This is a genomic window from Candidatus Arthromitus sp. SFB-rat-Yit (genome assembly GCF_000283555.1).
In the GTDB taxonomy this organism is placed as follows: domain Bacteria; phylum Bacillota; class Clostridia; order Clostridiales; family Clostridiaceae; genus Dwaynesavagella.
The window spans coordinates 1153428-1515556 of record NC_016012.1; the positions used below are offsets into that span (position 1 = coordinate 1153428).

The following is a 362129-nucleotide window of genomic DNA, read 5'->3' on the forward strand; positions in this document are numbered from 1 at the left end:
TCAATTCAGCCAATATAGCTATAATCCGCGTTAATGGCGATGATGCTACATGTAAAAAAATAATAAAACACAAGGACTGTATAAACCTTGTGTCTCTAAATCCAAAATATGACCCTATTTACTATGATAGAAATGACATTGTAAACAAACCTATCCACATATTTACGCAACAAAAAGAAAGCTTTTTGATAAAGCTTTCTTAAAATAATCTTAATAAATATCTAACTCTATGCCAAAATCATCCTCAGTCAATAATTCCTCTTTTTCCAATTAATTCATATAATGCATCATTTCCTTAATAATCTTCCTCTATTAATTATTTCTCTAAAATTGTACTTCTTAAGAATTAATTACATTTGTAAATCTATCTGCCTTATCTTGATCTATATATCCAGCATATAAAATCCCTTGCTCAACATAATCATAATAATATTGAAATTTTGATCTGTAATAACCTCTTGTGTAGTTTGTGTTACATTAGTCATATGCTATAGATTTCACATTAGTAATTTTAAAAAATTATGTATTTAAACCGAAAAAGTGTATGAACCTAAATTCATATACTTTTTTAATATCACTTCCCAATTCATTATTAAATGGATTTTTAAATATGAAATGTTGATTTGGTCAAATATTTATTGTACAATGTAAACTATAGTTGTATATTATTTACATTTCATGTATCTATAATGTACACTACGAGCTAACTTGGGAAGGATTAAGGCTGGGTTCCTATTAGGAGTAGGTTTTATTTAAAACTTAGAATTCCTTTGCCCCTGGGGTTAGCTCATTTTTTTAATATTATCAGGATTTTTTTGTATTAATTCTACAATAAAATTTACACACTTCATTGAATACTTGTAAGATGGAGTATTGTCAATATTATTCACATCACAAAAATCTTTATTTTCCTTAATTTTATACATTTTATCGATTAATCCAAATGTACGGTTATCAATTCTAAACTTGATTTCCAATTTTTCTAATTCATTATTTATTTCCTTAAATAAATTCTTTTTGCTATAAATATATGTACTATTGACACTCTTCATCATTCCGTCTTTGATATGTTTATCAATTATACAATTGCATATATCAATCCCATGAAACTCATGCATTTTTACTGCAAAATTTACTATACAATGCTCTATCTTACTCATCAGACTTGAGTCAATTTTATCATTAACATAATGTACAATTGAGTTTCGGTATCTAATTATTTGCTCCAAATACTTACGTAGCATATCATTTTTATTCGTGAATACTTTTTTCACACATTCATTTAAACTAATAGTCCTGCCCTTATTTTGTTTATCCTTATAAAATATACCTTCAGGCCCATCTCTACTAATTAAATAGCTCTTTAGCATTAATTCCCAAGCATTACATAATAAAATACATACTGCCTCAGTTTTATAAGCAGGTTTACTATAACAATAATACATATAATTAACTATTGTAAAAGCCTCTCTAGACTTTTCGATCAATTTTTCCTTCATATTACACACCTCCTTTATATTTCACCAACAATTATAACAAGTTAATACTCAATAATAAACTAATCTTTACTTTTTTATCTACTTCCTTGTAAAGTTAAATCAAAAAAAGATGTGGAAGATAAAATGTAAAAGCTAATTGACAATCTTTCTGAAACTAGAACTGCTATTGTGAATACTACAGAAGGAAGTAAGGATTTACTAGCTACTTTACTAGATTTAAAGGAAAAAGAAACAGAAAACCAAGTTACTTATTGTCACTTTCAATCGCTACGAAGCCAATATACAGCTGATATAAAAATTATCATTTATTGTAAATGAAGAGGTACATCTAATCTCTGTTGGTAAAAATAAAAAATGTCCTTTTTGTGATGGTAATATGCAACCAGCAGAGAGAAAATCATACATTAAAGCATCAAGAGCTGAACTGAATCGCATAATTACTCAATTGCAGAGCTTATATGAAATTTAAGAAGATGTATTTCACCATTAATCATTAAAATGAGGTTCGTGGAAAAATCGATCATCTTGAAAGACAAAGATCATGGATGGATAAATTAATCGAAACTTAACTTACTCCTCAACCTAATAAACTAAGAATCAACTGCATTGCAAAACGTTTCACAAAAGTGGATTGCTGAATTATAAAAACAAGAAAGTTATGATTTGGATAACCCTAAGTCTAAACCAAAAGAACTCTTCCCTATCGATTTTAATACACGTATAGATGAAATATCATATTCAATTTTGGTTAACTAAAAATACGAGAATTTGAATACGGATCATTTCAACATGGAAACATTTGATTTAAAAATAAATAGCTATGCAAAAGAAGATATTTATGATAATGGTTACTGGGCTTTTATCAATACAGTTATCTGATTAACTTTTAGACAATATTTACATAAAAATGCCCGCATAAGCCAGGAATTTTTGTAGTAGATACACCCTTTACTTGGTATGGATCAAGGTGTTTATGATACTCCTACAAGTATGAGAACACCCTATTCCAGTACTTTATTGACAATCAATCCGAGGGACAAATGATAGTTGTAGAAAACACAAAGGAGCTTCCAGATTTAGATTATGAGGCTAGAGATGCTAAGGTAATAGAATTTACACATGGCAAATATGTAAATAAGTACAAAGAAAGTCGCTATGGTTTTTTACACAATGTATATAGCGATTAGGATAAAATCCAATAAAGCAGATATAAAAATGCTCAGAATTAGATGCAAAAAACTCTAGGAAATGCTAATTAATAAAAATATGAATAAACAAGATTTAAAAATGCCACCGGTATAAATTCTACCTCTATTCTATAGCAAAGCTTGGAAGAGACGAGAATATTACTACGGATATTCTGCTTAAAATATGTGAAGCTCTTAATTATAAACTTCAAAATATAATAGAGACGATAAAAGAATAATATAAGTGTATGGAGGAATTTACAATGATTACTAATATTGAAGAACTATTTCGAATAACTCAAGATAGGCTCGAAGGGCAACACGGAACTATAACAATTAATTTTGCAAATAGAAGCCATGTATATTCAGGAAATGATGTTATAGGTAATTGCCTGCAGGAATGGTTACCTAATTGGTTTGAACATTTAGGTGTTGATATTAAACCAGGTGATAACACTCAGTCATTTCCAGATTTCGTAGCTAACTTTGAAAATGTTAGCTATGATATCGAGGTTAAGGCGTGGAATTATAATAATTCACCAGCTTTTGATATAGCAAACTTCTCAAGTTTTTTAGCTACAACTTACGAAAGCCCAGGTAAATTAGATGCTTCCTATTTCATCTTAGGATATAGACCTATGAATGATGGTTTCTCACAAGGATTTGTCGTTGAAAAAGTATATCTTAAACACATATGGCAAATCACATCTCCTTCAACAAAATATACACTTGATCTGCAAGTAAAACGTAGCCGACCATATACTATACGTCCATTTAACTTCTCATGTAATTAAAGTAGATATTTTGATAACAAAATTTTAGCAATATCAAAAAGTGTTCTTCTTATATCTTGAAAACCTAGCCTTATACCCACTTGCAAAAAGACTTGACAAGTAAAGCCTGCTAATAAGAATTCAAAATTAGGCAAGTTAAATGATTTGACTTTTGTTATATCACATTCAGAGTTCTCACCAAATTTGAATTCATAAGCTTTTACTGCCAAAGCTTTGATATCATTTGAAAAAACTCATTTGCCTTTTATCCCTAATTCCTTAAATAACTGTTCAAATCCTAAATAGCATTATTTTTTCAAGTATTAAAAATCCCGATTTCTAGATGATTAAACTAGCAAGCTATTCAATATTTTAAATAAAATTTACTAGCAATCCTGTCAACTGACCATTATTTTGCCAACCATCTTATCAAATCACTTAATCATCAACTATATTTTCCATTATCTTTTCAAATTCACTATTCTTGGATAACTTCCCTTAAAACCAAAATCCGTGATTATCCTTCCAGCTTAGAACCAAACCTCAAACCACGGAAAACCTTTATTTACTTATCTTATTATACTCTTACTTCTCAACCCTTGACATCAATACTACCGTCTCGACATGATAAGTATTAGGAAACATGTCTACAGCTTGAATATTATTTACTTTATACCCATTATTTAAAAATTCCTTTAGGTCATCACGTAAAGTTTGAGGATTGCATGAAACGTATACTATATTTTCAACATCAAATTTACAAATATTTTTCACACCCTTTGCTCCAATTCCTGCTCTAGGTGGATCAACAACAATAAATGAAATTTTATCTTTTATATCTTTAACAACCTGTGAAACATCTCCACATATAAACTCACAACATAAATTATTTAGTTTTGCATTCTCTTTTGCCATTTTTACAGCATCTTCAACAATTTCTACCCCTATAACCTTATTATTTTTACTCAATACTTGTCCGATAGTACCAACTCCTGAATATAAATCAAGAATTGTTCCATTTGGATTACCTACTCTATTTTTTACCTCATTATATAAAACCTTAACACCTTCTGTGTTTGTTTGAAAAAATGAAAAAGTATTAATTTTAAACTTGAGTTCAAATATTTCTTCATACACAAAATCATTCCCGTATATAATTTCTATTTTGCTTGGATTTACAGCATCACTCAATGAATCAGATACAATATGCACAATACCTCCGATAGATTTTTTAAGATTAAGACTTAATATTCTATCTTTAAATTCCCTAAAATCCATATCATTTTGACTCGATGTAACAATACTTAAAAGTATCTCCTCTTTCCCTTCTCTTAAAACAAGATTTCTTAAATAACCCTTATGAGTTTTAAGCTTATAGGGTTCTGCCCCAATTTCCCTAAAATATTCAACTGTTGATCTCATTATTTTTCTGAAATCTTCACTTATTAATTTACAATTATAAGTTGGAACAACTCCAAATGGATTCCCTTTTTTATGAAGACCAAGCTCAAGTGGACCACCTCTAAACTCATCTCCAAAAGAAAATTCCATTTTATTTCTATACTCAAACTCCTTTGGAGATTTTAATATCCCCAAAAAGCTATCATAATTAATTTCATTTAAAAGATCCCTCAAAGCTTCTTCTTTTAACTTTATTTGATCTTCATATGAAATATTTAAATATGTACATCCTCCGCATTCCCCAAATTTATCACAAGATGGAGATATTTCTATATGGGATTTATTTAAAATCCCAACCCTCTTACAAATTTTTCTTCCACCTTTTGATTTTACAAATCTAACTTTTAATTTTTCATAAGGTATAGCTCCTTTAACAAAATATCTTTCTCCGTCAATCTCACCATAACCTTCTCCTTTGAAATCAAATCCAATTATATCTAATTCAAATATTTCTCCCTTTTTCAATCTCTTACCTCACAAATAAAAAATGATATAGAAAAACTATATCATTTTTTATTATAAATTTACACCATTTAAATAATGCTCGAATAGCTCTTCATTCATCTTTGCATTAAAATTTAAATAAGCATATTTATCGATTATCTTATTTTGGTAGATAAAATTAAGTGCAAGATTCTTAACTTTATCAAACATATCTAAATCCACCTTATACTCATTTAGATTATTCATTGCTCCATAGTTATTTTTATACTTTAAAAACAAATTTAAATCTATATTAATATAAGAATATAGATGCATTATAGAATACCTCTTTCTTATCTCGTTTATAAAAAATTCAATCCCGAGAGCATCTATTGTGTGTCTTGGAATAGAAAACACACTTTCAATTAAATTACCATAAAAATATAAAATACCATATCCAAATTCATCTATAAGTTTAGATACAGAAATACTACATTTCAATACAGTTTCTCGAAATAATAAACTATCCCCAAACTTTTCCCCATTTTCCAAAATTGTTTCCGCATCTCTTAAAATATTGCTAGCGAACTCTTTATGTTCCTTATCTACCCTATCATTTAAAATAATATCTACTAAATTCGCAATTACCGAAAACATATAGTACATTGTATAATCTAGAGAAGAAGCCGTTGCAATCTTTGCATCCAAAACTATCTTATCTATCTTACACATCTGATCTCCAAATATCGTAACTTGAGAAGAATCACTATCTATTAATTTAAAATATCTATGACTTTCACTTCCTCCTCCTGTTGTAGGAATAAAAATACTCTCTTTAAGTCTTCCATATTTTAAAAACATTTTGTTTTCTTCAAGCTTATGTAAACTATCTATATTTCTATTGTTATAAAAAACTGTGATAGCTTTTATAAGATCAGACAAAAAATCCTCACCAATACCAATTAAAGTATCAATTTCATATTTTTCCATAAAATCAACAATGTTAAATATACCTTTTATAGATTGATTTGATTGATCTCCTCCTTTGATTTTAAAATTGTGTATTCTTGCATTAGAAGATTTAAGCTTAATTATTAGATCATTAAGTACAGAATCTTTTTCATCAAAGTCATATGTGATAATCATAACAATTCTATCTGACATATCTATACTCTCTAAAAAATTTTTATAGCTATTAAATATTTCTTGAGATTTCATAGATTTATCCATAATTAAATTCATAAACTCACTCCCATCTTAATTTAATATTCTCAAGTAAAGTAAGTTTTATAATAAAAAATGCTATCTTAAATAATTAAGACAGCATTTTTATATAATATCCAAAATTTCAATTAAATTTTCTATATAGTAATCCGCATTCATCTCGAGTATTTTATCCTTCATGAAACTATATAAAACACCACAAGTTTTACTTCCAGCATCACGCCCACTTATAATATCATAAATTGAATCTCCAACCATAAGTGCCTCTTCAGGGGATACAGATAAACTATTACAAGCACTTAAAACTGGTTCCTTATGAGGTTTATGATTTTTAACATCATCACTTGTAACAATAACATTAAAATAATCCTTAATTTCCAAAAGTTCAAGTGCCCTAAGAGCCGTGCTCTTATTTTTAGAGGTTACAATACCAGCTTTGCATCCTCTTTTATTTAATTCTCCAAGCATCTTTTGTGTATTATCATATATAGAAATTCTTTCATCATGATATTTAAGATTAAATTTTCTATAAACATCCACGGCTTCATCAACATTATCAAAGAATTTACTCATAGTCACAAACAAAGGCTCTCCAAACCATGAAATAATTTCATTTCTATCAGGGTATTCATTTTTTAAAATCTCGAAAGTATGTTCAAATGATTCTATAATTAACTCATTTGTATTAATCAGCGTTCCATCCAGATCAAATAAAACTGCTTTTATCATAAAAATCCCCCTTTTAATTCTAATATAACTAAATTTTAACATTTTATATTTATAAAAACAATAAAAGTTTAATTTTTTTAATACTAAACATCTTTTCTGTGCATAATAACAGAAAAGATTTTTTAATATGATTTTCAGTTTTATCAATATAAGAAAATAAAAAACCAATATAAGGAGGTTATTACTATACAAAAGATATTTTTAAATAGTTTAAAAGGAAAATCCTTAATCAAGAAAATGCTCCTCCAAAATTTTGTAACAATGATAATTATGATTATATGTTCGGTATTCATATTCTTAAAAATCATGATAGGAACATCAGATAAGATATTTATAAATTATTATAAAGATATCCTCCAATCACTCAACTATGATTTGGATATAAATACATATAAAAGATTTATAGAAAATCCTACCAAAGCATCATTAGAATACAACAGTCTCTTTGAATACCTAAATAGTTATTCAACTACATTGGATATAAAAAATATTTATATCTCAACAATAAATGAAGAAACAAACACAGAATTTCTTCTCATTCATGGTTCGGACAAATCCGCATCAATTGGAGATACTATATCATCAAATTTAGGAAATAACGCTTTTAAATTAAAAGAAGTCAAATGTGCAAGAGTTAACAATAATAACCCAAATTATAGTTTTTACTCACCTATATTAAATGATTTTGGTAACCCCATAGGATTGATTGCGTTTAAAATACCAGTATCTACATTAAGTAATCTTAATTCACTTAAATTTATTGATAATATACTTTTAATAATTTTATCTACTATACTTTTCATAATTCTTTACATTTATATATCGACTATAATGCTTTGGAATATATTTAAGCCTATTTACATTATCAAAAATCAAGTTATAAGTTTATCGAATAAAATTCTATCAATAAATAGAAATATTTCATTTCCAACGTATGAATTTAACAAAATACAACAATTACTAACCAAAAGTATTGATATCATCAAAAAATTTATATTAAACCTTATAATTTATCTTGAATATGTAAAATTTTCTATTGCCAAAACAAAGGTAAAATCAATTGAAATTACTCATAAAATAAAATCAACAATTTCAAATATAACAAGTGTTTCTAAATCAACGGAAGATATTAATTCAAAAGTCTATATCTTAAAAAATGATATCAAACATTTTTCTGATAATATTCTTGAAATTAAAGATGAAATTAAGGAAACTCTGAGCTCAAATGTACTAGCAACAAATATGTGCCAAAACAACAACAATCTACTTAATATATTCCTTATGGAAATTTCAACACTCATTAAAAAGTTTAAAGTAGAACAAATTGAATGCAAAAAATTAAAGTTCTTATCAGATAAAATTAACAAAATATTATCTAACATATTAAACATAACTAACGAAACAAAACTACTTTCTTTAAACGCTTCAATCGTTGCAATATCTGCAGGAGAACACGGTAAAAGTTTTGGTGTAATTGCAAAAGAAATTGGAGAATTATCACAAAATATCATAAAATCAACTAGCTATATACAAAAAACATTAATAAAAATCAGTGACACCATAAATGCGTTAAATCAAGAATCAATAGAAATTTTTGAGTCATTCAAAATTCATTCTGAAAATTCAAAAGCATTTATCTCAAATTTATCTGAAATGTATACTTCAATAAAAAACATTACTAACTTCTTAAAAAACATATCATATTCTACAGATAAAATTAGCAACAAAAATAACCTGCTTATAGAAAGTATTACAAGCTTAAGTTCAAACTCATCGTACAATTTAAATTCTGTAAAACAAATAGAAAATTTAATTACAAAGATAAATGACAACACACTGACTTTCAAAAATAGTTTTGATTCTTTAAGTGATAATATAAACCAAATAAAATCTGAACTCAATAAATTCAAATTATAATTTTAAAAATTGGAGTAAAACTCATGAAACAATCAATATTTAAAAGGAATTTTTTATTAAAAGAATCCACTCTAAAGTTTAATTCTATAAAAATTAAAGTCTTAATAATAAATTTGTTATTATTTTTCATATTGTTTTTGTTTTTTCAAAAGTCATCTCTATATGTTATAAAAGCATCATCTCTTAACTCTATTAATACATTTGGAGAAACTCTCTTGAAAAACTTTACATCATCCTTCGATATAAATTCATACATTGAATTCATACAAAACCCTACTACATCGAATTATAATTATAACAAATGTGTGCAATCAATAAAAAATTTCAAAAAATATGTTGGTGCTCTATTTGTTCATATAATAACGATTGATAAATCAGGTAGAGAAGTTATGCTTATTGATTCAAGTGAAGAAGAGCTATATCTTCCTCCCGGATATATCCTTAGAGATAAACCATATGAAATTGTTAGTAAGACTTTTAAACAGGGAAATTTTATAGGCGCTCAATACATAAACAACTCTTGGGGTGAGTATCTCTCATTTTATTATCCATTAAAAAATAGCAATACAGGGAAAGTTATTGGAATTATAGGCATGGACTTGGATCTCAAATATTTTAACGAAATTCAGGAAATAACTAAAAATAAAATTGAATCATTTATAATTAAATTTTCAACTTCATTATACTTATTAGCACTCTTGACTTTAATAGTCTTTATATTTAAGTTTTCTTCTCCTATAAAAAATATTGAGATATTTTTAGATAAAATATCCCAAGGAAATTTATCTGAAAAATTAGAATATTACAATGAAACAAATGAATTTTCATCAATACAAAATATTTTTATATACATGATTGAAAATACTAAAAAGATTTTAAAATCCGTAATATCAACATCAAAAGAAATTCATTCAACTTTCATAGATATAGAATCAAAAAAAACAGACATTGTATCCAAAATTTCAAATATCAACGAATTAACTTCTACAATTTCTAAATCAAATGAAAAAATACTTTTAAATACAAATAATGTTAAAAATGAAATTTTCTCTTTCAATTCTTCAATTAGTAAAATGATAAAGGAAATATTTGATACAAAAGAAATCTCTGAAAATACAAAAAAAATATATAAATGCAATTCTGAAAAAATCGAATCATTCATTTTAGAAATTGAGCCACTTATTGAGAAATTTGAAAACTTTAGAGCAAAAACTATAATATTAAACGAACTCTCAAGCGAAATAAAACAGATATTAAAAGAGATTCATGATATTGCAACACAAACTAAACTCCTCTCATTAAATGCATCAATCGTTGCAGCATCAGCCGGAGAACATGGCGATGGATTCGCTGTTGTATCACAAGAAATAGGTGATTTATCTTATAAAAGTAGCCAATCAGTATCAACAATACAAGACACTTTAGCTACTATAATTAAAATAATATCATTCATGAATACAGATACAATAACAACTTCAGCAATTCTCAAAGAACAGGCTATAAAATCATCAATATTCTCTAAAAATATTTCATCAATAAATAAGTTAATAGAGAAGATGTCATTATCATTTGAAAGTATCTCCGAGAAATCAACTATACTTTCAGATAAAAATGATTTAATGCTATCGTCAATAAAATATATAAATGACAATTCAAAATCTAATAACTTTTTATTAAAATCAATATCTAAATCAACTAAACAACTTTCAGATATATCAGAGTACTTCAAAATAGAATTTAAAAAGATTAATAAATATATAAAAAATATCCGAGATTCATATAAAGTATTTAAAATCAAAAAAGAAGAAGAGTAGTTATTAACAACTACTCTTCTTCTCGACTATGCAAATATAGATAAAAGCACGCCAGCTGCAACAGCTGATCCTATAACTCCAGCAACATTTGGTCCCATTGCATGCATAAGCAGAAAATTTGACGGGTCTTCTTCCACTCCTATTTTATGAACAACCCTAGCAGCCATTGGAACAGCACTAACTCCAGCAGCTCCAATCATAGGATTAACCTTACCTTTTGTAAATACACACATTATTTTCCCAAATATAACTCCAAATGCCGTACCAAATACAAAAGCTATAAGCCCTAAAATTATTATCTTAATCGTACTAAACTGTAAAAAACTTTGGGCTGTTGCAGTAGCTCCAACCGTTATACCAATAAATACCGTAACTACATATAAAAGTGCATTTTTAATGTTCTCAACTAATTGAGGAACAACTCCACTCTCTTTTATCAAATTCCCAAACATCAGCATACCAACTAATGTTATAGAACTAGGTATAATTAATGCTGTCAATGCCGTTACAATAATAGGAAATATTATTTTTTCGGTTTTTGAAACTTCTCTTAATTGAACCATCTTTATCCTACGTTCTTTTTTACTCGTAAGAAGTTTTATTATAGGGGGTTGAATAACAGGTATAAGTGCCATATAAGAGTATGCTGCAATCGCAATTGATCCTAATTGATGCGGTGCAAGTTTACTTGTTAAATATATTGCAGTAGGTCCATCAGCTCCTCCTATAATTCCAATAGATGCTGATTCATTTACACTAAATCCTAAATACATAGCAATTAGAAATGCAACAAAAATTCCTATTTGTGATGCAGCTCCAAGTAAAAAATTCTTCGGACTTGCTATTAATGGAGCAAAGTCAATTGATGCTCCAATAGCCATAAAAATTAGTGGAGGAAATATTCCAAGTTTAACTCCCTGATATAAAATATATAAAAGCCCACCTTCATCCATAAGACCCTCTCCAACAGGAACCGGAAAATTGACTAAAAACATACCAAAAGCAATAGGTAGAAGAAGATATGGCTCATACTTTTTAAATATAGCAAGATACATAAACACCAACGAAATCAATATCATTATCAAATTACTAGGATTCTCTATTAAAAATTTAATTCCCGAAACACTATAAAGATTATATATCATATCTAAAAAATTAATATTCAAACATACATCTCTCCTAACTTATAACTAGCAACACATCTTGATTATTTACATTTTTACCTTCAGATACAAATATATCACTAACTACACCTGAAACTGGAGAAAGTATTTCATTTTCCATTTTCATAGCTTCAAGAATCAATAATACATCTCCCTTTGAAACTCTATTACCTTTAGAAACTTTTATTGATAAAATACTTCCTTGCATAGGTGCTTTCACAATTTCACCATTTCCTTCAATCTTATCACTTTTTATGGCATTTGAAACAATATCATCTCTCCTTGATGTTTCTGTTAAATTTCCTTCCTTATTTTCAACAAGCTCAACCTCTACTTCATAAGCCTTACCATTAACTTTTATTCTATAAACTTTCATGATGCCTCTTTCCCCCCTACAACCTTTTAATGCTCTTAATTCTGACTCTCTTATTATTTTTTTCATCAACTAAATCAATGGATGCAACAAAAGCTGCAATTAACATATTTTCATCATCTATATCTTCAAATCTAATTTTATGGTTATCTTCTATATGTTTTTTTACTTCACGCACATATTTTTCCTTGTCACTGATTTTATTATTACTATACAAAAAAATCTTAACTAAATTTACTCCTAATGAAATAACCATCAAAACAATAAAAACTATTAATATACAAAATATCGAAAGTATTACTGCATCTTTAATACCAATATCCATATAAATCCCTTCCTAATTTTAATTAAACTCTAAATTTATATTAATAACTTGATTATCATTTTGATTATATTTTTTCTCCAAAAATTTTTTTGATATCTGTGGAAATAAAATATAACTTAACACATCTTCATCACTTCTCGTAAAATCTGATGACTCTTCTTTTATCCTCAAAAACTCATCTTGAAGTAAATCCGCAGGTCTACAAGTTATCTCCTCTCCATCCTTTAAAATTTTATCTTTTAAATCTTTACTTATCTCATGTGGGGGACGACCATACAATCCTTTAACATAATCTTTTATTTCTTTTGATATCATCCTATACTGCTCTCCACTTAAAATATTCATAACAGCTTGAGTTCCAACCATTTGGGAAAGTGGAGTAACAAGTGGTGGATATCCTAAATCTTTACGAACTTTAGGTATCTCATCTAAAACTTCTTCGAACTTATCTTCTGACCCTTGTGCTTTCATTTGATTAATCATATTTGAAATCATTCCTCCAGGCAATTGCGTTTCAATTATCTGAGGATTTATAAAATATGACTTAGGAGTTAATACTTCAGATTTTAAATATTTCTCCCTTATAGGCTTAAAATAATCTGCTATTTCTTTTAAAGAATCATACTTAACATCGCATTTATGTTCTGACCCTAAAAACGTTTTAACTATCGACTCTGTAGGCGGCTGACTCGTACCTCCTCCTAAAGTTGATATAGCAGTATCAATTATATCTACACCTGCTTCAATCGCTTTTAAATAAAGCATCTCTCCAACACCACAAGTTGAATGAGTATGTAATTCAACTGGAATAGAAATATTTTCTTTAATATCTCGTATAAGCTCATATCCATTATAAGGTAACAAAATTCCCGACATATCCTTAATACAAATTGAATGTGCCCCCATCTCCTCAACTTGTTTAGATAAATTTATATAGTACTCATGTGTGTGTACAGGGCTTATAGAATAGCTCATAGCTACTTGTAAATGAGCTCCATATTTTATAGTTGCACCAATAGATGTTTTCAAATTTCTCAAATCATTTAACGCATCAAATATCCTAATTATATCTATCCCATTTTCAATGGATTTATATATAAACCTATCTACTACATCATCTGCATAGTGCCTATAACCTAAAATATTTTGACCCCTAAACAGCATTTGAAGTTTTGTATTTTTAACATTTTCTCTTATACGTCTAAGCCTATCCCATGGGTCCTCATTTAAATATCTAATGCAGGAGTCAAACGTAGCCCCACCCCAAACCTCTAGAGCATGATATCCAACATTATCCATTTTATGTAATATAGGCAAAATTTCATCCGTTGTTAACCTAGTTGCTATAAGACTTTGATGTCCATCACGTAAACAAGTTTCAGTAATTTTAAACTTTTTCAATGTTCCTCCAAACTCCTTTTGCTAAATTTTTATAATTTAGAGTTTAAAACAATATCGTATAGTCACATATTATATAGGATTCCCATAATAAAATAAAAAAATAACTAAATTAATTTGTTTACGATTATAACACAAAAAGAGCCTACGTAAAACATCGTTATACGTAGACTCCTTATTATTTTCAACTATTTTGTTTAACATAATCAAATAGGTTTATTGATGCACCAATAATTACAAGTAAACCAGGTATTATTAAAGGAATAAGTGAAAGTATACCACCTAATATCATAATGATACATGATGATATTCTCACTTCTTTCCAACTCATAAACGTTCCAACTATCGATAATATAAAACCAACCAACATAATAATAAAAATTAAAGTTGATATACCCATTGAATAATTATAAAAATTTTCTATCCCTTGTAAAAAATTTATCATTTCAAGTTCAACTAATATTTTTGTGATAAAAGAAGTCATAATATTTTTAGCTAATTTCCCAAATAAAAGTATAAAAAGTCCAGCAAAAAGAAGCATTAATCCTGAAATACTAGATCCAATTAAACCTAAAGTATATGCTAAAATCCCTTTTTTTGCTCCTCTATTAACCCTGTGTTGTTTTTCGTATTCTATAATATCCATATTTCCTCCTTAAAAACATAAAATAATATATATTTTAACATATACATTCTGCTATATAATTTATTGAAAATGATAATAAAATTAAATTTAATTAATAAACTCTTAATCTTGTATTATTTCATTGAGTGTGTGCCAAGCAAGTGTAGCACATTTAACCCTTGCTGGCATATTTTGCATATTTTGAAATACTATGCCATCTCCAAGTTCATTAATTTCATCTTCTGTTACTTCTCTCTTTATCATTCTTATAAATATATCGATAATTCGTTTTGCTTCTTCAACCTTTTTCCCTTTAACCAAATCAATCATTATAGATGTAGATGCCATAGAAATCATACATCCTTCTCCGATAAATGCAATATCATCAATTATGCCATCACAAACCCTCATTGATATTGTTATCTCATCTCCACAACTATGATTTACTCCTCTTTTTTTAAAATCATATGGTTCTACTTCTCTTTTATTTTCTGTATTTTTACCGTAATAAAGAATGGTATCCTTATACAATTCATCAAGATCCATAAAATTCACCTCAAAATTTTAAAATTTTTCTTATTTCTGATACCTTATCAAAAAAATAGTCTATCTCTTCATTTGTATTATAAAAATACAAACTAGCTCTCGTCGTAGAATTTAATCCCATTTTTCTCATGAAAGGTTGTGAACAATGATTACCTGATCTTACTGCTATCCCATATGAATCAAGTATAGTTGATACATCATGTGGATGTACTCCAACTACATTAAATGAAAACACACAAACTCTTTTATCATAATCTTCAGGACCGTAAACCTCTATATCGCTACACTCCTTAGCTTTATCAAGAAAATATTTCTTGAGTGAGTTTTCATATCTAACAATTTCCTCAAATCCCACAGAGTCTATATATTTTATTGCAGCATTAAGCCCCGCAATCGATGAAACGTTTTGAGTTCCACCTTCAAACGCTTCATGAAATTTTTTAAAGGAAACTTCATCCTCAAACACATAATCAATCATATCTCCCCCATATAAAAATGGATTCATATCATCAATTACATCATCTGATGCATACAAAACACCTATACCTTGAGGAGATAAAACTTTATGTCCAGAAAAGACTAAAAAATCTACACCATCATAATCCACATTAAACTTTATATGAGTCATAGATTGAGAAGCATCAATTAAAACTTTAGCTCCAATTTCCTTACTCTTTTTTATTATAGTTTTATAATCATGTACCACTCCAAAAGTATTAGTAACTGGAGTAAAAGATACAATTTTAGGTTTTTCATTAAGCTTTTCAAGAAAATCCTCGAATGTAATCTCCCCAAATTTGTCCACATAAAAATAATTAAGCTTAATTCCCTTATTGTCACAAATAACTTTCCATGGTACTAAATTCGAGTGATGAGAATCTATTCCAATTAAAATCTCATCCCCTTTTTTTAAATTGTTCATAGCATAAGAATATACAACTATATTTAAAGCCTCTGTAGCACTTTTTGTAAAAATTATATTTTTCCTATGTTTTGCCCCTATAAAATCCTTAACTCTATTTCTTGTTTCATCCATTATTGAGGCCGCTCTAACTGCCGCAATATGAGATCCTCTATTTGCATTTCCAAATGAATTTATGTAAATATCCTTCATTGCATCAATAACACAGTTTGGTTTTAAACTCGTAGCTGCATTATCAAAATATATTATTGGGGATCCGTTATCTGATCTACATAATAGAGCCGGAAAATCTTCCCTAATTTTAGAAATATCCAATCTAAATTGCCTCCATTAAAATATCCACAAATTTATCAATCATCTCTTTATTTCGTACGCCCTCTAGCATATTTAAAAATTTACCTTTTAATATCAAGCCCTTAGCCTGTTTTTCTGTAAAACCACGACTGAGTAAATAAAATATTTTATCTTTATTAATTGAATTAGCCGTAAATCCATGACCCCCTTTAACATTTTTCTCATCACATAAAAGTAGTGGGAGTGATTTATTAACTGCATTTTTACTCAATATAATAACTTCCTCACTCTCATTTCCAATCGCATTCAAACATCCCTTTTTAAAATCAATCGCTCCCCTAAATATTTTCTTACTATTATCAAGCAAAATACCCTTACCATTTATTAAAGCATTGCTCTCTTTACCAATCATAGCAGAAGTCAAATTATAATCATACTTGTAATCTTTTGAACAAATATAACAAACATTTGTCTTACTTGAAGACTTATTACCATTTAAATATAATTCACAATTTGTGTATACACTATTTTGGTTCACATTTATCAATAAAAAATCAACATGTGCATTGTCATCTATATCTCCCAAAACATTTATAAAACCCTTAGAAAATGAATTGATAAAAAGTACAAGTTTTACTTTCGAGTTTCTTTTAGCATTTATATAATAAAAATGATTAAATTGATCTCCATTACCACAAATCTCACTATTTATATATAAATCCTTACCTTCACCGCATTCTATATTAAAAGTTACAGTAGATACTCCATCATTTAAACATTCCTTCAGATTTAACTCAGAATTTTCATCATTAACTTTAACATTAATGAATTTTCCTTTGATTAAATCATAAATAACTTCTTTAGCTATCCCACCATTTATCCTAGAACACAAATTTGAGATATTATTTTTAATATTATCGTCAAAATCAATTAACAAACCCGAATTATTTATTACTACATTTGAATTATTAATGCTATTTGATATAAAATTTTCTTCACTAAAATTTCCTTTAAGATAACTATAAGTTCTTACAATTGTTTCATTAACCCTAACTTTTTGACTCATATTTCTATAACCCCTGCATTTCAACATTTATAAGATTATTCATTTCAATCGCATACTCAAGCGGTAATTCTTTAGATATTTCCTCTGCAAAACCCCTGACAATAAGAGCCTTAGCATCTTTTTCACTTAAACCACGAGTTTGAAGATAGAAAATCTTATCATCATTTATATTTCCAATTGTAGCCTCATGACCTACATCAACATTTTCACAATTTATTTCAATATAGGGTATAGTATCTGAGGAAGATTGCTCATCCAACACTAGTGAATCGCAAGTAATATTTGTCTTAGATCCCTCAGCATTTTTCTTAAACGTAACCATTCCTCTATAATTTCCTACACCACCCGATTTTGCAATAGATTTTGAGCATATGTTGGAAGAAGTATTAGGTGCAGCATGGACAACCTTAGCACCTGTATCCAAACATTGACCTTCTGATGCAAAAGAAATTCCTAAAAAATCACAAGTTGCATTTTCTCCTTTAAGTATACTCATAGGATATAGCATAGAAATTTTAGATCCAAACGATCCCGATACCCACTCAATTTTACCATTTTTCTCAACCATCGAACGCTTTGTATTTAAATTAAACATATTTTTAGACCAATTTTCAATCGTTGAATATCTTAACGTTGCATTTTCCTTAACAAACAATTCAACACAACCAGCATGCATATTATAAACATTGTGTTTAGGAGCTGAACATCCTTCTATAAAACTCAAATAAGCTCCTTCATCGACCACAATCAAAGTATGTTCGAATTGACCTGCACCTTTTGCATTAAGTCTAAAATATGATTGAAGTGGAATCTCAACTTTAACACCTTTTGGTATGTAAATAAATGATCCTCCAGACCACACCGCACCGTGAAGTGCCGCAAACTTATGATCGGTTGGAGGAACAAGTGTCATAAAATATTTTTTAACAAGCTCTTCATGCTCTTTTAAGGCAAGCTCCATATGCATATAAATAACTCCCTGAGCTTTCAAATCCTCACGAACATTATGATAAACCACCTCAGAATCATACTGTGCTTCAACACCAGCTAAACACTCCTTCTCAGCATTCAAAATTCCAAGCTTATCAAAAGTATCTTTTATATATTCTGGAGTATCCTTCCAATCATTTGAAAATTTACCGTTAGGCTTAACATATGAAACAATATTTTCTATATCAAGTTCATCAATATTAGGTCCCCAAACAGGCAAAGGCATATTATTATAAATTTCAAGAGATTTGAGCCTAAAATCAGTCATCCATTTAGGTTCATCTTTTTGCTTAGAAATTTCCATTATAATATCCTTCGATAAACCTTTGTTACTTACAAATTCTTCATAATTTTCATGTTTAAAATCATATCTGCTTCTATCAATATCATTTATTCTCATAACGAACTATTTCTCCTCCAATAGAACTGAATAACCATTTTTATTTACTTCATCAAACAATTCTATCCCTCCAGTTTTAACATTTTGACCATCTTTTAATATATGTACATGAGTCACATTAAGCTCACGGATAATCTCTTCTCTATGAGTAATTATAATAACAGCCTTATCTTTAGTTATTAAATTTTTAAGAATATCACACACAGAACGAACAGCATCTATATCAAGTCCAGAGTCTATTTCATCTAATATTATCAACTCAGGATTTAAAAATTTCATTTGAAGTAATTCACTCTTTTTCTTCTCTCCACCAGAAAATCCGGAATTTAAATATCTAAGAATATGAGAGTCTTGCAATCCAACATCCCCAAATTCTTTACTCAAACTCATATTAAACGCAAGATTAGGTTTTTCATTTTTAACCTTACTTTTAAGCTCTCTTAAATAATCTTTATATACAAGACCTTCTATTTCTTCAACTTGTTGAAAACATAAAAATATTCCTTTTCTCGCTCTCTCATCTGGAGTTAAATTATTTATTTTCTCTCCTTTAAAAAATATATCTCCATTTACAACTGTGTATCTAGGATTTCCAAGTATACTCATAGATAAAGATGATTTACCACTTCCATTTGGTCCAAGTATAACATGAACTTCTCCTGAATTAACTGAAAGATTTATATTATTTAAAACATTCTTTTCATTTACATTAACACTAAAATTTTGTATATCTAAAAAATTCATAAAATTAACTCCTCTAAATTTCCAAATTAATCTATACCTTTTTAGTATGAATTACATTTTTTATTCTAACTTATACAAAATATAAATTGCAATATCAATTAGACAAAAATATTTTAAATTATAAATTCACATTATTTTTCGCTTAAAAAAAAATAAAAGATAGCACCATTTAATGCTATCTTAATTATTAACCACTTCAATCAATGGTTTATTTTGAAATCCAAGTTCCTGATCTTTCAAACTCAAATCATTTATTTTAGCTAATTGTACATATGTATTTATATCATTTTCATTTTTAAAAAACATTAACATCGATAAATCATAATGTGTAAATACCATGATATCTAATTTATCAAAATAAAAACTAGTAAAATGAATCTCTCTTGTGCAAAGACTCATAAACATTTTAAAAACACCAAAATCATTAATTTTATAAACATCTTCATCTCTTACATGAGAACGTAAAATATTTATAAGTTTGATTGAATCCTTATAATCTAAATCTCTTAACATATATAAAATCTTCATATTATCTATTTTATCTATATTAAAATTACCAACATACATAGTTCCATGATTCAATTTAAAAATATCCTCAAAAAATCTAAATATTTTATCTTCAAATTTTAAATTATACTCTAATCCATGCTCAACAAAATCCAATTTGCTCTTATTATTATAAACTCTTTCTTCATCATTAATATATAATACTTTTAAAAAGTATTCATTAGTTATATTCTCCATCCCAAAATTCATAGAGTCAACAAACTTCTTTGTTATATCTCTTTCTAATGTATTAAGTATATGTAACATAGTTACCCCCTAAATTCCCAATTTTTTACCATGTTACATTTATTATACATAATTACATTTTATAAATAAAGTTAAACTGAACACAAAAAAAGTATCATTTTTTACAAAATTTACTAAAAGTGTTCTAATAATTTTTTTATAGCATATCCAACTCCATCTTTATCAAAATCAAGAGTTATGAAATCAGCTTTTAATTTCAATTCATCTATCGCATTATTTACAGCAACTTTATACCCACACTCTTTAAACATAGATATATCGTTCCCCCCATCACCTATACACATAATATGTTCTTTATCTATATTTAAATATTTTCTAAGTTCAGCAACTCCTTTTCCTTTCCCTTCACCTTTTTTCAATATTTCAATTGTATTAACCCATGAATACTCTACTTCAAATTCTCCTAATTCTATGATTTTTAATATTAAATCATTAAGCTTATTTTCATCATCACTCGAAACTAAAACCTTACATATCTTATCTCCATTATTTTTAAATAATTCATCCCACTCATCTTCATCTTCAATTACAACCTTCTTCATAGAGTGTTCATTTTTATTCTCCTCATCATGATAATCATCCAAATTATTATTAGAATAAATTGTATCTATTGTAGAATAATGTGTGTTAAAATGTTTTTCTTTTACAAATTTATGTATTTTAACTAAATTATCTACACCAAAAAAACTTGAATATACAATCTTATTATTTTCAATATCATATACATATGTTCCATTGTTTCCTAACGCATATGTAGGTATCCCTAAAACTTTTGAAAAATATAAACAATGTATAAATAATCTACCCGTAACTAAAGCTATCTTTATCCCATTATTGTACGCCTTATTTATATATTCTATATTTACACTAGAAATATTTGAGATATCTTTAAGCGTAGTACCATCCAAATCTAAACAAATTAATTTTATATTTTTCACAATTTACCTCCAAACAATATAAATCAACTACAAACCTATACTTAAACAACCTATATTAATCTCTGTTAATATAAAATCAAGTAAAACTATAAATACAAATATAATCCCCCCTAAATAATAAGCAAAATTAACTAAGTAGACATTTATTATTATAAATATCAAATTTATCAATAATAGCTTCCATAACACCTTTATTTGATTTTTAATATACTCAATTTTATATTTATTAAACCTTATATCAGCTAATCTAAATAATCTAATGTTATACATAAAATATAAAAATGTTAAAACTATTATCATAACTACCATAATTAAATATTTAATTGGACTAAAAAACAAGCCAATTAAAGATAACCCTAAAATTATTAATCCAAAAGACATAAATACAATAAAATTAATAAATAAATATTTTTTATACAATACTGTTTTTTTATCATTTGTATTATTTAATTTTAAACATATATTTTTAAATTTAATTCCCTGGATTAAAAGTTGAAACAAATAAATAAAAAATATTATGTAAAATGTTCTAACAAATGATAAATTATTCAAATAACTTTCAGTGAATCTTATTAATATACTACCAATTATATATGAAATTAAAATAAATATTAATTGATTAATCCTAATTGATTTTATATTGTTGTTGTGATTCATTCTTTGATACTCCTCTATTATTTAAAATCTATTAAAAATTTATATGATTTCAAATAATATTTTTATTCCATATAAAAAAGTACATAGATATACTATGTACTTTTTTATAATCATTCTATTGTTAAAACATTTTGTGATGTATTTTCATTTCCACACAATGTATTTCTATATAATAAATAATATGCAGCTGCACTCCAACTAAAATTCTTTGCATGAAGTGCTTCTCCTGTTAAAGGATTATAATTTTCATTAATAGGATTTGAAGATAAAATACCTTGTGCATTATCAAATAACTTATAAGTTAACTCAATTGCTTCTTTTTTGTACCCATAATTTTCTAATGCTTCAATTCCATATAATGCCTGGTCTAACCATACAGGACCTCTCCAATATACATTTGGATTAAAAAAAGGATTGTCCTTAGATGCTGTTGGAAATGGAACGTTTAAATTAAATTTTTCAGGATCTAATATATTTTGTACGACTTTCTCTGCTTTATCTGAAGGCGCAAGTTTTGCCCATAATGGTATATATCCTTCTGTACCTTTACCTCTATTTACCAATAATTTCTTATTATTGCCTGTTTTATCTATCTGTAAATCGTAATAAAATCCAGTTTCATCATCATACATAAATTTATTTATATAATCAGCTACCTCTTTAGCTTCATTCTTATATTTAACAGCATCTTCATTATTACCTAACAACTCAGCAAAATACTTTAAAAAAGCTTTTTCTGCATACAAATACGCATTTAAATCAACTGACTCTTGATTTATTGAATACCCAACTATATCTCCATTTTTATTTGTGTTTTTAAATACTTGTACTCCAATATCCCCTTCTCCGATACCTTCTTTATCAAATCTTATAGCATTATCCATACCACTTTCCCAAGCTGCAGCCTCAATAATTGCATCATTATTTAAAATTGGTGTATTACTTTCATCTTTTAAAATATTTCCATTACTATCATATTTATAATGCGCTTCATGAACCATAGCTCCATATTCAGCAATACCATTTTTATCTGTATCTCTATTCCTATACCACCACTCATGATAAGCCTTTAATTTAGGATACATTTCCTTTACAAATTCTATATCCTTATCTTCCTTATAAACATTATAAACAGCCCAAGCTGCTAGAGGTGGCTTTGAATTCCTTTTATTAAAAGATTCTTCTTGATAATATATAGCATCCAATATCACTCCCTCATCCTGTGGGCGCTTCTCATCTGTGGATTGAACTTGATAATCAAACATTACTCTTATAGAATCTTTTGCAAGTTCTGTATCAAATCCAGCAACTGCAACCGCATTTTTCCAAGAGTCCCATGCCCATAATCCATTAAACCATCTATATGAAACTGATGGAGTAATTCCAGAATTTTTTAAATCTCCAGCCTCACTCCTCCAATTTGTAGTAAGTGTCATAATAGATTTTATCGCAGCATTTTTATAAGCCTTACTAACACTTCCATCATCTTTTATCGTGTTGTTTATATAACTCTGCCACCTTATAAGATTCTCTGAAAAATATCTTTCAGGATTATTTTGTATACTTGAAATTTTGAATTGCTCACTCTTATACTCGTCATCTGTAAATGTAAAACTTTCAGTTCTGTTTATTGTATAAGAACCACCCTTATCTAAAATAATCTCATCTTTTAAATAAGTTTTATAAGAATTTTTATCTTCAGAAACCTCAGTACTAACATCTTTATCATAATTTACTAAGAACTTATTATATTTTGTATTTTCCGATAATCCCCCATTCTCCCCATCAAAATTTACTCTTAATCCATTTGATAGAGATTCTATGGAAGGGTTAATATTATATACCTTCTTATTGTGTGTAAAAGAATCAAATAATTTCCCTTCCCATGAAACATTAAACTTTACAGGATCATTGCTTAAATTTATAATTTGAGTTTTTACTATAGCAGTTCTATCTGTTCCAAATATCAATTCCATAATTAATTTAAAATCATTTCTAAATTCATAACTTTGAACTAATTTACCTGGATAATATGATAATGTTGGTTTAGCTAAAGATAAATCAACCTCATTTCCATTTTTAACCAGCTTAATTTTAGTAAGTGCCTCAGATAAATTAACCGCTATTGTTTCTGATGTACTCTCAAATAAAATCGTAGGTCCCGCGAATCCTCCCAGATTATTTTTATCATCTAAAGATGGTAAACTATATCCATGCCAAGATCCATTATCCATAAAAGTCGTAAAATCACTTACTTGATAATATCCATATGGTGTATCTGTCAACCTTGCTTGTACATTTAATACGTTTACAAAATCAGAAATTTCATATTTTTTCCCACTTGCATATACAGATGAAGAAAAACAGAGGCTAAAAATCATAAATCCCGATAATAATTTCTTAATAAATTTCCATTTCATTACATTTGCACCTTTCTTAATAAATTCACCTACATAGTTTACACTTATTAGAAAACATTTACAATAACTTGTATATTAGTTTTTAAACAAAAAAAATAAATAGGCTAGAAACCTATTTACTTAATATCAATATTTATAAGGGCAACCATTACTATATATTCTTTGCTATTATTTCCCTTATTTAAAACAGATTTTATTTTTATATTAAATACTTTAAAATTATCATTAATATTTATCTTACTTATAAATTCCTCAACATCCTTTATTATATCTACTTGTTTAGGTAATTTATCGTATACAAGAATTAATTTTTTGTATTTAAATACCGGTAAATTATTAAAAGTAACGGAATCATTGATTTTATCATTTTTATTATTTGTAAATAATGATTCACAATTTTTACTATAAGAATCATTTAAATTTATTTTTAAATAATCTTTCTCCTCTTTAAACATAATCTAGCTCCAATCTCAATCATTCAAAATATTGGTTTAATCTACTTGTATCTAAACTAAATAATATATATTATTTTCGTTATAAAAATATATTTACTTTACTAAATTAATTTATTAAATTATTTTAGTATAATAATTTATAAAAATTCTATTTAACTTTAATAACATCAATGTAAACAAAAATAGTTATTGCAAAATCTACAATAACTATTTAATACATATTCTTTATTAATTTCATACATTTTATCTTTAGTATAATTTATTTCATATAATAACGCACCTTGTAATACTTTAACTGTTATTATTTGCTTAGTAACTTCAATATAATTATTTCCTTAAGTTAGTACTAAAAAATTAGGTATAATATAAATTGTATATAATCAGTTATTTATTATAAATTTTTAAATTAATGCTGTAACTACAATGTGAGTATATAAATTATTCATAAATCTCAATGTATTTCTTACTCTATCTTTTTCATATAAACTATAAACATACGTACTTGAATCATCAAAAGTAAATCTAAGTTTAGATAAATCATAACTCAAAATTTTATTTAAAAGCTCAAGATCCTCTTTTGAGTTAATTTTAATTTTAAATTCATGAACTGAAATTCCTTTTTCATCATATTTACTTTGATCTTTATAGCTAACCTCCAAATCTAAAGATTCATTTCCTAAAACTATGTCCGCCTTAGTTATAAGTTTACCAAGATTTCTTGAAGTAACACTCAATCCTAAAGTTATAAAATCATTATTCTTGTCTCCATCTAATTCTATAAATGGTGAAATATATACAGATTTAGGAGTATCATTTGGTAATTCTACTTGATAATCGAGTGCATGTACAATTCGTTTTATATTTCCACTCGATACACTTTTTATATCTTCATACATCTTATCTTCTGTTTTATTTGCAAATATTGGAAACATGCCTAATATAGTTTCAATATCCCTATTACTATCCTCGCTTTGAGCTAACACAGCTTGTTCAACTTTTGTAAATTCTTCATATAAACCATTTATATACTCTATTTTTTCAGAATCATATTCCTCTCTTAATTCTGCAACACCAAAATTATTTAAATTTTGAAATTCTGGCGTAGTTCCAATTTTATATGAAAATTCACGAAAAGAATTCTCGCCAAACATCATTTTACTTACTTCATGTCTTGCAGAATTTTTATCATTTAATTTTTCATTTTCTTCTTCAATTTTTCCTATCCAATAATTACTCTCCTCATCGCTTGGGGATTTATTAAATAATAATTTATATATCATATCTATAAATTCTTTATCACTAACATCTTTTGATAAAAATTCTTCTCCCGTTACTAAAGAAATCATATAATTATATAATGATTCATTATGATTTCCAAGTAAATAACTCCAATACTCAATACCTGTATCATCTAAATTATTCCTATTTAAAAAAACCTCATAACTCTTTACCACAAAATCATTCACAGAATTATATATTGGTCCAGAATCAACATTAGTTTCAATATTAACATTTACTCCAGTATTATCACTATTTTCAGCATTAACCTTAATTAAACTAAAGCCGAATAATAAACAAATAAGTGAACTAGATAATATTTTACAAAATTTCCTCCTTAGCATAATTCCTCCTTGATTAAAAATGATAATTTGAAAGTTTAAACCCTCTAACTTCATCCAATGAAAACATATACTCTTCTACCTTTGATGGAGAAATTGGAAAAATAAAGCTAATCTTCTTAGATTTATTTTTCTTGTCCATTAATAATGCTTCATAAAATCTATCTTCATCTAAAATACTATTGTCAAATTTTATATCAAATCTTCTTAAAATTTCATATATAAATTTAAAATACGCCTCATCTATTAAATTAAGTTTCAGTGCAAGTAAGCACTCATAATACATTCCTATAATTACAGCTTCACCATGAGTATAAACTGAATAATTAGTAACACTCTCTATCGCATGCCCTATAGTATGTCCATGATTCAAAATTTTCCTAATTGAAGTATCATACTCATCTTGACTTATGATATTAATTTTAAACTCGCAACTTCTTTTTACTATCTCACGTATAATGTTAATATTCCCATTTAATATATCTATAAGATTTTTATCTATATAGTTTAAAAACCCATACTCGCATATTATACCATATTTTAAAACTTCAGCTAATCCAGAAATTATTTCTCTCTTCGGTAATGATGTTAAAAAATTATTATCTATAACAACAAAATGTGGTTGATTAAATGTTCCAATTAAATTCTTACACCCTGAAATATTAACAGCATTTTTACCACCAATCGAACTATCAACTTGAGCAAGAATGGTTGTTGGGATATTTATAAATTGTATACCTCTCATATATATAGATGCAACAAATCCTACTATATCTCCAACAATCCCCCCGCCAATTCCAATTAAAATAGAATCTCTTAAATACCCCTTATCACTAAGCATTTTTACAATTTCTGTTACCATAATTATATTTTTATTCTTTTCAATACAATCAATCAAATAAATATCATGGTCTAAATCAATGATTAATTCCCTCAAATATGTACTATAAAACCTTTCATAAACTATCTTATCTATAATAAAAAAACATCTCTTGCCTCTAATTATATCTTTAAGATTTTTAAAAGAACCTTCTCCTATTAATACTTCACATTTTCTTTGCTTTAGTTCAAGAATGAGTTTTTCCAATTTCTTAATACCTCCTTCAAACTATCTCCAGAGAACTTTCTTAAAAACTCCTGACATATAACAGTCATAGCAACACTCTCAGAAATAATTGATGCTGAAGGCACAACCGTGCAATCACTTCTTTCAATACTTGCACATTCAATCTCTTTTGATGATATATTTACGCTCTTTATAGGTTTATAAAGTGTCGGAATGGGTTTATGGTAACATCTAATCACAATTTCTTCTCCATTACTCATACCCCCTTCAATACCACCTGCTCTATTAGTTTTTCTTCTGTAATTTCCATTTCTATATTCAATTGCATCATGTGAATTTGATCCTTTATCTATAAAAGTTTCTAATCCATCACCAAATTCTATAGCCTTCATGGAGTTAACACTTATAAGTGCAGCTGCCAATAATCCATCTAACTTACGATCATAATGAACATAGCTTCCAATTCCTACAGGTACATTTTTAATCCTGATCTCATAGGATCCTCCTATTGTATCACCTTGAGATTTTATACGATCAATTAAAGATTTTATATCATCGATCCTTTTATTATCTAAAAATCTGAATTCATATTCATCACTTCTCTTAATTTCTTCAAAACAATATGTATTACTATTCCTAATATCTCCTATAGATAAAACATGAGATGCACTGTCTATATTAAAATTTCTCAAAACTTGTATACAAATAGCCCCAATAGCTAATCTAGTTGCAGTTTCTCTTGCACTACTTCTTTCAAGCACATTTCTACAATCATCAAAATCATATTTGATTATTCCACTTAAATCAGCATGACCAGGTCTTGGTTTTAAAACCTTTTTAGATGAAATATCACAGTTCATAGGATCCATATATTTCTCCCAATTTTTATAATCATAATTTTTTATAAAAAATGATATAGGGGATCCTAATGTCTTTGAATTCCTAATTCCAGATATAAATTCAATTTTATCATTCTCAATTTTCATCCTATTTCCACGCCCATAAAAAGACTGTCTTTTTTTTAAAAGATCATTTATTTCATCTACATCTATGTACACATTAGATGGCAAACCCTCTATAACCCCAACAAGACCTTTACCATGTGACTCGCCAGCAGTAAAATATCTCATATAAATAAACACCCTACCTCAAAATATAATTTAAAATTTCATAGAAACTTGGAAAAGATATATCAACGCAAGATTTATTTATAATCTTTATATCTTCACCACTTAAAACCGATAATATCATAAATGCCATAGCTATTCTGTGATCATTATAACTATTAACCTCACACCCTTTTATATTTCCTCCACCAACTATCCTAATTCCATCTTCAAATTCATAAATTTCAATTCCAAGTTTAACAAATCCATCTACTATACTCTTTACTCTATTGCTCTCCTTATATTTAAGTTCTTCTATATTTTTAATTATAGTTTCACCTTTTGCAAATGCAGCAAGCACACAAATAATTGGTATTTCATCAATAAGTGTAGGTATAATATCTCCTTCTATTAAAGTACCAAATAAGGAAGATGTGCCACGCACTTTTATATCGCACACTTCCTCAAAATAATTAAAATGAACATTTATAAATTCAATATCTGCTCCCATACTTCTTAAAACATTAATTATACCTGTTCTTGTTTCATTAATCCCTACATCTTTAATTAGAAGTTCTGATCCATCAATACAAGATGCTAGAACCATAAAAAAACTTGCAGATGATATATCTCCAGGAATTGAAATTTCTCGTGCTTCCATCTCCCCTCTTTGAATTGAAATAACATTTTTATCAATTTGAATATTCCCACCAAAGTAGTTAATCATTCGCTCAGTATGATCTCTTGTCTTTACATTTTCAATAATTTTTGTTATACCATCACAATATAATCCTGCAAATAAAATACATGATTTTACCTGTGCACTATCAATTTCCATATTATAAGAAATTGAATTTAATTTTCTCCCAGAAATATTTAAAGGTGCAAATTTATCTTTTTTAAGAGAATAAATTCCTGCTCCCATAAGAGATAAGGGTTTTATTATTCTATCCATTGGTCTAGCCCTTAAAGATTCATCTCCATCAATGATTGAATCAAAGCTACTTCCACTTAAAATACCGCTCATTATTCTAATTGTTGTCCCAGAATTTTTAGCATCTAACACATCATCATATTTTTTCAAAGAATATAATCCATTCCCAAACACCTTAATTCTAGAATCATCAATTTCAATTTTGACCCCCAAATTTTTAAGACACTCCATCGTTGCTAAGGAATCTTTGCTAAATAAGAATTTATGTATTACACTAACCCCATTTGATATAGACGAAATCATAAGAGCTCTATGAGATATTGATTTATCTCCTGGAATATTTATTACAGATTTTATTTTCTTACTTCTTATATTCACAACTTATCTCCTAAATAAATTTAAAATAAACTCTTCCTTATCTTATGTATTTTCTTATTCATATTATAGAATCGTTTGAATTTTAGTGACTGACACCCATCAGATAATGCATTTTCAGGGTCATTATGAACTTCAACCATAATTCCATCACATCCAGCTGAAACAGATGCCAACGCAAGGGATTCAACCAAATCAAATCTCCCAGATGCATGACTAGGATCAACTATTATAGGAAGATGTGATAATTTCTTAATGACAGGAACAGCTGATATATCTAAAGTATTTCTCGTACTTTTTTCAAAAGTTCTAATTCCTCGCTCACAAAGTATAACGTTCATATTCCCTCCAGATACGATATACTCAGCACTTAATAAAAACTCTTCAATTGTCGCACTAAACCCCCTTTTTAATAAAATAGGTTTATTGCACTTACCAAGCTTCTTCAATAATTCAAAATTCTGCATATTTCGTGCTCCAACCTGAAAAATATCCACATATTCATTAAATACTTCTATATCTTCTGTCGATACAATTTCACTAACAAGCTTCAAGTCCAACTCAAGGGTAATTCTCCTCATAATTTTTAAAGCATCTTTACCAATTCCCTGAAAAAAATAAGGGGAAGTTCGAGGTTTAAATGCACCGCCTCTTACTATCTTGACTCCGAATTCTTTTAAATTTTTTGCTATTTCCATAAAACCATCTTCATTTTCAAAAGAACAAGGTCCACCTATTGTTTCAAAATGTTCTCCACCTATCTTAACATTCCCAATATGTACAATAGTATCCTCTTTCTTAAACTCTCTGCTAACAAATTTATAAGGTTTATTAACTTGAACCATTTCTCTAATTCCATCAATATTTTTCAATATAAATTCCTTATCAATATCTTCTGAAATATATATACCTTTGTAATTTTCCCCAAAATTAAAATGTGAAAAATTTATTTCAGAAATATATATTATTTTGTCTAAAGCATCCTCTATATCTATATCCTTCTCAAAAAATATGATCATATACTTATATTCTCCTATTTAATTTCTTTTCAAAACAATTGCTATAATTTTACTCTCTTGAGATATTTTTTTCAATTTATTTATTTCTTTAAATATTTTTTGTGAATTTATCATCCATGTTTTTTATGTTAAAATATTTTCACGTTAGTTTTAAAAAGGTGGTTACTATGGAAAATATTAAAAATGTTTTTATAAGACATTTCACTCAAATACTTGAAAATAACAAAGACAAAGATGTATTTAGTTTATTTAAATGGAAAAAGGTAAATGTTCTACTTAAAGATTATAAAACTGGAAATACAATTTATGATATGAAAAACTTAGAGTTCCCTGAGCATTTTTCACAGACTGCTTGCGATATAATAGCTACAAAATATTTTAGAAAAAGTGGTGTTCCAAATGATTGTGGAATGGAAAACTCTTTTAAAATGATTGTACATAGACTTGTAAGTTTTTGGATATCATCTCTAAAAGATCTAGGATTAATTAAAAATAAGCAAGAAGAACAAATATTTTATGACGAAACTGCATACGCACTAATCGATCAAAAATTTGCACCAAATTCACCACAGTGGTTCAATACAGGACTTGCATTATCTTATGGTATAAAAGGAGAACCTCAAAACACATATTACTACGATATAAATGAGAAAAAAGTTGTTAAATCAATAGATTCTTACACAAGAACTCAAGCATCCGCATGCTTTATTTTATCAATTGAAGACAAGCTTTTAGGTCCACACTCCATCTCTGAGCATTACGTAACAGAAACTAAATTGTTTAAATTTGGATCAGGAACAGGAACAAATTTCTCAAATATACGAGCAACTGGAGAAAAATTATCTGGTGGAGGATCATCATCAGGTCTTATGAGTTTTTTGAAAGGTCTTGATAAAAATGCAGGTGCAATAAAATCTGGCGGAACAACAAGAAGAGCTGCAAAAATGGTTTGTCTTGATTTAGATCATCCAGAAATCGAAGATTTTATAAATTGGAAATCTATCGAAGAAGATAAAGTGCGTGCGCTTGTAAAAATGGGATATGATGGAGCATTTGAGGGTGATGCCTACAATACAGTATCAGGTCAAAATTCCAACAATTCAGTTAAAATAACAGATGAGTTCATGATGAAGGTTGAAAATTTAAAAAACGACCCCGACTCTAAAATAATACTAAAAGGTAGAATCGATACATCCGTAAATAAAGAAATAAGCACTAAACATCTATGGAATATGTTTAATGAAGCATCGCATAAATGTGCAGACCCTGCTCCTCTTTTTGATGATACGTTCAATGCTTGGCACACTTGCCCCGCCGGAGAAGATGGAGTATATAACGCAAAATATAATAGAATAAACTCTACAAATCCATGTGCTGAATATGCATTTTTAGATGATACATCATGTAATCTTGCTTCAATAAATATTTTAAAATTTTATGATGAAAATAATCAAATGTTTAAAATAGATCAATACTTACATATGATTAGAATCTCTCAACTAATTTTAGAAGCATCAATACATTTTGGACAATTCCCAACAGAAGACATCGCAAGAAAAACTCATATGTTTAGAACAACAGGTCTTGGAATATGCAACATAGCTTCACTGCTTATGATTATGGGTATACCTTATGACTCAGATGAAGCCAGATGTTTTACATCAAGCATAATCGGTATATTAACAGGAGAAAGTTACTTCATATCATCTATTATGTCAAAAGAAATAGGAGTATTTGAGAAATACTCCATAAACAAAAAATACATGTTAAGAGTTATTAGGAATCATGCCCGTGTTGCTGGATATTTAAAAGATGAATTCGAGAATTTAAACTATACTCCAATAAAAATTGACCATGACTTATTAAATAAAATGGGATTAAAATACATATCAACTTGTTTAAAAAATGTTTGGAAATCTGCTTATAATTCAGGTGAAAAATATGGTTATAGAAATGCTCAAGTATCTGTAATTGCTCCAACAGGTACAATTTCATTTGCGATGGACGCTGCATCAACATCAATCGAACCATTTTTCTCCCATATAGTCTATAAAAAACTATCAGGTGGAGGACATTTAACACTTTCAAATCCAATGATTGCATCCGCTCTCAAAAATTTGAAATACTCGGATGATCAAATTAGAGATATACTTGCTTATATTGAAAGAACTGAAACTGTTGAATCTAATGGATTTAAATACGAAAAATTAATTGATGGAAAAATAGAAGGTGCTCCTCATCTAAAAGAAGAACATTTAAAAATATTTGATACTGCTAACACATGTGGAACAGGTATAAGATTCATATCACCAGAAGGACACGTAAAAATGGTTGCAGCAATTACCCCACTTGTTTCTGGATCAATTTCAAAAACTATTAATCTTCCAAATAATTCAACAGTTGAAGACTTTAAGGAAATGACAATGCTTAGTTGGAAACTTGGCGTAAAAGGAATTTCTCTATATCGTGATGGAAGTAAATTCGCCCAGCCACTGAATAAAAATCTAGAAGATATTAATAATGACGAAAATTTAAACAACTTAAATTATAATGAGCTATTAATATTAGCTAAAAATATGAAAGAATCATTAAAGCACAATCCAAAGAGAAATAAGCCAATTGGGATAAGAAGTGGTACAACTCACCCTGCCGAAATTGAGGATATAAAAATATACACAACAGTAAATAGAAATACAAACAATGAAATATGCGAAATCTATATAACAACAGATAGAGAAGGAACTATCATAATGGGATTATTAAATTCATTATCAAAATCCCTTTCTGTAATGCTTCAACATAAAGTTTCTCCTCAAGATATTTCGTCAATGCTTAGAGGTCAAAAATATGAACCACATGGTTTTGTAAAAAAACACCCCTACATAAAACACGCATCCTCAATATCTGATTTAATATCAAAAATAATTGATATTGAATTAAATGATTATAGATTTTGTCAGGTTAAACCATCTGATTATGAAGATAAAGACAATGATTACAATTCTTCAGATTTAAAGCACAAACAAGATTCATCTGACTATGAAAAAATCTACAATAAAATATGTTCTAACTGTTCAAGTGTAAAAATGTTTAAAAACGGAACATGTTATGTATGTGCTGATTGTGGTTCAACGACAGGATGTAGCTAAATAATATTAGTATAATAATTTAATAAATTTATAAATATATTAAACTTAGAACAATATCTAAGGATTTAAATCATGCCAAAATCTTTTCTAAAAGGAACATATTATGTCCCTAAAGACATTAATGAAAACCCTTATTCTATTTTAAAGAATGCAAACAAAAATAATTTGAATTTTATAATAATTGAATACAGTAACAAATACCTGTTCGATGGTTTATCAAATGATAAAATATCTAGACTCAACTACATACAGGATAAAATCGATTCATTTGAAAAAAAATATAGAAACACGGTAGGTATCATTTGTTTTAAATGTCATTCAATTATAGGTCCAATTAGGATTCTATTATCAAAAAGCATTTTTAAGGGAGATATATTTAAACTAAAAAATTTTTATTTATGGTGCTATTTAAATAATCCAACTCTAATACTTTCAAACAATAGTTTTATGCAAATATACAATGAAAACACAAAAAAATATTTCACATTATATAATGATAACTTTTTAAAATCTATAGATAATTATTTGAATTTATTAAATTTAGGTATAAACGTAACTCCTATATATGTAAATAATGGTTTTATATTTATAAGAAATAAATCTAATAATGTATTTGATTTCAGAAATTTAAAACAATATATAAGTTCTCAAATCAAAAACGGAAATTTCTACATTTCAAATTCAGATAAATTATATTTAGATTATACTCTCTCCACCTCAAATCTTAGTGATAAACAATATATTTCTCTAAACATAAAATTAAGTAGTACTAATTTCTCAAATAAAAAATTAGTACTACTTAATAATAAACATGACTTTATAATAGATCAAAATCTATACAGCCTAAAAAATATATCCTATAATGTTGATATAAAAAAAGGTACAAACAAGTTCTTTATACTTAGGATTTTATCCCATAATAACTTATTTGCACTAACTTCTCCAATTTATATTGATATTTAATGGTTAATTTTTATGCTTTATTCTATTAGGTTTTACTTTAGGTTTGTTCTTTACAACCTTAATATTTTTATTTTTAATTTTCTCACGTTTAACATCAACAAAAAGGTCAACAGACCAAAGTATTAAAACCAAATATAACCATTGTATTATATACATAACAAAGGTTGGTACTTTTAAGAAAAGTGAAGCTACACAAATGATAATTCCTAAAATCAAAATTAACCATCTAAATTTATTAGCTCTAATATTTGATAATACAAATATTTTTAATAAATTATATGTAATTAAAGTAATTAAAACAAATAACAAAATACCTAAAAAATTCATTTTATCTCCTCCTAAAATATATTTAATTCACAAAGGAAGTGGTAAAAATTTGAACTCACAAATTTTTAATAATCTAGATAAATTAGATTTGGACATACTTGATATACTCATCAAAGATTGTAAAACTCCATATCTTGAAATAGCTCGAATATGCCACGTAAGTGGAGGAACTATTCATGTTAGAATGAAAAAAATGGAAGATATGGGAATATTGCTCGGATATAATTTATCATTAGACCTAACAAAACTTGGATTTGATATATGTTGCTTCGTTGCTATATATACAGATAGTACTTCATATATTCCAGACGTAATAAACGATCTACAAAACATAAAAGAAATCACAGAACTCCATATAACTACTGGAGATTTCGAAATACTAACAAAAGTAATTTGTAAAAATATTGAGCATTTACAAGACATGCTTATAAATAAAATCAACAAAATTAAAGGAATTAACCGGACAAATACATTCATATCTTTAATTCAAAAAATTAATAGAAATGTAGCTCTAAATTAATATTCCCTAATCTTAATACTATATCATAATTTACATTAAAAATATTTTTAATGTAAATTATTTATAAAACCAAATTAAAGATTAAATCTTTAATTTGGCTTATTTTTTATTAGATCAAATAAATCTAATGCTGCATTTTTAGGTCCTTCTTTCTCCATACCATCTATGGCTAAACAAGTTTTTATTTCCCCAACTGCCACACCAAATTCAAACATCTTTTCAAAATATTTATCAAGCAACACATCTGTTTCATTCTGTTTTTGCATAGGTCCAAACGGATTAGCAAAATAAGAAGATACTAAACCTTTTTCGTGTGTTGTTCCCTTTGCAAATCTGTTACCATCCCTAAATATTTTTATTGCATCCTTTATTTTATCCCTACTGTATAATTTAATAGTGCCATCGTTTGCTCTCTCATAATTATTTGCATATAAAATAAAATCAATTTTATTTCCCATTATAATATCACGATAACTGGATACCGGCATAACAAGCCTTGCATTAGTTTTATCTGGATTCATAAATATACTTCTATCTATCTCCTTAAATGCATATCCCTGATCTAAGTCATCAAGTCTTACAAAAGCCCCTATTTCAGTACCATAACCATAAATTCCATCCTGAGCAATTTTTAAAACCCCCATATCATCAAAGATTACCGTCATATCCGAAATATACTCTTCTCCAAAACTTCTAAAAGCCTCAAGTGACTCTGACTTCCCAGCACCTGAATCTCCAACGATCACAATATTTGATGAAGTTCCATTCTTTAAAGTTATTGAAACCATAGCTCCATGAATTGGTAAATATCCCCTTTTAATCATAACCAAATTATGAAGTGTTAAAGTCATCTTTTTTAAATATCCAAAATAATCTACATCCTTGCTATAAGTAACAAGTCCTACTAATAAATTATTTTCTATATCATCATAGAAAACTGTTTTATACTCATTATTTCTATCACTTAAATCTTCAGCTCCATAAACATACATTATATCAGGATTCCTTCCAACATACTCATCCCTACTTGCCATTTCAAACAAATTAGATAATGCTATGCCATTAGCCATAAAATCTTTATGAAAATAAATAAATGCTAAGAGTTCTCCAACTTTCGCGGGATAACAAAACCAATTCTCATCATCTATTTCACAATTTTTAAGTGGATTTTCAAATACCTCTGTAAAAGATCCACTTCTTGTATTTTTAGTTGGATATGAAATAAATGGAGTCTCTAATGAAATCGTATCTATAAATTTTATATTTTCAACTAATTCATAATTTTTCAATTTCCAACTATACTCGTTCAATACAATTGATGCATTATTGCCAGACTTCAATTGTCTATAAACAAGTGGTACCTTCGCTGTAACAGAATTCTTTATTTTACGGTAAAGTTGCATTATTAAGTTTGTAAATTTTGAATTCGCATCAACAAATCCTAATTTTATAATTCCATCTCCAACGGACATTTGAGTAAGTATTGTATATCTCTCAAGTTTTATCCAATAAGAATAAAAATCTTCTATAAAATTATCAAAACTATATTTATCCTCAAGTATATAATAATACCTAACTTTCATATTGATAACTTCTTCTCTATCAAATATAGTCAAAAGTTCCAATATCTTTATAAGTGACATGATAAATTCATCTAAATCCTCTATTCCTCTTAAAAAATACTTATATACACTATCTCTTCTAGATATTTTCTTATTTAAATAATGCACAAGCACATTTTTAAATCCATTACTCTCAAGCACATCTTCAAAAGTACTACAATATTTTTTAGTAAAATTCATCATAACCTTATCATTGCTTATAGAAAATTCCTTAATCATAATAATTTCCCCCATATAAAATTTATTTTAACTGCTTGTATACCTCATTCATTCTGTCATGAACTATAACATGTAAATTTTTAATTTCTTCAGAACTTAAAGTTTTTAAATCTATAGGGTCTAATATACGAACTTTTATTTTCCCATCTCTAATTTTGTTATTATTATTTTCATAAACATCCCTAGTCCCATATAAAACCATGGGAAGAATTTTAACTCCTGATTTCAAAGCAAGTTTAAAACTACCTTTTTTAAACTCCTCAATTTGTCCTGTATCATTTCTCTTTCCTTCTGGAAAAACACACATACTAATTCCACTTTTTAATTCTTCAATTCCTTTATTCAACTCAATTATAGAAGCTCTAGCATCATTTCTATCAATAAAGATAGATCCTGCAACTCTCATCCATTCACTAAATGCCATAACATTTGATAATTCAATTTTTGAAACAAAGGAAGTAATTTTAGGAAATGCCTTTATTACAGTTGCAATATCTGCTAATCCCAAATGATTTGCAACAATTAAATAAGTTTCATCCAGATCAACTTTTTCTTGTCCAGTAATATCAAAATCTATATTAACACTCTTACAAAATACATCTGCAAATAGATTATAGGATCTTTCAAATAATTTCGTGAACTTTTCTCTATCATTATTTTTTTTAGCTTTTTTAAACGCCTTTAAATTTACACTTATATAAATATAAAATTTCGCAAAATTCATCCAATAACAAAGTGTTTTATACAAGCTTTATCCTCCATATCTTCTGAAAAAAATATCTATTTTTATATTATATTAATTGTATATTAAATTTTACAAGTGATTTTTTATTTTGTTTCTTAATGAATAATTTAGTATAAAATATGAAAAAACTCTTAAAAATATGCTAAATATATGCGAGGTAACATTATGAAAAAAATAAGAAAAATTTTTTTACTTATATTTTTCTTTTTTCTTATTTCATGTTCAAATAAAAATACAAAAGATTTATTTAATATCATATTCTTTGATGTTAATCAAGGAGATTCAAGCTTAATTTCCTATAACAATATATCAATCTTAATTGATACAGGTGAAAAAGAATTTATTGATAATGTTATAAATACTATAAAATCTAGAAACATCAAAACACTCGATTATGTAATACTCACACATGATCATTCAGATCATTCGTCTGGATTCCCCGAGATTTATAAAAATTTCAAAGTAAACAATGTCATTTTACCCGGTATTTTTAAAAATGATACTTTCAATGAAGTTAAATCCTTAATAAAGAATTCAAAAACTAAACTACTCTATATAGATAAACCTTCAATATTAAATTTAAAAAATGATTTTAAACTCAAATTCCTGTGTGATTTTTCTAATCCTGTTGAGGAATTTAACGATTCATCTCTTGTATTTCAGGCTTCAGTTAAAGATTTTGATGTTTTATATACAGGTGATATTGAAGAGGATAAACAAATCGAACTTTTAGATATGAATATAAAAAGTGAAATATTAAAGGTGCCTCATCATGGTGCTTATAACAATGATAAAAACAATGTCAAAAAATTTATTGAAAAAGTCAATCCATATATATCTGTCATTAGTGTTGGAAATAATTCATATGGACATCCTAACAAAAACACTTTAAATATTTTAAACGATGTAAATTCAAAAATATTAAGGACAGATCAACTCGGAAATATTATTATAAGCTGTGATATGAAAAATAATACACTAACTATAAACTCAATTATTTAGTATTTAATGATTTATTTTTTTTGTGTATAATTTCTATATAAAATTTTATGGAGGTAATGCTATATGGTGGTAAGAACACGTTTTGCTCCAAGTCCAACTGGATACATGCACATTGGAAATCTCAGGACTGCTTTATATACATATTTAATTGCTAAAAAAGAGAACGGTAAATTTATTTTAAGGATTGAAGATACAGATACAGAAAGATTTGTTGAAGGTGCAGTAGAAATAATTTTTAACGTTTTAAAAGACACCCATCTTAATTATGACGAAGGTCCTAATGTACCTGGTAATTATGGTCCTTACATACAAAGTGAACGCAAACATATATACGAAGAATATGCTGAAAAATTAGTTAAAAATGGTCATGCTTATTACTGTTTTTGTACAAACGAAAGGTTATCAAAATTGAGGGAAGAATCTAATAAGAAAAATGAAGTATTTAAATATGATAAACATTGTCTTAATTTAACTCCTGAAGAAATCAAAGAAAATTTAGCCAAAAATATACCTTATGTAATAAGACAAAATAACCCAATCGAAGGTACTACTAAATTCAATGATATTTTATACGGTGAAATAAGTGTTCCAAACTATGAACTTGAAGATATGATACTTCTTAAAACTGATAAAATGCCAACATATAATTTTGCAAATGTAATTGACGATCACTTAATGAAAATTACACATATAGTTAGAGGTAAAGAGTATCTTTCATCTGCTCCTAAATACCAAAGACTTTATGAAGCTTTTTCTTGGGAAGTTCCAACTTACATACATTGCCCTCATATTATGAAAAATGAAACAGAAAAGCTCTCAAAAAGAAATGGAGATGCTTCATATAATGATCTAATAGATAAGGGATATTTGAGCGAAGCAATAATAAATTATATAGCTCTACTTGGTTGGAGTCCTGAAAATAATGAAGAGTTTTTCACTCTAGATGAACTTATAAAAAATTTCAATTATAAAAACATTTCAAAATCTTCATCGATATTTGATATTAAAAAACTTACTTGGATGAATTCTGAGTACATCAAAAAAATGGATAAAGACAAATTTTACAATATCTCAAATAAGTACTTGGGAAATCTTCCTTCACAAATAGATAAAAAACTATTATGTGAAATGATACAAAATAGGATAGAAATATTATCACAAATTCCTGAAATAATAGACTTTTTAATAAATCTCCCTAATTATGATTTAAGTATATTTGAACATAAAAAAATGAAAACTACAATCGAATCATCTAAAGAAATTTTAATAGATGTACTTCCTATTTTTCAAAATACAAATGATTACTCAATAGAGAATTTAAATTCACTTATAAATAAATATATAAAAGATAATTCATATAAAAATGGATTTGTGTTATGGCCAATAAGATGTGCCTTATCTGGTAAAAATTCAAGTCCTGGTGGTGCAGTTGAACTTGCACATTTACTTAAAAAGAAAGAAACATTAATCAGATTAGAAACTGCAATAAATAAATTATGTTAAAAATTAATAGGACTTACAAATCATCTTGTAAGTCCTCTTTTAGATTTAAAATATATTTTTCAATATTTCTCCACCTAATATATATATAAAATAAATTAACTACATCATCTAAATTATAATTCAATATCTTCTTAACCTTATCTTCAGGTATTCTATTTATATAATCGTGATCTTTAACAATTTTTGCAAACGTTTTAGCAATAGTAACTCCGCTCATAAGCTCATTTTTCCTATCAATTCCCGCTATCTTTTCCAAATTTTTAAGACCTATATTATCTTTGTTCTTAGAAATTTTAGAAAATTCTTTCTGAAGATCAATCTCTTCAAAATAATTTTTTATATAAAAGTCTACATTATATTGATTGAACAAATAATTTATAACGGTAAAATCATTATTCCCTGAAAACGTTACAATATATTTCTTATTAAGCTCCGAATACATCTTTTTAAAATAATCTTTAGCTAGCAAAAGCAAAGTATGTATTTCATATTTGTTTTCTATCATGTACTGAGTAACCTTCAATTTATTTAAATTATCATCATAATAGCAACATCCAAAAACTCCTATACAAATAGGTTTCTTATATACATAGTGTTCTAAGTCAAAATAAATAGCATGTTTGTAAACTTCAACATCCACACTTCCATTCAAAACACTACCTACATCAAATTCCTCAACATTGCAATACTGCTCCAATATTCTCATAAAAATTACCGCTCATTTCTCTTCACAGATTACCTTTACTATTATAAAATTAAGATAATAATAAAACAATATAAATTTAAAAATATTTAATTTGTATTATATTTACATTTTAAAAATATACTTGTATATTATAAAACTTTTTTATTTTATTTATACGAGGTGTTTGTTGTATGAAAAATTTTAATAAAATATCAATTAATGAATCATATAAAGTTGAAGATATAATATGTACAACATCCATAAAAAAACGTCTTAATTCACTTGGTATATTAAAAAACTCTTCAATATCTATATATAAAAAAATCCCCTTAGGTGGACCTATAATAATTAATGTTAATGGATGCAATATAGCACTTGAAAAAAAAATATTCGATACTCTAATACTTAATAAAGCTACAGGGGAATAACATTATGAGATACGCTCTAATTGGAAATCCAAACGTTGGTAAGACTACTATATTTAATATACTAACAGGATCAAACCAAAAGGTTGGTAACTATCCAGGTGTTACAGTACAAAAAAAGGTTGGTAAAATAACTAATAACATAGAATTAATAGATCTTCCTGGTATTTATTCCTTGGATTCCATTTCTATCGAAGAAAGAATATCACTTGAATATCTCCAAAATAAAAATCCAGATTTAATTATAAATGTTCTCGATTCATCAAATCTTTATAGAAATTTATTCTTAACGCTTCAATTGATAAATTTTAATATACCTATGGTGTTAGTACTTAACATGATAGATGTAGCTGAAAAAAATAATATAAAAATACATACAAATAAACTATCTACATACTTAAACTGCAAGGTATTTACTGTTAATGGAAATAAGAAAAATACCATATCATCTATTGAAAATTTCATTAAAAACTATGAACCAATAGATATTCAAAAAAGCAAAGTTGATAAATCTAAATCATCTAATGAAATTTATGAAGAGATAAATTCAATTTTAAAATTATGTGTAAAAACCAGTAAATCTAAAAATAAAAACAAATCCAAATATGTAGATAACATTGTTTTAAATAAATACTTATCATTTCCAATACTAATAATAATCTTCTATTTAATATTTAAAATAACCTTCTCTTGGGTTGGAGGACCCATGTCCGATATATTGTCTAATTTAATATCAAATAAATTTGTACCAATAATCGAAAACCTATTATCGCATTCATCACCTATAATTAAATCATTTATACTAGATGGCATTATAAATGCAGTTTCTACTATTATTTCATTCTTACCACTGATATTATCTATGTTTATATGTTTAACATTTTTAGATAATTGTGGATACATAGCTAGATCTTCCGTTTTACTAAATAGGTTTATGAATATGTTCGGACTATCCGGAAAGGCATTTTTCCCTTTGCTTATGAGTTTTGGATGTACCGTTCCTGCTATAATGGCAACACGTACATTCGAAAATGACAATGATAGAAAAATATCTATATTCTTATTGCCACTTATGAGTTGTAGTGCGAGATTACCCGTTTTCTTACTATTCACAAACATATTTTTTAAAAATCATAAAGAAATCGTACTATTATTTCTATATGCATTAAGCATAATTCTCGCTGTAATTATCGGAATTATAATGAACAAATTTTCCAAAACAGATAATTTAGAAAAATCTTTCATCTTAGAGCTACCAGACTACAAACTTCCTTCGTTATCATATATTTTAAAAGAATCCTTAAACAAAATATCCTCGTTTTTCAAAAAAATAGGCACACTTATATTATCAATCTCAATAGTAATTTGGTTTTTATCTAATTTTAATATATACGGATTTTGCTCTATTGAAGATAGCTTTTTATACTCTATAGGTTCATATATTTCAAAAATATTTGTTCCATTGGGATTTGGTTTTTGGCAAGCAGGCGTGTCTTTAATAGCTGGACTTATGGCAAAAGAATTTATAATAAGTTCTATGGGAGTTACATTTGGAGCAAATTTAACTCAAATAATTCCAACATTTTTCACTTCACATTCATCAATATCTTTTTTGGTTTTTGTATTGTTATATACACCTTGTATATCTGTATTGTCTACAGTTAAACATGAATATGGAATTAAATTTACACTTATATTAACGGTATATCAATTATTATTAGCATATTCCGTATCTTTTTTAGTGTTTAATATTACAAATTTATTATGGTGATATAATGGAAATTTTAATTATACTGATTATTGTTTTTGTAAGCTTTTTACACATCTTAAAAATAATTTTTAAAAAAGATAACTCTTGCAAAAATTGTAATAAATCATGTAAAAAAAATGATATAATAACAAAAATTAAAAAAAATGGATAAATTTTATAAACAATTTCTATTTAATTTTATATATCTTAAAATATTGTAAAATCTATATTGTTATTTTTTAATATCAAATTATTCCACAATGTCCACATATTTATTCACAATTTTTATTAATATTTTGTTATAATTTATCAATTCAGAATATTTTTATATGTGTTTTAAATAAAAATAGCTAAGTTATTCACAATGTGTTGTTAACTATGTGTATAACTTAGCATAATTTTTGTTAATATATGTTGATACTTTAAAAATATCTCCTCCATACTATTTAAAATAAACTTCAACATAATACTCACTATTTCTTTTTATATCTTTTATAAGATTCCCAACTATTTTCTCTTTATTTACATAAATTTCTAAATATTTCACATTTTTCCGTTTAAAAATTATATTAAATTTTGAATCTCTATATTTTTTTACTATAGAAAATTCATTCCACTCTTTAAAAGGTTTTGGATCTATCAAAAGCCCATAAATAGTTCCCCTAACTCCTATCACAAAATTTGTTATAATCCTATGAAACCAAACAGAAGAACCCGTATTAAAACTCCAATTTCCTCTTCCAAAATCAAAAGAATAATCTCCCTCAACACTAGATGGCATAACATATGGTTCTATTTGATATAAATCAATTTTATCACTCTTCCTTATTGGATTTATTTTATCTATTATCTCTTTTGCAATATCAATGCGATTAATTAAAATAAACGAAAGTATTCCCCACATACATGCATGATAATATATAGATCCATTTTCTCTTATACCTTCTGCATATCTTGTGATATATCCTATATCTTTGTTTGAAATTTTATATGGAGGATTTAAAATTTTTAATCCAAACTCTGTATTTAATAATTCATATACTTTATCCATTATATTTTTGCTTCTTTCAAAATCGCATACTCCACTTATAACTCCAAAAACTTGAGGAAGTAAAAATATACGTTTATCCTCATCACAGCATCCTATTTTTATTCCATTGGATATTCCTCTTAAATACCATTTCTTATGAAATCCAAATTTATTTATCGAATTTTTTAAAAACTCAATATAATATGTAATTTTATTTATAAAAAATAAATCATTCATAATTTCACATATCGGTTTTATTTCTTTCAAAATTAAATAAAGAAACTCACTTACAAATATACTATCTCCATTAAAATTACTTAAAGCATCATTCCAATCATGTTTTAAAATTAGAGAAAGACCCCTTTCACTTAAATTTTTTAAAGAATAATCTATGCTCCTCTTTAAGTGATCATATAAACTATCCTTTATAAAACTATCTAAATAACTAAGATTTTCATTTAAAATACCAAAATCTTGAGTTTCATTTATATATACTATCGTTGCATATACAAGCCATAAATGATCATCACTAGAATTAGTATCTATACAATATTCAGATTCATCCAAAAAATAATGAACAACTCTACCATCTATAAATTCCATATTCCCATGCATTAAAATTTGTTTTCTCATCAATTCACTTTTAGAATTTAAAAATATCATAGAATCTTGAAGATGATCTCTAAATCCAACCCCTTTGTTTATTTGATAATAAGATGCTTTCCCCAAAAACCTACACGAAATAGTTTGATATTTGCACCATATATTAACCATAAAATCTATACTTTTATCGGGAGTTAATATAATTTCTTCATCTATAAACCCCCTCATATAATTTTTAAACTTTTGAAACTCAGAAATTATATCATTAAGTGATTTATATTTAATAAGAACACTTTTAATTTCATCTTCTGATTCGCATATTCCCATATAAATAGATGTCTCTTTTTTATCATACGGATTCAAATTTAAATGCGTTTGAATACAAGATACTATATGTAAATTTTTACCGCTCTTATTGGATAAATATTTTTCTCTAAGAGATTTAGGATTTTTTATAGAATTATACATTCCTATAAAACTCTCTTTACACGTGTCATAAGAAACTATCTTATCCAAAGATGTCATAAAGAATTTATATCTATATTCCCTATTATTGTAATTTCCATCTTTATCCATTACTCCCCAAAATGTTTTATTACAAATAATAGAATTTAATTTTGAATCAAACCTACTTTTTATAAATAATTTATCAAACTCCCTATTTTCTTCAGGAAAATTTGATAAATACGGCTCTACGTAACTAAAAATACTAAGTCTTCTATGAATCCCCGATAAATTTTCGAGCTTAAATAAATAAAACTCAACTCTATCATCTTTTGATAAAAAAACTTTAAGAGTTGACTTAATCCCATTATAAGTATGAGTAAAAATAGCATACCCAATACCATATATAACTTTATAATCATCCCCACACAAATCAAAAGGCTTATATGTAAATCCCCAAACATCCATTGTATCTTCATCTCTTATATAAAAGTACTTTCCAAAATCATCAAGTATAGAATCTTGAACAAATCTTGTAATTCTATTTTCAATAGAATTTTTCCCCCAAGAATATCCCCCACCTGTTTGCGTTACCAAAATTGAGTATTTACCATTGCTTATTATATTGCTCCATGGTTTTGGAGTTCTTGGATTTGTTATTATATACTCATATCCATCATTTGAAAAATATCCATATTTACAGGAGAACATACAAAAATACACTCCACTCTAAAATCATTTTAATCTATTATTACTATAACTTAATAATTATATTCTAATATTTAAAATAAAAAAAGTAGGACAATATCCTACTTAACTATATAAAATCAATCCCGATACAACACTATTTTTATCCATATTTAACTTTATATTCTTAGAGAGTTTAAAATCTTTCGCATCATATATTTCTAAATACTTATCAGATAATATAAAAATTTTATCATCTAATATATCAAATACCTTTATATTATAATCAAATTCTATTTTGTAACTCTTTAATGATTTCCTATCAATTTTTATCACACTATCTTTATTTAAATCTTTGTTATCCCCTCTAACTGTAACATAAATACTATCTTCGTATAATAATATCTTATCTAAATTATTTCTAATAGTATTTATATAATCAAAACTTTTAGTGTATATATCGTAAATCCCGACTTTACCAGAATCAATCTTTGAATTAACATCATAATTTGTGAAATATATTTTCCCTTCATAATAAAACATATCATTTTGATATAATCCAAATTTTGATAGATTAAATCTACTTATATTCTCCAAGCTATCCTTATTTAACACATTTAAGTAAGAATTTCCATTATTATTTCTACTAAAAATATATACATTTTCATCGTCAACATGTATTTTCCCAACCACATGATCGTCTATACTAACTGTCTTAACTATCTTTAGTGACTCTTTATTGCAAATGCTTAGTTTATTTAAAGAATGCGTTATGTAAATCTTATCATTATACATAAAAATCTTATAAATATCTTCAATATCTAAATCAATTTTTGTATATCCATTATTGTATTTATCAATTTGTATTAAGTAACTATCACCTTTTGTTGAAACTATATCATTTGATTTAGCATAAAAATATGAATCATCAGACGGTACAAAATTTCCAAGATAACTTATTCCTTCAAGTGAAAATTTTATCCTACTGCCTTCATGACCTTCACTATCATATTGATTTATAAAAGATTCCTTCCTATCTTTATTAAAATTTACAATCCCAATATAATATCCGTGATTCAAATTACTTGCATACTCTACACTACATGATACAAAAAACATAAATATCATGGAAATAATAAATATAGATTTGATAACATATCGCATTTTTACCTCCTAATTCTTCATGATAGAGTACCTCTGTGTTGGTAAAATAATATTTTCTGATAATAACCTGTCCATTATTAATTTCCTTAGTTCATTTTCTATATTCCAATGACTTAAAGGCTTTGCATATCCAACTACCCTATATGTTATAGCTACCTGATCTGTTGAAATAATACCATAAATATAAGGTTTTACCGTTATATCATCGTGTGAATAATTATTCAAAACGTAATTTATATTTTCGCTTACAGCTTTTGACTTTTGAGATAATCCAACTTGTATATCTATTAAAATTCTTGAATCTTTTCTTGAGTGATTCGTAATCTGATTTATTGATCCATTCGGTATTATGTGATAATCACCATTAAAATCTCTAAGCTTAGTTACTCGTACTTGTATACTATCTACTATTCCCTTAAACTCATTTGATCCTTTATTTATAGTAATATAATCACCAAAAGTAAACTGATTTTCAAAAGTTATAAACACCCCATTAAACAAATCTTTCAAAATATTTTGAGATGCAAATCCAAGTGCAACCCCAATAATACTTGTTAAAGTTACACCAACAGCTCCTACAAAATTTTGAATCAAAATTAAAACTAAAATAGTTATAAAAGAATATTTAACTATGCTAAGAACAAGTGTTTGAATCGTATGCAAACGTCCTTTATCAATTCTACTATTAAATATTTTTTTATTAAGTACACTTTTAAGCACTTTGCACACAATTTTATAAATAATATAAATCACTATAAAACCAAATATTGAATCTAAAATTTTTATCCCAAGTTTTAAGGAAGAATCAACTATACTTTTAATAAAGTCTTCAAATACATTCATTGAGTAATCCCTTCTGTTTCATAAATAGTTTTCATTATTTAAATAAAATTGGGGAAATTTAAAAAAGAAATGCTTCACAAACTAATAGTAAATAATCCGGAATGAATATAAAAAATAAATATGAAGTTACGAATAATAAAGTAATATAAAATTTTTGATAATAATTTCATTTAAAGGATTTAAATAACATTCTTTTGATTATAACACAATTAAAAATGTAAATCTACATAAAACTTTTTATTATTGTATTGAGTTTATATTTGATACGTTGTATTATTGTTAACATACTATTAATAATAAGTTTACTTTTTACATAGTTTACTTATTTTTTATAATTTCGGAGGAACTTATAATGAATAAATTAAAGACAATATCTTCTATATCTTTAGGTGTTGCTGTATTGTCACTTTCATTGCCAAACAGCTTTGAGACCTCAGCACTTTCAAACAGTTTATATACATTGACAGAAGAAGATTACGAAATATACTATCTAAACAATACTCTTACTTTAGCTTTTGATAATGCTACTATTCATAACAATGTAACCGATATAGAACTTAAAGATAAAAATGGTAGATACTTGAGCTTTGATAAAAATTCAGAAGACTTTACACTAGAACTTAATAATGGTTTAAATAACGGAATTTATTACTTAGTATTTTCACTCAAAACATCTAATTCTCAAATAAAAGAATTAATTTCACCTATATATATAAATTTTTCACAAACATCAAGCAAAAATTTATCTGTCACTTCATTAAATCCTATAGTAAGTATCACAAATATTAATGGAGTTAATAAATTAAATGCTAGATTTACAGTTCTTAATACACAAGAAAAAATTCATGATGCTAGAATCTTAGACTCCAATTTATCCGAAATTGGTTATTTAGAAAACGCATCTAATCCAAGAAACTATGTATTTAATTTGGGATCAAATACTCCTAAAGTAGATGAAATCTATTATATAGAATATACTTTGGAAGATTTAAACAATGAAATATATACGGTTAAAGTTCCATTTACACATTCATCGAACTCAGTGCAACTTAATCAAACAAACACAAACGCATTCACTTATACTTCATATGAAAATTCAAATAAAACAATAGATCTTACACTGGATTTCAAAGGTATTGATAATAAAAATGTTACTTTAACTCAAGTTAATAATTATGGAGTTGTAATTCTTCCTTCTTATGATAATAACGGACGTATAGTTTTAAAAAATATAGAAAAAGGTACAATGATACAAGCAAATATTAAAAATCTAGATGGAAAATATACAGATTTAATCTTTAAAGTTCCAGATAAAACACAAACAACTGAATCAGTTATACCTTTTTTAAGATTTGTAAACGCACCATCATTAATACTGAAAAGAGGAACTAAAATTTCTCTTCCTCTTATAAAAGATGACTTAATAAGTGCTGGACTTACAACTCCAAATACTTATTTGAAATTTGTTACTATAGATAATTTTGGAACAGAAACTGATTTAACAGATGAAGTTCGGGTTTCTACATCAATGGATAAAATAGACGTTCCAGTAAATACAAACATAGAAACATTATCTCAAGGTTCTCAGGTATATGTTAAGGTTTATAATCCTACAAAATCTTATTTATTCCCATTTAGTACTTCAAATACAGTTGAAACTACAAAATCATCAGCTTTCGATGTTATAAAAAGTAGTACAAACCTTGATTCTGTTTCATTAACATTTAGACCGAACAGTAACATCTTAGGAAATAATGAAACTTTCTCTAATAACGATATTCTTATTTTAAATGACTCAATTCAAGCAACACTTTCTCCAGACAAGAAAACTTTCTCTATTAATACAAAAGTAAACAATCTTATAAATGGTGTTAACACTTATACATTTATCAGAAACTCTTCAAGTGGTAACGCAAAATATGTAACTGGTGAATTTTTAGCACTCTTCAACTCATCATCAAATGATATATCTCCAGCAATAACAGACTTTAATATTAAAACAAATAATAGCTCTAGTCTTATATTTAATTTAACTTTAAATCAGGATTTAGTTAACTCAGGTATTACTAAAAATTCAATCAAAATTTATGATGAGTTCGGAACTAGTATAAATATGAAAACAAACTTAAAGCAAAATGGAACTAAAAAATATTATGAGTTAATAATCGATCCTCCAAGTCAGCTCGTACCAAATAGATATTATACAATTGAATTTTCAAATGGATTAAATTCATTTGAATCAAACTTTATATACAATAACAATACAACTTATAATCCAAGAATAGATTTATCATTCAACAGTGCATCATCATTTACCCTTAAAAATTTAAATAGCATACCTGGATACTCAAATTATGAATTTAATATAAGAATTACAGATTACTATAACAAAAATAATGTTTTCTATGAAAACTTCACACAAAGTTATTATGGAGAAAAATTAAACCAAAATTCTATTACTAGAAATTTAAATAATGGAAAATCCTTTTATAATGGTGATAGATACTTATTAGAAATTTCAAATATCACAACTGGTGATACCTATAAAACTGATTTTACTTTTAGAGATAGTGATATAATAAACAGCGGTACAAATTCATCTCAAATAAATATTTCTTCAAGCTCTATTATAAATACAGACGATAAGATTTCATTCTCATACTTAATTCCAAATAATAAATCAATAGCAACTGTAATTACAAATACTCATGGAATAACAGGAGATTACTCAAATAACAGAATAACTTTAGATGGAATAATTCCAAATAAAATTTACACAAACTTAAGGGTAACTGTTAACTTTAAAGATGGAACTAACCAAAGTATAATTTTAAGCGAATTTAAAACTAATAAATCGTCAGATGAACTTAAAAATTATATATCAAAAGTTTATACAACTGCTTTAACTCCTATAAATGAAACAAATAAATACAGAATCAGATATGCAGATGAAGAAGGTTTCAAATATTGGTACGATATGCTATATAACAAAAAAATGTCTGGACCAGAATTTATTTATAGAGTACTAGATAGTGCTGAATTTAATAAAATCCATACCTCACCTCAAAATAAAATAAGAGCACTTTATCCCATAGTTACAAATAGAGAAGGGGATAATAATGGAATAACTTATTGGATTAATGAACTAAACCAATATTCCTCATCTTTAAACAGCGAAAAACTTATATTAGAGATTATATTAACTAGAATGCTAAATGAAGATGAGCCAAAAAGATTATTTCAAAGTTTAGGAATAAGATTAAGCTAAATCACTCACCCTACAATTAGATTGTGGGGTGATTTTTATATTAAAATTATTAATTTATTTATTTATCACATTTAGCAATTGCCTGATTCCTCTTAAACATGCTCTTCCTATAAATACACACAATAACTTATCAAACTTAGACTCTTTTTACCTATCAAACATTTGTATATATGGAAATAATTCAATTTTTTTTGATATCCCAAAAAATCTTAAATTTTCATATTTAAATGTAATCTCATTCTCTTCTCCTTCAGGAAAACAACTAATATATACAATTCCTCAATTAATAAACATAACTTCATCTCCCGTTTATGTGATGCTAAAAAAACCTCTAACTGAAACAGGAATCTATAAAATAACATTCTCAGGAAAAGACGAAATAACAAATAATCAAATTGAATTAATGGGAAGCTTCACATTTAGATAAAAAATAAAGAATGCATATTACTATGCATTCTTTTTTACATTTCATCAACAGTTTCAATACCTATTAAATATAAAGCATTTTTAATTACAATCGTTGTTGCATAAACCAAAATAAGCCTTGCAATTTTTAAATCCTTATCCTCAAGGTTCAAAATATGATTGGAATTATAAAATTTATTAAATGCTTTTGATATATCAATTACATATCTCGTTATAATCGATGACTCTAAATAAGATATAGCCAATTTAATATTATTATTAAAATCACTAAGAACCTTAATTAAATTACTTTCATTTTCATGTGTAAGAAGGCCTAAATATTTTTCAAAATCTATATCCAAAATATTAATTCCACTCTTTTTTAAAATGGACTTCCCTCTCGCAAAAGTATATTGAACATAAGGACCAGTTTCTCCCTCAAAAGATAAAACATCATCAAAATCAAATATGATATCTCTCTCTCTATTCATTTTTAAATATGTAAATACTATGGCTCCAATACCAACTTTCTTTGAAACCTCATCTTTATTTAAAAGATTAGGATTCTTCTCATCAATTACACTTCTTATCTTATCTACAGACATATTTAGAAGATCCTCAAGAAGAATAACTTCTCCTTTTCTTGTTGAAAGTTTTTTATCCTTAAACTTCACAAGACCAAATCCAACATGAACACAATCCTTTGCCCACTCATATCCCATAAGCTCAATAGTTTTAAACACTTGCTTAAAATGAAGTGCCTGAGGAGTCCCTGCTACATATATATTCTTATAAAAATCATACGTTTTCTTCCTATATAATAAAGATGCTAAATCTCTCGTTGCATAAATTGTTGCACCATCTGCTTTTTTAATAATGCATGGAGGCATATTATACTCATCGAGTCTAACAACCTTAGCTCCAAGCGAATCACTCAAAAGACTTTTCTCCTCAAGCTCGCAAACTACCTCATCCGTCTTATCAGAAAAAAATGCCTCTCCATCATAAGAATCAAACTTAACCCCTAAAGTTTTATACAATTTTTCAAACTCTAAAAGGCTAAGATCCCTAAACTTTTTCCAAAGTTCTCTACACTCTTTATCCCCATCTTCAAGCATTTTAAAATACTTTCTTCCTTCATCTTCAATCGATGGATCATTTTCCGCCTCATTATGGAATTTTACATATATTCTAAATAGTTCATTTATGGGACTCTTTTCAAGTTCATCAAGGTTAACCCATCTTTTATATGCATAAATAAGCTTACCAAATTGAGTTCCCCAATCCCCTAAATAATTAATTCCAACAACATTATACCCTTGAAATTTATGTAATCTATATAAAGAATTTCCTACAACAGTTGTAAATAAATGCCCTATATGAAATGGTTTTGCAATATTTGGTGAAGAATAATCAATAACTATAGTCTTGCCTTCACCATAGTTTGATCTTCCATAATCATCTTTTAATTTTAATATAGTATTTAAAACACTTTTTGAAAAAATAGACTTATCTATGAAAAAATTTAAATATGCTCCAATAGTTTCAACTTTTTCAATACTCTCATGAGATATTTTTAATTTTAAATCCTCGGCAATAATTTGGGGAGATTTTTTAAGTTCCTTTGCAAGTTTAAAACACGGAAATGCAAAATCACCCATATTTTTATCAGGAGGTATCTCTATAAAATTATAAACATTTATCCCAATTATCTCTTCTATTAAATCACTTATAATTCTTTTATAATCCACACTATTTTCCCCTTCCTTTATATTTTGAAACAAGATGCATTATCTTCATTCCCTTATTTATAAATTTTTCCTCATACTCCGTCATAATATTTTTTATATTCTCACTATGTAAATCAAAAGTTTTATATATAATCTCAAAATCATTCTCTTCTAGATATTCTATTGAAGCTAAAAAAAACTCCTCATGATCAGTTTTAAGTATTATCTTAGAATCATCTTTCATTATTTTAATATACTTTTGTAAAAATCTAGGATAAGTTAACCTTCTTTTATTGTGTCTAGCCTTTGGCCATGGTGTTGAAAAATTTAAATATATATCCAAAACTTCATTTTCTTCAAACACTTCATCTATGTAATTAATATCAAACGATAAAATTCTTACGTTGTTTAAATTTAATTCCTCACATTTACGTTTGACATAAACTAAAACCTCATCCTTCAAATCCACAGCAACAAAATTTTTATCCATATTCTCTTTTGCAATATTTTCTATAAATTTTCCTTTACCGCATCCAAGCTCTAAACAAATATCATTTTTATTTCCAAACAACTCATGAAATCTTCCTTTAAATTCTCTCGGATTTTTTATAAACAAATTACTCTCCAAAAGTTCTGGACGTGCCCAAGCTTTCCTTCTCAATCTCATCTTATCTACCTCAAATAAAGAAATACTCTTAACAATTAATTATTTTATCATATAAAATATAAAATTTGACATTATTTGAAATATTTTTTATAATTAATCATCTAATTTTAGCGTATTGGGGAGTTTCATATGAGCTTAAACAATATATTTAACGCAGATATTTATGAATTTGAAACAATTTCATCAACTAACGACTTCGCAAAGCAATTATGTACGAATAGCCCAAAGAATGGAACAATTATCATCTCAAACGAGCAGACAAAAGGAAAAGGTCGTTTAGGAAATACATGGTCTTCAAAAAAAGATAAAGGTTTATATTTCTCCATAATTTTTAAATGCATCAATATAAAGTCAAATTATGAAACTCTAACCCTTATGATATCCCTTGCAATTTCTGATCTCCTCAAAACCTACTCATTAAATCCTAAAATTAAATGGCCAAATGATATATTGATAGATGATAAAAAAGTATGTGGCATACTCTGTGAGCTTAAACAAAATTCGCATGAAAACTTTATCATATGTGGTATAGGCATAAATCTATATCATGATATATCAGACTTTGATGAAAGTATAATAAATAAAGCAACAAGCATTATTTTAAATACAAACATAAAAATAATAAAATATGAGTTTATAAACAATTTAATTTCTCATCTTCACACCTACTACAATAATTTTATAAACTTATCTTTTAAACCATTTTTAGATAAATATATAAGTCTGTCATCTATTTTAAATAAAGAGGTTTGTTTAAAAATAAATGGAATTGACGTGTCTGGAATTGTCGATGGATTTGATGAATTTGGTCATTTATTATTAAAAAGGGAAAATAAAATAATTAAAGTATCATCCGGAGAAGTAACCCTTAAAAATACATATAAAAAATAAAGGAGCAATTATTGCTCCTTTTTAATTTCTTTCTCTTTACACTTTCCTCTATATTTAAATTCACTATCTAAAATATTTTTAATTTCCTCTTTAGATTTAGCAGAATTTATTTTTTCCTTTGTTCCCTTAATTTTAGAAATTTTCTCCTCTAATCTCTTAACCTTATCATTATCATTTTCACTTTTATATTTTTCAATCTCTTTCTCAATAAATGAAATCTTACTATCTAAATGAGCTAAAACATTCTTCTTAGCCTCATCAAAACTACCATCCTCTAAAAGTTTAATCATAGATTCTTTATGTTTATTGATCATCTTCTTACCATTTAAACACTGCGGACACTCTCTAGATATTTTTTTATCCATCCCCATTCCTGTAACTGATTGACCTTGAATCACTCCTGCTATAAAAACTAAAACACATCCTAAAATCAAAATAAAATTTTTAATTTTGTTTTTCATGTTAACTCTCCTTATCATTTTTATTTATTTAAAATTTAAATAACTTCTTTATGCCTAACCTGCATAGCATCTCTTAAATCATCTTTTGTCTTTGCAGAATTTATATTGCTTAAAATTTTATTCAATCTCTTAATTTCACTCTCATACAATCTAATCTTATCTTCATTATTCTCTTTTTTAAAATCTTCAAGTTTTGTAACTGTAATCTCCATCATGTTATCTATGTACCCAAGTATGGATCCCCTGATCTCATCAATTGGTGTATTATCCCAATAATCATTTGGATCAACTTCACTAACCCCAAGAGAAGCCATTGAATCTTGAGTATTAATACTAACTGCCTCATCTTGTTTATTTGAATATCCAATACAAAACGCTGAACAAACCAAAACTCCAATAATTGAAAACATAAACATCTTGTTCATAAAATCCCTCCTAAGATTTAATAAATTACACCTTCTGCATAATTTCTCTCTTCACCATCTTTAATAATCAATATTTGGTCATTAACTCCATTTTCAAGTCTAAAGCTCGGTCTATACGAAGCTTCCTCAGGATCTTTTGAAAATACTAAAAGCACATTATTTTTATCGCTGTTATTCCCAAAAATCTGTTTATACAAACCTTCAAGCTCTTCTTCAAATATCCTATCTAAATTTTCAACAACAACTGTACAATGACGAACATTTTCTCCATTCTTCTTATATTCAATAGATTCAAACACATTGTAGAATAACTCATTACTTTCATTATCAATTTCATGTTTCAAAATTCTAAGGGTATCTTCTCTTAAACTATCTCTAAGCTCGAGTTCTACAAAATTCCTATATTCTTTTTTCAAATCAACTCGAATAGATGGTTCAAACTTATCATAAAACTCTGAATATAATTCATTCTCAACCTCTACCTTTATCGCACTTTTCATACTATTAAAAACTTTCTGACGCTCCTTATCTATATTGTTTATAATACCAATTATCGCAATACCAACAGATATAAACAAAATAACTAGAACCTTTAACCACTCTTTTTGAAAAATATTTGTCTTGCTTCTCAAAAATTTACTATCATTAGAAACAACATTTCCATTCTCTTGCTTATACAACTTTATCTCTCCTCCAAACAATACAAATAAAATATCACTTAAGATTTAATCCATTTTCTCTCAAGCCTAATCTCTTTTATCAAATCCTTTTTAAGACTTTCCCTAACATCATCTAAAAGCTCAACTCTAAGTTCTTTAAGTACTTCAGACTTTAACGAATCTTTAAGTTTTGCTTTAACTTTCGTTTCAACTCCGTTTAAAATCTCTTCTTTAACATCCCTCTTATAATTTGTTACCATATATCTCGAAGACTCTGCCTTCACAAAATTAATTATTGGTATTTGAATAATAGTCGATAAAAATAAAACAACAATCGGAATAAGTGCATATTTAAATTTTATAAACTTCATTAAAATCTTCTCCCTCGTTTAATCGTTAGATCTATTTTGGTATAATTGGATAATTTTAATACATTTGTAAAATTTAAAGTTTTTTGGTTTTTTTTAACGAGATAAAAAAAATATGAAGAATAACTTAACAATTATCTTCATATTTGAAAATCTTCTATTTAGTTGTATACAATAAAATATCACTGAACATTGAATCACTCACATTCTTGATTACTTTCTCGTAGTTATCAAACTGAAGTGATAAATCTATTTTCCCATTTGGGTGATCATACCTATCTATATTTTTTATCTCCGTTAAATGAATTATTTCTTTTGAATATCCATTATCGGGCGTAAATACTATTGAATTTCTTGTAACTTCAAAATTTCCCAAAATATCAACACCATCTAAATTGTATTTACCATAATATGTATTTTTTATATTAGCTAAATCCTCATCCTTAAATTCCTTTGCTTCAATATATGTACTATTTTCTCCTCTGCTTTCCATGTTTTCTCTCTTATCATAGGAATTCCTAGAAGTATTTCCCGTATCTCTGTTATAATTTTCAAAAGTTTTTTTATCACTTACACTGCTTAAAGCACTCTCAAACTTATCAACATTCGCACTTTTTGTACAACTAACCATTATGATTAATATCAAAACCATACAAAATATAATAATAGGTCTTGTTATATTAAAAGAATTTCTACCATTGTTCATTTTTAAAATTCTCCTTTCTTATAATAATAATTTTTGTTATAATTAGCTTATTTCAATTTAGTTATACTTAAGATTATGTATTATATTTCCAGATTTATCGATATTTTATACTAAATATTTTAAAATTAATAATTTTGGAGGATCTTTACCTGAGATGAATTTAAATATAATAACTGTTCCTACATTTTATGGATGTGATAAAAAAGGAGTTGAACTAGGCCCTAAAACTCTAATTGTAAATAATCTTATATCTACTATTGAGAATTGTGGACACAAAATAAATGAAATAATTGATATACCAATAAAAATAGATGATAAAGATAAATTTAACACTAATAAACAAATCAAATATTTTGATAAAGTAATACCTATGGTTAAGAATATCTCAAAAATAATTGAAGAAAGCCATAAAAACAATGTATTCCCATTGGTTATAGGTGGAGATCATTCTATATCTATCGGATCTCTTGCTGGTTTTTCTAAAAGTTTTAACGATACTGGAATAATTTGGGTGGATGCTCATGGAGATTTAAATATTCCAAGCTCATCTCCATCGTGTAATGCTCACGGAATGCCTCTTGCTTGCTCTCTTGGATATGGACATAAGGAATTTATATCAATATTTGAAAAAACTATTGATCCAAAAAATGTATTTTTATTTGGAATACGCTCACTTGATAATTGGGAAAAAGAATTTATAATCAAAAATGAAATGCACGTTTACGATGGAAATTCATTCGATAATATCCCTCAAAATACAATGATCGAAACCCTAAATAAATACATAATAAAAAATAATATTAAAAACTTCCATTTATCATTTGATATAGATGTATTTGATCCTTTTATTGCACCTGGAACTGGTACTCCTGTAAAAAAAGGATTATCTATGGAGAACGTTAAAAATCTTATGGATAAATTATTATCTTCTTTAAACATAGTTTCAATGGATTTTGTTGAATTTAATCCTCTTCTTGATAAAAACAATAAAACATTGAATGCTTGTCTTGAAATTCTTGACTTTACATTTAGGAGGATAAACAAATAATGAGATTATTATTTTTAGATACTGAAACTACGGATAAATCTCCGGGTCAAATATGCCAATTAACATATATAATATATGATACAGATTTACCTAAGGAAAATAGAGTTCAAGCAAAAAATTTCTTCTTTTCTGTAGACTTTGTCACAGATACTGCCTATAATGTCCATGGATTTAATATTGATATACTAAAAAAATTAAGTGGAAATTTGAAATTTAAAGACCTCTACAAATTATTCAAAAAAGATTTATTAGAGAATGATTTCATAATCGGTCACAATGTAAATTTTGATATTTCTTTTTTAAAAAGAGAGTTCGATAGAATCGACATTGAATTTAAACCTAAAAATTTGTTTTGCTCTATGAACTATTTTAAAAATATACTCAAACTTAAAAACTCAATTGGAACAATTAAATCACCAAAATTATCTGAGCTTTTAGATCATCTTAAAATCACTGAAGATAATATCTTAAGCTCCACAACCAAATTATTTAATAGTGATGAAACTCATTTCCATGACGCACGGTTTGATACAACAGCACTCTATCTTGCAATTATAAAATCCATTAAGCTTAATTTAATAAGTAATGGATTTTTTTCAAGTCAAATATAAAATTTACTAGGGGTGTTTTTTATGATTAATGCAAAAAATTATATAAAAGATGTTTACCAAAAGGTTATATCTAAAAATCCCTCAGAACTCGAATTTCATCAAGCAGTACACGAAATTCTATTTTCGCTTGAACCTTTATTGGAAAAATATCCAAAATATATAGATCAAAATATATTAGAAAGAATTGTTGAACCAGATAGATTTATTCAATTTAGAGTAGCATGGGTTGACGATAATGGAAAAACTCAAATTAATAGAGGATTTAGAGTTCAATTTAATAATGCAATAGGACCATATAAAGGAGGTCTTCGTTTTCACCCAACAGTTTGCCCTTCTATAATTAAATTTTTAGGTTTTGAGCAAATATTTAAAAATTCACTAACATCCCTTCCTATGGGTGGTGGAAAAGGAGGTTCTGACTTCAATCCAAAAGGAAAATCGGATAATGAAATAATGCGATTTTGTCAGGCATTTATGAGTGAACTTTATAAGTACATCGGCGAAAATATAGATGTTCCTGCTGGAGATATCGGAGTTTCCTCAAAAGAAATCGGATATATGTTTGGAGAATACAAGAAACTTAAAAATGATTTTACTGGAGTTCTAACTGGAAAAGGAATTAATTTTGGAGGAAGTCTTGCTCGCACTGAAGCTACCGGATATGGTTTATGCTACTTTGGAGAAGAAATGCTAAATACATTCTCTAAATCTTTTAAAAACTCTAAAGTTTCTATCTCAGGATCTGGTAATGTTGCAATTTACGCAGCTCAAAAATCTTATGAACTTGGTGCAACTGTGGTATCTATGAGCGACTCCTCTGGATACATTTATAATGAAAATGGAATCGATATATCTATTATAAAGGAAATCAAAGAAGTTAATCATGAAAGAATAAGTAAATATTTAAACTTTGATAAAAGCACAAAATTTGTTCCGAATTTTAAAGAAATTTGGAATGAAAAATGCGATATTGCACTCCCATGTGCAACACAAAATGAAATAGATGAAGAATCCGCAAAAATATTAGTTAAAAATGGATGTTTCTGTGTTTGTGAAGGATCCAATATGTCATCAACTCCCGAAGCTATAAAATTATTTTTAGATAACAACATTTTATTTGGACCTTCAAAGGCTGCAAATGCTGGTGGAGTTGCAGTTTCTGGTCTTGAAATGTCACAAAACTCTCTTAGATATTCATGGCCTTTTAAGGAAGTTGATGACAAACTTAAAAATATAATGAAAAATATATTTACGATTTGTTACGATACGTGTAATGAATTCTCTCTTGGAAATAATTTTCTTGCAGGTGCAAATATTTCTGGATTTAAAAAAGTTGGAGATGCAATGATATCTCAAGGTGTATATTAAAAATTAAACGGTATGAAAATCTCATACCGTTTTTTTTATACAAAATTATTTTACTAACTTCTGTAGGTTTTCAAGAATCTTTGCTGCATTATCAGCTATAATATATCCTTTTATATTACCCTCAGTAAACTTTTTAACTCCTTTAACAAGTTCATACTGATCAGGTAAATATTTACTCCATGTCACTTCTAAATCTTCTAATCTTTTTGTAATTCCCTTATCAATTGCATCTGATTGTTCTTTACTTGAAAATTTAAATATTGCTATCTCTGTCGCTTGAACATTCATCATACTCATAGAAAATGTAGCTTCATCATAGTTAGAAGAAGTTATAGAAGTTAAACTTTCTATTTCACTTGAAGAAATTTGATTCAATTTTGGAAGTTCAACTCCATTTGTTATTTTATCATAAACCTCTTTAGTTGAAATAGTAACATTTTTGTTTTTTGCTCCACCACAAGAAACCATAATACCAACCAATAAAAAACACACAAAAACAAATGAAAACCTTTTTATATTATTAAACAAAATAAACCACCTCTTTAATTTATTAATCTTATTTTGCATCACATAATTTTTTTTTATACAAAAAAGTACCACACAAATGCAGTACTTTAATCTCCAAATCCGATCCCCATACTCCTAGATATCTTTACTAACTCATGATCAGGATTAACAAATTTCTCATTTCCAATAACATCTTCAAGCTTTATATATGAAATTTCATCACCATTTAAGCAAACCATATTTCCAAACTTTCCTTCATAAATAAGTCTAGCTGCTGCTGCTCCATACCTAGTTGACAAAACTCTATCATATGTTGAAGTGTTTCCTCCTCTTTGGATATGGCCAAGTATTGTTGATCTAACTTCTTGGTCAGATATTTTCTTCTCTAAGTCACTTGCGAGCTTGTTTGCTATTCCTCCAAATCTTATAGGATCTGGTGAATCTTCAACAACTTTTGCAATAACAGTTTCTCCCGAAATAGACTTAGCACCTTCAGACACAACTATTAAAGTATATTTATACCCCTTAGCCTTTCTCTCATTTATCTTTTCTATAATTTTATCCAAACTATAGGGTATCTCAGGTATTAAAATTATATGAGCATCACCGGCAATACCAGAATGAAGTGCAATCCATCCCGCATTCCTTCCCATAACTTCTGCTATCAAAATTCTATGATGAGATTCAGCTGTTGTATGAAGTCTATCTAAACAATCAGTAACTATTCCTATTGCTGTATTAAAACCAAAAGTAAAATCCGTAGACCCTAAATCATTATCAATAGTCTTAGGAACCCCCACAACATTAACACCCTTTCGTGCGAAATCTCTTGCTGATGTTAAAGTTCCATCTCCACCAACTATAACTAAGGCATCTACATTTTCCTTTTTTATATTTTCGATGGCAACGTCCGAAACATCTTTTTTAACCTTTTGTCCATCTTCTTCTACTACATAATCAAAAAGATTATCTTTATTGGAACTCCAAAGTATAGTTCCACCTTTATGTAAGATATTATCAACTGCACTAATATCAAGGTTCATATAATCATTATTGTACAAACCTCTATATCCAAACCTATACCCTATAACTTCATATCCATATTCTAATATAGCTGTTTTTGTTACTGCTCTTATAACTGCATTAAGACCTGGACAGTCTCCTCCACCTGTAAGTATCGCAATTTTCTTTATTTGATTCATAGTAATCCTCCCAATATCTGAGTACACTGAGATTAATTGTAACATAAAACATAAAATGTGTAAATATGTTAACCCCTTATACTTTAATAATATTAAGATTAACAAGTACAATAAGAAGTATTGCTATTACTATCCTATAATACGCAAAATATTTCATAGGATATTTTCTCAAAAATTTCATAAAAATATCAACAACTAAAAGTGCAACCAAAAATGCAACTAAAAATCCAACTATAAGTGCAATTCCATGAGAAAATGTAAAATTTGAATAATCCGTACCTAAAAGTTCATATGCTGATGCCCCAATCATAGTCGGTATTGCTAAAAAAAATGAAAATTCTGCTGCAAGCTTTGTTGAACATCCAAATATCCAAGCTCCAGATATAGTAGATGATGATCTACTCATTCCAGGACACAAAGATAAAACCTGAAAGCATCCAATTCCAAGTGCTTGTTTGAAATTTATGTTTTTTATATCACACGTTTGCTTGTCTACATTTTTAGTTGAGAAATACTTTTCAACAACTAAAAGTATAATTCCTCCAATAATGAGTCCAAGTGAAACACTAAATGTATTGAATAATTTAGCTTTAATTATATCATCTACTAAGACTCCAATAATTGCAGATGGTAAAAATGCTATAATTATATAAAACCACATCTTAAATCCATATTCTTTTAAGTGTATAATCGAATCTATAATTTTTTTTCTATACAAAACCATAATAGCAATGATTGCTCCTAATTGTATAACAATCTCATACATATGTGCAAAATTAACACCACTAGTTTCGACAAAGTTTATTATATCTCCTACAATTATCATGTGACCAGTCGATGATACAGGCAAAAACTCAGTTATACCTTCAACAATTGCAATTATAACTGATTTTAATAATAACAAAACCTCCAAAATATTGTATCCCCCTTTTAAAATTAAGTTAAATATCATTACCTATATTAACATTTTATATTTTTAAATACAAAAAAACTTTAGGAAAATAATTCCTAAAGTTTTTAATATTTTTAGTACAAATAATCTAAAGTAGGTATTTCTTCGCTTAAAATTTCTCCAGTTGTACTATCATAAATAGCTTTGAGCTTAAAATAATTCTCACGTATTATAAACGCCTCATACTCACTGTAAGAATTATCTAATCCCTCATAAGCTGCTTCAATATTTGAAAATGCTCTCTGTATATTTTTCTCTATATTTGTATAATAAGCTCCTGCATTATTTAAATTTAAAATATCTTCTGGATTAAGCTCATAAGCTCTTCTTATACTATCTATACCAGGACCTTCTTCTCCCATATTCAAAAGAAGCAATCCATATGTTCTAACATAAATAGAATCCTCTTTTAGAGCTATCGCTTCCATTAATTTTTGTTTAGCCTCTTCATACTTTTTCAAATCTATATAAATTTTGGCTGCTTGATATCTAAGCCCAGACTCATATATAGAAATTTTATTTGAAAATTTAAGTATTTTAAGTGCACTTTCTATATCATTAAACTCATTTGTATATTTAAGTACAAAAATTTTATCAATATAAGTATTTAATATATCTAGTGATTTCATTTTACAATAAAAGTAATTCATATTTACAATTTTTTTCTGTCCAATAAGTACATTAAGTAATACCTTATAACTTAAAGCAAAATCACCATTTAATTTAATGCTCTGAGTTATTTCATTTAAAGATTCATTATAGTTCTCAAGCTCTAAGTTATGCTTTGCCAAAATATAATGAACATAAAAATTCTTATCTTTTATACTCCTTAATTCATTTAAAATGACGTTGGCTTCATCTAATCTATTTGCGTTTGTAAGTATCTCGAGTCTTATCCCATTTGATAGCATATTTGTATTATATTTTTTCGAAAACTCATAAACATCTTCAAGATTTAATTGAGTCCTATACACATCTTCTATATGTATAATAGCACGAATAAATCGTATCTCTGGAGTTTCTCCAAAAGATTCTATAAAATAATTCACAGCATTATTTGCATTATTTATATCATAATACTTGATCATATCTACAATAGATAAAACATTTATATTTTCAGGATCAATTTCAAATATCTTAACTAAAGCATTTAAAGTATTATCAAATCTATTAAATATAACACTTAGCTTACCATAACTAATCACATCATCTATATCTAAGACATTTGATAAATCTATCCCATTATAAATATATAGAGCATTCTCTGTATTACCTGTTAAAAGATTATATACTATCTCCTTTTCTTTAAACCTTACCTCATGTCCTAAATTCTGGGCATTTTTATCTAAAATTTCTCTTGCTTCTTCTAGGTTTTCATATAAAAATAAACTATCTAAGAACTTGTACACATTTTTTTTATACTCATCTTGATTTCTTGCAATAACACTTTGAGATAACTTATTTTTTATTAAGGAAAGCTCTTCTTTTACCTGTGAAACATTATTGATAGAAGCAAGCATCGTTACAAGTTCTAAATGACTTTCCATAGAAATTGATGAATCATTTCTATATGCACTTATAAGTTTTTGAAAATCTCCACGTATTATATAATCCAAAGAATTATTTATTATCTCTTCCTCTTCTTTCTTACCCTCTATCTTATTTACCAAAAGTTCTATATTATTGTCAATAATACTATACGTTCCTGTAACGCTATAACTCACTACTAAAAACACTATACAACATGAAACAACAACCATGCGTTTAAAAAATTTATTTGATGGAAGTACTTTATAATTTTTGCGTATATCCTTCTCTCTCAAATAATTAATTATCTCATAAGGTGACATGCCCGTGAAGTCTACTTTCTTCTTTTTTCTCTTAACTATCTTATCTAAGCGTTCAAAGTAAACTTCCCTACCTTTCAAATTTTTCTTCATAATTTAAAAAACCTCATTCAACTACATTTTTATTACTTAGTTTGATAATACTAAATAAAAACTAATTACAAGGGGACTTAAAATGAAATTTTTAATAAAATCATTACTTATCATCACGTTTTTAACAGGATTTTATCTTTGTACATACGAAAATATTTTTTCCGAGTCCATACATCTTTTAACATTTTATTCTCAAAACTTTAAAGATTATATAAGTAACATTCTACTACAAAATAAAAATATTAACAACACACTAGAGGAAACAAATACAAAATCACTATTAAACGAATACTTCATAACAATCTTTAATGAATGTCATATGAATGATAATTTTAAAGAAAACATCAATTCTTCAAACTTTAAAATTTTAAACCTAAATAATGAAAAGGTTTCAAATATAGACAATATTTCAAATTTTTCTGGAAAAAACTTTTGCGTTTTAAATTCCCCTGAGGATTATGAAAATATTGAAAATTTTAAGATAAACAATCAAACTTATAAGCTATTTAATTACGATAATTATTCAATTTCCTATATTAATCCAAAACTTTTAACAAATAAAGACTTATTAGATCTCTACAAATATTTAAGCGTATTTGAAAAAAATTTTTATACATCTGTTATCTTCTTAAATAAAAATGATGCAAAAGAAAAACTCATCTCTCAAATATTAAATAAATATAGAATAATTATAACTCTTGGAGATGAATTTGTAGTTAAAGATTTTAAAAACTTTCCATTAATAACGCTCGGCAAATTAAACGATGTAAATCTCTTATATCAGATAAACCTCTTTATTTCGGATTATGCTATTAAAAAAATAAAAATAAAATTATTTCCAACAAACGAGCACGGAATAACTCTTTCCCATGAAAAAATACAAGAAGTTTTAAATAATTTAATAGAAAATTCTGAATTAAAATTCCATATGAGCGAAAATGGTGACTATATTTATAGTGAATATGATATACTTAAGAAATAATTAATAAAAATTTTAGAGGTTAGAGTAAAATGAAAAAAATACTATCAATTATAATAACAAAAATAGCTATTATAATTTTAAAATTAATGAAAAAAGGAAGCTCATTCCCCGGCAAAATCGCTCTAAAAATTTGTCCAGATATATTAAAACACGTATCTAAAAATGTAGATACAATTTTAATCACAGGAACAAATGGAAAAACAACAACAACTGCTCTAACAAATCACATATTTAACAATGCATTTATTAATTGTTTTTCAAATTCTACAGGGGCAAATATGTTACCTGGAATAGTCTCAACTTACATAAAAAACTATAGTTTATTTAATAAAAAAATTTCCAAGACAGCCTTAATAGAAGTAGACGAAGCAAGTTTAAAACACATATGCAAATTCATAGAACCAAAAATAATTGCTGTTACAAATATTTTTCGGGATCAACTAGATCGTTATGGTGAAGTATATACAACTCTAAACCATATAAAAGAAGGAATAAAGTTATGCAATAACTCAAAACTCATATTAAATGGAGATGAACCTCTTTTATGTTCTCTTAAAAAAGTATATAACAGCAAATATTATTTTGGATTTGATAATTATAAAGACACTTCACATGACAAAAATTTAAACGTGGAGGCTATCAACTGTAAGTTTTGCGGATCACCATATGAATATAAATTTGTAACTTATAATCATTTAGGAGATTTTAAATGTAGTAAATGTGATTTTAAAAGAGAGCAACTTGATTTTTCTATTGCAGATGTTTTAGAAAGCAATATAAATGAAAGCATTATAAAAATCAAGAATAATATACTCACAATAAACCAAGGAGGAATTTACAATATATATAACACTCTTTGTGCGTATGCAATAAGTTCTGTTTGTAGCATACCTGATTATATTATTGTCGATTCCATAAAGACATTCTCAAATGTATTCGGTCGTCAAGAAACTTTCAAGATTAAAAATAAAAACATAACTATGTTTCTTGTAAAAAATCCTGCAGGATTCAACGAAACATTAAACACTATAAATTTAGATAAACAAAATGAATTATCCCTTGGATTTTTGTTAAATGATAACTTCGCAGATGGTCAAGATATATCTTGGATATATGATGTAGACATCGAGATGATAAACGATTTTAAATTAAAAGATGTGTTTACAGGTGGAATTCGAACGCATGACATGGCACTTAGGCTAAAACTTGGAGAAGTTCAAAACATAAATGTATTTGAAAAGTATGAAGAAATTTTGGAAAACTTAGAAAGCAAAGAAAACGAAACCATTTATATTCTTTGTAGTTATACTTGTATGCTTGAGTTTAGAAGATTTTTGTATGGAAAAAAGTACATAAATTCAATTTGGTAAATTAGGAGAGTTTTAATATGGAAATAACAATACATCATTTCTACCCCAATTTATTAAATACATATGGTGATATTGGAAATATCTTAGCCTTAAAGAAAAGATGTAAAGATAGAAATATAGATGTTAATATAAATAACATCAAAATAGGAGATGATATTTCTTTAAATATCGGAGATATAGTATTTATTGGTGGTGGACAAGATTTTGAACAATCTCTCGTTGTAGATGATTTATTATCGAAAAAGGAAATATTGAAAAATTTTATAGAAGATAATGGATGCGTGCTTGCTATATGCGGTGGGTATCAACTTCTTGGAAAGAGTTATACAACTCAAAATGGAGATATCATAGAAGGACTTGATATATTAAATATTTACACAGTTGCCTCTGAAGTTCGCAAAACAGGTAATATCATAATAAAAAACGAGGAAACTGGGGAAACTTATGTAGGATTTGAGAATCATTCAGGAAACACATATATAAATGATCACACCCCACTTGGAAAATGCTTAATTGGTTTTGGAAACAATGGAGAAGATTCCTATGAAGGAGTTACATATAAAAATACAATATGTACATATATGCACGGTCCACTTCTTCCAAAAAATAGAGAACTAACAGATAGATTAATATCAAATTGTTTAAAATTAAAATATGAAGATTTCATAGAACTAGATGACATTGACTCTACATATGAAGATAATTGCAAAAATTCTTTATTAAATAGATTTGACATAAAATAATTTAAACTTAAAAATTTTAATATATTTGGAGTAATTTTCATGAGAAGACTTAAGAGGAAATTTTTTATATTTATATTTACTATTTTTACAACAATTTTATATACAACAAATATTTCTCTAGCTACAACGCCCTATACTTACAAAATAACGCTCGAAGAAGATATACAGTTTGTACACGAAACAATAATAGACTACGATGGTAATGGAAACAATCAAGAAATAAATTACATCGAATTTGACTTAAACAACAAAAACATTTCATTATCACTTATTAAAGCAAATAACTTAACGGCATCAAAGGAAACTTTATTAAACCAATTAAATGCTTCTGAAAGTATAACAGGTAAAAACATAATAGGAGGGATCAACGGAGATTTTTTTCAAATTTCAAATGGTCAACCACTTTTTACAACAATATCAAATGGTGAAATATTCTCTATAACAGGCGATCCTTCTGATTATTTAAAAAGACCTGTATTTTATATAGACAAATCTGGTAACTACGATTTTGATTATTTATATATAAATGGAACGCTTAAATTTCCAAAAAGTTCGTTTAAAAATTTAACTATAGACTCTATAAACAGGCTTGATTCATACAAACATACGAACATATCAAATTACAAAATTAATGAAGAGTCAACATACTACCCACATGAAGGCATACCTTCTAGATATATGTTAATAGAGCTTTTTAACAGTGATGGAAGTATCATTGCTGGAACAACAATATATGGAAAAGTAATTGATGTGGGGGAAATGAATGAACCTAAAGAAATTAGAAAGAATGAAATTTTAATTACTTCCTATGGGGATGATAATTATTATGATATAAATTACACATTTTTAAATGAAATTGTTTCCTTAAATTTTGATATTTACTCTACTAATCAAGGTAAATTTAAAAATGATATTGTAAGTGCCTTCACGGGACACGAATATTTAATATTATCCGGAGAAGAAATGAACATTAATTATTATAAAACCCTAGGTGATACGGCTTTTATTTCAGGGCGTCACGCAAGGACAGCTTTAGGCATAACAGATGATAATAAACTAATATTATTTACAGTTGACAAATCAAATAATAGTGCAGGCATGACACTTTCTGAGCTAGCAAGATATTTAAAATATCTTCACGTAACTTCTGCGATAAACTTAGATGGTGGAGGATCAACCTCAATAGTACTTGAAAATAATACATATGATTTAAACTTAATGAACGATCAAACAAAATATCAAAGAGAAATAACAGATGGAATTGGAATAATAATAAATAAGGCGTAGATTTAATATCTACGCCTTTTATTATTTTCGGTAAATCACATGTGTTAGATAAACTTTTTCAAAATTCTACCATTCAAAATTTATTTTTTGAGCTAAATTTTTAAGTTCAGTTTCATTAACCATTCTATCAGCTATAGCTTGAAGAGTTGCAGTAGCTGATCCATAAACTGCTAATAATTTTTTATATTCTTCAACCCAGAATGCTTTTCCTTGAGTATCAGAATCTCTATTAACTATAGCATTATATAATGCTTCTACTTTAGTTTCAGCAGTTGTATATATTTTCTCAAATTCTCTCTCATTTATCATATTCAACAAGAATGCTCTTAGAGAAACTCTCTTATTGCTTAAGTTGTCTAAATGGAACATATATCCATTTTCATCAGCTGGCCTATTAAATACTACATTATAAACGTTAGCTAAATAGCTTTGTCCTTCATTTGTAGCGTTAATTTTTACATTTTTAAGGAATAAAGTTCTAGTTCTGTTATTTCTATCATTGTAATTAATACTTATCTCAACGTAATCTTTTCCTGGAACTAGTCCATCAACAACTACTCTTCCATTCTCAAATCTAACTTTAACATTTGAGTATTGGTCATTAGTTTCAGTTACAGTTTTACCATCTTTATCTTTATATTTAAATCCAGCAATTGAAGGATTTGAATTGCTTTCGTGATGGTAAGTTCCTGAAGGTAGAGTCACACTTATTGAATTTGAACCTGTAGTTGAGTTAGTTCCTGTTACATTTACTGTAGTAGAAGAAGTTGATGAAGAACTACCTGAAGAACCGCCAGATATTGTTCCACTATTTGATGAAGTTGGCTTAGTTGTAACTGTTAAAACATTAGATTCAATCGTATCATTATTTAGTGGATCATTTGTTTCATTATAAGTATAAACTGCTACAAATTCATACTTTGTATTAGCCTTTAATCCAGAAACAACCTTAGTTATTACACCATCTTTTATATCTTGTGGAATAGCTAAATCAAGTTCTTTATATGGATTATTAGTTCCAGCTTCCCTATAACTAATATAAGCTGCTTTTACACCAGTTGTAGCATTTCCAAAGAAATCAGCATCAATTTCTAAAGTAACTGAAGATGATGTTGTACCATATTCATCAATGTATATTGTTATAGGCTGATTGCTTACAATTACTCCAGCACTATAAGTTCCTTGATATTTTCCTGTACCCACAACATTATTAATTGCATGACTTCCCTCTTTAAATTGATCAAAAGTAACTCTATCACTAGTAATAGTATCTACAGTAACTTTACCACCAGTAGGCACAGTAGTTCCAAAACTTGCATCAACTTTAAACTGATCAGTTATATTTTCCATTCCTTGGTTTGTAGCCTTAACACTTGTTAAATTAACTGATTCAACAGCTCCGCCAGTCAAATCTACTTCTCCTGTCGCAGTTTTATCTCCTATTTTAAGAGTCCAATCAGCATCATTATTATTTGGAACTTGTCCATTAAACTGAACATCGAACACTAAATCTTTACCATTACTCTTTGTACTATTAACTGTAGCCTTACCACCATCAACTGTTAACAATGCTTTAGTATAATCTGCTGAACCAACAAATTTAGTCAACAACTCAGTACCACCAGGTATTGTAATTTGTCCTTCAGAAGAACTAGTCTTAACAAAGCTAGCTTGTACAGCAGCACCATCAATCTTATCAGTTGAAATTATTAATGATGTTTTAACAGTACTTGCTAATCCTGGAGTAAACTCTGATTTTACCTGAGTTGCACCAGCGTCTAATGATTGATTTCCACTTTCAACTTTTGCTTTATCATCAGTATCATTATACTCAAATATAACTGGTATAGCTTGATATCCATGTTTAAAACTATCTACATTTAATTTAACTTGAGCATTTACATCTATCCCAATAAAGTCCGTTTTTCCATTTTGGATATCTACATAAGCATAAGTAGTAGTACCACCACCTGGAACACTAGTTGTTGCTGCAACTGTTACCCCACTAAATGCATCAAAATATACTGCACTACCATGTCCATCTATATTAAACGAATGTTTACCTATCAACGCAGTAGCACTCGTAGTAGCATTACCCCCTGCTTGAGGAGCTACAAATCCATAACTTGCCTCAGGTGTAGGAACAAAATTATCTTCAAGAGCTGTAGCATCATTAGCCAGTTTTGCAGATTCTACAGTAACTGTAACCTCTTTACCTGTTGTAGGATCTATCTTTAATTTTGCTCCCCCAACTTTAGCTGTGTTACCTGTAGTTTCTTCCATAACTGTTTGTACATACGTCAACAATGGAGCACTTCCAAGTTGTATTCCATAACTAGACTTATCTTTTTCATGAGTTGGAAGCGTTGGTGCAGTGGCTTCACCAAAATCAGTTTTTATAGTATCTGCTAAAGTTCCCATATTAGTTGAATCATTAGTAGCAGTAACTCCTTTAATTGAAGAATTTTGATCTTCAAATAAAATAATATCTGAAGTTAAAGTATACTGACCGTTTCCATAAGTAACATCTACTTTTATTGTATCATTTAAATCCAAGTTTCCGTTTTTACCTAACTTTAATAAGCTTACTGTATAATTTCCAGTAGTAGTATCTTTAGTAAGATCAAATCCTTTTGTCGCATCTGTTCCTATATAAGCAGTAACTTTCTCTGGATTAAAAGTAGTAATATCTTTTGAGCCATTATTAAATTTAAGATTCTTCACTACAAGCTGTCCTGTAGTTATATCAGTATCAAAACTTATAGTATCGCTTGGTTTCTTAACTAAACTTAAAGTATACTTTTCTGTACTATTATCTTTATAAGTTACAGTAACATCTCCAGTATAAATTCCTGGGTCAGTCATTCCACTTACAGTTAATTTTTTTGTAGTACTATCCCAAGCTCCAGTAGCACCATTTCCGTTAGTCTCGATATTTACTCTTTCATCAAAAATTTTATGAGCAAATGTACCAGCGTCAATCTTATTTACATTATTAAAATCTAAATTCTTAAACGTAACTTCTGCGTTACCATTTGTAGTAACCTCAACAGATGTTTCTAAGTATTTTATTTGCAAAGCATCTAACTTAGCTGCTAAATCTGCACTCAATCTTGAATCTTGAGCGTGTGCTATTACTGCTTGTCTACCTACTGTTCCAACAGTAACCATTAAAGAATTTATTCCAAGTGCTGCTGCTAAAGCAAGCGCTACTCTTTTTTTATTCATATTATTTTTTTGCCTCCATTTTTTATTTGAAATCAATATTTTCTTATTCTTATGTAAATATTAACTATGCAAGTTGTTCCATAGAAGTTCCAAATCCTTTTTACAAATCATCTTCATACTTCCAAATCCCCAACTAAAAGTTATATTTTATCATCTATCTACTCATTTGTTAGACTCTGTTTTATCAAAATAATTATAAAAACCTATTTTTTCGCTTGATTATCAATTTTAATAGTTTAACATTGTTTATTGCTTGTCCATTTACTAAACCTAGCAATGATACACTACCATGTCGAAATTCATTAAAATATCTTGAAAACAAAACTAAATAACTAAAATTTCCTATTATTAAAATAATATTTTTTTCGGTTTTATGTCAAACTTTCCAGTAAAAAGATAAAACTTCTCCTCAAAAATTTTATCTGCATTGTTATACAATATAAACTTAGAGAATTCTTTCTACATGTTCCCTCCAATTAACTCAAACATAAAGAATTGCATTAATTTTTATAAAATAATAACAATTACATTACAATATTACTACATTTTTTATACTAAAGTCAACCTATTTTATAATTATTTTCCTAAAATATATACTTGTTTCCCTATATTTTATAGTAAAATATTTCATATTTCATAAACTATAATTGCTCATAATACCCGAAACCTTAAGTTAATTTAACTAAAATTTTATTTATAAAATCTAAAAATGTTATACCATACTAATTTTAAATAAAACAAATAGTCATTTGAAAATTTCAAATGACTATACAAACAAAAACAAATTATAAAGATGTCTATACCCAAAATCCATAAGCTTACTTTCTATTATTTTAATAAAACCAATCCCACTAAATATTGCAGTTCTACTACTCTCATATTTGAATACATCCTCACCCATAAAACAATTAAAACCATACTCATCTATAAATCTACATTTAACATCTGGATAATATCTCTGCATTATATCATTAATAATCATTATAATATCTTTTTCATACACAATAACTATGTTCTCAAAATTTCTTAAAACATTATCAAACAAATAAATCAACTTAAGCTCAAAATTTCTATACATCATTTCTAATTTATTCTCAGGATTAAGCGATGTATTTGTTTTATGAACTCTATAATTATAAACCACATCAGGTAAATTTCCTATCTTAAACCCTGCATTATGAAATTCAAGATAAATAAGCTTATCCTCAATAATCGAAAACTCCTTCTTAAATGGCATAAGTTTTATAAATAAATCACGTCTACCGAATAACCCTCCCCCGTTTATACAAGACCCAGAATATATCCTTAAAAATTGAATATCTTCATTTAGAATTTCATAATTAAGAGTTTCCATCATTTTCATATAAAGCTTGCTACCATTACCAAAACTCTTTAAATAACATCCTATAAGATCATAATTACCCTCTTTTAAATACTTAAGTTGCTTCTCATACCTATAAATCTCATTAATATCATCTCCATCACACCTTGCAATATATTTTCCACGAGAAAGCAAAACTCCAACCTTCATAGCCTCACATATTCCACCATTTCTTTTTGTTATAACCCTAATTCTTTCATCCTTTTTTTCATACTCTCTTAAAATATTGTAACTCCTATCTGTAGAACCATCATCAACCAAAATTATATCTAAATTAGTATGAGTTTGATTAACAATACTATCAAGTGTATCCCTTAAATAAATTTCATTATTATATACTGGTACAATAACACTTATTAAATCCTCCATAGCACAATGTCCCCTTTTACATAAATTAAAAAATAGCTAGAATTTTTTAAAAAAATCCTAGCTAAATCTATATAAAATCGAATTCAAATTTGATATTAATAATTTACGTAAACCATATAAATTCATTTAATTATAATTCGTGATATATCACAAGTCCTAATAAATTAAACTATAAGCTGTTAAACTCATCAATATATTTTTCAAGTGCATCTTTATCTTCCCTTTTAAGTGCATACTCACATAAAATCATTAATGTATTCTTACCTATAAAACTATATAAATCTTTATTTAAATTAAAATAATTTTTATATTTGTTACTTATATTAAGTGCATATTTTTCTATAACTTCATCCAATTCTTTATTCTTAATTTTAGAATCAAGTATATAATACTCCCAAATTGGATTATCATCAAGTATACTTAATCTATCTAATATAAATCCATCAATCTCATTACATTCAATTAATTTTAAATAATCTCTTATCTTTATAATATTTATCTTAGTATTTACAAAATTCTTATATTCATAATTACTTACTCTATCTTCTAATACGACCTCTTTATTAACTAAATCATTAATAACAAAATTTATATTACATGGCACTATCTCTTTTAATATGAAATATAGTTCATTTAATTCTGAATAATCTTCTAAAAAAAATTCATCAGCATTTAATCTTATAGCTATTTTATTAGAACAATCATAATTATGCTTAATTGGATATGAGTTAGAACAAATTTTATATAAATTTTTATCCAAAACCTCATCTTTTAAATTAATCTCTATTCCATAATTTCTATAATATAAAAGATTCTCTACAAAATAATCAAAATCCTCATATATGTTATAGTATTCAATCAATTCCTCATAATCATCGCCAAAAAAATAATCTTTCAAACCATCTGATACTGAATCTATAAGCTTTAACACCTTAATCCTTTTTTGTACTTTTAAAATTAAATTACTATTTATCCTCTCTTTCCCTAAAAGTTCATCCATTATATAATAGAAAAAATTAATATTCCCTATTAAAAATTTAGAGTAGGCATGTATAAAATCTCCCAATTTATTCTCCTTAAAAATTAATTCTCCTTATATTAATAGGTATTAACCAATTAAAATATACCCATAATAAAAGGCATGTACCTATGGCACACACCTTTATTAATTACTCTACTCTTAATCCAAGACTATATAAGAAGTTTCTAGTTTCTGACTCACCAAGCATTCTTTCAGATATAGCCTGCATAGCCGCAGTTCTATCTCCAACTTGTGCAATTGTTTCTTCTAAAGTCTTAACCCACCAAGCAAGTCCTTCAGAATCTGATGTTCTTCCTGTAACAGATCTATACATACGCTCTACGTACTTAGTATTATCTAAGTTTTTCTCTTTATATTCTTGTTCGTTAACTATATTAGACGTGAAATAATTAACTGAAAACTCTTGTGAAGAAAGTTTTGATGTCCAATATGCCATTCCATCTGGATCACCATCTCTTAAGAAGAATATATTATAGAAACCTTCAATCCACTCTTTTGCATTTGTAATTTTCTTAGTTGTAAATGGCTCTATATCCATAGCTAACTCTTGTCCATCTTTAAGCACAACTACTAATTCAAGTCCTTCAGTTAAATTGTTTGGAATTATTCCATATAACTTAACTAAATTCTCTTTAGTATCATAGAATGAACTTGCAATTGAATCTCCAACAATTGAAACATCTTTTATAATTCCATTTGGATCATTAAATAATATTTCAAATTCCGCTTTAGTTGGAGTAACATTCTTAAGTTCAAATGATTTTAATAAATCTCCTTCTTCTCCAGCTGAAGTACCATTTCCAAGTGTTCTTATCGTCATAGGATTTACAGAAATAACATCATAATTTGTAAACCTTCTGTTTATATCACCATCTCCAGAGTTAAACGTAACAATTAATTCCGTAAACTTATAATCTGTTCCAGACTTTAACCCTGTTATCAATAAATCTTTATACTCAGAGGCATTTTTTTGAGGATCCTTTAAAGTATTATCAAGTTTAGCATAAGACTGCATAGATCCAATTTTAGTATCCTCTTTTAAAATCTTACCATCATAAAGATTTCCTTCCGAATCCTTTACTTGTATTCTCTTTATTGTATCCTCAGGATCATATAAAGCATCATAAAGTACTACTCCATCCTCCAAAGGTCTAACGTTAGCATGATTATATCCTTGTGCTTTATCTTCTTCTGAAAATGGACCAATATAACGGATTATATTATCATCAGTTGATACAATCTCACCTTTATCATCTACATCAACATTAACAAAATAAGAAACTGTAGGTTTAATTGCTAAAGGATCTAATGGATTTGTATTATCAATATTTATATTCTCTGTTAATAGAGGATCTAAATAAGGAATTATTCCTTTTTTACCTTCTATAGCAGTTTGAGTTGATGTTTTTTGAACTACACTCTTGTCCACAAGTGTTGGAAAAATCAAAGAACCACCAAAAGATATATTAGTTATCTCAGATCCTGTTGGTAATCCATAAATCTTAAAATAAATATTCCCTTCTTTGTCTACAATTTTAGGAGCATTATAAACATTTGTATACTGATTTATCTTACCTGTTGTGGTATCCATAACTAAATCCTCAATTGATATCTTTTTAGTTTCAGTTTTAGCACCACTTGTATATGTCACATTAAGTGTAAAATCTTTATTCACCAAATTGCCTGACTCATCTTTCATACCAAGTGAATTTTGTATAATTGTCGCAAGAGTTTCTTGTTGAACTAATTCAATCTGAGAACCCTTTCCACTTGATAAAATATTTAAATTCTTAGTATATTCATTAACAGCTGCATCTATATTAGACTTCAAAGCAGCTTCAACATTACCCGAAAACTTAACCTTGATATAAGCATATCCACCTGTTGATTTATCCCTTAAGTACGATTTTTGATAACCTTGCATATCTTCTCTTGCTACAACTGAAGTATTTCGAATTACCCCACCTTCAACTCCAGTTATTGTTAAAAACTGCTCTTCTGCATTTACTGACGAAGAAGATTTAACAAAATCTTCCGTTCCTTTTAATGGTAAAACTTCGTTCTCATCATACTTACCATTACCATTAAAATCAACTGCACCTGGATTCGTTCCAGCTGGCAACTCCATGTTTGAAAGGTTAATCGTAAATTGGCTATCCCCTTCAACATATCTACTTTGCTGTGCTGGTACAGCCCAAGCAAATTTCGAACCGATATGAGTCATCACACCTGAAGCAACAGATAAAGATAAAAATATCCCGATTAATTTCTTCATAAATTTTTTACTAAACATTTCTTCCTCCTTGAAAGAATTAAATTTTTAAGATTAATCTTTCAAACCGATAAATTTATAAATCTAAATTCATGTTATGTTCACATAATCGGAATATTTTTATTTTTATTTACTATGTATAGTTATTTTTATTTAATTTTTTATGTTCAGTTATTCGAAATCAATTTCATATACTCTTTACTCGATTCCATATTTAAAAACTTATCCAAAAGTTCAATTTTACTCTCATCAACAGTCTCCTTATTAGAAAATTTTTCATTAAACTCTTCCAAAGTGATTATTGACACTCTTCCATTTATTATTTTTTTATTAGCTAAAAAATAAATACTATCAACTATCTCTTTATTAGTTGTATTTATTAAATCAAATTCATCACTCAAAATAATTTCACTCAATATACTCTTTATATCAACTACATTATTTAAAACATTATATAAATTTTGAGAATACTCTTTTTCAGTTGGATATCTCTTTAAAACTTGAGAATAAATTTTAACAAAATAATTTTCAAGTTCTGAACCATAGTCCATTAAAAGTTTTGAAATTATAAACTTTATTTTATTTTGATCCTTATCGTAAGAAACTATTTCCACATTCAAATACTGCTTTCCTGGAATCAAATTGCCAATTATTAATTTGTTGTTATTCTTATCATAATTTACACTTAAACCCGAAACTTTATTTCCATTAAAATCAGCTGTAATTGTAAATTTTGAATTTGGATCTATGTTAATATTTTCCGGAATATCAACCGAACTAGTTACTCCCTTTGTTGTGTAACCATTAAGTGCAAAAACATTTTCAAAATTTTGATATAACTCATCTTCTATATTAATCATTAAAATATCACTCATATAAATTTTATCTCCTTTTTTAAGTGACATCTTCAAATACAAATTTACATTCTTATCCAAGAAATCCAGATTTTTGTATAAATCCTTATCAAAATTTTCATCAATTTTAATATTAAATCTCTCTATGTAACTATCTTCTGTATTAATATCTTTAGTATGAATGGAAAAAATATAATCTTTTAAATTTTTAGAATTAATTTCATTCAAATTATACATAATGTAATTAATTAAATCATTTTTAGTTAGTTTATTAGTATTGATAGGTGATAAAAATAGCTTATCATCTTTTATACCAATAAATTCTTTACCCAAAATTTTTGTATCTACAGTTTTTAATATGAAATCTAAATTTATAGTTACAAGAAGTATACAAATAAAAACAACTATACCAATAAAATTACGTAATTTATAATTCAATTACTTACACCTCCTACATATTTTTAAAAAACAAAGGTATAGTTTTTCACACAAAAAACTTATATTTTAATTTTCTATATATTTATCCTTAAGTACCAAATCCACCCAGTTCAAATTACTCAAATACCAATTTATAGTATTTCTAATTCCTACTTCAAAATCAGTTATACACTTAAATCCAAGCTCATTATATATTTTACTACTATCAACTGAATATTTTAAATCATGCCCTAATCTATCATCTACATAAGTTATAAGAGAATAATCTTTATTTAACAATCTAAGTATTTTCTTTATCAAACTCAAATTATCAATTTCATATCCAGAGGATATATTATATATTTCTCCTTTTTTGCCTTCTTTTATAATCTTATCAATAGCCATAGAATGATCATGAACATACACCCAATCACGTATATTTTTCCCATCGCCATATACAGGTATCTTATTACCCTTGAGTGCATTTACAATAACAACAGGTATTAACTTTTCTGGAAATTGATATGATCCATAATTATTTGTACATCTAGATATTGTTACATTAAGTTTAAACATCTTAAAATAACTCATAACTAACATATCCGCTGATGCCTTTGAAACTGAATAAGGTGAAGATGGTCTTAATATATCTCCTTCTTCAAAACTTTTATCATCCTCTAATTTCAAATCACCATATACTTCATCAGTTGAAATTTGATGATATCTATTAACACCATACTTCAAACACATATCCATCAAATTCTTAGTTCCTATAATGTTAGTTTCTAAAAATACTTGTCCATTATATATTGATTTATCTACATGAGATTCTGCAGCAAAATTTACTACAATATCGAAATCTTCATTTTGAAAAACTTTATCCAAAAAATTATTATCTAAAATATTCCCTCTATAAAATTTAAAATTTATATTTTGTCTAACAAGCTCTAAGTTTTCAAGATTCCCCGCATATGTCAATGCATCTATACAAGTAACATATATATCCCTATATTTGTTAATCATATAGTGAATAAAATTGCTTCCTATAAACCCTGCTCCACCTACTACACAAATTTTCATAAACCCCTCCTACTTAAAAATTAGATATAAAAATTTATCTAATCTCTATAACGTTATAAGTCTACTATAATTTTTACTTTTCTTCTACTTTAATAAAAATAATTTCCTTGAATTAATTTTAAATACTAATATAATAATTCTTAATAATCTTCATAAAAATAATACTTGTCTATTTACAATATTATATTAAAAATATTTAACTGTGAAGATTATTTAGTTTTATATAAAGGTGAATTTAAAAATGGATAAAAAAATATATATCGAAAATATTCAAGCATCCATAAAAAAAATTGCTTGCGATTTAGTAATAAAAAATATAACAATTGTAGATGTATTTCAAAATTCTTCGTTCGTATCAGATGTTGCTATTCATAATGGTTATATAGTTGGTCTTGGGGATTACTCTGGAAAAAACGAAATAGATGGAAGCAAAAAATATATTTGCCCTGGTCTAATAGATGCTCATGCCCATATAGAATCATCTCTTTTAACTCCAAAAGAATACTACAAAACTGCTCTCATACATGGAATAACTTCTGTAATTATAGATCCTCATGAAATTGCAAATGTTCTCGGACGCGATGGGATTAATTTAATGATGGATCTTTCACGCGATATACCATTTGACTTTTACTTTATGCTACCTTCATGTGTACCTGCAACAGAATTTGAAAACTCTGGTGCAGTGTTAAATAGTTCTGATCTTTATCCATTTTATAAAAATGATAAGGTTCTTGGATTAGCCGAAGTTATGGATCTAAAAGCTGTCCTTGAATGCGATAAAAACATGATAGATAAAATTTATGATGCTTATATAAATGATAAAGTCATAGATGGTCATTGTGCTGGATTCTCAATTGATCATATAAATGCATATACAACTGCTTATATAAAAACAGATCACGAATGTCATACCCATAAAGAATTAATTGAGAGAATTCGTCGTGGAATGTATGTTCATATAAGAGAAAGAACTGTAGCTAAAAATTTAAAAGAACTTATACAAGGAGTATCAATACACAATAGTAGAAAATTATGTTTATGTACAGATGATAAACACATAGATGATTTTGTGAAAGATGGATCCATAGATAATTCAATAAAAATGTGTATTAAAAGCGGACTAAGCCCAGAAACTTCGATTCAAATGGCTACTATAAATACAGCTGAATGCTATAAATTAAACAAAAAAGGTGCTATTGCACCTGGTTATATTGCAGACTTTTTAATACTCGATTCATTACACGATTTTAAAATTTCATCAGTATACAAAAATGGAAATTTAGTTGTTGAAAATAACAAGCTAGTAAACAAAGACATATCCAACATAAAAATATCTTTAAAAACTCAAATAAATATACCAAACCTCACAGAGGATCATTTTAAGATATCCATCAAAAACAAATCACTTTTAAATGTTATAGAAATAATACCTAATAATTTAAATACTAATCATCTTAAACTAAATATATCTTCCCTCAATTTAAATCACAGTGAATATTTTAATGCCTGCACTAAAAATGATTTATTAAAAATTGGTGTTATAGAAAGACATAATAACACTGGAAACATTGGACTTGGAATTGTAAAAGGGCTTATGTTAAAATCTGGAGCAATAGCTACAACAATTGCTCATGATTCTCATAACTTAATTGTTTGTGGTACAAACGATAAAGATATGATACTTGCATGTAATCACATAAAAAAAATTGCTGGTGGAATTGTAATTATAGATAAAGGAGAGGTTCTCTATTCCCTAAGCTTAGAAATCGGAGGACTTATAACAAATAGAAAGACTCAAGATGTTATAAAAGACTTAGAAATTTTACACAGCAAAATTAACATACTCTCACCAAATTTGACCTTCAATCCATTTTTAACATTATCCTTCTTATCTCTTCCAGTAATACCTGATATAAAAATTACTGACAAAGGTCTATTTGACACTATTAATTTTAAATTTATAAACGTATGTGAATAAAATACATTGATTTATAATCGCAATTAAGTATATAATATCTTTCAAGAAAACTAGTCCTTTAATTTTAGTCCAGAGAGACTAACAAGGCCTTATACGAATGTGTTTTTACATAATTAAAAATAATTCATTTTATAACGGCCTTTTGGCCGTTATTTTTTATGCTAGTTTGATAAAAATTTAATACGATTGGAGATGGCTAAATGGATAAAAATAAAATTTCAGATATGGATTATTCTTTATCTTCCGTAGATTCTAAAGACAGAAAAGGGTTCTTTTCAATATTTGTTATAATGCTAGGATTCACATTTTTCTCTGCAAGTATGCTAACAGGTGCAACCATTGGAGTTTCTCTAAATTTAAATGACTTCCTAAAATCTATATTAATTGGAAACTTAATTCTCTCTATATACACAGGACTATTATCATACATAGGATCTGATACTGGATTATCGCTACACCTATTAACTAAATATTCATTTGGATTAAAGGGATCTTATCTCCCATCATTCATTACAAGCATAACTCAAATAGGATGGTTTGGTGTAGGTATTTCAATGTTTGCAATACCCATATCAAATAGATTCAATATAAACCTTTATGTTCTTGTTCTAATAACAGGAATCTTAATGACTAGTACCGCTTACTTTGGAATGAAATCACTTACTATATTAAGTGCAATAGCTGTACCTGCTATTGCAATACTCGGTGGTCTATCACTACTTATAGCAATTCAATCAATTGGTGGATTCGGCGAACTATATAGTATAACTCCAACAAATCCGATGAATTTAATAACTGCAATAACTTTATGTATTGGATCTTTTATAAGTGGAGGTACTGTTACTCCAGACTTTACTAGATTTTCAAAAACAAAGAAAATCGCGGTATCAACAACAGTAATAGCTTTCTTTATTGGTAACTCCTTAATGTTCTTATTTGGTGCAGTTGGTGCAATGGTTACCGGAAATTCTGATATAGCTGATGTAATGTTCTCTCAAGGCCTTATTATACCAGCTATAATTGTACTTGGACTTAATATATGGACAACAAATGATAATGCGATATATACAGCAGGTCTTGGACTCTCTAATATAACAAAAGTTAAAAAAAACAAATTAGTATTGATAAGTGGTTTAATTGGAACTCTCGGCTCTATATGGATTAATAATAATTTTACATCTTTCCTAACTTTATTAAATTCAATGCTACCTCCAATCGGAGGTGTTGTCATCGCAGATTACTTTTTCATAAAGAAACTCAAATACGATAAAATAGAAATTGCAAAATTCAAAGAGGTTAATCCAATAGCTATAATATCATTTATTATTGGATTTTTAGTTGCAAATTTTATATCATTTGGTATACCTGCCATAAATGCTATTATTTCAACAATAATTATTTATATTATTGGAATGAAAATTTTTAAAAATAAGGATGTGTAATATTGTTAATTAAAAATTTGAAACTCAAAGGAAAAAAAGGAATTTATGATATAAGAATTAAGGATGGTATATTCCATGAAATCTCAAATAATTTAATTCCCCTTAAAAATGAAGATGTAATAGAAGGAAACTTCAATTTAGCACACCCCCCTTTCATAGAACCACATATCCATTTAGATACTGTACTTACAGCTGGTGAACCTAAATGGAATAAAAGCGGCACACTCTTTGAAGGAATACAAGTATGGAATGAGAGGAAAAATTTCTTAACACATGACGATATTAAAAGTCGTGCAAAGAAAGCTATTAAATGGCAAATAGCAAATGGTATACAATTTGTTAGAACTCATGTTGATACTACAGATAAGAATTTAACTGCAATCAAAGCAATGATTGAACTAAGAGAAGAACTTAAAGACTCTATAGAAATACAAATTGTCGCATTCCCTCAAGAAGGAATTCTATCCTACCCTAATGGAATTGAATTATTAGAGGAGTCTATAAAACTTGGTGCTGATGTTTTAGGTGGAATTCCACATTTTGAATTTACTCGAGAATACGGAGTTCAATCTATAGATTTAATTTTTTCATTAGCTGAAAAATATAACAAACCTATAGATGTACATTGTGATGAAATCGATGATGAGCAATCAAGATTTTTGGAAGTTCTAGCAACTCGTGCATATGAAACTGGATTAAAAAATAAAGTTACTGCAAGTCACACAACTGCAATGGGTTCATATAATGATGCCTACACATATAAATTATTTAGAATTCTCAAGATGAGTGAAATCAATTTTATATGTAATCCTCTTGTAAATATACATCTTCAAGGTAGATTCGATAGTTATCCAAAGAGAAGAGGAGTTACTCGAGTAAAGGAATTGAATGAATCTTCGATAAATGTTTGCTTTGGTCACGATGATATTTTCGATCCATGGTATCCCCTTGGATGTGGAAATATGCTAGACGTTCTCCACATGGGATTGCACATTTGCCAAATGATGGGGTATGATGATATAAACGATTCACTTAAATTCATATCATATAACAGTTCTAAAACTCTAAACATACAAGATAATTACGGAATAGAAGAAGGAAAACCCGGAAATTTAATAATACTTAATGGTACTAATGACTACGACATCATTCAAAGGAAAAGCTCAATAATATACTCAATACGAAATGGAAAAATAATTTCAAATACCACTCCTTCAAAAACATTTATTAATATAGATAATAAATCAGAAGAAATAAACTTTAAAAAATAAGAGATGCAAATACATGCATCTCTTTTATTTTTGTCTGCATATTAAAAACTCTAAGCTCATTCTCAATCTAATTGTAAACATTATCCTTTAATGATATAATCTTATATCATTGGAAATAAATATAATAATAACTTTTTATAATAAAAATTTGATTTGAAAGGTGGTTAACTATGGTAATCATAGATTCTATAATAAATAGCATCGATATAGATTATTTCAAGTTCAATTTAAATTTTCATAAATATGTACTTCAAAAACTAAAGACGGATAATTTCACAATTGATGAAGACTTTGAAAGTAAGTTAAATAAACGCATAAAAGTTTTAAGCACGATAAATGGTACATGCCCTAATATTTTAAAATTTTTCATAAATGATGATTATATACAATATAAAGATGACCTAACTAATGAAAACCTAGTAGAATTAATAAATATTTTTTCTGATGATACACCAATAAAATTAAGTGCAAATCTAATTGTATTTAACGAAGAGCGTTGTATTGAAAGATCATTAAATGCTATTTCCACTTTCGCCGATGAAATATTAGTTTTAGATACAGGATCAACAGATAATACAGTAAAAATAATCAAAGAAAAATTTCCAAATGTTAAGCTATATAAAGATAAATGGAGAAAAGATTTTGCATACTCAAGAAACTTATTAATAGATAGATCCAATAATGATTGGATATTATCTATAGATGCAGATGAAACCCCAACAGATGAATTTTATCTCATAAAAGATGTTATTTCATTATTTAATAATTTCAACTCAAACGAAAAACATCCATTGGTATTTTCTCCAACAATAGATTCACTGGGTCAAAAAATAAATACTACAAAAAGAATTTTCAATAAAAAACATGAGATGAAATTCGATGGCAAAATTCATGAAGAAATCGTATCTAAAAATGAATCAGAAATCAATTACATTATGCTTAATTTAACACTTCTTCATGATGGATATCATCCTGAAGTATTTAAAAGCAAAAATAAAGCTGAGAGAAATACTGAGATACTTGAAAAAATGATAAAACTTGAACCTAATAAAATTAGATGGTACTACTTCCTTGGACGTGAAAAAAATATATTAGGTCATGATATAGATGAATGTATAAAAATATTGAAATCAGGATTAAAATTAAAACATACTCAAAATTCCATTGAAAACTTTTATTATAATATTCTAACACTCTTAGCTAAAATAGCTGTATCACATAAAAAATATGATTTATTAAAAGAAGTCATAGATCTTATGGAATACGAAATACCAAACTCACTGGATAGCTTTTATTTTCAACTCATACTTGAAAATGATTCTGTAATGAGTGATAAATTTGATCAAATAAACTCAATGGTTAAATCAATAGGAGATATAACAAATAAGGTTAACACAATAGATGGAACTTATTCTCATGTTCTTCACACTCTCGGGATTATATATCTTAGTTTCAGAGATTATACAAGAGCATTTTATTATTTTAATCAAATAACATCCCCCAAAAATATAGAAGCAATTAAATATATTTTAATTCCTCTAAGAAGTCAAATAGATGATTTCTTAAAAAATAAATAAAGTGAAGTTCAAATGAACTTCACTTTTTATATATTATTCAAATTTAATTCCTAATGTAGTTGCCATCGCTCTTACTTCATCAGTATCTAACATTCTTGATACAACAGCAGCTCTAGCTTGACTTTGAGGTTCTCCAGCTTGTATAGCTTTTTCGATTTCAGATGTCCAGAAAGTAACCCCTTCAGTTTCTCCAGCTCTATCTACTATAGCATACATAGCTTCAACAAAGTTAGTATTGCTTAAGTTTTTCTCCAATAATTCAGGTGTAAACGAAAGTTGTCCTAAGAATCCTTTTAAAGTTTCTTCTTTAGCAGCCAATTTAGTAGTCCAGTATACTAGACCATCTCTATCTGGCTCTCTTGTAAAGAATGCTCTATAAACTCTTGAAACATATCCAGCTACGCCTGTTTCACTTTGTGATTGAATAGTTGTTTTAAACGATGGTACAGTTAAAGTTGTACTCTTATCTCCATATCTTAATATCAATCTAAGATCTGTATAATCTGTATTAGAATTAAGATCTGTTAACTCAATTACATTACTAGTAACATTATAAGTTGCTTTAACTCCATTAGATCCAGTTCCCGTAACTTCAACAGATATCATTTCTTTATCAGTATTTTTAATCGTTGCGTTAACCGTTGCTGAGTTTGTAGTAACACCAGTTACATTAACACCTGCAGTTGAAACTTCAACTTTTGTAGTTCCAGCTCTTCCAGTTGCATATCTAGTTATGGCTTGTTGAGTTTTTGTACCATTAGATGGTATTGATCCTAATGCACCAGCTTTATCAGTTCTTATAGATGATACTCTATTTCCATCCTCTGAAGTTGAAAACTCAAATTTAAAATCTGTAGATCTTCCAGCTTCAATTCCTGTTATAGTTATTTCAATCATTTCAGAAGCTGACTCAACCGTACTCTCACTTCCTGTTATATGAGTATTCTCTAACAATGGATAGTCAATATCATAATCCCCAGATATACTGTTATTACCGTCTACATCCAATCCTTTAACAACTCTATAAGTTGTCTCAAAACTAACTCTTGAAGGATCTATTCTACTATAACTTCCATTATTATTTACATATACATCAACGCCACTTATGATATGGTCAGCATCTTTAATTCTTCCATAGAATCTTACTCCACCTGGAATTTGCTCATACTTAAGTTGTGAATCTATCCATAACTCAGATTTATAATCTTTATTTGTTTTTGCAAATATATTATTTTTTGCGTTATCAATATTTGTAGTTGAGTATGGGAATAACGAATCTCCACTTACAGAGTTATTTCTTCCTAAAGATATTGGATTTCCATATCTTTCTCTTCCATTTTCATTATAAACAGTTTCAATTGATAAAAAGTCATAACTTCTATCTCTATCTAAATTAGTGATCTCTACTGCAAACCAGTTAGATGTAGATTTCTTGCCATCTTCAGATTTAACATTTTTAATAGTATAAGTCTCTCCAGCTCTTAATCCTCTAACTTCAAGTCTTTGTAAATTACTAATATCGTCAACTTTAACTAAATAAGTTAATGTATCTAAACCAACATTAGCTTGGTATAATAAATCTCCTTTTACTAACTTGTCAAATCCAAATACTTGTGAAGTTTGATAATTTGACGTAGATATTGATAAATATTTATCACCTGTAACATAATTAGTAGCTTTCCTATCATCAAACCTTATTCTTTGACTTCTCTGATCACCATTTATTGTATAATAAACATCAATATACTCAAAATCATAAGTAGTATTTGCATTTAATCCACCTATTTTAAGATCTCTATACCTTGTACCATGGTTAACTGTATCACCATTAGAAAGCTTACCAGTTTCAAAATCTCCAATTTGGGCTTCGTAGCTATCTCCACGTCTATCAACTACAGTAGCACCTGTTATAGTTTTATTTGTATCTTTAAAAAGATCTATTAAAGTTATTGTAGACCCTGTAGACTTAACAAATACATGTTCTCCACTATCAATTACATTATTTCTTCCATTTGATAACTCTTGATATTGGCTTTGATTACCAACCATCGCATATAAAGAATCAGTTAATATCCAAGTAGAAGTAGGAACTGTAGATATACCTGCGTTATATGATATGCTATTTTGAACTGAATAGTTTGTAGCATCAACTTGTCCACTACTATAATTTGTAGCTACTGTCAATTTATCTCTAGAATCTAATTCAATATTAGTTATTTTTATATCTGTTGGAAGTCCTCTTAGTGTAACATAAATTAAACCATTCTCATCAACTAAAGATCTCAAATCATTAGAATTTGAAATTCTTCCTGAATCTGTTTCAGGACAATCTAAGCTAAGCTCATTAAATCTTACAGTTGTTGTTCTAGTTCTACCATCACTCAATTCATAAGTGATTAAAAATCTTACATCCTGATTGCTATTATTAACAACATCAAAAGCAGTTAACAATTCACTAGCTAATCTTTCTTGATTTTGTGTATTAATTGCAACACCATTATTATGTCTATTTGCATTAACAGTATTTACGTTATTTCTATGCTCAGATACTGCATCATCAACGTATCTTCTAAACGTTCTTTCTAATTCTCCTGATAATCTTATACCTATTCTTGCAACTCCACCCTCATTTGCATCAGCTTTATAAGTTTTATTCGTACCGCTAACAGTTGTATCAGAAGTTAAAACCTCAGTTAAAATCTTTTCGATTGAGAAAACACTTTCTTCTGTCTTCTTAGCATTACTAGCTAATGTAACCTGAGTTGTACTTGTAAAACTATCCACATAACCTTTACTATTTAAAGTCCAACTATTCTCATATCTTCCATCATTAATTTCTGCTGCATTAACTTTTATATTATTAACAGGTAAAACTGATAAAGTCATAGCTAACATCGCAATACCTGCAATCAATTTTCTTAATTTTAAAGATTTCATACTTATCCTCCTAATTTTCAAAACAAAGTTAAAAATTAATTTCCATTATTTCAGTGAAACTTGTATTGTGACCCTTCCTTTGTTAAATAATAACATTTGTAATCTTTTTTTAACATATTTGTATTACTTCATTTACCTAATATTTTTTGCTTTATTTTGTTATTTTCTCCTATTTTCTCTCTTTTTCTTAATTTTTTGTATTTTATACATAAAATAGAGTTTAAAATTGTTTTAAAAAACAATGAAGAGCATCTAAAATAAGATGCTCTAATAAATTATCAAACTAAGGCATTACAAAAATATTTTAAAAATCAATCATCAATCGTCAAAGTTATAAATTAAATAAAATCATACTATAACATCACTAAATCTGCCAGAATATAGGAATAAATATATAGATAACCATACATTAAAAATGTTTATAATCAATAAATAACTATAAATAAAAGTACATATTTATTATACATAATGTATACAAAATATTCAATAATATAAATAGTTATTATTTTTAAAAAAATAGATTGATTTATTTTTTCGTTTATTATATTTATTATAATTTATAATTATTCAATATACCAATCACAAATCGGAGGATTAGTCAATGAAAAATAAATTAAAATTACTTCATTTTATTATAGTTTATCCATCTATTTGGCTTATCTACTATGTATTTGAACTAATATCAAAAAATATTTCAGATACATATAGCATGGTAATGAACTTATTACCAGCATTATTATTATTAATTATTTCATACTTATTTTATAAATACTGTGAAAAATCTATAATTCTTAAAGATGCTCACTTAACCATAATAATATTAATATTATTTGCAATTGACCAATTATCTAAAATAACTGTTTCTACGATATTTAGTAAAAATAATATATATTCTTTTAATATAATTCCAAATTATTTATCTATTACTCCAGATTTAAATGATAAAGGCTCATTTATAGCATCTAGATTCAATATAAACGCTCCTTTTGTGATTTTTATCACTTTGAATTTTTTAATTCTATTATTTATATTTTTTACATACAGATATATTTTCTATAAAAACCAAATAAATTCCATAAATCAATTAACTTTTATATTTTTATTTTCAGGTGGTTTATGCTCTCTTATAGACAAATTATTCTGGGGTGGAAGTTTAGATTTCTTGCACATACATAACTTATTTATTGCTGATATTAAGGATATTTTTATAACACTTGGTTTATGTAATTTCATTATATATAACATAAATTCAGATTATCAAATTAAAATAAAAGATTTAATGAAATTTATAATAAAATTTTTAAAATTTAAAGGAGGTAAACATGAGTCCTAATTTTTTAATAGAATTATGTTTAATTTTATTACTTACAAAAGTTTTAGGATCCATAACAAACAAACTAAGACTTACAAATGTCGTTGGTGCTTTAATAGCCGGAGTAATATTAGGTCCATCAGTATTAAAAATAGTTTCATACGATACATTTTGGGAATATGCAGCAAATATAGGTGTAATACTCTTAATGTTTAACGCAGGACTCGAAACAGATATAGATCATCTAAAAAAGGTAGGAATGTCATCTTTTTTAATAGCTCTACTAGGAGTTATCATTCCTTTAATTGTAGGATTTTCAATTGGATATTTCATAATGAACTTACCTTATTTAGATAGTTTGTTCTTAGGAATTATATTTACTCCAACATCTGTTTCTATAACATCTCAAACACTTAAAGACCTTAAAGTATTTTCTTCAAAATCTGGTTCTGCAATTATGGGATCTGCAATTATAGATGATATTTTAGGGGTGTTTATTTTAACACTTTTTGGAGGGTCTCTTGGACAAGAAGTTAAAATACAATCAGTTGTAATAGGATTGCTATTATTCTTCGTATTTGTATTCTTATTAATTAAATTCTTGCCTCCATTCTTAAATAATTTAAGTATAAATAAGGAACATAAACACAGAATGCCATTATATGCCCTTATATTATGTTTTGCTATATCATTTATTAGCGAAGAATTCTTCCATGTTACTTCTATAATAGGAGCATATTTAACTGGTATTGTATTCTCTAAATATGTTTTCCAACATACAGTTTACAAACAACTTAATTATTTAAGTTACTTTATATTCTCTCCTATATTCTTTGCAAGTATAGGAATGCAAACCAAATTATCATCCTTCAATAAAACTGTAATAATATTTACTTTAATTCTATTCATAGGTGCTGCATTAAGTAAATTCGTTGCATGTTTTATTACATCAAAAGTATTAGGATACAACTTCAAAGACTCCTCACGTATAGGAGCTGGAATGATCTCAAGAGGGGAAGTTGCATTAATAATTATAAATATTGGTATAACTAATCAAATACTTAGTGAAAATCTAGTTTCACCTCTTATAATAGTTGTAATTTTAACTACAATTATTACTCCAATACTTTTATCTAGGCTTTACGCAAATATGAACAAAGAAGTTTTAATAAATTAAAAAGGGATTAACTTAAATAAGTTAATCCCTTTTAAACATTTATAATATAAGCATTTCCCTTAAGATAATCAATCTCCCTTTTAGTTGATGTAAATAAAATAACTTGTCTATCTTTTGAATACTTTTCAAGTATCATAAGAGCCTTCTTCATCCTATTAGAATCATATGTTAAAAATAAATCATCTAAAATAAGTGGAATTTCTCCTTTATATTCATAAATAAAATCAGCAATAGTAATCCTCAAAGCAAAATATATAAGATCCCACATTCCACCACTTAAAAATTCAATTCCAAGTTTCTCCCTAAGCAAAATCGAACTATTATCCCTATCATATTTATAAATTTTTTTACTTGTACTTATAGAATCTTTTGTTAAATACTTAATTAAATATTCTACTCTATTGGATATTTCTGATGATAATGTATCTATAAACTCATAATAAATATCAGTAATCCTATTTCTGTACGTATCTATATTAGCTATTTTATTTTCTAAATAAAGAATTGTATTCCTAAGATTCAGTATCTCATCATTTATACTACTTACCCTATTTTTATTTGATTCAGCACTCTTTAAACTATCCTCTAAATATTTTATATCATCATCTATTTCTTTGAGTTCAATTTTTAAAATATTATACTCCTTCTCAACATCTTCTTTATCCTTAAAAACTTCCACATTTGAGTATTGTTCAAATAAAGATAATTCATTTATTAAATCACTTTTCTCTCTACCATTTAGCATCTTTAAAAGTTCATTACTTTTACTCTCTAAATCTTTCTCGATATTAGATTTATAATTCAACTTAAATTTCATATTGTCAATAAAATTTTCTATATCCCTAATATAAATATCATCAAACCCAAAATTGGCTAGTATTTCTAAAATCTCATCTTCCTTCTTCTTAAAATCTTTAATTACAGATGTATAAGATAAATCTCCACTTTTAAATCTATAACTTAAAGAATCCAATTCATTTTCTATATTCTTTATATTTTTAATATCAGTTCTAAGTTTATAGTAAGAATATGGATACAATTCCTTCTCTAATTTAGATATTTGATCTTTAAGTTCATAAAATTTCCCAGCTTTTCTATGTAAATCCTTATCCCCTATTTCCTTATAATCCTTAAACATCATATAAACATATGACAATCCGATTAATCCAAAAGCAATAAGAGAAATTAAAATTACACTACTAATATTAATTTTGAATAAAGGGGCTAAAATAGTTATTAAAATTGATACTATTATTATGGATATATATATCTTTAAGTCATTATCCTTCTGCTTATTTTTTTTCACCCTTGAAATTATCTTATATTGTTTGAGCAAATACGAAAGCCTACCATTCCCCTTTATATTATCTATTTCCTTATTTATCATCTCAATTTTTTTGACTCTCTCTGAGTAAAAAAGAAAATTAGATTTAATATCTGAATACCTATCAAGTTGTTTATTTAAATACTCAAATCTTTTTATAGCATTGGATTCTTCATCAACATCTATTTTATTTACATTTAAAATCTCTTTTTTACCCTCCCTATAATTAGAGAATTTAGTTATGATATCCTCCATAATAGAATTATCTATAATTTTTTCATTCATCTTCGGTATGCTATCATTTACATTTTTAATATCTTGCTTAATTTTATTAATTTCATTTTCAACATTTAAAATATCATTTACATTTTTTTTGATATCAAGATATTTAAAGTATTTACGTTCATCCCCAATTAATGAATATTTAGTTAACAATACTTCCTTTCTCTTTTTTAAACCATCCAATTTAGAATAATCTATATTATTAAGATTAACTATCTCAACTGCCCTATGTAACTTTTCATTTAAATCTGAATACTTTTCATATAATTCACCCAAATTTTCAGATATTTTTATATCTTTTATAATGCACTTTGCCTTATTTATTAACTCAATTGATCTATCAAAAGAAAATCTATTATCAAAATTTTCCTTAATTTTAGCCACATCAGCCATCAGCTTAAAATTTTTATCTTTAGTCCCAAATTCATCTATATTTTTCAAAAACATAGTTCTATTGAAAGCCTCAAATCCTATGTCCAAAAATGTCTTTCCAGGTTGATCCAAATCAACATTAAATATTTTTTCCCCATCAATCATTCTTTTAACAATACTAGTATCATTTGATTTTGAAATCCCAAATGTTCTCTCTATACAATATTCAATATTATTTATCTCAACAATCAGTTCCCCTTTTGTCTTATCTATAAAAAACGGAGAATATTTACGTCTAAATACACTTTTAAATGCTTTTCTTTCATCATCCATTCCATATAAAAAACAAACTATAAAATTCTGGATAATAAACTTAATTTGATCACTTTCACAATAAACAATATTAATACCATTTTCGAAATTTATACTCTTTTTATTTATTAATCCAAAATTATTTATATTAATTTTCTTAATTTTCATAGAATTACACGTCCTTAGTAAAAGCTAGTCTTGTATATTAAGATTTACTACTAAAAATTCCAAAATTTGTTACATCATTAATATATTATATTCATTAATTTCAATATTGCAATATTAATAAAAAATGGCTGCTGTTTAATAAAACAGCAGCATAAACTAAAATATTCTTTTAACTCTTTTTTTTCCTCGTATTCTCTTAATAATTATCATTATAAGAATTATAATAACAAGTATTAATAATATTGACAACGTATAAATTAAAATATTTGATAAAATAATAGGTTTCATATCCACACTTAAATTATAAGATGATTTACTATCTGAAACCAAAACTTCAAAAGTTCCAATTGGCTTATTAAAATCAGTAAAAATATTAATATTATCTTTTAAATAGATATTTGTGGATAAATTCTGTTTGTTATAATCATTATCATACATATAAACATTATCATTTAAAATCAATGGAACTTGAGCTACTTTCTTAGGTCCAAAAAAACCAAAAAGCTTATACTCTAATGGAAAACTTTCAGAAACAACACTACCTTTTTCATATAATAATGCTTTTTCTTGCTTCTCTGCAATTTGCTTCAAATTCTCCATATCATTAAATACATATGAATCCTCAGAATCGTATATAGATTTTAAAACAGTAATTATATACGATTTCCCATCTTTTTCAAAAGCTCCTACAAGATTTCTTCCCGATCTAGATGTATAACCTGTCTTACCACCAATCATACCATCTGTTCCCAATAATTTATTAGAATTTTTATAAACTATAATAGATCCATTAGGTAAAGATACACTTGTTTCTTTAATTGAAATAGTTTCACGTATCCAATCATATTTAAGTGCTGCTTCTAAAAGAAGTGCTAAATCATATGCAGTTGAATAATGATCATCATCATGAAGACCAATAGCATTTTTAAAATATGTATTTTTAAGTCCTAGTTCCCTTAATTTATCATTCATTATCTCTTCAAAAGATTTTCCTAATTCATCGGATAAATTATCTGCAACAACCTGTGCCATATCATTTGCAGAAAATATAAGTATAGATTTCATAACGAAATCTGCACTTAATTCCTGTCCAACATCAAACGAAGAATAATTTAAATTAACAGAATATTCTGGCATTTCCTTAGCCCTAGAAGTAAAGATCAAAGTATCTTTTTTAGTTTTATGCTCAGCCAATAAAATAGCAGTAATTAATTTTGAAATACTTGCTGGATACATTTTTGCATCTGCATTTTTTGATAAAATAACTTCATTAGTATCTCCGTCTATAACCACATAAGATTCTCCGTAAATTTTATAATTATTTATTTCCTCAGCTGAAACACTAGTAAAAATAACACTTAAAGAAAAAATAATACTAATCAACAATTTAAACATACTAATCCCCCTAAAATATTACAAATAGAAATTACTTACCTTACTCCTTTATTTATAACAGATTTTTTAATAAAATAATCAAAATCTTTCTCACTTATATTATCTAATGTCATAAATTTATATCCAAGTTGTTTTGCATATAATATTATTCTCTCCAATGAGTCAATAGTGTTTGTATTACCATATCCATCATGTAAAAGAACTATAGCTTTTGACTTGTTATTAAGTTGACTAATAGTAGAATTATATATAGTATCTGAACTTTTAGGAATCCTCTCAGCATCTAAACCATATACATTCCACTCAACAAAATAATATTTATTATCCAAAAATCTATCCTTAATTTCATTTAAAACATCTTCTCTTAATAGTTCGTTATTAACACCCCCCGGAAATCTAATAAAATTAACAGGCTCTTTTAGAATAACATCTTTTATTTTAACTATACAACTATTTAAATCAATAAAATAATCATCTGCTGTATTATAAATTTTCATATAATTATGACAATTAGTATGCGGTAGAATACACATACCATCTCTCTCTAACCTTCTTACAATATCTTTATGAACTTCCACTTGATTCCCAATTACAAAAAAAGACGCTTTAACATTATTTTTATTTAATATATCCAAAATTTTATTTGTATTTGGACTTGGTCCATCATCAAAGGTCAAATAAATAACTTTATCATCTATGATTTTTAAATATTTGCCTTCATCAATACACTTAACATTAACCATATTTGTATTAAATAATAAGCAAACACCAAAACATAACATAATAATTTTTTTATACATATAAATAATCTCCATTCTTTGGTAATTATAGTTAACTTACCCAATATTTAAATAAATTATATAAAAAATAAAAAGAACACTTGAAATTCAAGTGTTCTAAATAATTAATTCAAATTTATCAACATAAATATTAACTCTCTGTCAATATTTACAATTTTATTAATATAAAAATTTAATTTATTTCCCCTTATGTTATATTCCTTTATAATATCTTCGGTTACATTATCTATAATTTCTCTTAAATTACTAATAGATATATCTAATTCCTTCTTAAATATTATTTTATCAAGTAGAGAAATAAACTTATTTTTATCTGACAATCCACATAAATTTAAATCAATAAAACCAGCTATAGATTTAAATTTATTCATAATATCAAATGAAATATTTAAAGCAAATGATCTATAATAAATATTACAACTGTCATTTTTAAAATCATATTTAAAATCCGTATTTTTACAAATATCACTAATTATATATCTATCATCCATTTTTTTAAACTTGTCTAAATTAACAATATCTTTAAATAAAGACTCATTATTAGATAGTTTTTTATCATGATTTTGCTCTGACCTCACCTCAAATCCCCTCCTAAGTAAACAACTGTAAGCACCTCTTTATTTTCAAAATAAATTATATTATCACCATAATGATTTATTACATATAATTTATTATGGTTTTTTAAACAAAATTTAAACATCATTTAATAAATAATTATTATTATAAAAGCTTGTATATTTTCCCTAATTATAAGAAATAATTAAAGTATGCTTATGTTAGGAGTTTGAATTAAATGAAAAATTGTTATTGTTGTGGTAAAGAAGAATCAAATATTATTAAGTTAACTTATGCAAATTTTATTTTGTGCAATTGGTGTGCAGAAACCTACTATACTTCATTAAAAATTTTAAATAATTACATATAAAAAAGAGAGGCGTTATTTTCACCTCTCTTTTTTGTATGGCAGGGGCAGCAGGAATCGAACCCGCAACCAACGGTTTTGGAGACCGCTACTCTACCAATTGAGCTATACCCCTAAATTACTTTGATATTGTACTATAAATTTTATATAAAATCAACAATAAAATAAATTTACATTGTTACTAAAAATTATTAAAATTATTCTATATAAAATAATTGGAGTTATTTATGAAAGATATTTTAAAAATAAATAATATAAATGAAACAATTAATATAGGAAAATTAATTGGAAAAAATCTAAATAAAAGCATAACAATCGCACTAGACGGTGATATAGGGTGCGGTAAGACTCAACTAACAAAAGGTATTGCACTAGGACTCAATATTAAAGACAATATAACTAGTCCAACATTTAATTTAATAAATGAATATTATGATGGAACTCTCCCACTATATCATTTTGATGTTTATAGATTAAACTCAATAGATGAATTATTTCTAATTGGATTTGATGATTATATTAAATCAGATGGAGTCAGAATTATAGAATGGGCATCAAATGTGAAGGAAGCACTTCCATTAGATACAAATTTTATCAATATATTTAAACTTCCTTCAAATAATAATGAACGCATAATTGAATTCAACTTTAATAATGAATATGAGGATATTTTAACTAAAATTTTAAACGATTTTAAAAAGGAGATTTAACAATATGATACTTCTAACTCTTGATACAAACTCTGATATATTAAGTTGTTGCGTCACAAATAACAAAAAACTCTTATCAGAGATAAATATATATAATTTAAAAAGTCATTCTATAAACTCTATAGGTATTATAGATTCTGTTTTAAAGAATTCAAACTTAACAATAAATGATATCGACGGATTCATATTATCTAAAGGTCCCGGAAGCTTTACAGGACTTAGAATAGCCTTCTCCATAATAAAATCATTTTCATTTGCCTTAAAAAAACCAATGATATCTTTATCTTCTCTAGACTCTTTGTGTTTTAGGGAAAATTTTAATGGAATTGTATGCAGCATAATAAACGCGTTAAGAGATGAAGTGTACATAAATTCGTTCACATGTAGAAATGAAATAATTCAAAATGATTTTGAAGGGGAAATTGTACATATAAACAATATCAAAAAATATTTGAAATCAAAGTACAATAATTTACAAAATATACTCTTTACAGGTGATGGAACTTTAAAATTTGAATCTCACTTAAAAATAATATTTCCAAATTCATATATAAACCAAAAACCTATCTCTTCATATGATTACGCACTTTTAGGATTCGAAAAATTTAAACTTAATTTGTTTGATGATTCGTTTCTTTGTTCCCCATCATATATAAGAGTTTCTCAAGCCCAAGAAATGCTTCTTACCAAAAACAAATCAAAAAATGATTGATTTTAAGAAGATTCATGTAAAGAAATCAAACTCTTCACACATAAATTCTATTTACCTAATAAGTAAATCAAATATAAAAAATTCTTGGAGCATAGAATCGTTTAATGATGACTTTAACAATATTTTTTCAGAATACTTCTCATTAATGTATGAAAATAAAATAATTGGTTTTATAAGTATATGGGTAATAATAGATGAAGTTACCATAACTAATATATCAATACATAATGAATATAAAGGTATTGGATTGTCAAACTATTTAATGGATTATTTAATAAATAATTATGATAACTATACTATACTTCTTGAAGTGCGTGAATCTAATAAAATAGCAATAAATCTATATAAAAAATTCAAATTTAAAGAAATTGGTAGACGTAACAATTATTACAAATTTCCTTCAGAAGATGCCATAATAATGAAAAAATTCTAGGATAAATTCCTAGAATTTATTTTTTAAACCTATCAATAATAGCAACAGTTGGGAAAAAAATTATCATAGATTTTATTACATTATAAGGAACAATATATATAATCAAGAATTTTAATAATGTATTTGCCTCTCCAATAAAGGAACTTAACTCAACGCCTAATAATTTTACATAAACAGGTAATATTACCGTAGCATTTAATATAACCCCTGATAAAGTAAGACCAATCATTCCAGATAATAAACTAAAAATATATCTATTCTTACCATTAAATTTTTTGTAAAAATATGCCCCTGGAACTATAAAACAAAATCCCATTAAAAAATTTGCAAGCTCGCCTATACCGAAAGTAAAACTCCCCATAGTAAAACACACCAATAAATTTTTTAATGCTAAAGATATAACCCCTAAAATAGGAGAAAATATTATAGTTATGAAAAATATCGGTATATCTGATAAATCAAATGTTAAAAAATTAGGTAAAAAAGGTACGCTTAACCTAAAATACATAAGAACAACAGATAATGCTACCAAAATACATATTTTGATTTTATTATTAAATTCAATTTTTCTCACTCATTATCACCACCTATAAAAATTGCTAAATTTTCATAGTCAAAGAAATTCTATTCCTCTCTTTATCTATATCAAGTACCTTAACATTTACAATTTCACCTAATTTTACCACATCCAATGGATGTTTTACAAATTTATTAGATAGCTGAGATTTATGAACTAGTCCATCTTGATGAACTCCAATATCTACAAAGGCTCCAAAATCAGAAATATTTCTAATTGTGCCAACAAGTATCATTCCCTCTTTTAAATCATCTATACTTAAAACTCCTTTTTTAAATATAGGTTCTGGTAAATCTTCCCTCGGATCTCTCGCAGGTTTTTTGAGTTCTTTTATAATATCCCTAAGTGTAATCTCTCCAATTCCTAAAATTTCAGATATCTCAAAAATATTTTGATTTTTAAACTTATCATCTAAATCATGTATCTTTCCTCTATATTTTAAATCTTCTATATCTAAATTAAACATACTCAAAAGTTTCTTTGTAGCATCATAGCTTTCAGGGTGAACCGACGTATTATCAAGTCCATTTTCTCCATCACTTATCCTTAAAAATCCAACGCACTGTTCATAAGCCTTATTTCCTAAACGCTTTACCTTCAAAAGATCTGATCTTTTTTTAAATTTACCATTTTCTTCTCTATATTTTACAATATTCTCTGCAATAGAAGCATTTATTCCAGATATATACGATAATATAGATGGCGTAGCCATATTTAAATCCACTCCAACTGAATTTACACAATCCTCTATAACAGTTTTAAGAGAATCTTCTAATTTCTTACCATTTATATCATGTTGGTACTGTCCAACACCTATTGATTTAGGGTCTATTTTAACAAGTTCAACTAAAGGATCCTGCAATCTCCTTCCTATAGAAATTGCGCCCCTTATAGTAACATCTAAATTAGGATACTCTTTACTTGCAAGTTCAGATGCTGAATAAACAGACGCTCCTGCTTCAGATACTATAACATATGATAAATCCACATTTTTCTCTACTTTAACCTCATCTATAATCTCACCTACAATTTCTTCAGTTTCACGACTTGCTGTTCCATTTCCCAATGAAATCAAAGTAACATTATATTTATAAATTAAATCTATCAAAATTTTCTTACTTTCATCAACTTTTTTAACAGGTTCGTTTGGATATATCGTAGTCGAATCCATATACTTTCCCGTATCACTTAATATACAAACTTTACAACCAGTACGGAATCCTGGATCAATAGCCATAACAACCTTACCTTTTATCGGTGGTTGCATAAGTAATGCCTTTAAATTTTCTTTAAATATAATAATTGCTCCGTCTTCTGCAACTAAGCTTAAATCCTTTCTAATTTCTCTAATAATCGAAGGTAATATAAGCCTTTTTAGGGAGTCATTTATAGATTCTAATATTAATTCATTATTTTTCTTATTATTAACCCCAATTTTAGAAAATATCATATCTATTATTTCATTTTCCCCAAATGATATCTTTACTTTTAAGATTCCTTCTTTTTCCCCTCTATTTATAGCAAGTACCCTATAGGAGGGTATAATTTTCACCTTTTCTCTATAATCATAATAATCTTCATATTGTGTTCTCTTATCACTTTCTCCACAAGTTTCAATAATACCATTTTCAAATACATAGTTACGTATAAATTTTCTAAAATTTGCATCATCTGAAATTATCTCAGATATTATATCCTTCGCTCCATCCAATGCATCTTGTCCACTTTTAATTCCAAATTCTTCGTTTATAAATTTTTCACTCTCCTCTAAAATATCACCACTAAAATCTTTATTTAAGATAATTTCTGCTAAAGGTTTTAATCCCTTTTCCTCAGCAATAATTGCACGCGTTCTTTTCTTTGGTTTAAACGGTCTATATATATCCTCTATCTCCACTAATGTATTTGAGCTTAAAATGCTATTTCTAATTTCATCTGTTAATTTTCCTTGTTCATCAATTAAACGTATAATATTTTCTTTCTTTTCCTCGAGATTTCTCAAATAATTAAGCCTAACCTCAAATTTTCTTAATACAACATCATCAAGAGAACCTGTAGCTTCCTTCCTATATCTACTTATAAATGGAACCGTATTACCTTCATCTAATAAATTAATTACATTATCAACATATTTTTTATCAATCAAAAATTCACTAGATAAAACTTTAGAAATATCCATATTAATTCCTCCTGTTGTAACAAATTCACTTTTTAATTTTAATAAACTCCTCTTATATAATTTTTTATAAACATATCAATATCCCCATTAAGCACCTTATTTATATCCGATGTTTCAATATTCATCCTATGATCCTTAACAAGTGTATACGGATGCATAACATAAGATCTTATTTGACTTCCAAACCCAATTTCTTTTAAATCCCCAGATAAATCATCAAGCTTCTCTTTATGACTTCTATCCTTAAGTTCAATCAGTTTAGATATCATAATTTTCATCGCAGTTTCCTTATTTGATAATTGACTCCTCTCATTTTGACATTGAACAACTATACCTGTTTTTAAATGAGTTATTCTAACTGCAGATTCTGTTTTATTAACATGTTGTCCACCAGCCCCACTAGCTCTATATGTATCAATTTTAAGTTCACTCTCATTTATCTTAATTTCTTCTAAATTCTGTATCTCAGGTAAAATTTCAACAGAAGCAAACGATGTCTGTCTTTTCCCATTAGCATTAAAAGGAGAAATTCTAACAAGTCTGTGTATACCTTTCTCCCCTTTTAAATATCCATAGGCATATTCACCTTCAATTTTTATCGTAGCACTCTTTATACCAGCTTCATCGCCTATACTATAATCAATAACACTTAACGCAAATTTGTTTTCCTCTCCCCATCTCATATACATACGAAATAACATATCGCTCCAATCCTGAGCATCAACACCACCAGCACCAGCATGAATAGTTAAAAAAACATTATTCTTATCATATTCACCATTTAAAAGAGTTTTAATATTAAGAGTATCTATAACATTTTTAAATTTATAAAAATCATCCTTAAACATCTGTATATACTCTTCATCACTCTCATCCTTTATAATTTCTAATGACTCCACTAAATACTCATAATCTTTATATAATTTATCTACTTCATCTATTTTATCTTTTAAACTCTTAGCAAGCTTAACTATTTTAGTACTGTTTTCAATATCATCCCAAAATTTACTATCCTCCATCATAATCGAATACTCTTCAAATTTCTTATTTAGCCTATCTAAGTCAAAGAAACCCCCTTATAAGATCAAAATTCTCTTTTATCTCTTTAAGTCTATCTTTAAAATATTGATAATCAAACATAATCTTCTCCTTTGTATATAAAAAGCTGCTAAAAAGCAGCTAAAATAAAATTTAAAGATTTTTCCCGCAACAAGATTTATATTTCTTTCCACTTCCACAAGTACAAATATCATTTCTTCCAACCCTAGAATTTTTCCTAACAGGCTTTGATTTGACATCAGAAGAAATTTCATTCGTACCTGTTTCCATTGCGACTCTTTCTCTCTTAGGAGTTTTATCCTCTCTAACATGCATCAAGTACTTAATAGTATCTAATTTTATATTCATTATCATTTCCTCAAACATAGCACTACCTTCATACTGATATGCTTGAATCGGATCTTGTTGTTTATACGCTCTAAGACCTATACCCTGTTTTAAATGATCCATATTATTTATATGATCCATCCACTTAAGGTCAACAACTCTAAGTAATATTACTCTTTCAACTTCACGTAGCTGTTTTTCCCCAAACTCTTCCTCTTTTTTTGCATATATCTTCTTAGCTATAGATATATACTTATCCGTTATTTCTTTTATATTTAAATCTTCAAGCATTTCACGTTTAATCAATCCAACAGGAACATACAACATTTCCATATACTCTATAAGTTTATTTAAATCACTATCCTCTGAATCAGATCCAACTAAATGTAAATTAACTTCATACGAAACTACATCTTCAATCATAGAAATTATCTGTTCTTTTAAGTTCTCACCTTCAAGTACTCTAGAACGCTGAGAATATATTATCTCCCTTTGCTTATTTATAACATCATCATATCCTATTAGAGATTTTCTAACATCAAAGTTATTACCTTCAACATTTTTTTGAGCATTTTCAATAGCTTTAGATACAAATTTACTCTCAATTGCATCATCATCTGAAAGACCAAGTCTATCTACAACAACTTTCAATCTATCAGATCCAAATATTCTCATTAAATCATCATCTAAACTTATATAAAATCTAGAACTACCTGGATCTCCTTGCCTACCTGCTCTTCCCTTCATCTGACCATCAACACGACGAGACTCAGCTCTTTCAGTTCCAATGATTTTAAGACCTCCAGCCTCTGGAACACCTTTTCCAAGCTTTATATCAGTACCTCTTCCCGCCATATTTGTCGCAACCGTTATCATTCCCGCCTGACCAGCTTGAGCTACAATTTCTGCCTCTTTTTCATGTGACTTTGCTGTTAAAAGCTGATGCTTCATTCCTCTTCTTCTTAATTCATCTGACATATTTTCAGCTTTAGAAATACTAGGCGTAACAACTAAAACAGGTTGACCTTTTAAATTACTTTCCTCAATGTCTTTTATTATAGCCTTTATTTTACCACTTTCAGTTTTAAATACTTTATCTGAATAATCAACCCTCTTAATCGGTTTATTCGTTGGAACAACTACAATATCTAAGCTATATATTTCTCTAAATTCATTTTCCTCAGTTGCTGCAGTACCTGTCATACCACTTAATTTTTTATACATTCTAAATAAATTCTGATAAGAAATAGTTGCAAGTGTTTTTGATTCTTTCTCAACTTTTACACCCTCTTTAGCCTCTATAGCCTGATGTAATCCATCTCCATATCTCCTTCCTTCCATTACCCTACCAGTATTATCATCAATTATTTCAACTTTTCCGTTTACAACAATATAATCTTTATCCCTCTTCATAGCATAATTAGCTCTCAAAGATTGTGAAACATGATGTTGTATACTCATATTTTGTGGGTCTGCGTAATTATCAACCTTAAAAAAAGTTTCAGCCTTCTTAACACCATCTTCAGTTAAAATTACAGAATTTGTTTTCTCATCTTTCTTATAATCATCTTCGTTAAGAGTTTTTGAAAAATAATCAGCTATTCTATAAAAATCCGTAGACTTATCTGCAGCACCAGATATTATTAAAGGAGTTCTAGCATCATCTATAAGAACGGAATCTATCTCGTCTATAATTACAAAATTTAACCCCCTCTGAACTCTTTCCTCCTTAAATATAACCATATTATCTCTTAAATAATCAAATCCAAATTCATTATTCGTTCCATATGTAATATCACACGCATAAGCTTCCTTTCTTTGTTGAGATGTAATCCCATGAACTATCGGTGCGACACTAACACCTAAAAAATCATATATAGGTTTATTTATTTCACAGTCCCTTTGTGCTAAATAATCATTAACAGTTATTATATGAACCCCATCTCCTGATATAGAGTTCAGATATGCAGGTGGTGCTGAAACCAAAGTCTTACCTTCCCCAGTTTTCATTTCTGCAATTCTTCCTTGGTGTAATATAATTCCACCAATCAACTGAACATCATAATGCCTTTTACCTAAAACTCTTCTTGAAACTTCTCTTATTACCGCAAAAGCCTCTGGTAACATTTTATCAAGAGATTCACCTTTTTTATATCTCTTCTTAAATTCATCAGTCTTACCCTTTAACTCATCATCTGATAAATTTTGTACCGTTGCCTCTAAAGAATTAATTTTTTTTATTATCTTATTTATTTGTTTTAACTCTTTATCGCTATATGTTCCAAATATTTTTGTTAATAATCCCATTAATTTTCATCCTCACACTATACTAACACTTATAATTATATTATCTTAATTTTATATTAAAATTAAACATATAATTTATTTTTTATTCTATATACACTTAATAAATAGGTTAAGGTGTTCAAATGAACACCTTAACCTATATTAATATTCTGCTTCTATAAGTCCATAATTACCAGACCTTCTTCTATATAACACATTAACATCATTTGTCTCTGCGTTTATAAAAACATAAAAATCATGTCCAATAAGTTCCATTTGAAGTATAGCTTCATCTCTATACATAGGTTTAATTGGAAATTTCTTAACCTTTACAATAACATCATCTTCTAAATCATCATTTTCTATATTGTCAAATAATATATCTAAACTTCTTGCATCCTTATTACTATATTTTTTAACAAGCTTAGTCTTTTGTCTACGAATTTGCTTATATAATTTATCTACAACTAAATCTATAGCAACATACAAATCACTATTTCTTTCCTGAGCTCTTAAATATGTACCATTAAATAAAATACCAACTTCTATTACTTGATCATTCTTCTCAACACTCAAAGTAACTTGAGCTTCTAATTCTCTTGAAAAATAGTTATCTAATTTAGATAACTTTTTATTTATAATGTCTTCTAATGCATGAGTAATCTCTATATTCTTACCATGAGTAACAATTTTCATTAACCTCAAGCCCCTTATTAATTAAACTAAAGCTAGTTGACCTGGTCTTTTACCCCACACTCGCCTGCTGGAGATTTCGCTAATAAAAATTAATTCCTCACTACTAACCCTCTCATACCTAAATGGCAGGTCTTACTTCTAAGCCGCACCATGATAATTAAAAATCTATTTTTAATTTACGTGGATCGTTTCGCCTGCGACTGGCATCGATTTTCAACCACAAACCTAGCTTCAATACTATTTTAAATTAAAGTTTTCGCAATTGTCAATACACTTAAATCCGTTTCAAATACACTTTTTTTAATAATTCTACAAACCTCATTTAAAGTATTGTAAGTTGTTGCTACATCATCTATAATCAGAACTTTTTTACCATTAAATTTGTTTAAATCTACACCCTTATTTATAAAAAACTTATCTTTTATATTAACAGATCTTCCATATATATCCAATTTCTTTTGATCACACTTTTTACCATTGCAATATAAAAGCTTTACATAAGGAATATTCAAACTTTCACTAAGTTTTTTAACTAAATAATAACTTTGATCAAACCCCTCTTTTTTAATCTTATTTTTATCCCTAGGAACATACGTTAAATAATCTATCTTGATATCTAACTTTTTAATATAAAAATTTAAAATACTACTTAAATACTCACCAGATCTAAAATCTTTATATATTTTAAAATTATATATTATATTTTTTATAGTCCCGAAATAATAACACGCATTATATGCCTTAAAATCTTTAAATTCAAATTTATTTAAATCTTCATTAAATTTAATATCCCGCATACATTCATGACAAATAAAATTATCACCTATCTTTTCATAACAACTAACACATAAATTTAAGCTAGGATAAATTAAATCTAATATTTTTTCACTCCACTTTCCCAAAGCTTTTTGTTATAACTCCTTGAAATTACTTTTGCCATAATTATTTCTATATTTTCATAATTAGATACAAAAATTATCTCATTTTTACAATCTGTTAAAAATTTACACATACCGCATATGCTAAGCAAGCTTTTATAATTAAACTTATTACTTGATGCAAAAAACACAAGTATATTAAAATTATTATACATAGGATTATCAATTATAAAATTATATAACTTGGGCAATTGATCACTTGTTGTCAAATATACATAATGTTCATCTCTTACATAATTTGCAAAATCATTAAAAGAATTAAATTCAGTATACATGTATATCTTTTTAAGCTTAGGAAAAAGCAAACTATACTTCCTCATATACTTACTCACATTAATACAGGATTCACCATCTTTAGCAATAAGTATAACTCTTGTTTTATTTAACATAAACCATTTTAAAAATTCAAATACAACATGAGGCATATCTTCATTTAAATTTATTTTAGTTTGTATACTGCGTGGCTCCTTAAATAAATTCAAGTCCTCATTCATTTCATACAATACTTTATCCTTAACAATTTTTTTCATACTTATTATAATCTTTTTACCTACATCTGCATTATCAACATAATCTTTTATAGAATAATCATCAAAAGAAGATATTCCAGTCACATCATCTATAATCAATAAATCAAATTTATTAGCCTTATCTATATTTGATAATACTCCTGAAAAACTTATAGAATTTATATCAACTTTTTTATTCAATAAAAATTTCTTCACACATTCCTCATTATGAGTTATATAAAGTATTTTTTTCTTGATGGTTAAAAGATTATTTATTAATAAAATTATACTTGATAAATCATAAAATGGATGGGATACCAAATTTAATATTCCCTCCCCAGGTGTAGAAAACCATTTAGTTAAACTATAAAAATTGTAGTTTATATTATTTTTCTTAATATACGTTAAAATTTTAAACTCACCACCGATTTTTATCTATTAAATTAATCACTTCATTAAATAAGTATTTTAAGGATGAAGATCTGTTAATTTTCGAAGTATTTTTTATCATATATGTTAAATAATTTATATCCCCAACTAAAACAACATACTTTTTAGCTCTAGTAACTGCTGTATATAATATATTCCTATTCATCAGCATACTCGAAAATTTAAATATAGGCAATATTATGATTGGAAATTCACTTCCTTGACTTTTATGTACGGTAATTGCATAGGCATGTTCAATTTCACCTAATAAATTTTTTGTATATTTAAACACCTTATTATCATCATATATAACACTCAATTCTTTTTCATTAACATTTATAATATACCCAATATCTCCATTAAACACTCCTGTTACTTGCTCTTCATCATACAAATTATATCCTCTAAGTTCATAATTATTTTTAATCTGCATAACCTTATCCCCAACTCTGTAAAATTTACCACCATAAATTAGTTCATCCTTATTATTATATTTAGGATTTATATTTTCTTGAATTATAGTATTTAAATTTTTAACTCCTAAAACTCCTCCCCTTATTGGAGATAAAATCTGTATATCCTTTAATTTATCAATTTTATATTGAAAAAATTTAGGTATCCTAAAGGATACTAAATCTATTAATTTTTTACATATACTATCTTCATTATTATCATTTATAATATAAAAATCACTCTCTTTTTGGTTTAATATGAGTTCCTCTCCACTGTTGATCTTATGGGCATTTAAGACTATAAAGCTATTTTCTTTTTGCCTATATATTTTATTTAAATATGAAACTGGGAATATACCGCTATTTATTATATCTCTTAAAAAATTTCCAGGTCCAATTGATGGAAGCTGATCAACATCCCCAACTATTACTATTTTTGTTCCTATTTTTAATGCTTCAAATAATTTACTTGCAATTAAAACATCAATCATAGATGCTTCATCTATTATTATAGCATCACAATTTATTTTATTATTTTCATTCTTACCTACATATTCAAAATCTTCATTATCACTGTTTGAAATTTCAAGCACTCTATGTATAGTTTTAGCCTCAAATCCCGTAGTTTCCATCATTCTTTTTGCAGCTCTCCCAGTTGGAGCAACCATTATTGGATTAAATTTATGATTAACAAGTGTATTTAAAATGAATTTTATTATAGTTGTTTTTCCTGTTCCAGGACCACCCGTTATTATATGTACACTATTTTTTATACCTCCGACTAATGCATCAACCTGATCCTTTGAAAATTCAAAATTATTTTTCTTCTGAAATTCAGAAATTTCTTTATAAATATCAATATTAAACCTATCTTTATATCCTATATACAACCTAACTAAATTTGAACATATTTCATATTCTGCCATATATATATTTGTAAGAAAAACACATTTTAAATTTTCATTATCATAGTTAAATTCTTTCTCTACAACAACACCGCTTGATAAAATATCATTATAAACCTCTATTATCTTCTCCTCATTAATACATAAAAGTTCCTTACTTCTTTCAATCATATCACTATATAATATGAACGTATTTCCAGACTTTAAATTATCTTTGAGAACATAAAATATACCACTCTTAATTCTGTTTAAATTATCATCTGATATATTTAATTTCTTCCCTATTAAATCTACTTTTTTAAAACCAAAACCATTTATCTTTCCTATAAGCGTATATGGATCTTCTCGAATAATATTTAAAGATTCATAACCAAATAAACTATAAATTTTATTTGCGTTACTTAAAGAAAACCCGATATCCATAATCTCTAAAATAATTTTCCTATCATCTCTATCCTTGTTTAAAGCACTCTTTATCTCTAAAAATTTCTTATCCCCAATTCCATCAACTTCTTTTAATCTTTCAGTGTAATTATTTATTATATCTAAGGTTTGATCACCAAATTTTTCAACTATTTTTTTAGCCGTTTTACGACCTATACCAACAAACAAAGAAGATGATAAATAACCCTCTATATCATTTCTACTATTTAAAATCTTCTTCTCAAGAGAAAAAATTTTAAATCTCTCGCCATATTTATTATTAATTTCAAAATTTCCAATAATCTCTATATAATCATTTCGATCTATATCGCTATCATTATACACACATACAATTTCTTTACCATCATCATCTACAAGCCTAAATATAGAAAACTTAATAGAAGTATAAATAATATTTTTAATGGTACCTATTAACTTTTTCATTCATCCCCTCATAAATAAACCTAAAAAATATAATCTATTATATCATAAATAGATTAATCATTTAATTTGACACATATGCTCTAATGAAATTAAAATATATAAAAAGGAGTTGAGATAATTGTTAATAAAAAACGTTAAATTAATATTCACTGATTCAATCGTTCCTGGAAGTGTAGTCATACAAAATGGTAAAATATATAAAATATTTTTAAATCATAACCCAAGATATGAAGGGGAAATTTTAGATGGAGAAGGATTATACCTATCTCCAGGATTTATAGACATTCATATTCATGGTGCAAGTAACTACGATACAATGGATGCTTCTTACGAAGGAATTTTAGAAATATCAAGCACATTATTAAAGCACGGTGTAACATCTTTTCTTCCAACTACTATGACATGCTCAAAAGAAGATATAAGAAATGCTCTATCAAACATATCTCAAATAATTAAAGATAATTCTTCACCCAATAACATACTAGGTGTGCATTTAGAAGGACCATTTATTAACAAAAATAAGATAGGTGCTCAAAATCCAGAATTCATATTAGAACCATCTATAAATAACTTCAAAGAAATAGTTGGAGATTTTGAAGAAATTATAAAAATAGTAACATTAGCACCTGAAGTTACGGGTTCACTAGATTTAATTAAATATTTAAATGATAAAAAAATAGTTGCCTCAGTTGGACATACTAATGCAACATATGAAGAAACTTTATCTAGTATTAAAAATGGTATATCTCACGCAACTCATCTATTTAATGCAATGACCCAATTTACACATAGAGATCCTGGAGCTGTGGGGGCAATTTTAAATTCAAACATTACAGCTGAATGTATTTTAGATGGAATCCATCTTCATTATGCTTCATTAGAAATGGCTCTAAAAATCAAATCAAGCAATAAAATAATATTAATATCAGATTCTATGAGAGCATGCTGCATGAAAGATGGAAACTACACATTAGGTGGACAAAATGTTATTGTCAAAAATTCAAGTGCACGCCTTGAAAATGGCAATCTTGCTGGATCAGTGCTAACACTTGACAAAGCCATATATAACGTTAAAAATAATTTAAATATTCCTCTTAATGATATAATAAAACTTGTTACCATAAACCCATCAAAAATATGTAAAACTCATTTAAGAAAAGGTCTTATAAAAGAAGGATACGATGCCGATTTAGTATTATTTGATGAAGATATAAATATAAAATATGTATTTGTTAATGGAAATAAAAAAGAAGGTATTATCTAAATACTAATACCTTCTTTTTGTAATATATCTTTTATCTCTTTAACCTTACTTAATTCTTCCCAAGGAACATTCAAATCATTTCTTCCAAAATGTCCATAAGCAGCAACCTGTCTATATATTGGTTTTCTCAAACCAAGAACTTTTATTAACCCTCCTGGGCTCAAATCAAAAACCTTATCTATAATATAATATATAATACTCTTATCTATTTTTTCACTTCCAAATGTTTCAATAAATGTAGATACAGGACTAGCCACACCTATTGCATATGCTAGTTGAATCTCAACCTTATCACACACTCCTGATGCCACAAGGTTCTTAGCAACCCATCTTGCACCATATGCAGCAGTTCTATCAACTTTTGTTGGATCTTTTCCAGAAAAAGCACCTCCACCATGCCTAGAAAAACCACCATATGTATCGACAATTATTTTCCTTCCAGTAAGACCACTATCTCCATGAGGTCCTCCTATAACAAAACGTCCAGTTGGATTTATTAAATATTTAGTATTTTTATCTAATAATTCATTTGGAATAATATACTCTATAACATTTTTTATCAAATCCTGTTTTATCTTATCTTGAGATACATCTTCACTATGCTGAGTTGATATCAATACAGTATCTACTCTAGACGGCTTATCCCCATCATACTCAACCGTAACTTGAGTTTTTCCATCAGGTCTTAAATAATCTAAAACATTCTTTTTTCTAACTTCCGATAATCTCTTTGCCAATTTATGTGCTAACACTATTGGAAGTGGCATAAATTCTTCTGTTTCATTACATGCATATCCAAACATTATGCCCTGATCTCCCGCACCTATAAATTTATTTTCATCAAGTACATCGTTTTTCTTTTCAAATGATTCATCAACACCAATCGCTATGTCTGATGATTGTCCATGTATAAAATTAGCTATCGCACAAGTATCAGAATCAAATCCATACTCTGCTTTATTGTATCCAATATCATTTATTATTTTTCTAACTATCTCTTGGATATCTATATAACAATTAGTTGTAATTTCCCCCATAACATTTACAATTCCAGTTGTAACAGCAGTTTCACATGCTACCCTAGCCAAAGGATCCTTAGCTAATATAGAGTCCAATATTCCATCTGAAATTTGATCACACATCTTGTCTGGATGACCTTCTGTAACAGATTCTGAAGTAAATAATTTTTTCATATACTTACCATCCTAAACTATAAAATTTATACAAAAAATAAAAATAATCCCTCTTTCATAAAGAAGGACTATTTTATGGAGCTGGCAATAGGACTTGAACCCACAACCTGCTGATTACAAGTCAGCTGCTCTACCAATTGAGCTATGCCAGCAAAAATGGTGGGCACAACAGGGATTGAACCTGTGACCTCCTGCTTGTAAGGCAGATGCTCTCCCAGCTGAGCTATGCGCCCCTAATGGTGGAGGAAGCTGGATTCGAACCAGCGAAGTCGAAAGACAACAGATTTACAGTCTGCCCCCTTTGGCCACTCGGGAATTCCTCCGTGTTACTGGAGCTGGCAATAGGACTTGAACCCACAACCTGCTGATTACAAGTCAGCTGCTCTACCAATTGAGCTATGCCAGCAACATCCATCAACAACATCATTATATTACATATAAGTTTATTTTGCAATAATAATCTTATATATTTTAAGGTTATTATTTTGTTTTTTTAAAATGTTTTATTATATTTTCTTTAATTTACTTTAAATTTCTACTAATTATTAATTTTCTCCGCTACTATATTTCATTTTAGTAGCATTTCCTCCACGTATATGTCTTTCAGCCTTATTTAAATCTAATATATACTTAGCTTCTTTAGCTATTAAAGGATTAATCTTAGGTAATCGTTCAGTCATATCTTTATGTATAGTACTTTTGCTAACTCCAAAGGCCCTAGCTGTCTTTCTTATAGTAGATTTAGAATCTATTATATATTTCGCAACACCTAAAACCCTTTCTTCTATATAATCTTTCATGCCATATCTTCCTTATTTGTAGTTATACAGTCAAAACGACTGAATAACTACTTAAAATTTATATAATCCGCTGGATTTACTTCCTCATTGTTTAAATACATCACAAAATTTAAGTGTGATCCATAATCTTCGTTTGAATAATTCCCCGATGAATTACCAACTGTTGCTATAACTTCACCTTTTCTAACATTTTGCCCATTAACAACCTTAATCCCCTCATCTAAATTTGTATACACACTTTTAAATCCATTATCATGTTTAATTACTATATACTGTCCTCTTTCAGTTAAATCATTATCTATTTTTTCAACAACACCATCTAATACAGACATAACAGATGCACCCTTATCAGTCTTTAAATCCACACCATCCCTAGTTCTCCATGTGTTTAAAGTTTTTGAATACACTGTATCTATTGAATATTCTCTTATAAGTGTCCCTTCAACAGGTAAAGAAAATGTTATTGTAGTTGCCGAAACTTGAGTATTATTTTCATTTAAATTAACATCCGCAACATCTTTATTAACCAAATCTTTTTTGTCCTCATTTGAAGTTTTCGTAATATCGCTCTTTGATGATTTATCTAAACTATTGCTTTTATCAGAAACATAATTCTTATCTTCAACATTTTTTACTTCTTGATTATTTGAATCATTTTGGATATCTTTATTTTTAACATTAGTATCGCCTGGTATATTATTAACTTGAAGTGCATTATCCATATTGCTATCATTAACATTTAATTCTTCATTAAATTTACTATTATCTGCTATCTGATTTTTATTACCTTCTGTATATTTAGTTTCAAATGATGAATTACTAAAATAAATTACTAATCCTAAAGCTATTGCTATACCAATAAAAACAAATAAATTAATCTTTTCCTTCTTGCCAAATATTTTTGTCCTTTTTAAATTATTCATTTTTAACACCTCCATTCTAATTGTGTCCACTTTTGGTAAAAAAATACATTTTAAAAATATTTTCCAATAAAAAAAGACTTCATCAAAATGAAGCCTTTTTAATTTCAATATCACTATAATAATGTTTCAATATTTCATCATACTTATATCCAAGTTCAGCCATTTTACCCGCTCCCCACTGAGATAAACCAACACCATGTCCATAACCTCTAACATTCATAAATATTTTATCACCATTCTTTTTCATCTCTATATTACTTGAATTCAATTCAAATAAATACCTGAAATCCAATCCTCTTATAATCTCATTACCAAGTTTTATTCTATATATCGATCCAGATTCTGTATATTCCAAAATTTCAACATCATCATATTTTTTAACATTTGCATTAGAATACTCATTATTTATTCTATTTACAAACTCTTCTTCACTAAACACATACTCCTTAGTAACATTTGGTGCATCTTGATCAAACAAACTATCAACAGATTTTAAATATGGTTCATCAAACGAAAACACTTCAGATGAATTTTCAGTTTGCCCACTCGAAATCGCGAAATATAAAGCGTTTTTAGCTATTTCACCATCATAATACAAAACTTCTCCACTTGTTTCATCTATAGCATCTCTTATTTTTTTAATATACTCATCCTTCTTACTACCAAATTTTTGATCGTACATACTTTCGTCTATGTAAGCCTGAGAATGAATTGTATCACAAACATGAGCAATATCATGTATTTTATTTCCACTAATCAATTTACTTATTACATATGTCCTAGATGCAACAGCTTGGGCTTTCAATGCTTCTATATCAAACTTTGCAGGCATTTCAGCAGATAAAACACCCTCTAAATATTTTTCCAATTCTATTTCTTCTACGCTATCTGTCGCATGTCTATACAATGTTATAATAATATCTTTATCTTCACTATTATAGTGAATTTGATTATTACTAATTCCAATCACTGCTAAAGGTAATAAAAAAAATATACTCGTAAAAATAATTAACAATAATAAAAATTTCCTTAAAATATATCTAATCAAAATACTTTACCTCTGTTAATCTTAATATATAATATTTTATTTTCCGTTAAGTTATATATTCTTACAAAATAAAAAAACACCCAAATAATGGATGTTTATTTTTATTTTATATTCTCTCTATATCTGCATTTAATTTCCTAAGTTTGCACTCTATTGAAGAATATCCTCTATCAATATGATATATATCTGTAATCTCACTCTCACCTTCACAAGATAATGCTGAAAGTATAAGAGCCGCACCTGCCCTTAAATCTGTAGCCTTTACAGTTGATGGCGTAAGTTTACTCACTCCCTCTATTATAGCAACTCGATCATGTATGGAAATATTCGCTCCCATTCTACACATCTCCATAACATGCATAAATCTATTTTCAAAAATAGTTTCAATAATAGTACTAGCCCCATTTGTTATAGATAACAATGCCATTAATTGAGGCTGCATATCAGTTGGAAATCCAGGATGTGGTAAAGTTTTTACATTAATAGGCTTTAAATCACTATCTCCATTTACAAAAATTTCATTTCCATTAACATCCATATCTAACCCCATTTCATAAAATTTTGATAAAATAGGGTTCAAATATTCTTCATTTATTCCTTTTATACTAAATTTACTTTTAGTAATAGCTGCAAGCACTATATAAGTTCCAGCTTCTATCCTATCATAAATAGGAATATGGCTAACTCCCCTTAACTTTTTTACACCATTTATGACTATTTTAGATGTACCTGCACCTTGTATATCTCCACCCATACCGTTTATAAATACTGCTAAATCTACTATTTCAGGTTCTTTTGCTGCATTCTCTATTATAGTTTTCCCCTCTGCTAATGTAGCAGCCATAATTAAATTTTCAGTAGCTCCAACAGATGGAAAATCCAAATATATATTAGAACCAACCAATCTTTTAGCTATGATCTCAACACAACCATTTACAATTGAAATATCTGCTCCCAAAGCCGCCAATCCTTTTAAATGTAAATCTATAGGTCTAAGTCCTATATTACATCCTCCTGGCATATATATACATGCTTTGCCAAATCTAGATACTAAAGGTCCAAGTACCAAAAATGAAGCTCTCATCTTTCTTATTAAATTCTCAGACAAATCAAGCGGAAGCATATCCTTACTATTTATTCTAAAAATTCTATTTCCCACATCTATGCTAACATTAACTTTTAAACTTTTCAGTACATCACATATGACAAAAACATCATCAAGCATAGGTACATTCTCAATTATACATTCATCATCACATAATATTGTAGCTGCTATTATAGGTAACACGGAATTTTTAGCCGAACTGATCTCAATCTCACCGTTAAGAGTCCTTCCACCCCTAATCCTAAATCTTTGCATGTTAGCCGCTCCTCCAAATATTATTTATCTTAAATTAAACTACATTATATTATACGGTACCAATATACAAAGTTAATTATAATTTCTAATTATTACCTAAATAGTTTTTTTCTAATATATTAATTATTTTCTTTGATGTGTTTCCATCTCCATAAACATTGCTTGCCCCTTTATTCCCAACTCCATTTTCTATTAATTCTTTCGCACACCTATATATCCTATCTTCATTCGTTCCAACTAATTCTATCATTCCTTCTTCTATCATTTCCTCTCTCTCTGTTTCATTTCTTAAAACCAAAACTTTCTTTCCTAAATAGGGAGCTTCTTCCTGTATACCTCCTGAATCAGTCATAACAAAAAAGCATCTCGATAATAAATTATGAGAATCATATATATCTATTGGATCTAACATATAAACATTTGATATCCCATTTAAAATAGACTTTACCGTATCTCTAACTATAGGATTTAAATGCGTTAAGAATATAAATTTTATATTTTTATATTCATTTGATATTTTCTTTATAACATTGCAAATATTTGTTATAGGCTTACCCCAGCTCTCTCTCCTATGTGCCGTAACAACAATTACTTTATGAGAAAAATCAATTTTTTTTAATACATCATTATTAAAACTATAATCATCACTTATTGTGTAATTCATAGTATCTATAACCGTATTACCCACAACATATATATTTTCCTCATTTATTCCTTCTTTTAACAAATTATTTTTGGAAAGACTTGTAGGTGCAAAATGATACTTTGCTAATACTCCAGTCAATTTCCTATTTGCCTCTTCTGGAAATGGAAAATATAAATCATTACTTCTTAATCCCGCCTCAACATGACCTATATCAATTTTTTGATAAAAAGCACTTAAACTAGAACAAAAAGTTGTGGTTGTATCGCCATGTACAAGCACAACTTTAGGTTTTTCTTCCAAATATATTTTTTCAAGATTTGTCATCATAGATGTTGTTAGAGTAGTTAATGTTTGCTTTTCCTTCATAAGATTCAAATCATATTTTGGTACTATATCAAACTTACTTAAAACATTGTCTAACATCTCTCTATGTTGAGCAGTCACACACACTATACTCTCAAAATTCTTATTTTTATCTAGTTCCTTTATAAGAGGAACCATTTTAATCGCTTCTGGCCTTGTTCCAAAAACACTGATAACTTTTATACCCATAATATCCCTTTCAAAATATAAATTAATCATTTGTCTTTTTTAAGCTGAAAAATATCAAGCTTAACCACTAAATAAATAATATAAACTAGGCTTATAAATAACAAAAGCAAGAAATTCCTTCTATTTGAAACAACCATTAAAATAGCTATCAAGCTAAATATAATTTCAATAAAATACATAATAATAACTGCCTTCGGATGAGAATTACCTAATTTTATAAGCTTGTGATGTACATGTCCTTTATCAGCCTCCATTATAGGTAATTTTTTTAATTTACGTCGTATTATTGAAGTTAGAGTATCAAATAATGGAACTCCGCAAATAATTATTGGAATCAAAATTATAAATTCTCCATTTATAGTGTTATTTCCATCTATTAAAATAACAGATAAAATAAATCCAATAAATTGAGCTCCAGAATCACCTATAAATATCTTAGCCTTGTAAAAATTATATGGAAGTATGCCAATTAGAGTACCACATAAAACAGAAGATATTATCGCACTAGATAAATTACCTGATATCACACTTATTATAAATATAGTAACAAATACTATAAGTGAAATACCAGCTGCCAAACCATCTAATCCATCTATTAAATTAAATGCATTAGTGAGTACTATTACCCATACAAACATTAATGGTATCCCTAAAAAATCAAGTGCATATGTATTTCCACCAGGTATAAATGTTATATCCTTTATATAAATATCATTGAATATCAAAATACTAATAGCAATAATCTGAATAATCAATTTTTCTCTTGGCTTAATAGGATATATATCATCAATTATACCTCCAATTAGAATAATAGTTGAGCTAACTATTATTCTAAAATGATTATTATCAATAAATGAATTTTGTAAAGTCAATGTTATAAGAAATGATATATATATAATTATTCCTCCCAAAAAAGGCATTGGCGTGCCATGTACCTTTCTTGTTTCTTTCGGAATATCTAAAAACTCAAATTTAAAGGAAATATTCATAAACAACGGCGTCAAAAACAATGATATCATCATACTAAAAATAAATAATGTTATATATCTCATAAAATCATCCTAAATATATCATTTTAAATATGTACTTATAATTTCCAATAAATTCAAAAATTATTCTAATATGGATCATGATTATGTTTAGTGCGTTCCAAATATCCTGTCACCAGCATCTCCAAGCCCTGGAACTATATATCCCTTTTCATTCAATCTTTCATCAATAGCTGCAGTGTATATATTTACATCATTAAATTTAGAAGTTATTTTACTAAGCCCTTCAGGAGATGAAATTAAAGATAAAACAGTTATATCTTTAACTCCTTTCCCTTTCAAAATATTTATAGAATCAATTATAGATCCTCCAGTTGCAATCATAGGATCTAACAACATAACTTTTGTATTTTCAATTCCAGTTGGTAATTTTGAAAAATATTCTACGATCTCAAGTGTGCTTTCATCTCTGTAAAGTCCTATATGTCCAATCCTTGCATTGGGTACAACTTCCAAAATCCCATTAAGCATTCCAAGTCCTGCTCTTAAAATAACCACAAATGTTATCTTTTCTTCATCTATATACTTACCTCTCATAGATGTTATTGGTGTTTCAATATTTTTTTCCAAAACTTCAATATCCTTAAGAGCTTCATACCCTAAGAATATTCCAATTTCATTACACAGTCTTCTAAAATCACTCGTAGATGTTTCTTTATTCCTCAATTGTGTTAACTTATGTTGTATCATCGGATGGTTAATTTCAAAAATATTTTTCATTTCTTCCTCCAAATTCATTTAACTTATCTAATACTTTATTTAATAAATAATCAAGCTTGAATAATGTCCTTTTATATATTTCCAAATCTCCCATATAAGGATCGGATATATCACAGCTTTCATTTATAAATTCCTCAATCGTAAACAATTTATTGTTTTCTATACTAAAATTGCTTTGTATAAATTCTTTGTGATTTTTAGTAACTGATAAAATAATATCACAATTTTCTATAATTTTACTATCCAACAATTTACTTTTCCTTTTAGAATCAAATTTTTTATTATAAAATTCCTCTAAAACCTTATTTGCATTATGTGAAATATTCGTAGAATTATCTGCCATAATACCTGCAGATTCAACGCAAAATATTTTTAAAGCATTTTCCCCAAATCTATCTCTAATTTTTTCCTTAAGGATAATTTCAGCCATAATACTCCTACAAGTATTTCCTGTGCAAACAAATAATATATTCATAAAATACCTTCCTTATAAAGTAATTAAATTATGTGCTGCAGCCTTAAGAAGCCTATTCATAATAGCATTGGAAAAATCATCACACAAACACTCACTAACTATAAAATCACATCCTAAATCATCAAACTTTCTTATACTTTCAAATAAATTCCTACTCAATTCTAAATAATTATCCCTACTCCCAATAACTATAATCTTAATTTCATTTTTAAGTGTTTTACTAAAATCATAATAAAATTTATAATTTTCTCTTAAACATAATACACCTATATTTTTATAAAAACATTGCTTATCTTTTATATACAAAGCTATATTTTTAAAATCTGATTTTAAAATAATCATATCCCCTTTAGGTGCATAATGTTTATATTTAAGTCCTGGAGATATCGGTTTATCTTTAACAAATTTATCATTAATTCTTCCATATAATTTCGCATTGGGTATAACACTTTTTATATCATTGATCGTAATATGTCCTGGTCTTAATATCACACCTTCATCGTTGACCATACTAATAACTGTAGATTCAAGTCCTATATAGCTTTGACTACCATCTATAATAAAATTAACCTTACCATTCAAATCATCAAAACATCTTTTTGCACTAGTAGCACTTGGTCTTCCTGAAATATTTGCAGATGGTGCTGCAATCGGAAATCCACTTTCTTTAATCAAGTCAAGTGCAATTTGATGATTCGGCATTCTAAGTGCAACTGTTTCAAGACCTGCCGTAGTTTCATAAGGTATAATTTCCATTTTCTCTAAAATTATAGTAAGTGGTCCCGGCCAAAACTTTTCTATAAGCTTATACGTACCTTCCCCTATATTTTTTGCATATTTTGAAATTTCTTTATCCGCTATATGTACAATTAGAGGATTATCTTTCTCTCTACATTTAATATCAAATATTTTTAATACAGCATTCTTATCAATAGCATTTGCTCCAATTCCATATACAGTTTCTGTCGGAAATACGACAATTTCACCATATTTTAGAGCTTCTATACAAGAGTTATATCCATTCTTATCATTATAAAAATCTATAATATTAGTTTCCATACAAACACCTATATAAATATATAAATTTATCGCCATAAGATAAAATCTTATGGCGATAAATCCAAATACTATATACCTTCTCCCATTTGCTTCATTTTTTCCGATTGATCCTGTGTTATGAGTCCTTCAATTATTTCATCAATATATCCATCCATAAAACTATCTAACTTATAAATTGTTAACCCTATTCTATGATCAGTGACTCTACCTTGAGGATAATTATATGTCCTTATCCTTTCACTACGGTCTCCAGATCCAACCTGACTTTTTCTATCTTCAGCAATAAGCTTTAATCTTTCTTGCTCTGCAATTTCAAACAATCTAGCTCTTAAAAGTTTCATTGCCTTTTCTTTATTTTTAAGTTGAGATTTTTCATCTTGACACGATATAACTATACCACTTGGAATATGTGTAATTCTTACAGCTGAATCTGTAGTATTTACAGATTGACCACCATTACCAGAAGATCTAAATACATCTATCCTTAAATCATTTTGATTTATATCAACATCAACATCATCAACCTCAGGCAAAACCGCAACAGTTGCAGCTGACGTATGTATTCTCCCAGACGCTTCAGTATCAGGTACTCTTTGAACCCTATGTACTCCGCTCTCATACTTAAGTTTACTATAAGCTCCATTACCTTTTATCATAAATACCACTTCTTTAAATCCACCTATATCAGTATCATTTACACTTATCATTTCAATTTTCCATCGTTTATTTTCCACGTATTTAGAATACATTCTAAATAAATTTGAGGCAAATAAAGCAGCTTCATCTCCTCCAGTACCTGCTCTTATCTCAACAAATACATTTTTCCCATCATTTGGATCTTTAGGAAGAAGTAAGATTTTTAACTCATTTTCAATATTTATCTTGATATTTTGCAATACTTTCAGTTCTTCTTGTGCGAGTTCTCGAAATTCTTTATCTTCCTCATCTAATAAACTTTTATTATACTCTATATCTTCTAAAACTTTTTTATATTCTCTATACTTTAACGTAATAACTTCAAGCTCTGAATGATCTCTACAAAGTTTCTGCCATTCCTTTTGATTAGACATAACCTCAGGATCACTTATTTTAATACACAACTCTTCATACTTTTGTTCTAAAAAATCTAACCTTTGAAGCATTATAACTTTCAACTCCATGATTTTTATTTCATATAGTTAATTATTATAAGTTTTATTAATTCAAATTTCAACAATAAATCATATTACATTCCTACACAATTTTAGATTTATAGTACCCAACTATAACTCTATCATGTTCACTAATATCTTTATAGATATCTATATTTACAAAATTATTACTAGTCATTATATACATAATATCAAAAGCTTTATTATAAGGTATCTCAAATGCAATAAATCCATTTTCAACTAAAACTTCCTTAGCTTGTTCACAAATCTTTCTATAATAAGAAAGACCATCATCTCCTCCATCTAAAGCTTCATGAGGCTCATAATCTCTAACATCTTTCATTAAAGTATTTATATCTTTGCTTTTTATATATGGTGGGTTTGAAACTATACCATCAAGCTCAAGCCCATTTTTTATAAAAAATTCTAATAAATCACTCTTAACAACATAACTTCTATCTTTCAAATCGTGCATATATATATTTTCCTCAGTAACTTTTATAGGAATCTCGTAATTATCTATATATGTACAATTTACATTCTCATTATTTTTCTGTATAGATATACCCACAGCGCCACTTCCCGAACACAGATCGCATATACTTAAAGAATTTTTACTATTGTTTAAAATCTCTAAAACCTTATCAACAAGTATTTCAGTATCAGCCCTAGGAATTAAAACTCCCTCTTTAACTATAAAATCTATACCATAAAACTCTTTCTTTCCTATCATATAAGCAATTGGTTTTCCGTTTTTTCTTTGATTGATCAAATCCAAATACCTATTTTCATCCTCCTTCGAAACTTCAACCTCGCTTGTAAATACTTGTGTTGGTATAATACGTAAACAATACTCAATTATTAAACGAGCATCTAATGAATAAGACTCTATATTTGCATCTCTAAGTATGGATCTACCTATCAAAAACAACTCTTTTATAGTATTTTTAACTTTTATACCCTCTGATGTTTTAAGTGCAATAATAGAAATTTCTATTTCATCATCCTTAGGTTCCTTAGTTGTAAATTTTTGAATAAGCTTTGAAATACTAAAAAGTAGGGATGAAAATACACTATCGCTTCTTTCCATGTAATCTAATATTTCATAAGATATCCCAATTACAAGTGGAAAAATTATGAGCTCTATAAACAAATTAATTCCAAAACTATATCTTGGTATAATCAAAAATAATATTAAATAGCAAATCAATATGTAAATTATAAAATTACTTCCACATCTTTTATGAAATCTTGATGACTTCTTTACATTTTCTATACTAAGTTCACTCTTACTTTCATAACAGTTAATAACTTTATGTTCGGCACCATGATACCTCAAAACCTTAGATAATTCTTCATTTGATGATATGCTCATAATATATGCAAATACCAAAAGCAATCTAATTAAAAATTTAACTCCAGATATTAATTGAATATTTTTAAAAGATGGAATTATAAATACAATTAATTCAGGTAAAACAAAAAAAACAAATATCAAAAATATAATGCTAAATAAGAGGGTTAAAACTTTGTTTTTACTTATAAATTTTATAAACCCCCTTGATTCATCATCTTTTTCACATGAAGTCAGTAACTTTAAATTCCATACACTATCTCTTATAATGTTTATAAAATTAATAATACCCCTGACAAGAAATACTTTTTCAATACCTGACGGCTCTACAATATATTTTTCTCTAGTTTCAACATCTATCCTTCCACTCGATTTTCTTCGAACAATTGCACTACATTTTTTACCAGTCATAATTATTCCATCTATGAGTGCTTGTCCTCCTAATCTTTTCACCTATTACACCCCAACTTTCAATAAATAATTAATATTTATACATCACAAATTTCTCTTTTCTTAATAAAACACTTACCACAAAGCGGCTCATAACTCACATTTTCTTCCCCATCTATAACACACTGTTCACCAGAAAAAACAAACTTACCATTAATCTTCCTTCCATTTGTTATAGCTTTTTTGCCACATTCACATATTGTTTTAAGTTCTTCTATAGAATGAGCTATAAGCAATAACCTCTCGCTTCCTTCAAATCCATTCATCAAAAAATCTGTTCTAAGACCATAACAAATAACTGGTATATCCCAAATATTACTTATATAAAATAATTCATCAATCTGAAATTTTTTCAAAAACTGAACTTCATCAATAATAATACAGTGAACACTCTTTCTAAATGGTTCTAATAAAACTTTTAAACTATCTGTATTTGAAACTAAAAAATCAACTTTTCTATCTATCCCAAGACGAGATACAACCCTATCATAACCTTTTGTATCAATACTTGGTTTTAATAATAAAACCTTCATTCCCTTTTCTTCATAATTATGTGCAACTTGAAGCATAGCTGTAGTTTTACCTGAATTCATCGCACCATATCTAAAATATAATTTCGCCATAATTACCTTATCCCCTCCTATAATCTTAATTATACGAACAATTTAAAATATTTAAAGAGCATTTTTTTGTAAAATATTAAAAAATATTATGAGCATATGTAAAATTAATTTTGCTTTTATTGACTAAATCAAATTATATATGATAGAATATATCTAGGTATATAATGTAACGAAAGAGGTATATGTAATGAAACAAGATATTCACCCAAATTACAATAGTAATGCTGTTGTTAAATGTGCTTGTGGTAATACATTTACAACAGGATCTGTAAAAAATGAGTTGAAAGTTGAAATATGTTCTAATTGTCATCCTTTCTTCACTGGAAAAAATAAAATTGTTGACATCGGTGGAAGAGTTGAGAAATTTAGAAAGAAATTCAATATCAAATCTGAAGATAATTAAAAAATTGAATGACCCTTCTTAAATAAAATTAAGAAAGGTCATTTTTATTTATTATCATCCTTATCAATTATAGATTTATAATACTCAATAAATTCTTTATTATTTTTAGTATTTTGAAATACCTTTATAAGACTTTCCATTATATTTTCAGAATTACCTTCTTTGTGCATTATCCTTCTTAAATAAAAGGATACCTCTTTTTCATCATTCGTAAACAACAAGTCCTCTTTCCGAGTTCCCGACTTATATATATCAATACTTGGAAATAATCTTCTCTCTTGTAATTTTCTATCTAAATGAACTTCCATATTTCCAGTTCCTTTAAATTCTTCAAATATCATATCATCCATTCTTGATCCCGTATCAACAAGAGCTGTTGCAAGTATCGTAAGACTTCCACCTTGTTCAAAATTTCTTGCAGCTCCAAAAAACTTTTTAGGTATTCTCAATGATCCTGGGTCAAGTCCACCAGATAAAGTCCTACCTGTAGGTACAATTGTCAAATTGCAAGCTCTTGCAAGTCTAGTCAAACTATCCATTAAAATAAATACGTCCTTCCCATGCTCAACCATACGCTTAGCTCTTTCAAGTACCATTGTAGCAACTTTAACATGCTGACTTGGTTCCTCATCAAAGGTAGAATAAATAACTTCTCCTCCTCCAATTGTCCTTTGCATATCAGTAACTTCCTCAGGTCTTTCATCTATAAGTAAAATTATTAATTTTATATCCTTATTATTTTTTAAAATATTTTGAGCTATCTTCTTTAATATACTTGTTTTACCTGCCTTAGGAGGTGCAACTATCATTCCTCGTTGCCCTTTACCTATAGGACATATTATATCCATTAATCTGGTTGATAAATCACTTTTCTCTCCACTCTCAAGCTTTAATCTTTCATTTGGATAAATAGGTGTAAGTTCCTCAAAATTTTTCCTATTTAAAGCTTCATCTGGTAAAAAACCGTTAATCCTCTCAACATATAAAAGAGCCCTATACTTCTCTCCATCCTTAGGTTCTCTAACTTTTCCTATTATATGATCCCCTGTTTTTAAATTAAATCTTCTTATTTGAGAAGGAGAAACATAAACATCCTCTGTGCTAGTTAAATAATTCTTTCCTCTTAAAAATCCAAAACTATTATTGTCATTTATTTCTAAAACACCATTGGCATTTTCAGAATTCAATATCATATCTTGAAACTTATCCGACTTATCCCGTACATTTTCATCAGAAACAATTGAATTTTGTTCACTTACTTTATTCATTTTTAATTTTATTTTTTCAACTAAAATAACACCATCTTTTTCAACTATGGTTGGGGATAACTCAGAAATTTTATGAATAAGTTCATTTTTTTTTAATTTAGAATAATTTTTAATATCAAGAGTCTTGGCAGATTTCCTAAGCTCCGATAAAGACATTTCTTCTAATTTTACAATATTCATATATTAAAATATTTTACAATAACAAATTTATTGTAAAATCCTCCTCTCAATTTAAAAAGTATGTCTTTTAAAAAAACAAGGTCATTTCATTAAGAAAATATTACAAAGCAAGGCTTTTATAAAATATAATATAAATTATACAATTGCCTTAGCTTTGTCAATAAATTTATTTCAAATCCCTATATTCTTTACTATGTTTTACAAAATCTACAAATAACGGGTGTGGTTTATTAGGTTTTGATTTTAATTCAGGATGAAATTGAACCGCAACAAACCAAGGATGATCCTTAAGTTCAACAATCTCTACCAAATTATTTTCATCATTTATTCCAGATAATACAATTCCATTATTTAAAAATAATTCTCTATACTTATTATTAAATTCATATCTATGCCTATGTCTTTCATGTATTTTTTCACAATCATACGCTCTATACGCCTTAGAATCCTTGAGTAATGTACATTCATATGATCCAAGCCTCATAGTACCACCAAGATTTTTAATATTAATTTGGTCAACCATTATATCTATAACTTTATGTTTTGAATTGTTATCAAACTCGGATGATGTCGCATCCTTAAATCCTAAAACATTCCTCGCAAACTCTATAACAGCACATTGCATACCTAAACATATCCCTAAAAATGGTATATTATTTTCTCTTGCATATTTTATCGCAAAAATTTTGCCTTCGATACCCCTATCCCCAAATCCACCTGGAATAAGTATCCCACTAACACCTTTTAAAAAATCAGAAATATTTTTTTCATTAATAAACGATGCATTGATCCATCTTATTTTTATATTAACTTTATTAAAATATCCCCCATGATTTAAAGATTCAACTATAGATATGTAAGCATCATGAAGTTCTACGTATTTTCCAACAATAGCAATTTCAATTTCATCTCTAATAGATTTTATGTTATCAACAATTCCAATCCATTCATCATTATCTATATTTTTTGCATCAATATTTAAAGATTTACAAACTTTTTCATCAAATCCTTCTTTATGTAAAAATAAAGGAACTTCATACAAATTACTAGCATCTAAATTTTGAATAACATTATCTTCAGATACGTTACAAAACAAACCAATCTTCCTCTTAAGATCAATCGATAATTCCTTCTCCGTCCTGCAAACTATAATATCTGGTTGAATACCTATACTTCTTAATTCTTTTACTGAGTGCTGAGTTGGCTTAGTTTTAAGTTCTCCTGCTTTTCCTAAAAATGGTACAAGCGTCACATGTACATAACAAACATTTTCAAATCCTATATCATATTTAATTTGCCTAATACTCTCAAGAAAAGGAAGAGATTCTATATCCCCAACAGTTCCCCCAATTTCTATAATAACAACATCATATTTATTTTCTTTAGATACAGAATAAATAAAATCTTTTATTTTATCCGTTATATGAGGAATTACTTGCACCGTTCCTCCTAAATAATCTCCTCGTCTTTCTTTTGATATAACTTCCCAATAAATTTTACCAGTAGTTATATTGTTATATTTTGTAAGACTTTCATCAATAAATCTTTCATAATGTCCTAAGTCCAAATCAGTTTCAGCACCATCATCAGTTACAAAAACTTCCCCGTGTTGATATGGACTCATAGTACCTGGATCTATATTTAAATATGGATCGAGTTTTTGAATAGATACCTTAAGACCTCTATTTTTTAAAAGTCTTCCAAGAGATGCTGCTGTTATACCTTTACCTAAAGACGATACAACTCCTCCAGTTACAAACACAAATTTACAACTCATAATTTCCTCCTAAAAACTACATTTAAATAAAATAATTTGTAACATGCATATAAATGTTTTATTTTAATTAAAATAACAACACTACAAAAATAAAATAATCCTATAATAATCCTAGTTTTATATTTTAATTAATTATATTGAAACTTAAATAAAATATCTATATAATTAAGCATAAAAAAAGTATTTTTTTATGTAATATCAAATAAACGGTGCTTATAAATTCTATTTTTTCGAAGGATATTGATAAAATGAATATTTTAATTCTTACATCAAATACAGGAGGTGGCCACCTGAAGGCTACTGAAGCAATTTATGAACACATCAAACACAAAAACTTAGACTACAATATAAAAATAATAAACACACTAAATAATATTAATCCATCATTCAATAAGTTAATAACTTCATTTTATACTGAGTGTGTAAAAAAATGTCCAGATTTATTTGGTAAAATATATTACTATAGTGAAGAAAATCACGTTTCTATAAATATTTTCAATCTAATTTTAAAAAATTTAGCAAAAAAACTACTACCAATCATATTAGATTTCAAAGCTGATATAATAATTTCAACTCACCCATTCTCAACACAAATGGTATCATATCTAAAAAAACTTAAAAATATACCTAAGGTCAAATTAATTAATTTATTAACTGACTATGCTCCTCATAAATTTTGGATATATGATAATGTAGATGCTTATATAACAGCAAGTGAACAAATGGTTGACGATATGATACAAAGGGGGGTAAATAAAGATATAATTTATCCAATTGGAATACCAGTTAGCGTTGATTTTTTAAAACCCTATGATAAAAAAGAAGTTTTAAACAGTATAGGTTTTGATGAAGATCGTTTCACTATATTGATTATGTCAGGTAGTATGGGAGTTGAATATGTAATTAAAATATTTAATCTTCTAATAACCATAAATAGAAAACTTCAAATAATTATCGTAACTGGATCTAATGAATATTTGTATAAAAAATTTAATACGATTATTTCAAATTATTCAGGAAATTTTATAGAGTTTCTTTTACTTGGTTTCACAAAAGAAGTTAGTAAATATATGAGTGTTTCTGATGTTATAATAACAAAACCTGGTGGACTCACACTTACAGAAGCTATTTTTTCAGAACTTCCAATAGTGTTTTTTGATGCTATACCTGGACAAGAGGAAAAGAATGCTGATTTTATTATCAAAAATAATATAGGTATGAGAATAACAAAACGTCAAGAAAGTATTGATAAATTTGTTGAATTAATAGATAATCCTAAGATTCTGGATTTATTTAAAAATAATATCGAAAAAATTAAAAAAATAAATTTTATAGAAAACTTAGTAGATATTATAAATAATCTGGGGTAATATTTTAAGCTATACTTACTAAAATAGGCATAGCTTAAAATATTTTTTTGAAAAATTTTCGTACAACATCAAATATTTTAAAACATACCTTAACTTCACTCTTATGTGTTATTATAGATTTATCATTTGAATTAAAAACTTCAAAATCCTTTTTATTATTTCTAATTATAGATGGAATGGAATCTATATTTTTATCATCACTTTGTATAAATCCTATACTTGAAAATAATAAGCTCCAAAAATTTCTACCAAATGCCTGTCCTATGTTTAATATAAAATAATCATACTCCCCTTCAGGAATCACATATGTACCATATATTCTCTCTTTAAAATATTTTCTCCCAATATCTATAGTAACATCACTTAAAACTCCATAATCATCAAGGATATCCAAGGCAATTTCTCTTATTTTATTTGAATTATCCAATAAATAATTAATGTTATCTATTTTATTTGATTTTAAATTCCCATCCTTTTCAAGATAAGACATAACTCTATCTTTAACATTATTTTTAACATATTGATCAAAATCCGAATCGCTATTTGCTATAAAATGAAATCTTATAACACTTTCACTCAATTTCTCATAATCAAGTTTTATATTTTCTTTTGTATTTCCATACACCTTGTCCACATTTAAAAAACTAAAACTCATAACAAATACTATAAAAAACAAAAATTTGATAAATTTCATAATTACACCTCAGGATAATTATTAACACTTATCAAATCTTTTAATCACTAAAATGATATATTTTCAGTATTTGTTACATTATTTATTATATTTAAATTTATAATAACTTCCTCTACCCAATTAGCATTTTTACTAATATCATTCATCCAAATTTTTGGAGTAAATTTATAAATATAGTTTTCTAAATTCAATATATCTACACCATTTTTATAAAACTTATTTAATAAACTCATACACTCCAACTTAATATTACTTTTTAAATCATCATTTAAATTTGAAATAAATTCATCTGATAATGAATGCTTAACATTTAAACAATTTTTTATAGTTATATTAAAATTCAATTCTAAATCCATATTTTTATAGTTTATAATCTTCATTCTCCTTTTTACATTCTTCGATTCATAATCTATGTACTTATCTCCAAATAAAATACTCGATACAATTTTATCGTTTTCCCCTCTTAACATGTTAATTATTCTACTATTTTTTAAATCAAGTTCATCTATATAATTTTCATCATCTAAAACATAACTTCCATTTATACTCATAACACTTTTATCATCGTTTAATTTTAAAACAGGTATCAAAACATTTTTATTTTGAGAAAAATAATCGAGTATATTGCTTAATGTGGTAGATTTAATACCATTTTTTTTGCTATTATACTCAATTAATTGACTAATAAATACTTGAGGATCTTCACCTGATTCCAATTTAAAATTTATAAAATCTTTTGAATCTCCATCCCCCACACACACATAAATTCTCCTACTAATTTGTGGATTATGGGATAAATAATCCAATACTTCATGAAATAATTTTCTATCTTTAACCAATTTAGAAGATATAATAACCATCTTAACATGATCAAAATCAATACTTTTTTTAGTTTTACTTACAATATCATATATAGCATCATAAAATGTTTTACCAAATCCAGAAATACTCCCACCTTCTTTTATCTTTGAGGATTCAGGAGAAAACTCCGATATGTCAGGATAAGATAAATACAAAGAATAATTCCCATCATCATTTATATCAATACCTATACTTGATACAAAAAGTCTTGTATCAATACTCTGAGAATATGTACACGATTTCATAATAATACACATTAAACTACATATAAATAAACACAATATTTTTTTCATTTTATACCATCTCCTTTTAACTTACTCCTCCTTATATAAGTTGCTATAAAAAGAATTATAGGTACAAAAAATACTAATATAAGAGATATCCCAAAACCCACTCCATTTATTATAAAATCAATATCCCCAACTCCTTTTGGAATTAGAGTTAATATATATATGACAGGTATAAACATCGTTGATGATATTTTATGTTTGAGTAGCCCTAAGGATTTACTATTTACATAACTAGCATAGAAATATAAGTTTATAAAATTAACTATAAAAAATACAATAGCTATGGTTATAACAATACCTTCAACTCTCTCAATAAATCCTCCGGGTACATCCACCGTAGTAAAAGCCATTATTATAGGCCAATTTGATTTTATAGTCTGATTTATATTAAGTATTCCAACACACACAAAGAATATCAATGATAGAAACAAAAATGATAAAATCGTTGATTTATAACTAACATTCACTCCTCTATTTTTCTCAGGCCTGTGCTTAGGTAACATATAATAAAGCATACTAGTTCCAATAAAATAACTACTAAAAGTTAAAAATCCCTTGAAATATGTATATCCACTCTCTATTTTCATAGGAAGCATATTATCCAAATTTATATTTTTATAAACTATAGTAAATATCACAAAACAACATATTAATAGAAAAACAAACATTATTTCATTAATACCAGTTAAAACTTTATCCCCAAATCTAACCACATAATAACAAATTATAAGCGTTGCTCCTAACATATACTCACTACTTATTTCTGGAAATATATATACTTTTATAGAATCAATAAAGATTCTAAGCTGAATTGATATCAAAAATATAATCCCTATACTAATTAAAAATAACATAACCCTTCCTATTAACTTTCCAAATAAGTTTTCCACAATAATATTCAGTTCATTATTATTATTTATCTTAACCGTATTATAAATCATATAAATAACACCTAAATAAATAATCCCATATATAATAGTTGGAAAAAATGCATTATTACCTAAAACCCTACCTATGCTCTTTGTATATGTAAAAACTCCAAATCCAACCAAACTTAGAAAAAGTGTTGAAAAAACCCCAAAACTACGTATAACATTGCGGTCTAAATTATTTTTCATAACATAACTCCTTTATCCCTGTCTCTTTTTATCTTGGGTATTCATATACTTAGGCCTATCCTTAAACAAATAAAGAGGATATTTTACAAATATATCTTTAAAATCTCTTTTCCTCATATTAACAATAGGGGATAAATAAGGAATACCAAAGCTTTCTATTCTCAATAAATATGTAAGGAAAATGAATGTTCCTAAAATTATTCCATAAAATCCCAAAATACCCGATATTACTATATACATTATTCTAAATAATCTAACAGATAACATAACCTCATAATTCGGTGACATAAATCCGCTTATTATAGTTAATGCAACAACAACTATCATGACAGGACTAACAAGTCCCGCACTCACTGCCGCCTGACCTATCACGATTCCCCCAACAATACCAATAGTTGATCCTATAGCTTTTGGTAATCTAACAATTGCTTCAAGTAAAAACGCCAAAAATACCTCCATTATAACCGCTTCAAAAATTGGAGGAAATGCAATACCTTGACGAGAACTTGCTATAGAATATGCGAGTTTTGCAGGAATAATAGATGTGTGAAAGCTAGTCACTGAAATATACAATGATGGAAGCACTAAAGATATAATAAGAGCGAAAAATCTTATAACTCTTGAAAAAGTACTATAAATCCATCTAAGATTATAGTCATCTGGAGTTTGAAACAAATTAGAAAAAGTTGATGGTGTTACGAGAACAAAAGGAGAATTATCAACTATAATACAAACCTTACCTTCATAAATAGCTGATGATACAACCTCTGGTCTTTCTGTTGCTTGCACCTGTGGAAATATAGACCACTTATCTTCTTCAATTAATTGCTCAATATATCCGCTATCTAATATTGCATCTATATTTATATCTTCTAATTTCTTTTTAACTCTCCTTAAAATATCTTCATTTACAATATCATCCATATAAACGATAGCTATATCAGTTTTAGATCTGACCCCTATCTTAGTTGTTTCTATTTTAAGTCTTGTATCTCTAATCCTTCTTCTTATAAGAGATGTATTCATTCTCGCGTTTTCTGTAAAACCATCCCTAGATCCGCGTATAACAGATTCACCAGATGGTTCACCAACTCCACGACTTGGAGAGGTTCTTGTTGCAATGATATAACATTCGCATTTTCCATCTATAAAAAGTAATGTTTCACCACATAACAAATCAATAATCGAATCTTTTAGATTAATAGATTTTTTAATATCAGAAACAGTTAATAGGTCAAATAATTGTTTTTCGTTAAGATCAACCAATTTGTTATTATCTAAAAGCGTTTCCATAACAAAATTATTTATTAAGTTTTTATCTGATATCCCATCTATAAATACAAGTAAACACTTCTTATTCGATATTCTAAATTCTCTAAACACAATATCTGAATTATCTTTAAGCAATGTTTTCAAATAACTATTTATTTCGTTTACACTAAATGGAATTACTTCTTTAATTTTTTCTTCCATATATACCTCCCTATTTAAAAATATTAATCATAAAAATGCATAAGCTTCCAAAAGAATAAACCCAAATCAAAATTTTACATATAAATCTATCATTTTTTCTTTCCCGTGAATCTCTTAATTCAACAAAAAATAATATTCCAATAACAATTACCATTAACCAATAAAAATTTTTATTAAGATCATTAATTAAAGTCATCATATTAATTCCTTCCAAACTAATTAATAATTTTATTATTTACTATATTTTTGTAATTATGCACAAAAATAAGGTATGTAAATTAAACATCTACATACCTCTCTAATCATCAATGGTTTTTGTTAAAAAAACTTGATCAAATTCTTTTTTAAATACATCATAAGAAGATTGAGCTAAATATAAGTTATCAAAAATTCCATAAACAGCCGATCCACTTCCAGTCATAGATGCATTTATAGCACCACTATTTATTAATTTACACTTCAATTTTCGTATAACATCCATATTTTTCACATACGAATACTCTAATACATTTGAAATATTAGAACAAACATCATAAAACTTATTATTATTAAAATAATCAATAATAATATTTTTATCTATATTATATTTTATATTATATAAATCAAAGTTATCGTAAACATCTTTAGTAGAAAACCCGAAATTAGGTTTTATAATCAAAATTATTTTATCTTTAAAAGAATTTAATTTTATTATCTTCTCCCCTATACCTTCACATAAAACACTTCCTCCCAAAATACAATAAGGAAAATCAGCACCCAACACAATACTTTCCCTACATAAAGTATCTACAGGAATATTTAGATCATATATAAAATTCAGGGCCTTTATTATCTCAGCTCCATTACTTGTCCCTCCTCCAAGCCCTGCACAAATAGGTATATTTTTATGTATTTTAATATGTACTTTCCCATTCAATCTATATTTTCCCATAAACCATATACAAGCTTTATAACATAAATTCCTATGATCTATAGGTATTTGAGGATTATCACACTCAATTTCTATAGATACCCCCTGAAATTCTTTATCAACTTTTAAATATATATCATCAAATAAATCAATCCTCTGAATTAACGTTTCAATATTATGGTATTCATCCTCTCTTTTACCTAAAATATTTAGGAAAATATTAATTTTGCCATAGCTCCTTAGTTTCATATAACTCTCCTATTTATTATATAACTTATTAAATTATATAAAAAAGAATATTTAAAATCAAAAAATAAATCAGGGATACATTTAATTCCCTGATTGTTTTCAAGCTAACCCCTCTTTAGGAGTTATATTTTGTTTATCCAAAATCACTTTATATAATTTATCATAATCTTCATAAAACGCTACTATTAAATCACCTTGCTTAGCATTATCAATAGCTTCACTTAAAGCCTTCCCCTCATCAAGAATTATTTTAAAATTTTTATTATCCCCAAAACCTTGACTAATGATATTTGCAACTTCACTTTCCTGTCTTCCACGTTTGTTACTATCTTCTTTTATATAAGAAAATTCCAAATGCTTAGAACAAAGTTTTCCAATTTCAAATCCAACGCTATCATTTCTATCCCCAGGTATCCCTATAACACCCGTAACTTTAGTATATCCCATATTTTTTATACTATTAAAAATAGCATTAAACCCTTGAATATTGTGAGCATAGTCTAAAATAACCTTTACTCCCTTAATATCAAATTGATTAAATCTACCCTTATTGTGCTTATCATCACATTGAAAACTCTTAAGACCTTTAGATATTATACAATAATCTATCTCAAGCCCGACTAGAGAGGCAGTTGCCGTAAGAACATTTTCTATATTATGTGTAAGTGCACCATTAAAGGTAATTGGTATATCCTTTAAATCCGCAATGTGAAATATACGTCTATTCATCTCGACATAAATAGAATCATTCGATATGTATACTCCATAATTTCCTTTATCTAAATTTTCCCTTAAAAATTCATTATCCTTATCTTTTGAAAATACTATTAAATTACCCTTTGCTCTAGATGATATTTTCCTACACATTTCGTCATCAGCATTTATTATAGAATATCCATCAGGTTTAACAGCTTCTATAACTAAAGATTTTACATGTGCTAGTTCTTCTAAGGTATTAACACCATCTATACCCAAATGATCTTCACTTATATTTGTAATTACTCCAACATCCGCTAGGTCATAAGCCAAACCATTTCTTATAATTCCCCCACGAGCAGTTTCTAATACTGCAACATCAACATCTTTATTTAATAATATACTTCTTGCACTAAAAAAACCAGTCATATCTCCTTTAGCTATACACTGATCATTCAAAAAAACTCCACTAGTTGTAGTCATACCAACAGTGTATCCAAGACCCCTTAATGTATGGGACACAATTCTAGTTGTAGTTGTCTTACCATTAGTACCAGTTATTGCGATAACTGGTATACTTTTAGGAGAATTTTTAAATAATGAAGAAACAATAACATTTGCTACATCCCTAGGTGTACCTTCACTTGGGTAATGATGCATCCTAATTCCCGGAGCAGCATTCACCTCAACTATAACTCCATTATCATATAAAGGTTTTGAAACATCCATGCAACAAAGATCTATACCACAAATATTAAGCCCTATTGCCTTAGCTGCTCTTATACAAATATCAATATTCTCTTTACAAATTTTATCTGTATAGTCTTCAGATGTTCCGCCCGTAGACAAATTTGAATTCTCTCTTAATACCAATTCCTTACCATCTTCTAAAATACTATCTAATTTATATCCACTCTTAGATATACAAAAAATCAACTCGTTGTCTATCTTAATTTTTGTAAGAGGTTTCTCATGCCCATCCCCCCTATTTACATCAGAATTTAAAACTTCTATTAAATCTTTAATAGTTGAAACCCCATCTCCTGTAACCATAGGTGGTTTCCTTTTAGATACTGCAATTACTTCACCATCTACAACACAAACTCTATAGTCATATCCTTCAATATATTGTTCTATCATAATATCTTTATACTTTGATTTAATTTCATTATAGGCTTCTATAAGCTGTTTCTCATTCTTAATATTTAAATATACCCCTTTACCTTGATACCCAAATCTAGGCTTAAGTACAACTGGATATCCTATGGCCTCAGCTTCTATTAATAGCTCTAATTGACTGCTTATTTTATCTCCTTTTGCTACAGGTAAAAACTGCATATCTAAGAGCCTTTTAGTTAACACCTTATCACTTGCAATATCCACACTAATAGAACTCGTATTTGAATCTATTGTTGCTTGGATCATTTTACTATATCTTCCATATCCAAGTTGAAACATCGAATCATCATCAAATCTTATAACAGGTATACCTTGCTTTTTTGCAGCTTCACAAAGTGATAAAGCACTCGGTCCTAAATTCTCATACTCCAATATATTTTTTATATCACGAACTCTCGAGTCTAAATCTATATATTTCTTCGATATCAAAGAATTTATCAAATCTATAGCAAGTCTAACTATAGCCAATGCTGTTTTTTTGTAAATATACTCAAAAACAACATAATAAAAATCTCCTTTAATTTCCCTAGCCTTACCATAGGCTATTTCCAATCCAACTCTACTATGTAACGCAATAATAGTGTGCTCACATACGTGAGCCAAATAAGTTCCTTCTCTTAATCTTTTTACAAACCCATGGTCCTCATCTATTCCACATCTATGTTCCCAAATCTCTGGCAATAGCTCTATCAATTTATCATTAAATCCATCTATATCTTTACTAGGTGTTTCACAATATCCTTGTAAATCTACATCCATTCTGACCACTTTTCTATGAGAGTAAATATTTTTCCCCTCATAAACTCTGTAATTTAAAATTTTCATTATTTTACTCTTTCCTCCTCAAGTGGTTGCTTTTTATTTAAATCAAAGCAATTTCCACTTTTTAAAACATGCATTTTAACATTGAATAAACTCAAAGGAACTTCGTTTTCTTGCTCTAACAAACTACTATAAGTTAAATATCTTCCATCTATTATATAAACTGCTCCAGAACCTATAACACTAAAATACCCTTCTTTCTTATTTACTACTATTGCTGTATCTTCATCTATACCAATACCCAGAACACTCGGATTCTCCGCAATAGCTCCTAATAATCTTCCTATTCTCCCTCTTTGGGCAAAATGTTGATCTATCATAACTCCTTGCATAAAACCAAATCCTGGGCATTTAGATAAATTATTCTTCCTTGGTGATTCTTCGTCAGGTCCTCTAACAATCATAGTTTCACTCATAACTGATGCTCCTGCAGAAGTACCAGCAAATATGCCTCCATTATCATGAAATCTCCTCATCTCTTCATATAAAGGAGTACCCCCTACTAAACTAGTTATTTTAAGCTGATTACCGCCTGTAAAAAATATCAATGAGGATTTCTTTACCATATCTAACAAATCCTGATCATCGCATTGATCTCTAGAGGAAACATCTAAAATTTCAATATTTTTAACTCCAAGCTCATGGAATAAATTTTTGTAATCATATCCAATTTCTTTCCCTAAATCAGAAGCTAATGTAGAAACTATCATAGTATCTCTTTCTTTATCAATCATATTTGAAACTCTTCTTAATATTTCTCTGCTCCCACTCTTATCTTCTGCTCCACCAATAATTATAAGTTCACCCTTAATACCATAACTCATTAACTTCTCACCTCATGTACTTTAATATTTTTAACCACTATAAAAAATAATATTCATAATTTTCTAATAATCCTTATATACCATTTCTAAAAAAGCTATGTTTATTGTGTACACTTTTTAAATAAAAATTCATATCAAAAAAAGAGTGTAGCATTCGCTACACTCTTACTTAAAATACAGCTTTAGATGGAAGCAACAATTTACATCCAACTATTTCATCTTCCTGATCTAAATTATTAATCCTACATATATCTTCTATTGAAACACAATATTTCTTAGCTATACTCCACAATGTATCATCTTCTCCTGTAATATATATTATAACACTACATTCTTTAAGAGGAGTTTCTTCTTGAGTTTTATACATATCAACTAATATATCCCTTTTAATTTCAGAATTAATGTAAACCCTTATATTTATAACCGCCTTTATTCCTATAGTCTTAGCCTCAATAAAAGCTTCAATATTTTCCAAGTTCTCATTAATCACTGCATCCATATCTATTTTAATATTTTCATCATCAAAATTAGTAGTAAATGGAATAGCTTGTACCACATTTAAAAATTGTCCTTCGCTATTTTTATATATAACCTCAGTATTTATAACACCTTCTATTACAAGTTTACCTTCCAAAACTTTCTTATTAAGTATATTGCACACACCAGTAGTATAAATTATAGAAACTGGAACATCTTCTACATTTATATTATCTTTAATTATCGTATCTATATTACCATGTGATTCTACATTATTAATTTTATAATTATTTTTAACTAAATTTACTGAATAATTTTTACTATAAGCATCATCTATTATAGAAAGTATATTCTTACTTAAAACTTTAAGATTACATCTTATATTAATGTAACTATTTATAATCCTACTTTCTCCTGACTCATCCTCATCTATCATATACTCAAATCCAATCACATCCCAATTATATACTGGAATCATGCTTGAATCTATACCATCTACATCACAATCTTTAGTTAAATATATATCTTGCTCTAAATAATTTAAATTATCAGAATTAACTTCTTTATATAATACTTTGACTTTACAATAAGCATTATATGTTATTTTATTATCTAAAAGTTTGCATTCTGTTTTGTATATATACGAATCACATATTAATATCTTTCCAATATCCCCCTTATCTAAAGGAACATTTATAGATGTTTCATTAATTAGTTCCTCTGTAAATGTACCTTTTAGTTCACATACTTCTAATTCTTTCATCAAAAACTGTATATCATCTTGATCTTCAATATCACTTACAATATCTACATCTAATATTTCATTCGAATTTGAACTAAATTTCAAATTAGCTTCTATGCTAATTTTTCTTTCATTTAATAATAAGAATTTTTTATCTGAAACATTTACTTTAATATTATACAAATTTTCTTTTCTCATACCAACACTTTCAATATACAAATTAAACTTATCAGAATAAGAAACATTATATGTATTATTTTTTTCATCATCTACTGCAACATAAACAATACTATATACTAATTCTCCCTCTACAAATATTTTATCTAAAAATGCTTCAGTATTGGTAATTCTAGGTTTTACTTCTATTAATAATATTTTATCTACATCTGGATGAGTATCTGGAATTAAATATTCACCTTTAACTACAAAATCATTGTGCCCTTCTATATTTTTACATTCATAACTAATTTTTTGTTTTATCAAATTTATCTCTTCCACTTTCTTACCTCCACGATTTAATTAATATATAATTATTAATGTAAAAATAAAAATATTACCTTTTAACATAAAAAAATTTAGGTTTATCCTCAAAGATAAACCTAAACTTAAAAATATCCTATATCATAACCTACATATCCTAATAAGTATTAACTAGCATAAACTATCTGAACAGTATTAGTCAATACATCAGAATAACTATATGTTACTATTCGTTGGGTGTCATTCTTTAATCTTATCAAAAAGATACTATGATATGTTTTTTCTATAGTACCTTCATTTATAAAGACTTTTCTTCTTCCTCCGCTAGCTCTTAATGTTACTTTATGACCAACGTGATCTTCTATGTCCTTTTTTATGGATGCTAGTGTCTTAAATCCATCCAAATTTAACACCCTCTTTCTAACTACAATTATAACATAAATGCATACTGTTGTCAAAATTTACCATTTAAATAGTATGCAAAATATTATATTAACCTATTTAACACAAAAAAGATCTAGGAAATCCTTCTCTATACTTACCTCTTGTTTGTATCCCACCAATGCCATTAAATCCAGTTATAGTTTCACTAACAATATCACTTATTTTAATTGTTTTATCAATGGACGTATTAAAAATCTTAGAACACACAAAAACTGGATCTAAACAATGCACTAAAATTCTTCCAGGAGATGTTGCAAAATTAGCTCCAACAGAAATTAAAGCCTCATAACAACTCTGACAAGCACCTGCAAATATAACTAAATCATCCAAATTCTTTTCATACGCCCTTAGTTTCGAAACACTTTCTACAAAATATTTAGAATTCTTATAGCAATTTAAATCCATATAATCCACTATATTTTTACTCATACTATCATGACCTGTTAAAACCACAATATCCGGCTTGTAAAATTTAACTAGATCTAATATTACATCTGGTTGTTTACTTTCTTCAATGCATTCACCACAAGCATTAACAAAAACACTTTTATAAACTTCCATACATTTATTTAAATATTCATGATCCCCATCTACATGTAAAACCTTACCACTTTTACCAAATGTTAGACCTTTTTTTTTATTTATTTTAAGACTTCTATTCTCAATATTCTTAGTGCTATTACGATAATTTCTACACTTAAATCTGTAATCTAAATCTTTGCTCTTACTAATGGCTTGTTTAAGCTTTTCCTTCACTAATTGAGATAAATTATCTTCATATTTATTATCTACAATTTCTAAATCTTCTTCAAAAGCATCGGCTATGATCCTTATACTTTTCCCCTTTAATACAAAAACAATTTCCCCATTAATATCTTTAATATCAACTATCTTAAACTCTATATCTTTACTGTAAGATTTTCTAACTACTATATCCCCTATTTCCATAAAATCTTCCATATCAATAAATATTTACTTTAAATTATGTAGTAAATATTTATTTTGTTACAATTATATAGTATTTCTTCCACCCAAAATATTAAATCCTGAGTCTACATGTATTATTTCACCAGTTATACCTCTTGATAAATCACTTATTAAAAATAATGCAGTATCTCCTACTTCAGATGGATCAGTCAAACGTCTAAGAGGAGATTGTTTCTCTATCTCATCTAATATTAAATTAAAATCAGAAACTCCCTTAGCTGATAGTGTTTTTATTGGACCTGCAGAAATAGCATTAATCCTTATATTTTTACGACCTAAATCATTAGCCAAATATTTAACACTCATATCAAGAGATGCCTTAGCTACACCCATAACATTATAATTTGGAACAACTTTTTCACTTCCATAATATGTAAGAGTAACGATACTTCCACCTTCGGTCATATATTGCTCAGCTTCTTTTATAACACCTGTAAGAGAATATGCACTTACATTTTGAGCTATCAAAAATCCTTCTCTAGTAGTATTTAAATATTCCCCTTTTAACTCATCTTTATTTGCAAATGCTATAGAATGAACTATGCCATGTATTACACCAACCTTTTCTGATATAGTCTTAAAACAATTGCGTATACTTTCATCACTTGTTACATCACACTCAACTATCAAACTATTTTCAGAAAGTGAATTAGATAATTTATCTATATTATTTCTAAATTTTTCATTAACATATGTAAAAATTACATTAGCATTAGCATTATTAAGAGATTTAGCTATATGCCAAGCTATGCTAAAATTGTTTGCAACTCCCATAACAACTATATTTTTATTATTCAAATTTATATCCATAACAATCCTCCTCAAAACTAATGTTAATAAACCCCTATTCTACTTACTAAAATAGTACAATTAATTATAATTAAAAGTCAACAAAAAAATTAAAACGTGTAATATTATACACGTTTTAATCTAATTTTATTAAAAATTCTTTTTCGAAATTATATATGAAATTCATATAATTTTCTCTCTCATTTATTAATTTATCTAGTTGAGTTAAAAATACATTTTGTCTAATAAGCAAATCATTATAAAAATATCTGTTACACACTCTCCAAAACCTCTGAGGAAATAACAAAAAACCATATATCAAAAATATATCTTCATATCTAAGTTTTAAACTACTATTATAATGCTCAATTATACTTTTACAGATATTTATATCCCAATCATTTTTTTTAAGTACTTTCACTATATAATTTGCTACATCATAACTCCTCACTTCCCTTTTACAGTAATCAAAATCTAAAATATTTATATTATCTTGATTATCTATGATTATATTATGATACGTGTAATCATGATGACAAAAACTCTTCTCATCTTCAATTTCCCTACAAATATCATAATATTTAGATTTCTCAAAGATATTATATGCCTTCTTAGCCATTTCCTTATAAAATTCATAGTTTTTAATGTAAATCATATCTACATCATTTTTAATACCCTTCTTTCTAACTATATCCCTCATCTTATCAAATGATCTTATTCTCTTGTTCATAATACTTGGCCATCTATCCAAATCACTTTTAAGTTTTGAGTGCTCTGGTGGATCATATCCTTTAGATGCTATATGAAGATTTGCAAGAACTTTTGCAGATTTACTTACATCATCAATATTTAAAAAATCACATTCTCGACCATCTATCCAATTTGACAATGTATATATATCCTCATTTACTATAGCATATGGATTTCCTTCTATATTTAAACAAAATCTATCTATATTTTTAAATCCATTATTTATCAAATGCTCCTTTGCTCCATATATGAAAAGCAATTTTTGTATTCCATATGATACTTTTTTTAGGCACATTTCTCCTTTATTTGTGTTTAAAAAATAAATTCCCCTATTAGGCTTTATTCTCTCTATTTTTAAATCAAATTGCCTTTCTATTTCAAATTCTCTCATCATAATTCTCTCTTCACCTCCTTTATATCATTATGACTAAGCACTAATAATTATTATTTTGATTAACAATTTAAATTAAATTTAATATTATGAAACTATAATTTTTAAAGTAAAGGTATTTATATGAAAATATCAATAGATGGACGGTCTGCAATATTTTATAATAACAATGGCATAGGTAATTACTCATCAGAAATAATAAATACTATGCTCAAAATAAATAAAGGAGATTATATAAAAGTTTTTTCATCAAATACTGATTTCAATAAATTTTCATCTTTTTGGGAATTCTCAAATTTTCCTATAAAATTAGATAATAAATATAATGTCTTTTTCAATCCTCATAATGGAGTAGGTCTTCCAAATAGGAATTTTGAAAAAATAGTAACCACATTGCACGATATCATACCTTCAAAACTACCAAATACAGTAAGTGAATCCTACTTAAAAGTATATAATGAAAATATATACAAAATCCTCGAAAAAAGTCATTATATAATCACCGTATCAAATTTCTCAAAATCAGATATTATTAAAACATTCAATGTAAATGAAAATAAAATATTTGTAACCTACCTATCACCATCTAAAATTTATCGCCCTCTAAATCCTAAACTCTCACTATATTTTTTAAATAAAGCTTACAATATAAATTATAATTACATTTTATATGTAGGCGGTTTCAGTCCAAGAAAAAATATAATAAGACTCATTGATGCATTTTCAAAAGTATATAGCACAAACAAAAAAATTAAACTTATCATAATCGGACAAAAAGGTAAATCATATGATGATTATTTAAAACGCTGCATTAAATTAAATATATTAAACAACGTGATTTTTACTAACTTTATCAAAACACCCTATCTTCCACTTTTCTATAACTGTGCATCATGTTTTATTTATCCATCATTATATGAAGGATTTGGTCTTCCTCCACTCGAATCTATGGCTTGCGGAACTCCAACTATAGCATCAAACTCAACCTCAATACCCGAAGTTTTAAAAAATGCTCCATTGTATATAAATCCTTATGATGTCGATGATATATCTGAAAAAATAAATTTAGTATTAAATGATACTAAACTTAAAAAATCTTTAATAGAAAATGGTTTAAAGCATGTCAAAAATTTTTCGTGGGAAAAAACTTCTCTCAAAACCTTAAATATACTTCACAAAACAAAAGAGTGCTAATTTAAATTAGCACTCTTTTCTATATAAATAAATTTAAATCAATAAACTAAACACTTTCTATATATTTTTCAGCCATGATCGATGCAACTGCACCATCAGATGATGCCGTAACAATTTGTCTTAAAGGTTTTTGTCTTAAATCTCCCGCAACAAACACTCCAGGTACGTTTGTTTTTGTATCTTCCCCTGCTTTAACATACCCTGATTCATCTAAATCAATCTTATCTTTTATAATATCATTTATAGGATCTAATCCAACAAACACAAAACACCCATCTACATTTAATTCACTTTGTTCGTTTGTAATTTTGTTTCTTATAATCAATTTCTCTAAAACACCATTTCCTTGAGCCTCTTCAACAACACTATTTACTATAAATTCGATTTTCTCATGCTCCTTCGCTTTATCAAGTAGAGATTTAGCCGCTCTAAACTCATCCCTTCTGTGAATAATCTTTATTGATTTAGCAAACCTTGTAAGAAATAAAGCTTCAGTTATCGCAGAATCTCCCCCTCCTATAACAGCTATATCCATGCCTTCAAAAAATGCTCCATCACAAGTAGCACAATAAGATACTCCCATACTCCTAAATTTATTTTCATTTTTAAATCCAGCAAGTCTTGGTTTCGCTCCCATAGCTAATATAATAGCTTTAGCTTTAAACTCATTTTCATAAGTTTTAACAACTTTTACTTCAGAATTTAATATCAAATCTTGAACACTCTCTTGTTTTATTTCAACTCCAAAATTTATAGCTTGTTGTTTCATATTATCAGATAAATCTGGTCCTGTTATTTTAAATACACCTGGATAATTCTCAACCTCATGCGTTGTAGAAGCCTGACCTCCAAAAGACTCTTTTTCAATCAAAAGTGTCTTTAATTTTGCTCTACCAGCATAAATAGCCGCAGATAACCCTGCAGGTCCAGCCCCAACAATTATAACATCATACTTCATAAATAATCACCCCTATACACATTTTACAAAAACGCCTATACTTTTACCTCCACTATAGGCACCAACCACACATCCTATATCTATAATATAATATTTGTATTTCTTATTATCAAGATAATTTTTAAAAAGTTCTACCAATTCATTACAATTAGAGTTCATTATATAAATTTTACTATTTTCGTCTAAATTTCCATTCTCTAAAAATTTAATTAAATACTCTAATATCTTCTTCTTCCTTATTATACCTCCTAATAAAACAATTTTCCCATCTATAATTCCAATAACAGGTTTCATACAAATGATCTTAGAAATTTTACCTATCATTTTATTAACTCTTCCTGACATAAGTAAATTACTTATATCCCTAACTATAGCAATGCTATTTATTTTAGGTATTGTACATTCAATATTTTTACAAATTTCTTCAAACTCATATCCATCTTTAACCATTTCAGCTGCCTCAGTAACAATCATCCCAAGTCCACCGCTTAAATTCAAACTATCATAAATAGCTATATCTTGAGTTTCGAGTATATCTTTTGCAATAAGTGCTGATTGACATGTAAAACTTGATTTACTTGATATGTGTATAGATATAATTTTATATCCCTTTGTTAAATACTTCTCATATACCTCTTTAAACACATCTGGATTAGGCTGAGATGTAGTGGGAAAATCTTCACATTCTAAAATTATCTTATTTAATTCTTCAAAAGTTATATCAACACCATCTACATAAGATTTAGAATCTATATTAACATTTAAAGGAATAACCTCAATATCTAATTTTTCTATAGTATCCTTAGACAAATCACATGTACTATCTGTAATAATTTTTATTTTATCCAAAATATCCTCCTCTTACTTCATACCAGGAAATCCAACCTGCCTTAAGGCTTCGTATAATACTATGTTGGCTGTATTTGCTACATTTAAAGATCTAGTTGTGGTATTTATCATCGGAATCCTTATCTTATTTTCATCTTTTATTATATCCATTATTTCCGTGGGTAATCCTCTTGATTCCTTACCAAACAAAAAACAATCCTCTCTCTTAAATGATACATCCGTGTAAAGTTTTCTTCCCTTAGTTGTGCATATGTAAATATTATGTTCCTTATATTTTTTATAAAAATCATAAAAGTTTTCATACAAATATAAATCCACATCTACCCAATAATCGAGACCAGCCCTTCTAACACTCTTATCGTCTAACGAAAAATTAAATGGTTTTATTAAATGTAATTTTGAATTTGTAAGAACGCACGTTCTTCCTATATTCCCAGTATTTAAAGGTTTTTCAGGCTCAAATAATACTATATTAAAATTCATTCTATATCTCCTCCAAACAAATAATAAAGGATTATATATAAAAATATAATCCTCTTTTAAAATTGATATTTAACCTATTTAGTTCCAACTCTTATAATCTTATCTTGTGGAGCATAATAATCGTTCCAAACATATTTCTTTTCTACAGTTTTCCCAGTACTTTTTTCCTTTGAAACAAGATACACTTTAACTTTGCTTCCATTAACACCATTTTTTTGTACAACCTGAGTTCCTTTAGCCAAAGTATTATCATTAACATATTTAGTTGAATAAGCAATCGTTTCCTGATTTTCAGCAACTGTTGAATAGGTTTTATCTACCGCAGTTACATCCCCATATATAGATATAGTAAGATTTCTTCCTTCTGTTGATACATCAATTAAAATTGGGAAATCATATGTATTTTTAAACACATAATCAAGACTACCCCAAGCAACAGCAGCATCAAAACCAAGAGGCATATAAGATGTCGGAAGAGAATGATTTCTTCTTTGAGTTGGTAGTATACCAGCCCTAACAACAGCTTGATGAAGAGTACTAGAGGTTTGACAAATACCTCCACCTAAACCTGATTCATAAACATTTCCAACTATTATAGCTGCATCTTTAAATCCTCTTTCTCTAGTTCTTTGTCCAACTGTACTATTAAAACTAAAACTTTCACCTGGTAGAAGTATAGTTCCATTTATAAAATTTGCAGAAAGTTCAACATTTGTAGCTCTCTCATTAGATGAGCTTTTATATGAAGTAGAATAAGATGAGATTTTTCCATTTATCTTACCAAGAACATCTGACGTATATTTAGGATCTACATTTTTTGTATTTAATTTTACACCATTTCGGAATGCCGAAGATGGATCCACATCCTTTATCATTCTTATAAGTACTTCTTTGTCAATTTCAATACCGTCATAACTTTCCTGAATAATTATAGGTTGTCCATCTACTATATATACCTCTGAATTAATAGGATTAACATTAAACTTACTTGATAATTTATCATATAAACTATCGATTTGATCATCAGAAATATCAAATATTTCGCTTAACTTAATATCTATAGTCTTATGTGGATTTAATATATGATTTACTTTTTTAGTATAAGTTAACCCCTCTGAGAAACTAAACGCTTCCTCTATAGCTTTATCATAATCATAAGTTATACCTAATTCATTACCTTGTATGCTTGTACTTTCATCATTTAATTTAAATTCAACACTACCATTAGTCACGCTACCAGAAAATTTTTCTATTAAAAATTCCTTTAAAGCTGATCTACTTAACCCGCTTACATCTACATTATTTATTGTTACTCCTTCATAAACTTTTCCTTCCCAGTCATTTACAATACTTGAAATCTTATAATTTATAAAACTAATAGGAAGAGCAATACTTAAAATAATGAAAATATTAAATATAACCGATAATATACTTTTTTCTAATCGTAAATTTTTATATGTTCTTAGTATTCTATACATCCTTATACTCCTAGATTTTAAATTAATTTACAAATATGTTAGAATCATACCACAAATTAAATTATAATACTATAAAAAAAATACAAACCATAAAATGATTTGTATTAAATATATCTTATATTAATTAATTGAACTTTCTATTATATTGTCTACTAATGATTTAAAATCTAATCCTGCAAGTCTACCCATTTTGGGAAATAGACTTCCTTCTGTCATACCTGGTAAAGTATTTATCTCAAGAAAATATGGAATCCCATCTTTTAAAATAAAATCTATTCTCGAATAAATCCTGCAATTTAAAACATCATAACATTTTTTTGAAATTTCTTTAATCATTCTATCTAAATCTTCCGAAAGCTCTATAGGTTCTTCAATACTTGTATTATCATATTTAGATATATAGTTAAAAAACTCATGATTTTGAGGAATTATTTTAAATATCGGAAGTGCTTCACCATTTAATATCCCACAAGTTATTTCTTGTCCTTCTATGAATTCTTCAATCAATAATTTATCATCATAGCCAAATGACTCTTTCACATTTTTTAATAATTCATCCATAGTTTCACATTTAACGATACCAACGCTAGATCCTCCAAAATTCGGCTTCACAATAATTGGAAAAGTTAAATCTATATTACATAAATCATACTTCTTATCTACAATAATTCCCCTTGGCATTTGTACAGCATAATCACTTAAAACTTTCTTAACTAAATATTTATTCATACATAATGAACTTGTTGAAAAATCAGATCCATTATATTTAATGCCCATAGAATCTAAAATACTTTGAACTTGTCCATCTTCACCAAATTTCCCATGAAGTGCAATAAATACAAAATCTAATCCCTTACATTTGAATATATCCTCTTTTTTATTTAAAAATATTTCCACAACATTATATTTCTCTTCATCAAGTATATTAATTATTTGTTTCCCTGTATTTATAGAAACTTCTCGTTCAGATGATATACCACCATATAAAACACCTAATTTCATTTTTCTACTCATACATGCTCTCCTTAATTATTTTGTTTGTAATACTTACAATATTCTTTTATTTTACATTCTCCACAATTAGGTTTTCTTGATGTACAGCACCTCCTACCATGAAAAATAATTGTATGGTGACAAATTGTCCATAAACTCTCATCAATATTTTTCATAAGTTCTAACTCTGTTTGCTCCGGTGTTTTTGAATTAGCTATACCTATCCTATTAGACACTCTAAACACATGTACATCTACAGCAAAAGCCTGAACCCCAAAACAGTTAGATATAACAACATTTGCCGTTTTACGACCTACACCAGGTAAAGTTATTAATTCATCCCTAGTTTTTGGAACCTCGCCATTAAACTCTTCTTTTAAAATCTTACATAAATTTATGATATTTTTACTCTTCGTTCTATATAACCCAATACATTTTATCTTATCTTTAAGCTTTTCCTCATCTAAGTTCAAAAAATCTTCTAGCTTAGGATATTCTGAAAATAAACTATTTGTAACCTCATTTACTTTTTTATCTGTAGTTTGAGCAGATAAAACTGTAGCTATAAGTAATTGAAATGGACTTTCATATTCAAGTTCACACTTAGCATCAGGGTAACTTTCAATCAATTTATCCACTATAATCTTAAACTTCTTCCTCATATACCCCTCTATACTCTCTGGGAAGCATGCTTGATATCTTACTCATTAATGTATTTATAAACCTTTCTTCAAACTCTTCCTTAGTTTCAGTTTTAATCTTTTCCGGTATATTTATCTTATCCCCAATGCTAACATATACATCTGCATTATTAAAAGTTTCATTATTCATATTACCCTCCTTATCTATTGGCATAAATTTCTCACTTCCATAAATGGCAATAGGGACAATTGGAACTTTACATAGTTTTGCTATTAAATAAATACCTTTTTTCGCTTTTATCATTTTCCCATTACGACTTCGTGTACCTTCTGGGAAAATCAAAATATTATTTCCATTTCTAACATGTTTTACCAAATTAGAAATTGCACTCTTATCAGGAGAAGAAGGAGTTATTTGTATATTTTTTACTATTTTACATCCTAAATTTGTCATCGGGTCTTGTGTTAATTTAACTCCCATTATAAAAGTTACATCTTGATTTTTTAATACCTTATTCAATATAAGCCCATCTGCATTACTCAAATGATTACAAATAAAAATAACAGGTGCCTTTATTACTCTAAGTTTCTCTTCTCCTATAATTCTTAATCTTGCATACTTATTTATGTACCTATCTATACCAAAATTTATTATTTTATTCATAATACTCTCAGGTATTATTTTTTCTAAAAACAATATTATATTTACCAAAATTTTCATAAGAGATATTTTTTTCATTATCTATTCCTCAAAATTATTATATAAAAATAAGTTTTTATAATTATTTAACTCCTCATTATTCTCAAGAGATAAACTGTGCAAAAACTCTTTGTTATTCATATTTCTAATCAAAGAATTCCTTTTTAAAATTTTTTTCCCTCTCCAAGAACATGCGAGTTTCTTAAAATTATTCTTAAAAAAACTATTATCCATATTTACAATATCTTCATCACTTATATTCTCAATGAATTTTAAGGTATCAAATTCATCTATAAAAGAATACTTTATATTTTTATTTTTAATGCATTCATCTTGACATATATCACACCCAAAAATCATGTTATTTAATTTATTCATCTCATACATGCTCAATTTCTTCTGCTGTGTTAAATTGGACACACATAATCTAAAATTCTTGTCAAATAATATTTTATTTGGACACTTATATAAACATTTTTTGCATATGCCACATTCTCTAAATAATGATATGTCATCAAACTTTTTTTTATAATATTCATAAGAATTTTTAACACTTAATTTAGCGTTTGTTATGATTTCTCCTAAAAAAACATACGATCCATATTCACTTGTATAAATCAAACTATTTCTACCAATATGTCCAATGCCGCACAAATAAGCTATATATCTTTCTGGCAAATTATTAGTATCACAAAATAATTTAAATTCATATCCGCTCATTTCTATAAAATAAGCTATTTTTTCTAAATATGATAAAACCACTTTATGATAATCCTCTCCCTGCGTGTACTTAGAAAATTTTTGGTTATAAGTACTATATTCTCTATAATAAGGTATAGCAATAGAAATTATTGTTTCCCCATTTTCTAAATATAAAAAAGGATTTATTCTACTATCTATATCTCTATTTTCAAATTCTGTTAAATCTCCATTTTCACTCTTGAATTTTAAATAATCATATAATTCTATAAATTTTCTACACTCAGTAAAACCATACAAAATACCTAAAAAATTCATATAATCTACGAGTGTTTCCCTAAGCTTATTATCCATTTTATTATAATTAATCTAAATCCTCAAAAATTCCTTTGTTAATATATCGTGTATAAATAATGACCCCATTAATTTACCACATCTATGTATAACCGGAATAGTAATTAAATTATATTTTAGAAAAACTCCTATTACTGATTCTAAATCATCATCATCATATACAGATATAAATTCTTTATCCATTATTTCAAACACATTAATGTTTCTATCTAAAAATATTAAGGATCTAAAATCAACTACTCCTTTTAAAATATTATTTTCATCGAGTATATAAATATTATATAAATACTGCTCTCTAACATTAGTGCTTTTTACAATATCAATTATTTCACCAAGTTTTAAATTTATATTAAAACTTATAAACTCAGTATTCATTATACTTCCAACCTTATTTTCATCATAAGACATTATATTTTTTATATCATCAATATCACTTTTTTCCAAATTTATAAGTATTCTTTCCTTTAATGACTCATCAACCTTCTCTAAAATATCGACAAGCTCGTAATTTGGAATATAATTAAGTATACTTATTACCTTAGAGTCGCTCAAATTTTTTATTATGTCAATTCTCATATCCAAATCTTCCATCTCTTCTAATATTTCACTTGCTAAATTATCATTAAAGCTTTCAAATAATTTTTTTCTATTATTATCATCTAAATCCTCTAGAATTTCAACAATATCAGCAGGATGCATTTTACATAATTTAGACTGAGGTACAGATATAAGTAATCCATTTTCAATAAACTGAATCGACTCCATATCCTCCCATTTTATGACCGTATCCTCAAGATTTTTAAACATTTTATTTATAAATTTTTTAATAAATTTAGGAACATATTTTATATTGTATTTCCTCAGAAATGTTGTAACCCCACTCTCAATAGCAACAACTCTAAGTTCATTTCCTATACTAGCCATATGAACATCTATTATTTTAACAACCTTTTTCCCATTTATATCTATAATTTGTTTGTTCAATATTTCTTTAGAAAGCCTATATTTATAACTCTTAGGTATTATATTAAACACTCCAGATACTTTAATTATGATACTTCTCCTATATTTATAAAATTTTATCTGTCTAAACTCGTAGTAAAAATCCTCTCCATCCCTTAAAACTTTATATCCAATAGATATAGGATATCCTCTCTCAGTTGAAATATAAATATCCTTTAGTTTCCCTAAAGTATCTCCAAATTCATCATAAATTTTCTTATTCAAAATATTCCTAAAATAAACTAAATTAAGTTTCTCCAATAAAATCACTCCATATAAATCGTTTTTATTTTAAATCAATAATACTTGAATTACCTTTAGGGGAATATATACTCAAAAATTTATGTTTAAAATCAGTATCTAAATTAAGCAACAACTCCTGTTCAATTTCAAGTTTTATAAAGTCCCAATTTATAATCTCACATAAAACATCACACTTCATTTTTACATATCTCAAATAACATTGTTGAACTTTACAAATGGACTCAAGTAACACATCTATTATACATCCTAATTCCTCAACTTGTTTTATAGCTCTTCTCTTCTTCCTCTTAGATATTAAAACATTTAGGTTGATGTCATTCAAAGTTGATACTAAATTTCTATAATTTATAACATAAACATCAAGCATTTTTAACAAATTTGCTAAATCATTATGATAAATATCTATAGCACTTTTATAAGACATAAGCTCAAATAATCCTTTAATACTGTTGAATCTAAAGTATTATATTAATCCTAACATGTAAATGTGATATAAAACTCTATAGTAATATAACTCAATTAAATAAAATTATATATGTATTTACTCATATATTTACATAATAATTTTATTTAAGATAATACTAATCTAAATAACAATTAAACATATGGAGGATAAATTTAAAAATGCTTATAGTATTATCAAGAACTATAATACTTTTCATAGTAATGTTCTTTACAATGAAAATGATGGGAAAAAGATATATAGCTCAACTAGAACCTTATGAATTTGTAGTTTCAATAATGATTGCGGAACTTGCGACCCTTCCACTTGAAGATATATCAATTCCCCTTTTATATGGAATTATTTGTATTTTAACAATATTATTTATCGAATTTATATTGTCTCAAATTCAACTTAAAAGTATAAAACTCAGAAAATTATTCGGAGGTAAATCTATAATCTTGGTTAAAGATGGTAAATTTATCAAAGAAAATTTAAGAAAAGAAAAATTAACAATAAATGATGTGTTAGAAGATCTGAGATCTAGCGGAAACTATGATTTATCAAAAATAGGTTTTGCCATGCTAGAGCGTAGTGGGAAAATTACGATAATACCTAAAAATAACGAAAATGAAAAAATATATCTTCCAACTTCTATAATAATAGATGGAGAAATCGTAAAAGATGGACTTAAATACATAAATAGAAACAATGATTGGCTTATGAAACAACTTAAAAATAATAAAATAAAATCTATTAAAGATGTACTATACGCATATACGGACTCAAACGGTACATTCAAATATCAATTAGAAACAAAATAATGATTTAAAAAGGAAATAATAATTATGAAACTTAATCTAAAAAATATAGCTGTATATGGATCTTACGCTTTAGTTATACTCATTATAATATCTTCATTCATATATCTTAAACAATCGACATCTCAAATAAATAAAAAACTTGATAACATAAAAACATGCATAGAAAATGATGACTGGGAATCCTCATTAGAATTATTTAATGAATTTGAACTCACACACAAAAAAAATTTGGAGTGCTTCTCATTATTTACAAATAAAAATAATTTACATGAAGCCTTATTATCAATTAAAAATATTTATATAAATATTTTGTTGAGAGATAAATATATATGTATATCAAATATCGAAACTCTTAAATTCCACATAGAACATATCCTAGATTCCCAAACTCCAAAAATTAAAAATATATTATAAAAATATTAATATTTTTAAATAATATTATTTAATTTTGCCATAATATTGTTATCATAATATTTTACCTAGTAATAAAGTTTTGATTTTTTATATTTTGATATTATAATAAAAAAGTGAATAATTTAATATATAAAGTTATAGTAATTTTTATTAGGGAGTGATTATATGCCATTAGTTACAACTAAGGAAATGTTTAAAAAAGCCTATGAAGGTGGTTATGCAATAGGTGCTTTCAACATAAACAATCTTGAATCTATACAAGGTATCGTTGAAGCATGTAAAAATAAAAATTCAGCTGTTATACTGCAATGTTCTACTGGAGCAATAAAATACGCTGGTATAGACTACCTTATATCACTTGTTAAAACAGCTGCAGAGGAAAGTGGTTTGGATATTGCACTTCATTTAGATCATGGTCCTGATTTTGAGACTTGTAAAAAATGTATAGATGCAGGATTTACTTCAGTTATGATAGATGGTTCTCATCATAGTTTCGAAGAAAATGTAAAACTTACTAAAGAAGTAGTTGAATATGCACACTCTAAAGGTGTATGTGTAGAAGCTGAACTTGGAGTTCTTGCTGGAGTTGAAGACGATGTAGTTGCAGATTCTCATATATACACAAATCCAGATGAAGCTGTAGAATTTGTTAAGCAAACAAACTGTGATTCGCTTGCCATAGCTATAGGTACATCTCATGGAGCATTTAAATTTCCTAAAGATTTCAAACCATCTCTTAAATTTGAAATTCTCGAAGAAATACAAAATAAATTACCTGGTTTCCCTATAGTATTACATGGTGCATCTGCTGTTGATCCAGATAGCGTGCAAACTTGTAATAAATATGGTGGTAAAATAAAAGATGCTGTAGGTATACCTGTGGATATGCTTAGACGTGCATCATCAATGGCTGTTTGTAAAATAAATATGGATACTGATTTAAGACTTGCTATGACAGCAAATATAAGAAAAGTATTTGCGGATAATCCTTCTGAATTTGACCCTAGAAAATATTTAGGCGCCGCAAAAGATGGAGTTAAGAAAGTAGTTCTATCTAAAATCGAAAATGTACTTGGATGTGAAAACTCGAGTTCAAAATAGTTTTAATAAAGAGGCGTAGAATAATATATTCTACGCCTCTTTATTAAAACTTTTTATCATTCTAACTAAAGGAATATATGCCATTAATATAGATGTCAATAATACCTCAACTCCAATACTTGAAAAATTATAACCTAAAGAATATATCCAAATATTTCTCCCTTCTGGAGCAAATTCACTAAAAAATAAAACACCTGATAAAACATTAAACATAACACATAAAATACCACTAAATAAACATCCTAAAAATATTCTAATCTTATTTTTCCTTCCAAAAATATTTGAAAATCCCAAACACATATTCGATAATAAATAATCCAAAATAAATTGAAGTGGATTAACCATAACTACCCCATCAAGTGTTTTTAAAACCCCAAGTAAAAGTCCAGATGTAAGTCCAGCACCTCTACCATGTACAAATGTAATTATCATAACAGGAAGCATTGAAAAAAATGTAATAGATCCACCCTGAGGCATTCTTATAAATTTAAACAAATTAAGTATATATCCAATAGCAGAGAAAATTCCTATAACAATAATTAATCTTGTATCAAATTTAATCCTTTTTAATTCAAATAAATAAATACCTAAAAATACAATTGTCAAAATTAAAATCAAAAAATACATTTAAAGCTCCTCCTTCTCATAACAAAAATGGCTATGCTCAAAAACCAAGCATAGCCATTTAAATACATAATATTTAATTTAAAGCTTTCCTACGCTGGCATTATCCAGTTCAGGTTTAAGGGTTGACGATACAAAATATAATCATCTCTCAGCTTTAAGCACCCCTAGCAAATATTTAATTTTGATTAACATTATATTTAAAATCAAATCCATTGTCAATTATATCTGTATTTTTGATAATTCCTGATAAGCCTCAACCATTTTATTTCTAATTTCAATCGCTGTCTGAAGTGTAAGTCTAGCCTCTTGCATAGCTATCATAACATTATGAACTTCATTTTCATCACCCTTTATAAAAGATACAATACTGTTATCAGCTCTCTTTTGATAATTATCCAAACTATTTATAGAGTTATTTAACATTTCTGAAAATACGTTTTGCTTATTATTACCTACATTTAAAACTTCTTTATTAAAATTATTAAATACATTAATAGCACTTATCATACATATCCCTCCATTATCTCGTATCTTCCATCATCCAAGATTTTATAATCTCAACTACTTGACTCGGTTTAGTTATCGCATAATTTTTAATAGCATCCTCAAGCATTTTATTTTCCGGATTTGTATCTTCTATTCCATTTTTCTTAATATTTTCATCAACACTTTGTTGTATCATATCTTTAGCTTCTGAAATAGACTGTGGCAAATTATCATTTTTAGATAAAGATGATAACTCTTTATTTTTCTTAAACATCCTTACTAAAAACAATATAACTATTAATACCACAACTGAAACTATTATAGGAATAATACCTCTTCTCTTTGCTTGAACAGCTTCTTGTTTAAGACCATTAAATTCCATTCCAACTACAGATATCGAATCTCCTCTTTCAGCATTGAAACCAATAACTCCATTAATTAAACTCTCTATATTTTCTCTCATTTCCTGAGTTATATTTCCATCATATACAAAAGATGCTGTAATCCTTTTTATTTCTCCTGGAGCATATATAATAGTAGATTCTTGTTTAGATAATTCATAATTTGTTGTACTTTCTTCCCTACTTGATTTATCGGAAGAATTACCTTCTTGAACATTTGACATATTATTATCGATAGGACCTCCCCCACCATTTAAAGAAGTACCATTCTCTTCTTTTATAAGATGCTCACTTACAGGTACCTTATTATCATCTACAATTATTTCAGTTTTCTTTTTTGAATCAAAATCTAATTCTGCATTAACACGAACTCTAACTTTATCATATCCAAGCACTGGCTCAATTATAGATAAGATCCTACTCTCAAGTTCATGCTCAAATTTCCTCTCTAAATTCATTTGATTATCTAAACTACCCGCAAAATTAAAATCATCGCTTCCATCATATATTCCAAGAGATAATAAATTCATTCGAGAATCTACTACTTCAACATTTTCGAAAGACAAATTATTCCAAGCTGCAGATACCAAATGAATTATAGATTTAACTTGATCTCTTGAAAGAGATTCTAAAGGATTTAATTTTAAATAAACAGATGCCTTAGCTGGATCTTTATCAGTCATAAATACACTCGTCCTAGATGGTGAAATATGAACTCTAGCATCTTTTACTTGAGAAAAACTCCTTATAGTTCTCTCAAGCTCACCTTGTACAATCCTCTGTTTTTGTATCAAAAATTCTTCATCTGTATATCCAAATCCACTACTTTTATCTAAAAGTTCAAATCCTTTACTTCCTCCTTTTAACTCCGGAGAAAAAGTGAGTCTAAGTTCATCTACTTTATTTCTTAAAACATAAATAGACTTACCTCTTATCTTAACCTCTAATCCCATATCTACTAATTGTTCATGTATATACTTGCTATCAGAAGGATCCAAATCAGAATACAAAAGTCCATACTTAGTAACATTAGAGTACACTAAGAAAAAAGAAAGGAACAAAACTAAAATTATAAATGCACTAATAATTATCTTCTTCGTTCTCGGAGAAAACTTTTGTATAAAATTTTTAACTTTTTCAAGTATTTCTTTTAATTTTCCCATAGCATACTCCTTTCTCTCTTATTATTACCAAACAATTTTAAAATAACCCCTTAATTATCTTAAAAATAAAGGATAATATTATATAAATATAAAAGTGCTGTAAATTTTACAGCACTTTAAAAATAATATTCAAAAATACATTTACTAAAAAACATACTCCAAACGCTATACATGTTGGAATTAAGAAAGCTAAAAATGTCCACTTATTACTTTTAGTTTCCTTTTTTATAGTCCATAAAGCAGTAGAACAAGGAAAATGTAAAAGAGAAAATAACATCATATTTATTGCTGTTATTATAGTCCATCCATTATCTCTTAAAACCATAGAAAGAGAATTTGATGTTTCAAAGTCTATCAAAGCCCCAGTAGATAAATAATTCATAAGTAGTATTGGCATAACAATTTCATTTGCAGGTATCCCTAAGAAAAATGCAGATAATATAGCTCCATCAAGCCCTATTAACTTTCCTAATGGATTCAAAAAATTTATTATATGATTTATTATACTTATATCATTTATAAAAACATTCGCAAGTATCCATATTATAATCCCAAAAGGTGCTGCAATCATTATAGCTCTACCTAACACAAAAACAGTTCTATCAATTAATGATGTATATAATATTGTTCTTATTTTTGGTTTTCTATACGGCGGAAGTTCTAATGTAAATGATGATGTTTCCCCTTTTAATAACGTTTTAGAAAGAATATAGGATACCAAAAAAGTAACACTAATTCCTATAAGAATAATAATAGTTACAATTAATGCAGTAATTATAGAATTAAAAAATATATTACCCGTATATGAAAAAAATATTGTAGACAACACTATCATCGTAGGAAACCTTCCGTTACATGGCACAAAATTATTTGTAATTATAGCTATTAATCTCTCTCTCTTAGACTCTATTATTCTAGTTCCAATTATGCCTGCACAATTACACCCAAATCCCATACACATGGTTAAACATTGTTTCCCATGACACCCTGATTTTTTAAACAAATAATCCATGTTAAATGCAACTCTCGGTAAATATCCTAAATCTTCTAAAAAAGTAAACATAGGAAAGAAAATTGCCATAGGAGGAAGCATAACAGATATAACCCACCCAGTTACCCTGAAAAGACCATAAACAACCATGTCATGTATCCATGTTGAAACTCCTAAATTTATAATAAATGTAGATAATTTACTTTCTAAAAAATTAAACATATTAGACAATAAAGAAGAAGGAATATTTGATAAACTAATTGTTATAAAGAGTACTAATCCTAAAAGAAGAAGCATTATAGGTATGCCATATTTCTTTGAAGTAACTATATCATCAATTTTTCTATCCCGTACATGCTTATCTCTAGATTCTTTTACACACTTTTCACTTACATCTTTACACGTTTTATATACCCTCTCAATCATCTTTTCTCTATTTTCTTCTAATTTAAATGTATCAAAACTATTCTTGAAATTTTTTATATATGAAGTTTCATTTTCACTCAAATATTTATACATAAAATCAAAAAAGCTGGAATCGCTATCTATAAGTCTTAAAGCAATCCATCTTCTATTTATAAAATCTATAGAGTTGTCCATATTTTTTAAAACTTCATGAACCATATTTTCAATTTCATCATCATATTTTATATTTGAAACTTTAAATGTATATTTTCCAGATATTACCTCATCTATTTTATCTCTCAGTTTATCAAGTCCTATATTTTCTTTTGTGGATGTTACTACAATTGGAACTCCAAGTATTTTTTCCATTTTATATAAGTCTACATGTATATTCTTCTTCTTCGCTTCATCACAAAGATTTAAACATATAATTATCCTATTATTAATTTCAAGCATTTGAAAAAATATATTTAAATTTCTCTCAAGAGAAGTCATATCACAAACTAAAACTAAAACATCATATTTCCCAAAACATATAAATTCACGAGCAACTTCTTCCTCTTGAGAATATGAAAGTATCGAATATATGCCTGGAAGATCTATAATCCCATACTCATTTCCATTATGATTATATTCTCCATATGCGTTTACAACAGTTTTTCCAGACCAATTTCCCGTATGTTGATGCATACCTGTTAAAGAGTTAAATATACTACTTTTACCTGTATTAGGATTTCCAACTAGACATACAATCTTTTTTAATTTATCCTCTGCATTGAAAATATCTTTCATAAATTCTCTTTTCGAAGATATATTAGTAAGTCCCATAAACCCCCCTAAACTTTTATTCCATAAATAAATTTCGATTCCTCAGATCTAAGAGCAATCATTATACCTCTAACACCAAATAATATAAGTTCTTTTTTAAATCCAAACCTTATTACCTCTATTACAGTTCCTTTTGTAAAACCCATAGAAAGTATTCTCTCTTTTTGATATTTTAAAAGATCAATGTGTTTTATTTCTATGAGATCTCCTACATTAAATTCACAAATACTCTTCATATATTAGTGCTCCTCATAAATTAAATTTTAACTATAGCTAATCTTTCTAAAATTATATGTGTTTTTTAAAAAAATAGTTCTAACTACATATAAATATGCACCATGATATTTCTAGACAATATTTAAAAATTTATCGTTAAAAATCATTATAATTCTTAGTCAAATATTAAAATTTAACTATTTTTTTCGATAATTAATGTGTGTATTTAAATTTTGAAATTAAAAATCTTATATGTTTTTGGAGGTAGCTATGAAAAAAAATTTAAGATTATTATGCAAAATAATAATGACATCTTTTATATGCAATTTTGCAATTAGTAATGCAAACATAAATATTGCAAAAGCTACTCGAACATCTAGGCCAGTTGTTATAAATAATTCATCACAGGAAACAACAGACAATACAAATGAAACAAATAATAATAATTCATCCTCAAATAGTAATTCATCTTCAAATTCTACTTCATCGGATTCAAACTCATCTTCAAATACTAATTCTTCATCTACCAATAGCTCAAACGAAAGTTCTGATTCTTCAGATGGCTATACTATAATAGAACTTCTAAATTCTAATAAAAATCTAACTATAGATGATATAGAAAAGCTTGCTTTATCAGCATCACATTCATTAGATTTTATAGACGAGTTTAACCAAACATTTCCAGAGTTTAATCCACTCAGGCAAATTACTCCAATAGATAATAACTTAAATAACTATTTGGATGTAAATAACAAAGAAATTTCAACAATAAAAGTAACAAATACATCTCCTATTCCAATTTCTATTTATTCAGATCAAAATAACTGCAATATGCTATTAGGTGAAATTTCAACATTGCTTGGAGATTTAAAAAATGACATAGAAGAAGAACTCCCTTCAACTATTTTCTCATTAATGCCAACTATGTCAGTATTCAATGATACATTTAAAATTTTATGTGAAGAATACTCAAACGTCTTACAAAGTGACTATAAAAATCATATAACTTTAAACATTCTTCTTGAAAATTTAGAAACAAAGTTATCTTCACTTCTTAAATCTATTCAAGAATTTCAAATTCAACTTCCAGATTTAATATCCACTCTAAATAAGATTGCTGAAGATATAGAAAATAGCAAAAACAATAACACAAACACAGATGAAGAAATTCCATCAGAAAATACAAACGAAGAAACTGATAACACAAACTCTGAAACTAATACGGATGAAACTACTAAACCGGATGGAGAAATAATTCAAGATAGTAATCAATCATCAAACTCAAGTGATAAGAACGTATCAAACAATAACACAAACTCAAATAATAATAATACTAATACTAATACAGGCTCAGGAAATTCATCAGAAGATGTAACTGATAATACAAATGCACAAGAGATGGTATACTTAGGTGAATATGGTCAACAACTTATTTATGACGAAGAAAGTAATAAATACTATGAGATCAATCCTGAAAATCCTGAATCAGAAGAGTTTATAGAATATACTGGAGAAGTTACAGAAATGACACTTGAAGATTATTTAAGCACTGAAATGTATTTTGATAATGAAGGTAATGAATTATTTTATGATGAAGAAACAGATGAATTCTTAATATATGATGAAGAAACAGATGAATTTTTCATATACGAAGGAGAAGTAACAACTATGACTCTTGGAGATTATCTAGATCTTCTAGAAAATCAAGAATAGATTGAACTTTTTGTTCAATCTATTTTCTTTATAATAAAATTAAAAGGTAGAGCAAAATTGCTCTACCTTTTAATTATCCATCTCTAAATTATTCATATCTTCTATAAGACTTAGCCCCGCACCATAATATTCATCACTTATATCTCCATTTTCATGCATAGCATCTAATACATCTTCTGTAATAGCACCACTTCTTATACCAAAATCAAGAAGTATTAAATCATCAGCACTTAAATATCCTTCAGTAACTAAATAATGTTTTTCTGCATCCTCTGTTGACATAAGCATATCATCGCTAACACCTACAACAACTTCTTCTTTGGTATTTGTTCCTGACTTAACTATTATTTCTTCATATAAAATATCATCATCTTCGTCTTTTTCATTTATTTCAAGCCTTATAACATTTGACGTATCCTCAGAACCTAAATTTATAACTTGAGATTTTGAAGTATTCTTATTCAATACCTTAGTATTTTGATTATTTTTATTAGTCGATACATTTACCACAACTGATTCTTCTTTATTTTGTGTTTGTGTTTCCTCTTGTTTTGATTCCTCTACAACAGTATTTATTTCTTCCTTAACATTAGTATTTTCATCTACAACAGTATTTATTTCTTCCTTAACATTAGTATTTTCATCTACAACATCATTAACTATTTCATTTACAAGCTCATTATCTACTATATCTACTGTATCTTCAATTTCATCATATAATGATTCATCTAAATCTTCGCTTTCAGTTACTATATTTTCAATTTGTGTATCATCTTCTTCTGCAGCTCCAAATCCTCCAACATGTATTCCTTTAGGTGGAGAACTAGGCTTGTGTAAATTCCCTTTAGATCTCATAGATTGGGCAGACTGAGCTTCTTGAAGAGAAGTATTATCAGCAATAGATATATTTATTACTTTAGATTCGTCTTCTTCTTCTTGAGCTGACAACCTCACATTGTGTTCAGAAGATGTCTCAAGTAATTGTCTCATTCTTTCTTCTTCTGCTCGTCTTTTTTCCTCTTCTGCTTGTCTCCTTGCCTCTTCCTCTGCTTGTTTTCTCGCATTTCTTTGAGCCACAGTATCTGCAACACCTTGCCCAATACCAGCTACAGTACCTACAACCGTAGAAATAACACCAAATAATACTCCTATTAAGGCCTCAGACTCTTTTGGTTTTTGGTTACCTATAGCAGCTGCACTAGTTATACTAGCAACAGTTGCAAGTAGCGCAGCTTTCTTTAAAATTCCTTTTCTCTTACTTTGTTCATTATTCTTATTTACATTAGTAGTTCCCATTTTTTCATCCTCCTTGAATATACAAATCCTTAAATATTAAATTTTACCACTTGAATTAAATGTATCTAACAACTGATTTATAACTTCTATTTGTTCACTTGTAAATGTTCCATCTTGTCCCATCTTTTCAACCATAGATTTATTAATTTTTGAAGATAAAATCAAGTTAACTACAGCATCATATTCTCTTGCAGTAAATATTCCATCTGCAACACTTTTATGAGTTTCTGCTTTCTCTTTCGCTCTATTATATTCTTCTTTACTATATGCCTTATATCCATAGTTTTCACTCTGTGATATTACACTCTTACCACCAAACTTAGTATCGGTATACATACCACCATATCCACTAGCTGTAGCAACTCCAACTACCTGAGCTATACTTCCTGATGGCACAAAGTTACCATCTTTATCAAAGTATCCTGATCCATCTTCTAAAACTAAATTACCATCTTTATCTATACTACCTACGCCATTAATATCAATAGATCCATCTGGTTTAATAGCTCCACTTCCATCTGGCAAATGCAGAACACCATTTTGGTCAGTCCAGCTTCCATCTGGGTGAATAACTATTCCTGTGAAAACGTTCAATTTACTTCCATCTGGGAGTATTATAACTCCATTTTCTGGATCATATTTACCACCTAGCTGAGCTGCTAATTTTTCATATTCCTGAGTTTGCTGCTTTTTCGCAAGCTCCTCTTGTGCCTTTATTGCATCTTGTTGAAGTTTAACCTGCATTTCCATTGATTGTTGTCCTTGAATTATACCTGCTATAGATGTACCTAGAAACGCAACTGTACTTAAAAGACCAACCGCTGTCATAACTTTATTAAACCTACCTCCGCTTGAACCACTTTGTTGAATATTGCCTGTATTACCAATTCTATTTGTATTTACAGATTCATTGCCTTGAGTTTTTAAGGAAGATGATTTAACTCCAGAAGTACTAGGTTTAACACTTCCATTTTGTGATCCTGATGTAGTACTTCCCTGTCCTTTATTTCCAGTCGTTGTACCATTTGATGGTTTACCACCTGAATTTGTTTGAGTTATAACAGGTTGTTTTTGGGAAGAACCACTTGATCCACTTTGATTTGTGCTTAGACTAGGTTTATTTTGTGAAGTTCCTGTGTTTGGCTTTAATTGAGATGATCCAGATCCAGCACTTCCTCCTGTTAATGGCTTATTTGATCCACTAGCTGTACTGTTTTCAAATTTACTAGTCAAATTAGATGTATTCCCTGGCTTCACTGGAACATCTGGTTTATTTTGTGAGCTTCCAGTTGTATTACTACTATTTGGCTTTAATTGAGATGATCCACTACTTGCCCCAGCTGATGGCTTATTTACTGCACCAGTTCCATTATTTTCAAATTTACTAGTTAAATTCGCAGTATTCCCTGGTTTTACAGGAGCATCTACCTTATTTTGTGAATTTCCTCCAGTTGATGGTTTGTTTACTGAACCAGTTCCACCATTTTCATACTTGTTAACCAAATTAGATGTATTCCCTGATGGTATACCTGTGCCATTTGTACCTGAAGTACTTGTATTCGGCTTACTTGGTGCTGTTACAGTATTTCCTGCATTTGGCTTACTTGGTGCTGTTACACTGCTTCCTGTATTTGGCTTAGTTGGTGCTGTTATACTGCTTCCTGCATTTGGTTTAGTTGGAGCTTTTATACCTCCTCCACTAGATGTTCCAGATGTTAATCCTTCAAATTTATTGATCAAACCACCTGTATTTCCTGGTTTTATACCTGTACCAGTTGTACTTGAAGTTCCTGAAGTTGGTTTATTTGTTGAAGTTGTACCTCCTGGCTTAACTGTAGAACTTATACCTGTACCTCCAGGCTTAACTGAACTTACACCTGTACTCGGCTTATATGAAGTATTCCCTAAACTTGTTGTTGGTTTAAATATACTTGTCCCTCCATTTACAGGGCGTTTAAATCCATTACTACCTGTAAACGTATTAACTTTAACTGGATTAAACTTAACCGGAGCTTTCATCATAGCAGATGCCTTTTTTACAGTTCCTATATGCTGAGCTGCTATTCCCGTAACACCAACTAACGCTGTAGCCATAGCTACTCTATTTAAAAATTTCTTTCTTGATAAATCAGAATCATTATTATTCCGTTTATTATCATTTGAATTCATAATCCCTCTAACCCTCCTTGGACCTATAAAATAAGTATTATCTTATTTTGTTAAAAACTTCCATTAGTTTGAAAATACTGAAGCAGTTCAAGTGCAGCATTTGACTGCTCTAAACTTAAAAGATCATTTTCATACATGTACTCAATCATGAAGAAATTCATCCTACCACCTTCTATATTTTCCTTAATAGATTGAAGTTCTCTATGTGTAAAAATTCCCTCTTGAATAAATTTTTCGAACATGTCCTTATTTTTAAGAACCCTCGCTTCAGATATTCCTGTTTCAAATTTTGTTATATCATTATTATCGTAATCTACATCTTCATAATACATAGAGTAAGTACTTCTTCTTGTATTATCTTCATTTTTCTCTATTACAACTGCATCCTCAAACCTTTCATCAACAAACTCATCTTCTTTAGAATCCCCTCCTCCATCTTCAGAAGGAGTAAAGTTTCCGTCCTTATCATAAACTCCTGAACCATCTGATGGATAAAAGTTTCCGTCCTTATCATAATGTCCAGAACCATCTGATAAGAAATAATTCCCATCTTTATCTATATATCCAGTACCATCTGAGTAATGGAAATTCATATCTTTATCATAATATCCAGAACCATCTGCTAAATGGAAATTCCCATCTTTATCTATATATCCAGATCCATCCTTAAGCTGATAATTTCCATCCTCATCATAGTATCCATCTGAATCTGATTCATCAACTTCCCCAGATTCTACCTCTGATGCACTCTCCATTGCCATCTGAGCTTTCAGCATCTCTCTCTCATGCTCCATTTGCTTCTCTTGCATTTTCATCTGAGCTTCTATCGATTCATTCTGAAGTTTTTCTTGAAGTTTCATTTGCTCTGCTGCCTGCACAGAACCCATTATACTAGATACTGCAAATCCGGCACTCATAAGGTTACCAGCAACACTCGAACCAATTTGAATTTTATCTGCAAGACTTGGCTTATTAGTTTGATCTAACTGAGGCTTATTTGCAGAACCTCCTGCATTATTATTATTGTTATTATTTGCGTTAGCATTATTATTAGATGCGCTTCCAGAGCTTGGCTTATTACTATTTGCATTAGCATTACTATTAGATGTGTTTCCAGAGCTTGGCTTATTACTATTTGCATTAGCATTACTATTAGATGTGCTTCCAGAGCTTGGCTTATTATTATTTGCGTTAGCATTACTATTAGATGTGCTTCCAGAGCTTGGCTTATTATTTGAATTGTTAGTGGATGTAGAATTATTATTTGGTTTATTAGTACCTGAACTATTAGTAGAAGTATTTGGTTTACTAGGAGCTGCGCTATCTCCTTTACTACTTCCAAATCCTCCATCTACACTTGAAGATTGGTTTGAATTAGATGATGTGTTCCCTGGTTTCTTTGTTGTATTCGAGTTACTGTTACTAGGTTTATTAACAGTATTTCCACTAGGCTTATTATTTCCTGTACTAGTTGTTACAGGAGGTTTTTTACCAACTATGGTGTTACTTGAACTAGATGATGACGAACCTGAACTACCTGTTATTACATTACCAGAACTAGGCTTGTTTGACGTACTTCCTGATGAAGATGATGTCCCTCCTGGCTTACTTGAACTAGTTGATCCTCCCAAAGGTTTTTTATTTGTTGAAGATGATGATGTTCCTCCTGGCTTATTTGAAGTACTTGCTCCTCCCACTGGCTTATTGCTTGTAGTACCACTCGGCTTGCTTGAACTACTGCTACTTGAACTACTACTTGATCCAGATGGTTTAGGTTTAAGTGTAGAAGTAGTTGGTTTTTTGATAGGTGGCTTTTTAAATGAAGGAAGTTTAAACTTTAATGCTTGAGCCTCTTTAGGGGGAAGTTCCGAAACTCCAATACTAGTAATTGTTGCAAGAGTTGTTGCGATTCCAAATGACTTAATAAGTTTCTTTCTAAAGCTTTTATCATTTTTAATTTTATCTGTATCCCTACTCACCAATTTCTCCCTCCTTGAAAATTAATGATGATAAAAAATAAATTAATCAAATCTTTCTCTAACTACTTTTATTATCGTAATACAAAAAATTTTTTAAACAAAAAAAATGAAAACTTTAATCAAAAAGTTTTCATTTAATTCTCTTTATTAGGTTTTAATAAAATTATCCTAAGAATCACATAAAATACAATTAACGCAACTAAAAGTATTGATAGATTCTTTATTAACATATCATTTTTACTACTATCCTCTTCCTCATAATTCCCAATTGAAGAAGAATAATCGAATATAAATTTTTTAGATTTTATCTCAAAATTGCTATTTTTAATGTCATCTCTCACCAAGTTATAATTGTCAGTAAATTCTTTCCTATACGTGTATGTCACAATTTCATCATTTACAAAAACAAATTCACCATTAACATTATCCTTAAAATTAAACTCAAATTCATCTATATTTTTCAGAAAATCAATTCCATTAGGAGAAATAACTTTAACAGTATAATTACCCTCATCTAAATTTTTAAATTCAGTAACTAAAGTTTCATTTAAAGTAATCTCTTTTATCTTTTTATTACCTTTATAAAGAACGTACTTTACTTGAGATATCTTATCTAAATTCTCCTCTGATAACTGAGTTATTATCTTTATACTTCTATTTTCTCTAACCAAATAATTAAATAATACTTCTACGCAACTGGATAAATTCTTCGTAACAGTATCAACAAAATTTCCCATCACATAGTTATAATTATCATCACTACTTCCTTCTATTATTCCAATACCCTCTCCAGTAGGATCATCTGGTAAACCATAATTTTTATCTACACTTTCAAAAGAAGTAGCTTCAATTTTCCCAAATGGAACATTACTATATTTAAATGGAACATGATCTCCTATATCTGCACAAACCCCTTCTGGAATACTTTGTTCCAAATTTTCTTCAGTAGTCAGAATTTTAATTTTCAACTCTTTAGATAATGATAATAATTCATCTCTAACAAATCCCTTATTTCCACTATTACCATAAACGTATAAATTTTTTCCGCTACCAAGAGACGTTAAATTCAAAAAATACATTATCTTATCAAGTTCATCTTGAGATCTAGTTGATACATAATGTGTTGATCCTATTTCTCCATTTTTTCCACTACCAAATAATACAAATTTTAAAGTAAATGGAAAACTCATATCCTTAACCCTATCTGCAACCTCAAGTAAAACAGAAACACCTGTAGCTCCTTCAAATCCTGTTGATCCATCAACATTTTCTGAATCATAAGAAGCTCCAATTATAACTTCTAAATCGCTCGCTCCTTTTTTAGTTGCAATAATATTGTGAGATAAATAATATCCAGGAGTAAAATTCAAAACCGTGTCTTCAGGAAAAGAAATCTCTTCAAATGAAGTATCATAACCAAAATCTCTAAGTAATCTTCCTAAATAATCCGCTGTATAAACCTCACCTTCACTAAAAGAAACTCTAGGTATTCTAGATATCTGTTCTAAATAATCAAGTGCATACTTCCCAAACTCCTCAGCTTGTACACTCGGTTTAAAACAACATACAAACAAAACAATAAAAACAAATATCTTATATATCCTCTTCAACTACTTTCACCCTCTCCAACACTAAAACTTGATTTCCAAACATATAATCTATTAATTATTTTAAAACTTTTCGTTAAATATTATACCCTATATTTAAATTTTTCGTAAATATATTAAAAAATAAAAAGACGATTAAATAATTAATCGTCTTAATTTCTATACATTTTAGATATTCTTCTCTAAAATATCTAAAAGTTCAGAAAATCTACTCACTACATTTTCCATAGGTGTTTTAGTTGTCATATCTACTCCAGCAGATTTTAATATCTCTATTGGATAATTACATCCACCCATCTTTAAAAAATTATTAATATAATTCTCAACTGCACTCTTCCCATTCTTTATTATATCTTGAGAAAACGCAAAGCTAGCTGCATAACCAGTTGCATATTGATAAACATAGAAACAAGAATAAAAATGTGGTATTCTACTCCATTCATAAATTATATAATCGTCTAATACTAAACTATCTCCATAATACTTCTTATTCAAATCTCTCCATATTTCACAAAAATCATCACTAGTTAATGATCCACCTTTTTCAACTTCTCCATGTACAATAAGTTCAAATTCTGCAAATAACATTTGTCTAAATACAGTAGTTCTAATATTTTCAACCTCTTTATTTATAAAATATAAATACTCCTCCCCAGTTGAATTATCTTGCATATATTTATTTAACAAATGCTCATTACAAGTCGATGCAATCTCTGCCAAAAATATTGGATAGTTATAATTGAAAAACGTTTGATTTTTTCTCGAATAATAAGAATGAATTGAATGTCCCATTTCATGAACTAAGGTAGATAAATCATTAAATGAATTTGAATAATTCAAAAGTATATAAGGATCAGTATCATAACTTCCTGATGAATATGCTCCACTTCTCTTACCTTTGTTTGTATAAACATCTATCCATCTATTTTCTATTGCTTCATTAAATATTTCTAAATACTCTGTACCAAGAGGCTCGAGTGCCTTTAAAGATATATCAAGAGCTTTTTCATATGAAATATCCTTAACCGAATTTTTAACTAATGGTACGTATAAATCATAACTCTTAAGCTCATCGACCCCAAGCATACTCTTTTTCAAATCTATATATCTGTGTATTTTATTAAAATTTTTATGCATAACATCAATCGCATTTAAATAAACAGATTTATCTACATTGTTTCCAAACAAATTACCTTCAAGAGCCGAGTCAAATTTCTTTACTTTGGAGTACAAAACATCATTTGTAATTGATGTAGATAGACACGTAGCTAATGTATTTCTATAATCCCTATATGTAGAAAATAATTTTTCGTACGCATCCTTCCTAACTTTCCTATCGTATGATGTTAAAAACACACCATAGTTTCCCTCATTTAATTGAACTTCTTTCCCACTCTCATTTGTTATAAATGGAAATTTTAAATCTACATTTTTAAATGTTGATACTATATTATCCGGAGCATCAATTGATGATCCAAACATGCTCAATACTTTTTCTGCTTCTTCAGACAAAATATGTTTCTTACCTCTTATTAAATTTTGTATCCTAAATCTAATGTCCCTAAGCTCCTCATCTTCTACAAGAGATTTTAAAAATTCATCACTTTTAGAAATAAGCTCTGTATCTATAAAACTACTCATAGATGAAAATTCATAATAAAACTGTTCAACTCTTGTGTATATACCTTGATATAAAGTCACAGATCCATCTTGATCTTTTTTCATATGAGCATAATTCATTAGTTTCATTATTGTTCTTAATATTATCTCAAAATCGTTAAATAAGTTTAATACTTCTTGTTTCGTATTAAGCTTACCTTCATAGCTCCCAATTTTTTTTGAAGATTCCTTAATATTCTTAAATTCCTCCTCAAATTCCTGTGTGTTTTTATATATCTTCTCTAAATTCCACGTATATTTTTCTTCTATACTCTCTCTATTTTCAAAATACTTTACATCCATTTAATCATCTCCTAATTGTAAATTTGATAAAAATGTTAAAACATCATTAAAAGCATCATATTTAATATCTTCAACAAATATCTCATGCCTAGCACCATCATAAATTATATGCTCAACATAAATTCCTTGATCTGTGAGCGTCTTACTCAATTTATTAGATCCTTTATTAAATGAACAAACAGGATCCAAACTTCCAGTTAATAATAAAATATTTAACTTTTTAGGTATATTTTTTAAAGATTTAAAACTTAAAGTACTTTTAATTCCACTAAATAAATCATGGTAAAATTTCAAAGTATAGTTCTTTATCCTTAAACTATCTTTATTGTAGTTAGAAATAACCTCTTTATTTGATGTTGTAAATGCAAAATCATCAATTTCTTTATCTTTTTCTTTAAAGGTTCTATTTAATGTATTATAAAAAGTATTAATAACAAATTTGTTTGGTTTACTTGCATCTATAAATCCACACATAAATTTAGATATTAAATAACTTCCATATACATTCAACTTACTTCCAATACCAATTCCTGATATCACAAGTCCATCGATAGATTCTCCATAAACCTCAGCATACTTAAGCGATAAATACGCTCCCATACTATGTCCTATTAAAAACACTTTTTTGTTTATAAATTTTTCCTTAATAAATAAATTGATTCGCTTTAAGTCTTTAACCATTACAACAAAGCTATTTTCATCAGAATTTGAAACAAAATATTCTTTACCTTCATTGTACTTACCATGCCCTCTATGATCATGTATCACAACAACATAAGAATTATCAACTAAAAATTTTATAATTTCCTTATAAGATCCGCTATGTTCTCCTTTTCCGTGAGAAATTTGTACAATTCCCCTAGTTAAAGCTGTGCATTCTCCATAAATATAAACGTCTAAATAAAAATCATCAAAACACCTAACTTTTACAGTTTCCTTTTTTATAATAGATCACTCCTAACAAACTAAATCTTTATACTTATAGTACTTATTTTTAAGTATTTCTATAGACTTTCTAAAAAAATCCTCCTCGCTTATATCAATATTAAATATTTTTCCTAATTCCTCTAAATTATTCTTTCCAGACTTACTAAGCAATTTTTCATACTTTTCATGAAAAGTTTCCTTATTATTTAAATAACAATCATAAATACCGATTGAAAAAAGTAATCCAAAAGCATATGGATAATTATAAAAATTATACTTAAAATCATAATAATGAGATTTATAAATCCACGCTTCTTTAAAATACTCATCATTCATAGAATCACCATAAGCTTCTTTTTGAGCATTTAACATAATCTGATTTAAATTATCTGGAGTTAAAAACTCATTTTCACATCTTTGAAATACTTCCTTCTCAAATAAAAATCTACTATATATATCAACAATTACTTGAGTTGCACTATTTAACTCATACTCTAAAATAATGATTTTCTCTTCTTCATCTACAAAATTAAACGCTTTATCACAAATTAAAGTTTCAAAAAAAATAGAAGCAGTTTCTGCAATTGTCATAGGATAATTCGTATTTAATATTCTCTCATTTTTAATCAACTCTCCATGATAAGCATGACCAAGTTCATGTGCAAGTGTAAATATAGAGTCATATGAATTATTGAAATTCATTAAAATCCTGCTTTCTTTTATTGGAATTATGTTATAACAAAATGCTCCTCCAACTTTCCCCTCATATATATTAGAATCTATCCAATTATTATCAAAAGCATTCTTTACAAAATCCCCAACCTTAGTTGAAAAATCATAAAAATTTCCAATCAAAAAATCTTTTGCATATAAAAAATCTACCTTATTTTTAGATTCGCGTGTTTGAGCAAACAAATCACTATAATAAATCTTATTTTGTTTATCTCCCATAATCTTTCCCTTAAGTTTCAAAAATTCTCTAAATAAAGGTAAACTTTCTTTCATAACGCTCATTAAAGATTCAAAAGTTTTTTCAGAAATTCTGTTATCTTTTAGAGTTTTACTTAATGGAGAGTCATATTTCCTTTTTTTGTTATCATAAATAACACTCTTTTTAATGTTATTTAGTGCAAAAGAGATTGGATCTTCCATATACTTGTACAATTTTTTCTCCGCTTCTAACGCTTTGAATCTCAAATCCCTATTTGAACTTTCAAGCATACTTCTACATTCTGTAAGTGGAATCTCTTTAACCCCATTACCAATATCCAACTCAACTTTATACTTTGATATCAAAGTATCTTGAAGTGCAGAGTAAGACATTGCTCCATAATTTAAAAGAGATGCCATACTCTCCTCAACTTCATCTGATAATAAATGCTTTGAATTATAAATAAGTTCTTCTATTAAAAACGAGTATTCATTCAAAATATAACTTTTATGTAATATAGATAAAATATCTTCACAACTTGATACTATTTTGATTATTATCAGTTCTATTGACACAACTTCAACATAAATATCTTTCAATATGCAATCATTGTCCATAGCATCTTTATCATTAGAATCACAAGCCATATTCAAAAATATAAAGGATGATAATCTCATAAATAGCGAATAAATATTCTCGTATTCTAGAAATACATTCTCTAAAATTTTTAAAATTTCATCCTCTTTTGTATATTTAAGCGTAATACCTTTAAATCTATTAAAACTTTTAATACTATCTTTAAGTAATAACAAATCACTCTTAAATTTTTCCGAAGAAAAACCTTCATATATGTTATCTAAATTCCACTTCATAAAATTTTCTCCTACTTTTCATTATAATTAATTACATACTTAATAATCATATTAATACTCCCATCACCATTTTTATTTACCTCAAATCTATTTATATCATAAAAAGAATCCTTATTAATATAAAGATCTATATCTCTATCTATCTTCAATCGTATTCTATCATATTTTTTCGATACATAATCTTTATCAATTTGAACTTCACCATATATTCCATTATCCTCTGTAAAACTAACAAAATTTTCAATATTATCCTTATCATTATCAAAAATCTCTCTAGCCAAAGAATTTATATTTAAATTATCTTCATTTAATATTTTCTCTCTAATTAATTCTCTTATTTCAAACGCCTTATTTGCATCATCTTTTATATTTTTACGCGTCCACTTCTCTGCAACAGAAATTAACTCTTTAGTCTTTGAGAGAGTTGAATGCATTTTCTCACAATTTAAAAATTTCTCCTCAAAATACGTTTGGCTTTTTGTGTTTACAAACTTCTTATCTAAAAACAATAAATTAAAATCCCCTTCATAATTTTTCAAAAATATACACGCCCTATTTACTCTTTGAGATGTGCTTGGAAGAGTAATATATTGAGGGACTATGTCTATCTTCATTTTATCATTATTATAATCAATCTTGTGTATATAATTTTTAACATAATCAAATTTTATCATACACAAAGCATCACCAAACTCAGTTCTAAGTTTTAAAAATAAAAGGTCGCAAGAAACCTCTTCATCCTCTTTTATTAAAATATCAAAAAATATTTTTGAAATATTCCCTGATACTTCAATAAGGCTCATATCCCCTTTTAAGAACTTATAAACGTTTTGTATAAATTCAGGTTCTTTATAAAATTTACCTAAATTAAGTTCATCATCTTTCAAAATCTTTTCTACATGTTTAGTTAAAAATAATTTTATCTCTTCATTTGATAAATTTAAATAATCTTCATTTAAAATAGGATAATCACAATTCATATCAAGAACATGTATTATACCTTCTTCTATATTAAATTCTTTAATTTTCAAATTCTTATCCTCCAAGATTAAAACGCTAAATCAATTTCAAATCATTTTATAACAAAACTTTTTCAAATTAAAGAACGCCTAAAAAATAATACAAAAAACAAAAAAAGAGCCGATAAACATACGACTCATTTAAATTTTTGTTGATTCTCTTTTTAATACATCGCACTTTATTTGCATTTTACTTATGTTATTCCCATTTATTATATTTTTAAGTGAAAAATAAGCCTTAACCCCAAGCTCAAACTTATCATAATTAACGGTCGATAACGACGGATTCAAATAATTAAAGATAAAATTATTATCAAATCCTATTATAGAAATATCTTCAGGCACTCTATAACCTTTATTAATTAAAATATTCAAAATTCTATATGCTGTAAAGTCATTATCCGCACATATTGCATTAGTATGAACACTATCAACAAATTTTAATATTTGTAAATCAAAATCTTCACTAGAAACATTTAAAACATTATCGGGATTATAATTTATTCCAAAAGATGTTAAAGCTGCTATATAACCTACAAGTTTATCTTGATAAACGTAATCATTTCCCTTAATGCTAACAAAACTAATTTTTTCATGTCCCATATCAACAAAACATTTAACAACTTTACTCATAGCATCTATCATATCAATACCAACATATCCTATGTTTTGTTTATCAATATTTACATAACTATTTACTATGACGATTGGATAGGATAATTTAAGTATGGATCTTCTCATGGAGTCAGAAATATTATTTAATAATAAAAGTGCACCCGATAAATTATTAGATCTTATTATAGAATCTATACATATCTTTTTAACTTCACTTTTCAAATATATTATCGATGTACTGTTACCATCTTTAATACATTCACTATTAAATCCCTGTATTATATCGTAATTTAAAATCTTTTTATATTCATCACAATTTTGATCAACGATAATACCCAATTTTAAATTAAGTTTATTGGAAATATTTTTCTTTATATATCCAAGCTCATTTGCAACTTCGATAACCTTTTCTCTAGTTTTTTGACTTATATCCGTCCCACCATTTAAGGCTTTAGAAACAGAACTTATAGATATTCCCAAACTATCCGATATATCCTTAATCGTTACCATATTCTCACTCCTTAAAATAAATTTTCAACATATCTTAAAGATTTTTTCGTAAACCATCCTAAATTCTTTATAAATTTTACAAAAAATAACTGATTTCTATTAACGAACTTATTCAATATTGACAACATAAAAAATTTTTTTATATACTTAGCTTAATTTAAAAGTTAACTACGTTATAGAAAATTTTAATTTAAAGGATGATATAAAATGAATACAGGCTACTCCGTCAAAATAGATAAGGATTCCCAAAAATTTTGGGAGGATCAAGAAATTTCTAAATTCGATTTGAACAATGAAAAAGAAAAGCTATATGTTCTTGAAATGTTTTCATACCCATCAGGAAGTAATCTACACGCTGGACATTGGTTTAATTTTGGACTTGTAGACTCATACGCACGATATAAAAAAATGAGTGGATTTAATGTATTTCAACCAATGGGATTCGATGCTTTTGGACTTCCTGCAGAAAACTATGCAATAAAAACAGGAATACACCCTAAAGATTCCACAATGAAAAACATCGATACTATGAGATTACAGCTCAAAAAAATGGGAGCTTTATTTAATTTTGAAAATGAAGTAGTTACATGTACACCTGATTACTACAAATGGACTCAATGGATATTTTTGAAATTATATGAAAACAATTTAGCTTATAGAGAAAACGCTCCTGTTAATTTCTGCCCTTCTTGCAATACGGTTCTTGCAAATGAACAGGTTATAGATAATTGTTGCGAGCGATGCTCAACTGAAATTGAAAAGAAAAACTTAACTCAATGGTTCTTTAAAATAACAAATTATGCTGATGAACTAGTTAATAAATTGGATTCATTAGACTGGCCTGATAAAACAAAATCTATGCAAAAAAATTGGATTGGAAGATCGTTTGGAACTATAGTTAATTTCTCTATCGATAATTCTAACAAAAATTTTAATGTATTCACAACGAGAGTAGATACTCTCATGGGTGTTTCTTACGTTGTTCTAGCTCCTGAACATAATCTAGTTTTGGAAATAACTACAAAAGACAATCTTAATAAAGTTAAAAATTACATAGAAGAATCATCTAAACAATCAGAAATAGATAGATTATCTTCATCCAGAGAAAAGACAGGAGTTTTCACTGGATCTTATGCGATTCATCCGATAACAAATAAAAAAATCCCTATTTGGATTTCAAATTACGTTATATCAACTTATGGAACTGGAGCTGTAATGGCAGTTCCTGCACATGATGAAAGAGATTTTGAATTTGCAACCAAATTTAATCTTCCTATAAATAAAGTTATAACAAATAACAAGGAAGATGAGCTTCCTATGACGAAAAAAGGTGTATTAATAAATTCTCTTCAATTCAATTCATTGTCATCAGATGAAGCTAAAGATAAAATCACTAAATATTTAGAAAGTATAGGAAAAGGAAGTTTTAAAACTACATTTAGACTTCGTGATTGGCTAATATCTAGACAGAGATATTGGGGAGCTCCTATACCTATAGTACACTGTGATGACTGCGGAATTGTACCAGTTCCATACACATCACTTCCTGTAGAACTTCCTTACAATATTAAATTTAATGCAAATGGTAAATCTCCACTTGAAGAGTGTTCTGAATTCAAGGAAACAACTTGTCCAAAATGCAATAAAAAAGCTAAGAGAGAAACAGACACACTAGATACATTTGTATGTTCATCATGGTATTATTTAAGATACGTAGATCCTAAAAATAATGATGCCCCATTTGATAGTAATAAAGTAAACAAAATGCTTCCTGTCGATAAATATGTCGGTGGACCTGAACACGCTTGCATGCATCTTTTATACGCAAGATTTATAACAAAAGCTCTACGTGATATGGGATATTTAAATTTTGATGAACCTTTCACATCTCTAACTCATCAAGGGTTAATACTTGGACCTGATGGATTTAAAATGAGTAAATCTAGGGGAAATACAATTTCTCCAGATAAATACATAGAAGAATATGGATCAGATGTATTTAGAGTGTATTTAATGTTTGCATTTACATACACAGAAGGAGGAGCTTGGAGTGACGACGGTATAAAATCTATTTGTAAATTTATAAATCGAAGTGAGAGGCTCATAAATAAATCATTAGATATATTAAGAAATAAAAATTTCATTTTTGATTATGATAAAGAGGCTCATGAAGAACTCCTATTTGCTCTAAATACTTCAATTAAAATGATAACATCCGATATAGAACAACTTCAATTCAATACTTGTATTGCTCATTTTATGAAGTTAACAAACCAATTTTCAAAATATTTAAACACAAACAAGATAACTTACGATGTTTTAAAAGATTTATTATTAAATTATTTAAAAATATTTGCACCATTTGCTCCTCATTTCTCTGAATATTATTTTGGAATAGTTAAAGAATTAGATAATGAAGCTAAAACTTCTGTTTTCCTTGAAGAATATCCTAAAGCAGATGAAAAGTATTTAACTCGAGATCAAGTAGAAATTGCTATTCAAATTAATGGAAAAATTAAAACAAAAATATATGTGGATACAAACTCTAGTGAGGAAGAAATCAAAAATATTTCTTTATCAAACAACGATATAATAAATAACATAACTGGAAAAACTATAGTTAAAGTTATCGTTATTCAAAATAGACTTGTAAATATCGTTGTAAAATGATAAAAAATATTATAAAATTTTTATGTATAAGATACCAAGGAGGTAAAATATGAATTTTGTAACTATAAGTAATGAAACTTTAACTGAGTTTAAAAAATTACTTTCAGACAATGATATAAATTCAAAAATTATAAGAATAAATCTAGCAGGTATGGGATGTGGAGGTCCAACATTCAATATCGTTATAGATGAACAAAAAGAAAGTGATATATCCTGTACAATTGATGATATAACATTTATTGTATCTGATGATCTACATGAAAAATTTGGAGATTTTATAATAGAAGGAACTGCTGAAAATAATAAAGGATTAATTTTAAGACCTGTTAATAAACCTAGCGGTGGAGGGTGTGGAAGCTGCGGAGGCGGATGCTAAAATAAATAATAAAAAATGCTTAGATTTATAAATATTAATCTAAGCATTTTTATATATAACCCTATTTCCTTACTTATATTCAAAATTCTAATCCCATTATATATCTTGTAAAATAAATAAAAATAATATAAAATATACAGATAGACTAATTTTTTAAATATTCATAAAATTTTTCTACGAAAGTAGGCATTTAATGAAAAAGATCGATATAGGAAAAATAACTGAGTTTTCCAATTTTAATAATGGAAATGACGGTATTACTCTTTATAAAAAAAATAAATTGAATATGCAATATTACGAATTTACTAAAGATGGTGTACATGTTGGTTTTGATGTCCCATCTATGCGAAACATAACATATACAACCAGAATATATATAGTCAATAATACTGTACTAAATGAATTTTATTGTTCCTGTACATATAGAAATACAAAAAATGATGTTTGTAAACACATTGTAGCTAGTTATATATTTTTCCTAAATGAATTAAAGGATAATATTAAACCTACTTTGATATATGATTTTTCACAATTAGATAAACTAACTACTTTAAATGAAAAAGATATCTTAAATAATGCAGATACAGATTACTTTAAAGTAGATTATTTTTTATATCTAAATGATATAGATAATATTTTACTTGAAATTAAGCTTATATCAAATAAAACATATTCTATATCGAATATATCCGAATTTTTAAATTCTATATTATCATCATCACCATACCCAATAAACAAAAATACATCACTAAACATATCAATTAATAGTTTCAATGAAAAAGATAGAGCTTTTCTATCTAAATTATTAACTATATACTCTCTTATAAAAATTAATGCTATAATTGTGGACAATATATTTTTCAATCAATATATAAAATTAAACTATTATTTATTTGAAAATTTAGTTGATTCTTTGGATGAAAATAATTTACATATAAAATTTAAACATACATTATTCGACTGTTGCAAGATAATCAAAGATGATTTAGATATATCTCCCATTATTTCAACAGATAATAATAACAATATCACGTTATCTTTAAAAACATTAAATATTATTGAATTATTTAGTGGAAAACATTATTTCTATCATGATGGATCAATATTTAACACTTCTTCATCGTTTATAAAAACCTATAATTGCATAAAGAAGTTAGTGCTTGATAACAACACATCTTATTTTACAATAAATGATGACAATAAAAATGTTTTCCTTAATCAAATCATACCTAAGCTATCTTTAAATTTTAATTTAAAAATTTCCGAAAGTTTAAGCAACATAATAAGTATTGAAGAATGTAAATGTAAATTCTACATAGATAAAGTTTCAAACGATATAGTCATAATAAAAGTTGTGTTTAGATATGGAAATTTAGATATAAATCCACTAGATATAAATTCTTTAAATATATCTATCTTAAGAGATTATGGTGTTGAAAATAAAGTATTAACTTCACTAAACAAATTAACTGAATACAAAAACTCAATTTATTACGTAATAAAATCTCCCGATAAAATAATTGATTTTAAAGAAAATGGAATCTCAATACTTAAAAATTTAGGGGAAGTTTATTACACGAAAAAATTCAAACAATACAAACTAATTCATTCATCTTCTTATAAAACTTCATTTAGTATAGGATTAAATAATTTATTAAATATATCATTTTCATTTGATGGAATAACAAATGAAGAATTATATTCAGCTATTAAAAACATAAGAAAAGGTTCGAAATATCTTAAACTAAAAGATAAAGGTATTTTAAATTTGGATAATGATTATTTAAAAGAAATAAATTCAATTCTTAAAGATTTGAATATCGATGAGAAGGAACTCAAAAATGATTCACTTAATATTGATAAATATTATGCATTCTATATAAACGATGCATATTCTAATAATTTTAAATCAATAGGTGAATTGAATAAAAGTGAAAATTTTTTAAAAATAACAGACGATCTTTCTAACATTTCTAACATTGATTTATCTCCCCCAAAAAATTTAAACGCTTCTCTTAGAAATTATCAGTTAGAAGGATTTAAATGGATAAAGACATTAAAAGAATATAATTTATCAGGAATTTTAGCAGATGAAATGGGACTTGGTAAAACTCTTCAAACTATCGCATTTCTTCAAAAAGAATATGAAAATAATTCACTTGGTAATGCAATAATAATTTGTCCAAAATCACTTATATATAACTGGTTTGATGAAATCAAAAAATTTGCACCAGAACTTAAAGTTCTTATATTTAATGGAAATAAAAATATTCGATCAAAGCTTTTAGATGAGTTTCAAAATTACGATATAATATTAACTTCTTACGGTATAATTCAAAAAGATATAGATGTACTAAAATTAAAGAATTTTAACATTTGCATAATTGATGAAGCCCAAAATATAAAGAATAAATCCTCTAAAAATACAATTTCTTTAAAAGAACTTAATGTAAATTATAAATTTGCATTAACAGGTACTCCTATAGAAAATTCAATTGAAGAATTGTGGTCAATATTTAACTTTTTGATGCCTGGATATTTATATTCTTATTCAAAATTTAGATCAATCTATGGAGATCAAGAAAACTATAGTTCATCTAATTTAAACAAAAAAATATCCCCTTTCATATTAAGAAGACTTAAAAAGAATGTATTAACTGAACTCCCTCCTAAGATTGAAACTAAAATAATGATTGATTTAAATAATGAGCAGAAAAAATTATATTACTCATATATAAACAAATTCAAAGAAGAATTTGGATTTGAGAATGAGAATTTAAATGATAAGAATATCAAATTTAAAATGCTAAGTGCATTAACTCGTTTAAGGCAAATTTGTTGTGATCCTAAAGTAATATTTGAGGATTACTCTCATGGAAGCTCTAAAATAGACACATTAATGGACATAATAGACGAATATATCAAAAACAATAAAAAAATTATAATATTTTCAAATTTTACAACTGTACTTAAAATTATTAGAGATAAATTTATCAAAAATAATATAAAGTATACGTACTTGGATGGAAGTGTTCCATCTAAAGATAGAATTGATATTGTAAATGATTTTAATCAAAATGATTATAATATATTTCTAATTTCCCTTAAAGCTGGAGGATTCGGTTTAAATATAACATCTGCTGAAATTGTAATTCATTTCGATCCTTGGTGGAATAATGCTGTTGAAGATCAAGCTACAGATAGAGCTCATAGAATTGGTCAAAAGAACACAATTCATGTTATAAAATTAATAACTAAGGGAACTATTGAAGAGAAAATATTTGAAATACAGGAGAGGAAAAATATACTTATCAACTCTATAATAAAAGACAGTGAACTTGAATACAGTTCAATCTCCAAAATGTCAGTTGAAGATCTTAAAAATTTATTTACGATCGATACATTATAAAAACCTGTAGCAAAAATTAATGCTACAGGTTTTTATTTTAATATACCCTATTTTTCTTTGAAAATTTGGTAAGAGTCAATAATAATCCAGATATTAAAAATATGTTTAATGAAAGTTTACTAAAAAATAATACAAATAAAGATATAGCAATAATCACACTAAATTTCATCAGGCTATGTAAAATTCGGTTCATTTATATTCACCTCATGAAACTAGTCTAAACATTAATGATATTATTAAACCTTGTAAATATTGTGAATATATCCTATTTCTTAAATAAATCCAATTTTTTTCTTAACCTTCCTAAGCATTCTATAAGATGCTTCTATCGCCTTCTCTGCACCATCTTTATATATTTTCTCTAAATAATCTTTATTATCCATAAGCTCTTTAACTCTCTTTTGTATCGTAGAAAGTTCATCTATCAGTAAATTTGAAACTTCATTTTTCAAATCTCCATAACCTTTATTTTTAAATCGAGCTACAATATCATAAGTATCCTCTCCTGTTATAGATGAGAATATATTAATTAAATTTTTAATTCCTAATTGATCATCACTATAATTAATGCTCCCTATAGAATCTGTAACACTCCTACTTATTTTTTTCCTTATAATATTTTCATCATCAAGGATTTTTATGTATGAATTTTCATTTTCATCGGACTTAGACATCTTCTTATCAGGAGATTGGAGGTTCATTATTCTAGATGATGTTGAACTTATATAGGGATCCGGTATTTTAAACGTATCTGAATAAATATTGTTGAATCTTTCTGCAAGATCACGAGCTAACTCTAAATGCTGTTTTTGATCTGATCCAACAGGAACAAGATCTGTATTATAAAGGAGTATATCCGCTGCCATTAAAATTGGATATGTAAATAATCCAACAGATATAGATTCACCAGATTTTAATGACTTTTCTTTATACTGAGTCATCCTAGATGTCTCTCCCATATATGTAAAACAATTTAATATCCAAGAAAGTTCAGAATGAAATGGGACATGAGATTGAATAAACAACGTGTTTTTATTTGGATCTATTCCCGATGCAATATAAATTGCTAATGTTTCTAATATCTTTTCCCTAAGTCTTTTGGGTTCTTGTCTTACTGTTATAGCATGTAAATCCACAATACAAAAAAAACAATTATACTCAGATTGTAATTTTATCCAATTTTTTATCGCACCAAAATAATTACCAATAGTTAAATCTCCTGATGGTTGTATACCACTAAATATATTTTTCATACTATCATTCAATTTAATTCCCTCCCTAAATTAAAAAGAGACCTTATTAAAATAAGATCTCTTCTTAAAACTATCTTCTTACTTCTCTTCTCTGATTCTTTCTTGCACGTCTGCAATCTGGACATCTTACTGGATCATTTTCAAATCCTTTTTCTTTAAAAAAGTCTTGCTCTCCTACTGTAAACACAAACTCTTTTCCACAATCTTTACAAGTAATATTTTTATCACTCACGATAAACACTCCTCACGTTCACAGGAATTATTTGAATGGGACCCTTATCCTCTCATATCAAGAATCTATGAACGAAAGAATGTGTGCCTTAAACCAAATCTATTCCTTTTATTTATTACATCTGTAATTATATACTTAATTTATAAACAATTCAATATAAAAATTTATTATTTTTTTATATAAATATAATCATATATTTTATATTTTAAAATTAATTTCTACATATTTTTTATTAATTAATAAACACTATATACTTAGTTTATAATAAATATGAAACTTTTATATAAAGAAGGTGTTTAAAATGACATCAACAAAAGAAAAAGACAACAATACATCAGGTATAGATCTTAATATCTATGAAAAACTTATAAAAGAAGAATCTGATAGATTAAAACAACAAAATGATTCTCTTCAATATAAGCTTTCAATAACGAGTAATCTACTTGATATAAGTAAATATCTCAATACTCGTATTGCAAGCGATAATATTTTCAATGTAATAAATGATGTTGCAATAGCTATATTCGGTGTTAAGTATTCAACAATTATAGTTAAAGAATCTGAAAATACCTATTTAAATATTTCAAATGTAAATAGTAAAAACTATAAAAATTTTAACTTTATGCATAAATTTTTCGGAGAAGAAACATTTCTAATTTCATGTAAACAAGAATTAAATATAGACTCAATAAAAGAACCTGATTCAAAATCATTACTTGGTTATCCAATATTTTGCAAAAAAGAATTTGTTGGATATATGATTCTTGAACATCCATATGAGAATTTTTTTGATACTCATAAAGTTCATTTTTTAGGATCTCTTGCAGATCTCTTAGCAATGACATATGAAAACTATATGTTATATAAACAATTGGACGAAAAATCTAAAAATGATCCTATACTAAACATTTTAACAAGAGCAGAATTTTTAGATAGAATAAATAAAATCATACTTAAAAAACCTCAAAAAGATTTTGCGTTAATTATGATAGATGTAGATAATTTCAAACATATAAATGACTCTCATGGACATATATTTGGAGATTCTGCTTTAATACAAACAACAAATGTTATAAAAGAACTTTTAGATGAAAATGACATATTTGCAAGATATGGAGGGGATGAGTTTATACTATACACTAATTCCTTTGACTCAACAAAAGAACTCATAACAAAAATTGAGAAACTAAGAATGAGTATTGAGAAAAATACCATTGAACTCAATGGATCTAAATCAAGCATTACTATGAGTTTTGGAATATCTATATATCCATACGATGGTAAAACACTCGATTCTTTATTAAATTTTGCAGATAACATGCTATATATGGCCAAAGAAAATGGAAAAAATAAAGTAGAAATAAATTTATAATTTATTGATGGGCTTATGTGTTGCATGTATAATATAACTTGCATAGATTTTTAGGGAGTGATTAATTTGAACTTATTTGCAATATCGGATTTACATTTATCATTTAATTCTGAAAAACCAATGGATATTTTCGGAAAAAAGTGGATTAATCACTTTAATACAATTATGGAAAATTGGTTAAAATTAATTTCTGATAATGATGTAGTTTTAATTTGCGGAGATACTTCATGGGCAATGAATATGAAAGAAGTGATTTCAGATCTTAATTGGATAGATAATCTTCCTGGTAAAAAAATTATCATAAGAGGTAACCACGATTTTTGGTGGTCTAGTATAAGTAAATTGAACTCTATTTATGAAAATATAAAATTTATTCAAAATAACTATATTCCATTTAAAAATTACGCAATCTGTGGAAGTCGAGGTTTTAATATAGATATCCTAGACTCTCAAGATAAAGAAAGTCATTTAAAAATATTAGAGAGGGAAAAAATAAGAATGAACCTCTCCTTGAGTTCTGCTAAAAAAGATGGATATGAGAAAATAATTTATATGAGTCATTATCCTCCATTTTCAATAAACAACAGTTCTCTAAATAAAAATATTTTTATGGATGTTTTAAATGAGTATGATGTTGAAATAGTTGTATATGGACATATCCACAGCAATTTTGAAAAATTTTATGATAGAGAAATAAATTATACAAAATACTACTTAACATCTTGTGATTATTTAAATTTTATTCCCCTAAGAATCTTATAAAATTATTTATTTTCTAGCTAATAGGTGATATATTATGGCTATAAAACAATGGAGAACCTTTCTTATGCCATACCAACAAGCTGTTGAGGAACTAAAAATTAAATTTAAAAGTATTCGTAGAGAATTCAAATTTAAAAATGAATATTCCCCTATTGAGTTTGTTACAGGTAGAGTTAAAGAAGTGGCTAGTATACTTGAAAAAGTTAAGAAATTTAATATTTCTATGGATAGAATAGAATTTGAACTCGAAGATATTGCTGGAATTCGTATAATGTGCCAATTTGTAGACGATATAATGAAAGTAGTAAACATAATAAGAAAACGTAAAGATTTAACTATTTTATATGAAAAAGACTACATAACAAATGTAAAAGAAAGTGGATATAGAAGTTACCATATTATAATCAAATATCCTGTTAATTTATCCATAGGATGCAAAGAAATTATATCAGAAATACAAATTAGAACTCTTGGAATGAACTTTTGGGCAACAGCAGAGCATTCACTAAATTATAAATATAAGCAACACATACCTGGTAATTTAAAGACTAAACTTAAACAAGCTGCAGATACAGTGTATAAACTAGACGAATTAATGACACAAATAAAAGATGAAATAAGGGATGCTCAAAGATTGTTTGATGTTAAATCACACATAGTTTCAAATATAACTGATGCTTTAACTAGTTTAATATCCTTAGGCGGAATAAAAGAGTTTACAAATTATCAAATACAACTTACAACACTTATAGAAATTGGAGATATAAATCAATTAAACTCTCTACTACTTAAAATACAGAGAGATATTGATAAATATAAAAAATTTTAAAGACTCCTAAAAACTATTTAGGAGTCTTAATTTATAATAACGAGGTTTAATAATGAGTGATTTTATAGATGAAATTAAGAAGAGAAGAACATTTGGTATAATATCCCACCCAGATGCTGGTAAAACTACACTTACAGAAAAATTATTATTATACGGTGGAGCAATACGACTTGCTGGATCTGTTAAGGCTCGTAAATCTTCAAAACATGCGGCATCTGATTGGATGGATATAGAAAAACAAAGAGGAATATCTGTTACAAGTTCAGTTCTTCAATTCAATTACGATGGATTTTGTATAAATATATTAGATACTCCAGGGCACGAAGATTTCTCGGAAGATACATATAGAACACTCGTTGCATGCGACTCTGCTGTAATGGTAATAGATGGCTCAAAAGGAATTGAGCTTCAAACTAAAAAATTATTCCACGTATGCTCTATTTTAAACATACCTATTTTTACATTTATAAATAAAGTCGACCGTGAAATTAAAGATCCATTTGATTTAATGGAAGAAATTGAAAAAGAATTAGGGATAAAATGTTATCCTATGAACTGGCCCATCGGGTGCGGTGATAATTTCAAGGGAATATATGAAAGAAATGAAGAAAAAATATATATCTTCTCAAATAAAAATCATGGACAAGATATTATAGATTCCTATGAAGGCAAATATACAGACGAAGTATTTAAAGATATTTTAGGTGATCATCTACACAAAACTTTAATCGAAGATATAGATTTATTAAATATACTAGATACTCAATTTGATCATAATAAAGTATTAGATGGTAAACTTACTCCTGTATTTTTTGGATCTGCTATAACAAATTTTGGAGTTGAAATATTTTTAAAAAACTTTCTCAAATATTCTTCAATGCCACTTAAACGTGAATCTACAATTGGGGATATCTCTCCTACTGAAGACTATTTCTCAGCATTTATATTTAAAATACAGGCAAATATGAATCCAAAACACAGAGATAGAATAGCATTTATGCGAATATGCTCAGGAAAATTTGAAAAAGGAATGGAAGTATCACATATACAAAACAATAACAAAATTAAACTTGCTCAACCCCAACAATTCTTTGCTCAAGAAAAAGAATTCATAGATGAAGCATACGCAGGAGATATAATAGGTGTATTTGATCCAGGTATATTTTCAATCGGTGATACTCTAACAACATCAAAAACTCCATTTAAATTTAATGGTATGCCTGCCTTCTCACCAGAATTATTTGCAACTGTTAAACCTGTAAACTCAATGAAGAGAAAACAATTTTTAAAAGGTATTACTCAAATTTCACAAGAGGGAGCTATACAAGTATTTAAAGAATTTAACTTTGGTATGGAAGAAGTTATAATTGGAGTTATTGGAAATTTGCAGTTTGAAGTTCTTGAATATAGATTGAAACATGAATATAATACAGACATTAAAATAAATAAAATTCCATACTCCTTCATACGATGGATTGAAAAATTAGATATTCCAATTGATGATTTAAATCTAACTAGCGACACAAAAAAGGCGATAGATTTAAAAGGTAGAAACATATTAATATTTCAAAATAATTGGGGAATACAATGGGCTCTTGATAAGAATCCATCAATTGTTTTATCTGATATAGGAAAATTTCAAGATTAATATATTAATATTTTCTTAATAACTTGTTAATACTAACCTTATTAAATTTTAAGAGGAGTTGTTTTTTATGGATAAAAAATACGGTCCTAAAATACGTATATCTGATAAAACAGACAAAGCAATTAAAAATTATAATAAGGTTAATCACACTAACATTCCTAATCCTAAAACAGATCCAATAGTTGTTAATAATATAGCTTCAATGGAATTTGATTACACCGAAGAAGAATAAATGTGCTTTTCATATAAAGCACATTTTTATTTTTTTATATTAAAAATTTTTTAAATAATAATCTATCCTATCACTCTAAAAATACACAAAACATACATTATATACAAAATAAAATATATTTTAAAAGGAGAATATAATTAATGAACTTATTAATTATTGGTGGAGATGAAAGATCCATTGCATTGAAGGATATCCTAAAAAAAAATAATTTTAATGTTCATTCATCATTTCTAAATGAAAATGAAAAAGATGTTGAAAATTTAAATGATTTCGATATAATTATCCTCCCAATACCATTTGAACGTGAATCAAAATTAAATGCCCCATTTTATGATAAAGAAATTAAATCTTCATATACACTAGAGAAATTAAAACATTTTAAAGGAACAATAATTGGAGGATTTAACAAAAAAAACGAAGAATTCTTCGTAAATGAAAATTTAAATTTTAAAAACATATTAGAAGATGAAAATTTCACATTAATTAACGCTATAATAACAGCTGAAGGATCAATAGAAAAATTAATACACGAGAGTTATAAGAGCTTATTTGAATCAAATGTATGCATATTAGGATATGGTCGCATAGGAAAAGCTCTATCTAGAAGAATGTATTCTTTATGCAACAAATTAACAGTATACAATAATCCATCTATTAATTTAACCTACACAAAAATAGACAATATAAATTCTCATGAACTTAAATATTTTAAAGATCACGCCCCACAATATAACATAATAATAAATACCATACCTCATTTAATTATAAACAAAGAAATTTTAGATATCATAAATAAAGATACACTAATATTAGACCTTTCGTCTAACCCTGGAGGTGTTGATTTTTCATACGCTCAAAAACTTGAAATAAAAGTTATACATTACCTAGGTGTACCAGCTAAAGTTTCAAAATACAGTTCCGCAAATGCAATTTTCAGCTTTCTTTTAAAAACTTTAAAATAAGTTGAATAATTTAATTGCTTTCTTCTAAGACTAAATAGGAAGGAAGTGATTATAAATGGATCCTAGAGATCTTTGGGATGTAGAAGATATGTTTGATTTAGTTGAAAATAACCACAATAAATTTGAAAATAATATAGAATATAGTGAGTTTGAAAATAATAAAGAAAATGATTTTTACGATTTCTCAGATGATGATTTACCATATTAAAAAGGCTAGTATAAAACTAGCCTTTTTAATTTATCAAATTTAATATGTAGAAATTTTTCTTACCTCTCTTCAAAATAACTTTTCCATCTTTAAAATGTTTTTTCTCTAATAATAAATTTGGATCAGTTATTTTCTCATCATATATAGAAACCCCACCTTGAGATATAAGTCTTCTTCCTTCAGATTTTGATGGCAATATTTTAAGACCAACTAAAATATCCAAAAACAAATCTCCATTTTCCTGAATTTTAACATCATAATTTGGAGCACCTTCTAAATTTCCATTTCCTGAAAATAAAGCTTTTGATGCCTCTTTACACTTAATTGCCTCTTCTTCACCATGTATTATTTTAGTAACCTCAAATGCCAATACTTCCTTAGCCTTATTTATCTCAGCGTCCTCAACTTTACACAAATCTTCTATCTCATCTAATGGCAAAAATGTCAACATTTTTAATGTCTTTTCCACATCATCATCTCCAATATTTCTCCAATATTGATAGAAATCATACACAGATGTTTTTTCCTTATCAAGCCATATAGCCCCATTTTCAGTTTTACCCATTTTCTTACCATTACTTGTAAGAAGCAAATTACACGTTAAAGCATATACCTGTACTCCTCTAGTTTTCTTGATTAAATCCATACCAGCTATCATATTTGACCACTGGTCATCCCCACCAAGTTGCATTATGCAATTATATTCTTGATTTAAATATAGAAAATCATATGCCTGCATAATCATATAATTAAACTCTATAAAGCTTAATCCTTTCTCAAGCCTTTGCTTAAAACATTCAGCTCTAAGCATATTATTTACAGAGAACTTAGTTCCAATTTCCCTAAGGAAATTAATATAATTAAGCTTTAAAATCCAATCAGCATTATTAAGCATAATAGCATTATCATTCGAAAAATCTACAAACTTCTTCATTTGATCTTTTATTTTACTTAAGTTATCATTTATAGTTTCATTAGATAACATTTTTCTCATATCCGTTTTACCTGTAGGATCTCCAACCACAACAGTCCCACCACCTACAAGTACGATAGGTTTATGACCATGCTTCTGCATATGGGACATAAACATAAGTGTTACAAAATGACCTACAGTTAAACTATCCGCTGTCGGATCATATCCTATATAAAAAATTATTTTTTCATTATTTATAAGATTTCTTATCTCCTCTAAGTGCGTAGCCTGCTTAATAAAACCTCGCTTCTCTAATTCATTAAATAGATTCATATTAACTTCCTCTTACTTCCAAAGTATTATATTGATTATATCATAGTTTATATAAATAAAAAAGACTTTTACACATCTATAAATATAAATGTACAAAAGTCTTTATAAAATATGTTATATTGTTAAATCTATTGTTTTCATATTTTTAATTATTATAAAATCATCTTCATAATTTTCTCCATCTATTTTCAAACATTTGTTATGACCTTTTTTCACAATAATTTCAAAATTTTCATTAAATAAATTACATTCTACCCTATAATCATCCCAAGAAGAAGGAATATGAGGTTTTATATAAAATCCATTCTCCCTTAAATTTATACCCAAGATATCTTCAATAACTACTCTATAAAATATCGAAGAAATATAGTTAAAATCCTCATTAATTACCTTAAATAAATTATTACCCCTAAATAATAATTTATATGGAATAAAATATGGTTCAGATTTATATGAATTCACATCATTTCTACTTATTGTTCTTAATATAGGATTTAAAAAACTCATATACTTATACGCCCTATCATTCAAGTTAAGCTTAAATAATTCTCTTATAAATAACAATAATGTTTTATTATTTTGAATGCTATCGAACTCTCTTACAATATTTGTTGTTTTATCAAAATACTCTCTTATAAATCCTAACTCATCATTAACTAAATATTTTTCAATTGAACCTATTACCTTATTAACAGTTTCATGAACAATTCCTAAAGACAATACCTGAGGCAACAAATGTATATCATTACATATTTTTTTATTTTCATTAACATTTAATTTGTTTATATAAAACTCTCCATTAAAACATTTGTTGCTAAGGAATTCTAATAAATCTTCTTTGCTTCTAATAATTACACTCTTAACATTTTCATCATGCATACACATAGCAACATCAAAAAAAGCATCTAACGTTTTATAAAGCATAAATAATACACTAGTTTCAGTAATATCTTTTCCTATTAAAGTCCTAAATTCAGTATACCTATTTATAACTTTCAAACATTTATCATATATGGTTGAAGATTTAATTTCTAAATTTTTATTTTCAATACTATTTACAAATTTTATATCCATCTTCAATAATTCAATATCTCTAGTTACTTTTATGTAATCACTAACTAAATAAACCAAACTTAATAAATCATATGGATTTGAATTTATTTCATACTCTTTACTTAAATAACTCCATTTATCCCTAAATCTACCATCTTCATACATATTTGAAAAAACCTTAATTATATTCTTTTTACTTTTTTGGGGATCTAAATAATTATAAATTAAACATTTTTCCATCAAATCAACACATGAATTTAATTCCCCTTTATTTGAACTATTTAATAAAAACTTTTCATTATCATTTTGATGTAGAACCCATCCATTAATAAGAATATCTATAAATGCATCTTGAGTATTAATTTTAAATATTTTACATTGATTTTTAAATAATTTTTCATTTTCATCATTCATATCATCAAATAAAGTAGGATTTTTTATAAACTCATTAATCTCATAATTTATATTTTCAATATTATCATCATAACCTAAAATTGCATATACATTTTTTTCCTCATTAGCTTTTAGTTTTAAATCTCCTGAAATACATAAACATGACTCTAAAAATATTCCCGATAAATTACTCAGTTTATCTTTATACATTCCCACAGGATTAAAGTATCCTTTATTAATACCTAAAAACTCTCTTTTACTTCCAGTAAAAGATACATTATCACAACCAAATAATTTTAAATAACTCTTTATATTACTAAAATATCTAGATAAACTATTCTGACCATAAATATACTTCAAATCAAAATCTATATATGTATATAGATTTTTAGAATAATCATTATTAGAAGATAATAACAATGGTGCAAAATAACACACACTTAACGACTTATCACGTGAAGATAAATTTTTAAAATTAATTCGTATTATCTTATACTTCTTATTATCAGGTATAAAATACTTAACTTCTGTTTGTAAATCATTATATTTATTTCGTATTTTTGTATAATTGAACGAATTATAAATTATATAATCTTCACCATTACTAATAGGATTTAATGTTGGAGACCATACTACATTACCATCTTTTATGTAAATACACTCACCTTTATAATTATAATTATCCTTACCTAATTCCTCTGTAATTAAAAATTCCTTACACTCAAAAGCCCAAGTATTAACAAATCCTTTAGATGATATAATGGTAAAAATATGCTTATTACTTAAAATATTCCTATAATAATTTGGAGTTATATTTGTATCATTTAATTTAAGTATATATTCGAAATTATTTAAATCAAATCCTCCATATGAATTATAGAATTTAAGATCATTCTTAGCTATATCATACTTTATAATATTATCATAATTAGTAATCTCATCTGATATTTCAAATAAATACTTATTATACGGTATTGGTATATAACTATATGATGCGTCACTTCGATCATTATCTATTTCAATTAATCTATTGCTCTTATCTTCTTTTAAATTTTCTCGAAAATCTTTAATCTTAAATCCTATCTGATCATATACACTATCTCCACCGGGAACTATATGTAAATTAGAAATACTCTTTACGATATCACATGCATTTTTGTATAAACTCGATAAAATGATATATATGCCATTATCTACATTCATTTTATTTTTTAAATCATATCTCAATATAATCTTATCTATTTCATTGTCTATATTTTTATCATAGCTTATATAACTATTTAAAATTATCAAATTAACATCTAACCTATTTATTGAAAAATATGAAAAAGCTTTAATTAAAATTTCTAAATTATTTAAATCCTTGAATGAATTAATCTCTATAGATAAAATCGGTATATTAGGATTTACATTATGCGAAATTAAATCATTAATATTAAATCGATTATTAATAATTCTATCATCATTATTAACTCCATATATCATAGATGATGTCATATAATTAAATAAAGATAACTCTATTAATGTTATATTCAAATTAGATATCATCGATTTTAAATTATATCCATTACTCTTTAATAATCCATTTATAATACCCATGTTCTTATATTTCTCAATAGTATTATATAACTCTTCCTTACTCTCATTAATCGAATTTAAAAAATATACACTCAAATGATCATATGGCTCCAATTCTATTTTAGCTCTTAGGCTCATAATAGAATCACTACCATTTGAAATATAGTTCCCATAAGATGACCCTACATTCATAGAAATGGGATATTGAATTGTTCCATTTCTACCTATAAAACTTTCTTTTCTACCTTCAAACTCTATTCTATCTAAAATATCGCCACCCGCATATATACTATGACCCATAAATAAATTGCCTTTTTCATTACCACATATACATATATTTTTATTATTAATATAATCTATACTAGAGTTTATAATATCGCTTTCAAAATAACTGGTTATTTCTATATTTTTTCTCTGAGATGTTAAATTTTTTAATATTATTTTTCTTACTTCTATATTTTCATCCTTAGATACACTAATTTCGCTCGTAACATTTATTGATTTATTCTTACATGTGAATTTAATTTTATTAAAATCAAATTCACATATATAATCTAAATTATCATTTTTACAAGGTAAATATGTATTGCTAAACAACTCATTATTATCTAAATCTTTTATATAAATACTTCCCCATGAATTCTCATTAGTAAAGTCTTTACTTAACTTTGAAATATATTTATCTTTATACTTTAAATAACCTCCACCACTGCTACTCATGCATATAGAATAATCTCTATTTGAATAAATTTGCATATCATATAAGTTATTCTTTCTATATTTAACTACTCTTGGAATAAAATCATTTTCCAATGAATCTATACTATTTATAAAATTAAATTCTTCTTTATATTTTTTAACACATATATTTAAACTACTCTCAGTTAACAATTCTTCTACACTCTTAACATCCATAATCTCTTCAAATCTATCTTGAAATACATCATTTATTAAAATATTTGAGAGTGCCATTAAACTCATTCCTTGATGATGTGCCATATAATTTTTTACAATAGCATATCTATCACCATTTTTCATTCTCGATTTAGTGAAATCTATAGCTTCATAGAATCCATATCTACCAAGTGCTCCTAATTTACACAAATAATTTAAATTTTTACTCGATCCTATATAATCAACCATTAGACTCATTATACTCGAATATGGGCTAACAACTAAATTATCAAAATCTTTTTTAATCGATAAATCTGGAACACCAAATGCTCTATATTGATAATTCAATTCACTATCTAATTCATAAAAACATGACTCTGATATACCAAAAGGTATTTTATTTAAATTAGCATATTTAATCTGGGATAACACACATCCTCTATATGTATCAAAAAACATTGTTCCAGGATATTGCTTCATATATAGCATTGGCATTAAATATTCAAACATAGTCCCAGTCCAAGATAATAAGGTCTTAATTCCATTTTGTTCAATTCCATTCCTACCTAATTTAAACCAATGCTCAATTGGAAGATCCCCTTTAGCAATTCCTAAAAAACTTGCAATTCTAACTTCTGATGCCAATAAATCATAACAATTTTCATCTAACTTATCATTCTCACAATCATATCCTATAGATAATAAATTCTTACCTTCCTTATATAAAAATTTAAAATCCATTAAATTAATTTTATCAGACAATCTGTGTATCAGAGAATATACATTATCTATCAATTTCCTTATATTATATAATATACCTGAAATCTTTATATCTACTAATTCATTTCTAACAGAAGAATTATTATAATTTGTCTTATATTCTAGAATCCTTTTTTCCAATTCATTTAAATTAACATCTATAAATAATTGACCAAATTTATTTGCCTTAAAATTATCTATTTCATTGATATTACAAGTCAGTCCAAGAATTTCATTTAAGAAACTATTTGAGGTTTCATTTATTTTTATATGCCAATATACATCTTCACCACTTTGACTCAAATTAGTTATATTTTTATTTGATTCATTCAATATACCTTTCAAAAATTCAATATAACTAATATAATCTGTACACATAAATCCATATGATATAATCTCTTTATATAAATGATCTTTACTTGAACTACTTGATAAATAGGCAAGTTCTTCAAAAGTTTTTATTAAATCACTATGTATAATAGGTTTATTCATCATATCCTGAAGTGATTGCCTAGCTAAATAATAACTCGCAAGCAAATTACCACTATCAACTGTTGAAATATATCTATTGCAAATTGATGTGTTATTTTCTATATCATACCAATTATATAAATGACCTCTATGAGTTGGTAGCATATCTATCGAATCCAAAATATGTTTTAATTTTTCTACCATGTCAATGAATGTTATAAATCCAAAGTCCCTCCCTGATATAAAAGAAGTTAAACTCATACCTATATTAGTTGGAGATGTTTTTTTAGCTATACCAATAAAAGGATCTTCTTGATAATTGTCACAAACTAAATAATTTGTGCTATCATTAACAAAATCTTCAAAGTAAGCAAATATACTCCTTGATAATGATCTTAAAAATATATTTTGTTTAGAATCTACACGTGCCCTTACTACTCTATATTTTTGAGATAATCCATACGCTATAAATGGTGATAAAATAAACATAACCGATAATAAAATCATCTCATGTAATTTATAATAAATACTTAATGTCAAAAATAAACCCCCAAATATTAATCCTGGGAACATAGATATTAAATAATTTATCAATAAATTACTAGACTCTTTTTCAACTTCACTAAATGTTTTCCATTCTAATAAATTCTTCTTCGTAAACACAAGTCTTACAAAAACTCTAACTATAGCATCAAAAGTTATATATGCATGATACGGTATAAATGAAAACATTACAAAACTCTGTATCAATCTATCCTTTAATTCATTAATACTAAATATCAATCTATCTTTAGATACTTTATTTAAATTAATAGATGATATATTTAAAATAAATGGAAATATAATACCCAAAGCTAACACTCCGTAATATATATCCCTATATCTGACTCCTATAAATAACAATCCAATAATAAGAATTAAATAGCTTATAGGTAGTAAACTTCTTCTTAAATTATCTAATATTTTATATTTAGAAATAAAATTAATACCGCGCCCATTTATCAAATAAGGTATTAATTGTAAATCTCCCCGATTCCATCTATGTAATCTCATGAAATTTGATAATATATTTGATGGAAAACATTCTTGAAATTCAATGTCAGAGCTAAAAGAAACTCTTGAAAAACACCCTTCTATTAAATCATGACTTAATATTCTATCTTCTGGTATAACATCCCACATTATTTTATCAAATACATCTATATCTATAATTCCCTTACCAATAAATATACTCTCGGAAAAAATATCATGATATATATTAGAAATTGTTAAATTATATGACGGCGTTTCTGTATTGCCACAAAATAGCTTTGAGTAAATAGTATTTAAAGAACTTTTAAATGATATCGATACCTTAGGTTGAATTATTCCATATCCTCGTACAACTTTATTTTTATTATTTATATTTTTAACAACAGCTTTATTTAAAACATGATCTATTGCTCCAATTAATTTAAAAGCTGAATCCCTAATAATTTTAGTATCAGAATCAATTGAAATTATGTACCTTATATTCTTTAATTCTTCATAATCTAAAATATTAATTTTATAATTACTTTCCTTACCTTTAAGAAACTTTATAAATTCCATAATTTTGCCACGCTTACGTTCCCATCCCATATAAACCTTACTACTTTTATTGTAAACCTTATCCCTTATAAAAACATAAAACTTTTTAGTATTAAATTTATATTTATTATTTAAATCCTCAACTAACTTATTAACATGCTCTAAAAGTATGCTATCTTCAGATTTATCATATGAAATTGTATCAGTATAATCTAATAACAATGCAAAATATAAGTTATCATTTCTGTTACATATATACGCTAATTCTAAATTCTTTACAAGAGATTCTACCTCTTGTTGACTAATTAATAAGGATGGAATAACAATCATCGTTTTCGAACTATCAGGTATTTCTTTAGAGTAATCCATCTTAGGTACAAATTTTCTATCTGTTTTTTCTAAAAATATATAATTTATAAAATTTATCCATATATCACTTATTATCAATAAAACAAAAAAACTAAATGTAATCAATAAATATTTATTTTCAAATACATAATTCAAGCTATACAATATAAATGCTTCACTAAATATTATTAAAGATATAATACATAAAAAATAATTTATTTTAGTGCTTATATGTTTCCTTTTAATATTTTTAAATCTATATACCCCTTCATCAATTAAATAATATCCAATATGTCTTGAATAACCCGTATTTCCATTTAAACTTAGCTTTACAATATTTACCGCTTCTTCATATTCATTTAATTTATTTATTTTACAAATCCTATTTAGAGTACTTCTATAATGATTTCTACTCTCGTAATCCATATTAGGATATACTCCTGATGGATCTTTCATAAATTCGTTATGTACAGAACTAACATTCTCTAAATGAAATTTCCAATTAAAATTAAACAAATTTTTCAATGATTGTATGTACATGCTTATTTTAATTCTAATTTCTTTTAAATTATCTGAATTTTTTTCCACAAATTTATCATAAGTCAATTTTTCGTTATTCAATAAGTCACTCAAAAATTTATTTATTATATTGTTATCAATTCTATTTTCTTCAACAAGTTTTATAAAATAATCTACTGTATATAAGGAAACTTTATTTTTCAATAAATATGATAATTTATTTGATATCAAATTATATTTTTCATTTTTTATATATTTAATTATATTGTTAAATAATTTATATCCTTTATAACAGTCCTCTTCAATCTTTCTTATCTCATCTACCAAACCATATATTCTCTCTAGAAATACATAATTTAAAAAAAATGATACGCTATTCAATTCTTCTAAATCTAATCTACATTTACTCTCATACAAATTTAATTCTGAAAAAAATTTATCTTCTTCTATAATATTTTTTAAATTATTACAAAAATTATCACAAAATAAATATATCCTAGGAACATATGAATTATTTGATTTAATGCAATTAAATTTAATTTTTTTGAAGTACCCACTCTCTAATAAGTTAATACTCCAATTATTTATATATAAAAAATTATCCGTTAACCACATAGAAGCTTCACTTATATTACATCCTAAAGATTTTACAAAATCAATATATTTTACATTATTTAAAAATATCTTATTTTTCGTCTTGAACTCACTTAGTAAATTAACTTTTTTCTTATAAATACTCTCATATAAAATGTCTTTATTCGATAACAAATCATTTACCATAGTATATCTCCTTTTCTAGTTAAAGAGTATTAATTACATTGCAATTTCTTGAAATATATTCTATTATTACCAATTTTTTATTATATATTCACTTTTTAACATTAATATATGAATTAACTATTGATGTTTTTTTGATATTAATGATATAATATACTTGTTATTTAAATAACAATTTAGGTTATTTAAATAACAAGTATAATTTTTTTTTATTAAGAACAGTAATATAATTAAGTAATTATCGCTATTAATTTAGTGCTACTACGTATTACTTAATTAATTAAATTGGAGGTTATTAATATACATGAAATCAAAAAATCAAATACTAGAGAAAGAAATTTCAAATATAAATTCAGTTATTAACTCCCTACTAGATAATGCTAAAAAAGCTGAAAAGAAACTTTTAGAATTAAATCAAGAACAAATAGATAAAATTGTATCTTCTATGTGCATCGCTGGTGCAAGTAAAAATATAGAATTATCAAAATTAGCTGTTGAAGAAACTAAACGTGGAGTTTTTGAAGATAAAGTTATTAAAAACCTTTTTGCTACTGAATATATACATCATGATATTAAACATATTAAAACTGTTGGTATTATAAATGATGATCCTAACAAAGACTATTTTAATGTTGCTGAACCTGTTGGTGTTATTGCTGGAGTTACTCCTGTCACAAACCCAACATCTACTGCTATGTTTAAAGCTATAATATCAATTAAAACAAGAAATCCAATAGTGTTTGCATTCCATCCATCTGCACAAAAATGTAGCTCTGAGGCTGCCAAAATAGTTTATGATGCAGCTGTATCCGCTGGAGCTCCAGAACACTGTATTCAGTGGATAGAGGAACCATCTATTGAAGCTACTAACTTACTTATGAATCACCCTGAAATATCTCTTATTTTAGCAACGGGTGGATCTGGAATGGTTAAATCTGCATATAGCTGTGGAAAACCCGCTTTAGGGGTTGGACCTGGAAACGTTCCTGCTTACCTTGAAAAAAGCTGTAACCTTCAAAGAGCTGTATCAGATATAATAATATCTAAAACTTTTGATAATGGTATGATTTGTGCATCTGAACAAGCTGCTATAGTAGATGAGGAAATTTCAAAAGAATTTGAAAAATTGATGAAAAATTTAAATTGCCATATATGCTCTCCAGATGAAACCAAAAAAGTTGAAAAATATGCATTTCCTGAAGAAAAGAATTCTTGTGTATTAAATGCTGATATAGTTGGAAAGCCTGCTACCCAAATAGCTAAAGAAGCAGGGTTTGAGGTTCCTGAAAAAACAAAAATATTAATTACAAAAATAGAATCTATAGGAGCTAATTCACCTCTATCACGTGAAAAATTAAGTCCTATACTTTCATACATTATTGTTAAAAACTCTGATGAAGGAATAGAAAAAGCTGCTCAAATGGTAGAATTTGGAGGTCTTGGACACTCTGCAGCTGTTCATTCATCAAGTGAAGATGTTATCAGAAAATTCTCAGAAAAAGTTAAAGCTGGAAGAATAGTTGTAAATGCACCATCAACTCAAGGAGCTATAGGTGATTTATATAATTCAAATAGAGCATCTTTAACACTTGGATGTGGTTCTTACGGCAAAAACTCAATAATTTCTAACGTTACCTGTGAGAATTTAATCAATTTAAAGAGAGTCGCAAGGAGAAAAAATAATATGCAATGGTTTAAGGTACCTAAGAAAATATTCTTCGAATGGGGTTCTACTTCGTATTTAGAAAAAATGCCTGATATATCTAAAGTAATGATAATCACTGACCCTGGAATGGTTAATCTTGGATATACAAACATAGTTTTAAATCATTTGAATAACAGAATAAATAAAATAAGCGTTGAAATTTTCTCTGACGTTGAACCGGATCCATCTGTTGAAACTGTATTTAATGGTGTTAAAGCTATGAACAGATTTAAACCTGATTGTATAATTGCTTTGGGTGGAGGATCTGCAATAGATGCTGCTAAATCCATGTGGTTATTCTATGAACATCCAGAAATAGACTTCAATGATATAAAATTAAAATTTGTTGATATCAGAAAGAGAATTTACAAGTTCCCTAAACTTGGTACTAAATGTCAATTAGTAGCAATACCTACAACATCTGGAACAGGATCAGAAGTTACATCATTCTCAGTAATTAGTGATAAAGTTAAAAATATTAAATATCCTCTAGCTGATTATGAATTAACTCCTAATATAGCTATAATAGATCCTCAATTTGTTATGAGCTTACCAAAAGCTGTAACAGCAGATACTGGACTTGATGTTTTAACTCACGCAATTGAAGCATACGTTTCAATACTTGCATCAGATTATACAGATGCATTAGCTCTTAAATCTATACATTTAGTATTTGAATACTTACCAAGAGCATTCAAAAATGGAAATAATGATAAAGTTGCTCGTGAAAAAATGCACAATGCATCTTCTATGGCTGGAATGGCATTTACAAATGCATTTTTAGGAATAAATCATTCACTTGCTCACAAATTAGGAGGGGAGTTCCATATACCTCATGGTCGTGCAAACGCAATACTTTTACCTTATGTAATTAAATTTAACTCTGAAACACCAACAAAACTCCCATCATTCCCTAAATATGAAAAGTTTATTGCAGATAAGAAATATGCAGAAATTGCAAGATCTTTAGGACTTAAAGCTTCTACTACAGAAGAAGGTGTTAATAGCTTAATTGAAGCTATCAAAAAATTGATGAATGAACTTGAAATGCCAACAAGAATTTCCGAATGCAATATTGATAAAGATGAATATATGAGTAAAATAGAATTACTTGCTCTTAAAGCATTTGATGATCAATGTACTGGAGCAAATCCAAGATACCCCCTTGTTGAAGAACTACACGAAATATACAAAAGCATATACTAAAAATAAGAAAAGAGTACAGACTACTGCACTCTTTTTTTATATCCATTTATAATATAAAACTCCCTCCTATTACTCTCTCCTAAAACCTTAACCCATTTACTTTCAAAAGGAATTTCATCTTTTAACACCAAATTAATATCATGTATTTCTATATTATATTTAGAATATAGCATTTTAAAATCATCAAAATAACTCTCATTTAAATCTGGCAAATTTCTCTTCTCTATCTCCATTTTCTCAAATTTATCATTATATGAAAAACATATTTTCATTTTTCCACTATCTACAAGCAACTTAGATATGTTGTATATAATACCTAGCTCTTCTTTAAATATACCTTCAAGCAAACTACCCCACGGTAAATTTATGTAAACTTCTGAAAACATATTATATAATAAATTATCTATATTTTGAGCATTCATAATTATATAAACCAAATTCTCTAACTTATTTTTATATTGTTTAATCGCATACTTCTTCATAGAATCTCCACAAGAATCTAATCCTACATAAAATTTATTTTTATTCTCTAAAGCACTGAAATATACAAATGCTCCTTGTCCTGTTCCCAAATCAATTACCAAATCATCATATGATTTTATTTTATTTAAAAATTCCTCTCTACTTAACTCAATTTCCTTGCTACTCCTAAGTATCTTCATACCCCACCTCAATAAATAATAAGGATAATTTAATTCATATTAAATTATCCTTACATTAAAAATTATTTTAAAAATATAAATGCTTCTGGTCCTAAAGGTAATTTTAAGAACATCCACAATATCAATAATACTATCCAAGATATTAAAAAAGCTATTGAATATGGTAACATTAATGATATCAGTGTACCTATTCCACTCTTCTTATCGTATTTTTTTATAAGCATTGCAATTATTGGAAAATACGGAAGCAAAGGAGTTATTATATTAGTAGTAGAATCTCCTATCCTATATGCTATCTGAGTAAATTCCGGGCTATAACCAAGCCTCATAAATAATGGAACAAATACAGGAGCTAATATCGCCCACTTAGCAGATGCACTTCCTACAAATAGATTTATAAAACCAGTTATGAGTATAAATCCTATTATAAGAGGTATTCCTACAAACCCTATATCTTCTAAAAACTTAGCTCCATCTACTGCAATTATTGTTGCAATTTTACTTCTCTCAAATAAATTTATAAATTGTGCCGCAAAAAATGATAACACAAGATATGATCCCATAGATGACATAGATTTTGACATAGAATTAATAATATCACTATCTTTCTTAATCTTACCTGATCCAATTCCAAAAAACACACCAGGAATCAAAAATAAAAACGCAAGTATAACAACAATACCATTAATAAATGGTGATTTATTAATTATTGATCCTGTTTCTGGATTTCTGAGCATTCCACCTGGTAAAAGACCTATACCTATTATAATTAAAAGTATCAATAAAGATATTCCAGCATATATAAGACCTTTTTTCTCACTTTTTGTAAACTTAAAGGAATCTTCATTTTGAACTTCAACTTGCTCAACAAAATTATCAGGATTATTACTTTTTTCAAGTCTTGGAATTATTATATATTCAGTTATAAGTGTTCCAATTATAGTTATTAAAAATGTAGAAACTACCATAAAATAATAGTTACTAGTTGGATTTACAACATATGATGGATCTATTATATTAGCCGCAGACTGACTAAGTCCACTTAACAATGGATCAACAGTTCCTATAAGAAGGTTTGCTGAAAATCCTCCAGAAACACCCGCAAAAGCTGCTGCAATACCAGCTATAGGATTTCTACCAAAGCTCTTAAATATTATAGCACCCAGTGGTACTAAAACGACATAACCCGCATCAGAAGCTATATTAGATAAAACTCCTAAAAACACAACAACAATTGTTACTAATCTACTTGGAGTACTTAAAATAAGTTTCTTTATTAATGCATCTATTAAACCAGTTCCTTCTGCCACACCTACTCCAAGCATAGAGACTAACACAACACCCAGTGGTGCAAAGCTTGTAAAATTAGTAACCATACTTGTTAAAAAATTAGCCATAGCTTCCTTGGTAAATAAATTTGTAACTTGAACTTTAACTACCTCAGAAACTCCATCTTTTAATGTTTCGTATTCAGATACAATATTCATATTGCTTAAAATATAAGAAGCAATAACAGTTATTATACTTAATAAAACAAACAATGTTACTGGATCTGGTAATTTATTACCTACAACCTCAATAAAATTAAGACTTTTATTAAGTATCCCAACTTTCTTATTATCTCCTGAATACTTTTCTCTTCTACTTCTTTTTTGAGCCAAATTCTTTATCTTCCTTTCTTTTATAAATATTTTAAATTATAATAATAATATCTAGATATTTTTTAGTATTTGAACAATTATTATACAATATTTTTATAAATATAACAATGAAAAAAACATTTTTTTGTTAAATTAATTAATTTAAAGGAGGTTATTAAATTTGAATATTAAATTATGTGTATTCGATTTGGATGGTACACTTTTAAACTCTAATAAAGAAATTACAATCGAAACAATACAAGCTATAAATAAACTAAAAAATAAAAATATACAATATACAATAGCAACTGGAAGAATGGATACTCTTGCTAGAAAATATCAAAAACAAATAAACTCTAATTTACCTATAATATCATGTAATGGGTCCCTAATACGCGACCTATCTGGTAATACACTTTATAAAAAGTATTTAAATTTTGATACCGTCAAGACCTTAGTGGAATTCTATAACTTAAATAATCTGGACTTTATGTTATACACTGAAAATACTATATTAAGTACCCCTAATAATCCAAGATTGATATTATTAGAAAATTTGAATTCATCATCACAGCCTGAGGATAGATTTGATATCGAAATATTAAATAGAGATATAGAATACTACTCTAATCTAATATTCTTAAAATCCCTAGCTTACATAGAAAATAGAGAAAAACTATTAGATATAGAATATATAATGAGAAAAGAATTTAAAGATCTATCTATTGTATCATCTGATAAAACTTTGCTTGATATAATGCCTTCTGGTGTAAATAAAGGCACTGGACTTCAAAATCTATGTAAGATATTAAATATTAATAGAGATGAAATTGTTGTATTTGGTGATAATTTTAACGATTTAGAAATGATTAATTTCTCAAAAACTTCTGTTGTACCTTCAAATGGTGAAGAATCTATAAAAAATATAGCAACATTTGTGACAAAAAGTAATGATGATAATGGTATTGCTTTTGCAATAAATGAATTTATACTAAAAAATGTGTAGCCTTTACATGCTACACATTTTTTATTTTAGAATTTATTGCACTTTTAATATCTTCCCCAATATTTTTAATTACATTTATATCTTCACCTTCAACCATAACTCTAATTAAATTTTCAGTTCCAGATTCTCTAACCAAAATCCTACCATTACTCGAAAGTTCATTTTCATACTTATTTATCAACTCAACAATTTCTTTATTTTCCTTATATATTTTTTTATTAATCTCATCAACTTCTATATTAATTAATACTTGGGGAAATTCATTTATAACTGAACACAATTCTTTTAAACTTTTCCCTTTTTCTTTAACTATTTTACTTACTATTAATGATGTTAAAATCCCATCACCTGTTTTATTATCCAAAAGTATTATATGACCAGATTGTTCTCCACCAATTACATAATTATTTTCGTTCATATTTTGAAAAACATATTTATCTCCAACACAAACTGTAGATATAGATATATCAAATTTTTCCAAGGATTTATAAAGTCCAATATTACTCATAACTGTTACAACTACTGAATTTTTATTTAAAATTCCATTTTCTTTAAAATAAATAGCAATTAATCCCATTATAAAATCACCATTTATTATGTTACCCTCATGATCAACAGCTAAACATCTATCCGCATCACCATCATATGCAAATCCTAAATCACACTTATTTTTAACAACAAATTCACATATCTCATCCATGTAAGTAGATCCACATTTATTATTAATATTAATTCCATTAGGGGAATCATTTATAATTAATACTTCTGCTTCCGTTCCTTCAAATACCTTTCTTGCAATAGAATAAGCAGAACCATTAGCACAATCTAACGCAATTTTCAGTCCCCTTAAATTTTCTCCCCCTAAATTACTTTTTAAAAATGCGATATACTCATCGACTATATCAGGAGAAAATTCAATTTTACCAATATCTTTTGTGTTACCTATATTATCTCCATTTAATAAATTAAAATACAACTTTTCAATTTGATCCTCTAAACCGTCACTGAGTTTTACTCCATCACTATCAAAAAACTTTATCCCATTATATTCGTATGGATTATGAGATGCTGAAACCATAACACCTCCAAGCAATCCAAACTTTTGAATCAAATAACCTATAGCTGGAGTAGGAACATTCGATACCCTTATAACATCTATTCCAGTAGACGAAATACCTGCACATATACTATGCTCAATCATAGAGCTTGATATTCTTGTATCAATACCCACAATCATTTTTCTTTTATTTACACTATTTTTACATAATATCTTAGCTCCGCACCTACCGATATTATAAGCAAGTTCTCCAGTCAATTTAATATTTGCAATTCCCCTAATACCATCTGTACCAAATAACTTCCCCATAATTAAACTCCTTTATTTATATAAAATCATATCCAACCTTAAATGCTGTTTTATTATCTTCAATACTAAACCTAGTATCTGTGTATTTACCAAAAACATAAAATATAGAATCTATAGATATTTTATTAATAACTTTAATTAAAGATCCAAGTATAACAATATTCCCTAGAACCTTTTCTGATATACTTTTTGCAATACTCTGAACTGGTATATCTAGGTAATTGATATTTTCTCTCTTATTATAGGATTTAACTATATCTGAATTGATGAGCATAAATCCACTATCCAAAACCTTACTTTCATATTTATTAAATGATGGATAATTCATAGCAATCATATATTCAGGCCTAAGTACAATTGGCGACAAAATTTTTTTATCACTCATTACAACCGAACAGCTTGCTGTCCCCCCTCTCATTTCAGGACCATAAGATGGAAGCCAAGTAACATTTAATCCACTTTCAAGTGCAGCATAAGAAAGTATCCTCGATATAAACAATATACCTTGTCCTCCAAAACCGGAAAATAAAATTTCTAAATTCATATTATCAACTCTATTCCTTAAATTTTTTAAGTTTAAACTCTTCACTCATATTTTCTTCAACCCATTTTAACGAATCTACTGCATTTTTTCCCCAGTTAGTTGGGCATGTTGACAATATCTCTATCAAACAAAAACCCTCACCATTTTTAACATACTCAAAAGCCTTTTTTATAGATTTTTTAGTATTCATAACCCCTTTCAAATTATGAGTTGAAACTCTCTCTAAATACCTAACACCTTCTATAGTTTCAAGTAATTCACAAATTTTAATAGGGGCACCATAACTATCTTTATTTTTACCTTTTGGACTAGTTTCTGTAACCTGACCATTTAAAGTTGTAGGAGCCATTTGTCCACCTGTCATTCCATAAGTTCCGTTATTTATAAATATAACAACTATATTTTCCCCTCTTAAAGCCGCATGTATAATTTCAGAAGTTCCTATAGCAGCTAAATCTCCATCTCCTTGATATGTAAATACAACTCTATCTTTTAAAAGTCTTGATACTGAAGTTGCAACTGATGGTGCTCGTCCATGTGCAGCACTAATAAAATCACAATCTATGTATTCATATATAAAAACCGAACATCCTACAGACGCAATCCCTATTGATATATCTAATATATCAAGTTCAACCAACACTTCTGCAATAATATTATTTATTATACCATGAGTACAACCTGGACAATAATGACTTTTAACATCTACAATTCCCTTGGAAGGTTCAAACTTTATACTCATTAACTTCTCCTTTAATAATATCTTTCACATATTTAATTACACTCTCATAATCTATTATATCTCCCGAAACCTCAGCATAAGAATAAACTTTATTACTCCCATTAGAAGATAATATTACATCTTCAACCATTTGTCCAAAATTCATCTCAATACATAAAAATCCATATTTAGTATTTTCAGACATATCTCTTATAGCCTCATGAGGAAACGGCCACAAAGTTATGGGTCTTATTATACCAACTTCTATATTTTCCTTTTTCAATTCCTCAGCGGCTTTTTCACATGTTCTTGAGATCATACCAAAACATACCATAATAATATCAACTTTTTTATCTAAATTAATTTTTTCGTACTTAACCTCATTTTCCCTTATCTTTAAATATTTATTATTAAGGTCACTCATATGGTTCCTTAAATCATTATTATCTAAATTTAATGATTTAATTATATTTCTATTCCTTCTATGTAATTTACCATTTGAACTCCATGGTTTTGAATTTATAATATCAGTTAATGTATAAACCTCACCATCATATTCATCTTCTATTTCTAATGATTCCATAACTTGTCCAAGAGTTCCATCTAAAAATATGATTACTGGATTTCTATACTTATCAGCTAAATAAAAAGATTCCATTGTTAAATTATATATTTCTTGAACACTATTTGGAGCTAAAACAATAGCCCTGCCACCACCATGACCCAATCCTTTTGTCATAAAGAAATAATCCTGCTGAGATGGTTGTATCCCACCTAAGCCTGGACCAACACGACATACATTAACTATTACACAAGGAAGTTCAGATCCAATTATATATGATATACCTTCTGCCTTTAAACTCATTCCAGGGCTAGCTGTTGAAGTCATTACTCTAAATCCAGCAGCTGCCGCTCCATATACCATATTAATTGCTGAAACTTCACTTTCAGCCTGAATAATTAATCTATTATATTCAGGCATTTTTTTTGATAAATACGCAACTAATTCTGTTTGCGGAGTTATAGGATATCCAAAAAAAGCATTACATCCTGCTCTAATTGTTGCCTCTCCTAAAGCTTCACATCCCTTACACAAAATTCTCAATATCTTTACACCCCATCATTAATTATAGTTATTACCGAATCTGGACACATTCTAAAACAAAATCCACATCCTATACATTTTTTTTGATTGTCTGCTGTTATATTTGCAAAATTATATCCTATTATATTCGTATTATCTGACATACTTATTATACCTTTAGGACACGACGTTTCGCATAATTTACAACCTTTACATCTATCTTCTCTAAACAATACTTTATAAATAAATATCACCTCTTTTTTAAATATCTTAATTTTGTTGCTCTATTTTACTGACCTTAACTTTTATAATAACAGAATTTTTATTTTCTACAGTTTCTATACCATTTGCTATCTTAATCGGAACCTCTATTATAGAATTTTCAGTTATTTTTGATAAATTAACACTTTCAGATGAAATTTTATATATATTTGTTATAACATCTTCCGTTCCTATTATTTTAAGTACTCTTGGTATAACCTCAACACTCTCTAATTTTAATCCTTCAGGTAAATTATCTACAAATGGAACTTCAATTTCTACGTCCTTTAAAGCTTTAACCATAATATACATATCTACAACTTCCGTGGATAAATCCAAAAACTGATTTATTTCTTTTCCATCTTTATCTAAAAATTTAATTTTTAAGCTCTGATATGTATCTTTTTTTAAATCATTAAAACTAGCACTAACAATTGCTCTATTTACTTCATTTACATATTTAGCTGCTCCCGATACTGTAACATATTCTGGATTTATCACAGGTTCAAAAGAATAAAATCCATCTACATTAACATTATTAATTATCTTATCTATAGGAACCTTCTTTTCAATGAATTCATCTATCTGAATTTTAATATCTAAATCATTTGGTCTAGTTATAGATATGTTTGGAGGAATACTTCTTATATATCCCCTAACTACATTTTCACCTTTTTGAAGATCATACACACTCAAATCTAAAAAAATTTCAAAATTATCAGGTTTTAAATTATAAATATCATTTGCCTTACCTTCTACATTCAAATTAACTGTAAATTTTTGATTTGGTAAAACAATTATTCCATTTTTTTTAATACTTAAACTATTTATAACATTAACCGGTATATTATAAACTCTTGTAGTTAATACGGGATTTAAAGAAATAACTACATATACCCAGCTTACAAACGCAATTACAAAACAGGATATCTTTACAATTATCCCTTGTGTTTGCTTTTTATTTTTCCCCTTATCCAACCTTTTACCCTACCTTTAAATGATAATGTTTTTAAATTATTATATTCAAACATCCTATTTAACAAAGAATTCAGCCTCTCAAAATCATAATTCCTAGTCATTTTACCATTCACAAATAAAGATATAATTCCAGTTTCCTCCGATACCACAATAATAATAGCATCACTTACTTCAGATATACCAAAAGCAGCTCTATGACGAGTACCTAAACTTTTATCTATATTTTGATAGCTTAATGGAAGAAAACATCCAGCTGCTTCAATTAAACCATCTTTTATAACTATTGCCCCATCATGAAGTGGGCTATTAGGAAAAAATATTGTTTCTATTAACTCAGATGCTACTTTTGAATTAATAGTTGTACCACTCTCTATAACATCTCCGAGTTTTGTATTTCTCTCAATCACAATTAGTGCACCTACATTCTTATTAGACATATTAGCACAAGCTTTACATATCTCAACTATAAAATCGTTTTTTACATAATTATACCCTTTAATATATTTGTTCTTATCTGAAAATGCACTTCTACCTAAATGTTCCAAAGCCTTCCTAATTTCAGGCTGAAATAATATAACAATAGTCAAAACTCCTATTGTTAAAGTATTTTTGAATATCGAGTATACCATTTTTAATTTTAAAAGATAACTAACAGGTATAAAAAATAAAATAAATATAATACCTTTTAATAACTGCTCAGCTCTTGTTTCTTTTATTAACATATACACTTTATATAAAACATATGCAATTATCGATATATCTATTAAATCAAAAATATTTATATTCTTTATAGTATTAAAAACTATATTTAAAAAACCCAATTATTTACCTCTTTTTTCTTTTTTAAGAATTTATCAACTAAATAAATAATATAATAAACTAACTAATTTTAAAAGGGGAGAAAATTTTGTATACAAAAAAAAATTTATTTAGATTTATATCTATCTTATTATTTCTAATATTCTTTAGTATATGTTGCTTTATAACATATTTAATTATTAAAAAAGAACATAGTCATAAATATAAGTTAGATTCTTATATTTCATCTTTAAACAATACCTATAAACTTTTGGATAATAATTTAGATTCAGAAAAAAATATAACTAAATCTCTTGAAAATATAAATACATTACAAATATCAAAAAGAAATTTAAATACCTCTCTAAAATTAAATGAAATGGAGATGTTTAACAGTTTACTTCACTCATCTGAATTATATATAAAACAATTACAAAATCTCAAAAATAATAAGAACAATGTAAATGAAAATATAACATCTTTAAAAAATTATTTTGATGGTATTTTAATAAGTTTAAAATCCCTACCTGCTAATTCAAATTTATTAAAAGAAACAATCGAAACAATAACAAATATACAAAATACATATGAAAATAGCTTTTATACAGAAAAAATAAATTCGATATCAAATCTAAACTTAAATAATTTTATAAATAAACTTAATTCTATAATGTATGATTTTCTCCCACTCATAGAAAATATAGAAGAAAAATTAATTGAAGCTAGAGAAAATAAATACGATTATCAATTAATTATAAACAACCTTGAAAAAAACTTAGCTATAAGTGAAAATCTTAAACTTTCTTTGTCAAAACTACCTATACCTCAAGATGGATTAAATTTATATCATCAAATGGAAGAAATTTTAGAAATATATAATGAATACAATATAAAACTAAAATACTGTATCAAGAACGAAAATTTATTGCAAAAAGAAAAATTAGATAAAGATACTCTAAATAAAATATATCAGCAAACAGATTCCATATATTCAAAACTTTTAAACCAATACAACACTTTAAAACATAAAATTGACTCTAAATTAAATATCCCAACTTATATATATAACTAAACTAATAATTTTCAAACTTTTTGTACAAAATAAAAACGATTTACTATACCTTTAAATTTTTCGGAGGTATTTATGAATAATTTAAAATTTATAAGTTTAACTTTAGGAATAGCAACTACTATACTTCCCTTCATAAACGCACAGGCATTACCTATGTATGAGGATGATGGAAAACGAGTAGTTACTCCTTTAAATATATTTAATATGGAAAATAAAAACTTAAAGCGAAATCAAAAAGAAGAAATGAGCGAAATTTTAGTAAAATTATATAATAATTATAATACACTTTTAAAAAGAGGTTTGGAAATAAATGATGTAAAAAATTCAGATCTTTATATTAATATAACTAACCAAAAAATTAATTTAAAAGAACTACTTAACAATATCATAAGTTATCCTTACACCATTGTTAATTCAGAAATAGAGAAAAATTTTCTTGAATCTAAATTTTCATTTTGCTACTTAACTAAAGAATATATAAAAGATGAAAACCTAACTCGTATATTTAATGCTACAGATATAACTGATATAAAGCAAGATTTAAATAATGTATTAAATAGCATAACATTATCTATTGATATAATTAAAACATTTAGAGGGGAATATAATAATACTTACCTAAATGATATAACCATGTATTTAAATTCATTAATAAATAATAACATATATAATATAGATTCATTTAATGAACATAAAGATACTATACAAAATTTAATAAATGAAGTATCCTCATCTATAAACGATATCTTAATAGAATATATATAAAAATTAAAAGAGATGCACTTTAGCATCTCTTTTAATTTTTATCTATTTTTATTTACAAAATCACTTAGATCTTTCTTCTGCATAGCTCCAATAAATCTATCGCATACTTCCCCATCTTTAAATAAAATAACAGTTGGTATACTCATAACTTTATATGTTCTAGCACTAGTACTCTCATCAACATTCACTTTAACGCATTTTACATCGCTGACTTCTTTAGAAAACTCTTCAAATATAGGTGCAAAGTTTTTACATGGTCCACACCAATCTGCATAAAAATCTACTAAGACAATTCCTTTGTATTCTAAAACTTCTGTATTAAAATTTGTATCATTAACTTGAATCATATTTTTACTCCTTAATAAAAGTTTGCTTAGCTAATATTTTACCATTCTCCATCATCTTTTTCCCATTCGAAAAAATATATCTCAAATCGTAATCCTTATTATCTAAAAGTAGAAAATCTGCATCATTATATCTCTTTATTTCACCTTTGTGATGTATACCTAAAATATTAGCTACATTTTTAGTTACAATAGATATTATATCACTTTTAGGTAAAAAATTGTTAATTAATAATTCTTTAATTTCTACGTATAATGATTTTGGATTTCCTATACCAATACCTATAAAATTCCCCATTTCATCAATAATAGGGAGACTCCCCTGTGCGTCTGAAGAACATGTAATGTGAGATACTGGTACACCACTTGATATAATATGTGGTAATATATTACTTACTCTAAGTTCCTCTTCGTCTTTTAAACCTTTTACATAGCTACTAGTTAAATCAAAATATCCACCTTTTATTCCATATTCAATCGCACTGTTTAAAAGTTTTTTATTTCTATTAACATGCGTTGGCATAACTTGATCTAAAGATATATCTTTATCTATACATAGATCAAATAAATATTTTAAACCCTCCTCAGAATCTCCTATGTGTATATGAACAATCCCTTTCTTACCAGACAATAATCCCCCAACTTTCGCATCATGAACAATCTTAATAAATTCCTCAAAACTCGGTTTAGAAGATCTATAATCTGATAAAGCAATCTCACCAACTCCAATTACTTTAGGAATTATCATTAGATCACTTTTTATACTGTTTGTTATGGTCTTAACTGGTATTTCATAAGATCCTGTATAAATGTATGAACTTATCCCTTCTTCTTCAAGTCCATATGCCTTAGCAATTAAATTATTCATATTCCTACAAATACTATCTGTTCCCAAACATCCAACAACTGTGGTAATACCTGCAGATATTAAATCTATAAAGTCAATCTCAGGAGTTCTAGTTTTAAAACCAGCTTCTCCTCCTCCACCTGATATATGAACATGTGAATCTATAAATCCTGGAATCATGATCATTCCACTACCATCAATTATTTCATATTCAGTAAAACAATTAACATATTCAAACTTATCGTATATACCTTCTATTTTATTAAATAAAATAACAACATCTTTTTTCCCAATATAATCTGGAGAATATAATTCTACATTTTTTACTATTGTTACAATCGTAATCTCCCCCCACCGAAAACTAAATATTATTTTTTATTTAATATATCTAATATCTGCTTTTTAGCTGACAAAATAGATATTGCAGACATAGAAAATTCATCTAATCCATATTCCAATAACTTTGGAATAGCCTCTTCATCTCCAGCCATCTCTCCACACATTCCTACCCATTTACCTTCAGCATGTGCTCCGTCTATAGTCATCTTTATAAGAGATAATACTGATGGATTCATTGGATTGTACAAATATGATACTTTTTCATTCATCCTATCACACGCAAGTGTATATTGTATTAAATCATTTGTCCCAATAGAAAAAAAGTCAACTTCCTTCGCAAATTCCCTAGCAGAAACTGCTGTAGAAGGTATTTCAACCATGATTCCAACCTCAATTGAATCACTAACATCATATTTCTCATCAATAAGCTCACATTTACATTCCTCTAAGATTTTCTTACACTGTCTAAACTCTTCAATACATGAAATCATAGGAAACATAATCTTAAGATTACCATAAATAGATGCTCTCAAAAGTGCTCTTAACTGTATTTTAAATATATCAACCCTATCTAAGCAAAGTCTTACCGCTCTATATCCTAGAAATGGGTTCATCTCTTCTCCAACATTTAAGTATTCAAGCTTCTTATCTCCTCCTATATCAAGTGTTCTTATAACAACTGGTTTATCTCCCATTTTTTCAAGAACTGCTTTATAGGAATTAAATTGCTCTTCCTCAGTTGGCATAGAACTTCTATGCATATACAAAAACTCAGTTCTAAATAATCCTACACCATCAGCTCCATTTTCAATTACTTGCTCTACATCCTCAACAGATCCAATATTTCCACATATTTCAATATGTCTTTTGTTAGAATCATATATTTTAACATCTTTTAATTCTTTTAATTTCTCTTTCTCTTCTTCATAAAGTTTTATCTTAGATTTAAATTCATCAATTTCAATATCGCTCGGGTTTAAAATTACATTACCATTAACTCCATCAACTAAAAGCACATCTCCATCTTTAACAGTTTCAGTTATATCCACCATTCCAACAATTGCAGGTATTTCCATACTTCGTGCCATTATAACAGAATGTGAAGTTCTTCCTCCAATATTAGTTAAAAAGGCACACACTTTTGATTTATCTAATTGAGCAGTATCAGATGGTGTTAAATCATTAGCAACAACTATAGTATTGGGTTCACTAATATTTACATCATTATTAATCCCTAATAAATTTCTAATTATCCTATCTCCAACATCTTTAATATCTGCCGCACGCTCTCTCATATATTCATCATCAATACTTAACATTATAGATACCAGTTCGTTTCTAACTTCATCTATAGCATAATCTGAATTTACAGAATTACTTCTTATAATTTCCTTTGCTTTATCTATAAATTCTGGATCATCAAGTATCATTTGATGGCTTTCGAATACTAAAGATTCTTCCTTACCTACTTCAATTTCAGTTATTTTTCTTAGATTTTCCAATTGATCTCTAGTTTTATTTAAAGAATCATTTAATTTTTTTATTTCACTTTCTACATCACTAATTTTTAATTTATTAATTTTTATTTCTATATCTTTTTTTATAAATGCTTTCCCTATAGCATACCCCTTAGAAGCAGCAATTCCCTTCATCATAATAAAGCATTCCTCCCATAAAATACATAAAAAAATAAATTATAATAAAATTTTATGATTATAATTTATCTCTACATTTATAATAAATATACTAAAGTAATAAATATACATATAACTCTTTTTACACTAATAAGTGTAAAACTTTTCTTAAATATATTCAAGCATATTTATTATAAATATTAAACTCTATATTATTGAAAAAAAGTATTTCCTAATCTCTGAATATTTGCTACTTAAAAATTTTACTATTTTATCTCTACTATGTTTTTTATTTATATCACAATTAATATATTCTTCATTATGACATATAGGACAAACCCTATAATCTGAATTTGCCTCACTTCTTTTAATAAATCTATTTTCAACTTTATCGTATACCATAAAAACTCCAAGCATACCTAATTCATCTTCGTCTTCAAGTACAGACATATCATGTTTTAAGCTAAATGAATCTTTATTTATGACAACAAATGTTATAGGACCATCATCATCACTCATAATCATTTTAAAAGTCATATCATTACCATAAAGTGATTCAAGTTTATCAATAATTAAATTTAATATTGAAAGAGATATCTCTGCTTTTTTAATTTCTTTATAATAAATGGGTCTTATTATTAAAATGTTACCTTCAGACTTTGCAAGTAAATTATCAATAAATACGCTAGATTGTATTTTGCCTTTAAAATTGAATATCAATATTTATTACCTCCCATTAAAATAATCATCAATAGCTCTTCCTAAAGAATTACAAAATTCATATTGATATGATTCATCTTTTAATTTATGTTCTTCTTCATCATTTGAAATAAATCCACATTCAACTATGACTGATGCTTCTTCATATCCATCTCTTAAAATCACATAATCATTTTTAACTCCCTTTGGTTTTCTATTATATTTTTGATTTAAAACCTGTTCAAATTGTTTATGCATATTCTCAGCTAATTTTTTACTTTTCTCACTATAAAATGGATACCATACTTGTGAACCTTTAACTGAATTATCTGGAAACTTATTCATGTGAATACTTACGAATACATCACAGGAAACTTCCCTCTTCATACTACATCTTTTATTTAAATCATCTCTCTTTTGTTGCTTAATACTTCCCCCATTTGATAAAGAAATATCCGATTCTCTAGTCATAAAAACTTTATATCCCTTATTTTCTAATACTTCTCTTAATTTCATAGAAATTTCCAGATTTAAATTTTTCTCCAAAATATTATTTTTTGAAACAGCCCCGCCATCTATTCCCCCATGTCCTGGATCTATTAATATAATCTTATTTATATTAGATATATGTGCATTTGCATTAATACAAAAACATAAAAACATAAAAATGCAAATAAAAAAAATTTTACATAAATTATATATTTTCATTTTATAAAACTCCCTTATATAATCTAATCTTAATTTTTATAATTAACATTTTTAATTATTTTTATGTAAAATAAAATAAAGTCCAAACAAAATTTGTTTGGACTTTATTTTATTAAAACTTATATTATCTCTTAGAAAATTGAGGAGCTCTCCTAGCTTTCTTCAATCCATATTTCTTTCTTTCTTTCATCCTTGAATCTCTTGTTAAAAATCCTTCTTTTTTAAGGATTGGTCTTAAATTCTCATCAACTTTAAGCAGAGCTCTTGATATTCCATGTCTTATAGCTCCTGCCTGACCTGTAAGACCTCCACCATGAACATTTACCTTAACATCATAACTTGACAAAGTATTTGTCAAAACAAGTGGTTGATTAACTATATATTTTAAGGTATCTAACCCAAAATAATCATCCATATTTCTCTTATTTATTACAACATTGCCATTTCCAGGAATTAAAAATACCCTAGCAACAGATTTCTTTCTTCTTCCTGTTCCCATATATTGAATTTTACTCATACACTAATCCTCCTCTCAAATTAATACTTTAATTCTAATTTTATCGGATTTTGAGCTTGATGATTATGATCATTGCCTCTGTATATTTTAAGTTTCTTAATTTGACGTCTTGCAAGAGGACCACTTGGCAACATCCTTCTTACAGCTTCATAAAATAAAAACTCAGGTTTCTTATCTAAAAGCTTACTATACACAATTTCCTTACGTCCACCTGGATAACCTGTATGATAACTATAAGTTTTTTGAGTTGATTTTTTACCAGTTAAAACAATTTTATCTGCATTTAATACTATTACAAAATCTCCTAGATCCATATTAGGTGTAAATTCTGGTTTATGTTTTCCTCTTAATATAGAAGCTATTTGACTTGCTGCTCTTCCTAAAACCATTCCTTCTACATCAACCACATACCATCGTCTCTGAATATCATTCTCTTTTGGTAAATACGACTTCATAATATCCTCCTATAAAAAGTAATACTTTATTTATAAAAAATCCGGGGCAGTGGATTTATTTTTCTAATAAATACATAACATTATCATTATAATAAAATTTACTTAGTATGTCAATTATCATATATCATAAAAAACTTTTTTCAGACATAATCCCTTCGCTTCACTAATAAAACCCGCATTTTTTCTATTTTTAGATCCTATTATATGTTCAATATCATAAGGTTTAATTTTACCCTGACCTACCATTATCAAAGTACCCACCATTATCCTAACCATATTATATAAAAAACCATTTCCTAAAACCCTATAAGTTATAATATTATTATTTTTATAAATATTACTTTTAAAAATTATTCTAGTTGTATTTTCTCTTGGAGAATTACTGCTCATAAACGCTCTAAAATCATGTTCTCCTTCAAAATACTTACATGACTCATTCATAGAATTAAAATCTAATTCATATCTAAAATGCATATAAGTTTGATATTTAAATGGACTCATAATATCTCCATTAAATATTTTATATTCATATTCTTTTTTCAAAGCGCCATATCTTGCGTGAAAATTTTCATTTACATAAAATACATCTATAACTCTTATATCATAAGGAAGATAAGTATTTAATGCATTTTTCATATTCAAACAGCTTACATTAAAATCATCTAAATGAAAATTTAAATAAAATTCCTCAGCGTGAACACCTGCATCAGTTCTACTACATCCTATAGTTCTTATTTTTATATTAAACACTTTCAAAAAAATATCTTCTATCGTTCCCTGTATACTTATCTTTTCTTTCTGCCTTTGAAACCCATAATAATTGGTTCCCAAGTAACATATTTTAAAACAAATATTCACCTTTATATCACCTATAAAAAATAAATAAAAATAACAAACAATACAAATAAAATTGAACTTATATAATCTTTAATATTTAATTTTAAAATTTTAAATTTAAACCTATTCTCACTTCCGTTATAACACCTAGACTCCATAGCAATAGCAAGCTCATCGGCCCTTCTAAATGAATTTATAAACAATGGTATTAAAATAGGAACTATATTTTTAACCCTTTTTATAATACTTCCATGCTCAAAATCAACTCCCCTTGATTTTTGAGCTTTAATAATCTTATCTGTTTCATTTAAAAGTATTGGTATAAACCTTAAAGAAATACCCATCATTAAAGAGATTTCACTAATTGGAATATTAAATTTACGTAAAGGATACATCATAGATTCAAACCCATCGGTTAATTCAACTGGTGATGTTGTTAATATTAAAATAGTAGATCCTAATATCAAAAATATTACTCTAAGACTTATAAGTATCGAAGTTATTATCGCATTATCATATATAGTTAAAAATCCCAATTTAAAAATTAAATTTCCATCTTTAATAAAAAATATATTAAAAAATGCAGTGAATATTATAAATAAACTCACTGTCTTTATAGAATTCAAAACATAATAAAATTTAATCTTTGCACACAATGTAATCAAAAATATCATAACTAAATAAAATATATACTTAAATATATTATCAACTAGAAAAATACCAATAATATACACAATATTTAATATTATCTTAATTCTTGGATCTAACTTATGTATAAATGAATCAATTTTTAAATATTGACCAAGTGTAATACTTCCAATCATTACTTACTCCTTTTAGATAAATAATTACAAATTAAATTTTCCATATTATTTATATCCCTTGGACACTCTCCAATATCAAATCCATTTTCTTTAAGTTTTAAAAACAATCTTATCAAATATGGCTTATCAATATTATACTTATTACATAAATCTAAATTAGTAAAAATATCATATGGATCACCAAATTCTACTATCCTTCCTTTATCTAATATCATAACCTTATTAGAGATGCTAAAAACTAAATCCATAATATGTGTAACCATTATAATTGTCTTATTAAACTGTTTATTTAAATTTTTAATAATCAACTCAAACTCTTCACAACTCTTAGGATCAAGACCAACAGTAGGTTCATCTAATATTATATAACTTGGATTCAATACAAGTATAGATGCAAGCGATACCTTTCTTTTTTCCCCACCACTTATATCAAATGGATTTTTATCTCTATACTTATCAAAATCAAGAAATACCATATCCATAGCCTTTCTTACCTTGCTTTCAATTAATTCTTCATCTTCCCCTCTAATCTTAAGTGAAAAAGCAATATCCTTATATATTGTATCTTCAAAAAATTGATATTCTGGATATTGAAAAGCAAATCCAAATTTCCTTCTTATATCAGTTTTATTTACTTTATTTTTATTTACATTTACCGAGTCTATTATTATATCTCCTTCAAATCCATTAAGTAATAAATTCATAAGCTGAATTAATGTAGACTTTCCACTCCCAGTATGTCCAATAATAGAAATAAAATCTCCAGTATTAATTTTAAAATTAATATTATGTAGTACTTTCTTCTCAAAAGGGGTTTTCTTAAAATATGTGTAACCTACCTCTTTAAATTCAATTGACATAATAAATTTACAAGCTCCTCTAACTCAAATATATATTTATTATTATGAAAACCATATTTTATTAAAGCATTTGAAATTCTACATGAATATGTAGTTATAAGCTTATTTTTATATAAGAACTCTTCATCAAATAAAATATCTCTCGGCACTCCATCATACTCAATAACTCCATCCGTCAAAATTATACTCCTATCACATATCAAACATTCATCAATAAAATGCGTTATTAATATAACTGTTATACCATGGTTCTTATTTAAATCTATTAATATATTTAATATTTCTTGTTTGCCTAATGGATCTAACATAGATGTAGATTCATCGAAAATAATATAATCTGGTTTCATAGCTAAAATACCTGCAATAGATACTCTCTGTTTTTGACCACCAGATAACATATTTGTATTGTGATATCTATACCCAAACATATTTACTTTTTTTAAAGCATTGTTAACCCTATTTTCTATCTCATCTCTATCTTTTAATATATTTTCAAGTCCAAATACCACATCATCCATAACTATAGTTGAAACAATCTGATTATCTGGATTTTGAAAAACTATACACACCTTCTTTCTAATATCTAAAATATTTTCTTTATTTTTAACGCTAAGTGAATCAACGTATATTTCTCCATACTTCAATTCATAAATTCCATTAATTAATTTGGATAATGTAGATTTACCTGATCCATTTCCCCCTATAATACATATAAATTCACCTTTATTTATATTAATACTTATATCTTTCAATATAAAATCACTTAAATCATTATATTTAAATGAAACATTTTTAATGTTTATACAATTATTCATAAAAGTACCTTCCAAATTAATATATAAATTATACCAAAATTACTATAAAAAAAGAGAAATTAAGATATCACATTCCTAATTCCTCAATAAAAGATATTATACAAGTTCTAAGATAGCCATTTCTGATCCATCACCTTTTCTTGCTCCAAGTTTTACTACTCTAGTGTATCCACCATTTCTCTCTTGATACTTAGGTGCAACTTCTGAGAACAAAACACTAACCACTTCTTTTTCTTTAACTATAGAAAGAATTTGTCTTCTTGCGTGTAAATCCCCTTTTTTAGCAAGAGTTATCATCTTTTCAGCTAAACTCTGAGTTTCCTTAGCTCTACCAAGTGTAGTAGTTATCTTACCATGCTTCAAAAAGCTAGTAACTAAATTTTTAATCATAGCAATTCTTTGATTTGTTGGTCTGCCTAGTTTTCTTTGCCAAGCCATTTTAACACCTCCTATTATTCATCACTTTGTCTTAAACTTAATCCTAAATCCTTAAGCTTCTTCTCAACTTCTTCTAGGGATTTCTTTCCTAAATTTCTAACCTTCATCATATCTTCTAAAGACTTTTGCGCAAGTTCTTGTACTGTATTTATACCCGCTCTCTTTAAACAATTATAACTTCTAACAGAGAAATCTAATTCTTCAATAGTCATCTCAAGCACTTTTTCTTTTTTATCTTCTTCTTTCTGTACCATTACGACAACTTCATTTGCCTCTTTAGTCAAACCTAAAAATAATTTAAAATGTTCAATTAATATTTTAGCAGAATAACTTATTGCCTCATCTACTTTTATAGAACCATTAGTCCATACTTCTATAGTTAATTTATCATAATCCGTCACTTGACCTACACGAGTATTTTCAACAGTGAAATTAACTCTCTTTACTGGAGTGTAAATAGAATCAATAGGTATATATCCATCATTACCATCTACTTTATTTTTATTTTGTGGTACATAACCTCTTCCTCTATTAACAGTTATCTCCATATTTAAATGTCCATCATCTTCAAGTGTTGCTATATGTAAATCTTTATTTATAATTTCAATTCCTTCTTCTTCAATTATATCTGCTGCAGTAACTTCCTTACTTCCTTTAATATCTAAACGTAGTACTTTACTTCCTTCTTCTTCCATCCTTAAAGCCAATTGCTTAATATTTAAAATAATTTCTGTTACATCTTCTTTAATACCTTTAATCGTAGAAAATTCATGTAATACTTCATTAATTTTTATAGAAGTAGTTGCCACACCTGGCAAAGATGATAGTAAGATTCTTCTCAAAGAATTTCCAAGAGTCGTTCCATAACCTCTTTCTAGAGGATCAATAACATATTTACCATATGTTCCTTGTTCATTAGATTCTATACATTCAATTTTAGGTGTTTCAATATCAAACATATATAATAAACCCCTCCCTTAATATATATTTTTAAGGGCATCTGATTCAAAAATTATTTGCTATAAAACTCTACTATTAAAGTTTCATTAAACGGTACATTTAAATCATCCTTAGATGGTAATGATACAATTTTACCCTTATATTTATCATCTTCTATACTAATCCATTGTGGAATCATTTTTCTATTCTCAACTAATACTTTAAACTTCTCACTTGATTTGCTTTTATCTACTAACTCAATAATATCATCTATTTTAACAACATATGATGGTATATTAACCTTTTTCCCATTTACTAAAAAATGACCATGAGATACTAATTGACGTGCTTCTTTCCTTGAATTAGAAAATCCCAATTTATATACCACGTTATCCAATCTCATTTCAAGTAAGGTAATTAAATTTTCACCAGTAATGCCTACTTTTCTATCTGCTCTATTATATATAATTCTAAATTGTTTTTCTAATAAACCATATATTTTTTTAGCCTTCTGTTTTTCTCTTAATTGAAGTGCAAAGTTAGATAATTTTTTTCTATTCTTACCATGCTGTCCTGGTGCTCCAGCACCTTGTCTTTTGACAACAGAACACTTAGAAGAATAACATCTATCTCCCTTTAAAAATAATTTCATACCTTCTCTTCTACACAACTTACATTGTGGACCATTGTATTTAGCCATTTCACACCTCCAAATTACACCCTTCTTCTCTTTGGTGGTCTACACCCATTATGAGGAATAGGTGTCACATCTTTTATTAAAGTTATTTCTAATCCAGCAGCTTGTAAGGATCTTATAGCTGCCTCTCTTCCTGATCCAGGCCCTTTAACATATACTTCTACACTTTTAAGACCATGCTCCATAGCAACTGAAGCTGCAGTTTCAGCTGCCATTTGTGCGGCATAAGGGGTACTTTTTCTAGATCCTTTAAATCCTAATGCACCGGCACTTGACCAAGATAAAGTATTACCATTAACATCAGTCAAAGTAACAATTGAATTATTAAAAGTTGATTTTATATGTGCAGATCCTCTATCTACATTTTTTCTATCTTTCTTGCGCTTATTAATCTTTTTAGATTTTTGTATCGCCATTTAAACTACTTACCTCCCTACTTCTTTTTATTTGCTATAGTTTTTCGTGGACCCTTAACCGTCCTTGCATTAGTTTTAGTTCTTTGACCTCTTAAAGGCAACCTTTTTCTATGTCTAATTCCCCTATAACATCCTATTTCTATTAATCTTTTTATATTTAAAACAACGTCTCTCCTTAAATCTCCCTCTACTCTAAGATTTTTATTAATAAAATCTCTTATTAGATTGATTTGTTCCTCAGTTAAATCTTTAACTCTTATATCAGGATTTATATTTGTTTCTTTTAAAATCCTCTTAGATGTAGATAATCCTATACCATAAATATACGTCAAACTTACTTCTACTCTCTTATCCTTAGGTATATCTATTCCAGAAATTCTAGCCATTAAATATTCACCTCCATTTTATCCTTGTTTTTGTTTATGTTTTGGTGTTTCACAAATAATCATAACTCGACCTTTTCTCTTTATAACTCTACATTTTTCACATATAGGTTTTACAGATGCTCTTATTTTCATAATTATCCTCCTACAATTTCACTTAGCTCTCCAAGTTATCCTACCACGGGTTAAGTCGTAAGGCGACATTTCTATTTTAACTTTATCCCCAGGAATTATCCTTATAAAATTCATTCTTAATTTACCTGAAATATGTGCAAGAATTACATGCCCACTTTCAAGCTCAACTTGAAATGTTGCATTTGGTAACGATTCTTTGACAATTCCTTGCATTTCTATAATATCATCTTTAGCCATTTACTTTAACCCTCCCTAAACAATATTTCATAATTTGCTTATAATGTTATAATTTCTGGATCGGAATCGGTTATAATAACAGTATTTTCGTAATGAGCAGATAAACTATTATCCATTGTCACAACCGTCCAGTTATCATCAAGTATTCTAACATGTTCCTTTCCTAAATTAACCATAGGCTCAATCGCGATAGCCATACCTTTTTTAATATAAAATCCCGTTCCTTTTCTACCAAAATTAGGAATTTCAGGTGCTTCATGTAGATCCTTGCCAATACCATGACCAGTAAAATCTCTAACTATAGAATACCCATTGTTTTCAACATATTCTTGAATGGAAAAGGATATATCACCAATCAAATATCCCTCTTTCGCATATTTAAGAGATTGAAAAAAACTATCACGTGTAACTTCTATAAGTTTCTTAGCACTTTTTGACACATTACCTACAGCAAAGGTTCTAGCTGCATCAGCGTGAAATCCATAAATGTTAGCCCCACAATCTACACTAACTATATCGCCATCTTCAATAATTAGATCAGAAGGAATACCATGTATAACCTGATTATTTACAGATATACATAATGTTGATGGAAACCCATAATATCCTTTAAATGATGGTTTGGCATTAGACTTTACTATATAATCTTCTGCTTTACTATCCAAATAATTGGTTGTTACACCTTCTTTTATAAGTGATTCTACAAGTTTTAATGTATCACTAACTATTTTACCCGCCTTTTTCATTAGAGAAATTTCTTCATCATTTTTAATATAAATCATAATATTCTCCTATTACCCGTTTTACCTGACCAAAAATTTCATCAATTCCATACGAAGCATCTATTTTATATAAAACATCTAACTTTCTAAAATATTCTACCAATTTAAATGTCATCTTATAATATATTTCAAGTCTTTCTTTGAATATGTTAATCTTATCATCCGATCTTACTCTTAATTGCCCTTTACAAATATCACATTTTCCATAAATCTTAGGTAAATCATTTTGTAAATTATAAATTCTCCCACAATTTATACAAGTTAATCTATTAGAAATTCTATTTAATATATATTCATTACTAGTACTTAAATAAATCACTAAATATTTATCATCTTTACTCAGAATATTATTAATGTAAAATTCTGCTTGAAACAGTGTTCTTGGGTAGCCATCCAATAAATATGGTTGATTTAAAACTTTTTCACATTTTAAATTATTAACTATATTGTTAACTAACTCATCCGATACAAATTTACCACTATCTATACGAGAATTTAAGATTTCTTTCCCAATTCTATTTTTATATAAAGCATATTTTCTAAGTATATCTCCTGTTGAAATATGTTTAAGTTTATATTCCTTACAAATCAAATTTGCTTGCGTACCTTTACCAACACCTGGTGGCCCAATTAATAATATTTTCATATTACATCACCTAATCTATTTTAAAAAGCCTTGATAATGTCTTAAAATAAGTTGAGATTCAATTTGTCTCATTGTGTCAACAGAAGTACTTATCAAAATTAATAACATCGTACCTCCAAATTGAAGACCTTTAAACGGTGTAAACAAATCCATAAATATTGGAAATAAAGCTAATATAGCACCAAATATACCTCCAAGAATAGAAATTTTATCCAATACATTCTCTATATATTTAGCTGTAGGCTCCCCTGGTCTTATTCCTGGAATAAATCCAGAAGATTTATTCATATTCTCCGCCATTTCATCTGGTTTATATGTAACTTGAGTATAAAACCAAGTAAAAAATACTATTAATAAAGCAAACACTATAGTATACAGAAGAGAATTAATTCTAAATGGGCTATAAGTTCCATTAACTAAAACTTTATTTATCCACGAATCTGCAGAAAAAAATGTTCCAATAGTTGCTGGAAATTGCAATACAGATGTAGCAAAAATAATAGCTATTACCGCAGATCCAGTTATGCTAAATGGTATATGAGCTTTGTTATTTTTATTACTCCCTGCTAATTGTTTTCCTGCATACTGTACAGTTATTCTTCTCTCTGCTAATGTCATATATATAGTCCAAATTAATAATCCAATTGCAACTAATACAAATATTACAGTTTCTATGAAACCAACCTCTCCTGACTTATTCAATGCTCCAATTTGTATAAACATAGTTGGAAATCTGGAAACTATATTAACAAATATAAATAAAGAAACACCATTACCTATACCATGTAAACTAACTTGATCTCCTATCCACACTAAAAACACAGATGCGGCAACTAATGTAAATACTACAAATATCATAGAAAACATAGAATTATTAGTAATTGCACCAGCATTTAATATAAGAAAATATGATCCATATGCTTGAACAAAAGATAACACTATAGATAAATATCTAGTTATATTTTGAAGTTTTTTCCTTCCTTCTTCTCCCTCTTTTGATAATTGCTCAAATTTAGGAATAGACATAGATAATAATTGAACTATTATTGATGAATTTATATACGGAACTACTCCTAATGCAAATATACTAAATCTCTCTAATGCTCCTCCAGATATTAAATCATAAAATCCAAATAATCCAGTTGAAGTTAGCTGTTTCAAACTTTCAGTGTTAACACCTGGTACAGGTATAAAATTCCCTAATCTAAATACTATAACAATAAATAGAGTAAAAAATATTCTTTTCCTAAGATCCTTAACTTTAAAAGCGTTACCTAAAATTTTAAACATTTAACTTAAATCACCTCTGCTTTTCCACCAGCAGCCTCAATTTTTTCAATAGCTGATTGTGAAAATTTAGAAACCCTAACTGTCAAACTCCTCTCCAAATTTCCGTTAGCTAATATTTTAACCCCATCTTTTATTTTATTTATTATTCCCATATCCAATAAGACCTTTTCAGTAACTTCTGAACCATTTTCAAACATATTCAACCTATCTAAATTTAAAATAGCATATTCCTTTTTAAACACATTATTAAATCCTCTTTTAGGGACTCTTCTATATAAAGGCATTTGACCACCTTCAAAACCTAATCTTACTCCTCCGCCACTTCTAGATTTTTGCCCTTTTTCGCCTTTTCCTGAATTTCTACCTAATCCTGATCCGGTACCTCTACCTAATCTTTTACAACTTTTCTTGCTGCCAGGAGCTGGTTTTAATTCATGCAATTTCATTAATAAACCCTCCTTTAAACTTCTTTTACATCCAATAAAAACTTAACCTTATTTATCATACCAAGTATTTGAGAATTTTTATTGTGCTCTACTCGGTCACCAATTTTTTTTAACCCTAAAGCATAAACTGTGTCTTTTTGTTTTTTATTTCTACCTATTATGCTTCGAGTCAAACAAACACTTATTTTTTCCATCTAAATATCCTACCTAACCTATTATTTCTATAATTTTTTTATCTCTAAGTGTTGCAATCTCTCCTAATGTTCTTAAAGATAATAGAGCATTAAATGTAGCATTAACTACATTTTTAGGATTGTTAGATCCTAATGATTTGGCTGTAATATTTTTTACCCCTACTAGCTCCAAGACACTTCTAACTGGACCACCCGCTATAATTCCTGTACCTTTTCTTGCAGGCATTATTAAAACTTTGGATTTCCCAAAAATACCAACAGTTTCATGAGGTATAGTATCCTTAACTACTGGTACATAAATCATATTTTTCTTGGCATCTTCTATTCCTTTTCTTATAGCATCAGGAACTTCTGCAGATTTACCTGTTCCAATACCTATATATCCTTTTCCATCTCCTACAACTACCAGAGCACTAAATCTAAAATTTCTACCACCTTTAACAACCTTAGTAACTCTATTTATAAAAATTACTTTTTCTTTTAATTCTGAGCCATTATTCTTAATTTTCATTATTAATACTAACCTCCTTCATTAAAATTGTAATCCTGCCTCTCTTGCTCCATCAGCTAACTCAGAAATTCTCCCATGATATAAATAACCATTCCTATCAAAAACAACATTAGTTATAGACTTATCTAAGGCTTTTTTAGCTATATTTCTACCAACAATCCTTGCTGCTTCCTTATTGCTGCCAACTCCATTAAAATCTTTATCTAGTGTAGATGCCGAAACTATTGTATTCCCATTAATATCGTCAATTAATTGTGCATATATATTTTTCGAACTTCTAAAAACACATAATCTTGGAAGGCTAGGTGTTCCAGATAATTTCTTTCTTATCTTAATGTGTCTCCTTTTCCTTTTAACATTTTTATTATATTTATCCATTTACATATCTCCTTTCTTCAATATTCATTCCTATTTCTTACCTGTTTTTCCTTCTTTTCTCCTTATCACTTCATCAGAATACTTGATTCCTTTTCCTTTATAAGGCTCAGGTTTTCTCCATTGTCTTATTTTGGCTGCTGTTTCCCCCACTAATTGCTTATCGATACCTGAAACAATTATTTGTGTTTGATTTGGAACTTCAAAAGCAATTCCCTCTACACTATTTATTTCTACAGGATGAGAATATCCTAAGTTTAATATAATATTTTTACCTTTAAGTTGTGCCCTATATCCAACTCCATTAAGTTCTAAAATTTTACTATATCCTTCGGATACACCTTTAACCATATTAAAGATTAAAGCTCTAGTTAAACCATGTAATTGTTTTTGTTTCTTTGTCTCATTTTTTCTTTCTACAAATATCTGATTTTCTTCTTGTTTTATAATTATATCACTAGACATTTGTTTTTCTAATTTACCTTTTTTACCCTGTATTATTACAAAATTCTTTGAATCTATATTAATCGAAGTCCCCTCAGGTAAAGTTATAGGTAATCTACCTACTCTAGACATTTGCACACCTCCTATTATAATCTTACCAAATATAGCAAATAACTTCTCCACCTAGTCCTTGTTTTCTAGCTTCACGATCAACCATCATACCCTTAGAAGTTGAAATTATAGCAACACCTAATCCACTTAATACTCTTGGTATATTGTCTTTTTTACAATAAACCCTCAATCCAGGTTTAGAAATCTTTTTTAAACCTACTATTACTTTTTCTTTATTTCTACCATATTTTAGTGAAATTTTACACATCGGAACTATACCATCATTATAATCTTCATATGATTTAATATATCCTTCATTCAATAAAATCTTTAATATTTCTTTCTTAATTTTAGACATTGGAACTTCTAAAGTTTCATGTCTTGCCATATTAGCATTCCTTATTCTAGTCAATAAATCTGCAATTGGATCTGTCATTACCATTTACATCTATACCTCCCTTCTAATATTACCAGCTTGATTTAGTGCATCCAGGAATTTGTCCTTTATAAGCCAATTCTCTAAAACAAATTCTACAAATCCCAAATTTTCTTAATACTGCATGTGGTCTTCCACACAAATTACATCTAGTATAAACTCTCGCTTTATATTTAGATGGTCTTTTCCATTTTTCAATAATAGCTTTACGTGCCACAATCTTACCTCCTTATAAATCAACTCATAAATGGCATTCCCAAATATCTTAACAGTTCTCTAGCTTCTTCATCAGTTTTCGCTGTTGTAACAAATACTACTTCAAGTCCTCTAATCTTATCTATTTTATCATACTCAATTTCTGGGAATATCAAATGTTCTTTTAACCCTAAAGTGTAATTTCCTCTACCATCAAAACTCTTTTCAGATATACCTCTGAAATCTCTAACCCTTGGTAAAGCTACGTTAAATAATTTATCTATAAAATCATACATTCTATTTCTTCTTAAAGTAACCTTGCATCCAATAGGCATATTCTCTCTAAGTTTAAAGTTTGATATGGATTTCTTAGCTTTACATATAACTGGTTTTTGTCCAGAAATCAATCTCATATCATTAACAACTGCTTCTAATATTTTTGAGTTATCTTTAGCTTCCCCAACCCCAATATTAAGAACAACTTTTTCTATTTTAGGAACCTGCATTAAATTAGTATATTTAAATCGTTCTATTAGTTTTTTAGTAACTTCATTAATATATTTTTCTTTAAGCCTTGACAAAATCACAAACCCCCCTCTAATCACATTGTTCGTTCACAATGCCTGCAAATTCTTACTTTTGTACCATCATCTGCAAATTTATATTTTATTCTTGTAGATTTTTTACAGCTAGTGCAATATAACATAACTTTAGATGCATTTATAGGAGCTTCAACTCTTATTATTCCCCCCTGCATATTTTGTTTATTAGGTTTTACATGCTTAGTTACTATATTTATTCCACCTACAATAACCGTGTTCTTATCAGGATTTACTTTAAGAACCTCACCTATCTTGTCTTTATCTTTTCCTGAAACAATATAAACTGTATCATTTTTTCTAACATGCATTTTATCACCTCTAATTCTATAAAACTTCAGGAGCTAACGAAAGTATTTTCATACAATCTTTATCTCTTAATTCCCTAGCAACAGGTCCAAAAATTCTAGTTCCTCTTGGTTGACCATCATCTTTCAAAATCACAACAGCATTATCATCAAATCTAACATAAGAACCATCTGAGCGCAAAACCCCTTTAACAGTTCTAACTATTATAGCCTTAACAACATCACCTTTTTTTACAACACCGCCTGGTGATGCATTTTTTACGCTCGCTACGATAACATCTCCTATATTGCCGCTTTTTCTACGTGATCCACCTAAAACCCTTATGCACATTACTTCTTTAGCTCCTGTATTATCAGCAACTTTTAACCTACTTAATTCTTGTATCATTTCCTAATCCTCTCCCTTAATTATTTAGCTCTTTCCAATATTTCTACTAACCTCCATCTCTTATCTTTTGATAAGGGTCTTGTTTCCATAATTAATACCTTGTCATTAATTTTTGCTTCATTATTTTCATCATGTGCCTTAAATTTATTAGTAATTTTAAGAACTTTACCATATAATGGATGTTTCTTTTTGCCTTCTACCGCAACAACTATGGTTTTCTGCATCTTATCAGATACAACTACACCTACTTTAACCTTTCTTGAATTTCTTTCCACTTACTTACCCTCCTTTACAAAATTATTTTAATTTCATTATCTCATGCTCTTTTATAGCTGTTTTAATTTGAGCAATTGATTTTTTAACCTCTCTAATTCTCATAGGGTTAGCTAATTGGCCAACAGCTAATTGAAAACGCAAATTAAAAAGTTCTGATTTAAATTCAATTAACTTAGCATTCATTTCACTAATATCTAATAATCTCAATTCTTTAAGTTCACTTATCTTCATTTTCCCTATTCACCACCAACTCTTTCAAAATCTTTCCTAGTTAAAAACTTAGTTTTTACAGGCAACTTATGTGATGCTAATCTCATAGCTTCTTTTGCTAACTCTTCTGAAACACCTGATAATTCAAACAAAATTCTTCCTGGTTTAACAACAGCAACAAAATATTCTGGCGCACCTTTACCAGATCCCATACGAACCTCAGCTGGTTTTTTAGTAACTGATTTATGTGGAAATATCTTTATATGTAATTTCCCACCTCTTTTTATATATCTGTTTATTGCAACCCTTGCAGACTCAATTTGATTAGCAGTTATCCAAGAAGTACTTGTAGCAACTAAAGCATAATCTCCATAAACTATCATAGTTCCTGCTTTTGATACGCCTCTCATTCTACCCTTTTGTACTCTACGGTATTTAACTCTTTTAGGCATTAACATATGCAACTTTCCTCCTTTCTATTTTTTTTGATCGTTATTCAAAGTTTTTTTAGTTAGAATTTCCCCTTTATATATCCAAACCTTAACACCAAGTTTACCGTAAGTAGTATTTGCCTCAGCAAATCCATAATCTATATCGGCTCTTAAAGTTTGTAAAGGTATTGTTCCTTCATGATAATGCTCAGTTCTAGCAATATCAGCTCCACCTAATCTTCCAGAAACAGCTGTTTTTATTCCTAAAACTTTCATTTTCATAGTTCTCTGCATCGCTTGTTTCATAGCTCTCCTAAATGATACCCTTCTCTCTAATTGTAAAGCTATATTCTCAGCAACTAACTGTGCATCTGTATCATATGTTTTAACTTCAACTATATTTATTATAATAGAATTATTGCTCATATTTATTTTTTGAATTTCTGCCTTAACAATCTCAATTCCAGTTCCACCTTTCCCTATAATAACTCCAGGTTTCGCTGTATATATATTTATTTTTATTTTTTTTACACTTCTCTCAACTTCTATCCTAGATATCCCAGCAGAATAATATTTCTTCTTAATTACTTTTCTTATTTGAAAATCTTCAAATAAGAATTTAGAAAAATCTTTTTTATCCGCATACCATTTGGAAGACCAATCTTTAATTACTCCCACTCTTAAACCATGCGGATTAACCTTTTGACCCATTCTACTATTTACCTCCTTTTTTATTTTTTATCCAACTATTATAGTAATATGACTAGTTCTTTTATTAATTCTAAAAGCTCTACCTTGAGCCCTTGGTTGAAACCTTTTTAATATAGGGGCATTAGTAGCATAAGCACTTTTAACAATTAATGAATTTTGATCCATGCCATTATTATTTTCTGCATTTGAAACCGCTGACTTTAAAACCTTTTCTACAATAGACGATGCCCTTCTATTTGTACATGACAATATCGAAAGTGCTTCTTTAATAGATTTTCCTCTTATTAACTTCAGTACAACATTTACTTTCATAGGAGACATTCTTACATATTTAGCTATAGCCTTCGCAACCATAACAACAACTCCTTTCTATTATTATCTAATTCTTGATGTTTTCTGGTCAACATGCCCTTTATAAGTTCTCGTCAATGCGAATTCACCTAATTTATGTCCAACCATATCCTCAGTAACATAAACTGGTACATGTTTTCTTCCATCATGAACAGCAATTGTATGGCCTATCATTTCTGGAAATATCGTAGAACTTCTAGACCATGTCTTTATTACTTTTTTTTCACTGTTTTTATTCATAATAATAATTCTATCTAAAAGAACTTTCTGAACAAAAGGACCCTTTTTAGCAGATCTTCCCAATATTTAAACCTCCTATCATATCACTTATTTTCTTTTTCTTACTATTAAGCTATCAGAATATTTCTTATTTTTTCTAGTTTTATATCCAAGCGTAGGCATTCCCCAAGGTGATACAGGCGATGGTCTTCCAATAGGACTTCTTCCCTCTCCTCCCCCATGTGGATGGTCGCAAGGATTCATAACAGATCCTCTAACTGTAGGTCTTATACCTTTGTGTCTATTTCTTCCTGCCTTACCAATGCTTATTATTGAATGAGATTCATTAGACAAAATACCTATAGTAGCTCTACATTCTATTCTTACATATCTCATCTCACCACTTGGCAATCTAAGTGTTGCATAATTCCCTTCTTTTGCCATTAATTGAGCAGATAATCCTGCTGATCTAACTATCTGACCGCCTTTCCCTTTTTTAAGCTCAATATTATGAATCATTGTACCAACTGGTATACTGCTTAATGGTAAACAATTCCCTGGTTTAATATCTGCATCTAACCCAGAAAATACTCTGTCTCCAACCTTTAATCCATTTGGAGTTAATATATATCTTTTTTCACCATCTAAATAAGTTATTAAAGATATAAATGTTGACCTATTTGGATCATATTCAATAGTTTTAACTACTCCAGCTATATTGTCTTTATTTCTTTTAAAGTCAATCATTCTGTACTTTCTTTTGTTTCCACCACCTTTATGTCTAACTGTTATCTTACCTTGAGCATTTCTTCCACCACTTTTTTTCAATCCATAAACTAATGATTTTTCTGGTTTACTAGTAGTTATTTCTTCGTAAGAATTTATAGTCATATTTCTACGAGAAGCTGTTGTTGGATTTAACTTCTTTACTCCCAAAATTCATACCTCCTTATAACAAATTACTCCATAGAATTCATTGAATTAAAAAACTCTATTCCAGCGCTATCTGATGTAAGCTGAACTATAGCTTTTTTAAAATCAGATCTCTTACCTAAATTAAATCTTACTCTCTTCTTTTTTCCACAATAATTCATTGTAAAAACTCTACTTACTTTAACACCAAATACATTTTCTACTGCATTCCTTATTTGTATCTTATTAGCCTTTTTATGTACCACAAATGTATACTTTCCTTCAGACATAATAGACATACTTTTTTCTGTTATCACAGGTCTTATAATTATATCATAATCTGTTAATTTCAATTCGAATACACCTCCTCAAGTTTTTTAAGTGCTCCTTGAGTTATAACAAGCTTATCATACTTTAACAAATCATAAACATTTATATTATTTACAGGAAGTACTTTTACGCTTTGTAAATTAGTGCCCGATCTATAAACATTTTTATCAGAAGTTTCAGTAACCAATAACATATTACTGTCTATCTTTAAATTATTCATGATCTTAACCATTTCTTTAGTCTTAGGAAAATCAAATGATATTTCATTTAGAACTAATAAATTTTTTTCTTTAAGCTTACTAGTTAATACAGAAGTAATAGCTGCTCTCCTTAAAGTTTTTGAAATACTCATTCTATAATCCCTTGGTTTAGGTGCAAAAACAACACCACCATGAATCCATTGAGGTGCTCTTATAGATCCCTGTCTAGCTCTACCTGTACCTTTTTGTCTCCAAGGCTTTTTACCCCCACCAGAAACCTCAGATCTTGTTTTTGCCGAATGAGTTCCTTGCCTTTTATTTGCCAACTGAGCAACAACAACTTGATGTACAGCATATTTTTTTATTTCCACATCAAACACTTCTTTTAGAAGTTCTAATTCTCCAACTTTTTCTCCACAAATATTATATACCTCTACTTTAGACATCTAATCTCCTCCTTTCATAAAATAAACTATGCTTTTATACAATCCCTGATTTGCACAATTGATCTATTAGGTCCAGGTATACAACCTTTAATTAATATAATATTTTTTTCCTTAATCACTTGTGCAATTTCAAGATTTTGGATTGTACATTTTTTACCACCCATTCTACCTGGCATCTTCTTATTTTTAAATGTTCTTGAAGGATCAGATGACGCACCCATAGAACCCACCGATCTATGAAACTTAGAACCATGTGACATTGGTCCTCTATGTCCATTCCACCTCTTTATAGTACCTTGAAAACCTTTTCCTTTAGATTTTCCTATAACATCAACTTTTTCTCCAACTGAAAACAAGTCAACACTGAGTTCATTTCCAATTTCATAAGAAGAACAATCCTCTAATCTAAGTTCTTTTAAATATCTTTTTATTTCAATTCCTGCTTTTTTAAAGTGTCCTTTTATAGGATTATTAACAAGTTTATCTCTTGTAGTTCCATATCCAACCTGTATGGCATCATATCCCTCTTTTTCTTTTGTCTTAATCTGAACCACAATATTAGGCTCAACCAAAACAACAGTAACCGGAATCATATTACCATCTTCTATAAAAATTTGCGTCATTCCAATTTTTTGTCCAAAAATCGCCTTTTTCATATAAATATTCCTCCTTTATGAGCGGATTAAAAAATTAATCAATCATAAAAAAATCAATTATTATAACTTTAATTCTAAATCAACACCCGTCGGTACGTCTAATCTCATCAAAATATCAATAGTTTTAGGTGTAAGATCAACTATATCAAGTAATCTTTTATGTGTTCTTATTTCAAACTGTTCCCTTGAGTCTTTATACTTATGTGGAGATCTCAATATAGTAACCTTTTCTATTTTTGTTGGTAATGGTATTGGTCCACATACCTTAGCTCCAGTACTATTTGCTACCTCAATTATTTTAAGAACAGTATTGTCAAGCATAACATGATCAAATGCTTTTAATTTTATTCTAATTTTCTGTTTTAAACTCATTTTTTCCCTCCTTTTATTTCCTTTTATATACATTTTAAAAATAATACTATGTGATTATATTCCTGCAATTGTCTACATAATATATGTATAACTACTTAATTATACTATAAATAATATAACAACTCAATAGTTTATTTATTTAAGCAAAAGTACATAGGGACTAATTAAATATCAGTCCCTACACACAAAACTATTTATTTATTTTAGAAACAACTCCAGATCCTACCGTTCTTCCACCTTCTCTTATAGCAAATCTTAATCCTTCATCCATTGCTATAGGAGTTATTAACTCAACTTCCATATCTATGTGGTCACCTGGCATTACCATCTCTTTTCCTTCTGGTAATTTTATATTCCCTGTAACATCTGTTGTTCTAAAATAAAATTGAGGTCTATATCCATCAAAGAAAGGCTTATGTCTCCCACCTTCTTCTTTCTTAAGAACATACACCTGCCCTATGAAATTAGTATGTGGGTTCACTGTTCCAGGTTTCGCTAATACCTGACCTCTTTCTATATCAGATCTCTGAATACCCCTTAATAAGGCTCCTATATTATCTCCTGCCTGTGCTTCATCTAATAATTTCCTAAACATTTCTATACCAGTAATTACTGTCTTGCTCTTCTCTTCTTTTAATCCAATTATTTCTACCTCTTCTTGTACTTTTAATATTCCTGTTTCTACTCTTCCTGTTGCTACTGTTCCTCTTCCTGTTATAGTAAATACATCCTCAACTGGCATCAAAAACGGCTTATCTGTAGCTCTCTCAGGTGTAGGAATATAACTGTCCACCGCATCCATTAATTCCATTATACAAGCCGTAGCTTCAGAGTCAGTAGGATTCTCCAAAGCTCTCAACGCTGATCCCTTTATAATCGGTGTGTCATCTCCTGGGAATTTATACTCGTTTAATAAATCTCTTACTTCCATCTCTACTAATTCTAATAACTCTTCGTCATCAACCATGTCTGCTTTATTCAAAAATACAACTATATAATCAACTCCTACCCTAGAAGCTAATAATATGTGCTCTCTAGTTTGTGGCATAGGTCCATCAGCTGCAGATACAACCAATATAGCTCCATCCATTTGCGCTGCTCCTGTTATCATGTTCTTAACGTAATCAGCGTGTCCAGGACAGTCAACATGCGCATAATGTCTTCCATCTGTTTCATACTCAACGTGTGCTGTATTTATTGTTATTCCTCTCTCTTTTTCTTCAGGCGCTTTATCTATTTCATCATATTTAAACGCTTCTGCATACCCTTTATTTGCTAAAACTGTTGTAATAGCTGCTGTCAATGTAGTCTTCCCATGGTCAACATGTCCTATAGTACCTATATTAACATGTGGTTTATTCCTCTCAAATTTAGCTTTTGACATATCTATCAAATACCTCCTATTTATTCTTAATTATTTGTTCTTGAATATTTTTAGGAACCTCATCATAATGATCAAACTCCATACTGTAAGTACCTCTTCCTTGGGTTCTAGATCTTAAAACTGTAGCATATCCAAACATCTCAGACATAGGAACTTGAGCTTTTATTATTTGTGCTCCAAATCTTGCTTCCATTCCCTCTATTCTTCCTCTACGTGAATTTAAATCACCCATAACATCTCCCATATACTCTTCAGGTACGGTTACTTCTACTTTCACTATAGGTTCTAACAATACAGGATCTGCTTTAGCCATACCATTTTTAAATGCCATAGAACCAGCAAATTCAAATGCCATTTCAGAGGAATCAACATCATGATATGATCCATCATGTAATTTAACCTTAAAATTAATTGTTGGATATCCTCCTATAACTCCATTAAGTGCTGCATTTCTAATACCATTATCAACAGCTGGTATATATTCTTTTGGTATAACTCCACCAACTATCGCATTTTCAAACTCATAATCACCTATACATGGTATAAGATCTATAACGCAATGTCCGTATTGACCTCTACCTCCTGACTGCCTTATATACTTTCCTTCACATGTAACTTGTTTTCTTATTGTTTCTTTATAAGCAACCTGAGGTTTACCTACATTGCACTCAACCTTAAACTCTCTTTGTAATCTATCTACAATAATTTCAAGATGTAATTCGCCCATTCCAGATATTATAGTTTGATTTGTTTCCTGATCAGTATATGTTTTAAATGTAGGATCTTCTTCTGCTAATTTAGCCAAAGATAACCCCATTTTTTCCTGACTAGCCTTAGTCTTAGGTTCTATAGCTACAGATATAACTGGTTCTGGAAATTCCATATTCTCAAGTATAATTTTGTTTGCATCATCACATAAAGTATCTCCAGTTGTCGTATCTTTTAATCCAACAATAGCTCCTAAATCTCCAGCTCTTAATTCATCTACTTCTTGCCTGTTATTAGCATGCATCTTTAGAAGCCTTCCAATTCTTTCTTTTTTCCCTTTTGTAGAATTATAAACGTAAGATCCACTTTTTAACACACCAGAATAAACCCTAGTATATGCAAGTCTTCCAATAAACGGATCAGTTTGTATTTTAAAAGCCAATGCTGACATAGGTGCATCATCACTTGCTTCTCTTGAATCCTCATTTCCTTCTAAATCAACACCTTTTACAGCATCAATATCAAGTGGTGACGGTAAATATTCAACAGCGGCATCTATCATTTCTTGAACACCTTTATTTTTATAAGAAGATCCACATATAACAGGTATCACTTGTATAGAAATAACAGCTCTTCTAAGGGCAGCTTTTAATTCATCAGAACTTATTTCTTCACCATCTAAGAACTTCATCATAAGTTCTTCATCTGTTTCAGCTATAGCTTCAATCATAAGTTCCCTATATTTATTAGCATCATCTTTATAATCTTCTGGTATATTTTCTCTTGAAATCTCAGTCCCCAAATCATTTTTATAAATTATTGCTACATTTTCAATTAAATCAATCATTCCCTTAAACTCTGATTCACTACCTATAGGTATTTGTACAGGAACTGCGTTAGCTCTTAATCTATTTTTTATTGAATCTACACAATTATAAAAATTGGCACCTGTAGCATCCATTTTATTAACATAAACTATTCTAGGCACTCTATATTTATCTGCTTGCCTCCAAACAGTTTCAGTTTGGGGTTCAACACCACTTTTAGCATCAAGAACAGTTACGGCTCCATCTAAAACTCTCAACGATCTCTCTACCTCAACTGTAAAGTCAACGTGTCCAGGAGTATCTATTATGTTAATTACATAATCTTTCCATTGACAAGTTGTAGCCGCTGAAGTTATCGTTATACCTCTTTCTTGTTCTTGAACCATCCAGTCCATTGTAGCCTGACCTTCATGCACTTCACCTATTTTATGTGTTTTACCTGTATAAAATAAAATTCTCTCTGTTGTAGTAGTTTTACCAGCATCTATATGAGCCATAATTCCTATATTTCTAAATTTTTCTAAAACAAATTCTCTAGCCATAATCCGCCTCCTTCAATATGCGTTTTATATATTATCAAAAAGTATAGATAGTAACAAAACTGTTTTGATCATTACAACCAAAACAGCAAATAACAAACACTTTAATACCTATAATGTGCAAACGCTTTATTAGCCTCAGCCATTTTATGAGTATCTTCTCTCTTCTTAACAGCTGAACCAGTATTATTAGAAGCATCTATCAATTCATTAGCTAATCTTTCTCTCATATATTTTTCATTTCTTTTTCTAGAAGCAATTAATAACCATCTTATTCCTAAAGTTTGCTTTCTTTCTGGTCTTACTTCTACAGGTACCTGATATGTAGCTCCACCAATTCTTCGTGATTTAATTTCTAAAATAGGCATTATATTATTCATAGCAGATTCAAAAACTTCTAAAGCATCTTTAGATGTTTTTTCTTCTACTATTTTAAATGCATCATAACATATCTTTTGAGCAATACCTTTTTTACCATCCTTCATTATATTATTTATAAGTTTTGTGACAACCAAGTTATTATACATTGGATCAGGTAAAATTACCCTTTTAGATATATGTCCTTTTCTTGGCATCTTACTTCCCTCCTTAAAAACACTAATTTTAATTCATCGGTACTCGACTAAATTGCCGTAAAGCCAAATTATATACATGATTATTTAGCAGCCTTTTTTGCCTTCTTAGTTCCATATTTCGATCTTGCTTGCATTTTATCTTGAACTCCTGAAGAATCAAGAGCACCTCTTATTATATGATATCTAACACCTGGTAGGTCTTTTACCCTTCCACCTCTTATTAATACAACACTGTGTTCTTGTAAATTATGTCCTTCTCCAGGTATGTACGCAGTAACCTCATAACCATTACTCAACCTAACCCTAGCAACTTTTCTTAAAGCTGAATTAGGTTTTTTAGGAGTCATAGTTTTAACTAATGTACAAACTCCTCTAACCTGCGGGCATCCTTTCATCGCTGGAGCTGTTGATTTATAGGCTACTTTCTTTCTACCATTTCTAATCAACTGATTAATAGTTGGCAATATTATCACCCCTTTTTATTATTAACTAAACTTGAACAAAATAAATAAAACCTTTTACCAAATGAATTAATTGTATAACCTAGATATTTTAACACCTAAGATATATTAAGTCAATATATTAGAAAATATCAAGTCATATCATATTCGATATTTTCCTCATCTCCATAATTTACTTTCATAGATCTATAATGATTCATACCCGTACCTGCTGGTATTAACTTTCCTATTATTACATTTTCTTTCAGACCTACTAAAGGATCTATTTTGCCTTTTATTGCTGCGTCAGTTAATACTTTTGTAGTTTCTTGAAATGATGCTGCTGACAAGAAAGACTCAGTAGATAGAGAAGCTTTTGTTATTCCCAATAAAACTCTCTCACATTCTGCTTCATTAAGCCCTTCTTTTTTAACTCTCATATTTTCATCATTAAAATATGATATGTCTACAATAGAATTTGGGAGTATATCTGTATCTCCAGCTTCTATAACTCTAACTTTTCTAGTCATCTGCTTTATTATTACTTCAAGATGTTTGTCATTTATATCAACACCTTGTAATCTATAAACCTTTTGTACCTCAGATAATAAATACTCTCTAACAGCATCTATACCCTTTATTCTTAGTATATCCTGAGGATTTATAGATCCCTCAGTAATTATAGAACCCGCTTCTATACTCATACCATTGTCAACCTTTACTCTGGATCCAAAGGGTATATCATATTCTATAACCTCACCATCATTTGATATAATTTTAACAACTCTCTTCTTCTTAGTATTTTCAAATTCTACAATACCCGATATCTCTGAAACTATTGCAAGTCCTTTAGGCTTCCTAGCCTCAAACAATTCTTCAACTCTTGGTAACCCCTGTGTTATATCAGCACCAACAACTCCACCCGTATGAAAAGTTCTCATTGTGAGCTGTGTTCCAGGTTCTCCAATAGATTGTGCGGCGATTATACCAACTGATTCTCCTATATTAATTTCTCTAGCTGTAGCCATATTCATGCCATAACATTTAGCACAAACACCAATTCTAGAATCACAAGTGAATACACTTCTTATTTTAACTCTCAATATCTTTTCAGTTTCATCTCTATTATCATCTTCATTAATATCAGATATAATTTTAGCTATATCATTTGTTATGTATTGATCCCTTTTTATTAATATATTATTAGTTTTAGGGTCAAGTATATCTTCAGCTACATATCTCCCTATAAGCCTTTCGCTTAAACTCTCAACAACGGAATTATCATCCTTAATTTCGCTCACATAAATACCATCTAAAGTTCCACAATCTTCACTTCTTATTATAACATCTTGACTAACATCAACTAGACGTCTTGTTAAATATCCAGAGTCAGCTGTTTTTAAGGCTGTATCTGCATTTCCCTTCCTAGCTCCATGTGTTGACGTAAAATATTCTAATACATCGAGCCCCTCTCTAAAAGAAGCCTTTATTGGAAGCTCTATTATCTTACCTGATGGATTGCTCATAAGTCCTCTCATACCAGCAAGTTGTTTTATTTGACTTTTAGAACCTCTAGCCCCAGAATCAGCCATCATAGATATAGGATTAAATTTATCCATACTATTCATAAGAACATCTGCTATTTTATCAGTTGTGCTATTCCAAATTTCTATAACTGAATTATATCTTTCATCCTCTGTCATAAGTCCACGTCTAAATTTCTTACTTACTATATCAACTTTTTCTTCTGATTCTTTAATTATACTTTCCTTTTCCTTTGGAACTATCATATCAGATGCAGCAACCGTTATTGCCCCTATAGTTGAATAATGATATCCCTTTGTTTTAATTTGATCAAGCATAGATGCTGTTTCAGATGGTCCATATTTTAAATAACATCTATCAACTATCTCTGTTAGTTTACTTTTATTAACAAGAAAGTCTATCTCAAATTTAAACAAATTCTCTTCTTTATCTCTATCAACAAATCCAAGATCCTGAGGTATTGATTCATTAAATATGATTTTGCCAACAGTTGTTTCTATTAGCTTAGTCTTTGTTTCTCCATCTATATTTTTTTTAACTTTAAGCTTTATCTTTTCATGTATATTTAAATATCCTAATTCAAAAGCCATTATAGCCTCCTCCGAATTAGAATAAGATTTTATATTTTCTTGATCAAATTTCGGATTATCCATTGTCAAATAATACGATCCTAAAATCATATCTTGAGATGGAACACACACTGGTTTACCATCAGAAGGCTTTAATATATTAACAGCAGCTAACATTAAAAACCTAGCCTCTGCTTGTGCTTCCATGGATAATGGAACGTGCACAGCCATTTGATCTCCGTCAAAATCAGCATTATAAGCTGTGCAAACAAGCGGATGCAATTTTATAGCTCTTCCTTCAACTAAAACTGGTTGAAAAGCTTGAATTCCTAATCTATGTAATGTTGGAGCCCTATTTAATAAAACTGGATGATCTGTTATAACTTCCTCTAAAATATCCCAAACTTGATTCATATTTTTTTCAACCATTCTTTTTGCTGCTTTAATATTATGAGCGATTCCTGAATCTACTAATTTTTTCATTACAAATGGTTTGAAAAGTTCTAATGCCATTTCCTTAGGTAATCCACATTGATAAAGTTTTAATTCTGGTCCAACAACTATTACAGATCTTCCAGAATAGTCAACGCGTTTACCTAAAAGATTTTGTCTAAATCTACCTTGCTTCCCTTTAAGCATATCTGATAAAGATTTGAGCGGTCTATTACCTGGTCCAGTTACAGGTCTACCCCTTCTACCATTATCTATTAGAGCATCAACAGATTCTTGAAGCATCCTTTTTTCATTTCTGACTATTATATCAGGTGCTTTTAAATCCAACAATTTTTTTAATCTATTATTTCTATTTATAACCCTTCTATATAAATCATTTAAATCAGATGTAGCAAATCTTCCTCCATCTAACATGACCATCGGTCTAAGTTCAGGTGGTATAACTGGTATAACGTCTATTATCATCCATTCTGGTCTATTATTAGATTTTCTAAAAGACTCAACAACTTCAAGTCTTCTAATTATTCTTGCCCTTTTTTGTCCAGTACTATTTTTCAACTCTTCTTTAAGTTTAGTTGATAAACTATCTAAATCCAAATCCATAAGAAGCTGTTTTATAGCCTCAGCCCCCATACCAACTTCAAATGAACCTTCTCCAAATTTTTCACTATACTCTCTAAAATCTTTTTCTGATAATATTTGTCCTTTTTGCAATACACTTACTTCCTTCGGATCCAATATAACGTATGAAGCAAAATAAAGTATTTTTTCCAAAACTCTCGCTTGCATTTCAAGCAATAATGCCATCTTTGAAGGAGTACCTTTAAAATACCATATATGAGATACAGATGTTGCTAATTCAATATGCCCCATTCTTTCACGTCTAACTTTTGACTTAGTAACCTCAACACCACATCTATCACAAACAATACCTTTATATCTAACTCTTTTATACTTTCCGCAATGACACTCCCAGTCTTTTGTAGGTCCAAATATTCTTTCACAAAAAAGACCATCTCTTTCTGGTTTTAAAGTTCTATAATTTATGGTCTCAGGCTTCTTCACCTCTCCCCTAGACCATTCTCTAATTTGTTCAGGAGATGCTAAACCTATTCTTATGGCATCAAAATTATTTAATTCAACCACCAATAAATACACTCCTTATCTTAATAATCATCATCAGAAATAAATTCCTCAGCATTCATAATGTCTTCTGTTAACAATACATCATCAAGTTCATCTTCATCATCTTCTTCCTGATAATCAGAAATTTCTGATTCAGGCAATTCTCTAGTTTCCTCATATTTTATAGAATCTTCAAAAGATACATCTATATCGCTCATTTCATCTTCTAAAGTTTCTTTAATCTCTATCTCTTCATAATTTTCATTTAAAACTTTTATATTTAAACATAATGCCTGTAATTCTTTTATTAAAACTTTAAATGACTCCGGAACTCCAGGCTCAGGTATATTTTCACCTTTCACAATTGCTTCATACGTCTTAACTCTACCAACAATATCATCAGATTTTACGGTCAATATTTCTTGCAACATATGAGCTGCTCCATAAGCTTCTAATGCCCAAACTTCCATTTCTCCAAATCTTTGTCCTCCAAATTGTGCTTTACCTCCAAGAGGTTGTTGAGTTACTAAAGAATACGGTCCTGTTGATCTTGCATGTATCTTATCATCAACCAAATGGGCAAGTTTTAATATATACATATATCCCACTGTAACTCTATTATCAAACGCTTCACCAGTTCTTCCATCATATAGCGTTAATTTGCCATCTTTATTAAACCCGGCATCTTCTAAACATTGTTCAATTTCTTCCTTTGTAGCCCCATTAAATACAGGTGTCGCAACATGCCATCCCTGAGCACTAGCAGCAAGACCCAAATGAACCTCCAAAACCTGACCTATATTCATACGACTAGGAACTCCAAGAGGATTCAAACAAATTTGAAGAGGTGTCCCATCAGGTAAAAACGGCATATCTTCTTCAGGTAAAACTCTAGAAATAACCCCTTTATTTCCATGACGACCAGCCATTTTATCTCCAACTGATATTTTTCTTTTTTGCGCTATATAACATCTAACTAACTGATTAACCCCAGGAGATAATTCATCGCCGTTTTCACGGGTAAATATTTTAACATCAACTATTATTCCTTGCTCACCATGTGGAACTTTTAAAGAAGTATCTCTAACTTCTCTTGCCTTTTCACCAAAAATAGCTCTTAAAAGTCTTTCTTCAGCAGTAAGCTCAGTTTCACCCTTGGGTGTAACTTTACCTACAAGTATATCTCCCGTTCTAACTTCAGATCCTATTTTTATTATACCGTTTGAATCTAAATCTTTTATAGCATCCTCACCAACATTAGGTATATCTCGAGTTATTTCCTCTGGTCCTAATTTTGTATCACGAGAATCACATTCATATTCTTCTATATGTATAGATGTAAACACATCATCTCTAACAAGTTGTTCAGATATAAGCATTGCATCTTCATAATTATATCCTTCCCAAGTTATAAAACCTATTTTTATATTTTTACCTAAAGCAATTTCTCCAAAATCAGTAGATGGTCCATCCGCTAAAACACACCCAGCCTCTACAAAATCACCTTTACTCACAATAGGTTTTTGATTAATACATGTGCCTTGATTGGATCTCTTAAATTTTAAAAGTTTGTATATATCTACTCCACTATCGAATTCCCTCTTTACTTTTATCTCTTGAGAACTTACATAACTAACTGTTCCTGAATTCTTAGCTTTAACTAAAACACCTGAATCTATAGCAGCCTTATATTCTATACCAGTTCCAACTATTGGTGCACTCGCCTTAAGTAATGGTACGGCTTGACGTTGCATGTTGGATCCCATAAGTGCTCTAGTAGCATCATCATTTTCTAAAAATGGAATCATAGAAGTAGCAACAGATACAATTTGCCTAGGAGATATATCTAAATAATCTACCTTATCTGACGATACTAATAACATACCTTCTTTACTTCTAACAACAATTCTGGAATTTATAAATTCTCCATCATCAGAAATAAGTTCATTAGATTGAGCTATTAAATATTGATCTTCTTCATCAGCTGTCATATATATAATCTCGTTTGTAACTTTACCAGTTTCTTTATTAACTTTTCTATACGGCGTCTCTATAAATCCATAATTATTAACTTTAGCATAAGTTGCAAGAGAATTTATAAGTCCTATATTAGGTCCTTCAGGAGTTTCTATGGGACACATCCTTCCATAATGCGAATTGTGAACATCCCTAACTTCAAATCCAGCCCTATCTCTAGATAACCCACCAGGTCCTAAAGCAGACAATCTTCTCTTATTAGTAAGCTCTGATAATGGATTTGTTTGATCCATAAATTGAGAAAGTTGTGAACTTCCAAAAAATTCTTTAACAGCAGCTGCAACAGGTCTAATATTAATAAGATTTTGAGGTGTTATCATTTCAGGTTCAATAGACATCATTCTTTCTTTTATATTTCTTTCCATTCTAACCAAACCAACCCTAAATTGGTTTTGTAAAAGCTCACCTACAGATCTTAATCTTCTATTCCCTAAATGATCTATATCATCTTCATATCCAACACCGCTAGTAAGTCCAAGTATATAACTTATGGTTGAAAAAATATCATCTATCGTTATATACTTAGGTATTAGATCATGTATATTCCTAATTAATTCTTTTTTAATTTCATCGGTTGATGAACAATTATCTAAAATAGACTTAAGAACAGGATAATAAACATAATCAGCAATACCAATCTCATTCGAATCAAAATCTATAAACTCATTTATGTTAACCCAATTATTCCCAACAACCTTAACATTTTTATTATCTATCAATAAATCCACGGAGTTTATACCAGAATCTTGAATCTTGTAACTAATTTCTCTAGTTATTTTCTCACCTTTTTCAATTAATATTTCTCCAGTTATAGGATCTAAAATATCATTAAAAGAGATATGATTAACAATTCTATTGCTTAGAGATAACTTTTTATTAAACTTATATCTACCAACTTTTGATAAATCATATTTTTTAGGATCAAAAAAGTATTGATCTATCAAATTTTTTGCACTCTCAGCTGTAGCTGGTTCCGAAGGTTTTAACTTATCATATATTTTTATAAGAGCCTGTTCTTGATTCTCTGAATCATCTTTATTTAATGTATTTTGTAAACGCTCATCATTCCCAAAATAAGCTATAATTTCCTCAGATGATGAAATCCCTAAAGCCTTTATAAACCATGTTATGTACAACTTTTTTTGCTTATCGATTCTAACATATAATACTTCGTTAGAGTCTGTTTCATATTCAATCCAAGCTCCTCGATTAGGTATAACGCTAGATGAAAATAATTTTTTGCCGTTTTTATCGACTTCATAATTATAATAAACCCCAGGAGATCTAACTAATTGACTTACTATTACACGTTCAGCACCATTTATAATAAATGTTCCCTGAGGTGTCATTCTAGGTAAATCTCCCATAAATACCTCTTGCTCTTTAAGTTCTCCGGTATCTAAATTTTGCAATCTAACCTTAACTTTTAATGGAGCAGCATATATAGCATCTCTTTCCTTACATTCTTCCATATTGTATTTAGTAGCAGAAACATCTAACCTAAAATCAATAAATTCCAACACATGTTTACCATTAAAACTTTTTATAGGATTTATATCTCTAAATACTTCTAACAATCCTTCTTTTAAAAACCAATCATAAGAATTTAACTGCACTTCTATAAGATTCGGCATATCAATTATATCCTTAACTTTACCGAAACTCATTCTTGTTCTTTTACCTACCTTAAGAGGATATATCATGAATTTCACTCCTTATTTTCAAGTAAAACCACGTAAATTTATTTTAAATTACAAACACTCACACTTAACAAATTTCTATAAATAAGTTATAGAAAAATAATAAAATATCCTTTTAAATATTCTTACTAATTTTAAATATAAATTTACACATAAAATAATAATACATATAAAATTAGACATTTATATACATTCTAAGATAGTACCACATATATTTAACTTAGTCAACTAAACAAAATAATAACATATTAAAGATAAGGGAAGGCATTTAAATGCCTTCCCTTATCTTTAATATGTTATTATTTTAATTCAATTGTAGCTCCAACCTCTTCTAGTTGAGCTTTAATTTTTTCAGCTTCATCCTTAGAAACAGCTTCTTTTAATGTTTTTGGTGCTCCATCAACTATTTCCTTTGCTTCTTTAAGACCAAGCCCACATACTTCTTTTACAACTTTTACAACTTTTAATTTTTCTGATCCTGCATTAGTTAATATTACATCAAATTCAGTTTTTTCTTCGGCAGAAGTTCCCGCAACAGCTCCTACTACTACAGGTGCAGACGCACTAACTCCAAATTCTTCCTCACACATCTTAACCAAATCATTTAATTCTAATACAGTCATGTTTTTAATCGCTTCAATTATCTGTTCTTTATTCATAAATATTATTCCTCCTAAAATAAATTAATTTTCACTTTCTTTTTTATCTTTTATTGCACTAATTAAATATGCAAAATCTGCAATTGGAGATTTTATGCTACTAAGTAATTTTGATATAAGCACTTCTTTAGTTGGTATATTAGCAAGTTTTTGAAGTTTATCTTTATCATAATACTCTCCTTCAATTATACCTGCTTTCAAATGAAAACTATTCAACCTTTCAGAAAATTCATTTAAGATTTTAGCTGGTGATACTATATCTTTATAACTAAAAGCTATAGATGTAGCTCCTTCCAAGTGCTCTATTAAAAAATCATATCCTAATTCTTTAGCTACAATCTTAATTAATCTATTTTTATAAACCTTATACTCAAGACCTAAATCTCTCATTCTTTTTCTCAATTCAGTATCTTGTTCTACATTTATTCCTTGGTAATTTGATAAAATTATAGCAGTCGCATCTTGAAATTTTTCTTTTATTTCAGTTACTTTTTTAACCTTATTTAACATGTTCTTTGTCAAATTAATCGCACCCCCCTATATAAAAATAAAGCTCCTCTGAATCATTTAAGAGAAACCTTTTTAATTAAATTTATATCATATTATAATTAAATAAGAAATTCTCCTAAATAGGCGTACAAAGTATTATCTAATTTAAAATTAGACCTATTATCTATGGATTAAATTATTTTTGAAATATTTATCTTTACTGCAGGACTCATAGTACTGCAAACTGAAACACTTTTTATGTACTGACCTTTCGATGAAGCAGGTTTAGATTTTATTATAGCTGACATTATAGTATTAAAATTTTCTAATAATGATTCAATAGAAAATGTTTTTTTGCCAATTCCAACATGAATTATAGCAGTCTTATCTATTCTATACTCAACTTTACCAGATTTTATTTCTGAAACAGTTTTGCTTATATCAAGGGTAACTGTTCCTGATTTAGGGTTAGGCATCAAACCTTTTGGTCCTAACAATTTTCCAATTCTTCCAACAACACCCATCATATCTGGAGTAGCAACTATTATATCAAAGTCAAACCAATTCTCATTTTGTATTTTATTTATTAATTCTTGATCTCCAACATAATCAGCTCCAGAATCAATAGCTTCTTTAGCTTTATCACCTTTAGCAAATACCAATATTTTCACATTCTTCCCTGTTCCATTTGGTAATAATACAGTCCCTCTAACCTGTTGATCTGCATGCCTTGGATCAACACCCAACTTTACATGCAACTCTATAGTCTCATCAAATTTAGCCTTAGCTACCTTAGATATAATTTCAAAAGCTTCTCTAGGGTTATAAAAATTATTTTTATCAATTAGCTTCATGCTTTCTAAATAATTCTTACTCATTCAAATTCACCTCCCAATAACTATTTATTTTCTATTTCTATGCCCATACTCCTAGCAGTTCCACATATCATATTCATAGCAGAATCAATATCCGCAGCATTCAAATCATTAAATTTCAACTCAGCAATTTCTTTAACTTTATCCATTCCAATTTTACCAACTTTAACTTTATTAGACTCCGAAGACCCTTTTTCAATACCAACAGCCTTCATAAGTAATACGGCAGCTGGTGGAGTTTTCATTATAAAGCTAAATGATTTATCTTGATACACAGAAATAACTACCGGTATTATTAAACCAGCTTTATCTGCAGTCTTAGCATTAAACTCTTTACAGAATGCCATTATATTAACACCATGTTGACCTAGTGCAGGACCAACTGGTGGTGCTGGGGTTGCTTTACCTGCAGGTAATTGTAACTTTATCATACCCACTATTTTTTTAGCCATGATTTATACCTCCTACAATTTTTATTTTATGATTTATCCAATTTACAAAAATCTATTTCTATAATATTACTACCTATAACATCTATACTGGCTTTTATTTTTTTTTCATTATAATTTACTTCTCTTATTATAACACTCTGACCTTTCAAAATTCCAGACTTTATCTTAACACTATTTCCTACTTTGTATAAACTATATCGATTTCCATCAGTATATGATTCTATAAATCTTACTTCTTCTTGATCTAACGGAACAGCTTCTTTCCCCGTAGGTCCAACAAATCCTGTGACTCCCCTTATATTACGCACCCTATACCACATTTCATCACTCATAGTCATTTTTACAAAAACATATCCTGGATAAACCTTTTTAGAAATCTTTTTAATTTTTCCGGAATTATTCTCTATAGTTTCATGTATTGGTACAACTATTTCTAGTATATACTCATGCAAACTATTGCTCTCAATTAACTTTTCCAAACTATTTTTAACTTTATTCTCATATCCTGAATAAGTATGTAAAACGTACCAATTATATGACATATCACCCATAGATAATCTCCCTAAAATTTATTATCTAAATAACAAATTAAAAACTTGCTTTAATATCCAATCAAAAAAACCTATATAAATTATATATAAAAAAACAAATATCAAAACAATTCCGCTAGTACTTTTAAATTCTTCAGATTTAGGCCAAGTAATATTTTTAAATTCCTTAAAAACTCCGTAGAACAAATTTTCTTTTTTATCACTTTTGTTTTTTACATTACCCAACTAAAGCTCTCCTCAAATACTATTTTGTTTCCTTGTGTGATACATGTTCTTTGCAAAATTTACAATACTTTTTCAATTCTACTCTATCAGGATTATTTTTTTTGTTTTTAACTGTAGTATAATTCCGTTGCCTACATGTAACACAAGCCAATGTTATATTAATCCTCATTAAATACGCACCCCCAAACTTTAACTATACCTTAAAATATCATATAAAAATTTATTTGTCAATAAGATCGTAAGCATCCTAATACACTCACGATCTACACACAAAACTATTTATTTATTTTAGAAACAACTCCAGATCCTACCGTTCTTCCACCTTCTCTTATAGCAAATCTTAATCCTTCATCCATTGCTATAGGAGTTATTAACTCAACTTCCATATCTATGTGGTCACCTGGCATTACCATCTCTTTTCCTTCTGGTAATTTTATATTCCCTGTAACATCTGTTGTTCTAAAATAAAATTGAGGTCTATATCCATCAAAGAAAGGCTTATGTCTCCCACCTTCTTCTTTCTTAAGAACATACACCTGCCCTATGAAATTAGTATGTGGGTTCACTGTTCCAGGTTTCGCTAATACCTGACCTCTTTCTATATCAGATCTCTGAATACCCCTTAATAAGGCTCCTATATTATCTCCTGCCTGTGCTTCATCTAATAATTTCCTAAACATTTCTATACCAGTAATTACTGTCTTGCTCTTCTCTTCTTTTAATCCAATTATTTCTACCTCTTCTTGTACTTTTAATATTCCTGTTTCTACTCTTCCTGTTGCTACTGTTCCTCTTCCTGTTATAGTAAATACATCCTCAACTGGCATCAAAAACGGCTTATCTGTAGCTCTCTCAGGTGTAGGAATATAACTGTCCACCGCATCCATTAATTCCATTATACAAGCCGTAGCTTCAGAGTCAGTAGGATTCTCCAAAGCTCTCAACGCTGATCCCTTTATAATCGGTGTGTCATCTCCTGGGAATTTATACTCGTTTAATAAATCTCTTACTTCCATCTCTACTAATTCTAATAACTCTTCGTCATCAACCATGTCTGCTTTATTCAAAAATACAACTATATAATCAACTCCTACCCTAGAAGCTAATAATATGTGCTCTCTAGTTTGTGGCATAGGTCCATCAGCTGCAGATACAACCAATATAGCTCCATCCATTTGCGCTGCTCCTGTTATCATGTTCTTAACGTAATCAGCGTGTCCAGGACAGTCAACATGCGCATAATGTCTTCCATCTGTTTCATACTCAACGTGTGCTGTATTTATTGTTATTCCTCTCTCTTTTTCTTCAGGCGCTTTATCTATTTCATCATATTTAAACGCTTCTGCATACCCTTTATTTGCTAAAACTGTTGTAATAGCTGCTGTCAATGTAGTCTTCCCATGGTCAACATGTCCTATAGTACCTATATTAACATGTGGTTTATTCCTCTCAAATTTAGCTTTTGACATATCTATCAAATACCTCCTATTATAAATTGCACGAATATTACTATGACTTGAGTAGATTTTAATCTATTTGAAAATAAGTGTCAACATAATTAATAATCAATACTAGATATATTCCTTATTTAATCTTTCTTAAAACATTTCAATAATTTTCTTTTTATTCTTTGTATAGCATTATCTATAGATTTAGGTTGTCGATCTAACAAATATGCTATTTGTTGGTAACTTCTACCTATAATGTAATAATGTAATACTATCTTTTCATATCTAGATAAGTTTCTTAAAACATGCCTTTCTATCTCATTTATTTGCTCTTTATCAACAAATAAATCTTCAGGATCAGATATTCTTAATGATTCTGTAATATCTAATAGTGTTTTATCTGATTCATCATCATAAATGGGTTTATTTAAGGATATATATGTATTTAACGGTATATGTTTTTGTCTTGTAGCAGTTTTTATAGCTGTGATAATCTGCCTTGTTATACATAATTCGGCAAAACATTTAAAACTAGATAACTTATTACTATTATAATCTCTAATAGCTTTATATAATCCGATTAATCCCTCTTGATATATATCCTCCTTATCTGCTCCTATAAGGAAGTAAGATTTTGATTTTAACTGTATAAACTTTTTATATTTATTAATAAGTATTTCTATTGACTTACTATCGCCTTGTTTAGCTTTACTTAAAATAAACTCCTCTTCTATATCATAATTAGTATTCAAATCATCTATATCAAACGAGCTATTAATCATTTATTCACTCCTTAAATTACTTAATTCTTCTTATATTTTCTAATTTCTGAACAATATCATCACTTAAATTATCAACAAATAAAAATCCAGAATTTTTATAATTGTTTTCATTTATTTCTTTATTTATTTTTTTATTAACTCTGTGCACATCATCATAAAACTCTAAACTGGACATTCTATAAGCACCTCTTTGAAAGATAATCTGTTGTTCCATAAAATCAGAAGTAACCACTATAATCTCAACTTTTTTGGCAGTATTATGAACTATTTTTTCTATATATGTATCTGCAAATTCATCTTTATTAGTATATATTACACTTAAATTATCAGATATTTCTAATTTCCTTTCACCTGTAGAATTGGAATTATATGCATCAAATATCAAAAATATCTTATATCCATTAAATACTGCATAATTCTCGATCACGTTTATAAGCTTATCTCTTATTATATCAAAATCTAAATCTTTAATATTTTTGAAATTAGGCCATGAATTTATTACATTATATGCATCAACAAAAATAATTTTCACTATATCAATACCTACTTTGAATATTTTTAATCTCATACATTATAATACCTGCTGCTACAGAAACATTAAAAGAATCAATTTTACCATACATAGGAATTTTAACCTTAACATCACAAAATGTTAGAAGCTCTTTATCCACACCCGTTTCCTCATTACCTATAATTAAAACTATCGGATATTTGTAATTTATATCACTTAAATTTATTTTAGTATTTAAGCTTGTTGCAATAATTTTAAATCCTATATCCTTAAATTTTAATATGACATTTGGGATATTATTTGCTCTACATATATTCAGGTGCGCTACTGCTCCCATAGATGTTTTCCATACAGTATTATTTACATCACAACTTCTTTTTTGTGGTATAATTATATTTTTTATTCCCATAATTTCTGCAGTTCTTAATATAGATCCTAAATTTCTAGGATCCTGTATACTATCCAAAATTAATACAATTTCATCACTTTCATTATCTACATTATTTATAATTTCATTTATTTTAAAATATTTGTATTCCGGTATTCTAACTGCAATCCCTTGATGCACCCCATAATTGCATAGTATATTCATATCATTACTATATATGCTTTTTATATTTATACATTTTTTCTTAGCATATTCTAAAATTTTTAAAACTTTATCCTGTTTTATATTCTTACTTATGTATATTTCTGATATTTCAAGATCACTATTTATAACTTCTTGCACTACTTTTCTTCCATAAATAATGTTTTTTCTCCCCAAAATAAATCTACTCCTTAAATTAGTTTAAATATCTCATCAAATATAAAGTCCAATCTTTTAAAATCCCCAACCATATATAAATATCCTACAATACTTTCTAGGCCAGTAGCCGTTTTATAATTCCCAACACTGCAATTCTTAGGAATAGTTCTGACTTTACTATTCCTACCTCTTTTAAAATAATAGTTCTCCTCTTCTCCAAATAAATACTTTATTTTATAATATATATCATTTTGAAATTTAGCATTCACATACTTTATAACTTCTAAGTGTAATTTATTCGAATCTATATAACCAAACTTTCTTAACATATAATTTCTAAAATACATCTCATAAACACAATCGCCAATGTATGCTATACTTAATATATTAAAACTTTTAATCCTTTTTTTATCATATGTATACAAATTAAACATACTCCAACTCATAGTTTCACCATGTAAAGATAAACATAACTTATACTAATACTATATATATTAAATTATTATTTATATCCTTAATTCTAGTTCCATCATTTATATCTTCTAATATGTAACCTCTTTTCACTAATTCGTCTCTTATTATATCCGCCTGATCAAATTGTTTTTTTTGTTTAAATTGCATTCTTTTTTTTACCATCTCTTTTACATCATTTTCTATTTCTTTAAATTCTTCAATTTCTTTATAAGTCAATCCAAAAATATCAAAAAAACTATCAAAAATTTTTATACTTTCGCTTAATTCCAAACTATTAAAATTTGTTATATATTTATTAACATACTTAACAAATTCAAAAATAACCGATATTGCATCCGCAGTATTAAAATCATCATTCATTTTATCTATAAATGTACTATGATATTTTCTAATATCATCTAAACATTCATTCTTATTTACATTATCACATTCTTTAAAATTTATAAGATTAAAATATACTTTTTTTATTCTAGATAATGATTTATTAGCAGATTCCATGTATTCTTCATCAAATGAGATATTATTCCTATAATGAACTGATAATAAAAAAAATCTTATAACATCACCTGTATATCTATTTAAAATTTCTCTTATAGTAAAAAAATTTTCTAATGATTTAGACATTTTTTCATTACCTACATTCAGAAAAGAACAATGCATCCAATAATTAGCCAATTTTTTATTTTCCAACACCTCAATTTGGGCTATTTCATTTTCATGATGCGGAAATACTAAATCTATGCCACCACCGTGTATATCTATGGTATCACCATCAAAATATTTATATATCATAGAACAACATTCTGTATGCCATCCAGGTCTACCTATACCCCAAGGAGAATCATACCCTGGTTCATTTTCCTTATTTTTCTTCCATAATATAAAATCTAATGCATCCTTCTTATTTTTATTTATTTTTATTCTGGATCCAGATTTTAATGTATTTATATCTTGTCCAAATAATTTCCCATAACTTCCAAATTCTCTAACAGAAAAATAAACATCTCCATCTATTTCATAAGCAAATCCACTATACATCAATTTTGATATTAAGTTAATCATATCCTCTATACAATCAGTAGCTCTAGGATTTTGAGTAGCTCTCTTTATATTTAATCTATCAGAATCAACATAATATTCTTCTATGTATTTATTAGATATCTCACATATAGTTCTATTCTCTTTAATAGATTTATTTATTATCTTATCATCTATATCAGTAAAATTCTGAATATAATTTACTGAATATCCATTGTATTCAAGATATCGTCTAACGCAATCAAAAAATATAAATGTTCTGGCGTTACCTAAATGAAATAAATCATACACGGTTGGACCGCAAACATACATGTTTACAATTTCCTTATTAATTGGTTTAAATTCTTCCTTAATTCTAGTCAGCGTATTAAATATTTTCATTTTAAATTCTCCTAAACTAAAATAATCTTTGAATTGATTCTCCAATATAAATATCTTCTTTATTAGTGATTTTAATATTAAGTCTGTTTCCTAAATAAAAATATGTCTTTTCTCCAATTAAATCTAACGCGCTACTTTCATCAGTTACATTAATTCCATGTTTATTTATATAATTATAAGCACAAATCAATTTGCTTTTTTTAAAGCATTGGGGAGTTTGAATTATTAATAACTTTTCTCTTTTTAAGGTTTTAATTTCACTATCATTGTTAAATTTTATCGTATCATTTGGAGTTACATAACAAGATGAGGCACCATATTCATTGGCATACTTAACAGCATTACTTATACATTCATCACTTAAAAAAGGTCTAGCAGCATCATGTATTAATACATACTCACCATGAACTATATTTAATGCATTATAAACAGAATCTTGCCTATTTTCTCCTCCAATAACTATTTTTATTTTATCAATACCAGAAAACCACTTATTAAGTATATTTTTTTTACAATATTCTATATAAATATCTTCTAAAACTAAATATATATTATCTATATACTTATTATTTAAGATTTTATTTAAAGAATAATATAATACAGGTTTATTATTAATTTCCATAAACTGTTTATTTATTTCAGAATTCATACGTCTCGATCTTCCAGCCGCTAAAAGTATACAATCTGAGTTTTTATACATTTAACTAATCTCCAAAAGTTAATATTTAAATTTATTATAATCATTTTTCCATAAATTAGCAATTTTTTTATATAATAATTAAAGATATAGTTAAAATAACTATATCCTTAAGGCTTCTTAAAATAAAAAATTTCATTGTCTTTTAACACAGCTTCCACATTATCTCCAGATTTAATGTTTCCTAATAATATTTGGTCAGACAAAGTATCCTCAATATATTTAGTTATAGACCTTCTTAATGGCCTAGCCCCATATTTTTCACTCAAACTATTATCAAGTATATAATTCTTTACATCTTCACTAAAATTAATTGATATATCTTGACTTGACACTCTAATATTAAAATCAAGTAGCATCTTATCTAATATTTTTGTGAGACTTTTTTTATCCAGCGGTTTAAATACTATCACATCATCTAATCTATTTAAAAACTCAGGTCTAAAATTTTTCTTAAGCTCACTCAAAACATTATTTTTCATTTTAGTATAAATTTCTTCTTCATTATTCTTGTGATTTATAAAACCTAATGATGAATTTTTATTAATTATATCTGCTCCTATGTTTGACGTTAATATTATTATTGTATTTTTAAAACTAACTCTCTTCCCATTTGAATCTGTTAAATGTCCATCTTCTAAAATTTGTAGCATTATATTAAATATATCCGGATGAGCCTTCTCTATTTCATCAAATAATATAATAGAATATGGTGATCTCCTGACTTTCTCTGTCAATTGTCCCCCCTCTTGGAATCCAATATACCCTGGTGGTGATCCAATAATCTTTGATACCGTATGTTTTTCCATAAATTCAGACATATCAAATCTTATTATATTCTCTTCACTTCCAAAAACAATATCTGATAGAGCCTTACACAATTCAGTTTTACCAACTCCAGTAGGCCCTAAAAATATAAATGAACCAATAGGTCTTTTAGGATCCTTAATTCCAACACGTCCACGTTTAACAGCCTTAGCAACAGATGTTACAGCCTCATTTTGATCTATTACTCTATTTTTTAACATTTCCTCTAATTTTAATAATTTTTCCGATTCTGTTTGTGTTAATTTTTCAACTGGTATCTTAGTCCAGCTTGCTACAACAGACGCTAACTCCTGCTCAGTAAGTATAAATTCCTTGTCATATTTTTCAACTTTCCACTTCTCTTTTGAATTTTCCAATCTTTCTTTAAGTTTCTGTTCTTTATCCCTAAGCGAAGCTGCCTTCTCAAAATCTTCTAAAGTTATCGCTTCTTGCTTTTCCTTACCAACTTTTGCTATTTCCTCTTCTATTTCTTTAACTTCAATAGGTACTGTTAAATTTCTAACCCTTATTTTTGCAGCAGCCTCATCAATTAAATCTATAGCTTTATCTGGTAAATATCTATCTGGGATAAATCTAACAGATAGACTAACCGCAAACCTTATAGCTTCATCAGTAATTTTTACTTTATGATGAGTTTCATATTTATCTCTTATACCCATTAATATATCTATCGTTTCATCCTCATTAGGTTCTCCAACAAATATGGGTTGAAATCTTCGTTCTAAAGCCGTATCTTTTTCTATATATTTTCTATATTCATCAATAGTTGTGGCTCCTATACACTGTATTTCTCCTCTAGCTAAGGCTGGTTTTAATATATTAGATGCATCTATAGCTCCCTCGGCTCCACCAGCACCAATTATTGTATGTATCTCATCTATAAACAAAATTATATTTTTGGATTTTTTTATCTCTTCCATTATTTTCTTTAATCTTTCCTCAAATTCTCCTCTGTATTTTGTTCCAGCAATCAAAGAAGATAAATCTAAGGTCACAACACGTTTATTTTTCAATATCTCCGGTATATTACCTTCTGTTATTTTTTGTGCTAACCCCTCGATAATAGCTGTTTTACCAACTCCCGGATCACCTATTAAACATGGATTATTTTTTATTCTTCTACACAATATTTCAAGAACTCTTTGTGTTTCTATATCTCTTCCTATAACAGGATCTAATTTCCCTTCATTAGCCAATTTTGTAAGATCTCTGCCATGCTGATCCAATACAGGTGTCGGTAAATTTTTAAGTTGTTGTTCTTTTTCGTGTGGATTTTGTATATCAATTGTAACATTAAGGGCATTTATAGTTTGGTTCCATATTTTTACTATGGACACACCTTTTTTATCTAGTATCTTATAAGCAACTCCGTCAGTTTCATTTATAATAGATAGTAGTATATGTTCAGGAGATACATGATTATGCCCTAATTTCTTAGCCTCATCTATACTGCTCTCTATAACCTTTTTAGTCCTAGGTGTTAATGGTATCTCACTATTTTTTATTTCTATCTCTCCTGGAGATAAAATAGTTCTAATTTCCTTAAATATATCATCATAATATACATCAAAAGAATTTAAAATTTTCTGTGCAGGTCCATCCTCTCTTAGTAAACCAAGTAATATATGTTCTGTTCCTATAAATCCATGACCCAACTTTAGTGCATCATCACCCGAATAGCTTATAACCTTTCTAGCCCTTTCAGTTAATTTTTCAAACATCAGATTACCACCTTTTTTAATTTTTATCTATTATCTTTATATTTTTAATAGAATTTCTCAAGAATTTAGCTCTCTCAATATCCCTTTCTTTAGAATTCATCTTATTACTTATATTTAATTGTAAAGATGCTGGTTGACATCCTATAAGTATCCCATTCATACAAATATCAGTTTCTAATATACCTTCCTCAATACCAAGCCTTATATATGACAAATATTCTAAAGCTTCCTTAGATGTTATAGAATAACAATTACCCAATATACCAACACTTCTAAATATTTTGTCTTTTATCTCAATTCCAAAATCATCAAATAATGACTTTCTTACATTACGCTCCTTATCTATTAACTCATTAACTATAGCATGCAAATTGTTTAATATATCTTTTTCGCTTACACCTAATGTTATTTGATTCGATATCTGAAATATATTGCCATCTATCTTACTCCCTTCTCCATAAAGTCCTCTTATAGTCATACCAATTTGAGTTAAAGCTTTATATACTTTTGATATTTGATCAGTCATAGAAAGTGCAGGTAAATGCATCATAACTGAAGTTCTCATACCAGTACCTAAATTAGTCGGACACGTGGTTAAATATCCTATTTTTTCATCGAAAGCATAATCTAATTTTCTCTCTATAAAATCATCTAATTCCATCGCTTCATCAAATGCCTCTTTAAGATTATATCCAGAATTAAAAAACTGCATCCTTAAATGATCTTCCTCATTAACCATTATACTAATAGTTTGATCTTCATTTATAAAACATGCACTTTTAGTAGAAAATTTAATTAAATCATTACTTATTAAATGTTTTTCAAGTAATACGTTATTAGCTATTTTACCTTGATCATTTAATTTTATTTTCTTAAATTTATATCTATATCCAGTTAGTCCATTTTCAATCTTATCTATTACATCAATAGCACTGTTATCATCTAGTTTATGTGGAAAATTTACACCTTTTAAATTCCTAGCTAATCTTACCCTGCTACTTAGGATAAAATTATTAGAATTATTTGAAGACAAGTTAATCCAATTAGATAACATCTTACTTATCCTCCTTAGTTTTATTTTCTAATTTTTTTATAGCATCTCTCAATTCTGCAGCCTTTTCATACTCCTCTGATAAAATAGCTTTTTGTAATTTATCTTTTAAAATAATCAATTCTCTTTTAATAATCACATCATAACCACATCTAGACGGCACCTTACCAATATGCTCCGAACTATTTTGTACTCTTTTTATAAAAATAGTTAATATTTTTATAAACTGATTATAACATTCGTCACACCCTAATAAACCGCTGTTTTTAAATTCAGCATAAGTTGTACCGCACTTAATGCATTTCGAATCATTTATTTTTATTACTGATGATTGCTGATTGTTATTAAAATATTCTATCAGCCCCCCCAAAATATTTAAAGAAAATGCATCTTCTGCATTTACCATATAATTTAAATTAAATTCCCCAAGCTCTTTTGCACATTTTTCACATATATTAAGCTCTTTTTTTATACCATCAAAAACTTTAATTATGTGAACATTTGCTTTATATTTATTACACCTTTCACATTTTTCCAAAATATCACCTCTAAAACATACTCTTAACTTTATTTTTATATTATCAATATATAGTTTATTTAATCACATTTTAACATATTTACCAATTTTAAAAAAATAACAGAGGGTAATTTCCTCTGTTATTTTTATTATTCTTGACTTATAGCACTAACAGGACATATTCCTGCACATGTTCCGCAATCTATGCATTCTTCTGGATTTATCTTATATCTCCCATCATCTTTTTGAGATATGCACATAACAGGACAATCCGCCGCACAGGCTCCACATCCTATGCATTCATCACTAATATTAAAAGCCATAAAAAATACCTCCAAAAATTACACATACATATATAATATGAATTTTATTTATGCATGTAATTATAATACTACATTTTAATTACTAATAAAATATTTTTTAATCAATTTTAACCTTTTTACAAAATATCATTTATAAAATAAGTTGCAGTATTATTGTCAAATTCATTATTTTTAGAAATATATGCTGTTATATCATTTATCTCTATATCTCTTATAACTTCTTCATATTGATTAAGCATAATTCTAACTTTAACTCTTTCTTTCAATATACTTAATCCAATTACTTCAGCCCTACCAAATTTGGTATCGACTATATATCCAATCCTAGGCATTTTATTTTTTATATAATCATATGTATCCTGCTCATATTTCAAACAACACATAAGTCTACCACACATTCCAGATATCTTACTTGGATTCAACGATAAATCTTGTTCTTTTGCCATTTTTATAGAAACAGATGTAAAATCACCAAGAAAAGTCGAACAACATAAAGTTCTCCCACAAGTTCCTATCCCACCAACACTCTTTGCTTCATCTCTCACTCCAATTTGTCTTAACTCTATTCTAACTTTAAAAATTGAAGCAAGATTTTTAACTAAATTTCTAAAATCAACTCTTCCATCGGCAATAAAATAAAAAATTATCTTATTATTATCAAATGTATATTCAACTTCAACCAAATTCATTTTTAAGTCTAGTTCTCTTATTTTTTTGTTAGCTATATCAAAAGCTTCTTTCCCCTTTTTTTTATTTTCGTGATAAATCTTTTTATCTTCTTCCGTAGCAATCCTTATACATTTTTTTAAAGGATTACTTAAAGTGTTATCATCAACATCTTTCATTCCTATAACACATTTTCCATATTCAATACCTCTTGATGTTTCTACAATAATATAGTCTCCAACATTTACCTCAAATTCTTCACAAGAAAAATAATATATTTTTCCTACCTTCTTAAATCTTGCACCTATTACACATCTCATATGTTTCCTCCAATTCCAAATATAAAGACTCTAAAACTTAATTCAAAATTAATATTTAATTTAACTCTATTTTTAAATTTTCCCAAATCATAAACAGCCTCTTCTATATTGAAATTTTTCAAAAATCTATCAAGTTCTACTATATATGGTAAAAACTTAATATTGGATATCATGTCACCATTTTTTGTCTTAATATATATATATATATCCCTAATAAACATGTATATCATATCTATTATTATATCTAATTTATCCTTATATGTAGCTAAATTAATTATATTTTCATTAAAATCGCTGAATTTACATATTTTAAAATTAATTAATGCATTTATTATAAGTTCATATATTTTTTCAGAATCTTTATTGTTATATATTCTACTGATATTATGATAATCGTACTTTAAAATAGAATTGAAGTTTACAACTACACACCTAGAAATTATTGTATTTAAAATTTTTTTCATATCAGTAATCATTAATACTATAAATATATTTTTATTATGATCTTCCAGTGTTTTCAAAATAGCATTCTGTGATTCTATAGTCATCTTATCAGAATTGCTTATTAATACTACTTTATTTTCACAATAAATAGGTTTCTTCATTATCTCAGATTTAATTAATCTAACATCATTTATAGTAATCGATTTATTATAATTCTTAAAAAATACTACACTATCACCTATGACATTTGTTCTACTTCCAACAATTTTATATGCAAATTCTAAAGAAATTTTGTCTATAAACTCTAAATTATCGCACAAAAAAATGTAAGATTGTGATAAGCTTAAATTCTTAAAGATCTTGTCTAATATTTCCATAATAACATTTAATCCTTACGCTTAATCTTATCTAAAATTCTATTGTATATACTTTCATTTATATCTAATATTGAAAATAAGTTTTCACCATCATCACACTTTATATTTATAAAATTGTACCTATCCCGCAAATGTTTAGCAGTTTCATAACACTTAATCATAAAATCATAATCTTTTTCATAAATATCTTTATTGCATCTTTTCTTTATTATATCCAAATTTATATCTATAGATAAATCCATAAAAAACGTCATGTCTTCTTTAGGTAATCCACATATACCATATTCAAAATCCAATACCCATTCAAAAAATTTGTTCCTATCTTCCACATCACTTATAAAACTTCCCTGATATATTAAATTTGAATATATATATCTATCGCATACTATAATATAACCCTGCCTTATGTATCTAATCATTTCATTCTTATATACCCCAAATCTATCCAAACCAAAAAATGTAGAAATTAAATAAGGATTTAAATCGCTACCAAAATTACCATTTAAATATTCTTTAACGAATATCGAATATTTATTGCTATAATTTGGAAATCCTATCCTTACAGTTTTTATTCCTATATCATTCAATCTCTTCTCTATTAACTTTGTTTGGGTTTCCTTGCCACTACCATCAAGTCCTTCAAATACTATTATCATTTATTTAATTATTCTCCTCTAATACTTTTAAATATTTCCTATTAAATACACCATTCACTCTATAGTTTAATTTTAAATACTCAAAAATAATTTCTACATGTTTTTCTTGTATGTATTCTCCTCTTACAACTATAGGAGTTCCAGGAGGATACAGAAATATGTCATTAAATATAATTCTATTAACACATTTTTTAATCTCTAAAAATTCATATGGTTTATATAATACTTCGTAAGGCTCAAATGCTTTTGTATTATCTAAATCATAAATTTTAGGAAATATTTCAAATATTTTATTTATATATTTAATCTCTTTAAAATTCCTAATGTTTAAATATAATTTTTGGAAATCATTTTGAGGGTTACAATAACTTGGAATTAATACAATACCATTAAAATAAGTCATCTCACATACGATTTTATTTCTTAATAAATGATTATATAAATCCATGGCATGTACATTACCATACCTAAACATTAAACATAATCTTGAATTATCATAACAAAAATTATTATTACTTTTAGTCTTTATCCAATCATTATCTACTCCTATTATATCAGAGTCAATTATAAGTTTCCTAAAATCATTGCATTCATCAATGTAATTCTGTGATACATCCTTATACTTTACACAATCATATAAACCTTTTTCTAAAGACATTAATATAATATAAGATGGGCTAGTAGTCATAAATATAGAAAAATATTCATCTACTTTTCCTACCATACTTGATTTATTTACGTGTAAATATGCTCCTTGAGTAAGTGACGCAAGTGTTTTATGTGCGCTCATAACACTTATATCACAAAATTTATTTACACAACTAATACTTTTATTAAATGCTTTTATATGTGCTCCATGTGCTCCATCAATCAAAAATAAAATATTTTTACTTCTTAAATAAGAGTAAATCTTTTTTTGATCTATATATATACCATAATAATTTGGATTAGTTAGAATAACACCTTTTATTTCTTTATTATTTTCAACAATTTTAAGTATATCATTAAAAATTATATCTTTACTATTATAATCTATAAATGAAAATTTATCAGGTAACAATAAATCCACATTATATTTGTCCCTGTCTATATACAAAACTTTAAGCTTTCTTAGAACAATGGCATTTATAATACTCTTATGACAACCCCTCTCAACCAAAACTGTATCTCCTTCATTAAAGCAACTAAAAAACATAATATGTATTCCACTTGTTGATCCATTAACCAAATAATAAGACTTCGTACTTTCATAAAATTCACTTAATTTATTTAATGAATCCTTTATACATTCGTAAGGATCATGTATATTATCAAGTCCATCAATCTCTGTTAAATCATATCTAAATAAATTCTCTATGTTAGAATAACCTTTCCCCTGCTTATGACCGGGCGTAGTAAAAAATGAATAATCATCCATCAAATACTTCTCTATAGATTTAATTATTTCTCCCACACAATTCTCCTATTTTAAAAATTATTGTTATTTGGTATACTTCTTTATATCTTAAATTTTTTATTCTAGGGGATTTTAAATGATTTGTATATATAAAACTTCAAATAATATTCTTGAAAGAATTGATAACATTGAATCTGGATGCTGGATTAATATAGTTCAACCTTCTGAACAAGAATTGCTATTTTTATCAAAAAAAACAGATATATCTCTTGATCTCTTAAATGCTGCCCTCGATGAAGAAGAAACTTCAAGGATAGATGTTGAAGGATCAAATATTTTAATAATAGTAGATGTACCATTTACTAGCATAGAAGAAAACTCTCTAACTTATGGAACATATCCTCTAGGTATAATCTCAAATGATAACTACATAGTAACTATATCTATTAAAAAAAATAAGGTTATATCCGATTTCATAGATGGTAAAATTAAAACATTTTACACAAATAAGAGATCTAGATTCACGCTCCAAATATTAAACAAAATAACAACTTATTTCTTACTTTACCTAAGACAAATAGATAAAAAAAGTCAATTCATTCACAACAGAATACACAAATCAATGAAAAACAAAGAACTCATACAATTGTTATCACTCGAAAAATCTCTTGTGTATTTTTCAACATCTCTAAAATCTAATGAAATGACCTTAGAAAAACTACTTAAATATGATTTTATACAAAAATACGAAGAGGATAAACATCTTCTAGAAGATGTTATTATCGATAATAAACAAGCCATAGAAATGGCTCATATATATGCAAGCGTTTTATCAAGTCTTTTAGAATTCTTCGCTGCACTTATATCTAACAACTTGAACATGGTTATGAAGTTTCTTGCATCTATGACCATAGTTATCTCAGTTCCGTCCATAATCTTTACCATGTGGGGTTCAAATGTTCATCTCCCTTTTTCAGATAATCCATTTGGTTTTTTAATACTCTTAATTATAGCAACAGTATTATCATCAATAATTGCTATAATTCTTTATAAAAAAGGTATGTTTTAATATTTAATTAAATATATCTATTAATAAATTTCAGTTTTTAAATTGGAGGTCATAATGGCTATCGCCTGCAAAAAGTTAATATTTGGAGATAAAATATCTATTATATCTCCTTCCTCTCCATCTTCAAAGGAAACTATCGAAAACGCTCTTAATTCACTTAAATCCCTAAATTTCTGTTATAAAACATATAATCACTTGTACGATGATACCGGATATCTAGCAGGATTAGATATCCACAGAGCTGAAGACTTCAATAATGCTCTAAAAGATAAAGAAAGTAAAGCAATAATGTGCTTAAGAGGTGGTTATGGCTCACTTCGTATTATGGATATTATTAAATGGTCCTTATTTAAAAAAAATCCTAAAATTTTCATGGGGTTTAGTGATATTACACCAATTCTAAACTATATCTTTAAGAAATTTAATATAATTACATTTCATTCACCTATGTTAACATCAGATTTAACAAACGAGTACTCCCGTGATAGTTTAATAAACTCTATTTCAATCCCGAGAAGTAACTATTTTATAAAAAACCCAGAAAATATTCCTCTTAAATCATTTTCATCTCTTAAGAACATAACAGTTGGAAATATAGTTGGAGGCAACCTATCTCTTATATGTTCTACAATATCAACTAAATATGAAATACCATTTAAAAATAATATATTATTTTTAGAAGAAGTGAATGAATCCCCTTATAAAGTAGATAGAATGCTACACCATCTTTATTTAACTGGAAAGATTCAAAAATGTTCTGGAATAATACTAGGTCAATTTACTGAGTGTAAAGATGATAACAATGTAAATATTGAAGAGGTTTTACTTGATAAACTACGTTTATTTAACAAACCTTGTATATATAATCTATGTGCAGGACACGGATCACCAAGATTAACAATACCAATAGGAGCACGTGCGAGAATTAACACTAATAATTCAACTATCGAAATACTACAAAGCATCGTAGTATAAAGCGTGTCAAAATTAAAGTAGATATTAAAAATATCTACTTTTTTATATACCCATTTAAATAATTTTGTAATATAATATCGTTATCTCTTGCATTATTTTGTCGGAGGATATATGAGACAGGATTTTAAAAACTTCAAAACTAACATTAAAAATAAACATGTTGCAATCGTTGGATTAGGTATAAGCAATATTCCATTAATAAATTTCTTATCTAAATTAGGTTGCAAAATCACTCTATTTGATAGAAAAGAAATTGAAAATTTTTCAAATTCTGAGATAAAATCATTCAATAAATTGAACATTAAATTTGTATTTGGAAAAAACTATCTAAATTACATTAATAATTTTGATTATATATTTAAAACACCTTCTATAAGATCCGATATTTTAGAATTTGAAAATGCTAGAAAAAATGGTTCTATAATAACTTCTGAAATAGAAGAACTTCTTAGGTATTGTCCATCAAAAATATATGGAATAACGGGAAGTGATGGGAAAACCACAACTACTAGTATTTTATATAATTTACTAAAAAATTCAGGACACAAAACATGGATTGGTGGAAATATAGGATTCCCTTTATTTAGCAAGATTGAAGAAATGCATGAAGAGGATAAAGTTGTATTAGAGTTATCTAGTTTCCAATTAATGAACGTAACTCTCTCTCCTGATGTATCTATAATAACAAATATATCACCGAATCATTTGGATTATCATAAAGATATGGATGAATACATCAATTGTAAAAAGAACATATTTAAATTCCAAAATGATAATAGTATTACAATATTAAATAGAGATTGTTCTATTACCAATTCATTTGAAAAAGAATTAAATGGAAGATGTAGAAAATTCTCTCTTGATCATACTTGCGATGAAGATGTTATAAAAAACGGTGCCTATTTGAAAAATGATGAACTATATGTATTAAACCAAAGAATATTTCATAAAGATGATCTCAAAATTAAAGGTGTTCACAATATGCTCAACTTTGCTGCTGCAATACTCGCAACAATACCAGATACATCTTACTCAACTATTAAAAATATTGCAAAAGAGTTCAGTGGTGTAAAACATAGAAATGAATTTGTAGATACAATAAATAACATACATTTTTATAATGACTCAATAGCATCAACTCCTACAAGGACTCTTGCGACTTTATCCTGCTTCGATAAAAAAATTATATTGATTGCAGGTGGATACGATAAAAATATTTCATATGCACCATTGTTAAATGCTCATGATAAAATCAAAAAACTATATTTAATAGGAGCTACTAAACAAAAAATACACGATATCTTTAGAAAATACTCTTCTGATATAGAAATATTGACTTTTGACAATTTTAATAAACTTGTGATTCATGCATACAAAAATGCTGAGGAAAATGATATTATACTTTTATCACCAGCTTCAGCAAGTTTTGATATGTTCAAAAATTTTGAGGATCGTGGGGATAAATTTAAAAAAATTATTCAAACAATAAAAGCTAGTAAATAAAAATTTACTAGCTTTTAACTTTTTCATCAAAATTCAAATTTAGAACTGAAATACTCATCTAGATACTCTATACTAATCCTAGTTTGCTCCATACTATCCCTATCTCTAATAGTTACACTATTATCTTCCAATGAATCAAAGTCAATAGTCACACAATAAGGAGTTCCTATTTCATCCTGTCTTCTATATCTTTTACCTATAGCTCCAGATTCATCATATTCACAATTGTATTTTTTACTTAATTTATCATAAACACCCATAGCCTTATCAGACAATTTTTTAGATAATGGAAACACCCCGATTTTTATAGGCGCTACTGCTGGGTGAAGCCTTAATACAATTCGAGTATCACACTCTTTTATTTCTTCCTCATCATATGCATTGCATAATACACTTAAAAGTAATCTATCAACACCAAGAGATGGCTCTATACAATAAGGAATATATTTTTCATTCAATTCTTGATCAAAATACACAAGTTCTTCAGATGAATGATTCATATGAGCTTTTAAATCATAGTCAGTTCTATCAGCAATTCCCCAAAGTTCACCAAATCCAAAAGGAAACTTAAACTCAATATCACTAGTTGCATTTGAATAGAATGATAATTCCTCTTTAGAATGATCTCTAATTCTTAAATTCTCCTCTTTTATACCAAGGTCCATCAAAAATTTTAAAGAATATTCTTTCCAATACTCAAACCATTTCAAATCTTCCCCAGGCTTGCAGAAAAACTCTAATTCCATTTGCTCAAACTCTCTAGTCCTAAATATAAAGTTACCAGGAGTTATTTCATTTCTAAAACTTTTACCAATTTGAGCTATACCAAATGGAAGTTTTTTTCTTGAACTTCTAAGAACATTTTTAAAATTAACAAATATACCTTGAGCTGTTTCAGGTCTTAAATAAATCTCGGATTTACTATCCTCAGTAACACCTTGAAACGTTTTAAACATAAGATTAAAACTTCTTATATCTGTATAGTTTTTCTCACCACACTTAGGACAAACTATATTTTCATCATCTATAATTCTCTTAAGCTCTTCCCTAGAATATCCATCAAGCCCAAGAATTTCACGTCCACTCTCTATAAAATGATCCTCTATTAATTTATCTGCTCTAAACCTACTTTTACATTCCTTACAATCCATTAAAGGATCTGAGAATCCTCCAATATGACCAGATGCTACCCAAACTTCTCTATTCATTAAGATAGCAGAATCGAGCCCAACATTATATGAACTTTCATATACAAATCTTTTCCACCAAGCCTTCTTCAAATTATTTTTAATCTCAACTCCAAGAGGACCATAATCCCAAGAATTTGCAAGTCCTCCATATATCTCAGAACCCTGAAATATAAATCCTCTATTTTTACATAATGATAGAATTTTTTCCATTGAAACGTCCATATCTTCCTCCAATAATAAGCATATTTTTTTATTATAACAAAAATATATAAATTAAAAAATATAAATCAAAAAATATACCCAAAAATCATAATCTATAATTCTATCTGTTTATCCTTTCTTACAGCTAAATCATATAAATTATCTTTAAACATTTCATGTATAGTTGTTCTTATAGCTCTAGCTCCAAGAGGATGATTCAAACACCTCTTTACAATATCTTCAACTATTTTCCTTTTTATCTTTATGGATTTGCCCATTAAACTAAAATAATTCACAACTTCCCGTTCAAGTTCTTTTTCTGTTATAGTTGTTAAATTTTCTTTAGTTAGTGCATTTAAACACACGATTAATGGAAATCTTCCTATAAATTCACTAAGTATTCCATAATTAATAACATCTTCAAGTTTAACATGACGCCTTAAATCATCATTTTGTGAATCATAATTATAATTAACATTTTCCTTAAAACCAAATATTTTCTTAAAACTTCTCTCTCTCACATATCTCTCAATACCTGTAAATGCTCCTCCACCTATAAAAAGAATATTTTTTGTATCTACCTCTATTGTTTCATTATCATCCGTTTGTACCCGAACTATAGTACCCTCGAGCATCTTTAAAAGGTTTTGCTGAACTCCTTCCCCAGACACATCTCTCGCTTCCCCATTTTGAGAGCTTTTCGATATTTTATCTATCTCATCTATAAATACAATTCCATATTCTGCACGTTTAACATCACCATTAGCCTCTTTAAGTAAACTTTTTATAATATCGTATACATTTAATCCCACATATCCAACTTGAGTATAAGCTGTAATATCAACTTCAACAAATGGAAGCTTAACTATTTCAGATAAACTTTTAATAAGGAGAGTCTTACCACTACCACTCGGACCTATAAGCATGATATTTCCCTTATTTAAATTTATTATATTTGAATTTTTGATTCTAAGTATGTGCCTATATATTTCAAAAGACAATACCTTCTTTGCATAATCCTGTCCTATGACTTTTTTATCAAGCTCTCTTTTTATTTCATTTGGGTATATTATATCTACTTGCACCTCTGATAACTCACTAAAAAATAATAACTCACAATCTCTGCAAAGAACCAAATCACTATTATTAGAATCATTTCTCACAACATATGTTTCAGTTTCTTTAAGACAACACATGCATTTTTTCATAACCATATACCCCATAAAATTAAATCTCTTAAAAATTAATATTTATTATGCTCAATTAAACATATTTTAAACAAATTAAATGGTTGTTAAAAAACTTTTACAATACCTTTTCAAAAAGCTATTATTATATTGAGGATGTGATTTTTATGAATAAAATATGTGTTATTGGAAGTTTAAACATGGACCTAGTTTTGAAAATTAACGATATACCAAAGGTTGGAGAAACTATACTATCCAAATCATATGAAAAAATAGCTGGTGGTAAGGGAGCAAATCAGGCTATTGCTGCTAAAAGATGCGGCGCTGATGTATCCATGATAGCTAAAATAGGAAAAGATGAAAATGGTAAGATACTAAGAGAAAAGCTTAAAGAAGAAAACATAGATGTAACTTGTATTTTTAAAGATGACCAAGATCCAACTGGACTTGCTTTAATCATGGTAAATAAAAATGGAAATAATTCAATAGTAGTTGTTCCTGGTTCAAATATGAACATTACTGATAAAGAGATTGATAACTCAATTTCAAAAATTATAAACTCAGATATACTAATAGCACAATTTGAAACAAATGAAAATATGACTTTAAAATCATTTCAAAAAGCTAAGGAGTTTAATAAAACAACTATATTAAACCCAGCACCAGCAAAAAAAATAGATGAAAAACTTTTAAAGTTAACAGATATCATAATACCAAACGAAACAGAAGCTGAAATTTTAACAGGAATTAAAATAAATTCTATTGATGATGCAAAGAAAGCAGGAGAATTTTTCTTAAATAAAGGTGTTAAATTTTCAGTAATTACCCTTGGGGAAAAGGGAGCTCTAATTGTAGGAAGAAATTTCCATGAACTAGTACATGCGTTTAAAGTAAATGCAGTAGATACAACCGCAGCTGGTGATAGTTTTATAGGCGCTTTATCCTCAAAATTAAATTTTAAAAATCTAAATCGAGAAACATTAAAAGATGCTGTAAGTTTTGGGAATAAAGTATCTTCTATAACTGTTCAAAGAAAAGGTGCTCAACCATCCATACCTTATCTTGAAGAAATAAAAAAGATTTATAAGGAGAATTGATTTATGAAAAAAACATGCTTGTTAAATAGTAAAATAAGTTCAGTAATTTCAAAAATGGGGCATACAGACATGATTGCTATAGGTGATTGTGGATTACCTATTCCAAAAGAAAGTAAAAGAATAGATTTAGCGTTAACTAAAGGTATTCCAAGTTTTCTAGATACATTAAAAGTTACTCTTACAGAATTAAAAGTAGAAGAAATTATAATAGCTAAAGAAACAAAAGATGTAAGCCCTTATATATTCAGCGAAATTGAAAATTTAGTTGGAGATGTCAAAATAACATTTGTATCTCATGAAAATTTTAAAATGAATTTGAAAGAATGCAAAGCCATAATAAGGACAGGAGAACAAACACCATATGCAAATATAATTTTAAAATCAGGAGTTGTATTTTAATTAAAAAATAAGGAAGGTTTTGATATGAATACAAGAACCCCAATGCTAAAAATGGAAGGTGTTTCTAAAATATTTCCTCAAGTAAAGGCACTAGACAACATAAACATAACCGCCTATAAAGGAGAAGTAACCGCCCTAATGGGAGAAAATGGTGCTGGAAAGTCAACATTAATGAAAATATTAAGTGGAGTATATCAAAAAGATGAAGGGAAAATTTTTATCGAAGGTGAAGAAGTTCAAATAAAAAATATAAAGTCTGCTGAAGAACATGGTGTAACAATAATACATCAAGAAATGAGTCTTATTAATAATTTAACCATAGCTGAAAACATTTTCCTTGGTAATGAAAAATTCAATAAATACTCAAGAAATATAAATAAAAAACTACTTAAAGAAAGAAGCACGCTATTCCTAAATCAAATAGGATGTAATTTACATCCAGATAGATTAATAAGCAGTATAACTGTTGGAGAAAAACAAATGGTTGAAATTTCAAAAGCTTTAACTAAAAACGCAAGAATTATAATAATGGATGAACCAACAACTGCTTTAACAAAAGTCGAAACTGAAAATCTATTTAAGGTTATAGAAAATTTAAAAAAGAAAGGCATAGCAATCATTTATATATCGCACAGGATGGAAGAAATATTTTCAATATGTGATAGAGTTGAGGTTTTAAGAGATGGAAAATATGTTGGAAATGCCATGATAAAAGATATTGACAACAATAAATTAATTTCAATGATGGTTGGGAGAACAATCGAAGATCAATTTCCATACAGAGAAACAAAAAAAGGAAATGTATTACTTGAGGTTTCAAACTTAACCTCAAAATCTGGAGTTAACAATGTATCTTTTAATGTTAAAGAAGGAGAAATAGTTGGTATTGCTGGGCTTATGGGGGCTGGAAGAACTGAGCTTGCAAAAACTATATTTGGGTATTACAAAAAAGAAAATGGAACTATTAAGTTAAAAAACAAAGAAATAAATATCAAAAATATTCAACAAGCCATTAATAATGGTATCTGCTATTTATCAGAAGATAGAAAGAAAGAAGGATGTGTACTTGGATTATCTGTCGGAGATAACATGATACTATCAAATTTATCTAAGTACGAAAATACCCTTAAAATTATAAACAAGACAAGAGCAAAAAAAGATATCGACTTCTATATAAAGAAACTCAATATTAAAACCCCAAATAAAGATCAATTAATCAAAAATTTAAGTGGGGGTAATCAACAAAAAGTAATACTCGCTAAATGGCTTCTTCTATCGCCAGATATTCTTATAATAGATGAACCAACAAGAGGAATAGACGTAGGAGCTAAGAGAGAAATATACGAATTATTAAATGAGCTTAAAGAATCCGGTAAAGCTATAATAATGATTTCTTCAGACTTACCTGAAGTCTTAGGTATAAGTGATAGAATTCTAGTAATGAGTGAAGGTAAAATTACGGGTGAATTAAGTCGTAAAGAAGCAACTCAAGAAAAAATTATGAAATTATCAGTTGGCATTAATTAATATTTGGAGGAATTAAAAATGAACAATAATTTTAAAGAAATGCTAGATAAATATAAGTCTCTTATAGGCTTAATTATTTTATGCATTGTAATAACTATAGTATCACCCGCATTCATGACCTTATCTAACATAACAAATATTTTTACTCAGGTTTCAACAAATGCAATAATTGCAATCGGTATGACATTTGTTATTTTAACTGGAGGCATAGACTTATCTGTTGGATCAACCGTTGCAATAAGCGGTGCTTTAGCAGCATCTATACTAAAATCAACAAATAATATTCCCTTAGCAATTTTAGTTGCATCTATAACAGGTATAATAATCGGATTAATTAATGGTGTGTTAATATCAAAAGGTAAATTACAAGCATTTATCGTAACACTTGCAACCATGACAATATTTAGAGGAGCAACTCTAGTATTTACAAACGGTACTCCAATATCAAAATTGTCAGAGGCTTTCGTAAAAATTGGTAATGGAAAAATAGGGATAATTCCTATTCCCCTAATTATCACCATAGTAGTTTTTATCATATCAGTATATCTCCTAACTCAAACAAGATTTGGAAGATATTTATATGCTCTAGGTGGAAATGAAGATTCAGCAAAACTTTCAGGAATAAACACAAATAGAATTAAAACTCTTGTTTATGTTATATCTGGTTTCGCTTCATCAATCGCAGGAATTATAATTACTAGTAGAATAGGTTCTGCTTCCCCAAATGCTGGGACAAGTTTTGAGCTAGATGCAATAGCTGCTGTTGTTATTGGTGGTACATCATTATCTGGTGGAGAAGGAAAAATCACCGGTACTATCATAGGTGCTCTTATCATTGGAGTATTAAACAACGGATTAAACCTAATGAACGTATCTCCATTCTACCAATCAATCGTAAAAGGTTTGGTTATTTTAATAGCTGTATTATTAGACAAAAAAAGTAGAAAGAAAGCATGATTTCAAAGTAAGGAGGAGATAATATGAGATCTTTTAAAAAAATATTATCTTTAAGTTTAATAGCTTTTTTAATGATTGGAATTTTTGTGAGTTGCTCAAGAAAAACAGATGTCAGGAAAATAGGATTAGTATTATCAACATTAAACAATCCTTTCTTTGTAAGCATGAAAGATGGAGCTGAGAAGAAAGCAAACGAACTTGGATATAAATTAATCGTTCTAGATTCTCAAAACGATCCAGTAAAAGAGAGGTCAAATATTGAAGATTTAATTCAACTAAATGTTGAAGCCTTATTAATAAACCCAACTGATAGTGATGCAGTTATTAAAGCTATCGAAGTTGCAAATCAAAGTAACATTCCAGTAATAACCTTAGATAGGCAATCAAATGGCGGTAAAATAACAACACACATAGCTTCCGATAACATTAAAGGTGGGGCAATGGCTGGAGAATTTGTTCTAGAAAAATTTGGTAACCAAAATATAAATATAGTAGAAATTCAAGGTATTCCGGGAGCATCAGCGACGAGAGATAGAGGTAATGGTTTTCATAGTGTATTAGATGATAAATCAAATGTAAAATTTATATCAAGTCAAGCAGCAGATTTCGATAGACAAAAAGGGCTTTCTGTTATGGAAAATATAATACAAGGCAACAAAGATATTCAAGTTGTATTTGCTCATAATGATGAAATGGCACTTGGTGCTGCAAAAGCAATAAGAGCAAATAATATAGATGCTGTTGTTATAGGTTTTGATGGAGGAGATGATGCTCTAGAAGCTATTGAAAGTAATGAAATGCAAGCAACAGTTGCACAACAGCCAAATTTAATAGGAGAACTTGGAATACAAATCGCAGATAAAATATACAACAAAGAAAGCGTTGATAAAGAAATTGCTGCAGATCTAAAAATAGTAACCAAATAAACAGAAGGATAGTATGAAATATACTATCCTTTTTAGTTTTATAACTTATGAAATACTTTTAAAAGTAAGTAGCTTGTCCCTATAGTATTCGTATTGTTTTTGTCTTGCGGAAATTTCTGCAGGGAGTCCCTCAGTTAAATCGTTACAAAGCTTATCAAATCTATCAAGGATTGAAACTATTCTTTGTTGTTCTTTGAGTGGTGGGATTGGGATTTTTGTTTTTAATATGTTATCATTGTAAAGTCTTGCAATTGTTCCACCTGTTGATATTTTCCAAGGTTTTTTTTGATAATAATGCCATAAATACTTATTAATAACTTTTGAATTATCATGCTCAAGCCAAACAATATTTGAATCTTGAAAATACGATGGTTTACCATCAAACTCAACACTTTTACCTATAGTACCTGAACAAGAAATTAAAATATCTCCTTTCTTAGGATATGGGAAAATTGATATATATTTTTCAAATAAATCTTTTGAAATATATGCATCTGCTTGTTTTCCAAAAGTACCTATTTTATAAAATGGTACATCTCCAATAGTACTTGTTTGTTCTTTTAAAATACGTTTACACATTTTTACTTTCCCAATTTCTCCAAGCTCTCTCCACTCAACTCCATCACCAAACGTAAGCAACTTATCTCTATAATACTCATACTGTTTTCTTCTTGCTGTAAGCTCAGTCTTAAGATTTTCTATAAGTTCTGTAGTAATATTTGTAAACGAATCTAAAATATGTACAATCTCTTTTTGCACTTCTAGGGGTGGAATTGGGATCAAATAATTCTCAAATCTTTTTTTGTCAAGCGATGGAACAGCACCACTCCCATTAGCAAAGTCCATTAAAGAAATACCACTTAGAAAATAAAATAGAAATGAAGAATTAATTTTTTTTGCTATAATTCCCATAATATTATTATCATAACAAGATTCTTTTGATAGTATCCTTTTCTTATTTGTAACCATCGTTGCACCAACTTTTGGAAATATGATTGTTCCTTTAGGTGCTGGCTTGCATTTTAATTTATTTGCGGTTTCTCTACTAACATAATTATTCGCTGTCTCCATATACATAAGTGAATTATTCATATCTGCTACTTTATAAAATGGATAATATCCATTTAAATTTCCTTGTTCGATTGATGGAAATAACCATCCGGCTCTGAATTCAACAACCTCACCGATTTTTTTAAATTCAACCCCATCAGGACAAAATTCTTTTATCAATTTATCAAGTTTACTCAATCTCATATCCTCCATTTTCCTCATTTCCCCTTCAAACGTAATTAATCCACTATAAAAATTATAACTTTTCAATTTTACATAACAAAAACCCCTAAAAAGTCATTTACTTTCTAGGAGCTATAATTTATTATTTCAAAGGTTTCATTGTAGGGAATAATATTACATCTCTTATCGAATAAGAATTAGTCAAGAACATTACAATTCTATCAATTCCAATTCCAAGCCCTCCAGTTGGCGGCATACCATATTCAAGAGAATACATAAAATCCTCATCTATAGAATAAGCTTCGTCATCTCCAAGTTCACGATCAAGCTCTTGCTTTGAAAATCTCTCTCTTTGAACTATAGGATCATTAAGCTCTGAATATGCATTACATATTTCACGACCATATATAAATCCTTCAAATCTCTCTGTAAAATTCTCATCTCCCCTTTTCTTCTTTGTAAGTGGAGATATCTCAACAGGATAATCAATAATAAAAGTAGGTTGTATTAAATTATCCTCAACATATTTCTCAAACATAGCATTCAAAACTTCACCTTTTGAACAATCCTTAAGATTCTTTTTAAATTCAAGATTATGCTCTTTTGCAATATTATAAGAATCTTCAAGCGTCAATGTATTAAAATCAACACCAGAGTATTCATAAACGGCATCAAGCATACTAATCCTTCTCCATGGGGGAGTAAAATCAATCTCTGTTCCTTGGTAATTAATTTTCATACTTCCACAAACTTTTAAACATACGCTAGATATTAAATCCTCTGTAAGTTTCATCATATCGTTATAATCCGAATACGCTTCATAAAGCTCAATCATAGTAAATTCTGGATTATGCTTTATATCAATTCCTTCATTTCTGAAGTTCTTTCCCATTTCATAAACTTTATCAAATCCTGAAACTATAAGCCTCTTTAAATAAAGTTCCGTTGCAATCCTCAAATACATATCCATATTTAAAGTATTGTGATGAGTTAAAAATGGACGTGCTGCAGCACCACCTGCAATCAATGAAAGTATAGGAGTTTCAGCTTCCAAATATCCTCTATTATCTAAAAATGAACGTATCTCAGATATTATTTTGCTTCTTTTTAGAAAAACATCTTTAACATCTTTATTCATTATTATATCTATTTCTCTATGTCTATATCTTAAATCTGGATCCGTTATACCATGAAACTTCTCTGGAAGAACTCTCAACGATTTTGATATTAAATTAATCTTTGAAACCCTTACAGTAATTTCTCCAACTTTAGTTTTAAATACTTCACCTTCAACCCATATAATATCACCTATATCATATGAAAAAACATTATCTAATACTTCTTTCCCTAATATATCAATCTTTACAAAAATTTGAATCTGTCCTAAAGTATCCTGTATAGTTATAAATCCTGCTTTTCCTTGTCCTCTTTTAGTCATAATTCTCCCAGCAAGTTTTACAACTCTACCCTCATAATCTGAATAATTATCAATTATGCTCTTAGAATAATCTGTAACATCTACCTTATAAACGTTAAATGGATCCATTCCTCTTTCTTGAAGATCACTAAGTTTATTGCGACGTATAAGCTCTTGTTCATTAAATTCCATTTCAACACTCCCCTTAAATTTTCTACTTCCTCTGTATTTTAATAATTTTATATTTGCAATTTCCACCTGGAGTATTAACTATAAATTCCTCATCTACTTTTCTCCCTATAATCTCTGATCCAACAGGAGATTCATTTGATATCTTATTTTCAAAAGTATTAGTTTCAGCCGATCCAACTATTGTATATGTAACTTCTTCTTCAAATTCAAAATCGTATAATGTGACTACAGATCCAATGGATACAACATCCGTTGAAATTTCACTTTCGTCTATAAGCTCAATATTTTTAAGTTTATTTTCTATTTCAGCAATTCTTCCCTCAACAAAAGCCTGTTCATTTTTCGCCTCGTCATACTCAGAATTCTCACTTAAATCTCCATATCCCCTAGCAACCTTAATCTTTTCTGTAACTTCTTTTCTTTTAATAGTTTTCAAATACTCAAGTTCTTCCTCTAATTTACGCAAACCATCATTAGTAATTAAATATTTCTTATCACTCATAAATTCCATCTTCTCCTTTAATAAAAAATTACTAATAAAAAAACTATTTGATAATTATAAATAATACTAGTTTTCCTGTCAATGTAATCAAGCTATATTCTTATACTCTTCTAGTAAATTTAATATTTTATCTGGATCAGTCATTTTAAATACTTCACTTTTGAGTTCAGTTGATCCATAAAGCCCTTTAACATACCATCCTATTTGTTTACGCATCTCAAATACAGCAACTCTTTCCTCCTCATACTTTAAAGCCTTATTATAGTGTTCAATTAAATTCCCAACAATAAATTCATGCGTTCTAACTTTTGGAATATACTCTATGCCTTTAATTTTTGAATTTAAATAATCATTTAAATCCTCAAATATCCAAGGCCTTCCATGAGCTCCACGAGCAACAGCTGCAAATTTACATCCCGTATGCTCTAAAATTTTAAATCCGTCATCATAATTAAATATATCTCCATTTGCAATGATAGGAGTTTCAACAAGCTTATTTGCTTTTTTTATAATTTCCCAATCTGCATTTCCCTTATACATTTGCTTTGCATATCTACCATGTATAGTTATAAAATCAATCTCATTACGCTCAAGTACCTTTATAACATCATAACAATTTATTTTATTTTCATAGTACCCAATCCTTATTTTAACTGATAAAGGTTTCTTTATTACACTTCTTAATTTATAAGTTATCTCATCAACTTTTTTAAGATCAAGTGTTAGTGCAGATCCATCTCCATTTTTAATTATTTTTGATGCTGGACATCCCATATTAACATCTAATATTTCCACATAATCAAGATTTGATATAATTTCCCCTGCATGAACTAAATGCTCAGGATTGCTCCCAAATATTTGAACTCCAACTTTCTCTTCCAAATCACCTTTTTCAAATATTTTTTCAGTTTTATCACTTTTATAATAAAGTGCTGTCGAGCTAACCATCTCTGTGAAATTTATACCATCATGATATTTAGCACACATCTCACGAAAAGCAATATTATTCACACCTGCCATAGGTGATAAAATAAATCTACTCTTAAACTTATCATATAACATAATTTTATTTTCTCCTCACAAACAAAAGAGTCTTAGATAAAATCTAAGACTCACTTTTAAGAATTTTTAAATAATTCTTCAAACTCCTCACCATCAAGTTTCTCTTTCTCTATTAGAGCCTTGGCAACAGCATGAAGTTTTGATATGTTCTCTGATAAAAGCGTTTGAGTTTTATTATACGCTTTATCTACTATTTTCTTGATTTCTTTATCAATTTTAGATCCTAATTCTTCTGAGAAATTCCTACTCTTTGTAAAATCTCTTCCCAAGAAAACTTCATTATCTCCCCCAAAAGAAATAGTTCCAATTTCTTCACTCATACCATATTCCATAACCATTTTTCTTGCAATGTTACTAACTCTATCAATATCATTTTTAGCTCCTGTGCTTATATCACCTAAAACGAGTTTCTCAGCAACACGACCACCTAAAAGAGATACCATATCCTTTTCAAGATCAGACTTAGAAATATAATCTTTATCTTCATCAGGTAAATGCATAGTGTATCCACCTGCCATACCTCTTGGTATAATACTTATTTCATGAACTCTATCATATTTATCCAAAAGTCTAGACACTACCGCGTGACCAGCCTCATGATAAGCTGTAAGCTTATTAGTTTTCTCTGTTCTAATTTTACTCTTCTTCTCAGGTCCTGCTAACACTCTAGTTATAGCTTCTTCCATTTCATCCATTGTTATAAATTTCTTACTGCGTCTTACTGCTAATAAAGATGCTTCATTGGTTAAATTTTCAAGATCAGCCCCAGTAAATCCAGGAGTTCTTTTTGCAAGAACATCAAGTTTTATCTCATCTGATAGAGGCTTATTCTTAACGTGTATCTTAAGTATTTCTTCCCTACCTTTAACATCTGGTGCTCCAACTATTATTTGTCTATCAAATCTTCCTGGTCTTAATAATGCAGGATCCAATATATCAGGTCTATTTGTTGCTGCAATTATTATTATTCCCTCGTTTACCCCAAAACCATCCATCTCTACAAGTAACTGGTTAAGTGTTTGCTCTCTTTCATCATGTCCTCCACCAAGTCCAGCTCCCCTATGTCTACCTACAGCATCAATTTCATCTATAAATATAATACATGGTGAATTCTTTTTAGCCTCGTTAAATAAATCTCTAACCCTTGATGCACCTACACCAACAAACATCTCGACAAAATCTGAACCGGATATACTAAAAAACGGAACCCCTGCTTCCCCTGCAACGGCTTTTGCAAGGAGAGTTTTACCAGTTCCAGGTGGTCCGAATAATAACACTCCTTTAGGAATCCTCGCTCCCATTTCAATATATTTTCTAGGTTCTCTTAAGAAATCTACAATCTCCTCAAGTTCCTCTTTTTCTTCCTTAGCACCAGCAACTTCCTTAAAAGTTATCTTCTTAGTATCTTGAGTAGCCATTTTCGCTCTACTCTTACCAAAATTCATAACTCCTCGTCCGCTTCCTCCACCTTGAGATTGTTGCATAAATAAAAACCATAATCCAAGTGACATTATAATAATTATCAAGGATGGAACAAATTGAAGCCAAGCAAAAACATTGCTTTGTTCTTCATATTGCTCAACTACATCCCCATTTTTAGGATATTTATTGAACAATATATTTAACCTATTTTGAGGTACAACAGTAACAAATTGCTCTCTGTTTTTAAGGCTACCCTCTATAGCCAAACTTCCTTCTCTTATTTTTATACTTTGAACTTCATCATTTATCCAGTACTGTTCAAATTTACTATATGGTATAGTTTTATCTGTCCTTGTAGATTCAAAATAAAAAAGTCCAACTATAAAAACCATAACAACTATTACAATCCAAGTTGTTATATTCGAAAAGCTTTTCTTCATTATTTTAACCCCCCTCCCTTTAGCAAATAAATACTATAAAATTTTATCACACCAATTTTTATTAAACAAGTAACATATTTTATTATTTATAAACTTATTTTATTTTAAACTATATCTAAAATCTTTAAGAATTTTAATATACAATATTACCTATTTTGAACCTATTTATACACACTCTCATCTAATACACCTATATATGGTAAATTTCTATATTTTTCGGCGTAATCAAGTCCATACCCAACTACAAATTCATTTCCAACTTTAAAACCTTTATATTTAGGTTCTATTTCTACTTTTCTTCCACTTGGCTTATCAAGAAGTGTCATTATCTCAACACTTCTAGCCCCCTTACTTCTTATGTAATTACAAATGTAATTTAAAGTTACTCCAGTATCTATTATATCTTCAATAATCAATATATCCTTACCTTCTACACACATATCCAAATCTTTCATTATTCTAACCTGTCCAGAACTTACGATAGAATTTCCATAAGAAGATACACCCATAAAATCAATTTCAATATATATATCTACATTCTTCATTAAATCAGCCATAAACATCAAAGATCCCTTTAATATACATACAAGAAGTAAATTTTTATTTTTATAATCTTTGTTTATTTCTTCCCCTAATTCCTTAACCTTGTTTTCAATTTCTTCTTTGCTTATCAGTACATTTTTAATATCATTATTTATCATAAATACCCTCCGCTACAAAATCTAATTTTATTTTTAATAATTTTTTAGTACATGAGTTAACCTTATAATCATTACTGTTTCTAATCCCAACTATCCAAATAATTTTATCATCAAAACATATTAAAGGTATACTACTTCTATTAGAAACTTTTTCATTTATAAAAAAATCCTTAAGTTTTTTATGTTTTTCCATACCAAATGGTTTAAATAAATCACCATTTCTCCTGTTTCTAATTGATATAGCTTCTCTTAAACTCTCCATAGAAAAATACTTTTCATATTTAAGTGTTAAATCTAAAAGATGAGTTTGATTTTCTACTACTTCAAAACTAATTTTCATGTTCTTCCCTAAAAAATTAATGGATCTTCCAATAAAATCTATTTCTCCAGATTTAAGTTTCAATATATCTTCATTATTTATCAATTCAAAAGATACGGATTCCTCTTCTAAAATACTTTGATCTTTTCTTAAAAATTTTATAAAGTCATGATAATTTACAGCAAATAAATCTTTCTTAATTTGTATACTCTTATATGTATTTTTACTTAACAGCTCTTCTATGTACTTTATATGTTTAAAACTTATATTTTTAATATCTCCGCAAAACATAAAAATACACTTTCTAATAATCCTATATAATATAGATTTATGAAGTGTAAATATGTATTTATCTATGGTCATATAATTTGGGTTAATACTTACATACTTATTTATAAAATCCATTACAATATTTAAAAAATAATCATTATCATAGCTAGATATTTCTTTTAAATTTAAAATGTTTTTAGATATATCTTTTGAAAAACTCTCATTTATTTTAGGTATAAGAGAAATCCTAATTTTATTTCTCAAATAATCCTCGGATAAATTGCTCTTATCTATTACGAATTTTATATCATTATCATTTAAATATTTTTCTATATCTTCTATTCTTCTTAAGCATAATATTGGTCTTATATAAAAATCTTCTCGCTTTACTTTTATTCCCTCTATTCCATCTATTCCTGTACCATTAAAAATCCTCATAATAATAGTTTCAACATCATCATCTGCATGATGTGCTAAAGCACACTTTGTTATAATATTTTTATTTTTTAAATCATTAAATATATTATATCTAACTTCTCTTCCTCCCATCTCCACAGATACCTTGTATTTTTTAATATAATCTAAAACATCTACTCTAAATGATTTGAATTCAATATTGTTTCTCCTGCAAAAATCAAAGGAAAACTTTTCATCTAAATACGAATCATTCCCTCTTAACATATGATTTACATGAATCCCTAAAACCTTAAATCCTAAAGACAAAGACAATTTATTTAAAACATATGTCATAAAAATCGAATCAGCTCCACCTGATAAAGCGCATCCTACAATTTCTCCATTAGATATCAAATTATTTGATATAATAAATTCTTTAACTTTTCTTAAAACACTATCCATAAAGATTCTCCAAACACATAATTTATTTAATTATAAGAATTTTACCAAAAAAAATCAAAAGCTCTTTTTAAAATCAAAAGAGCTTTTTGAACAAATTTAATTTTTATATACCTTAGAAACTATAATACTAACATCATCTTGAAAAAATCCTGAATTTAATATTTTAAATTCTCTAATTATCTCTTCACAAAGTTTATCTGGAGAAAATATTTCACATCTCTTAAGAAAATTATACAACCACGCTTTATTTGATAAATCCTTAAAATGAATAAGTCCATCTGTTAAATGAACTAAAATATCCCCACACTTAAGATCAAATTCAGAATTTAATATTCTTATATCATCATCTAAAGAATTATCATTTAAATCCCGTTCATTTCCAAGTACAAATACATCATTACCCCTCTTTATATATGTAATAATAGATGAAAATTTCAAATAATTCATTTTACCTGTATATAAATCAATTCTCGCAAAGTCTATCGTAGATATTGCCTCATCTCTGAAAAATTTAAGAGAAATTATCGATATTATCTCCTTAATACAAGAAGATAAAGACAAACTTGTTCTAACAAATTTATATATTAAATCAACCGTAAATTTACTTTTGTTATAAGCCTCAATTCCAGATCCTATACCATCACTTAATATAATTAAATAATCATCATTAACACTTTTTGTAAATATATAACTATCTCCATTTTTATCTTTCTTAGATAATTGAATACAATGAGAAACAACATTATAATAATACTTTTCAACATACGTAACAATTATTTCATTATTAGAATTTATATAATTAGATGATTCATCTTGATTAATCATTTCTCTATCTAACGAAATATTTATAATATCTAATAAATCATTTTTATACTCAATAAATATATCATAAGGAAGAATTAGCTTAACTTTTAATTTTTCATTCTCTTCATAGCAAATAAGATCAAAATATTTTATATTAAACTTATTAAACTTACTTATAAGATTTTTTTCATGGTTAACTTTTATCACAATATCTTTTTTAACTTCTTTAATGCTTTGATTAATTATATTGTGAAGATTCTTAAGTTCATAAGACATCATATCTTGAGCTTCATAAATTCTTTTCTCATAAACTTCTTGTATATTATAAAAGTTCGAAATCTTATATAGCTCATTTTTAATACTATCTTTCCTTATACATATCCTCTCTATATATTCTGTCAAACTTTTATCACCTTGTATAAAGCTATTAAGACTTGAAAGCATCTCTGATCTAACTTTATTAAAATTAGTTTTCCAACAAGTATTGACGTTTCTACATTCTCCACAAACACTTTCTGCAAGAATTTCGATATATATTTTTTTATCTAAAATTTTATATTTAAAATTAACATTAGATACTATCATATCTGATAATTCTTTAATTACATCATTAAACTCATTTATTTTTTGTATCCTCATATCAAGAGTATTAAACAATCTCTTATTTGTATAAAACTCCTTCTTATATTCTTCATTAAAATGCATAGTTAATTTCATCAAATACTTCTTAGGAATAAAACTAAATATTAAAGAAGATATAACTATTTCAATTAAAAATAAATTGCTTTGAATATCTAGAGAAGATATATTAGATAGTTTTAATATAAGTATGCATACTATAGAAATCAAAGATAAAGTAAATCTTGACGATAAAAACAAAAATGAAGATATCGTTGCAATTATACTATATATAGCTATGTACTCTGTAAAATTTCCATAAATAAGCCCAATTATACTTCCAGAAAATACAGCACATATTACCCCAACTGACATTCCATTTATATATGACATCAAAAACACAAATGTTGCAAGTAATATGTTAGATAAATCAAGATTTAAAATTTTAAATCCATTAATACCACAAATAATTAAACATGTAGATATAACCAAACACATTATATCTTCTCTTTTTAATATGTAATTAGTATTGAAAGAATTTAAGCTTTTGATAAAGATATCAAAAACATAGTAAAGTACATAAATAATTACACCCTCTACAAGAACATAAAACATAGATGGGTATAGGGAAAATTCAACATAAAAATATTTATATACAAAACTTACAATACCAATTGAAATCAATATAAACACTCTATATTTCTTTTTAACATTCAAAAATATTGATAAAAATATCAAAATTAAATTTATTATTACATATAGATCAAAAGAATCAAGAGTTGATTTTATACTCAAATACCCAAGTATACTAAATACTCCGACAATCACAGTTAATATTTTATTGTTTCTACTCATGATATAATAAGTAAAAGCTATACCAATAGGAGCTATATAAAATAGTATATTTGTACGACTTAACAATAGTGCAATCAAACCATACACCAAAAATTTCTTTATATCTAATAAGTCACTTACCTTTTGATAATAATTTTCTCCAGCACTCTCTAATAATTTCTCATTATAAATCATCACTTCACCTTTAAAACTAATTCCAATTTTTGTAAATAATTATATCATTTATTCTTAAAAAAACATATTAATTTAATGTTAAGTAATTTTACAAAAAATAAAAAAGAGCAACTATACAGTTGCTCTAAAATTTTCAATATTGGTAGCGGAAATAGGACTTGAACCTACGACACACCGGGTATGAACCGATTGCTCTAGCCAGCTGAGCTATTCCGCCAAAATGGTTGCGGGAACAGGACTCGAACCTGTGACCTTCGGGTTATGAGCCCGACGAGCTACCAACTGCTCCATCCCGCAATATATGGTGCTGAAGACCGGACTCGAACCGGTACGGTATTTTAGTACCGCAGGATTTTAAGTCCTGTGCGTCTGCCAGTTTCGCCACTTCAGCCTATTAATTAATTTATTATTAACTACTCTATAAGTATATATTATTTTAAATTATATGTCAATACTTTTTAATATATTTTTTATCCAAAATTTCTCTTATTATATCCTCTTTGCTTAGAATCTTGATTCCTTTTAAAATCTTGCATTCTTTCTTCGCTATCTTTTAAATATTTAGATAAAATATCTTCAAAATTTGATGCACTACTCTTTTGATTAGAATTAACAGATCTTTCATTATTTTTCCTATGATTATTGTTACTTATATTTTGAATATTATCTTCAGCTTGTTTTAAAGATAAACTAATTTTACCAGAATTATCTATTGATAAAACCTTTACTTTAACATCTACTTTATCTTTTAAATATTCCTTTATATCTTTTATATATTTATTCGAAACCTCTGATATATGTACAAGCCCTATTTCTCCATTTATATCTACAAAAGCACCGAAGTTAGTTATGTTGACAACCTTTCCCTCGTATATGTTTCCTATGACTAAAGCCATATTAATTTTATTCCTCCTTAAAATACTTTAATATTCTACTTAACTATATTAATTATAGATTTTTCTCCATCAAATACATAACCCAGTCTATCTCTAACTAAAACCTCTAAGTATTCTTTAGTATTTGACAAATTTAATTCATCTTTTAATAATTGAATTTCCCGAGTTATATCCTCTAATTTATCTTGATATTTAATAAATTCAACTTCAACGTTATATCGATCAAAATCATTTTTAAATAGAGTGATTAAACTATAAATTAATATGACCAAAATCACAATATTCCTGATAAAAAAAATACGTTTCCTTTGTTTAACCAAAATAACCTCTTTGTAAATTAAATTTTCAATACATAAATATTTTAATACAATTTAGTTTTTTTTCAATATATTCTAATAATTTTTTTTATTTATAATTCTTAAAATAATATATATTAAATTTTTAAATACGTAGGCTATCATATCTAAAATAAAAAATACTAACTTACTAATTACATTATATATAAATATAGATATACATTTTATATAAAATATACTTCCTAAAAATATATAAAAATAAGTATAAAATGATAGTATAGCATACTGAGTATTCAACAAGAACGTAAATATAAGCAATCCCATAAATACCCAATATAATAAATCTAATATAATTTTAAAAATTTTATATTCTATGTTTTTAAATAAAATTCTATATACATCAAATCCAATTCCAAACATTATACCCGATATAAAACTATAAAATAAAATTGATATTTGCCTGTCCAATCCTATCATTTATTTTTACCTAATAGTTTTTTTACTAAGCTAAATTTACTCTTCTCACTTTTAACTTTCTTATCATCTAAATACCTACACTCGTTAATATTACCTGTTATGCTGATCTCTCCATTTTTTAAATCTAATTTACTAATTTTAAGATTATTTCCTATAATTTCTAATTTCTTTAAAACCGTATTTAAAGTCACTTTTTCATCATCAAAAGATAAAACTTCAAACACACCACTTATACTTATATTTCTTCTATTCTCAAGTAATATATTGCTCTTTTTTGTTAATTCTGTAGAATTATCTTTTTTATGTTCCATACTTACCTCCAACTAATATTCCTCATTAAATTAATATGAATATTAATTATCAAGTATTACATTAATAAGTTATATAATTCTATACATTTTTTCAGCCTCATCTTTTCTCACATGTTCTTTTATTTCTAAAATTTCCAACTTAAAATTCTTATTACCAAAAATAATCTCTAAAATATCTCCAACATTAACTTTAGATGAAGGTTTCGATAATTTACCATTTATAAAAACCTTATCTGAATCACATGCATCTTTCGCAACTGTTCTCCTCTTTATTATTCTTGTAACTTTTAAAAATTTATCTAACCTCATATTATACTCCTCCTATAAATAAAGATCCGAGAAAAACTCGGATCTTTATTTGTTAACTCTATCTTTAAATTCTTTGCCTGCTTTAAATACCGGAACCTTAGCTGCAGGAATCTTTATTGGTTCATTATTCTGAGGATTTCTGCCTTCTCTTTCAGCTCTCTCCCTAATTTCGAAAGTTCCAAAGCCTACTAATTGAACTTTATCTGCATTTTCTAACGCTTCAAAAACACTCTTTATAAATGCATTTAGAGCAGCTTCAGCATCTTTTTTACTAAGTTCACTCTTTTGTGCTATACTAGCAACTAATTCAGCTTTATTCAATCCTATATCCTCCTTAGATTTAAGTTATTAATCGATTATAGTATTATAACCGATTTAAACTACTATGTAATACTAAATTTATTTTTCTGTGTTAATGTTATCATAACTAAAAATATTATTCAACAATATTATTTTACCATTTCAAAGCTATAAAAAACCTACTTAATAGATGTAAATATAGTATTTAACTCCTTCATTTTAAACAAAAAAAGACTTAAGATATATACAACAAATCCAATCACAGAACATATCAAAATACTAAATAGCGTATTACCAAACATATCATAAAAATAATTAAACAATAATAATGCAATTACTATCATTAAAAGAGAAGAAAGTAGCGGTGTTATTATTATGTCCAAAATATTCAAATTTATATTTAATTTTTTCTTAATTACGCTAAAATTCAAATAACTCGTTAAAATATATGAAAATAACGTAGCTAAAACTGCTCCATATATGTTGAATTCAGAATTTCCAGTTAAAACTAAAGTCACTATAATTTTGATAACACATCCTATAAAAAGATTAATAACTGGTCTTATATAATTACTTGTACTTTGAAGTATAGATATAGACACCTGAGAAAAAATTATAAAAGGTATTCCAACTGATGCATATCTAAGTATATTATATCCATCTGTGTTATTTGGAAATATTACATTCATTATAGGGGCTGATAAAAAATACATTGATATAAAACAAGGAAAAGCTATATAACTTGATAATTTAAAACACATAACAACCTTATCCTTAAATTCATCCATCTTATTTAAAACAAAAATCCTGGATAATGTTGGTATCATAGATGTTCCTAAAGCAACCGCAAGTGCAAGAGGAACATTTATAAGAACAGAAACTTTACCTGTTAATTGTCCATATAATATAGTCGCCTCTTTATTAGTATATCCAGCATTTAACAGCATTTGAGGTACTAAAATCGAATCTATTAAAACCATTATTGTAGACACTGTAGCTCCAAGAGATAATGGTATTGCCATCTTTAATATTTTACCAACATATTTCTTACCACTTATCTTTTTTCTGTTTATACCTTTAAAATACTTTCCACTAAATTTTAAATATGTAATAAGAACAAATATCGTCGCAACAAATCCCCCTATAACAGCACCAAAAGATGCTCCTCCAGCTGCATAATGAATCCCTTTATCTAAAAGAAAATATGCAAAAGTTACTCCAACTAAAACCCTTATAACCTGTTCAATTATTTGAGAAATTCCAGTAGGAACCATATTTTCCATTCCTTGAAAAACTCCACGAAAAACCCCTAAAAGACAAACACTAATAGGTGCTATAGATATTCCAATAAAGCAAAGATAAACTTTACTATCCCATTTAAGTAAATTTATTATATAATCTGAAAACAATAATAATATAACACTTGTACCAAATCCTAAAAATATCATAATACTAAAAGATGCCTTTATTATACTTACTATAGACTCCTTATCTCCATATGCGGATCTTTCAGATACAAACTTTGAAACTGCAATAGGCATACCTGATACAATACCAATAAAAAACATATATAAAGGATAGGTCATTTGATAATAACCAATTCCTTCATCACCTATAAGCATAACAAGAGGCCATCTGAAAAATATACCTAAAAATTTCGCAATTATGCTGCTTATACTAAGTATAAGTGCTCCTTTTACTATCTTATTTTTCATAAATCCCCCAATCACTAAACAATTATATACTCAATTATTATTTAATAATATATAAAATATTACTAAACAAAAAAAATAAAAAAGCTATGAAATCATAGCTTCTCAATATGTAATATTTACTCCATTTGTTTCCCTAAAAATGATGCAGCTGTTTCAGCAAGTTTTTGTTCAACTATCCCAAGCTTATCTTCACCCTCTTTTGATAATATTATTACAGATCCTATAGTATCACCCTCCGCAATAATTGGTGATATTATTTGAGAAGAATATTTATTCTCTAAATTTTCATCACCACATAATGGCAAAAATTCTTCTGGGTTTGTTATGCATAACGTTTTTCTATTTTCTAAAACCTTCTCAAGCTCTGGGCTTATCTTCTTATCTAAATATTCCTTTTTGGATATTCCACAAACTGAAATAAACGCATCTTTATCAGATATTAATACTATATTCCCTATAGCTTGTTGAAGTGATTCTGCATACTCTTTAGAAAAATCACTCAATTCCTCTATTGGAGAATATTTCTTAAGTATAACTCCACCATCTCTATCTGTAAATATCTCAAGTGGGTCTCCTTCTCTTATTCTCAATGTTTTTCTTATTTCTTTAGGTATTACAACTCTACCCAAATCATCTATTCTTCTAACAATTCCTGTTGCTTTCATTAATTCTTTTCCTCCTCAATTCAAACATAACTTACTTGACATACTTATTATTTATCATTTTTGTTATTTTATACATAACATAGAAAAAAAGAGTAGTAATACTACTCTTTTTTGCCGGTTATATTCTCTCTATATATCTTCACATCATATTTTTCCTTAACTTTCGTAAATAAAGAATCTATTGTTTCATTTATTTTATCACTCTTTAACATATCTTCTATATTTTTAGAAACTCTATCTAAATCTTGAGTCCACTCCTCAGAATTAACATTCTCAACCTTTATAATATGATATCCAAATTGAGTCTTAACAGGTCCTCTGATTTCCCCTTCTTTCATATTCTTTACTTCATCCATAAAGTCTTTTACAAGTTGGGAATTATCGAACTCCTGATATCCTAAATATCCATCAACACTAGCACTTCCATCTTGACTATAAGTTTTTGCAAGCTTACCAAAATCTTCTCCATCATCTATCTTTGATAATACGGTATTAGCCGTATCCTCATCTGCTACAAATATATGATAAACATCAGCTCCTGCTCCCTTTACGAATTTACTCTTATTATCATCATAATACTTCTTTATTTCACTTGAAGATATTTTCAAATTATTAGTTTCTCTATTTACAAGTTCTTCTATTATAAGAGATATTTTGAGCTTACTTTTATAATCCTGTTCATCTTTAAATCTACTATTTATTATCGCTGTTTCAAACGCCTCATCACTTCCAAAAACGCTTCTCATATTTTCAAATTCTTCATCTACTTTTTCCTGTATACTACCATCATTAACAAGCGACTCATCCTCTGCATATTTAACTAATGCTTTTTGTTCTACATACTGTTCAATCAAATCTAAATATACATTTTTAAAATCTTCAGATTCCTTATAATTATCTCCATACTGAGATATAAATCCATTTTTAAGACCACTATAATATTCATCCACTTCCGTTTTAGTAATATCTTCTTTTTTGATTCTCGCAACAATATTTTGATCTTTTGGAGTGCCTCCACCACATGAAAATAAAAAACACATTGTTAATATTGGAGCTAAAACTAATGATGTAATCTTTCTAAATTTCATATTATAATTCCTCCTAAGATTATAGAAGCATTAAGATTTTATCTTAAGTTTCTTATCTTTAAATAAGTTCTCAGAAAACTCAGTTACAGCTTGATTTTTCTTTTCATATAATAATGTATTTTCTATTTCAGATTTTACAGATTCAAAATCAGTATATTGATCTTCACTTTTAATATCTGTAACTTTTATTATATGATATCCAAACTGAGTTTTAACGGGATCTGATATTTCCCCATCTTTCAAATTCTTTGCACCTGCTAAAAAATCGGCATCATAGTTTTTATTATCATACTCAACAAACCCTAAGCTTCCACCTGTTTGGCTAGTTGAATCCTTATTTAATTCCTTTGCTATATCCTCATATTTTTCACCATTATTAAGTCTTTCTTTAACTTTCAATGCCTCTTCTTCCGTATCAACTAAAATATGATACATGTTACCACCAGCACGTGTTATGTATTTAGTATCCTTGTTATCCTCATAATATTTTTTAACTTCATCTTCATTAACAGTAACATCTTTTATAACATCATCAACTAATGAATTTATCTTTATTATATCCCTTTGTTTATTTTTATAATCTTCCTCGTCTACATAAAAAGCTTGCTTTAAAGCTGTGTTAAATTGTTCTAAGTTTATTTTATGTCCATGTCCATCATCCACACCATTTTCTTCATCTATAAATAAAGTTTTAACTGAATGTACGGAATCTTCTATTTTGTTATTTATATCCTCTTCGGACATAAGCCCCCTTCTATCAAATTCCTCTATTAAAATAGAATTTTGGGCATAATTTTCAGTAAAAGCTACTAGTTGATCTTTCAAATATCCAGCATCATTTTTATAATTTTCTCCGTATTTTTCAACTAAAGCATCATGAAATCCCTTAAAATAATCTTCAACCTCCCCTCTAGTTATTTTTCTTCCCTCATAAGTTGCTAAAACTTCTTTCCTTATAGCTTCCTGTGTTTTTTCTACAGTACTACACGAAGACACAGAAAAAAGAATTAAGAATGATATGCAAACCTTATTTAATATTCTGTTAAATTTCATTTTAAAATATCCTCCAAATTATTAAGCTTTATTATTTTTTAACATCTTTTATTAATTTTTCTAACAATTTTATAAATTCATTAATTATAACACTCTTATCATTACAATTAATTTTATAATAAAAACAAGGATTATCTCCTAAATTAAAAATAACCTCATCTTGATAATTATTATATATAAGATTAAAATGATAATCAGTTAAGAACTTTTTATCAGCATACTCAAACAAAACTTTATCGCCTATTTCTTTTATTTGAGAAAAACCTAATTTCTTTCCTAAAGCCCTTATGTACGATATCTTTATTAAATTATCAATTTCAATAGGTATTGTAGAAAATCTATCCATAAGTTCTTCCCTTATATATGAAATATCTTTTTCATCTTCAATACACGATATTTTCTTATAAATTTCAAGTTTTTGCATTTCATCTTCTATGTAGTTATCTTTTATATACACATCTATCTTTATATCAACAACTGTATTTATTTCTTCATGTTTTACTTCTCCTTGAATCATCTTTATAGCATCTTCAAGCATCTTACAATAAAGATCATAACCAACAACACTCATCTGACCATGTTGAGATTCTCCAATCAAATTACCAGATCCTCTAATTTCCAAATCTTTCATAGCTACTTTAAATCCAGATCCAAGTTCTGTAAAATCCTTAAGTGTCTTTAATCTTTTTTCAGCAACTTCACTCAAGACCCTATCTTTTTTATAAGTTAAATAAGCATATGCAACTTTATTACTTCTACCAACTCTACCTCTTAACTGATATAACTGAGATAATCCAAATTTATCCGCATTATATATAATTATAGTGTTAGCATTTTTTATATCAATCCCTGTTTCAATTATAGTTGTACAAACAAGAAAATCTATCTCTTTATCTAAAAATTTTATTATAATATCCTCAATTTCTCTTTCTCCCATTTGCCCATGTATAACAGAAAACCTGCATTCAGGTATTAAATTTTGAAGATAAATATTCATCTTATCTATATTCTCAACACTATTATACAAGAAAAATCCTTGTCCACCTCTTGAAATTTCCTTCATAATAGCTCCCCTTATCAATTGATCACTATATTCTACAACAAAAGTTTGAACTGGATATCTATCCTCAGGCGGTGTGTCTATTACACTAATATCACGAACTCCAACCATAGACATATGGAGTGTTCTAGGTATTGGAGTCGCACTCAAACTAAGAACATCAATATTCTCTTTCATCTCTTTTATCTTTTCTTTATGTTTAACTCCAAATCTTTGTTCCTCATCTATTATCAAAAGTCCTAAATGCTTAAATTGAACATCCTTAGATAAAAGTCTATGAGTTCCTATAATTATATCAACCTCTCCAAGCTTTAATCTAGATAAGGTTTCCTTCTGTTGTTTACCCGTTCTAAATCTACTTAATACATCAACATTAAATGGAAATCCCTCAAACCTCTTTTTTATATTATTATAATGCTGTTCTACAAGAATAGTTGTTGGTACTAAAAATGCAACCTGCCTCTTATCAACCACAGCCTTAAACATTGCCCTAAGTGCAACCTCAGTTTTTCCATATCCAACATCTCCGCACAAAAGCCTATCCATAGGTTTATCCGATTCCATATCTTTTTTAATATCTTCTATGGCTAATAATTGATCCGGAGTTTCTTCATATGGAAATTCTTGTTCAAATTGAAATTGCCATGTACTATCTTTTGAATACGCATATCCTTTTAAAATATTTCTCTTCGCATATAACTTAACTAAATTATCTGCAATTTCATCAATAGATCTTCTAGTTTTTGTCTTTACCTTAACCCACTCGTTGCCACCTAATTTATTTAATTTTGGGCTTTTACCTTCAATTCCTATGTACTTTTGAACCAAATCAAGTTGTTCTATAGGAACATATAATTTATCTTTCTTTTCATACTCTATATCTAAATAATCTCTCTCAATTCCCTGAACATCTATTTTTTTAATACCTTTATATACTCCGATACCATGGTTCACATGAACTATATAATCTCCTGGCTTAAGGTCATAAAAACTTCGTATTTTAGTTACTCCTTTTTTTTGATGAAGAAAAACTCTTTTTATGTTTATTATGTTTCTCATATCCAAAAATTTCTTGATCAGATAAAACATATAAATTGAAATCTGAAAAGTCATATCCTTCATTTAAATAACCACCAGATATAAACACCTTTCCATTGCAAATATTATCTAATTCATTGCATAATGTAGATTCAATTTCATATTCAAGTAAGATTTCTTTTAATTTTTTACATCTAGATTCAGATGAAGATAGTATTATTACACAATAATCTTCACTAAGCTTGTTTTTTATTTCATTTAATATGACATTTATCCTACCATCCATCTTTACAATGTTCCTAGTTCTAAATTCAATAATATTATTTTTATTGTAATAATTAAATAAATTAAAAGATAGATTATTTATCTTTTCAAGTTTTAATATTAAATCTTCTTTATTTATAAGAAGATTAATTTGGTTCGGAAGAACCTCCCCTCTTAAAAGAAGCATATCAAAATTACTAATAAATCTTTCATATGAACTATCTAAACTTTCCATACATTTTTTATACTCATCTACAAGTACAATAGAGTCATTCATAAATTCAAAAAATTCACAAAGATATTTATGTAAATAAGGTACTATAATGTTATATTCATCATAAAAATTTCCTTCTTTAAGTTTATCTAATATGAAATTAAACTTAGAACCTAACTTTTCATCAACTTCTAAATCCTTTATACATGATATATGTTCTTTAAAATCCATCTCAAGATTTTCATAAAGTTTATATTTCTCTTCATCATTTAAAATAAATTCTTTACATTGTATAATATTAATATTTTGAACAGATTCAATGCTCATTTGAGTCGTTACATTAAAACTTTTTATATTCTCTATCATATCACCAAAAAATTCAATCCTATAAGCACAAGAATAATTTATTGGAAAAACATCTATTATTCCACCCCTAACAGCATATTGCCCCTTTTGCTCAACTTTTGACACTCTATCATATCCAAGGGAAAATATATCATTTATAAATTTTTCAAATTCATATTCCATATTTTTAAATATATAAACATCTAATTTAGTTATCCTATCAGTATTTCCCATATACAAGGAAACTAAACTCTCTATTGAAGTACATATTATTTTACTTTTATTTGAACATATTTCTCTCATCGCTATAATTCTATCAAACTTTAAATCACTCGAAAACGCCTCTACATTGTAAAAAACATTCTCTCTCTCCTGAAAATATACACAATCATTAGTATATACTTTTATATTATCATGCATATCTTTAGCTTCATAATTACTTGGTGATATTACAAAAATTTTCTTATCTATTTTTTTAAATATACCATATATTACACTAGCCTTAGTAGATCTAACGAGTCCACATACATCAATTTTTCTATTATTTTCTATTGAAAATAATATATTTTTGAATTTATCAGAATTAAAAATTCTATTATTAATCCCATCTAATTTCATAAAACACCGCCCATTACTTAATTGAACAAATTCATAGAATTAACTATTTCTCCATTTATAATCATCCTAACGCAAGTAGATATATCTTTATATTTATCATTTAAAATACACATCTCATCATATGTAAATTTAGATAACACATAGTCAGATAAATCAATATTTTTATTTTCTCCAATTCCTATCTTTATCCTCTTAAATTTATCTGTATTTATCTTATTAATTATATCTCTTATACCATTATGGCCGCCATGCGACCCTCTTTGCCTAACTCTAATCTTTGATATATCCAAATATATATCATCATATATAACAAGCAAATCCTCAACGTTTATTTTAAAATAATTCATGATTTCAAGTACAGCAGTTCCACTTAAATTCATAAAAGTTTTAGGTTTCATGCACATGATCTTTTTACCTAACACAACACCCATACCATAGTACGATGTATTATTTTCTTTATTTAACTCAATATTAAATTCATTACAAATTTTATCAAGCATCATAAATCCAACATTATGACGAGTATTATCATACTTGATACCAATATTCCCAAGTCCAACAATTAAAAACATTTAATAAAACTCCTCTAAATATCAAAATAAGGATGCAACTAATAAAATGGCTTAAGTTGCACCCTCTATAATATCTTGAATAATTTCTATAACATTCCCTGATGAAATATAGGTTGATTCATAATCAGATAATTTAAATTTTTCATTTAATAAGCAGCTACTTATACCAATTATTTCTCCATTTGTATTGCATATAGGTCCACCTGTATTCAAATAATTAATATGAAAATTACTTTTTATAAACTTAACCTCTTTATCCGAATTATCTTTATATAAATTTATCCCACTAACAATTCCAGGATAAATAGAATACGAATTAACTTTTCCTAAGGAATTACCTATAGAAATAACATTTAAACCGTATGATACTTCCGATAAATCCTCCTTAATATTTCCCTTAATATAATCATTACCATTTATTTTTAATAAACATATGTCATACTCCGCATTATAACCAACAACCTTTGCTTCTTTTATAAGTCCAAGAGCTGTCGGAAATTTAACATATATTTTATAAGCATCCTTAATAGCACTAAAGTTTGTTAATATGTACCCATCTTCAGAATATATAACTCCCGTTAAATTATTCTGAACTAAATCTTTATCATTCTTCACATAAGCACTTACGCTAACTATAGATTTGTTGACCTTATTTATAACGCTTACTATATTGTAATTATACTCACTCATAGAGTAATTGTATCGTAGATCTTCATGCACCTTTGATAAAAGTGTATTATATATAAAAATACTTCCTGTAATTAAAATAAAAAAGGAAATTATTGCATTTATTAAAATAACAATCAACATCCTATTAATATTCAGCATTCTTTTTTGCTTAAATATTATGTGCACCTTATCTTTACATAAATTTTCTCTATTAAACACAACAAACCCTACCTAAAATAAAAATTTAGAAAATTTAATAACATTAATTCGATAAATTCGATAACTGAAGTGTAAAAATAAAACTAACTCCTTGCTCCTTAACCCTATTTTCAACCCATATATCTTCTCTAAACTGAGATATTATATTTCTTACTATAGATAATCCAAGTCCACTACTTCCTCTTACAGTTCTAGACTTATCATTTTTATAAAATCTTATCCAAATATTATTAAATTCATCTTCACTCAAAAGCTTAGCTGTATTAAAAATATTAACCATAGCCTTATTATTCTTTATTTTTGTAGAAATATTTATTCGTTTTTTATGATCACAATATTTAATGGCATTAGCAATTAAATTATTCAAAACCTGAACAAGTCTGTCTTCATCAGCAACAACATTTATAGAACTTTGCTCAAAAAATACCTCCATGATTATATCATTTTGTTCTATTTCTTGCTCAAAATTCTTAACCGTATACTTTATAAGAGAATTTAACTCTATTATTCTAGGTCTTAATGTAAATTTACCAGACTCTATAGCATTTAAATCTAATAAATCATTTACAAGTCTAGATAATCTTTTAACTTCATCATATACAATAGTTAATTTTTCAATATGATTTTCAGGAGATATTATACCATCTAAAATACCACTTAAAAATCCTATAATAGTTGTAAGAGGGGTTCTTAATTCATGAGATACATTAGACAAAAATTCTCTTCTATTTGAATCAATCTTATCTAACGATTCCGCCATATAATTAAAGGAATTTGATAGTTCCCCAATTTCATCATTAGAATTTATAGATACTCGCTTGCACAGATCTCCTGACGCAAATCTTTTAGCTGTATTATTTATAATTTCTATAGGTTTAACCAATATTTTTCTCGATAATAAATAATAAATAATGCCAATAATACTTATTAAAAAAACATACAGAACAATCATAGTGATCTTTATATCATGCAACTTAGAAGATATATATCCATCGTCCAACATCAAAGTAATAGAACCTTTGTAAATATTTGAATTATACAAAGGTTTAATAAATTTATAAACTTTTTTTTGAATATCCTGGTCATATGCATTCGTCTTAGTTACCACATCTTTTTCATCGATATTTATTTGTTTACCAAGTAAATTTTTATGAGCCGAATTAGAAACTAAATAAACATATCCTATAGTATCTGATATAATCAAATCAACCCCTGAATATTTATTAAGTTTTTCAACATAATCCCACAAATATTTACTATTTTCAGCGGTTGAATTATTTATATACTCAAAAGCTAAATCGGATATTATATTTGACTGAACCTCTAGATTATCCATAGCCGAATTAATTAAAGATGATTTATAAAACGAATAAACCAAAAATGAAAATAACATAAAAACAATAGTTGTAACTGACAAAAAATAAAATAATATTTTATTAATAATACTATGTTTTGACATTATTTCACCTCAAATTTATATCCTACACCCCAAACTGTTTCTATTTGCCAATTCATTCCACCATTCAACTTTTCTCTAAGCCTTTTTATATGTACATCAACTGTCCTAGAATCCCCTGGATAATCATATCCCCAAACCTCACAAAGTAAATTTTCTCTAGTGAAAACCTTATTTCTGTTTGAAGCCAAATAATGTAATAATTCAAATTCCTTAGGTGGCATTTTTATATCATTACCCTTAAAAATAACTGTATACGAATTTATATCTATAATCAAATCTGTAAATAAAAGACTCTCTCTTATATAATTATCTGTATTAAATCTTCGCATCACAGCCTTTATTCTAGCTAACAACTCTTTTGGTTCAAATGGTTTAACCATATAATCATCCGCTCCAAGTTCTAGAGCTAAACATTTATCAAATAACTCACCTTTAGCTGTAAGCATTATTATAGGAACACTCGAATCTCTTCTAATCCATTTTAAAACCTCGGTGCCATCTAAAATAGGCATCATAATATCAAGTATTACTAAATTAGGTTTATAATCTGGAAAAATTTCTTGGACTTCTCTACCATCACTGCAAGACCTTATATCATAACCAGAGTTACCTAAATACATTTTTAAAACTTCTAATATGTTAACATCATCATCTACTATTAGAACCTTAACTGCATTTCCGTCCATCTTAACACTCCCTTATTTTGTGAACATTTTTATTGTAATATATTATAAATTTTATTATTTAAAACTCTTCTAACCGTAAACATATTTAAATTTGGTTAAATTCTATACTCTAAAAATAAAAATGCAACTAATCCTTCCTATAGTTTCCCATTTTTTTAAAAAAATATACTAATGAGTTAAAATTTACCAAACAAAGGACTTAAACTTCTACAATCATGTATTCTTCTTATAGCTTCTGCAAATATTGGAGCAACTGATAACATTTTAAATTTAACATTTTGTTCACACAAAGAAGATTGTGAAATAGTATTTAAAAACACTAGTTCTTTTATATCTGAATTATTTATCCTCTCTATCGCATCACCTGAAAACACCCCATGCGTACAACATGCATAAACTTCTTTTGTTCCAAGTTCCATTAACTTATTTGCTGCGTTAACAATAGTTCCAGCCGTATCTATCATATCATCAACTAATATAGCTATCTTATTTTTAACTTCTCCAATTACAGTTAAAACTTCCGAAATATTTTGAGCAGGTCTTCTTTTATCTATAATAGCCATCGGTATATCTCCACTTAACTTTTCAGCAAATCCACGAGCCCTCTTAACACTACCAACATCCGGAGAAACTATAACTAATTCTCCACCAAATTCTTTTTTATCATAGTACTTCGTAAGTACTGGTAATCCTAATAAATGATCAACCGGTATATTGAAATATCCCTGTATTTGAGGTGCATGTAAATCCATCGTAAGAACTCTATGTGCCCCAGCTACAGTTATAATATCTGCTACCAATTTAGCTGTTATTGGGTCTCTCGATTTAGCTTTTCTATCTTGACGAGCATACCCATAATAAGGTATAACTGCCGTAATCCTTCCTGCAGATGCTCTCTTTAACGCATCTATTATTATTAAAAGTTCCATTAAACTGTCATTTACCGTCATATCTTCTGTTGCACAAACAGATTGAACAACAAACACATCTTCTCCTCTAATTGTCTCGCTTATATCTACATTAATTTCTCCATCACTAAAATTTATAACTTTAGATTTTACAAGAGATGTATTTAAACACGTTGCTATATTTTTTGATAATTCATGATTCGAATTTCCCGCAATTATTTTTATGTTATTTATCTGCTCTATCATTTAAAAGTTTCCTCCAATTACTTTAATTTATTCGTTACCCAATTATCCTTATTAATCTGTTTACACCTACCAATAGCTAAACTATTTGATTTAACTTTCTCAGTAACAGTAGTTCCAGCAGCTACGTAAGAATTTTTTTCAATAACTACAGGTGCAATCAAATTTGAATTACAACCAATAAAACAATCATCACCTATAATAGTTTTATTTTTATCCTTACCATTATAATTTACAGTTATAGTAGAGCATCCTAAATTACATCTTTCTCCAACTTCAGAATCTCCAACATATGATAAATGTGAAATCTTTGTACTGTTTCCAATTACAGAATTTTTAATTTCTACAAAATCTCCAACTCTAACTTTATTACCTATAAAAGACCCAGGTCTAATATAAGCAAAAGGTCCTATATTAGTATTATTTCCTATCTTGGAATCTAAAATTATAGAGGCATCTATTACACAATTTTCACCAATATAACTATTGAATATTTTTGTATTTGGATATATTTCACTACCTTCTTTTATCAAAGTCTTTCCAGTAAGATACACATTTGGATGTATAATTACATCGCCCTCTATTTTAACATCAATATCTATGTAAGTAGAATTACTATCTATAATTGTAACTCCTTCTTCCATATGTTTATCATTTATCTGTAATCTTAAAATATTATTGGCAATTGAGAGTTGTTTTCTTGTATCAACACCCACAAGCTCATTTTCATCTATGCTAATACTTCCTACTTTTTTACCTTCATTGCTTAATATTTCAATTATATCGGTTAAATAAAACTCCCTTTGATTATTATCTTTATTAATTTTTCGTATACCACTTTTTAAGTCATCTATTTTAAAACAATATATGCTTGAATTAACTTCATTTATCATAAGTTCTAATTCTGAACAATCCCTAGCTTCTTTAATGCATTTAATCTTATTTCCTTTTCTAATTATTCTTCCATATCTTAACGGATTACTTACTTTAGATGTAATAATTGTAGATGAATTACCTTCGCTTACATGCTTTTCTATAAGTTTTTTGATGTTTTCTTCTTTTATAAGTGGCATATCGCAGGCAATAACTAAAATATTACCTAATTTGTTTCCCCAAAATTCTTCAGCACACAATACAGCATCAGCAGTCCCTATTTGATTTTCTTGCATAGAATAAGATACATTTTTATTGGTTATGGAATTGATTAAACTCTCCCTATATTCCCCAACAACTACGTTAATATCTTCTATTCCACACAACTCTAATTTACCTATTATTATGTTTATCATCTCTTTACCGCAAATTTTATGAGTACCTTTATGACGCCTAGACTTCATTCTGCTTCCTTTACCTGCCGCAAGAATTATAGCACAAATATTCATAATAAACACCTCAAAGTTAATACTATTTCTATTATAAATTAACATTGTTAATATTTGCAATAATATAAAAAAAGATAGTTAAATTTAACTATCTTTCTTAAAATTCTGCATTCTGGGGTGTTCTTGGAAATGGTATAACATCTCTTATATTGCTCATTCCAGTTAAATACATAATAAGCCTCTCAAGTCCAAGACCAAATCCAGAATGCACAGTTTCTCCATATTTCCTTAAATCCATATACCACCAATAATCTTCTTCATTAAGATTAAATTCCTGTATCCTATTTTTTAAAATATCATATCTTTCTTCTCTTTGACTACCTCCAATTATTTCACCAATTCCAGGTACTAAACAATCAAAAGAAGCTACAGTTTTATCATCATCATTTAATCTCATATAAAAAGCCTTTATATTTTTAGGGTAATTATATAGGAATATAGGTTTGTTGAAGTGCTCTTCTGTCAAATATCTCTCATGTTCTGATTGAAGATCAATTCCCCATTCAACTTTATATTCAAATTTCTTACCGCTTTTCAATAATATATCTATTGCATCATTATAAGTAACTCTATTAAATTCAGAATCAATAAGAGCAGTTAACTTACTTATCAATCCCCTCTCTACAAACTTATCTAAAAACTCAATTTCATCTTTACATTTTTCAAGAACATATTTAATTGTATATTTCAACATATTTTCAGCTAAATCCATAGCTTCAAACATATTAACAAATGCAGCTTCAGGTTCAATCATCCAAAACTCTGCAGCATGTCTTGATGTATTTGAGTTCTCAGCTCTAAAAGTTGGCCCAAAAGTATATACTTTACCTAAAGCAAGAGCCATAATCTCTCCCTCTAACTGTCCACTAACTGTTAGATTAGACATTTTTCCAAAAAAATCTTTAGAATACTCTACATCTCCAACTTCATTTTTAGGTATATTTTTAAAATCAAGCGTTGTTACTTTAAACATTTCTCCAGCACCTTCACAATCACTTGCTGTTATAATTGGAGAATTTATATATTCATATCCATTTTCTCTAAAAAATGAATGTATTGCATAAGATGCAACACTCCTTATTCTAAATACAGATAAAAATGTATACGTCCTCGGTCTTAAATGTCCTATACTTCTTAAATATTCAAAACTATGCCTTTTTTTCTGAAGAGGATAATCTTGATTTGAATTTCCTTCTAAAAATACATATGTAGCTTTTATTTCAAAAGGTTGTTTGTTTTCTGGTGTTAATATAACTACCCCTTCAATTTTAAGAGTTGATGAAATTATATACGAGCATATTTTTTCATAATTTTCCAAATTATTTTCTACGACAATCTGCACATTCTTAAAAGAACTCCCATCATTCAATTCCAAAAAACCAATATTATTATTACTTCTTATACTTCTAAGCCATCCATAAATTGTAACATTTTTACCATTATATTTCTCATAATTTTTATATAATTCACTTACATTAATTTTCAAATTTAATCCTCTCCTTTTAACTTCTAGGCATATATTTCATATGAATTTATAAGTATTTCTGGAAAATTCATCATCTTCATATCTTTATTAATCTTAGAAAAAAAATGTTCACACTTCAAAATATTATAATTGTAAAAATTATTCGAAACTTCCAAAACCCCACAAGAAACTCCACCTATACTGGGTACTGGTTTTCCACAACTTCCAGGCATTATAATACATTTCTCTTTACTAAGTTTAATATTATCCGGTATATGTTCATACCCACAAACCAAAATATCTTCTTGAATATCTTGGTTATTTATATAAGGATTTTTATGTACAAATTTTATATTTAACTCTCCAAAATTCATGCTTAATTCTAAAGGAAGGTTTGATAAATAGTATAAATTATTTTTTGTTAGTTCAGTTCTAGTAAAATCCACAGAAAAATTATTTATAGTATTTTCATTTATATGTGAAAAATCATTGTTAATAACAGCTGAGTCGTAGATACCTTTAATAGGTACTATATGCTTTCTTCTAATAAAATTTACTACCTCATTAGGGTGAGGTCCATATCCAACAATATCTCCCAAACACAAAATAATTTCCACGCATTCCTTTTCTAATAAATTGTAAATTTCCATTAAAGAATACAAATTTGAATGAATATTACTAATAATGCCTATTTTCAATAAATTCACAACCCCTTAAATCAAAATAAAGAGGTTAAAAAACCTCCTAAAATCTACACATTCACAAATTTATCACTTAATTCACAAATATTCCCCGCACCAACTACTAAAAATATATCTCCTCTTTCTCCCTTACATTTCATATAATCAACTGCATCATCGAAACTTTTAGCATAATGGCACTTCTGTCCAGTAGAAATTATTTTATCTTTTAAATCCTTAAATGTAATGTTCCATATATTTTTCTCTCTTGCTGCATATATATCAAACAATATTACTTCTTCCACCCCATCAAAACTTTTCGAGAATTCATCGAGTAAAGTTAAAGTTCTACTATAGGTGTGAGGCTGAAAAAAACAATATATCTTACCATTAGTTAATGATTTAGTCATATCTATAAGTGCCTTTATCTCAGTTGGGTGGTGTGCATAATCTTCAATAATTTTTATTCCATCTCTTTCGCCCTTCATCTCAAATCTCCTCTTAGGAAGAGAAAAATCTAAAAGAGCTTTTTTCACATTAATCAAATCAAAGTCTAATATTAGTGAAAATGTAATGGCAGAAAGCGCATTAAGAAGGTTATGATTTCCTATAACATTTATCCTAAAGCCATCATAAATTTTCTCTTTATATAAGACATCAAAACATATACTATCTCTAGTTTTTGATATATTAATCGCATTTACATCTCCACACCCTATACCATAGGATACTTTTTTACACTTTGCTTCATCTAATATATCTCCTATCAATTTATCAGAAGCGCAATATATAAGCCATCCATCATAAGGAATATTCTTCGCATATTCACAAAAAGCATCTTTTATATCATCTAAATCCTCATAACAATCTAAATGATCCTTATCTATATTAAGTATAACACCTATATCTGTTGAAAAATTTAAAAATGATTTCTTATATTCACAAGCTTCCATAAGTAAATAATCGCTTTTACCAATCTTAAAATTTCCACCTATTAAATCTAATTCTCCACCTATTAATATAGTAGGATCCAAATTATTGTACATCATAACATAACTAAATATAGATGTAGTTGTTGTTTTACCATGAGTTCCGGATATAGTTATGCATTTATTATATTTCTTTGTTAATTCCCCTAAAAATTCCGATCTATTAATTACAGGTATTTTTCTTTTAATCGCTTCTTTAATTTCATTATTTTCATAACCAACAGCCGCAGTATGAACAACAATACCTATGTTGTTATCAATATTTTTAGAATTATGTTCTATTTTTATCTTACATCCCTTGTTTTCCAGATTAATTATTAATGGATTTTTGCAAATATCACTTCCTGAAACTTTAAATCCTCTATCTAATAAAATTGATGCTATTCCACTCATACTAACTCCACCAATTCCAATCAAATGTATATATTGGTTATTTTTAATGATTCTATCTAAAAACATATCTCGCAAAAACACCCCTTAATTATATAGAACTTTTTATAATTATATACATTTTTTACTAAAAAAAATACATATTTATTAAATAATGATATATTTTTTAAAAATATATTGTTATATCAATATATTTTTTATTTTTTTACATAAACTAATTGCATAAATCGAAAAACTTTTTAGAGGTGAATTGAATGCAAGTTACAGATGTTAAAATCAGAAAAATCACTAATGAAGGGAAAATGAAAGCTATAGTTTCAATAACTTTAGATAATGAATTTGTTGTTCATGATATAAAAGTTATTGAAGGAGAAAACGGTTTATTTATAGCTATGCCTAGTAGAAAAACTCCTAGCGGAGAATTTAAAGATATAGCTCATCCTATCTCAACAGATGTAAGACAAAAATTTCAAACTGAGATATTAAAAAATTACAATATTGCACTAAGTGAACAATCTCAAATATAGTTTGGTGTAAATTAGATTAATTTTAAACTATTCAAATAATAAATTATAAAAAGACCACACATTTATGTGTGGTCTTTTTACATGTTTTATAATTTTAAGCATTTTCGTTATTTTTACAAAAATTATATAACAACTCAACAATTGCTCCTGTTGCACCTTTTTTAGGTAATATTTTTGTAGAAAAATCATTCCACGCAACATAAGCTATATCTATATGTGCCCATGGTTTATTTAATACAAATTCTCCAACAAATAATCCAGCTGTTATAGTTCCCCCATATCTTCCACCAATATTTTTATAATCAGCAACATCTGACTTAAGCAGTGATAAATATTCTTTATCTGCAGGTAATCTCCATATGCTATCTACAGTGTTTTTACTTGCATTATTTAATTCATCAAATATATTCTCATCGTTATCTATAACAGCTGCGTATTTAGTTCCAAGTGCTATTCCGCATGCTCCTGTTAATGTTGCAATATCTATTATTAAATCAGAATTTAAATTTTTAGCTGCATAATAAACTCCATCCGCAAGAGCTAATCTTCCTTCTGCATCTGTAGATATAACCTCAATAGTTTTCCCTGAAAGCGACCCTATTACATCCCCTGGTTTAAATCCATTTCCATTTATCATATTTTCACATGTAGGTATTACACCAAAAATATTTACTCTCAAATTTTGTTTTGCTACTAAAGTCATTAAAGATAAAACGCTTGCTGCACCTGCCATATCACATTTCATAGTTACCATTCCGTCAGAACTTTTTATAGAATATCCACCAGAATCATATGTCAAGCCTTTACCAACAAATGATATAACCTTGTCCTTTTCATTTCCTCCAAAGTATTTCATAACAATAAATCTTGGTTTATTAACAGATGCCTTACCAACCTCATACAATGCTTTTAAACTATTTTGTTTTATCCAATTTTCATCATATACATCGATATCTATATTTAAATCTTTAACTTGTTCAATACACCTATTTCCAAATTCTTCTGGTGTTAAAAAATTCGATGGCTCATTTACTAAATCTCTGGTTAAATTTATCGCATCCTTTATATTTAATAATTCATCTAAATCTTCATTTTTATTTGCATAAATGTAGATATTAAATTTTGAATTCTCTGATTTTTTTGTTATATATTTATCAAATTTATAACAACATGCATTACAAGCTAAAATAATAGCCTTTAGCATATTCCTATCGTCAAAATTAGTACATTCAATAGGATAAAATAAAACATCCCCTACTAAGTTTGTTTTCATTTCTTCAAAAACCGAAACTACTGATTTATAAAAATATTCATATGTTAATTCACTTTTTTTACCTAATCCCATAAATACAATCTGAAAAATTTCATCTGCATCGTTCTTATTGAATAAGTAGTGAGTTCCTTTTTTACCTTCAAACAATTTTTGTTTTTTTAATTTATTTAATACATCCCCATATTTAAATATTTCACAATCTTCAAAACAAGGTATAATTTCTACCTGATATTTTTTATCCAACTTACTAATTAGTTTAAATTCCATTTAAAAATCTCCTTAAAAAATAAGATGCATATTTAGTAGTTTCCTAACCAAAATAACACAAGGTGATTATAATGGTTAACAAAAAAAATACATTAATATACTCTATAATTTTATTATTTTTTATACATATTATTATTAATTGTATTTACTTTCTTTACAACAATAAAAATAATTTAAGTTATAACATACCTAGTTTTGATGAAAAACAATTTAAAATAAACAATAAAACAATAACTTATTATGAAAAAAATATAAAAAATCATTCTGATAATAATATTTCAAAAAATATTGTATTAATTCATGGAGCATTCGAATCATCTCTAAATTCATACAATTTAATTTCCGAACCACTAAGCACACTAATAAGTAAGCCATATAATTTTAATATATTTCTTATTGATTTGCCTGGTCATGGTAAATCTTTTAAAGCAAATAACTTTGATTATTCCTTCAGAAATATTTCTTCATACATCAACTCTTTAATGGAAAATTTAAATATAACAGACGCACTTTTAATATGTAACAATTTTTCATCAAGCATAGGGTTAAATATGATTTCTTTAAATGATAAAATTTTTTCAGAAATTCTCCTTATAGACCCTGTATTTGATTATAATTCCATGTGGGAAAATTTTAAATTATTTTCCAAAAATAAATTATCCTTATTACCCTCATTTATTATATTGAATTTAAATAACTCATCTTTAAATTTAAATAAATATATTACATCATACTTCAATAATAAGAATTCTTCAAATAAATACGCTTCAAAGATGATAAAAGATAGCACTCCGATTTCAACTTTAGATATTAAATCAAACATACCTATATTCGCTCTAATTAATAACAAAAAATATTTTAATTCGAGTTATATTAAAAATCTATCAAATAGATTTTCATCCATCCTATTTTCTCCATATAAATACTCAATAGAAGATATAATAAATAGTAGGTTTAAAAATTAAACCTACTATTTTACTTAACCTTAAATTTTTTATAATCGTATTCCATTATAACATATCTTTTTGAATTTTTATAATCATATATATATTTATTAAATCCCGTTTCCCCATCATAAGGTAATCCGGATGTATCATTATCAAAATCATCCTCTATCCCATAAACAAGATTAGAAACATTCTTCCCATCACAATTAATTCCTATGATAAAATATCCCCGATCTTTAAAATATGGATACATAAAAAGCATTGGATAATATGTTATTGCATATTTTGTATTATCTATTTTTCTCATGTTTTGCATTTGTGAAAAATCATTTATAAAAACTTTAAAAAATCTATAATTTTCCTGATTTAAATAATTCATTTCCTCATATTCGCTTAATATATTGAGAAAAAACTTATAATTGTAATCATACTCAATATCTCGATTTTGAAAAGAATTTGGAATTAAACTCCTTAACATCTTTTCTATTTTCCCATTATCTTTTAACATAAACTTTCTTAATGAATCTATATGATACTTTGCATCACTTAAATTGTTTTCAATTTCATCTTTACATTTCTTTATCTCATCTTCATATTCATGATAAATATTCTTATTTTTAAAATCTTTACTAATATCAAATGAATGTAGGTTTTTATATCTATCCATTATAATCTTTCCTCTATCAATCTCATTCCTTTCAAAATTGTTATCATCACAAACATGTAAACACTCGTCAATTTTATTATCTTCTTCAATAATTTCATTTTCACAATTTTTATCATCTTCACATACAATTTCATTATATTTTTTATCTATTTTTTTATTCGATACATCATTTTTAACTTCAAATGTAAAATTTTCTTTCCTGAAAATCTTATTTTTAATTAATCTAAATTGATTAATTTTCCAATTAAAAACTTTCTTCTTACCTAAAAATCCACTTAAAGGATATTTAACCTCCCCTTTTATATCTTTAAAACAAACAGTACTTCCATGTAAACTTTCAAGTAATGTTTCATCAAATTCATACGATACATCAATTTTACCATTCTCATCTGGTTTAACATCTGCAATAGATATTATATCTACTTTAGATTCATTTTTAATTATCAAACTTAAGCTATAAGTATTTTCATTATTTAAATTTTGTATATAATAAAATATCTTAAGTTTAGATTCTTTGTACTCTATTTTTGTATAACCTGAGGGTTTATTATTTTTGAATGAATATCCCTTATCGTCTTCCTGAAGTATTATAAATTTTTTATTATCATAAACACTCATCTAATTCTCCAATAAATAATTGTTTTAATATTATGTTATGCACAATTATATTAAAATTTACTAAATAAAAATGGAGTAAATTATATTTAATTTACTCCATTTAAGATTTTAAATATTTTTATAAATTCATTTAATGTTAAATTTTCTGCCCTTTTATTAAAATCGATTCCTATATCATCAGATATCTTTGATAATAATGCTTTATCCTTACCAAAATTAGCTAGTACATTATAAAATGTTTTTCTTCTCATTGCAAAGCATCTTTTAACAAATTTCAAAAAATATTCTTCCATTTCTTTAGTCTTAAGTTTTCTTTTAGGTTGTATTTCAAATTTAATAAATATAGAATCAACCTTAGGTTTGGGTGTGAAATTATTAGATGAAATATATCGAACCACATGGGGTGATGAAAAATAATTTGCAAAAACAGTTAAAGATCCATATTCCTTCGTGGAAACATCTGCTAAAATACGATCTCCTACTTCTTTTTGCATCATAACACCAATAAAATCAATATTGAGATCACTTTTAAATAACTTTTCTAATATAGGAGTCGTTATGTAATATGGTATATTAGCTATAACTTTAAAATTACTATTTAATTTTTCAAAATTTTTCAAATCAATTTTCATAAAATCATAATGTATAAGTTCAAAATTATCATATTTGTCGAATCTTTCATTTAAAATAGGTATAAGTCTATTGTCTATTTCGACTGATATAACTTTCTTTGCTCTTAAAATTAGTTTCTCTGTTAAAGCACCAAATCCAGGTCCAATTTCAATAATAACATCATCTTGTGTAATACATAGTTCATCTAATATTTCATTAAGTAAATTATCATTGTTAAAAAAATTCTGTCCTAATGATCCCTTAAATAGAAACCCATACTCCCTCTGTAATTCTCTAATATTTGTCATTTATTATCTCCTCTAACTTTTCTAATGAAGATCTAAACATTTCCCTAGATATGTTAAAACTATTTAACCTAGATAAAAATTTTTTTCCATTAGATATTCCAATTCCTAAAATATCTCCCAAAATCTCTCTACGTTTCAATGAATTTTTATTCCCTACAAGTTTGTTATCAAATAAATCCTTTTCTGTGAACTCATTTCTCTTATAGTTTAACTCACATTTTGCATTTTCTAAAGCTGAAATTATATCTTCAGGCTTAGCATTTTCAACTCCTATATCACCATTTTTAGTACTTTTATCTCTTGCTATATAAGCATGTTTAACACCCTTTATATTATCTGCAATTTTCTTTCTTATCCTATCACCTGCAGAATCTGAGTCCATAAGAAGTATAACTCCACATCTTTCTTGTGCGTTTTTAATCAAATTCATAGTTTTTTTGGATATACCAAATCCAGATACATATATAACTTCAGCATCAACTCCACGCTTAACTGCAATTTCATCACATATACCTTCAACTACTATAACTTCCTTAATTTTAATCATTAAATATCCTCCCCTATAATAAAAAATGCTACAATACTTAAAATAAATATTATAGCAAATTTTAAAACTATTCTAATATATATATTCTTATTCCTTTTTTTCTTCCCCAATTATACGCAGCTTCTCTACTCGGCATAAAAACATCTATTATATCTCCCTTTATAGCTCCTCCAGTATCGTGAGCTATGGCAAAACCATACCCCTCAACATATACTTTTGTATTAAGAGGTATAACTTTTGGATCAACCGCAATAGTACTCCATCCAGCAGGATTATAAACCGTTGGATTTCCTGTAGCTGTTATGTGATTGCCATTAGATCCACTATTATAAAAAGCGGTGGACTCTACTAATTTAGAATACTTTATTAAATATTCTTCACCTAAAAACAGTATTTTTTCTCCATTTAAATGTAAATTAGAAGAGTTTTGTTCTATATATTTAACACTTCTACTCTTCGTTCCTTTTTCAATTACTTTATCAATGGATTGATCTTCTATACCATCATAAATAATATTACTACTAACTTCAATATTGTTTTCATAACGTTTTTCAGTTTTAATAAGTCTTATTCCATTCTTACCTTCTTGGATTAAGTTTTCTTCATCTATATATAAATCATCATTATATATAGTCTTAACTTCAAAAGGAATTTCTATTCTATCTTCATTGATTTTTATATCAACATATTTAATAAAAATCTCTTCATCTGGAATAATGTAACTATACAAAGATGGCTCAACTATATCATTATCATCTATCTTTATTTCTCTCTCTTTCAATAGATCTTCTATAGTTTTGGATGTTGTCATAATTTCATATGGGTCATTATTCCCTAAATATAAAACAACCGGGAATGGATTATTTAAAACACCCTCATCTTCATATTCTGTATTAAAAACTCTTGATGGTTCTAATGCCTCCGCCCTATTTTGTAAGACTGTACTATTTTCTGTTAACATATCTCCAACTTCATTTTCTGCTTTATATGTTGAAATCTCAATTCCATCGACAACAAGTATAACCGGCTTGTTCATATAAATAACTAAATAAAATAATATAACAAAAATTAACAAGCTAGCTAAAGAAAACAGCACAGTCTTTATCGACCTTGATTTTACCATAATTCCCCCCTAATAAAACCTTAATATACATTATAAACTTAAAAATTTTGATGCATTTTTATATAACGTATCCCCAATTTTATAGAAGTCTTCATTTTTTACTTCAGCTATTTTTTTTATAACATAATTTATATTTATTGATTCATTCCTTTTTCCTCTAAATGGTACAGGCGAAAGGTAAGGACAATCTGTCTCTGTTAAAAGATATTCAATTGGAATTTCTTTTATTACTTGTACTATCTTAACAGCATTTTTAAATGTTGAAATACCTGATATACCTAAATAAAACCCAAGTTTAATCCATTTTTTTGCAGTTTCTAAACTTCCAGAAAAACAATGAATAACACCTCTTATTGGCATAAATTCCTTAATTATATTAAATGTATCTTCATGAGCATCTCTACAATGAATTACAACCGGCTTATCTAGTTGCTTAGCAATACTTAACTGATTTTTAAATATATCCTTTTGTATTTCCTTATCATCATCATAATAATAATCCAATCCTATTTCACCTACTGCTAAAACTTTATGATGTTTATGAAATTTATACAAATCATCCTCATAATTTATTTTATAATAATATTTAGAATAACTTGGATGTATTCCACAAGCCCCATATACGAAATCATATTTATCAATGATTTCAATCGTTTTTTTGCAAGAATCAATATCTACAGCACAATTTAATATTTTTTCCACACCACTATCAAATTGTTTTTTAATAACTTCATCCCTATCTTTAGAAAAACTTTCATCATAATAATGAGAATGAGTTTCAAAAATTTTCAAAGACATTTTATTGCTCCTTTCATTCTATACATGATACAGTCATTACTTTTTGGTGTCAACTTGACAAAATTTGGATTTTATGATTGTTTTTATAATTATCCTAAGCCCCAAAATTTTTATGATAATTATAAAAACAATATTGACATAAATAAAATAATAGTATATACTCTAGAAGGTAGTTAGTTGGCCCGTTGGTCAAGCGGTTAAGACACCACCCTTTCACGGTGGTAACACGGGTTCGATTCCCGTACGGGTCACCATTGTTAAAATATTTATCTGGGCGCATAGCTCAGCTGGGAGAGCATCTGCCTTACAAGCAGGAGGTCACAGGTTCGATCCCTGTTGTGCCCACCATTTTTGGCTCAGTAGCTCAGTTGGTTAGAGTGCCGGCCTGTCACGCCGGAGGTCGAGGGTTCGAGCCCCTTCTGAGTCGCCATTTTATGGCCCGTTGGTCAAGCGGTTAAGACACCACCCTTTCACGGTGGTAACACGGGTTCGATTCCCGTACGGGTCACCATAAACGTAAAAAAGAAGAAGGTAAAATTACCTTCTTCTTTTTTATTATTATAATCTACTATTTTAATAAATTTCTACACTTTTCAATTATCGTTTTACTTGTCATACAATATTTATCTAATAAAAAATTAACCGATCCTACTTCCCCAAAATGATCATTTACCCCAACACTATTTATCAAAGCTGGAGAATATCTACATGAAATCTCACAAATAGCACTATAAAGTCCACCTATAATATTATGATTTTCAACCGTAACAGCTTTTTTAGTTTTAAGTAATGAGTTCTTAATTGTGTCAATATCAATTGGCTTTATAACAGGTACTGATATAAGTTCTACACTTACACCCTCTTTTTCTAAAATCTCACTAGCTTTAATACACTCATTTACCATAATCCCAGTAGTAAATATTGTAATATCTTTTCCACTTTTTAAAATATCAGCTTTATTTATGTCAAATTTATAATTATCATCATATATTTTAGGAATTTGTTTTCTAGCTATTCTTATATATATAACTCCTTTTTTATTTACAGTATTTAATAATACTTCTCTTAATTGAATCTCATCAACAACATCTATTATAGTTATGCCCGGTATGCTTCTTAAAACCCCTATATCTTCAAAGCTCATATGAGTTCCACCATTTAATTCTGCGCAAACACCCGAATCTGTTGATATAATTTTTACATTTTGCTTTGCATAACACATAGAAATAGCTATTTGATCACATATTCTTCTTGATGCAAATGGAGTAAATGTACATATATATGGATTCATACCATAAGCACTCATACCCGCTGCCATACCAGCCATATTAGCTTCACTTATACCAACATCAAAAGCTCTATCTTTATAAATTTCTCTAAGTTTCATAGTCCCATTAGCTTCAGCTAAATCTGCATCCATAAATACGACATTACTATTCTCACTCATAATTTCATTCATTGTATTAAATAATACCTGTCTCATTTCCATAATTAAAAGCCTCCTTTATGATAATTCTTTAATTGATTTTTCAAATTCATCTTCACTTAATCCCATACTATGATTTTTATATCCAACATTTTCAACTACAGAAACACCTTTACCTTTTATAGTATTAAGTACTATAGCTACAGGATTATCTTGCTTTTTACCTTCACAAATAGCATTGTGAATTTCTTCAAAATTATGTCCATCAACACTTTTAGTATAAAACCCAAATGACTCCCACTTTTTGTGCATATCACCCATATCTAGAATATCAACTAAATTACCATCTAATTGCATTTTATTATAATCGATAAATACTATAAGATTATTCAACTTAAACGCAGATGCAGCAATAGCAGCTTCCCAAACTTGACCTTCGTTACACTCTCCATCACCAACTATAGTGTATATATAACAATCATCCTTCTTAATTTTAGCTGATTTAGCCATTCCAACAGCACAACTTATCCCTTGCCCTAAAGATCCAGTAGTCATATCAATTCCATTTGTTTTATTCATATCGCAATGACTTGGAAGAGATGTATTTTCCTTGTTAAGAGTCATCAAATCTTTCTTATCTATATACCCTTTATCTGCAAGTACTGCATATAAAGCAGGTCCCGCATGCCCTTTAGATAAAACAAGCCTATCTCTATTTTCCATTTTAGGGTTATTTACATCTATTTTCATTTCAAAATTATATAAAAGCACCAATGTATCTACTATAGATAAACTTCCTCCATAGTGTCCTTTCCCTAAATTATGAATCTCTTCTAACAACATCTTTCTTATTTCTTTAGATTTATTCTGCAATTTTTCCAAATCGTTACAATTCATTTTAAATTACCTCCTATTTTGAAGTTCACATTCTTAAAATATGGGTTTTACAAAACCATTATATTTTACATTTATAAATTTAAAATTTTCATAGCTATTTAAATAATTAGCAATTTCTTTAAGTTTTACTGATGTAATCATATCTTCTCTAGTTACAAAAATGTTAAATTTTAAATCATTATCAAATGATTTCTCATAAAATATACCAACCTCCTTAGGGTTTATATTATTTCCCATAGCAACATTTGTGTTTAAAACAATCAAGTCTGATTCATTAAAATAATATGGAACATCATTAATATCAACTTGATTTATTATTAAATTTTTAGGATTATTTATAATAGTATACGATCCATCTAATTCTTCTGCTAGTGTAACAAACCCTGCATCTTCTAAAAGTTTTAAAGATCTATTTCTATTTATAAAATCACTTGGTATGTATACAATATCTTCATTTTCAACCTTATCAAGGGTTCTATATTTACTACTATAAATAATTAAAGGTTCAACATGTACAGGAGTAATTTCTACAAGCTTAATTTCACTAGTTAAATTAAACCTATTTAAATATTCCCTTGTTTGAAAAAAATTAGCATCTAAATTTCCATCAACTAAATCTTTATTCAATTTATCTTGATCAACATAAGTTATTATATCGAAGTCTTCTTTAAATACATTTTTTATATTTTGTAAAATTTCCCCATAAGGTACACTTGTAACTCCTATTCTTATTTTTTTATCATTATCATCATTCAATACTAAATTAGATGAACATGAAGTAAAAATATAAATGAAAATAGACATCAAAAATACGCCTAAAAATTTATTCATAAAGTCCTCCTAATTAATGCATACACTATAAAATTTAAACACGTGATAAACCAAAATTAAATTTTAGTAAATTATATTTATTTGCTATAAATCTACAATTATCTATCATATTAAATATATTTTCTATAAAAATATCATCTGTTGCAGAAAAAATATTATTTTGTAAAAATTCATTATCTACTGTACCTAGTAAATCATTTAATAAATTAACTATATATTTTCTACTTAAATTACCAGAAGATAAATTTTTATTTATATTATCAACAAGAGATTTTATTCTAAATTTAACATTCATATATCCATCACGAATTTCTTTTATAGAATACTTACTTAGTATGTTAGTTTCCATATATTTGATATTTTCTTTAATAAACATATTTTCTAAATTATCTAAATCATTAAATATTTTTTCAACATCCTGTATGTACATATTTTTTAAGTTTCTTATATCTGATTTAAAGAAACTTAAAATTCCTAAAAATAAAATAATTACAATTAAAATCAAAAAATATTTATTAACTTTTATATTCATGATCCCCCCTAAATAAACATATATCCCTCCAAAAATTATACCATTTGTATTTAAAATAATAAATCAAAATATATAAATATTATTTATATAAATAAAAAATAACTATTGATTAAAATCAATAGTTATTTAGTAAATTTAATACTTAATTGGAGATATTTTATCGATAGGACAATATGGAATAAATTCTGTTAATTCTCTACTTGATTGCCTAAGCTCAGCCATTTCTGTAACTGCAACATAAATATTAGAAATAGCATACCAAGTATCGTACTCAACTATACCTGATATATTAACATTAAATATTTCTTGAAATTTTCTAACAGCATCTCTAGTAACATTACCATATATACCATCTTCATAAACTTTAGGTATTGCTGGATAATTTCTCGAAATTACATTTAAATATTTTTGTATATTTTTAACATCAGAACCTTGACTACCAACTCTTAAAGGGTATCCAGGATAAGATATTGGTATACCTTTAACTTCTTTCGCTGTTACCAAATCCAAATTTGTACCATAAAAATTCGTTAATATTTCATAAGGTGTATATCCCTGATCTGCTAAATATTTACTCCCCCACTGTGTCATCCATCCAGGACATTTTACTTTACTTCCATCACAATACTGTGACAACAAAGGCTGTTTAGATCCTGGTCTTCTCATATACGTCGTAAAAATTTCATCAACAATATTTGATATATTCTTAAATATATTTCTTCCATAATTAAATGCATGATCATACGCTGTAGAATTTGTTATAGTAAAATCCTTACCTTTACCTCTATACCATTCTGTATATACCCTATTTAGAGTAAATGATATTATCGCATATATATTAGCTCTTATAGCATTCGATGGCCATGTTGAATATATTTCACAAGATGCTACATTTTTTATATATTCAGAATATCTTACTGTATAATCAGTACCTATAGAGTTCGGTGATCCTGTATGAACCGTAATAAATTCTGGAACTACAACTTCTGATAATACAACCTGACCTGTCGATTGAGAAATGTCCTTCTCTTCTGGTTCTGGTATTTTAGGTGGATAATTACCATAAAGTGTATTTGATTCTATGTTAATTTCTTCAACTTGTCTATAAATTGATTTATTCCTATTAATCGCACTTAAATTAACAGGCTGAATTGCTTCCTCATCTCCAAATAATTGACACCCCTTTATAAATGTTTCATTAAATCCATCTCTGGAAACAACTATATCACATAACCCATATGGTCTTTCAGTTTCATACTCATTTAAAGATAATTCTATGGGCGGTGTGACTATCCCATCTAAAATAGCTATACCCGAATCATTTGTTTTTAAATAAACAACTTCTTTAACCATATTATCTTTATCATATAAAGTAATACTAACATTCGCATTATCTACTGGTTCAGGATTATTATTCATATAAGTTTGAATTTTTAAAGATCCTGTAGACATAAAAACTCCTAAAAAAGTATTCATACTTAAAACTATTCTTAAAAATTAATAAAGTTTACTTGTTTTTCCTAAAATAATCTCTTTCTTGTTTAAATTCATCAAATAAATATGATATTTGCATATTTATTGATGTTTGTGTTGTTGTCGCAAATACTATATTTTTACTTAATTTTTTTTTGAGAATTTTCAAATATATATCTATTTCTTTAGATACAATATTTTGAAATATAATCACTTTATCAAACCTATTATATTCCCCATCTATATTAAATTTTTCGTTTTCTATTACTTCTCCTAATGTTTTATCGAAATCATTATCATCAAACGTTATATATTTTATATTACTACTAATAAATTTTAATATATTTTTCATTTTTAATATTTCATCTTCTAAAAATCCGTATAATATAAATTTTTTCACACTATATCAACTCCCTTAATATTTTATAACAATATGAAACTTTACCATTATCTAAAGAATTATATATATGAATTTTACTATTTGAATTACCTAACTCATTAGCTAAATTATTTTCTAAAAGTCTACGTTTGAGTTCCATAGCTGTTCCAAGTGATCCATCAAATATAGGAACATCTTTACCAAAAATATTTTTAATTATATTTTTTACAAAATAATAATGCGTACAACCTAACACAATACAACTAACATTTCCTATATATCTATATAATTCTGTATATAAATAATCAAAAATAACTTGTTCACTTTCATTCTGTTCAATCATATAAGCTAATCGATTAAGTGCAAAACATTCTATTTTATAATGATTATATCGATTAACTAAACATTTAAGCTTATCCCCATTCACCGTAAATGGTGTAGCTAATAATAATATGTATCTATTTCTATTATTTAGATTAACAAACTCTACTGCTGGTTTTATTGCAGGCTCTACTCCTATTATTGGTACTTTAGGCTCATACCTTTCTCTTAAAACTTTTATTGCCGCACTACTTGCAGTATTGCAAGCAACAACAATGGCCTTACAGTTATTTTCAAAAATCAAAAAATTGCATATCTTAATAGATAAATTAATTATTTCAGTTTGAGATTTACTCCCATAAGGAGAATTTTTAGAATCCCCAAAATAAATAAATGTTTCATTTTCTAAAAGTTTCATTGTTTTTATTAATACAGAAATACCTCCAATTCCAGAATCAAAAAAACCAATACTTCCACTCCTAAAATCCATAAATAAAACCCTTTCGAATTTGACAATAAGTAGGATTAATTATATCATAAAATTCAAAATATCATCAAAAATAAAAGGAGGAAATCAAATAATTTATTTGATTTTGAGTATTTATGTTTGAAAACTTAATTTATTTAATTAAAAAAGAGGATATATCCAAAAACTATATTATAAACTTACTAGCGGCTCACCCTGAAATTAAATTTATATCACTTATGGGTATAGATTTAAATGCTAATGATACAGATGAAAAAATACCTACAGAGATTTTTATAAACGATATTGATTTATTCTTTAACGGATGTGCTGTTCAAACAGATGGATCTTCAGTCGTACTAACTGGAATAGCAACATTAAATGATGCAAAAGTTGATATAGTCATAGACAAGAACTCTAATTGGTTTGTTGATTATAATTTTAGTAATATAGATAAATCAACAAATAAACCTATAGGTACACTTAGAATACCTAGTTTTTTAACACATAATAAAAAATATGTAGATTCTAGATCCATTTTAAAAAGATCAATAAACTTTCTAAAATCTACTCTTATGAACTTATTCAAAAAAAATCCTAGATGCCTCGAATCGATTAATTTTGATGATATAGATGATATAATAATAAATACTGCGACTGAACTTGAATTTTGGGTTAAAACTCCTGAAGAATATGTGAATATAGAAGATCTAACAACTTCTCAAAGCTTACATGAACAATATTGGAACATGACAAAAGGTATAGTTAGAACAGCTTTAGAAGACTCACTAATAATGATGAAAAATTACGATTTACATCCAGAAATGGGGCACAAAGAAGTTGGTGGGATTAAATCGAAAATAGACTCAAATGGAAATTATCATATTTTAGAACAATTGGAAATTGACTGGAAATATTCAACTGCAATGCAAACATGTGACAATCTATTAATCGTAAAAAGCATAATAAAAGAAACTTTTAAACAACATAAATTAGATGTTACATTTTCAGCAAAACCTATAGATAAAGTGGCTGGGAATGGGGCTCATTTGCATTTTAGCATTTTTCTAAAACTTAAAAATGGCAAATTATTAAATTTATTTTCGTACGGTAATAATGAATTTATGAATCCTATAGGATATGGTGCAATTATGGGAATCTTAAAAAACTACGATATAATAAATCCATTTGTATCAAATACAATTGATTCATTAAAACGTCTTAAACCTGGGTTTGAAGCCCCTGTATGCACAGTAGCATCACTTGGTATTTCAAAAAACATACCATCTAGAAATCGTTCTATTCTAATAGCCCTCATACGTGATACTGAAAATAGTAAATCAACTAGATTTGAATTAAGATCACCAAATCCCAAAACAAATATGTATTTAACTATTTCAGCAATAAATATGTGCGTAGTAGATGGAATTAAGTATTCTATAGATAAAAACGAAAAATTTCTGTTAAGAGAATTATCAAAAAATTCTACAGAATATTATGGATATTTAAATAAATCTAAAATTTATAGAAGTGAAGAAAATATATTCGAAAAATACTCAGAGAAAGATAGAGATCATATTTTTGGTAAAACACCTAAAACTGTTTATGAAAATTTATTGAATTTTGAAAATAATAACTGTGATATTTTAACACAAAACTCCGTATTTACTCCAGATATAATAAATAGTTTTAGAACATCTTCATTAGATCAATATTTAATGGAAATAGAACATAGAATATTACCAAAATATAAAAAAGAATTAAGCGATTTAATTAAAAACATTAATATAAATTCTAAATTAATGTTCCTTAATTGCTTACTATTAAACGAATTGTATTTTAATTTATTTACAGATAGTTTTAATCACTTAAGTTTAGTTTCTAAACTCAAATATCACATTAAAAATAGAGAATATGAATCAATATCAAATACCCATATAAAAATTGAAAATATGATAAATAATTTCATGTATATATATGATCTATGCTAGGTATCTAACAAACTGTTAGATACCCTTTTTCTTTATGTATTTATACTTAATTATATAATAAATAAACACTACTCCTAGTAACCCAAACAATGGATATATAATAGAAATTAGTTTAGTAAAACCAATTATGGATATAGGTATTGAAATAACTAAAATCAATAAAATACTTTTAAATAATGAAATTTTATACTTATTTGAAATGCTTTTTGCAAGAGAGTAAAGACTAGATGTTTCTGTTGAAAGCATTTCCACCCATATCAAAACAAGTATAATTAGTTGAAATACTTTTCCAAATATTCTAGATATATACAAGAGAGGTATATCATACTTAGCTATGTATGGCATATTTGATAAAATCAAATAATTTATAATCATACTTATTAATATCAAAAGTAAAGATCCTATAAATATACCTTTTTTAAAATTACTTCTCTTATGTTGAGTTGCGAGACTAGATAAAATACCCGTTGCACTTAAAATATTAAATCCACCATACAAAATACAAGATAAAATTATATTATTATGTAATCTTATTCCATTATCTTTAAAAGTAAGTAATGATAATGTTTCTATATCTATTGGTTTCAAAAATAATTCAAACATTATGAATATTATAAATATTAAACAAATCATTATTGGTACACTTAATGAATTAATTAGAACAAGTCCCTTCATGCTAAATTTTAAAATTATAACCGAAACTACTATCATTAATATTATCCCCAAAATATTCGGTATTGAAAAAAACTGATTTATTATAGAACCACTTGCCGCAAATATAATCGAGGAGGAAAACAAATAATATAAACCTACAAAACTATTTAAAATTTTAGCTGGAATTTTGGGGCATATTTCATTTATTAAAAGATCATAAGAAGATAAATTTTTTTTATTACATATATCGCATACCATATTTCCAATAAATACATACATAAAAAAGCATATTATAAGTCCAAAAAAACTACTTAACCCATATACAGAAAAAAACTGATATATTTCCTTTCCTGATGCAAGTCCAGCCCCTACAATTGTACCAATAAAGATACATGATACTTTAAATACGCTCATTAAATTATTCACATTTAACAAAATTAATTACCTACCTTTTATAATATATTTAATTTTTATTTTTATATATGTTAAAATATGAATCTATTATTTTTAGGAGGTACTTAAAATTATGATTTTAGATGATAAACCTTATTTTTCTTTAAACTCATTTCTTAGAAATAAATTCAAAGAAAAAATAATAAAAATAACATTAGATGGCGGTTTTACATGTCCAAATCGAGATGGGAAAATAGCTTTTGGTGGATGTACATTTTGTAGCTCTATGGGATCTGGAGAATTTGCAGGAAATAGATTAAAATCAGTAACAGAACAATTTACCCAACAAAAAGAAATGATGAAAAAAAAATGGAGTTCAAATAAATACATAGCATATTTTCAAGCATATACAAACACATATGCTCCTTTAGATTATTTAAAAAAAATATATGATGAGGCACTAATTCAAGAAGGAGTTGTTGGTTTATCAATAGGAACTCGTCCTGATTGTTTATCTCAAGATATTTTAGATTTGCTCTCTTACTATAATGAAAAAACATTTTTAATGATTGAACTTGGACTCCAGACTTCAAAAGATTCAACTGCTACTTTAATAAATCGTGGACACGATACTAATTGTTTTAAAGATGCAGTTATAGAATTAAGAAAGAGAAATATAAACGTGGTTGCACATGTTATATTTGGATTGCCTTATGAATCCTATGATGATATGATGAACACCGTAAAATTTATAAATAGCTTAGATATACAAGGTGTTAAGTATCATCTACTTTATATAATTAAAAACACTAAACTTGCACAAGAATATATGAAAAATCCATCCATATACACACTAACAATGGATAGTTATATAAAAATAATAGGAGATGCTATATCACTTACAAATCCAAATATAGTAATACATAGAATAACTGGGGATGCAAAGAGAGAGGATATAATAGAACCTAAATGGAGCATAAAAAAATGGGAATTATTAAACTCAATACATCATTATTTAAAGGAAAATAATATATATCAAGGTAAGTATTTTAATGCTTAGTTAATGTTGATTTTAAACATCTTATTGTGTATACTTTTTGTGTGAAAATAAAATATTTTTTAAGGAGGACTCATCTTGAAAAACTCTTCTATCTCTATTAGAAATATAGTAGCAATAGGTATTGGTTCTGCTGTTTTTTTGGTTTTAGGACGTTTTGCATCTATCCCTTCTGGAATTCCAAATACAAATTTCGAATTATCTTATGCATTCCTAGCTTTAATCTCAATGATTTATGGACCGTTGTCTGGTTTTTTAATTGGATTTATAGGACATACATTAAAAGATATGTTATTTTATGGTTCACCTTGGTTTAGTTGGATTTTAGCATCTGCAAGCATAGGTCTCATAATTGGTTTATCTTCTAGATTTGTTAAATTAAAAGATTTTAATAAATCTTCAATAATAAAGTTTAATATTGCACAAATTATATCAAATCTTATTGCCTGGCTTGTAATTGCACCTGTTTTAGATATATTTATATATTCAGAACCTACAAATAAAGTATTTATACAAGGAGCAATAGCATCACTTTTAAATATAATAACTGTAGGTATAGTTGGAACAGGCTTATTATCACTCTATGCTAAATCTATTGTTAAAAAAGGTAGCCTATCTAAAGAATCTTAAAACAAAATTTCCAAATTTGAGGTAAATACTTTAATGAAAGAAAAATTAATCGAGTTTATAGACTTTAGTTTTAAATACAATTCTCAACAATCTTCAACACTTAAAAATATAAATCTTACTATTTATAAAAATGAAAAAATATTAGTATTAGGTGAATCTGGATGTGGTAAAAGTACACTATTTAACTCTATAAATGGTCTTGTTCCGTTTTTTTATCAGGGAGAAATTTCTGGTAATTTGGAAATTAAAAATAAAAATACCAAAAATATGTCTATTTTTGAAATTTCAAAAAGCGTAGCTACAATACTTCAGGATACTGATAATCAATTTATAGCATTAACATCTGCAGAAGATATAGCTTTTAAGTTAGAAAACTTGTGTGTTAATCAAAAAGTTATGCACGAAAAAGTTAATAAAATATCTTCTCTCATTGGTGTAAATGATTTTTTAAATTCAAATCCTCATAATCTATCTGGTGGACAAAAACAGAGGGTAACTCTAGGTGGAGTACTTGTAGATGATAGTGAAATATTAATTTTTGATGAGCCTCTAGCAAATTTAGATCCAAAAACATCTGAAGAAACTATAAATTTAATTAATAAAATAACAGAGAAAACTCCTAAGACTGTAATAATAATAGAACATAGACTTGAAGAGGTATTGAAACTTAATTTTGATAGAGTATTGTTAATGCATAATGGTTGCATAGTTTTTGATGGTGAAATGAATAAATTACTATGCTCTTCATTATTAAAAAAATATGGAATACGAGAGCCTTTATATTTAACAGCTCTAAAATATGCTGGATGTAATGTAGAAAAATATCCAAATGTTTTTGATATAAAAAATTTAGATATCTCACCATTTAAACATAATATTGAAACTTTTTACAATGATTTAAAATACTTCAATCCCCATAATATTATTGATTCATCCTCTCCATTATTAAGATGTGAGAATATAAATTTTAGTTATAATAATAAAAAAAATGTGTTAAATAACGTATCATTTGACGTTTATAAAAATGAATTATTATGTATCGTTGGTAAAAATGGTGCTGGAAAATCTACAATTTCAAAAATTATATGCGGTTTTTTAAAACCATCTTCTGGTAAAATATTATTTAATAATAAAGATATAACAAATTCTACAATTTTTGAGCGCTCATCTTTAATTGGATATGTAATGCAAAATCCAAATCAAATGATAAGTCATAATTTATTATTTGATGAAGTAGCATTTACTCTTAAAAATATGAAATTGAATAAAAATGAGATAGAAACTAAAGTATATAATATATTGAAAATATGTGGTTTGTATGAATTTAGGAATTGGCCTATCTCTGCACTTAGTTTTGGTCAAAAAAGACGTGTAACAATAGCATCTATTTTAGTTAGTAATCCTAAAATACTTATTTTAGATGAACCAACAGCTGGGCAAGATTTTAATCATTATAATAAAGTAATGGAATTTATAAAGAGTTTGAAAAATCATGGTATAACTTCAATTATGATAACTCATGATATGAATTTGCTTATGGAATACGCAGATAGGTGCATTGTTATATCGGATGGTAAAAAAATAGGTGATGATATTCCTTCTAAAATTTTATCAAATGATGACATAATTAAAAACGCAAACTTAAAGAAAACCTCATTACATAGTATTTCTGAAAAATTATCCTTAAATAATACTGAGATATTTATAAACAAATTTATAACTTATGATAGGAGCACAAGAGATAAAAATGAAACTTGTTCTTGAATATATAGATAAGAATTCATTTATTCATAACTTAACAGGCGCAACTAAATTAATATGTTTTATACTTTGGTGTACTATAACAATAATAACATACGATACAAGATTACTAATTTCCTTACTAATCTTAAGTTTATTTTTATTTAAAATATCGAAGATAAAATTTAAAGATATTTCTTTGATAATAATATTTATACTAATATTTCTCTTATTAAATAATATACTCATATACATCTTTGGTCCTAATACAGGGTCAGAAATATATGGAACTAAAACTATTTTATTAAATTTTAATAACTCATATTCAGTTACTGCTGAGCAGATTTTTTATCAATTTAATATTACGCTAAAATATTTTAGTGTAATACCTATTTCTTTATTATTTATATTAACAACAAACCCGAGCGAATTTGCTGCATCATTAAATAAAATAGGTATAAATTATAAAATTTCATATTCTATATCATTAGCTCTCAGGTATATACCAGATATAATAGAGGATTATAAAAATGTGTCTTTATCTAAACAAGCTCGTGGAATTGATATGTCTAAAAACGAAAAACTAATTGTTAGAATGAAAAATATGTTCCTTATAATTATACCTATAATATTTTCAAGCCTTAATCGTATAGATAAGATTTCATGCGCAATGGAACTTAGAGGATTTGGATATAACAAAAAACGTACATGGTACAATCAGAAAAAATTCAAAAAAAATGATATACTCTCAATATTATTTTTTATAATTTTAAATTTAATATCAATATATTTATTCCATACAAATAATGGTCGATTTTTTAATCCATTTAAATAGAAGGGGGAAGATGTTATCATCTTCCCCCTTCTATTTATTAGCTGCCTCTATAAGTTCAATAATTTTACTTCTGCATCTAGCACCTTTACATCCGCCTCCAGTTGCACCTGTCATTTCCTTTATCTTATCGATAGTATTAGCACCATCTTTTATACACTCATTAATAGTAAATTTATCAATTCCTTTACACAAACATATCTTTGTCATTTTATCTTTTATGATATTATCTTTATCCATTGATTTACCACCTCTCAAATATTATACACTTTATTAAGTATACATTTCAATGTATAATATACTATATAGTATTTAGTATTTTTCATTCTAGCTTAATAATTATGATTAACAATTTAAATAATAATGAAAAATATAATAATAAACTTATAGTTCAATATGTTATAACTTGTCTATTATTTTTTATTCTAATTGAAATAATCCATAGACAAGATTTTAATGCTATATATATGTTTTTAAAATCAAACACTATATATACAAATTTATATTTAATACTATTTTTTATATTTTCAAGTTTATATACGTTTGTATTTAAAAAACCCCTTATATTTTGTGCAATGCACTATAGTTTATGGTGTTTTATAGCATTCATAAGTAATATAAATATTTATTTTAAAGGTACCCCTCTAATTTTTGAAGATTTATTCCTAGTAAATGAAGCTACTGATATTATTTTAAAATATTTAAATTTTAAACTTATAACTAATATATTAATCTTAATTATTTTATTATCTATTATATTTATAATTTTAATAAAACTATCTAAAAATATTAAATTTAAATTATTTAATTTTAAACATTCATATTTAAATTTCATACTATATCCATTTTTTATATGGTTTTATCTATTCTCTATGGATAAACTTTATAATTATGGTAAATCTATTACATATGCCTTAAGTGATTTTAATTTATCGGATACATATTTAAAAAATGGATTTCTACACTCATTTTATAATTCAACTAACTTGTTTTTTTTAAATAATACAAATTTTAATTATGATATAGATAAAGTCCTCAAACTTAAAAATATATTAAATAACCATTATTATAATTCTAAGGATCCAAATCTTAATATAATTGTAATTCAATTAGAATCATTATTTGACCCACTTAAGTTAAAAAATACAAAATTCTCTAGTGATCCACTTAAAAATTTGAGGAATTTATCAAAAACAAATGAGAGTGGAGAAATAATAGTTCCAGTTTTAGGTGGTGGAACAATACAAACAGAATTTGAAATACTTACAGGCATTAACATGAAAAATCTTTATACCAAAATGCCCTACTTAAATATACTAAATAAAAATCAAGTGGAAAGTATTCCTTATATATTAAAAAATTCTGGATATGCAACAACAGCCTTACACAATTATTTTTCAACATTTTACAATCGTACTAAAGCTTATGAAAATCTCGGATTTGATACATTTATACCTATTGAATCTATTTCGTCAAGAGAAACTAGCAAAAATTTTTGGTATAAAGATAATCTTTTAATAAATGAAATTATAACTAAAATTAAAAATACTCCTGAGAAAGATTTTATATTTGGTGTAGCTGTAGAATCCCATGGCCCATATAATACGCCAATAGATGGAGATATTGTAGTAAAAAATGATTTACTTAATGAACAGGAATTACTAGAACTCCAAAATTATGCAAATATTATTAAACATGTAGATGATTTTATTCTTAATTTAGTAAATGAACTCAATAATATAGATGAAGAATACGTTCTGATATTTTATAGCGATCATCTACCTTCTCTTGGAGAAAATCATAGTACATTATCTTTATTAGATAGTGTAGATTTATTTAAAACTCCTTATTTAATAATTGAATCAAATAATAATAATTCGATATCTATTGAGAATGAAGAAATTCATTCTTATGAATTTCTTCATGAAATTTTTTCAGATTTAAATATAAATTCTACTATATATCATAAATTAAGGACAATTTTAAAACAAGATCAGAATTATGATGATTACGAAAAGCAGTTAATATTGGATATAAAAAAACAAAACATATATGAAGATAATAAATTTCCTTACGAAAAATCCACTATAAAAATAGGTAATAAACCTCAAATTATAGAAAATGTTAATATATCTGAGAATGAAATTTTAATAATTGGAAGTGGTTTTACTGAAAATTCAAAGATTCTAGTCAATGGTATAAAAATTGATACCCAATATATATCTCCTAATTGTCTAAAATCTGTAAATTACACTACCAATAATGATGATATATTTTTAGTTGTATTATTTTCAAATAAAAATTCTCCTTTAGATATCAGTAATAAATTTATATTTTAAAAATAAATGAAAGGATAAATAAAATAATGAAAAATACCTACTATATAACAACACCTATATATTATGCCTCAGGAAATTTACATATTGGACATACATATACGACAATAATGAGTGATTCAATAGCTAGATTCAAAAGACTTCAGGGATATAATGTAAAATTTTTAACAGGAACTGACGAACATGGACTAAAAATACAACAAAATGCTGAAAAAGCTTCAAAAAATCCTAAAGAATATGTTAATGAAATAGTTGAAAAAATTAAGTTTCTTTGGGAATTGTTTAATATAGATTATGACATATTTATAAGAACAACTGATGACTATCATATAGAAACTGTTCAAAATATATTTGAAAATTTATACAAGAATGGAGATATCTACAAAGGTACATATAAAGGACATTATTGTATACCTTGTGAATCATTTTTAACAGAAACTCAGTTAATTGATAATAAATGTCCAGACTGTAAACGTGATGTAATTATACAAAAAGAGGATGCTTATTTTTTCAAAATCAGTAAATATGCTGATAAATTATTAAAACACATAGAAGAAAATCCATTATTTATTCAACCAGAATCACGAAAGAATGAAATGATAAATAACTTTATAAAACCTGGACTTCAAGATTTATGTGTTTCTAGAACTAGTTTGAAATGGGGAATACCTGTAAAATTTGACAGCGATCACGTTGTTTATGTGTGGATAGATGCTCTATCAAATTACATATCTGCCTTAGGTTATAGAAATAATAGGGAAAATCTTATGGATTCTTTTTGGCCTGCTGATCTTCATGTTGTTGGAAAAGAGATAGTTAGATTTCATGTAATTTATTGGCCCATTATGTTATTTGCGCTTAATCTTCCTCTTCCAAAACAGGTATTTGGTCATGGATGGCTTCTTATAAATGGAAATAAAATGTCTAAATCTCAAGGTAGTGTAATTGATCCTATTATTTTATCAAAACATTTTTCAATTGATTCTATAAGATATTTCCTTTTACGTGAGGTTAATTTTGGAAATGACGGTGTATTTAATAATGAATTGTTTATGATGAAAGTGAATAGTGACTTGTCTAATTTATTAGGTAATCTTATATCAAGAACCATATCTATGGTAATAAAATATTTTAACGGCGTTATTCCTAATCAAACTGAAATATTGAATGATGATATGGAACTTATAAATTCAGTTAAAAATTTAAAGGATAAAGTTACTTCATACATGGATCAATTAAAAATATCAAATGCATTATCTGAAATATTTAATTGTATAAGCCTATCAAATAAATATATAGATGAAACTAAACCATGGATTCTTGGCGGAGATAAAAATTCTATAGATAGACTTAAAACTGTTTTATACAATTTATGTGAATCTATACGTGTGTTTTCAATTCTTCTATCTCCATTTATGCCAAATACATCAAAAGAAATAAAATGTAAACTAAATTATGAAATCGACTCCTTCGATTCAATTTCAGAATTTAATGGAACAAAAGCTGGAACTATAGTTCAAAAAGGAGAAAATTTATTCCCAAGAATAAATATTGAAGAAAAATTAAAAGAACTTTTAAACAAATACATTTAAAGGCAAATAGAATTCTATTTGCCTTTAAATGTATTTGTTTGGATAATACTATACAATTATATATATATTTTACATTACTTAATTAAGAATTTTAAAACAAATTTTAAACAATACTATATGTGTTAATAATATATATATCCTATATTTTTAATATTTTAATAAATGCCTTTAAAGCCTTGAAATATATACTTATTAAAACTAAAATATTCTTATTATAATTTATAATGTAAATTATTTATTTTACGGAGGTATTTAAATGAAAGTTATACTCACTAATGACATTAAAAATGTAGGAAAAAAAAATGATTTAATTGAAGTATCGGATGGATATGCAAGAAATTTCTTATTTCCTAAAAAATTAGCCATAGAAGCTAATGATGCAAATTTAAATACATTAAATTACAACAAGGAAATAGAACGTCAAGAACGCATCAAAAAAATTGAAGAATTTCAAGAAATAGCAAATAAATTAAGAGGAAAAGAAATTATAATTACTACAAAGCTTGGTACTAACGGAAAACTATTTGGATCAATAACATCTAAAGATATTTGTAATAAAATAAATTCACAATTCAAATTAAATATAGACAAAAAGAAAATATCATTTGAACAAATTAAATCTTTAGGAAATTATCCAATCTCAATAAAATTATGCCCAGAGGTTTCAGTTAATATGGTACTAAAAGTTACTAGCGACTAATTTTAAAACTTGATTTATATTTTATTAAGTACTAAGGGGGAGAGAATTTGAATTCTGATGTTACAATCGATGAAATTGAGAAATTAATTGAAGAAAGTAATAACATTGAGTTTAGAGTCAATGTTTTATATGAAATGCTTGAAAAATTATTTGACAAAAATATTATAAATGATAGAATTTCTAAATTTAAATTACCAAAATATATTTCAAGTAAAAATGTTAATGAAAAACTCTATAGTATAAATGTAATTGCTAGCAATGGAAAATCATTAGTTGAGGTTCCTTCTGATAACGATTTAGAAAAAATTTATTTAATTACTAAAAATATAATAGTTGAAGAAATTAGCCGTAGATATATTCAAAGTAAAATTGAAAATGAAGTTGAAAATATATTAAATGAAAAACAAGATAAATATATTGATGAAATCAAACTACAAATTATCAAAAAAAATAAAGGTCCTGAAAATACTAAAACACTCAAAAAGTATGCTCAGCTTGAAATGTTAAACAAAAAACAATTAAATAAAAATATACAGCATCTTTTAAGACCTAAATCTTTTTGTGAAATACTTGGGCAAAATCGTCCAATTAAATCATTAATTTCCAAACTTGTTTCTGAATATCCTCAACATATTTTAATTTATGGCCCACCTGGAGTTGGCAAAACTTCTGCAGCTAGACTTGCATTAGAAGAAGCTAAAAAATTTGATTTTACACCATTTAATGAAAAATCAAAATTCATAGAGGTAAATGGAACAACATTAAGATGGGATCCAAGAGAAGTTACAAATCCTCTGCTCGGTTCTGTTCATGATCCAATTTATCAAGGAAGTAAAAAAGATTTAGCTGAAATAGGAATACCTGAACCAAAACCAGGACTTGTTACAGAGGCACATGGTGGAATTTTATTTATAGATGAAATTGGTGAACTTGATTTAATATTGCAAAACAAATTATTAAAGGTTCTTGAAGATAAAAAAGTAGAATTTTCATCAGCATATTATGATCCAGATGATGAAAACATACCTAAGTATATAAAATTTTTATTTGATAATGGCGCTCCTGCAGATTTCATATTAATAGGTGCTACTACCCGTGAACCTCACGAAATAAATCCTGCTCTTAGATCTAGATGTACAGAAATATTTTTTGAACCTCTCACATCAAATGATATAGATAAAATTGTAATAAATTCTGCTGAAAAATTAAATATAAAATTAGAGGATGGTGTTCCATCATTAATAAGTGAACATTGTATAGAGGGGAGAAAAGCAACTGGAATAGTAAGTGATGCTTATAGTTATACACTATATAAGGAAAATAAAAATTCAGATATTATAATAACAAAAGATATAGTAAAAGAGGTTTTATCATTATCCCGTATTACTCCATTTATAAATAAAGATGAAATAAAAAATCCACAAATTGGTTTAATAAAAGGACTTGGAGTTAATGGATTTTTAGGTTCAATTTTAAATTTTGAATGTGAAACATTCAAGGCTAAAAAATCTTCAAAAGGTAAATTTAGGTTTAATGAAACTGCAGGATCTATGGCAAAGGATTCAGTGTTTAATGCATCAACCGTTATACGAAAACTTACTGGAATTGATTTAAGTGACTATGATATACATTTGAATGCTATAGGTGGTGGAAAAATTGATGGTCCATCTGCAGGATCTGCAATAACTATATGTATATTAAGCTCTATTTTAAACAAACCGATAATTCAAGATGTAGCTATAACAGGCGAAATCTCAATAAAAGGATCTATTAAAAAAGTCGGAGGCATATTTGAAAAAATTTATGCTGCTAGACGAAATGGTTTGAATCATGTAATAATACCAAAAGAAAATAAAAATGATGTTCCTAAAGATATCGATGATATTAACATTATCTATGTAAATAATATAAATGATGTTATAAAATTTATATTTAAAGATACTTCATTAATTAATAGTATTTAAGGTTTAAAAATTTGGAGGAGTACTTACCCAGATGACACATGCCTCAACATGTTTAGATGTATTTTCTATATAGTGATCTGTTTCTGGTGAAAAATAAAAGGACTCTCCTTTTTTTACCCTTATCTTCCTACTTCCTAAATTTAAATAAATACTCCCTGAAATAACATATCCAAATTCTTCACCTTCATGTGGATTTTCTTTAAATGTTTTTCCCCCACCTTGTAAATATACCATAATAGGCTCCATTCTGTTTTTCTGTGAATTAGGTACAATCCAGTATATATCATGTTTCAATTCATTATTATTAGTTACAAAAAAATCATTCTTACTAAAACAAATCTTCTCATTATATTCTTCACTAAAAAATTCCTTTAAATTTGTTCCTAAGCATTCCAAAATATCCACAAGAGTAGCTATTGAAGGAGATGTCAAATCTCTCTCTAATTGAGATATAAATCCTTTAGACAATTCACTTCTATCTGCTAATTCCTCTTGAGTAAGACCATTTTTAATTCTTAAAAATTTTATTTTTTTCCCGATCTTCATTACAAACTCCATATAAAAATTAATAAATATTAAACTTAAAGTTTAAAATAGTAAACTAATTATAATTTAACATTATTTTATTTGTCAATTATACTAATTACCTTCTATAATATAATAATAAAATATTTTATGTAAGGAACTAATTTTATGGATAATAAAATTTCACCGAATAATATAGAATCAGAACAAACCATATTAGGTGCTATGATAATATATAAAAATACTATTCATGAAATAATAGATACTATAAATGTGGATGATTTCTATAAAGATGCACACAAAAATATCTTCAAAACTATAAAAAATATGTTTTTAAAAGATATACAAGTAGATTTAATTTCTCTTATAGAATATTTAAAAAAAGATTCTCTCTTAGAAGAATCTGGAGGATCTTTATACATAACCGATATATCAAATTCAATAGCAACAATTGCTAATTTGCAAACACATATTAAAATAGTTAAAGATAATTCTATTTTAAGGAAACTTATTAAAATATCTAATGAAACACTTGATCGTATATATAAAAAAGATGATCCTAACTTATTAATTGAAAATATACAGAGAAGTGTATTTGATTTATCAATATCTGAAACTAAATCTGATATTGAACCCCTAAATAATATACTAGATAGAACAATTAAACATATTGAAAACCTATATATTAATAATCTATCCTTTGTTGGATTATCTTCTGGATTTTACGATTTAGATTTAAAACTATCTGGATTACAAAAATCTCAAATGATATTAATAGCTGCAAGACCATCTATGGGAAAAACTACTTTTGCATTAAATATTGCTGAAAATGTAGCAATTAAAGAAAACAAAACTGTACTAATATTTTCTCTTGAAATGAGTAAAGAACAACTAACTAATAAATTAATATCATCAATAACAAAAATTAATATACAAAAACTTCAAACTGGAAATTTAGATGACTCTGATTTAGATCAATTAGTAAAAGGTACCGAAATTATATCTAGAGCCAAAATATATATAGACGATACTCCTAACATATCAATTACAGAAATGAGATCTAAATGCCGAAAATTAAAATTCTCAACAAATATAGATTTAATAATCATAGATTATCTACAACTTATGAGTGGAAATTCAAGAAATGAAAGTAGACAACAAGAAGTTTCAGAAATTTCTCGTTTCATAAAAGCTTTGTCCAAAGAAATTAATTGTCCTATAATCGCATTATCTCAATTATCACGTGCTCCAGAACAAAGATCAGATCATAGACCAATGTTATCTGATTTGCGTGAATCAGGATCTATAGAACAAGATTCTGATATAGTAATGCTTCTATATAGGGATGAGTACTATAATAAGGACACAGAATATAAAAATATTGCTGAATGTATAATTGCAAAACATAGAAATGGAGAAGTTGGAACTATAAAACTCGCCTGGATAGGTCAATATTCAAAATTCGAGAATCTAGATAATAACCATTAAAGGAGTATTCAAAATTGAATACTCCTTTAATAATCTTAAATTCATATATTTAATCATTTATGATATGGCTCATTATTAATTATTTTATATGCTCTATATATCTGCTCCAATAAAATCAAAACTAGTAAATCTTTACTCAAATTAAAACATACAAAACAGATATTATGATATAATTTATTAAATTTAACAAAAAAAATATTAATGTTTTTTACTCTATTTATAGATTTATATTTTATAATATCACTAAATTCAATAGAATTCATATATTCGCCATCTACTGTTGTTACATTAATATTATAATCATCACGACCAATCAATTTATTATCCAAAGAATAATAAACATTAATCTTAACAAACTTAGTAATCCTTTTATAATAGTCCATTATAGCTTGAATTAAATTTGAATTCTTTAAGTCTCTCTTGTCTAAAAATAAATTTATCTTCACTTTAAAAACATCTTTTCTACAAACTGTAATGCAATCAACTTAAATATCTGATGTGGATATGTAAAATCACTTAATTTAATAACATAATTACATTTATTCCTTACTTCATCACATACTCCTTCACTTCCACCAATTATAAAATAAACATGCTTGTTAATATTTTTAATCTTATTAATTTCATTCAAATTCTTTGTACCATTTAAATCAAATAATACATACAAGCTATTTTTATTCTTATTTATCATATTTAATATACTATTACTTTCTAATCTTTTATTACTCTCCTTTATATTTATAAAATTGATCTTACCCTTGTAATTATTCTCAATTTTCTTGAAATAATCTTTTAGTATACCTACAGAAATTAAACTTACTTCCCGCAACATTTCTTATACTTCTTACCACTACCACATGTACATAATTCATTCCTTCCAATTTTTACACTATTTACTACAACCTTAGATGATCTCCATTTGGATGTTATTTCTCTAATCTTTTCTTCAGTTAAAATCTCACTCCACTCATTTAAATTAAATAAATAATCTGCCTTAGCATCTAACATATTAAAATACAACTCTTCTACATTAATATCAAAATCTATTTTATCTTCTAATGTAATATTTTCTATATCTATATTTGTATTTAAACTCTCACTTATACCATCAACAAATCCTACTATAAATTCCTCACTTATATCGTATTTTTTAGATAATTCACTAATACTAGATGTAAATTTAAAATTCTTATTACCAAGTATATCCTTATAAATTTTTAATTCAACATTCTTATACTCATTCCAAAATACTGCTTCCCCTTTTGTCTTAACAAATTCCGTAACCATATTAGTCCATTTATTATATAAATTCATAAAAACACCTCTTTAAAATATAATTAATCTATTACCATATATTTTGCATACTTATTGCAATAATTACAATAGTTATTATCCTTATTAAATTCAATATTTGGAATCAATCCATATTTATTAATAAAATCATCAATAACATAATCTATATGTTCTTCACATGAACAAAACATATTATTTATCATTTCATTTAAAACCTCATATAATTACTAGGTAAACTTCTATGTGCAACTGTTAACTTTAAATCTTTTCCAATTTTCATTCCATGATTTATAAGGATTCTTTCTGAAGTTTTATAGGCTAATTCTGGAAAATTACTTGTAATACTTAAATGACCTAAAATAATTCTTTTATAAGATATCCTTACAAGCTTAACTATTGTTAAAGCACATTCCTCATTTGATAAATGCCCATTATTACTAAGTATTCTTTCTTTTAAAAAATGTGGGTAATTACTTAATCTGAGCATTTCCTCATTATAATTACTCTCAAGTAATACAACATCTGAATCCCTTATATTATTAAAAATATCATTTGAAATATGTCCAATATCAGTAACTACACTCAGCTTCTTTTTTTTATATAAAACACTATATCCAATTGGATCTACCGCATCATGTGGTAATTTAAAAGCTTTAATATCTAAATCTCCAATCGAAAATTCCATTTTATCTATTATGTTTACATTATTAACACCTTTTAACTTATCTTGAATGCTCCTAAATGTTCGTTCATTTAAATATATCGGAATATCTAATCCTTTACATATTACGCTAGCTCCCTTGTAATGATCTATGTGTTCATGAGTTATTAGTACACCACTTATCATATTTGGAGTTATATTTATTGAATTGATGGCATTTATTAATGTTTTTTTAGATACTCCTACATCTATTAAAATATTTGTTCTATCACTACCAACTAAAAAACAATTACCAGAACTACCACTACTTATAGAACAAAATTTCATTTTCCCCCCAAATAAACTATATTATATTCTTAAACTCTTTTATATCATCTTTATATTCTCTATATATATTAGCACCTAATTTTCTAAATTTTTCCTCTATATTGGGATACCCTCTATCTATATGCTTTATTGAAGTTATCTCTGTGGTCCCTTTAGCAACTAATCCTGCTATAATCATAGCAGCACCGGCTCTTAAATCTGTAGCTTTAAGTTTACATCCTGTAAGCTTATCTACTCCGTTTATAATAGCAGCTCTTCCTTCAATCTTAACATTTACTCCCATTTTTTTTAGTTCATCAAAATACTTAAATCTATTTTCAAATATACTTTCACTTATAATACTTGTTCCTTCAGAAATACTCATAAGAACACCTATTATTTGCTGTACATCAGTGGGAAATCCTGGATACGGTGCAGTTTTAATATTTACACCTTTTAAACGTTCCGTACTTTTTACTAAAATACTATCATCATATTCAAAAATAGTTACACCCATTTCTATTAGTTTTGCTGTTATAGACTCTAAATGCTTTGGTATTACATTTTTAATTAATACCTCTCCCGTACAAGCTGCCGTTGCCATCATATATGTAGATGCTTCTATTTGATCTGGTATTATCGAGTAATTACACCCTAAAAGTCTTTTGACTCCAGTTATTTTTATAATATCTGTTCCTGCACCTTTTATATTAGCACCCATCAAATTAAGAAAATTTGCTACGTCTACAACATGTGGTTCCTTTGCAACATTTTCAAGCACAGTAACTCCATCAGCAAAGCATGCCGCTAACATTACATTTATAGTTGCCCCCACACTTACTACATCAAAAAATATATTGTTGCCAACTAATTTATCCGTTTCAGCAATTACTGAACCATGTTCAATTCTAATATTAACACCAAGTTTTTCCAAACCTTTTATATGCTGATCTATAGGTCGATCACCTATACTACATCCTCCTGGAAGATCCACAATTGTCTTTTTAAATCTTGCTAACAATGCTCCTATCAAATAATAAGAAGCTCTCATATTATGTACATCATCACTATCAGCTCGATAATTTTTCAAATTTGAATTATCTATTATTAAGGTATTATTTACCTTTCTTACACTAGATCCTAATGTTTTTAAAATTCTCACTAGTTTATTAACATCCTCTATATCGGGTATATTATCTATTATACATATACCCTCACTGCACATAACTGTAGCTGGTATAACAGCAACAGCTGCATTTTTCGCACCACTAATTTCTATACTTCCATAAAGTGGATTAGATCCATTTATTATAATCTTTTCCATCCATTCTCCCTACTTTAAATTGAGTTTAAATATAATAAAAATATCTAATTAACAATCCTTATTAAACTTTTTTAAAGTCGCTCTTAAATATTCTAACTTTTATCGGTGTTTTTTGTCAATATTCTTAACAATAAACATAGTATTTTCTAAATTTTAGTTAATATTATTCCTTAATTTAAATAATTTTATTCACGCCTAACATTCAAAAAATAAAAAGCACTCTATATACCTTAAAATAATTTTGGTATATGAGTGCTTTGCAATTATTTCATAGACTGAAAACTTGCACAATCTGTTGACTCTACATTTTTTGCTATAGCTTCATGTTTAGTTATCTTTATTTGCTCTAAAGTGCAATACTGATTTTTATCATTAAATTTGCATTCTACTACGTTACATAATATATTATTATTTTTCAACATCTTTACCTCTACCTTTAAACAAAATCACTATTTTATTATTAATTTCTTATTATTTTTTTATTCTATATTGTGTTATAATCCTATTATTACATTTAGAGGGGGATTTTAGGTTAATATACCTGCTATTAATTATGAAATACATTATTAAATGTGGTTTTACAGATAATTCTATAAAGGATTTAAAATATTTCAAAAATCAATTTCATCAAAAGTATAATTGTGTGAAAAATAAAAATTCATTATATACACCCTTACTTAGTTTTAATTGTAATGATTGTATTAAATTTGATCCTCAATTAATAAAAAAAATTCAAAACTTACAAACTTTTAGAATTAATATATCTAATATCAAATTACAAAATAAAGTAGTTTATCTGTTAATAGAACCTCTGGGTTTTATATCATCAATACAACGATTATTCGAAGAATACTTTTTAATAAATAGTATCAAATATAATAAAATAAATAAATGGGATCATTTATACATAAAATATATAAATATTGATAAACTTAATGTAAATATAGCTGATTTATTTTTTCCGCCATATATAAAAGTATCATCAATAAATATATTTAAATATAACAACAAAAAATCAACTCTACTAGACTCTATAAGTTTAAAAAATATATAAAAGAATCACCTTAATTAATTAATATAATAAACTAAAAATTATATAATTAATTTTAAGGTGATTCTTTCATGATTAATAATATTAAAAAAAGGCTTCATCCAAATCTTCTATACGCATTTAACCTAAATAAACTTACTTCATATAGAATAATATTAGAATTGAAACATAACTCATCATCTCTAATAAAAAAAATTCAAAATAATCAAGGATGTATTTTTACACATCATATACCAGACCTAAATTTAGTGTGTTGTACAGTACCACATAAATTCTTATATACCCTTGTAAACTCTCCTCAAGTTAAATATATTTCATTTGATTCTGAAGTTTTTTTATGTGGAAATAAACTATTTCCAGAAACTGAAAAATCAAGTTATAAAACATCAGCAAACAATAATACATTAACTGGTAAAAATATAACTATAGCCATGATAGATTCAGGAATTTATCCATTAGACACTTTTACAAAATCTAAAAATAGAATACTGTTCTTCAAAGATATTGTAAATGACTTCTCGTATCCTTATGATGATAACGGTCACGGCACAGCTATGTGTAATATAATAGGTGGAAACTTCACGTATAAAAACAAAATACTTAAAAATTCTTCAGAGTGCAATTTTTGTATGATAAAAGCTTTTGATAAATACAATAAGTCCTATTGCTCATTAATTTTTAAGGCTATTGATTTAATACTTGAAATTTCCTCAAAATACAATATTCAAATATTGTATCTTCCATTTGAGCTTTATGAATTTAATAATTTTTTATTAAATATATTTCAAGCCTTGATAAACAAAATATCTAAATCCAATATTATTGTATTACTTCCTATAGGAAATAACTCAACCAATTATTCTTCATTAAAAGGATTATCTTTACTTAATAATTGTATTGTTGTTGGGGGTAATAATTTTAAAGACTCATCAAAAGGTATTTATATAAATACTTTCATAAAACCTAATGTGATATCAATTTACGAAAATATAAAAGTACAAAATATAGATGTTAAATACATCCCTGAAAAAAACAATCAGTATATATATCCAACTAAACTTAAAAATTCATCGATAGAATACTTTGGAAGTTCCTGTTCTTGTGCTTATGTATCTTCTTTAATAGCATTACTTAAGCAAAAAAACATATCGATAAATACAATAGACATCATTTCTTTATTTAAAATAAGCTGTAATAAAATAAATAATTTAGATAATTCAGTACAGGGACTAGGTATAATCGATATAACCAAATTATTAGAATGATTTCACATCTCTATTGGTTAATATGCTACATAATTAAGAGGATTATCTGCTTTACCATTTACCCTAACTTCAAAATGTAAGTGTGGACCTGTGCTTCTTCCGGTATTACCTATTTCACCTATCAATTGACCTTTTTTCACGTATTCACCTTCTTTTATAAACATAACATCGCAGTGTCCATATAATGTTTCAATTCCCTTACCATGATTCAATTTAATATAATTTCCATATACATTATTGTATGATACTAAATTTGCAAAACCAGATTCTGCTGCAAATATAGGATCCCCTATATTCCCCGCAATATCAATTCCATGATGTTTTTCTCCACCCCATCTTAGTCCAAAAGGAGAAGTTATAATATTACCTTTTGAAGGATTATTTAAATAAAATAATTCATTCCCTTGAACATCATTTAAAGAAGGTTTCAAGATTTTAGTAGATACTTTTCTCATCCCTATGTACTTATTATTATTATAAGTGATTTCTTTTACAACTTCACGATCAAATCCATTTTCATACATTTTTTCTTCGTCATTATGCTGATCACAAATTTTTACTATCTGAACTTTATTATTTTTAGTGTTTTCCAAAAAAGTTTTACTAGCTACTATTTCGACGGTAGCTAAAATATTATTTTCCTGATTATTACTCAATATAAACTCATACAATTGATCTTCACTCATAATATCCTTAATATTTAAAACAACCTCCTTAAAATCAATTTTTTCTTTAATCTTAATCCAATTAATGGGAATATCTTTCAAATTATTCTTATTTATGTAGTAATTAAACAATTTCTTTTTCACATTATCAAATACATCTTTATTTTCAATATTAGCGATTATTTTATCCCCAACTAATAAATTATACCCTTTTACATAAACTCCTAAAGCTTCATCTAAAATTTTACTAATTTCTTCAGGAGATAAAAAATCTCCTTTCTTAGCTAATCTTACTTTAAAACCTAAAGAATCTGTTTTTACAATTTTATCTAATTCTATATTATTATTGTGTAATTTTTCTTTATAATATTCAGTAAATATTTTTTTATCTTTAGTTAATCCAATCTTATTCCCATTAATTAAAATTACATATCCTAAAGTTTTACCATATACCAAAAAAAATATTGATATTGCAAGAATAATGTTAATACTCAAAATTATGAACCCAACATTTATTTTGCATTTAAAATTTTGCATAAATTTCATGTCATCCCCTATATCTCTTTTTGAGTATTATTTATACATTTATTATAAAATATTCCTTTTTTTATTCTTACATCATAAAAAAAATGTTATAATTTAGTTCAAAATTTATTTTAGAAAGGCAAAATCAAATGAGTTTATATAAATTAAATTCTCCTTTTATAAACTATACTTTAATTGATAATAATTTTATTGATAATTTCCTACCAAACACACGTGGAGAATATGTAAAAATCTATATACTTATTCTTAAGTATGCATCTTCTGGAGAAATGGGTTTTGACACCTCTTTTATTGCTAAAACACTTAATTTATTGGAATCAGATGTTAAAAACGCTCTCAATTATTGGGATAATTTGGGATTAATAAAAATATCAACTATAGACAATAAGGTTTCTAATATAGAGTTTACTCAATTTTCAGATTTAAATAATTACCCGTCATCATTGAATTTAATAAATCAGATAACTGACAATAACCTTATAGATTTTTTTAAAGAAATTGAATCAACTATAGGAAGGCCATTATCACAAAAAGAAATGGAAACATATATAAACTGGACTAAAAATTACAACTTTTCATATGAGTTAATTTTATATTTAATAAGTTATTGCGTAAATAAAAACAAAAAGGACTTTAGGTACATTGAAAAAGTTGCAATCACATGGTCTGATTTAAATATTAACACTCTCGAGCAAGCTATGATATACACAGAAAAAAGAGAAAAACAATTTTATAACATAAAAAAAATATTAACTTACATGGGATTGCCTGATACGGAAGTTAGTAAATCACATGAGGAATTATTTAACAAATGGCTTATAACCTATAATATGCCTTTAGAGCTAATCTATAAAGCGTGTGATATATGTTGTTCGAAATTATCTAAAAATGACCTCAATTATATTGATGGAATACTAAATAATTTCAAAAATTCAAATGTGTTTTCTATTGAAGATTTTAATAAGTATGAATCAAATAAAAATTTAATATCTAAAACTTCTTCAAATAAATCTATCAATAAAAATTCATTTTCAAATTTCCCGCAAAGAAGTTATGATTATGATAAACTTGAAAAAATATTAACACAAAATACATATGAGGAAAATAATACAGATGATTAAAGGATATGGTGAAAAATTAGATAAGTTATATCAAGAGATAAGATATAACAACTCAAAAAAGCAAAATATCAGATTAAAAAATATATGTACTACTAATCCAGAAATTTTAACCCTAAAAAATAATATAAAAATTTTATCATTTCAGTTAATGAAATCACCTAATTCAAATAACTCCAATCAATTGAAATTAAAAATAAATGAAATTAGATCAAAAATTAAAAATATACTAAATGATTTAAATTTACCTGAAAATTACTTGGATACTATATATACATGCTCTTTATGTAATGATACAGGGTATATACTTACACAAAAATGTTCTTGTTTAATTTCAAATTTAACTAAACTATATTTAAAAGAATCAGAATTAAAGTTATCTATAATTAACAATAATTTTGAAAATTTCAATTTCTCTTTTTATTCTGATGATATCATTAAAAATAGCACAATATCGCCAAGCACAAATATCAAAAACATATATGCTAATATTTTAACCTATATAAAAACATTTAAAACAAACAAATTAAACTTATTATTTAACGGTGAATGTGGTAGCGGTAAAACATTTATGACTCACTGTATAGCTAAAGATTTATTGGATAGTGGTTATTCAGTTTTATATAAAACTTCAGAAGATTTATTTACAGAATTATTTAATTATTCTAACAATAAAATCGTTAATAGATTTAATGAAAGTATTAATGATTCGTTTTTAATACAATGTGATCTCCTTATAATTGATGACCTTGGTACAGAAAATCAAAACAAATTATATCCCTCAATCTTTTTTAACTTTATTAACAAAAAATTGTTTTTAAATAAAAAAATGATTATTTCTACAAATTTTACTCTAAGAGACTTACAACAAACATACTCTGATAGAATATTTTCCCGTATTATAGGAAATTTCAAAGTTTATAATTTCTTTGTGCACGAAGATATAAGAATTCAACAAAAACAGATTAAGAGGTAGGGGTAAAACCCTACCTCTTAATCTGTTGTAAAAGGAAGTAGAACTATATTTCTAGCAAGTTTTATAGCTCTTGTAACTTCTCTTTGATGTTTAGCACAAGCACCTGATATTCTTCTTGGTAAAATCTTACCTCTTTCTGTAATAAATTTCCTTAATTTATTAACATCTTTATAATCTATAAAATTAGACTTTTCAACACAAAAAGAGCATACTTTTTTTCTGGTTTTTCTCAGTCTAAAACCATTCTTTTTAACTTCTTGCTGTTTATTGTTCACGTTAGATGTTGAGTTGTTATTATTCACTATCTCACCTCCAATTTTTAAAACGGTACATCCTCATCAATCAATGTCATTTCATCACTCATAGGAATATCTCCATAATCAATAGAATTTCCAAAATCACTGTTGTTTTGCGTATTACTATTAGAAGATTTATTCCCCCAATCTATAAATGAAACTTCATCTGCTACAACTTCTGTTATATACCTTTTATTATTATCTTTATCGGCATATGTTCTAGTCTGAATCCTTCCAGAAACAGCAAATTTACATCCCTTATTTATGTAATTAGCAGTAGCTTCTGCTTGCTTCCCCCAAATTACAACTTGTATAAAATCTGTTGTTTTGGGTTGTTCTTTTGAGGTTACTTTTCTATCAATAGCTAAAGTAACCGTTGATACTGCCGTACCATTAGGTGTAAACCTTAACTCTGGGTCTTTAGTCAACCTTCCTATCAATATTACTTTATTCATGAATAACCTCTATCTTCTGTTGACTATTATATGTCTTATAATATCATCCATTATTTTTAAGTTTCTATCTAATTCTTTTGGTAATTCTTCATTGCTTACAAAGTTTATTAAAACAAAATATCCTTCATTCTTCCTGTTTATTTCATAAGCTAACCTTTTCTTTCCCCAATGATCAATATTTTCTATATTCCCATTGTAGCTCTCTATAATATGAGTAACCTTATCTATAACGCTAGCTATTCTCTCCTCAGTACTATCTGCATTAAGTATAAAAACAGTTTCATATTTCTTCATATTCTCACCTCCCTCCGGACTTAAGGCTACATAATTTTATGTAGCAGGGAAACATAGATATTATATCATTTTAAAAGTTTATAATCAAACTATTTATAATTTCTTTTTGTTTATATTGTCATATATATATTTAATTAATATATTTTTTTCTTCAAGAATTTTAATTGAATTTTCAAAATCCTTTCTGTATATACCAATTCCAATACCGCAACTATTAGTTATATGTGTAGGTACAGGAACTATATTTAATTTTATTGACATTTGAGTTAAAATCTCTTCACATTTTAAAGCTCTATGTGTATTAGAAAAAATTAATATGTATTCCATTTTTTTATTAACTCCTTTAACTTACTATATTATTTTTGTTATATTATAATTGGGTGATAATTTATGAATTTGTATTTCGATAATTCTTCAACAAGTTTTCCGAAACCAAAAATTGTAATTGATTCTATAAATAATTTTACTTCAAATATTGGAGCTAGTCCAAATAGGGGGTGTTATGACTCATCAATAAAATCTAGTAAAATTCTTTTTGAATGCCGAGAGTTATTATGTGATTTTCTGCATTACACCTCTCCTGAGAATATAGTTTTTTCGTATAATGCAACTTATGCATTTAATATATTGCTTCAAAGTATTATGAACTCAAAATTTTTTTATGATAAGCCACATTTTTTAGTTTCAAATTTGGATCATAATTCTACATTAAGACCATTAATTAATTTAAAAAATAAAAAAATAATAGATTTGGATTTTATAAATTGTACTAAAAATAATTTTATAGATTTTGATGATCTATGCTCTAAAATAAAACCTGAAACGAAATTTGTAATAATATCCCACATGTCTAACGTTTTAGGTAATATCCAGGATTTAAACAGACTATCTAATATTTGTAAAAATTATAAAATTTTTTTAATTTTAGATGTAGCTCAAAGCATAGGTCTTTTAGATATAAATTTAAGTAAAATTTATTTTTCTGCTTTGATTTTTACAGGCCACAAAAACTTATTTTCAACTTCTGGTATAGGAGGTTTTGTTATATCTGATGAGCTTTTAAATTTATGTGACAATTATTTTCTGGGTGGTACCGGAAGTTTATCTTCATCATTATTATCAAATTCAGATATGCCTGATTATTTTGAAGTCGGTACTCATAATATGATTGGAGTATGTTCTTTAATGAGCGGTATTAAGTTTATAATAAATTATGGTTTAGATTTTATATATTCCAAAAAAAAGGATGTTCTTAAAAGTATATATGATAAAATATGTAATATCGATGATATAATTGTTCTTAATGACGTTTTTTTAGATAATCAAAATTCTAATATATGTATTAATTTTAAGAATTTATCTCCAGATATAGCATCGCACATGTTAAATAAACACTATGGTATTTGTGTTAGGTCTGGATTGCATTGCTCTCCTTACACACATAAGATTATTGGTACGTATCCATCCGGTTGCATTCGTATAAGTCCATCGATCTTCAATAGTGTTGTTGATATAAATTATTTAATTTCATCTCTGAATAAAATTTGCAATGTTTCACGTGGAACATAGAAGGTGGTATTATGAAAAAAATATGTGTATTTAATCAAAAAGGTGGTGTTGGTAAGACAACTACAAACATAAATTTAGCTAGTTATCTTGCTTTGGAGGGTTTTAAAATTTTGGTTGTTGATATGGATCCCCAAGGTAATGCTTCTAGTGGTTTAGGTATAGATAAGAATAATCTCAACTCTTCTATATATGACTTATTTGTTTCTGATAAAGATCTAAATTCATTGATAATTGAGAGCGATATAATTAAAAATTTATACATTGTTCCTTCGAGTATAAATCTTGCTGCTGCAGAGGTTGAACTTGCTAATATGAAGAATAGAGAGTTTTTGCTTAAAGATTCATTTTCTAAACTAAATGGTTTTTTTGATTTTGTTTTTATTGATTGCCCTCCTTCTTTAGGTTTTTTAAGTTTAAATTCTCTTGTTGCTAGTGATAGTCTTATAATTCCTATACAGTGTGAATTCTATGCTTTAGAGGGGTTAAGTCAATTGATAAATACTATAAGTCTTGTTAATCAATCTCTTAATAAAAAATTATACATAGAAGGTGTAATTTTAAATATGTTTGATTCACGTGCAAATCTTAGTAATGAGGTTGTTTCTGAGGTTAATAATTTTTTTGAGGATAAAGTGTACTCTACTATAATACCTAGAAATATTAAGCTTGCTGAGTCTCCTAGTTACGGTCTTCCGATTATGTTATATGATGAAAAATGTAAAGGGGCTATTTCTTATAAAAATTTAGCTAAAGAATTTATTTGCAGACAAAGGAGGAGTGGTTTATGAAAAAAAATGTTCTTGGTAAGGGTTTAAATTCTCTGATACCAAATTATGATAATAGTAATATTAATTATATTTTTATAGATATTGATTTAATCTGTGCAAATATTAATCAACCTCGTAAACATTTTAATGATTCTACTTTAAATGAGTTGAGCGAATCTATTAAAATACACGGCATAATTCAACCATTAATCGTTAGCGAATTTGATAATAAATATTTAATAATCGCTGGCGAACGCAGGTACAGAGCTGCTAAAATGATAAATCTCAAAAAACTTCCTTGTATAATTGTTGAAAAATCAACTAGCGAAATACTTGAGTTATCTTTAATTGAAAACATACAAAGAGATGATTTGAATCCAATAGAAGAAGCTAGGGCATTTAAGAATCTTATAGATAACTTTAATATTACTCAAGAACGTTTATCTGATAGATTATCAATATCAAGAACTGCTATTACAAATAAGTTGCGATTATTAAATTTATCTTCTATTGTTCAAGATTACATATTAAATTATGATATAACAGAAGGACATGGTAAGGTTTTAGCTGGTATAAAAGATGAGTATCTTCAATTAGAAATATCTAATAAAATAATAGATGAGGATTTAAGTGTAAGGGAGACTGAAAGAATAATTCAATCTTTATTTTCAAAGAGTAAAGATAAAAACAAAGATAAGGTTTGTTCTAAAAATGATATCTATATAAATAATTTAAAATTAAATTTAGAAAACTATTTTGGGACAAAGGTATCAATAAATACAAAAAAAAATAAAGGTAATATTCAAATAGAATATTACTCAACAGAAGATTTGAATAGAATATTAGATTTAATATACTCTAAAGATATGTGATTTATATCAAAATACTCTTTTATGTTTTCATTTTCATCTAAAAAGATATTTAACAACAACGTTAAGTATCTTTTTATTTTTTTGTCATTATTTTCTTTGACGCTCTGATTTAATTGTCTTATATATTTAGTTTTATTTCTGAATAACTTACTATTTTTAAAATTATTTGTATATTCTTTATACTTATCATATTGATTATTTTTTTTGATTTGCTTTATTATTTTCTCCTTTTCATCTAAAATTTCTATCCATTTTTTATTTAATTCTGTATCATATTTTTCACTTAACCTTAAAAATTTCTTCTCTTGATTTAATAATTTTGTTACGCTATATGTATTAACATTGTATATTATCGTAATTATTATTAAATTTATAAAAAATATTTTAATGTATTTTGTCAATTTTATCATCTCCTTAATTAATATTTTATCTAATATAATTTTAATTATTCTATTATTTTAAATCATATTTCTTAATATTTAACATAACCTTATTGGTGTAGTAATATTTGGAGATACTCTTATGAAAATAAATGAAAATTTAGTTAAGTATAATTTTTCTTCAAGACAAGGAACTAAAATAGAATATATTGTTATACATGATACAGGAAATACTTCTAAAGGTGCTGATGCAAATGCTCATTTTTCATTTTTTAATTCTGGAGATAAGCAATCATCTGCTCATTACTTCGTGGATGATACTCAAATATTAAGAATTATTAAAGATTCAGATAAATCATGGCATTGTGGAGATGGGAAAGGTAAGTATGGTATAACAAACGAAAATAGTATTGGAATTGAAATGTGTATCAATGTTGATGGTGATTTTAGTATAACATTAGATAAAACAATTGAACTAACAGCCTATCTTATGGATAAATATGATATACCCCTAAAAAATGTCGTAAGACACTATGACGCAAGTAGAAAAATTTGTCCAAATATAATGAGTAAAAATAACTGGGTTTTATGGTATGAATTTAAGTCAGATCTAAATAGTTGCTATAATAATTTGATTTCTGATTATAATACAATAATTATCTCAGATAATATAAATAATTTTATCGATAATGTTTATATAGTGTTTTTATATAGGCACCCTGATAGTGAAGGTAAAAAGTTTTGGTATAATAAAATAAAATCTAAAAAATCAACAGTAGAAGATTTTGTTAATTCTTTAATGAGTAGTCAAGAATTTTCAGAGATTAAATCTATCTATATATAAAAATTATAGTGAAGGCTCTATGAGCCTTCACTATAAACTTTTTTTGTCTACTATTCTATATTCTCTTGGATAAAAATCAGGTGTTTTAAATAATTTATTTATTACTATTAAATTACTATTAAATTCTGGTATATTTATTATTTTTTCACTATTCCCACCTAATATTTTAATAGCTTTTGTTGCTTCTTCTAATTCTTCCTTTGCTTTTAATCCTTTTAGAGCTATATATTTACCATTTATTTTTACTAATGGAAATGATAATTCTAATAATTTATTTAATCTTGCCATTGCTCTTGATAAAACATAATCATATTTCTCTCTAAAATCTTTATCTCGTGATAAATCTTCAACTCTACTATCTATTGCTTTTATATTTTTTAAATCTAATACTCTTATTATTTTATATAAAAAAATCACTTTTTTTGTGGTTGACTCTATCAAATCTACACTAAGGTCATCTCTTATTATTTTTATAGGTATTCCTGGAAATCCTGCACCACTTCCAACATCACATAATTTAGTATTATGCTTAATTTTGTAATTCAATATTAATATAGAATCCAAAAAATGTCTTGATATAATCTTATCTCTATCATTTATGGCTGTTAAATTAAATTTTTTGTTGTATTCTATTAAAGTTTCCATATATATATTAAATTTTTCATACATTTCAACTGTAAAATCAATTTTTAATTTCTCACAAAATTTTTTCATAGTATCAAAATATTCCATTTCATCTCCTCCTCATAAGCTCAATATATAATATTAAAACTGATATATCTGCAGGAGATACTCCGGATATCCTCATTGCTTGACCTATACTAATTGGTTTTATTGCCTTTAATTTTTGAATTGCTTCTCGTCTTAATCCTTTAATATCTGTATAATTCAAATCCGATGGAATTAATTTATTTTCCATTTTTTTAAAATTCTTAACTTCATCCTCTTGTTTTTTTATATATCCATCATATTTTATCATTATATTAATTTGTTCAATTACATCCTTATCTATTTTAGGTCTATTTTTATCCAGCTTATATAACATATCATAATCTAGTTCAGTTCTTTTAATTAATTCGTATAAAGTTGTCGGTTTTCTCAGTGATTTTGAGTTCATTGATTCTAATATTTCATTGATTTCCGTGGAGTTATTTATTCGTAAATTTTTTATTCTGTTTAATTCCTCGTTTAAACTTTTTAATTTATGATTAAATATAGAATATCTTTCTTCGTCTACTAATCCAATTTCATAACCTTTATGTGTTAACCTTGCATCAGCGTTATCTTGTCTTAATAAAAGCCTATATTCAGCCCTAGATGTCATCATTCTATAAGGTTCATTTGTTCCTTTATTTATAAGATCATCAATTAAAACCCCAATATATCCATCACTTCTATCTAATATAAATTGTGATTTATTTTTAATATATAATGCGGCATTAATACCAGCTATTATACCTTGTGCTGCTGCTTCCTCATATCCAGATGTACCATTAATTTGACCTGCTGAAAATAATCCTCTAATACTTTTAAGTTCAAGTGTGTGTTTAAATTCTTGAGTATCTAAAACATCATATTCTATAGCATATCCCGTTCTCATTATCTCGATATTCTCGCATCCTTTTATAGTTCTTATCATTTTAATTTGTATATTTTCTGGTAATGATGAAGACATTCCTTGAAGATACATTTCATTTGTATTTAATCCCTCTGGTTCTATAAAAATTTGATGCCTATTTTTATCCCCAAATCTCATTATCTTATCTTCAATAGAGGGGCAATATCTTGGACCAATACCTGTTATTGTTCCATTATAAATAGGGGATTTATCTATATTATTTTTTATTATTTTATGTGTTTCATCATTAGTGTAAGTTAAATAACAATCCACTTGTTTTACATTTATGTACTTGTTTAAAAATGAAAATGGTATTATATTCTTATCACCTGATTGAATTTCAACTTTTGAAAAATCAATACTTTTTTTGTTAACCCTAGCTGGTGTCCCTGTTTTAAATCTTCTAATTTTCATTCCTAAATCAATTAATTTATTTGTTAAAAGTTTTGAATTTGATAAACCATTAGGTCCCGAGTCAAATATATTATCCCCAATTATAACTTTTGAATTTAAATATACTCCTGTGCAAATTACTATAGATTTACATTTAAAATAGGAATCTGTTGTGAGTATAACTCCTTTTATTTCATTTTTTTCTATATGTATATCTTTAACTTCTCCTTGAATTATAGATAGATTTTCCTGATTTTCTAATACGTTTTTCATATGCTTTTGATATTTTAACTTATCTACTTGAAATCTTAAAGAATGAACTGCAGGTCCCTTTGACATATTAAGCATTCTTGCTTGAATTACACATTTATCTGCAGTTAATCCCATTTGTCCACCTAATGCATCTATTTCCTTTACCAAATGTCCTTTTGCAGTTCCACCTATACTAGGATTACATGGCATAAAACCAATTGAATCTAAATTTAATGTTATTAATAAAGTTTTAATACCAATTCTTGAAGAAGCAAGGGCTGCTTCAATTCCTGCGTGTCCACCACCTATAACTATTACAGAAAATTCTCCTCTTAAACAACTCATAAATTACCTACTTTCCAATACAAAATTTTGAAAATATATTATCTATAATTGATTCTGTTACATCCTCACCTGTTATACTCATTATAAAACTTAAGGCTTTTCTGATATCAATAGATATAATATCAAGTGGAATAGAATCATTTAATAAATTCAGTGAATTATGTAAAAGCATTCTTGTATTAGCTAGAGCTTCCACATGACGTAAATTGGTTAATATTATTGAATCTTCCATAGAATCTAAGTCATTTAATATAAATTTATCTTTAATAGATTTTTCTAAATCTTCAAACCCAATATTCTCTTTAACTGATAGAGTAATTACATTATCTCGTGATAATATATTAAATTTTTTACAAACATCTTCTGCATTAAATAAATTATCAATTTCACATTTGTTTATTATAACAATAAATTTTTTATCTTTTATAAGTTCATATATTTTAAAATCCTCATCACTAAGTTCTGTTGTTCCATCTAATAAAAATAATATAAGTGTACTCTCTTCTATCTTTTCTTTAGTCATATTAATTCCTATAGACTCTACTATATCATTGCTTTTTCTAATTCCTGCTGTGTCAAATAAATTTAATACAATTCCTCTAAAATTAACAACTTCTTCTATTATATCTCTAGTAGTTCCAGGTATATCTGTAACAATTGCTCTATCAAATTTACAAAAATAATTTAAAAGTGATGATTTTCCAACATTTGGTTTGCCAACAATACAAGTTGAAATACCATCTTTAATTAATATTCCTTGATCTTTATATTTTAAAATATCATCTAAAATATTTATAACCTCTTCTAAATCTTTTTTTATATCCTGAGAGTGAACTTCCTCAACCTCATTCTCAAAATCAATAATAACTTCTATTTTTGAAATTATATTTAAAATATGCTCTTTTACTATAAGCAATTTATTATACAATTTACCCATTTTTTGATTAATAGCACATTTAAGTTCCATATCTGATCTAGAGTTAATTAAATCTATTATTGATTCTGCCTTTGTCAAATCTATTTTCCCATTAATAAATGCTCTTTTTGTAAATTCTCCAACGTCAGAAACTCTAGCTCCAAGACTAACAACTAAATCAAATATTTTTGTTGTTATAAGTTTTCCACCATGACAATTAATTTCTATAACATCTTCTCCTGTAAAACTTTTTGGAGCCTTCATAAAACTTACTAACACTTCATCATAAATTTCTCCATCATACTTTATAAATCCATATTTAATTCCATTTGGAGTCAAATCGTCTTTGCTATGGAAAATTTTTTTTGCTATTTCAAGACTTTTATCTCCAGAAATCCTTATTATGTTTACAGCACTTTTAGAAAGTGCTGTTGATAAACCAACAATTGTACTCATATTTAACCTCCAATAAAAAAAGAGTTGTCCTATAAACAACCCCTACAACTAATTTTTTGATAATTCCGTATCATTTTTAAATACATTATTTATTATCATACTTATTATAATTGAAACTATATTAGAAAAGACATAATATATTCCTACTGCCGAAGAAACAGATATTGTAAATACTCCAAGCATAACTGATAATACAATGTTCATAACTCTACTTTGTTGAGCTTGAGCTTTATTATCTTCCGATGAAGATGCAGGTATACTTAATTTACCTTGTAAAAAACCAGTTACAACTGCCAATATCGGCAATATAAAATACGGATCTTTTGCTGCTAAATTAGGTATCCATAAAAATGAAATCGTATTTTCCTGTAAACCTGGTAATCTTAAAAATAATTGAAAAAATAATAAAAGTATCGGTAACTGTATGAATGTAGGTAAACATCCAGATAATGGATTTATTTGATAATCCTTATATAGTTGCAATATTTGTTGTTGTTGTTTTTGTGGATCTGACTTATATTTAGCTTGTATCTTTTGAAGCTCTGGCTGTATTTTTTGTAAAATTTTTGTTGTTTTTATTTGCTTTATATGTAAAGGTAAGGTAATTATCTTAATAATTAATATAGCTAATATAATTGTCAATCCATATGATAAATTAACATTTGGAATAATACTAAAAACTATATTATGTAATCCTTCAAATCCCTTAATTAACAAATTAATTATACTATCAAACAACTATTAATCCCCCTTAAAACTATTACTAATACAATTTTAATATAAAAAATATAAAAAGTACATTTTTATTTTAATGGATCATATCCCCCTTTAGATAATGGATTACATTTACAAATTCTTATAATCACTAAAAAAGTAGCCTTAATAGTATTATACTTTTTATAGGCTAAGATAGCATAGTTTGAGCATGTTGGATAAAACTTACATCTAGGAATTGTATTTGATGATATATATTTTTGATAAATTTTTATTATTTTTACACTAATCTTTTCACGTTTCATAATAACATTAAGCTCTTGTTAAACAATTTATTAATACTTTTTTCTACTTCTGAATAATTCTTATCTTTAGCTGCAACTCTTACAATAAATACAATATCATATCCAGTTTTAAGTTTATATAAATTTAATCTATATATTTCATAAACATATCTTCTTATCTTATTTCTAAGAACACTTTTTCCTACTTTTTTACTTATACTTATACCCAACCTATTAATTTCTAAATTTTTCTTATTTTTGTATATATATAATATAAATAATTTACTAGAATATGATTTTCCTCTATTATATACAATTCTAAAATCAAAATTTTTCTTTATCTTATAAACCTTCATAATCTAAATACAATCCCCTCTAAAATATTAAAGAGGCACTTTTATATTTTAAAAATGTGCCTCTTTAATATTTTATTAATCCTACTAATAAGTTAATCTTTTTCTACCCTTTAATCTTCTTCTTTTTATAATAGCTCTTCCAGAAGCATTTTTCATTCTTTTTCTAAAACCATGCTCCTTTTTACGCTGTCTCTTTTTTGGTTGATACGTCATAAACATGTAACCACCCCATTTTAATTAAATTTCTAAATTTTATTTTAGTAGATTATATATCTAATTTTAAATTATGTCAATTATTATTTTTTCCTAATATAAATAAATATTAATTGAATGATTAGATGTTATTATGTTATTATTATTCTTATTGTTGATAACTTGTTTTGTTTTCAACATTTTTATTAACATATCAATTCTATGTTAATATTTATGTTTATTATTTGAAATTATTTGATTTTTACTGCTTTGTATTAATATGTTTGTTTGTGTATAAATTAATTTATATTGCATTTTTAAAATTTTTAACATTTTTTATTTTTTATTTATATTCCATATACATTATTGTTTATTTATTGTTGTTTATTTGTTAATTTCTAGATATTATTTTAAAGTTTTTTATTTATTGGAGGTAGTAAGT

General features: G+C 27.2%; 344 protein-coding genes, 12 tRNA genes, 3 pseudogenes and 1 riboswitch (1 of these 360 only partly in view). Of the genes and pseudogenes, 86 read left to right on the forward strand and 273 right to left on the reverse strand.

Annotated features, from left to right (window positions below; genetic code table 11):
* Positions 1 to 203 carry the 3' portion of a LexA family protein gene (locus RATSFB_RS07270; RefSeq protein WP_242821393.1) on the forward strand. Its footprint begins 25 nt before the window's first position, so 203 of the gene's 228 nt are visible here — the last part of the coding sequence; its start codon lies beyond the left edge, outside the window; the stop codon is at positions 201 to 203.
* 579 nt (positions 204 to 782) lie between these two features.
* On the opposite strand, the gene RATSFB_RS05405 is transcribed toward RATSFB_RS07270, so the two are convergent.
* A complete protein-coding gene (locus tag RATSFB_RS05405) occupies positions 783 to 1499 on the reverse strand; it encodes a DUF3644 domain-containing protein (protein ID WP_014095031.1) in 717 nt (238 codons plus the stop codon).
* Positions 1500 to 2539: 1040 nt separating this feature from the next.
* Between RATSFB_RS05405 and RATSFB_RS07365 the strand changes: the two genes are divergently transcribed.
* From RATSFB_RS07365 to RATSFB_RS05410, 3 genes are all read left to right on the forward strand, one after another.
* Positions 2540 to 2686 carry a hypothetical protein gene (locus tag RATSFB_RS07365; RefSeq protein ID WP_158309321.1) on the forward strand — a complete coding sequence of 49 codons (147 nt, stop codon included), beginning with the start codon at positions 2540 to 2542 and terminating at the stop codon, positions 2684 to 2686.
* A 173-nt stretch (positions 2687 to 2859) separates the two neighbouring features.
* Positions 2860 to 2925 (forward strand): hypothetical protein, encoded by a 66-nt coding sequence (locus RATSFB_RS07580; RefSeq protein ID WP_371136984.1) that lies wholly within the window; start codon positions 2860 to 2862, stop codon positions 2923 to 2925.
* Positions 2926 to 2949: 24 nt separating this feature from the next.
* Positions 2950 to 3480 (forward strand): NgoBV family restriction endonuclease, encoded by a 531-nt coding sequence (locus tag RATSFB_RS05410; RefSeq protein ID WP_014095032.1) that lies wholly within the window; start codon positions 2950 to 2952, stop codon positions 3478 to 3480.
* On the opposite strand, the pseudogene RATSFB_RS07585 reads toward RATSFB_RS05410, so the two are convergent.
* From RATSFB_RS07585 to ppaX, 4 genes and pseudogenes are all read right to left on the reverse strand, one after another.
* Positions 3477 to 3701, reverse strand: a pseudogene (locus tag RATSFB_RS07585) (DNA cytosine methyltransferase); the annotation flags it as partial. The gene RATSFB_RS05410 and the pseudogene RATSFB_RS07585 overlap by 4 nt on opposite strands.
* Positions 3702 to 4044: 343 nt before the next feature.
* Positions 4045 to 5385, reverse strand: coding sequence for a 23S rRNA (uracil(1939)-C(5))-methyltransferase RlmD (rlmD, locus tag RATSFB_RS05420; RefSeq protein ID WP_014095033.1), 1341 nt, complete (start codon positions 5383 to 5385; stop codon positions 4045 to 4047).
* Positions 5386 to 5436: 51 nt separating this feature from the next.
* Positions 5437 to 6585 carry an iron-containing alcohol dehydrogenase gene (locus tag RATSFB_RS05425; protein WP_014095034.1) on the reverse strand — a complete coding sequence of 383 codons (1149 nt, stop codon included), beginning with the start codon at positions 6583 to 6585 and terminating at the stop codon, positions 5437 to 5439.
* Between the two features lie 87 nt (positions 6586 to 6672).
* Positions 6673 to 7296 (reverse strand): pyrophosphatase PpaX, encoded by a 624-nt coding sequence (gene ppaX, locus RATSFB_RS05430; RefSeq protein WP_014095035.1) that lies wholly within the window; start codon positions 7294 to 7296, stop codon positions 6673 to 6675.
* Between the two features lie 261 nt (positions 7297 to 7557).
* Between ppaX and RATSFB_RS05435 the strand changes: the two genes are divergently transcribed.
* Positions 7558 to 9213, forward strand: a complete 1656-nt coding sequence (locus RATSFB_RS05435) for a methyl-accepting chemotaxis protein (protein WP_014095036.1) — start codon at positions 7558 to 7560, stop codon at positions 9211 to 9213.
* Between the two features lie 305 nt (positions 9214 to 9518).
* Positions 9519 to 11027, forward strand: coding sequence for a methyl-accepting chemotaxis protein (locus tag RATSFB_RS05440; protein ID WP_242821394.1), 1509 nt, complete (start codon positions 9519 to 9521; stop codon positions 11025 to 11027).
* 26 nt (positions 11028 to 11053) lie between these two features.
* Here RATSFB_RS05440 and RATSFB_RS05445 read toward each other — a convergent pair whose 3' ends face one another.
* The 20 genes from RATSFB_RS05445 to aroF all read right to left on the reverse strand — a co-directional run bounded on the left by RATSFB_RS05445 (position 11054) and on the right by aroF (position 31275).
* On the reverse strand, positions 11054 to 12193 hold the full coding sequence (locus RATSFB_RS05445; RefSeq protein ID WP_014095038.1) for a sodium ion-translocating decarboxylase subunit beta: 1140 nt from the start codon (positions 12191 to 12193) through the stop codon (positions 11054 to 11056).
* 13 nt (positions 12194 to 12206) lie between these two features.
* A complete protein-coding gene (locus tag RATSFB_RS05450; protein ID WP_014095039.1) occupies positions 12207 to 12566 on the reverse strand; it encodes a biotin/lipoyl-containing protein in 360 nt (119 codons plus the stop codon).
* A gap of 16 nt (positions 12567 to 12582) precedes the next feature.
* Entirely contained in the window at positions 12583 to 12888 is a 306-nt protein-coding gene (locus RATSFB_RS05455) for an OadG family protein (protein ID WP_014095040.1), read from the reverse strand.
* Positions 12889 to 12906: 18 nt separating this feature from the next.
* Positions 12907 to 14289, reverse strand: a complete 1383-nt coding sequence (locus RATSFB_RS05460) for an oxaloacetate decarboxylase subunit alpha (RefSeq protein ID WP_014095041.1) — start codon at positions 14287 to 14289, stop codon at positions 12907 to 12909.
* A 181-nt stretch (positions 14290 to 14470) separates the two neighbouring features.
* Entirely contained in the window at positions 14471 to 14932 is a 462-nt protein-coding gene (locus RATSFB_RS05465; RefSeq protein WP_014095042.1) for a hypothetical protein, read from the reverse strand.
* Positions 14933 to 15034: 102 nt separating this feature from the next.
* Entirely contained in the window at positions 15035 to 15457 is a 423-nt protein-coding gene (gene sufU / locus RATSFB_RS05470) for a Fe-S cluster assembly sulfur transfer protein SufU (RefSeq protein ID WP_014095043.1), read from the reverse strand.
* A 10-nt stretch (positions 15458 to 15467) separates the two neighbouring features.
* Positions 15468 to 16694 carry an aminotransferase class V-fold PLP-dependent enzyme gene (locus tag RATSFB_RS05475; RefSeq protein WP_014095044.1) on the reverse strand — a complete coding sequence of 409 codons (1227 nt, stop codon included), beginning with the start codon at positions 16692 to 16694 and terminating at the stop codon, positions 15468 to 15470.
* 1 nt (position 16695) lies between these two features.
* A complete protein-coding gene (locus RATSFB_RS05480; RefSeq protein WP_014095045.1) occupies positions 16696 to 17739 on the reverse strand; it encodes a SufB/SufD family protein in 1044 nt (347 codons plus the stop codon).
* A gap of 4 nt (positions 17740 to 17743) precedes the next feature.
* On the reverse strand, positions 17744 to 19129 hold the full coding sequence (gene sufB, locus RATSFB_RS05485) for a Fe-S cluster assembly protein SufB (protein ID WP_014095046.1): 1386 nt from the start codon (positions 19127 to 19129) through the stop codon (positions 17744 to 17746).
* A 6-nt stretch (positions 19130 to 19135) separates the two neighbouring features.
* Positions 19136 to 19873, reverse strand: a complete 738-nt coding sequence (gene sufC, locus RATSFB_RS05490) for a Fe-S cluster assembly ATPase SufC (protein WP_014095047.1) — start codon at positions 19871 to 19873, stop codon at positions 19136 to 19138.
* Between the two features lie 180 nt (positions 19874 to 20053).
* Complete coding sequence (locus RATSFB_RS05495; protein WP_014095048.1) at positions 20054 to 20686, reverse strand: hypothetical protein; 633 nt, start codon at positions 20684 to 20686, stop codon at positions 20054 to 20056.
* Positions 20687 to 20799: 113 nt separating this feature from the next.
* Positions 20800 to 21624, reverse strand: a complete 825-nt coding sequence (locus tag RATSFB_RS05500) for a Cof-type HAD-IIB family hydrolase (protein ID WP_014095049.1) — start codon at positions 21622 to 21624, stop codon at positions 20800 to 20802.
* 27 nt (positions 21625 to 21651) lie between these two features.
* A complete protein-coding gene (locus tag RATSFB_RS05505) occupies positions 21652 to 22281 on the reverse strand; it encodes a hypothetical protein (protein ID WP_014095050.1) in 630 nt (209 codons plus the stop codon).
* Between the two features lie 110 nt (positions 22282 to 22391).
* Positions 22392 to 24701 (reverse strand): MGH1-like glycoside hydrolase domain-containing protein, encoded by a 2310-nt coding sequence (locus tag RATSFB_RS05510; protein WP_014095051.1) that lies wholly within the window; start codon positions 24699 to 24701, stop codon positions 22392 to 22394.
* A gap of 116 nt (positions 24702 to 24817) precedes the next feature.
* Positions 24818 to 25156 (reverse strand): hypothetical protein, encoded by a 339-nt coding sequence (locus RATSFB_RS05515; protein ID WP_014095052.1) that lies wholly within the window; start codon positions 25154 to 25156, stop codon positions 24818 to 24820.
* A gap of 401 nt (positions 25157 to 25557) precedes the next feature.
* Positions 25558 to 26778 carry a DUF4214 domain-containing protein gene (locus RATSFB_RS05520; RefSeq protein WP_014095053.1) on the reverse strand — a complete coding sequence of 407 codons (1221 nt, stop codon included), beginning with the start codon at positions 26776 to 26778 and terminating at the stop codon, positions 25558 to 25560.
* A 13-nt stretch (positions 26779 to 26791) separates the two neighbouring features.
* Positions 26792 to 27862, reverse strand: a complete 1071-nt coding sequence (gene aroB, locus RATSFB_RS05525) for a 3-dehydroquinate synthase (protein WP_014095054.1) — start codon at positions 27860 to 27862, stop codon at positions 26792 to 26794.
* Positions 27838 to 28971 carry a chorismate synthase gene (gene aroC / locus RATSFB_RS05530; RefSeq protein ID WP_014095055.1) on the reverse strand — a complete coding sequence of 378 codons (1134 nt, stop codon included), beginning with the start codon at positions 28969 to 28971 and terminating at the stop codon, positions 27838 to 27840. The genes aroB and aroC overlap by 25 nt, the downstream gene beginning before the upstream one ends.
* Before the next feature lie 13 nt (positions 28972 to 28984).
* Entirely contained in the window at positions 28985 to 30259 is a 1275-nt protein-coding gene (gene aroA, locus RATSFB_RS05535) for a 3-phosphoshikimate 1-carboxyvinyltransferase (RefSeq protein ID WP_014095056.1), read from the reverse strand.
* A 20-nt stretch (positions 30260 to 30279) separates the two neighbouring features.
* Positions 30280 to 31275, reverse strand: coding sequence for a 3-deoxy-7-phosphoheptulonate synthase (aroF, locus tag RATSFB_RS05540; protein WP_014095057.1), 996 nt, complete (start codon positions 31273 to 31275; stop codon positions 30280 to 30282).
* A 167-nt stretch (positions 31276 to 31442) separates the two neighbouring features.
* On the opposite strand from aroF, the gene RATSFB_RS05545 reads away from it, so the two are divergent.
* Together RATSFB_RS05545 and RATSFB_RS05550 are read left to right on the forward strand one after the other, a co-directional pair.
* On the forward strand, positions 31443 to 34424 hold the full coding sequence (locus RATSFB_RS05545; protein WP_014095058.1) for a vitamin B12-dependent ribonucleotide reductase: 2982 nt from the start codon (positions 31443 to 31445) through the stop codon (positions 34422 to 34424).
* A gap of 72 nt (positions 34425 to 34496) precedes the next feature.
* Complete coding sequence (locus RATSFB_RS05550; protein WP_014095059.1) at positions 34497 to 35387, forward strand: hypothetical protein; 891 nt, start codon at positions 34497 to 34499, stop codon at positions 35385 to 35387.
* 3 nt (positions 35388 to 35390) lie between these two features.
* On the opposite strand, the gene RATSFB_RS05555 is transcribed toward RATSFB_RS05550, so the two are convergent.
* Entirely contained in the window at positions 35391 to 35714 is a 324-nt protein-coding gene (locus tag RATSFB_RS05555) for a hypothetical protein (protein WP_014095060.1), read from the reverse strand.
* A gap of 49 nt (positions 35715 to 35763) precedes the next feature.
* Between RATSFB_RS05555 and RATSFB_RS05560 the strand changes: the two genes are divergently transcribed.
* Complete coding sequence (locus RATSFB_RS05560) at positions 35764 to 36234, forward strand: Lrp/AsnC ligand binding domain-containing protein (RefSeq protein ID WP_044035581.1); 471 nt, start codon at positions 35764 to 35766, stop codon at positions 36232 to 36234.
* An 89-nt stretch (positions 36235 to 36323) separates the two neighbouring features.
* Here RATSFB_RS05560 and RATSFB_RS05565 read toward each other — a convergent pair whose 3' ends face one another.
* Positions 36324 to 38075 (reverse strand): hypothetical protein, encoded by a 1752-nt coding sequence (locus RATSFB_RS05565; RefSeq protein WP_014095062.1) that lies wholly within the window; start codon positions 38073 to 38075, stop codon positions 36324 to 36326.
* Between the two features lie 22 nt (positions 38076 to 38097).
* Entirely contained in the window at positions 38098 to 38823 is a 726-nt protein-coding gene (locus RATSFB_RS05570) for a lysophospholipid acyltransferase family protein (protein WP_044035582.1), read from the reverse strand.
* A gap of 162 nt (positions 38824 to 38985) precedes the next feature.
* Here RATSFB_RS05570 and RATSFB_RS05575 point away from each other — a divergent pair, with 162 nt between their 5' ends.
* Together RATSFB_RS05575 and gltX are read left to right on the forward strand one after the other, a co-directional pair.
* Positions 38986 to 39822 carry a ComEC/Rec2 family competence protein gene (locus RATSFB_RS05575; RefSeq protein WP_014095064.1) on the forward strand — a complete coding sequence of 279 codons (837 nt, stop codon included), beginning with the start codon at positions 38986 to 38988 and terminating at the stop codon, positions 39820 to 39822.
* Between the two features lie 63 nt (positions 39823 to 39885).
* Positions 39886 to 41325, forward strand: coding sequence for a glutamate--tRNA ligase (gene gltX, locus RATSFB_RS05580; RefSeq protein WP_014095065.1), 1440 nt, complete (start codon positions 39886 to 39888; stop codon positions 41323 to 41325).
* 13 nt (positions 41326 to 41338) lie between these two features.
* Here the strand turns inward: gltX and RATSFB_RS05585 are convergent, their stop codons facing one another.
* Positions 41339 to 42031 (reverse strand): ribonuclease H-like domain-containing protein, encoded by a 693-nt coding sequence (locus RATSFB_RS05585; protein WP_014095066.1) that lies wholly within the window; start codon positions 42029 to 42031, stop codon positions 41339 to 41341.
* 170 nt (positions 42032 to 42201) lie between these two features.
* Here RATSFB_RS05585 and RATSFB_RS05590 point away from each other — a divergent pair, with 170 nt between their 5' ends.
* Complete coding sequence (locus tag RATSFB_RS05590; RefSeq protein WP_014095067.1) at positions 42202 to 42438, forward strand: FeoA family protein; 237 nt, start codon at positions 42202 to 42204, stop codon at positions 42436 to 42438.
* Between the two features lie 4 nt (positions 42439 to 42442).
* Positions 42443 to 44206 carry a ferrous iron transporter B gene (feoB, locus tag RATSFB_RS05595; protein ID WP_014095068.1) on the forward strand — a complete coding sequence of 588 codons (1764 nt, stop codon included), beginning with the start codon at positions 42443 to 42445 and terminating at the stop codon, positions 44204 to 44206.
* Positions 44207 to 44627: 421 nt separating this feature from the next.
* Here feoB (RATSFB_RS05595) and RATSFB_RS05600 read toward each other — a convergent pair whose 3' ends face one another.
* From RATSFB_RS05600 to RATSFB_RS05610, 3 genes are all read right to left on the reverse strand, one after another.
* A complete protein-coding gene (locus RATSFB_RS05600) occupies positions 44628 to 46973 on the reverse strand; it encodes a GH36-type glycosyl hydrolase domain-containing protein (RefSeq protein WP_014095069.1) in 2346 nt (781 codons plus the stop codon).
* 102 nt (positions 46974 to 47075) lie between these two features.
* Positions 47076 to 48113, reverse strand: a complete 1038-nt coding sequence (locus RATSFB_RS05605) for a hypothetical protein (protein WP_014095070.1) — start codon at positions 48111 to 48113, stop codon at positions 47076 to 47078.
* A gap of 9 nt (positions 48114 to 48122) precedes the next feature.
* Positions 48123 to 48956, reverse strand: a complete 834-nt coding sequence (locus RATSFB_RS05610; protein ID WP_014095071.1) for a mechanosensitive ion channel family protein — start codon at positions 48954 to 48956, stop codon at positions 48123 to 48125.
* 352 nt (positions 48957 to 49308) lie between these two features.
* On the opposite strand from RATSFB_RS05610, the gene RATSFB_RS05615 reads away from it, so the two are divergent.
* Positions 49309 to 52224, forward strand: coding sequence for a hypothetical protein (locus tag RATSFB_RS05615; protein WP_014095072.1), 2916 nt, complete (start codon positions 49309 to 49311; stop codon positions 52222 to 52224).
* 461 nt (positions 52225 to 52685) lie between these two features.
* Here the strand turns inward: RATSFB_RS05615 and argS are convergent, their stop codons facing one another.
* Both argS and trmB read right to left on the reverse strand, forming a co-directional pair.
* The gene (argS, locus tag RATSFB_RS05620) at positions 52686 to 54380 is read right to left on the reverse strand and encodes an arginine--tRNA ligase (protein WP_014095074.1); all 1695 of its coding nucleotides are present in this window, start codon (positions 54378 to 54380) and stop codon (positions 52686 to 52688) included.
* A 1-nt stretch (position 54381) separates the two neighbouring features.
* Positions 54382 to 55026, reverse strand: coding sequence for a tRNA (guanosine(46)-N7)-methyltransferase TrmB (gene trmB / locus RATSFB_RS05625; RefSeq protein ID WP_014095075.1), 645 nt, complete (start codon positions 55024 to 55026; stop codon positions 54382 to 54384).
* Positions 55027 to 55155: 129 nt separating this feature from the next.
* Between trmB and RATSFB_RS05630 the strand changes: the two genes are divergently transcribed.
* Entirely contained in the window at positions 55156 to 55917 is a 762-nt protein-coding gene (locus tag RATSFB_RS05630) for a biotin--[acetyl-CoA-carboxylase] ligase (protein WP_014095076.1), read from the forward strand.
* Between the two features lie 8 nt (positions 55918 to 55925).
* Here RATSFB_RS05630 and RATSFB_RS05635 read toward each other — a convergent pair whose 3' ends face one another.
* From RATSFB_RS05635 to RATSFB_RS05655, 5 genes are all read right to left on the reverse strand, one after another.
* Positions 55926 to 56378 carry a hypothetical protein gene (locus RATSFB_RS05635; RefSeq protein WP_014095077.1) on the reverse strand — a complete coding sequence of 151 codons (453 nt, stop codon included), beginning with the start codon at positions 56376 to 56378 and terminating at the stop codon, positions 55926 to 55928.
* 35 nt (positions 56379 to 56413) lie between these two features.
* The gene (locus RATSFB_RS05640; RefSeq protein WP_014095078.1) at positions 56414 to 56803 is read right to left on the reverse strand and encodes a hypothetical protein; all 390 of its coding nucleotides are present in this window, start codon (positions 56801 to 56803) and stop codon (positions 56414 to 56416) included.
* A gap of 17 nt (positions 56804 to 56820) precedes the next feature.
* Positions 56821 to 57483, reverse strand: coding sequence for a hypothetical protein (locus tag RATSFB_RS05645; RefSeq protein WP_014095079.1), 663 nt, complete (start codon positions 57481 to 57483; stop codon positions 56821 to 56823).
* Positions 57484 to 57521: 38 nt separating this feature from the next.
* Complete coding sequence (locus tag RATSFB_RS05650) at positions 57522 to 57833, reverse strand: hypothetical protein (protein ID WP_014095080.1); 312 nt, start codon at positions 57831 to 57833, stop codon at positions 57522 to 57524.
* A gap of 154 nt (positions 57834 to 57987) precedes the next feature.
* Positions 57988 to 58536 carry a hypothetical protein gene (locus RATSFB_RS05655; protein ID WP_014095081.1) on the reverse strand — a complete coding sequence of 183 codons (549 nt, stop codon included), beginning with the start codon at positions 58534 to 58536 and terminating at the stop codon, positions 57988 to 57990.
* Positions 58537 to 58690: 154 nt separating this feature from the next.
* On the opposite strand from RATSFB_RS05655, the gene rocF reads away from it, so the two are divergent.
* From rocF to gdhA, 3 genes are read left to right on the forward strand one after another with little or no spacing between them, the layout of a single operon-like run.
* Complete coding sequence (rocF, locus tag RATSFB_RS05660) at positions 58691 to 59584, forward strand: arginase (RefSeq protein WP_014095082.1); 894 nt, start codon at positions 58691 to 58693, stop codon at positions 59582 to 59584.
* Complete coding sequence (locus RATSFB_RS05665) at positions 59584 to 60195, forward strand: 3'-5' exonuclease (protein ID WP_014095083.1); 612 nt, start codon at positions 59584 to 59586, stop codon at positions 60193 to 60195. Before rocF ends, RATSFB_RS05665 begins: the two co-directional genes overlap by 1 nt.
* A 21-nt stretch (positions 60196 to 60216) precedes the next feature.
* Positions 60217 to 61563, forward strand: a complete 1347-nt coding sequence (gene gdhA, locus RATSFB_RS05670; protein WP_014095084.1) for an NADP-specific glutamate dehydrogenase — start codon at positions 60217 to 60219, stop codon at positions 61561 to 61563.
* Between the two features lie 45 nt (positions 61564 to 61608).
* Here the strand turns inward: gdhA and RATSFB_RS05675 are convergent, their stop codons facing one another.
* From RATSFB_RS05675 to RATSFB_RS05690, 4 genes are all read right to left on the reverse strand, one after another.
* Complete coding sequence (locus RATSFB_RS05675; protein ID WP_044035583.1) at positions 61609 to 62091, reverse strand: DUF4358 domain-containing protein; 483 nt, start codon at positions 62089 to 62091, stop codon at positions 61609 to 61611.
* A gap of 86 nt (positions 62092 to 62177) precedes the next feature.
* Positions 62178 to 63272, reverse strand: coding sequence for a 6-phosphofructokinase (locus tag RATSFB_RS05680; RefSeq protein WP_014095086.1), 1095 nt, complete (start codon positions 63270 to 63272; stop codon positions 62178 to 62180).
* Between the two features lie 76 nt (positions 63273 to 63348).
* On the reverse strand, positions 63349 to 64185 hold the full coding sequence (locus RATSFB_RS05685; protein ID WP_044035584.1) for an undecaprenyl-diphosphate phosphatase: 837 nt from the start codon (positions 64183 to 64185) through the stop codon (positions 63349 to 63351).
* A 113-nt stretch (positions 64186 to 64298) separates the two neighbouring features.
* Positions 64299 to 66164 (reverse strand): tetratricopeptide repeat protein, encoded by a 1866-nt coding sequence (locus RATSFB_RS05690; protein WP_044035585.1) that lies wholly within the window; start codon positions 66162 to 66164, stop codon positions 64299 to 64301.
* Between the two features lie 82 nt (positions 66165 to 66246).
* Here RATSFB_RS05690 and RATSFB_RS05695 point away from each other — a divergent pair, with 82 nt between their 5' ends.
* The 4 genes from RATSFB_RS05695 to RATSFB_RS05710 are packed head-to-tail and all read left to right on the forward strand — an operon-like array spanning position 66247 to position 70546.
* The gene (locus RATSFB_RS05695) at positions 66247 to 67146 is read left to right on the forward strand and encodes a hypothetical protein (RefSeq protein ID WP_014095089.1); all 900 of its coding nucleotides are present in this window, start codon (positions 66247 to 66249) and stop codon (positions 67144 to 67146) included.
* 29 nt (positions 67147 to 67175) lie between these two features.
* Positions 67176 to 68516 carry a DUF1727 domain-containing protein gene (locus RATSFB_RS05700; RefSeq protein ID WP_014095090.1) on the forward strand — a complete coding sequence of 447 codons (1341 nt, stop codon included), beginning with the start codon at positions 67176 to 67178 and terminating at the stop codon, positions 68514 to 68516.
* A 17-nt stretch (positions 68517 to 68533) separates the two neighbouring features.
* Positions 68534 to 69259: a type 1 glutamine amidotransferase gene (locus RATSFB_RS05705; protein WP_014095091.1), complete on the forward strand. Its 726-nt coding sequence runs from the start codon at positions 68534 to 68536 to the stop codon at positions 69257 to 69259.
* 39 nt (positions 69260 to 69298) lie between these two features.
* Positions 69299 to 70546, forward strand: coding sequence for a phosphodiester glycosidase family protein (locus RATSFB_RS05710; RefSeq protein ID WP_014095092.1), 1248 nt, complete (start codon positions 69299 to 69301; stop codon positions 70544 to 70546).
* Positions 70547 to 70612: 66 nt separating this feature from the next.
* Here the strand turns inward: RATSFB_RS05710 and RATSFB_RS05715 are convergent, their stop codons facing one another.
* From RATSFB_RS05715 to rfbB, 6 genes are all read right to left on the reverse strand, one after another.
* Positions 70613 to 73774, reverse strand: coding sequence for a DUF4214 domain-containing protein (locus RATSFB_RS05715; protein WP_014095093.1), 3162 nt, complete (start codon positions 73772 to 73774; stop codon positions 70613 to 70615).
* A 766-nt stretch (positions 73775 to 74540) separates the two neighbouring features.
* Positions 74541 to 75524, reverse strand: a complete 984-nt coding sequence (locus RATSFB_RS05720; protein ID WP_014095094.1) for a glycosyltransferase family 2 protein — start codon at positions 75522 to 75524, stop codon at positions 74541 to 74543.
* Positions 75525 to 75693: 169 nt separating this feature from the next.
* On the reverse strand, positions 75694 to 76590 hold the full coding sequence (locus RATSFB_RS05725; RefSeq protein ID WP_014095095.1) for a hypothetical protein: 897 nt from the start codon (positions 76588 to 76590) through the stop codon (positions 75694 to 75696).
* Between the two features lie 103 nt (positions 76591 to 76693).
* On the reverse strand, positions 76694 to 78859 hold the full coding sequence (locus RATSFB_RS05730; protein ID WP_014095096.1) for a DUF4214 domain-containing protein: 2166 nt from the start codon (positions 78857 to 78859) through the stop codon (positions 76694 to 76696).
* A gap of 146 nt (positions 78860 to 79005) precedes the next feature.
* Entirely contained in the window at positions 79006 to 80130 is a 1125-nt protein-coding gene (locus RATSFB_RS05735) for a hypothetical protein (RefSeq protein ID WP_014095097.1), read from the reverse strand.
* Positions 80131 to 80196: 66 nt separating this feature from the next.
* Entirely contained in the window at positions 80197 to 81189 is a 993-nt protein-coding gene (gene rfbB, locus RATSFB_RS05740) for a dTDP-glucose 4,6-dehydratase (protein ID WP_014095098.1), read from the reverse strand.
* A gap of 241 nt (positions 81190 to 81430) precedes the next feature.
* Here rfbB and ade point away from each other — a divergent pair, with 241 nt between their 5' ends.
* The 4 genes from ade (at position 81431) to RATSFB_RS05760 (ending at position 87460) form a co-directional block, all read left to right on the forward strand.
* The gene (ade, locus tag RATSFB_RS05745; protein WP_014095099.1) at positions 81431 to 83170 is read left to right on the forward strand and encodes an adenine deaminase; all 1740 of its coding nucleotides are present in this window, start codon (positions 81431 to 81433) and stop codon (positions 83168 to 83170) included.
* Between the two features lie 200 nt (positions 83171 to 83370).
* Complete coding sequence (codB, locus tag RATSFB_RS05750; RefSeq protein ID WP_014095100.1) at positions 83371 to 84612, forward strand: cytosine permease; 1242 nt, start codon at positions 83371 to 83373, stop codon at positions 84610 to 84612.
* Between the two features lie 2 nt (positions 84613 to 84614).
* Positions 84615 to 85883: a cytosine deaminase gene (codA, locus tag RATSFB_RS05755; RefSeq protein WP_014095101.1), complete on the forward strand. Its 1269-nt coding sequence runs from the start codon at positions 84615 to 84617 to the stop codon at positions 85881 to 85883.
* 170 nt (positions 85884 to 86053) lie between these two features.
* Entirely contained in the window at positions 86054 to 87460 is a 1407-nt protein-coding gene (locus RATSFB_RS05760) for a glycosyltransferase (RefSeq protein ID WP_014095102.1), read from the forward strand.
* Between the two features lie 33 nt (positions 87461 to 87493).
* On the opposite strand, the gene RATSFB_RS05765 is transcribed toward RATSFB_RS05760, so the two are convergent.
* Complete coding sequence (locus RATSFB_RS05765) at positions 87494 to 90397, reverse strand: DUF4214 domain-containing protein (protein WP_014095103.1); 2904 nt, start codon at positions 90395 to 90397, stop codon at positions 87494 to 87496.
* Between the two features lie 601 nt (positions 90398 to 90998).
* Here RATSFB_RS05765 and RATSFB_RS05770 point away from each other — a divergent pair.
* Complete coding sequence (locus RATSFB_RS05770; RefSeq protein ID WP_014095104.1) at positions 90999 to 91730, forward strand: signal peptidase II; 732 nt, start codon at positions 90999 to 91001, stop codon at positions 91728 to 91730.
* Positions 91720 to 92886 (forward strand): cation:proton antiporter, encoded by a 1167-nt coding sequence (locus RATSFB_RS05775; RefSeq protein WP_014095105.1) that lies wholly within the window; start codon positions 91720 to 91722, stop codon positions 92884 to 92886. Before RATSFB_RS05770 ends, RATSFB_RS05775 begins: the two co-directional genes overlap by 11 nt.
* 31 nt (positions 92887 to 92917) lie before the next feature.
* On the opposite strand, the gene RATSFB_RS05780 is transcribed toward RATSFB_RS05775, so the two are convergent.
* The 4 genes from RATSFB_RS05780 to RATSFB_RS05795 all read right to left on the reverse strand — a co-directional run bounded on the left by RATSFB_RS05780 (position 92918) and on the right by RATSFB_RS05795 (position 98117).
* On the reverse strand, positions 92918 to 95344 hold the full coding sequence (locus RATSFB_RS05780) for an ATP-binding protein (protein ID WP_014095106.1): 2427 nt from the start codon (positions 95342 to 95344) through the stop codon (positions 92918 to 92920).
* 156 nt (positions 95345 to 95500) lie between these two features.
* Entirely contained in the window at positions 95501 to 96739 is a 1239-nt protein-coding gene (locus RATSFB_RS05785; protein WP_014095107.1) for a D-alanyl-D-alanine carboxypeptidase family protein, read from the reverse strand.
* A 35-nt stretch (positions 96740 to 96774) separates the two neighbouring features.
* On the reverse strand, positions 96775 to 97539 hold the full coding sequence (locus RATSFB_RS05790) for a polysaccharide deacetylase family protein (RefSeq protein WP_014095108.1): 765 nt from the start codon (positions 97537 to 97539) through the stop codon (positions 96775 to 96777).
* Between the two features lie 104 nt (positions 97540 to 97643).
* Positions 97644 to 98117 carry a hypothetical protein gene (locus RATSFB_RS05795; protein WP_014095109.1) on the reverse strand — a complete coding sequence of 158 codons (474 nt, stop codon included), beginning with the start codon at positions 98115 to 98117 and terminating at the stop codon, positions 97644 to 97646.
* Positions 98118 to 98332: 215 nt separating this feature from the next.
* On the opposite strand from RATSFB_RS05795, the gene RATSFB_RS07530 reads away from it, so the two are divergent.
* Positions 98333 to 98464 (forward strand): hypothetical protein, encoded by a 132-nt coding sequence (locus tag RATSFB_RS07530; RefSeq protein ID WP_256359016.1) that lies wholly within the window; start codon positions 98333 to 98335, stop codon positions 98462 to 98464.
* A 36-nt stretch (positions 98465 to 98500) separates the two neighbouring features.
* On the opposite strand, the gene RATSFB_RS05800 is transcribed toward RATSFB_RS07530, so the two are convergent.
* Positions 98501 to 98576: transfer RNA gene (locus RATSFB_RS05800), tRNA-Trp, on the reverse strand.
* Between the two features lie 112 nt (positions 98577 to 98688).
* Between RATSFB_RS05800 and tsaE the strand changes: the two genes are divergently transcribed.
* Genes tsaE through rimI form a run of 3 tightly spaced genes read left to right on the forward strand, consistent with a single transcriptional unit; the run spans position 98689 to position 100316 of the window.
* Positions 98689 to 99171 (forward strand): tRNA (adenosine(37)-N6)-threonylcarbamoyltransferase complex ATPase subunit type 1 TsaE, encoded by a 483-nt coding sequence (tsaE, locus tag RATSFB_RS05805; RefSeq protein WP_014095110.1) that lies wholly within the window; start codon positions 98689 to 98691, stop codon positions 99169 to 99171.
* A gap of 4 nt (positions 99172 to 99175) precedes the next feature.
* Positions 99176 to 99883 (forward strand): tRNA (adenosine(37)-N6)-threonylcarbamoyltransferase complex dimerization subunit type 1 TsaB, encoded by a 708-nt coding sequence (gene tsaB / locus RATSFB_RS05810; protein ID WP_014095111.1) that lies wholly within the window; start codon positions 99176 to 99178, stop codon positions 99881 to 99883.
* On the forward strand, positions 99876 to 100316 hold the full coding sequence (gene rimI, locus RATSFB_RS05815; protein WP_014095112.1) for a ribosomal protein S18-alanine N-acetyltransferase: 441 nt from the start codon (positions 99876 to 99878) through the stop codon (positions 100314 to 100316). Before tsaB ends, rimI begins: the two co-directional genes overlap by 8 nt.
* Before the next feature lie 16 nt (positions 100317 to 100332).
* Here the strand turns inward: rimI and RATSFB_RS05820 are convergent, their stop codons facing one another.
* The 8 genes from RATSFB_RS05820 to recD2 form a co-directional block, all read right to left on the reverse strand.
* Positions 100333 to 100890 (reverse strand): ECF transporter S component, encoded by a 558-nt coding sequence (locus RATSFB_RS05820; protein WP_014095113.1) that lies wholly within the window; start codon positions 100888 to 100890, stop codon positions 100333 to 100335.
* Positions 100891 to 100915: 25 nt separating this feature from the next.
* Positions 100916 to 103072, reverse strand: coding sequence for a Tex family protein (locus RATSFB_RS05825; protein WP_014095114.1), 2157 nt, complete (start codon positions 103070 to 103072; stop codon positions 100916 to 100918).
* Between the two features lie 38 nt (positions 103073 to 103110).
* Positions 103111 to 104212, reverse strand: a protein-coding gene (gene prfB / locus RATSFB_RS05830) for a peptide chain release factor 2 (RefSeq protein ID WP_242821395.1) whose coding sequence is annotated in 2 segments (ribosomal slippage) — positions 103111 to 104148 and positions 104150 to 104212 — 1101 coding nt in all. Because the reading frame shifts where the segments join, the coding sequence is not laid out codon by codon here.
* A 51-nt stretch (positions 104213 to 104263) separates the two neighbouring features.
* Complete coding sequence (gene secA, locus RATSFB_RS05835; RefSeq protein ID WP_014095116.1) at positions 104264 to 106765, reverse strand: preprotein translocase subunit SecA; 2502 nt, start codon at positions 106763 to 106765, stop codon at positions 104264 to 104266.
* A 141-nt stretch (positions 106766 to 106906) separates the two neighbouring features.
* Positions 106907 to 107440 (reverse strand): ribosome hibernation-promoting factor, HPF/YfiA family, encoded by a 534-nt coding sequence (gene hpf, locus RATSFB_RS05840; protein WP_014095117.1) that lies wholly within the window; start codon positions 107438 to 107440, stop codon positions 106907 to 106909.
* A gap of 242 nt (positions 107441 to 107682) precedes the next feature.
* Positions 107683 to 108342: a ComF family protein gene (locus tag RATSFB_RS05845; protein WP_014095118.1), complete on the reverse strand. Its 660-nt coding sequence runs from the start codon at positions 108340 to 108342 to the stop codon at positions 107683 to 107685.
* Positions 108315 to 109103, reverse strand: coding sequence for a hypothetical protein (locus RATSFB_RS05850; protein ID WP_014095119.1), 789 nt, complete (start codon positions 109101 to 109103; stop codon positions 108315 to 108317). The genes RATSFB_RS05845 and RATSFB_RS05850 overlap by 28 nt, the downstream gene beginning before the upstream one ends.
* Before the next feature lie 202 nt (positions 109104 to 109305).
* Positions 109306 to 111540 carry an SF1B family DNA helicase RecD2 gene (gene recD2 / locus RATSFB_RS05855; protein ID WP_014095120.1) on the reverse strand — a complete coding sequence of 745 codons (2235 nt, stop codon included), beginning with the start codon at positions 111538 to 111540 and terminating at the stop codon, positions 109306 to 109308.
* A 118-nt stretch (positions 111541 to 111658) separates the two neighbouring features.
* Between recD2 and nagA the strand changes: the two genes are divergently transcribed.
* Positions 111659 to 112804 carry an N-acetylglucosamine-6-phosphate deacetylase gene (gene nagA / locus RATSFB_RS05860; protein ID WP_014095121.1) on the forward strand — a complete coding sequence of 382 codons (1146 nt, stop codon included), beginning with the start codon at positions 111659 to 111661 and terminating at the stop codon, positions 112802 to 112804.
* Here the strand turns inward: nagA and metK are convergent.
* The 17 genes from metK to RATSFB_RS05945 form a co-directional block, all read right to left on the reverse strand.
* Complete coding sequence (metK, locus tag RATSFB_RS05865) at positions 112801 to 113997, reverse strand: methionine adenosyltransferase (protein WP_014095122.1); 1197 nt, start codon at positions 113995 to 113997, stop codon at positions 112801 to 112803. The genes nagA and metK overlap by 4 nt on opposite strands.
* A gap of 76 nt (positions 113998 to 114073) precedes the next feature.
* Positions 114074 to 114149, reverse strand: a tRNA-Thr gene (locus RATSFB_RS05870).
* A gap of 5 nt (positions 114150 to 114154) precedes the next feature.
* A tRNA-Val gene (locus RATSFB_RS05875) sits at positions 114155 to 114230 on the reverse strand.
* A 4-nt stretch (positions 114231 to 114234) separates the two neighbouring features.
* Positions 114235 to 114320: transfer RNA gene (locus RATSFB_RS05880), tRNA-Tyr, on the reverse strand.
* A 7-nt stretch (positions 114321 to 114327) separates the two neighbouring features.
* A tRNA-Thr gene (locus RATSFB_RS05885) sits at positions 114328 to 114403 on the reverse strand.
* Positions 114404 to 114542: 139 nt separating this feature from the next.
* Positions 114543 to 114797: a sporulation transcriptional regulator SpoIIID gene (gene spoIIID, locus RATSFB_RS05890; protein ID WP_014095123.1), complete on the reverse strand. Its 255-nt coding sequence runs from the start codon at positions 114795 to 114797 to the stop codon at positions 114543 to 114545.
* A gap of 47 nt (positions 114798 to 114844) precedes the next feature.
* Positions 114845 to 115720, reverse strand: coding sequence for a M23 family metallopeptidase (locus RATSFB_RS05895; protein ID WP_014095124.1), 876 nt, complete (start codon positions 115718 to 115720; stop codon positions 114845 to 114847).
* 82 nt (positions 115721 to 115802) lie between these two features.
* Positions 115803 to 116768, reverse strand: coding sequence for a stage II sporulation protein D (gene spoIID / locus RATSFB_RS05900; protein WP_044035587.1), 966 nt, complete (start codon positions 116766 to 116768; stop codon positions 115803 to 115805).
* Positions 116769 to 116874: 106 nt separating this feature from the next.
* The gene (gene murA, locus RATSFB_RS05905; protein ID WP_014095126.1) at positions 116875 to 118128 is read right to left on the reverse strand and encodes a UDP-N-acetylglucosamine 1-carboxyvinyltransferase; all 1254 of its coding nucleotides are present in this window, start codon (positions 118126 to 118128) and stop codon (positions 116875 to 116877) included.
* An 85-nt stretch (positions 118129 to 118213) separates the two neighbouring features.
* Positions 118214 to 119326, reverse strand: coding sequence for a non-hydrolyzing UDP-N-acetylglucosamine 2-epimerase (gene wecB, locus RATSFB_RS05910; protein WP_044035671.1), 1113 nt, complete (start codon positions 119324 to 119326; stop codon positions 118214 to 118216).
* A gap of 26 nt (positions 119327 to 119352) precedes the next feature.
* Positions 119353 to 120348, reverse strand: coding sequence for a glycosyltransferase family 4 protein (locus RATSFB_RS05915; protein WP_242821396.1), 996 nt, complete (start codon positions 120346 to 120348; stop codon positions 119353 to 119355).
* A gap of 117 nt (positions 120349 to 120465) precedes the next feature.
* Positions 120466 to 121095, reverse strand: a complete 630-nt coding sequence (gene upp, locus RATSFB_RS05920) for a uracil phosphoribosyltransferase (RefSeq protein WP_014095129.1) — start codon at positions 121093 to 121095, stop codon at positions 120466 to 120468.
* Positions 121079 to 121570 carry a protein phosphatase gene (locus RATSFB_RS05925; RefSeq protein WP_014095130.1) on the reverse strand — a complete coding sequence of 164 codons (492 nt, stop codon included), beginning with the start codon at positions 121568 to 121570 and terminating at the stop codon, positions 121079 to 121081. The genes upp and RATSFB_RS05925 overlap by 17 nt, the downstream gene beginning before the upstream one ends.
* Before the next feature lie 12 nt (positions 121571 to 121582).
* Positions 121583 to 122665 (reverse strand): L-threonylcarbamoyladenylate synthase, encoded by a 1083-nt coding sequence (locus tag RATSFB_RS05930; protein WP_050982245.1) that lies wholly within the window; start codon positions 122663 to 122665, stop codon positions 121583 to 121585.
* Positions 122666 to 122697: 32 nt separating this feature from the next.
* Complete coding sequence (gene prfA, locus RATSFB_RS05935) at positions 122698 to 123774, reverse strand: peptide chain release factor 1 (protein ID WP_173362865.1); 1077 nt, start codon at positions 123772 to 123774, stop codon at positions 122698 to 122700.
* Between the two features lie 88 nt (positions 123775 to 123862).
* The gene (gene prmC / locus RATSFB_RS05940) at positions 123863 to 125587 is read right to left on the reverse strand and encodes a peptide chain release factor N(5)-glutamine methyltransferase (protein WP_014095133.1); all 1725 of its coding nucleotides are present in this window, start codon (positions 125585 to 125587) and stop codon (positions 123863 to 123865) included.
* Between the two features lie 35 nt (positions 125588 to 125622).
* Positions 125623 to 126207, reverse strand: a complete 585-nt coding sequence (locus RATSFB_RS05945) for a thymidine kinase (RefSeq protein ID WP_014095134.1) — start codon at positions 126205 to 126207, stop codon at positions 125623 to 125625.
* A gap of 187 nt (positions 126208 to 126394) precedes the next feature.
* Between RATSFB_RS05945 and rpmE the strand changes: the two genes are divergently transcribed.
* Entirely contained in the window at positions 126395 to 126610 is a 216-nt protein-coding gene (rpmE, locus tag RATSFB_RS05950) for a 50S ribosomal protein L31 (protein ID WP_014095135.1), read from the forward strand.
* 44 nt (positions 126611 to 126654) lie between these two features.
* On the opposite strand, the gene rho is transcribed toward rpmE, so the two are convergent.
* Together rho and RATSFB_RS05960 are read right to left on the reverse strand one after the other, a co-directional pair.
* The gene (gene rho / locus RATSFB_RS05955; RefSeq protein WP_014095136.1) at positions 126655 to 128058 is read right to left on the reverse strand and encodes a transcription termination factor Rho; all 1404 of its coding nucleotides are present in this window, start codon (positions 128056 to 128058) and stop codon (positions 126655 to 126657) included.
* Between the two features lie 166 nt (positions 128059 to 128224).
* The gene (locus tag RATSFB_RS05960; RefSeq protein WP_014095137.1) at positions 128225 to 129835 is read right to left on the reverse strand and encodes a CTP synthase; all 1611 of its coding nucleotides are present in this window, start codon (positions 129833 to 129835) and stop codon (positions 128225 to 128227) included.
* Positions 129836 to 130083: 248 nt separating this feature from the next.
* On the opposite strand from RATSFB_RS05960, the gene RATSFB_RS05965 reads away from it, so the two are divergent.
* The gene (locus tag RATSFB_RS05965) at positions 130084 to 131205 is read left to right on the forward strand and encodes an MGDG synthase family glycosyltransferase (RefSeq protein ID WP_014095138.1); all 1122 of its coding nucleotides are present in this window, start codon (positions 130084 to 130086) and stop codon (positions 131203 to 131205) included.
* A 34-nt stretch (positions 131206 to 131239) separates the two neighbouring features.
* Here the strand turns inward: RATSFB_RS05965 and RATSFB_RS05970 are convergent, their stop codons facing one another.
* The 13 genes from RATSFB_RS05970 to RATSFB_RS06030 form a co-directional block, all read right to left on the reverse strand.
* On the reverse strand, positions 131240 to 131899 hold the full coding sequence (locus RATSFB_RS05970; RefSeq protein ID WP_014095139.1) for a stage II sporulation protein R: 660 nt from the start codon (positions 131897 to 131899) through the stop codon (positions 131240 to 131242).
* Between the two features lie 47 nt (positions 131900 to 131946).
* Complete coding sequence (locus RATSFB_RS05975) at positions 131947 to 133053, reverse strand: Ger(x)C family spore germination protein (RefSeq protein ID WP_014095140.1); 1107 nt, start codon at positions 133051 to 133053, stop codon at positions 131947 to 131949.
* Complete coding sequence (locus RATSFB_RS05980) at positions 133050 to 134168, reverse strand: GerAB/ArcD/ProY family transporter (protein WP_014095141.1); 1119 nt, start codon at positions 134166 to 134168, stop codon at positions 133050 to 133052. Before RATSFB_RS05980 ends, RATSFB_RS05975 begins: the two co-directional genes overlap by 4 nt.
* Before the next feature lie 12 nt (positions 134169 to 134180).
* Positions 134181 to 135641: a spore germination protein gene (locus RATSFB_RS05985; protein ID WP_014095142.1), complete on the reverse strand. Its 1461-nt coding sequence runs from the start codon at positions 135639 to 135641 to the stop codon at positions 134181 to 134183.
* A gap of 10 nt (positions 135642 to 135651) precedes the next feature.
* Positions 135652 to 135840: a hypothetical protein gene (locus RATSFB_RS05990; protein ID WP_044035588.1), complete on the reverse strand. Its 189-nt coding sequence runs from the start codon at positions 135838 to 135840 to the stop codon at positions 135652 to 135654.
* Positions 135841 to 135939: 99 nt separating this feature from the next.
* On the reverse strand, positions 135940 to 136800 hold the full coding sequence (ispE, locus tag RATSFB_RS05995) for a 4-(cytidine 5'-diphospho)-2-C-methyl-D-erythritol kinase (protein ID WP_014095143.1): 861 nt from the start codon (positions 136798 to 136800) through the stop codon (positions 135940 to 135942).
* A gap of 99 nt (positions 136801 to 136899) precedes the next feature.
* Positions 136900 to 139500 (reverse strand): cyanophycin synthetase, encoded by a 2601-nt coding sequence (cphA, locus tag RATSFB_RS06000; protein ID WP_014095144.1) that lies wholly within the window; start codon positions 139498 to 139500, stop codon positions 136900 to 136902.
* The gene (locus tag RATSFB_RS06005; RefSeq protein ID WP_014095145.1) at positions 139500 to 140321 is read right to left on the reverse strand and encodes a cyanophycinase; all 822 of its coding nucleotides are present in this window, start codon (positions 140319 to 140321) and stop codon (positions 139500 to 139502) included. Before RATSFB_RS06005 ends, cphA begins: the two co-directional genes overlap by 1 nt.
* 169 nt (positions 140322 to 140490) lie before the next feature.
* Positions 140491 to 142038, reverse strand: coding sequence for a DUF3794 and LysM peptidoglycan-binding domain-containing protein (locus RATSFB_RS06010; RefSeq protein WP_014095146.1), 1548 nt, complete (start codon positions 142036 to 142038; stop codon positions 140491 to 140493).
* Between the two features lie 149 nt (positions 142039 to 142187).
* Positions 142188 to 142424, reverse strand: coding sequence for a Veg family protein (locus tag RATSFB_RS06015; protein ID WP_044035589.1), 237 nt, complete (start codon positions 142422 to 142424; stop codon positions 142188 to 142190).
* 97 nt (positions 142425 to 142521) lie between these two features.
* Positions 142522 to 143412: a sporulation peptidase YabG gene (yabG, locus tag RATSFB_RS06020; protein WP_014095148.1), complete on the reverse strand. Its 891-nt coding sequence runs from the start codon at positions 143410 to 143412 to the stop codon at positions 142522 to 142524.
* 63 nt (positions 143413 to 143475) lie between these two features.
* Positions 143476 to 144261 carry an enoyl-ACP reductase FabI gene (fabI, locus tag RATSFB_RS06025; RefSeq protein WP_014095149.1) on the reverse strand — a complete coding sequence of 262 codons (786 nt, stop codon included), beginning with the start codon at positions 144259 to 144261 and terminating at the stop codon, positions 143476 to 143478.
* A 115-nt stretch (positions 144262 to 144376) separates the two neighbouring features.
* The gene (locus tag RATSFB_RS06030; protein ID WP_014095150.1) at positions 144377 to 145384 is read right to left on the reverse strand and encodes a CotS family spore coat protein; all 1008 of its coding nucleotides are present in this window, start codon (positions 145382 to 145384) and stop codon (positions 144377 to 144379) included.
* A 120-nt stretch (positions 145385 to 145504) separates the two neighbouring features.
* Between RATSFB_RS06030 and RATSFB_RS06035 the strand changes: the two genes are divergently transcribed.
* Positions 145505 to 146575 (forward strand): glycosyltransferase family 4 protein, encoded by a 1071-nt coding sequence (locus tag RATSFB_RS06035; RefSeq protein ID WP_014095151.1) that lies wholly within the window; start codon positions 145505 to 145507, stop codon positions 146573 to 146575.
* 46 nt (positions 146576 to 146621) lie between these two features.
* Here the strand turns inward: RATSFB_RS06035 and trxB are convergent, their stop codons facing one another.
* The 10 genes from trxB to RATSFB_RS06085 all read right to left on the reverse strand — a co-directional run bounded on the left by trxB (position 146622) and on the right by RATSFB_RS06085 (position 155420).
* Positions 146622 to 147533 carry a thioredoxin-disulfide reductase gene (gene trxB / locus RATSFB_RS06040; protein WP_014095152.1) on the reverse strand — a complete coding sequence of 304 codons (912 nt, stop codon included), beginning with the start codon at positions 147531 to 147533 and terminating at the stop codon, positions 146622 to 146624.
* Positions 147534 to 147545: 12 nt separating this feature from the next.
* Positions 147546 to 148382 carry a DegV family protein gene (locus RATSFB_RS06045; RefSeq protein WP_014095153.1) on the reverse strand — a complete coding sequence of 279 codons (837 nt, stop codon included), beginning with the start codon at positions 148380 to 148382 and terminating at the stop codon, positions 147546 to 147548.
* 12 nt (positions 148383 to 148394) lie between these two features.
* The gene (locus RATSFB_RS06050; RefSeq protein ID WP_014095154.1) at positions 148395 to 148865 is read right to left on the reverse strand and encodes a tRNA (cytidine(34)-2'-O)-methyltransferase; all 471 of its coding nucleotides are present in this window, start codon (positions 148863 to 148865) and stop codon (positions 148395 to 148397) included.
* Between the two features lie 74 nt (positions 148866 to 148939).
* Complete coding sequence (locus tag RATSFB_RS06055) at positions 148940 to 150343, reverse strand: VanW family protein (RefSeq protein ID WP_014095155.1); 1404 nt, start codon at positions 150341 to 150343, stop codon at positions 148940 to 148942.
* 120 nt (positions 150344 to 150463) lie between these two features.
* On the reverse strand, positions 150464 to 151357 hold the full coding sequence (locus tag RATSFB_RS06060; RefSeq protein WP_014095156.1) for a D-alanine--D-alanine ligase: 894 nt from the start codon (positions 151355 to 151357) through the stop codon (positions 150464 to 150466).
* Between the two features lie 11 nt (positions 151358 to 151368).
* On the reverse strand, positions 151369 to 151998 hold the full coding sequence (nth, locus tag RATSFB_RS06065) for an endonuclease III (RefSeq protein WP_014095157.1): 630 nt from the start codon (positions 151996 to 151998) through the stop codon (positions 151369 to 151371).
* On the reverse strand, positions 151982 to 152716 hold the full coding sequence (locus RATSFB_RS06070; RefSeq protein WP_014095158.1) for a lysophospholipid acyltransferase family protein: 735 nt from the start codon (positions 152714 to 152716) through the stop codon (positions 151982 to 151984). The genes nth and RATSFB_RS06070 overlap by 17 nt, the downstream gene beginning before the upstream one ends.
* A gap of 3 nt (positions 152717 to 152719) precedes the next feature.
* On the reverse strand, positions 152720 to 153730 hold the full coding sequence (locus RATSFB_RS06075) for an epoxyqueuosine reductase (protein WP_014095159.1): 1011 nt from the start codon (positions 153728 to 153730) through the stop codon (positions 152720 to 152722).
* Between the two features lie 15 nt (positions 153731 to 153745).
* On the reverse strand, positions 153746 to 155002 hold the full coding sequence (locus RATSFB_RS06080) for a magnesium transporter MgtE N-terminal domain-containing protein (protein ID WP_014095160.1): 1257 nt from the start codon (positions 155000 to 155002) through the stop codon (positions 153746 to 153748).
* Positions 155003 to 155018: 16 nt separating this feature from the next.
* Positions 155019 to 155420 (reverse strand): hypothetical protein, encoded by a 402-nt coding sequence (locus RATSFB_RS06085; protein ID WP_014095161.1) that lies wholly within the window; start codon positions 155418 to 155420, stop codon positions 155019 to 155021.
* Between the two features lie 200 nt (positions 155421 to 155620).
* Here RATSFB_RS06085 and RATSFB_RS06090 point away from each other — a divergent pair, with 200 nt between their 5' ends.
* The 3 genes from RATSFB_RS06090 (at position 155621) to fba (ending at position 157777) form a co-directional block, all read left to right on the forward strand.
* Positions 155621 to 156262, forward strand: a complete 642-nt coding sequence (locus RATSFB_RS06090; protein WP_044035590.1) for a DUF421 domain-containing protein — start codon at positions 155621 to 155623, stop codon at positions 156260 to 156262.
* Positions 156263 to 156286: 24 nt separating this feature from the next.
* Entirely contained in the window at positions 156287 to 156676 is a 390-nt protein-coding gene (locus RATSFB_RS06095) for a DUF4363 family protein (protein ID WP_014095163.1), read from the forward strand.
* 165 nt (positions 156677 to 156841) lie between these two features.
* A complete protein-coding gene (gene fba, locus RATSFB_RS06100) occupies positions 156842 to 157777 on the forward strand; it encodes a class II fructose-1,6-bisphosphate aldolase (protein WP_014095164.1) in 936 nt (311 codons plus the stop codon).
* A gap of 30 nt (positions 157778 to 157807) precedes the next feature.
* Here fba and thiT read toward each other — a convergent pair whose 3' ends face one another.
* The 5 genes from thiT to RATSFB_RS06125 form a co-directional block, all read right to left on the reverse strand.
* Positions 157808 to 158404: an energy-coupled thiamine transporter ThiT gene (gene thiT, locus RATSFB_RS06105; RefSeq protein ID WP_014095165.1), complete on the reverse strand. Its 597-nt coding sequence runs from the start codon at positions 158402 to 158404 to the stop codon at positions 157808 to 157810.
* 69 nt (positions 158405 to 158473) lie between these two features.
* Positions 158474 to 158580: riboswitch (TPP riboswitch) on the reverse strand.
* A 43-nt stretch (positions 158581 to 158623) separates the two neighbouring features.
* Complete coding sequence (fliE, locus tag RATSFB_RS06110; RefSeq protein WP_014095166.1) at positions 158624 to 158911, reverse strand: flagellar hook-basal body complex protein FliE; 288 nt, start codon at positions 158909 to 158911, stop codon at positions 158624 to 158626.
* Between the two features lie 13 nt (positions 158912 to 158924).
* Positions 158925 to 160454, reverse strand: coding sequence for a flagellar basal-body MS-ring/collar protein FliF (gene fliF / locus RATSFB_RS06115; RefSeq protein WP_014095167.1), 1530 nt, complete (start codon positions 160452 to 160454; stop codon positions 158925 to 158927).
* 106 nt (positions 160455 to 160560) lie between these two features.
* Positions 160561 to 162678, reverse strand: a complete 2118-nt coding sequence (feoB, locus tag RATSFB_RS06120) for a ferrous iron transport protein B (protein ID WP_014095168.1) — start codon at positions 162676 to 162678, stop codon at positions 160561 to 160563.
* A gap of 8 nt (positions 162679 to 162686) precedes the next feature.
* Positions 162687 to 162914, reverse strand: a complete 228-nt coding sequence (locus RATSFB_RS06125) for a FeoA family protein (protein WP_014095169.1) — start codon at positions 162912 to 162914, stop codon at positions 162687 to 162689.
* A 250-nt stretch (positions 162915 to 163164) separates the two neighbouring features.
* Here RATSFB_RS06125 and RATSFB_RS06130 point away from each other — a divergent pair, with 250 nt between their 5' ends.
* Positions 163165 to 164607 carry a hypothetical protein gene (locus RATSFB_RS06130; RefSeq protein ID WP_014095170.1) on the forward strand — a complete coding sequence of 481 codons (1443 nt, stop codon included), beginning with the start codon at positions 163165 to 163167 and terminating at the stop codon, positions 164605 to 164607.
* 69 nt (positions 164608 to 164676) lie between these two features.
* Here the strand turns inward: RATSFB_RS06130 and RATSFB_RS06135 are convergent, their stop codons facing one another.
* From RATSFB_RS06135 to RATSFB_RS06175, 9 genes are all read right to left on the reverse strand, one after another.
* Positions 164677 to 165903, reverse strand: coding sequence for a hypothetical protein (locus RATSFB_RS06135; RefSeq protein ID WP_014095171.1), 1227 nt, complete (start codon positions 165901 to 165903; stop codon positions 164677 to 164679).
* Between the two features lie 36 nt (positions 165904 to 165939).
* Positions 165940 to 168072, reverse strand: a complete 2133-nt coding sequence (locus tag RATSFB_RS06140) for a hypothetical protein (RefSeq protein WP_014095172.1) — start codon at positions 168070 to 168072, stop codon at positions 165940 to 165942.
* A gap of 50 nt (positions 168073 to 168122) precedes the next feature.
* Positions 168123 to 170051 (reverse strand): hypothetical protein, encoded by a 1929-nt coding sequence (locus RATSFB_RS06145; protein ID WP_014095173.1) that lies wholly within the window; start codon positions 170049 to 170051, stop codon positions 168123 to 168125.
* Positions 170052 to 170185: 134 nt separating this feature from the next.
* Positions 170186 to 171661, reverse strand: a complete 1476-nt coding sequence (locus RATSFB_RS06150) for a M28 family peptidase (protein WP_014095174.1) — start codon at positions 171659 to 171661, stop codon at positions 170186 to 170188.
* A gap of 165 nt (positions 171662 to 171826) precedes the next feature.
* Positions 171827 to 173620 carry an oligoendopeptidase F gene (gene pepF / locus RATSFB_RS06155; RefSeq protein ID WP_014095175.1) on the reverse strand — a complete coding sequence of 598 codons (1794 nt, stop codon included), beginning with the start codon at positions 173618 to 173620 and terminating at the stop codon, positions 171827 to 171829.
* On the reverse strand, positions 173621 to 174568 hold the full coding sequence (locus RATSFB_RS06160; RefSeq protein ID WP_371136985.1) for an alpha/beta fold hydrolase: 948 nt from the start codon (positions 174566 to 174568) through the stop codon (positions 173621 to 173623). It lies immediately after the preceding gene.
* A gap of 9 nt (positions 174569 to 174577) precedes the next feature.
* Positions 174578 to 176350 carry a M3 family oligoendopeptidase gene (locus RATSFB_RS06165; RefSeq protein ID WP_014095177.1) on the reverse strand — a complete coding sequence of 591 codons (1773 nt, stop codon included), beginning with the start codon at positions 176348 to 176350 and terminating at the stop codon, positions 174578 to 174580.
* An 11-nt stretch (positions 176351 to 176361) separates the two neighbouring features.
* The gene (locus RATSFB_RS06170; RefSeq protein ID WP_044035592.1) at positions 176362 to 177381 is read right to left on the reverse strand and encodes a nucleoid-associated protein; all 1020 of its coding nucleotides are present in this window, start codon (positions 177379 to 177381) and stop codon (positions 176362 to 176364) included.
* Between the two features lie 129 nt (positions 177382 to 177510).
* The gene (locus RATSFB_RS06175; RefSeq protein ID WP_014095179.1) at positions 177511 to 178494 is read right to left on the reverse strand and encodes a LacI family DNA-binding transcriptional regulator; all 984 of its coding nucleotides are present in this window, start codon (positions 178492 to 178494) and stop codon (positions 177511 to 177513) included.
* Positions 178495 to 178701: 207 nt separating this feature from the next.
* Here RATSFB_RS06175 and leuS point away from each other — a divergent pair, with 207 nt between their 5' ends.
* The 3 genes from leuS to RATSFB_RS06190 all read left to right on the forward strand — a co-directional run bounded on the left by leuS (position 178702) and on the right by RATSFB_RS06190 (position 184949).
* Positions 178702 to 181164 (forward strand): leucine--tRNA ligase, encoded by a 2463-nt coding sequence (gene leuS / locus RATSFB_RS06180; RefSeq protein ID WP_014095180.1) that lies wholly within the window; start codon positions 178702 to 178704, stop codon positions 181162 to 181164.
* A 49-nt stretch (positions 181165 to 181213) separates the two neighbouring features.
* A complete protein-coding gene (locus RATSFB_RS06185; RefSeq protein ID WP_014095181.1) occupies positions 181214 to 181540 on the forward strand; it encodes a HesB-like protein in 327 nt (108 codons plus the stop codon).
* A gap of 193 nt (positions 181541 to 181733) precedes the next feature.
* Positions 181734 to 184949, forward strand: a complete 3216-nt coding sequence (locus tag RATSFB_RS06190) for a DEAD/DEAH box helicase (protein ID WP_014095182.1) — start codon at positions 181734 to 181736, stop codon at positions 184947 to 184949.
* A 272-nt stretch (positions 184950 to 185221) separates the two neighbouring features.
* Here the strand turns inward: RATSFB_RS06190 and trpS are convergent, their stop codons facing one another.
* Together trpS and RATSFB_RS06200 are read right to left on the reverse strand one after the other, a co-directional pair.
* Positions 185222 to 186202, reverse strand: coding sequence for a tryptophan--tRNA ligase (gene trpS, locus RATSFB_RS06195; protein ID WP_371136986.1), 981 nt, complete (start codon positions 186200 to 186202; stop codon positions 185222 to 185224).
* Between the two features lie 70 nt (positions 186203 to 186272).
* Positions 186273 to 186434: a zinc-ribbon domain-containing protein gene (locus tag RATSFB_RS06200; RefSeq protein WP_005805255.1), complete on the reverse strand. Its 162-nt coding sequence runs from the start codon at positions 186432 to 186434 to the stop codon at positions 186273 to 186275.
* A gap of 301 nt (positions 186435 to 186735) precedes the next feature.
* Here RATSFB_RS06200 and RATSFB_RS06205 point away from each other — a divergent pair, with 301 nt between their 5' ends.
* The 7 genes from RATSFB_RS06205 to RATSFB_RS07410 all read left to right on the forward strand — a co-directional run bounded on the left by RATSFB_RS06205 (position 186736) and on the right by RATSFB_RS07410 (position 192447).
* Complete coding sequence (locus tag RATSFB_RS06205) at positions 186736 to 187806, forward strand: sensor domain-containing diguanylate cyclase (protein ID WP_014095184.1); 1071 nt, start codon at positions 186736 to 186738, stop codon at positions 187804 to 187806.
* A gap of 66 nt (positions 187807 to 187872) precedes the next feature.
* Complete coding sequence (locus RATSFB_RS06210) at positions 187873 to 188568, forward strand: metallophosphoesterase (RefSeq protein WP_044035594.1); 696 nt, start codon at positions 187873 to 187875, stop codon at positions 188566 to 188568.
* Between the two features lie 34 nt (positions 188569 to 188602).
* The gene (locus RATSFB_RS06215) at positions 188603 to 189397 is read left to right on the forward strand and encodes a GTP pyrophosphokinase (protein WP_014095186.1); all 795 of its coding nucleotides are present in this window, start codon (positions 188603 to 188605) and stop codon (positions 189395 to 189397) included.
* A gap of 52 nt (positions 189398 to 189449) precedes the next feature.
* The gene (locus tag RATSFB_RS06220) at positions 189450 to 191045 is read left to right on the forward strand and encodes a peptide chain release factor 3 (protein ID WP_014095187.1); all 1596 of its coding nucleotides are present in this window, start codon (positions 189450 to 189452) and stop codon (positions 191043 to 191045) included.
* 67 nt (positions 191046 to 191112) lie between these two features.
* Entirely contained in the window at positions 191113 to 191277 is a 165-nt protein-coding gene (locus RATSFB_RS07405; protein WP_014095188.1) for a hypothetical protein, read from the forward strand.
* Between the two features lie 140 nt (positions 191278 to 191417).
* Positions 191418 to 192239 carry a dipicolinate synthase subunit DpsA gene (locus RATSFB_RS06225; RefSeq protein ID WP_014095189.1) on the forward strand — a complete coding sequence of 274 codons (822 nt, stop codon included), beginning with the start codon at positions 191418 to 191420 and terminating at the stop codon, positions 192237 to 192239.
* 55 nt (positions 192240 to 192294) lie between these two features.
* Positions 192295 to 192447: a hypothetical protein gene (locus RATSFB_RS07410; protein WP_173362859.1), complete on the forward strand. Its 153-nt coding sequence runs from the start codon at positions 192295 to 192297 to the stop codon at positions 192445 to 192447.
* 25 nt (positions 192448 to 192472) lie between these two features.
* Here the strand turns inward: RATSFB_RS07410 and tyrS are convergent, their stop codons facing one another.
* Together tyrS and RATSFB_RS06235 are read right to left on the reverse strand one after the other, a co-directional pair.
* Complete coding sequence (tyrS, locus tag RATSFB_RS06230) at positions 192473 to 193693, reverse strand: tyrosine--tRNA ligase (RefSeq protein ID WP_014095190.1); 1221 nt, start codon at positions 193691 to 193693, stop codon at positions 192473 to 192475.
* Between the two features lie 114 nt (positions 193694 to 193807).
* Positions 193808 to 202057 carry a glucoamylase family protein gene (locus RATSFB_RS06235; RefSeq protein WP_014095191.1) on the reverse strand — a complete coding sequence of 2750 codons (8250 nt, stop codon included), beginning with the start codon at positions 202055 to 202057 and terminating at the stop codon, positions 193808 to 193810.
* A gap of 301 nt (positions 202058 to 202358) precedes the next feature.
* On the opposite strand from RATSFB_RS06235, the gene adhE reads away from it, so the two are divergent.
* On the forward strand, positions 202359 to 204965 hold the full coding sequence (gene adhE / locus RATSFB_RS06240) for a bifunctional acetaldehyde-CoA/alcohol dehydrogenase (protein WP_014095192.1): 2607 nt from the start codon (positions 202359 to 202361) through the stop codon (positions 204963 to 204965).
* A 20-nt stretch (positions 204966 to 204985) separates the two neighbouring features.
* Here the strand turns inward: adhE and RATSFB_RS06245 are convergent, their stop codons facing one another.
* The gene (locus RATSFB_RS06245; RefSeq protein ID WP_014095193.1) at positions 204986 to 205627 is read right to left on the reverse strand and encodes a 16S rRNA (adenine(1408)-N(1))-methyltransferase NpmA; all 642 of its coding nucleotides are present in this window, start codon (positions 205625 to 205627) and stop codon (positions 204986 to 204988) included.
* A 62-nt stretch (positions 205628 to 205689) separates the two neighbouring features.
* Positions 205690 to 207288 (reverse strand): AbgT family transporter, encoded by a 1599-nt coding sequence (locus RATSFB_RS06250; protein WP_014095194.1) that lies wholly within the window; start codon positions 207286 to 207288, stop codon positions 205690 to 205692.
* Between the two features lie 160 nt (positions 207289 to 207448).
* On the opposite strand from RATSFB_RS06250, the gene RATSFB_RS06255 reads away from it, so the two are divergent.
* A complete protein-coding gene (locus RATSFB_RS06255; protein WP_014095195.1) occupies positions 207449 to 208273 on the forward strand; it encodes a Cof-type HAD-IIB family hydrolase in 825 nt (274 codons plus the stop codon).
* 10 nt (positions 208274 to 208283) lie between these two features.
* Here RATSFB_RS06255 and glmM read toward each other — a convergent pair whose 3' ends face one another.
* From glmM to cdaA, 7 genes are read right to left on the reverse strand one after another with little or no spacing between them, the layout of a single operon-like run.
* Positions 208284 to 209639, reverse strand: coding sequence for a phosphoglucosamine mutase (gene glmM / locus RATSFB_RS06260; protein ID WP_014095196.1), 1356 nt, complete (start codon positions 209637 to 209639; stop codon positions 208284 to 208286).
* A 16-nt stretch (positions 209640 to 209655) separates the two neighbouring features.
* Positions 209656 to 210228: a 2-oxoacid:acceptor oxidoreductase family protein gene (locus RATSFB_RS06265; protein WP_242821398.1), complete on the reverse strand. Its 573-nt coding sequence runs from the start codon at positions 210226 to 210228 to the stop codon at positions 209656 to 209658.
* Positions 210194 to 210925, reverse strand: a complete 732-nt coding sequence (locus tag RATSFB_RS06270) for a thiamine pyrophosphate-dependent enzyme (protein WP_014095198.1) — start codon at positions 210923 to 210925, stop codon at positions 210194 to 210196. Before RATSFB_RS06270 ends, RATSFB_RS06265 begins: the two co-directional genes overlap by 35 nt.
* Positions 210909 to 212009 carry a 3-methyl-2-oxobutanoate dehydrogenase subunit VorB gene (gene vorB / locus RATSFB_RS06275; protein ID WP_014095199.1) on the reverse strand — a complete coding sequence of 367 codons (1101 nt, stop codon included), beginning with the start codon at positions 212007 to 212009 and terminating at the stop codon, positions 210909 to 210911. The genes RATSFB_RS06270 and vorB overlap by 17 nt, the downstream gene beginning before the upstream one ends.
* Positions 212010 to 212014: 5 nt before the next feature.
* Positions 212015 to 212221 carry a 4Fe-4S binding protein gene (locus tag RATSFB_RS06280; RefSeq protein WP_371136976.1) on the reverse strand — a complete coding sequence of 69 codons (207 nt, stop codon included), beginning with the start codon at positions 212219 to 212221 and terminating at the stop codon, positions 212015 to 212017.
* Between the two features lie 37 nt (positions 212222 to 212258).
* A complete protein-coding gene (locus RATSFB_RS06285) occupies positions 212259 to 213227 on the reverse strand; it encodes a CdaR family protein (protein ID WP_014095201.1) in 969 nt (322 codons plus the stop codon).
* Positions 213188 to 214048, reverse strand: a complete 861-nt coding sequence (gene cdaA, locus RATSFB_RS06290) for a diadenylate cyclase CdaA (protein ID WP_014095202.1) — start codon at positions 214046 to 214048, stop codon at positions 213188 to 213190. The genes RATSFB_RS06285 and cdaA overlap by 40 nt, the downstream gene beginning before the upstream one ends.
* A gap of 86 nt (positions 214049 to 214134) precedes the next feature.
* Between cdaA and RATSFB_RS06295 the strand changes: the two genes are divergently transcribed.
* Positions 214135 to 215097: a hypothetical protein gene (locus RATSFB_RS06295; protein ID WP_044035595.1), complete on the forward strand. Its 963-nt coding sequence runs from the start codon at positions 214135 to 214137 to the stop codon at positions 215095 to 215097.
* 72 nt (positions 215098 to 215169) lie between these two features.
* Positions 215170 to 215862, forward strand: a complete 693-nt coding sequence (locus RATSFB_RS06300) for a hypothetical protein (RefSeq protein WP_014095204.1) — start codon at positions 215170 to 215172, stop codon at positions 215860 to 215862.
* A gap of 38 nt (positions 215863 to 215900) precedes the next feature.
* On the opposite strand, the gene trxA is transcribed toward RATSFB_RS06300, so the two are convergent.
* From trxA to RATSFB_RS06650, 70 genes are all read right to left on the reverse strand, one after another.
* Complete coding sequence (gene trxA, locus RATSFB_RS06305) at positions 215901 to 216209, reverse strand: thioredoxin (protein WP_014095205.1); 309 nt, start codon at positions 216207 to 216209, stop codon at positions 215901 to 215903.
* A gap of 4 nt (positions 216210 to 216213) precedes the next feature.
* The gene (gene iadA / locus RATSFB_RS06310; protein WP_044035596.1) at positions 216214 to 217392 is read right to left on the reverse strand and encodes a beta-aspartyl-peptidase; all 1179 of its coding nucleotides are present in this window, start codon (positions 217390 to 217392) and stop codon (positions 216214 to 216216) included.
* A 29-nt stretch (positions 217393 to 217421) separates the two neighbouring features.
* Positions 217422 to 219047: a phosphoenolpyruvate--protein phosphotransferase gene (ptsP, locus tag RATSFB_RS06315; RefSeq protein ID WP_014095207.1), complete on the reverse strand. Its 1626-nt coding sequence runs from the start codon at positions 219045 to 219047 to the stop codon at positions 217422 to 217424.
* Between the two features lie 186 nt (positions 219048 to 219233).
* Positions 219234 to 219746 (reverse strand): citrate lyase holo-[acyl-carrier protein] synthase, encoded by a 513-nt coding sequence (locus tag RATSFB_RS06320; protein WP_014095208.1) that lies wholly within the window; start codon positions 219744 to 219746, stop codon positions 219234 to 219236.
* A 6-nt stretch (positions 219747 to 219752) separates the two neighbouring features.
* Positions 219753 to 220433: an N-acetylmuramoyl-L-alanine amidase gene (locus tag RATSFB_RS06325; protein ID WP_014095209.1), complete on the reverse strand. Its 681-nt coding sequence runs from the start codon at positions 220431 to 220433 to the stop codon at positions 219753 to 219755.
* A 124-nt stretch (positions 220434 to 220557) separates the two neighbouring features.
* The gene (gene rpsI / locus RATSFB_RS06330) at positions 220558 to 220950 is read right to left on the reverse strand and encodes a 30S ribosomal protein S9 (protein WP_014095210.1); all 393 of its coding nucleotides are present in this window, start codon (positions 220948 to 220950) and stop codon (positions 220558 to 220560) included.
* A gap of 20 nt (positions 220951 to 220970) precedes the next feature.
* Positions 220971 to 221405, reverse strand: coding sequence for a 50S ribosomal protein L13 (gene rplM / locus RATSFB_RS06335; protein WP_014095211.1), 435 nt, complete (start codon positions 221403 to 221405; stop codon positions 220971 to 220973).
* 117 nt (positions 221406 to 221522) lie between these two features.
* Entirely contained in the window at positions 221523 to 222263 is a 741-nt protein-coding gene (gene truA / locus RATSFB_RS06340) for a tRNA pseudouridine(38-40) synthase TruA (protein ID WP_014095212.1), read from the reverse strand.
* An 11-nt stretch (positions 222264 to 222274) separates the two neighbouring features.
* Positions 222275 to 223066, reverse strand: a complete 792-nt coding sequence (locus RATSFB_RS06345; RefSeq protein WP_014095213.1) for an energy-coupling factor transporter transmembrane component T family protein — start codon at positions 223064 to 223066, stop codon at positions 222275 to 222277.
* Positions 223066 to 223926, reverse strand: coding sequence for an ATP-binding cassette domain-containing protein (locus RATSFB_RS06350; protein WP_014095214.1), 861 nt, complete (start codon positions 223924 to 223926; stop codon positions 223066 to 223068). The genes RATSFB_RS06345 and RATSFB_RS06350 overlap by 1 nt, the downstream gene beginning before the upstream one ends.
* Positions 223902 to 224741 (reverse strand): energy-coupling factor transporter ATPase, encoded by an 840-nt coding sequence (locus tag RATSFB_RS06355; RefSeq protein WP_014095215.1) that lies wholly within the window; start codon positions 224739 to 224741, stop codon positions 223902 to 223904. Before RATSFB_RS06355 ends, RATSFB_RS06350 begins: the two co-directional genes overlap by 25 nt.
* 96 nt (positions 224742 to 224837) lie before the next feature.
* Complete coding sequence (gene rplQ / locus RATSFB_RS06360; RefSeq protein WP_014095216.1) at positions 224838 to 225179, reverse strand: 50S ribosomal protein L17; 342 nt, start codon at positions 225177 to 225179, stop codon at positions 224838 to 224840.
* A gap of 14 nt (positions 225180 to 225193) precedes the next feature.
* The gene (locus tag RATSFB_RS06365; protein WP_014095217.1) at positions 225194 to 226138 is read right to left on the reverse strand and encodes a DNA-directed RNA polymerase subunit alpha; all 945 of its coding nucleotides are present in this window, start codon (positions 226136 to 226138) and stop codon (positions 225194 to 225196) included.
* Positions 226139 to 226191: 53 nt separating this feature from the next.
* On the reverse strand, positions 226192 to 226818 hold the full coding sequence (gene rpsD, locus RATSFB_RS06370) for a 30S ribosomal protein S4 (RefSeq protein WP_014095218.1): 627 nt from the start codon (positions 226816 to 226818) through the stop codon (positions 226192 to 226194).
* Between the two features lie 14 nt (positions 226819 to 226832).
* Positions 226833 to 227231 carry a 30S ribosomal protein S11 gene (gene rpsK, locus RATSFB_RS06375; RefSeq protein WP_014095219.1) on the reverse strand — a complete coding sequence of 133 codons (399 nt, stop codon included), beginning with the start codon at positions 227229 to 227231 and terminating at the stop codon, positions 226833 to 226835.
* A gap of 17 nt (positions 227232 to 227248) precedes the next feature.
* Positions 227249 to 227617, reverse strand: coding sequence for a 30S ribosomal protein S13 (gene rpsM, locus RATSFB_RS06380; RefSeq protein WP_014095220.1), 369 nt, complete (start codon positions 227615 to 227617; stop codon positions 227249 to 227251).
* An 18-nt stretch (positions 227618 to 227635) separates the two neighbouring features.
* Positions 227636 to 227749, reverse strand: a complete 114-nt coding sequence (rpmJ, locus tag RATSFB_RS06385; protein ID WP_014095221.1) for a 50S ribosomal protein L36 — start codon at positions 227747 to 227749, stop codon at positions 227636 to 227638.
* Between the two features lie 18 nt (positions 227750 to 227767).
* Positions 227768 to 227986, reverse strand: coding sequence for a translation initiation factor IF-1 (gene infA, locus RATSFB_RS06390; RefSeq protein WP_014095222.1), 219 nt, complete (start codon positions 227984 to 227986; stop codon positions 227768 to 227770).
* Positions 227987 to 228024: 38 nt separating this feature from the next.
* A complete protein-coding gene (gene map, locus RATSFB_RS06395) occupies positions 228025 to 228768 on the reverse strand; it encodes a type I methionyl aminopeptidase (protein WP_014095223.1) in 744 nt (247 codons plus the stop codon).
* Positions 228755 to 229414, reverse strand: coding sequence for an adenylate kinase family protein (locus RATSFB_RS06400; RefSeq protein ID WP_014095224.1), 660 nt, complete (start codon positions 229412 to 229414; stop codon positions 228755 to 228757). Before RATSFB_RS06400 ends, map begins: the two co-directional genes overlap by 14 nt.
* Before the next feature lie 15 nt (positions 229415 to 229429).
* Entirely contained in the window at positions 229430 to 230704 is a 1275-nt protein-coding gene (secY, locus tag RATSFB_RS06405) for a preprotein translocase subunit SecY (RefSeq protein ID WP_014095225.1), read from the reverse strand.
* Positions 230705 to 230709: 5 nt separating this feature from the next.
* On the reverse strand, positions 230710 to 231150 hold the full coding sequence (gene rplO, locus RATSFB_RS06410) for a 50S ribosomal protein L15 (RefSeq protein ID WP_014095226.1): 441 nt from the start codon (positions 231148 to 231150) through the stop codon (positions 230710 to 230712).
* Between the two features lie 14 nt (positions 231151 to 231164).
* Entirely contained in the window at positions 231165 to 231344 is a 180-nt protein-coding gene (rpmD, locus tag RATSFB_RS06415) for a 50S ribosomal protein L30 (RefSeq protein ID WP_014095227.1), read from the reverse strand.
* Positions 231345 to 231357: 13 nt separating this feature from the next.
* Positions 231358 to 231855 carry a 30S ribosomal protein S5 gene (gene rpsE, locus RATSFB_RS06420; protein WP_014095228.1) on the reverse strand — a complete coding sequence of 166 codons (498 nt, stop codon included), beginning with the start codon at positions 231853 to 231855 and terminating at the stop codon, positions 231358 to 231360.
* Between the two features lie 21 nt (positions 231856 to 231876).
* The gene (gene rplR, locus RATSFB_RS06425) at positions 231877 to 232233 is read right to left on the reverse strand and encodes a 50S ribosomal protein L18 (RefSeq protein WP_014095229.1); all 357 of its coding nucleotides are present in this window, start codon (positions 232231 to 232233) and stop codon (positions 231877 to 231879) included.
* A 30-nt stretch (positions 232234 to 232263) separates the two neighbouring features.
* Positions 232264 to 232806, reverse strand: coding sequence for a 50S ribosomal protein L6 (gene rplF / locus RATSFB_RS06430; protein ID WP_014095230.1), 543 nt, complete (start codon positions 232804 to 232806; stop codon positions 232264 to 232266).
* 22 nt (positions 232807 to 232828) lie between these two features.
* Positions 232829 to 233227: a 30S ribosomal protein S8 gene (gene rpsH / locus RATSFB_RS06435; protein WP_014095231.1), complete on the reverse strand. Its 399-nt coding sequence runs from the start codon at positions 233225 to 233227 to the stop codon at positions 232829 to 232831.
* Positions 233228 to 233252: 25 nt separating this feature from the next.
* Complete coding sequence (locus RATSFB_RS06440) at positions 233253 to 233438, reverse strand: type Z 30S ribosomal protein S14 (protein ID WP_014095232.1); 186 nt, start codon at positions 233436 to 233438, stop codon at positions 233253 to 233255.
* 19 nt (positions 233439 to 233457) lie between these two features.
* Positions 233458 to 234000: a 50S ribosomal protein L5 gene (rplE, locus tag RATSFB_RS06445; RefSeq protein ID WP_044035673.1), complete on the reverse strand. Its 543-nt coding sequence runs from the start codon at positions 233998 to 234000 to the stop codon at positions 233458 to 233460.
* Positions 234001 to 234017: 17 nt separating this feature from the next.
* A complete protein-coding gene (gene rplX, locus RATSFB_RS06450; RefSeq protein WP_014095234.1) occupies positions 234018 to 234326 on the reverse strand; it encodes a 50S ribosomal protein L24 in 309 nt (102 codons plus the stop codon).
* 16 nt (positions 234327 to 234342) lie between these two features.
* Positions 234343 to 234711, reverse strand: a complete 369-nt coding sequence (gene rplN / locus RATSFB_RS06455) for a 50S ribosomal protein L14 (RefSeq protein ID WP_014095235.1) — start codon at positions 234709 to 234711, stop codon at positions 234343 to 234345.
* Positions 234712 to 234731: 20 nt separating this feature from the next.
* Complete coding sequence (gene rpsQ / locus RATSFB_RS06460) at positions 234732 to 234986, reverse strand: 30S ribosomal protein S17 (protein WP_014095236.1); 255 nt, start codon at positions 234984 to 234986, stop codon at positions 234732 to 234734.
* 22 nt (positions 234987 to 235008) lie between these two features.
* On the reverse strand, positions 235009 to 235218 hold the full coding sequence (gene rpmC / locus RATSFB_RS06465) for a 50S ribosomal protein L29 (protein WP_014095237.1): 210 nt from the start codon (positions 235216 to 235218) through the stop codon (positions 235009 to 235011).
* 5 nt (positions 235219 to 235223) lie between these two features.
* Positions 235224 to 235655 carry a 50S ribosomal protein L16 gene (gene rplP / locus RATSFB_RS06470; RefSeq protein ID WP_014095238.1) on the reverse strand — a complete coding sequence of 144 codons (432 nt, stop codon included), beginning with the start codon at positions 235653 to 235655 and terminating at the stop codon, positions 235224 to 235226.
* An 18-nt stretch (positions 235656 to 235673) separates the two neighbouring features.
* Positions 235674 to 236339 carry a 30S ribosomal protein S3 gene (gene rpsC / locus RATSFB_RS06475; protein WP_014095239.1) on the reverse strand — a complete coding sequence of 222 codons (666 nt, stop codon included), beginning with the start codon at positions 236337 to 236339 and terminating at the stop codon, positions 235674 to 235676.
* 27 nt (positions 236340 to 236366) lie between these two features.
* Positions 236367 to 236693: a 50S ribosomal protein L22 gene (gene rplV / locus RATSFB_RS06480; RefSeq protein ID WP_014095240.1), complete on the reverse strand. Its 327-nt coding sequence runs from the start codon at positions 236691 to 236693 to the stop codon at positions 236367 to 236369.
* 21 nt (positions 236694 to 236714) lie between these two features.
* Complete coding sequence (gene rpsS / locus RATSFB_RS06485; RefSeq protein WP_014095241.1) at positions 236715 to 236993, reverse strand: 30S ribosomal protein S19; 279 nt, start codon at positions 236991 to 236993, stop codon at positions 236715 to 236717.
* 24 nt (positions 236994 to 237017) lie between these two features.
* The gene (gene rplB, locus RATSFB_RS06490) at positions 237018 to 237845 is read right to left on the reverse strand and encodes a 50S ribosomal protein L2 (RefSeq protein ID WP_014095242.1); all 828 of its coding nucleotides are present in this window, start codon (positions 237843 to 237845) and stop codon (positions 237018 to 237020) included.
* Between the two features lie 23 nt (positions 237846 to 237868).
* A complete protein-coding gene (gene rplW / locus RATSFB_RS06495) occupies positions 237869 to 238174 on the reverse strand; it encodes a 50S ribosomal protein L23 (RefSeq protein WP_014095243.1) in 306 nt (101 codons plus the stop codon).
* Complete coding sequence (gene rplD / locus RATSFB_RS06500; RefSeq protein WP_014095244.1) at positions 238171 to 238797, reverse strand: 50S ribosomal protein L4; 627 nt, start codon at positions 238795 to 238797, stop codon at positions 238171 to 238173. The genes rplW and rplD overlap by 4 nt, the downstream gene beginning before the upstream one ends.
* Positions 238798 to 238823: 26 nt before the next feature.
* A complete protein-coding gene (gene rplC / locus RATSFB_RS06505) occupies positions 238824 to 239453 on the reverse strand; it encodes a 50S ribosomal protein L3 (protein ID WP_014095245.1) in 630 nt (209 codons plus the stop codon).
* Positions 239454 to 239513: 60 nt separating this feature from the next.
* Positions 239514 to 239825, reverse strand: a complete 312-nt coding sequence (rpsJ, locus tag RATSFB_RS06510) for a 30S ribosomal protein S10 (protein WP_014095246.1) — start codon at positions 239823 to 239825, stop codon at positions 239514 to 239516.
* Positions 239826 to 240015: 190 nt separating this feature from the next.
* A complete protein-coding gene (gene tuf / locus RATSFB_RS06515; RefSeq protein WP_014095247.1) occupies positions 240016 to 241209 on the reverse strand; it encodes an elongation factor Tu in 1194 nt (397 codons plus the stop codon).
* 16 nt (positions 241210 to 241225) lie between these two features.
* On the reverse strand, positions 241226 to 243286 hold the full coding sequence (gene fusA, locus RATSFB_RS06520; protein WP_014095248.1) for an elongation factor G: 2061 nt from the start codon (positions 243284 to 243286) through the stop codon (positions 241226 to 241228).
* 101 nt (positions 243287 to 243387) lie between these two features.
* A complete protein-coding gene (rpsG, locus tag RATSFB_RS06525; protein ID WP_014095249.1) occupies positions 243388 to 243858 on the reverse strand; it encodes a 30S ribosomal protein S7 in 471 nt (156 codons plus the stop codon).
* Positions 243859 to 243938: 80 nt separating this feature from the next.
* Complete coding sequence (rpsL, locus tag RATSFB_RS06530; RefSeq protein ID WP_044035597.1) at positions 243939 to 244322, reverse strand: 30S ribosomal protein S12; 384 nt, start codon at positions 244320 to 244322, stop codon at positions 243939 to 243941.
* Positions 244323 to 244450: 128 nt separating this feature from the next.
* Positions 244451 to 248011 (reverse strand): DNA-directed RNA polymerase subunit beta', encoded by a 3561-nt coding sequence (gene rpoC / locus RATSFB_RS06535; protein ID WP_014095251.1) that lies wholly within the window; start codon positions 248009 to 248011, stop codon positions 244451 to 244453.
* Positions 248012 to 248031: 20 nt separating this feature from the next.
* A complete protein-coding gene (rpoB, locus tag RATSFB_RS06540) occupies positions 248032 to 251730 on the reverse strand; it encodes a DNA-directed RNA polymerase subunit beta (protein ID WP_014095252.1) in 3699 nt (1232 codons plus the stop codon).
* A gap of 296 nt (positions 251731 to 252026) precedes the next feature.
* The gene (gene rplL, locus RATSFB_RS06545; protein ID WP_014095253.1) at positions 252027 to 252386 is read right to left on the reverse strand and encodes a 50S ribosomal protein L7/L12; all 360 of its coding nucleotides are present in this window, start codon (positions 252384 to 252386) and stop codon (positions 252027 to 252029) included.
* Between the two features lie 24 nt (positions 252387 to 252410).
* Positions 252411 to 252908, reverse strand: coding sequence for a 50S ribosomal protein L10 (gene rplJ / locus RATSFB_RS06550; RefSeq protein ID WP_044035598.1), 498 nt, complete (start codon positions 252906 to 252908; stop codon positions 252411 to 252413).
* A 158-nt stretch (positions 252909 to 253066) separates the two neighbouring features.
* A complete protein-coding gene (gene rplA / locus RATSFB_RS06555) occupies positions 253067 to 253753 on the reverse strand; it encodes a 50S ribosomal protein L1 (RefSeq protein WP_014095255.1) in 687 nt (228 codons plus the stop codon).
* 20 nt (positions 253754 to 253773) lie between these two features.
* On the reverse strand, positions 253774 to 254202 hold the full coding sequence (gene rplK / locus RATSFB_RS06560) for a 50S ribosomal protein L11 (RefSeq protein WP_014095256.1): 429 nt from the start codon (positions 254200 to 254202) through the stop codon (positions 253774 to 253776).
* 26 nt (positions 254203 to 254228) lie between these two features.
* The gene (gene nusG / locus RATSFB_RS06565) at positions 254229 to 254753 is read right to left on the reverse strand and encodes a transcription termination/antitermination protein NusG (protein ID WP_014095257.1); all 525 of its coding nucleotides are present in this window, start codon (positions 254751 to 254753) and stop codon (positions 254229 to 254231) included.
* A 21-nt stretch (positions 254754 to 254774) separates the two neighbouring features.
* Positions 254775 to 254978: a preprotein translocase subunit SecE gene (secE, locus tag RATSFB_RS06570; protein ID WP_014095258.1), complete on the reverse strand. Its 204-nt coding sequence runs from the start codon at positions 254976 to 254978 to the stop codon at positions 254775 to 254777.
* Between the two features lie 19 nt (positions 254979 to 254997).
* Positions 254998 to 255147 carry a 50S ribosomal protein L33 gene (gene rpmG / locus RATSFB_RS06575; protein WP_044035599.1) on the reverse strand — a complete coding sequence of 50 codons (150 nt, stop codon included), beginning with the start codon at positions 255145 to 255147 and terminating at the stop codon, positions 254998 to 255000.
* A 106-nt stretch (positions 255148 to 255253) separates the two neighbouring features.
* Complete coding sequence (gene tuf / locus RATSFB_RS06580; protein ID WP_014095247.1) at positions 255254 to 256447, reverse strand: elongation factor Tu; 1194 nt, start codon at positions 256445 to 256447, stop codon at positions 255254 to 255256.
* A 119-nt stretch (positions 256448 to 256566) separates the two neighbouring features.
* On the reverse strand, positions 256567 to 257208 hold the full coding sequence (gene sigH / locus RATSFB_RS06585; RefSeq protein ID WP_014095259.1) for an RNA polymerase sporulation sigma factor SigH: 642 nt from the start codon (positions 257206 to 257208) through the stop codon (positions 256567 to 256569).
* A 16-nt stretch (positions 257209 to 257224) separates the two neighbouring features.
* Positions 257225 to 257776, reverse strand: a complete 552-nt coding sequence (locus RATSFB_RS06590; protein ID WP_014095260.1) for an NYN domain-containing protein — start codon at positions 257774 to 257776, stop codon at positions 257225 to 257227.
* A complete protein-coding gene (gene rlmB / locus RATSFB_RS06595; protein ID WP_014095261.1) occupies positions 257745 to 258485 on the reverse strand; it encodes a 23S rRNA (guanosine(2251)-2'-O)-methyltransferase RlmB in 741 nt (246 codons plus the stop codon). The genes RATSFB_RS06590 and rlmB overlap by 32 nt, the downstream gene beginning before the upstream one ends.
* A 14-nt stretch (positions 258486 to 258499) precedes the next feature.
* Entirely contained in the window at positions 258500 to 258901 is a 402-nt protein-coding gene (locus RATSFB_RS06600) for a Mini-ribonuclease 3 (protein WP_014095262.1), read from the reverse strand.
* Between the two features lie 40 nt (positions 258902 to 258941).
* The gene (cysS, locus tag RATSFB_RS06605) at positions 258942 to 260360 is read right to left on the reverse strand and encodes a cysteine--tRNA ligase (protein ID WP_014095263.1); all 1419 of its coding nucleotides are present in this window, start codon (positions 260358 to 260360) and stop codon (positions 258942 to 258944) included.
* A gap of 16 nt (positions 260361 to 260376) precedes the next feature.
* Positions 260377 to 261060, reverse strand: a complete 684-nt coding sequence (ispD, locus tag RATSFB_RS06610) for a 2-C-methyl-D-erythritol 4-phosphate cytidylyltransferase (protein WP_014095264.1) — start codon at positions 261058 to 261060, stop codon at positions 260377 to 260379.
* Between the two features lie 107 nt (positions 261061 to 261167).
* Positions 261168 to 263606 (reverse strand): ATP-dependent Clp protease ATP-binding subunit, encoded by a 2439-nt coding sequence (locus RATSFB_RS06615; protein ID WP_014095265.1) that lies wholly within the window; start codon positions 263604 to 263606, stop codon positions 261168 to 261170.
* A gap of 16 nt (positions 263607 to 263622) precedes the next feature.
* Positions 263623 to 264660, reverse strand: coding sequence for a protein arginine kinase (locus RATSFB_RS06620; RefSeq protein WP_014095266.1), 1038 nt, complete (start codon positions 264658 to 264660; stop codon positions 263623 to 263625).
* Between the two features lies 1 nt (position 264661).
* Positions 264662 to 265195, reverse strand: coding sequence for a UvrB/UvrC motif-containing protein (locus tag RATSFB_RS06625; protein WP_014095267.1), 534 nt, complete (start codon positions 265193 to 265195; stop codon positions 264662 to 264664).
* Positions 265196 to 265323: 128 nt separating this feature from the next.
* Complete coding sequence (locus RATSFB_RS06630; protein ID WP_014095268.1) at positions 265324 to 265497, reverse strand: 4Fe-4S binding protein; 174 nt, start codon at positions 265495 to 265497, stop codon at positions 265324 to 265326.
* Positions 265498 to 265613: 116 nt separating this feature from the next.
* On the reverse strand, positions 265614 to 266483 hold the full coding sequence (locus RATSFB_RS06635; protein WP_014095269.1) for a PSP1 domain-containing protein: 870 nt from the start codon (positions 266481 to 266483) through the stop codon (positions 265614 to 265616).
* Complete coding sequence (locus RATSFB_RS06640; RefSeq protein ID WP_014095270.1) at positions 266480 to 267304, reverse strand: DNA polymerase III subunit delta'; 825 nt, start codon at positions 267302 to 267304, stop codon at positions 266480 to 266482. The genes RATSFB_RS06635 and RATSFB_RS06640 overlap by 4 nt, the downstream gene beginning before the upstream one ends.
* An 8-nt stretch (positions 267305 to 267312) precedes the next feature.
* Entirely contained in the window at positions 267313 to 267960 is a 648-nt protein-coding gene (locus tag RATSFB_RS06645; RefSeq protein WP_014095271.1) for a dTMP kinase, read from the reverse strand.
* A 4-nt stretch (positions 267961 to 267964) separates the two neighbouring features.
* Positions 267965 to 269413, reverse strand: a complete 1449-nt coding sequence (locus RATSFB_RS06650; protein WP_014095272.1) for an aminotransferase class I/II-fold pyridoxal phosphate-dependent enzyme — start codon at positions 269411 to 269413, stop codon at positions 267965 to 267967.
* 79 nt (positions 269414 to 269492) lie between these two features.
* On the opposite strand from RATSFB_RS06650, the gene RATSFB_RS06655 reads away from it, so the two are divergent.
* From RATSFB_RS06655 to murD, 3 genes are all read left to right on the forward strand, one after another.
* Positions 269493 to 270425 (forward strand): magnesium transporter CorA family protein, encoded by a 933-nt coding sequence (locus RATSFB_RS06655; RefSeq protein ID WP_014095273.1) that lies wholly within the window; start codon positions 269493 to 269495, stop codon positions 270423 to 270425.
* A 54-nt stretch (positions 270426 to 270479) separates the two neighbouring features.
* Positions 270480 to 271400 carry a S66 peptidase family protein gene (locus RATSFB_RS06660; RefSeq protein ID WP_014095274.1) on the forward strand — a complete coding sequence of 307 codons (921 nt, stop codon included), beginning with the start codon at positions 270480 to 270482 and terminating at the stop codon, positions 271398 to 271400.
* Between the two features lie 111 nt (positions 271401 to 271511).
* Complete coding sequence (murD, locus tag RATSFB_RS06665; protein WP_014095275.1) at positions 271512 to 272903, forward strand: UDP-N-acetylmuramoyl-L-alanine--D-glutamate ligase; 1392 nt, start codon at positions 271512 to 271514, stop codon at positions 272901 to 272903.
* Positions 272904 to 272929: 26 nt separating this feature from the next.
* Here the strand turns inward: murD and RATSFB_RS06670 are convergent, their stop codons facing one another.
* Both RATSFB_RS06670 and RATSFB_RS06675 read right to left on the reverse strand, forming a co-directional pair.
* On the reverse strand, positions 272930 to 274315 hold the full coding sequence (locus tag RATSFB_RS06670) for a glycine--tRNA ligase (protein ID WP_014095276.1): 1386 nt from the start codon (positions 274313 to 274315) through the stop codon (positions 272930 to 272932).
* A 92-nt stretch (positions 274316 to 274407) separates the two neighbouring features.
* On the reverse strand, positions 274408 to 275517 hold the full coding sequence (locus RATSFB_RS06675) for an AAA family ATPase (protein ID WP_014095277.1): 1110 nt from the start codon (positions 275515 to 275517) through the stop codon (positions 274408 to 274410).
* Between the two features lie 131 nt (positions 275518 to 275648).
* Between RATSFB_RS06675 and rbsK the strand changes: the two genes are divergently transcribed.
* From rbsK to rbsB, 5 genes are read left to right on the forward strand one after another with little or no spacing between them, the layout of a single operon-like run.
* Entirely contained in the window at positions 275649 to 276578 is a 930-nt protein-coding gene (rbsK, locus tag RATSFB_RS06680; RefSeq protein WP_014095278.1) for a ribokinase, read from the forward strand.
* 3 nt (positions 276579 to 276581) lie between these two features.
* A complete protein-coding gene (gene rbsD, locus RATSFB_RS06685) occupies positions 276582 to 276977 on the forward strand; it encodes a D-ribose pyranase (RefSeq protein ID WP_014095279.1) in 396 nt (131 codons plus the stop codon).
* Positions 276978 to 277001: 24 nt separating this feature from the next.
* Positions 277002 to 278504 (forward strand): sugar ABC transporter ATP-binding protein, encoded by a 1503-nt coding sequence (locus tag RATSFB_RS06690; protein ID WP_014095280.1) that lies wholly within the window; start codon positions 277002 to 277004, stop codon positions 278502 to 278504.
* Positions 278505 to 278522: 18 nt separating this feature from the next.
* On the forward strand, positions 278523 to 279461 hold the full coding sequence (locus RATSFB_RS06695) for an ABC transporter permease (RefSeq protein WP_014095281.1): 939 nt from the start codon (positions 278523 to 278525) through the stop codon (positions 279459 to 279461).
* A gap of 23 nt (positions 279462 to 279484) precedes the next feature.
* Positions 279485 to 280387, forward strand: a complete 903-nt coding sequence (gene rbsB, locus RATSFB_RS06700; protein ID WP_014095282.1) for a ribose ABC transporter substrate-binding protein RbsB — start codon at positions 279485 to 279487, stop codon at positions 280385 to 280387.
* 45 nt (positions 280388 to 280432) lie between these two features.
* On the opposite strand, the gene RATSFB_RS06705 is transcribed toward rbsB, so the two are convergent.
* The 32 genes and pseudogenes from RATSFB_RS06705 to murC form a co-directional block, all read right to left on the reverse strand.
* Complete coding sequence (locus tag RATSFB_RS06705) at positions 280433 to 281635, reverse strand: restriction endonuclease subunit S (protein WP_197535120.1); 1203 nt, start codon at positions 281633 to 281635, stop codon at positions 280433 to 280435.
* Between the two features lie 127 nt (positions 281636 to 281762).
* The gene (gene lysS, locus RATSFB_RS06710; protein ID WP_044035677.1) at positions 281763 to 283229 is read right to left on the reverse strand and encodes a lysine--tRNA ligase; all 1467 of its coding nucleotides are present in this window, start codon (positions 283227 to 283229) and stop codon (positions 281763 to 281765) included.
* Between the two features lie 22 nt (positions 283230 to 283251).
* On the reverse strand, positions 283252 to 283731 hold the full coding sequence (gene greA, locus RATSFB_RS06715; RefSeq protein ID WP_014095285.1) for a transcription elongation factor GreA: 480 nt from the start codon (positions 283729 to 283731) through the stop codon (positions 283252 to 283254).
* Between the two features lie 87 nt (positions 283732 to 283818).
* Positions 283819 to 284793: a tRNA dihydrouridine synthase gene (locus RATSFB_RS06720; protein ID WP_014095286.1), complete on the reverse strand. Its 975-nt coding sequence runs from the start codon at positions 284791 to 284793 to the stop codon at positions 283819 to 283821.
* 56 nt (positions 284794 to 284849) lie between these two features.
* Positions 284850 to 286655 carry an ATP-dependent zinc metalloprotease FtsH gene (ftsH, locus tag RATSFB_RS06725; RefSeq protein ID WP_014095287.1) on the reverse strand — a complete coding sequence of 602 codons (1806 nt, stop codon included), beginning with the start codon at positions 286653 to 286655 and terminating at the stop codon, positions 284850 to 284852.
* A gap of 161 nt (positions 286656 to 286816) precedes the next feature.
* On the reverse strand, positions 286817 to 287356 hold the full coding sequence (gene hpt / locus RATSFB_RS06730) for a hypoxanthine phosphoribosyltransferase (RefSeq protein WP_014095288.1): 540 nt from the start codon (positions 287354 to 287356) through the stop codon (positions 286817 to 286819).
* Complete coding sequence (gene tilS, locus RATSFB_RS06735) at positions 287346 to 288803, reverse strand: tRNA lysidine(34) synthetase TilS (protein ID WP_014095289.1); 1458 nt, start codon at positions 288801 to 288803, stop codon at positions 287346 to 287348. Before tilS ends, hpt begins: the two co-directional genes overlap by 11 nt.
* A 96-nt stretch (positions 288804 to 288899) precedes the next feature.
* Complete coding sequence (locus RATSFB_RS06740; RefSeq protein WP_014095290.1) at positions 288900 to 291254, reverse strand: SpoIIE family protein phosphatase; 2355 nt, start codon at positions 291252 to 291254, stop codon at positions 288900 to 288902.
* Positions 291255 to 291394: 140 nt separating this feature from the next.
* A tRNA-Met gene (locus RATSFB_RS06745) sits at positions 291395 to 291471 on the reverse strand.
* Between the two features lie 4 nt (positions 291472 to 291475).
* A tRNA-Met gene (locus tag RATSFB_RS06750) sits at positions 291476 to 291551 on the reverse strand.
* Positions 291552 to 291556: 5 nt separating this feature from the next.
* Positions 291557 to 291645: transfer RNA gene (locus tag RATSFB_RS06755), tRNA-Leu, on the reverse strand.
* Positions 291646 to 291724: 79 nt separating this feature from the next.
* On the reverse strand, positions 291725 to 292150 hold the full coding sequence (locus tag RATSFB_RS06760) for a S1 RNA-binding domain-containing protein (RefSeq protein ID WP_014095291.1): 426 nt from the start codon (positions 292148 to 292150) through the stop codon (positions 291725 to 291727).
* Positions 292151 to 292185: 35 nt separating this feature from the next.
* Entirely contained in the window at positions 292186 to 292470 is a 285-nt protein-coding gene (locus RATSFB_RS06765; protein ID WP_014095292.1) for an FtsB family cell division protein, read from the reverse strand.
* A 72-nt stretch (positions 292471 to 292542) separates the two neighbouring features.
* The gene (gene yabQ / locus RATSFB_RS06770) at positions 292543 to 292923 is read right to left on the reverse strand and encodes a spore cortex biosynthesis protein YabQ (RefSeq protein ID WP_014095293.1); all 381 of its coding nucleotides are present in this window, start codon (positions 292921 to 292923) and stop codon (positions 292543 to 292545) included.
* Entirely contained in the window at positions 292920 to 293234 is a 315-nt protein-coding gene (gene yabP / locus RATSFB_RS06775) for a sporulation protein YabP (protein WP_014095294.1), read from the reverse strand. The genes yabQ and yabP overlap by 4 nt, the downstream gene beginning before the upstream one ends.
* Before the next feature lie 69 nt (positions 293235 to 293303).
* Entirely contained in the window at positions 293304 to 293543 is a 240-nt protein-coding gene (locus tag RATSFB_RS06780) for an RNA-binding S4 domain-containing protein (RefSeq protein WP_014095295.1), read from the reverse strand.
* Between the two features lie 45 nt (positions 293544 to 293588).
* A complete protein-coding gene (locus tag RATSFB_RS06785; RefSeq protein ID WP_005805082.1) occupies positions 293589 to 293864 on the reverse strand; it encodes an HU family DNA-binding protein in 276 nt (91 codons plus the stop codon).
* Positions 293865 to 294022: 158 nt separating this feature from the next.
* Complete coding sequence (locus RATSFB_RS06790; RefSeq protein ID WP_014095296.1) at positions 294023 to 295558, reverse strand: putative polysaccharide biosynthesis protein; 1536 nt, start codon at positions 295556 to 295558, stop codon at positions 294023 to 294025.
* Between the two features lie 116 nt (positions 295559 to 295674).
* Positions 295675 to 296223 carry a stage V sporulation protein T gene (spoVT, locus tag RATSFB_RS06795; protein WP_014095297.1) on the reverse strand — a complete coding sequence of 183 codons (549 nt, stop codon included), beginning with the start codon at positions 296221 to 296223 and terminating at the stop codon, positions 295675 to 295677.
* A 101-nt stretch (positions 296224 to 296324) separates the two neighbouring features.
* Positions 296325 to 297311: a peptidyl-prolyl cis-trans isomerase gene (locus tag RATSFB_RS06800; RefSeq protein WP_014095298.1), complete on the reverse strand. Its 987-nt coding sequence runs from the start codon at positions 297309 to 297311 to the stop codon at positions 296325 to 296327.
* Between the two features lie 30 nt (positions 297312 to 297341).
* Positions 297342 to 298364, reverse strand: coding sequence for a peptidyl-prolyl cis-trans isomerase (locus RATSFB_RS06805; RefSeq protein WP_014095299.1), 1023 nt, complete (start codon positions 298362 to 298364; stop codon positions 297342 to 297344).
* A 31-nt stretch (positions 298365 to 298395) separates the two neighbouring features.
* Positions 298396 to 300538 (reverse strand): annotated as a pseudogene (gene mfd / locus RATSFB_RS07595) (transcription-repair coupling factor); the annotation flags it as partial.
* 738 nt (positions 300539 to 301276) lie between these two features.
* A pseudogene (locus tag RATSFB_RS07600) lies at positions 301277 to 301903 on the reverse strand (transcription-repair coupling factor); the annotation flags it as partial.
* A 17-nt stretch (positions 301904 to 301920) separates the two neighbouring features.
* Complete coding sequence (pth, locus tag RATSFB_RS06815) at positions 301921 to 302475, reverse strand: aminoacyl-tRNA hydrolase (protein WP_014095300.1); 555 nt, start codon at positions 302473 to 302475, stop codon at positions 301921 to 301923.
* A 51-nt stretch (positions 302476 to 302526) separates the two neighbouring features.
* Positions 302527 to 303363 (reverse strand): S1C family serine protease, encoded by an 837-nt coding sequence (locus RATSFB_RS06820; protein ID WP_044035602.1) that lies wholly within the window; start codon positions 303361 to 303363, stop codon positions 302527 to 302529.
* Between the two features lie 43 nt (positions 303364 to 303406).
* Complete coding sequence (locus RATSFB_RS06825) at positions 303407 to 304822, reverse strand: sensor histidine kinase (RefSeq protein ID WP_014095302.1); 1416 nt, start codon at positions 304820 to 304822, stop codon at positions 303407 to 303409.
* Complete coding sequence (locus tag RATSFB_RS06830) at positions 304822 to 305508, reverse strand: response regulator transcription factor (protein ID WP_014095303.1); 687 nt, start codon at positions 305506 to 305508, stop codon at positions 304822 to 304824. The genes RATSFB_RS06825 and RATSFB_RS06830 overlap by 1 nt, the downstream gene beginning before the upstream one ends.
* Positions 305509 to 305684: 176 nt before the next feature.
* On the reverse strand, positions 305685 to 306662 hold the full coding sequence (locus tag RATSFB_RS06835) for a ribose-phosphate pyrophosphokinase (RefSeq protein ID WP_014095304.1): 978 nt from the start codon (positions 306660 to 306662) through the stop codon (positions 305685 to 305687).
* A 17-nt stretch (positions 306663 to 306679) separates the two neighbouring features.
* Positions 306680 to 308041: a bifunctional UDP-N-acetylglucosamine diphosphorylase/glucosamine-1-phosphate N-acetyltransferase GlmU gene (gene glmU, locus RATSFB_RS06840; RefSeq protein ID WP_014095305.1), complete on the reverse strand. Its 1362-nt coding sequence runs from the start codon at positions 308039 to 308041 to the stop codon at positions 306680 to 306682.
* Between the two features lie 97 nt (positions 308042 to 308138).
* Complete coding sequence (gene asnS / locus RATSFB_RS06845; RefSeq protein ID WP_014095306.1) at positions 308139 to 309527, reverse strand: asparagine--tRNA ligase; 1389 nt, start codon at positions 309525 to 309527, stop codon at positions 308139 to 308141.
* Between the two features lie 23 nt (positions 309528 to 309550).
* The gene (locus RATSFB_RS06850) at positions 309551 to 310213 is read right to left on the reverse strand and encodes a metallophosphoesterase family protein (protein ID WP_242821400.1); all 663 of its coding nucleotides are present in this window, start codon (positions 310211 to 310213) and stop codon (positions 309551 to 309553) included.
* 44 nt (positions 310214 to 310257) lie between these two features.
* A complete protein-coding gene (gene murC / locus RATSFB_RS06855; RefSeq protein ID WP_044035603.1) occupies positions 310258 to 311634 on the reverse strand; it encodes a UDP-N-acetylmuramate--L-alanine ligase in 1377 nt (458 codons plus the stop codon).
* A gap of 185 nt (positions 311635 to 311819) precedes the next feature.
* Here murC and spoVG point away from each other — a divergent pair, with 185 nt between their 5' ends.
* Positions 311820 to 312092: a septation regulator SpoVG gene (gene spoVG, locus RATSFB_RS06860; protein WP_014095309.1), complete on the forward strand. Its 273-nt coding sequence runs from the start codon at positions 311820 to 311822 to the stop codon at positions 312090 to 312092.
* Positions 312093 to 312186: 94 nt separating this feature from the next.
* Here the strand turns inward: spoVG and RATSFB_RS06865 are convergent, their stop codons facing one another.
* Positions 312187 to 313632 carry a leucyl aminopeptidase gene (locus tag RATSFB_RS06865; RefSeq protein ID WP_014095310.1) on the reverse strand — a complete coding sequence of 482 codons (1446 nt, stop codon included), beginning with the start codon at positions 313630 to 313632 and terminating at the stop codon, positions 312187 to 312189.
* Between the two features lie 71 nt (positions 313633 to 313703).
* Between RATSFB_RS06865 and RATSFB_RS06870 the strand changes: the two genes are divergently transcribed.
* Positions 313704 to 314597 (forward strand): alpha/beta fold hydrolase, encoded by an 894-nt coding sequence (locus tag RATSFB_RS06870; RefSeq protein WP_014095311.1) that lies wholly within the window; start codon positions 313704 to 313706, stop codon positions 314595 to 314597.
* A 10-nt stretch (positions 314598 to 314607) separates the two neighbouring features.
* Here RATSFB_RS06870 and RATSFB_RS06875 read toward each other — a convergent pair whose 3' ends face one another.
* The 5 genes from RATSFB_RS06875 to RATSFB_RS06895 all read right to left on the reverse strand — a co-directional run bounded on the left by RATSFB_RS06875 (position 314608) and on the right by RATSFB_RS06895 (position 319252).
* Positions 314608 to 315864: a hypothetical protein gene (locus RATSFB_RS06875; RefSeq protein ID WP_014095312.1), complete on the reverse strand. Its 1257-nt coding sequence runs from the start codon at positions 315862 to 315864 to the stop codon at positions 314608 to 314610.
* 86 nt (positions 315865 to 315950) lie between these two features.
* On the reverse strand, positions 315951 to 316784 hold the full coding sequence (gene rsmA / locus RATSFB_RS06880) for a 16S rRNA (adenine(1518)-N(6)/adenine(1519)-N(6))-dimethyltransferase RsmA (protein WP_014095313.1): 834 nt from the start codon (positions 316782 to 316784) through the stop codon (positions 315951 to 315953).
* Entirely contained in the window at positions 316771 to 317331 is a 561-nt protein-coding gene (gene rnmV, locus RATSFB_RS06885; protein ID WP_014095314.1) for a ribonuclease M5, read from the reverse strand. The genes rsmA and rnmV overlap by 14 nt, the downstream gene beginning before the upstream one ends.
* A 67-nt stretch (positions 317332 to 317398) precedes the next feature.
* A complete protein-coding gene (locus RATSFB_RS06890; RefSeq protein WP_044035604.1) occupies positions 317399 to 318454 on the reverse strand; it encodes a G5 and 3D domain-containing protein in 1056 nt (351 codons plus the stop codon).
* Positions 318455 to 318484: 30 nt separating this feature from the next.
* A complete protein-coding gene (locus tag RATSFB_RS06895) occupies positions 318485 to 319252 on the reverse strand; it encodes a TatD family hydrolase (RefSeq protein ID WP_014095316.1) in 768 nt (255 codons plus the stop codon).
* A 179-nt stretch (positions 319253 to 319431) separates the two neighbouring features.
* Here RATSFB_RS06895 and RATSFB_RS06900 point away from each other — a divergent pair.
* The 4 genes from RATSFB_RS06900 to RATSFB_RS06915 all read left to right on the forward strand — a co-directional run bounded on the left by RATSFB_RS06900 (position 319432) and on the right by RATSFB_RS06915 (position 319763).
* Positions 319432 to 319506, forward strand: a tRNA-Glu gene (locus RATSFB_RS06900).
* An 18-nt stretch (positions 319507 to 319524) separates the two neighbouring features.
* Positions 319525 to 319600 (forward strand) — tRNA-Val (locus tag RATSFB_RS06905).
* Positions 319601 to 319605: 5 nt separating this feature from the next.
* A tRNA-Asp gene (locus RATSFB_RS06910) sits at positions 319606 to 319682 on the forward strand.
* 6 nt (positions 319683 to 319688) lie between these two features.
* A tRNA-Glu gene (locus tag RATSFB_RS06915) sits at positions 319689 to 319763 on the forward strand.
* Between the two features lie 57 nt (positions 319764 to 319820).
* Here RATSFB_RS06915 and RATSFB_RS06920 read toward each other — a convergent pair.
* The 7 genes from RATSFB_RS06920 to murI all read right to left on the reverse strand — a co-directional run bounded on the left by RATSFB_RS06920 (position 319821) and on the right by murI (position 325601).
* Positions 319821 to 320741 (reverse strand): transketolase family protein, encoded by a 921-nt coding sequence (locus RATSFB_RS06920; protein WP_014095317.1) that lies wholly within the window; start codon positions 320739 to 320741, stop codon positions 319821 to 319823.
* Between the two features lie 15 nt (positions 320742 to 320756).
* Entirely contained in the window at positions 320757 to 321575 is an 819-nt protein-coding gene (locus tag RATSFB_RS06925) for a transketolase (protein ID WP_014095318.1), read from the reverse strand.
* 33 nt (positions 321576 to 321608) lie between these two features.
* The gene (locus RATSFB_RS06930; protein ID WP_014095319.1) at positions 321609 to 322406 is read right to left on the reverse strand and encodes a MetQ/NlpA family ABC transporter substrate-binding protein; all 798 of its coding nucleotides are present in this window, start codon (positions 322404 to 322406) and stop codon (positions 321609 to 321611) included.
* Positions 322407 to 322440: 34 nt separating this feature from the next.
* Positions 322441 to 322938 (reverse strand): hypothetical protein, encoded by a 498-nt coding sequence (locus RATSFB_RS06935; RefSeq protein ID WP_014095320.1) that lies wholly within the window; start codon positions 322936 to 322938, stop codon positions 322441 to 322443.
* Positions 322939 to 323073: 135 nt separating this feature from the next.
* Positions 323074 to 324390, reverse strand: coding sequence for a peptidoglycan-binding protein (locus RATSFB_RS06940; RefSeq protein ID WP_014095321.1), 1317 nt, complete (start codon positions 324388 to 324390; stop codon positions 323074 to 323076).
* A gap of 55 nt (positions 324391 to 324445) precedes the next feature.
* Complete coding sequence (locus tag RATSFB_RS06945) at positions 324446 to 324811, reverse strand: DUF3783 domain-containing protein (protein ID WP_014095322.1); 366 nt, start codon at positions 324809 to 324811, stop codon at positions 324446 to 324448.
* Position 324812: 1 nt separating this feature from the next.
* Positions 324813 to 325601, reverse strand: a complete 789-nt coding sequence (murI, locus tag RATSFB_RS06950) for a glutamate racemase (protein ID WP_014095323.1) — start codon at positions 325599 to 325601, stop codon at positions 324813 to 324815.
* 113 nt (positions 325602 to 325714) lie between these two features.
* Here murI and RATSFB_RS06955 point away from each other — a divergent pair, with 113 nt between their 5' ends.
* Positions 325715 to 327568: a glutamine synthetase gene (locus tag RATSFB_RS06955; RefSeq protein ID WP_014095324.1), complete on the forward strand. Its 1854-nt coding sequence runs from the start codon at positions 325715 to 325717 to the stop codon at positions 327566 to 327568.
* A gap of 15 nt (positions 327569 to 327583) precedes the next feature.
* Here the strand turns inward: RATSFB_RS06955 and RATSFB_RS06960 are convergent, their stop codons facing one another.
* The gene (locus tag RATSFB_RS06960) at positions 327584 to 328648 is read right to left on the reverse strand and encodes a YkvI family membrane protein (protein WP_242821401.1); all 1065 of its coding nucleotides are present in this window, start codon (positions 328646 to 328648) and stop codon (positions 327584 to 327586) included.
* Positions 328649 to 328748: 100 nt separating this feature from the next.
* On the opposite strand from RATSFB_RS06960, the gene RATSFB_RS06965 reads away from it, so the two are divergent.
* The 4 genes from RATSFB_RS06965 to RATSFB_RS06980 all read left to right on the forward strand — a co-directional run bounded on the left by RATSFB_RS06965 (position 328749) and on the right by RATSFB_RS06980 (position 332877).
* A complete protein-coding gene (locus RATSFB_RS06965) occupies positions 328749 to 329675 on the forward strand; it encodes a TIGR01212 family radical SAM protein (protein WP_014095326.1) in 927 nt (308 codons plus the stop codon).
* Between the two features lie 75 nt (positions 329676 to 329750).
* On the forward strand, positions 329751 to 330302 hold the full coding sequence (locus RATSFB_RS06970) for an ECF-type riboflavin transporter substrate-binding protein (protein ID WP_014095327.1): 552 nt from the start codon (positions 329751 to 329753) through the stop codon (positions 330300 to 330302).
* Positions 330303 to 330335: 33 nt separating this feature from the next.
* Positions 330336 to 332066, forward strand: a complete 1731-nt coding sequence (locus RATSFB_RS06975) for an ABC transporter ATP-binding protein (protein WP_014095328.1) — start codon at positions 330336 to 330338, stop codon at positions 332064 to 332066.
* Positions 332050 to 332877, forward strand: a complete 828-nt coding sequence (locus tag RATSFB_RS06980) for an energy-coupling factor transporter transmembrane component T family protein (RefSeq protein WP_014095329.1) — start codon at positions 332050 to 332052, stop codon at positions 332875 to 332877. Before RATSFB_RS06975 ends, RATSFB_RS06980 begins: the two co-directional genes overlap by 17 nt.
* Positions 332878 to 332907: 30 nt before the next feature.
* On the opposite strand, the gene RATSFB_RS06985 is transcribed toward RATSFB_RS06980, so the two are convergent.
* Positions 332908 to 333114: a (2Fe-2S)-binding protein gene (locus RATSFB_RS06985; protein WP_014095330.1), complete on the reverse strand. Its 207-nt coding sequence runs from the start codon at positions 333112 to 333114 to the stop codon at positions 332908 to 332910.
* Positions 333115 to 333499: 385 nt separating this feature from the next.
* Positions 333500 to 333709 (reverse strand): hypothetical protein, encoded by a 210-nt coding sequence (locus tag RATSFB_RS07515; protein ID WP_242821402.1) that lies wholly within the window; start codon positions 333707 to 333709, stop codon positions 333500 to 333502.
* 37 nt (positions 333710 to 333746) lie between these two features.
* Here RATSFB_RS07515 and RATSFB_RS06990 point away from each other — a divergent pair, with 37 nt between their 5' ends.
* The 4 genes from RATSFB_RS06990 to lonC all read left to right on the forward strand — a co-directional run bounded on the left by RATSFB_RS06990 (position 333747) and on the right by lonC (position 339466).
* Positions 333747 to 335213, forward strand: a complete 1467-nt coding sequence (locus RATSFB_RS06990) for an LTA synthase family protein (RefSeq protein WP_014095331.1) — start codon at positions 333747 to 333749, stop codon at positions 335211 to 335213.
* Positions 335214 to 335239: 26 nt separating this feature from the next.
* Positions 335240 to 336802 (forward strand): methionine--tRNA ligase, encoded by a 1563-nt coding sequence (metG, locus tag RATSFB_RS06995; protein WP_014095332.1) that lies wholly within the window; start codon positions 335240 to 335242, stop codon positions 336800 to 336802.
* A gap of 256 nt (positions 336803 to 337058) precedes the next feature.
* Complete coding sequence (rplI, locus tag RATSFB_RS07000) at positions 337059 to 337502, forward strand: 50S ribosomal protein L9 (protein WP_014095333.1); 444 nt, start codon at positions 337059 to 337061, stop codon at positions 337500 to 337502.
* A gap of 47 nt (positions 337503 to 337549) precedes the next feature.
* Entirely contained in the window at positions 337550 to 339466 is a 1917-nt protein-coding gene (lonC, locus tag RATSFB_RS07005) for a Lon family ATP-dependent protease (protein ID WP_014095334.1), read from the forward strand.
* 3 nt (positions 339467 to 339469) lie between these two features.
* On the opposite strand, the gene RATSFB_RS07010 is transcribed toward lonC, so the two are convergent.
* Complete coding sequence (locus RATSFB_RS07010) at positions 339470 to 340012, reverse strand: helix-turn-helix domain-containing protein (RefSeq protein WP_014095335.1); 543 nt, start codon at positions 340010 to 340012, stop codon at positions 339470 to 339472.
* Between the two features lie 147 nt (positions 340013 to 340159).
* Between RATSFB_RS07010 and dnaB the strand changes: the two genes are divergently transcribed.
* Positions 340160 to 341479, forward strand: a complete 1320-nt coding sequence (gene dnaB / locus RATSFB_RS07015; protein WP_014095336.1) for a replicative DNA helicase — start codon at positions 340160 to 340162, stop codon at positions 341477 to 341479.
* A 53-nt stretch (positions 341480 to 341532) separates the two neighbouring features.
* Here dnaB and RATSFB_RS07020 read toward each other — a convergent pair whose 3' ends face one another.
* The 7 genes from RATSFB_RS07020 to RATSFB_RS07285 form a co-directional block, all read right to left on the reverse strand.
* The gene (locus tag RATSFB_RS07020) at positions 341533 to 341925 is read right to left on the reverse strand and encodes a 23S rRNA (pseudouridine(1915)-N(3))-methyltransferase RlmH (RefSeq protein ID WP_014095337.1); all 393 of its coding nucleotides are present in this window, start codon (positions 341923 to 341925) and stop codon (positions 341533 to 341535) included.
* Entirely contained in the window at positions 341922 to 342311 is a 390-nt protein-coding gene (locus tag RATSFB_RS07025) for a 23S rRNA (pseudouridine(1915)-N(3))-methyltransferase RlmH (protein WP_014095338.1), read from the reverse strand. The genes RATSFB_RS07020 and RATSFB_RS07025 overlap by 4 nt, the downstream gene beginning before the upstream one ends.
* Positions 342296 to 342793 (reverse strand): SEC-C metal-binding domain-containing protein, encoded by a 498-nt coding sequence (locus tag RATSFB_RS07030; protein WP_014095339.1) that lies wholly within the window; start codon positions 342791 to 342793, stop codon positions 342296 to 342298. Before RATSFB_RS07030 ends, RATSFB_RS07025 begins: the two co-directional genes overlap by 16 nt.
* 23 nt (positions 342794 to 342816) lie before the next feature.
* Positions 342817 to 342975 carry a CxxH/CxxC protein gene (locus RATSFB_RS07205; protein WP_070097097.1) on the reverse strand — a complete coding sequence of 53 codons (159 nt, stop codon included), beginning with the start codon at positions 342973 to 342975 and terminating at the stop codon, positions 342817 to 342819.
* Between the two features lie 5 nt (positions 342976 to 342980).
* On the reverse strand, positions 342981 to 343760 hold the full coding sequence (locus RATSFB_RS07035) for an MBL fold metallo-hydrolase (protein ID WP_014095340.1): 780 nt from the start codon (positions 343758 to 343760) through the stop codon (positions 342981 to 342983).
* A gap of 16 nt (positions 343761 to 343776) precedes the next feature.
* Positions 343777 to 345063, reverse strand: a complete 1287-nt coding sequence (locus RATSFB_RS07040; protein WP_014095341.1) for a UDP-N-acetylglucosamine 1-carboxyvinyltransferase — start codon at positions 345061 to 345063, stop codon at positions 343777 to 343779.
* A 263-nt stretch (positions 345064 to 345326) separates the two neighbouring features.
* Positions 345327 to 345485: a DUF1540 domain-containing protein gene (locus tag RATSFB_RS07285; RefSeq protein WP_014095342.1), complete on the reverse strand. Its 159-nt coding sequence runs from the start codon at positions 345483 to 345485 to the stop codon at positions 345327 to 345329.
* Positions 345486 to 345616: 131 nt separating this feature from the next.
* Here RATSFB_RS07285 and RATSFB_RS07045 point away from each other — a divergent pair, with 131 nt between their 5' ends.
* Both RATSFB_RS07045 and RATSFB_RS07050 read left to right on the forward strand, forming a co-directional pair.
* Positions 345617 to 346117, forward strand: a complete 501-nt coding sequence (locus RATSFB_RS07045; protein WP_014095343.1) for a hypothetical protein — start codon at positions 345617 to 345619, stop codon at positions 346115 to 346117.
* Between the two features lie 68 nt (positions 346118 to 346185).
* Entirely contained in the window at positions 346186 to 347379 is a 1194-nt protein-coding gene (locus RATSFB_RS07050; RefSeq protein ID WP_014095344.1) for a S8 family serine peptidase, read from the forward strand.
* Positions 347380 to 347396: 17 nt separating this feature from the next.
* On the opposite strand, the gene RATSFB_RS07055 is transcribed toward RATSFB_RS07050, so the two are convergent.
* On the reverse strand, positions 347397 to 348581 hold the full coding sequence (locus tag RATSFB_RS07055) for a M23 family metallopeptidase (protein WP_044035679.1): 1185 nt from the start codon (positions 348579 to 348581) through the stop codon (positions 347397 to 347399).
* A 137-nt stretch (positions 348582 to 348718) separates the two neighbouring features.
* On the opposite strand from RATSFB_RS07055, the gene RATSFB_RS07060 reads away from it, so the two are divergent.
* Both RATSFB_RS07060 and RATSFB_RS07065 read left to right on the forward strand, forming a co-directional pair.
* On the forward strand, positions 348719 to 349711 hold the full coding sequence (locus RATSFB_RS07060) for a DnaD domain protein (RefSeq protein WP_014095346.1): 993 nt from the start codon (positions 348719 to 348721) through the stop codon (positions 349709 to 349711).
* Complete coding sequence (locus RATSFB_RS07065) at positions 349704 to 350684, forward strand: ATP-binding protein (RefSeq protein ID WP_014095347.1); 981 nt, start codon at positions 349704 to 349706, stop codon at positions 350682 to 350684. Before RATSFB_RS07060 ends, RATSFB_RS07065 begins: the two co-directional genes overlap by 8 nt.
* A 17-nt stretch (positions 350685 to 350701) precedes the next feature.
* On the opposite strand, the gene rpsR is transcribed toward RATSFB_RS07065, so the two are convergent.
* From rpsR to RATSFB_RS07085, 4 genes are all read right to left on the reverse strand, one after another.
* Entirely contained in the window at positions 350702 to 350959 is a 258-nt protein-coding gene (gene rpsR, locus RATSFB_RS07070; RefSeq protein ID WP_044035680.1) for a 30S ribosomal protein S18, read from the reverse strand.
* 44 nt (positions 350960 to 351003) lie between these two features.
* Positions 351004 to 351435 (reverse strand): single-stranded DNA-binding protein, encoded by a 432-nt coding sequence (locus tag RATSFB_RS07075; RefSeq protein ID WP_014095349.1) that lies wholly within the window; start codon positions 351433 to 351435, stop codon positions 351004 to 351006.
* 9 nt (positions 351436 to 351444) lie between these two features.
* Entirely contained in the window at positions 351445 to 351729 is a 285-nt protein-coding gene (gene rpsF, locus RATSFB_RS07080; protein WP_014095350.1) for a 30S ribosomal protein S6, read from the reverse strand.
* Between the two features lie 93 nt (positions 351730 to 351822).
* Positions 351823 to 352056: a DUF3343 domain-containing protein gene (locus RATSFB_RS07085; RefSeq protein WP_014095351.1), complete on the reverse strand. Its 234-nt coding sequence runs from the start codon at positions 352054 to 352056 to the stop codon at positions 351823 to 351825.
* Between the two features lie 63 nt (positions 352057 to 352119).
* On the opposite strand from RATSFB_RS07085, the gene RATSFB_RS07090 reads away from it, so the two are divergent.
* From RATSFB_RS07090 to RATSFB_RS07100, 3 genes are read left to right on the forward strand one after another with little or no spacing between them, the layout of a single operon-like run.
* The gene (locus RATSFB_RS07090; RefSeq protein ID WP_014095352.1) at positions 352120 to 353298 is read left to right on the forward strand and encodes an aminotransferase class V-fold PLP-dependent enzyme; all 1179 of its coding nucleotides are present in this window, start codon (positions 352120 to 352122) and stop codon (positions 353296 to 353298) included.
* 11 nt (positions 353299 to 353309) lie between these two features.
* Positions 353310 to 354086: a ParA family protein gene (locus RATSFB_RS07095; RefSeq protein ID WP_014095353.1), complete on the forward strand. Its 777-nt coding sequence runs from the start codon at positions 353310 to 353312 to the stop codon at positions 354084 to 354086.
* A complete protein-coding gene (locus tag RATSFB_RS07100; protein WP_014095354.1) occupies positions 354083 to 354937 on the forward strand; it encodes a ParB/RepB/Spo0J family partition protein in 855 nt (284 codons plus the stop codon). The genes RATSFB_RS07095 and RATSFB_RS07100 overlap by 4 nt, the downstream gene beginning before the upstream one ends.
* Here the strand turns inward: RATSFB_RS07100 and RATSFB_RS07105 are convergent.
* Positions 354880 to 355347, reverse strand: coding sequence for a hypothetical protein (locus tag RATSFB_RS07105; RefSeq protein WP_014095355.1), 468 nt, complete (start codon positions 355345 to 355347; stop codon positions 354880 to 354882). The two genes, RATSFB_RS07100 and RATSFB_RS07105, sit on opposite strands and share 58 nt — an antisense overlap.
* Before the next feature lie 112 nt (positions 355348 to 355459).
* Here RATSFB_RS07105 and RATSFB_RS07110 point away from each other — a divergent pair, with 112 nt between their 5' ends.
* Positions 355460 to 356161 carry an N-acetylmuramoyl-L-alanine amidase gene (locus tag RATSFB_RS07110; RefSeq protein ID WP_014095356.1) on the forward strand — a complete coding sequence of 234 codons (702 nt, stop codon included), beginning with the start codon at positions 355460 to 355462 and terminating at the stop codon, positions 356159 to 356161.
* A gap of 30 nt (positions 356162 to 356191) precedes the next feature.
* On the opposite strand, the gene rsmG is transcribed toward RATSFB_RS07110, so the two are convergent.
* From rsmG to rpmH, 7 genes are all read right to left on the reverse strand, one after another.
* Positions 356192 to 356893 (reverse strand): 16S rRNA (guanine(527)-N(7))-methyltransferase RsmG, encoded by a 702-nt coding sequence (gene rsmG / locus RATSFB_RS07115; protein WP_014095357.1) that lies wholly within the window; start codon positions 356891 to 356893, stop codon positions 356192 to 356194.
* A 1-nt stretch (position 356894) separates the two neighbouring features.
* The gene (mnmG, locus tag RATSFB_RS07120) at positions 356895 to 358769 is read right to left on the reverse strand and encodes a tRNA uridine-5-carboxymethylaminomethyl(34) synthesis enzyme MnmG (RefSeq protein WP_014095358.1); all 1875 of its coding nucleotides are present in this window, start codon (positions 358767 to 358769) and stop codon (positions 356895 to 356897) included.
* Between the two features lie 7 nt (positions 358770 to 358776).
* Positions 358777 to 360141, reverse strand: coding sequence for a tRNA uridine-5-carboxymethylaminomethyl(34) synthesis GTPase MnmE (gene mnmE / locus RATSFB_RS07125; RefSeq protein ID WP_014095359.1), 1365 nt, complete (start codon positions 360139 to 360141; stop codon positions 358777 to 358779).
* 48 nt (positions 360142 to 360189) lie between these two features.
* Positions 360190 to 360879 (reverse strand): membrane protein insertase YidC, encoded by a 690-nt coding sequence (gene yidC / locus RATSFB_RS07130; RefSeq protein ID WP_014095360.1) that lies wholly within the window; start codon positions 360877 to 360879, stop codon positions 360190 to 360192.
* A gap of 65 nt (positions 360880 to 360944) precedes the next feature.
* Entirely contained in the window at positions 360945 to 361160 is a 216-nt protein-coding gene (gene yidD / locus RATSFB_RS07135) for a membrane protein insertion efficiency factor YidD (protein WP_014095361.1), read from the reverse strand.
* A complete protein-coding gene (gene rnpA / locus RATSFB_RS07140; RefSeq protein WP_014095362.1) occupies positions 361157 to 361495 on the reverse strand; it encodes a ribonuclease P protein component in 339 nt (112 codons plus the stop codon). The genes yidD and rnpA overlap by 4 nt, the downstream gene beginning before the upstream one ends.
* An 84-nt stretch (positions 361496 to 361579) precedes the next feature.
* Positions 361580 to 361714: a 50S ribosomal protein L34 gene (gene rpmH / locus RATSFB_RS07145; protein WP_014095363.1), complete on the reverse strand. Its 135-nt coding sequence runs from the start codon at positions 361712 to 361714 to the stop codon at positions 361580 to 361582.
* Between the last annotated feature and the right edge of the window lie 415 nt (positions 361715 to 362129).

Bases quoted from the DNA above. Each gene is read 5' to 3' on its own strand.
- RATSFB_RS06975 (WP_014095328.1), top strand. From the start codon at position 330,336: ATGAAAGAAAAATTAATCGAGTTTATAGACTTTAGTTTTAAATACAAT.
- RATSFB_RS05650 (WP_014095080.1), bottom strand. From the start codon at position 57,833: ATGAAGTTTATAAAATTTAAATATGCACTTATTCCGATTGTTGTTTTA.
- yabP (WP_014095294.1), bottom strand. From the start codon at position 293,234: ATGGAACATAAAAAAGATAATTCTACAGAATTAACAAAAAAGAGCAAT.
- RATSFB_RS07065 (WP_014095347.1), top strand. From the start codon at position 349,704: ATGATTAAAGGATATGGTGAAAAATTAGATAAGTTATATCAAGAGATA.
- RATSFB_RS05970 (WP_014095139.1), bottom strand. From the start codon at position 131,899: ATGAAATTTATCAAATTTTTGTTTTTTATAGTATTTGTTATGAGTTTT.
- cysS (WP_014095263.1), bottom strand. From the start codon at position 260,360: ATGAAAATATTTAATACGCTGACTAGAATTAAGGAAGAATTTAAACCA.
- RATSFB_RS05450 (WP_014095039.1), bottom strand. From the start codon at position 12,566: ATGAAAGTTTATAGAATAAAAGTTAATGGTAAGGCTTATGAAGTAGAG.
- RATSFB_RS06875 (WP_014095312.1), bottom strand. From the start codon at position 315,864: ATGAGTGTTTATGATAATAAAAAATTTATAATACTTCAGGAAGACGAT.
- fabI (WP_014095149.1), bottom strand. From the start codon at position 144,261: ATGGATATAAATTTGAATAATAAAAATATAGTTGTTATGGGAGTTGCA.
- RATSFB_RS06270 (WP_014095198.1), bottom strand. From the start codon at position 210,925: ATGAGTATAAAGTTTGAACCTTCCAAGGGAATTGTAGATGTTAAAAGT.
- RATSFB_RS06620 (WP_014095266.1), bottom strand. From the start codon at position 264,660: ATGTTATCTAATTGGATTAACTTGTCTTCAAATAATTCTAATAATTTT.
- wecB (WP_044035671.1), bottom strand. From the start codon at position 119,326: ATGGGTATAAAAGTTATCAGTGTTTTTGGAACAAGGCCAGAAGCGATT.
- RATSFB_RS06215 (WP_014095186.1), top strand. From the start codon at position 188,603: ATGGCTATAAAACAATGGAGAACCTTTCTTATGCCATACCAACAAGCT.
- RATSFB_RS07075 (WP_014095349.1), bottom strand. From the start codon at position 351,435: ATGAATAAAGTAATATTGATAGGAAGGTTGACTAAAGACCCAGAGTTA.
- RATSFB_RS07085 (WP_014095351.1), bottom strand. From the start codon at position 352,056: ATGGAATACATATTAATTTTTTCTAATACACATAGAGCTTTAAAATGT.
- RATSFB_RS06890 (WP_044035604.1), bottom strand. From the start codon at position 318,454: ATGGTAAAATCAAGGTCGATAAAGACTGTGCTGTTTTCTTTAGCTAGC.
- RATSFB_RS05605 (WP_014095070.1), bottom strand. From the start codon at position 48,113: ATGCGATATGTTATCAAATCTATATTTATTATTTCCATGATATTTATG.
- RATSFB_RS06225 (WP_014095189.1), top strand. From the start codon at position 191,418: ATGAACTTATTAATTATTGGTGGAGATGAAAGATCCATTGCATTGAAG.
- RATSFB_RS05495 (WP_014095048.1), bottom strand. From the start codon at position 20,686: ATGTTACATATACTTAATACATTAGAAAGAGATATAACAAAGAAGTTT.
- RATSFB_RS05710 (WP_014095092.1), top strand. From the start codon at position 69,299: ATGAGAAGACTTAAGAGGAAATTTTTTATATTTATATTTACTATTTTT.
- rpsJ (WP_014095246.1), bottom strand. From the start codon at position 239,825: ATGAGTTTAAAACAGAAAATTAGAATAAAATTAAAAGCATTTGATCAT.
- RATSFB_RS07060 (WP_014095346.1), top strand. From the start codon at position 348,719: ATGAGTTTATATAAATTAAATTCTCCTTTTATAAACTATACTTTAATT.
- tsaE (WP_014095110.1), top strand. From the start codon at position 98,689: ATGAAAGATATTTTAAAAATAAATAATATAAATGAAACAATTAATATA.
- RATSFB_RS06640 (WP_014095270.1), bottom strand. From the start codon at position 267,304: ATGGAAATATTAGACAAGATCTTTAAGAATTTAAGCTTATCACAATCT.
- RATSFB_RS06920 (WP_014095317.1), bottom strand. From the start codon at position 320,741: ATGGAAATGAGACAGGTATTATTTAATACAATGAATGAAATTATGAGT.
- rpmG (WP_044035599.1), bottom strand. From the start codon at position 255,147: ATGAGGATTAATATAACATTGGCTTGTGTTACATGTAGGCAACGGAAT.
- spoVG (WP_014095309.1), top strand. From the start codon at position 311,820: ATGCAAGTTACAGATGTTAAAATCAGAAAAATCACTAATGAAGGGAAA.
- rplL (WP_014095253.1), bottom strand. From the start codon at position 252,386: ATGAATAAAGAACAGATAATTGAAGCGATTAAAAACATGACTGTATTA.
- adhE (WP_014095192.1), top strand. From the start codon at position 202,359: ATGAAATCAAAAAATCAAATACTAGAGAAAGAAATTTCAAATATAAAT.
- RATSFB_RS05775 (WP_014095105.1), top strand. From the start codon at position 91,720: ATGAGTCCTAATTTTTTAATAGAATTATGTTTAATTTTATTACTTACA.
- RATSFB_RS05965 (WP_014095138.1), top strand. From the start codon at position 130,084: ATGAATATTTTAATTCTTACATCAAATACAGGAGGTGGCCACCTGAAG.
- RATSFB_RS06635 (WP_014095269.1), bottom strand. From the start codon at position 266,483: ATGAGATGTGTAATAGGTGCAAGATTTAAGAAGGTAGGAAAAATATAT.
- rpsI (WP_014095210.1), bottom strand. From the start codon at position 220,950: ATGAGTAAAATTCAATATATGGGAACAGGAAGAAGAAAGAAATCTGTT.
- RATSFB_RS07050 (WP_014095344.1), top strand. From the start codon at position 346,186: ATGATTAATAATATTAAAAAAAGGCTTCATCCAAATCTTCTATACGCA.
- rpsG (WP_014095249.1), bottom strand. From the start codon at position 243,858: ATGCCAAGAAAAGGACATATATCTAAAAGGGTAATTTTACCTGATCCA.
- fusA (WP_014095248.1), bottom strand. From the start codon at position 243,286: ATGGCTAGAGAATTTGTTTTAGAAAAATTTAGAAATATAGGAATTATG.
- RATSFB_RS06350 (WP_014095214.1), bottom strand. From the start codon at position 223,926: ATGTCAATTGAATTTAAAGAGGTAGGTTACACATATTTTAAGAAAACC.
- sufC (WP_014095047.1), bottom strand. From the start codon at position 19,873: ATGAATTTTTTAGATATACAAAATTTTAGTGTTAATGTAAATGAAAAG.
- RATSFB_RS06780 (WP_014095295.1), bottom strand. From the start codon at position 293,543: ATGAGGTTAGATAAATTTTTAAAAGTTACAAGAATAATAAAGAGGAGA.
- rpsH (WP_014095231.1), bottom strand. From the start codon at position 233,227: ATGGTAATGACAGATCCAATTGCAGATTTATTGACTAGAATAAGGAAT.
- rpmC (WP_014095237.1), bottom strand. From the start codon at position 235,218: ATGAAGATAAGTGAACTTAAAGAATTGAGATTATTAGATATTAGTGAA.
- RATSFB_RS06090 (WP_044035590.1), top strand. From the start codon at position 155,621: ATGCTTATAGTATTATCAAGAACTATAATACTTTTCATAGTAATGTTC.
- RATSFB_RS06760 (WP_014095291.1), bottom strand. From the start codon at position 292,150: ATGGCTTTAGTCATAGGAAACATATACGAGGGAAAGGTTGTCAACATA.
- fliE (WP_014095166.1), bottom strand. From the start codon at position 158,911: ATGATAAGTGCTATTAATGTATTTAATAATTTTAATAAAGAAGTTTTA.
- RATSFB_RS06895 (WP_014095316.1), bottom strand. From the start codon at position 319,252: ATGTCTTTGAAAATTTTTGAAACTCATTCTCATTATTATGATGAAAGT.
- RATSFB_RS05780 (WP_014095106.1), bottom strand. From the start codon at position 95,344: ATGAAAATTAAGAAAATTAATATAAATAATTTTGGATTAATAAATAAA.
- RATSFB_RS06790 (WP_014095296.1), bottom strand. From the start codon at position 295,558: ATGAAAAATAAGATAGTAAAAGGAGCACTTATACTTAGTATAAGCAGC.
- RATSFB_RS07030 (WP_014095339.1), bottom strand. From the start codon at position 342,793: ATGAATTTATATAATAAATGGACTAATATGGTTACGGAATTTGTTAAG.
- RATSFB_RS06825 (WP_014095302.1), bottom strand. From the start codon at position 304,822: ATGTCAAAACATAGTATTATTAATAAAATATTATTTTATTTTTTGTCA.
- RATSFB_RS07515 (WP_242821402.1), bottom strand. From the start codon at position 333,709: ATGAAATTTAAATATGAATGTTTAAAATTAAATAATTTAAATTTAATA.
- RATSFB_RS05980 (WP_014095141.1), bottom strand. From the start codon at position 134,168: ATGAAAAATAATTTAGACCGCAATGTTATACGTAGTTTTGGGGTTTTT.
- murI (WP_014095323.1), bottom strand. From the start codon at position 325,601: ATGGATTTTAGGAGTGGAAGTATTGGTTTTTTTGATTCTGGAATTGGA.
- RATSFB_RS05585 (WP_014095066.1), bottom strand. From the start codon at position 42,031: ATGAGAATATTGGAGCAGTATTGCAATGTTGAGGAATTTGATGTAGGT.
- RATSFB_RS05790 (WP_014095108.1), bottom strand. From the start codon at position 97,539: ATGTATAAAAAAATTATTATGTTATGTTTTGGTGTTTGCTTATTATTT.
- RATSFB_RS06095 (WP_014095163.1), top strand. From the start codon at position 156,287: ATGAAACTTAATCTAAAAAATATAGCTGTATATGGATCTTACGCTTTA.
- RATSFB_RS05635 (WP_014095077.1), bottom strand. From the start codon at position 56,378: ATGAAAAACAAAATTAAAAATTTTATTTTGATTTTAGGATGTGTTTTA.
- RATSFB_RS05705 (WP_014095091.1), top strand. From the start codon at position 68,534: ATGGAAATAACAATACATCATTTCTACCCCAATTTATTAAATACATAT.
- RATSFB_RS07405 (WP_014095188.1), top strand. From the start codon at position 191,113: ATGGATAAAAAATACGGTCCTAAAATACGTATATCTGATAAAACAGAC.
- gltX (WP_014095065.1), top strand. From the start codon at position 39,886: ATGGTGGTAAGAACACGTTTTGCTCCAAGTCCAACTGGATACATGCAC.
- RATSFB_RS06630 (WP_014095268.1), bottom strand. From the start codon at position 265,497: ATGGCTTTTAATATTAGTGATGAATGCATAGGATGTGGAGCCTGTGCG.
- rpsD (WP_014095218.1), bottom strand. From the start codon at position 226,818: ATGGCTAAATACAATGGTCCACAATGTAAGTTGTGTAGAAGAGAAGGT.
- RATSFB_RS06940 (WP_014095321.1), bottom strand. From the start codon at position 324,390: ATGTCTACAGGATCTTTAAAAATTCAAACTTATATGAATAATAATCCT.
- RATSFB_RS05665 (WP_014095083.1), top strand. From the start codon at position 59,584: ATGAGATTATTATTTTTAGATACTGAAACTACGGATAAATCTCCGGGT.
- RATSFB_RS06300 (WP_014095204.1), top strand. From the start codon at position 215,170: ATGAATAATTTAAAATTTATAAGTTTAACTTTAGGAATAGCAACTACT.
- nusG (WP_014095257.1), bottom strand. From the start codon at position 254,753: ATGGGTGATATGTCATATAATTGGTACGTTTTACATACTTATTCAGGA.
- RATSFB_RS06190 (WP_014095182.1), top strand. From the start codon at position 181,734: ATGAAAAAGATCGATATAGGAAAAATAACTGAGTTTTCCAATTTTAAT.
- RATSFB_RS05975 (WP_014095140.1), bottom strand. From the start codon at position 133,053: ATGAAAAAAATATTGTGTTTATTTATATGTAGTTTAATGTGTATTATT.
- RATSFB_RS06050 (WP_014095154.1), bottom strand. From the start codon at position 148,865: ATGAATTTTAATATAGTATTATTTGAGCCTGAAAAACCTTTAAATACT.
- hpf (WP_014095117.1), bottom strand. From the start codon at position 107,440: ATGAAAATTGTTACTCATGGTAAGAATATAGAGATTACTCATGCATTA.
- RATSFB_RS05455 (WP_014095040.1), bottom strand. From the start codon at position 12,888: ATGGATATTGGTATTAAAGATGCAGTAATACTTTCGATATTTTGTATA.
- murA (WP_014095126.1), bottom strand. From the start codon at position 118,128: ATGCAAAGATTTAGGATTAGGGGTGGAAGGACTCTTAACGGTGAGATT.
- RATSFB_RS07365 (WP_158309321.1), top strand. From the start codon at position 2,540: ATGATAGTTGTAGAAAACACAAAGGAGCTTCCAGATTTAGATTATGAG.
- RATSFB_RS06030 (WP_014095150.1), bottom strand. From the start codon at position 145,384: ATGATGAGAGAATTTGAAATAGAAAGGCAATTTGATTTAAAAATAGAG.
- RATSFB_RS05990 (WP_044035588.1), bottom strand. From the start codon at position 135,840: ATGATGACTTTAATTAATGATCTTAATAAAAATTTTTATTGGTTAATG.
- trxA (WP_014095205.1), bottom strand. From the start codon at position 216,209: ATGATTCAAGTTAATGATACAAATTTTAATACAGAAGTTTTAGAATAC.
- gdhA (WP_014095084.1), top strand. From the start codon at position 60,217: ATGATTAATGCAAAAAATTATATAAAAGATGTTTACCAAAAGGTTATA.
- tsaB (WP_014095111.1), top strand. From the start codon at position 99,176: ATGATACTTCTAACTCTTGATACAAACTCTGATATATTAAGTTGTTGC.
- RATSFB_RS06695 (WP_014095281.1), top strand. From the start codon at position 278,523: ATGAACAATAATTTTAAAGAAATGCTAGATAAATATAAGTCTCTTATA.
- RATSFB_RS06185 (WP_014095181.1), top strand. From the start codon at position 181,214: ATGAATTTTGTAACTATAAGTAATGAAACTTTAACTGAGTTTAAAAAA.
- rplQ (WP_014095216.1), bottom strand. From the start codon at position 225,179: ATGGCTTGGCAAAGAAAACTAGGCAGACCAACAAATCAAAGAATTGCT.
- secY (WP_014095225.1), bottom strand. From the start codon at position 230,704: ATGTTTAAAATTTTAGGTAACGCTTTTAAAGTTAAGGATCTTAGGAAA.
- RATSFB_RS06645 (WP_014095271.1), bottom strand. From the start codon at position 267,960: ATGATAATAGTATTTGAAGGACTTGATGGTAGTGGCAAGGAAACCCAA.
- lysS (WP_044035677.1), bottom strand. From the start codon at position 283,229: ATGGAATTTAATGAACAAGAGCTTATACGTCGCAATAAACTTAGTGAT.
- RATSFB_RS05615 (WP_014095072.1), top strand. From the start codon at position 49,309: ATGAATAAATTAAAGACAATATCTTCTATATCTTTAGGTGTTGCTGTA.
- feoB (WP_014095068.1), top strand. From the start codon at position 42,443: ATGAGATACGCTCTAATTGGAAATCCAAACGTTGGTAAGACTACTATA.
- yabG (WP_014095148.1), bottom strand. From the start codon at position 143,412: ATGGAAATAGGGGATATAGTAGTTAGAAAATCTTACAGTAAAGATATA.
- rpmH (WP_014095363.1), bottom strand. From the start codon at position 361,714: ATGTTTATGACGTATCAACCAAAAAAGAGACAGCGTAAAAAGGAGCAT.
- rocF (WP_014095082.1), top strand. From the start codon at position 58,691: ATGAATTTAAATATAATAACTGTTCCTACATTTTATGGATGTGATAAA.
- rpsC (WP_014095239.1), bottom strand. From the start codon at position 236,339: ATGGGTCAAAAGGTTAATCCGCATGGTTTAAGAGTGGGAGTAATTAAA.
- RATSFB_RS06235 (WP_014095191.1), bottom strand. From the start codon at position 202,057: ATGGTAAATGATTTGTTATCGAATAAAGACATTTTATATGAGAGTATT.
- RATSFB_RS05465 (WP_014095042.1), bottom strand. From the start codon at position 14,932: ATGGATATTATAGAATACGAAAAACAACACAGGGTTAATAGAGGAGCA.
- RATSFB_RS06965 (WP_014095326.1), top strand. From the start codon at position 328,749: ATGATTTTAGATGATAAACCTTATTTTTCTTTAAACTCATTTCTTAGA.
- rpsE (WP_014095228.1), bottom strand. From the start codon at position 231,855: ATGAAAATTAAGAATAATGGCTCAGAATTAAAAGAAAAAGTAATTTTT.
- RATSFB_RS06175 (WP_014095179.1), bottom strand. From the start codon at position 178,494: ATGGTAACGATTAAGGATATATCGGATAGTTTGGGAATATCTATAAGT.
- ftsH (WP_014095287.1), bottom strand. From the start codon at position 286,655: ATGAAGAAAAGCTTTTCGAATATAACAACTTGGATTGTAATAGTTGTT.
- fliF (WP_014095167.1), bottom strand. From the start codon at position 160,454: ATGGGAAAATTAAAAGAAATACTTGAAAAAGTTAAAAATTTTATACAA.
- RATSFB_RS07045 (WP_014095343.1), top strand. From the start codon at position 345,617: ATGAAATACATTATTAAATGTGGTTTTACAGATAATTCTATAAAGGAT.
- RATSFB_RS05480 (WP_014095045.1), bottom strand. From the start codon at position 17,739: ATGAGTCAAAAAGTTAGGGTTAATGAAACAATTGTAAGAACTTATAGT.
- RATSFB_RS05985 (WP_014095142.1), bottom strand. From the start codon at position 135,641: ATGGAAGAAAAAATTAAAGAAGTAATTCCATTTAGTGTAAACGAAATA.
- RATSFB_RS06325 (WP_014095209.1), bottom strand. From the start codon at position 220,433: ATGAAAATATATAATTTATGTAAAATTTTTTTTATTTGCATTTTTATG.
- ptsP (WP_014095207.1), bottom strand. From the start codon at position 219,047: ATGATGAAGGGAATTGCTGCTTCTAAGGGGTATGCTATAGGGAAAGCA.
- aroC (WP_014095055.1), bottom strand. From the start codon at position 28,971: ATGAGATATTTTACTGCTGGCGAGTCACATGGTAAAGGTCTTGTTGGG.
- RATSFB_RS07100 (WP_014095354.1), top strand. From the start codon at position 354,083: ATGAAAAAAAATGTTCTTGGTAAGGGTTTAAATTCTCTGATACCAAAT.
- sigH (WP_014095259.1), bottom strand. From the start codon at position 257,208: ATGATTAATAGCTCGTTTGATATAGATGATTTGAATACTAATTATGAT.
- greA (WP_014095285.1), bottom strand. From the start codon at position 283,731: ATGAGTGATAAGAAATATTTAATTACTAATGATGGTTTGCGTAAATTA.
- fba (WP_014095164.1), top strand. From the start codon at position 156,842: ATGCCATTAGTTACAACTAAGGAAATGTTTAAAAAAGCCTATGAAGGT.
- RATSFB_RS06805 (WP_014095299.1), bottom strand. From the start codon at position 298,364: ATGAAATTTAACAGAATATTAAATAAGGTTTGCATATCATTCTTAATT.
- spoIIID (WP_014095123.1), bottom strand. From the start codon at position 114,797: ATGAAAGATTATATAGAAGAAAGGGTTTTAGGTGTTGCGAAATATATA.
- RATSFB_RS06070 (WP_014095158.1), bottom strand. From the start codon at position 152,716: ATGAAAAAAATATCTCTTATGAAAATTTTGGTAAATATAATATTGTTT.
- RATSFB_RS05695 (WP_014095089.1), top strand. From the start codon at position 66,247: ATGAAATTTTTAATAAAATCATTACTTATCATCACGTTTTTAACAGGA.
- RATSFB_RS06005 (WP_014095145.1), bottom strand. From the start codon at position 140,321: ATGAGTTATGGTATTAAGGGTGAACTTATAATTATTGGTGGAGCAGAA.
- RATSFB_RS05425 (WP_014095034.1), bottom strand. From the start codon at position 6,585: ATGAATTTAATTATGGATAAATCTATGAAATCTCAAGAAATATTTAAT.
- RATSFB_RS07040 (WP_014095341.1), bottom strand. From the start codon at position 345,063: ATGGAAAAGATTATAATAAATGGATCTAATCCACTTTATGGAAGTATA.
- RATSFB_RS05930 (WP_050982245.1), bottom strand. From the start codon at position 122,665: ATGGCGATAAATTTATATATTTATATAGGTGTTTGTATGGAAACTAAT.
- RATSFB_RS07035 (WP_014095340.1), bottom strand. From the start codon at position 343,760: ATGAAATTTTGTTCTATAAGTAGTGGTAGTTCTGGTAATTGTTTTTTA.
- RATSFB_RS05915 (WP_242821396.1), bottom strand. From the start codon at position 120,348: ATGATGATATCATTGTTTTTGACGCCGTTGTTTATGAATATTTCCTTT.
- RATSFB_RS06060 (WP_014095156.1), bottom strand. From the start codon at position 151,357: ATGAGTAGAAAAATGAAATTAGGTGTTTTATATGGTGGTATATCATCT.
- RATSFB_RS05630 (WP_014095076.1), top strand. From the start codon at position 55,156: ATGAGCTTAAACAATATATTTAACGCAGATATTTATGAATTTGAAACA.
- RATSFB_RS06985 (WP_014095330.1), bottom strand. From the start codon at position 333,114: ATGGATAAAGATAATATCATAAAAGATAAAATGACAAAGATATGTTTG.
- trxB (WP_014095152.1), bottom strand. From the start codon at position 147,533: ATGAAGTATGATGTTATAATTGTTGGGGCTGGACCTGCAGGGTTATCT.
- RATSFB_RS05785 (WP_014095107.1), bottom strand. From the start codon at position 96,739: ATGTTTAAATTGTTGATTAGTATTATTTTTTCTTTAAGTGTTATTTTT.
- RATSFB_RS05925 (WP_014095130.1), bottom strand. From the start codon at position 121,570: ATGAATATATTATTTGTTTGCACAGGAAATACTTGTAGGAGTATTATG.
- rnpA (WP_014095362.1), bottom strand. From the start codon at position 361,495: ATGAAGGTTTATAAGATAAAGAAAAATTTTGATTTTAGAATTGTATAT.
- RATSFB_RS05700 (WP_014095090.1), top strand. From the start codon at position 67,176: ATGAAAAAAATACTATCAATTATAATAACAAAAATAGCTATTATAATT.
- rplM (WP_014095211.1), bottom strand. From the start codon at position 221,405: ATGAAGTCGTATTTACCAAAAGAGAATGATATTCAGAGACGATGGTAT.
- rplD (WP_014095244.1), bottom strand. From the start codon at position 238,797: ATGTCTAAAGTAGAGGTATATAATATTTGTGGAGAAAAAGTTGGAGAA.
- RATSFB_RS05515 (WP_014095052.1), bottom strand. From the start codon at position 25,156: ATGTTTAAAGAGGAGAAAGATTATTTAAAAATAAATTTAAATGATTCT.
- RATSFB_RS06615 (WP_014095265.1), bottom strand. From the start codon at position 263,606: ATGTTTGAAAAATTAACTGAAAGGGCTAGAAAGGTTATAAGCTATTCG.
- RATSFB_RS06925 (WP_014095318.1), bottom strand. From the start codon at position 321,575: ATGAATTGTAACGATTTGGAAAAATTGCAGAATAAATCTAAAGAAATA.
- RATSFB_RS06125 (WP_014095169.1), bottom strand. From the start codon at position 162,914: ATGAAGAGTATTTGTGAATTTAATGTAGGAGATCTCATAGAAATAAAA.
- tyrS (WP_014095190.1), bottom strand. From the start codon at position 193,693: ATGAATCTATTTAATGAATTAGAGAAGCGAGGTTTTATTAAGCAGGCT.
- rfbB (WP_014095098.1), bottom strand. From the start codon at position 81,189: ATGAAAATTTGTGTAGTAGGTGGAGCAGGGTTTATAGGAAGCAATTTT.
- RATSFB_RS05680 (WP_014095086.1), bottom strand. From the start codon at position 63,272: ATGAATCAAATAAAGAAAATTGCGATACTTACAGGTGGAGGAGACTGT.
- spoVT (WP_014095297.1), bottom strand. From the start codon at position 296,223: ATGAAAGCAACAGGAATTGTTAGAAGAATAGATGATTTGGGTAGAGTT.
- RATSFB_RS07530 (WP_256359016.1), top strand. From the start codon at position 98,333: ATGAAAAATTGTTATTGTTGTGGTAAAGAAGAATCAAATATTATTAAG.
- RATSFB_RS06055 (WP_014095155.1), bottom strand. From the start codon at position 150,343: ATGTATAGAATACTAAGAACATATAAAAATTTACGATTAGAAAAAAGT.
- RATSFB_RS05770 (WP_014095104.1), top strand. From the start codon at position 90,999: ATGAAAAATAAATTAAAATTACTTCATTTTATTATAGTTTATCCATCT.
- RATSFB_RS05590 (WP_014095067.1), top strand. From the start codon at position 42,202: ATGAAAAATTTTAATAAAATATCAATTAATGAATCATATAAAGTTGAA.
- glmU (WP_014095305.1), bottom strand. From the start codon at position 308,041: ATGAATATTTGTGCTATAATTCTTGCGGCAGGTAAAGGAAGCAGAATG.
- rpsF (WP_014095350.1), bottom strand. From the start codon at position 351,729: ATGAAGAAATATGAAACTGTTTTTATACTTAATGCAGATAGTACTGAG.
- codB (WP_014095100.1), top strand. From the start codon at position 83,371: ATGGATAAAAATAAAATTTCAGATATGGATTATTCTTTATCTTCCGTA.
- tuf (WP_014095247.1), bottom strand. From the start codon at position 256,447: ATGTCAAAAGCTAAATTTGAGAGGAATAAACCACATGTTAATATAGGT.
- RATSFB_RS05550 (WP_014095059.1), top strand. From the start codon at position 34,497: ATGCCAAAATCTTTTCTAAAAGGAACATATTATGTCCCTAAAGACATT.
- RATSFB_RS07110 (WP_014095356.1), top strand. From the start codon at position 355,460: ATGAAAATAAATGAAAATTTAGTTAAGTATAATTTTTCTTCAAGACAA.
- ppaX (WP_014095035.1), bottom strand. From the start codon at position 7,296: ATGATAAAAGCAGTTTTATTTGATCTGGATGGAACGCTGATTAATACA.
- RATSFB_RS05715 (WP_014095093.1), bottom strand. From the start codon at position 73,774: ATGAATAAAAAAAGAGTAGCGCTTGCTTTAGCAGCAGCACTTGGAATA.
- RATSFB_RS05565 (WP_014095062.1), bottom strand. From the start codon at position 38,075: ATGATTAAGGAATTTTCTATAAGCAATGATAAGGTTATGATGAATTTT.
- RATSFB_RS05640 (WP_014095078.1), bottom strand. From the start codon at position 56,803: ATGAACAAGATGTTTATGTTTTCAATTATTGGAGTTTTGGTTTGTTCA.
- metG (WP_014095332.1), top strand. From the start codon at position 335,240: ATGAAAAATACCTACTATATAACAACACCTATATATTATGCCTCAGGA.
- RATSFB_RS07410 (WP_173362859.1), top strand. From the start codon at position 192,295: ATGGATCCTAGAGATCTTTGGGATGTAGAAGATATGTTTGATTTAGTT.
- RATSFB_RS05545 (WP_014095058.1), top strand. From the start codon at position 31,443: ATGGAAAATATTAAAAATGTTTTTATAAGACATTTCACTCAAATACTT.
- rsmA (WP_014095313.1), bottom strand. From the start codon at position 316,784: ATGACAAATATTAGAGAATTACAGAGGGAGTATGGGTTTCTATTTAAG.
- RATSFB_RS05730 (WP_014095096.1), bottom strand. From the start codon at position 78,859: ATGTTTAGTAAAAAATTTATGAAGAAATTAATCGGGATATTTTTATCT.
- rplC (WP_014095245.1), bottom strand. From the start codon at position 239,453: ATGAAAAAGGCGATTTTTGGACAAAAAATTGGAATGACGCAAATTTTT.
- glmM (WP_014095196.1), bottom strand. From the start codon at position 209,639: ATGGGGAAGTTATTTGGTACAGATGGTATTAGGGGAATTGCAAATATT.
- ispD (WP_014095264.1), bottom strand. From the start codon at position 261,060: ATGTATAAAAACTCAGATTGTATACTTTTAGCGGCTGGAAGATCGAGA.
- RATSFB_RS05720 (WP_014095094.1), bottom strand. From the start codon at position 75,524: ATGGAGGATTTAATAAGTGTTATTGTACCAGTATATAATAATGAAATT.
- thiT (WP_014095165.1), bottom strand. From the start codon at position 158,404: ATGTATTTTTTGATTTTAATTTTGACAATTGTATTTTTAGGTATTTAT.
- RATSFB_RS05610 (WP_014095071.1), bottom strand. From the start codon at position 48,956: ATGAATGTATTTGAAGACTTTATTAAAAGTATAGTTGATTCTTCCTTA.
- murD (WP_014095275.1), top strand. From the start codon at position 271,512: ATGAGACAGGATTTTAAAAACTTCAAAACTAACATTAAAAATAAACAT.
- rplR (WP_014095229.1), bottom strand. From the start codon at position 232,233: ATGGATAAATATAATAAAAATGTTAAAAGGAAAAGGAGACACATTAAG.
- ispE (WP_014095143.1), bottom strand. From the start codon at position 136,800: ATGAAACTAAGGAGCTATGGCAAAATTAATATTTTCCTAAATATTTTA.
- RATSFB_RS06245 (WP_014095193.1), bottom strand. From the start codon at position 205,627: ATGAAGATACTTAGGAGTAGCAAGGAAATTGAGTTAAGTAGAGAGGAA.
- yidD (WP_014095361.1), bottom strand. From the start codon at position 361,160: ATGAAACGTGAAAAGATTAGTGTAAAAATAATAAAAATTTATCAAAAA.
- yabQ (WP_014095293.1), bottom strand. From the start codon at position 292,923: ATGATAGGATTGGACAGGCAAATATCAATTTTATTTTATAGTTTTATA.
- RATSFB_RS05410 (WP_014095032.1), top strand. From the start codon at position 2,950: ATGATTACTAATATTGAAGAACTATTTCGAATAACTCAAGATAGGCTC.
- cphA (WP_014095144.1), bottom strand. From the start codon at position 139,500: ATGAAAATTTTAAATTACAGAGTTTATGAGGGGAAAAATATTTACTCT.
- RATSFB_RS06205 (WP_014095184.1), top strand. From the start codon at position 186,736: ATGACATCAACAAAAGAAAAAGACAACAATACATCAGGTATAGATCTT.
- RATSFB_RS07095 (WP_014095353.1), top strand. From the start codon at position 353,310: ATGAAAAAAATATGTGTATTTAATCAAAAAGGTGGTGTTGGTAAGACA.
- RATSFB_RS06355 (WP_014095215.1), bottom strand. From the start codon at position 224,741: ATGAATAATTGTATAAACATTAAAAATGTTTCATTTAAATATAATGAT.
- feoB (WP_014095168.1), bottom strand. From the start codon at position 162,678: ATGGGACTTACTAATATATCTTCGAAAAGAGAATTTATGAAAGATATT.
- rsmG (WP_014095357.1), bottom strand. From the start codon at position 356,893: ATGGAATATTTTGATACTATGAAAAAATTTTGTGAGAAATTAAAAATT.
- RATSFB_RS06075 (WP_014095159.1), bottom strand. From the start codon at position 153,730: ATGGATAATAAGCTTAGGGAAACACTCGTAGATTATATGAATTTTTTA.
- RATSFB_RS06035 (WP_014095151.1), top strand. From the start codon at position 145,505: ATGAAAATATCAATAGATGGACGGTCTGCAATATTTTATAATAACAAT.
- RATSFB_RS05435 (WP_014095036.1), top strand. From the start codon at position 7,558: ATGATAATTATGATTATATGTTCGGTATTCATATTCTTAAAAATCATG.
- hpt (WP_014095288.1), bottom strand. From the start codon at position 287,356: ATGATAAATAATGATATTAAAAATGTACTGATAAGCAAAGAAGAAATT.
- RATSFB_RS06220 (WP_014095187.1), top strand. From the start codon at position 189,450: ATGAGTGATTTTATAGATGAAATTAAGAAGAGAAGAACATTTGGTATA.
- rplK (WP_014095256.1), bottom strand. From the start codon at position 254,202: ATGGCTAAAAAAATAGTGGGTATGATAAAGTTACAATTACCTGCAGGT.
- rbsD (WP_014095279.1), top strand. From the start codon at position 276,582: ATGAAAAAAACATGCTTGTTAAATAGTAAAATAAGTTCAGTAATTTCA.
- metK (WP_014095122.1), bottom strand. From the start codon at position 113,997: ATGAAAAAATTATTTACTTCAGAATCTGTTACAGAAGGTCATCCAGAC.
- RATSFB_RS05765 (WP_014095103.1), bottom strand. From the start codon at position 90,397: ATGAAATCTTTAAAATTAAGAAAATTGATTGCAGGTATTGCGATGTTA.
- RATSFB_RS06675 (WP_014095277.1), bottom strand. From the start codon at position 275,517: ATGGGGTATATGGTTATGAAAAAATGCATGTGTTGTCTTAAAGAAACT.
- rplI (WP_014095333.1), top strand. From the start codon at position 337,059: ATGAAAGTTATACTCACTAATGACATTAAAAATGTAGGAAAAAAAAAT.
- trpS (WP_371136986.1), bottom strand. From the start codon at position 186,202: ATGAAAAATATATTTAGTGGTATACAACCATCAGGAGATTTAACTATT.
- RATSFB_RS05575 (WP_014095064.1), top strand. From the start codon at position 38,986: ATGAAAAAAATAAGAAAAATTTTTTTACTTATATTTTTCTTTTTTCTT.
- leuS (WP_014095180.1), top strand. From the start codon at position 178,702: ATGAATACAGGCTACTCCGTCAAAATAGATAAGGATTCCCAAAAATTT.
- mnmG (WP_014095358.1), bottom strand. From the start codon at position 358,769: ATGAGTTGTTTAAGAGGAGAATTTTCTGTAATAGTTATAGGTGGTGGA.
- RATSFB_RS05825 (WP_014095114.1), bottom strand. From the start codon at position 103,072: ATGGATATTTCTAAAGTTTTATCTAGTGAATTTTTGATTGATAAAAAA.
- trmB (WP_014095075.1), bottom strand. From the start codon at position 55,026: ATGAGATTGAGAAGGAAAGCTTGGGCACGTCCAGAACTTTTGGAGAGT.
- RATSFB_RS06830 (WP_014095303.1), bottom strand. From the start codon at position 305,508: ATGGACGGAAATGCAGTTAAGGTTCTAATAGTAGATGATGATGTTAAC.
- RATSFB_RS05690 (WP_044035585.1), bottom strand. From the start codon at position 66,164: ATGAAGAAAAATTTGAAAGGTAGGGAAGTTTACTTTGAACGCTTAGAT.
- tuf (WP_014095247.1), bottom strand. From the start codon at position 241,209: ATGTCAAAAGCTAAATTTGAGAGGAATAAACCACATGTTAATATAGGT.
- RATSFB_RS07025 (WP_014095338.1), bottom strand. From the start codon at position 342,311: ATGTTGCGGGAAGTAAGTTTAATTTCTGTAGGTATACTAAAAGATTAT.
- RATSFB_RS05895 (WP_014095124.1), bottom strand. From the start codon at position 115,720: ATGAATAATTTAAAAAGGACAAAAATATTTGGCAAGAAGGAAAAGATT.
- aroF (WP_014095057.1), bottom strand. From the start codon at position 31,275: ATGATCATATTTTTTGAGAAGGATATAGATATAGAGGATGCTTTAGAC.
- RATSFB_RS07205 (WP_070097097.1), bottom strand. From the start codon at position 342,975: ATGATAAATAATATGTTTTGTTCATGTGAAGAACATATAGATTATGTT.
- RATSFB_RS05600 (WP_014095069.1), bottom strand. From the start codon at position 46,973: ATGTTCTCCTGTAAATATGGATATTTTTCAAATGATGGATATGAGTAT.
- tilS (WP_014095289.1), bottom strand. From the start codon at position 288,803: ATGGATAGTGTTTTAAGAAAAGTTAAAGAATTTATTATATCAAATAAT.
- RATSFB_RS06655 (WP_014095273.1), top strand. From the start codon at position 269,493: ATGATTTGTATATATAAAACTTCAAATAATATTCTTGAAAGAATTGAT.
- RATSFB_RS05520 (WP_014095053.1), bottom strand. From the start codon at position 26,778: ATGCTAAGGAGGAAATTTTGTAAAATATTATCTAGTTCACTTATTTGT.
- RATSFB_RS06085 (WP_014095161.1), bottom strand. From the start codon at position 155,420: ATGTCTTATAAAAGTGCTATAGATATTTATCATAATGATTTAGCAAAT.
- rplP (WP_014095238.1), bottom strand. From the start codon at position 235,655: ATGTTAATGCCTAAAAGAGTTAAATACCGTAGAGTACAAAAGGGTAGA.
- RATSFB_RS06365 (WP_014095217.1), bottom strand. From the start codon at position 226,138: ATGTTTGATATTGAAACACCTAAAATTGAATGTATAGAATCTAATGAA.
- RATSFB_RS07090 (WP_014095352.1), top strand. From the start codon at position 352,120: ATGAATTTGTATTTCGATAATTCTTCAACAAGTTTTCCGAAACCAAAA.
- rplN (WP_014095235.1), bottom strand. From the start codon at position 234,711: ATGATACAAGAATTAAGTAGGTTAAAAGTTGCTGATAATACAGGAGCT.
- pth (WP_014095300.1), bottom strand. From the start codon at position 302,475: ATGTTTTTAATTGTTGGACTTGGGAATATTGGTATCAAGTATGATAAT.
- pepF (WP_014095175.1), bottom strand. From the start codon at position 173,620: ATGGATGTAAAGTATTTTGAAAATAGAGAGAGTATAGAAGAAAAATAT.
- rimI (WP_014095112.1), top strand. From the start codon at position 99,876: ATGATTGATTTTAAGAAGATTCATGTAAAGAAATCAAACTCTTCACAC.
- RATSFB_RS05655 (WP_014095081.1), bottom strand. From the start codon at position 58,536: ATGAACAATGGTAGAAATTCTTTTAATATAACAAGACCTATTATTATA.
- RATSFB_RS06870 (WP_014095311.1), top strand. From the start codon at position 313,704: ATGGTTAACAAAAAAAATACATTAATATACTCTATAATTTTATTATTT.
- RATSFB_RS07285 (WP_014095342.1), bottom strand. From the start codon at position 345,485: ATGTTGAAAAATAATAATATATTATGTAACGTAGTAGAATGCAAATTT.
- RATSFB_RS07105 (WP_014095355.1), bottom strand. From the start codon at position 355,347: ATGATAAAATTGACAAAATACATTAAAATATTTTTTATAAATTTAATA.
- mnmE (WP_014095359.1), bottom strand. From the start codon at position 360,141: ATGAGTACAATTGTTGGTTTATCAACAGCACTTTCTAAAAGTGCTGTA.
- dnaB (WP_014095336.1), top strand. From the start codon at position 340,160: ATGGATAATAAAATTTCACCGAATAATATAGAATCAGAACAAACCATA.
- RATSFB_RS06990 (WP_014095331.1), top strand. From the start codon at position 333,747: ATGGATAAACTTTATAATTATGGTAAATCTATTACATATGCCTTAAGT.
- RATSFB_RS06590 (WP_014095260.1), bottom strand. From the start codon at position 257,776: ATGAGATTAAAAATATTCAAAGTAGGTATTGATATAGTGAAAATTATT.
- RATSFB_RS06690 (WP_014095280.1), top strand. From the start codon at position 277,002: ATGAATACAAGAACCCCAATGCTAAAAATGGAAGGTGTTTCTAAAATA.
- recD2 (WP_014095120.1), bottom strand. From the start codon at position 111,540: ATGAAAAAGTTAATAGGTACCATTAAAAATATTATTTATACTTCTATT.
- RATSFB_RS05555 (WP_014095060.1), bottom strand. From the start codon at position 35,714: ATGAATTTTTTAGGTATTTTGTTATTTGTTTTAATTACTTTAATTACA.
- secA (WP_014095116.1), bottom strand. From the start codon at position 106,765: ATGGGATTATTAACAAAAATATTTGGAACATATAGCGATAAAGAGTTA.
- rpmD (WP_014095227.1), bottom strand. From the start codon at position 231,344: ATGGAAAAAATAAGTGTTTGTTTGACTCGAAGCATAATAGGTAGAAAT.
- rho (WP_014095136.1), bottom strand. From the start codon at position 128,058: ATGAATATTGTAAAATTAGAAGAAATGTCTTTATCGGAGCTTAGGAAA.
- RATSFB_RS06140 (WP_014095172.1), bottom strand. From the start codon at position 168,072: ATGAATTCAAATGATAATAAACGGAATAATAATGATTCTGATTTATCA.
- RATSFB_RS05510 (WP_014095051.1), bottom strand. From the start codon at position 24,701: ATGAAATGGAAATTTATTAAGAAATTATTATCGGGATTTATGATTTTT.
- RATSFB_RS06935 (WP_014095320.1), bottom strand. From the start codon at position 322,938: ATGAATATAAAAGTTAATAAATATTTTTTGATTTTAATTGTAATTATT.
- RATSFB_RS05760 (WP_014095102.1), top strand. From the start codon at position 86,054: ATGGTAATCATAGATTCTATAATAAATAGCATCGATATAGATTATTTC.
- RATSFB_RS05405 (WP_014095031.1), bottom strand. From the start codon at position 1,499: ATGAAGGAAAAATTGATCGAAAAGTCTAGAGAGGCTTTTACAATAGTT.
- upp (WP_014095129.1), bottom strand. From the start codon at position 121,095: ATGAAAAATATTTTTGAAATTAACCATCCGATGATACAACATAAGTTA.
- rpsM (WP_014095220.1), bottom strand. From the start codon at position 227,617: ATGGCTAGAATTTCTGGAATAGATATACCTAAGGATAAGAGAGTAGAA.
- RATSFB_RS05960 (WP_014095137.1), bottom strand. From the start codon at position 129,835: ATGAGTTGTAAATTTGTGTTTGTAACTGGAGGAGTTGTATCGTCTTTA.
- rplO (WP_014095226.1), bottom strand. From the start codon at position 231,150: ATGAAATTGCATGAATTAAAACCAGCTCCTGGCAGCAAGAAAAGTTGT.
- RATSFB_RS06865 (WP_014095310.1), bottom strand. From the start codon at position 313,632: ATGGAATTTAAACTAATTAGTAAGTTGGATAAAAAATATCAGGTAGAA.
- RATSFB_RS07010 (WP_014095335.1), bottom strand. From the start codon at position 340,012: ATGAAGATCGGGAAAAAAATAAAATTTTTAAGAATTAAAAATGGTCTT.
- RATSFB_RS05505 (WP_014095050.1), bottom strand. From the start codon at position 22,281: ATGAATCACAACAACAATATAAAATCAATTAGGATTAATCAATTAATA.
- RATSFB_RS06930 (WP_014095319.1), bottom strand. From the start codon at position 322,406: ATGAATAAATTTTTAGGCGTATTTTTGATGTCTATTTTCATTTATATT.
- rbsK (WP_014095278.1), top strand. From the start codon at position 275,649: ATGAATAAAATATGTGTTATTGGAAGTTTAAACATGGACCTAGTTTTG.
- RATSFB_RS06800 (WP_014095298.1), bottom strand. From the start codon at position 297,311: ATGAAATTTAGAAAGATTACATCATTAGTTTTAGCTCCAATATTAACA.
- sufU (WP_014095043.1), bottom strand. From the start codon at position 15,457: ATGGATCTTGATGAATTGTATAAGGATACCATTCTTTATTACGGTAAA.
- rpmJ (WP_014095221.1), bottom strand. From the start codon at position 227,749: ATGAAAATAAGAGCATCTGTAAAACCTATATGTGAAAAATGTAGAGTT.
- RATSFB_RS06130 (WP_014095170.1), top strand. From the start codon at position 163,165: ATGAAAAAAAATTTAAGATTATTATGCAAAATAATAATGACATCTTTT.
- RATSFB_RS06980 (WP_014095329.1), top strand. From the start codon at position 332,050: ATGAAACTTGTTCTTGAATATATAGATAAGAATTCATTTATTCATAAC.
- infA (WP_014095222.1), bottom strand. From the start codon at position 227,986: ATGGCTAAAGATGATATTATAGAAATGCAAGGAATTGTCAAAGAATCG.
- rpsK (WP_014095219.1), bottom strand. From the start codon at position 227,231: ATGGCGATACAAAAATCTAAAAAGATTAATAAGCGCAAGAAAGATAGA.
- rnmV (WP_014095314.1), bottom strand. From the start codon at position 317,331: ATGATTAAAATTAAGGAAGTTATAGTAGTTGAAGGTATATGTGATGAA.
- rpoB (WP_014095252.1), bottom strand. From the start codon at position 251,730: ATGATATATCCTCTTAAGGTAGGTAAAAGAACAAGAATGAGTTTCGGT.
- RATSFB_RS06720 (WP_014095286.1), bottom strand. From the start codon at position 284,793: ATGTTATATGATAAGTTTAAGAGTAGATTTATTTTATCACCTATGGCA.
- ade (WP_014095099.1), top strand. From the start codon at position 81,431: ATGGATAAAAAAATATATATCGAAAATATTCAAGCATCCATAAAAAAA.
- RATSFB_RS07055 (WP_044035679.1), bottom strand. From the start codon at position 348,581: ATGCAAAATTTTAAATGCAAAATAAATGTTGGGTTCATAATTTTGAGT.
- RATSFB_RS06135 (WP_014095171.1), bottom strand. From the start codon at position 165,903: ATGGGAACTACTAATGTAAATAAGAATAATGAACAAAGTAAGAGAAAA.
- RATSFB_RS06740 (WP_014095290.1), bottom strand. From the start codon at position 291,254: ATGATTTATAATGAGAAATTATTAGAGAGTGCTGGAGAAAATTATTAT.
- rplX (WP_014095234.1), bottom strand. From the start codon at position 234,326: ATGCATGTTAGAAAAAATGATACAGTTTATATTGTTTCAGGAAAAGAT.
- RATSFB_RS06955 (WP_014095324.1), top strand. From the start codon at position 325,715: ATGTTTGAAAACTTAATTTATTTAATTAAAAAAGAGGATATATCCAAA.
- sufB (WP_014095046.1), bottom strand. From the start codon at position 19,129: ATGAGAATAAATGATATTGATAGAAGCAGATATGATTTTAAACATGAA.
- nth (WP_014095157.1), bottom strand. From the start codon at position 151,998: ATGAGGAAGAAGTTTAAGATTATAGTGGATAAATTGATTGAAAGTTAC.
- murC (WP_044035603.1), bottom strand. From the start codon at position 311,634: ATGTTTTTAGATAGAATCATTAAAAATAACCAATATATACATTTGATT.
- RATSFB_RS06600 (WP_014095262.1), bottom strand. From the start codon at position 258,901: ATGTTTAATTTGTATACATATGATAAAAAAAGGATTAAAAGTTTTAAT.
- RATSFB_RS06660 (WP_014095274.1), top strand. From the start codon at position 270,480: ATGGCTATCGCCTGCAAAAAGTTAATATTTGGAGATAAAATATCTATT.
- rplA (WP_014095255.1), bottom strand. From the start codon at position 253,753: ATGAGTAAGAATTATTTAGAAAGCATGAAGCTAATTGATAAAAATAAT.
- RATSFB_RS06345 (WP_014095213.1), bottom strand. From the start codon at position 223,066: ATGATTGGAAGTATTACACTTGGTCAATATTTAAAAATTGATTCATTT.
- map (WP_014095223.1), bottom strand. From the start codon at position 228,768: ATGATTTATATTAAAAATGATGAAGAAATTTCTCTAATGAAAAAGGCG.
- RATSFB_RS06400 (WP_014095224.1), bottom strand. From the start codon at position 229,414: ATGAAAATATTATTAATTGGGCCACCAGGTGTTGGTAAAGGTACGCAA.
- rpmE (WP_014095135.1), top strand. From the start codon at position 126,395: ATGAAACAAGATATTCACCCAAATTACAATAGTAATGCTGTTGTTAAA.
- rplV (WP_014095240.1), bottom strand. From the start codon at position 236,693: ATGGTTGCGAAGGCTATAGCTAAATATGTAAGAATGTCTCCTATGAAA.
- RATSFB_RS05945 (WP_014095134.1), bottom strand. From the start codon at position 126,207: ATGGCGAAATTATATTTTAGATATGGTGCGATGAATTCAGGTAAAACT.
- rplF (WP_014095230.1), bottom strand. From the start codon at position 232,806: ATGTCTAGAGTAGGTAGATTACCTATAACTTTACCTGAGGGGACTTCG.
- RATSFB_RS06670 (WP_014095276.1), bottom strand. From the start codon at position 274,315: ATGGACGTTTCAATGGAAAAAATTCTATCATTATGTAAAAATAGAGGA.
- rbsB (WP_014095282.1), top strand. From the start codon at position 279,485: ATGAGATCTTTTAAAAAAATATTATCTTTAAGTTTAATAGCTTTTTTA.
- RATSFB_RS06835 (WP_014095304.1), bottom strand. From the start codon at position 306,662: ATGATAGAGCAGATAAATAACATAAAAATAATTGCGGGAAATTCGAAT.
- RATSFB_RS06165 (WP_014095177.1), bottom strand. From the start codon at position 176,350: ATGAAGTGGAATTTAGATAACATATATGAAGGTTTTTCTTCGGAAAAA.